The following is a 389,011-nucleotide window of genomic DNA, read 5'->3' as shown; positions in this document are numbered from 1 at the left end:
GCGCCGATGGTACTGCACTCGCCAGGGTGTGGGAGAGTAGGACGCCGCCGGACACCATTCAGAAAGAGCCACCCCATCCGGGGTGGCTCTTTCTGTTTCCTGTCACATCTCTGGTCCCGGTCGCTCTATCGGTTACCCGTCTCCCGGTTGGTCTCGGCACCGATGTCCGGACGTGGTGGGGGTACCGGTGGTGCGGTGGACCGAGCCCAGTTCCCCAGGTGCGGGCCGTGTGGGGCAGATGACTCTGCCCGCGGGCGTCTTGGCTAGGTGCCATGGGCCGGCTCTGGGATGATGGGAGCCGATCGTGGCGAGGAGAAGACAGATGAACAGCGACAACCGGTCCGAGCGACAGCCCGGCAGGCGTGGAGATGACGGTGGCAGCGGGGGCCAGCGGGCCCAGTCCGGCGACGTCAGGCGCTCGACCGGGGCCTCGTCCGATGACTCCCGTCGTGGTGGGTCGTCCGGGCGCGCTGGTGGACGCTCGGAGGGTTACGGCTCACGTTCCGTGCGCGGCCAGTACGGAGAGCGCGACAGAGGCGGGCGGGGTGACCGCTCGCGCGGTGAAGCGTCCTCTGCCCGTGGGGCTGCCGGGACGCAGGACGGGTCGAAGGGTTCGCCGACCGGATCTGGTCCCCAGGGCCGGCATGCGCGCGGTTGGCGTGGGACAGCAAGCGTCGACGGGCAGCGTGGTCCGGCCGAGTCCAGGGCTGGGCGCGGGGCTCGGGACCTCGCACGTGACGACCGGTCAGGGCACGGTCGCGACCGCGATGAGCAGCGTCGCTCCTCGTACGGCACCGGCGGCGGTCGTGCCTATGACGGTGACGGGCAGGCGCGCGGTGCCAAGGCACGAGACGACCGGACGTGGTCCAGCGGTGGTCGGGACGACCGCGCGCAGGCCCGTGGCGGTCGGGGCGATCGTGGTCGATCCGAGGATGGTCGTGACGCGCGCGGGGCGGCGGGTTACGGTCGCGACGCCCGCGATGGGTCTGGTAGCGGTCGCGATGCCCGCGGTGGTCGGTCGAGCGGCGGCAGGTCGGTAGCTGGTGACACGGGAGTCTCCGGTGCGCGCGGCGATCGGTCGTCGCGGAGCTCGGGCGACGCAGGTCGCGAGTACGGCCGCGGTCCGGCTCGGGGCGCGTCGTCCGGAGGCGGTGCTCCCCGGCACGGGTCCGGAGCCGGCCCGGGTGCCGGCTCCCGTTCGTCGGACGGCCCGCGCCGTGACGAGCGAGTCCGTGATGAGCGTGGGCGTGACGAGCGTGCACGCGGCACGCGGACCGCGTCGGCCGGATGGTCGTCCGACCGGGGTGGATCCGGTCGGGGCGCCGATCGTCCCGGCCAGGGTCGTCAGGACTCATGGCGTTCCGGGACGGACCGCCGCGACCAGGGCCGCGGGGGACCCGACCGCCGTGAGGCGTCGGCCGGCCCCTCGAGCTGGTCGCAGGGTTCGGGCGAGGGTCGGGGACGGGTTCGTGCCGACTCGCGCGACGACCGGCCGCGCGGTCCCGGCGGCGATCGGCGCGGTGCGCCGGCCGGGCGACCGGCCCGTGGTGACGAACGTCAGTCGCGGTCGCCGCAGGACCAGCGCGTCGTCGGTCCGGAGATCCCCGAAGACGTCGTCTTCGGTGACCTGGACCGGGCCGCTCGTGCGCCTCTGCGGACGCTCAGCAAGGACAACGCGAACATCGTCGGTCGGCACCTCGTGATGGTCGGCCGGTTGCTCGACGTCGACCCCGAGCTCGCCTACGAGCACGCGCAGGCGGCGGTCCGTCGCGGAGGGCGCGTCGACGTCGTGCGTGAGGCTGCAGGGATCGCCGCGTACCGCACCGGTCGGTACGCGGAGGCGCTGCGCGAGCTGCGCACCGTGCGGCGTCTCAACGGCTCGTCGGAGCACCTCCCGGTCATGGCGGACTGCGAACGCGGTCTCGGCAGGCCTGAGCGGGCCATCGTGCTGTCGCAGGAGCCCGAGGCGCGCACGCTCGACGCCGACGGACAGGTCGAGCTCGCGATCGTGGTGAGCGGTGCGCGGCTCGACCTCGGTGAGAACGAGGCCGCCGTGGCGACGCTCGCGACGCCCGCGGTGCGAGCCGCCCGGGGCGTCCTCGCCGTGCGCGTCGCTCAGGCGCGGGCGAGCGCGCTCGAGGCGGTCGGGCGCGACGACGAGGCCGTCGCGGAGCTGGCTCGGTTCTCGCAGGCGGAGCTCGACGCGGCCGACGGCGTCGTCGACGAGGACGACGACATCGTCGTCTTCGACCTCGACGAGACCGACCTCGACGACGACCTGGGGGGCCTCGACGAGTCCGCGCTCGACGAGGGCGCTGCCGTGGCTGACACGATCGAGGACGAGGACGACCTCGACGTCGACGGTGCGGCACAGCAGTCGGACGGTGACGCGGACCGGGACGAGGGCGCCGGTGGCTTCAGCGCGGGCGACCCGTCCGACGAGCGTCGCGACGGCGAGGAGACGGCGTGAGCAGGGGGTTGCTGGGTTCCGACGTCGCGCTGGCCGACCGTTTCGACCTGGCGCTCGTCGACCTCGACGGCGTCGCCTACAAGGGTCACGAGCCGATCGACCACGCGGCCGAAGGGCTCACGACGGCCAGGGCGAGGGGGATGCGGCTGGTGTTCGTCACCAACAACGCGTCGCGCGAGCCCGAGTCCGTTGCCGGTCAGCTCTCGGAGCTCGGCATACCGACCCAGCCGGACGAGGTCATGACGGCTGCGCAGGCCGCCGCGCAGCTGCTGCGCGCGCGTCTCGCGCCGGGTGCCCGGGTGCTCGTCGTCGGAGGCGCGGGACTGCGCACGGCCGTGCGCGAGGCGGGCTACGAGGTGGTCGACTCCGCCGACGACGAGCCCGCCGCGGTCGCGCAGGGGTTCTCGCCCGAGGTCGGGTGGACGCAGCTCGCCGAGGCAGCGTTCGCGATCGAGCGGGGGGCGTGGCACGTCGCGTCGAACCTCGACCTCAGCATCCCCGTCGCACGCGGCATCGCGCCGGGCAACGGCACGCTCGTGGGCGCGGTGCGCGCGGCGACCGGTGTCACGCCGGACAGCGCCGGCAAGCCCGCGCCGACCATGTACCACATGGCCGTCGAGCGGGCCGGGGCCCGCGAGACGCTCGTCGTGGGGGACCGGCTGGACACCGACCTGGCGGGAGCCCGCTCGGGTGGATTCGCGGGCCTGCACGTGCTCACGGGCGTGAGCACCGCGCGTGACGACGTGCTCGCGGTCCCCGGCGAGCGTCCGCACTTCATCGGCGCCGACCTGCGCACGCTGCTGGAGCCGCACCCGCAGCCCGTGCGCGCCGCCGAGCGCTGGTGGACGTGCCGGTCGGCGTCGGCGCGGGTCGTGGACGGTGTGCTGGAGATCGGGCGGGGTGACGCGGGCAGCGACCCGGTGGACGTCGTGCGGGCCGCCTGCGCGGCAGCGTGGGCGGCGGTCGACGACGGTGCCACGCTGGACCCCTCGAGCGTGCCGGACCTCGGCGGAGCGCCCGCCTGACCCCGGCCGTCCAGCCGGTTCCTGCCCGTCACTGCCCATCCCCTGTGCGTCACTGCCCGTCCCCTGTGCGTCGACGCCGGTCCAGGCGCGTAGGTCGATCGCGGGTCGCGTGGCTGTGCGTCGTCGCGGCCGCGCGTGGGCGCCGCCGGGTAGCGTGGGGACGCTGTCGTCGAGAGAGGAGCACGCGTGGTTGAGAACGGACCTGGCGACGCCGGGACTCCGGGTATGGACGTGACCCCCGACGTCGACGTCGCTCCTGACACGGTCGGCAGCGCGGAGAACGCCTTGGCGGTGGCCGGGGCGCGCGACGTCGCGCCGAGGCCCACCGAGCACGGGTCGACGCACCCGTCCACGGGTGACGACGCCGTGGACCAGGCGTTGCTGCGGCTCGACGAGCTCGACGCTGCGCCCCTGCGCACGCACGTCGCGGTGCTCGACGCCGTGCACGGAGCGCTCCAGGACCGCCTGGCCGACGCGGAGGGCTGAGCACGTGACGACTCAGGCGCGAGACGTCGCGCCGCACCAGCCGCCGCACCAGCCGCCGCACCAGCCGCCGCACCAGCCGACGAACCGGCTCGACGCCGAGCTCGTGCGGCGCGGCCTCGCGCGGTCGCGCGGTCGCGCGAGCGAGCTGATCGCGCAGGGTCGCGTGGAGGTCGCCGGGCACCGTGCGGCGCGACCTGCGGTGCGCGTGCACGAGGACGACCGCATCGAGGTGCGAGCGCAGGAGGACGAGTACGCGTCGCGTGGCGCCCACAAGCTGGTCGGGGCGCTCGACGCGACCGCGCTCGACGTGGCAGGACGACGTTGCCTCGATGCCGGGGCGAGCACGGGCGGATTCACCGACGTGCTGCTGCGACGGGGGGCCGCATCGGTCGTCGCGGTCGACGTCGGGCACGACCAGATCGTGCGCAGGCTCCGGGACGACGATCGCGTCGAGGTGCGCGAGGGCGTCAACGTCCGTGACCTGCGTCGCGGCGACGTCCAGCCTGCGCCGAGCCTCGTCGTGGCCGACCTCTCGTTCATCTCGCTCGGTCTGGTGCTTCCCGCTCTGGTCGAGGTCGCCGCGGACGACGCCGACCTGCTCGTGATGGTCAAGCCGCAGTTCGAGGTCGGGCGCGAGCGGCTCGGGACCGGCGGTGTCGTCCGGGACCCTGCGCTGCGAGAGGCCGCCGTGCTGGGTGTCGCGCGCACAGCCGCCGAGCTGGGGCTCGGGGTACGCACGGTCGTCGTGAGCCCGCTGCCCGGCCCGAGCGGCAACGTCGAGTACTTCCTGTGGCTGCGCGGCGGTCCGGGCGTGATCGCCGACGACGGGGCGCTGGCCGAGGCCGTGCGCCGTGCCGTCGCGCAGACCCCCGGGGGCGCGGAGTGAGCCGGCGTGCGCTCGTCGTCACGCACGGCGGGCGCGCCGAGGCGGTGGTGGCGACCCAGGAGGCTCTGCGCGTGCTCGAGCACGCCGGCTTCACGCCCGTCGTCGCGAGCGAGCACTCGACGCCCGACGAGCTGCCCGAGCTCGAGCTCGCGGTCGTGCTCGGCGGGGACGGCACCATCCTGCGGGCGGCCGAGCTGACGCGAGGACGGGAGGTGCCGTTGCTGGGGGTCAACCTCGGGCACGTCGGCTTCCTCGCCGAGGCCGAGCGCGACGACGTCGGCGAGGCGGTCCGACGATTCACCGAGGGCGACTTCGAGGTGGAGGAGCGCGGGACGCTGGACGTGCGCGTGCTGCGGCCGGACGGCGGCGTCTCGACGCAGTGGGCGCTCAACGAGGCCGCTCTCGAGAAGGCTGACCGCGGGCGCATCCTCGAGGTCGCGCTCGAGGTCGACGGTCGGCCGTTGTCGTCGTTCGGGTGCGACGGCGTCGTCGCGGCGACCGCGACCGGTTCGACGGCGCACGCGTTCTCCGCCGGTGGCCCCGTCGTGTGGCCCGACGTCGACGCGATGATCCTGGTACCGGTCTCGGCGCACGCGCTGTTCGCGCGCCCGATCGTCGTCGGTCCGCGCAGCCGGTTCGCGGTCGAGGTGCTCGACCGGTCGCCCGCCCACGGCCTGCTGACGTGCGACGGCCGCCGCTGCGTCGACGTGCCGCCCGGGTCCCGGGTCGAGGTCACGCGGGGCACGGAGCCGGTGCGGCTCGCGCGGATCAGCCCCGCGCCCTTCACGACGAGGCTGGTCAACAAGTTCGACCTGCCCGTGGCGGGGTGGCGCGGGCGGACCCGCGTGAGCGACGAGGGAGGTCCGGCGTGATCGAGGAGATCCGGATCACCGACCTCGGCGTGATCGGCGGCGCGCACGTCGAGCTGGGTCGAGGGCTGACGGTGCTCACCGGGGAGACCGGCGCGGGCAAGACCATGGTGCTCACGGCTCTCGACCTGCTGCTCGGCGGCAAGGCCGACCCCGCGGCAGTGCGCGTCGGTGCGACGTCCGCAGCGGTCGAGGGACGGGTGCTCCTGCGTGGGTCGGACCCGGCGCTCGAGCGGGCCCGTGACGCGGGCGCGGAGCTGGACGAGGACGGGTCGCTGGTGCTGCTGCGGACCGTCGGCGCCTCCGCAGACGGCGCGAGCGGACGCTCGCGCGCCTACCTGGGCGGTCGTTCGGTGCCGCAGGCGGTGCTCGGCGAGCTGGCCGCGGACCTCGTCACCGTGCACGGCCAGGCGGACCAGGCGCGGCTGCGCTCGCCCGCGCACCAGCGCGACGCGCTCGACGCGTTCGTCGGGGGCGACCACGGCGAGCGGCTCGCGAGGTACCGGTCGGCCTGGCAGGAACGCGCGCGGGTCGACGCCGAGCTGGCCGACCTCGTCGCGCGGGCCCAGGACCGCGTGCGCGAGGCGGAGCTGCTGCGGCTCGGGCTCGCCGAGGTCGAGCGGGTCGACCCGCAGCCGGAGGAGGACGTCGAGCTCGCGCAGGAGGCCGAGCGGCTCGCGCACGCCGAGGACCTGCGCGCAGCCGCGGCGGGCGCTCACGTGGCGCTGGCGGGCGACGTGGACGCGGGCGTCGACTCCTCGAGCGCCTCCGACCTCGTCGAGCAGGCTCGGCGGCTCCTCGACCACGCGGGCCCGCACGACGCGACGCTGGCATCCCTCGCTGTGCGCGTGGGAGAGGCAGGGTTCCTGCTCGCGGACGTCGCCGCCGAGCTCTCGTCGTACGTCGAGGACCTGCAGGCCGACCCCGCGCGCCTCGATGCGGTGCAGCGGCGCCGCGCCGAGATCGGGACACTGACCCGCAGCTACGGCGGCGACGTGGCGCAGGTGCTCGAGTGGTCGTCGGCGGCGGGTCTGCGCCTCCTCGAGCTCGAGGGCGGTGACCAGCGGATCGAGCAGCTCGGTGCCCGCCGGAGCGAGCTCGACGCCGAGCTCGAGGCACAGGCAGCTCTCATCACGTCGGCACGGACGGCGGCGGCCGACCGCCTCGCCGGTGCGGTGAGCGACGAGCTCGCCGGCCTCGCGATGGCGGGTGCGCGGCTGCAGGTCGAGGTGCGGCCGGCCGACGAGCCCGGTGCGCACGGCGCGGACCGCGTCGAGATGCTCCTCGTGCCCCACGCGGGCGCCCCGGCGCGCCCGCTCGGCAAGGGCGCCTCGGGCGGCGAGCTGTCGCGTGTGATGCTCGCGATCGAGGTGGCGTTGGCGACCGCGCCCGACAGCGGCGCCGCCCGCCCGGAGACGTTCGTGTTCGACGAGGTCGACGCCGGTGTCGGTGGTCGCGCCGCCGTCGAGGTCGGACGGCGGCTCGCGGCGCTCGCGCGTGACGCCCAGGTGCTCGTCGTGACGCACCTGGCCCAGGTCGCCGCGTTCGCCGACCACCACCTCGTCGTCACGAAGTCGAGCGACGGCGGGGTCGATCTCGTGACCGAGTCCGACGTGAGGTCGGTCACGGACGAGGACCGCGTGCGCGAGCTCGCCCGCATGCTGTCGGGCCAGGACGACTCGTCGGCGGCGCGCACGCACGCGGCGGAGCTCCTCGCGCAGTCGTCCGTGGGACGATGACCGGCGATGAGATCGAGCCTCCGCAGACGTTCCGCACCTCCCGAGCCCGGCGTGGTCGCCGGTTCGGCCCGCGTCGACCCACGGACCAAGTCGCTCACGAAGCGGCTGCGCCCCGGTGACATCGCGGTCATCGACCACGAGGACATCGACCGCGTGTCGGCCGAGGCGCTCGTCGCCTGCCAGCCCGCGGCCGTGCTCAACGCGGCACGCTCGACATCGGGGCGCTACCCGAACCTCGGTCCGGAGATCCTCGTCGCCGCGGGCGTCCCGCTCGTCGACGACCTCGGTCCCGACGTCATGGCGATCCCCGAGGGCCACCGGTTGCGGGTCCGGGACGGCAGCGTCTACGACGGCGACGACCTGGTCGCCGAGGGCGTCGAGCAGACCGCGGTGTCCGTCGCGTCGGCGATGGAGGAGGCGCGGGCTGGTCTGTCCGTACAGCTCGAGTCGTTCGCGGCGAACACGATGGACTACCTGCGGCGCGAGCGCGAGCTGCTGCTCGACGGCGTCGGCGTGCCGGACATCGAGACGGTCATCGACGGACGCCAGGTGCTGATCGTCGTGCGCGGGTACCACTACAAGGAGGACCTGGTCACGCTGCGTCCCTACATCCGCGAGGTCCGGCCCGTGCTGATCGGCGTGGACGGCGGCGCGGACGCGATCCTCGACGCGGGCTGGAAGCCCGACCTCATCGTGGGCGACATGGACTCGGTGTCGGACCGGGCGTTGACGTGCGGCGCCGAGGTCGTCGTCCACGCGTACCGGGACGGGCGGGCGCCCGGCCTCGCGCGCGTGGAGCAGCTCGACGTGCGCCACGTCGTCTTCCCTGCGACCGGGACGAGCGAGGACGTCGCCATGCTCCTCGCCGACGACAAGGGCGCGGAGCTCATCGTCGCCGTCGGCACGCACGCGACGCTCGTCGAGTTCCTCGACAAGGGACGTTCCGGCATGGCGAGCACGTTCCTCACGCGGCTGCGCGTGGGTGGCAAGCTCGTCGACGCCAAGGGCGTCTCGCGGCTGTACCGGCACCGGATCTCGAACCTGCAGCTCACGCTGCTCGTCCTCGCCGGGCTGCTCGCGCTCGGCGTGGCCCTCGCGTCGACGGCCGCAGGCCAGACGCTGATCGAGCTGATCGGCGCGCGGATCGACGACTTCACCTCATGGGTCGGCTCATTGTTCGGAGGGTCGTGATGCGTCACGAGAGCCTGAGCACGCCGAGCCCCCGGCGCGCGGCCGACTCCCCGGCCCCGCAGCGCCACCGCACCGACGGAGAGAACGCCTCGTGATCGACTTCCGCTACCACGTCGTCTCGCTCATCTCGGTCTTCCTGGCCCTCGCGGTCGGGATCGCCCTGGGCGCAGGACCGCTCAAGGAGACGATCGGTGACACCCTGACCGGTCAGGTTCAGCAGCTGCGCACCGAGAAGGACACGTTGCGCACCGAGCTCGACGCGACGTCGCGCGACCTGAAGGACTCGCAGGACTACATCGACGCCGCCGGCCCGCAGCTCCTCGATGGCGCGCTCAAGGACCGCCGCGTCGCGGTCGTGGCGCTCGGCACGGTCGACGACGCGGTCGCGACCGCGGTCGACGACAGGCTCGGCCAGGCCGGTGCGACCGTGACGGCCCACGCGACGCTCACCGACGCGTGGTCCGACCCGGACCAGCGCAGCTTCCGTCAGGCGCTCGTCGGAAACGTCACGCAGTTCCTCGACCCGGCACCCGCGCAGGGGTCCGACGTCGAGACCGAGCTCGCGGCCGCGCTCGTGCAGGGGCTCACCGGTGCCGACCCGGCGTCGCCCGACAAGCTCAGCCAAGACGCGACGTACCTGCTCGAGATCCTCTCGACCGGGGACAGCCCGCTCGTGACACTCGCGGACCCGGTGAAGACCGGCGCCGACGCGGTCGTGGTCGTGGCGGCCAGCCCGAAGTCGCAGCAGCCCGCCGCGACGGCCACCGCCGGCCCGACGGAGGACGACCTCGCACCGTCGCTCTCGGTGGTCGAGGCCGCGCAGAAGTACTCGTCCGGTGCCGTGCTGGCCGACGGCGAGCGCGGTTCCGGGTCGCTCACCGATGCGATCCTCGACGACGACGACCTCGCGGCGAGCCTGACGACGGTCTCGAGCTCCGCCGACGTCTCGTCGCAGGTCAACGTGCCGCTCGCGCTCGCGGCCCGGATCGCAGGGACCAACGGGCACTACGGCTTCGGCAGCGAGGAGACGCCGATCCCCGCTCCGGTGCAGCTCCCGCCCGTCGACAGGACGCCGGTGGCGCCGTCGGGCAGCGGCCAGGAGCAGGGCGGCAAGAACGGCGACAACGGGTGACCGTCTCCGTCCCGCGCCGGCTCGTCACCGCGCTCGTCGCCTCCGTCGTCACGTCGGCGGCTCGTGGTGCGCTCGACCAGCAGACGCCCGGCGGCCAGACGAGGTGGACGCGGACGAACCACCGTGGCGAGGACGTCAGCCTGCTCGAGGGACCGGCGGTCGCCGCCGGGCTCCTGGCGGGTGTCGTCGTCGGGGCACCGGGTGCGCGGGCCGGTCTCGCGCTCGGGCTGGCGACGGCCGCCGGTGCGACGTTCGGGATCGTCGACGATCTCGAGGAGGACGTCGAGGAGCGGCGCAAGGGCCTGCGAGGTCACCTCGGAGCGCTCGCGCACGGACGGGTCACGACGGGCGGGCTCAAGGTGATCGGCATCGGCCTCGGCTCGCTCGCGGCAGCGGCCGTCGCGACCCGGCGTCCGGCCGGCCGTCGCAGCACGGCGCACCTCGCCGACGTGGCGGCGTCCGGCGCTCTCGTGGCGCTCGCCGCGAACTTCGTGAACCTCCTCGACCTGCGACCGGGGCGTGCGCTCAAGGTGGCGTCGATCGCGGGCGCCCCGCTCGCGCTCGGGCCGGGTGACGGCGCCGGCGCGGGCGCCGCGGTGCTCGGCGTCGCATCCGCAGCGCTCGACCAGGACCTCGCCGAGCTCGACATGCTCGGCGACGGCGGGGCGAACGCTCTGGGCGCCGCGCTCGGCACAGCCGTGGTCCTCGGCGCGCCGCGTCCCGTCCGGCTCGCGGTGCTCGGCGGGCTCGCCGCGCTGACCGTCGCGAGCGAGAAGGTCAGCTTCACCAAGGTCATCGAGTCGACGCCGGTGCTGCGCGACATCGACGCGTGGGGTCGGCGCCCGGTGCACCGGCCCGGCGCATGAGTCGCCGATGAGCGCCACGGTCCGTCGCGCCGCCGGGGGTCTCGCCGGCGCGGCTGCGATGATCGCTGCCGTCACCGTGCTGTCGCGCGTGCTGGGCCTGGGGCGCTGGCTCGCGCAGGCGCACGCCGTCGGGGACGGGACGATCGGCGATGCGTACAACGCGGCCAACCTCCTGCCCAACGTGCTGTTCGAGACGGCGGCCGGTGGCGCTCTCGCCGGAGCGCTCATCCCGGTGCTCGCCGCACCGATCGCGCGCCGGGACCGCCGCGAGGTCGACGCGACCGCGTCGGCGACGCTCGGGTGGACGCTCCTCGTGCTGGTGCCGCTCGCGGCGCTGCTCGCCGCGCTCGCCGGCCCGATCGGGCACGCATTCGGGCACACGCCCGACCAGGCGGCGACGGTCCGGTTCTTCGTCCTCGTCTTCGCGGTCCAGGTGCCGATGTACGGCGTGGCGGTGCTGCTCTACGCGGTGATGCAGGCGCACAAGCGCTTCTTCTGGCCCGCGTTCGCGCCGGTCATGTCCTCCCTGGTGGTCATCGCCACCTACATGGTCTACGGGGCGCTGGCGCACGGCGAGCGTGACGACACGTCGGCGCTGCAGGCCGGCGCGCTCGACGTCCTCGCGTGGGGGACGACGCTCGGCGTCGCCGCCATGTGCCTGCCGATGTTCGTCCCCGTGCACCGGCTCGGCGTGCGGCTTCGACCGTCGCTGACCTTCCCCCTGGGGATCGGTGCGCGCGTGCGCGCGCTGGCGTTCGCCGGGATCGCCGGTGTCGCGGCGCAGCAGCTCGCGACCGTCGTCGTCCTCGCGGTGGCGTCGAGCTGGGGCTCGAAGGGGACCGTGACGACGTACCTGTACGCGCAGCAGGTGTACCTCCTGCCGTACGCGGTCCTGGTGGTCCCGCTCGCGACCTCGACGTTCCCGCGCCTCGCGGCGCGTGCGGCGGCGGGGGACACCGCCGGGTTCGCGCGCACCTCGGCCGCGACGGCTCGCGGTGTCGTCGGTGCGGCGGTGGTCGGTGCCTCCGCGGTCGCCGCCGGGGCGGCAGCGGTCGCGACCTTGTTCCGGGTGCTGACCGGCAACCCCGCGACGCTGCAGATGGGTGCCGCAGTGACGTGGATGGTGCCCGGGCTCGTCGGCTTCGCGCTGCTGTTCCACGTGTCGCGGTGCCTGTACGCGCTGGGGCGTGGCCGCGCGGCGGTGCGCGCGAACGTCGTCGGGTGGGGCGTGATGTCGATCGGTGTGGTCGCCCTCGTCGGCGTCGGCGTGCCCGACGGGCGGGCCGTCGTGTCGATCGCCCTCGCGAGCTCCGTCGGCATGCTCGCCGGGGGAGCGACGGCCGTGGCGGCGCTCGCCCGCGCGGCAGGACGAGACGCGCTGCACGGACTGACCCGCACGGCGGTGGTGCTCGGCGCTGGTGCTGTACTGGGCGCGCTCGCCGGACGCTGGCTCGCGGACACCGTGCAGGACCTCGGTGGCGACGGGGGCTGGACCGCCGTCGGGGCGGCGGCGGGCGGCGCGGTCGTCGCGCTCGTCGTGGTCGCCGCGGCCGCCCTCGTGGCCGACCGGGGCCTCGTCGGCGACGTCGTGCACGTCGAGAGGTCGGTGCCCCCGGCCGCCCGGTCAGCGGCGGTCCAGGAAGCGGTCACGGCCGCTCCCGACGCGGCGTCCGGCTCGGACGGCGACCCGCCCGAGCCGCGGGACTGACTCTCGGTGCAGACGTGGCGGGACTCACCACCGAGGTCCCGGCTCGAGGGCATGGGCGTCGGGTAGGGTTGAAGCCCGTGACAGAGCGCGCGCACCGACTCTCCGGGCGGTCGGACTCCCTGACCCGGCACATCTTCGTCACCGGGGGCGTCGCCTCCTCTCTCGGCAAGGGCCTGACGGCGAGCAGCCTCGGCCGCCTCCTTCGCTCCCGTGGCCTCAAGGTCACGATGCAGAAGCTGGACCCGTACCTCAACGTCGACCCGGGGACGATGAACCCGTTCCAGCACGGCGAGGTCTTCGTGACCGAGGACGGCGCTGAGACGGACCTCGACGTCGGCCACTACGAGCGGTTCCTCGACGTGAACCTCGTCGGCTCGGCCAACGTCACGACCGGCCAGGTGTACTCGCAGGTCATCGCGAAGGAGCGGCGCGGGGAGTACCTCGGCGACACGGTCCAGGTGATCCCGCACATCACCGACGAGATCAAGTCGCGCATGCGGTCGCAGGCGGACGACGACGTCGACGTGATCATCACCGAGATCGGCGGCACGGTCGGCGACATCGAGTCGCAGCCGTTCCTCGAGGCCGCCCGCCAGGTGCGCCACGACCTGGGCCGCGACAACGTGTTCTTCCTGCACATCTCGCTCCTGCCGTACATCGGCCCCTCGGGCGAGCTCAAGACGAAGCCCACGCAGCACTCGGTGGCTGCCCTGCGCAGCATCGGCATCCAGCCCGACGCGATCGTCCTGCGCGCCGACCGCGACGTGCCCGAGAGCATCAAGCGCAAGATCGGGCTGTTCTGCGACGTGGACGTCGAGGGCGTCGTGGTCGCCAAGGACGCACCGAGCATCTACGACATCCCGCGCGTGCTGCACTCCGAGGGCCTGGACGCGTACGTCGTCCAGCGACTCGGTCTCCCGTTCCGCGACGTCGACTGGTCCGGCTGGGACGACCTGCTGCAGCGTGTGCACCAGCCGGCGCACACGGTCGAGGTCGCGCTCGTCGGCAAGTACATCGACCTGCCCGACGCGTACCTGTCGGTGACCGAGGCGCTGCGCGCCGGCGGCTTCCACCACGACACGAAGGTCGTCATCCGCTGGGTGACGTCCGACGACTGCCAGACGCCCGAAGGTGCGCGCGCCGCGCTCGAGGGCGCCGACGCGGTGCTCGTGCCCGGAGGTTTCGGCGTGCGCGGCATCGAGGGCAAGCTCGGTGCGCTGCGCTGGGCGCGCGAGAACCGGGTGCCGACGCTCGGCATCTGCCTCGGCCTGCAGTGCATGGTGATCGAGTACGCGCGCGACGTCCTCGGCCTCGACGGTGCGTCGTCGTCCGAGTTCGACGACAAGCCCGTGGACCCGGTCATCGCGACGATGGAGGAGCAGCTCGCGATCGTCGGCGGCGAGGGAGACCTCGGCGGCACGATGCGGCTCGGCTCGTACGAGGCGCGTCTCACGCCCGGTTCCGTGGTCGCCGAAGCGTACGGCTCGGAGCATGTGACCGAGCGGCACCGGCACCGCTACGAGGTCAACAACTCGTACCGCGACAAGCTCGAGGAGGCCGGGCTCGTGATCTCGGGGGTCTCGCCCGACACGTCGCTGGTCGAGTTCGTCGAGCTCCCGCGCGACGTCCACCCGTACTACGTCTCGACGCAGGCTCATCCCGAGTTCAAGTCCCGCCCGAACAGGGCTCACCCGCTGTTCGCGGGTCTCGTCGGTGCGGCGCTCGCGCAGCGCGACGACGCATGACCGACCACGGCTCCACGGACGAGGCGCCCGCAGACCTGCGGGCGCCTCGCCCCGTCCTGGAGCACACGACGATCCACACAGGCCGCGTGTGGGACCTGGTGTCCGACGAGGTCGACCTCGGGGACGGTGTCCACGTGGTGCGGGAGTGGGTCGACCACCCGGGCGCCGTCGCGGTCATCGCGCTCGACGACGAGGACCGCGTGCTGCTGCTCCAGCAGTACCGCCATCCGGTCCTGAGCGAGCTGTGGGAGCCGCCCGCCGGTCTGCGCGACGTGGCCGGTGAGCCCACCGTCCGCACCGCTGCGCGTGAGCTCGCGGAGGAGGCCGACCTCGTCGCATCGTCGTGGTGGCACCTGCTCGACCTGTACACGACGCCGGGCGGCTCGTCCGAGCACATCGAGATCTTCCTTGCTCGCGGCCTGACCCCCGTCCCCGAGGGCGAGCGCTACGAGCGGACCGACGAGGAGGCCGCGATGGTGCCGCGCTGGGTCCCGCTCGACGACGCCGTCGACGCCGTGCTGTCGAGCCGCCTGCACAGCCCGACGGCGGTCTCCGGCGTGCTCGCAGCCGCCGCCGCGCGTGCGCGCGGGTGGTCGACGCTGGTCCCGGTCACGTTCGACTGACGACGGGCGTCACCGGCTCGTCGAGCGCCGGTACTGCGCGTTCGCCACCGGGATGAACACCGCCAGGATGATGACGGACCAGATGACCGTGTAGAGCCCCGCGTGCTGCAGCGGCCACTGCGTCGGCTCGGGGACCTGGGCCGGGATGTTGCCGAACAGCTCGCGCGAGGCCTGGGTCGCCGACGAGACGGGGTTCCACGCGGCGAACGTCTGCAACGGACCGGGCAGGCTCTCGAGCGGCACGAACGTGTTGGCGACGAACGTGAGCGGGAAGATCACGATGAACGTCGCGTTGTTGAACACCTCGACGCTCGGTACCAGCATCCCGAGCCACGCCATCACCCACGAGATCGCGTAGGCGAACAGCAGGAGGAGCGCGAACCCGGCCACGGCGTCGAGGAACGAGCTCCGGATGCGCCACCCGACGATGAGCCCGGTCAGGGCCATCACGACGAGCACGAGCACGTTGTTGATGACGTCGGACATCGTCCGCCCCGTGAGGACGGCCGAGGGCGCCATCGGCAGCGACCGGAAGCGGTCGATGATGCCCTTCTTCACGTCCTCGGCCAGTCCCGCGCCGGTGATGGTCGCACCGAAGATGACCGTCTGGGCGAAGATCCCCGCCATGAGGTACTCGCGGTACGCCTGGCTGCTGCCGCCACCGGGGACCTCGATCGCGCCGCCGAAGACGTAGGCGAAGAGCAGCACGAACATGATGGGCGACAGGGTGGTGAAGACCAGCAGGTCGGGGACCCGCTTGATCTTGATGATGTTGCGCTTCGCGACGACCTGGGCGTCGGCGATGACGGCGGGCAGTGCCATCACGCAGCTCCTTCCGTGGGGTCGTCCTCGGCCGTCCGGCCGGTGAGGGACAGGAACACGTCGTCGAGCGTCGGCCTGCGCAGCCCGATGTCGTCGAGCGTGACGCCGGCGTCCTCCAGGGCTCGCAGCGCACCGCCGAGCACGGCGGCGCCGCCCTCGACGGGCATGAGCAGCGAGCGTCGCGTCGCGTCGAGCGTGGGGGTGGAGACGCCGAGCGGCGCGAGCGCCCGGGCGGCGTCGTCGAGGCTCGCGCCCTCCTGCACCGTGAGCTCGAGACGTTCGCCGCCGACCTGGCGCTTGAGCTCGTCGGCCGTGCCCTGCGCGATGATCCGACCGTGGTCGATCACCACGATCTCGTCCGCGAGGAGGTCGGCCTCCTCGAGGTACTGCGTCGTGAGCAGCAGCGTGGTGCCGCCCGCGACGAGCCGCTGGATCACCTCCCACATGTCCGCGCGACCGCGCGGGTCCAGGCCCGTCGTCGGCTCGTCGAGGAAGATGACGGGCGGGTCGGCCACGAGCGCACCGGCCAGGTCCAGCCTGCGGCGCATGCCGCCCGAGTAGGTCTTGGACGGGCGGTCCGCGGCGTCCTCGAGCCGGAACGAGGCGAGGAGCTCACGAGCCCGTTCGCGCGAGCGCTTGGCGCCCAGGTGGTACAGGCGCCCGATCATGTCGAGGTTCTCGAAGCCCGTGAGGTACTCGTCGACCGCCGCGTACTGGCCGGACAGGCCGATGCGGCGTCGGACGTCCCGCGGGCGCCGCAGCACGTCGACGCCCGCGACCTCGGCGGTCCCGCCGTCGGGGCGGAGCAACGTGGTCAGGATGCGCACGATCGTCGTCTTCCCCGCGCCGTTGGGGCCGAGGAGCCCGAGGACCGACCCGGTGGGGACGGTCAGGTCGACACCGTCGAGCGCGACGACGTCCTTGTAGTGCTTGACCAGACCCCGTGCGACGACGGCGGGCGTGCTCGTGGATGCCATGCCGCGAGCCTAGATGTGACCTCTGACACAGTCACTCGAGACCCGCTACGGGAGGACGGGGATCTCCTCGGCCCGTGCTGCGACGGACGAGCGATCGCGGGTGCAGAGCCACACGCGGGTGGTTCCCGCGGTGAGCAGCGCGGCACCCACGAGGTGCAGGTCGACCAGCGCGATCGGCAGCCCCGTCGCGACCTGCACGTAGCCGATCGCGCCCTGGAGCACCACGAGACCCGCGAGCACGAGAGCGGCCGTGTGCACCCGGCTGCGGGCGCCGCCGCGCGGGCGGGTGAGCACGATGATCGCGACGAGCACCGCGGCGAAGACCCACACCGCGGTGGCGTGGACGTGCGCCATCGTCAGCGGGTCGACCGCGAAGCGGTACCCGACCTCGTCGTCCCCGGAGTGCGGACCCGCGCCCGTGGTGATGGTGCCGAGCACGAGCACCACCAGCAGGAGCGCCGCGAGCACGTGCGCGAGCACGCGCACGACGTGGTCGACGACCACGACGGGCGGCCCGTCGCCCTCCGAGAACCGATGCAGCAGGAGTGTCGAGGCGGAGACCAGCGCCATCGAGAGCAGGAAGTGGCTCGACACGATCGCGGGGTTGAGGTCGACGTGCACGGTGATGCCGCCGACGACCGCCTGGACGATCACGCCGATCCCCGGGACCAGGCCGAGGCGACGGTAGGCGAGGGAGCGGGACCGGTCGGTCCACACGACGTACGCGACGGCGACGGCGACGGCCGTCAGCAGGAACGTCATGGTGCGGTTCCCGAACTCGACGAGCGTGTGGTAGCTCGTCTCGCCGTGGAGCTGGGGCGTGAAGTGTCCCGGCTCGCACTGCGGCCACGTCGAGCAGCCGAGGCCGGAGGCGGTGAGCCGGACGGCCCCGCCGGTGGCGACGATCAGCACCTGCACCAGCACGTTGAGCACGAGCACCGCACGGGTGCGGGCCCGCAGCCACGCGAGCGCCCGTGCGCGCAGCCCGACGTCGGTGGTGGCGGGGGACGTCGTCATGGCGACCAGCGTACGGGCGGCGTCACGGCTGCCCGGACGAGCGAAGGGCCGTGAGGGCGTGAGCCGCGCCACGTGGGGCGTCGGGCCGAGGCTGCGTACGCGTCAGTGCCAGCGGAACAGGCGGGACGCACCCCACCCGAGGGCGGCGGTCCAGCCCAGCAGCACGACGACCGACCAGGCCGGCAGGGTCCCGTGCTGGAACGCGTCGCGCATCGCCTCGCCGAGCGCGCCGGACGGCAGCAGGAGCGCGAGGTGCTCCATCGCACCGGGCAGGCGCGACGCGGGGACGACGACGCCGCCCGCGACCGCCAGGACGAGCAGCGCGAGGTTGGCGACCGCCAGGACCGCCTCGGCCCGCAGGGTGCCCGCGACGAGCAGCGCGAGCGACGTGAAGGCGGCCGTCCCGAGCAGCACCGCGACCACTGCGAGCGCGATCCCCGCCGGGTCCGGGCGCCAGCCCAGCAGCGCAGCCACCGCTCCGATGACGACGACCTGGACGACCTCGACGACGAGGACGCCCACGACCTTGCCGGCGAGCAGGCCCCCGCGGCCCAGCGGGGTCGTGGAGAGCAGCCGCAGCACGCCGTTGCGCCGGTCGAACGACGACGCGATCGCCTGCGACGTGAACGAGGCGGTCATGACCGCGAGCGCCAGGATGCCGGGCGTGAAGAAGTCGATGCGCGACAGGCCACCGGTGTCGACGTCGAGCGCGGTCACCTTCGTCAGCCCGATCAGCGCGAACACGGGCACGACGATCGTGACGAGCAGCTGCTCGCCGTTGCGCAGGATCGCCCGTGCCTCGAAGTCGGTCTGCGCGAGCACGCGGCGCCACGCGGGCGCGGCGCCGGCATGCGGGTCGGCGGGCGTCGACGTCATCGCAGCTCACGTCCCGTCAGGTCCAGGAAGACGTCCTCCAGGGTCCGGCGCCCCACGGTGAGCCGTATCGCAAGCGTGTCGTGCTCGGCGAGCCACGCGGTCACGGCAGCGACGGTCGTCGGCCCGACGGTGCCCACGACCGTGCACGACCCCGCTCCGGCCGCACGGACCTGCAGCTCGGGGCCGAGCGCGCGTGCGAGCCCGTCGACGTCGAGCTCACCGGCGACCTCGAGCCGCAGCGTGCGGTCCTCGGCGTCGGCGACGAGGTCGCGTACCGAGCCCTCGGCGATGACCCGGCCGCGGTCGACGACGGCGACGTGGTCCGCGAGGTCCTCCGCCTCGTCCATGAGGTGCGTCGTCAGCACCACCGCGACGCCCTCGTCGCGCAGCTCGCGCACGAGGTCCCACACGGCGCGCCGGGACTGGGGGTCCATGCCTGCGCTGGGCTCGTCGAGGAACACGAGCTCCGGCCGCCCGACCACCGCGGCGGCGAGCGCGAGCCGCTGGCGCTGCCCGCCCGACAGGCGACGGACCGTCGTGCGGGCGAAGGACCCGAGGCCGAGCCGTTCGACGAGCTCGTCGACCTCGCGCGGACGGGCGTACATGCGGGCGACGTGCTCGAGCATGTCGAGTGCGCGCACCCCGGTGGGCAGGCCGCCGTCCTGCAGCATGACCCCGACGCGGGGCCGCAGGTCGTGCGCCTGGGTGAGCGGGTCGAGGCCGAGCACGCGGACCGTCCCGCCGTCGGGGGAGCGCAGTCCCTCGCAGCACTCGACGGTCGTGGTCTTGCCGGCTCCGTTGGGCCCGAGCACTGCGGTGACGCGGCCGCGCGCCGCGCGCAGGTCGAGCCCGTCCACGACGCGGCGTCCGTCGTACGCCTTGACGAGACCGGAGATCTCGACGGCGTCGTCGACGGCGTGGGAGGCGGGCACGAAGCGCGAGTCTAGGCGTGCGCGCGCCGCGCGTGCCGTGGGCCTGGACGGGTGGCGGCTGTGCGGGTGGTCACACGTGCGTGGTGCGGCGGCTCACGACGAGGCGAGGCGCGCCTTCTCGGCGTCGACGTCGAAGTCCGCGGGGGGCCACTGCTGGTCGAGCGACCGCAGCGCTTCCAGCAGCAGGCCCTGCACGGCCAGTCGCGCGTACCACTTGCGGTCGGCGGGCACGACGAACCACGGGGCCGCGTCGGTGCTCGTGCGCGCGATCGCGATCTCGTACGCCTCCATGTACGCGTCCCACAGCGCTCGCTCGTCGAGGTCGCCGGGGTTGTACTTCCAGTGCTTGCTCGGGTCGTCGAGACGCGCCGCGAGCCGCGCGCGCTGCTCGCCGGGCGAGATGTGGAGCATGACCTTGACGATCGACGTCCCGGCCGCGACGAGCTCGCGCTCGAAGTCGGCGATGAGGCCGTAGCGCTCCTCGACCACCTCGGGGGACGAGAGACCACGCACGCGGTGGATCAGCACGTCCTCGTAGTGCGAGCGGTCGAACACGCCGAGGATCCCGGCGCCCGGCAGCTCGCGGCGCACACGCCACAGGAAGTCGTGCGACCGCTCCTCCTCGGTCGGGGCCTTGAACGCGTGCAGGTGCACGCCCTGCGGGTCGACGGCGCCGACGACGTGCGACACGATGCCGCCCTTGCCGGCGGTGTCCATCGCCTGCAGGACGAGCAGCACGCGGCGCTGGTCGCCGGCGGTCGCGGCGGCGAACATCCGCTCCTGCAGGTCGGCCAGCTCTGCCGCCCCGGCGGCGAGCGCCGCTGTCCCGGCCTTCCTGCCGCCGTCGAACCCGGGCGTCGCGGACGTGTCGAGAGCGGCCAGGTCGACGTCGGCCCCGGCCCTGCGCAGCTGCTCCACCAGGCCAGGCTAGGGCGACCCGAGCCTGCGCGCGCGGGTGAAGACGTCGACGGGGCCGCACCGGTGTGACCGACGCGACTGGCCGTGGGTGCAGGCAAGGGTCGCCTTGCTTGCGAGGATGGATTTAGGCAACAAGCATGTTCCCTAATGTCGACGGCGGATTCACGCCGTCACGGCCACGGACGGAGGTGCGATGAGCGCGACGACGCCCCTCGAGCACGCCCCGTCCGCCCCGCCGGCCCTGGTGCACGAGCCGGAACCGTCCTCCGACGCGGGCACGCGCCAGCGCGTGCTGCAGCTCGTCGCGAGCGACGGCCCGGTCACCGCCACGGAGCTCGCCTCCGACCTCGACCTGACGGCCACGGCCGTGCGCCGCCACCTCGGCGTCCTCGAGCACGCGGGCCAGATCGTCGTGCACACCTCCAACGTCCCGCCCGCGGGTCGCGGCCGGCCGGCTCGTCGGTACGTCGCGACGAGCGCCGGCCAGGCCTCGCTCACGCAGCGGTACGCCGATCTCGCGACGCAGGCCCTGCGGTTCCTCGGCGAGTCCGCCGGCCAGGCTGCCGTGACCGCGTTCGCCGAGCAGCGCGTGCGCGACCTCGAGCAGCGCCTCGCGCTCGTCGTGCGCGGAGAGGACGACGTCGAGGCACGCGCGCACCGCATCGCCGACGCCCTGACCGCCGAGGGGTATGCCGCGTCCGCGCGGCCCGTCCCCGGCACCGCCGCCGTCCAGCTCTGCCAGGGGCACTGCCCCGTGCAGGACGTCGCCCACGAGTTCCCCCAGCTGTGCGAGGCGGAGGCCCGCGCGTTCTCGCGCGTGCTCGGTGTCCACGTGCAGCGGCTCGCCACGCTGGCCGCAGGCGGTCACGTGTGCACCACGAGCATCCCCGTCCCACCCCCAGCCCCCGTGCTCGCCCCGGAAGGATCGACAGCATGAGTGCACCGACCGACAACCAGCAGATGACGCAGGACGAGGCGATCGCCTCGATCGGCAACTACGGCTACGGCTGGCACGACCCCGACGTCGCCGGGGCCACCGCCAAGCGCGGCCTGTCCGAGGCGGTCGTCCGCGAGATCTCGGCGCTCAAGAACGAGCCCGAGTGGATGCTGAAGACGCGCCTCAAGGCGCTGCGCATGTTCGACAAGAAGCCCATGCCCTGGTGGGGCGCGGACCTGTCGGGCATCGACTTCGACAACATCAAGTACTTCGTGCGCTCGACCGAGAAGCAGGCGGCCAGCTGGGACGACCTGCCGGACGACATCAAGAGCACGTACGACCGGCTCGGCATCCCGGAGGCTGAGAAGCAGCGCCTCGTGGCCGGCGTCGCCGCGCAGTACGAGTCCGAGGTGGTCTACCACCAGATCCAGGAGTCGCTCGAGGAGCAGGGCGTCATCTTCCTCGACACCGACACGGGCCTGCGCGAGCACCCCGAGATCTTCGAGCAGTACTTCGGCTCCGTGATCCCCCCGGGCGACAACAAGTTCGCGTCGCTCAACACGGCCGTGTGGTCGGGCGGCTCGTTCGTCTACGTGCCGCCGGGCGTGCACGTCGAGATCCCGCTGCAGGCCTACTTCCGCATCAACACGGAGAACATGGGCCAGTTCGAGCGGACGCTGATCATCGCCGACGAGGGCTCCTACGTGCACTACGTCGAGGGCTGCACCGCGCCCGTGTACTCGTCGGACTCGCTGCACTCCGCGGTCGTCGAGATCATCGTCAAGAAGAACGCCCGCGTGCGGTACACGACGATCCAGAACTGGTCGAACAACGTGTACAACCTCGTCACCAAGCGGGCCACGGCCGCCGAGGGCGCGACGATGGAGTGGGTCGACGGCAACATCGGCTCCAAGGTCACCATGAAGTACCCGGCGATCTACCTGCTGGGCGAGCACGCGCGCGGCGAGACGCTGTCGATCGCGTTCGCGGGCGAGGGCCAGCACCAGGACGCGGGCTCGAAGATGGTGCACGCCGCGCCGCACACGTCGTCGTCGATCGTGTCCAAGTCGGTCGCGCGCGGCGGTGGCCGCACGTCGTACCGCGGGCTCGTGCAGATCCTCGAGGGCGCCTCGCACTCGGCGTCCAACGTGCTGTGCGACGCGCTCCTCGTCGACCAGATCTCCCGCTCGGACACCTACCCGTACGTCGACGTCCGCGAGGACGACGTGTCCATGGGGCACGAGGCGACGGTCTCGCGCGTGAGCGAGGACCAGCTGTTCTACCTGATGTCCCGAGGCATGCCGGAGACGGAGGCCATGGCGATGATCGTGCGCGGGTTCGTCGAGCCCATCGCGCGAGAGCTGCCCATGGAGTACGCCCTCGAGCTGAACCGCCTCATCGAGCTGCAGATGGAAGGGGCCGTCGGCTGATGACGACCACCACGGAGAACCTCTCCACCGACCACACCCGTGCGACGGCCGACGAGGCGCACACGCACGGCGTCGGCGCGACCGTCCCCGAGGCGTCGCGCGCCGCCCGCCCGACGAGCTTCGACGTCGCCGACTTCCCCGTCCCGACGGGGCGCGAGGAGGAGTGGCGCTTCTCGCCGATCGCTCGCCTCGCCCCGCTGTTCGCGGGCGACAGCGACGGCGTGCTCGACGGGCACGGCGTCCTGATGACCGTCGTCGAGAGCCCCGAGGTCCAGGTGGAGATCGTGGAGCGCGGGGACGCGCGCCTCGGCACCGCCGGGCAGCCGGGCGACCGCGCGGCCGCCGTCGCGTGGGCGTCGTTCCCGCGTGCCACGGTCGTGACGTTGCCGCGCGATGCCGTGGCCTCGAAGGTCACCTCGATCCGCGTCGAGGGCGTCGAGGGCGCGGGCGTGCACGACGCCCCGCTCGAGCCGTCGGCCGCGCACCTCGTCGTCAGGGCGGAGGCGCTCTCGCAGGGCGTCGTCGTCATCGACCACGTCGGTCACGCCGCGCTCACGGAGACGGTCGAGATCGTCGCCGAGGACGGTGCGCACCTCACGGTCGTCTCGGTCCAGGACTGGGCCGAGGGCTCCGTGCACGCCGCGGCGCACCGCGTGCGCGTCGGGCGCGACGCCACCGTCAAGCACATCGTCGTGACGCTCGGCGGGGACGTCGTGCGCGTGACGCCGGACGCCGAGTTCGTCGGCGAGGGCGCCTCGGTGCAGATGCTCGGCCTGTACTTCGCGGACGCCGGCCAGCACCAGGAGCAGCGCCTGTTCGTCGACCACGCGGTGCCGAACTGCGTGAGCCGCGTGACGTACAAGGGCGCGCTGCAGGGCGAGGGCGCGCACACGGTGTGGGTGGGCGACGTGCTCATCCGCGCCGCGGCCGAGGGGACCGACACCTACGAGCTCAACCGCAACCTGGTCCTCACCGACGGGGCGCGTGCGGACTCCGTGCCGAACCTCGAGATCGAGACCGGCGTGATCGAGGGTGCGGGCCACGCGTCCGCGACCGGCCGGTTCGACGACGAGCAGCTGTTCTACCTGCGGGCGCGCGGGATCCCGGAGCGCGACGCGCGCCGGCTCGTCGTGCGCGGCTTCTTCGCCGAGCTCATCCACGAGATCGGCGTGCCCGAGGTCGAGGAGCGCCTGATCGAGTCGATCGAGGCCGAGCTGGAGAAGTCGATGAGCGTGCTGCTCGGCGACGAGCCGCGCGTCGAGGGCTCGTCGGCCGGTCTCACGACCGAGGGCGCCGACGGGCAGGACGCATGACCGCACAGCTCGCGTGCTACGCCTCGGACGTGCCGGTCGGCGGCACGCTCCGGGTCGAGCTCGAGGCCGAGAGCGGCGTCGTCGAGGTCGCGATGGTGCGCGACGAGGACGGCGAGCTGCACGCCATCAGCGACATCTGCTCGCACGGCGCGGTCTCGCTCGCGGACGGCGAGGTGGAGGGCTGCACGGTCGAGTGCTGGCTCCACGGCTCGCGGTTCGACCTGCGCACCGGCAAGCCCACCGGCCCCCCGGCCGTCACCCCCGTACCCGTCTACCCCGTGACGACGGACGGCGAGCGCGTGCTCGTCGACGTCGACGCCCCCCTGTGAACGAGGAGAACCTCCCCATGGCCACCCTGGAGATCCGCGACCTGCACGTCAGCGTCGAGACGAAGGAAGGTCCGAAGCCGATCTTGCGCGGCGTCGACCTCACCGTGAGCAGCGGCGAGACGCACGCGATCATGGGCCCCAACGGCTCCGGCAAGTCGACGCTCGCGTACTCGCTCGCCGGCCACCCGAAGTACCAGATCACGTCGGGCACCGTGACGCTCGACGGCGAGGACGTGCTCGCGCTCTCGGTCGACGAGCGCGCCCGCGCCGGCCTGTTCCTCGCGATGCAGTACCCGGTCGAGGTCCCCGGCGTGTCCGTGTCGAACTTCCTGCGGACCGCGAAGACCGCGATCGACGGCGAGGCCCCCGCGCTGCGCGGCTGGGTCAAGGACGTGCGCACCGCGATGGACAACCTGCGCATGGACCCGGCGTTCGCCGAGCGCTCCGTCAACGAGGGCTTCTCCGGCGGCGAGAAGAAGCGCCACGAGATCCTCCAGATGGAGCTGCTCAAGCCGCGCTTCGCGATCCTCGACGAGACCGACTCGGGCCTCGACGTCGACGCGCTGCGCATCGTGTCCGAGGGCGTGAACCGGGTGCGCGAGGGCGGCGACGTCGGCGTGCTGCTCATCACGCACTACACGCGCATCCTGCGCTACATCAAGCCCGACTTCGTGCACGTCTTCGTCGACGGCAAGGTCGCCGAGGAGGGCGGGCCCGAGCTGGCCGAGCGCCTCGAGAACGAGGGCTACGACCGCTTCCTGACGAGCGCGGTCTGACGGACCCGGTGTCCCGCCGGCCGCACACGCGACCGGCGGGACGACCGGTGACGACGAGCTGCGAGGAGAGGTGGCACACGTGACCAGCACGATCGACGCGCCGCACACGCTGAGCGCGCGCGAGCTCGCCGCGGTGCGGGCGGACTTCCCCCTGCTCGAGCGCACGCTGCGCGACGGCCAGGCGCTCGTGTACCTCGACTCCGGGGCGACGTCGCAGAAGCCCGACGTCGTCCTCGACGCCGAGCAGGACTTCTACCTGCAGCGCAACGCCGCCGTGCACCGCGGTGCGCACCAGCTGGCCGAGGAGGCGACCGAGGCGTTCGAGGACGCGCGGGCGCGCGTCGCACGGTTCGTCGGGGTCGACGACGACGAGATCGTCTGGACCACCAACGCGACCGCCGCGATCAACCTCGTCGCGTACGCGATCTCGAACGCGACGCTCGGTCGCGGGGGAGAGGCGGCCCGCCGCTTCGCGCTCGCGCCGGGCGACGAGATCGTCGTGACCGAGGCCGAGCACCACGCGAACCTGGTCCCGTGGCAGGAGCTCGCGGCCCGCACGGGTGCCGTGCTGCGCTGGGTCGGTGTCGACGACGACGGTCGCGTCCGGGTCGACCAGCTCGACGAGGTGGTGACGGCCCGCACGCGGGTGATCGCGTTCACGCACGCCTCGAACGTCACCGGGGCGATCACGCCCGTCGCCCCGTTCGTCGCGAAGGCGCGCGATGTCGGCGCCATCACCGTCCTGGACGCCTGCCAGTCGGTCCCGCACCTGCCGGTCGACCTGCACGACCTCGGCGTCGACTTCGCGGCGTTCTCGGGCCACAAGATGTTCGGGCCGACGGGCGTCGGTGCGCTCTACGGACGGCGCGAGCTGCTCGCGGCCATGCCGCCCGTGACGACCGGCGGCTCGATGGTCGAGGTCGTGACCATGGAGCAGACCACCTACGCTCCGCCCCCGCAGCGCTTCGAGGCCGGGACGCAGATGGTCTCGCAGGCCGTCGCCATGGGTGCCGCGGCCACCTACCTGTCGGACATCGGCATGGCGGCGATCGCCGAGCACGAGCAGCACCTCGCGCGGCTGCTGCTCGACGCGGTCGCCTCGGTGCCCGGGGTGCGCGTGATCGGCCCGACGGACACCGCGGACCGGCTCGCGACCGTGTCGTTCGTGGTCGACGGGGTCCACGCGCACGACGTCGGGCAGGTGCTCGACGACGCGGGTGTGGCCGTGCGGGTGGGTCATCACTGCGCGCAGCCGCTGCACCGCCGGTTCGGCGTCGCGGCGACGGCCCGCGCGACCGCGGCCGTCTACACGACCGACGAGGAGATCGAGGCGTTCCGGGAAGCACTGAGCGGGGTCCGGGCGTTCTTCGGTCTGGAGGCACCCGCGACCGGGTCGGCCTCGGACGAAGGAGCAGCATGACCAGCTCGATGGAGCAGCTGTACCAGCAGGTGATCCTCGACCACGCCAAGCACCCGCACGGCCGTGGCCTCGGCACCTCCGGCGTCGGGGTCCTGTCCGGCGAGTCGCACCAGGTGAACCCCACGTGCGGCGACGAGGTGACGCTGCAGGTCGACGTCGACGACGCCGGCGTGGTGCGCGACGTGCGCTGGGAGGGCCAGGGCTGCTCGATCTCCCAGGCGTCGGTCTCCGTGCTGCACGACCTCGTGGTGGACCGCAGCGTGAGCGACGCAGGCGAGCTGGGGGCGACGTTCCGCGCCCTCATGCAGACCAAGGGGGCCGGCCTCGGCGACGAGGCGGCCGAGGACGCGCTCGGCGACGCGAACGCCTTCACGGGCGTCGGGAAGTTCTCCGCGCGCGTCAAGTGCGCGCTGCTCGGCTGGGTCGCCCTGAACGACGCCCTGATCAAGACCGGAGCCCCGACGGGCGCCGCCGTCAAGGAGGACGCATGACCACCACCGTTGCCGACGTCGAAGAGGCCATGCGCGACGTCATCGACCCGGAGCTCGGCATCAACGTCGTCGACCTCGGGCTCGTGTACGGCATCGTGCTCGACCAGACGAACACGGCCGTCATCGACATGACCCTCACGTCGGCGGCGTGCCCGCTCACCGACGTCATCGAGGACCAGTCGGCGCAGGCGCTCGACGGGCTCGTCGACGGCTTCCGCATCAACTGGGTGTGGATGCCGCCGTGGGGGCCCGAGAAGATCACGACCGACGGGCGCGAGCAGATGCGGGCGCTGGGCTTCAACATCTGACGCGGTGCTCGAGAGCACCGTCGGTGCCCTGAGCGGATCGCCCCGGCGGTCCTCTCAGCGGGTCACAGCGACGACGCGGAGAACGTGTCGCACGCCTCGAGCGTGCCCTTCTCGTAGCCCGTCGAGAACCAGCGCTGGCGCTCGGCGCTGGACCCGTGCGTCCACGAGTCCTGGTCGACCCGTCCGGTGGCCTGCTCCTGGATGTGGTCGTCGCCGACCGCGGCGGCCGCGTCGAGCGCCTGCTGCAGCTCGGCCTTCGTGATCGGCTGCAGGAACGTCTCGTCGGTGCCCGGCCGCTTCGTCGTCGCGGCGTGGCCCGCCCACAGGCCCGCGTAGCAGTCGGCCTGGAGCTCGATCTTCACCGAGTCGGAGTCCGCGCCGGTGCCGCCGCGGTTCGCCTTGTCCATGACGCCGGTGATCTGCTGGATGTGGTGGCCGTACTCGTGCGCCACGACGTACTCCTCGGCGAGCGGGCCGTCCGTGGCGCCGAACTGGCTCTGCAGCTGGTCGAAGAACCCGAGGTCGAGGTAGATCGTCTGGTCTGGCGGGCAGTAGAACGGGCCGGTGGCCGCCGAGGCGTCGCCGCAGCCCGTGGACGTCTGCTGGTCGAACGACACGACGTCGGGCAGCACGAACGAGCTGCCGACGACGGGCTCCCAGTACGCGTCCAGCGAGTACACGGTGGCCGACAGGCGGCAGTCACGCTGGGAGTTGGCCTGCTCGACCGAGCAGTCGCCGATCGTCCCCTGAGTCTGCTCGGCGGCAGGACCCTCGCGCACGAGGCCGTTGACGAGGTCGGCGGCGCCCTGGTTGCCGCTCATCTGCAGGACGATCGCGACGATCGCGACGAGCAGCGCGCCGGCGCCGCCCCCGACCGCCGCCGTCCGGCCCGCGCTGCGTGTCTTGACGCGACCGCCCTCGAAGCCGCCGTCGCCCTGGAAGGTCATGGCGGCAGGCTAGTGCGACGCCGCGGCCTTCGCCCGATGGGCCGGGGCCCGCGCTCACTCGCCGAGGCCGCGCGCGGCGAGCGCGTCTCCCGTCGCCCGGGCGTGCGCGACCATCCGGACCGCGGCGGGCACGAGCACCGCGCGCGGGTCGCGCTCGAGGCCACGGGCGCGTGCCGCGTCGCGGGTCTCGAGCGACGAGCGGACCAGGACCGGGATCGTGCGCAGGACGAGCCCGCAGGCGAGCGCGAACGTCTCGGGCCGGAGGCCGACGTGGCGCAGCGGACCTGCGGCTCGCGCCAGGACGTCGAGGAGCGCGTCCGCGCGGGTCGTCGTCGTGACGAGGGTGGCGGCGAGCACGAGGGCGAGCAGGTCGACCGACACCTCCACCGCGGCCTGCCACGTCGATGCCCACCACTGGTAGAGGCCGACGAGGAGCGCGACCACCAGCACGCCGCGCGCGCCCCGCAGGGTCCGTCGCCACGGCACGCGCGCGACGACGTGCACCACGAGCACGAGCGCGAGGCCGACGAGCGCCGATACCGGGCCGTGGAGCAGCGCGAGCGCGAGCCCGAGCGCGGCCAGCGCCAGCAGCTTGAGGGGCGCCGGGCACCGGTGCACGGGGCTGGTGCCGGGGTGGAACAGGCCGAGCGGTCCGGACCAGGGTGGCCGCTGTGGTCCGCTCACACCGACACCCCCATGAGTCGGCGATAGGTGGCGACCGCATCCGCGGGATCCCCGTCCGCGACGACCGTGCCGTCGTCGACGACGAGCACCCGGTCGGCGCGCAGCGCGGCGTCCAGGTCATGCGTGACGACGACGACCTGCTGCTCGAGACCGTCGAGCAGGTCGTCCACCACGCGGCGCCACCGCAGGTCGAGCAGGGTCGTCGGCTCGTCGCACACCAGGACGTGTGGCTCGGTCGCGAGCACCGAGGCCAGCGCGAGGAGCTGACGCTGCCCGCCCGACAGCGCGTGCACGGGCACGTCGGCCCGGCCGGTGAGGCCGAAGCGGGCGAGCGCCGCGCGGGCGGCCGCGGTGCGCTCGTCGGCCGTCAGGTCGAGGCGTCGCAGCGACAGCGCGACGTCCTCGACCGGCGTCGGCATCACGATCTGCGCGTCGGGGTCCGTGAACACGAAGCCCACCCCGCGTCGCACGGCCGCGCCGTCCCGCGCGGTGTCGAGCCCGTCGACCCGCACGGTCCCGCGGGACGGCAGCACGAGGCCGTTCAGCAGCCGGGCGAGCGTCGACTTGCCCGAGCCGTTGGCGCCGACCACCGCGATGCGGCGCTCGGTGAGCCGCAGCGACACGGGCCCGAGCAGGCGCACGACGACGTCCTCGCCGCCGGCCGGGTCCGGGGACCAGGCCGTGACGAGGACGTCGTCGAGCTCGATCATGGTCGGCGCCAGCCTCAGCGCCGCGTCCGCAGCAGGTCGGGGTAGGCGCGGAACAGCGTGTACGCGACGGCGGCGGCGGCAGCGTTCTTCAGGACGTCACCGGGCAGGAACACCGCGTCGGCGGCGAACGCCTTGTCGAACGGCAGGTCGAGCCGCACCATGAGGCCGGCGATCCCGGCGACGTGGATCGTGACCAGGCTGCCGAACAGGCCCGCGCTGAACAAGACCGCGTAGCGCGCGTAGCCGGTGGCCGCCGTCGCGCCGCCCGCGAGGAGCCCGGCGAGGGCCGCCGCGAACGGGAATGCGAGCAGGTAGCCGACGCTCGGGCCGGCCAGCACGCCGAGCCCGCCATGGCCCTGCGCGAAGATCGGCAGCCCGGCGAGCCCGAGCGCGAGGTAGAGGAGCACGGCGAGCGCGCCGCGACGCCAGCCCAGCACCAGCCCGGCGAGGATGACGCCGAACGTCTGCAGCGTCACCGGGACGCCCGTGCCCGTCGGGATGCCGGGAAGGAGCGCGCACACCGCGATGAACGCGGCGAACGTCGAGACGAACGCGATGTCGGTGGTGACGCGCGACCGGGTGGCGGCAGGGGCCGGCAGCTCGGTGGCTGTGGTGTCGCTCATGGTGGGAGACCCTTCGGTCGTGATCGGTGGGCGCCGAGGCGCTGGTCTGACGTGCAGCGGTACCAGGTCACGCGTGCCGAGGGTCGCCCGGCGGTGCAGCGCCCACGCTAGCCGCACGTAGACTTGACGACGTTTGTGCCCGCGGCCAAGACCCGCGCGGCCTTCTCGGAGGAAACCACCACGTGATCACCGCCCACGGCGTCGAGCTGCGCATCGGCGCCCGCGTCCTGCTCGAGGAGTCGTCGTTCCGCATCGCGGCCGGCGACCGCATCGGCCTCGTCGGACGCAACGGCGCCGGCAAGACGACCCTGACCAAGACCCTCGCGGGCGAGACCCAGCCCACGGGCGGGAGCATCACGCGCTCGGGCGACGTCGGCTACCTCCCGCAGGACCCGTCGTCGGGCGACCTCGGCGTGCTCGCGATGGACCGCGTGCTGTCGGCACGCGGCCTCGACGACATCGTCCGCGCGATGCGGACCACGGAGAGCGCGATGGCGAGCGACGACGACGCGACGCGCGAGGCCGCGATGGAGCGCTACTCGAGGCTCGACGCGCGCTTCAACGCCGCCGGCGGCTACGCCGCCGAGAGCGAGGCGCACATCATCACGTCGAACCTCGGCCTCGACGACCGGGTCCTCGGCCAGACGCTCGGGACGCTCTCGGGCGGCCAGCGCCGGCGCGTCGAGCTCGCGCGCATCCTGTTCTCCGGCGTGGAGACGCTGCTGCTCGACGAGCCCACCAACCACCTCGACGCCGACTCGATCGCGTGGCTGCGCGACTACCTGCGTGCCTACTCCGGTGGCTTCGTCGTCATCTCGCACGACGTCTCGCTGCTGCGGGCCACGGTCAACAAGGTCTTCCACCTCGACGCGAACCGCGCGGCGCTCGACCAGTACGCGCTCGGCTGGGACGCCTACCTGCTGCAGCGCGAGACCGACGAGAAGCGTCGGCGCCGCGAGCGTGCCAACGCCGAGAAGAAGGCCGCGGCGCTGATCGCGCAGGCCGACAAGATGCGCGCCAAGGCGACCAAGGCCGTCGCGGCGCAGAACATGGCGCGCCGTGCCGAGCGGATGCTGTCCGGGCTCGAGGAGGCGCGGGTCTCCGACAAGGTGGCCCGGCTGCGGTTCCCGGATCCCGCGCCGTGCGGGCGCACGCCCATCACCGCATCGGACCTGTCGAAGTCGTACGGCTCGCAGGAGGTGTTCACCGGCGTCGACCTCGCGATCGACCGTGGGTCGCGCGTCGTCGTGCTCGGCCTCAACGGCGCGGGCAAGACGACCCTCCTGCGCATCCTCGGCGGTCTCGAGCCGTCGGACACCGGCACGGTCCACCCGGGGCACGGCCTCAAGCTCGGCTACTACGCGCAGGAGCACGAGACGCTGGACCTCGACCGCACGGTCGTCGAGAACCTGCGGTCGTCGGCGCCCGACCTCACGGACACGCAGGTGCGCTCGGTCCTCGGGTCGTTCCTGTTCTCGGGCGACGACGCGGACAAGCCCGCGCGGGTCCTGTCGGGCGGGGAGAAGACCCGGCTCGCGCTCGCCGCGCTCGTCGTGTCGTCGGCCAACGTCCTGCTGCTCGACGAGCCCACCAACAACCTGGACCCGGCGTCGCGCGAGGAGATCCTCGCGGCGCTGCGCTCGTACCAGGGCGCCGTGGTGCTCGTCTCGCACGACGAGGGCGCGGTCGCGGCGCTCGATCCCGAGCGTGTGCTCCTGCTGCCTGACGGCGACGAGGACCTGTGGGGCGCCGACTACCTGGACCTCATCACGCTCGCGTGACGCGCTCCTCGTCGGGGAGCTGCGCGGCGATGAGTGCGTCCTCCTCGTCCTCTGCGCGGCCGTCGCGCCGCCGGGAGACCGTCGCGGGCCGCTTCGGGCGCGGCGTCGCCGGCGTCTCGCCGTCCGTCCCGTCGCGTGCCTCGAGCAGCTCGCGACGGGCCATCCAGCCGAACCCGACGAGCGAGCCGAGTGCGAACGTCCACCACTGGAACGCGTAGGACAGGTGCGAGCCCGGGTCGATGCTGGGCTCGGGGAGCGTGCCCGGCACGGGTGCGACGGCCGGGTCCTCCGAGACGAGCCCGCCGTAGAGGTTCCACGCCTGGCCGTCGAGGCCGCCGATGTCGAGCACCTTGGTCGGCGTGATCGACTGGACCTGCCCCGGCGGCGCCTCCTGGGTGGTCGCCGGCTCGGCGTCGCGCAGCCGGACCGTGACCGTGACGTCGCCGTCCGGGGGAGCGGGCACCGCGACCGAGGAGGTCGCGCTCTCGCCCGTGGGCACCCAGCCGCGGTCGACGACGAGCACCGTGCCCGCGTCCGTGGGTTGCTGCGCGGTACCGGCCGAGGAGTCGGACACGACGAAGGGCACGAGCACGTGGTACGCGGGCGTCTCGTCCGCGGGGCGGTTGCGCAGGAGCACGGTCGAGGTCGGCTCGTAGCGGCCGCGCACCGTCACCTGGCGCCACTGCTCGTCGTCCGGCAGGTCGTCGGCAGGGCCGGCGACCGTCGACAGGGGGACGGGCGTCGCGTCGAAGTTGTGCTTGACGATCGCGATCTGAGCGTCACGCCACGTGTGCCGGTGCCACTGCCAGCGGCCCAGGAAGACGCAGGCCGTCGCGAGCACCACGGCGAGCAGGACCAGGCTCACGGCCCGGCGCACCGCGGGCCTCACGACGCGGCGCCCTCGAGCTGGTCGACCGGCACGACGCCCTTGAGGAAGGCTCGTACCTCGAGGAACTGGGACAGCGACCCACGGTGCTCGTCGCACGCGAGCCACACCTTGCGGCGCTCCGGCGTGTGGAGCTTCGGGTTGTTCCACAGCAGGCCCCAGCTCGCCTCCGCCCGGCAGCCCCGCGCGGAGCACACCAGGTCGTCGACGGGGTCCGCGCCCAGCAGGTTCACCGACCGCCTCCCAGGCCGCGAGGGGCGCCGGTGCCGGGCCCGATCTCTCGTGGGTCGATGAAGGTGGTGTCCTCGTCGCGGCGCTCACGGCCGGCGTTGGCGAAGATCACGGCGACGTACGGGAGCACCACCGCGCCGACGATCAGCACGATCGACGCCCAGCGGGGCACGTGGTTCCACGTGAGCACGGACAGCGCGAAGCACACGATGCGGATGCCCATCTGCACGAGGTACCGCTTCTGGCGCCGCGCGACGTCCTCCGCCAGCGGCTCAGGGGCGCTGGTGATGCGTGCGACGTCCGGCTCGTCGCGCTTGCGAGTGCTCACCACCAGATCTTATGTCCGCACGGGCTCGAGCCGGACCTTGTGCAGGTCCCACAACGAGGCGCCGGGAACCTGGGCCGCAGCGATCCCGCACCGCGGCCGCGGACTCGGCTAGCGTCGTGTCCCGTGCCCGAGACCTCGAACACCCCCAGAAGCGTCCTGATCACCGGAGCCAACCGCGGCATCGGCCGAGCGATCGCCGAGCGGTTCGTCGCGGCCGGTGACAAGGTCGCCACGATCTACCGTTCCGGCGACCTGCCCGAGGGCGTCCTCGGCGTGGTGGGCGACGTGCGCGACACCGCGTCGGTCGACGCCGCGTTCACGCAGGTCGAGGAGGCGCACGGTCCGGTCGAGGTGCTCGTCGCGAACGCCGGGATCACGCGTGACCAGCTGCTGATGCGCATGTCCGACGAGGAGTTCGACGACGTCCTCGACGTCAACCTCAAGGGCGCGTTCCGCTGCGTGCGTCGCGCGAGCAAGGGCATGATCCGGCTGCGCCGCGGGCGCATCGTGCTCATCTCGTCGGTCGTCGGCCTGTACGGCTCGCCCGGCCAGGTGAACTACGCCGCGTCGAAGGCCGCGCTCGTGGGCATCGCGCGGTCCGTCACGCGTGAGCTGGGCGGCCGAGGGATCACCGCGAACGTCGTCGCGCCCGGCTTCATCGACACCGACATGACACGCGCGCTGCCCGAGGCCACGCAGGCCGCGTACAAGGCGTCCATCCCCGCGGGTCGCTTCGCGCAGGCCGACGAGGTCGCCGCCGCGGTCGAGTTCCTCGCGTCGCCCGCCGCCGCCTACGTCTCCGGCGCCGTGCTGCCGGTCGACGGCGGACTCGGCATGGGCCACTGACCACACATCGCTCGCACCACAGAACGGAGACCACCATGGGTCTGCTCGACGGCAAGAAGCTCCTCGTCACCGGTGTCCTCACCGACGGCTCGATCGCGTTCCACGTCGCGCGCCTCGCGCAGCAGGAGGGCGCGCAGGTCGTGCTCACCTCGTTCGGCCGCCAGTTCCGCCTCACGCAGGCGATCGCGCGCCGCCTGCCCGCGCCCGCCGAGGTGGTCCAGCTCGACGTCACGGACGCCGACGACCTCGCCGCGCTCGCGGACCGCGTGCGCGAGGCGGGCCTCGACCGGCTCGACGGAGTCGTGCACTCGATCGGCTTCGCACCGCAGTCCGTCATGGGCGGCAACTTCCTCGCGGGCGAGTGGGAGGACGTCGCGACCGCGCTGCAGGTGAGCGCGTACTCGCTCAAGTCGCTCGCGGTCGCCACCCAGCCGCTGCTGAGCCGCGGCGCGTCGATCGTCGGCCTCACGTTCGACGCGTCCTTCGCGTGGCCCGTGTACGACTGGATGGGCGTCGCGAAGGCGGCGTTCGAGTCGACCGCGCGCTACCTCGCGCGTGACCTCGGCCCGTCGGGCGTGCGCGTGAACCTGGTCTCCGCGGGTCCGATCCGCACCACCGCGGCGAAGTCGATCCCGGGCTTCGAGTCGATGGAGGGCGGCTGGCCCGACCGTGCACCGCTCGGCTGGGACGTCACCGACCCCGAGCCGACGGCTCGCGCCGTGGCCGCGCTGCTGTCCGACTGGTTCCCGGCGACGACCGCGGAGATCGTGCACGTCGACGGCGGCGTGCACGCGATGGGGTTGTGAGGCACCCTGAGCCGGTGACGAGCGACGCGTCCAGCACGGCCGGTGCCCGCCGGCTCGTGCTGCTGCGCCACGCGAAGGCCGAGCACCCCGACGGCGTCGACGACCACGACCGGTCGCTCGCGATCGCGGGACGCCGTCAGGCGACGCGGGTCGGCGCGCAGCTGGCCGCGGCCGGCGTGCTGCCCGACCTGGTGCTGTGCTCGTCGGCGCTGCGCACGCGGCAGACGTGGGAGCTCGCACGCCCCGGCGTGGGCGGCGACCCGCGCGTCGAGCTGCTGGACGAGGTGTACCAGGCCGGCGTGCGCTCGCTCGCCGAGCTCGTCCAGACGGTGGGCGACGACGTCCGGACGCTGCTCGTCGTCGGGCACGAGCCGACGATGTCCGCCGCCGCCGAGGCGTGGGGCGGACCCGGGTCGGACGAGGTCGCGTACCTGCGCGTGCAGGTCGGTGTCCCGACGGCCAGCTGGTCGCTGCTCGAGCTCGACGCCCCGTGGGCGTCGTGGGAGCGCAGCAGCGCACGGCTCGTCGGCCTGACGACGCCCGACTGAGGACCGCGGGCCGACCGGTGCGCCGACGGCGGCCGGCTGAGCCCGGCGGGCCTGCGCGAGCCTTCTCAGGCGACGCGCGCGACGCCCTCGAACGGGGGCAGGTCGAGCACCGCGTCCAGGCGGCCGCGTACCGCCGCGTCGGCCTGCTCGACGACGACAGGCTTCGCGTTGTAGGCGATCCCGAAACCCGCCGCGGCGAGCATGTCGAGGTCGTTGGCGCCGTCGCCGATCGCGACCGTGCGCTCGAGCGCCACGCCGCTCTCGCGCGCGTAGTCGGCGAGAGCGACCGCCTTGGCGGCGCGGTCCACGACCGCACCCGTGACCCGACCCGTCAGGCGCCCGTCGACGACCTCGAGCCGATTCGCGCGGACCAGCTCGATGCCGAGCGTCGCCGCGAGGGGGCGCACGATCTCGACGAAGCCGCCGGAGACGAGGCCGACGGTCCACCCGGCCCGTTGCACGCTCGTCACGAGCTCGCGCGCGCCGGGGGAGAGCTCGACCGCGGCGCGCACGTCGTCGAGCACCGACGCGGGCAGGCCCACGAGGGTCGCGACGCGTTCGTGCAGCGACGCCGCGAAGTCGAGCTCGCCTCTCATCGCGCGCTCGGTGACGGCCGCGACCTGCTCCTGCGTGCCGGCGTGCGTGGCGAGCATCTCGATCACCTCACCGGTGATGAGGGTCGAGTCGACGTCCATGACGAGCAGGCGCGGGGTCACGGCCCGCAGGCTAGCGTCGGGCTCGGCGTGGCGGGGCGACTGTCCACCGTGACCGCTCGTGTGACCGCCACGTCACTCGGTGATGACGGCACCCTTCGGCACCACCGTGATGCCGGACTCGGTCACGGTGAACCCGCGGGCCAGGTCGTGCTCGTGGTCCAGCCCGATGCGGACCCGCTCCGGGACGACGACGTTCTTGTCGATGATCGCGCGGTGCACCTGCGCGTACCGCTCGATGTGCACGTTGTCCATGATCACGGAGTCGGTGATCTGCGCCCACGAGTGCAGCCGCGTCCCGGGCGAGATCACGGACCCGGACACGGTCGCACCGGAGACGACGACGCCCGGGGAGACGATCGAGTCGGCCGCGTGACCGAGCCTTCCCGCGCCCGCATGCACGAACTTGGCAGGCGGCAGGCCCGTGTAGCCCGTGAAAAGCGGCCAGTCGTCGTTGTACAGGTTGAACACCGGCTCGATCGCGATGAGGTCGGTGTTCGCCTCGTAGAACGCGTCGATCGTCCCGACGTCGCGCCAGTAGTCGCGGTCACGCGGGGTCGAGCCCGGTACGTCGTTGCGGATGAAGTCGTAGACGCCCGCGGTGCCGCGCTCGACGAACGCGGGGACGATGTCGCCGCCCATGTCGTGCCGCGACGTCGGGTTCTCCGCGTCCTCGGTGACGGCGCGGATGAGCGCGTCGGCGTTCATGACGTAGTTGCCCATCGAGGCCAGGACCTCGTCCGGGGAGTCCGGCAGGCCCACCGGGTCGGTCGGCTTCTCGAGGAACGCCTTGATCCGGGTCCGGTCGGTCGGGTCCGTCTCGATCACGCCGAACTGGTCGGCCTCGGCGATCGGCTGGCGGATGCCCGCGACGGTGAGCTCGGCACCCGACGAGATGTGCGCGTCGACCATCTGCGAGAAGTCCATGCGGTAGACGTGGTCCGCGCCGACGACGACGACGATGTCCGGCCGCTCGTCGTCGATGATGTTGAGGCACTGGTAGATCGCGTCGGCCGAGCCGAGGTACCAGTGCTTGCCGACGCGCTGCTGCGCGGGCACGGCGGCCACGTAGTTGCCGAGCAGCGAGGACATGCGCCACGTCTTGGAGACGTGCCGGTCGAGGCTGTGGGACTTGTACTGCGTGAGCACGATGACGTGCAGGTAGTGCGAGTTGATGACGTTCGACAGGGCGAAGTCGATGAGCCGGTAGATGCCTCCGAAGGGGACCGCCGGCTTGGCGCGGTGCGCCGTCAACGGCATGAGCCTCTTGCCCTCGCCACCTGCGAGGACGATTGCCAGGACGCGCGGTGCTGCCATGGGTAGGACCCTAGGCCCCAGCGTGGCGGACGGCGAGGCCAGGCGCGCCGCAGAGCGCTAGCGTGTCGCCCGAGGACCGGCCGCCGGCCGGCGTGGACGAGGAGACCGTGGTGCGTGTCGACCTGCTGACCCGTGAGTACCCGCCGCACGTGTACGGCGGTGCGGGTGTCCACGTGGTCGGGCTCGCCGAGGTGCTGCGGCGCACGATCGACGTCCGCGTGCACTGCTTCGACGGCCCGCGCGACGAGCAGGGCGTGACGGGCTACCGGGTGCCCGCTGAGCTGGACGGTGCGAACGCGGCCCTGCAGACCCTCGGCGTGGACCTCGAGATGGCGGACGCGGTCGGACGCGTGGGCGACGACGGGGTCGCCACCGACCTCGTGCACTCGCACACCTGGTACGCGAACTTCGCCGGCCACGTCGCCTCGCTCCTGCACGGCGTGCCGCACGTCGTGACCGCGCACAGCCTCGAGCCGCTGCGCCCCTGGAAGGCCGAGCAGCTCGGCGGCGGCTACGCGGTCTCGTCGTGGGTCGAGAAGCAGGCGTACGAGGCGGCCGCCGCCGTGATCGCCGTGAGCGGCGGGATGCGCGCGGACATCCTGCGTTCCTACCCCGACGTCGACCCGGCCAAGGTGCACGTCGTGCACAACGGCATCGACCTCGACGGCTGGCGCCGGCCCACCGCGGCGGCCGACGTCGCACGCGACGACGCCACCGTGCGGCGCCTCGGGATCGACCCCGACCGGCCGTCGGTGGTGTTCGTCGGGCGCATCACGCGGCAGAAGGGCCTGCCGTACTTCCTGCGCGCCGCCGAGCACCTGCCCCCCGACGTGCAGGTGGTGCTGTGCGCCGGTGCGCCCGACACGCCGCAGATCATGGCGGAGGTCACGGCCCTCGTCGACGGCCTGCGCGCACGTCGGTCGGGCGTGGTCTGGATCGAGCAGATGCTCCCGCGCGACGAGCTCGTCGCGGTGCTCGCGGCGGGCACCGTGTTCGCGTGCCCGTCGGTCTACGAGCCGCTCGGCATCGTCAACCTCGAGGCCATGGCGGTCGGGCTGCCCGTCGTCGGGACCGCGACGGGCGGCATCCCCGAGGTGGTCGACGACGGCGTGACGGGCCGGCTCGTGCCGATCGAGCAGCTGCAGGACGGCACCGGGACCCCGGTCGACCCCGACCGCTTCGTGGCCGACCTCGCGGCGGCGCTGACCGAGGTCGTCACGGACGCCGACCTCGCGGCCCGGTGGGGCGTCGCCGCCCGCCGCCGCGTCGAGGACCACTTCTCGTGGGAGGCGATCGCCGAGCGGACGGTCAAGGTCTACGAGTCCGCGCTCGCGTCGTCGGGTCGGGCGTCGGGCTAGGTGTCCCGCTAGGAGTCTCGCGAGGAGTCTCGCGAGGAGTCCAGGTACGTCGACGCCGCCGACATCGCGCGCCGGGCCATCCTGTCGACGTCGCGCAACGCCGCGGTGCGCTGGTCCGCCTGCCACGCGCTCACGGCCGCACCGTCGTCCTGCGTCGCGAGCTCGACCACGAGGCGCAGCCGGCTCGCGCTCGCGAGCACGCGGGCACGCTGCCCGTCGAGCCGCGGGGGCAGCCGGTGCGCCGGCAGGGCGCCGTCGCGGGCCGCTGCCACCCGCGCCGCGTCGTCCTCGCGCCAGTGCGCCACGTCGAGCCGCACGAGCGCCTCGGTCACCGTCACCAGGCCCTGACGCAGGTCACGGTCGGCGTCCTGGAGCGAGCCCAGTCGGCCCAGCAGGCTCGTGCGCCAGTCCGGGACCTCGGTCGCGCGCCACGTGACGAGGTGACCGGGCTCGAGGGACGAGCCGAAGCGTTCCACCTGCGGCACCAGCGCCAGCGTCGCACCGGGACCGCGCACGAGCACGCACTCGCCCGCGTCGACCGCCGCCGGCGCGGCCTCGGCCGGGGCGGCGACCGAGTCGCCCGCGCTCGTGACGATCCCGGCGACGCCGTGGGGGGTCCCCACCGCGTCGAGCAGGTCGGTGAGGTCCCGGACGCCGTCGAGGCCCTGCACCGCGTGCGGCTCGTCGTCGCCCTGGACCGCGTCGAGCACGCGGCCGCGGGGCGCGTCGCCCGCCGCCCACCAGGCGGCGAGCAGGACGGACCGGGGCAGGGGAAGCGGTGCGCTCACGGGTGCCACGGTAGGCGTGGGCCGCGGTCGGCGTCGCACCGCACGCCGTCGCGGGGCCGCCGTGGCCGTCGTGACGAGCGACACGTCGGCGGCTCGTCGGGCAGCGCCGGGGGGCGCGTGCGCGGACGACTAGGGTCGTGCCATGACCGACGTGCTCGACCTGCAGGCCGTGACGATCCGCCGGGGGACGACGACGATCCTCGACGAGGTGTCGTGGACCGTGCGGGAGGGCGAGCGCTGGGTGGTCCTGGGGCGTAACGGCGCGGGCAAGACGACGCTGCTGCAGGTCGCCTCGGGACGCATGCACCCGACGACCGGCACCGCCGAGCTCCTGGGCGAGCGTCTCGGCTCGACCGACGTGTTCGAGCTGCGCCCCCGCATCGGGCTGTCGAGCACCGCGCTCGCGGACCGCATCCCGTCGGGGGAGACCGTGCGTGACGTCGTGCTCACCGCGGCCTATGGCGTGACCGGGCGCTGGCGCGAGGAGTACGAGGACCTCGACGAGTCGCGCGCGGCGGACCTGCTGCGCGCGTTCGGCGTCGACCACCTCGCCGACCGTTACTTCGGGACGCTGAGCGAGGGCGAGCGCAAGCGCGTCCAGATCGCCCGGGCGCTCATGGCCGACCCGGAGCTGCTGCTGCTCGACGAGCCGGCGGCCGGGCTCGACCTCGGTGGCCGCGAGGAGCTGGTCGGGGCGCTCGCGGAGCTCGCGGGGGACCGACGCTCGCCGGTCCTCGTCCTGGTCACGCACCACGTCGAGGAGATCCCGCCCGGGTTCACGCACCTGCTGCTGCTCAAGGACGGCCGCGTGCACGCCGCGGGACCGCTGCACGAGGTGCTCACCGCGTCGACCCTCTCCGAGGCGTTCGGGCTGGACCTCGCGCTGGACCGCAACGGCGAGCGCTGGTCGGCGCGCGCGGCGGGCTGACCGCGTCGGAACCTCTCGTCCACGAGTTCGCGCAACACCCGCATCTTCGTAAAGCGATCACCTAGTATCGGTCGAGAGGCGGTCGGTGCAGCCGGCCGCCCGGTCGACGAAGGGGGTCGCGCGCATGGGTTGGCTCTGGTGGGTCGGGGGCGCACTCGTCCTGGGCATCCTCGAGATGCTCTCGCTCGACCTCGTCCTGATCATGCTCGCCGGCGGAGCCCTCGCCGGCGCCGCGGCCTACGGTCTGGGTGCCCCCGTCTGGGTGCAGATCGTCGTCGCCTGCGTGGTCGCCGTGATCCTGCTCGCGACGCTGCGGCCCTGGCTGCTGCGGCACCTGAAGTCCCGCATCCCGCTCGAGGAGACGAACGCCGCCGCCCTCGTCGGCCGCGACGCCGTCGTGCTGTCGACCGTGACTCTCGAGGGCGGCCGCGTGAAGCTCGCGGGGGAGGTGTGGACGGCCCGCACGGAGACGTCCGAGGCGCTCGCGCCGGGCGTCCAGGTGCGCGTCGCGCGCATCGACGGGGCGACGGCCGTCGTCGGCCCCGCAGCGTAGGACCCGCGGACGCCGCCTCGCGGCACCGCACCTGACGTCGCGACCGCGGCGCAGAACCGCAGGACGCCGCTCGCCGGCGTCGAAGGAGGACACATGGACGACCCCAGCGTCGGCCAGGTCGCGCTCTACATCGTGCTCGGGCTGGTCCTGCTCTTCGTCATCATCGGGCTGTTCCGCGCGGTGCGGATCGTGCCGCAGACGGTCGCGATCATCGTCGAGCGGCTCGGCCGGTACTCGCGCACGCTCGACGCGGGGCTGCACCTGCTCATCCCGTTCGTCGACCGCGTGCGCGCGGGCGTCGACCTGCGCGAGCAGGTCGTCTCGTTCCCGCCGCAGCCCGTGATCACCTCGGACAACCTCGTCGTGAGCATCGACACGGTCATCTACTTCCAGGTGACCGACCCGAAGTCCGCGGTGTACGAGATCGCCAACTACATCACCGGTATCGAGCAGCTCACGGTGACGACGCTGCGCAACGTCGTCGGATCGATGGACCTCGAGCAGACGCTGACGAGCCGCGACCAGATCAACGGTCAGCTGCGCGGCGTGCTCGACGAGGCGACCGGCCGCTGGGGCGTGCGCGTCAACCGCGTCGAGCTGAAGTCGATCGACCCGCCGGACAGCATCAAGGGCTCGATGGAGCAGCAGATGCGTGCCGAGCGTGACCGCCGCGCGACGATCCTCACGGCCGAGGGCATCAAGCAGTCCGCGGTCCTCACGGCCGAGGGTGAGAAGCAGGCGCAGATCCTGCGGGCAGAGGGTGACGCGCAGGCGGCGATCCTGCGGGCCGAGGGTGAGGCGCGCGCGATCCTGCAGGTGTTCGACGCGGTGCACCGCGGCGACGCGGACCCCAAGCTGCTGGCGTACCAGTACCTGCAGACGCTGCCCAAGATCGCGGCGGCGCCGTCCAACAAGATGTGGTTCCTTCCGTCGGAGCTCAGCGGCGCGATGGGCGCGCTCGCCAAGGGCTTCGGCGGGGGCTTCCCGTCCGACGACGGCGACGCGTTCTCGTCGTCGCGCCCGGCGGGCACGTCGCCGCTCAGCGACGACCTGCCGCCCACGGCTCTCAAGGACCCCGCCGAGGCGCTCGCCGAGGCGAAGCGCGAGTCGGCCGCGGCGACCGCGGACGCGACGAGCGCGGGGACGTTGTCGGGCCGGCCGTTCGACCCGGGTGCCGAGCTCGGGCAGCGTCCCGGGCCCGGCGCCGCGCCGCTGGGCGGGGCACAGCAGGCTGCGCCGTCGGCCCCGGCAGGACCGGTGCCTCCGACGCCGGACGCCCCGGCCCAGGCGCCCGGTGCGGAGGGCGAGCAGCCTCCCGCCTGACACCGGTGGCTCACGACGACCCCCGCACGGCAGAACCGCCGTGCGGGGGTCGTCGTCCTGCGGGGCCGCGGCACTGGCGGAGTGAGTGCTCACTCAGTTACTGTCGCCCGGTGACGACGAGCAGCCCGGCGCCCGCCGGCAGGGCGGCACCGCTCCCGCCCCAGGAGCGCCGCACGGCGATCCTGCACGCGGTGCGTGGTCTGGTGCTGGCCCGCGGTGCGGCCGTGACGACGCGTGAGCTGGCCCAGGCGGCCGGCGTCTCCGAGGGCACGCTGTTCCGGGTGTTCGACGACAAGGCGGCGCTGGTACGCGAGACGGTGCACGCCGCGCTCGACCCGACCGAGGCGGTGCCGCTGCTCGACGCCATCGATCGCGGGCTGCCGCTCGACGAGCGGCTCGCGCGCGTCCTCGAGATCGGCTTCGAACGGGTCGGCGAGACCATGCGGTGGGTCGCGGTCCTGCACGAGCTCGGCCGCGGGGACCCGGGGTTCGAGCACAGCGTGCAGGCCCGCCGTGAGGTCCACGCGCAGTGGGTGCGGCGCCAGGAGGAGGGCCAGGCCGCGGTGCGGTTCGCGGTCACCCGCGTGCTCGAGCCCGACGCCGCGCAGTTCGCCCGACCGCTGCACCAGGTCGTCCAGCTGCTCGACGTCGTGCTCGTCGGCGCCGCGATGCAGCAGGCCGATGCCGCCCGACGCGGGACCACCGCCGAGGTCCCCGAGATCGACGTCCTGGTCACCCACTTCCTGCACGGCGCGCTCGCCCCGTCACCCCTCAGGAGACAGTCATGATGCTCGTCCGCCTGCTCAAGGAGCACCTGCGTCCCTACACGCGTGCCGTCTGGGCCGTCGTGGTGCTGCAGCTCGTGCAGACGATGGCCACGCTCTACCTGCCGAGCCTCAACGCCCGGATCATCGACGACGGGGTCGCCGCGGGCGACACCGACGAGATCTGGCGGCTCGGCGGCATCATGCTCGCGATCAGCCTCGCGCAGGTCGTGTGCTCGGTGTTCGCGGTCTACTACGGCGCGCGCACCGCGATGGCGTTCGGTCGCGACGTGCGCGGGCGGCTGTTCGGCCACGTGCAGTCGTTCTCGGCGCAGGAGGTCGGCAGGTTCGGCGCGCCGACGCTCATCACGCGCACGACGAACGACGTGCAACAGGTGCAGATGGTGGTGCTCATGTCGTTCACCATCATGATCATGGCGCCGATCATGCTGGTCGGCGGCGTGGTGATGGCGCTGCAGGAGGACGTGAAGCTGTCGTCGATCCTCGTCGTCGCGGTGCCGGTGCTCGGCATCGTCGTCGGGCTGATCATCTCGCGGATGGTGCCGTACTTCCGGCAGATGCAGAAGCGCATCGACGCGATCAACCGCGTGCTGCGCGAGCAGATCGCAGGTATCCGCGTGGTGCGGGCGTTCGTGCGCGAGGAGCGCGAGTCGCAACGGTTCGGCGCGGCGAACCAGGACCTGTTCCTGACGTCGTTGCGCACGGGTCAGCTCATGGCGCTGATGTTCCCCGTGGTGATGCTGATCCTCAACGTGACCAGCGTGGGCGTCATGTGGTTCGGCGCGCACCGCGTCGACGACGGGATGCAGGTGGGCGCGCTCACGGCGTTCCTGTCGTACATCGCCTACATCCTCATGGCCGTGATGATGTCGACGATGATGTTCGTGATGCTGCCGCGCGCGATGGTGTCGTCGGACCGCATCGGCGAGGTGCTCGACACGAGCACGTCGGTGCTCCCGCCCGTCGCGCCCGTCGCGCCGAGCGGCGCGCACCCGGGCCGGCTCGAGCTGCGCGACGTCGAGTTCCGCTACCCCGGTGCGGAGGCGGCCGTGCTGCACGGCGTGAACCTCGTCGCGGAGCCGGGCCGCACGACGGCGATCATCGGCTCCACGGGTTCCGGCAAGACGACGCTGCTCAACCTGGTGCCGCGGCTGTTCGACGTCACGGGCGGCGCGGTGCTGATCGACGGCACCGACGTCCGTGACCTGGACCCCGACGTGCTGTGGGAGCAGGTCGGCCTGGTGCCGCAGAAGCCGTACCTGTTCACCGGGACGATTCGCACCAACCTCGAGTACGGCCGGCCGGGTGCGAGCGACGAGGAGCTGTGGCACGCGCTCGAGGTCGCGCAGGCGCGTGACTTCGTCGAGGAGCTGCCGGAGGGCCTCGACGCGCCGATCTCGCAGGGTGGCACCAACGTCTCGGGCGGTCAGCGCCAACGCCTCGCGATCGCGCGTGCGCTCGTGCGACGACCACGGCTCTACCTGTTCGACGACTCGTTCTCGGCGCTCGACTACGCGACCGACGCGCGCCTGCGTGCCGCGCTTCTCCCCGAGACACGGGACGCAGCGGTGCTCGTCGTCGCGCAGCGCGTCGCGACGATCCGGCACGCGGACACGATCGTCGTGCTCGACGAGGGGGCGGTCGTCGCGGTGGGGACGCACGCCGAGCTGCTCGAGTCGTCGCAGACGTACCAGGAGATCGTGTACTCGCAGGTCAGCGCGGAGGAGGCGGCATGAGCGCGCAGCAGAACGCTCCCACGCGGCGGCCCCCGCGCGGCGGCAACCCGATGATGTCGATGGGCATGCCCGGGGAGAAGTCGACGAACTTCAAGGCCTCGGGCGTGCGGTTCCTGCGCGAGCTGCGGCCCGAGCGGTTCAAGATCGTGCTCGTCCTCGTGCTGTCGGTCGCGTCGGTCTTCCTCGCGGTCGTCGGGCCCAAGCTCCTCGGGCGCGCGACGAACCTCATCTTCGACGGGTACGTCGGCAAGCGGCTCGGGCCGCAGTTCAGCGGGATGACCCAGGACCAGGTGGTCGAGGCGCTGCGAGCGGCCGGCCAGGACACGTTCGCGAGCACGGTCGCCGGGATGACGGGGCTGGTGCCCGGGCAGGGCATCGACTTCGGCGCGCTGCGCGGCGTGCTCGCGGTCGTCGTGCTCGTGTACGTCGGGTCGTTCCTGTTCGGCTGGGCGCAGGGTCGCATCACCGCGGGCGTCGTGCAGCGCGTGGTCCGTCGGCTGCGCGGCGACGTCGAGGCGAAGATCGGGCGGCTGCCGCTGAGCTACGTCGACAGCCAGCCGCGCGGCGAGCTCCTGAGCCGCGTCACCAACGACATCGACAACGTCGCGCAGACGCTGCAGCAGACCCTCAGCCAGCTCATCACCGCCGTCCTGACGGTGATCGGCGTGCTCGTGATGATGTTCTGGATCTCGCCGCTGCTCGCGGTCGTCGCGCTCGTCACGGTCCCGCTGTCGATGCTCGTCGCGGCGATGATCGCCAAGCGCTCGCGACCGCAGTTCGTGCGGCAGTGGGCGGGGACCGGCGAGCTCAACGCGCACATCGAGGAGATGTTCACCGGGCACACGCTCGTCACGGTCTTCGGCCGGCAGCAGGAGGCCGCGCAGACGTTCGCGGAGCGCAACGAGAAGCTCTACGACGCGAGCTTCAAGGCCCAGTTCATCTCGGGCACGATCCAGCCTGCGCTCGGGTTCCTCGCGAACCTCAACTACGTGATCGTCGCGGTCGTCGGTGGCCTGCGCGTCGCGTCCGGCACGATGACGCTCGGCGACGTGCAGGCGTTCATCCAGTACAGCCGCCAGTTCACGCAGCCGATCACGCAGATCGCGAGCATGGCGAACCTGCTGCAGTCGGGCATCGCGTCGGCCGAGCGGGTGTTCGAGCTGCTCGACGCGCCCGAGCAGACCCCCGACCCGGAGCGTCCGGCGGCGCTCGACGAGCACGTCGCGGGCCGCGTCGCGTTCGAGCACGTCGCGTTCAGCTACTCGCCCGACAAGCCGCTCATCGAGGACCTGTCGCTCGTCGCGGAGCCGGGGCAGACGATCGCGATCATCGGCCCGACCGGTGCGGGCAAGACGACGCTCGTCAACCTGCTCATGCGGTTCTACGAGGTGGACGGCGGGCGGATCACGCTCGACGGCACCGACGTGCGCGACCTGACCCGCGACGCGCTGCGCTCCGAGATGGGCATGGTCCTGCAGGACACCTGGCTCTTCGGCGGCACGATCGCGGAGAACATCGCGTACGGCGTGGACGACGCGACGCACGAGCAGATCGTCGCGGCGGCCGAGGCCACGCACGTGGACCGCTTCGTGCGCACGCTGCCGGACGGGTACGACACGGTGATCGACGACGAGGGCGCGAACGTCTCCGCGGGCGAGAAGCAGCTGCTGACGATCGCGCGCGCGTTCCTCGCCGACCCGACGATCCTCATCCTCGACGAGGCGACGTCGTCGGTCGATACCCGCACCGAGGTGCTGGTGCAGCAGGCCATGAACGCGTTGCGCCACGGGCGCACGTCGTTCGTCATCGCGCACCGCCTGTCGACCATCCGGGACGCCGACACGATCCTCGTGATGGAGCACGGCTCGATCGTCGAGCAGGGCTCGCACGAGCGGCTGCTCGAGGCGGGCGGGGCGTACGCCCGGCTGTACGAGAGCCAGTTCGCCGCGCCGGTCGCGCAGGAGTAGTCGCAGCGCCTGCTGTTGACCCGGTCATACCGGGGCATAGCGGGCGCACGCGCTCGCCGCTAGCGTCGGACCCGGGACATGGTCCGGACCGGCGCTGGGGGAGCGATGAGGCTGCTGCGAGGTCGTGCGAACCACGGCCACGGCCGGGGGGTCGACGAGGTCGACGTGCTCGAGCTGCGCGTGCACGGCGTCGCGAACACTCCGCCGGCCGCGATGCTCGGCCTCGACCCCACGCAGGTCGAGCAGGTCGACGGCGACGGGCTCGGCAGCTTCTGGACCGCGACGGCGCACGCGGCCGAGGTGGAGCGACCGCCGGGCGACCCGCGCACGCCGCCGCCGGGCGTGCGCCGCGAGGCGTACTCGTGGGGCGCGATGGCGAGGCTGTCGACCGTTCCGGGGCTGGGGCGGGCGTCCGGGCTCGTCGCGGGCGTCGTCCGCGCGCTGTGGGTGCTGATCATCCCGTTCGGCCTCGCCAACGTGGCGTACTGGGCGCGTGACGCCGACGAGAGCCCGGGGCGCCGGTCGTCGGCCGCCGGGGGTCTCGTGCGGCTGTTCGGGCTGACGCTCACGCTGCTGTGGACGGCATCGGCGGCGACCATCACGCTCGGGATCGTCGGCGCGCAGTGCTACGGGCCACGTGAGACGCTCGACGCCGGCTCCGGGTCCGTGCAGTACGTCATGACCTGCACGGCGCTGCCGTCCCAGCTCGACGCGTGGGCGCGGTGGTCGAGCGGCTCCCGGACGGCCGTCCTCGCGGTGCTCGCTGCGTTCGCCGTCCTCGCGCTCGCGGCCGTGGGCTCGACGGGTCGCGTGCGGTACGAGCGCGCGATGTCGACGACGAAGGCGCTCGGTCTGACCGCGGACGGTGCGGGCGCCGCGGCCGACGACCGTCCGTGGCCCATGCTCGCCCGCCCGGGCTTCTGGACCCACGCCCGGCGCTCCTCGGTGCTCTGGTACCAGCACCTCGCGGCCGCGTTCGCGCTGCTCGCGGTCCTGCTCGCGTGGCACTTCGTGTACCGCGACCAGCCCGGGTGCTGGCGTGCGACCGGCTTCGGCGCGAGGGGCTGCCTCGGGTCGGACGTGTGGTCGGCTCCGGGACATGCGCCCTGGGCCGTGATCGTCCTCGTCGGGTCGCTGCTGCTCGTCGCCGTGGCCGTCCGCGTGTCGAGGGTGCGGCTCGACCCGTTGCCGCACGGCACGTCCGGCCAGCAGGTGCGCACGAGCGATGCCACCGTCTCCCGCGCTGTGGACGCGTCGCTCTTCCTCGTCGGGCTCGCGCTGTTCGTCTGGTGCGTGGTCGACGTCGCGACCTCGGGCGACGCGCCGCTGCGGCCGGCGGACCCGACGGCCGTGCCGTTCCTCGGCCTGGCGGCGGTGCCGAGCCTGCTCATCGCGGTGATGGTGCTGCTGTGCGTCGTCGCGGTCGGTGCCCGGGCGCGGGTGCGCGCGGCGGTGTGGGCGCCGCTCGTGGTGCTCGCGATCGTCGGCGGCCTGCTCGCGCTGATGTGGCCCGACGGAGGCGGTGCGGTCGCGAGCCGGGCCGTCGCGGCTGCGGCCGTGCTCGTGCTCGTCGTCGTGGTCGTCGTCGCGAACGCCCGGCACGCCGCGCGCGACCGGGAGGGGTGGGGCGGGCGCGGGCCGTTCGTGCTGCTCTCGATGGCGGCCGGGACGGCGATGGTGCTCAGCGCGACAGCCGTGCTCGGCGTCGTCGCGTGGCTCGAGGCGCCCGGGGCTCCCGAGAACGCGACGGTGCCCGACGACGTCACGGCGGCCCTGCAGGCCGTGGGCGACGCCGACCGGCTGCGTGACCCGGTCACGGTGGCCGTCGCCGCGCCCGCGCACCTGGTGACGCCGCCGGGGTACACCGAGTTCGCGGTGATGAGTGTCGCGGTCGTGGCCGTCGTCGTCCTGCTCGTCGTCGGGCTCCTCGCACGCATGGGTGCGCTACGCGGCACGCCGCTGCCGGTCTCGCCCGCAGGTCCGCACCCGTCCGCGCCCCGGACCGGGGTCGAGGCGGCCGTGCAGCGCGGCAGGCGGCACGCGGCTCTCGCGCAGCGCGCGGAGCGGGTGGTCGGCATCGTCGGCGGGACGTTCTTCGTCGCGCTCGCGGCGACGCTCGTGCTGCCGGCACCCGACGCGGACGTGGGCGGTCCCTTCGCGGGACCGTGGTCGGCCGGGGTCCGGTGGTCGACGACCGCGGTGGTCATCGCGAGCGGGCTCGTCGTCGCGAGCGTGGTGCTGGCGGGCTCGAACGCGTCGCTCGCGCGCCCGTGGGGCCTGCTCTGGGACCTGATGTGCTTCCTGCCGCGCGCCGCGCACCCGTTCGCGCCCCCGTGCTACGCCGAGCGCGTCGTGCCGGAGCTGCGGGCGCGGATCGACGCCTGGTTGGGCGACGACCGCCCGGCAGCGTCGCTCACCGCGCCGCAGCTCCGCGACCTCGCGCACCGCAGGGTGGTGCTCAGCGCGCACAGCCTCGGCGGGGTCGTGTCGGTCGCGACGTTGCTCGCGCGGTGGGACGGGCCGCGCGGGTCGCACGACGAGCGGGTCGCGCTGCTGACGTACGGGACGCAGCTGCGCGCGTACTTCGGCAGGTTCTTCCCCGAGCTGTTCGGGCCGGCGGTGCTGGGGACGAGCCCGACGAGGGCCGCGCGGCTGTGGGCGAGCGACCCGTGGCGGTCGGACCCGCCCGCGGCCGCTGCTCCCACGGGGACGACGCTCGTCGACTCGCTGACGACACCCGCGGACCCGCGTTCGCGTCGTGGCCCGACGGTTCGCTGGCGCAGCCTGTGGCGGCGCACGGACTTCATCGGCTTCCCCGTCGACTCCTACGACGTCGCGGCGACCGAGCTGGACCACCCTGCGCAGGAGGTCGACGGGACGGCCTACCTGCTCAAGGTCGCGGCCCACAGCGGGTACCCCGCGGCGGCGGAGTACCGCTTCCAGCTCGGCGCGTTGGTGACGGCGCTGCGGGGGAGTCCCTAGGCTGCGGTCATGGATCCCGACCGGGTGGTAACCGGCGGTACGGTGACGTTCCGCCGCGACCGCCTGACCTATGCCTTCTACGGCAGCTTCGTTATCTGGGGCTGGGTCCTGTACTCGTTCAACCCGAGCGTGCCGCTGCTGGCCGACGACTTCGGCATCTCGCTCGCGCAGGCCGGCCTGCACGGCACGGCGATGGCGCTCGGCGGCATCGTCACCGCGCTGTTCTGCCCCGCCCTGGTGCGCCGCGCCGGCCGCCGACGCGCGCTCTACACGGCGTTCGCGCTCGTGGTCGTCGGCACGACCGGACTGGTCACCGCTCCCTTCCTGGCGTGGAGCCTGGCCGGGCTGTTCGTGCTGGCCGTGGGCGGCAACGTGGCGATCAGCGCCGCGCAGCCGGGCCTCGCGATCCACCACGGAGCGGCCGCGTCCGCCGCGGTCACCGAGGCGAACGGCGTCGGGTCCAGCATCGGGCTCGTCGGGCCGCTCGCGGTGGGGGCGTTCGTCGCGGTCGGCTGGGGATGGCGCCCGGCCGTCGCGATCGTCGTCGTCATCACCGCGGCGGCCGCGTGGCTCGTCTCGCGCAACCCGGACGGCGGGGCGATGACGCCACCCGCCGGGTCCGACGTGCTCGCGCCGGGGCGACCGCAGCCCGTCGTCGGGTCGGTCGAGGCGCTCGCGGTCGCTGTCGTCGACCCAGCCGTCCGGCACCAGGACCCCCCGGGCGCGCGGGGGGCGCTGCGCAGCGGGGCCGCGATCTGCTTCCTCGTCGCGGTGGTCGCCGCGATCGCGCTCGAGATGACCACCACGTACTGGTCCGCCGACCTGGTCAAGGCCCAGACCGGGGCGGGCGCGGGCATCGCGACGGCCACCACGGCGGGCCTCGTCGCCGGCATGTCGTTCATCCGGTTCCTCGTCGGGCCCATGACGCTGCGCGTGCCGCCCGCCGCGATCCTCGTCGCCGGGTTCGCGGTCGCCATCGTCGGCTGGGCCGTGCTCTGGACCGCGACGAGCGCGTGGGTCGCGATCGTCGGCCTCGTCGTCGCGGGGCTCGGCTACGGCGTGCAGTACCCGCTGTCGATCACGCTGCTGCTCGTGTCCGTCCCCGGGGCCGACGACGTCGCGCAGGCGCGTGCGACCCTCGCGGGCGGGATCGCCGTGGGCGTCGCGCCGTTCGCCCTCGGGGCGCTCGCGGACTCCGTCGGCATGCACACGGCGTTCGCCGTGGTGCCCGCGATGGCCGTCGCCGGTGCGGTCGCCGCGCTGCTGGGCGGCCGCCTGCTGCGGGCGCGCGTCCTGGGATGATCGTCCGCGTGCCCCGCCTGGACCTGCAGCCCGTCACCGACCCGTCCGACGAACGGCTCGCCGACTACGTCTCCCTGACGGACGTCGCGCTCCGCTCGAAGCACGAGCCGGCCAAGGGCCTGTACATCGCGGAGAGCTCGACGGTCCTCGGCCGTGCGCTCGCGGCCGGTCACCGGCCACGCTCGGTGCTGCTCGCGCCGCGCTGGGTCCCGGACCTCGAGCGCATGGTCGAGGGTCTCGACGCCGACTGGGACGCTCCCGTGTACGTCGCCGAGGAGCCGGTGCTCGAGGCGATCACCGGCTTCCACGTGCACCGCGGAGCACTCGCGTCGATGCACCGCCCGCTGCTGGCGCCCATCGCGGACGTCCTCGCGGGCGCCCGCCGTGTCGCGGTGCTCGAGGACGTCGTCGACCACACCAACGTCGGCGCGGCGTTCCGCAGCGCGGCGGCGCTCGGCGTCGACGCCGTGCTCGTCACGCCCCGGTGCGCCGACCCGCTCTATCGGCGCTCGGTCCGGGTGTCCATGGGCACGGTGTTCCAGGTGCCGTGGACGCGCATCGAGGCGTGGCCGTCGGGGATCGACGACCTGCGCGCGGCCGGGTTCGTCACGGCGGCGCTCGCCCTGTCGGACGACTCGATCACGCTCGACGAGCTCGTCGCCGACCCGCCCGAACGCCTCGCGCTCGTGCTCGGCGCCGAGGGGCACGGGCTCAAGGCGCAGACGATCGCGGCGTGCGACCGCGTGGTGCGGATCCCGATGGCCGGCGGGGTCGACTCGCTCAACGTCGCCGCGGCCGCCGCGGTCGCGTTCTGGGCGACGCGCGTCGGTGCGGTGGCACGCCCATGAGCCCCGACGACCTCCTGCGGGACGCGTGCATCGCGTGGTGCCTGAGCGAGGTCCGCGGCGACGTGCGCCGCGTCCTGGTCGACGCCGCGGTCGCGTGCGTGCTCGCCGGCGAGCGCTCGTCGGCCGTCGCCGCGGTGGCTGGGCTCACGGCCTCGGCGTCATGGTCCGAGGTCGATCTGCTGGTCGCAGAGGTGGTGCGGACGTCCGGCATCCGCGTCCCGGAGCCGGGCTCGGCCGAGGCCGTCCGGGCGTCGCTGCGCGTGGCCGTGCTGCCGCTGGCCCGGGAGGTGGGCTCGGGTGCGCGCCCGCCGGGCGAGCTCGTCGCGCTCGTCGGTGCGTCGTGGGGGGCCGACGACGACTCGGAGCTCGCGGAGCTGCGACGGCTGGCGGTGCGGGACGAGGTGCTGCGCGGCGTCGCCGAGGAGCACGGGGAGGACGACGTGCTGCTGCGTGAGCGCGCCGACATCGATGCGGCCGTCGTCGAGGCAGCACGCGCCCTCGTCGCGCGACTGGCGTGACGCGTCGCGCGTCACACCGCGAGCCCCTCCACCACCTCGACCCCCGGCATCGTCGCGAGCAGCGCGCCCGGCATCGAGATCTTCGAGCGCCGCACCCCGCTGCCGAGCACGACGACCGCCCCGGCCTCGTCGTCGTCGCGCACCACGCGCGCGTCGACGAGCACGCGGTACGCCTCCGGGAGCCCGACGGGCGTGATGCCGCCGTACTCCATGCCGGAGTCGGCGGTCGCGCGGTCCATCGGCAGGAAGGACGCCTTGCGCACGTCGAGCAGCCGCTTGACGGTCGAGTTCACGTCGGCGCGGGTGGTCGCGCGGACGACGGCCGCGGCGATCTTCTCGACGCCCTCGCGTCGCCCCGAGACCAGGACGCAGTTGGCCGACGCCGACGGCACGAGCGCGTACGCCTCGGTCAGCGCCGCGGTGTCGGACATCGCCGGGTCGATCTCCGCGACGAGCACCTCGGTGGACACGCGCGGCTCGTCGGCCATCCAGCGTGTGAGGGCCGCGGCCGTGGCGGGCGCGAGCAGCTCGGGGCGGGACAGCGCGGGGACCCAGGTCAGCGACGTCATGCGCGCACGCTACCGACCACCGCGCGTGAGCGCTGGTAGGTCCCGCGCGTGAGCGCTGACAGGTCCCGCGCGTGAGCGCTGACAGGTCCTGCGCGTCAGCGCTGGTAGGTCCCGACGAGCACCGCGCGCGCGAGCGTGTGGAACAGCAGGGCGGTGTTCGCCGCGCCCGGCATGGCCTCGTGCGGCAGCCCCGACGACGGCACGTCGAGGGCGTGCACGACGAAGAAGTAGCGGTGCACCATGTCGCCGGGCGGCGGTGCGGCGCCGACGTAGCGGGCCTCGCCGTCGTCGCCCCGCAGTGCGAACGCACCGGCGGGCGGCTCGGCGCCCTGCGCGAGCTCGGTCACGTCCGCGGGGACGTCGAGCAGGGTCCAGTGCCACCAGCCGGACGGACCGGGTGCGTTGGGGTCGAACGCCGTGACGGCGAACGACCGTGTGCCGTCGGGGAAGCCCGACCAGGCGAGATGCGGCGAGACGTTCGAGCCGGCGTCGGTGTTGGTGTGGACGTCGGGCAGCCGTTCGCCGTCGCGGACGTCGTCGCTGCGCAGCTCGAACGACGGCACCGGCGGGAGCAGGTCGTACGGGTCGGGGGCGACGGGACGGTCGAGAGAGGTCATGGCGCCATCCTCGCCCCGGCCTGCGCGCCGCGCCCGGCGAGGTGTCAGGACCCGTCGGACAGGATCGCGCGGCGGGGGAGCAGGCGGTCCAGACCGACGATCGCGAGCCCGAGCACGAAGAAGCCGATGCCGTAGAGCAGCACGTTGAGCAGCAGGCCGCCGTACCCGATCGAGTCGACGTCGACGAACGGGTACGGGTACGCGCTGCCGGGCGCGAGCACGCCGCGGACCGTCGTGAACGCGCAGTACGCCACCGGGTAGAGCAGCCACCACGCCGCGGTCGAGACGTGCAGGCGGCGGTGGGGCACCATCAGCACGAAGTGCACGAAGGCCGCGATGGGCGTGAGCCGGTGCACCAGCTGGTCGTGCGTGAGACCGAGCGCGCGACCTCCTGACCAGGCGGTGCGGGCGCGAGGATGAAGTAGGAGACGAGCCCGGTGATGAGGATGAACAGCGTCACCGCGCCCAGGAGCCAGGCCGACGGTCCGGGGCGGCCCGCGAACGCCGCGACGCCCGCCCACGTCATGACCAGCGCCAGGAGCAGGTTCGACTGGTTGGTGAAGTACACGTAGTCGGTGAGGTGGAACGTGACCCCCGTGCTCGGCGCCCAGAACAGCGCGACGAACGTGATGGCCGCCAGGGCCAGCCGGTAGGTCCCGACGACGAACCGCATCCCGCCTCCTCGTGCACGAGCCCGCAGCGTCGCGGTGCGTGCGCACGATAGCCGACGAGCGGGTGAAGGTCGTGTCACCGCGCTTCGAGGCTCTGCGGCGGATTGACACCCGGGCCGTCGAGGCGTGTACTAGTGGTGTCGAACAAATGTTCGAGCATGACGTTCGACTCAGGGTGACGTCGCAGGTCAGCAGCCATTTCTGGCGGCTCGTCGGTGGTGCGGAGGTGGCAGTGAGCGGCTCGACGACCCTCCTGGACCGCGCGGCGATCGCTCGGGCCGCCCTCGCCCGTGCCGAGCAGCGTACGGGGGCGCGCAGCGTGGTGCGCGCCCCCGTGGAGCCAGTCGATCAGCCCGACGTCCCCGCACCCCGACGCACCTCGTTGCTCACCACCGAACGACCGCCGCTGCCCGTGCCCCCGCAGCTCACCGACCTGTTGCCCGACGGCCTGCGCCGCGGCGCGACCACCGCGGTCCTCGGCTCGACCTCGCTCCTGCTCGCGCTCCTCGCGCACGCCTGCGCGGGTGGTGCGTGGGCCGCCGTCGTCGGGCGTCCCAGCGTGGGGCTGCTCGCGGCCGCCCAGGCCGGGGTCGCGCTCGACCGGCTCGCGCTCGTGCCGCGGCCGGGGCGGGACGCCGCGCCGGTGCTCGCCGCGCTCGTCGACGGGCTCGACGTGGTCGTCGTCGGAGACGTCGCGCTCACCGATGCGGATCGTCGCCACCTGTCCGCCCGTGCTCGCGACCGCGGTGCGGTGCTCGTCGCGACGACCCCCTGGCCGGGAGCGAACGTGGTGCTCACCGCGACGCAGGAAGGCTGGACCGGGCTCGGGGCGGGGGACGGACGGCTGCGCACGCAGCGGCTGCGCGTCGAGCGCACGGGCCGCGGCGGGTCGGCGGCACTGCTGGCCGCCCGCCTGACCCTCCCGCTGGGGACGGAGGACGAGCGCGTCCTCGTCGAGCGTCCAGACGAGCACGCCGACGAGCGCACGCTGCGGCTCGTCGGATGAGGCGCGTTCGATGAGGTGGGCACGATGAGGTGGGCACGATGAGGTGGGTGCGGTGAGCACGCGCACCACCGTCCTGTGGGTCCCCGACTGGCCGGTGGTCGCCGCGGCGACGGCCGACGAGGTGCCCGGCCACCTGCCCGTCGCGGTGCTCGACGGGCAGCGCGTGGTGGCGGTCTCCGCGATCGCGCGCACGCAGGGCGTGCGCCGCGGCATGCGCCGGCGCCAGGCACAGGGCTGCTGCCCTGAGCTGGTGCTGCTCGCGGCCGACGACGCGCGCGACGTGCGCATGTTCGAGCCGGTCGCGGTCGCTGCGGAGAGCGTCGTCGCGGGTGTCGAGGTGGTGCGACCCGGGATGCTGCTGCTGCCCGCGGGCGGTGCGAGCAGGTACCACGGCTCGGAGGACGCGCTCGCGGAGCGGCTCACCGACGCCGTCGCGGAGCGTACGGGGCACGAGTGCGGCGTCGGCACCGCGGACGGGCTGCTCGCCGCGGTGCTGGCCGCCCGCACGGGGGCACGCGTGGCACCGGGGGAGTCGGCGGCGTTCCTGGCCGGCCGGCCGATGGCCGAGCTGGTGCACGCCGCGGTGAACGACGAGGTCGCCGCGCAGGTCACCGACCTCGTCGACCTGCTGCACCGCCTGGGGCTGCGCACGCTCGGCGCGCTCGCGGCGCTGCCGGTCACCGACGTGCGCGCGCGCTTCGGCCGGCTCGGCGCGTGGGCGCACCTGCTGGCGCGCGGCGACGACGAGCGTCCGCCCGCTCGTCGTCGGCCCGAGGCGGACCTCGAGGTCGCCACCGAGCTCGACCCGCCCGTGGACCGCGTGGACACCGCGACGTTCGCCGGTCGCCGCGTCGCGGAGGACCTGCACGCGATGCTCGTCGAGCACTCCGTCACGTGCGGGCGGCTGCAGATCGCCGCGCGCACCGACGAGGGCGAGGACCTGGTGCGCACGTGGCGGACCGACCTGGGCGGCTGGGGCGGCCTGACCCCCGCGCGCATCACGGACCGCATCCGCTGGCAGCTCGAGGGGTGGCTGACGTCGGCAGCGGTCGCCACCGCGCGCAGCCGCGCGGGGGACGCCCGAGCGCTCGGCCGTCGTCGGCCGCGTCCGTCCGACGACGACGTGCCGCAGCACGACCTGCCGCCCGACGACGACACCCGCCCCGTCACCCTCGTCCGGCTCGCCGTCACCGCGCTCGACGTCGCACCCGCCGGCGCGGAGCAGGGCAGGCTGTGGGGCGGCCCCTCGGGCGGCGACCTGCGCGCGCACCGTGCGCTGGACCGCGTGCAGGGTCTCGTCGGCGGGTCCGGGCTGCTCACCGCGACGCTGCAGGGCGGCCGCGACGTGCGCGACCAGGTGCACGTGCGCCCGTGGGGCGAGCAGAGCACGCCGCCGCGCCGGGCGGACCTGCCGTGGCCCGGGCGCCTGCCCGACCCCGCGCCCGCCACCGTGCTGGACCCGCCGCTGCGTGCCGAGGTCCGCGACGACGAGGGGCACCCGGTGCTGCTCGACGCGCGCACCGGGATGAGCGCCGAGCCCGCGTGGGTGCGGGTGCAGCCGGTGCGGGACGACGACGTGCAGGACGACGGGCCGATGCGGGCACGGCGCGTCACCGGCTGGGCCGGCCCCTGGCTGCTCGGCGGAAGGTGGTGGACCGGCGAGACGACGAGGGCGCACGTGCAGGTGACGTTCGACGAGGGACCGGCCGCGCTGCTCGCGTGCGGCGCGGCCGGCTGGACCTGCGAGGCCACGTATGACTGACGCCCGCTACGCCGAGCTGCACGCGCACTCCGCGTTCAGCTTCCTCGACGGCGCCAGCCAGCCCGAGGAGCTGGCCGCCGAGGCAGCGCGGCTCGGCCTGCGCGCGCTCGCGCTCACCGACCACGACGGGCTGTACGGGGTGGTCCGCTTCTCGCAGGCGGCGAAGGCCGTCGGCCTGCCCACGGTGTTCGGCGCCGAGCTGCACCTGCCCGCCCCCGACGGCCGCCGGCACCCGCGCGAGCGCACCCGCGCGACCCCCGGTCTGCCGGTCCTCGACGCACCCACGGGCGTGCCCGACCCGCGCGCGAACCACCTGCTGGTCCTCGCGCGCGGCCCGGACGGGTACCGCGCGCTGTCCCGCGCGATCGCCGAGGCGCACCTGCGCACCGGGACCAAGGGTGCGGCGGACTACCGGCTCGACGAGCTCGCGGAGGCATCGCGCGGGCAGTGGCTCGTGCTCACGGGGTGCCGCAAGGGATCGGTGCGGCGTGCGCTCGCGGGCGGCGACCCGTCCGGCGGCCCGGTCGCTCCCGACGGGCTGCGCGCTGCGCGTCGCGAGCTCGACCGGCTCGTCGCGCTGTTCGGCCGGGACGACGTCGCGGTCGAGGTGACCGCCGCGGGCGACGCCTACGACGCCGAGCGGGCCGACGCGCTCGCGGAGCTCGCGCGCGACGCCGGGCTGCCGCTCGTCGCGACGACGAACGCGCACTACGCGACGCCGCGCGACGCGGACCTCGCCGGGGCCCTGGCGGCGGTGCGCGCCCGCTCGTCGCTCGACGACCTCGACGGCTGGCTGCCGGGCGCCCCGAGCGCGCACCTGCGATCCGCTACCGAGATGCTCGCGCTGCACCGCCGCCACCCGCAGGCCGTCGCCACGGCCGCGGCGCTGGCCGACGAGTGCGCGTTCGACCTGTCGCTCGTCGCCCCGGACCTCCCGCCGTACCCCGTGCCGGACGGCCATACCGAGGCCACGTGGCTGCGCGAGCTCGTCCGGCAGGGAGCGCACGACGTGTACGGGCCGCCCGAGCGGGAGAAGACGGCAGGGGCGTACCGCCAGCTCGAGCACGAGCTGCGCGTCATCGAGGACCTCGGGTTCCCCGGCTACTTCCTCGTCGTGTACGACCTCGTCGACTTCTGCCGGCGCAACGGGATCTTCGCGCAAGGACGTGGCTCGGCCGCGAACTCCGCCGTCTGCTACGCGCTGCGGGTCACCGCGGTGGACGCCGTCAAGCACGGGCTGCTGTTCGAGCGGTTCCTGGCCCCCGAGCGCGACGGGCCGCCCGACATCGACGTGGACATCGAGTCCGCGCGGCGCGAGGAGGTCATCCAGTACGTCTACGAGAAGCACGGCAGGCAGCACGCCGCGCAGGTCGCCAACGTCATCTCCTACCGGCCGCGCTCCGCGGTCCGCGACGCGGCGCGTGCGCTGGGGTACGACCAGGGTCAGCAGGACGCATGGGCGTCGTCGATCGAGCGCTGGGGGAGCCTGTGCCCGCCGCCCGAGGCCGCACAGCCTGCCCCGTCGCGCGCCGACGAGCGTGCCGGAGGCGCGGTCCCCACGCGCGCGCAGCGTCCGCACGCCGGGCACGTCGGTCCGTGGCCGCCGCAGGGGGGCGGCCACGGACCGGGCGGTGCACCCGTGCCGGAGGCGGCGCTCGCCGTCGCCACCGCACGCGAGACCCGGCGGGCGGACCGGGCCGCGATGTGGGGGAACACGTGGGAGCCGCCGAGCCGGCCGACACGCTCGCCGCGCGGCACCGAGGTCCCGGGGCTCGCCACGGACGACGGCCACGACGTCGTCCCCCTGGTCCGGCCACCCGCGGCGAGCGACCTCGACGAGATCCCCGCGCAGGTCGTCGACCTGGCCGACCGGTTCCTTCGCCTGCCGCGCCACCTCGGCATCCACTCGGGCGGCATGGTGATGTGCGACCGGCCGGTGATCGAGGTGTGCCCCGTGGAGTGGGCGCGCATGCCCGGGCGCACGGTGCTGCAGTGGGACAAGGAGGACTGCGCGGACGCGGGCCTGGTGAAGTTCGACCTGCTCGGGCTCGGGATGCTCACGGCGCTGCGGATCGCGTTCGGCTTCGTCGCCGAGCACGAGGGGCAGGTCCTCGACCTGCACGACCTGCCGCACGAGGACCCGGGCGTGTACGAGCTGCTGTGCGCGGCGGACACCGTCGGGGTGTTCCAGGTGGAGTCGCGTGCGCAGATGGGCACGCTGCCGCGGCTGCGGCCCGAGCGGTTCTACGACATCGTCATCGAGGTCGCGCTCATCCGGCCCGGTCCCATCCAGGGCGGCTCGGTGCACCCGTACATCGAGCGCTCGCACGGGCGGGAGAAGATCACCTACCTGCACCCGCTGCTCGAGAAGTCGCTGAGCAAGACCCTCGGCGTGCCTCTGTTCCAGGAGCAGCTCATGCAGATGGCGATCGACGTCGCGGGCTTCAGCGGCGCGGAGGCGGACCAGCTGCGCCGGGCCATGGGCTCGAAGCGCTCGACCGAGCGCATGTACGCGCTCAAGGACCGCCTCATGAGCGGGATGGCGGCCAACGGCGTGACGCCCGAGGTGGGGGAGCAGATCTTCGACAAGCTCAAGGCGTTCGCCGACTTCGGGTTCCCCGAGTCGCACGCGTACTCGTTCGCGTTCCTCGTGTACGCGAGCGCGTGGCTGAAGGTGTACCACCCCGCCGCGTTCTACGCGGGGCTGCTCGCGGCGCAGCCGATGGGGTTCTACTCGCCGCAGAGCCTCGCGGCCGACGCGCGACGCCACGGGCTCGAGGTGCTGCGTCCGGACGTGCAGCGCTCGGACGTGCAGGCGTGCGTCGAGCGGACAGGTCCATCGCCCGACGACGGCGAGCCGCGGCTCGTGCCGAGCGCGAGCGGCACGGGTCGGACCGCCGCACCAGGTGTGCGCACCGCCTCGTCGTCACCCCGGTCGCTCGCGGTGCGGCTGGGGCTCGCGGCGGTGCGGTCCGTCGGGGAGGAGGTCGCGCAGCGGGTGGTCGACGAGCGCCGCGTGCGCGGCCCGTTCGTCGACCAGCGTGACCTCGTGCGCCGCGTGCGGCTGACGACCGCGCAGCTCGAGGCGCTCGCGACCGCCGGCGCGCTCGACGGGCTCGGCGTGGACCGCCGCGCAGGGCTGTGGGCGGCCGGCGCGCTCGCGCAGGAGGGACCGGACACGTTGCCCGGGGTCAGCGTGGGAGTCGCGGCTCCCATGCTCCCCGGGCTGAGCGACCTCGAGACGGCCACCGCGGACGTGTGGGCGACCGGTGTGTCCGTCGACTCCTACCCGACGCAGTTCGTGCGCGACCGGCTCGACGAGGCGGGCGTGCTGTGCGTCGAGCAGGCGTACCGGCACGAGGACGGGCGTCGGGTCGCGGTCGCCGGGGTGGTCACGCACCGTCAGCGTCCGGGGACGGCGGGCGGCATCACGTTCCTGTCGCTCGAGGACGAGACCGGGCTGCTCAACGTCGTGTGCTCGGCGGGGCTGTGGCAGCGGTTCAGGACGACCGCGCGCACGTCGCGCGCGCTCGTCGTGCGTGGGCTGCTGGAACGCGCTGACGGTGCGACCAACCTGGTGGCCGAGCACCTCGCACCGCTGTCGCTCAAGGTGCGCTCGTCGTCCCGCGACTTCCGCTGACGCGCGTATCTGGAGGACCGGGACGCGACTCCTCAGGTCACGGCGCCGACGAGGGTGCCCCGAACCCCCGCTGGAGTCGACATGCGCAGGTCTCGCACCACCACAGCCCCGCACGCACTGCGCCGCTACGCCCCGGCGGTCGCGGCCGCGACCGTCCTCGCGATCGCGCTCGGCGCCCCGCCCGCGCTGGCCGCCTACGACGCGGCCAAGGCGCACGACTCGGACAAGGTCGACGGCAAGCACGCCGTGAGCTACACGACGAAGGCGTCCAAGCGGGCCGGAAAGCTCGTCGCGACCAACAGCAAGGGGCAGCTGCCGAACAACATCATCGCGAAGGCGCCCGACTCCTCGAAGGTGGGCGGGCTGGGCGCGGTGAAGTCGTCCACGAGCGCGTCGGGTCGCAAGGGCAAGCTGGTCGCCACCGACAGCCACGGTCGTCTGCCGAACGACATCATCGCGAAGGCGCCCGACTCCGCGAAGCTCGGCGGGACCGCGGCGGGCGACTACTACAAGCGCAGCACGGGCCTCGTGAGCGGCTACGCGCAGCAGGATCCTCGGATCATGGAGCTCGCAGCGGGCGCTGGGCCACGCACGCTCGCCTCGGTCCCGACCACCGTGCCCGACCCGTGCGGCGCCGGCCGGACAAGGTACAGCTACCTGTTGAACGGGAGCGCCTGGCTCCAGGGCGACTCCGCGACCCAGCGGTCGCTCGTGCGCGCGCAGGTCACCGCGGGCACGGGGGTCGACTACGGCCCGGGCCTCGCGATCGTCACGATCCAGGCGGACTCGACCTACAACAGCTACAGCCAGATCTCGAGCACTGCTCGGCTCACCGTCGGTCCGGGGCCCGTGACGTTCCGCCTCCTGGTCGACACGCTGTTCAGTCCTGGTAAGGCCAACGCCGGTGACGGATCTCTGAGCGTGGTCGACGCGGGCTACACCTGCGTGCCGGCGGGAGCCGACGTCGCACCGAGGTCGTCGACCGACGGCACCAGCCACGGTGCGGCCGGCCGCTGACGCCACGGCGGGGGGGGGGGCGACTCGGCGTCCCGCCACCCCGCCGCTCACGGCTCAGGACGTCACGGCGTCACGACGAGCGGCGTCGAGCCCGCCACCAGCCTCCAATCGGGGTTGGTCGCCGAGAACGTCGCCGGGTCGACGACCTGGTGGGCCGTGACCCAGTCGATCAGCAGCTGGCGGATCTCCTGCTGGCGGTTGACCAGCACGGGCGCCGACGTGACGCCCGGGAAGTTGCCGCCGCCCGACTGGCGGTAGTTGTTGATCGCGACGACGAACTGCTGGTCGTCGGCCACGGGCGTGCCGCCGTACGCGAGGTCCACGACCCGGCTCCCGACGGGCCTCGTCAGGTCGATGTCGTAGGTCAGCGGCGCGTCCAGCCCGGCCATCACGTCGTAGTTGTAGTCCGGCGTGCCGGTCGGTGCGGTGGGAGTCACCGCGTTGGTCAGGGCCGACGCCGGGTACGTCCCGGGGCCGTCGACGTGCTGGAAGTACTCCGCCGACTTCTCCAGGTACGCCTTCACCTGGGCACCGGTGAGCTTGATGCCGAGCAGGGTGTTGTCGTAGATGTACAGCCCGGCGACGTCACGCACGGACACGTCGCCCGCCGGGATCGCTGCGTCCTTGTTGAACGGCGCGGCGATAGAGAGGACCGGGAGGTCGGCGTCGTCGCCCGTGAGGTCAGACCTCACCGACTCGGCCTGCACGTGGTTGATGAAGTCGAGCGCTGCGGTGTCCTCGTACCGAGCGGTCGCGGCGGACATGGCTTCCTTCGAGGTCCCGATGACGCCGTTGACGTAGGTCACGACCTTGTCGTGGGCTGCCGAGAGCTTCTTCACGATGCGCGGGTCCTCGGGCACGGTGTTCGAGTTGAGCACCTTGGACGTCACGCCGTCGACGCCCCAGCGGCCGCGCGACCACGTGAGGTCGATGTCGAAGACCGTGAGGCGCTCGCCCCACCTGAGCGGCTCCGAGAGCACGACCGGCTTCCCGGTCTGCTCGTTCGTCACGACGCGCTGCGCGATCTCCTGGTGCGCGTGGCCGACGAGGATCGCGTCGATGCCCGGGACCTGCTGCGCGACCAGCGTCGAGGCGTTCTCCGGGAACGGGAGGGCGTCGCCGTAGGACGACGAGGTGTCCGCGCCCGAGTGCGCCGCGACGACGACGACGTCGGCCCCCTTGCGACGCATCTCCGGCACGTACTTCTTCGCCTGCTCGACGAGCCCGTCGAAGCGCATCTTGCCTTCGACGTTGGCCTTGTCCCAGATCGCGATGCCCGGGTTGGTCAGTCCGAGGATGCCGACGCGCACCGGGCGCCCGTGCGGTCCGCGGACGGACTTGATCACATAGGGGGAGAACGCCGGGCGGCCCGTGGTGTCGTCGATCGCGTTCGCGCCGAGGAGCGGGAAGTCGAGCTGCTTCTGGAACGTGCGCAGCAGCGGGATGCCGTAGTTGAACTCGTGGTTGCCGAGCGCGGCGGCGTCGTAGCCGATCGCGTTCATGGCGACGGCCATGGGGTGCTTCACGGTCCGCGAGATCGGCTCGACCTTCGCGTAGTAGTAGGCGAGCGACGTGCCCTGGATGGTGTCGCCCGCGTCGATGAGCAGCGTGTTCGAGCGTCCTCGCTCGGCACGGACCTGGTTCACGAGCGTCGAGACCTTCGCGAGGCCGATGTCGTTGTGCGCGCTGTCGTCGTACTCCGCGTTCTTGAAGTAGTCCCAGTTGAGGGCGCTGCCGTGCAGGTCCGTCGTGCCCATGACGGTGAGCGCGTAGTCATCGCCCGCGTGTCTGTGCTCGTGCCCGTGACCGTGCCCGGTGTCGTGCCCGTGGCCGCCGGCGGTGGCCGGCGACGCGAGCGCGACCAGCGTGATCGCCGCGGTGATGCCCGCCGCGATCCGTCCCGTGCGGCTTCTCAGGACGTTCTTGCTCATGCCAGAGTCCTCCCTGTGTGTCGGCTGTACCGGGTTGCGGCACAAGGCGCGACGCTAGCCCTGACGGGTGACATGGGCACGCCGAACGGGTGAACGGTGACGCATGGTCGATCGGCCGCGCGGGATCGCCGGGACGGCGCGCGTGTCGGTGGGTTGTGGTGTGATCGGGACATCCAGGCAGCCAGCACACGTGACCCCAGGAGAGACCCGATGATCGTGACCGTGCTTCTCAGGCCCGCCGGCACAGGAGCGCGACGGTGAGCGGGTTGACGTTCCGCGGCAACCTGGACGGGACGGTGCTGCTCGGCGCGCTCGACGCGATCGCCGGCCTCGTGGCGTCGCCCGAGGTCGCCGGGGCGTGGGACGACGGGTCCGCCCTGCGCGGGATGACCGTCGGCGGGCTGACCCGCCACCTCGTGAGCCAGGCGGAGACGGCGCTGGAGTTCCTCCCGCTCGAGGTGCCCGCGCACGCCGACCACGTCTCGCTCGCGGAGTGCTACGCGCGGAGCGACTGGCTCATGGCTCCGGTCGACGCACCGGAGAACACGTCGATCCGTGACGACTTCGTCGCGATGGCCGCGGGTGGTCAGAGGCACTCCGTCGCGATCCTCGCCGATGCCCGCCGCCGTCTGCCGGCGGTGCTGAGTGCTGCCGGACCGACCACCTACGTCCCGTGGCAGGACTGCGTGCTCGCGACGGAGGACTTCCTCGCGTGCCGGCTCCTCGAGATCGTCGTCCACGCCGACGACCTCGCAGCCAGCGTCGGTGTGCCGACCCCTGGCTTCGACGACGCGGCGGCGGACCCGGTGCTCGCGACGCTCGCCGTGGTCGCCGGGCACCGCCACGGTGCTCCCGAGGTGCTCCGCGCACTGGCGAGGACGGAGCGAGCGACGGGCAGCGTCTCCGCGTTCGGCTGATGCGGTGAGCTCCCACGACACGCTGTCCGTGCCGGCGCGGACGGCGCCCCGCTCAGCCCGGCACGTAGTCGAACGTGTCGGGGTCAGGCCCGGTCCGCTCACCCCGGTCGAGCCCGTCGATGTCGGCCATGTCGGTGTCGGAGAGCTCGAAGTCGAACAGCGCGAAGTTCTCCTCTACGCGCGCCCGCGTGACGGACTTGGGGAACACGATGTCCCCGCGCTGAAGGTGCCAGCGCAGGGTCACCTGCGCCGTGGTGCGACCCGCCTGCTCGGCGATTCGCACCAGGACCGGGTCGTCGAGCACCTTGCCCTGCGCGATGGGCGACCACGCCTCGGTCGCGATGCCGTGCTCGGCGTCGAAGGTCCGCACGTCGTCCTGGCGCAGGTACGGGTGCACCTCCACCTGGTTCACGGCCGGTGTCACGGTCGACTCGGCGTGCAGGCGGCGCAAGTGGTGCGGCTGGAAGTTGGAGACTCCGATCGCGCGAGCGCGACCCGACGCGTAGATCTCCTCCATGACGTGCCAGCGCGCGACGACGTCGGTCACGGTGAGCAGCGGCCAGTGGATGAGGAACAGGTCGACGTGGTCCGACCCGAGCGCGTCGAGCGTCCTGTCGAAGGACGCGAGGGCGTCGTCGCGCGTGAGGTTCGAGTTGTTGAGCTTGCTCGTGACGAACACGTCGTCGCGGGCGAGGCCCGACTCGGCCAGCGCCTCGCCCACGCCGTGCTCGTTGCGGTACATCTGCGCCGTGTCGATGTGGCGGTAGCCGACGTCGAACGCGTCGAGGACGGCTGCCTTTGTCTGCTCCGGCGGGATCTGGAAGACGCCGAAGCCGAGCTGGGGGATCTCGACGCCGTTGTTGAGGGTGACGGTGGGGACAACAGGCACGACCGCTCCGATCCACAGGTTCAGGGGTTCGCACCCAGTCTGTGGCGGCGACGCCACGGTCGCATCCTGGTCGGGCGGGTCAGCGCCCTTGCACCGACCAGTGCAGGCCCGGCCAGTAGGCCCACTCCTCGAAGTGCCGTACCCGGCCGTCGTCGGCGAACCGCAGGACCCACAGGTCGCGGTACTCCTGGGGCTCGGCGCCGGTGTACCGGACCTCGACGCGCACCACGGCTGTACGGTCGTCGGCGATGACAAGCTCGGCGTCCATCGCGAAGGTCGTGTCGTCGTCCCAGAAGGCCGCGATCGCCTCGATGCCGTGCAGCCCCGCGTCGTACGGCGAGCGCAGGTAGCGGGCGTCCGGCGTGAACAGCTCGTCGAGCCGCGCCGTGTCCTGCGAGCGCCAGGCTTGCTCGTACCCGGCGACCCATGTCATCGCGTCCGTCGTGGCCATGCATGCAGTCTGCTGCAGACCGCACGATCGGACCTGGGCGCGACGGCCGACGCGCGCCCGCCGCCGGCATGTGCCTACGGTGCGCCATGGCGACCTCTCTGAGCACGGGCGAAGCGGCCGACGAGGACTTCGTCTCCCTGACCACCTTCCGCAGGACCGGCGTCGGTGTCGCGACGACCGTGTGGGTCGTGCGCGACGGCGAGGCGCTTCTCGTGACGACGCCCGCGGGGAGCGGAAAGGTGAAGCGCCTGCGCAACGACCAGCGCGTCGAGCTGCGACCGTCGAGCCGTACGGGCAAGGTCGCCGACCATGCCCCGGTCCTCACCGGCACGGCCGAGCTGCGGGACGACGAGCAGGCCCATGCGACGACGGCGCGGCTCATGCGTTCCAAGTACGGGCTCGAGTACCGCGTCCTCACGCTCGTCGAGAAGATGAGCCGCAAGCAACGTGAGCGGATCATCGTGAGGATCACGCCCGACCACTGACGCGGGCGGTCGTAGGGAGGCTCCCGGCATGTGCCGCTGGATCGCGTACAAGGGATCGCCGGTGATGCTCGCTGACCTGCTCTACAAGCCCGCGAACTCGCTCGTGATGCAGAGCCTGCACAGCCGGATGGGTGCCGAGCCGACCAACGGCGACGGCTTCGGCGTCGGCTGGTACGACGAGCACGCGTCGGAGCCCGGCCTCTTCCGCAGCATCGAGCCGGCATGGAGCGACCGCAACCTGCGGGAGATCGCGCAGCACGTCCGCTCGGGGACCGTGCTCGCGCACGTGCGCGCGACCAGCGGTTCGGCGGTCCAGCAGACCAACTGCCACCCGTTCCGTCACGACCGCTGGCTGTTCATGCACAACGGGCTCGTGCAGAGGTTCGGAGAGCTCAAGCGTGACCTGCAGCTCGCGGTCGCGCCGGAGCTGTTCCCGACGATCGAGGGCAGCACCGACTCCGAGACGCTGTTCCACCTCGCGCTCACCTTCGGGCTGAGCGACGACCCGCCGACGGCCGTGGCCCGCGCGATCGGCCTCGTCGAGCAGGTCGCCACGCGTCGTGGGGTCGCGTACCCGTTCCAGGGGACGATCGCCGTGACCGACGGGGAGCGCGTCTGGGCGTTCCGGTACTCGTCGGAGGGGCGCTCGCGCACGCTCTTCCACAACCAGGACGTCGCGGTGCTGCGCCACCAGTACCCGGACAACCCGGTGCTGCACGGCCTGCACGACGACTCGCGCGTCGTCGTCTCGGAGCCCCTCGGGGACCTGCGGGGCGCCTGGCTCGAGGTGCCGGAGGGCTCGTGCCTGGTGATCGGCGGCGGGACCCAGGAGACGATGCCCTTCACCCCGGCGGCCTGACGCAGGGCGGCCCGGACCCTCGACGCCTCGGGCATCTTGTCGCCGGATCGCACCGGGCGAGGCAGCAGACGGCGGGGGAGGGCGCGCTCGCGACGGATGCCGTGCCGCGGGCGCAGCACCGCGTCGATGACCTGCGAGCGCTGCTCCGCGACTTCCGGTCCCGCTCCGCCCACGTCCCGGCGTTCGACGCGGCCGCGGGCGCGGTGGGCGCGCGTGGCACCTGAGGCAGAAGGGCGTGCTGCGGTGACGGCGCTCCTGGACCCCCGCGTCGCCGAGCTGGTGCGCGACGGCGGGCTGCGGGTGGGCGAGCACGAGGGTGGCTTCACGATCAGCACGAGCGACGTCCGCAAGGTCGTCACGGACGTCGAGGGGACCCTGAGCGTCGAAGCGGTGGAGCGGGGCGCCTCGAACGGCTTCGACCTGCTCACCGAGGACCACGACGTGCTGCAGCGCTACCTGGTGACGTGGGTTCTCAACCGTTGGCGTTCCGCGCACGGGCTCGGGTTCCTGTCGACCGCCGGTACCCGGGAGGCACCTGGCTACGTCCTGGCCGCCGCCCGCGACCGCGACGGCGCACCCGTGTGGGCGAAGGCCCGCCGCTGGCTACGCCGCTGACCTGCTCGACCGAAGGTGCCAGATCAACGACGAAGGCCCCCGATCGGCGGGATCGGGGGCCTTCGTCGTCGCTGTCTCAACGAGTGTCCGGAGGGGGACTTGAACCCCCACGCCCTTTCGGGCACTAGCACCTCAAGCTAGCGCGTCTGCCATTCCGCCACCCGGACAGGTGGACCGCAGGAGATCCGTGGATCCCCTCAGGTGCGGCATGAAAGATAGCACGGTGCGGCGCGCAGGCACGCATCGGTCCGGCGGTGCACACTGACGTGGACGGGCCCGACGACGGGCCGCACCTGCGAGAACGCCGGCACGACGCGACGAAAGGCCCCGATGACCGACGCCCCGAACGACCGCAGCGCACCGGCGTACGTCAGCCCTGCGGCGAGGAAGGTGGCCGGTGGGCGCCGCAACCCGGGTGTCGTCGGTCGCGACGAGACGGCGCCGCGGTGGCTGCAGTCGCTCGCCGGGGTGTCGTGGCGGCTCATCATCGTCGTGCTCGCGATCGCGCTCGTGTTCTACGCGGTGTGGCACGTGGTGCTGCTGTTCGTCGCGCTGTTCCTGGCATGCGTGTTCACGGCCGTGCTGCGCCCGCTCGTGGACTGGTTCTCGAAGGTGATGCCCCGGGCGCTCGCGACCGCGCTCGCGCTGCTGTCCGGGATCCTGTTCTTCGCCGGGCTGCTGCTGTACGTCGGGTACTCGATCGCGAACCAGTGGTCGGACCTGCAGGACAAGTTCAGCACCGGCATCAAGCAGATCACCGACTTCCTGGAGAGCGGCAAGCTGCCGTTCACCATCACGAGCGAGCAGATCGCGCACTGGATCGACCAGGCGCAGACGTGGCTGCAGCAGCACGCGGGCGAGCTCGCGGGTCAGGCCGCCAGCCGGGCGGGCTCGGTCGTCGAGGTGTTCACCGCACTCGCGCTCGCCATCTTCTGCACGGTGTTCTTCCTCGCACGGGGCCAGGACATGTGGACCTGGTTCCTCAACCAGCTGCCGGCGCGGGCGCGCGAGACGTGGAAGATCGCCGGCGGCGCCGGCTGGTACACGTTCTCCGGGTACACGCGCGGCACCGTGATCATCGCGCTCACCGACGCGGCCCTCGCGTTCATCCTGCTCGCGCTCCTGCGGGTGCCTCTGTCGGCACCGCTCGCGGTGCTCGTGTTCGTCGGTGCGTTCATCCCGCTCGTCGGGGCGCCCACCGCGATGGTCGTCGCGATGATCGTCGCGCTCGCTGCGAACGGTCCGATCACGGCGCTGTTCGTCGGCCTCGGCATCGCGGGGATCGGGCAGTTCGAGGGGCACATCCTGCAGCCGCTCGTCATGGGGCGGCAGGTCTCGATCCACCCCGTCGTCATCGCGTTGTCCGTGACTGCGGGCACGCTCACCGCGGGCATCCTCGGCGCGGTCATCGCGGTCCCGCTCGTCGCCGTGTTCTGGGCGATCTTCTCGCGCCTGCGCACGGTCGACCCGCCGATGACGGTCGACGAGGCGATCGAGGACAACAAGCCCGTCGAGGACGACGACGAGGCGCGCGAGGACGCACCGCAGTAGGCGGGAGTCAGCCGAGCAGCGCTACGACCCGCTCGCGCACGTGATCGGGCGGCGCGAGCAGCGGGCGCGGCACGGTGCCGAGGTCGAGCCCGAGCAGCGGGCCGAGCACGACGGCCAGGCGCGCGACGCCCCACGTCGACGAGAGCTCGGCCCACGGTGCGAGCGACGACGTCGCGGCGCGCACCGCTGCCTCGTCGCCCCCGGCCGCCGCACGGGCGACCGGGACGTACAGCTCAGGGAGCAGCCCCGCGAGCCCGCAGTGCCACGCCCTGGCTCCGGCCAGCAGCCCTTCGACACCCAGCAGGTCGCCGCTGATGCCCACCTCGACGTCGAGGTCGGCGTACGCCGCGACGCGGGTGCGCACGTCGTCGGCATCGACGCCGCGGTCCTTGACGCCTGCGATCCCGGGGAGCGTCGCGATGCGGCGCACGTCGTCGACGGACAGCTCGACGCTCGTCGTGCGGGGGTTGTGGTACGCCCACAGCGGTGCGGGGGCGTGCGCGGCGACGTCGCGATACAGACCGACGACCTCGTCCGTCGTGAGGGGGAGGTACGTCGGGGTGCCCAGCAGCAGCCCGTCGGCACCCGCGGCGCCGGCGTCGCGCGCGTGCTCCTGCGCCGCGCTCGTCGTCAGCGCTCCGATGCCTGCCAGCAGTGGCACCCGGCCCGAGACCGCGCCGGCAGCGGCCGAGACCACCGACGCGCGTTGCGCACGGTCCAGGTAGGCGAACCCGCCCGCGGAGCCGAGGACCGCGACCGCGTCGGCACCGGCCGCGACAGCGCGCTCGACGAGCACCGCGAGCGCGTCCGTGAGCACGCGTCCGTCCTCGGCGCGGGGCGTGGGCAGATAGGCGACGAGGGGACCGACCATGCGCGCAGGCTAGCGTGGGCCCGGCCGCGCGGCGGCTACGATCTGACCCCCGTGAGCCGCCTCGTCGAGACCGTCGCCCCCGCGCGGCTCGGCACCGCCTTCCGCTGGCTCATGGCCTCGAGCTGGACCAGCAACCTCGGGGACGGGATCTCGATCGCAGCGGGCCCGTTGCTGGTCGCCTCGCTCACGCAGGACCCGTTCCTCGTCGCGCTCGCCGCCACCCTGCAGTGGCTGCCACCCCTGCTGTTCGCCCCGCTGGCCGGCGCGATCACCGACCGGCTCGACCGCCGCGCGATCGTCGTGCGCGTCGACCTGTTCCGCACCGTGGTGCTCACCGCGCTCGCGGCGACGGTGTGGAGCGGTCACGTGTCGATCGGGCTCGTGCTCGCGACGCTGTTCGTCGTCGGCACCGCCGAGGTGTTCGCGGACAACGCGTCGGCGACGCTGCTGCCGATGCTCGTGCACCGCGACGACCTCGCGACCGGCAACTCACGGCTCCAGACCGGCTTCATCACGTTGAACCAGCTCGCGGGTCCTCCGATCGGCGCGGCGCTCTTCGCGGCCGCGCACGTCCTGCCGTTCGGGGTGCAGGCCATCACGGTGGCGCTGGGGGCGCTCCTGGTCACGCGCGTGGTGCTCCCGCCGGTGGACCGTGGCCCTGCGCCGTCGACCCACGTGCGGCACGACATCGCCGAGGGGTTCCGCTGGGTGCGGCACCACGCGGCCGTGCGCACGCTCGTCGTGACGATCTTCACGTTCAACATCACGTTCGGCGCGGCGTGGTCGGTGCTCGTGCTGTACGCGTCGCAGCGGCTCGGCCTGGGGGCGGTCGGCTTCGGCCTGCTGACGACGCTGAGCGCGCTCGGCGGTCTCGTCGGCACCGTGTCCTACGGCTGGATCACACGCCGCGTGAGCCTCGCGGACCTCATGCGCATCGGCCTGGTCATCGAGACGCTCACGCACCTCGCGCTCGCCCTCACCACGACGCCGTGGGTCGCGCTCGTCATCTTCTTCGTGTTCGGCGCGCACGCGTTCGTGTGGGGGACCACGTCGATCACCATCCGGCAGCGCGCGGTGCCGACGGCGCTGCAGGGGCGCGTCGGGGCCGTGAACCTGGTCGGCGTCTACGGAGGACTGGTGATCGGGTCGACGATCGGCGGTGCGCTCGCGCGGCACTGGGGCGTGACGGCGCCGTTCTGGTTCGCGTTCGTGGGCTCTGCCCTGTTCGTCGTGCTCATCTGGCGGCAGCTGCGGCACGTCGCGCACACCGACGCCGGCCCAGGGCCGACGAGCTGACGCGCCGTGCGACCGATGCGCGGAATCGAGCCTGTGCGGGCCCGACGCTCGCTACGATCGCCCTGACCAGCGGGAAGGTGCCACACGGATGATCGACGCCGAGGAGACCGGCAGCGTGACGCTGTCGCACGTCGCGGAACGGGCCGGGGTGAGTCTCAAGACGGCGTCCCGCGCCCTCAACGGCGAGCGGCACGTCGCGGCGGCGACGCGCGACCGTGTGCTCGCCGCGGCGACAGCCCTGGACTTCCGCATGAACCCGCAGGCCAGCATGCTCAAGCGGGGCATCGCGACGCCGATGGTCGGCATGGTCATGGGCGACCTGGCCAACCCGTTCTACTCGGCGCTCGCGAAGGGTGTGGAGCAGGAGCTGCGGGCCGCGGGCGCCCACCTGACGATCGCCAGCTCGGACGAGGACCCGGACGTCGAGCGCGAGCTCGTCTCGGAGTTCGCCGACCGGCGCGTGCGCGGGCTCGTGATCGCCTCGACCTGCCCGTCGCACGAGAACATCGCGCCGCTGCTCGCGCGCGGCACGAACGTCGTGTTCGTCGACCGACCGCCCGTGGGTGTGGAGGCCGACTCGATCGTGCTCGACAACTACGGCGGTGCGCTCGCCGCCACCCAGCACCTCATCGCGGTGGGGCACCGGCGGATCGCCTTCGTCGGCGACTACGAGCGGCTCAGCACGCACCGCGAGCGGCGCCGCGGGTACACGGACGCGCTCGCGCAGGCGGCGTGCGAGCCGGTCGTCCGCGTGGGTTCGCACGACGTCGCGTCGGGCTACGACGCGGTGGTGGACCTGCTCTCGCAGCCCGAGCCCGTCACGGCAGTGCTCGCGGGGAACAACCGCATCGCGGTCGGTGCCGTGCGGGCCATCGCGGCCCGGCGACCGCAGACGGCGCTCGTCGGCTTCGACGAGTTCGACCTGTCCGACGTCCTCGGCGTGACGACCGTGGCGCACGACCCCGCGGAGATGGGGCGCATCGCCGCCCGGCGGCTCCTCGACCAGCACGGCGCACGCACGAGCACGCAGCGCGTCGTGCTCGCGACCCGGATCGTCCCGCGCGGCTCGGGGGAGCGCCCGCCCTCCTGAGCGGTGCCGTCGCACCACGCACGGGCCACGCGACGCGGTCCACGACAGCAGGCAGGACGAAGGGGCGCCCCCGGACGGGAGCGCCCCTTCGTCGTGCTCAGGTCACTTCTTGACGGAGACCTTGACGGTCTTGGACGACTTCGAGGACACGTTCTTGGTGTCGCTCGGGACGAACGTCGCCTTGACCTTGATCGTCTTGGACGCCTTGGGCAGGGTGACGCTGACCTTGCCGTGGGCCGACGACTTCAGGCTCGCCGTCTTGACGGCCTTGCCGTTGACGTAGACCTTCACCTTGCCCACCGCGTACGAGCCGTTGGTGAGCTTGCCGACCGTGACCGAGACCTTCGGCTTGGACGACTTCTTGAAGGCCTTGCCCGACACCTTCACCGAGCTCGGCGCCGCCTTGGACACCTTGAGCACCTTGACCAGCGTCGCGGACGAGGCGGCCGCCGTGGTGGCCGTCGTCGCGATGGACGCCGAGAAGTCGGTGTAGGAGCCGACGGCGAGCGACGTGGGCAGCGTGAGCGACGCCCGGTACGACGAGCCCGAGCGGCCCACGCTCGCGGTGCCGAGCACCTTCGAGCCGCTGCGGAACGTCACCTTGCCCGACGTGGCGCCCGTGACGGGCACGGACAGCACCGCGCGGGTCGAGGCGCCGTACACGCTCGAGGTCCGCGAGAGCGCCGGCTTGCCGAGCGTGACGACCGCCTTGTCGAACGTGATCGGCCGCGTGAGGCGGACCGACGTGCCGTCCGTGGCGGTGCCCTGTGCCCACAGCTGGACGCGTCCGACGAGGTCGGCCCGCACCGGGACGACGAGCTTCGCGGTGAACGCACCCTTCGCGTCGGTGCGTGCGGTGACCAGCGTCGAGCCGTTGGCCAGCGAGATCCGCACGTCGCTCGAGGGAGCGAACGACGAACCCGCGACGGTGACGGTCGCGCCGAGCGAGGAGCGGCTCGGCGCCGCGATCGCCGGGTCGGCCGCGGGGTCCACGGTCACCTCGACGTGAGCCGACGCGTGCGAGCTCTCACCCGTCGCCTTGAGCTCGTACACGCCCGCAGCGGCGGGCACCGCGATCGTGCCGGTCGCCGTGCCGTCGGCGGCCGCGGTGACGGTCACCGACGCGCCCGAGAGCGTGACGGCGACGTGCTCGCCGGCCTGGAAGCCGGCGCCCGTGAACGCGACAGCCGAACGCGGCTGCGCGTGCCCGGGTGCGGTGATCGAGGTGCTCACGCCGGTGACCTGGACGGTCGTCGACGCGGTCAGCCCGTTGTCGCCGGTCGCGGTGACGTCGGTGGTGCCCGACGCCCGGACCGGCGTCACGACCTTCGTCGTGAACGTGCCGTCCGAGGCGGCGGTCGCCGTCGCGGCGGCCGTGCCGACCTCGACCCGGACGCCGTCGCCCGGCAGGAAGCCGGAGCCGGTGACCGTCAGTGCCGTGCCGGCGGTGACCGTCGGGCTGGCGACCTGGACCGCGGGAGCGCCGCTGGTGTCGGTGCCGATCGCGAACACGCGCTCCTTGGCGGAGCTCGGCAGCGTCACGGAGACGATGCGGCGGCCCTCCGGCGCCGTGTACGGGGTCGTCGCGAAGACGTACGCCGTGCGGTCGCCGCTGTTGCGGGCGTTACGCTCGTCCATCGCGGCCACGACCGTGTTGTCCACGCCCGACGACGGGAGGACCCAGTCGCTCAGCGTGAGGTCGGTGAGCGCGTGGCTGCCGTCGTCGAACGTCACGGCGGCCTTGGCAGAGGCCGGTCCGTTGCGCGCCGCGCCGACGAACGTGATCTTGCGCGCCGAGGCGGCGAGCCGGACCGTCTGGCCGCTCGGGACCACCGCGTCTGGGCTGCCCTCGGCGGTGTCGGGCCACACGGCGGTGATGCCCGCGAAGGCGTCACCCGGGATGGTGAACGTGGCCCCGGGGGTCAGTCCGTGCTCCGCGAGCAGGTCGCGGCGGTAGCTGTTGCCCTCGTTGTCCAGCTTCGCGCCGTCCTGACGGGCCTGCGAGGCGGTCCCGACGACCGTCGCGAACGAGGCCAGCGACCCCTTCGCGGCGACCTTCACGGAGGTCTCCTCGGTGCGGACCTGACCGCCCGCGGTGACGCTCACCTTGACGGGGTAGGCACCCTCGGCCGCGTCGTCGGCGACGTCCACGGCCAGCGACACGGTGGCGTGCCCCTGGTCGTCGAGCGAGACGGTGCCGGGCGAGGTCACGTCCAGGCCGTGCCGGGTGCTCGTGACCTGCACGTCCGCCTGCGTGACGGCCTGGTCGAACCGCTGCACGTCGAGCGTGAGGGCCGTCGAGCCACCCACGAGAGCCGTCGGCCATGCAGGCGTGGTGGCGACGGCGACGGCCGCGCCGCCCTCGTCGAACGACGGGGGAGCGTCGTGCGTACCGGTGCCCCAGGTGTCGCTCGGCTCGTCGGCCGTCGTGAACGCCACGGTGTGGTCCGCGCCGTCGACGAGGCCCTCGACGTAGGTCGCGGTCTGCGACGTGCCGTCGACCGCGAGGTCGGCGGTGTAGCGCTTCGTCGTCGCGCCGGGGGCGGTCACGTCGATCGTGCCGCCGTCGCCCGCATGGACGCGCACCGCGTCGAACGCGGGCGTGTTGACCGTCAGCAGGTCGCTGCCCGGTGTGGTCGGGAACAGACCGATGGCCGCCCACACGTACCAGCTCGCCTGCGCGCCGAGGTCGTCGTTGCCCGGTTCGGCGCCGTGCGGGTCGGACCCGAACAGCGTGGTGCGGATCTGGTCCACGACCTCGCTCGTGCGCCACGGCTGCCCGAGGTAGTCGTACACCCACGGGGTCTGGAAGTTCGGCTCGTTGCCGGCGTTCATGTACGGCTTGTTCGCGCCGACGTTGAGGCCGTTGGTCATGAACGCGTCGAGCCGGTCGGCGGTGGCCTCGCGGCCGCCGAGAGCCGTGATCAGGCCCTGCATGTTCTGCGGCTCGAGCCACAGGTACTGCTCGGCCATGCCCTCGTCGAAGCCGACCTGGCCGTAGCCCGTGACGGTGCCCCGGTACCCGAAGTCCGTCGGCGTGACGTTGCCGTCACCCGCGGGGAACTTGCCGTTGACGTCACGTGGCGACACGAATCCCGTGGTCGGGTTGAACAGGTTCTGCCAGTACTGCGCGCGCGGCGTGAACCGGGTCGCCACGTCGTCCTTGCCGAGTGCCGACGCGAGCTGCGCGATCGTGAAGTCGTCGATCGAGAACTCCTGCGTGATCGAGGCGCCCGTCACCGCGTGGTCCGTCTGGTACTCCGCGATCTGCGGTGCGAACCCGCGGTCGTTGTACACCTTCGCTGCGGGGCGCTGGATCGCCTTCGAGTTGGTGCCGCCGGTGTAGGTGCCGGCCTCGTCGCCCACGGCGCCCTTGACCATGTACTCGAGCGCGGTGTCGACGTCGAAGTCGCGTGCGCCGAACGCGTAGGTCTGCGCGATGAGTGCAGTCGCGTTGTCACCCGACATCTGGTTGGTCGACGCGTTCGCGAACGCCCAGCGGGGGTAGGAGCCACTCTGCTCGGCGTCGTTCACGAGCGACTGCGCCATGTCGGACGCCTCGTCGGGGAACAGGATCGCCTGCAGCGGGGCGAGCGTGCGGTACGTGTCCCAGTCGGAGAACTGCGCGTACTGCCGCTCCTGGCCGGGGTGCTCGCTGAGGTGGTGCAGCTGCGGCGTCGTCTCGAACCCGAGGTAGGTGCCGTCGGCGTCGTCGAACGCGTTCGGGTGCAGCAGCGAGCGGTACAGCGTGTGGTAGAAGGTCTTGACGTCGGCCGTGCTCGCCGTGTCGCTGACCTGGATCTTCGCGAGGCGTTCGTTCCAGTCCGCATAGGTCGCGTCCCGCACGTCCGAGAACGTGGAGGCGCCCAGGGTGGGGACCTCGGCCGCGAGGTTCGCGAGGGCGCCCGCGGTGCCGGTGTACGACAGCGCGATGGCGGCGCGGACCGTGGTCGTCCCGGCCGCGAAGGAGACGTAGCCGCCGGCCTTCTTGTTGTCGACGCTCGTGCTGCCGGCGGTCGTCGTCGACTCGTCCCACGTGCCGTTGCCGGTCACGGGCTGGTCGAACTTCATCGCGAAGTACGCGGTGTACGTGTTGTTCTTCCCGCAGAAGCGACCGGTGGTCGTCGAACCGGTGAGCACGCCGGTGGCGGGGTCGTACTTCAGGGTGGCCGCCGTGGGGCTCGTGTTCGAGGCCCCCGGACGCACGAAGACCTCGGGCGTGACGCCCGAGGGGAACGTGAACGTCGCGACGCCGGTGCGTGTCGTCGCGGTCAGCTCGGACGTGATCTGCTTGCCCGCGCCGTCGGTCGAGACCAGCTTGTAGTAGCCGGGCCGGCCGACCTCGCCGGTGTGCGTGTACGAGTTGGTGCTCGCCCACGGCTTGTCGGCGGTCGCGGTGCTCACGGTCGTCGGCAGGACGGGGAAGTCGCCGAACGCGCCGCAGCCCTGCGAGGCGTGGTTGAGCCCGAAGCCGCGCAGGGTCGAGTTGTCGTAGTAGTAGCCCTGGCCGGTCCCCGGGTTGTCGGGGGAGAACTGGACCATGCCGAACGGTGCCGACGGGCCGGGGAAGTTGTTGATGGAGCCGACGACAGCGCCGCCGCTGCCCGTGCCGGCGAGCGTGCTCACATAGCTCGCCGGGTCGGCGACCCAGGTGGTCCCTGCGGCGTGCGCGGGGACCGCGGCGAGCACGGGCGTCGCCGCGACGGCGGCTCCCGCGACCCACGTGGTCCATCGAGCGAGCCTGCTTCTCGCGAGCGTCATCGATCGCCTCTCGTCCGGGGGCGGCATCGCCCCGTGCTGGTGCGTGCGCGCGTCCTCATCCGTGAGGGCGGCGACGGCTGACAACGCTGTCATGCCGACGCGGCGGCGTCAACAGGCGCGCGGTGGTTGACACCCCGGCGCATCGGACTTACCGTCACCTCGGCGTGACAACGTTGTCATCGACGACGACCGCGATCGCGCACCGCTCCATCCCTGCAGGCCAACGACGACCGACTCCTGGGGTTTCGATGCACTTGTCCTCTGTCCGACCTGCGGGGATGACCCGCAGCCTGCTCGCGTCCGGCGTCTGCCTGGCGCTCGCGGGGACGGCCCTCTCGGCGGCGACGACGCCCGCCGGCGCCGCCGACACACCCACGACGCCGGCGTTCACGTCGTCGTTCGAGACGTCCGACCCGTCGCCGCTGGCGTCGAGCCCGTACTCGCCGCCCGTCAACATCACCGGCAGCCAGTTCGGACCCGGGAGCCTGCTCGGTTCGGTCGCCGCGGTGACCGCCTCGGGCGAGAACGCGCCCAACGAGGTCGCGACCGCCGCCGCTGACGCCACGTCGAGCACCAAGTGGCTCGTGCGGACCAACACCGCGTGGCTGCAGTACAAGCTCACCGGGGCCAAGACGGTCAAGGCGTACTCGATCACGTCCGCGAACGACTCCGAGGCGCGCGACCCCAAGGCGTGGCAGGTGCTCGGCTCGAACGACGGCACGACGTGGTCCGTGGTGGACACGCAGTCGGACATCGACTTCCCGAGCCGGTTCCAGACGCAGACGTTCCAGGCCGCGACACCGGGCTCCTACCTGTACTACCGGCTCAACATCACCGCGAACAGCGGTGACTCGCTCATCCAGCTCGCCGACTGGGAGATCCTCGACGGCACGGACACGCCGCCCACGGCGTCGCCCATGGTCACGGGCGTCGGGGGCGGACCCGTGTCCGGCCCGACGATCAAGTCGACCGTCGGTTTCACCGGGCTCAAGGCGCTCCGGTACGGCGGCTCGCAGACGGCCGACGGCGACGCGCACTCGACCGACGTGCTGTACGACGGGCTCGACCTGGCCGTCACGGACGGCATGGAGCTCGCCTACAAGGTGTTCCCCGTCCTCGACGAGTCGAACCTCACCTACCCGGCGACCTACGTCGCGGTGGACCTCGAGCTGAGCGACGGCACGACGACGACGCTGATGTCCGACGCGAACCTGAGCGACCAGTACGGCTTCGGCGCCGACGCAGCGTCGCAGGGTCGCGAGAAGGCGCTCTACGGCAACCAGTGGAACTCGGTCCGCGTGGACCTCAGCTCGCTCGCGGGCAAGCACGTCACGAAGGTTCTGCTCAGCTACCACAACCCGGCGGGCAAGAAGGGCACGTCGTTCTCCGGCTGGGTCGACGACGTCGCGCTGCGCCAGGCCGCGACGGTGGACGGCTCGAGCCTGACGAACTGGGTTGACACGCGACGCGGCACGAACGCCAACTCGAGCTTCTCGCGCGGCAACAACATCCCCGCGAGCGCGGTCCCGAACGGCTTCAACTTCTACACGCCGATGACGGACGCCGGCTCGCAGTCGTGGCTCTACAACTACGCGTCGGGCAACAACGGCGACAACCGTCCCACGCTCAACGGCATCGGCATCTCGCACGAGCCGAGCCCGTGGATGGGTGACCGCGACCAGCTCGCGGTGATGCCGTCGATCACGACCGCGAGCACGCCGAGCGCGGACCTCACGGCGCGGAAGCTGCCGTTCTCGCACGACAACGAGATCGCGCGCCCCGACCTGTACCAGGTGGCGTTCGACAACGGGATCGTCGCGAAGGTCGCCCCGTCGGACCACTCCGCGGTGTACTCGTTCGCGTACCCCGCGAGCGCGAACCTCGGCACCGTGATCCTCGACCAGGTCCAGGGGACCTCGTCGATCATCTACTCCGGCAACACCGTCAGCGGGTGGGTCGAGGGCGGCTCCGGCCTGTCCGTGGGCGCGTCGCGGATGTACTTCCGCGCCGAGTTCAGCGCCACGCCGACGCGCGGTGTCACGACGGCGGGCCGGACCACCGGCCTGGCCGTGCAGTTCGACACCACGACGACCAAGACCGTCGAGATGCGCATCGCCACGTCGTTCATCTCGCTCGACCAGGCGAAGAAGAACCTCGACGAGGAGGTCACCGGCAAGTCGTTCACCGACGTGCAGCAGACCGCTGCGGGCCTGTGGAACGACCGCCTCAAGGTGATCGACGTCCCTGACGCGACGCAGGCGCAGCGCCAGACGCTGTACGCGAACCTGTACCGCCTCAACCTGTACCCGAACTCGCAGTTCGAGCACACCGGCAAGGGCTCGGCGGACGGCTACCAGTACGCGAGCCCGGTCTCGGCGAAGACGGGGTCCGCGACGGCGACCGACACGAACGCCAAGGTCGTCGACGGCAAGATCTACGTCAACAACGGCTTCTGGGACACCTACCGCACGGTGTGGCCGGCGTACTCGTTCCTGTACCCGGACGTCGCCAAGGAGCTCGTCGACGGCTTCGTCCAGCAGTACCGCGACGGCGGCTGGATCGCCCGCTGGTCCTCGCCGGGCTACGCCGACCTCATGACCGGCACCAGCTCGGACGCCTCGTTCGCCGAGGCGTACGTCTCCGGTGCGCTGTCGACCGACCTCGCGCTCGAGGCCTTCGACGCCGCGACCAAGAACGCGACCGTGCTGCCCACCAGCAGCAACGTCGGCCGCAAGGGTCTCGACACGTCGCCGTTCCTCGGCTACACCTCCACCGCGACGGGTGAGTCCGTCTCGTGGGGTCTCGAGGGGTACATCAACGACTACGCGATCGGTGAGATGGCCGCGAAGCTGGCCGCCGACCCGCAGACCCCGGCGAACCGCGTCGAGGACCTCAAGGAGCAGTCGGCCTACCTGCTCAAGCGGGCCGAGGACTACGTCAACATGTTCGACCCCTCGGTCGGCTTCTTCCAGGGCAAGACCGCTGCGGGCGACTTCGCGAAGTCCGCGTCGACGTACGACCCCACGAGCTGGGGTGGCGACTACACCGAGACGAACGGCTGGAACTTCGCTTTCCACACGCCGTACGACGTCGCGGGACTGTCGGCGCTGTACGGCGGCACCGACGGCCTGGTCGACAAGCTCGACGAGTTCTTCGGCACGCAGGAGAAGGGCACGTACGGCATCCACGAGGCCAAGGAGGCCCGCGACGTCCGGATGGGCCAGTTCGGGATGAGCAACCAGGTCTCGCACCACATCCCGTACATCTACGCCGCCGCCGGTGACCCGGCGGGCACGCAGAAGACGGTGCGCGAGGTCCTGCAGCGGCTGTTCGTCGGGTCCGAGATCGGCCAGGGCTACCCGGGCGACGAGGACAACGGCGAGATGTCGTCGTGGTACCTGTTCTCCTCGCTCGGCTTCTACCCGCTGTCGCTCGCGTCGGGCCAGTACACGGTCGGCTCGCCGCTGTTCGACAAGGTCGTCGTCGACCGCGGTGCGCACGGGAAGCTCACGATCGACGCACCGGGCAACTCGAAGAAGAACGTCTACGTCTCGTCCCTGAAGGTCGACGGCCAGGCGGTCGACGTCCCGACGATCGAGCAGTCGGCGATCCTCGACGGCAACCACACGATCACGTTCGGCATGACGGACCAGCCGACCACGTGGGGCACGGGCCACACCACGGCCCAGCAGCGCACGCCGTACGTCGACGCGGCCAAGCCGGACTACGGCACGGTCGCGGCGAGCGACGACACCGACCTGTCGCTCCTCGTCGACGACAACTCGCGCACCTCGGTGACGCTCCCGGCGACGAAGACCGACGTCACGTGGACCTCCACGAGCGGGCCGGTCGCGGTCGCGTCGTACACGCTGACGAACGCCGCCGCCGGCGCCGACGGCACGCCGTCGTCCGCACCGAAGGCCTGGAAGCTGCAGGCCTCGAACGACGGCGAGGCGTGGACCACGCTCGACGAGCGTTCCGACGAGGCGTTCACGTGGGCGACGCAGACGCGTGCGTTCACGGTGGCCGACCCGGCGCTCTACACCCGCTACCGGATCGTCATCGACGAGACGAGCACGGGTGCGCCGGCGAAGCTGGCAGAGGTCGAGCTGCTCGACGACACGCTCCAGCAGAGCTCCGACCTGGAGATCTACCCGTCGGCGACGATCAAGGCCAAGGCGGGCGCCACCGTCTCGAGCGTGCTCGCGACGGCCAAGGGCGGCACCAACGACCTGTCCGACTACACCGCGACCGTCGACTTCCTCGACGGCAACGGTGCGCAGCAGGGCACGGTCGCGCGCTCGAAGCTGGGTGGCGTGCAGGTCACGGCGCCGCACACGTTCGACGCCCCGGGCGTCTACACGGTCCGCGTCACGATCACCGCGGTGGTCGACGACGAGCCCGCGACGGTCTCCGGCCTGACGACGATCTCGGTCACACGTGACCAGACGCTCACGGGTGCGTTCAACGTGGCGTGCCTCTCGGAGGCCGGTGTGGCCGCCGACTGCGACGGCAACGGGTACTCGCTCAACAAGTCCGAGCTCGCGGCCGCCGGCTTCGAGCAGGGCAAGGCGATCGGCGTCACGGGCTCGGTGAGCTTCACCCCGCCCGTGGTCGCGAGCGGCAAGCCCGACAACGTCACCGCGCTGGGCCAGAAGATCCGGCTCGACCTGGGCGAGGGAGCGACGCAGATCTCGGTGATCGGCTTCGCCAACGAGAAGACCCAGACAGGCACGGCGACGATCACGTACTCGGACGGCAGCACGCAGGCGCTCCCGCTGTCGTTCGGCGACTGGGTCGGTGCGGCGTCGAACCCCGTGTCCGGCACCTCGGTGCTCGCCAAGGTGGTCAACCGCCAGAAGGGCACGTCGCCCAAGGCGGACAACCTGACGACGGCGATCTTCGCGACGACGCCGGCCACGCTGAAGTCGGGCGTGACCGCGGAGTGGATCACGCTCCCGGACCTGAAGAACACCGTGAAGCAGGGCCAGATGCACATCTTCGGCTTCGCGTCCGACGGTGTGCGGACGGAGACCGCCGCGCTCTCGGCCACCGGCCTGGACGTCGAGGACCAGCTCTCGGGCACCCCGGCGAAGCTGGACCTGGCCAAGGTCTCCGGCGGTCAGCCGACCGAGGCGGGCTACTCGGCCACGATCAGCTGGGGCGACGAGACCCCGGTCGAGAAGGTCGCGGTGGACGGCAAGGTCGTCTCGGGCACGCACGCCTGGGCCGCACCGGGCACCTACACGGTGACCGTCACGGTCGACGACGGCGTGTCCAGCACGAGCACGACCACGAAGGTCACCGTCGAGTCGTCGGTGTACGACACGGCGATCTCGGTGGCCCCGAGCACGGTCGCCCCCGGTGCCTCCATCACGGTCGCCGGGACCGGCTTCGCGAAGGGTGAGCAGGTCGTGGTCGAGCTGGCGAGCTCGCCGAAGGTGACCCGCACGGTCACGGCGTCCTCGACGGGCACGATCACCGCCACGGTCGTGGTGCCCAAGCCGTCGCTCGACGGCACGTACCCGATCACGGCCCTCGGGGCCCGCTCCAACACGGTCGCCGAGACCAGCGTCTCGGTGGTCAACCCGCTCGTGACGACCAAGCTGTCGATCGCCGCCTCGGCGTCGTCGGCCAAGGTCGGCAGCCCGGTCACGCTGACGGCGACGATCTCGCCCAGCGGAACCGGTGCGGTGGAGTTCCTCGACGGTCGCACGTCGCTCGGCCTCGTGTCGGTCGCGGCGGGCAAGGCCACCCTCGTGGTCGACGACCTCTCGGTCGGCACGCACACCATCCACGCCACCTACGCCGGCGACGCGGGCCACAAGCCCGCCACGAGCGGCAACGTGGTCGTCAAGGTGGAGCGGACCACGCCGGGCGTCTCGGCCCCGAAGCTGTCGCGCACCTCGAAGGTGTACGGCGCGTCGACGACGGTGACGCTGTCGACGACGGTCAAGGGCCTGACGTCGGGCACGGTGACCTTCAAGAACGGCTCGACCGTCCTCGGTCACGCCGTGATCGGGCGGATGGGCAGCGGGTACGGCGCGTCCGTCCAGCTGGCCCGCAAGCTGCCCGCCGGCACCTACTCGAAGATCACGGCGAGCGTGGCCCAGACGGCCACGACCTCGGCGGTGACCTCCGCGAAGGCGACGAAGTCGCTCAAGGTGTCGAAGGCGGCGCCGAGCTCGGTGAAGGTGTCGGGCAAGGCCTTCAAGAAGTCGTCCAAGCCGAACGTCTCGGTCACGGTCGGCAAGCTCACCAACGGCTCGTACGCAGTGGGCAAGGTGAAGGTGTACGTCAACGGCAAGGCCGTCAAGACGGTGAGCCTGAAGTCGTCGGCGCACGGCAAGGTCAGCGTGACCCTGCCCAAGGCGTCCAAGACGATCAAGGTCAAGGCGACGTTCGTCCCGAGCGACACCAAGAACGTGTCCTCGAAGTCGTCGAAGACCGTGAAGGTCTCCGTCAAGAAGTGACCGCAGCGGCCCGGGCGGGGTCGGCATCGACCTCGCCCGGGCCGTCCTGTGCCCCCACAAGAGTTGCCCCGCGCAAGGAGGCGTGATGTCAGACCCCACCCGTGCCAGCTCCTCGGCGGCCGCGCGGCTGCGTCGGGGGGTGGCGACGAGCGTCGCCGCAGCCCTGGTCGCCGCCGGCGTCGGCGCACTCGGAGCATCCCCGGCGAGCGCCGACGAGGCCGTCGACCTCACCGGCTACGTGAACCCCTTCATCGGCACGCAGGACGAGGGCAACACCTACCCCGGCGCGACCGTGCCGTTCGGGATGGTGCAGATGTCGCCCGACACGGGCCACAACACGGGGTACGACTACACCCAGAGCAAGATCCGCGGCTTCTCGCTCGCGCACATGTCCGGCGTCGGCTGCGGGCTCGACGGCTTCGTGCCGATCCTCCCGACGACCGGTGCGATCTCGTCCACCGACAACGCGAGCTACAACCTCTCCTTCAGCCACGCCGACGAGGAGGCGCACCCCGGCTACTACAAGGTCGCGCTGAGCGCCCCGGCGGGCAAGGTGACCGCCGAGCTGTCGGCGACCGAGCACACCGGCGTGCAGCGGTACACGTACCCCGCGACGACCGACGCCAAGGTGCTCGTCGACGCCGGGCAGGCGCTGTCCACCGTCACGCACTCGTCGGTCTCGATCGACGCCACTGCCCGCACGGTCACGACCGCGACGACCGTGCGCGGCTTCTGCCAGGACACCGAGCCGTTCACGGTGTACTCGACCACGAAGTTCGCACGCGCCTTCACGGCCTTCGGCACGTGGACGGGCAGCACGGTCACGGCGGGTGCGACGTCCGCGTCGTCGACCAGCCGTACCGGCGCGTACCTGCAGTTCGACACGACGTCCGACCAGGTCGTCGAGGCGCAGACGTCGCTGAGCTACGTCGACGGCGACGGTGCCGACGCGAACCTCGCGGCCGAGCACACGACGCTCGCCGCGGCCAAGGACGCCGCGCACGACACGTGGCAGCAGTGGCTCGGCAAGGTCAAGGTGACCTCGCAGGACCAGACGCAGCTGCGCACGTTCTACTCCGCGCTGTACCGCAGCTTCCTCGCGCCGAACACGGGCACGGACGTCGACGGCCGTTACATGGGCTGGGACGGGGACGCACACCAGGCGGCGGACGGGTTCACGTACTACCAGAACTTCTCGCTCTGGGACACGTACCGCACGCAGGAGCAGATGCTCGCGCTGCTGGCGCCCGAGCAGGCGCGGGACATGGCGCGCTCGGTGGTCCTCGAGGGCGAGCAGGGCGGCTGGGCGCCGCGCTGGGGCTACGGGCCGGTCGAGACCAACATCATGACCGGTGACCCGGTCACGCCGTTCCTCGTGAGCGCGTACTCGCAGGGCCTGCTGGGTGACGGCTGGGCCGAGCGCGCCTACGCCGTCCTGAAGCAGAACGCCGACGGCGTGCCGCCCGCCGACTCGCCGTTCAACGGGCGTGCTGGCAACCCGACGTACATCGAGTCCGGCTACGTCGGCCACGACGCCGGCGCCAAGGGCAAGCCGGGGGACTACGACCTGCAGCACGGCGGCTCCGCGACGCTCGAGTACGCGCTCGCCGACGCGACGCTCTCGACCCTGGCACGTGCGCTCGGCCACGACGCCGACGCCGACCGCTACGCGGCCCGCGCGCAGAGCTACCGGGCGATCTGGGACACGGCGACCGACTCGTTCCGCGCCCGCACGCCCGACGGTGTGTTCGTCGACGAGACCGACCCCGCCTCGGCGCCCGGCTTCCACGAGGGCACCGCCGTGCAGTACGAGTGGCTGGTCCAGCAGGACATGCCCGGTCTCGTCGACCTGCTCGGCGGCAAGGACGCCGCCGCGAAGCGCCTGGACGACTTCTTCGCCTACGACGAGCTGCTCGCCGACCCGGCGGGGACCGCACACGACACGTGGGTCAACGGCTCGTACGACTACTACAACCAGGACAAGTACAACCCGAACAACGAGCCCGACCTGCACGCACCGTACGCGTACCTGTGGGCCGGCCAGCCGTGGAAGACCACGGACGTCGTGCGCGCGGCGCTCACGCTGTTCACCGATGGTCCGACGGGCGTGACGGGCAACGACGACCTCGGCGAGATGTCGTCGTGGGCGGTCATGTCCTCGCTCGGGCTGTTCCCGATCGTTCCCGGCACCGACGTGTGGGGCGTGTCGACGCCGGTGTTCGAGCGGGCGGAGATCTCCCTCGACGAGACCTGGTTCCCGCAGTCGGGCGGCAAGCTCGTGCTGACGGCCGACGGGGTCGGTGACGCGAGCCACTACATCCGGTCGATGAAGGTGGGGGGCACGCAGCACACCACCGGGTACCTCACGGGCGACGAGCTCACGTCCGCCGGGACGATCGACTACACGGTCGGCTCGACGCCGTCGTCGTGGGCCACGGGTGCGGACGCCGCGCCCGGGACGCTCGCGCCGTCCGACGAGCACCCGACGAGTGTCGCGGCGTCGGCGCCCGGGAGCGTCCAGGTCGCGGCGGGCACGACGCAGACCGTCGACCTGACGGTATTCGTGCAGGCCTCGGGCTCGCGGGACGTCACCATCCGGATCGAAGGCGACGACGACGTGACGACCAAGGACGTCACGTGGCACGCGGCATCCGACGGCCTGCCGGTGCAGCGCTCGTTCGAGGTCCCGGTCGCGGTCGACGCGCGCACGACGCCCGGGGTGCACCGCGTGCACCTCACCGTCGACGCCGGTGACGGGCTCGAGCGCTCGAGCGACCTGGCCGTCGTCGTCCCGGAGCGCAGCTGGCTCCAGGACGCCTACACCGCCACGGCCATCGGGGACGTCGGAAGCACGGACGCCTCCTTCGACGAGCAGGGCAGCTTCTACCTGCGTGACCAGCTCGCCGCACAGGGCGTCTACCAGGGCGTGCGCACGCAGCTCCCGGCCGACCACGCGCTGAGCTACCAGCTCGCGGCCGCCGGCGGCGCGGACAACTTCACGCTGACCGCGCAGACCACGGACGTGAGCGGCGGTCTCGCGGGAGCGAGCCGGCTGCGTCTGGTCGCGGCCGCGAACAACGGCGACCAGCAGGTCTCGTTCACGATCACCTATGCGGACGGCGACAAGCAGACCGCCACGGTGACCGTGCCCGACTGGTGCACCGGCAGCTCGTCGGTCGACGTCGTGGTCCGCACGCCGCTGCGGGGCGTCCCGTCCGGGACGCAGGCCGTCCGCTGCGGGATCTTCTCGACGGGTGACGTCGCGCTGCGCACCGACTCGTCGGTCCGGTCGATCACCTGGCCGTCGAACACCAAGGTGCACGTCTTCGCGATCGCGAGCGACGCGACCCTGCGTGCCCCGCACCTGCAGGGCGACGTCACGATCTCGGGCACGCCCGCCGTCGGCGCGACGCTCGTCGCCTCGACGCCCACGTGGGACGTCCCGGGGACGACGACCTCGTACCGGTGGAACGTCGACGGCCAGCGGGTCGACGGCGCCACGGCGCGCATCTTCACGCTCGCCCCGGCCTACGCCGGGCACCGCGTGAGCGTCACCGTGACGGGCACGGCGCGCGGGTACCTGCCGACGAGCGCGACGTCCGACGACGTCACGGTGACGGCCGGAGCGATCGAGCAGCGTGACCCGGCGAAGGTTCTCGGCACGTTCCAGGTCGGCCGCACGGTGCGCGTCGTCGACGGCACGTACTCCGTGCCCGGGACGAGCACGGAGTACGCCTGGACCGCCGACGGTGTGACGATCGCAGGGGCCACGGGCTCGTCACTCACGCTCACGCCCGACCTGGTCGGCACGCTGGTCCAGCCGGTGCTCACGGTCACGGCACCGGGCCGGGCGCCTCTGACGGTGCAGGTCCCGGTGAGCGGATCCGTCGCGAAGGGCGTGCTGCGGCGCGACGTCCCGGTGTCCGTCACCGGCGCGGCCGCCACGGGCTCGACCCTGCGCGCGGTGGCCGGGCGGTACACGCCGTCCGCGAACGAGAGCGTGCAGTGGCTGCTCGACGGCAAGGTCGTCGCGTCGGGGACCACGTTCGCGGTGCCCGCGTCCGCGGTCGGCAAGCGGCTCGCGGTGCGTGCCACGGCCGTCGCCGAGGGCTACACCGACCTGGTCACGGACGTGCAGGTCGGGACTGTCCTGGCGGGGGCGGTCGTCGCGACGAAGGCGCCCGCGGTGTCCGGCACGGCGGCCGTGGGCAAGAAGCTCACGGTCAGCTCGGGCACCTACTCGGTGCGCGGTGCGACCATCACGCGGCAGTGGCTGCGCGACGGGATGCCCGTGCAGGGCGCCACGGGCACGTCCTACGTGCTGACCGCGGCGGACAAGGGCGCGAAGGTCGCCGTGCGCACCACGGTGGCGGCCCCGGGCTACGCGACGCTGCGGCTCGTCACACCGGGCGTCACGGTCAAGGCCGGGACGATCACGGTGTCGAAGGCGTCGAAGGTCTCCGGCAAGGCGAAGGTGGGCCACAAGCTCACCGTCTCCGCGCCGAAGGTCTCGCCCTCCGGCGTGAAGGTCACCTACCGGTGGCTGCGCGACGGCAAGGCGATCAGCGGCGCGACCTCGCGCACGCACGTGGTCACGAGGTCGGACAAGGGCAAGAAGCTGTCCGTGCGCGTGACGCTCACGAAGTCGGGCTACACCACCGTGGTGAAGACCACCGCGCGGACGGCGAAGGTCGTCTGACGCGGGCGACCTGAGGGTCGCAGGGCCGGCGGTGCGAGCGAGGGGCTCGCGCCGCCGGCCCGACGTCTACCCGGACCAGGCGGGGCGCCGCGGGTCGTCGACGTGCAGCACGACGTCGGCGACGTCAGCCGGCCGGTGCACGTCGTCGTAGCGCTCGAACGCGGGCAGCGTCCAGCGGTCGCCGTCGGGCGTCCTGCGCTCGAGGGTGGCGGTCCGGACGGCGAGGTGCACCGCGAGGTCGAACGGCAGCCCGCGACCGAGCAGCAGTGCGCCGTCGAGCAGCAGGACCGAGCCGAGCGGGGCGGTCTCGTACGGCGCACGCGTCGCGCGGTCGCGCTCGGCGTCCCACAGCGACCGCACGTGGCGCCCGTCGACGACGAACGGGTCGAGCAGCTCGCGGCGCAGGCCGCGTTCGTCGAGCCAGTCCTCGAGCAGCGCGTCCGCGTCGTGGTGGCCGTGCTCGAGACGGATGGACGCGGGCCGCAGGAAGTCGCGTGCGTGGGCGCGCACCACGGGACGGCCCGCGGCGCGAAGGGGGTCGACGAGGGCGTCGGCGAGGTCGTCGGGGCGCGTGACCGGGGCGCCGTCCAGAGCGACGCGCGGTCGAGCGGCGGGGGAGGCGAGCACCGTCGCCACGAGCCGGTCGACGACCGCTGACGGCGCCAGCGGGACCGGTGGCGTGGGCACGGCACCCAGTATCGGGCGCCGCTGGACGGCACGACGCCCGGGGTCGGTGCGGGACCGACCCCGGGCGTCCTCAGTGCGTCACCGTCGTGTCAGCTGCGGTGCACCTCCAGCTCCGAGAGCTGTCCCGCGGCCCAGCCGGTGTTGCCCGTGAACGTCAGGCGCACGTACCGCTGCGTCGTCGACGTCAGCGGGACCGTGACCGTGTTGCCCGAGGCAGGGTTGAACGTGTACCCGGCGGAGGCCTTGAGCGTCGTCCACGTCGAGCCGTCGGTGCTGCCCAGCACCGAGAGCGTCTGCGTCCTCGTCGCCCATGCCGTCGCCGGAGGCAGGTCGAGCACCAGGCGGCCGATCGTCTGCGCCGACCCGAGGTCGACCGTCAGCGACTGCGGGAACTGGTTGTTCGGGCTCTCCCAGTAGGTCGACGCGTTGCCGTCGGTCGCGTTCGCCGGGCGGTAGACGTCGGCGTACGAGCCGCTCGCAGTCTTGCCGGCAGCGAGGTTGACGTCGGCGGGCGGGGTGGTGGTCGTCGGGGTCGGCGTGGGGGTCGGCGTCGGTGTGGGCGTCGGCGTCGTGCCTCCGTACACCTCGAACGACGACAGCTGCCCGGCGGGCCATCCCGTGTTGGCGGTGAACGTGGCCCGGACGTAGCGCGCGCTGCCGCTCACGGGGACCACGACGCGGTTGCCGGACGCGGGGTCGAAGGAGTACGCCTTCGACGCCGCGAGCGTGGTCCACGACGACCCGTCGCTCGAGCCGGCCAGCGTCAGCGTCTGGTTGCGCTGACCCCACCCTGACGGCAGCGCCATCTCGACGCGGGACAGCGCCGTGACGGTGCACAGGTCCACGGTGAGCTGCTGCGGGAACGCGTTGTTGGCGCTCTCCCAGTAGGTCGCCGCGTTGCCGTCGACGGTGTTGGCCGCGACGTAGGACTGCGTGCTGCTGGAGGCCGTGGCCTGCTGCCCACGGGCGAGGTCACCGGTGCCTGCGGAGCACGACGGGGTCGGCGTGGGCGTGGGCGTGGGCGTCGTCGTGGTGGGCGGGGTGGTCGTGGGCGGCGTCGTCGGGTTCGTCGTGCCGCCACCGGTGTAGACGGGCGTGGGCCACGGGCCGCAGTACGGCGTGGCGGTGTACCAGCCGGAGTTGCCCGAGCCGATGCGCACGAGGTTGCCGTCGACGGCGCCCTGGCACGAGTAGATCGGGTTCGAGTAGCCGATGTTCGTCGCGGTGACGTTCTCGAACGTGGCGGTCTCGGGGGCCTGCAGCTGGATCGCGAAGGTCCCGGTCCCGTCGATGCGCACGTTCTTGAAGTTGACCGTCTTCGTCGAGCCCTCGATGAAGTGGATCGCCGCGTACGACGAGTCGAGGATGTCGGTGTCCGTGACGTTGATGGTCGCGTTCATGGGCTCGTTCAGCGCGCTGAACCAGATCGCCCCGACACCGAACTGCCAGTTGAAGTCGGAGTTGCCCGCGCGGATGAGCGTGTTGCGGGCGAGCGTGATGGTGCCGGAGATCGCGGTGGGTCCGTTCACGCCGGGGTAGCGGTTCGCGACGTGGATGCCGCCGCCGTTCGTCACGGTGTCGGACACGACGTTGTCGGACACCTCGATGTCCTTGCCGCCGTAGATCGCGATGTTGTTGGCGAGGATCGGTGCGACGACCGTGTTGTGCGTGAACTTGTTGCCGGACTCGACCACGTTCTCCGCCCACTCGGCGAGGCCGTCGTCGCCCGCGTTGCGCACGAACGTGTTGGTCACCGTCGAGTTCGTCACGCCGTAGTGGAAGTTCACGCCGTCCGCCGTCTGGTCGAGGATGCGCGAGTCCTTGATGGTCAGGTTGTTCATCGGGCCGTCCATCCACGCCCCGACCTTGGTGTGCTGGATCCACACGTCGGAGATGACGGAGTCGCTCATCGCGCCGCCGAAGCCGTTGACCTGGTCGTTGTCGTTGCGCTCCTTGACCTCGCCCATGATCGCGAGACCCGAGACGTTGACGTTGCGGCTGGGCCCGCCCTGGCCGTTGTACTTGCCGTAGATGCCCACGCGGTTGCCGGTGAGCACGGTGTACCACTGGCCGGCGCCCTTGATCGTCACGTTGTCGACGATCACGTGGTCGGTGACCTTGAACGTGCCGGACGGGATCCACACGGTGCGTCCCGTCGTCGCCCCCGCGTTCACGGCGTTCTGGATCGCCTGCGTCGCGTCGGCCGCGCCGGTGGGGTCCGCGCCGAAGTCGGTGACCACGTTGATCGCGCCTGCGGGGGCCGTGTACGCCGCGCCGACGAGCTCGAAGTCGGCCAGGTCGACGGTGAAGGTGGGGGACTGCGCGGTCGACGACACCTGGAAGCGCACCTTGGTGCCCTCCGGCAGCGTGCTGGAGAAGCGCGTGCGCACCTCGTCGTAGAAGTGGTGCGGGTGGTCGGTGCTCGGGCTGTTGTTGAACGGGTAGCCGCCGTAGTACCAGCCGTAGCGGGACGTGACCGCGAGGTCCTTGACCTTCGAGCCGTTGACCATCAGGTCGACGGTCGCGTCGCGCCCCGTGCCCGCCGCGTTGTCGGGCAGGGAGTAGCGGAACGTCGCGGCGTTCGCCGGCTTGGTGAGCGTGAACTCGACGTACTCGCCCGGAGCGTCGAGCGTCACCGCGCGGCGTCCCGACGCCTCGGACGGCAGGTTGCCGTAGAGCCGGTCCGGGCCGATGACCGTGCCGTTCGTGACGGCGTCCTCGGCCTCCTGCTCGACGAAGGGGACCGCTGCCCCGCGGCCCGCGATGCCGACCGGCGACAGCGACAGGGGTGCGGCGGCGTGCGCGGTGGTGGGAGCGGCGACGACGGCGACGGCGCCGACGGTCGCGGCGACCACGGCGGACAGCGTGAGGCCGGTCGCGACGACGCGCAGCGAGCGCGTGCCGGGCGCCGGCGGGCGGGTCGTGTCCCCGGAGGGGGCGGGGAGATGTGGACGCACGATGCTGGACCTCTCTGTCCGGCGTGCCGACGACGCGACGATGCGTCATCGGCAGAGGGGCCGGTCGCGCGGCGCGTGACCGGGGTGCGGGTCCACACGGTACATATCCCGACATTCGACCGCAATATGTCGACAAGCCGATGCAAAGAGGCCCTGGTCAGCGCGTCGCTTCTACGACCAGTCGTCGGACCTGATCGATGTACGAGCCCCCGAAGAGCAGGGCGTGCACGCCGACGGGGTAGACCTGGTGGAGCGCGAGCCGTCGCTGCCGACCCGCGCGCAGCGGTGCGGCCTCGTCGTAGGCGGCCAGCACGTCCTCGAGGTACGGGAACCCGAACAGCGCGAGCATCGCGAGGTCGCTCTCACGGTGACCACCGTGCGCCGCAGGATCGACGAGCGTCGCGCCGTCGGGCGTCCACGCGACGTTGCCGGCCCAGAGGTCGCCGTGCACGCGCGCGGGCGGCTCGTCGTCGTCCCACCGCCCGCCCGCCGCCTGCTCGGCCAGCTCGCCCAGCCCGGGGACGTCGATCCCTGCGTCGTGCAGCAGGCGGCCGAGCGGCTCGAGCCGGCACGACGCGAGGAACTCGCCCCAGCGCGTGAAGGAGCCCGACGACATCGGCAGGGGCGCGTCCAACGGGCCGAAGAAGCCGTCACCGGACCACCCGTCGGGCGGTGAGCCGAACGCGGCGGCCCCCGCAGAGTGGGTCTGCGCCAGCGCCGCACCGAACGTGCGCGCAGCCGCACGCGTCGGCGCGCACACCTCGAGCCGGACGAGGTCGAGGTGGTCGTCGCCCACCTCCACCACGTCGACCACCGGCGCCCCGCGCGCGTCCGCGAGCCAGCGCAGCCCGGCGGCCTCGCACGCGAAGAACCCGCGCGGCGCACCGCGGCGCTGCTTGCGATGCACGAGCACCCGGCCAGCGTCGCACGCGTGCGCGGTCCATGCTGGGGGCGTGACGACCATCGGCATCCCCACGGAGACCAAGAACCGCGAGTACCGGGTGGCGCTCACGCCGGCCGGCGCGCACCACCTCGTGAGCGCTGGGCACGCGGTCCACGTCCAGCAGGGCGCGGGTACCGGGTCGGCGATCGACGACGACGAGTACCGCGCCGCCGGTGCCACGGTCGTCGAGACCGCCGAGGAGGCGTGGGCCGCCGACGTCGTGTGCAAGGTCAAGGAGCCCGTCGGCCCCGAGCACCGCCTGCTGCGGCGCGACCAGGTGCTGTTCACCTACCTGCACCTCGCGGCGGACCGCGCGACGACCGACGCGCTGCTCGCCGCCGGGACGACGTCGATCGCGTACGAGACGGTGCGCGCGCCCGACGGCTCGCTCCCGCTGCTCGCGCCGATGAGCGAGGTCGCCGGGCGCCTCGCGACGCAGGTCGCCGCCTACCACCTCATGCGCAACGAGGGCGGTGCCGGGATGCTCCTCGGCGGGGTCCCCGGAGTCGACGCCGCACGCGTGGTCGTGCTCGGCGGAGGCGTCGTCGGGCGCCACGCCGCGCAGATCGCGGTCGGCATGCGTGCCGACGTCACGGTGCTCGACCTGTCGGCCCCCCGGCTCGCCGAGCTCGACACCGAGTTCGGCGGACGCGTGCGCACGCTCGCGTCCAGCGCATGGACGCTCGAGCGGGAGGTTGCCGCCGCCGACGTCGTCATCGGTGCGGTGCTCGTCCCGGGTGCGCGTGCGCCGCGGCTCGTCGGCGACGACCTCGTCGCACGCATGCGCCCGGGATCGGTGCTCGTCGACGTCGCGGTCGACCAGGGAGGCTGCTTCGAGTCCACGCGCCCGACGACGCACGACGACCCCACGTTCCTCGTCCACGGCGCGGTGTTCTACTGCGTGGCGAACATGCCCGGCGCGGTGCCGGTGACGTCCACCCGCGCCCTGACCAACGTCACGCTCCCGTACCTCGCGCGCCTCGCCGACGCGGGCTGGCGCGGTGCCACCGCCGCGGACCCGGCGCTCGCCGCCGGGCTCACCACGCACGACGGCGCGCTCCTCAACGAGGCTGTCGCGCGTGCCCACGACTACCCGTGGACCGACCCCGCGACGCTCGTCGGCGGTGCGGTGTGAGGCGCGCGCTGGTCGTCGGCGGCACCGGCCAGATCGGGCGAGCGGTGGTCCCCGCGCTCGTGGCCGACGACTGGGACGTGCGCGTGCTGACCCGCGGCGAGCTCGCGGGCGGCGACGTGGTGCGTGCGTGGGGTGCCGAGCCCGTCGTCGGGGACCGGCACGACGCGTCCGCGCTCGCGGGCGCGCTCGCCGGTGGCGTCGACGTGCTCGTCGATGTCGTCGGGTACGACGACCGCGACGTCGCCGCGTTGCTCGAGCAGTCCGGCCAGGTCGGGTCGGCCGTCGTCGTCTCGTCGGCTGCCGTCTACGTGGACGCGCACGGTGACGGCTTCGAGTCCGACGAGTTCGGCGACTTCCCCGTGCCCGTCGGCGAGGACCAGCCGGTCGTCGACCCGGGCCGCGGGACCTACGCCACGGGAAAGGTCGCCTACGAGCAGGCGTGGGCCGCGTCGGACGTCCCGACGACGATCCTGCGCCCGGGAGCGATCCACGGTCCGGGGTGCCGCCAGCCGCGCGAGTGGGTCTTCGTCAAGCGCGCGCTCGACGGGCGCGACGTGCGGGTGCTCGCGTACGACGGTCAGAGCCGCTTCCAGACCACGTCGACCGCGGCGATCGCCGAGCTCGTGCGCCTCGCGGCGGCCTCGCCCGCGCACCGCGTGCTCAACGCTGCGGACCCCGACGCGCCCACCGTCGCGCAGATCGCACAGGCCGTCGACGGGGTGATGGGGACGACGTCACGGGTGGTGCGGGTCCCGGGACCGCCGGAGGGGAACGTCGGGGCGACGCCGTGGTCCGTGCCGAGGCCGCTGGTCCTGGACTCGTCGCGGGCCGTGCGCGAGCTCGGGTTCGTCGCACCCGGGACGTACGCGGACACCGTGGCCGCGTCGGTCGAGTGGCTCGTCGACGCCGCGCGCGACCGCGACTGGCGCGAGGTGTTCCCCGCGTTCGCGCGCATGTAGGGCGAGGGCGACATGTTCGACTACGCCGCCGAGGACGCGTTCCTCGCGAGCGGCCGCGCTCCGGGTGGGGAGGGCGTGCGCACCGGGAGATGATGGCCCGCATGACTGCTGCCCACGACGCGACGCTCGCCGCCGACAACCCGTTCGCGAACCCCTCGGCCCTCCCGTACGGGCTCCCGGACTACACGCGGATCCGCGAGGAGCACTACGCCCCGGCGATCCTCGCGGGCATGGCCGAGCAGCGTGCGCAGGTCGAGGCGATCGCGACCGACGGGTCCCCGGCGACGGTGGAGAACGTGCTCGTCGCGCTCGAGCGCTCGGGCCGCCTCCTGCACCGTGCGGTCGTCGCGTTCTACAACCAGGCGGGCGCGTGCTCGACCCCGGGCCTCGAGGCGATCGAGGAGGAGCTCGCGCCGCTGTTCTCCGCGCACCACGACGCGATCCACCAGGACGCGCGGCTGTTCGCGCGGGTCACCGCGATCCCGACCGAGGCGCTCGAGCCGGACACCGCGTGGCTGCTGCACCGCACGCGCACCGCGTTCGAGCGTTCGGGCGTCGCGCTGCCGGCCGACGAGCAGGCGACGCTGCGCGACCTCAACGCGCGCATCACGTCGCTCGAGACCGCGTTCGGGCGCGAGCTGCTCGCCGCGCAGAACGACGCGGCCGTGCTGGTCACCGACGAGGCCGAGCTCGCGGGCGTCCCGGCCGACGCGCGAGCCGCCGCGGCCCGGGCGGCGACGGAGCGCGGGCACGACGGCGCGTGGCTGCTCGAGCTGCAGCTGCCGACGCAGCAGTCGGTGCTGGCCCAGGCCACCGACCGCGAGCTGCGCGAGCGCGTTCTCCGGGCGTCGACCACGCGCGGGCTGCAGGGCGAGCACGACACGCGGGCGATCCTTCTGGAGCTGGTCCGGCTGCGCGCCGAGCGCGCGCGCCTGCTCGGCTACGAGCACCACGCCGCGTACGTCGCGGCGGACGCGACGGCACGGTCGTCGGACGCGGTCTCCGACATGCTCGCGCGGCTCGCGCCCGCCGCCGTCGCCAACGCCCGTCGTGAGGCGGCCGACCTGACCGAGGCCCTGCGCCGTGACGTCCCCGACGCGACCCTCGAGCCGTGGGACTGGGCCTTCTACGCGCAGCGGGTCCGCGCCCAGCGACGCTCGCTCGACGACGCCGCGCTGCGTCCCTACCTCGAGCTCGACCGCGTGCTCACGCAGGGCGTGTTCCGCGCCGCGACCGAGCTGTACGGGCTCACGTTCGCCGAGCGCCACGACCTCGTCGGCTACCACCCCGACGTGCGCGTGTTCGAGGTCTTCGACGCCGACGGCAGGGGCCTCGGGCTGTTCCTCGGCGACTTCTGGACCCGCGAGCAGAAGCGCGGCGGGGCGTGGATGAACAACCTCGTCGACCAGTCGCGGCTGCTCGACGAGCCGCCCGTGGTGGTCAACAACCTCAACGTGCCGAAGCCCGCCGACGGCGAGCCCACGCTGCTCACCTGGGACAACGTGATCACGCTGTTCCACGAGTTCGGCCATGCGCTGCACGGCCTCCTGTCCGACGTGCGCTACCCGTCGCAGTCGGGCACCGAGGTGCCGCGCGACTTCGTCGAGTACCCGTCGCAGGTCAACGAGATGTGGGCGTGGGACCCGACGATCGTGCGCTCCTACGCCGTGCACCACGTGACGGGTGAGCCGATCCCCGCCGAGTGGGTCGAGACGTTGCTCGCGGCGCGCCAGGACGGCGAGGGGTTCGCCACGACCGAGTACCTCGCCGCCGCGCTGCTCGACCAGGCCTGGTACCGGCTCGCGCCCGACGAGGTGCCGACCGACCCCGCCGACGTCGAGCCGTTCGAGGCCGCCGCGCTCGAGGCCGCCGGGGTCGCGTTCGCGCCGGTCCCGCCGCGCTACCGGTCGTCGTACTTCAACCACGTGTTCGGCAGCGGCTACTCGGCCGGGTACTACTCCTACATCTGGTCCGAGGTGCTCGACGCCGACACCGTCGAGTGGTTCCACGAGAACGGCGGGCTGCGGCGTGAGAACGGCGACGCGTTCCGCGCGCGACTTCTCTCGTGCGGCGGTTCGGTCGACCCGATGGACTCGTTCCGCGACCTGCGTGGTCGCGACCCGCAGATCGGTCCGCTCCTCGAGCGGCGCGGACTGGCCGCGTCGTCGTGAGGCTGCCGGCAGGTACGGTGTCGGGCATGCCCGAGCCGAGCGCCAGCCACCCGACCGCGGCCGACGAGGTCGTCGACATCTGCCGAGACCTCATCCGCTTCGACACGTCGAACTACGGCGATGGGTCGGGACCGGGGGAGCGGGCGGCCGCGGAGCACGTCATGGGTCTGCTCGGCGAGGTCGGCCTCGATCCCGAGCTGTTCGAGAGCGCACCCGGCCGCGCGAGCGTCGTCGTGCGCCTCCCGGGCGAGGACTCCTCGCGTGACGCGCTGGTGCTGCACGGCCATCTCGACGTCGTCCCGGCGCGCGCGGAGGACTGGTCGGTGGACCCGTTCGGTGCCGAGGAGCGCGACGGGCTGCTGTGGGGACGCGGCGCCGTGGACATGAAGGACATGGACGCGATGATCCTGTCCGTCGTGCGGCAGATGGCCCGCGAGGGTCGCCGGCCCGCACGGGACGTCGTCGTCGCGATGTTCGCCGACGAGGAGGCCGGCGGCTCGATGGGTGCAGGCTGGGCCGTCGAGCACCGACCCGAGCTGTTCGAGGGTGCGACCGAGGCGATCAGCGAGGTCGGCGGCTTCTCGGTCGAGGTCGACGGGCGCCGCGCCTACCTCCTGCAGACCGCGGAGAAGGGGCTGTCCTGGCTGCGGCTCGTCGCCGACGGCCGCGCCGGCCACGGCAGCCAGGTGAACCACGACAACGCGGTCACGCACCTCGCGGAGGCGGTCGCGCGCATCGGCCGGCACCCGTGGCCGCTGCAGCTCACGCCGACGGTCGACGCGCTGCTGCGCGGGGTCGCGGAGCTCACGGGCCTGCCGTTCGACCCGCAGGACGAGCAGGGGATCGACAGGCTGGTGGCGGCTCTCGGGCCGGCGTCCAGCTTCGTCGGCGCGACGCTGCGGCACACCACCAACCCGTCCCAGCTCGAGGCCGGCTACAAGGCGAACGTCATCCCGGGCCGCGCGGTGGCGACGATCGACGGCCGGTTCCTGCCCGGTCACGAGGACGAGTTCGTCTCGACGGTCGAGAGGCTGGCCGGCGAGCACGTGCGCATCGAGCGCATCCACCACGACGTCGCGCTCGAGGCGCCGCTGACCGGCTCGCTCGTCGACGCGATGGTCGACGCGCTGCACGCCGAGGACCCCGACGCGACGGTGCTCCCGTACACGCTGTCCGGCGGGACCGACAACAAGTCGCTGTCGCGGCTCGGCATCACCGGCTACGGCTTCGCGCCGCTGCGGCTCACGCCGGACCTCGACTTCGCGGGCATGTTCCACGGCGTCGACGAGCGTGTGCCCACGGACGCGCTGCGGTTCGGCACGCGCGTGCTCGACCGACTGCTCGCGACCTGCTGACCTCGCGACCTGCTGACGGGAGCTCAGTCCGCGTCGAGCTCCAGGGTGCTGCGCACCCGGATGATCTTGCGTCGCAGCCACACGCGCCGCTCGCCGCCCACGTACAGGACCGAGCGCGCGAGCTCCCACCGGCCGTGCTCGGCCTGCTCGGTCAGCATGCGGCGCGCGTCTCCGCGGCTCGTCGTGCGGGGGATCGTCAGCACGCGGAACTCGTACTGTCCCCCGGAGGCCACCCAGTCGCGGCGCCTCGTCGTGGTCTGACCGAAGGCCATCGCCCACCTCGTCCCGTCCGTCGTCCAGCCCGTGGCGTCACCCGGACCGGGTGGCCGACGAGCTGACGCACGGCTCCCGACGGGTGACGCGCTGCCATTGTGCGTCATGCGGCGCTACCGTCGTCGCATGACCGTCGACCCGCGTGCCGCGCTGGACCGCCTGATCGCCTCGCTCGAGGCGCACTACACCGCCGTCGAGTCCAAGCACGGCGACGACGACCCGGCTGTCGACGACGCGTACGACGTGCTGGCCGATGCCTTCGAGGTGTACGACGACGCGCTCGGCACGGTCCACGGCGAGGCCCTGCCGTTCTACCTCGCGGAGGACGACGACGAGGACGAGGACGACGACTGGGAGGGCGACGCCGACGACACGTACGACGGCCCCGACCTCGAGGACGTCGAGGAGCCGCGCGTCGGCTAGGGGTCTTCTCCCCACGTCCGCTCTGGTGCAGCGGCCGTCAGTCGTCTTCGGGTGCGACGAGTCGTGAGCGGAGCTCGCGGATCTCGAAGGGGTCGGAGGTGGCGGTGGTCTGGGCGGTGCCCAGGACGTCGTGCCAGGTGGTGTGGCCGTGCAGGCGCCAGCGGCCTTTCCAGGTGGCGGTGAGGGTGACGTGGACGGTGCCGAGCTGTTGGTAGGTGTGCCACAGGGTCTGGTGGGGGTAGGGCTTGCCGGCCTCGGTTGTGGTCAGGTCTGTGGTCTTGTCGCCCCAGTTCCAGGTCCAGGACTGGGCGTCGGCCTCGACGTCGATCTTCTGCCCGAGGACCTCGGTGGTGAGCTCCTGGGTGACGTCGTCGGTGTAGACGATCGTCTCCTTGTTCACCAGCACCCACCCGCGGTCCGGTTGCACCGTGAGCGCAGGCTTCGCCAGCGGGAGGCGCCGGAAGTCGGTCATCGTCAAGGCGAACAGCTCCTCCGGGCAGGAGTAGTCGGCCGCGAGCTTCCACGGGCTCCAGGGCGAGTCAGTGGTATCGCGGGAGCGACGCCACAGCGGCTCGAGCGCCGCGCCGTCTTCACATGCAGGCGGCTCGTCGGTGCCGTTCGCGCAGTCACCGTTGAGCGGCGTGGAGAGGTCCCGGTCCAGTGCGGTGCCGCCCTGGACCTGGCACGCGCCCGCTCTCCTGAAGTCGATCAATCGCAGCTCGGGAGGCACCGACTCCGCCGACATCCGCGCCCGCTCGGCCTCGCTCCCAGCCATGTTGATCGCGTCGCCACCGCTTCGACCTCCGAGCACGTCTGCGGCGACGGGAGATGCGCAGAGTCCGAGCAGAGCCGCAGCTGCAGCAAGACAAGCCGTCAGCCTCATGCGTCCCGGCTGCTCTCGACCGTTGCCTCGCGAACGGTCCATCTGCCCTTCTTGTAGTGGAGCAGCAATGTCATCTCGGTGACCGTCGTGCGCGGGAAGTCTTCGACCGTGCTGCCGTTGCGGTCGACTGTCTTCGACGGTTGCTGATGAGCCGAGAGCGACACGAGGTACGACCCAGGGATCGTTTCGTGTGCGACGACGTCGGAGTACGTCATGGTCCCGCCGACTTCATGGGTTTCGGCTCGAGCTCGCTTGGCGACGTCGTCGACGACCGACGCGCAGAACACACATCCGGCACCGGACATGGACTCGAACTCGGACGTCGAGAGCGACGACAGCGCGTACGGGTACAGGTCGAGGAAGTATCGGGCCGCGGCACCCGCAGCCGCTTCGCCCGACTGCGTGAGGGTCGACGGACGTTTCGGCTGCGGAACCACATCGATCCGTGTCGTGGCCGTTGGCGTCGCGCTCGGTGACGGGATGGGCATCGTCGTCGGCGCCGATGCTGTCGGCACGCTGGCCGTCGTCGGAACCAACGGGTCCGCCACAGCGTCCCCACCGGTGCACCCGGCCAACGCGAGCACGCAAACAACGGCTGCCAACACCACGATTCCCCTGCGCATGCGGGAGAACCTACCCAAACCCGACACCCGAGCGTGGCTGGTTCTCACGAATCTGTGGACACGGGCGCCGGAGGGGTAGCGCGAACCGGTCAGAACCGCTCGGGGTACCCCAGCGGGATCGCGCTGACCTCGTCGAGCGCAGAGCGCAGCTCGTCGGGCAGCTCGAGGTCGAGCGCGGCGAGCGAGCCGCGCAGGTGGTCGGCCGTGCGTGCGCCGACGACCGCTGAGGCGACCGCGGGGCGCCCCGCGAGCCACGCGAGCGCGACCTCGAGCGGCGCGCGGCCCAGTCCGGACGCCGCCGTCGCGACGGCCTCGACGACCGCCGCGGACGTGTGCGAGAGGTACGGCTCGACGAACCCGGCGAGGTGCGGCGACGCCGCACGCGAGTCGGCCGGGACGGTGCGGCGGTACTTGCCGGTCAGGACACCGCGTCCGAGCGGGGACCACGCGAGCACGCCGGCGCCGAGCGCGAGCGAGGCCGGCACGACCTCGCGCTCGATCCCGCGCTGCAGGAGCGAGTACTCGGCCTGGACGGCCGCGAGCCCCGGCTCGGAGCCGAGCAGCGTGGCCGCGCGGGCGACCTGCCACCCCGCATGGTTGGACAGGCCCACGTAGCGCGCCCGACCGCTGCTCACCGCGAGTCGCAGCGCGGACACCGTCTCCTCGAGCGGGGTGCGCGGGTCCGGCGTCTGCACGAGGAACAGGTCGACGTGGTCGGTGCGCAGGCGTGCGAGCGACGCGTCGAGCGACGAGACGAGCGCGCCCCGCGAGCCGTCGACCGCGACCCGGTCCCCGCGCCGGCGCACGCCCGCCTTGGTGCACAGCACCAGCTCGTCGCGCTCGACCACGTCGCCCAGCAGCGAGCCGAGCAGCTCCTCGGCGCCGCCCTCCGCGTAGGACGCGGACGTGTCGACCAGCGTCCCGCCGGCGTCGACGAAGTCGCGCAGCTGCTCGCGCGCGTCGTGCTCGTCGGTGTCCCGGCTCCACGTCATCGTGCCCAGCCCGAGGCGGGAGACGCGCAGACCTGTGCCTCCGACGTGGTGCTGCTCCATGTCGGGAACCCTATGCGTGCCCGCGCCTGCCGGGACCGAGGCGCGCCTGCGGCTAGGGTGACCCGTCGTGGCGGTCATGGGTGCAGGCGAGGCGATCCTTCTCGGGCTCGTGCAGGGGCTCACCGAGTTCCTGCCGGTGTCGTCGAGCGCGCACCTGCGTATCGTCGGCGAGCTCACGGGGCACGGCGACCCCGGCGCGGCGTTCACGGCGATCACGCAGCTCGGCACCGAGACGGCCGTGATCCTGTACTTCCGCCGCGACATCGCGCGCATCGTCTCCGCGTGGTGGCACGCGCTGCGCGGGGCCTACGGGACCGACTGGCGCTCGCGCGCCGGGATGCCGCCGGGCGGGGACAAGGACCACGACGCGCTCATGGCGTGGTTCATCGCTCTCGGCTCGGTGCCGATCGTCGTGCTGGGCCTGCTGTTCCAGGACTCGATCGAGCACGCCTTCCGCAACCTGTGGCTCGTCGCGCTCACGCTCGCGGGCTTCGGCCTGGTGCTCGGCTGGGCGGACAAGGTCGGGACCAAGCGCAAGCCGCTCGAGGACCTCGCGGCGCCCGACGCGGTGAAGTTCGGCCTGTGGCAGGCGCTCGCGCTGGTGCCCGGCGTCTCGCGCTCGGGCGGCACGATCACCGGTGGGCTGCTCATGGGCTTCACGCGCGAGGCGGCAGCCCGGTACTCGTTCCTGCTGGCGATCCCCGCGGTGTTCGGCTCGGGCCTGTTCCAGCTCGCGAAGAGCGTGGGCGACTTCGGCACGGCGGGTACGCCGGGCTTCGGCCCGACCGTGCTCGCGACGCTCGTCGCGTTCGTCGTCGGATACCTGGTCATCATCGTGTTCCTGAAGATCGTCTCGACCTTCAGCTACAAGCCGTTCGTGTACTACCGGCTGGGGCTCGCGGCGCTCGTCGTGCTGCTGCTCGTCACGAAGGTCATCGACGCGAACCCCGCGAGCTGACGCACGGCCGGTCCGTCGCCTACAGCCAGCCGGAGCGGCGGAACAGCCGGTACAGCCCCACGCACAGCCCGAGCATGAGCGCGAGCGCCAACGGGTAGCCGTACGTCCACGTCAGCTCCGGCATGTGCCGGAAGTTCATGCCGTACACGCCCGCGACGAGCGTCGGCACCGCGGCGATCGCCGCCCATGCCGAGATCTTGCGCATGTCCTCGTTCTGCCGCACCGAGACCTGGCTCAGGTGCACCGAGAGCATCGCGTCGAGGAGCTTGTCGTGGCCGTCGAGGTGCCGGTCGAGCCGGTCAGCCGACTGCTGCGTGCGCCGCAGCCAGCTCGGGATGCTGCGCCGCCGCCGGTCGGCGACGTCCGGGTCCTCGAGCTGCGGGAGCACGACGGTCACCGGACCGAGGGCTCGCCGTGCCTCCGCGATCTCGCGCTTGAGGTCGTAGATCCGCTGCACCGGGTCGTCGTGGCGCTCCGAGCTGAAGATCACCTGCTCGGTGTCGCTCACCGCGTCGCCCAGCTCCGCCTCGACGTCGGCGGCGTTCGCGACGAGCGTCAGCAGGACCGCGGCGAGCACCTGACGCACGCCCTCGTCGGGGATCGGGACCCCGTCGCACAGCTTGTCCACGGCGTGGCCCAGCACGTCGGCGTCGCCCACCTCGGCCGTGACGACGACGTCGTTCGAGACGACGCACACGATCCCGCCCGTGAGCACGTCGCGGGACCGCGGCACGTAGCTGACGGTCGGGACGGACAGCACGACCTCCTGGTCCGCGGTGCGGTCGACGTGGCCACGCAGACGCATCGAGCGCTCGCGCGACTCGCGTCCGCGCCGTTCGCGCTGGCCGGGTGGCGGAGCGTCCTCGTCGGGCTGTGCGGGACGGTGGTGCGCCAGCATGCGCAGCGCCTGCTCGCTGAAGCCGCGCTCGCGTGCGACGCGCTCGAGGTCGTCCGGGTCGACGACGACCCACACCGGCGTGCCGTCGCCGGCAGCCCAGCCGTCCTTGCCCGGTGCGTACGTCCGCTCGTCGCTCACGCAGCGATCATGCCCGCAACGTCGGCGGACGGCGCCGCGACGGGCCGCGCACGACGGTTAGGCTTCCGGCGTGCTTCCCTGGCCCGCACCGCAGATCCCCTCCCTGCCCGGACGCGGTGGACCCGTGCGGGTGCGCGACTCGTCCACGGGTGAGCTCGTCGAGGCGGCCGCAGGCCCGCACGCGACGATGTACGTGTGCGGAATCACGCCGTACGACGCCACGCACCTCGGGCACGCCTCGACGTACGTCGCGTTCGACCTGCTCAACCGGGCGTGGCGCGACGCCGGGCTCGAGGTCGTCTACGCCTCGAACGTCACCGACGTCGACGACCCGCTCCTCGAGCGAGCGACCGCGACGGACGTCGACTGGCGCGAGCTCGCCGCGGACCAGACGGCCCTGTACGTGCGCGACATGACCGCGCTCGGCGTGATCCCGCCCGACGTCTGGACGGGCGTCGTCGAGTCCGTCCCGACCGTCGTCGCGGCCGTGGAGAAGCTCGTCGCGGCCGGTGCTGCGTACCGGGTCCCGACGCCCGACGAGGTGGGGGACACGCTCGGCGACGTCTACGCCGACCTGTCCGCCGACCCGTCGTTCGGGACGGTGGCGCGCCTGTCCGACGACGACATGCTCGCCCTGTCGCGTGAGCGCGGGGGAGACCCCGAGCGCCGCGGCAAGCGCCACCCGCTCGACCCGCTGCTGTGGCGGCGCGAGCGCGCCGGCGAGCCCGCGTGGGACGGCGGCTCGCTGGGCCGCGGCCGGCCGGGATGGCACATCGAGTGCGCCGTCATCGCGCGCGACGCGCTCGGCCTGCCGTTCGACGTCGAGGGCGGCGGCTCCGACCTGCTGTTCCCGCACCACGAGATGAGCGACTCGCACGCACGCCTGCTCGACGACGGCGCAGCGGCGCGCGTGCACCTGCACGCGGGCATGGTCGGTCTCGACGGCGAGAAGATGAGCAAGTCGCTCGGCAACCTCGTGCTGGTCTCCCGCCTCCTCGAGCAGGGCGTCGACCCGATGGCGGTCAGGCTCGCGATCCTCGCGCACCACTACCGCTCCGACTGGGAGTGGACGGACGAGGGGCTGGCGGCCGCGCAGGAACGGCTCGAGACCTGGCACCGAGCTGTCTCCGGGAACGGCGGTCCCGCGGCCGACGAGCTGCTCGCGCAGGTGCGCGCGGCCGTGGCCGACGACCTCGACGCGCCCCGTGCTCTCGCCGCCGTGGACGCGTGGGCCGCGCTGTCGCTCGCCGGCACCGAGGCTCCGGTCGAAGGTGCGCCCGGCGTCGTCGGTCGCATGCTCGACGCGCTGCTGGGTATCCGCTTCTAGCGCGGCCGGTCGGCCCTCGTTCGAGGTCCGTCAGGCGACGGTCAGGCGCCGGTGCCGCGGTCCCGGCGGCGCAGGTAGCGCTCGAACTCCTGCGCGATCGCCTCACCGCTCGCCTCTGGCAGGTCGGCGGTGTCCTTCGCCTCCTCGAGCTGGCGCACGTACTCGCCGATGTCACCGTCCTCGCCCGCGAGCTCGTCGACCCCGGACTGCCACGCGGCGGCGTCGTCGGGCAGCTCGCCGAGCGGCACAGGCTCGCCCAGCAGCTCCTCGATGCGGTGCAGCAGCGCGAGCGTGGCCTTGGGCGACGGCGGGTGCGCGACGTAGTGCGGCACCGCGGCCCACAGCGACAGCGCGTCGAGGCCCTTCGCGGCGGCCGCGTGCTGCAGGACTCCGACGATGCCGGTCGGCCCCTCGTACGTGTTCGGCTCGAGGTCCCAGCGCTCGCGCGCCGCGGTGTCGTCGCTCGTCGCCGTCACCGGGATCGGCCGGGTGTGCGGCACGTCCGCGAGCAGGGCGCCGACCGTGACGACGGTCCGCACCCCGAGCTGCGCGGCGATGTCGAGCAGCTCGCCGCAGTACCGGCGCCAGCGCATCGACGGCTCGATGCCGTGCACCAGCACCACCGTGCGGCCGGACGGCGTGGTCGCGACGGCGACGGCGGTCGTCGGCCACGTGATCTCGCGGCCGCCGTCAGGGCCGATCCCGATCTGCGGGCGGTTGACCTGGAAGTCGTGGTACTCCTCCGGGTCCAGCTCGTCGACCTGCTCCGCGCCCCACACGTCGTGCAGGTGCTCGAGCGCCTGGGTGGCGGCGGAGCCCGCGTCGTTCCATCCCTCGAAGGCCGCGAGCAGCACCGGGCCGTCGGCCTGCGGCGGCGTCGGGTCGTCGGGGGTCTGCGGGGGCGTCGTGCTCATCGGCCCAGCGTAGGACCCTCGTCGGGCCGGGCACGGGATCTCGGCTCGTACGATGGACCGATGCCTCGCACACCCTCCGCCTCGTCCGTCGCGCCCGCCCGGGTCCCCGCCGCAGTCCTGTGGGACATGGACGGGACGTTGATCGACACGGAGCCGATGTGGATCGGCGCCGAGATCGAGCTGGTGAGCCGGTTCGGCGGGACCTGGACGCACGAGGACGGGCTCGGGCTCGTCGGCAACCCGATGCTCGTCTCGGCCCGGACGCTGCAGGACCGCGGTGTGGACCTGCCGGTCGACGAGATCGTCGACTTCCTCAACGAGAGTGTCGCCGCCGGCGTGGCGCGGCAGGTGCCGTGGCAGCCCGGCGCGCGCGAGCTGCTCGACGAGATCGCGGCCGCCGGGATCCGGATGGCGCTCGTGACGTCATCGTTCCGCATGCTGGCCGAGCCGTTCGCGCGCGCGGCGGGCTGCTTCGACGTCGTCGTGAGCGGCGACGAGGTGGTCAACAAGCCCGACCCGGAGCCCTACCTCACGGCCGCGCGCCTGCTCGGCGTGGCGATCGAGGACTGCGTCGCGGTCGAGGACTCGCGCGCGGGCATCACGTCCGCGCTCGCGTCCGGTGCGCGCACGGTCGGGGTCGAGGTGTTCCAGGCGATCGAACCCCGTCCGGGCCTCGTGCGGGTCCGGTCCCTCACCGAGCTGTCGATCGAGCGTCTCGAGCGCATCGCCGCGGGCGAGCGGGACGGCGTCGAGGTCGCCTGACCCGTGCGCGGGCGCGGCCCGCGGACCGGCCGCGCCGATTCGTCGGTCCGCTCAGGCCGCGGGAACCACGCCCGTCGCGCGTTCGACCGCCCCCTCAGGAACCTCCGGTGGTGTGCCGCCGAACGCCGGGCACAGGGCACGGAACGAGCACCAGTCGCACAGCTTCGACGTGCGCGGCCGCCACTCGCCGGTGCGCGCGGTCTCCTGGATCCCGGCCCAGATGGACCGGATGCGTGCCTCGAAGGTGGCCATCTCCGCCTCGGACGGCTCGTGCTGCACGACGACGCCGTCGCCGAGGTACTCGAGCTGCAGCCGCTTGGGCAGCACGCCGCGGGTGCGCCAGATGACGTACGCGTAGAAGCGCATCTGGAAGAGCGCCGAGCTCTCGAACCCGGCGCGCGGCGAGCGGCCCGTCTTGTAGTCGACGACGCGCACCCAGCCGTTGGGTGCAACGTCCACCCGGTCGACGATGCCGCGCAGCTCCGGACCGTCCTCGAGCTCGACGCGCACCGAGAGCTCGCGCTCGCGCGGCTCGAGCCGCGTCGGGTCCTCGAGCGTGAAGTACGTGCCGAGCAGCGATCGCGCACCCGCGAGCCACTCGAGCACCTCGTCGTCCGTGCCGAACAGCTCCTCGACGCGCGGGTCCTGCTCGCGCAGCACCTCCCACTGCACCGGCACGAGCGCGCGCGCGGCGTCGAGCGTGCGCTCGGGCGCCGGGAGGGCGAACAGGTGCTCGAGCACGGCGTGCACCAGCGTCCCGCGTGCCGCGGCCGGGCTCGCCGGCTCGGGCAGCCGGTCGATCACGCGGAACCGGAACAGCTGCGGGCACTGCAGGAAGTCGTTGGTGCGCGACGGCGACAGCCCCGGACGTGAGGGGCGCCGCGGCTGCTCGGCGGCGATCGCGTCGTCGACCGCCTCGTCCACGGCCTCGTCCGCCACCTGCGCGCTCGTCGGCTCGGCCTCGGCCGTCTGCTCCACCTGCTCCACGCGACGACCGTACGACGAGCCACCGACACGCACGCGCAGGACACGGTCGGCCGACGGCGTGGAGACGGGCGAGCAGGGGACCGGCGCGCGGGTACGGCACCTACGCTGAGACCCATGAGCTCCCCCCAGCCGCCCGGCCGGCGCACCAAGGGCTGGGTCGTCGGCCACGTCGTCGGCGCGCCCGTGATCCTCGCGCCCAGCTGGGTCGTCGCGGCCGTCGTCCTGACGCTCGTCGTCGCTCCCAGCGTGCGTCGGCAGGCCGGTGACCTGGGGGCCGGCGTGTACGTGGTCGCCGCCGCGTTCGTGCTGCTGCTGTTCGGGTCGGTGCTGGTGCACGAGCTCGCGCACGGCCTCGTCGCACGCGCTCGGGGTCAGCAGCCGCACGAGTTCGTGCTGACGCTCTGGGGCGGCCACACGTCGTTCGGTGGCGCGGCGCCCACACCCGCGACGAGCGCGCTCGTCGCCGTCGTCGGACCGGTCGCCAACCTCGTGCTCGCGGTCGGCTTCCTGCTCGCAGGACGCGCGTTCGACCCCTGGAGCGTGACCGGGCTCCTGCTCTACTCCGGGGCGGTGTCGAACGGGTTCGTCGGCGTCTTCAACCTGATCCCGGGGCTCCCGCTCGACGGGGGCCGCGTGCTGGAGGCGGCCGTGTGGGCCGTGACGAAGGACCGGCACCGCGGCACCATCGCGGCGGGCTGGACCGGTCGTGCGGTCGCGGTCCTGCTGTTCGCGTGGGCGCTCGGCTGGCCGCTGCTGCGCGGGTTCGAGCCGAACCTCGTGAACGTCGTCTGGACCGCGTTCATCGCGGCGTTCCTGTGGTCGGGAGCGAGCGCGGCGGTCAAGGTCGGCACGGTGCACCGTGCGGTCGACGCGATGACCGTCGGCTCGATCGCGACGCCCGCGGTCGGTGTCCCGCACGACGACACGGTCGCGCACGCGGGTGCCACGGCCGCGGCGCTCGGTGCGCAGGAGGTCGTGCTGCTCGCCCCGGACGGCAGGCCGGCCGCCTACGTCGACCGGGGCGCCGCGGCGGCGGTCCCCGCCGACGTCGCCGGGACGACGCCGTTGACGAGCGTGTCGGTGGGGCTACCGGTCGGGGCGGTCGTCGACGGCTCGCTCGAGGGCGCAGCGCTGCTCGAGGCGCTGAGCCAGGCGTCGCGCTGGTCGCCCGTGCTCGTCGCGATGGTCGACGGGCGCGTCGTCGGGCTCATCCGCACGTCCGACGTCGTCGCGGCGATGCGCGCGTGACCCTGGTGCGTCGGAGGCGCGTCGTCCTCGTCGTCGTCCTCGTCGTCGTCAGGCCGACGTAGGGCCCGGCCGCGCCACCTAGACTCGTCGGCCGTGAGCACACAGACGCCCGACAGCCCGCAGCCCGACGGCCCGACGGGAGCCGCGCGGCGCCGCGGACCGCTGCGCGTGGGAGACAAGGTCCAGCTCACCGACCCGCGCGGTCGCCTGCACACCATCACGCTGCACCCCGACGGTGCGTTCCACACGCACCGCGGCTACTTCCGGCACACCGAGCTCATCGGCGCCGACGAGGGCACCGTGGTGCGCAGCTCCGGGGGGACCGAGTACCTGGCGCTGAGGCCGCTGCTGTCGGACTACGTCCTGTCGATGCCGCGCGGTGCGGCCGTGGTCTACCCCAAGGACGCCGGCCAGATCGTCGCGATGGCCGACATCTACCCGGGTGCGCGCGTGATCGAGGCCGGCGTCGGCTCGGGCGCCCTCACGATGTCGCTCCTGCGCGCCGTGGGCGACGGGGGCAGCCTGCACTCGATCGAGCGGCGCGAGGACTTCGCCGCGATCGCGCGGGGGAACGTCGAGGAGCAGTTCGGCGGTCCGCACCCGGCCTGGTCGTTGTCGGTGGGGGACCTCGCGGACGTGCTGCCGCAGGTCGCGGAGCGTGGCTCGGTGGACCGGGTGGTGCTCGACATGCTCGCGCCGTGGGAGAACCTCGAGGTGGTCGCGGACGCGCTCGCCCCCGGCGGCGTGCTGATCTGCTACGTCGCGACCACCACGCAGCTGTCGCGGCTGGCCGAGGACCTGCGCACCGACGGTCGCTACACCGAGCCCGAGGCGTGGGAGTCGATGGTGCGTGGCTGGCACCTCGAGGGTCTCGCCGTGCGTCCGCAGCACCGGATGATCGGCCACACCGGCTTCCTGCTCACGGTCCGGCGGCTCGCGGACGGGGTCGAGGCGCCGCTGCGACGCCGTCGGCCCGCGAAGGGCGCCTACCCGGTGGCTCCCGACGGAGCACCCGTCGAGGACGCCGAGCTGTGGACGCCCGAGGCGCTCGGCGAGCGCGAGGTGTCGGACAAGAAGGTGCGCAGGGTGCGCCGCGACCTCGAGGCCCGTACCGAGGACTGAGACATTCGCGTCCACGGGCGTGCGACCGGTCACGGTCCGGCCACAACTCGGCCCGTCGCGCGGCAGGTGCCCAGGCGGCGTGGTTAGGGTTCTCGGACCGGCGGCCTCACACCGGCCGCCTCGACGGGACGGAGGCCACTCATGACCGAACCCACGCCCGGACGAGAGCTGCACCGCGAGCTCGCGGTGCTCGCAGCCAAGAACGAGCGGCTCACCGAGGCGCTCGTGGCGGCACGCGAGCAGATCGTCGAGCTCAAGCGCCAGGTCGACGACCTCGCGAAGCCGCCGGGGACGTACGCCACGTTCCTCGCCGCACGTGCCGACGGCAGCGTCGACATCGTCTCCGCGGGCCGCAAGATGCACGTCGGCGCGAGCCCTGCGCTCGACCTCGCGCGGTTGCGCCCCGGCCAGGAGGTCATGCTCAACGAGGCGCTCACGGTCGTCGAGGCGGGCGGCTACGAGAAGGTCGGTGAGATCGTCACCGTCAAGGAGATGCTCGACGAGGACCGCGCGCTGGTCGTCGGCCGCGGCGACGAGGAGCGCGTGGTGCGCTTCGCCGGGCAGGTGCGCGAGGGCGGGGTGCGCGTCGGGGACGCCCTGACGATCGACTCGCGCAGCGGGTTCGTGTTCGAGGTGATCCCGCGGGCCGAGGTCGAGGACCTCGTGCTCGAGGAGGTCCCGGACATCCAGTACGAGGACATCGGTGGGCTCGGGCCGCAGATCGAGGCGATCCGCGACGCGGTCGAGCTGCCGTTCCTGCACCCGGAGCTGTTCCGCGAGCACGGGCTCAAACCGCCCAAGGGCGTGCTGCTGTACGGCCCTCCCGGGTGCGGCAAGACCCTCATCGCGAAGGCGGTCGCGCACTCGCTCGCCGCGACCGCTGCCCGGGCACGCGGCGAGGACGTGACCGACGCGCGCAGCTACTTCCTCAACGTCAAGGGTCCCGAGCTGCTCAACAAGTACGTCGGCGAGACCGAGCGGCACATCCGACTGATCTTCGCCCGCGCACGGGAGAAGGCGTCGCAGGGGCACCCCGTCGTGGTGTTCTTCGACGAGATGGAGTCGCTGTTCCGCACGCGTGGCACCGGGGTCTCGAGCGACGTCGAGACGACGATCGTGCCCCAGCTGCTCGCGGAGATCGACGGTGTCGAGCGGCTCGACAACGTCATCGTCATCGGCGCCTCGAACCGCGAGGACATGATCGACCCCGCGATCCTGCGGCCCGGCCGGCTCGACGTGAAGATCAAGATCGAGCGGCCCGACGCCGAGGGTGCGCGAGAGATCTTCGGCAAGTACCTCACGGCCGACCTGCCGATCCACGCCGACGACCTCGCGGAGCACGGTGGATCGCCCGGCGCCGCGGTCGAGGCGATGGTCACGCGCGTCGTCGAGCGCATGTACACCGAGAGCGACGAGAACCGCTTCCTCGAGGTGACCTACGCGAGCGGCGACAAGGAGATCCTGTACTTCAAGGACTTCAACTCGGGCGCGATGATCCAGAACGTCGTCGACCGGGCCAAGAAGTCCGCGATCAAGGACCTGCTCTCGACGGGTCAGCGGGGCATCCGCGTCGACCACCTGCTCACGGCGTGCGTCGACGAGTTCAAGGAGAACGAGGACCTCCCGAACACCACCAACCCCGACGACTGGGCACGCATCTCCGGCAAGAAGGGGGAGCGCATCGTGTTCATCCGCACGATCGTCCAGGGCAAGAAGGGCACCGAGGGCTCGCGCACTATCGAGAACGTCACGAGCACCGGTCAGTACCTGTAGCGCGGCGCCCGCCCCGCACGCCACCGACCGGCGGCCGACCCGACACGGGTCGGCCGCCGGTGCCCTGCCCCCTCGGTGAGGGGAGCGGGTGCCGTGGACGTGCGCGACCTGGGGGTCGGGGTGCGGCCTAGGGTGGGCGCGTGAGCGTGCGTCGCGTGATGGGGATCGAGACCGAGTACGGCGTGCTGCAGCCCGGCCGCCCGATGGCCAACCCCATGCTGCTCAGCAGCCACGTCGTCGCGGTCCACGCGGCCCGCGAGCCGGGACGCACCAAGGCCCGCTGGGACTACGACGACGAGGACCCGCTGCACGACGCACGTGGCTTCCACCTGCAGCGAGCGTCGGCGCACCCGTCGCTGCTCACCGACGACCCGGCGCGGCCGGCGCCGTCGGGCGACGGGCCGCTCGAGGTCGAGCGGCCGGCCGTCGAGGAGTACGAGGACCCGGGCGCGGCCAACGTGATCCTCACCAACGGCGCACGTCTGTACGTGGACCACGCGCACCCGGAGTACTCCTCGCCCGAGGTGACCAACCCGCTCGACGCCGTGCTCTGGGACCGCGCAGGCGAGCTCGTGATGCTCTCGTCGGTCCGCGCGCTCATGTCCAACCCGGCGCTGCCGGACGTGACGCTCTACAAGAACAACGTCGACGGCAAGGGTGCGACGTACGGCACCCATGAGAACTACCTCGTCGACCGTGCGGTGCCGTTCTCGGACCTCGCCGCGAGGATCACGCCGTTCCTCGTGACGCGTCCGGTCTTCGCGGGCGCGGGACGCGTCGGCATCGGCCAGCGCGGCGAGCAGGCAGGCTTCCAGCTCTCGCAGCGTGCGGACTACGTCGAGGCGGAGGTCGGGCTCGAGACGACGCTGCGGCGCCCGATCGTCAACACGCGCGACGAACCGCACGCGGACCCGGCGCGGTGGCGACGTCTGCACGTGATCGTGGGGGACGCGACGATGCTCGAGGTCGCGACGTACCTGCGGCTCGGGACGGCGTCGCTCGTGCTGTGGCTCGTCGAGCGCGCAGTGGCCGAGGGCGGCGCCGGCGGTGCGCTGGCTGCGATCGACCGGCTCGCGCTGCGCGACCCGGTGGGTGCGACGCACGAGGTCAGCCACGACCTGACGCTCACGACGCGCCTCGAGCTCGTCGACGGCCGGCGGCTCACCGCGCTCGAGATCCAGCGCGAGTACCTCGACGCGGTCCGCTCCGCCATCGAGCACGTGGGCGACGAGCCCGACGAGCAGACCGCGGACGTCCTTGACCGCTGGGGCTCGCTGCTGGACCGGCTCGCGCAGGACCCGGCGTCGTGCGCGCGCGAGGTCGAGTGGCTCGCGAAGCTGCGTCTGCTCGAGGGGATGCGCCGGCGCGACCGGCTCGCGTGGGACCACCCCAGGCTCGCGGCCGTGGACCTGCAGTGGTCCGACGTGCGCCCCGAGCGGGGGCTGTACCACCGGCTCGTGGCCGCGGGTGCGGTCGAGACGCTCGTCGCCCCGGACCAGGTCGAACGCGCCGTCGCCCACCCCCCGACGGACACGCGCGCCTACTTCCGAGGTGAGGCGGTGGCCCGCTACGCCGGGCAGATCTCGGCCGCCTCGTGGGACTCGGTCGTCTTCGACGTGCCCGGCGCAGCGACGCTGCAGCGCGTGCCGATGCGCGACCCGCTGCGCGGCACGCAGGCGCACGTCGGGGGGCTGCTCGAGGCGAGCCCCGACGCCGCGAGCCTGCTGGCGGCGCTCGGCGCCTGACCCGGTGACCGGCCCGTGGGACCGTTCGCCCCCGGTGCAGGCGTGACGAACTAGGGTGGTGCACGGGCCCACCCGAGCGGACCGCAGGAGGTCGACATGGCTGGTCAGGAACGTGTCCACACCCGTCGCGACGACGAGGAGCCGGACGACGCGCCCGTCCCCGCGGCTCCGTCCGCGCAGCAGCGCGACGCCGACGTCGACGCACTGCTCGACGAGATCGACGACGTGCTCGAGTCCAACGCCGAGCAGTTCGTGCGCGGCTTCGTCCAGAAGGGCGGTCAGTGACCGCCCATGACGCACGCTGACCCGTCCGCCTCCGGGCGGCTGCCGCACGCGTTCACCACGCCGGGCTCGTCGTCGTTCGTCGACTTCCTCGCGGGGCACGCACCCGACCTGCTGCCCGGCAACCGCCCGGTGCCGGCGGGAGAGGTGCTCGCGCCGCACGGCACGACGATCGTCGCGCTCACGTTCGACGGTGGTGTCGTGCTCGCGGGGGACCGCCGCGCCACGATGGGCTCGATGATCGCGAGCCGCGAGATCGAGAAGGTGTTCCCGGCCGACGAGTACTCGGCCGTCGGCATCGCGGGGACCGCGGGGCTCGCGGTGGAGCTGGTCAGGCTGTTCCAGCTCGAGCTCGAGCACTACGAGAAGATCGAGGGAAGCCTGCTGTCGCTCGACGGCAAGGCCAACCGGCTCGCGACGATGATCCGCGGCAACCTCGGGCTCGCGATGCAGGGTCTGGCCGTGGTGCCGCTGTTCGGCGGCTACGACCTCGACCGACGCGTGGGGCGGATCTTCTCCTACGACGTCACCGGCGGCCGGTACGAGGAGCACGACCACCACGCGGTGGGGTCCGGGTCGGTGTTCGCGCGCGGCTCGCTGAAGAAGCTGTGGCGCCCGGGCATGGGGGCCGACGACGCCGTGCGGGTCGCGTTCGAGGCGCTCGTCGACGCCGCGGACGACGACTCCGCGACCGGTGGTCCCGACAGCACGCGTCGCATCTGGCCGGTCGTCGCGACCGTGACCGAGGCCGGCTACCTGCGCGTCGGGGACGACCAGCTGGCCACGGTCGCCGCCGCGTCCGAGGAGCGTCGCCGCACCGAGCACACGGACCGTGGGGGTGCCCGATGAGCATGCCGTTCTACGTCTCGCCCGAACAGCTCATGAAGGACCGGGCGGACTACGCACGCAAGGGCATCGCGCGCGGACGCTCGGTCGTCGTCGTGCAGTACGACGACGGGATCGCGTTCGCGACGGAGAACTCGTCCCGCGCGCTGCACAAGGTCTCCGAGATCTACGACCGCATCGCGTTCGCGGCGGTCGGCAAGTACAACGAGTTCGAGAACCTGCGGGTCGCCGGTGTGCGCTACGCGGACCTGCGGGGCTACTCCTACGACCGTGTGGACGTCACGGCCCGTGGGCTGGCCAACGCGTACGCGCAGACGCTCGGCACGGTGTTCACCACCGAGTCCAAGCCGCTCGAGGTCGAGCTCGTGGTGGCCGAGGTCGGCCGCGACGCCGACGGCGACCAGATCTACCGGCTGGCGTACGACGGCTCGGTGACCGACGAGCACGGCTGGGTCGTGATGGGTGGCCAGGCGGAACGGCTCGGAGCGGTCGTCGGCGAGGAGTGGCGCTCGGGCCTGTCGCTGCGCGAGGTGCTCGCGGTCGCGGTCGGGGCCCTCGGCGCACCCGCCGAGGACGGCGGAGAGCAGCGCTCGATCCCGGCGTCGCAGCTCGAGGTCGCGGTGCTCGACCGCACGCGCCCGCGACGGGCTTTCCGGCGGTTGCAGGGTGCGCTGCTCGAGGACCTGCTGCGGGCCTGAGCACAGCAGGGCCGGCACGCGCCGACGCAGGCCAGAGCAGGGCAGACGGGAGGGGACGGGCGTGGACAAGCGGATCTTCGGTCTCGAGACCGAGTACGGCGTGACGTGCGCGGCGACGGACGGGCGTGGGCTCTCGGCCGACGAGGTCGCCCGGTACCTGTTCCGCAAGGTCGTCGCGTGGGGCCGCTCGTCGAACGTGTTCCTGCGCAACGGCTCGCGGCTGTACCTCGACGTCGGCTCGCACCCCGAGTACGCGACCGCCGAGTGCGACGACGTGCGCCAGCTCATCACGCACGACCGTGGCGGCGAACGCATCCTCGAGGGCCTCGTCGCGGACGCGCAGCAGCGGCTCGAGCACGAGGGCCTGCCGGGCCGCATCCACCTCTTCAAGAACAACACGGACTCCGCGGGCAACTCCTACGGCTGCCACGAGAACTACCTCGTGCGCCGCCAGGGCGACTTCGGGCGACTGTCCGACGTGCTCGTGCCGTTCCTCATCACCCGCCAGGTGCTGACCGGTGCGGGCAAGGTGCTCACCACGCCCCGCGGAGCCGTGTACTGCCTCTCGCAGCGCGCCGACCACATCTGGGAGGCGGTCTCGAGCGCGACCACTCGGTCGCGCCCCATCATCAACACGCGCGACGAGCCGCACGCCGACGCCGAGCACTTCCGCCGGCTGCACGTGATCGTGGGGGACTCGTCGATGGCGGAGCCGACCACGATGCTGAAGGTCGGCGCGACCGACCTCGTCCTCAGGCTCATCGAGGCCGGCATCCCGATGCGTGACCTGACGCTGGAGAACCCGATCCGGGCGATCCGTGAGATCAGCCACGACATGACGGGAACCCAGCAGGTCACGCTCGCGAACGGCCGCACCGCGACGGCGATCGACCTGCAGGAGGAGTACCTGGGCCGCGTCGTCGACCACGTCGACCAGCACGGCGGGCCGACGCCCGAGGTCAAGCAGGTGCTGGACCTGTGGGAGCGCGGGCTGCGCGCGCTGCGCACCGGGGACCTCTCGCTCGTCGACCGCGAGCTCGACTGGGTCATCAAGTACCGCCTGATCGAGCGGTACCGGGCCAAGCACGGCCTCGAGCTGTCGGACGTCCGCGTGCAGCGCCTCGACCTCGCGTACCACGACATCTCGCGCACCGAGGGTCTGTACAACCTGCTCGCGGCGAAGGGTCTGGTCGAACGCGTGACCACCGACCTCGAGGTGTTCGAGGCCACGGCTGTCCCGCCGCAGACCACACGAGCGAAGCTCCGCGGCGACTTCGTCCGGGCGGCGCAGGAGGCCCGCCGCGACTACACGGTGGACTGGGTCCATCTCAAGCTCAACGACCAGGCGCAGCGCACGGTCCTGTGCAAGGACCCGTTCCGCAACGTCGACGAGCGCGTCGAGCGGCTCATCGAGTCCATGTAACCGCCCCGCGGGCGTTCCCAGCGGGCTGCCAGCGTGCCCACGTACAGTGTCGCGGTCCGCCGCGGCCCGCCCTGGGTCGGGCGCGGCACCAGATCCATCACCACGGCGGAAGGGACGACGTGCGACGACCCCGGGGCGTGTGGGCGCTCGCGCTGGCGACGCTGCTCCTCGCGGGCTGCAGCGGGGCCGACGAGGCGCCGCCGGACATCACCGTCTCGGGGGACCCCGGCGCGGCGCCGACGGTCACGTACATCACGCCGCTCGACCTCTCGTCGACCTACCGCGCGACGGTGTGGCCCGGGACGGGGCCCGAGCTCGTCGACGACAAGCCGATCCTGCTCGACTACTGGATCGAGGACGGCACCGACGGCTCGCTCGTGCGCGAGAGCTACTCGACCAGCCCGGTGACGCGCACGCTGACCAAGGCCGACCTGGGCACGGACCTCTACGAGACGCTGCGCGGCCAGGACGTGGGTGCCCGGCTGGTGCAGGCCACACCAGGAACCGGGACCGGGACGTCCGCGCACCCGAACGTGACCGTCGTCGACGTGCTGCCGACGCGAGCCCAGGGCCAGAAGGCTCCGAGCGCTCGCGACGACCTCCCGGCCGTGAAGCTGTCGTCGCAGGGCGCGCCGACGATCACCGCGACGGGCGGCAAGGCTCCGACCGAGCTCATCACGCAGCCGCTGATCCGTGGCACCGGCACCCAGGTCTCGGCGAGCGACACCGTGACCGTGCAGTACACGGGCTTCTCGTGGAAGACCGGCGAGGCGTTCGACAGCACCTGGGAGCAGGGCATCCCGGTGTCCTTCTCGTTGCAGGACGTGCCCACGTGGTCCGAGGCGCTCGTGGACCAGCCGGTGGGCAGCCAGGTCATGGTCGTCGTCCCGCCCACGTACCCGCTGGGCGCGACGCAGAGCAAGGCGCTCAAGGACCAGACGGTCGTGTTCGTGATCGACATCCTCGCCACCTCGACCCCGCAAGGAGCCGGCTCGTGACACTCGCGCTGCGCGTCATCCCGTGCCTCGACGTCGACGCGGGGCGCGTCGTCAAAGGCGTCAACTTCGAGAACCTCCGTGACGCGGGCGATCCCGTCGAGCTCGCGCACCGCTACGACGGCGAGGGAGCCGACGAGCTGACCTTCCTCGACGTCTCCGCGTCGTCGGGCGACCGCGAGACCACCTACGACGTGGTGCGACGCACCGCCGAGGAGGTGTTCGTGCCACTGACGGTCGGCGGCGGTGTCCGGTCGGCCGACGACGTCGACCGGCTGCTGCGCGCCGGTGCCGACAAGGTCGGCGTCAACACCGCCGCGATCGCGCGACCCGAGCTCGTCTCGGAGATCGCGCGGCGGTTCGGCTCCCAGGTGCTCGTGCTGTCGGTCGACGCCCGGCGCGTGGTCGACGGGCCGCCCACGGCCTCCGGGTACGAGGTGACGACGCACGGTGGGCGACGTGGGACGGGCATCGACGCCGTCGACTGGGCGGCGCGGGCGGCCGAGCTGGGCGCGGGGGAGATCCTGCTCAACTCCATGGACGCCGACGGCACCACGGCCGGCTTCGACCTGACGATGCTGCGCGACGTGCGTGCCAGGGTCGACGTGCCTCTCATCGCGAGCGGCGGGGCAGGGACGCCCGAGCACTTCGTCGAGGCGGCCCGCGCGGGCGCGGACGCCGTGCTCGCAGCGAGCGTCTTCCACTTCGGGACGCTCACGATCGGTGCGGTGAAGGACTCTCTGCGGGCCGCGGGCGTGACCGTCCGCTGACCTCGCGTCAGCGCGTCGGCAGCAGTGCGGTGAGGGCGTCGACGTCGTCGGGAGCGCCCTCGATCGTCACGTCGGTGGCCGCGCCGCGCCCGAGCAGGTAGAGCACGATCTCGCCGACGTCGCCGCGCACGACGGCGGTCCCGTGCCCCTTGTGCGGCCCGTGCACGCGTGCGCGCACGCCGTCGCCGCGGACGAGCACGACTCCCGCGGGCACCTTGCGCAGCGCGAGCCCGGCGGCTCGGGTCGCCTGCTTCCACAACGCCTCGGCCAGGTCGGGGTCGAGCTCACGCGGCGGCACCGGACCGGCTCCCCGGCGGACGTCCTCGGCGTGCACGTAGAACTCGACGACGTTCGCGGCGTCTCCCGCCCAGTGCATCGGGTTCCACCGCGCCGGGCCCGCAGCAACACGGTCCACGAGCTCCAGGTACGACGTCTCGTCGGTCGCGGTCGCGGCGAGCCTGTCCACCTTCGCGTCCGCGACACCGGCCAGACCGGGGACGACGAGCCCCGCCCCGAACGACGCCGACGTCTCGCGGAGCACGACGTGCGCGGCCAGGTGCCGCGCCTCCCAGCCCTCGCACAGCGTCGGTGCGTCAGGGGTCGTGTCGCGCAGGGCGTCTGCGAGCTGGGCGCGCAGGGTCTCGTGCCAGGTCATCGCAGCATCGTCGCACGGACGGCGGCACCCCGCGCGGGGCCGGGTGCGGCCCGGGTGCGGCACGGCCTGCGGCCCGGGATCCAGGGCTCGGTGCACGCCCCGCACAAGGTTGCCCGCGGCACCGTGAGACGATGGCCGACCCCCGCCCGCGTCCCTGGGAGAGCTGTGCCCGTGCCCCTGCCCCCGACCGCTCGCCTCACCGGAGCCCCCGCGTTGCGGGGGGCACGACTGGTCGGTCGTGGGATCCGGTCGCACCCGTGGGTGTACGCGGCGGCGATCGGCGTCTCCGCGGTGTTCGGCGTCGCGACGGTCGGGGTGAGCCGCGTGCTCGGGTGGGCGACCGACGAGGTGGTCGTCCCGGCGCTGCAGGGCGATCCCGGCGCGCAGGCGAGGATCTGGCACGCCGGGTGGGTCGTCGCGGCGGTCGCTGCGACGCTGGCGGTGTCGGTGGCGCTGCGGCGAGTGCTCGCGGGGCTCGGATACGCGTTGCTCCAGGAGGACCACCGTCTCGCGGTCACCCGCCAGTACCTGCGGCTGCCGATGAGCTGGCACCGCCGCCACCCTGCGGGACAGCTGCTGTCGAACGCGGGCTCGGACGTCGAGGCGTCCACGACGATCTTCAACCCCTTGCCGTACGCGCTCGGCGTCGTCGCGATGATCGCCGTCGCGACGGTCCAGCTGGTGCGGACGGACGTGTGGATCGCGGTCGCGGCTCTCGCGACGCTGCCGCTCATGGTCGTCGCGAACCTGGTGTTCCAGCGCTGGATGTCTCCCGCGGTGTCGCGCGCGCAGCAGCTGCGGGCCGAGGTCGCGGACGTCGCGCACGAGAGCTTCGAGGCCGCGACCCTCGTGAAGTCGCTGGGCACGGCCGAGCGCGAGGCGGACCGTTTCGCCGAACGGGCGGGCCGCCTCGCGGCGGCGAACGTGCACGTGGGGGTCGTGCGGGCGTTCTTCGACCCGGTCGTCGACCTGCTGCCGAACCTGGGCACGCTCGCGGTGCTCGTCGTGGGCACAGCGCGCGTCGTGCACGGCGACGTCGGGACCGGTGCCGTGGTCGGCGCCGCGTACCTGCTCGCGCTCATGGCGGTCCCGGTGCGTGCGTTCGGGTGGGTGCTCGGCGACATGCCGCGCGCTCTCGTCGGCTGGGAGCGTGTCGCGCGCGTGCTCGACGCACGCGCCGACGAGCCGGTCGGTGACGTCGCATGGCGCCCTGCGGGCGCGGGCGCGCACGTCCGGCTCGAGCACGTGACCCGGACCGTCGCCGCGGTGGACGGCACGATCGACCTGGTGCGCGACGTGGACCTCGACGTCGCGCCGGGCCGGGTCGTCGCGCTCGTCGGTCCGACGGGTGCGGGCAAGACGAGCCTCGTCGCGCTCGTGGCGCGGCTCGCCGACCCGAGCGTAGGCCGGGTGCTTCTCGACGGCATCGACCTGCGAGACATGGCGCCCGCCGACCTCGCCGAGCACGTCGCGTTCGTCTCGCAGCAGACGTTCGTCTTCGAGGACACCGTGCGGGGCAACGTGACCCTCGCGGACCCACCGGGCGCGCCGTCCGACGACGAGGTGTGGGCGGCGCTGCGGCTCGCACGCGTCGACGACGTGGTCCGCGCGCTCCCGGGCGACCTCGACGCCGCGCTGGGCGAGCGCGGTGCCAACCTCTCGGGCGGGCAGCGGCAGCGGCTCGCGCTGGCCCGCGCGCTGGTGCGTCGTCCGCGCGTCCTCGTGCTGGACGACGCGACGTCGGCGGTCGACCCGCGCATCGAGCAGGCCATCCTCACGGGGCTCCGCTCCGACGACTCGGCACCGACGGTCCTGCTCGTCGCGTACCGGATGTCGTCGGTCCTGCTGGCGGACGAGGTCGTGCACGTCGACGGCGGGCGCGTCGTCGACCGCGGCACGCACCGTGAGCTGCTGGAACGGGACGCGGGGTACCGCGAGCTCGCCACCGCGTACGAGCGTGAGTCGCGGCGGCGGGCGGACGAGCGCGCGGACGGGCGCGCGGACGAGAACCCGGTCGAGAACCCGGTCGAGAACCCGGTCGAGATCGAGGCCGCCCGATGAACCACGACCTCGCACCGGCGAGCACGCTCGGAGTCCTGGCGACCCTGCGCCGGGGCGTGCAGGTCTCGCCGCAGCTCGTCGAGGGCGCGGTCCTGACCGTCGTGCTCGCGGTGGTCGCCGCCGTCGGGCGGGTGCTGGTCCCGATCGCGGTGCAGCAGACGATCGACACGGGCATCCTCGGCGCGGCCGGCCCGGACGTCGCGCGGGTCGCGACGCTCGCGGCCCTCGCGGCGCTGGGCCTGGTCGTCGGCGCGGCGTGCTCGGCGTGGGTCAACGTGCGGCTGTTCCGTTCGAGCGAGGCGGGTCTGCTCGCGCTGCGCACGCGTGCGTTCCGCCACGTGCACGACCTGTCCGTCCTGACGCAGGGCTCCGAGCGTCGCGGCTCGCTGGTGTCGCGCGTGACGTCCGACGTCGACACCATCTCGCTGTTCGTGCAGTGGGGCGGGATCATGCTGCTGGTCAGCGTGCTGCAGATCGCGGTCGCGACGACGCTCATGGCGCTGTGGTCCTGGCAGCTCACGCTCCTGGTGTGGGTGGCGTTCGTCCCGCTGGTCCTCGTGCTGCAGCCGCTGCAGAAGCGCGTCAACGCGCGCTACGGCGTGGTCCGGGAGCGGTACGGCGCGATGCTGGGCGCGGTGTCCGAGTCGGTCGTGGGGGCGGAGACGATCCGGGCGTACGGTGCCGCGGCACGGACGCAGGGCCGAATCGACGCCGCAGTCGGCGGGCTGCGCAGGGCGATGGTCCGCGCCCAGAACCTCGTCTCGTCCGTGTTCGCGTCCGGAGTCCTCGTCGCGAACCTCGTGCTCGCGGTCGTCGTCGTCGCGGGCACGTACCTCGGTGTCGCGGGGCACGTCAGCGCGGGCCGCCTCGTCGCGTTCCTGTTCCTGGTCCAGCTGTTCACCGGCCCGGTGCAGATGGCGACCGAGGTTCTCAACGAGCTCCAGAACGCCACGGCCGGGTGGCGCCGTGTGCTGGGCGTCGTCGAGGCACCCGTGACGGTTCCCGACCCGGGGGAGCGCGGTCACGCGTCTCCCCGCGGACCGGCGCACGTCGAGCTGACGGGCGTCGACTTCTCGTACCCGGGCGGGCCGCCCGTGCTGCACGGCATCGACCTGGTGGTACCCGCCGGGTCCTCGGTCGCGGTCGTGGGGGCGACGGGATCGGGCAAGACGACCATCGCGCGGCTCGTCGCGCGGTTCGTCGACCCGGTCGCGGGTCGCGTGCTGCTGGACGGGGTCGACCTGCGCGACGTGCGCGACGGCGACCTGCGCCGGCGCGTGGTGCTCGTCCCGCAGGAAGGTTTCCTGTTCGACGGCACGGTCGGGGAGAACATCGCCTACGGCGTCCGATCCGTCGCCGAGGGTGGGTCGGCCCCGGCGGCGGCGCGGGCCGCGGTCGACGCGCTCGACCTCGCGGCGTGGGTCGACGAGCTCCCGGCGGGCCTGGCGACGCCGGTCGGGCAACGCGGCGAGCAGCTCTCGGCCGGTGAACGGCAGCTCGTCGCGCTCGCGCGGGCGTACCTCGCCGACGCCGACCTGCTGGTGCTCGACGAGGCGACGTCGGCGGTGGACCCCGCGACCGAGGTGCGCATCGCACGAGCGCTCGCGTCGCTCGCGCGCGGGCGGACGACGCTGACGATCGCGCACCGGCTCTCGACCGCGGAGGCCGCGGACCAGGTCGTGGTCGTCGAGGCCGGGCGTGTCGTCGAGCACGGCCGGCACGACGAGCTCGTCGTGCGCGACGGCGTGTACGCGGCGATGCACCGGGCATGGGTCGCGCAGACCCGCTGACACGCTGCTCTGCCCCCGCGCGGCTCGGCACGGGTCGGCACCGGCCCGCACGGCCTGTGCCGCCTCGCAGGCGCACGCTGGACGCCGGCACCGTCCGGGCGCGGGCGCGTGGCAGGATCGGGGCGTGCCTGATCAGACCGCTCTGGACCCCGCCGTCGCGACCCGCCTCAAGCGGGACGAGCACGGCCTCGTCGCGGCGATCGTGCAGCAGCACGACACGCGCGAGGTCCTCATGCTCGGCTGGATGGACGACGAGGCCGTCCGCCGCACGCTCACGACCGGCCGCGTGACGTTCTGGAGCCGCTCGCGGGGCGAGTACTGGCGCAAGGGGGACACGTCCGGTCACGTGCAGCACGTGCGCTCGGTCAGCATCGACTGCGACGGCGACGCGCTCCTCGTCCGGGTGGACCAGGTGGGCGCCGCGTGCCACACCGGCTCGCGGACGTGCTTCGAGGCGGGCGGTGACCTCGGGGCCGTGCAGGGCGACGGGCAGGACGGCGGGCACGAGGACGGGCACGACGACGGGACGGCGGCATGACCACGATCGGGTGGGGCACGACGTGGCCTGCGGTCGACGAGTTCCGGGAGCTGGCCGCCGACGGCCGTCGCGTGATCCCCGTCGTGCGCAGGCTGCTCGCGGACGACACGACACCCGTCGGCCTGTACCGCACGCTCGGCGGCGGCCGGCCGGGGACGTTCATCCTCGAGTCCGCGGAGAGCGACGGGACCTGGGGCAGGTACTCGTTCGTCGGCGTGAGCTCCCGCGCGACGCTGAGCGTTCGGGACGGCCAGGCCGTCTGGACGGGCGACGTGCCCGTCGGGGTGCCCACCGAGGGCGACGTGCTCGACGTGCTGGGCGACACCCTCGACGTGCTGCGTACGCCCGCGCTGCCCGGCCTGCCGCCGCTCACCGGCGGGCTCGTCGGTGCGCTCGGGTGGGACGTCGTGCGGCACTGGGAGCCCACGCTGCCCGCCAAGGCTCCCGAGGAGCTCGACGTCCCCGAGCTGACCCTCCTGCTCGCGACCGACCTGGCGGTCGTCGACCACCACGACGGCTCGGTCTGGCTCGTCGCGAACGCGATCAACTTCGACGACACCGACGAACGCGTCGACGACGCGCACGCCGACGCCGTGAGCCGTCTGGACGCGATGCAGGCGGGGCTCGTGCGTCCGGCCGACCCGGGCGTGGCCGTCCTCGCGGACGTGCCCGAGCCCGAGCTGCGGTTCCGCTCGACCCGTGAGGAGTACGAGCAGACGGTGCGGTTCGGCAAGGACGCGATCCGCGACGGCGAGGTGTTCCAGGTGGTGCTCTCGCAGCGCCTCGACCTCGACTGCCCGGCGGACCCGCTCGACGTCTACCGGGTCCTGCGGACCATCAACCCGAGCCCGTACATGTACTACGTGCAGCTCCAGGACGCGGACGGCCACGACTTCGCGGTGGTCGGCTCGTCGCCCGAGACGCTCGTCAAGGTCGCGGACGGCCACGTCACGACGTTCCCGATCGCGGGCTCACGGCCGCGCGGCGCGACGCCCGAGGAGGACCGCGCGCTGGCCGACGAGGTGCTCGCGGACCCGAAGGAACGGGCCGAGCACATCATGCTCGTCGACCTGTCCCGCAACGACCTGGTCAAGGTGTGCGAGCCCGCGAGCGTCGAGGTCGTCGACTTCATGAGCGTGAGCCGCTACTCGCACATCATGCACATCACCTCGACCGTCGTCGGCCGGCTGCGTGCCGGCGCCACCGCGCTGCAGACGCTCACCGCGACGTTCCCGGCGGGCACGCTCTCGGGCGCCCCGAAGCCGCGCGCGATCGCACTGATCGACGAGGTCGAGCCGGCGCGGCGCGGCATCTACGGCGGGACGGTCGGGTACTTCGACTTCGCCGGCGGGATGGACATGGCGATCGCGATCCGCACAGCGCTGATCCGCGACGGGCGCGCGAGCGTGCAGGCCGGTGCGGGCGTCGTCGCGGACTCCGTGCCGGCGCTCGAGCACGAGGAGTCGCGCAACAAGGCGGCCGCGGCGGTCCGAGCGGTGCAGATCGCGTCGCGGCTGCGCCGGGCGGCTCCGTGACCGAGCCGGCGACCGACGGGCCCGGCGCGCGGCGAGGGTCGCGCGGGGGACGTGGCCGAGCCGCTGGGCTGGTGCTCGTGCTGGCGGCGGCCGTCGGCCTGGTGTGCCTGCCGGTGTGGACGAGCGTTGCCGCGCCGACGGTGCTCGACCCGTCCCTGCGGGTCGACGTGCACGGCGGGGCCGCTGTGCCAGGGGCTCCCGCCTCCGCGCTCGTGCTGCTCGCGTGCGCCGCCGCGCTCGCGCTGGTCGGTCGTGCGGGCCGATGGGTGGTCGGCGCGGTGGTCGTCGTCGCCGGCGTCGTGATCGCGTGGGCGAGCCTCGACGTCGTCCGGCACCCCGCGGGCGGCGCGATGGAGCGTGCGCTCGTCGATGCGACGGGTGTGCCGCACGTGGCAGGCGCCGTCGACGTGCAGCCGTGGCCGTACGTCGCGGTCGCGCTGGGCGTGCTCGTCGCGGCTGCGGGGGTCTGGGTCGTCGTCGTGTCGCGCCGGTGGCCCGGCCCGACGAGGCGCCACGAGGGCACCACGGGGGACGCGCCGGGAGCCGGCGCCGTGACCGACGAGCGCTCGGCATGGGACGCGCTGAGCCGGGGCGACGACCCGACGTGAGCCGGCGCGCGACACCGTCCACCCACCTCCCCGACGCCACGCCCGCGACCTGCGGGTCCGCTACTGTGAGCGTCGAACCACGCACGAAGGGCACCACCTATGGCTGACAACACCCTGGCGCACCGAGCGCAGCACCCCACCGTCACGGAGAGCGTGCACCTGCCGCCCACCGCGCCGCCCCACAACCACGGCAAGACGTTCGCCGCGTGGTTCACCACGTGGACCGTCGTCGCCGGCGGCGTGATCGCCGCGGTCGGCGTCACGTTCGCGCTCGTGTGGCTGTTCTGGGTCGGTCTCGGCATCGCCCTGGCCGGGCCGGTGCTCGGCAAGGTGCTCTCGGTGATGGGTTACGGCAAGGACGGTGAGCACACGCTCGCGCGCGAGGCCAAGAACGGCGGGCACCACTAGGACGTGGAGCCCGGGGCTCGCCCGGCAGTGCGCCGGGAGGACGAGCCAGCTCGACGGTCCGCTCGCACGGGCGGGCCGCACCCGATCCAGGAGGACCGATGACGACGCCGAACGAGCCGACGAACCCCTACGGCGAGCAGCCGAAGGACCCGAACGACCCGTTCCGTGCCCCTGACGCGACGCCGGGGCAGCCCGCGCAGCCGCCCGCTGCGCCGCAGTACGGGACCCCGCAGTACGGCGCGCCCCAGTACGGCGCTCCCCAGGGGTCGCCCTACGGCCAGCCGGGGTACCCGGTGGCCAACCCCGCGTCTCCCACGGGCTACTCCGCGCCGCCCCCCAACTACCTGGTGTGGGCGATCCTCTCGACGATCTTCTGCTGCCTCCCGCTCGGTATCGCATCGATCGTCTTCGCGGCGCAGGTGAACTCGAAGTGGAACGCCGGCGACTTCGTCGGCGCACAGGCCTCCTCGAAGAAGGCGAAGCAGTTCGCGATCTGGGCGGCAGTGCTCGGCGTCGTGCTGGGCGGCATCAGCCTCGCGGTTCGCGCGACTTCGGGCGACCTGAGCTGACATGAACCCGTCCGCGTCGGCGACCGGCCACGGGTCGGTCGCCGACGTGCAGGTACCTCGTGCATGGCGCGCGTGCGCGGCGCCCGCGGCGGCCGCTCTCGTGTCGGTCGGTGTCGTCGCGACGCTCGCCGTCGTCGACCCGAACCGGCCCGGGCACTACCCGACGTGTCCCTTTCTCTGGCTCACCGGCATGTACTGCCCGGGCTGCGGCTCGCTCCGGGCGTTGCACGACCTGGCGCACCTCGACCTCGGCGGTGCGTGGGGCATGAACCCGCTGCTGGTGGTGGCGTTGCCGTTCGTCGTCGGCGCATGGGTGCTGTGGGTTCGCCGGGCATGGACGGGTCGCGAACGCTCGCGAGCCATGCCGGCGTCGTGGATCGTCACGATCCTCGTGCTCGTCCTCTTCTACTGGGTGCTGCGCAACGTCCCGTCGCTCGCACCGTGGCTCGCTCCCTGAGCGGTCCCACCCACCGGGCCGTGGTCGGGGTCACTCCGGGCCGCCCGTACCATGGCGGAGATCCCGCACCCCGGCCGCATGCCGTCCGGGTGCGCGGGCCGCAGCGGTGCCGAGGGCAGTGACGAAGGGGTGAGTCGCCGATGACCGTGCTGGACGAGATCGTCGCGGGCGTACGGGAGGACCTCGCCGCGCGGCAGGCGGTGACGACGCTCGACGAGCTCAAGGCCGCCGCCGTCAAGCAGCCGTCGGCCCTCGAGTGCCTCGGTCGCCTGCGCGTCGAGGACGCCGTCACCGTCATCGCAGAGGTCAAGCGGTCGAGCCCCAGCAAGGGCGCTCTCGCCACGATCTCCGACCCCGCCGCGCTGGCCGTCGAGTACGAGAAGGGCGGGGCCGCGGCGATCTCGGTGCTCACCGAGCAGCGCCGGTTCAAGGGCTCGCTCGCCGACCTCGACGCCGTGCGCGCCAAGGTCGACATCCCGGTGCTGCGCAAGGACTTCGTCGTCACGCCGTACCAGGTGTGGGAGGCGCGCGCGCACGGCGCCGACCTCGTCCTCCTGATCGTCGCGGCGCTCGAGCAGACCGTGCTGGAGTCGCTCGTCGACCGCGTGCACTCGCTGGGCATGACCGCCCTCGTCGAGGTGCACGACTCCGAGGAGGTCGCGCGCGCGGTCGACGCCGGGGCGCGCATCATCGGTGTCAACGCGCGTGACCTGCGCTCGCTCGAGGTGGACCGGACCACGTTCGCGCGCGTCGCGCCGTCGATCCCGTCGGGGATCGTGAAGGTCGCCGAGTCGGGCGTGCGCGGACCGCACGACGTGGTCGACTACGCGCGCGCCGGTGCGGACGTCGTCCTGGTCGGCGAGGCGCTCGTGACCGACGACGCGCCGCGGCAGTCGGTCGCGGACCTCGTCGCGGCCGGTGCGCACCCGTCGCTGCGGGCGGTGCGCCAGTGAGCGGTCGTCCCGAGGTCCCCGTCGAGCCGTCGCTCGGCCCGCTCGCGAACCACGCCGGTCCCTACTTCGGTGACTTCGGCGGCCGTTGGGTGCCCGAGGCGCTGGTCGCCGCGCTCGACGAGCTCGAGACCGCGTACGCGAAGGCCCAGACGGATCCGGCGTTCGGCGCGGAGCTCGCGCGCCTGCACCGCACCTACACGGGCCGGCCGAGCCCTCTCACCGAGGTGCCGCGGTTCGCGGCGCACGTCGGTGAGGGCGTGCGCGTGTTCCTCAAGCGTGAGGACCTGAACCACACTGGCTCGCACAAGATCAACAACGTGCTGGGCCAGGCGCTGCTCGTGAAGCGCATGGGCAAGAAGCGTCTCATCGCGGAGACCGGCGCCGGCCAGCACGGCGTCGCGACCGCGACGGCTGCAGCGCTCATGGACCTCGAGTGCACGGTGTACATGGGGGAGGAGGACACCGAGCGCCAGGCGCTCAACGTCGCCCGCATGGAGCTGCTGGGCGCGACGGTCGTGCCGGTGAAGATCGGTACGCGCACCCTCAAGGACGCGATCAACGAGGCGCTGCGTGACTGGGTCGCCAACGTCGAGACGACGCACTACCTGCTCGGCACCGTGACGGGTCCGCACCCGTTCCCGACGATGGTCCGCGACTTCCACAAGATCATCGGCGAGGAGGCGCGCGCGCAGCTCCAGGCGGAGATCGGGCGGCTGCCCGACGCGCTCGTGGCGTGCGTCGGCGGCGGTTCCAACGCGATGGGCCTGTTCAACGCGTTCCTCGACGACGCGTCGGTGCGCATCTTCGGGTTCGAGGCGGGCGGTCTGGGCATCTCGTCGGGCAAGCACGCCGCGCGCTTCTCCGGCGGCGAGCCGGGCGTGCTGCACGGTGCGCGGTCGTACCTGCTGCAGGACGAGGACGGTCAGACGCGCCCGAGCCACTCGGTGTCGGCGGGACTCGACTACCCGAGCGTCGGACCAGAGCACGCGTGGCTGCACGACATCGGGCGCGCGCAGTACCGGCCCGTGAGCGACGACGAAGCCATGGAGGCCTTCCGCCTTCTGTGCCGGACCGAGGGGATCATCCCCGCGATCGAGTCGGCACACGCGCTGGCGGGCGCGGTCCAGCTCGGGCGCGAGGCGCGCGAGTGGTCGGACGAGCCGGTCCTGCTGGTGAACCTCTCGGGGCGCGGAGACAAGGACGTGGCGACCGCCGCGGCCTGGTTCGGTCTCATCGACGACGAGCCGGTCGTGAAGGCCGACGAGGGGGAGCAGCTGTGACCGTCGCGGTGACGTCGCACGTGGGTGCGCGCCTGGAGGAGCTGCGCGGCCAGGGCCGTGCGGCCCTCGTCGGCTACCTGCCCGTCGGCTTCCCGACGGTGCCCGGGTCGGTCGAGGCGGTGCGCACGATGATCGACGCCGGGGCCGACGTCGTCGAGCTCGGCATGCCGTACACCGACCCGGTCATGGACGGTCCCGTCATCCAGCGCGCCGCGGACGTGGCACTCGCGAACGGCACACGCGTGAGCGACACGTTGCGTGCCGTCGAGGAGGTCGCCGGCCGCGGGGCGCCCGTGCTCGTCATGACCTACTGGAACCTCGTGCTGCGCTACGGGGTCGACGCGTACGCGCGGGACCTCGCGGCGGCCGGAGGAGCTGGACTCATCACGCCGGACCTCATCCCGGACGAGGCCGCCGACTGGTTCGCAGCGTCTGACGCGCACGGTCTCGACCGCGTGTTCCTGGTCGCGCCCAGCTCGACGAAGGAGCGCCTCGCGTCGACGAGCGCCGCGAGCCGAGGCTTCGTGTACGCGGCCTCGACGATGGGCGTCACGGGCGTGCGGGCGAGCGTGGGCGAGCGGGCCGAGCAGCTCGTCGCCGACACGCGCGAGGCGGGCGCCCAGAACGTGTGCGTCGGGCTCGGCGTCTCGACACCCGAGCAGGCCGCACAGGTGGGCCGCTACGCGGACGGCGTCATCGTGGGCTCCGCGCTCGTGCGCACGCTGCTCGACGCGTCCGACGAGGGCGCCGGTCTCGACGCGCTCGCTGCGGCGACCGCAGGTCTTGCGGCCGGCGTGGCCGGCGCGCGATGAACGGCACGTCGACCACGCAGGTGCTCGCGTCGATCCCGAGCCCCTCGCAGGGTGTGTGGCATCTCGGTCCGTTCCCCGTGCGTGCCTACGCGCTCGCGATCCTCGTCGGGATCGTCGTCGCCGTCGTCATCACGCGACGCCGATGGGCCGAGCGCGGCGGCGACCCGGACACGATCCTCGAGATCTCGTTCTGGGCGGTGCCGTTCGGCATCGTCGGTGGCCGCATCTACCACCTGATCACGTCGCCCGACGCCTACTTCGGCGAGGGTGGCCACCCGCTCGACGCGTTCAAGATCTGGGAGGGCGGGCTCGGCATCTGGGGTGCGGTCGCGCTCGGTGCCGTCGGCGCCTGGATCGGCGCGCGGCGTCAGGGCGTGCGCCTGCCGCCGTTCGCGGACTCGCTCGCACCGGGGCTGCTCGTCGCGCAGGCGATCGGACGGCTCGGGAACTGGTTCAACCAGGAGCTGTACGGCGCCCCGACCACGCTTCCGTGGGGGCTGCAGATCTCTCGTGAGCACCAGATCGCCGAGGGCCGCGAGGCGGACCCGGTGGGCACGCTGTACCACCCGACGTTCCTCTACGAGCTGGTGTGGAACCTCCTCGGCGCCGCGCTGCTGGTGTGGGCGGACCGCCGGTTCAAGCTGGGCCACGGTCGCGTGTTCTGGCTCTACGTCATGGTCTACACGGCGGGCCGGTTCTGGATCGAGCTGCTCCGGGTGGACACGGCGCACCACTTCCTGGGGCTGCGGATCAACGTCTGGACGTCGATCGTGGCCTTCCTCGGAGCGCTGGTAGCGTTCGTGGTGGTCGGGCGCCGGCATCCTGGACGCGAGACGACCCTCCTGCTGGAACCCCCGGCCGAGCAGGACGACGAGGACACGGCTCAGGACGTTGCCCGCTGACCCGCGGGCACGAGTGAGCCACCTCACAGAAGGCGCTGCGCTCGGGCATGTTTCCGAGTTGTATCGTCGCCACACGTCTGGGCCGACGGCGTCCCACGTTCCCCCCGTTGTTGTTGCTATGCCCGACGCCGTCGGGCCCGTGAGGACGGTGCAGATGTCTTCGTCGCCCGTGAGTCCGCCCTCGGTGGCTCCGACCGGTCAGGGTCTGTACGACCCGTCCGCCGAGCACGACGCCTGCGGCTTCGCCTGGGTCGCCACGCTGCGCGGCACGCCGGGCCGGGACATCGTCGACGCCGGCCTGACGGCGCTGCTCAACCTGGACCACCGCGGCGCCGTGGGCGCGGAGGAGGACAGCGGCGACGGTGCCGGCATCCTCACCCAGATCCCGGACGCGTTCCTGCGCGACGTCGTCGACGCCGAGCTCCCTCCCGCGGGCGCGTACGCGATCGGCATGGCGTTCCTGCCGAAGGACGACGACGCGCGCCAGTCGGCCGTCGCGGCGATCGAGGCCATCGCCGCCGAGGAGAAGCTCGAGGTCCTCGCGTGGCGCGACGTCGCCGTGACACCGGACCTCGTCGGGCCGACCGCGCGCGCGTCGATGCCGTTCTTCCGTCAGCTCGTCGTGGCGGACCCGTCGCGCGAGCTGTCGGGCATCGAGCTCGACCGCCGCACGTACCGCCTGCGCAAGCGCGCCGAGCGTGAGCTCGACATCTACTTCGCGTCGCTCTCGTCGCGCACGCTCGCGTACAAGGGCATGCTCACCACGGGCCAGCTCGAGCCGTTCTTCGCGGACCTGTCCGACCCGCGCTACGCGAGTGAGATCGCCCTCGTGCACTCGCGCTTCTCGACCAACACGTTCCCGTCCTGGCCGCTCGCGCAGCCGTTCCGCCTCGTCGCGCACAACGGCGAGATCAACACGGTGCGCGGGAACCGCAACTGGGTCGCGGCGCGCGAGGGCATGCTCGCGAGCGAGGCCATCGGCGACCTGGCTCCGCTGCTGCCGATCTGCACGCCCGGCGGCTCGGACTCGGGCAGCTTCGACGAGGTGCTCGAGCTCCTGCACCTCGCCGGACGGTCGCTGCCGCACGCCGTGATGATGATGATCCCGGAGGCGTGGGAGAACCACGCCCAGATGGACCCCGCGCGGCGGGCGTTCTACGAGTACAGCTCGACCCTCATGGAGCCGTGGGACGGCCCGGCGGCGATGTCGTTCACGGACGGCACGCTCATCGGTTCCGTCCAGGACCGGAACGGGCTGCGCCCGGGCCGGTACTGGGTGACCGAGGACGGCCTCGTGGTGTGCGCGTCGGAGGCCGGCGTGCTCGACATCGACCCGGCGACGATCGTCGCGAAGGGCCGGCTCGAGCCGGGTCGGATGTTCCTCGTCGACACCGGTCGCGGCCGGATCGTCGAGGACGAGGAGATCAAGGGCCAGCTCGCCGCGCAGCGCCCCTACGCGCAGTGGGTGCAGGAGAACTCGGTCTTCCTCGAGCAGCTGCCCGAGCGTGAGCACGTCGCGCACTCGTCGGCGTCGGTGCGTCGGCGCCAGCGCGCGTTCGGGTACACCGAGGAGGAGCTGAAGATCCTGCTGTCGCCCATGGCGGCCAACGGCGCCGAGCCGCTCGGGGCCATGGGCTCGGACACGCCTGTGGCCGTGCTCTCGAGCCGCCCGCGCCTGCTGTTCGACTACTTCACGCAGATGTTCGCGCAGGTGACCAACCCGCCGCTGGACGCGATCCGCGAGGAGCTCGTCACCTCGATCGGCGGGGCGATCGGCCCCGAGCCGAACCTGCTCGTCGACGGACCCGAGCACGCCCGCAAGCTGATCCTGCCGTTCCCGGTGCTGGACAACGACCAGCTCGCCAAGATCGTGCACGTCGCGAAGGAGCCCTCGCTCGGCTTCCGCGCGACCACGATCCGCGGCCTGTACCGCGCCGCCGGCGGGGGAGAGGCGCTCGAGGAGCGGCTGCGTGAGATCTTCGCCGAGGTCGACCGTGCGGTCGCCGACGGCGTGAGCTTCCTCGTGCTGTCCGACCGGAACTCGGACGCCGAGCTCGCCCCGATCCCGTCGCTGCTGCTGCTCTCGGCCGTGCACCACCACACGCTGCGCCGCCACACGCGCACGCAGATCTCGCTCGTCGTGGAGGCCGGCGACGTGCGCGAGGTCCACCACGTCGCGCTGCTCATCGGCTACGGCGCCGCCGCGGTCAACCCGTACCTCGCGATGGAGTCGGTCGAGGAGCTGGCCCGCGAGGGCTTCCTCGGCGACGTCAAGCCGGAGAAGGCGGTCGCGAACCTCATCAAGGCGCTCGGCAAGGGCGTGCTCAAGGTCATGTCCAAGATGGGCATCTCGACGATCGCGTCCTACCGCGGTGCGCAGGTCTTCGAGGCGATCGGCCTGTCCCACGCGCTCGTCGAGCGGTACTTCACGGGCACGACGAGCCGGCTGGGCGGCATCGGTCTCGACGTGATCGCGGCCGAGGTCGCGGCCCGGCACGCCGACGCGTACCCGGCGAGCGGCAACCGCCAGGCGCACCAGCGGCTCGCGGTGGGCGGCGAGTACCAGTGGCGCCGCGAGGGGGAGGAGCACCTCTTCGACCCCGAGACGGTGTTCCGCCTGCAGCACTCGACGCGGACGCGCCAGTACGACGTGTTCCGTCAGTACACGCACCGCGTCGACGAGCAGAGCTCGCGTCTCATGACGCTGCGCGGCCTGCTGGCGTTCAAGGACGGCGAGCGTGAGCCCGTCGACATCGACGAGGTCGAGCCGGTCAGCGAGATCGTCAAGCGGTTCAACACGGGTGCGATGTCCTACGGCTCGATCTCGGCCGAGGCGCACGAGACGCTCGCGGTCGCGATGAACCGGCTGGGTGCGAAGTCGAACACGGGCGAGGGCGGCGAGGACCCCGAGCGCCTGCACGACCCCGTGCGCCGCTCGGCGATCAAGCAGATCGCGTCCGGCCGGTTCGGCGTGACGAGCGAGTACCTGACGAACGCGGACGACATCCAGATCAAGCTCGCGCAGGGTGCCAAGCCCGGCGAGGGCGGGCAGCTGCCGGGCCACAAGGTGTACCCGTGGGTCGCCAAGACGCGGCACTCGACGCCCGGCGTGGGCCTGATCTCGCCGCCGCCGCACCACGACATCTACTCGATCGAGGACCTGGCGCAGCTGATCCACGACGCCAAGAACGCGAACCCGAGCGCCCGCATCCACACCAAGCTCGTCTCGGAGTTCGGGGTCGGGACGATCGCGGCGGGCGTCGCCAAGGCGCACTCCGACGTCGTGCTCATCTCGGGCCACGACGGCGGCACGGGTGCGTCGCCCCTGACGTCCCTCAAGCACGCGGGCACCCCGTGGGAGATCGGCCTGGCCGAGACGCAGCAGACGCTCGTCCTGAACGACCTGCGTGACCGCGTCGTCGTGCAGGTCGACGGCCAGCTCAAGACCGGGCGCGACGTCGTGATCGGTGCGCTGCTGGGTGCCGAGGAGTTCGGCTTCGCGACCGCCCCCCTCGTGGTGAGCGGCTGCATCATGATGCGCGTCTGCCACCTCGACACGTGCCCCGTGGGCGTCGCGACGCAGAACCCGGAGCTGCGCGCGCGCTTCACGGGCAAGCCCGAGTTCGTCGAGACGTTCTTCGAGTTCGTCGCGCAGGAGGTCCGCGAGCTGCTCGCGCAGCTGGGCTTCCGCACGCTGCTCGAGGCGGTCGGGCACGTCGAGCTGCTCGACACGCGCGCCGCGGTCGACCACTGGAAGGCACAGGGCCTCGACCTGGCCCCGGTGCTCGCGGTCCCGGAGCCCGTCGCGGGCTCGGCGCTGCACCAGACGCAGCTGCAGGACCACGGCCTGTCACGCGCGCTCGACAACCAGCTCATCGCCCTCGCGGGGGACGCGCTCGAGCGGCGTGAGCCCGTGCGCATCGACCTGCCGGTCCGCAACGTCAACCGCACGGTCGGCACGATGCTCGGGCACGAGGTGACCAAGCGGTTCGGCGGTGCGGGCCTGGCCGACGACACGATCGACGTGACGCTGACCGGCTCGGGCGGCCAGTCGTTCGGTGCGTTCCTGCCGCGCGGCATCACGCTGCGGCTGTTCGGCGACGCCAACGACTACGTGGGCAAGGGCCTGTCGGGCGGCCGCATCGTCGTGCGTCCCGACCGCAACGCGGTGCTCTCGAGCGAGCACAACGTCGTCGCGGGCAACGTCATCGGCTACGGCGCTACGTCGGGCCAGATCTTCCTGCGCGGGCTCGTCGGCGAGCGCTTCGGCGTCCGCAACTCGGGCGCGACGCTGGTCGTCGAGGGCGTGGGTGACCACGGCCTCGAGTACATGACCGGCGGCACGGTGATGGTGCTCGGGCGGACCGGACGCAACCTGGGTGCCGGCATGTCCGGCGGCACCGCGTACGTGCTCGACCTCGACCCCGCGCTCGTGAACGTCGACGCCGTCCGGTCGGGTGAGCTCACGCTCGCACCGCTCGACGACGACGACGCCGCGCTCGTCGAGAGCCTCGTGCGCGCGCACCTGGAGGAGACGGGCTCGCCCGTCGCCGCCGCACTGCTGGACGACCCCGCGGCGGCGCGTGCCCGGTTCACGCGCCTGCTGCCCGCTGAGTACGCCCGCGTCCGCGGTGCGCTCGCGAAGGCCGAGGCCGAGGGCCTCGACCCCGCCGCGCCCGGTGTGTGGGACCAGATCCTGGAGGTGGCCCGTGGCTGACCCCCGTGGCTTCCTCAAGGTCCGCGACCGCGAGCTGCCGCCGAACCGTCCCGTCGAGGTGCGCCTGCGCGACTGGAAGGACGTGCACGCCCACCTGCAGGACGGCCAGCCGTACCTCAAGGAGCAGGCCGGCCGCTGCATGGACTGCGGCATCCCGTTCTGCCACAACGGCTGCCCGCTGGGGAACCTGATCCCCGAGTGGAACGACCTCGTGTGGCGCGGGCAGTGGTCCGACGCGATCGAGCGACTGCACGCGACCAACAACTTCCCTGAGTTCACGGGCCGCATCTGCCCGGCCCCGTGCGAGTCGTCGTGCGTGCTGGGCATCAACCAGCCCGCGGTGACGATCAAGAACATCGAGGTCTCGATCATCGACGAGGCGTTCGACCGCGGCTTCGTCACGCCGCAGGTGCCGCAGCGACTCACGGGCCACACGGTCGCGGTCGTGGGCTCGGGCCCTGCCGGGCTGGCGGCCGCGCAGCAGCTCACGCGCGCCGGTCACACCGTCGCGGTGTACGAGCGCGACGACGAGATCGGCGGCCTGCTCCGGTACGGCGTGCCCGACTTCAAGCTCGAGAAGGTCCACATCGACCGCCGCCTCGAGCAGATGCGTGCCGAGGGGACCCGGTTCCGCTCGGGTGTCGAGATCGGCCGCGACGTCACGTGGGAGCAGCTGCGCGCACGCTACGACGCGATCGTCGTCGCGACAGGCGCGACCGTGCCGCGCGAGCTGCGCGTGCCGGGCAACGAGCTCGCGGGCGTGCACCCGGCGATGGAGTACCTGCACCAGGCGAACGCCGTCGCGGCAGACAAGCCGGTGGCCGACCAGATCACGGCCGAGGGCAAGCACGTCGTGATCATCGGTGGCGGCGACACCGGCTCGGACTGCCTCGGCACCGCGCTGCGCCAGGGCGCGGCGTCCGTCACGACGCTGGCGATCGGCAAGCGCCCGCCGGCCGACCGTCCGGCGCACCAGCCGTGGCCCACCGACCCGGTCGTGTTCGAGGTCTCGTCGTCGCACGAGGAAGGCGGTGAGCGCTCCTACCTGGCCTCGACCGTCGAGTTCGTCGGCGACGACCGCGTCGAGCGGCTGCGCCTCGCGACGACGGAGTATCTCTCCGACGGTCGTCGAGTCCCGACGCCCGGCACGGAGCGAGAGATCCCGGCCGACCTCGTGCTCGTCGCGATGGGCTTCACCGGCCCCGAGACGGACGCGCTCACGGACCAGCTCGGCATCGAGCTGACCGCGCGCGGCCTGGTCACGCGCGACGAGGAGTTCGCGACCACGGTCCCCGGCGTCTTCGTCGCCGGCGACGCCGGCCGCGGCCAGTCGCTCGTCGTGTGGGCGATCGCCGAGGGACGTGCCGCCGCCGCCGCGGTCGACACGTACCTGTCGGGCACCTCCGAGCTGCCCCGCCCGGTGACCGCGAGCACGGTCGCCCTGCGCCCCTGAGTACCCCGGCCGACGCCTACCGCCCGGGTCGCCCGGTCGGACGGGACGTTCGGTCCGACCCGAGAAACCGAAAGGCAATAGGCTCGCTTCATGCGTAGAGCAAAGATCGTCTGCACCCTCGGTCCTGCGACCGAGTCCCTCGAGCAGATCCAGGCCCTGGTGGACGCGGGGATGGACGTCGCCCGCATCAACCGCAGCCACGGTGAGGCCTCCGAGCACGCCAAGGTGATCGCGAACGTGCGCGCCGCCGCGCAGGCCTCGGGCCGCTCGGTGGCGGTCCTCGTCGACCTCCAGGGCCCGAAGATCCGCCTGGGCCGGTTCGTCGAGGGCAAGCACGACCTCGCCGTCGGCGACATCTTCACGATCACGATCGACGACGTCGAGGGCACCAAGGAGCGCGTCTCGACGACGTTCAAGGGCCTCACGGGCGACGTCAGCCCCGGCGACCCGATCCTCATCGACGACGGCAAGGTCCTCGTGCGTGTCGTCGAGGTCAAGGGCAACGACGTCGTGACGCGCGTCGAGGTCCCCGGCCCGGTCTCGAACAACAAGGGCCTGAACCTGCCGGGCGTCGCGGTCTCCGTGCCCGCCATGAGCGACAAGGACGAGGCGGACCTGCGCTGGGGCCTCGCCCAGGGCGCTGACTTCATCGCGCTGTCGTTCGTGCGCAACGCGGCCGACTACGACGGCGTGCGCCGGATCATGGAGGAGGAGGGGCGGATCGTCCCGGTCGTCGCCAAGATCGAGAAGCCGCAGGCCGTCGAGAACCTGGCGGAGATCGTCGACTCGTTCGACGGCATCATGGTCGCCCGCGGCGACCTCGGCGTCGAGCTGCCGCTCGAGCAGGTCCCGCTGGTCCAGAAGCGCGCGGTCGAGCTCGCTCGTCGCAACGCCAAGCCGGTCATCGTCGCCACGCAGGTGCTCGAGTCGATGACGACGAACCCGCGCCCGACGCGTGCCGAGACCTCGGACTGCGCCAACGCGGTGCTCGACGGCGCGGACGCGGTCATGCTCTCGGGCGAGACGAGCGTCGGCGCGTACCCGATCGAGACGGTGCGCACGATGGCCCGCATCATCGAGGCGACGGAGGAGATGGGTCGCGAGCGCATCGCGCCCCTGGGCTCCACGCCGCACACGCGCGGCGGTGCGATCACGCGTGCAGCGGCCGAGATCGGCGAGACGCTCGGTGTGAAGTACCTGGTGACGTTCACGCAGTCGGGCGACTCGGCGCGGCGCATGTCGCGCCTGCGCTCGTCGATCCCGCTGCTGGCGTTCACGCCGGTGCACGCGGTGCGCAACGTGCTCTCGCTGAGCTGGGGCGTGCAGTCGTACGAGGTGCCCTCGGTCGAGAGCACCGACGCGATGGTCAACCAGGTCGACCAGACGCTGCGCGCGAACGGGCTCGCGGAGGACGGCGACTACGTCGTCGTCGTCTCCGGTGCGCCCGTCGGCGTCGTCGGGTCGACGAACTCGATCGTCGTGCACAAGATCGGCGACAACCCGGGCGACCGCATCGCCTGACGGCTCGTGACGTGACGAAGGGCGGGACCGAGCGGTCCCGCCCTTCGTCGTGCCGGCGCAGCGTGGGACCAGGTCACCACCAGCCCTGTCGCTTGGCCCACCACAGCAGCAGGCCGGACATCGCGAGCATCACTGCCAGCGACGTGGCGAGCGGTGCTCCCACGGTGTGCTGGTTGACGATGAGGTTCATGCCGAGCACCGACGCGAGGGCCGTGATGGGCAGCGTGACGACCGCGATGACCGCGAGGCGCTCGGCGGCGATCGTCATCTTCGTGTCGGTGCGCGCGCGGTAGAACTCGATGACGCCCTGCAGGTAGTCGCGCTCGGCTCCGGCCAGGCCCGCGATGCGCTCGAACTGGTCGACGAGGTCCGTCACCAGGTGATGCTGGTCGTCCGCCACCGCGTGCGGGAGACCGGACAGGCGGCGGTAGATCTCGGCGGTCTGCACGGCGATCGTGCGCACCGACAGCAGCCCGTGGCGCGTCCGGAAGAGTGCGTCGAGCAGCTTCTCGGGGTCGTCGTACGTGTTCGCCGTGACGCGCTGCTCGAGGTCCCACACGTCGCTCGTGAGGTCCTCGACGAACCGCTCCATGCGGCGGGCCATGGTCGAGACGATCGCGTGCGAGACGTCCAGCGGGGTCCGCGGTGCGAGCCGACCGGACGCGATCCGTTCGAGCACCTCGCGCGTGTCGTGCAGCGCTACCTCCCCCGGGACGGCTGGGTTGGTGGGGCCGTGCACGGTGAGGAGCCACGTCGGCCCGACGACGCGGTCCAGCTCGACGTGGTGGACGTGACCTCCCGCACCGCGTTCCGGCGCGTGCACGACGAGCAGGAGCGCGCCGGGGTAGGCGTGGACCTTGGGCAGCCGGTTGCGCTCCTCGAGGTCCCGCACGGCGAGCGGGTGCAGGCCGAGGACGTCGGCGAGCACGTGGCGCGCCTGGTCGTCCATGTGCGGGACGTCGATCCAGACGATGTCCTCGCCGGCGTCGAGAAGGCCGCGCAGCTCGTCGGCCTCGGCCTGTCTCACGGCGCCCGGGCGGAGCACGTGGACGTCCATCTCAGGCGCACCTGGCGGGCCGCGGCTCCATGGTGCCGACGTTAGGTCAGGGCCGACGGGTGTGCGAGGCGGGGCCCGGCTGACGGTGGGCTGACCGTATGCTTGCCCGCGGGCCCCGATAGCCCAATCGGCAGAGGCAATCGGCTCAAACCCGATCCAGTGTGGGTTCGAGTCCCACTCGGGGCACTGCGCACCTTCCGCGTGCGGTGTCCGCGCAGGTGACGTCGTCGTGCGGCGGCTCACATGCGTGTCCTGCGCGGACGGCACGTGCGCGAAACGTCGGCCCGTTAGGCTGTGCCCGTGACCAAGGACGAGACCCCCCAGCAGGCCGACGACATCGATGTCACCACGGCGGCCCCGCTTCCCGACGACGAGCCGAAGGCCGCCCGCCCGGTGCGGCGCGCCGTCGTCGCCGAGGACGAGGCGCTGATCCGGATGGACGTCGTCGAGACCCTGCGCGACGCCGGGTTCGACGTGGTGGGGGAGGCCGGCGACGGCGAGCAGGCGGTCGCGCTCGCGACCGAGCTCAAGCCGGACGTCGTCGTGATGGACGTCAAGATGCCCGTGCTCGACGGCATCTCGGCCGCGGAGCGGATCGGCAAGGCGCACCTGGCGCCCGTGGTGCTGCTCACCGCCTTCTCGCAGACCGAGCTCGTCGAGCGCGCGCGTGACGCGGGTGCCATGGCGTACGTGGTCAAGCCGTTCAGCCCGGCCGACCTGCTGCCGGCGGTCGAGATCGCGATCTCGCGGTACGCGCAGATCAGCGCGCTCGAGTCCGAGGTGGCCGACATGGCCGAGCGGTTCGAGACGCGCAAGCGCGTGGACCGTGCCAAGGGCCTGCTCATGAGCAAGATGGGGCTGTCGGAGCCCGAGTCGTTCCGGTGGATCCAGAAGACGTCGATGGATCGTCGTCTGACGATGCGCGAGGTCGCCGACGCCGTGATCGAGCAGGTCGGCGGCGGCGCGTCCTGACCTGCGTCACGAGCCCGTCGCGGCGGTCACGGTCCGGTCGTGACGTCGACCACGAGTGCGTTGTGGTCGGACAGGCCGGTGTCGACGGACGCCGCGGGCCCGCCCGCGCGGACGTCCCCGTCGCCGAGCACGTGGTCGATCTGCCGCACCGGCGCGCCCACGGGATAGGTCGCCGCCACCGCGAGCGGGGTCAGGCCCGTCACACGGGCGACGGCCGCAGGCTGCAGGTTGAGGTCTCCCATGAGCACGTACGGGCGCGGCAGGTCGGCGGTCTCGTCGAGCAGCACCCGCAGCTGGTGCTCGTTCCAGCCGTCCATCCAGGACAGGTGCGTGCCGACGACCGTCACCGGTCCCGTCACCGTGCGCACGACCGCGGCGATCGCGGCGCGCGGCTCGTCGCGCGCAGGGCGCCGCACGCGTCCCCAGCGCACCCAGGTGACGCCGGGACGACGCGGGAGGGGGACGACGCGCCATTCGTCGACCGGGAGCCGTGACACGAGCGCGACGCCGTACTCCGAGCGGCCCTGCACCACGGTCCGCGGGTCGGCGTCGCGCCACAGCCCGGGGAGTCCGTGCATCGTGGGTGCGAACCTGTGCTCGGACGCGTTCGCCGCGATGCGCGCCACCCGTGCGAGGTCGGCGCCGCGGGAACGCCGTTGTGCGACGTCGACCTCCTGCAGGGCCAGGACGTCCGCGTCGAGGCCGGTGACGGCGCGGGCCAGCCGGGCGACGTCGACGCGTCCGTCGACGGTGGAGCGGCCGTGCTGGAGGTTGTAGGTCGCGACGCGCACGGGCAGATTGTGGTGCGTACGGCCGGCGGGCGCCCGTCGGGCCGCGTCGCGGACCGGCTCTGGCGGGCCGGGGCGGACCGGTTCCCGGTCAGATGTCCAGAATCCGTGTCCGTGCCGTGACCTTTCTGGCCGGTAGGACTAGGCAAGGGGCGCCGTGCTGGTCCATGATCGAGAGCGACGCCACCGTGGGCAGAGGAGGCGTCGCCCCGACCGGATCCCCCTCGTCCCGTCTGGAGGTAGCCCGTGCGCCCCGGAGTCCAGGTCTGCCCTGCAGGTCCCGGCGATCTCGACGCCCTGGTCCAGCTGTGCCTCGCGGCACGCTCGGAGTCGGGCGTCGGCACGCAGCTGTGCACCGACGACGCCGACCGGCTGCGCGACCAGCTCGGCGCGTTCCTGGGTGCCCCGGGGGGCCGCGTGCTGGTGGGTTCCGTGGACGGCGAGCCTGCGGGGATGCTGCTCGCACGCATCGCCGGTCCGAGCCTCTTCACGGACGTCGTGAGCCTCAACCTGGAGGTCGTGTTCGTCCTGCCGGACGCGCGTCGACGCGGGCTCGGCCACCTGCTGCTCGCGACGGTCGCCGACGAGGCGGACCGCGCGGGTGCCAGCGAGGTGTACGCGACGCCGCTGCCGGGTTCGCGCGGCATGCAGCGCTTCCTCGCACAGCTCGGCTTCGCTCCCGCGGCCGCGCACCGCGTGGTCACGACGTCGGCGCTGCAGCGCCGGCTCGCACACGAGCCCGCGGCGACCACCGGCGCGATCCGGCGGTCGGGTCCGCGCGGGCTCGAGGACCTCATCGCACGCAGGCGGCAGGCACGAGCGGCGCGCACCCCCGCGTCGGGCGATCAGGTCGCGTCGATCACCATGCAGGTCAACCGCGCGGTGCAGATGCGGCGCCCGTCGGCGTCCTCGACGACGACCTGGTAGGTCGCGAGCGACCTCCCCAGGTGCACGGCGCTCGCCGTCCCGGTGACGACGCCCTCGCGCGCGGAGCGGTGGTGCGTGGCGTTGAGCTCGATGCCCACCGCCATGCGGCCGGGGCCGGCGTGCATCACCGCGGCGTACGAGCCGAGCGTCTCGGCCAGCACCGCGGAGGCACCGCCGTGCAGCAGACCGAACGGCTGGGTGTTGCCCGCGACGGGCATCGTCGCGACGGCGCGCTGGGGCGAGCACTCGAGGATCTCGATGCCCATGCGCTCGAGGAGGGTGCCTGCGACGGGCGGCAGGCCTGGCTGTGAGGTCGTGTCGGACACGGCAGATAGGTTGGCACCGTGAGCGACGCACAGCCAGCCCGACTGCTTCTCATCGACGGCCACTCGATGGCGTACCGCGCGTTCTTCGCGTTGCCGGTGGACAAGTTCGCGACGTCGTCGGGCCAGCCGACGAACGCGGTGTTCGGGTTCGTCTCGATGCTCGCCAACCTGCTGCGGGACGAGAAGCCCACGCACGTCGCCGTGGCGTTCGACCTCGGCCGCACCACGTTCCGCACCGAGGAGTACGAGCAGTACAAGGGCACGCGCGAGTCCACGCCCGAGCCGTTCCGCGGGCAGGTCGCCGTGATCGAGCGCGTCCTGGAGACCATGCACGTCCCGGTGCTCACGAAGGAGCGGTTCGAGGCCGACGACATCCTCGCGACGCTGTCGCAGCGCGCGGCTGAGCAGGACATGCAGGTGCTGATCTGCACGGGCGACCGCGATGCGTTCCAGCTGGTCACGGACGACGTCACGGTGCTGTACCCGGTGCGAGGGGTGTCCGAGCTCGCACGCATGACCCCGGACGCGGTCGAGGCGAAGTACGGCGTCCCGCCCGCGCGGTACCCCGATCTCGCGGCGCTCGTGGGCGAGACGAGCGACAACCTGCCCGGTGTCCCGGGGGTCGGGCCCAAGACCGCGGCGAAGTGGATCGGTCAGTTCGACGGCCTCGAGGGCGTGCTGGCCTCGGCCGAGGCGATCCCCGGCAAGGCGGGGGAGTCGCTGCGCGCGAACCTCGAGCAGGTCGCGCTCAATCGGCGCCTGAACGCGCTGGTCCGCGACCTGGAGCTGCCGGTGGGTCCGGAGCACCTCGAGGCGCGGCCGTGGGACCGCCAGGCCCTGCACACGATCCTCGACGAGCTCGAGTTCCGGACGCTGCGCGACCGTCTGTTCGCGATGCTCGAGGACGACGAGGCCGCCCCCGCCGCCGTCGCTGCGGCGACGCTCGACATCGCGAGCCTGGGAGACGGCGACCTCGGTGCGTGGCTGGAGGGCCGTGGGCGCTCGCTGCTCGGTGTGGACGTGCGCGGCACCGGAGCGCCCGCCGCACCCGACGCGTGGGGGATCGCGCTGGCCGACGGCGACGGCCAGGCGGCAGTGTTCGACCTGGCCCGCATCGCACCCGACGACGAGTCCGCGCTGGCGACATGGCTCGCCGACACGTCGAGTCCCAAGGCGGTGCACGGGGCCAAGGTCGCGTGGCACGCACTGGCCGGTCGGGGGCTGGACCTCGCGGGCGTCGTGACGGACACCGAGCTCGCCGCCTACCTGTGCCAGCCGGACCGCAGGGCGTACGACCTGTCGGACCTTGCGATCGGGTACCTGCACCGTGAGCTGGGCGCGGACGACGCGTCGTCGGCCGGACAGGGCGCGCTGGACCTCGAGCTCGACGGCACCGACGAGGGGCGACGCGCCGCGGTGCGTGCCGCGGCCGTGCGCGACCTGGCCGACGTGCTCGACGCCGAGGTGGCCGACCGCGGGGCGCAGGGGCTGCTCGTCGACCTCGAGCTGCCGCTGCAGGCCGTGCTCGCACGCATGGAGCGCACGGGCATCGCGATCGATGCGGGGCACCTCACCGAGCTCGAGCGCTCGTTCGACGCGACCGTGCGGGACGCCGCGGCCGAGGCGTACGCGGTGATCGGGCGCGAGGTGAACCTCGGGTCGCCCAAGCAGCTCCAGGAGGTGCTGTTCGACCAGCTCGGCATGCCGAAGACGAAGCGCATCAAGACCGGGTACACGACCGACGCGGCGGCGCTCACCGAGCTGTTCGCGCGCACCCAGCACCCGTTCCTCGAGCACCTGCTCGCGCACCGCGACGCGATCCGCCTGCGCCAGACGGTCGAGGGCCTGCAGCGCTCGGTCGCGGCGGACGGCCGGATCCACACCACGTTCCAGCAGACGATCGCCGCGACGGGACGTCTCTCGTCCGCGGACCCGAACCTGCAGAACATCCCGATCCGGACCGAGGCGGGCCGCCGGATCCGGCGTGCGTTCGTGGTCGGCAGCGGGTTCGAGACGCTGCTCACCGCGGACTACTCGCAGATCGAGATGCGGATCATGGCCCACCTGTCGGGCGACGCCGGTCTCATCGAGGCCTTCCGCTCGGGCGAGGACCTGCACTCGTACGTGGGCTCGCGCGTCTTCGGCGTGCCGACCACGGAGGTGACGGCGGCGCAGCGCTCGAAGATCAAGGCCATGAGCTACGGCCTCGCGTACGGGCTGTCGGCGTACGGGCTGTCGCAGCAGCTCTCGATCGAGGTCTCCGAGGCGTCGGCGCTCATGACGGACTACTTCGAGCGGTTCGGCGGCGTGCGTGACTACCTCACGGGCGTGGTCGACCAGGCGCGTGCGACGGGGTACACGGCGACCGTGCTCGACCGCCGCCGGTACCTGCCCGACCTCACGAGCGACAACCGGCAGCGACGTGAGGCCGCCGAGCGGATGGCGCTCAACGCGCCGATCCAGGGCAGCGCCGCCGATCTGATCAAGCTCGCGATGCTCGGGGTGGAGCGCGAGCTGCGCACGGGTGGGCTGCGGTCGCGGATGCTCCTGCAGGTGCACGACGAGCTGGTTCTCGAGGTGGCTCCGGGCGAGCGCGACCAGGTCGAGGAGCTCGTCCGCGCACAGATGGGAGCCGCGGGGGACGGCCTGCCGGGCGGACCGCTGTCGGTGCCGCTCGACGTGAGCGTCGGCGTGGGCTCGAGCTGGCACGAGGCGGGGCACTGAGCACGCAGGTCGCATCGGCGCGCGGTCGTCGAACCTGGACATGACCGGTGTGTCGGCAATGTCCGACCTGTGGGGTGCGCCACAGTAGGTGCTCGTGGCAATGGGGCCACGGCTCACCTGCGGAGGCGGCATGACCGACACGACCGGCGGCAGCATCGAGACCGACTACCAGCGAGTCCAGCGCAGCGACGAGTTCCAGGACCTCAAGCGCAGGTTCCGCAGATTCGTCTTCCCCATGACCGCGTTGTTCCTCGTCTGGTACTTCGTCTACGTCCTGCTTGCGGACTACGCGCACGACTTCATGGCCACGAAGGTCTGGGGCAACATCACGGTCGGTCTGCTGCTCGGGCTCGGGCAGTTCGTCTCGACGTTCGCAATCACGATGGTCTACGCCCGGTGGGCCAACAACCGCCAGGACCCGGTGGCCGAGCGGCTGCGCCTGCACATCGAGCAGGGCGTGGTCGACGGCGGCTCGGACCCGACCTCGGGCCCGACGGGCGGTGACGCCGCGTGAACGCGCTCGTCGTCGCGGCCGACGCGACCGAGAAGATCGGCGACCCGGCCCTCAACATCACGATCTTCGGCGCGTTCGTGCTGGTCACGCTCGTCGTGGTGTTCCGCGCGTCCCGCAACAACAAGACCGCGGCCGACTACTACGCCGCGGGCCGCTCGTTCACGGGCCCGCAGAACGGCACCGCGATCGCGGGCGACTACCTGTCAGCGGCCTCGTTCCTCGGCATCTGCGGCGCGATCGCGCTCAACGGCTACGACGGGTTCCTGTACTCGATCGGGTTCCTCGTGGCGTGGCTCGTCGCGCTGCTGCTCGTCGCGGAGCTGCTGCGCAACACGGGCCGCTTCACGATGGCCGACGTGCTGTCGTTCCGGCTCAAGGAGCGGCCGGTGCGCATGGTCGCCGCGCTGTCGACGCTCGCGGTGGTCTTCTTCTACCTCCTGGCGCAGATGGCCGGCGCCGGCGGGCTCGTGGCCCTGCTGCTCGGCATCGAGGGGACGGCGGCCCAGGGAGTCGTCATCGCCGTCGTGGGCGCGCTGATGATCCTGTACGTCCTCGTCGGAGGGATGAAAGGCACCACGTGGGTGCAGATCATCAAGGCCGTGCTGCTCATCGTGGGTGCGGGCGTCATGACGCTGTGGGTCCTGGCGAAGTACGGGTTCAGCCTGTCCGACGTCATCCAGGGGGCCGTCGACACCGCCGGCGAGGGCGGCGAGGCGCTCGTCGGGCCGGGCAAGCAGTACGGCGCGACGGCCATGAGCCAGCTCAACTTCCTGTCGCTCGCGCTCGCGCTGGTGCTCGGCACGGCCGGGCTCCCGCACGTGCTCATGCGCTTCTACACCGTGCCGTCGGCCAAGGAGGCGCGGCGTTCGGTGGTGTGGGCGATCTGGCTCATCGGCATCTTCTACCTGTTCACGCTCGTGCTCGGGTACGGCGCCGGCGCCCTCGTCGGGCCGGACAAGATCAAGGCGGCGCCGGGCGGTCAGAACTCCGCGGCACCGCTGCTGGCGTACGAGCTGGGCGGGACCGTGCTGCTCGCGCTCATCTCGGCGATCGCGTTCGCGACGATCCTGGCCGTGGTCGCCGGCCTGACGATCACGGCGGCGACGTCCTTCGCGCACGACATCTACGCGTCGGTCATCAAGAAGGGCCAGGTGCGGCCCGACGGCGAGGTGCGGGTCGCCCGCATCACGGTCGTCGCGATCGGCGTGCTCGCGATCGTCGGTGGCATCTTCGCCAACGGGCAGAACGTCGCGTTCCTCGTCGCCCTGGCGTTCGCGGTCGCCGCGAGCGCGAACCTCCCGACGATCCTCTGCTCGCTGTTCTGGAAGAGGTTCAACACGTCGGGTGCGTTGTGGAGCATGTGGGGTGGCTTGATCTCGTGCCTCGTGCTCATCACGTTCTCGCCCGTGGTCTCGGGCAAGGTCGACCCCAAGACGGGCGACAGCCTGTCGATGATCAAGGACACCGGTGTCGACTTCCACCTGATCTCGCTCGAGAACCCGGGCCTCATCACGATCCCGCTCGCCTTCGTGCTGGGGATCGTCGGGACGCTGATCAGCAAGGAGAAGTCCAGCCCGGAGCGGTACGCCGAGATGGAGGTCCGCTCGCTGACCGGGGCCGGGTCGGAGAAGGCGGTCGTGCACTGAGGCACGTCGACGGGTGCCGGCGGTCCTCGTCGGCACCCGTCGTCAGCTCTGGTCCTGCGTAGGTCCGGCGTGGGTCGAGCAGGTCGGCGGACGCATCGCTCACGTCAGGCGGCACACGAAGGTCGCCGTGCCCGGCAGGTAGGCGCCGCGCACCGGCCCCCAGCCGCCCCACACGCGGTCGTGCCCGGCGGGCCACTCGGGCTCGACGAGCCGCTCGAGGACGAACCCGGCACCGACGAGGTCGGCCACGTGGTCGCCGAGCGTTCGGTGGTACTCGGCGTACAGGACGGCGCCCGAGGCTGCGAGCTCGACGTACGGCCGACGGTCGAAGTACGCGCGGTTCGCGGTCAGGCCGTGCTCGGACGGGTCGTCGGGGAAAGCCCACCGCAGCGGGTGCGTCACGGAGAACACCCAGCGTCCGCCCGGGCGCAGGACGCGGGCGACCTCGGCGTGGACGGCGTCGGCGTCGGGGACGAAGGGGATGGCGCCGAACGACGTGAACGCGACGTCGAACGAACGGTCGGGGAACGGCAGCGCGCGGGCGTCGGCGACGACGACGGGCACCCGCACCCCCGTCCGCTCGTCGTACCCGCGCCCGGCTTCGAGCATGGACAGCGACACGTCCGTGGCGACCGCGCGGGCGCCGCGACCGACGAGCCACCGCGAGCACTGTGCGGCGCCCGCGCCCACCTCGAGCACGTCCCGGCCGACGACGTCGCCGAGCAGCTGTACCTCCGCCTCGCGGACCCCCTCCGGGCACCACACGAAGTCGGCCGGTCCGAGGAACTCGCCGTGCTCGTCCAGGTACTCGTGCGCGTTGGCGTCCCACCAGCCGCGTCCCGCCCGGCCGCCGGCCTCGTCGGGTACGTCCAGGTAACCGACCTCGGCGATCTCGTCGTCCGTCTCGCGGTCCGTCTCGTCCACGTGCGCCAGTGTGCCGCGTCCGCGTCCGGACCAGGTGCGCGTCTGGGACCGAGGGCGCAGTCGGCACGCGTCTGCGCTGGCTAGGCTGGCCGTACGGCTGCCCGACGATGCGCACCGGAACCCTGACCATCACCTCAAGGAGTGCACCCAGTGCGAGTCGGACTGCTCACGGGCGGCGGCGACGTCCCCGGCCTCAACGCCGCGATCCGTGCGGTCGTGAAGCACGGGGAGGGGGAGCACGGTCATTCGATCGTCGGCTTCCGCAACGGCTGGAAGGGGGTCGTCGACGGCGACGTGCAGCCGATGACCCGCCAGCACATCCGCAACGTGCTGCAGGTGGGCGGGACGCTCCTGGGCACCGCGCGCTACCACCCGCACGCGGCGGACGGCGGGCTGGACGCCGTGCTCGCGACGCTCGAGGCGGAGCGGATCGAGGCGCTCATATGCATCGGCGGCGACGGGACGCTGCACGCCGCGAGCAAGGTCGCCGAGGCCGGTGTGCGCATCGTCGCGATCCCCAAGACGATCGACAACGACGTGTGGGGGACCGACGCGTCGATCGGCTTCGACACCGCGGTCACGATCGCGACCGAGGCGATCGACCGGATCCACACCACGGCGGAGAGCCACAACCGCGTGATGGTCGTCGAGGTGATGGGTCGGCACGCCGGCTGGATCGCCGCGGCGTCGGGCATCGCGGGTGGCGCCGAGCTCGTGCTCGCGCCCGAGGCGCCGTTCGACATCGACCGCATCGAGCGCTTCCTCAAGCACCGTCACCGCGCGCACGCGAGCTTCTCGATCGTCGTGGTCGCCGAGGGCGCGGTGCCCGCCGAGGGCACGTCGATGAGCTACGAGACGCAGGTCGGCAAGTTCGGCGAGATCGTCGCGGGCGCGGTCGGCGAGCGGCTCAAGTCCGAGATCGAGCAGCGCACGGGCTTCGACACGCGCGTGACCGTGCTCGGCCACGTGCAGCGCGGCGGGACCCCGACGGCGGCGGACCGCATCCTCGGGTCGCGGTTCGGCGTGGCGGCGATCGACGCGATCACACGCGGCGAGACCGGCGTGATGACGGCCCTGCGCGGCGACCGCGTCGAGCTCGTCCCGCTGGGGGAGATCGCGGGCAAGGTCAAGCACGTGCCCGACGAGCTCCTCCAGGTCGCGCGCGCGCTCGCGTGACCTCGTGCCCGGGCCGTCGTCGGGCCGTCATTGGGCGGTGTCGGGCGCCGTCATGGCGGTCTCGGGCGCTTTGACCGGCCCCTCGGAGCGCAGGTAGGGTGGACGGCGGTGCCGCGCGCCTTCTTCGTCGCGCTCCCTCATGCCCGGGCTCGACCACGAGCCGGGGCGGGAACCGATCACTGATCAGCGTCGGCCCACCCACATGTCCGTACAACATCCTGTCCGCATCGGAGCCCATCCCTACATGAGCATCTCCACCCCCGCGAAGCCCGCCACCCCGCAGGTCGCGGTCAACGACATCGGTTCGGCCGAGGACTTCCTCGCCGCGATCGACGCCACCATCAAGTACTTCAACGATGGCGACATCGTCGAGGGCACCATCGTCAAGGTCGACCGCGACGAGGTCCTGCTCGACATCGGCTACAAGACCGAGGGCGTCATCCCCTCCCGCGAGCTGTCCATCAAGCACGACGTGGACCCCGGTGAGGTCGTCAAGGTCGGCGACGAGGTCGAGGCCCTGGTCCTCCAGAAGGAGGACAAGGAAGGCCGCCTGATCCTGTCGAAGAAGCGCGCCCAGTACGAGCGCGCCTGGGGCACGATCGAGAAGGTCAAGGAGGAGGACGGCGTCGTCACCGGCACCGTCATCGAGGTCGTCAAGGGCGGCCTCATCCTCGACATCGGCCTGCGCGGCTTCCTGCCCGCCTCGCTCGTCGAGATGCGTCGTGTGCGCGACCTCCAGCCGTACGTCGGCAAGGAGATCGAGGCCAAGATCATCGAGCTCGACAAGAACCGCAACAACGTGGTCCTGTCGCGCCGCGCGTGGCTCGAGCAGACGCAGTCGGAGGTCCGCTCGACCTTCCTGCAGACGCTCCAGAAGGGCCAGGTGCGCCCCGGTGTCGTGTCGTCGATCGTCAACTTCGGTGCGTTCGTCGACCTCGGTGGAGTGGACGGCCTCGTGCACGTCTCCGAGCTGTCGTGGAAGCACATCGACCACCCGTCCGAGGTCGTCGAGGTCGGCCAGGAGGTCACGGTCGAGGTGCTCGACGTCGACTTCGACCGCGAGCGCGTCTCCCTGTCGCTGAAGGCGACGCAGGAGGACCCATGGCAGGCGTTCGCCCGGACGCACGCCATCGGCCAGGTCGTCCCCGGCAAGGTCACCAAGCTCGTCCCGTTCGGTGCGTTCGTGCGCGTCGAGGACGGCATCGAGGGCCTCGTGCACATCTCGGAGCTGGCCGTGCGCCACGTCGAGATCCCGGAGCAGGTCGTCCAGGTCGGCGACGACGTGTTCGTCAAGGTCATCGACATCGACCTGGAGCGTCGCCGCATCTCGCTGTCGCTCAAGCAGGCGAACGAGGGCTTCGACCCCGAGTCGGAGGACTTCGACCCCGCGCTGTACGGCATGGCGGCGGAGTACGACGAGGCGGGCAACTACAAGTACCCCGAGGGCTTCGACCCGTCGACGAACGAGTGGCTCGAGGGCTTCGAGTCCCAGCGCGAGACGTGGGAGGCGCAGTACGCGGCCGCCCACGAGCGCTGGGAGGCGCACCGCAAGCAGGTCTCGGAGGCCGCGAAGGCGGACGCCGACGCGGCTGCGAGCGGCGACGCGAACGTCCCGGCCCCGTCGACGTACTCGTCGTCCACCGAGGACGCCGCGGGCACGCTCGCGTCGGACGAGGCGCTCGCCGCGCTGCGCGAGAAGCTGACGGGCAACTGATCTCTGATCAGCCCTGACGAAGGGGACGGTCGCCTGCGGGCGGCCGGCCCCTTCGTCGTCCCAGCGCGTGCGCGCAGGTGCTCGCCCGCCGTCGCTCGGGCAGGATGAGGGACATGCAACGCATCGGCCTGACAGGCGGCATCGCAGCGGGCAAGTCGGTCGCGGCGGGCCGGTTCGCGGAGCTCGGTGCCGTGGTGATCGACGCGGACGTGCTCGCGCGCGAGGCGGTCGCACCCGGCAGCGTGGGGCTCGACGAGGTCGTCGAGGCGTTCGGCGCGCACGTCCTCGCTGCGGACGGCACGCTCGACCGGGTCGCGCTGGGAACGCTCGTGTTCGCCGACGCGGACGCCCGCTCCCGGCTCGAAGCGATCGTGCACCCGGTCGTACGCCGGCTCGCGGCCGAGCGGGAGGCCGCCGCAGCGGTGCGGGACCACGGTGCCGTGGTGGTCCACGACATCCCGCTGCTCGTCGAGACCGGTCAGCAGGACGACTTCCACGTGCTGGTCGTGGTGCACGCCCCGGCGCTGCTGCGCGTGGAGCGGCTGGTGCGGCTGCGGGGGCTCGCGCGAGCTGAGGCCGAGGCGCGCGTCGGCGCACAGGCCGGCGACGACGAGCGGCTGGCCGCTGCCGACGTCGTGCTCGACGGGACGGGCAGCGACGGCGACCTGCGCGCGGCGGTCGACGACCTGTGGGCCCGTCTGGCCGAGGAGCGGGACGACGAGCTCGCGTCGGAGACGCCCTGACGGCGCTCCGTCCCGTTCTGCGCAGCTTGTCGTGAGCCCTTGGTCCAGGCGGTCGACCACGTACCCGGAGGATCCGGACCAGGTCGTGGATCGGAGCGTACTCGTCAGTTACTGTGCCCTCCATCACAGTGCCGTCGAGGTAGTCGGCGCGTGGATCGAGGAGCACGTCATGGCCAAGCCCGCCCAGTCCCGGGCCTCCGTCTCGCTGGGGACCTCCCTGCCCGTCGCCCGGGTCGTCGAGCTCGCGGCGAAGGCCGCGACGTCCGTCGACGACAACGCGGGGCGCGTGCGCGTCGAGAGCCGCTCGACCTACGAGGTCGAGCTGTCGGTGCGCGACCACATCGAGGGCTACGAGGTGATGCGGTTCGGCGTGCACATCGACCGTGCGCTCGGCCGCACGAACGGTCGCACGATGATCACGAGCTTCAAGGCGAAGGAGGGGGGCGTCTCGGCCCTCATCCCCATGGCGAAGCGCAAGCTCGTCGGGTTCTCGGCGTACGAGGCGTACATGGACTGGCTCGTGTCGGGCATCCGGGCGGAGGACCCGCAGGCCCTCGTCACGCTCGTCAGCGGCGACTGACACCGGCCGCCGACGCGCTCAGGAGCACGCGTGTCGGTGGTGGCACGTAGCGTGAGGGCATGCGCCCAGTCACGGACCTGCAGCGAACGGTCGCGCCGTTCGAGGTCGTCTCGGAGTTCCAGCCGTCGGGGGACCAGCCCCAGGCGATCGGCGAGCTGACCGCCCGTCTTCGCGCGGGGGAGAAGGACGTCGTCCTGCTCGGGGCGACGGGCACCGGCAAGTCCGCCACGACGGCGTGGCTGATCGAGCAGGTGCAGCGTCCGACGCTCGTGATGGCGCCCAACAAGACGCTGGCGGCGCAGCTCGCGACCGAGTTCCGTGAGCTGCTGCCCAACAACGCGGTCGAGTACTTCGTGTCGTACTACGACTACTACCAGCCCGAGGCGTACATCGCGCAGACGGACACCTACATCGAGAAGGACTCGTCGATCAACGACGAGGTCGAGCGGCTGCGCCACTCGGCGACGTCGTCGCTGCTGACGCGTCGCGACGTCGTCGTGGTCGCGTCGGTGTCCTGCATCTACGGCCTGGGCACGCCCCAGGAGTACGTCGACCGCATGGTGACGCTGAACGTGGGCGACCAGGTCGACCGCGACCAGCTGCTGAGGCGGTTCGTGCAGATGCAGTACACGCGCAACGACCTCGCGTTCACGCGCGGGACGTTCCGGGTGCGCGGGGACACGGTCGAGATCATCCCGATGTACGAGGAGCTCGCGATCCGCATCGAGTTCTTCGGCGACGAGATCGAGGCCATCGCGACGCTGCACCCCCTGACGGGCGACGTGGTGCGCTCCGAGCAGCAGATGATGATCTTCCCCGCGACCCACTACGTCGCAGGCCCCGAGCGCATGGAGCGCGCGATCACGGGCATCGAGGCCGAGCTCGAGCAGCGCCTCGCCGAGCTCGAGCGGCAGAACAAGCTCCTCGAGGCGCAGCGGCTGCGCATGCGGACGACGTACGACATCGAGATGATGCGCCAGATCGGCTCGTGCTCGGGGATCGAGAACTACTCCCGCCACATCGACGGCCGCACGGCGGGGTCCGCGCCCAACACGCTGCTCGACTTCTTCCCCGAGGACTTCCTGCTCGTCATCGACGAGTCGCACGTGACGGTGCCGCAGATCGGCGCGATGTTCGAGGGCGACACGAGCCGCAAGCGCGCGCTCGTGGAGCACGGGTTCCGTCTCCCGAGCGCCACCGACAACCGACCGCTGCGCTGGGAGGAGTTCGTCGAGCGCATCGGTCAGACCGTGTACCTGTCGGCGACACCGGGGGACTACGAGCTGTCGATGGCCGACGGTGTCGTCGAGCAGATCATCCGCCCGACCGGTCTGATCGACCCGGAGGTCGTGGTGAAGCCGACGAAGGGCCAGATCGACGACCTGCTCGGCGAGATCCACGACCGCGTGGAGCGCGACGAGCGCGTCCTGGTGACGACGTTGACGAAGAAGATGGCGGAAGATCTCACCGACTACTTCCTCGAGAAGGGCGTGCGGGTGCGCTACCTGCACTCGGAGGTCGACACGCTGCGGCGCGTCGAGCTGCTCCGGGAGCTGCGTCTGGGCGAGTACGACGTGCTGGTGGGCATCAACCTGCTGCGTGAGGGGCTCGACCTGCCCGAGGTGTCGCTCGTCGCGATCCTCGACGCGGACAAGGAGGGCTTCCTGCGGTCGGGAAAGTCGCTCATCCAGACGATCGGGCGCGCGGCGCGCAACGTGTCCGGCCAGGTGCACATGTACGCGGACAAGATGACGCCCGCGATGGAGCTCGCGATCGACGAGACCAACCGACGCCGCGAGAAGCAGATCGCCTACAACGCCGAACGGGGCATCGACCCGACGCCGCTGCGCAAGAAGATCGGCGACATCACCGACCTGCTCGCGCGCGAGGACGCGGACACCGCCGAGCTGCTGGGCGGCGGCGGCCGCCAGACGAGCCGCGGCAAGGCACCCGTCCCGGGCTTCGGCTCCAAGGGAGCTCCGCGCGACGAGCGCACGCGCCTCACGGGCGCCGCGGCCGGCGAGCTCGCGACGCTCATCCAGGAGCTGACGGACCAGATGCACGCGGCCGCCGGCGAGCTCCAGTTCGAGCTCGCCGCGCGTCTGCGGGACGAGATCTCGGGGCTCAAGAAGGAGCTTCGGCAGATGCAGGCCGCGACGGCCTGACCGCGAGGGGAGTCGACATGGCGTTCGGCATTCAGATCACGTTCGACGCGGCGAGCCCGCCCACGCTCGGAGCCTTCTGGGCGAGCGCGCTCGGCTACGTCGAGGACTCCCCTCCGGACGGGTTCGCGACGTGGGACGAGGCTCTCGACGCGATGAACGTGCCGATGGACCAGCGTGACACCGCGTACGCCGTCGTCGACCCCGACGGCGTCGGACCCCGCGTGTTCTTCCAGAAGGTCCCGGAGGCCAAGACCTCGAAGAACCGGGTGCACCTCGACGTGAACGTCGGGGCGGGCCTGCCGCCGGAGACCCGCCGCGAGGTCGTACGCGCGCGTGTCGCCGAGCTGGTCGCCCTCGGGGCCACGGCAGGAGCCGAGTTCGAGGAGCTGGGCTCGTTCTGGACGGTCATGCAGGACCCCGAGGGCAACGAGTTCTGCGTGCAGTGACACCTGGACCTTCGTCCCGTATCGTGTCGCCCGGTTGAAGGGGAGTACCCCGCAATCGGCAGCATCGTCATCACGGCCCGGATCGACCCGGGTCCGGGGCTGCCGGCCGTGATCCGCGGTGGGGGAGACCTTCGGTACTGCAGCACACCTGTACCGGAGGCATCACATGGACATCCCCGTCTGGGTCTGGCTCGCGACGGCAGCCGGCGTCGTCGGACTCATCGTGCTCGACTTCTTCGCGCACGTCCGCACCCCGCACGCGCCCACGTTCCGTGAGTCGGCGCGCTGGTCGGTCTTCTACATCGCCCTGGCGCTCGTGTTCGGCGTCGTCGTCGGCCTGGTGTGGGGCTGGGGCAGCGGTGGCGAGTACTTCGCGGGGTACGTCACCGAGAAGAGCCTGTCGGTCGACAACCTGTTCGTGTTCCTCATCATCATGACGAGGTTCGCCGTGCCGCGGGAGCTGCAGCAGAAGGTGCTGCTCGTCGGCGTCGCGATCGCGCTCGTGCTGCGCACGGTGTTCATCCTCGCCGGGGCCGCCGCGATCGAGCAGTTCTCGTGGGTGTTCTACGTGTTCGGGGCGTTCCTCGTGTACACGGCCGTGAAGCTGGCGCGCGAGCACCACCAGGAGATCCCGGACCCGGACCAGGGCGACGGCCTCGTCGTGCGCGTGTTCAGGCGCGTCCTTCCGACGACCGACGAGTACCACGGCGACCGCCTCAGCGTGCGTGTGGACGGCAGGCGCGTGCTCACCCCGATGCTCGTCGTCATGGTGGCGATCGGCGCGACGGACGTGCTGTTCGCGCTCGACTCCATCCCCGCGATCTACGGCCTGACGAGCGAGCCCTACATCGTGTTCACCGCGAACGCGTTCGCACTGCTCGGCCTGCGGCAGCTCTACTTCCTCATCGGCGGGCTGCTCGACCGACTGGTCTACCTCTCGCAGGGGCTTTCGGTGATCCTCGGCTTCATCGGCGTGAAGCTGGTGCTGCACGCGCTGCACGTCAACGAGCTGCCGTTCGTGAACGGCGGTCACCCCGTCGAGTGGGCGCCGGAGATCCCGATCTGGATGTCGCTCACGGTCATCCTGGGGACGTTGACCGTGGCGACGGTCGCGAGCCTCGTGGCAACGCGCGGCCGGCGCGCGGAGGTCAGCGACCCGCCGCCCACGGGCCGATGACGATCGACCACGGCCGGACGTCGGTCGCGGCGACGAGGCCCTCGCGCTGGAACGGGTCGTCGTCGAGCAGGGCGTCGATGGCCGCCTCGTCGGCGGCCTCGAGGACGAGCAAGGCCCCCGCGGGCTCGTCGGCCCACGGTCCGGAGCCGAGCAGGAGGCCGCGGTCGGCGAGCTCGGCCAGGTAGGCGCGGTGGGCCGGGCGGACGGCGTCGCGCACGTCGACGCGCTCGTCGTAGGTGTAGCGGACGGCGTAGGTGCTCATGGGGGCATCCTGCCCGACGCGGGGTGGCACAGTGGGACGGTGACCACCCCGCCCACCGAGCAGCCACGGATCACCCTGGCAGACGGCACGAGCATCCCCGCGATCGGGTTCGGGGTGTACAAGGTCGATGACGCGGCGGCCGAGCCCGCCGTCCGCACCGCGCTGGAGGCCGGCTACCGGCTCGTCGACACCGCGACGCTGTACGGCAACGAGTCGGGCGTCGGGCGAGCGGTGCGCGCGAGCGGGCTGCGCCGTGACGAGGTGCACGTGACGACGAAGCTGTGGAACGACGCGCACGGACGCCCGCGTGCGCGCGCAGCCCTCGAGGCGTCGGTCGACCGCCTGGGCCTCGGCGTGCCGGACCTCTACCTCATCCACTGGCCGTGTCCCGCGCGGGACCTGTACACGGAGACCTGGCGCAGCCTCCTCGAGCTCCGTTCCGAGGGCGCGGTGCGCTCGGCCGGCGTCTCGAACTTCCAGCGCTCGCACCTCGACCGGGTGATCGACGACTCCGGCGAGGTCCCCGTGCTCAACCAGGTCGAGCTGCACCCCTACCTGCAGCAGCGGGACCTGCGGGCGTACCACGCCGAACGAGGGATCGTGACGCAGGCGTGGTCGCCGCTCGGGCGCGGCGACGTGCTGCGGGACCCGACGATCGTCGAGGTGGCGCGCCGGCACGCCGCTACCCCGGCGCAGGTGGTGCTCCGCTGGCACCTGGACCTCGGGGTCGCGGTGATCCCCAAGTCGGTGACGCCCGAGCGCATCCGGTCCAACCTGAGAGCGCTCGACCTCGCGCTGACGTCCGACGACCACGAGCGCATCGCGGCGCTCGACCGCGGCCGGCGCTCCGGCTCCCATCCCGACGAGGTGAACTGATGCCCCGCACCCTGCGCACGCTCCTGACCGACGACCTGCTCGAGCGCATCCACGACCGCGCCGCGACGCACGACCGCGAGAACACGTTCCCGCACGACGACCTCCGTGAGCTGACCCAGGCCGGGTACCTCGGCGCGTTCGTGCCGTCCGACCGCGGCGGCGCGGGGCTCACGCTCGAGGAGGTGGCGCGTGAGCAGGTGCGGCTCGCGGCGGCCGCGCCGGCGACGGCACTGGCGGTGAACATGCACCTCGTCGTGACGGGGCTCGCGGCGCTGCTCGTCGCGCGGGGCGACGAGTCGGTCGCGTTCGTGCTCGACGAGGCCGCGGCCGGAGAGGTCTTCGCGTTCGGCAACTCGGAGGCGGGCAACGACCTCGTCATGTTCGGCTCGCGGACGCGTGCGGAACGCGACGACGAGGGCGGTTACCGCTTCCACGGCACGAAGATCTTCACGTCGCTCTCACCGGTGTGGACGCGACTGGCCACGTTCGGTCTCGACGAGCAGCACCCCGACGGACCGCGGCTCGTGCACGCCGTCGTGGGCCGCGACGGGACGACGACGAAGGACGACTGGGACACGCTCGGCATGCGCGCGACGCAGTCGTGCTCGACCGTGCTCGACGGGGCGTACGCGCGGCCCGAGCACGTGTACCGGGCGCTGCCGCCCGGACCGAGCGCCGACCCGTTCGTGTTCGCGCTCTTCGCGGTCTTCGAGATCCTGCTCGGTGCGGTGTACACGGGCATCGGTCGCCGGGCCCTCGAGCTCGGCGCCGACGCGACGCGCCGCAGGACCTCGTTCAAGTTCGAGGGGCGCGCGTACTCGCAGGATCCCGACATCCGGTGGAAGGTCGCCGACGCCGCCCTCGTGCAGGACGGTGCCGAACTGCAGGTGTTCGCGCTCGCGCGCGACGTCGACGAGCGCGTGGACCACGGCGCACGTTGGTTCGCGCAGCTCGTCGGGCTCAAGGTGCGGGCGACGGAGTCGGCGCGGGTCGTCGTGGACCTCGCGCTGCGCGTGGCGGGCGGCGGCGGGTACTCGTCGGGGAGCGAGCTGGTGCGGCTGTACCGGGACGTGCTCGCCGGCATCTACCACCCGTCGGACGACGAGTCGGCGCACGCAACGGTCGCTGCCTCGGTGCTCGGACCGCTCGACGCGTGAGCGACGTCGGACCGGTCCCGTCTCGCTCGGGCACGGTCACGACGAGCTCGTCCGTCGCAGGTCGCGCACGGCACGCACCGCGAGCACGGTGCACCACGCGAGCGCGGCGAGCGCGACGGGCCCGGCGACCCCGATGAACCAGACGTCCGACCTCGACAGCGGAGACGCGTCGGCGAACGCGCCGTCGGTCACGGCCATCGCGACCAGGAACGCGGCCACGGCACCCTCGACGACCATCCCGAGGCATGCGACGAGCAGGCGCAGCCAGGCCGGCCGTTCCGGACCGGCCGCGCTCGCGGTGCGCACCGCCGTCCACCACGCCCGGCGGGCTCCGGAGCGCTCGACGAGCTCTCCGGCCCCGAACCCCGCGGGCTCGTCGGCCAGCTCCGCCACCAGGCGCGGGACCCCGAGCAGCGCGCAGAGCTCCCCGAGCCCGTCCGCCGCCGAGCGGCGCCGCAGCAGCGCGCGGGTGTGCGAGGGGTGCTCAGCCTCGCCGAGACGGGCGACCAGCGCCGCGTAGCGCTCGGCCGAGTCGTCGACGCTGCGTTCCCACGACGCGTCCCAGGCAGCGACCTCACGCGGCCCACCGCGGGACATGAGGTGCGCGACCCGTTCGCGTCCCGACGAGCAGACGTAGAGCACTGCGTCGTGACGACCGACGGCCGCGGCGACCGACCAGGCGAGCTCCCATGCGCGGTCCTCGTGCTCCGGCTCGTTCGGCCCGTCGGGCGCCAGCACCCACCATCCCCGACCTGCGTCGACCATCCGTGCCGGGCCGGCGATCATGGCGGCGACGCGGACGTACTGCTCCCGGGAGCGGACGGCGACGAGAGCGTGCGCCGGGGCCGCAGGTTCGATCTCGGGGAGCGCGAGCACGGCGGCGAGCCCCCCGACGTCTCCGTGCTCGACCACGTCGACCAGCGCCTCGGCCACGAGGTCGACCGCCGGGTCGTCGGCTGTGCCCCCGGCTGTGCCCTTGCCTGTGCCCTGTCCTGTGCCGACGGCGCCGGCCGTCGCGAGGAGAGCGACGAGCAGCTGTGCCACGCGGTGCCGGCCCTGCGTGGCGGCCCACGTCTCGTGGCCCGCGTCGCCCCACGTGCCCTGGGCGTCGTCCTCTCGGTCGTGCACACGCACCGAGGGTTCCGACGTCTCGTCGTCGAGACTCACCCAGGTCTCGAACCGCGCAGCGAGCTCGTGCTCCGCGTCGGCGTAGACCGTCGTCCAGCCGCGCGCGTCCGTCGGCCCGACGACGGCGTCGCAGGCCAGGCTGCGCGCGGCCGCGAGGACGGCGTCGTGGTCGGCGCGGATCAGCAGCATGCCGCGGACGGTATCGCGCCGCGGGGTTCACCAGCCTCGCACCGGCCTCTCACCAGCCCCGGTCGTGCCACTCCTGCAGATGAGGACGCTCGGCGCCGAGCGTCGTGTCGTCGCCGTGGCCGGGGTACACCCACGTCTCGTCGCCGAGTCGGTCGAAGACGCGCTGGACCACGTCGTCGTAGAGCTGGGCGAAAGCATCGGCATCGCCCCGGGTCGCTCCCACGCCGCCGGGGAACAGCGAGTCGCCCGTGAACAGGTGCACACGCCCGGCGACCGCCTCGGGCTCGTGCACGTCCGTCGGCTCGCGGTAGGCGAGCGCCACCGAGCCCGGCGTGTGCCCACGGAGCGCGACGACCTCGAGCGTGACGTGCCCGAACGTGAGGGTGTCGCCGTCGTGGAGCCGCTGGGTGACCGGGACGTCGGCGGTCTCCGCGATCTCGTCCGCGTCGTCGGCTCCCGCCGCGGTCGCCGCGCCCGTGACCGCGACGACGGACCTGAGCGCGCCCAGGTGGTCGCGGTGGCGGTGCGTGGTCACGACGACGTCGAGACGCGTCGCCCCGGACCCCTCGCGGATGAGGTCGACGACAGCCTCGGGATCGGCGGCCGCGTCGACCAGGACCTGCGCGCCGTCGTGCCGGCACGTCAGCAGGTATGCGTTGTTGCGTGCCGTACCGACCTCGCGCTTGCGGATCTCGACCTCGTCGAGGACGCGCAGCCCGGTGCCGCCGCCCGCCTGCACGGATCCGGCGTAGGTCATCGGTCCTCCTTCTGCCCGCGGGCGGGATCCGGGTCGTCGGGATCGAGGCGCTCGTCGCACGGGCGGCCGCGGGACGCGAGGTCGTGGCTGCGCACCGCTCGCACGAGCGCGAGGTGCGAGAGCGCCTGGGGCAGGTTGCCGGCCATGCGTCGGCCGACCGGGTCGTACTGCTCGCTCAGCAGCCCGACGTCGTTGGCAAGTCCCACGAGCTCGTCGAGCACCGCCGTCGCGCCGTCCACGTCGCCTGTGCGGGCGAGCGCGTCGGCGAGCCAGAACGAGCACGCCAGGAACCCGTGCTCGTCGCCCGAGACCCCGTCGTCCGTGCGCTCCGTGCGGTAGCGGCGCAGCAGGCCGGGGGCGATCTCGAGCTCGTCGCGGATCACCGCGATGGTGGACGCGAGACGCGGGTCGTCGCCCGGCAGGAAGCCCACCTGCACCATCTGCAGGAGCGCCGCGTCGGTGTGGCGCGCCGAGTACGACTGCACGAACGTCTGGCGCTCGTCGTCCCACGCGTGCTCCATGACGTCCGCCCGCACGGCGTCACGCGCCTCGCGCCAGCGGTCGACCGGGCCGTCGAGACCGTACCGCTCGACCGCGCGCACCGCTCGGTCGAAGGCCGCCCAGGCCATGACCTTCGAGTGGGTGAAGTGCTGCGGCTCGCCGCGCACCTCCCAGATCCCGCGGTCGGGCTCGCGCCAGTGGTCGACCAGGTCCTCGACCAGGTGCCGCTGCAGCGACCACGAGTCCGCGGTCTCCTCGAGGCCGCCCTCGCGAGCCATCGCGAGCGCGCACATCACCTCGCCGAGCACGTCGTGCTGCACCTGCCCCGCCGCCGCGTTACCGATGCGCACGGGGCGGGAGCCCGCGTACCCGGGGAGGTGGTCGAGCTCGCGCTCGTCGAGGTCACGACCGCCGTCGACGCGGTACATGATCCTCAGGTCCGCAGGGTCGCCCGCGACGGCCCGCAGGAGCCAGTCGCGCCACTGGGTCGCCTCGTCGCGGAACCCGTGCTCGAGCAACGCCTCGAGTGTCATCGCGGCGTCCCGGAGCCAGCAGTAGCGGTAGTCCCAGTTGCGTTCCCCGCCGAAGTCCTCGGGCAGCGAGGTCGTCACCGCGGCGACGATGCCGCCCGTCTCGATGTCGGTCAGGAGGCGCAGCACGAGCAGCGAGCGGACCACCGCCTCGCGGTAGGAGCCCTCGTACGGGCTGCTGCGCGCCCACAGCCCCCAGGCGATGCGCGTCGCGTCGATGCGGTCGGTGATCGTGAGCCGCTCGGGCACCTCGACCCACGAGGGCGTCCACGTGACCGCGAGCTCGACCGCCTCGCCCTCGTCGAGGCGGAACTCGTCCCGGTGGCGGTGGTCGGACGCCTGGGGGAGTCGGTCGCCGCGCAGCAGCAGCGCGTCGGGACCGGCGATCGCCCGGATGGCCTCCTCGCCGTCGGCGCCGACGACGTGGTTGACCCACGGCTCGATCGCTCCGTACCCGAACCGCACGACCCACTCGTGCTCGACGTCGACGTGCCCGCGGGTGCACTCGATGCGGCGCACGAGGTCGGCACGGCCGTCGCCGAGCGGCATGGTCTCCCGCACGAGGGCCTCGCCGGTGGGGGACACGTAGCGCGTCTCGAGGACGAACGAGTCGCCGTCGTACGTGCGGGTCACGTCGGTCGCGTCCGGGACGGTCAGGACCCACCGGCCGTTGTCGGCGGTCCCCAGCAGCGCGGCGAAGCAGGCGGCGCTGTCGAAGCCCGGCAGGCACATCCAGTCGACGGACCCGTGCAGCGAGACGAGGGCAGCGGTGCGGCCGTCCCCGAGGACGGCGTAGTCGGCGATCGGCTCCATGGTCCTGACAGCATCGCGTGTCCGCGCTCGTGCGGCACGCCGTGTTCGCTCTCGTCGAACAGCTGTGCGAATGTCGGTGGTGGAACGTACACTCGTCGGCGTGAACGACCGTCTGGTGGTGCAGGGCGCCCGGGAGCACAACCTCCGCAACGTCGACCTCGATCTTCCGCGTGACCGACTCATCGTGTTCACCGGGCTGTCCGGCTCGGGCAAGTCGTCGCTGGCGTTCGACACGATCTTCGCCGAGGGTCAGCGACGGTACGTCGAGTCGCTGTCCGCGTACGCGCGCCAGTTCCTGGGACAGATGGACAAGCCGGACGTCGACTTCATCGAGGGGCTCTCGCCCGCGGTGTCGATCGACCAGAAGTCGACCAACCGCAACCCGCGGTCGACGGTCGGCACGATCACCGAGGTGTACGACTACCTGCGCCTGCTGTTCGCGCGCGCGGGGACGCAGTTCTGCCCGGTGTGCGGAGAGCGCGTCACGGCCCAGACCCCGCAGCAGATCGTCGACCGTCTGCTCGAGCTGCCCGAGGGGACGCGCTACCAGGTGCTCGCCCCCGTGGTGCGCGGCCGCAAGGGTGAGTACGCGGACCTGTTCACCGAGCTCCAGGGCAAGGGCTTCGCACGTGCCCGCGTCGACGGCGAGGTCGTCCAGCTGACCTCTCCGCCGACGCTCGAGAAGAAGCTCAAGCACGACATCGAGGTGGTCGTGGACCGCCTGGTCTCGCGCGAGGGGGTGCAGCGTCGGCTCACGGACTCGGTCGAGACGGCGCTCGGTCTGGCCGGGGGCCTGCTCGTGATCGAGCTGGTCGACGCGGACGTCGACGACCCCGAGCGCGAGCGTCGCTTCTCGGAGAACCGCGCGTGCCCCAACGACCACGTGCTCACGCTCGACGAGATCGAGCCCCGCACGTTCTCGTTCAACGCGCCGTACGGCGCGTGCCCCGAGTGCACGGGCATCGGCTCGCGGCTCGAGGTGGACCCGGACCTGGTGATCCCCGACGACGAGCTCTCGCTCGACCAGGGCGCGGTCGCGCCGTGGGCGCAGATCTCGAGCGAGTACTTCGCGCGCGTGCTCACCGGCCTCGCGGACGAGATGGGGTTCTCGACGTCGGTGCCGTGGCGTGCGCTCCCGCAGCGTGCCAAGGACGCGGTGCTGTACGGCAAGGACCACGAGGTCAAGGTCCGGTACAAGAACCGGTGGGGCCGTGAGCGGCAGTACTCGACGGGCTTCGAGGGGGTCGTGACGTTCCTCGAACGGCGCCACGGCGAGACCGACTCGGAGTGGAGCAAGGAGAAGTACGAGGCCTACATGCGCGAGGTCCCGTGCCCGGTGTGCGAGGGCGCGCGGCTCAAGCCCGAGGTGCTCGCCGTGCGCGTCGGCGGCCACTCGATCGCCGAGGTCTGCGCGCTGCCGATCCGCGAGGCCCGCGACTTCCTCGACTCGCTCGAGCTGGGCGAGCGCGAGAAGGCGATCGCTGCGCAGGTGCTCAAGGAGATCCAGGCCCGACTCGGGTTCCTGCTCGACGTGGGGCTCGACTACCTCTCGCTCATGCGCCCCGCCGCGACGCTGTCCGGCGGCGAGGCGCAGCGCATCCGGCTCGCGACGCAGATCGGCTCGGGCCTCGTCGGCGTGCTGTACGTGCTCGACGAGCCGTCGATCGGCCTTCACCAGCGGGACAACCGTCGGCTCATCGACACGCTCACGCGCCTGCGGGACCTGGGCAACACGCTCATCGTCGTCGAGCACGACGAGGACACGATCCGCACGGCGGACTGGATCGTCGACATCGGCCCCGGGGCGGGCGAGCACGGCGGCAAGGTCGTGCACTCGGGCGATCTCGCGGGACTGCTGTCGTCCAAGGAGAGCGTCACGGGCGCCTACCTCTCGGGTCGCCGCTCGATCCCGATGCCGCCGACCCGTCGGCCCGTCGACCCGAAGCGCAAGGTCACGGTGGTGGGAGCGCGCGAGCACAACCTGCGCGGCATCGACGTGTCCTTCCCGCTCGGCACCCTGACCGCCGTGACGGGCGTCTCCGGGTCGGGCAAGTCGACGCTCGTGAACTCGATCCTGTACACGGTCATGGCGAACGAGCTGAACGGCGCCCGGCAGGTCGCCGGCAGGCACAAGCGCGTGACCGGTCTCGAGCACCTCGACAAGGTGGTGCACGTCGACCAGGGCCCGATCGGTCGCACGCCGCGCTCCAACCCCGCGACCTACACGGGCGTGTGGGACCACGTGCGCCGCCTGTTCGCGGAGACCACCGAGGCCAAGGTGCGCGGCTACACGCCCGGTCGGTTCTCGTTCAACGTCAAGGGCGGCCGCTGCGAGGCGTGCTCGGGTGACGGCACGCTCAAGATCGAGATGAACTTCCTGCCCGACGTCTACGTGCCGTGCGAGGTGTGCCACGGTGCGCGCTACAACCGCGAGACGCTCGAGGTGCACTTCAAGGGCAAGACCGTCGCGGACGTCCTGGCGATGCCGATCGAGGAGGCTGCGGAGTTCTTCGCTGCGGTCCCAGCGATCGCCCGGCACCTGACCACGCTGGTGGACGTGGGGCTGGGCTACGTCCGGCTCGGGCAGCCGGCCCCTACGCTGTCCGGGGGAGAGGCGCAGCGCGTCAAGCTGGCTGCCGAGCTGCAGCGGCGGTCCACGGGCCGCACGGTCTACGTGCTCGACGAGCCCACGACGGGGCTGCACTTCGAGGACATCCGCAAGCTGCTCGGGGTGCTGCAGTCGCTCGTCGACAAGGGCAACTCGGTGATCGTCATCGAGCACAACCTCGACGTCATCAAGAACGCCGACTGGGTCGTCGACATGGGTCCGGAGGGCGGCTCGGGCGGCGGTCAGGTGATCGCCGAGGGCACGCCGGAGCACGTCGCGGGGGTCGACGCGAGCCACACGGGTCGCTTCCTCGCCGAGGTGCTCGAGCCGGAGGTCGAGCGGGCCTCGGCGTGACGCGGCGCGTGCGCGGGCGCAGCTCAGCCGGCGATGCGCAGGGGAGCGGGCTCGACCCGGACCGGGAAGTTGACCGACCGGGCGATGAAGCAGTGCTCGTGCGCACGGTGGTGCAGGTCGTCGAGCGTGGCGTCGGTGACGGCCGTGCCGTCCTTGGCCGCTGCGCCCGTCACGACGACGCGAGGACGCAGCACGACCTCGACGAACTGACCGTGCCCGGCGGACTCGATGCGCATCGTGCCGGACGCGGCGTCCTCGTACCCGACGACGACCACGCCCGCGGTCGCCGCGAGGTGGAGCAGCCACAGCATGTGGCACTGCGAGAGCGAGGCGACGAGGAGGTCCTCGGGCGACCACCGCGCGGGATCGCCGCGGAACCCGGGGTCCGACGTGCCGGCGAGCGGAGGCTTGTCGCCCGAGGTCAGCACGTGGTCGCGGCCATACGACGTGTAGGTCGTCGTGCCCTGCGCCCCGGCGCCGGTCCAGCTCAGGTCCACCGAGTACGAGTGCAGCATCGCCATCCGCCCACGCTAGCGGAGCCGGCCTGCGGGGCACGTCGTGTCGGAGGGGCGAACTAGGCTCGTCGTCATGGCCGACCCGTCCACGTACCGCCCCGCGCCGGGGGAGATCCCCGACGAGCCGGGCGTCTACCGGTTCCGGGACGAGCACGGCCGGGTCGTGTACGTCGGCAAGGCGAAGAGCCTGCGCCAGCGCCTGAGCAGCTACTTCCAGGACCCCGCGGGCCTGCACCCGCGGACGTTCCAGATGGTCACGACGGCGGCGGCGGTCGAGTGGACGGTCGTCCCGACCGAGGTGGCCGCGCTCGCGCTCGAGTACTCGTGGATCAAGGAGTTCGACCCGCGGTTCAACGTGAAGTACCGGGACGACAAGTCGTACCCGTACCTCGCCGTGACGATGGCCGACGAGTTCCCGCGCGTGCAGGTGATGCGGGGGGCGAAGCGTCGGGGCACGCGGTACTTCGGTCCGTACGCGCACGCGTGGGCGATCCGGGAGACGGTCGACCTGCTGCTGCGCGTCTTCCCGGTGCGCACGTGCTCGTCGGGGGTCTTCAAGCGCGCCGCGCAGCAGGGACGCCCGTGCCTGCTCGGATACATCGACAAGTGCTCGGCGCCGTGCGTGGGCCGCATCTCGGCGGACGACCACCACCAGCTCGCGCAGGACTTCTGCGACTTCATGGCGGGGGACACGGCGCGTTTCACGCGCCGACTCACCGCGCGGATGAAAGAGGCCGCCTCGGAGCTGGACTACGAGCGCGCGGCACGCCTCCGGGACGACGTCCAGACGCTCGAGAAGGCGACCGAGCGCAACGCCGTCGTGCTCGCCGACGGCACGGACGCCGACATCTTCGCGCTCGCGGGCGACGAGCTCGAGGCCGCGGTCCAGGTCTTCCACGTGCGGGACGGTCGCATCCGTGGCCAGCGTGGATGGGTCGTCGAGAAGGTCGAGGACGTCGACGACGGCGCGCTCGTCGAGCACCTGCTGCAGCAGGTGTACGGCGCCGACGAGGCAGGCGACGGCGCGTCCGTGCCGCGCGAGGTGCTGGTCCCCGTGCTGCCTCCGGACGTCGAGCAGGTGCAGGACTGGCTGAGCGGCATGCGCGGCTCGCGCGTGCAGGTGCGGGTCCCGCAGCGTGGTGACAAGCGTGAGCTCGCCCAGACCGTGCGCAAGAACGCCGAGCACGCGCTGGTGCTGCACCGCACGCGCCGTGCGGGCGACCTGACGACGCGCAGCCAGGCGCTGCAGGAGATCCAGGAGGCGCTCGACCTGACGTCGGCGCCGCTGCGGATCGAGTGCTACGACGTGTCGCACAACCAGGGGACGTTCCAGTCCGCGTCGATGGTCGTCTTCGAGGACGGCCTGCCGCGCAAGAGCGAGTATCGGCTGTTCAGCGTGCGCGGACCCGAGGGGCAAGGCGCGCGGGACGACACGGCTGCCATGCACGAGGTCATCACGCGCCGATTCCGGCGGTACCTGAGCGAGCGGTCGGATGCCCGCGACGTCGAGCTCGGCGCCGACGACTGGTCTGACGACGACCGGCCCCGGTCGGGCCCGATCGACGAACGCACGGGCAAGCCGGTCCGCTTCGCCTACCCTCCGAACCTGGTGGTCGTCGACGGTGGACCGCCGCAGGTCGCCGCTGCCGCAGCGGCGCTCGCGGAGCTCGGCATCGACGACGTCGCGCTGTGCGGCCTCGCCAAGCGCCTCGAGGAGGTGTGGGTCCCGGGCGACGACCACCCGGTGATCCTCCCGCGCAGCTCGCAGGGCCTGTACCTGCTGCAACGCGTGCGCGACGAGGCGCACCGGTTCGCGATCACCGCGCACCGCAAGCGGCGGAGCAAGGGCATGACGACGTCGGTGCTCGACGACGTGCCGGGGCTCGGACCCGCTCGGCAGGCTGCGCTGCTGCGGCACTTCGGGTCGGTCAAGCGACTCCGCGCCGCCTCCGTCGAGGAGATCGCGACGGTTCCCGGGATGGGCGACCGCACGGCCGCTGCCGTCGTCGCCGCACTCGCGGGCACCGGGACCGGCGAGGCGCCCGGCGCGAGTGCGGGTGCCGTGGGCGTCGACGCCGCAGACGCGGCTCGCGCGTGACGTGAACGTCGATCGACATCGCGGCGTCGGCGCGGCGCGCGCCCTCGGCTCGCCGCGCTCGCCTGGCATGCTGGACGCATGAGCGACACGCCGCAGCCCGCCGAGCCCTCGCCCATGACCGTGCCGACCGGGATCCCCGCGCTCGACGCAGCGACCGAGCTCCCGCGCGTGAACGCGCCCCAGGTGCTCATCATCACGGGCATGTCCGGCGCGGGACGCACCCGAGCTGCGGCGGTCCTCGAGGACCTCGACTGGTACGTCGTCGACAACCTGCCCGCGCAGATGCTGCAGCACCTCGTCGGGCTCCTCACCACGGGACCGCACGAGTCTCGCGCGCAGCGTGTCGCCGCGGTGATCGACGTGCGTGGCCGGGGGTTCTTCAGCAACCTCGCGCAGGTGATCTCGGACATGCGGGACGCGGGCGTCGAGTACCGCGTCCTGTTCCTCGACGCGTCCGACGAGGTGCTCGTGCGTCGTTACGAGCAGGTGCGCCGGCCGCACCCGCTGCAGGGGGACGGGCGGATCCTTGACGGGATCGCCGAGGAGCGGCTCGTGCTCGCGGACATCCGGGAGCGAGCCGACACGATCATCGACACCTCGGAGCTCAACGTCCACGACCTGGCTCGCCAGGTGCGCGCGACGGTCGCCGGCGAGACCGACGAGCAGCTGCGCGTCACGGTCGTCTCCTTCGGCTTCAAGTACGGCATCCCGCTCGATGCCGACCACGTCGTGGACATGCGGTTCCTCGCGAACCCGTACTGGATCACCGAGCTCCGCCACCTCAGCGGGCGTGATGCGCCCGTACGTGACTACGTGCTCGGGCTGCCCGGCGCGCAGCAGTTCATCGACCGTTACGTGAGCGCGCTCGAGCCGGTGCTCGCGGGGTACCTCAACGAGGAGAAGCGCTACGTGACGATCGCGGTGGGGTGCACGGGGGGCAAGCACCGCTCGGTCGCGGTGAGCGAGGCCATCGCGGGCCGGCTGCGCGACGCGGGCCACCTCGTGTCGGTGGCCGCCCGCGATCTCGGCAAGGAATGAGCACGCCTCCGGGACGTGAGCGGCGGCCGGTGACGCGGGCGCGCGCGGGGGCCGCGCCGCGCGTGGTCGCGCTGGGAGGCGGTCACGGGCTGTCGTCGAGCCTGTCGGCGCTGCGGCTCATGACGGACCACATCACGGCGGTCGTGACGGTGGCCGACGACGGCGGCTCGTCGGGCCGGCTGCGCGACGAGCTGGGCGTGCTGCCGCCCGGCGACCTGCGGATGGCGCTCGCGGCGCTGTGCGACGACACCGACTGGGGCCGCACGTGGCGCGACGTCCTGCAGCACCGCTTCTCGTCGTCGGGAGACCTCGACCGGCACGCCGTGGGGAACCTGCTGATCGTCGCGCTCTGGGAGCTGCTGGGCGATCCCGTCGCGGGCCTCGACTGGGTGGGACGGCTGCTCGGCGCACGGGGGCGTGTGCTGCCGATGTCGGACGTCCCGTTGTCGATCGAGGCGGACGTGCGCCGCCCCGACGGCAGCGTGGACGTCGTGCGCGGTCAGGCGGCCGTCGCGCTCACGACCGACGCCATCGAGCACGTGCGCCTCGTACCGGACGGCGCGGGCGCGTGCTCGGAGGCGGTCGACGCCGTGCTGGACGCCGACTGGGTCGTTCTCGGGCCGGGGTCCTGGTACACGTCCGTCCTGCCGCACCTGCTGCTCCCCGGGCTGCGGGAGGCGCTGCACGAGACCACGGCACGCACGATCGTCACCCTCAACCTCGCACCCGAGGAGCACGGCGAGACCGCCGGGATGCACGCCGAGGACTATCTCGAGGTCCTGCACGCGCACGCACCCGACCTGCGCGTGCACGCGGTCCTCGCGGACCCGGCCGCGGTCGACGACGTCGCGGGCCTCGCTCGACGGTGCGAGTCGCTCGGGTCGGCGCTGCTCCTGCGTCAGGTGGGCCGTGGCGACGGCACGCCGATGCACGACCCGTTGCGTCTGGCCGCAGCGTACCGGGACGTCGTCGACGGGACGTGGGGCGACGTCGACCGGTCCCGCTGACCCGCCACGTGGCGCCTGGGGACCTGGCAGGATGACCCGCATGGCGTTGACGGCACAGGTGAAGGACGAGCTCGCCCGTCTCAAGGTGGACAAGACCTCGAGCCGCAAGGCCGAGGTCTCCGCGACGCTCAGGTTCGCGGGCGGGCTGCACATCATCTCGGGCCGCATCGTCATCGAGGCCGAGCTCGACACCGCGATCGCCGCCCGGCGCCTGCGCCAGGCGATCCTCGAGGTCTACGGGCACGAGAGCGAGATCATCGTCGTCGCGGGAGGTGGGCTGCGCCGCAGCAGCCACTACGTCGTGCGCGTCGTCCGTGAGGGCGAGTCGCTCGCCCGGCAGACCGGTCTGCTCGACAACCGCGGCCGGCCCGTGCGCGGGCTCCCGCCGCAGGTCGTCTCGGGCGGCATGGCGGACGCCGAGGCGGCGTGGCGCGGAGCGTTCCTGGCGCACGGCTCGCTCACCGAGCCGGGCCGGTCGTCGGCGCTCGAGGTCACCTGCCCGGGCCCGGAGGCGGCGCTCGCTCTCGTCGGCGCGGCTCGTCGCATGGGGATCGCTGCCAAGGCGCGCGAGGTGCGCGGGGTCGACCGGGTGGTGATCCGCGACGGCGACGCGATCAGCGCGATGCTCGCGCGACTGGGCGCCCACGACACGATGCTCGTCTGGGAGGAGCGGCGCGTGCGGCGCGAGGTCCGGGGGACGGCGAACCGTCTCGCCAACTTCGACGACGCGAACCTGCGTCGCTCGGCGCGCGCGGCGGTCGCCGCGGGTGCCCGCGTCGAGCGGGCGTTCGAGATCCTCGCGGAGGACCTGCCCGAGCACCTGCGTGAGGCGGGGGAGCTGCGCCTGCAGCACAAGGAGGCGTCCCTCGAGGAGCTCGGCAAGCTCGCCGACCCGCCGCTGACGAAGGACGCCGTCGCGGGCCGCATCCGTCGCCTGCTGGCGACGGCAGACAAGAAGGCTGCCGAGCTCGGGATCCCGGACACCGAGGCCGGCCTCAGCCCGGACCTGCTCGACCTCTGAGGCCCCTGTCGAGGGGTCGCCGGGGCTCTGGTCTCGCTCGCGTCCAGCACGTGGACGGAGCGGGGTCTAGGACCTTCGTGCGCATCAGTGGCCTGCGTCACGGGTATAGGGTCGTGTCATCCGGACGTCACAGGACCGTCACACGCCGGGCACGACTCGGTGCGGGAAGGTCCATCGACACACCGGACGCACACCGGCGTGCGAGTACCCACCACCAATTGTGTGCGCCGACCCCGTCGGCGCTGCCGAGGAGGGCAAGTGACCATCAAGGTCGGCATCAACGGCTTCGGCCGCATCGGTCGTAACTTCTACCGGGCCATCGTCGCGTCCGGCGCGGACATCGAGATCGTCGGCGTCAACGACCTGACGGACAACGCGACGCTCGCGCACCTGCTCAAGTACGACACGGTGCTCGGCCGCTTCCCGCTGAGCGTCAGCCACGACGACGAGAACATCATCGTCGACGGCAAGAAGATCCGTGCCCTCGAGGAGCGCAACCCGGCAGACCTGCCCTGGGCCGAGCTCGGCGCGGACATCGTGATCGAGTCGACCGGCTTCTTCACGGACGCCACCAAGGCGAAGGCGCACATCGACGCCGGCGCGAAGAAGGTCATCATCTCGGCTCCCGCCAAGAACGAGGACGGCACGTTCGTCGTCGGCGTGAACCACGAGCTGTACGACCCGGCGACGCAGCACGTGATCTCGAACGCGTCGTGCACCACCAACTGCCTCGCCCCGCTGGCGAAGGCGCTCAACGACGCGATCGGCATCGAGCGTGGCCTCATGACCACGATCCACGCGTACACGGGCGACCAGAACCTGCAGGACGGCCCGCACAAGGACCTGCGTCGTGCGCGCGCCGCGGCGCAGAACATCGTCCCGACGTCGACCGGCGCCGCCAAGGCCGTCGCGCTCGTGCTGCCGGAGCTCAAGGGCAAGCTGGACGGCTACGCCCTGCGAGTGCCGACCATCACCGGCTCGGCGACCGACCTCACGTTCACCGCCTCCAAGGAGGTCTCGGTCGACGAGGTCAACGCGGCGGTCAAGGCCGCGGCCGAGGGCCCGCTCAAGGGCATCCTGGAGTACGTCGAGGACGAGATCGTCTCGAGCGACATCGTGACGAACCCGCACCAGAGCATCTTCGACTCGAAGCTCACCAAGGTGAGCGGCGACCTGGTCAAGGTCGTCTCCTGGTACGACAACGAGTGGGGCTACTCCAACAGCCTCGTCGCGCTGACGCAGTACGTGGGCGAGCGTCTCTGACGTCTGCCTGACCCAGCACACGATGGACGTCCGCGTGCGCCCCGGCCGTCGGCCCGGCGCCCGCGGACGTCGTCGTGTGAGCCCCCTTTCCTGAGCTCGTCCGCTAGGAGAACCATGAAGACCATCGAGGACCTGGGCGACCTGCGCGACAAGCGCGTGCTCGTCCGCTCCGACTTCAACGTCCCGCTCGACGGCACGACGATCACCGACGACGGCCGCGTGCGCGCGGCGCTGCCGACGCTGACGGCGCTGCTCGACGCGGGCGCGCGCGTCGTCGTGACCGCGCACCTGGGCCGCCCCAAGGGCGCGCCCGAGGACAAGTACTCGCTCGCCCCCGTCGCCGCGCGGCTTTCCGAGCTGCTCGGCAAGCCCGTCGCGCTCGCGAAGGACACGATCGGCGAGTCGGCGCACGAGACGGTCGCGGCGCTCGGCGACGGCGAGATCGCGCTGCTGGAGAACATCCGCTTCGACCCGCGCGAGACCAGCAAGGACGACGCCGAGCGCGGCGCGCTGGCCGACGACCTCGCGGGCCTGGCCGACGTGTTCGTGTCCGACGGCTTCGGAGTCGTGCACCGCAAGCAGGCGTCCGTGTACGACGTCGCCCTCAAGCTCCCGCACGCCGTGGGCAAGCTGGTGCTCAACGAGGTCGAGTCGCTCAAGAAGGCGACCGAGGACCCCGCGCGCCCGTACGTGGTGGTGCTCGGCGGGTCGAAGGTCTCGGACAAGCTGGGCGTCATCTCGAACCTGCTGACCAAGGCGGACCGTCTGGTCATCGGCGGTGGCATGCTCTTCACCTTCCTGGCTGCCAAGGGGTACTCCGTCGGCAGCTCTCTGCTCGAGGCCGACCAGGTCGACACGGTCAAGGGCTACCTCGCGCAGGCCGAGAAGGACGGCGTGGAGATCGTGCTTCCCGTGGACATCCGCGTGGGCGACTCGTTCGCCGCGGACACCCCGGTCGCCGTCGTCCCCGCGGACCAGATCCCCGACGGCAAGATCGGGCTCGACATCGGCCCCGAGTCGGAGAAGCTGTTCGCCTCGAAGATCGTCGACGCGAAGACCGTCGTGTGGAACGGCCCGGCGGGCGTGTTCGAGTTCGAGGCGTTCGCGGGCGGCACGAAGGCCGTCGCGCAGGCGCTGATCGACGCCGGCGCCGCCGGCGGCTTCACGATCGTCGGTGGTGGCGACTCGGCCGCTGCCGTGCGCATCCTGGGCTTCGACGAGTCGAAGTTCGGTCACATCTCGACGGGCGGCGGCGCCAGCCTGGAGTTCCTGGAGGGCAAGACCCTCCCCGGCATCGCGGTTCTGGAGGACTGACACGTGGCGACGCGTACCCCGCTCATGGCGGGCAACTGGAAGATGAACCTGGACCACCAGCAGGCGATCCAGACGGTGCAGAAGCTGGCCTGGACGCTCAAGGACGCCAAGCACGACTTCGGCGCGGTCGAGGTCGCGATCCTGCCGCCGTTCACCGACCTGCGCAGCGTGCAGACGCTGGTGGACGCCGACAAGCTCGAGATCGTGTACGGCGCCCAGGACGTCTCGGCGCACTCGTCGGGCGCGTACACGGGCGAGATCTCCCCGGAGTTCCTCGCCAAGCTCGGCGTCACGTACGTCGCGGTGGGCCACTCGGAGCGCCGTGAGTACCACGCCGAGGACGACCGGCTGGTCAACGCCAAGGTCAAGAGCGCGCTCGGTGCCGGCCTCAAGCCGATCCTGTGCGTGGGCGAGGACCTCGACACGCGCCGCGCCGCGGCCCACGTGCGGCACACGCTGCTCCAGCTCGAGGGCGCTCTCGCGGACCTCACGGCCGAGCAGGTGCGCGAGGTCGTCGTCGCCTACGAGCCGGTGTGGGCCATCGGCACGGGGGAGACGGCGACGCCCGAGGACGCGCAGGAGCTCGCCGCGGCGATCCGCGGTCAGATCGCGGAGCTGTACGACCAGGAGACCGCCGACGCGGTGCGTGTCCTGTACGGAGGCTCGGTCAAGTCGTCGAACGTCGCCTCGATCATGGCGAAGCCCGACGTCGACGGCGCGCTCGTCGGCGGCGCGAGCCTCGACCCCGAGGAGTTCGCCAAGATCGCGCGCTACCAGTCGCACGCAGTCGGGCTCTGACCGACTGAGCTGCGCAGGACCACGTCGACCAGCTCGGCGGGTCCCGGTGAGCCCCCGCACGGGTGTCTCGTCGGACCCGCCGGGCGGACGATGTGGCCGCGAGCCGCCGACGTCGCCTACCCTGTAGCGGCCCGGTGTCGTACATCACCACCGGGTCGCACGTCCCGGGCACCGCCCGAGACGCCCCTGGATCGCTGCCGAAGGAAACAGACACCGCCGTGACTGCCCTGAAGATCTCCCTGCAGGTGCTGCTGGTGCTCACCAGCCTCCTGCTCATCCCGCTCGTCCTGCTGCACAAGGGCAAGGGCGGTGGCCTGTCGGACATGTTCGGCGGCGGCATCACCAGCAGCGCCGGAAGCTCGGGCGTCGCGGAGCGCAACCTGAACCGCATCACGGTCGGTGTCGCGCTCGTGTGGACGGCCATCATCGTCCTGCTCGGCCTCATCGAGTCGACGAGCTGAGCCGGCCGTGGCGAGCGGAAGCGCGATCCGGGGTTCGCGCGTCGGAGCCGGACCCATGGGTGAGGCGGAGCGCGGGGACGCCGCGCCCCGCATCTGGATCTCCTACTGGTGCGCCAACGGGCACGAGACGAGGCCCAGCTTCGCCGAGGAGGCGGCCGAGGAGGCTCCCGTGACGTGGGACTGCCCACGCTGCGGCTTCCCGGCCGGGCAGGACCAGGCCAACCCGCCGTCGCCCTCGCGCAACGAGCCGTACAAGACGCACCTCGCCTACGTGAAGGAGCGCAGGTCCGACGAGGACGGGGCCGCGATCCTCGACGAGGCGCTCGCCGCGCTGCGTTCCCGCCGCGGCGGCTGACCGTACCGAGATGCCTGCGCCACCGAGCGCGGGTGCCGAGCACCGCCAGAAGGGCGTGACCGACGACGGTCGCGCCCTTCGCTCATCCCCGGACGCGGAGCAGCGCGAAGCCGTCGTGCCCCTTGGTGCCGACCGTCTGCACGACGGTCGCGTCGAGGCGCGGATGGCCCTCGAGCAGCTCGACCAGTCGTCGCACGCCCTGCACCCGCCCGTCGGGGTGGTCGGCGTCGACGACCGCACCTTGACGCACGACGTTGTCCACCACGATCACGGTGCCCGGTCGCGAGAGCGTGAGCGCGCGTTCGACGTACGGCGCGAGGTTCTGCTTGTCGGCGTCGACGAAAACGAGGTCGAACGGCGTCGTCCCGGCGGCCACGAGGGTGTCGAGGCTGTCGAGCGCGGGCCCCTCGAGGAGTGTCACGCGAGCCGACTCGCCGGCTGCGTCGAAGCTCCGGCGTGCCACCGCGGCGTGCGTGGGGTCGAGCTCGAGCGTGACGAGCTCCCCGTCCGGCGGGAGCGCTCGTGCGAGCCACAGCGTGCTGTAGCCGCCGAGCGTCCCGATCTCGAGGATCCGTGAGGCTCCCGCGATCCGCGCGAGGAGCTCGAGCAGAGCGCCTTGGTTCGGCGCGACGGCGATGTCCGGCAGGCCGGCGTCCTCGGCGCGGCGGCGTGCGCCCGCGATGTCGACGGGCTCGGGGGACACGACCCCGAAGTAGTCGTCGACCGAGCGCCAGAGCGCGAGGTCCGTCACGGCGACGCGGGAAGGTCCGCGGCCGCGGCCACGTCGACGAGCCAGAGCGTCCGAGACGTCCCGGTCGCACCTGCAGCCGGGGTCGTCGTCACCGGGGCGGCCGACAGCGCGGACGCGACCGCCGCCGACTTCTCCGCACCTGCGGCCACGACCCAGACCTCGCGGGCGGAGCGGATCGCCTCGAACGTGAGCGAGACGCGCAGCGGCGGCGGCTTGGGGGAGCCGTGCACGCCCACGGTCGCGACGCCGTGCGTGCCGAGCGCCTCGTGGCCCGGGAACAGCGACGCGACGTGCCCGTCGGGCCCCATGCCGAGCAGCAGCACGTCGAACGCGGGCACGAGCGCGCCGTCGTCCGCGTACCGGCCCAGCGCGTCCGCGTAGGCAGCCGCCGAGGCCTCGGGCGTCGGCACCGCGTCCGAGAGCGCGGGCACGGCGTGTACGTTCTGCGCGGGCAGCGCGTCTCCCAGCGCGTCGAGGAGGGCCGCCCGGGCCTGCGTCTCGTTGCGGTCGGCGTCCCCGTCCGGGACGAAGCGCTCGTCGCCCCACCACAGGTGGACCTGCGACCAGTCCACCGCCTCTCGCACGGGGGATGCCGCGACCTGGGCGAGCGTGGCGATGCCGACGGTCCCTCCGGTGAGGACGACGTGCACCGGGGCACGGTGCGACTGTGCGTCGACGAGGGTGGTCAGCAGGCGCGCGGCGGCCGCCGCGGCGAGCACGTGCGCGTCGGGGTGGACGACGACGTCGCGGGTCACGAGACGACCTTCGCGAGGCCCTTCGTCAGCACCTCGCCGTACACCTCGTCGGGGTCGAGCCTGCGCAGCTCCTCGGCCAGGCACTCACGCAGGTGCCGGATGGGCAACGCGATGCGGTGCTCGGGCTGGTCGGGCTGCGAGAGCGCCGCCGTCTTGCCGTCGGGGCGGTCGAGGACGATGTCCCCGCTGCCGCGTTCGAGCTTCACCTGCACGATCGCGGGCGCGTCCGGGATGCGCTCGACCTCCACGGGGCACTTGAGCGCCTGTGCGAGCCACGCCGCCATCATGTCGACCGACGTGTGCGTGCTCTCGCCCGCGACCACGGCACGGCGCACCGGCTCGTACGGCGGCTGGTCGAGCGTCGCCGCGATGAGCCCCCGCCACAGCGTGTCCCGCGTCCACGAGAGGTCGGTGTCGCCCTCGACGTAGGACGCGGCGAGCTTGCGCAGCGCCGGTCCGGGCTTCGCAGCGCGTGACGTGTCGGTGATGCGGCGCTGAGCCATCCGACCGAGCGGGTGCTCCGACGGCACGGGCGGCGGCTCGTACGGCCACCACGCGACGATCGGGGCGTCCGGCAGGAGCAGCGGCATGACGAGGGTGTCGAGGTGCTTCTCGACCTCGCGCGACGGGCGCAGGATGATGACCTCGCTCGCGCCGGCGTCGCCACCGAGGCGGATCTGCGCGTCGAGACCCGCGGAGCCGGTGCCCTCGGTGATGAGGATGACGCGGCACGGGTGCTCGCGGCTCGCGTCGTTCGCGGCCTCGATCGCGTGCTCGGGGTCGTGGCCGCCCGTGTCGATGATGAGCGTCAGGACGCGGCCGAGCGCGACGGCACCGCCCTCGTCGCGCTCGCGCAGGAGGCGCTTCGCGACGTCGCGCGTGTTGGTGTCGGGCATGTCGATGATCACGGAAGCCTCCAGGTGCGTCCGTCGCGGGCCATCATCTCGTCGGCCGAGGCGGGGCCCCACGTGCCGGCGCGGTACTCGTCGGGCTTGCCGTGGGCGGCCCAGTAGCTGATCACCGGGTCGAGGATCTTCCAGGACAGCTCGACCTCGTCGTTCTGCGGGAACAGCGGCGGGTCGCCCAGCAGGACGTCGAGGATGAGCCGCTCGTACGCCTCGGGGGAGGCCTCGGTGAACGCGTGGCCGTAGCCGAAGTCCATCGTGACGTCCCGGACCTCCATGGCCGTGCCCGGCACCTTGGCGCCGAACCGGAGCGTCACGCCCTCGTCCGGCTGCACGCGGATGACGAGCGCGTTCTTGCCCAGCTCCTCGGTGGCCGTGGACTCGAAGGGCAGGTGCGGCGCCTTCTTGAAGACGACGGCGATCTCGGTGACCCGCTTGCCGAGGCGCTTTCCGGTGCGCAGGTAGAACGGGACGCCCGCCCAGCGGCGCGTGTCGATGTCGACCCGGATCGCGGCGAAGGTCTCGGTCGTCGAGCTCGGGTTGAAGCCCTCCTCCTGCGAGTAGCCGATCACCTTCTCGCCCGCCTGCCAGCCCTCGGTGTACTGCCCGCGGGCGGTGTGCCGTCCGAGGTCGCGCGGCAGCCGCACGGCCGACAGCGCCTTGACCTTCTCGGCCCGCAGGTCGTGCGCGGAGAACGAGACCGGCTCCTCCATCGCCGTCAGCGCCAGGAGCTGCAGCAGGTGGTTCTGGATGACGTCGCGCGCCGCGCCGATGCCGTCGTAGTACCCGGCGCGGCCGCCGATGCCGATGTCCTCGGCCATCGTGATCTGCACGTGGTCGACGTAGTTCGCGTTCCAGATCGGCTCGAACATCTGGTTCGCGAAGCGCAGCGCCAGCAGGTTCTGGACGGTCTCCTTGCCGAGGTAGTGGTCGATCCGGAAGATGTCGTCGGGCCGGAACACGCTCGAGACGATCTTCTGGAGCTCACGCGCGCTCTCGAGGTCGTGGCCGAACGGCTTCTCGATGACCACACGCCGCCACGTCCCGTCCGACGGGCGCGACAGGCCCGAGCGGGCGAGCTGCTCGCACACCACGGGGAACGAGCTCGGCGGGATCGACAGGTAGAACGCGTGGTTCCCGCCCGTCCCGCGCGAGACGTCGAGCTCCTCGACGGTCTGGCGCAGGCGGTCGAACGCGTCGTCGTCGTCGAACGTGCCCTGGACGAACCGGATGCCCTCGGAGAGCTGGCGCCACGTGGCCTCGCGGAACGGCGTGCGCGCGTACTCCTTGACCGAGTCGTGCACGATCTGCGCGAAGTCCTGGTCGGCCCAGTCGCGGCGCGCGAACCCCGTGAGCGCGAACCCCGGAGGCAGCAGGCCCCGGTTCGTGAGGTCGTACACCGCGGGCATCAGCTTCTTGCGGGCGAGGTCGCCCGTGACACCGAAGATGACGAGACCGGACGGACCCGCGATGCGGGGGAGCCGCCTGTCGCGCGGGTCGCGCAGCGGGTTCTGGCCCGCTGCGACCTTGGCGGGGCTCACCGGGCGTCCGCGGCGCCGGACAGGCCCTCGGCGACCTTGCCCAGGAGCTGCTCCCAGCTCGCGTCGAACTTGCTCACGCCCTCGACCTCCAGATGTTCGGTGACCTCGTCGATGTCGATGCCGACACCCCGCAGCCGTTCGATGACCTCGGCGGCGGCGTCCTGCGTGCCGGTCACCGTGTCGCTGCCGTCGCCGCCGTGATCCGCGACAGCCTCGAGCGTCGCCTCCGGCATGGTGTTGACGGTGCCGGCGACGACGAGCTCGTCGACGTACAGCGTGTCGGGGTACGCCTTGTCCTTGACGCCGGTGGACGCCCACAGCGGGCGCTGCGGGTGTGCTCCGGCTGCGGCGAGCGCCTTCCACCGGTCCGTCGCGACGGTCTCCTGGTACAGGCCGTACGCGAGGCGCGCGTTGGCGATCGCGGCCGTGCCGCGCAGACCGGCGGCCTCGGGGGTACCGATCTCGTCGAGGCGGGGGTCGATCGCGGTGTCGACGCGCGACACGAAGAACGACGCCACCGACGCGATGGGCGCGAGGTCGTGGCCCGCGTCGCGAGCCTGCTCGAGGCCGGCCTGGAACGCGTCCAGGACCTCGCCGTAACGCTCGATCGAGAAGATCAGGGTGACGTTGACGCTGATGCCCTCGGCCAGCACCGCCGTGATGGCCGGGAGACCCTCGCGCGTCGCGGGGATCTTGATGAACACGTTCGGCCGGTCGACGGTCGACCACAGGCTCTTGGCGGAGGCGATGGTCGCGTCGGTGTCACGCGCGAGGCGGGGGTCGACCTCGATCGACACGCGGCCGTCCTGCGTGTCCGTCCGGTCGTAGACGGGGCGGAGCACGTCCGCGGCGGCACGCACGTCGTCGGTCGTGATGCGGAAGACCGCGTCGTCGACGTCGACACCCTGCGCCGCGAGCTCGCGCAGCTGCTCGTCGTACGCGTCGCCGTGCGAGATCGCGGACGCGAAGATCGTGGGGTTCGTCGTCACGCCGACGACACCGCGCTCGACGAGCTCGGCGAGGTTGCCCGAGCGCAGCCGTTCGCGCGACAGGTCGTCGAGCCAGACGGCGACACCCGCGTCGCTCAGCCGGCCCAGGGGAGTGCTGCTCGCTGCCATGGTGGTTCCCTCTTTCCCTGCTGATGTCCAGACGGTGGGACGTCCTGCTGGTCGAAGGTGCGGTGGGGTGCCGCGGACGTCGCCGCGGCACCCCACCGCGGGGTCAGCCCTGCTGGTCGCCCGTCCCGGTCGCGGTGGGTGCCGCGGCCGACGAGGACGGCGCCGCGTCGCCTGCAGCGGCGATCGACTCGTGCGCGGCGGCGACGACGGCATCGGCCGTGATGCCGAACTCGCGGTAGAGCGTCTCGTAGTCCGCCGACGCACCGAAGTGCTCGAGCGACACGCTCCGGCCGGCGTCGCCGACGATCTTGTGCCACGACATCGCGATGCCTGCCTCGACCGAGACGCGAGCCCGGACCGACGACGGGAGCACCTGCTCGCGGTACGACTCGTCCTGCGCGGCGAACCACTCGAGGCACGGTGCCGAGACCACACGGGTCGCGACGCCCGCGGCTTCGAGCGTCTCGCGCGCCGCGACGGCGAGCTGCACCTCGGATCCCGTGCCGACGAGGATCACGTCCGGCGTCCCGCTGCTCGCCTCGAGCAGCACGTACGCACCGCGCGCGACGCCCTCGGCGGACGCGTAGCCGTCCTCCTCGCGCGGGAACGTGGGCACGTTCTGGCGCGTGAGGATGAGGCCGACCGGGCCGTCGCGGTGCTCGAGCACCGCCTTCCAGGCCTGGGCGGTCTCGTTCGCGTCGGCGGGACGCACCACGGACAGGCCGGGGATGGCGCGCAGCGCGGTGAGGTGCTCGACCGGCTGGTGCGTCGGTCCGTCCTCGCCGAGGCCGATCGAGTCGTGGGTCCACACGTAGACCGACGGCACACCCATGAGCGAGGCGAGCCGCACCGATCCGCGCATGTAGTCCGCGAACTGCAGGAACGTGCCGCCGTAGGCACGCGTGAGCCCGTGCAGGGTGATGCCCGACAGGATCGCGCCCATCGCGTGCTCGCGGATGCCGAAGTGCAGCGTGCGCCCCAGCTCGTCGCCCGCGAACTCGTGCGTCGAGCGCTTCGCCGGGATGAACGACGCCGCGCCCTTCATCGTCGTGTTGTTGGACCCGGCCAGGTCCGCGGAGCCACCCCACAGCTCGGGGAGCTCGTCGGCGATCGCGGACAGCACCTCACCGGACGCCGCGCGCGTCGCGACGGCCTTGCCGGCCGGGAACACCGGCAGCGCGTCCTCCCAGCCGTCGGGCAGCTCGTTCGCGACGAGGCGGTCGAGCAGCGCCTTGCGCTCCGGGTTCGCGGCGGCCCACGCGTCGAGCTGCTCCTGCCACGCCGCCCGGTCCTGCGCGGCGCGGTCGGCCAGCGAGCGCGTGTGCGCGATGACCTCGGGGGCGACGTCGAAGGTCTTGTCGGGGTCGAAGCCGACGGCCTCCTTGAGCCCGCGGACCGCCTCGGTGCCCAGCTTGGAGCCGTGCGCGGAGTGCTCGTTCGTCTTGCCCGGGGTGGGCCACGCGATGAGCGTCCGGACCCCGATGAACGACGGCTTGTCGGTCACGGCCTTCGCGGCCTCGATCGCCGCGAGCAGCGCGTCGACGTCCTCGCGGTAGTCCGCCTCCGAGGTGGCTCCCGCGGTCCAGTCGACGAACTGGACGTGCCAGCCGTACGCCTCGTAGCGCGCGAGCACGTCCTCGGTGAACGCGATCTGCGTGTCGCCCTCGATCGAGATGTGGTTGTCGTCCCAGAGCACGATGAGGTTGCCGAGCTCCTGCGTGCCGGCGATCGACGAGGCCTCGCTCGTGACGCCCTCCTGCAGGTCGCCGTCGGAGGCGATCACGTACGTGTAGTGGTCGAACGGGCTCGTGCCCGGCGCCGCGTCCGGGTCGAGCAGCGCGCGCTCCCGGCGCTGGGCCATCGCGAAGCCGACGGACGACGCGAGGCCCTGGCCCAGCGGTCCGGTCGTGATCTCGACACCGGACGTGTGCTTGTACTCCGGGTGGCCCGGGGTCTTGGAGCCCCACGTCCGCAGCGCCTGCAGGTCCTCGAGCTCGAGGCCGAAGCCGCCCAGGTAGAGCTGGATGTACTGCGTGAGGCACGAGTGGCCCGCGGACAGCACGAAGCGGTCGCGGCCGAGCCAGTGCGGGTCCTTCGGGTCGTGCCGCAGCACGTTCTGGTAGAGCAGGTACGCCACCGGGGCGAGGCTGATGGCCGTGCCGGGGTGGCCGTTGCCCACCTTCTCGACCGCGTCCGCGGCCAGGACACGCACCGTGTCCACCGCCTTGAAGTCCAGCTCGGACCAGCCGACCGTCTCCGCGAGGGGAGCCTTCGCGTTCACCGCACCTCATTCCCACCCGCGCACCGTGGCCGGGTGTCGTGTCGGACGTCATCGGCGCCCTGGAGGACGCCGGGCCGGCCCGCGCCTCGCCTGCCCAGGAGAGTCCTGCCAAGGGTGAGCGCGGTGGTCGTCGGACCGTGCCCGTCGAGCCTATAGCGCAGGTGGCCGGGTCCGCCGGTCGTGACCACCGCCGCGGCGAGCGACAGATCTCACACGCGCGAAAGGGTCGAAAGGCCCGTGGCTCGGGTGCCGGGGGACCGGCAGGCCGTAGCATGGCAGCGCGACATTCCCCCCACCCGCGCCGGCGGCCCGCCCGTCCGGACGACGAACGGATAGCTGCGCGTGCGCCTCACCAGTCCCCTGTCGGTCGACGACGCCGGAGCGTCGGCCGCGCCGACCGCGAGGACGGGCTCGGCGGCAGGACGCCGCACGTGGCGGACGGTCGTGGGGCCGTACGTCGCGCTGACGAAGCCCCGCGTGATCGAGCTGCTGCTCGTCACGACGGTCCCGACGATGATCCTGGCGCAGGGCGGTCTGCCGTCGCTGTGGCTCGTGCTCGCGACCCTCGTCGGCGGTGCGGCGGCAGCGGGCTCGGCCAACGTGCTGAACTGCTACCTCGACCGCGACATCGACCAGGTCATGCACCGCACCAAGCGGCGTCCGATCGTCACCGGCGAGGTCTCGCCGCGCGCGGCGCTCGTGTTCGGCCTGCTGCTCGGTGCGGGTTCGCTCGCGTGGCTCGCAGGGTTCGTCAACGCCGTGTCGGCGCTCCTGACCGCGGTCGCGATCCTCATCTACGTCGTCGGCTACACGATGATCCTCAAGCGCCGCACGCCGCAGAACATCGTCTGGGGCGGCGCGGCGGGCTGCATGCCGGTGCTCATCGGCTGGTCCGCGGTGACGGGCGGCCTGCACTGGGAGGCGGCGGCGCTGTTCGGCGTCATCTTCTTCTGGACACCTCCGCACTACTGGCCGCTGTCGATGAAGTTCCGCAACGACTACGCCGCGGCGGGCGTGCCGATGCTGCCGGTGGTCGCGGCCGACGCGAAGGTCGCGCGCGAGATGGTGGCGTACACGCTCGCGATGATCGCGTGCTCGCTCGTGCTCGTGCTGAACCCTGACCTCGGGTGGGTGTACGGCGTGAGCGCCGCGGTGCTCGGCGTGTGGTTCCTGTGGACGTGCATCGCGCTGCTGCGACGCGCGCAGGACCCGGAGCACGGCAAGCTCCGCGAGATGAGCGTGTTCCACGCGTCCATCACCTACCTGACCCTGCTGTCGGTGGCGATCGCGGTCGACGTCTTCCTTCCCCTCTGACGCCCGGTCCGGGCGACGACAGGACGGGGCGCGCGGCGTGGCGCAGGAGCAGGCGGTCGACGACGACGGGGTGCTCGGCGAGCAGCTCGAGACGTACCTCGCCCATCTCGCGGTCGAGCGCGGGTTGTCCCAGCACACGCTCGCGGCGTACCGGCGCGACCTCGTGCGGTACGCGGCGTACCTGCGCGTGCGATCGCGCTCGACGCTCGACGGCGTCGGGGAGCAGGACGTCGCCGACTACGTCGTCGCGATCCGCAGCGGCGCCGACGGGGGGACACCGCTGTCGGCGTCGTCGTCGGCCCGCGCCGTCGTCGCGGTGCGCGGCTGGCACCGGTTCGCGGTGCTCGAGGGCGTCGCCGGCACCGACCCCGCGCGTGAGGTGCGCCCGCCCGCGCAGCCGCGCAGGCTGCCCAAGGCGATCGGCGTCGACGAGGTCGCGCGCATCCTCGATGCCGCGGGACTGGGCGACGGTCCCGTGCCGCTGCGCGACCGGGCGCTGCTCGAGCTCGTGTACTCCACCGGCGCCCGCATCTCCGAGGCCGTCGGGCTCGCGGTCGACGACGTGGACCTGACGCCGGACCTCGCCTCGGTGCGGCTGTTCGGCAAGGGACGCAAGGAGCGCGTCGTGCCGATGGGCAACGTGGCCCGCGACGCGGTCGAGGCGTACCTCGTGCGAGCACGGCCGGCCCTCGCCGCGGGCGGTCGCGGCACGGCGACCGTGTTCCTCAACACCCGGGGCGCGCCGCTGTCCCGGCAGAGCGCGTGGGCCGTGCTGCGGACGGCGGCCCTGCGGTCCGGGATCCCCGACGCCGAGCGCGTGTCCCCGCACACGCTGCGGCACTCGTTCGCGACCCACCTGCTCAACGGGGGCGCGGACGTCCGCGTGGTGCAGGAGCTGCTGGGGCACGCCTCGGTGACGACGACGCAGATCTACACGCTCGTCACGGTGGAGTCCCTGCGCGAGGTGTACGCGCAGTCACACCCGCGTGCCCGCAGGACGTCCGTGGCGCAGCGGTCCGACGAGGCCTCGCGCCGGTAGGGTGTGCGGCGTGGTGAGCCAGCTGTCGACCCAGGACCTCGACGCCGTCGGACGACCGATGCCGGTCTTCCCCGAGCCGTCCCCGTTGGCGTCCCACGGGCCCGCGCGCGTGATCGCGATGTGCAACCAGAAGGGTGGCGTCGGCAAGACGACGACCACGATCAACCTGGCCGCTGCCCTCGCCGAGTACGGGCGTCGCGTGCTCATCGTCGACTTCGACCCGCAGGGCGCCGCGTCCGTCGGCCTGGGCGTGAGCCCGCACGAGCTCGAGCGGACCGTCTACAACCTGCTGATGGAGCGCGACGCGCACATCTCGGACCTCATCCGTCCGACGGCCACCGAGGGCCTCGACCTGCTCCCGGCCAACATCGACCTGTCCGCGGCCGAGGTGCAGCTCGTCGGCGAGGTCGCGCGCGAGTCCGTGCTGTCCCGCGTGCTGCGGCCGGTGCTCGACGACTACGACGTGATCCTCGTCGACTGCCAGCCGTCGCTCGGCCTGCTCACCGTCAACGCGCTGACCGCTGCCCACGGCGTGCTCATCCCGCTCGAGTGCGAGTTCTTCGCGCTGCGCGGCGTCGCGCTGCTCGTCGAGACGATCGAGAAGGTGCGGGACCGGCTCAACCCCCGTCTGCAGGTCGACGGCATCCTCGCGACGATGTACGACTCGCGCACGCTGCACGCGCGCGAGGTCGTGGCGCGCGTGCACGAGGCGTTCGGCGACACGCTCCTGCACACGGTGATCGGCCGGACCGTGAAGTTCCCGGACGCGACCGTCGCCGCGGAGCCGATCACCACGTACGCGCCGTCGCACGCCGGCGCCGCGGCCTACCGGCAGCTCGCGCGTGAGCTCGTCGCCCGTGGCGACGCCGCCTGACGCGCAGGCGCCCGCCGCGACCGTTGCCGCTCCGGACCGGCGGGACCCGTCGACGGCGCCGACAGCGCCTGCGGCCCCCGCCGGCACGGCCGGGTTCGAGGTGCACCTCGACAACTTCTCCGGCCCGTTCGACCTGCTGCTCGGCCTCATCGCGAAGCACAAGCTCGACATCACCGAGGTCGCCCTCGCGCGCGTGACCGACGAGTTCATCGCCTACATCCGCGCCGCCGAGGCCGCGTGGGACCTCAACCGCGCGTCGGAGTTCCTGGTCGTCGCGGCGACGCTGCTCGACCTCAAGGCCGCGCGCCTGCTGCCGTCGGCCGACGTGGAGGACGCCGAGGACCTCGAGCTCCTCGAGGCGCGCGACCTGCTGTTCGCCCGGCTCCTGCAGTACCGCGCGTACAAGCAGGTGGCGGCGGACCTCGCGGAGCGGTACGCGTCCGAGGGGCGCCGGTTCCCGCGCGTCGTGCAGCTCGAACCGCACCTGGCCGCGCTGCTGCCGGAGCTGGTCTGGCAGATCGGCCCCGACCAGCTCGCGGCGCTGGCGGCGAAGGCGCTCGCACCGAAGGCGCCGCCGCCCGGCGTCGACATCAGCCACCTGCACGCGCCGGCGGTCAGCGTCCGCGAGCAGGCAGCGGTGCTGGTGGACCGGCTGCGGCACTCGGGCGCCACGACGTTCCGTGCGCTCGTCGCGGACGCGGACGGGACGATCGTGGTCGTCGCCAGGTTCCTGGCGTTGCTCGAGCTGTTCCGCGAGGGAGCCGTGGGTTTCGACCAGGTGACGCCACTCGGTGAGCTGACGGTCCGCTGGACGGGCTCGGCCGAGGGCGACGTCGAGGTGTCCGACGACTTCGACCAGCTGGACACGACGGCAGGCGGGGCAGGCGAGACGGCCACGGGCGACGCGCCCGACGAGACCCACGCGCCCGACGAGGCACCGGGAGAGGACGCATGAGCGAGAACACCCAGGCACCGCAGGCCGACGCGGCCGTCGACGGACCGGCCGACGCCCCGGACGACGCCGCCGCGACGCAGAACCCGGCCGCCGACGAGCTCGCGTTCGACGTGGCCGACCTCCCGGGCGGCGCTCTCGCTGCGCTCGAGGCGGTGCTCATGGTCGCCGACGAGCCGATCTCGGCGGTGCGCCTCGCGACGGTGCTCGCGCTCCCGACCGACGAGGTCGAAGCATTGCTCGCGGAGCTCGCGGCGGACTACCGGGGAGAGCGCGGTGGGCGTGCGCGAGGGTTCGAGCTCCGCTTCGTCGGCGATGGCTGGCGTGTGTACTCGGCCCCGGTGTACGCGGACGTGGTCGCGCGCTTCGTGCTCGACGGGCAGAGTGCCCGGTTGACCCAGGCGGCGCTCGAGACGCTCGCCGTGATCGCGTACCGCCAGCCGGTCACGCGCGGGCAGGTCTCCGCGGTGCGCGGTGTGAACGTCGACGGCGTCGTGCGCACGCTCACGGCGCGCGGGCTCGTCGCCGAGGTGGGCACCGACCCGTCGAGTGGCGCGCTCCTGTACGAGACCACGGGATACTTCTTGGAGCGCATGGGCCTGGCGGGTCTCGACGACCTGCCGCCCCTCGCCCCGTACCTGCCGGATCTCGACGCCCTCGACGGCGTCGACGCACCGGACCGCAGCCAGACCCCCCGGGAGACCCGATGAGCCCCCAGCCGCACCGCGGAGGACGCAAGCCCGCCCAGGGCGCGCGCAAGCCTGCCTCGCGAGGCGGTGCGCCGGCAGGCCGGACGCCCGCCCGCCGTGGGCCACGGCCCGCGCCCGAGCCGCAGATCGACGTGCACGACCCCGACGGCACACGCCTGCAGAAGGTGCTCGCCGCCGCCGGCCTCGGTTCGCGCCGCGCGTGCGAGGACCTCATCGCGACGGGGCGTGTCACGGTCGACGGCCAGACGGTGCGTGAGCTCGGCGTCCGCGTCGACCCGATCAGCGCGGTGATCCATGTCGACGGGCTGCGCGTGCAGCTCGACACGTCGATGATCACGATCGCGCTCAACAAGCCCAAGGGCGTCGTCTCGACGATGCACGACCCGGAGGGGCGCCCGACGATCGCGCAGTACGTCGCGAACCGCGAGGAGCGGCTGTTCCATGTGGGCCGCCTGGACGCGGACACCGAGGGCCTGATCCTGCTGACGAACGACGGCGACCTCGCGAACCGGCTGAGCCACCCGTCGCACGGTGTCGCCAAGACCTACCTGGCCGAGGTCGAGGGCAAGGTCACGGCGGGCCTCGCGGCGCGTGCGGCGAAGGGTGTGGACCTCGAGGACGGCCGGGTCGAGATCGACCGCTTCCACGTCGTCCAGGCGCTCTCGCACCTGAGCCTCGTCGAGATCACGCTGCACGAGGGCCGCAACCGTGTGGTGCGCCGGCTGTTCGACGAGCTGGGTCACCCGGTGACCAAGCTGGTGCGCACGAGCATCGGCCCGGTCCGCCTCGGCGACCTCAAGCCCGGCCGCACCCGCGTGCTGTCCAAGACCGAGCTGGGCTCGCTCATGTCGCAGGCGGGGATGTGAGCGCAGCGACCCGCGGACCCGTGCGGGTCGTCGGGACCGGGCTGCTCGGTGCGTCCGTCGGCCTCGCGCTGCGTGCGGAGGGCGTGGACGTCGTGCTCGACGACCCGTCGCGCACCGCGCTGGCGCTCGCGCGCGACGTGGGCGCGGGCCGGCCCGCCACGGCGGAGGACGACGAGCCCGCGCTGGTGCTGGTCGCGGCGCCGCCGGACGTGACGGCGGCCGTCGTCGCCGCGGAGCTCGCGGCGCACCCGCACGCCGTCGTGACGGACGTCGCGAGCGTCAAGGGCCACGTGCTCGACGAGCTGCGCGCGAGCGGTGCGGACCTCACCCGGTACGTCGGCTCGCACCCGATGGCGGGCCGCGAGCGCTCGGGACCGTCGGCCGCGGTCCCCGACCTGTTCCTCGGACGTCCCTGGGTCATCGCGAGCTCGGGGGAGTCGTCCGACGAGGCGGTCCTCGCGGTGCGTGCGCTCGCGGTCGACCTCGGTGCGGTCCCCGTGGTCCTCGACGCACGGCGGCACGACGAGGCGGTCGCGCTCGTCTCGCACGTCCCGCAGGTCATGTCGTCGCTGGTCGCGGCGCGCCTGGAGCACGCCGACGACGTCGCGCTCGGGCTCGCCGGGCAGGGGCTGCGCGACGTGACCCGCATCGCGGCGTCGGACCCCGCCCTGTGGACCTCGATCCTCGCCGCGAACGCCGGTGCGGTGCGGGACGTCCTCGTCGCGCTGCGCGACGACCTCGACGTCGTCGTCGATGCCCTGGGCCGGGCCGACGAGGCGAGCGGCCCCGAGACCGTCGCGCCCGGTGTCCTCACCGCGATCGCGGGTGCGGTCGCGCACGGCAACGCGGGCGTCGCTCGCATCCCCGGCAAGCACGGCGGTGCGCCGCGTCGGTACACGGTGGTCACGGTGCTGGTGCCGGACGCCCCGGGTGAGCTCGCCCGGCTGCTGACCGAGGTCGGCGAGGCCGGGATCAACCTCGAGGAGCTGGTCCTCGAGCACGCCGCCGGCCGACCGGCCGGCATGGCGCACATCTCGGTGCTGCCCGGCGGCGCCGCGCACCTCGAGGCGGAGCTGACGGCCCGCGGATGGAGACTGGTGAGTTGAGCACCCCCGACCTGAGCACCCCGCTCGTCGTCGCGATCGACGGTCCCTCGGGGTCCGGCAAGTCCAGCGTGTCGCGCGCCGTCGCCCGTGAGCTGGGGCTGGCCTACCTCGACACCGGCGCGATGTACCGCGCCGCGACGTGGTGGTGCCTCGAGCAGGGCGTCGCGCTCGACGACGCCGAGCGCGTGGCGGACGCGGTGCGCGCGATGCCGCTCGTCATGGGCGTCGACCCGGCCGCGCCGAGCGTGACGGTCGGCGGCACCGACGTGGGCGCCGCGATCCGCGAGACCGCGATCTCGGCGGCCGTGAGCTCGGTGGCGACCAACCTCGACGTCCGTGCCGAGCTGCGTCGGCTGCAGCGTGTGGCGATCGACGTGGAGCGCGCCGACGGCTCGTTCTCGCAGGGCCGGGGGATCGTCGCGGAGGGCCGTGACATCACGACGGTCGTCGCTCCCGACGCCGACGTCCGTGTGCTGCTCACCGCGTCCGAGGAGGCGCGGCTCGCTCGTCGCGCCCTCGAGGTCCACGGTGCCGCGGACGCCGCGTCGGTGGCCGCCACGCGCGACCAGGTGCTGCGCCGCGACGCCGACGACTCGACCGTCGTGCAGTTCCAGGTCGCTGCCGACGGCGTCGTGACCGTCGACTCGTCGCACCTCGACTTCGACCAGACCGTCCAGGCGGTGCTCGCCGTCGTGGCGTCGCGCGCCTGACGGTGGCCGCCTCGGGAGCGCCGACGCTGCCCTCCCCGTGGGGTCCGCGCTGGTCCCGCTGGGTCGGACGGTTCCTCGCGCGCGTCGTGTGGGACACGCGGGTCGTCGGTGCCGAGCACGTGCCCGACGACGGACCGGTGCTGCTCGCCGCCAACCACACGGGCCTGCTCGACGGCCCGATCCTGCTGGGCGTCGCGCCACGCGGCGCGCACATCCTGGTCAAGGAGCAGATGTTCGTCGGGCCCGTCGGATGGGTGCTGCGTGCCGCGGGTCAGGTCCCGGTCGACCGGGACGGCGGCCGGGCCGCGCTCACCACGGGGCTCGGCGTGCTGCGCCGCGGCGACGTGGTGGGCATCTTCCCGGAGGGCAACCGCGGCCGGGGTGACGCCGCCGGTGCCCGGGCCGGCATCGCGTGGCTCGCGCTCAACGGCGGGGCGCCCGTGGTCCCCGTGGCCGTGCTCGGCACGCGCCGCACGGGGGAGTCGGTCAACCACCTGCCGGGCCTGCGACGACGGCTGCACGTCGAGTTCGGGCCGCCCGTGACGGTCGAGCGCGCACCCGGTCGCACAGGGCGGGAGGCGTTGGCCGACGCGAACGAGACCGTGCGCGCGGCGCTCACGGCGGTCGTCGCGCGGGCGGTCGCGTCGTCCGGCATCGAGCTCCCGACCGACGACCCGCTGCGTGAGCGGGGTCACTGACGCGGGCGTGGTTCGTCGTCCGGGCCCGCCGTCAGGGACAATGGCCCCATGAGCGAGACCGATCCCGACCTGGAGCTGCTGGACGAGAGCAGTGACACCGCCCTGGTGCTCCCCGACGAGAGCGGCGACGCCGACCGCGAGCGCGCCCTGCGCGCGGGGCTCGACGAGTACGACCTCGAGGACGACGACCTCGCCCTCCTGCACGGCTTCGCCGACGACGAGGACCGCGAGCCCGAGGCTGCGCTGCCGGTTCTCGCCGTCGTCGGGCGGCCGAACGTCGGCAAGTCGACGCTCGTCAACCGGATCATCGGCCGCCGCGAGGCGGTCGTCGAGGACAAGCCGGGCGTGACGCGCGACCGCGTCAGCTACCCCGCCGAGTGGGCAGGACGCCGGTTCACGCTCGTCGACACGGGTGGCTGGGAGGTCGACGTCGCGGGCATCGACCGCCGCGTCGCCGAGCAGGCGGAGGTCGCGATCGCGCTGGCCGACGCCGTGGTGTTCGTCGTCGACGCGACCGTGGGTTCCACGGACACTGACGAGCGCGTCGTGCGCCTGCTGCGCCGCGCGGGAAAGCCCGTGGTGCTGTGCGCCAACAAGGTCGACGGGCCCGCGGGCGAGGCCGACGCCGCCGCGCTGTGGGGCCTGGGCCTCGGCGAGCCGTACCCGGTCTCCGCGCTGCACGGACGCGGCACGGGCGACCTGCTCGACGCGGTGCTCGACGTGCTGCCCGAGGTCTCCGCGCACGGCGTGGTGCTGCCCGACGGACCGCGCCGCGTGGCGCTCGTCGGCCGGCCCAACGTCGGCAAGTCCTCGATGCTCAACAAGCTGCTCGGCAAGGAGCGCGTCGTGGTCGACTCCGTGGCCGGGACCACCCGTGACCCGGTGGACGAGCTCGTCGAGCTGCGGGGCAAGCCGTGGGTGTTCGTCGACACCGCGGGCATCCGGCGCCGCGTGCACCAGACGTCCGGCGCTGACTTCTACGCGTCGCTGCGCACGCAGGCCGCGATCGAGAAGGCGGAGGTCGCGGTCGTGCTCGTCGACGCGTCGACGAAGATGACCGAGCAGGACACGCGCGTGATCTCGCAGGTCGTGGACGCGGGCCGTGCGCTCGTCATCGCGTACAACAAGTGGGACCTCATGGACGAGGACCGCCGCCCGTTCCTCGAGCGTGAGATCGAGCAGGACCTGGTCCAGGTGCAGTGGGCGCCGCGCGTCAACGTCTCGGCCCGCACGGGCTGGCACACCGACCGCATGGTGCCTGCGCTCGAGCGCGCGCTGGACTCGTGGGACACGCGCATCTCGACGGGTCGGCTCAACGCGTTCCTGGGCGAGCTGGTCGCGGCGCACCCGCACCCGGTGCGCGGCGGCAAGCAGCCGCGCATCCTTTTCGCCACGCAGGCCTCGACACGGCCGCCCCGGTTCGTCATCTTCACCACGGGCTTCCTCGACCCCGGCTATCGCCGGTACATCGAACGCCGCCTGCGCGAGACGTTCGGCTTCGAGGGCTCGCCCATCTCGATCTCCGTTCGGGTCCGGGAGAAGCGCAAGCGGTGAGCGGCCCGCAGCCCGGTCCGCAGCACGAGGTGCACGACCCGGACGAGGTCCGGCACCGTAACCTGCTGCTGCGGATCGGCCTGCCCCGCGACCCGTCGGGATCGCGGCACGTCGCGGCGTTCGTCGTCGTGACGGTCGCGACCGTCCTGCTCACGCGCGCGCTGCTCGCGGCGACCGGCTACCCGCAGGTCGGCGGCAGCAGCGGGCTGCACATCGCGCACGTGCTGTGGGGCGGCCTGCTCATGGGCATCGCGCTCGTGCTGGCGATGTCCTACGCGGGGCCGGTCGTGCGGCCGGTCGTGTCACTCGTCGGCGGCGTGGGCTTCGGGCTGTTCGTCGACGAGATCGGCAAGTTCCTCACCGCCGACAACGACTACTTCTTCGCGCCGACGCCCGCGCTCATCTACGTCGTCGCGATCGCGCTCCTGCTGCTCGGCGAGGCGCTGCAGCGTCGACGTGGCTGGCACAGCAGCGAGTCGCTCGCGGCGGCGGTCGACGAGGCGGTGGCCGGCGTCGCCGGCGGCCTCAGCGAACGCGCACGTGACCGTGCGCTGCGCCGGCTGCCCGACGAGCATGTCGCGGGAGCCCCCGAGGCGCGCGCGCTCATCGAGGCGATCCCGGCCGACGAGCAGGAGCTGCCGAGCCTCGTGGGTGCGGCGGCTCGTCGCGTCGAGAGCGCCGCGCGCCGGCTGCTCTCGGGCGCCCGCTGGCTCGGGCCCGTCGTCGCGGGACTCGTCGTCGTCGCCGCCCTCGCCGCGATCGGGTGGGCGATCGCGCTGCACGACCCGATGTTCGCCGCGATCGGCGTGGGCGTCGGGGGAGTCGCGCAGCTCGTGCTCGCGGGCATCGGCGTCCGCTCGTCACGCGGCGTGCCCGCCTTCGAGTGGTACCGGCGGTCGCTGTACGTCGGCCTGCTCGTCACGCAGCCGTTCCTGTTCCGGCTCGTCGAGTGGGCGGCGACCGTCGGGCTCGTGGTCGGGATCGTGCTGCTCACGCTCGTCGCGGCCGAGCTGTACGTGCTGACCGGGGGAGACGCGCGAGCGCAGGGCGAGGTGGCGCCCCACCGTTGAGCGGGCGCGTGTCCGAGACCGGCGCCGGTGTGGGGTAGAGTTTCCGAGGCCCCGCGGGGCCATCGGGCTGTGGCGCAGCTTGGTAGCGCACTTGACTGGGGGTCAAGGGGTCGCAGGTTCAAATCCTGTCAGCCCGACCGATGAAGTAGCAGGTCAGGGGCGGTTTCCGGAAGGACGGAACCGCCCCTGATCGCGTCTCGCAGGCGAGCGAGGAGTCACGCGATGCCGGTTCACCCGAGGCCCAGCGCCACGGCCGCTGCTCCGACCGCGTCGCGAGCAGCAGCCTCTGACGCGTGCCCGTAGATGTCGATCGTGATGTTGATCGCCTCGTGACCGGCTAGCCGCGACACGACGGACATAGGGACGCCTGCGTTGACCATGCTCGTCAACGCGGTATACCGAGTGGCGTGCAAGGAACCTCCGACGCCCGAGGGTTCCGCGAGTGTCGAGAACCATCGGCTTACGTTTCGCGGATCGAGTGGTGTGCCCGCATCCCGCACCACCTGCAGCGGTCCGCTGAGCAGGCTGCATTGCGTCGGTGAGGTTGTGCCGCCGTCTATCGGGCGTAGGTTTCTGTATGACAGTATTCCTGTCATGCGCATCCGGGTCAGCCGCTCGGCACGCAAGCACCTGCTCTCCAGCGCGCGGATCGCCCAAGCGCTTCGATCCGCTGAGCTGCAACACACCACGGGCGACGCCCGCACCTACTACGGAACCACCGATGACGGCATCGAACTCGAGATGATCCTTGTCCCCGACGACAAGGCACCCGACGGGAACCCCGAGGACGCGTGGACCGTCATCCACGCGATGCCACGCAAGTGGCGCGACAGGAGGAAGTCATGAGCACCCAGCCCCCCGACGGGCACCGCATCCCTCCGGACGCCGTGATCATCGCCTCCGACCTTGACCGCGAGGACGTCACCTACCACGGCAAGCGGCTCACCGAACAGCGCGCCCGCCGCGTCGCGCTGGGGGTGCGCCTGGGCATTCCGTCCCCGCGCAAGGCGCCCACCACAAGCAAACGCGCAGGGCGCCCATCGCTGACCGGCAAGATCGGCGCCCACACGCCGCCGATCACTGTCCGCGTGCCGGACGATCTCCGAGCCCGGCTTGACGCCCGTGCCGACGACGACGGCGTCGGCCGCTCTGACATTGTCCGCGCCGCCCTCGAGCAGTATCTCGAAGCCGAGCACGGCCACCATCCGACCGCCCACTAGCACTTCCGCCCGGCCCGGCCCGGGTTTTCCTTCCGGGCAGCGTCGAGTGTGCACCGTGCTCGCCTACCCCCCCCGGGGCCAGCGGGTTGTCCCGGTGAGGTCCGATCGGGGCGATCGATGCGGCGAGTGTCTGGATCGGCGCCGGTTTCGGTCGTTCAACTTCTCGCCCGCGGTTGGTGCGTCGTGGGTGCCGGGGGTGGGGCGGGGGGAGTGCCGCGTGGCGGTCAGGATGGCCGCGTGGGCCGGTTGTGGGTTGGCTTGGTGCGGGTTGGCGTTTCAGGCCGGGACGTGGGCGTACGTGGGCTCGGCTACAGGAGGGCGCCGAGGGTCCCTGCGATGACGCTGAGCCCGACGAGTACGAGGCCCCAGAGCTCGACGCGAGCCGAGCCGGTGATCGTCTCGACGGTGAGTGCGCGGGCCTCGTCGATCCGCTTCGAGAGCGCGTCGTTGCGCTGCCCGAGCTCGACTTCGTGAGCGATCGCGAGTTCGTCGAGCTGGCGGGTGATCGCGACGAGCGCGTCCACACGTGCAGCGAGCTCGGCCAGGGTCTCCGGTCGATCACCTATGGCCGACATGGCCTCGAAGTCGATGACCGGGCGCCCGTACATGCTGCTGCCGTTCCACCGAAGTCGTGGACCCTGACCTGGCCGGAATCGCCGCCGCCACGCGTCGGCGACTTTCTGCGGGACGAACACGGACCGGGTGGGCTGGTGCTGGCGCAGGTCCGCGTACACGATGCGGCCCGCGACGACGGTGCCCACGAGCGAGAGCACGAGCCCGACCCAGGTCAAGACGGCGCCAAGCGTGTCCATGCTCGCGACCGTAGCGGCCGACGGCTATGCCAGAGGAGGGTTCCGGGCGCCCGTCCGAAGCGCGCGCGCAGGTCGCGCCGCCGTCAGATCAGTCGCGATCGTTGAGGGCACCGATGCCACACCAGGGCTCACCGCGGGAGGTCCACCGAGCGTGGCCGTCGACGAGTGCGGCCTCGAGCACGGTCCGCCCCTTCTGCGTGTCGACGCACGGCCACGGCCTGCCCGTCTCGTCTGCGACGAAGTCCTGAAGGATCGAGGCGATCTCGACGAGCGCGCGGTCGCAGTCGTCGGCGACTTCGTCGAGGGCCGTGACGTTCTGCCCGACGACGAGCAGAGGGCGCAGCTCGTACGAGCCTGGCAAGGTCCACGAGGCAGGGTCAGCGACGAAGGGTGCGGCAGCCTCGGGCTGCCTCGGGTCGAGAACGACGATGTGCGGACCGGCGTGCTCGACCGGGGTGCCGCGGAAGTCGCCGAGCACCCGGCCGAGCACGTCGATGAAGTCGATCACGCAAGCAACACGACGAAAGTGTCAGTTCTTCGACTTGAGGAACGGCGCCGCGCGCAGCAGCTTCGCGTAGTTGAACGTGATCGGCCGCGCGTCGAACGTGAACGCCTCCTTGAGCACCTCGACCGTGAGCGGCTGGGCCGCCGGGTCGAACCGCACGGGGTAGCGGTGCTTGCGGACCGACGCGAAGTAGTCGTGGAACTTGAACTCGCCGCCGCGCGGGGTGCCCGACGCGAGCCACGCGCTCGGGATGCCGTACGCGTCGGACACGATCAACCCGTGCAGCGACGACGTCACGATGCGCTTGCACGTGAGCATCTCGTCGATGACGCGTTCGATGTCGCCCGAGCCGTAGTCGATGACGCGCACCCCGGGGCCCACCTCGGCCTCGGCCCACGAGCGCTCGGACCAGCGCACGATGACGCCGACCTCGTAGGTGGGCTTGATGTCGGGGAGGTAGTACAGCGGGGCGAGGAGCGCCGGGTCGCCGTAGACCTCGGGGCAGCGGCCCTTGGCGTGCAGCACCTTGGCCCGCGTCAGCGGACCGCGCACGGCGGTGTACCGGGCGTGCGGCGTGACGCGCGCGCCGGCCTCGGTGCCGAACGAGCCGGTGCCCCAGACGATCGACTGGTCGCCCGCGCGGCCGAGGATCGAGCCGACAGCGACGTACGCGGGCTCGTCCTTCGTCGCGAGCGTCACCTCGCGGCCGGTCATCTTGCGCAGCAGCCACGGCGACAGGAGGTCGCCGAAGTTGACGTGGTTGTCCCACCAGACCAGGGGGACGGAGCCGTCGGGACGCAGCAGCAGGTCCTCGCGCACGGTGAACCGGTCGAGCAGGCGCTGGTGGCGGCCCACGCCGAGGGAACGGGGGAAGCGGCGGCCGAGTCGCGTCGTCACGAAGCGACCGGCCCGCGTGCGCACGGAGCGCGTGATGTCGGTCATGGCGCACATGGTTCCATGCCCGGGGCACCGAGAGGTGCGTGGCCCGCCACGTGGGCGCGACGGGCCGCGCGGCGTGTCATCTCCCGTGCGGGTCCTGCGCGTTGAGAACCCGCACCACCTCGTCGTAGTCCCCGCGCGCCTCGCCGTACCGCAGGAACTTGACGCGCTCGACCTGCACCTCGGTCACGTCCGGCGTGGTGCGCAGGATGTGCATGACCTCGTCGACGAACTCGTCGAGCGGCATCGCGGCGTCGTTGGTCTCGTGGCCGGGCATGAGCTCGGTGCGGACCGCGGGCGGCTCGAGCTCGACGACCTCGACCGAGGTCCCCGCGAGCTGCAGCCGCAGGGACTCGCTCAGCATGTGGATCGCGGCCTTGGTCGCGTTGTAGGTGGGGGTGACGGCGAGCGGCGCGAACGCGAGGCCCGACGACACGGTCACGATCGTCGCCGCGGGGCGCTGCAGGAGGTGCTCGACGAAGGCGCCGACGAGGCGGATCGGGCCGAGCAGGTTGGTCACGACGGTCTCCTGCGCGGTCGCGAGGAACCCCGACGGGCTGCGCCAGTCCTCGGCGCGCATGATGCCCGCCATCGCCACGACGACGTCGAGGTCCGGGTGCCTCGTCAGGACCTCCTGCGCGGCGGTCGCGATGCTCGCGGGGTCCGCGGTGTCGATCTGCACGGTGCCGAGGCCGTGCTCGTCGGCGATCGCCCGCAAGCGGTCTGCCCGTCGGCCGCCGACGACGACGGTGTTCCCCTCGTGCTGGAGCGCGACGGCGAGGGTCAGGCCGATGCCGCTCGTCGCGCCAGGGATGAAGATGGTGCGTCCGGTGATCTGCATGCCCCGAGCCTCGGTGCCGAGAGCGCAGGCAACCAGGGCAGCGCACATCGGGGGACCGGCGGTCCCTGGTCCGGACGCGGGCAGTCGCGGATGCTGGAGCCATGGACCGCGCCGCCCTCGCCCAGTTCCTCCGCCGGCACCGGGAGCTCCTGCGCCCGTCGGACGTCGGGCTGCCTCCCGGGCTCCGCCGGCGCGCACCCGGGCTGCGGCGCGAGGAGGTCGCACAGCTCGCGACGATGTCCACGGACTACTACACGCGCCTGGAGCAGCAGCGTGGGCCACAGCCCAGCACGCAGATGCTCGCGTCGCTGGCCCGTGCTCTGCGTCTCACGCTCGACGAGCGCGACTACCTCTACCGCGTCGCGGGCCAGCACGTGCCCGACCGTGCGAGCGGGGCACCGCACGTCGCGCCGGCGCTGCTGCGAGTCCTGGACCGGCTCGACGGCACGCCCGCGCTGATCATCTCCGACCTCGACGAGACGCTCGCGCAGAACGCGGCCTCCGTCGCGCTGCTGGGGGACCAGACCGGGTATGCGGGACTCGAGCGCAGCGGGGTGTACCGCTGGTTCCTGCTGCCCGAGGTCGAGCGTGCCGTCTACCCGCCCGAGGACCGCGAGCGGCAGGGACGCGCCCGGGTCGCGGCGCTGCGCGTGGCCCACGGGACCCAGGGGCCGCGCTCGCGCGCGGGCGAGCTGGTCCGGACGCTGACCGCCCGCAGCGAGGAGTTCGCGCGGTTGTGGGCGCGCACCGAGGTAGCGACCCGGTTCGAGGACCACAAGGTGCTCGTGCACCCGGAGGTCGGCCGGATCGAGCTGGACTGCCAGGTGCTGTTCACCGAGGACCGCTCGCAGGCGTTGCTGGTGCTCTCGGCGCCCCCGCGCTCCGAGGCCGACGACCAGCTGCGGCTCGTGACGCTCCTGGGATCGCAGCGCTTCGTGGGATAGGCTTCACTCCTCAGACAAGTAGAGGAGTGAAGGGTGATACCGGTCCGGGGTGCGTCCCTCGCCGACCAGGCCGCCGAGGTCCTGCTCGGCCGCATCGTCGCAGGGGAGTGGGCGCTCGGTGAGCGGCTCCCAGGGGAGACGACGCTCGCTCCGCAGCTCGGTGTCGGTCGCTCGACGGTGCGGGAGGCGATCCGTCAGCTCGCGGGGCGCGGAGTGCTGCAGTCCCGCCAGGGCGCGGGGGTCTTCGTGACGGCGCTCGACGTCCCCGAGGACTGGGACGCCGTGCTCCGCCGCGTCGGGATCGTCGAGGTCGTCGAGGCGCGGGTCGCGATCGAGTCCGAAGCCGCCGCGCTCGCCGCCGTCCGCCGGACGCCGGCCGACCTGCGTGCGCTGCGCCGCGCGCTCGACGCGCGGGGCCGGGCCCACGCGACCGTCGAGCAGCACGTCGACGCCGACACCGAGCTCCACCGCCGCGTCGTCGCCGCCGCGCACAACGAGGTGCTCGCGGAGCTGTTCGACGGCTTCGTGCCGCGCGTACGCGCCGCGATGGTCACCATGCTGCGCATCCGCCCGGTCGACGACGAGGCCGACCACGAGGCCCACCGCGAGCTCGTCGACGCCGTCGCCGACCGCGACCCCGAGCGTGCCGCCCGGCTGAGCCGCACGCACCTGACCGCCCTCAAGGAGCGACTGACGTGACCGCACCCGTCCTCGAGCTCCGCGACGTGACGTTCCGCCGCGGCAGCACGCAGATCCTCGACGGCATCGACCTCACCGTGCGCTCGGGCGAGCACTGGGCGCTGCTCGGACCCAACGGCGCGGGCAAGAGCACGATCCTCGGCTTCTGCGGTGCCGTGACGCACCCGACGAGCGGCACCGTCGAGGTCCTGGGCCGCCGGCTCGGGCGCGTCGAGCTCGCCGCGCTGCGTCGCGACATCGGGCACGTCAACCCGCGCCATCCGCTGCGCTCGCCGCTCACCGTGCGCGAGGTGGTGCTCACGGGGGTCACCGGGAGCATCGAGCTGCCGATGCGGTGGCGGCCCGACCCCGTGCAGCTCGCACGTGTCGACGAGCTCGTCGCCGAGCTGGGTCTCGACGCGCTCGCCGACGCGGTGTGGCCGACGTTGTCCCAGGGCGAGCGCGGCCGCGCCCTCATCGCTCGAGCGCTCGCGGGCGAACCCCGGCTGCTGCTGCTGGACGAGCCGACGACCGGGCTCGACGTCGCGGCGCGCGAGCAGCTCCTCGAGACCATCGCGGAGCTCGCCCGGTCGGCCCGGGACATGGCGACGGTGCTGGTCACGCACCACCTCGAGGAGCTGCCCGAGTCCACCACGCACGCACTGCTGATCGCGCACGGTCGCCTGGTCGCGAGCGGGCCGATCGACGCGGCGGTGACCACCGAGACCGTCTCGACGGCCTTCGAGCACCCCATCCGTGTCGAGCGCACGGACGGGCGGTGGACCGCCCGGGCGCACCGGCGCGCGCTCGCGGGGTGACGTCAGGCGGCGGCGCCCTCGAGCGCGAGGAGCGCAGCCTTCGCGTCGGTCCCGCCGACGTAGCCGCCGAGAGCGCCGTCGGAACGCAGCACGCGGTGGCAGGGCACGACGACCGGCAGCGGGTTCGTGGCGCACGCGGTCCCCACCGCGCGCACCGCAGCCGGTCGGCCCGCGAGGGCCGCGACCTGCGCGTAGGTGGCCGTCGTGCCGAACCCGACGAGCGGCAGGCTGCGCTGGACCTCGCCCCGGAACCCGGTGGACAACGAGCGGTCGAGCGGGACGTCGAACTCACGTCGTCGCCCGGCGAAGTACTCGTCGAGCTCGCGCGCGGTGTCGTCGAGCCTGGCGGGTGCGCGCAGCACGCGAGGGCTGAGGCGTGCCGCGAGCTGTGCGAGGACCTCGTCGAGCCCCTCGCGCTCGTAGGCGACGCGGACGAGCCCCACGGGTGTCGCCGCGAGCAGGAGCGTCCCGACAGGCGTGTCGAGCGTGCGGTAGGCGACGTCGAGCAGGTCGGCGTCCGCAGCCGCCTGCTCGAGTCGGGCGTGCAGGGCGGCGAGCTCGTGGGGGCCGGGTGCCGTCAGGTCGGTGAGGTTCATCGGTGTCCTCCGCGCGTGTCGGTGGAAGTGTCGTCGGCGAGCAGCCCGTGCGTGCGCAGGCGGGCGATGCCGTCGGCGGCCGCGCGTCGTGCGGCCTCGGGCGTGCCACCGAGGAGCTCGGCGACGTCGGCGTAGGGCAGGCCGCCGAGGTGGTGGTACGCGACGGCCCGCCGCTGCTTGTCCGGCAGGGTGGCGAGCGCGGCCCACAGGTCGACCTCGGGGTCGGCGTCCCCGTGCGGCGTGTCGGGGACGGCGGCGACGGGCGCCGCTCGTCGTGCACGGCCGCGCAGCACGTCCACCGACCGGCGGTGGGCGACCGTCACGAGCCACGCCTCGATGTTGGTGCCGGCGGGCAGGTCCGGGTACGCGCGCAAGGCGGACAGGAACGTCTCGGACCACGCGTCGTCGGCATCGGCGTGCGGGCCGAGGACTGCTCGGCAGACGCGCAGCACCGTCGCGCCGTGCGTGGCGACCACGTCCTCGAAGAGCTGTCTGGTACTCATCACCCAGCAGTCGCCCGAGCTCTCACGAACGTGAGGTCCGGAAGTGAACAAGCCTTAGAGCTTGTGCAGTCAGACACAAGGTTGCACACTTGTGGCATGTTCGTCCTGACGATCGACCAGAAGGGTTCCCGACGCGGACGCGACCGTGTCGACGAGCTCGTCGACGGAACGCTACGCCCCTGGCGTGCCGGCACGCGGGCCGACGGCCTCGTGCTCGGCTTCGAGCGGACCGTGGGGGACGAGGTGCAAGCAGTGCTCGACGACGCCGGGCTCGCCGTCCGCGTCGCGCTCGACGTGCTGCGCGAGGGCGGCTGGTCGGTGGGCATCGGTGCAGGACCGGTCGACCACCCGCTCCCGACGAGCACGCGTGCCGGGTCCGGTCCGGCGTTCGTGCTCGCGCGCGCCGCGGTGGAGGCCGCCAAGGTGCGCACGCGGTCGGTCCCCGTCGCGGTGCGCGGGGCCGACGACGGGGCGGGCCGCGACGCCGAGGCGGTGCTCGTGCTCGTCGCGGCGACCGTCGAACGGCGCTCCGCGGCGGGTGAGCAGGCCGTCGCGGCGGTCGCGGGTGCGGGACCCGATGCGCGGCAGGAGGATGCCGCCGCGCGTCTCGGCATCTCCCAGCAGGCGGTGAGCCAGCGGCTCCGCACCGCGTTGTGGGCCGAGGAGCAGGCGGCCCGCTCGGCGGCCGTGCGGCTGCTGACCCTCGCGCAGGGGACGGCGCACGCGACCGTCTGACCACGCTCCGACCGCTTGCGCCGGGGTGTCGGGTGGATCGTGTCGGTGGTCTCCGCCACGATCGTCCGCAGTGGTCGCACCCCTCGCGCGAACGCGTCCCGCCTCCAGGAAGGTCATCCGTGACCGTCATCGTCGTCGTGCTCGCACTGGTCCTGTCCGCCCTGGGCGGGTGGCCCGCTGTGCGGGGCGTGCTACGCCTCGCGTCGCGGTCGTCGGACGCCGGTGCGCCGAGCACCGGGCCGCACGTGCCGCACGTGCCGCACGCGCCGCACCGCGACGGTCCCGGTGACGACCGTGAGGGGCCCGAGGCTGCGCGGCGCATCGACGGCCCCGAGAGCCCGCAGGCCCTCGCGGCACTGCGTGGCGGCACGTGGATCGGCATCCTCGAGCGCTTCGCCGTGACGATGTGCGTGCTCGTCGACGAGCCGGCGGGCATCGCGGCCGTCGTCGCCATCAAGGGCCTGGGACGCTTCCCCGAGCTGAAGGAGAACCCGGGCGCGTCCGAGCGGTTCGTGATCGGCACGCTCGCCTCGCTGGTGTGGGCGGCCGGCATCGGCATCGGCGCCCGCGCGCTGCTGGCGTGAGCAGCAAGGCGCTGAGCAGCCGCGCCCTGAGCAGCCGTGCCCTGAGCATTACAGGTGCGGCTGCAGGTACGATGGTCGGCGGCCCGCGCGCCGGCACCCGACCTCGGTCTCGCCGCGCAGCGCACCTTCGGCCCGGCGTCCGCAGCTCGTGGCGCGCCGGACGAGACCGCCGGCCCGCCCGCACGGGCCCCATGACGACGACAGGAAGCGACCCACCGTGGCCACCACGAACGACCTGAAGAACGGCACCGTCCTGCGCATCGACGGCCAGCTCTGGACCGTCATCGAGTTCCAGCACGTCAAGCCCGGCAAGGGTGGCGCGTTCGTGCGCACCAAGCTGAAGAACGTGCTCAGCGGCAAGGTCGTCGACCGCACCTTCAACGCCGGCATCAAGGTCGAGACGGCGAACGTCGACAAGCGCGACTACCAGTACCTGTACAAGGACGGCGACGACTTCGTGTTCATGGACACGGACACGTACGACCAGATCCACGTCCCCGCCGCGACGGTGGGCGACGCCGCGAACTTCATGCTCGAGAACCAGAGCGCGCTGGTCGCGACGAACGAGGGCGTCCCGCTCTACGTCGAGCTCCCGCCGTCGGTCGTCCTCGAGGTGACCTACACCGAGCCCGGTCTGCAGGGCGACCGCTCGTCGGCCGGCACCAAGCCCGCAACGCTCGAGACGGGCTACGAGATCCAGGTCCCGCTCTTCCTCGAGTCGAACACCAAGGTCAAGGTCGACACGCGCGACGGGTCGTACCTGGGCCGCGTGAACGACTGACGTGGGAGCTCGCACGAAGGCCCGCAAGCGGGCCGTCGACGTCCTGTTCGAGGCCGACCAGCGCGGCATCGAGCCCGTGACGCTGCTCGCGCAGCGCATCGCCGAGCCCGGCACCGAGGCGGCGCTGCCGCAGTACTCGGTCGAGCTCGTCGAGGGCGTCGTCGCCCACGCGGAGCGCATCGACGAGCTGCTCGCGACGCATGCGCAGGGCTGGACGATCGACCGGATGCCCGCGGTCGACCGGGCGCTGCTGCGCCTCGGCACGTGGGAGATCCTGTTCAACGACGACGTGCCCGACGCGGTCGCCGTGGACGAGGCGGTCGAGCTGGCGCGTGCGCTGTCGACCGACGACTCACCGAGCTTCGTGAACGGTCTCCTGGGCCGCATCGTCGACCTGAAGCCGACGCTGCTGGCCTGACGGCTCGCCGTCCGACGTACGAAGGGCGCCCCGCTCACGAGCGGGGCGCCCTTCGTCGTCCCACGGGCGACGCGGAGGTCCTCAGGCGAGGTGCGGCACGACGGTGACGGGGCCGGTCTCAGGTCCCCTCGGCTGCGTCGGGACGACGCGCAGGGTGCGCTGCGCCGCGTGCCACTCGGGCCCGCCCGGGCGCGGCCCGCGCACCGGGAGGGTCGGCGCGGCCCTGCCGAGGAAGTTGCCCTGCACGCGCCGGACACCGAGCTCGACGAGCCGAGCAAGGTCGGGGGAGGACTCGACGCCCTCGGCCACGACGTCGAGGCCGTGGACGTGCGCGAGCTCGAGGATCGCGCGGATGACGGATGCGCCGCGGTCGGTGCGTACCTCACGCACGAACGAGCGGTCGATCTTCAGGACGTCGACGGGCAACCGGGACAGCCGGGCGAGCGAGGAGTACCCCGTGCCGAAGTCGTCGACCGCGATCCGGGCACCGCGTGCGCGCAGCTCGGACAGCAGCGGGATCGCGGGACCGGTGCGTACCAGGGCCGACTCGGTGATCTCGAGCGTCAGGTGCTCCCAGTACGCGTCGCCCCACGCGGCCTCGATCTGCTCGAGCGCGTCCGGCTCGGCGAGCTGGCGTGCGGCGAGGTTGACCGCGACGGGGATCTGGAACCGCTCGAGGGCACGCCGCGCCTGCGACAGCATCGAGAGCCCGATCGGCACGATCAGGCCGGTCTCCTCGGCGAGCTCGAGCCAGTCCGACGGCAGGAGCAGCTGCCCGTGGTCGTCCCAGCGCGCGAGGGTCTCGACCTGCAGCACCTCGAGCGTTCGGGCGTCGACGACGGGCTGGAAGTACGCGGTGAAGTGCTCGTCGGTGACGGCGGCCTCGAGCGCAGCGCGTTGGTAGTGGCTGGCCTCCACGCGCCGGCGCAGCGCGCGGTCGTACACCCGGAAGCCCGACCGGGACCGCTTGGCCTCGAGCATCGCGAGGTCCGCGTGGCGCATGAGCGCGTCGGGGTCGATCACGTCACCGGGGGTCCACGTCGCCACGCCGACGGACAGGCGGGCAGGCCGCGCGCCGACGGTGCGGTCGACGAACCCGTCACGCAGCGAGCGCGCGAGGTGCACGAGCGCGACGTCGTCGGGCGCACGCGCGATCACCACGACGAACTCGTCGCCGCCGAGGCGTCCGACGAACCTGTCGTCGTCGCCCGCAGCGAGCGCACGCAGGTGCTCGCCGACGCGGACCAGCACCCCGTCGCCGCCTTCGTGCCCGTGCAGGTCGTTGAAGCGCTTGAAGCCGTCGAGGTCGCAGTAGACCAGGGAGACCCGCGTGCGCTCGACGTTGGCGCGCTCCACCACGTCACGCAGGTGCTGCTCGACGGCGCGGCGGTTGGGCAGCCGGGTCAGCGTGTCGGTGTAGGCCGTGCGCTCGAGGCTCTCGGTCAGCGCGTAGCGTTCGGCCGCCGCGGAGACGACCTGCGCGAGGTCGACGAGGAACGTGCGCTCGAGCGGACCCGTGACCGCGGGCGAGAAGAGCTCGGTGACGAAGCGTCCGTGGGAGATCGGGCGCAGCGAGCCCTCGACGAGGTCGTCCCCGAGCACCGAGCGGGCCTCGTCGCGTGCGCGCACGAGCAGGCTGTCGGCGTCCCGCACGAACCACGCGGCGTTGGCGAGCCGAGCGAGCGCGTCCCGCATGGCCCGACGACGGCGTGACACGTGCTGGGCCTGCCGGAGCCGGACGAGGGCGACGCTGCCGAGGCCGAACCCGAGAGGCACCGACCACAGCGCGGTGAGCATCGCGCTGAACGTGTCGTCGGGCACCAGGCCGCCCGCGGTCAGCATCGCGATCGACTCGGCCCCCGCGAGGACCAGCAGCGCGCCCAGCCTCGACACCTTCTGCGGGCCGATCGCGGCGGCGACGTACGTGATCACGACGAGCGCCACGGCGACGAGGACGCCGGTGACCACGACCGCGTGGTCGCGCCCACGGGGGGTGGTCGGCGGCCACCACCACAGGAACGCGTTGGCCGCGATGAGGACCGTGCACGCCGCGAGCCAGCCGCGCGGCGCGGGGCCGCCCCCGAGCGCGCGCGTCGTGGGGATGGCCAGCACGAGGAACACCGCGACGAGCTGGGTGTGGGCGAACTGCGCGACGTCCTGGACCGGACCGGGGGACGTGAACGCGAACAGGCCGCCGACGAGCAGCATCAGCACGATGTCCGCGCACCACGTCATCGCCCAGACCGCGCCCGTGGGCCGTTCCTCGCCGCGCCACCAGATCCACTGGAGCAGGCAGAAGCCGGCGACGAGCCCAGCCACGAGCAGCTGGACCACCGTGACCCACGTCGGCACCGTTCCGAGCACGAACAGGACATCGGCGCGCAGACCTCCCGACCTGACGTGGCAACCGGGTGACGTGCGCGAGGATCGGGTGATGGACAGGGACGCCCTCGTGGCGCGGCTGCGTGCAGCGGGCTGCGTCTTCGCGGAGGACGAGGCCGACGAGCTGCTCGCCGAGCCGCACGACGACCTCGCGGCGCTCGTCGCTCGTCGCGTCGCGGGGGAGCCGCTCGAGCAGGTGCTCGGGTGGGCGCGGTTCGACGGTCTGCGTGTGCTCGTCGCGCCCGGGGTGTTCGTCCCGCGGCTGCGCACCGAGCTCGTCGTGCGCGAGGTCCTCCACGCGCTGCGCGACGTCGCCGCACCGCTCGTCGTCGACCTGTGCTGCGGGACGGGTGCGATCGGCCTCGCCCTGCGCACCAGGGTCCCGGGCGCCGTGGTGCACGCGGCGGACGTCGACCCGGTGGCGGTCGCGTGCGCACGTCGGAACCTCGGGCCGGACGACGTGCACGAGGGCGACCTGTTCGATGCCCTGCCGTCGGCGTTGCTCGGTCGTGTCGACGCGGTCGCGGTCAACGCCCCGTACGTCCCGACCGCGCACGTGCCGCTCATGCCGGCCGAGGCACGCGACCACGAGCACCGCATCGCGCTCGACGGCGGCGACGACGGGCTGGACCTGCACCGCCGCGTGCTCGCGGACGCACGGCGGTGGCTCGCACCGGGCGGGACCGTGGTGGTCGAGACCAGCCGCGCGCAGTCCGCCGCGACCCTCGCGGTCGCGCACGCCGCCGGGCTGCGGGCGCGCGTCGTCGAGGACGACGACGTCGACGGGACGGTCGTCGTCGCTCGCCAGCCGACGTGAGGGATGTCGCAGCCCGACGCGCGGCCGTGGTGCGCCGACGACGGTAGGGTGGGCGGCGAACAGCAGTCCTTTAACTCCCGTCCTGTGAGGCGGGGAAGGAGCAGCTACATGAGCACAGCCGTGCCCGCGTCCGGCCAGCCGGTCGGCGACGACGCCGTCGCCCCCCGCCCTCCCGGCCAGGACGCCTCTCCCGACGCGAACGTGGTCCTGGGTCCCGCGGAGATCGCGCGCGCCCTCACCCGCATCGCGCACGAGATCCTCGAACGGAACAAGGGCGGCGCCGACGTGGTGCTGCTCGGCATCCCGACCCGCGGGCTGCCGCTCGCGCACCGGCTGGCCGACCGCCTCGTGTCCGTCGAGCCCTCGCTCGACGCCGACGCGCTCGTCGGCAGCCTCGACGTCACGATGTACCGCGACGACCTGCACCAGCACCCGACGCGCAGCATCGGCTCGACCGACGTCCCCGCCGGCGGCCTCGACGGCCGCGTCGTGGTGCTCGTCGACGACGTCCTGTACTCCGGTCGCACGATCAGGGCGGCTCTCGACGCGATCTCCGACCTGGGCAGGCCGCGCGCGGTCCAGCTGGCCGCGCTCGTCGACCGGGGCCACCGCGAGCTGCCGATCCGCGCCGACTTCGTCGGCAAGAACCTGCCGACCTCGACGACCGAACGGGTGCGCGTGCTGCTCACCGAGACCGACGGCCGCGACGCCGTGCTGATCGACGGGGGATCGCGATGAAGCACCTGCTCTCGACCGGTGACCTCTCGCGCACCGAGGCGGTGCGGATCCTCGACACCGCGGGACAGATGGCGGCGACCCAGTCACGCGAGATCAAGAAGCTCCCGACGCTGCGCGGGCGCACGGTCGTCAACCTGTTCTTCGAGGACTCGACCCGCACGCGCATCTCGTTCGAGACCGCCGCCAAGCGGCTCTCGGCGGACGTCATCAACTTCTCCGCCAAGGGGTCGAGCGTCTCCAAGGGCGAGTCGCTCAAGGACACCGCGCTGACGCTGCAGGCGATGGGTGCCGACGCGGTCGTGATCCGGCACCACGCGAGCGGCGCACCCCACACGCTCGCGGCGTCGGGTTGGACCAGCGGCGCGGTGGTGAACGCGGGCGACGGCACGCACCAGCACCCCACGCAGGCGCTGCTCGACGCGTACACGCTGCGCCGGCACCTCACAGGCCCGGGCGACGCGAGCGGCCGAGACCTCGCGGGTCTGCGCGTGGCGATCGTCGGCGACGTGCTGCACAGCCGCGTGGCGCGCTCCAACGTGCAGCTGCTGCACACGCTGGGAGCCGAGGTGACGCTCGTCGCGCCGCCCACGCTCCTGCCGGTCGGGGTCCAGTCGTGGCCCGCCGAGGTGTCCTACCACCTGGACGAGGTGGTCGGGTCCAAGCCCGACGCGATCATGATGCTGCGCGTCCAGCGCGAGCGGATGTCGAGCGCGGGCGGTGGGTTCTTCCCCAGCCCGCTCGAGTACACCCGCGGCTACGGGCTGGACGCGCGCCGCCTCGCGGCGCTGCCCGAGCACGCGATCGTCCTGCACCCGGGGCCGATGAACCGCGGGCTCGAGATCTCGGCCGACGCGGCCGACTCGCCGCGCGCCGTGATCGTCGAGCAGGTGGCGAACGGCGTGGCGGTGCGGATGGCGGTGCTCTACCTGCTGCTGGCGGGCGAGCAGAGGCACGACAGCGACGAGACGAAGGTGGACCAGTGAGCCGGCAGTACCTCCTGCGCCAGGTGGCGCCCTACGGCGAGAGCCCCGTCGACGTCCTGCTCGCGGACGGCGAGATCGCCGCGATCGGCACGGGTCTCGAGCGCGGCGACGACGTCGTCGAGATCGACGGCCGCGGTCTCGTGCTGCTGCCCGGGCTCGTCGACCTGCACACCCACCTGCGCGAGCCGGGCCGGGAGGACGCCGAGACGATCTCCTCGGGCACGCGCGCGGCGGCCATGGGCGGCTTCACCGCGGTGCACGCGATGGCGAACACCACCCCGACGCAGGACACGGCGGGCGTCGTCGAGCAGGTGTGGCGGCTGGGCCGCGAGGCGGGCTGGGTCGACGTCCACCCCGTGGGTGCCGTGACGGTGGGCCTCGAGGGCGAGCGGCTCGCGGAGCTGGGTGCCATGGCCGAGTCGCAGGCACGCGTGCGGGTGTTCTCGGACGACGGGAAGTGCGTGCACGACCCCGTGGTGATGCGGCGCGCGCTCGAGTACGTCAAGGCGTTCGACGGCGTGGTCGCGCAGCACGCGCAGGAGCCGCGCCTGACCGAGGGCGCGCAGATGCACGAGGGCGTGGTGTCCGCCGAGCTCGGTCTCGCGGGCTGGCCCGCGGTCGCCGAGGAGGCGATCATCGCGCGCGACGTGCTGCTTGCCGAGCACGTCGGCTCGCGCCTGCACGTGTGCCACCTGTCGACCGCGGGCTCGGTCGAGATCATCCGGTGGGCGAAGTCACGCGGCATCGACGTGACCGCGGAGGTCACCCCGCACCACCTGATGCTCACCGACGAGCTCGCCCGTGGCTACGACCCGACGTTCAAGGTCAACCCGCCGCTGCGCACGATGCGCGACGTCGAGGCCGTCCGCGAGGGGCTCGCCGACGGCACGATCGACATCGTCGCGACCGACCACGCGCCGCACACGCGCGAGGACAAGGACTGCGAGTGGGCCGCCGCGGCGTTCGGCATGACGGGGCTGGAGACGGCGCTCTCCGTGGTGCAGGAGACGATGGTCGACACCGGTCGCCTGACGTGGCGTGACGTCGCACGCGTGCTCTCGGAGGCGCCGGCGCGCATCGGTCGCGTCGACGGCCACGGGCGTGCGATCGCCGTCGGGGAGCCGGCCAACCTCGTGCTCGTCGACCCCGCCGCACGACGCGTCGTGAACCCCGCGGACCAGGCGACCAAGTCGGTGAACTCTCCGTTCCGCGGGCGCGAGCTGTCCGGCTGCGTGGTCTCCACCTTCCTGCGCGGTCGCGCGACCGTGCTCGACGGTGCCTCGTGCGACTGGTCACCGCTGGCCGAGGGCGTGGTGCGCCCGTGACGGGTGGGCAGGCTGCATCGGTCGCGGGGCTCGTGGTGCTCGTCGCGCTCGCGTGGTGGGGCATGTGGAAGGGCTGGCAGCACCGCGGACGTGCCACGCAGGACGCGGTGCGCGAGCTGCCCGCCGTCCCCGTGGACCTCGGACCCGCTCGGCTCGGGCCGATCGAGGCGACGTACGTGTCCACGACGCGCTCGGGCGACTGGCTCGACCGCGTGGTCGCGCGTGACCTCGGCACCCGCAGCCCCGCATCAGTGAGCGTGCACGACGAGGGCGTGCTGATCGCCCGTACCGGCGCGCACGACGTGTACGTGCCCGCGGCGACGGTGCGCGGCGCGGCGCTCGGGCCGGGGATCGCGGGCAAGGTCGTCGGCGGGGAGGGGCTCGTGGTGCTCACGTGGCAGCCCGACCCGCAGGAACGACGAGGGATCGACACCGGCCTGCGGCCGCGGCACGCGCACGACCGCGAGCTGCTGGTGCAGGCGGTGCAGGGGCTGACGGACCGTGCGGTCGCGCAGCCCGGGACGACGGACGACGGCGAGAAGGAGCAGTGACCATGAGCGACGCAGTGCTCGTCCTGGAGGACGGCCGCACCTTCGCGGGCCGGACCTACGGAGCCACCGGGCAGACGCTCGGCGAGATCGTCTTCAACACCGGCATGACCGGCTACCAGGAGACGCTGACCGACCCCTCGTACCACCGCCAGATCGTCGTCATGACGGCGCCGCACGTCGGCAACACCGGTGTCAACGACGAGGACCCGGAGTCGGGGCGCATCTGGGTCGCCGGGTACGTCGTGCGCGACCCCGCGCGCCGGTCCTCGAGCTGGCGCGCGTCGCGCACGCTCGACGAGGAGCTCGTGGCGCAGGGCGTCGTCGGCATCAGCGACATCGACACGCGTGCGCTGACGCGGCACCTGCGCGAGCGCGGCGTGATGCGCGCAGGCATCTTCTCGGGCGACGCGCTCGCACCGACCGACGAGCTCGTGCAGCGCGTGCAGGGGGCCCCGGCGATGGCCGGCGCCGACCTGGCGGGCGAGGTGTCGACCGACGAGGCGTACGTCGTCGACGCGCTCGACGCCGACGGCGGGCCCCTCGCGGACCCGGTGGCCACCGTCGCGGCGATCGACCTGGGCATCAAGGCCATGACGCCCCAGCGCATGGCCGAGCGCGGCATCCGCGTGCACGTGCTGCCCGCGACCGCGACCCTCGACGACGTCCTCGCCGTCGAGCCCGACGGGGTGTTCTTCTCCAACGGGCCGGGTGACCCCGCGGCCGCCACGCACGAGATCGAGCTGCTGCGCGGCGTGCTCGACCGCAAGGTGCCGTTCTTCGGCATCTGCTACGGCAACCAGCTCCTGGGCCGGGCGCTCGGGTACGGCACCTACAAGCTGGGCTACGGCCACCGCGGCGTGAACCAGCCGGTCATGGACCGGGCGACCGGCAAGGTCGAGATCACGGCGCACAACCACGGGTTCGCCGTGGACGCGCCCCTCGACGGCGAGTCCGTCGCACCGCACGACGGCGGTCGCTACGGCCGCGTCGTCGTGAGCCACGTCGACCTCAACGACGACGTCGTCGAGGGGCTGCGCGCGCTCGACCTGCCGGCCTTCTCGGTGCAGTACCACCCGGAGGCCGCCGCAGGCCCGCACGACGCCGCCTACCTCTTCGACCGCTTCGTCGACCTCATGAACGAGAACAAGAAGGGTGCCGCCTGATGCCGCGCCGCACAGACATCTCCAGCGTCCTGGTCATCGGGTCAGGCCCGATCGTCATCGGCCAGGCGTGCGAGTTCGACTACTCGGGCACGCAGGCGTGCCGTGTGCTCAAGGAGGAGGGCCTGCGGGTCGTCCTCGTGAACTCGAACCCCGCGACGATCATGACCGACCCCGAGTTCGCCGACGCGACGTACGTCGAGCCGATCACGACCGAGGTCCTGACGTCGATCATCGCCAAGGAGCGTCCCGACGCGATCCTGCCGACCCTGGGTGGCCAGACGGCTCTCAACGCGGCGATCGCGCTCGACGAGGCCGGCGTGCTCGCGAAGTACGACGTCGAGCTCATCGGCGCGAACATCCCCGCGATCCAGAAGGGCGAGGACCGCGAGCAGTTCAAGCAGGTGGTCGACGTCTGCGGCGGCGAGTCGGCCCGCTCGGCGATCGTGCACACGATCGACGACGCGCTCGCCGCGGTCGAGGACCTGGGCTACCCGGTGGTCGTCCGCCCGTCGTTCACGATGGGCGGCCTCGGCTCCGGCATCGCGTACGACGAGACCGACCTGCGCCGCATCGTCGGCCAGGGCCTGCACTACTCGCCGACCACCGAGGTGCTCCTCGAGGAGTCGATCCTCGGGTGGAAGGAGTACGAGCTCGAGCTCATGCGCGACAAGCACGACAACGTCGTGGTCGTCTGCTCGATCGAGAACGTCGACCCGGTCGGCGTCCACACCGGTGACAGCGTCACGGTGGCGCCCGCGCTCACGCTCACGGACCGCGAGTACCAGAGGCTGCGCGACATCGGCATCGCGGTCATCCGCGAGGTCGGCGTCGACACCGGTGGCTGCAACATCCAGTTCGCGGTCGAGCCGACCACGGGCCGCGTCGTCGTCATCGAGATGAACCCGCGTGTGTCTCGCTCGTCCGCGCTGGCGTCGAAGGCGACCGGCTTCCCCATCGCCAAGATCGCCGCGAAGCTCGCCGTCGGCTACACGCTCGACGAGATCCCCAACGACATCACGGGCGGCTCGACGCCCGCGTCGTTCGAGCCGACGCTCGACTACGTCGTGGTGAAGGTCCCGCGGTTCGCGTTCGAGAAGTTCCCGGCGGCCGACGACACGCTCACGACGACCATGAAGTCGGTCGGCGAGGCCATGGCCCTGGGCCGCAACTTCACCGAGGCGCTCGGCAAGGCGATGCGGTCGATCGACAAGAAGGGCTCGGTCTTCCACTGGGACGGCCCGACGCCGTCCGGGGAGGCGCTCGACGCGCTGCTCGGGACGATCGGCCGCCCCACCGAGGGTCGCCTGATCGACGTCCAGCAGGCGCTGCGCGGGGGAGCCGGGGTCGACCGCGTCTACGAGATCACGGGCATCGACCCGTGGTTCCTCGACCAGATCGAGCTCATCAACGAGGTCGCCGCCGCGACCAAGGACGCGCCCGCCCTCACGCGTGAGGTCCTGGCCCACGCCAAGCGCCACGGCCTGTCCGACGCGCAGGTCGCGCAGCTGCGGGGGACCACGGAGGACGCCGTGCGCTCGACGCGCCACGCCGTCGGCCTACGGCCGGTCTACAAGACGGTCGACACGTGCGCCGCCGAGTTCGCCGCCAGCACGCCGTACCACTACTCGTCGTACGACGAGGAGACCGAGGTCGAGCCGCGCACGCGGCCCGCGATCCTCATCCTCGGCTCGGGACCCAACCGCATCGGCCAGGGCATCGAGTTCGACTACTCGTGCGTGCACGCCGCGCTCGCGCTCAAGGGCGAGTTCGAGACCGTGATGGTCAACTGCAACCCCGAGACCGTGTCGACCGACTACGACACCTCGGACCGGCTCTACTTCGAGCCGCTCACGTTCGAGGACGTGCTCGAGGTGTACGCCGCGGAGCTCGCCGCCGGGCCGGTGGCCGGGCTCATCGTGACGCTCGGTGGCCAGACGCCGCTGTCGCTCGCGCAGCGCCTTGCGGACGCCGGCCTGCCGATCCTCGGCACGTCCCCGGCCGCGATCGACGCGGCGGAGGACCGCGGCGAGTTCGGCCGCGTGCTCGAGGCGGCCGGCCTGCCGGCCCCGGCGTTCGGCACCGCGACGACGCTCGCCGGCGCGCGCGACACGGCGCACCGGATCGGGTTCCCGGTGCTCGTGCGCCCGTCGTACGTGCTGGGCGGCCGGGGCATGGAGATCGTCTACGGCGACGCGCAGCTCACGGAGTACGTGCAGCGCGCGCTCGACGACGCCGCGGACGGCGGCAAGGCCGGCACGCTGCCCCCGCTGCTCATCGACCGCTTCCTCGACGACGCGATCGAGATCGACGTCGACGCGCTGTTCGACGGCCATGAGCTGTTCCTCGGCGGCGTCATGGAGCACATCGAGGAGGCCGGCATCCACTCCGGCGACTCGGCGTGCGTGCTGCCGCCCGTGACGCTCTCGCTCGCCGAGCTCGAGCGCATCCGCCTCTCGACCGAGGCGATCGCCCGGGGCGTCGGGGTCCACGGCCTGCTCAACATCCAGTTCGCGCTGGTCAGCGACGTGCTCTACGTGCTCGAGGCCAACCCGCGCGCCTCGCGTACCGTGCCGTTCGTCTCCAAGGCGACGGGGGTGTCGCTCGCCAAGGCCGCCGCACTGGTCATGGCGGGGCACACGATCGCCGACCTGCGCGAGCAGGGGATCCTGCCCCAGCAGGACGCGAGCGTGCTCGACCTCGACGCGCCGATCGCCGTCAAGGAGGCGGTGCTCCCGTTCAAGCGGTTCCGCACCGCCGACGGGCACGTCGTCGACACGGTCCTCGGACCGGAGATGCGCTCGACCGGCGAGGTCATGGGGTTCGACGCGGACTTCCCGACGGCGTTCGCCAAGTCGCAGGACGCCGCGTTCGGCGGTCTGCCCGCGACGGGACGTGCGTTCATCTCGGTCGCCGACCGGGACAAGCGCTCGATCGTGTTCCCCGTCAAGCGGCTCGCAGAGCTCGGGTTCGAGATCCTTGCGACCGAGGGAACCGCAGCGGTGCTGCACCGCTCGGGAATCCGGTCCACCGTCGTGCGCAAGCACTCGTCGGGTCGCGGCGACGCGGGGGAGCCGACGATCGTCGACCTCATCGTCGAGGGGAGCGTCGACCTCGTCGTCAACACCCCGTCCGGGCAGGGCGCGCGGGCCGACGGCTACGAGATCCGTGCGGCGACCGTCGCGGCGGACAAGGCGATGATCACCACCGTGCAGCAGCTCGGGGCAGCCGTGCAGGCGATCGAGGCCGCGCAGGCCGGGCCGTTCGACGTCACGAGCCTGCAGGAGCACGACGTCGCAGCCCAGGCTCGTCGCGAGGCGGTGGGCGCATGAGCATCGCACCGTTCGGCACGCGGCTCGCGGCGGCGATGGACGAGCACGGGCCGTTGTGCGTCGGCATCGACCCGCACGAGAGCCTCCTGCTCGAGTGGGGCCTGACCGACGACGCCGCGGGTCTGCGGTCGTTCGCCCTGACCGTGATGGACGCGGTCGGGGGCAGGGTCGCGGCCGTCAAGCCGCAGGCGGCGTTCTTCGAGCGTCACGGCTCGGCGGGGCTCGCGGTGCTCGAGGAGGTCGTCGCCGCGGGTCGCGAGACGGGCACGCTCGTCGTCGTCGACGCCAAGCGCGGTGACATCGGTTCGACCATGGGCGCGTACGCGGACGCCTTCCTGCGCGACGGCTCGCCGCTCGCGGGCGACGCGCTGACGGTCTCGCCGTACCTCGGCTTCGGCTCGCTGGACCCCGCCGTCGACGCAGCGCTGGCGACGGGACGCGGCCTGTTCGTCCTGTGCCTGACCTCCAACAAGGAGGGTCACGAGGTGCAGCACGCACGGACGGAGGACGGCGTGACCGTCGCTGCGACGATGGCCGCGCGTGCGGCGGCCCTCAACGCGGACGCGTCCGTGCTGGGGTCCGTCGGTCTCGTCGTGGGCGCGACCGTCGGCGACGCGGCCGAGCGCGCCGGGGTGGACCTCGAAGCCGTGCGCGGACCGCTCCTGGCGCCGGGCGTCGGTGCCCAGGGCGCTGGACCGACCGAGCTGGCCGCCGTCTTCGGTCGCGCCCGCCGACAGGTGCTCGCGTCGTCGTCGCGTGGCGTGCTGCGCGCCGGTCCCCAGGTCGGGGACCTGCGTGCTGCCGCTCGCGCCGCGAGCGACGAGGCGACCGCCGCGCTGCGAGGCTGACGAGCGCGTCGGGGCGCCCGATCGGGTGGCGGGACGCCGTCCTGCCATGTCTTCGCAGGCAGATCGGGCGTCCTGCGTTGCCGCGCACGCGCGCGCTCGCTAGGTTCGGAAGCACGGCACCGCGCGAGCGGGCCGACCGTGGTTTACCGAACGCCGGCGTCCGGAAGGACGTGCGGCACGCCGATCGAGCACCGACCGAAAGGTGACGCGCGTGGCTCTTCCTCCGCTGACTCCCGAACAGCGCGCCGCAGCGCTGCAGAAGGCCGCCGCGGCGCGGCAGGCCCGTGCCGAGGTGAAGAACCGCCTCAAGTACTCCCAGGGGTCGCTCTCGGAGGTGATCGCACAGGGCCAGAAGGACGAGACCATCGGCAAGCTCAAGGTGGTCGCCCTGCTCGAGTCGCTCCCCGGCGTCGGCAAGGTCAAGGCGCGTGCGATCATGTCCGAGATCGGCATCTCGGAGACCCGCCGTGTCCGTGGCCTCGGACCTCACCAGGTGGAGGCTTTGGTCTCGCGCTTCGGGTGACACCAGGTGCCCGCGGCCGTCGCCGGCCGTCACCGCGCATCAGGACGCACGAGGAGCTGAGCACCACCCATGACGACGACGCCTGCCCGGCTGACCGTTCTCGCCGGACCGACCGCCGTCGGCAAGGGCACCGTGTCCGCCGACGTACGCGCCCGCTACCCGCAGGTGTGGCTGTCGGTCTCGGCGACGACGCGTGCGCCGCGGCCCGGGGAGGTCGACGGCCTGCACTACCACTTCGTGTCGAGTGACGAGTTCGAGCGGATGGTCGACGCGGGAGAGCTGCTCGAGTGGGCCGTGGTGCACGGCCGCAACCGGTACGGGACGCCGCGGCGTCCGGTGGAGGAGCGGCTCGCGTCCGGTGAGCCTGCCTTGCTCGAGATCGATCTCCAGGGAGCCCGTCAGGTGCGGGCCTCGATGCCCGACGCGCGGTTCGTGTTCCTCGCGCCCCCGTCGTTCGACGAGCTGGTCCGCCGGCTCGTGGGTCGTGGGACCGAGGACGCCGAGGAGCGTGAGCGCCGCCTCGAGACGGCCCGCGTCGAGCTCGCGTCGGAGTCGGAGTTCGACCACGTCGTCGTCAACGACGACGTGCACCGCGCGACCGACGAGCTCGTCGAGATCATGGGCCTGCCCACGCGCTGAGCCGCCACGCGCGTCGGTGCGGGCCGTCCCGCCGCGCCGGACGGGTAAGATCGTCCGAGGTCCCACGCGTTCTCGCGTCCCCTTTCCACGTACGGAGCACACCATGTCCGGAACCGTCGCCGCCCCCACGGGCATCACCGACCCGCCGATCGACCAGCTGCTCGAGCGCGCGGACTCCAAGTACGCGCTCGTCCTCTACTCGGCCAAGCGTGCCCGCCAGATCAACGCGTACTACTCGCAGCTCAACGAGGGGCTGCTCGAGTTCGTCGGCCCGCTCGTCGAGACGCGTCCGCAGGAGAAGCCCCTGTCGATCGCGATGCGCGAGATCGACCGCGGTCTGCTGACCGTCGAGTCGACGGAGGAGTAAGACCCCGCTCATGCGGATCGTCCTCGGCGTCGCGGGTGGCATCGCCGCCTACAAGGCCGTGCTCCTGCTCCGCCTGCTGCGCGAGCAGGGGCACGACGTGCGCGTCGTGCCGACGCGCGCAGCGCTCGAGTTCGTCGGTCGGCCGACATGGGAGGCGCTGTCGGGCCAGCCGGTGACGACGGACGTGTTCGAGGACGTCGACCAGGTCGCGCACGTCGCGATCGGGCAGGGCGCCGACCTCGTCGTGGTCGCCCCCGCGACGGCGGACCTGCTGGCGCGTGCCGCGTCCGGCCGCGCGGACGACCTGCTCACCGCGACGCTGCTCGTCACGCGCGCGCCTGCGCTGCTGGCGCCCGCGATGCACACGGAGATGTGGGAGCACCCCGCGACCGTGGCGAACGTCGCGGTCCTGCGCTCGCGCGGCGTGCACGTCCTGGACCCCGCGTCCGGTCGTCTCACGGGCTCCGACACCGGCCCGGGGCGGCTGCCCGAGCCTGAGGACGTCGCCGCCGCAGCGCTCGCGCTGGTGCGCCGGCAGGACCTCGCGGACCGTCACGTGGTGGTCTCTGCCGGCGGGACGCGCGAGCCGCTCGACCCCGTGCGATTCCTCGGCAACCGTTCGTCGGGCCGGCAGGGGGTGGCGCTGGCCACGGCCGCCCGGGCCCGGGGTGCGCGCGTGACGCTCGTCGCGGCGAACCTCACGGTGCCTGCGCCCGCGGGCGTGGACGTGGTCCCGGTGGAGACCGCTGCACAGCTGGGCGATGCCGTGCGCGCAGCGGCGAAGGACGCCGACGCGGTGGTCATGGCGGCGGCGGTGGCGGACTTCCGTCCGTTGAACCCTGTGGGCACGAAGATCAAGAAGTCGGCCGGCGGGGCGCCGCCGACGATCGAGCTCGTCGAGACGGAGGACGTCTTGGCGAGCCTCGCGCGCAAGCGTGTGCGCGAACCGCAGGTCGTCGTCGGCTTCGCCGCCGAGACCGGCGACGAGTCGGGGACCGTGCTCGAGCACGGCCGCGCGAAGGCGGTGCGCAAGGGTGCAGACCTGCTCGTCGTGAACGCCGTGGGCGAGGGGCTGGGCTTCGGCACGAGCGACAACGACGTGACGATCCTCGACGCCGCGGGGGACGTGGTGGCGAGCGCGTCGGGGAGCAAGGTCGCGGTCGCCGACGCGGTCTGGGACGCCGTCGCGGCACGCCTGACGAGCCCCGCCTGAGTCGCTGTCCCGCCTGCACGCGGCGGTCGTCCGTGACGTGGGCGCGCGGACGTCCGTGTCGGTGGCGACGACTACTCTGAGCGCATGACCTCGCCCGCGATGCGCCTGTTCACGTCCGAGTCGGTGACGGAAGGCCATCCGGACAAGATCTGCGACCAGATCTCGGACGCGATCCTCGATGCGATCCTCGAGCAGGATCCGACGGCCCGGGTGGCCGTCGAGACGATGGTCACCACGGGGCTGGTGCACGTCGCCGGTGAGGTGACCACCGAGGCCTACGTCGAGATCCCCGCCGTGGTCCGCCAGGTGGTGCGGGAGATCGGGTACACCTCGTCCCACATCGGGTTCGACGGCGAGTCGTGCGGTGTCTCCGTCTCGATCGGGCAGCAGTCCCCGGACATCGCCGCGGGCGTCGACAAGGCGCTCGAGGTGCGGCTCGACTCGGCGGACCTGGACCCGGACGACATGCAGGGCGCGGGTGACCAGGGCCTGATGTTCGGCTACGCGTGCGACGAGACGCCGAGCCTGATGCCGCTGCCGATCTGGACCGCCCACCGGCTCGCGGAGCGCCTCGCGGCGGTGCGCAAGCAGGGCGTCGTCCCTGGCCTGCGGCCCGACGGCAAGACCCAGGTGACGATCGGCTACGAGGGCGACCGGCCCGTCCGGCTCGACGCCGTGGTGCTCTCGACGCAGCACGAGCCGGACCTCAACCTCGAGACCGTGCTCGAGCCGGCCGTCGTCGAGCACGTGATCGCCCCCGTGCTGGCCGAGGTGCAGGCGGCGGTCGACCTCGACGTCTCGGACCACCGCCGCTTCGTCAACCCGACCGGCCAGTTCATCATCGGGGGCCCGCAGGGCGACGCGGGCCTCACGGGCCGCAAGATCATCGTCGACACCTACGGCGGCTACGCGCGCCACGGGGGCGGAGCCTTCTCGGGCAAGGACCCGTCGAAGGTCGACCGTTCGGCCGCGTACGCGATGCGCTGGGTCGCCAAGAACGTCGTGGCAGCAGGTCTCGCGCGGCGCTGCGAGGTGCAGGTGGCCTACGCGATCGGCAAGGCCGCACCGGTCGGGCTCTACGTCGAGACGTTCGGCACCGAGGCCGTCCCGGTCGAGCGGCTGACCGCCGCGATCCGCGAGGTCTTCGACCTGCGACCCGCGGCGATCATCCGCGACCTGGACCTGCTGCGTCCCGTGTACCGCCGCACGGCCGCCTACGGGCACTTCGGCCGTGACCTGCCCGAGTTCACGTGGGAGCGCACGGACCGCGTCGAGGCCCTGCGTTCCGCCGTCTGACGTGCCGGGCCCGGGCGAGCAGCTCGCGCTCGACGGCCTGCCCGCGCCACGGGTCCGGCACCGGGTCGTCCCGCTTGCCGACGAGCTGCCCGTCGCGCGCGTGTGCGTCGACCTGCCGCCGCAGCACCTCGACCGGCTGTTCGAGTACGCGGTCCCGGCATCGATGCACGCCGGCGTGCGCCCCGGGGTCAGGGTCAAGGTCCGGTTCGGCGGTCAGGACGTCGACGCGTACGTGATCGAGCGCGTCGCCACCGCGGAGCACACCGGCGAGCTCGTCCCGCTGCGCAGGCTCGTGTCCGACGAGCCGGTGCTCGCTCCCGCGGTCGCCCGGTTGGCGCGCGCCGTGGCGGACCGGTGGGCGGGCACGCTGACCGACGTCCTGCGGCTCGCGGTCCCTCCCCGGCACGCGCGCGTGGAGAACGAGGCCGAGCACGACGACGCGCCGACCGTCGTGCCGGCGCCGGGCGCTACCGCGTGGGCGGCCTACCGCGGCGGTCCCGCGTTCGTGCAGCACGTGCTGTCCGGCGGGGCTCCGCGCGCGGTGTGGACCGCGTTGCCGGGCGCCCAGGACGACCGCTGGCCCGACGCGGTCGCGCAGGCCGTGGCAGCCGCCGTCCTCGGAGGGCGGGGCGCGCTCGTCGTCGTCCCCGACGCTCGCGACACCGAGCGCGTGCTCACCGCGCTCTCGACCGCAGGGCTGCCCGCATGGCGCCCGGGCGGCCGCGGGGGCGTCGTGCGGCTCGCGGCCGACGACGGCCCGTCCGCGCGCTACCGCGCGTTCCTCGCGGCGCTGCGCGGGCACGCGGACGTCGTCGTGGGAACGCGCGCCTCGGCGTTCGCGCCCGTCCACGACCTCGGCCTCGTCGTGTGCTGGGACGACGGCGACGCGTTGCATGCCGAGCCCCGTGCGCCGTACCCGCACGTGCGCGAGGTGCTGGCCCTGCGCTCGGAGCTCGAGGACGCCGCGCTGCTCGTCGGCGGGCACGCGCGGACCGTCGAGGCGCAGGCCTGGGTCGCGAGCGGGTGGGCGCACGACGTGAGCGCCGACCGCGCGGTGGTGCGACGGCGGACGCCGCGCGTCATGGCCCTGACGTCCACCGAGCTCGCACGCGAGGGGGCCGCTGCCGCGGCGCGCCTGCCGACCCCGGCGTGGCGCACCATCCGCGACCGGCTCGCGGAGGGCCCCGTGCTCGTGCAGGTGCCCCGCGCGGGCTACGTCCCCGCGGTCGCGTGCGGTCGATGCCGTGCCGCCGCGCGCTGCGGCACGTGCCACGGCCCGCTGGGCCTCGCGCGTGCCGACGGCGTGCCGCGGTGCGGGTGGTGCGGCCGGCTCGCGACCGACTGGCGCTGCGACGAGTGCGGTGCCGCGAACCTGCGGTCCGTGCGCGTCGGCTCGGAACGGACCGCCGAGGAGCTGGGCCGCGCTTTCCCCGGCGTCCCGGTCCGTGTCTCGGGTGCGAAGGTCGCCGGCGGTGTGCTCGCGAGCGTGCGGGACGCGCCGGCCGTGGTCGTGTCGACCCCCGGCGCGGAACCCGTCGCACCCGGGGGATACGCGGCGGCAGTGCTGCTCGACGCGGCCGTCACGACCGCGGGCTCCTCGCTCGGGCTGCTGCCGGACGCGTTACGCCGGTGGCTCACGGCGGCCGCCCTCGTACGATCTGCGTCCGAGGGCGGTGTCGTGCTGCTCGTCGGGGACGCCGAGGCGCGGGCCTCGCAGGCCCTCGTCCGCTGGGACCCGGTGGGGCTCGCGGAGCGCGAGCTCGACGAGCGTGCGGAGCTGGCGCTGCCTCCCGCGGTGCGCATGGCGTCGCTCACCGGGACGCGCGACGCGGTGCAGGCCGTGGCCCGGCGTGTCGAGGCCGCGGGGCTGGACGTGCTCGGACCCGTGCCGCTCGAGGGGCCACCGCCCCGTGGTGCTCTCGAGCCGGAGGTCCGCGCGCTCCTGCGCGTGCCGCGATCGTCCGGACCGGCGCTGGCACGTTCGCTCGCGGCTTCCCTCGCCGTGCGCTCGGCGCGGCGCGAGGGAGGCGTCGTGCGCGCGCACGTCGACCCCACGGACCTGGGCTGACGCGGCCCGGACCGAACCGCGCCACCTAGGATCGAGCCCATGCGTCTGCTGTTCGCCGGTACGCCGGCCGTCGCCGTGCCCTCCCTCGAGGCCCTGCTGGCGTCGCGTCACGAGGTGGTCGCCGTGCTGACCCGCCCGGACGCCCGCGCAGGTCGTGGGAGGGCGTCGGCTGCGAGCCCCGTCAAGCAGCGCGCGCTCGACGAGGGCATCGAGGTGCTCGCACCCCGCACGCTGCGCGACGAGGACGCGGTCGCCCAGGTCTCCGCGCTGGTGCGGGACCACGGCGTCGACGCGGCCCCCGTCGTCGCCTACGGCGCGATCGTGCCGCCGGCACTGCTGGACGCTCCGCGGCACGGATGGGTGAACCTCCACTTCTCCGTGCTGCCCGCGTGGCGCGGTGCCGCACCCGTGCAGCACGCCGTGCTCGCGGGCGACGAGGTCACGGGTGCGACGACGTTCCGCCTCGAGCAGGGTCTCGACACGGGGCCGGTGTACGGCACGCTCACCGAGACGATCCGACCGCGCGACACGTCGGGGGAGCTGCTCGGCCGCCTGGCCGACGTCGGCGCCGGCCTCCTGGTGCGCACGCTCGACGCGCTCGAGGACGGGATCCTCGACGCCGTCCCGCAGCCCGGCGACGGCGTGAGCCTCGCTCCCAAGATCGAGGTCGACGACGCGCGGGTGCGCTGGGAGCACCCCGCGCTGGCGGTCGACCGCCGCGTCCGCGCGTGCACGCCCGCGCCGGGTGCATGGACCACGGTGGACGGCGTGCGGCTCGGCATCGGTCCTGTGACGCCCACCGACGAGCGCCTCGCACCCGGGGAGGTGCGCGCCGGGCGACGTGAGGTGCTCGTCGGGACGGGCACGGTCGCGGTGCGACTCGGTGACGTGACGCCGGCGGGCAAGCGCGCGATGCCTGCGGCGGACTGGGCGCGTGGCGCACGGCTCGAGGACGGCCTGCGGCTCGGGGTGCAGTCGTGAGCGGCGACCGCCGCGACGGCTCGGGGCGCGACCGGCGCGACGCTTCCGGCCGCGAGCGGGGTGCCGCGCGCGCGCAGGGACGTACGAGCCGCACCGCCCAGGCACCCTCGCAGCGCCGCAGGTCGGGCGACGCCGCCAGGTCCGCGGCGTTCGACGTGCTCCGCGCGGTCGACGGCTCGGACGCCTACGCCAACCTCGTGCTGCCGCCGATGCTGCGCGAGCGAGGGATCCACGGCCGCGACGCGGGATTCGCCACCGAGCTCGCGTACGGCACGCTGAGGCTGCGCGGACGCTACGACGCGGTCGTCGAGCAGGCGGCCGGCCGACCGGTCGACCGCATCGACCCGCCCGTGCTCGACCTCCTGCGGCTCGGCACGCACCAGCTCCTCGGCATGCGTGTCCCGCCGCACGCCGCGGTCTCGGAGACGGTCGGGCTCGCGCGCGAGCGCGCCGGCGCTGGTGCCGCCCAGTTCGTCAACGCGGTCCTGCGCGCCGTCGGGCGCGACGACCTCGACGGCTGGCTCCGGACGATCGGTGACGCAGCGGACCCGGCCGGTTCCGACGAGGTCGCGCGGCTCGCGGTGGTCGAGAGCCACCCGGTGTGGGTCGCGCGCGCGTTGCGTGAGGCGCTCGTCGCGCACGGTCGCGCGGCCGACGAGCTGGCCGCTCTCCTCGCGGCGGACAACGCCGCGCCGCGCGTGAGCCTGGTCGCGCGGCCGGGTCTCGCCGAGGTCGACGAGCTGGGTGGCGGCGAGCCCGGCCGTGTCTCGCCGCTCGCGGTGACGCTGCCCGGCGGCGACCCCGCTGCGATCGACGCGGTGCGCGACGGGCGAGCGGGCGTGCAGGACGAGGGCAGCCAGCTCGTCGCGCTCGCGCTCGCCCGTGCACCGCTCGACGGTCCCGACGACCGGTGGCTCGACCTGTGCGCCGGTCCGGGCGGCAAGGCGGCACTGCTCGCGGCGCTCGCCGCGCAGCGCGGCGCGCGGCTCGTCGCCAACGAGGTGCAGCCGCACCGGGCACGGCTCGTGCGCCAGGCGTTGCGCGCGGTCCCGACCGAGGCGGTCGAGCAGGTCCGCACGGGCGACGGCCGCCAGATCGGTGCCGACGAGCCCGGGTCCTTCGACCGCGTGCTGCTCGACGCGCCGTGCACCGGTCTCGGCGCGCTGCGTCGTCGGCCAGAGTCCCGCTGGCGTCGTACGCCGGCCGACCTCGCGGTCCTCACCGGGCTGCAGCGCGAGCTGCTCGTCTCCGCGCTCACCGCCGTGCGTCCCGGCGGCCTGGTCGCCTACGTGACGTGCTCGCCGCACCAGGCCGAGACGCTGCTCGTGGTCAAGGACGCGTTGCGTGCCGCCGGGAAGGTCGGCGTCGTCGCGGAGCGTGCGGACGCACGCGCGGTCGTGCAGGCGTGCGCGCCGCGGTCGCTCGACCTGCCCGACCGACCGGACGTGCAGCTCTGGCCCCACGTGCACGGCACGGACGCGATGCACCTGACGCTGCTGCGCCGCACGTCGTGACGGCTCGGGCGGCCACGCCCGCGGCTAGGCTGACCACGTGCCAGCGCTGATCAACCCCAGCATCCTGTCCGCCGACTTCGCGAACCTCGAGCGCGACCTCGCGCGGATCGCGAACGCCGACTACGCGCACGTCGACGTCATGGACAACCACTTCGTGCCGAACCTGACCATCGGGCTGCCCGTGGTGCGTCGGATCGCGGAGGTCTCGCCGGTGCCGCTCGACGCGCACCTCATGATCGAGGACGCCGACCGGTGGGCGCCGCAGTACGCGGAGGCCGGTGCCGCGTCGGTGACGTTCCACCTCGAGGCCGCGCAGGCCCCGGTCCGGCTCGCACGCGAGCTGCGGGCGGGCGGCGCGCGCGTCGGCGTCGCGCTGCGCCCGGCCACGCCGGTGGAGCCGCTGCTCGACCTGCTGGACGAGATCGACATGATCCTGGTCATGACCGTCGAGCCCGGGTTCGGGGGACAGTCGTTCATCGAGGGCACGCTGCCCAAGGTGCGCCGCGCCCGCGCCGCGATCGACGCAGCGGGAGCCGAGACGTGGGTCCAGGTGGACGGCGGGGTCGCGCGCGGCACGATCGGGCGGATCGCGCAGGCTGGGGCGAACGTGTTCGTCGCGGGATCGGCCGTCTACGGGGCGGACGACGTCGCGGCGGAGATCACCGCGCTGAGGGAGCTGGCCGAAGGGTGAGACGCCCCGGGCCGGGGGCGATGAGCCCCGGCCCCTGTGGCATGATCGAACGAAGCAAGCACGTGCTCCGGGGTCGGTGAAAGTCCGAGCCGGCGGTGACAGTCCGCGACCCGCACGGTCCTTCGGGACCGAGCGGTTGACCTGGTGGAACTCCAGGACCGACGGTGAAAGTCCGGATGGGAGGAAGTACGTGGCGGCGCGCGCTGGTCGTGCGCCGTGGCCGACGCGACCCCGCGCCGTCCGCGACCCCGGAGCCGACGACGGTCCCGGGAGGCGAGATGACGACGACGAGCAGCGGTGCGGTCACCGCGACCGAGCTCGACGCGCTGCGCCGCGCGTTCGCGCTCGCCGCACGGGGGCCGGCCTCCGGCCCCAACCCTCGCGTCGGTTGCGTGCTGCTCGCCCCCGACGGCACCACGGTGGGCGAAGGATGGCACGAGGGTGCAGGCTCGGCGCACGCGGAGGTCGCGGCGCTCGACGACGCCCGCGCACGCGGTAGGTCCACGGTGGGCACGACCGCCGTGGTCACGCTCGAGCCGTGCGACCACACCGGACGCACGGGCCCGTGCTCGCGCGCGCTCGTCGAGGCGGGCGTCGCGCGCGTCGTCGTCGCGGTGCGGGACCCGAACCCGGTCGCCGCCGGGGGAGCACGCACGCTCGCGGACGCAGGCGTCGACGTCCTCGCGGACGTGCTGCCCGACGAGGGGCGCGCCGTGCTCGGCGCGTGGCTGCCCGCGGTGGAGCGCGGCCGTCCGTTCGTCACGCTCAAGCTGGCGTCGACGCTCGACGGCCGTGTCGCGGCGGCCGACGGCACGAGTCGCTGGATCACCGGCGCCGTCGCGCGCCAGCACGCGCACGACCTGCGTGCCGAGGTCGACGCGATCGTCGTCGGGACGGGGACCGCGCTGGCCGACGACCCGAGCCTGACCGCGCGCGCTGCGGACGGGACGCTCGTCGGGCACCAGCCGCTGCGCGTCGTCGTCGGGCTGCGCGACGTGCCGGGTGACGCCCGGCTGCGGGGCGAGGGCGGCGAGCTCGTGCACGTGCGCACGCACGACCCCGCCGAGGTGCTCGCCGTCCTCGCCGCACGAGAGGTGCGGCACGCGCTGGTCGAGGGCGGCCCGACGCTCGCGGCCGCGTTCCTGCGCGCGCGGCTGGTCGACGAGGTCCATGCGTACGTCGCGCCGGTGCTGCTCGGGGGCGGGCTGTCGGCCGTGGCGGACCTGGGCGTCGCGACGATCGCCGACGCGGTGCGCCTCGTCCCGCGTCGCGTGCAGCCGCTGGGCGACGACGTGCTCGTCGTCGCCACGCCCGAACCGCCTGCGTCCGCAGGCGACGACACCCAGAGCGAGGAGCCCTGATGTTCACCGGCATCGTCGAGGAGATCGGTGTGGTCGAGGCGATCGACCTCGCCGACCAGGACGCGCGGCTGCGCGTGCGCGGACCGCTCGTCGTGTCCGATGCGCGCGTCGGCGACTCGATCGCGGTCTCGGGCGTGTGCCTCACCGTCACGGACCTGCCCGGCGACGGCACGTTCACGGCCGATGTCATGCCGGAGACCCTGCGGCGGACCGCTCTCGGCGAGGCGGTGGTCGGCTCGGGGGTCAACCTGGAGCGGGCGCTCGCCGTGGGCGGGCGCTACGGCGGTCACGTCGTGCAGGGCCACGTCGACGGCGTGGGGACCGTGGCACGGCGCGCGCCGGGTCCGCGCTGGGACGACGTCGAGATCGACGTGGACCCCGCGGTCGCGCGGTACGTGGCGGAGAAGGGCTCGGTGGCCGTGGCCGGGGTGTCGCTCACCGTGACGCACGTGGGCGACACGTCGTTCGGCGTCTCGCTCATCCCGACGACGCTCGCGGCTACCACCCTGGGCTCGCTCGAGGTCGGGGCGCGCGTCAACATCGAGGTGGACGTGCTCGCGAAGTACACCGAGCGGCTGCTCGCGACGTCCGGCGGTGCACGGTGAGCGCCCGTGACGGGCTCGTCGAGCGCGCTCTCGACGAGCTGCGGGCAGGGCGTCCCGTGCTCGTGGCGGACTCGCCGGACCGCGAGAACGAGGCCGACGTCGTGCTCGCCGCCCAGACCGCGACGCCCGCGTGGGTCGCGTGGACCATCCGGCACTCGTCGGGCTACCTGTGCGCGCCGATGCCCTCCGACCGCGCCGACGCGCTCGACCTGCCGCTCATGGTCCCGCACAGCCAGGACCCGCGACGGACCGCGTACACCGTGACCGTGGACGCCGCGACGGGCGTGACGACCGGCATCTCGGCGGCCGACCGCACGCGCACCCTGCAGGTGCTCGCCGATCCCGCGGCGGGGCCGTCAGACCTGATCCGTCCCGGGCACGTGCTGCCGCTGCGGGCCGTCCCCGGCGGTGTGCTGCACCGTGCGGGGCACACCGAGGCCGCGGTCGACCTGTGCCGTCTCGCCGGCCTCGAGCCGGTCGGTGCGATCGCCGAGCTCGTCGACGACGACGGCAGCATGACGCGGCTGCCGGGGGCGCAGGAGCTCGCCGCACGCGAAGGGCTGGTGCTGCTCACGATCGAGGAGCTCGTGGCGTGGCGGCGCGCGCACGACGACGAGGTGCGAGCGGCCGTCGGCGAACGTGCTCGCGTGCACCCGACGCAGACCGCGCTGCTGCCGACGAGGCACGGGGAGTTCCGCCTCCACGGCTTCCGCGACCTGCGCACGGGCGACGAGCACGTCGCGCTGGTGGCGGCGTCCGGCCTCGCGCCCGAACCCGTCGTCCGCGTGCACTCGGAGTGCCTGACAGGCGACGCGTTCGGCTCGGCCCGGTGCGACTGCGGGCCGCAGCTCGACGCGGCGCTCGAGCTCGCGGCCCGGCACGGCGGCGCGGTCGTCTACCTGCGCGGGCACGAGGGCCGGGGGATCGGCCTGCTCGCGAAGGTCGCCGCGTACGCGCTGCAGGACGAGGGTCGCGACACGGTCGAGGCGAACCTCGACCTCGGCTGGCCGGCGGACCGGCGCGAGTACGGAGCCGCGGCCGCGATCCTCGTCGCGCTCGGCGTCACGAGCCTCACGCTCCTCACCAACAACCCCGCCAAGGTCGCCGGCCTGCGCGCGCACGGCCTCGTCGTGGAGCAGCGCGGGCTGCAGGTGGGACGCACGCCGCACAACGAGGCCTATCTACGGACCAAGGCGACGTCCATGGGGCACGTCCTGGACCTGGAGGCCGACCCGGATGCGGACCTGGATCCGGACGTGGACCGGGGCCCGGACCAGCACGACGACGAGTACGAGAACGAGCACCCCGACGCGGGGACGAAGGAGTCGGCATGAGCGGTGCGGGAGCACCCACCCTGCACGTGGACGGCAGCGGCCTGCGGGTCGTCGTCGTGGCCGCGAGCTGGCACGACGAGGTGATGGACGGTCTGCTGGCCGGTGCTCGTCGGGCCCTGGCCGAGGCGGGCGTCACGACGGTGCGCGAGGTTCGCGTGCCGGGGACGTTCGAGCTGCCCGTCGCGGCGCGCGCCGCGGCGGTCTCGGGCGCAGACGCGGTCGTCGCGCTCGGCGTCGTGATCCGCGGCGGCACGCCGCACTTCGAGTACGTCTGCCAGGCCGCGACGTCGGGGCTGACCGACGTCGCGGTGCGCACGGGCGTGCCGGTCGGGTTCGGAGTCCTGACGTGCGACGACGAGGCGCAGGCGCTCGACCGCGCGGGACTGCCAGGGTCGAGCGAGGACAAGGGCGCCGAGGCGGCCCAGGCCGCGGTCGCGACCGTTCTTGCACTGAGGGGGCTGTGATGCTGAGCTGGCTGTTCGACTCGACCGTGACGATCGCCGGCCACGACATCCTGTGGCGCGAGATCATCGGGAACCTGTTCGGGCTGGCGTCCGCGATCGGCGGCATGCGCCGCCGGGTGTGGGCGTGGCCCGTCGGCATCGTCGGGAACGTGCTGCTCTTCACGGTGTTCCTGGGCGCGGTCTTCGACACGCCGCAGCACAAGGACCTGTACGGGCAGGCGGGGCGGCAGGTCTTCTTCATCGCGGTGTCGGTGTACGGATGGGTGCGCTGGCGCCAGGCGCAGCAGCGCGCGGCCGCCGCCGGGGTGCCCGACGCGCCCGCGGTCGTGCCCCACTGGGCCGGTGTGCGCGGCTGGGTGCAGATCGTCACGATCGCCGTGGTCGGCACGCTCGTGTTCCACGAGATCTTCTCGCGGCTCGGCTCGTGGGGCCCGTGGGCGGACGCGTGGATCTTCACCGGTTCGTTCCTCGCGACGTACGGCATGGCGCGCGGGTGGATCGAGTTCTGGCTCATCTGGATCGCGGTCGACGCCGTCGGGGTCCCGCTGCTGCTGTCGGCCGGGTACTACCCCTCCGCCGTGCTGTACCTCGTGTACGCGGGCGTGGTCGTGTGGGGCTTCGTCGTGTGGTGGCGCAACCGGGGGGACGCCCGGCCTGCGGACGGCGGCAAGGACCTCCCCGAGCAGCCCCTACTGTTGGCCGAGTGAAGACCTTCGACGCGCTGTTCGCCGAGCTGTCCGACAAGGCCCGCACCCGCCCGGAGGGCTCGGGCACGGTCGCGGAGCTCGACGCCGGCGTGCACGCGATCGGCAAGAAGGTCGTCGAGGAGGCCGCCGAGGTCTGGATGGCGGCGGAGCACGAGGGCGACGAGCGGACGGCGGAGGAGATCTCCCAGCTCCTCTACCACCTCCAGGTGCTCATGCTCGCGCGTGGCCTGACGCTCGACGACGTGTACGCCCACCTCTGAGACCACCCCACCCCGAGACGAACGCTAGGACCTGACGTGCTGCGCATCGCCGTGCCCAACAAGGGCTCCCTCTCGGAGCCGGCCGCCGCCATCCTCAAGGAGGCCGGCTACCGGCAGCGTCGTGACTCGCGTGAGCTCGTGCTGCCGGACCCGGACAACGACGTCGAGTTCTTCTTCCTGCGCCCGCGCGACATCGCGGTGTACGTCGGCGCCGGCACGGTCGACGTCGGGATCACCGGCCGCGACCTGCTGCTCGACTCGGGCTCGGCCGCGGTGGAGCACCTCGCCCTCGGGTTCGGCCGCTCGACGTTCCGCTTCGCCTCGACGGCGGGCGGGATCTCGACGGTCGCGGAGATCCAGGGCCGTCGGGTCGCGTCGAGCTACCCGGTGCTCGTGACCGACCACCTGCGGTCGCAGGGCGTCGAGCCCTCGGACGTCGTGCGCCTCGACGGAGCGGTGGAGACCGCGATCCGCCTGGGCGTCGCGGACGTGATCGCGGACGTCGTGGAGACGGGCACGACGCTGCGTGCGGCCGGCCTCGAGATCTTCGGTGACCCGATCCTGCGCTCGGAGGCGGTGCTCGTGCGCCGCTCCGACGTCGGCTCGCCCGCGGGCCTCGAGGTGCTGACGCGCCGCCTGCAGGGTGTGCTCACCGCGCAGCAGTACGTGCTGATGGACTACGACGTGCCGACCGAGCTCGTGACGCAGGCGGTCGCGATCACGCCGGGCCTCGAGTCCCCGACGGTGTCCCCGTTGCACAACGGCGACTGGTCCGCGGTCCGCGCGATGGTGCGCCGCGCCGACACCAACCGCGTCATGGACGCGCTGTACGACGTGGGCGCCCGTGCGATCCTCGTCACGCAGATCCACGCCTGCCGGCTGTGACCGTCCGGTGACCGAGCCCTCGCTGGCCGCCTTCCGGCCGCGCCTCGCGCGGTTCGTCACGCTCGCGCTCGCCGTGGTCGTCGTCCTCGGCACCGTGGCGCTGCTGCTCGCGGTCCCGGACCTGACGGCGGGGGACCGCCTGGGCTTCGTCCTGGTCGCGGGGCTCATCGTCTGGTTCCTGTGGCGGCAGGCGACCGTCAGCGCCGTGCCGTCGGAGGACGGCCTGGTGGTGCGCAACCTGCTCGTCACGACGCGGCTCGAGTGGGCGCAGGTGGTCGCGGTGCGCTTCGGGCACGGGAACCCGTGGGTGCAGCTCGACCTCGACGACGGAGACACGCTCGCCGTGATGGGCGTGCAGCGCGCCGACGGCGTGCGTGCGCAGGACGAGGCGCAGCGGCTCTCGACGCTCGTCGCACGGTTCACGGCGACGCCGCGCGACGACTGAGCGGCTCGGGCCCGCGCTCAGTCGAGGAGCCGCACCGCGTGGACGCCTGCGACCCCCGCGGCGAGGAACGAGGCAGGGTCCTGGTCGAGGCCACGGCCCATCGTCGAGAGGCGCACGGGCGACGAGGCCAGGGCCGCGCGCAGGTCCGAGCCCGCCTCGACGGGCACGAGCCTGTGCAGGGGCGAGAGCTCTTCTGCCTGCGCGGCGACCTGGGCCCCGAGGTCCGCGAGGTCTCCGGCGAGCACCGGTACGGGGACGTCGGCCGAGCGCATCGCGACCCGGCCGTAGGCGGTGAGCGAGTGGTGCGAGACGCCCACGTGCCGTGAGCGCTCGTCGGCTCCCGACACGCGCAGCGAGGCGACGGGGCGGCCCCCCAGCACGGACGTCGCGTTGACCGCCTCACCTGCGGCGACGCCCGAGAAGCCCCAACGCGTGCCGGTGCCGAGGTTCCCCGGGCCCTGCGCGACGACGGCGAGGTCCGCCCCCGCGACGTGCCGTGCCGCGAGCAGGCCGGTGTGCACGGTGACCGCCTCGAGGTCGCCCCCGAACGCCTGGCCCGTCGTGATGCACGCGTCGATCCAGCCCGCCTCGCGCAGACCCGCCACCGCGCGCGAGAACCAGGCGGGCAGCGCGCCCCCGTCGGTCATGACGTAGGCGACGCGCGGCACGGGCCGTCCCGCACGTGCGGCGGCGTGCCGCGCACCGGCGACGACGGCCGGCACGGCCGAGTGCAGGTCCGCGACGACCACCGGCATGCCGTCCAGGTCGTCGGCGTCGCGCAGGGTGTCGTGGTGCTCAGACTCCTGGTCGTCGACGCCCAGCACCATGGCCTGCAGCGGCGTGTACCGCGCCTTGACGAGGTGACCCGGGCCGGCCGGGACGTCGGCGGGAAGGCCGTTCGCGGGCGCCACGACGAGCGCGTACCCGCCCGTCCCGAGTCCGCGTGCGAGCGCCGAGACGTTGAGCAGGAGGCGGTCCCCGACGGCGGGGGAGCCGACGAGAAGCGGGTAGGCGAGCGCCTTGACGCGTGCGGGGATCGTCGGATCGGCCCACGGCTCGTCGAGCGCGACCTGGAGCTCCACCGCTCCGGGCCACTGCGTTCCGACGGACTGGACGACACCCGAGCGCCACGTGATCACGCGACCACGCTACCGGCCACTACGGTGGTCCCGATGGCCACGTCCCCCGCTGCCGCAGAGCGCCTGCTCAACCTCGTCATCGCACTCGTGAACACCCCGGTGCGCATGACCAAGGAGCAGGTGCGCTCGACCGTCGCCGGGTACGGCGACGCACCGTCCGACGAGTCGTTCGAGCGGATGTTCGAGCGGGACAAGGACATGCTCCGCGAGCTCGGCGTCCCGGTCCTGACGATCACGGACGCGGGTCACGGCGACGACTTCGGCTACCGGATCGACCTCGACACCTACGCGCTCGCGCCGATCGACCTCACCGCGGCCGAGCTGGGCGTGCTGACGATGGCGGCCGAGCTGTGGCAGGACCGGTCGTTGCGCGCCGACTCGACGCGCGCCCTGACCAAGCTGCGCGCCGTCGGCCAGGCGCCGGGGTCCACCGATCTCGTCGCGGGGCTCTCGCCGCGCGTGCGCGACGGAGGGGGTGCTTTCGCACCGCTCGTGGACGCGGTCCAGGCGCGCCAGGCGGTGCGGTTCACCTACCGCGCAGCCACGACGGGCGAGGTGCGTGAGCGCGTCGTCGAACCGTGGAAGCTGCTCGCGCGGCGCGGTGGCTGGGTACTGGTGGCCCGCGACCGGGACCGGGGAGCGACGCGGTCGTTCCGCCTGAGCCGCATCGAGGGGTCCGTGCGCACCGTCGGGCCGGCGGGGGCGTTCGAGACCCCGACCCCCGAAGAGCTGGCCGACGCGCTCTCGTCGTGGGACAGCGGCACGCGCGGCGTCGCGACGCTCGCGGTCCTTCCCGATCGGGCCTCGGCGCTGCGTGCGCGCGACGTCGACGGACCGAGGCCGACCGTCGCGGGGCGCGACGTGCTGCGCGTGCCGTTCCGGGCCGACTGGGAGCTGGCCGAGGAGGTCGTGGGCTACGGCGACGCCGTGCTCGTGCTCGAACCGACCCCCGTCCGTGAGGCGGTGCTCTCGCTGCTCCGGCGCGCCGCCGCGCTCGACGACGACGGTGGCACCGCGCACGACGTGGAGGCGGCGGAGGTGTCACGTGGCTGACCGCGCACCGGACCGCCTCCTGCGGATGCTGGGGATGATCGCGTACCTCGACCGGCACGAGGGCGTTCCGGTGGGGGAGCTCGCCGACCAGTTCGGCGTCTCGGCGGCCCAGGTGATGCAGGACGTCGAGCTGCTCTGGGTCACCGGCACGCCGGGCTACCTCCCGTACGACCTGATCGACTTCGACGCGTCCTCCTACGAGCAGGGCGTCGTGCGGCTCACGGAGTCCCGCGGGATGACGCGCCCGCTGCGTCTCGGGGCTCGCGAGGCGGTGTCGCTGGTCGCGGCGCTGCGGGCGCTCGACGACGCGCTCGGCCCGGCTCTCGACGAGGAGCGCTCGGCAGTGCTGCGCTCGGCGCTCGCGAAGCTCACGGCCGCGACGGGGGACGCGGCCGCGGGTGCGGTGGACGTCGTGCTCGCCCGCACCGGCGCGCCGCACGTGCAGTCCGCCGTCGCGCGCGCGCTGCGGCTGGGCCGCCGGCTCCACCTGCGGTATGTGGACGCCGCGGACGTCGCGAGCGAGCGCGACGTCGACCCGATCCGCCTCGTCACGGACGACGAGCACTCGTACCTGCTCGCGTGGTGCCGGGCCGTGGACGGGGAGCGGCTGTTCCGCGTCGACCGCGTGCTCGACGCGACGCTCCTCGACGAGAGCGCGGAGGAGCACGACGTCGCGGAGGGAGCCGGGACGTTCGCGCCCGGCACCGACGGCGAGCTCGTCACGCTCCGGCTCGCGAGCCGCGCGCGGTGGGTGGCCGAGGTGACCCCGGTCGACGAGGTCCGCAACCTCGACGACGGGTCGTTCGAGGTGGACCTGCGCGTCGTGAACCCGGCCTGGCTGCAGCACCTCGTGCTGCAGGTCGCGGGCGCGGTGCTCGAGGTGCGTCCGAGCTCCGTCGCGCGCGATGCCGCGCAGGCCGCGCGGGCAGCACTGCGGGCGTACGAGGAGCTGGCGTCGTGATCTGGTTCCTCGTGTGGACGGTCCTGGTGCTGGGGGCGTGCGCGTTCCTGTTCTGGGTCGGGCGCCGCCTGTGGCGTCAGGCCGTCGCGCTCGGTCGCGCGCTCGGCACGGCCGCGGACGTCGCGTCGCGCCTCGCCGACCAGGTCGACGAGCTGCAGCGGGTCGCCGAGCGTCCGTCGACGGGGCCGACCCTGCTCGCGGATCCCGACGAGCTGCGTGAACGTGTGCGCGAGCTGCGCGCAGCGGCGGGGGATCGGCGTGCCGAGCGGGCCGAGCGGAACGCGGCGACGGCGCGGTCCTGGCGCGCGTACTGGGGCTGAGCGCACGCCGGTAGGCCGGACCCGCGCCCGCGGAGCGTTACGATCGGAGGTGCTGCGTACTGCGCGGCACGACACCGCAAGCGAGGAGCGACGCCCGTGAGAATCCTGAGCCACCCGGCGACCCTCGTGTTCCTGCTGCTCCTGATCGTGGTGCTGTTCGGCTACAAGCGTCTGCCCGACGTGGCCAAGAGCGTCGGTCAGTCCATGAAGGTCTTCAAGAACGAGATGAAGACGATGAACGAGCCCGACGAGAAGCCGGCGCCGACGACCGGTCCGGGCGGGGTCGCGGCACCGGACGTCACCGCCACCAACACGGTCCAGAGCACGACGTCGCCGCTGAACCCGGCGCCCGGCGCGGCACCGAGCACCCCGGCCACGCCCGAGACCGGCGGCCCCGCCGCACCGTCCGCCTGAACCCAGGGTGAGCACACCGCGCCGACCGCGCGACGGCCGGATGCCGCTGCGCGCCCATCTCGTGGAGCTACGTCGTCGCGTCGTCCTCGCCTCGCTCGGCATCCTCGTGGGCGCCGTCGTCGGCTGGATCTTCTACGACCCGGTCTTCGAGGCGTTGCAGCGCCCGATCCTGCAGGTCGCGCAGGAGCGGGACACGGTCGTCTCGATCAACTTCGCGGGCCTCGCGACCGCGGTCGACATGAAGGTCAAGGTCGCGTTCTTCATCGGTCTCATCGTGTCGAGCCCGTGGTGGATCTACCAGCTCTGGGCGTTCATCAACCCGGGGCTGACGCACAAGGAGCGCGTGCGGGTCTACGGCTTCCTCGCCGCGGCGGTCCCGCTGTTCCTCGGCGGTGCGGCGTTCGCCGCGGCCATGCTGCCGAACGCCGTGCGCGTGCTCACGGAGTTCACGCCTGATGGCGCGACCAACCTCATCGACGCGCAGACGTACCTGAGCTTCGTGATGCGCTTCGTGCTCGCCTTCGGGCTCGCGTTCCTGCTGCCCGCGATCATGGTCGCGCTCACGCTGGGCGGCGTCGTGCGCGCGTCGACGTGGGCGCGCGGGTGGCGCTGGGCTGTGCTGCTCTCGTTCACGTTCGCGGCGGTGATGACGCCCACGCCGGACATCCTGTCCATGATGCTGCTGGCGCTCCCGGTGTGCGCGCTGTACTTCATCGCGCTCGGCATCGGCCTGCTCCACGACCGCCGTGCGGCACGAGGCGAGCGGGTGGTGGACGTATGACGCTCGGTCTCGTCGTCAACCCGACAGCGGGCAAGGGGCGCGGCGCGCGGATCGGCGCGCGCGTGCACGACGTGCTGCGCCGGCGCGGGCACGCCGTCGTCGACCTGTCCGCCGCGACGCTCGCCCAGGCGACGGACCGCGCACGGGCCGCCGCGCTCGAGGGTCTCGACGGGCTCGTCGTCGTGGGCGGCGACGGCATGGTGCACCTCGGGGTCAACGTCGTCGCGGGTACGGGGCTGGGCCTCGGCATCGTGCCCGCGGGCACGGGCAACGACATCGCGCGCGCGTTCGGGCTGCCCAAGGACGTGGACCGTGCGGTCGCCGCCGTCGAGCACGGGCTCGACGCCGGTGCCCGCCCTGTGGACGCAGTGCGGACCGGGGCACCGGGCCTCGCGGCGCACGAGTGGTTCGCGGGAGCGCTGTCCTGCGGCATCGACGCCGACGTCAACGCGCGCGCCAACGAGCTGCGCTGGCCCCGCGGGTCCGCGCGCTACGTCCGGGCTCTGATCCCGGCCCTCGCGGCGTTCCGCCCGTACGGGTACCGCGTCACGCTCGACGACCAGGTCTGGGAGCAGCCCGGGACGCTCGTCGCGGTGGCGAACGTCCCGTGGATCGGCGGGGGGCTCAATATCGCGCCCGACGCGGTCGTCGACGACGGGCTCCTCGACGTCGTGGTCGCGGGGCCTTTCACCAAGCCGGGCGTGGTGCGGATCTTCCCGTCCATCTACCGGGGCGGTCACGTGGGCCACCCCCAGGTCCAAGTGCTGCGCAGCCGGTCCGTGCTCATCGAGCCCGTCTCCGAGCTCGGCCCGACGCCGCCGCCGGCGTTCGCCGACGGCGAGCGGATCGGGCCGCTCCCGCTGCGCGCCGAGGTGGTGCCGGGAGCGCTCCGGGTGCTCTGCTGATCCGGTCGCCGGCACGCCGTCGTGCCGCCGCGCCGGAGCTCGTGGGGGTCGACCTGGCGTGGTTCGGCCCGGCGCGTGCCTAGGGTGGTCGTGTGCCGTCCCGCCACCGTCACCGGACCACGTCCTCGGCCCGTACGTCCTCGTCCGTGAACCGTCCCGGCGCAGTGCGCACCGACGGTTCGGGCACTGCCCGTGCAGGCGCTGCCGGTTCGGACCCCGACGACGCGAGCCCCGCCGAGCGTTACGCCGCGACCCGCCGTCGCGGTGCCGCGCAGCACGGGGAGCTCGGCAGGTTCCGTGACCTGCTGTCGTTCCCGCTCGACGAGTTCCAGGTCGACGCGTGCGCGGCGCTCGAGCGCGGCAGCGGCGTCCTGGTCGCAGCGCCCACGGGGGCGGGCAAGACCGTGGTCGGCGAGTTCGCCGTGCACCTCGCGCTGGCCGGAGGGCGCAAGGCCTTCTACACGACGCCCATCAAGGCGCTCTCGAACCAGAAGTTCGGCGACCTCGTACGGCGGTACGGCCCCGACCAGGTCGGCCTGCTCACGGGCGACACGACGATCAACGGCGACGCACCCGTGGTGGTCATGACCACCGAGGTGCTGCGCAACATGCTCTACGCCGGTTCGGGCGCGCTCGTCGGGCTCGGCTTCGTCGTGATGGACGAGGTGCACTACCTCGCGGACCGGTTCCGCGGCCCCGTGTGGGAGGAGGTGATCATCCACCTGCCCGACGACGTGCAGCTGGTCTCTCTCTCCGCGACCGTGTCGAACGCCGAGGAGTTCGGCGACTGGCTCGCGACCGTGCGCGGCGACACCGAGGTGGTCGTCTCCGAGCACCGCCCCGTGCCGCTCGGGCAGCACGTGCTCGTGCGCGACGAGCTCCTCGAGCTGTACGCGGGCCACGTCGACCCGACCGACCCCGGCGTCGACCCGCCCATCAACCCCGACCTGCAGGCCCTGCTGCGCCGCAGGATGCCCGACGACCGTCGCGGACCGGGGGATCGCGGCTACCGCGGACGCGGGGGAGCACGTCCGGGCGCGCCACGCGGGGGCGCACGGCCCACGCCGCGGTTCGCGGTCGTCGACGTGCTGGATCGCGAGGAGCTGCTGCCCGCGATCGTCTTCATCTTCTCCCGCGCCGGGTGCGACGCCGCCGTGCAGCAGTGCCTGGCCGCGGGGGTGCGACTCACGTCACCCGCCGAGCAGGCGCAGATCCGCCTCGTCGTCGAGGAGCGTTCGGCTGCGATCCCTCCCGAGGACCTCGACGTGCTGGGGTACTGGGAGCTCGCGGAGGCGCTCACGCGTGGCGTGGCCTCCCACCACGCAGGCATGCTGCCGCTGTTCAAGGAGACGGTCGAGGAGCTGTTCTCGCGCGGGCTCGTCAAGGTGGTGTTCGCGACCGAGACGCTCGCGCTCGGCATCAACATGCCCGCGCGCTCGGTCGTGCTCGAGAAGCTCGTGAAGTGGGACGGCTCGAGCCACGTCGACGTGACGCCGGGGGAGTACACGCAGCTCACCGGACGGGCGGGCCGCCGAGGGATCGACACGGAGGGGCACGCGGTCGTCGTCGCGCACCCGGGCCTCGACCCCGTGCAGCTCGCGGGCCTGGCCTCGCGCAGGCTCTACCCGCTGCGCTCGAGCTTCCGGCCCACGTACAACATGGCGGTCAACCTCGTGGCTCAGGTCGGCCGCGAACGCGCGCGCGAGGTCCTCGAGACGTCGTTCGCGCAGTTCCAGGCGGACCGGGGGGTCGTCGGCCTCGCGCGCCAGGCTCAGGCGCACACCGAGGCACTCGACGGCTACGAGCAGGCCATGCGCTGCCACCTCGGCGACTTCGCTGAGTACATGGGGATCCGGCGGGAGATCACCGCGCGCGAGCGAGAGCTGTCGCGCGCGGCGTCCGGGGCGCGCAGGGCAGAGGTGGCCCGCACGCTCGAGGGCCTGCGGGTAGGTGACGTCCTCGAGGTGCCGCTCGGGCGGCGCGCGAGCCACGTCGTCGTCCTCGACCCCGGCGGGCGACCCGGGTTCGAGGGCCCGCGTCCCACGGTGCTGACGACCGACCGTCAGGTGCGGCACCTGACGGTCTCGGACGTGGGCACCGGCGCGCGCACCGTGGGCCGTCTCCGGTTGCCCGGCGGCTTCAACGCACGCGTGCCCGCCGCGCGACGCGACCTCGCGGCGCTCCTGCGGGCGGAGGTCGACGGGATGAGACCCGCCGGTCGGCAGCGCAAGGGTCTGCAGCGCGCGGCCGCGCAGGACGACGAGCGGCTCGCCGAGCTGAGGCGCAGGCTGCGCCAGCACCCGTGCCACCGGTGCCCGGACCGCGACGAGCACGCCCGCTGGGCGCAGCGCCACGAGCGGCTCGCCACCGAGCACCAGGCGCTCGTCGGTCGCATCGCCGGTCGTACGGGATCGATCGCCGCGGTCTTCGACCGGATCTGCGACGTGCTCGGGGAGCTCGGGTACCTCGGTGCGCCGGACGGCACGCTCGTCGTGACCGAGTCCGGGAGGTGGCTGCGTCGCCTGTACGCGGAGGACGACCTCCTCCTGGCCCAGTGCCTGCGGTCCGGCGCGTGGGACGAGCTCGACGCCGCGGGGCTGGCCGCGGTCGTGTCGACGATCGTGTTCCGGTCGCGGCGCGACGAGAACGCCGAGCCGCGTGTCCCGGGCGGTCCCGCGGGCCGGCTGGGGCGAGCCCTCGACGCGACCGTGCGCGAGTGGTCGCTGCTCGACGACCTCGAGGGCCGGCACGGCATCGAGGCGACCACGCCGCTCGACCTCGGCCTCGTCGAGGCGGTGCACCGGTGGGCGAGCGGCCGCAGTCTCGAGGCCGTCCTGCGCGGTTCCGAGCTCTCGGCCGGCGACTTCGTGCGCTGGTGCAAGCAGGTGATCGACGTGCTCGACCAGCTGCACCAGGCGGCGCCCCTGCCCCGCACGCGCACCGTCGCCGCTCAGGCGGTCGACGCGCTCCGACGCGGGGTCGTCGCGTACTCGTCGGTCTGAGCCCGCGTGCTCCGGTCCGCGGCGCGGGCCGTAGGGTGTCGCGGTGAGCTCCACCCTGTACCGGCACGGAGTCGTGCACTCGTCGGCCGACCCGTTCGCAGAGGCGGTCCTGGTCGAGGACGGTGTCGTCGCGTGGCTCGGCGCCGACGACACGGCCGACGGCTTCGCGTCGCGCGCCGACGAGGTCGTCGACCTCGACGGCGCGCTCGTCACACCCGGGTTCGTCGACGCGCACGTGCACGTCCTCGAGACCGGGCTGGCCCTCGAGAGCGTCGACCTCGGCCCCGACGCCGGTGTCCGGTCTCTCGCCGACGCCCTCGCAGCGGTCGCCCGGGCCGCCGCGACGCGGGGCGACGGACCGGTGCTCGGGTTCGGCTGGGACGAGACGCAGTGGCCGGAGGGACGGCCGCCGACGCGTCACGAGCTGGACGCCGCCGCCGGTGGGGCGCCCGTCTACCTCGCGCGCGTCGACGTGCACTCGGCCGTGGTCTCGAGCGCCCTCGCGACGAGCACGGGAGCCGACCGGGCGCCCGGGTGGTCGGACGACGGCCGCGTCGAGCGCGACGCGCACCACGTGGCCCGTGCGGCGGCGCGCGACGTCGCTCCTGGGCGGCGCACCGCGCTGTACGAGCGAGCGCTGCGGCACGCGGCGGCTCAGGGCGTGGTCTCGGTGCACGAGCACAGCGCGCCCTCGATCGACACGCGCGAGGGACTGCTGGAGCTCCTGACGAGCACGGCCGACGCGAGCTCGGCCCTCCCGTTCGTCGTGGGCTACCGCGGCGAGCTGTGCGTCACGGTCGACGACGCGCGCGCGGTGCTGGCCGCGATCCCGGGCCTGACCGGCATCGGCGGTGACCTCAACGTGGACGGCGCGCTCGGCTCGCGCACCGCGGCGCTGCGGGCGCCGTACGCGGATGCCCGAGAGACCGACGGTGTGCTGTACCTCGCGGCCGAGCAGATCGCGAACCATCTCACCGCGGTGTCGAGGGCCGGGCTGCAGAGCGGCTTCCACGTCATCGGCGACCGTGCGATGGACGAGGTGCTCGTGGGTCTGCGCGCCGCGCAGGACGTCGAAGGGGCCGCCGCGCTCGCGCGTACGGGTGTGCGCCTCGAGCACGCGGAGATGGTCGACGCCCCGACGCTGGCCGCGCTGGTGCTCCTCGGTGTGCGGCTCAGCGTGCAGCCCGCGTTCGACGCGCGCTGGGGGCACGTCGGGGGGATGTACGCCGCCCGGCTCGGCGCGGGTCGCGCCGATGCGCTGAACCCGCTGGCCGACCTCGCGGGAGCCGGCGTCCCGCTGGCATTCGGGTCCGACGCACCCGTCACCGCGCTCGACCCGTGGGCCGCGGTCCGCGCCGCGGCGTTCCATCACGCTCCCGAGCAGCGCATCAGTGCGCGCGCCGCGCTGCGTGCTCACACCCGCGGCGGGTGGCGGCTGGCGGGGCACGACGGCGTGGGTGAGCTCCGCGTCGGGCAGCCGGCTCATCTCGCCGTGTGGGAGGCCGACGAGCTCGTCGTGCAGGCGCCGGACGGCAGGCTGTCCGCGTGGAGCCCCGATGCCCAGGCGGGTACGCCGTTGCTGCCCGATCTGTCACCCGGCGCGGTGCCGCCCCGGTGCCTGCGCACGGTGCGTGCCGGGGTCGTGCTGCACGACGCACTCGGCTGACCGCACCGCGCCCGTCGGCCGAACGAGTGAACCTCGCGGCCTGTACCGCGGGCACGCGCGGACGGCGTCGCGACACGCGCGACGACACGCCGCAACTCGTGGGACAGATCCCCCCAGACCGGACGCCGTGACCTGCGACAAGGCCCGTGACCTGCGGCGACACGGCCTTGACAGTCGTCGCGATGTCGGTAGGTTTCCCTGTGACCCACCACCGCAGACCTCGCGACAACGACGTCTACGGGTGGTCCCGGACCGGGACGACGGCGGTGGATCCATGGGGCTCCGACCGGGCCCGCGCGTTCAGTAGACAACGGCCGTGCGACGCATGTGCCGGTACGAAGGACGCGCGGGCCGGTCGGTCGGCCCGGGTGGGAGGGCTCGCCCGGAGCACACCGCCTGGTGCCGTAGCCTGACGCGGTGCCCGCGTCCCGACCGTCCCGCTGGTGGACCCTTGTCCTGGCGGCGGTCGGCGGCTACCTGACGCGGCTGGCGTTCCCTGCCCCCGGCTGGTGGGGGGCGGCGTTCGTCGGCATCGCGCTGCTGTACCTCGCGCTGCGGCGCGACTCGGCACGCTGGAACGCGCTCGTCGGGCTCGTGTTCGGGCTCGCCTTCTTCCTGCCCTTGATCACGTGGGCGTACGACGCCGTGGGGCCCGTGCCGTGGATCGCGTTGAGCGCCGCCGAGGCCGGGATGGTCGCGGCCTTCGGCGCGGCATGGAGCTGGGCGCGCCGCGGCGAGGCCGTGTGGCGGTCCGGCGGCCTGCAGGTCGTCGTGTTCACGCTGCTCTGGGTCGCCGTGGAGGAGCTGCGGTCCGCGTGGCCGTTCGGCGGCTTCCCCTGGGGCAGGCTCGCGTTCTCGCAGGCCGACTCACCGCTCGCGCCGTTCGCGTCGTGGGCCGGTACACCGCTCGTCAGCGGTCTCGTCGTGGCCGTCGGGGTGCTGCTGGCGCGCTCGTTCGTGCTCGCGCGCAGGGTCGCGGCGCTGCGCACCGCGGCCGCTCTCGGGCTCGCCCTGGTCGTCGTCCTGCTCGGCCTCGCGGTGCCCCTCGGGACGCTTCCCGAGGACGGCACGCTACGCGTGGGAGCCGTGCAGGGGAACGTCCCCGGTCAGGGCCTCGACGCGTTCGGCCAGCGTGCCGCGGTGCTGCACAACCACGTCGAGGGCACCTATGCGCTGCTCGACCAGGTGGACCAGGGCGACCTGGACCTCGTGCTGTGGCCCGAGAACGGCACGGACATCGACCCCCAGGTCGACGAGGCAGCCGCGAAGGCGATCGACACCGCCGCGACGGCGGTCGGGGCGCCGATGCTCGTCGGGACGGTCCAGTACCCACCGACAGGAGGGCGGTACAACACCGCAGTCTTGTGGGAGCCGGGACAAGGCGTCGTCGCGACCTACACCAAGCAGCACCCGGCGCCCTTCGCGGAGTACATCCCGATGCGGCCCGTCGCGCGGCTGTTCTCGAAGGACGTCGACCTCGTGACCCGTGACATGATCCCTGGTGACCGCCCCGGCTACGTGCCGCTCGACTCGCCGCGGCTCGGTCGGACCGTGGGTATCGGCGACGTCATCTGCTTCGAGGTCGCCTACGACGCTCTCGTGCGCGACGCCGTGCGCGCCGGGGGAGAGGTGCTGGTGGTGCAGACGAACAACGCGACGTTCGGGCATTCGGACGAGTCGACGCAGCAGCTCGCGATGTCGCGCATGCGCGCGATCGAGCACGGTCGGGCGACGGTCCAGATCTCGACGGTCGGCGTCAGCGCCGTGATCGCCCCCAACGGTGCCGTGTCGCAGCGGACCGGTCTGTTCACGGCCGACCAGCTCGTCGCCAACCTCGCGCTGCGGCAGTCGCTGACGCCGGCCACCCGGCTCGGCGCGTGGCCCGCGCGCCTCGTGGAGGCGCTCGCCGCGGTGACGGTCGTCGCCGGGGCGTTCGGGGCCGCGCGCGTGCGCCGCGAGGCGCGGGGGGTCGCCGCGTGACCACGCTCGTCATCGTGCCCACCTACAACGAGCGCGAGTCGATCCCGGGCGCCCTGGCACGGCTGGCCACGAACGTTCCCGACGCGCACGTCCTCGTCGTCGACGACGGCTCGCCGGACGGCACGGGCGCGCTCGTCGAGAAGATCGCGGCCGACGACACCGCTCCGCGCGAGATCCACGTGCTGCACCGCAGCGGCAAGCAGGGGCTCGGCACGGCGTACGTCGCGGGGTTCCGCTGGGCGCTCGAGCGCGGGTACGACGTCGTGTGCGAGATGGACGCCGACGGCTCGCACCGTGCCGAGGACCTTCCGGCGGTGCTCGCCGCGCTCGACGGCCACGACCTGTCGCTCGGGTCGCGTTGGGTCCCGGGCGGGAAGGTCGTGAACTGGCCGCTGCACCGGGAGGTCCTGTCACGCGGCGCCAACACGTACACGCGGATCATGCTCGGCATGCCGCTGGGCGACGCGACGGGCGGGTTCCGCGCCTACCGCGCCGACCTGCTAGCACGCCTGCCGCTCGACGAGATCCGGTCGCAGGGCTACTGCTTCCAGGTCGACATGGCGTGGCGCTCCGTCCAGGCGGGGGCCCGAGTCGTCGAGGTACCCATCACGTTCGTCGAGCGGACCGCGGGCGCATCCAAGATGAGCCGGCGCATCGTCGTGGAGGCGCTCGTCGCCGTGACGCGGTGGGGGACAGCAGAACGCTCCCGCCAGCTGGCGGGAGCGTTCCGGAAGGTGCTGGGCCGAGGCTGAGCCTCGCACCCGCTCAGGCGCTGCGGCGCAGCTTGCCCGAGCGAAGCAGGTCGAGCCGCTCGTCGAGGAGCTCCTCGAGCTCACCGATGGTGCGGCGCTCGAGCAGCATGTCCCAATGCGTGCGCGGGGGCTTGCCGGTCTTCGCCTCGGGCTTGGACGCATCACGCAGCAGCGCCTCGGCGCCGCAGCGGCACTCCCACGTCACCGGGACGTCGGCCTCGACCGAGAACGGCAGGATGATCGTGTGCCCGTTGGGGCAGTCGTAGTGCGCCTGGAGGCGAGGGGCGAAGTCGACGCCGTCCTCGGACTCCATGCTCTGGGACCCGATGCGCATGCCGCGCAGGGACCTGTTTGCCATCGTGGGGACCTCCGTGCCGGGTCTCGCGTGCCGGGTCTCGGCCGTCGAGCGGTTGTTCTGCCACCGATGTCAACGGTGGCACCTGTTCCAGTGTTCCAGCCTGGCGTGAAGCGTTTGTGAACGCACGTCGGGAGACACGCGCAGGCTTAGGGTCGTGGCTGTGACACTGCCCACGAACCTGCCCGACATGACCTTCCGCCGCCTCGGTGACAGCGGCCTCGCCGTCTCGACCGCCGGCCTCGGCTGCAACACCTTCGGGCACACGCTCGAGCCCGACGGCGTGCGACCCCTCGTCGACGCCGCGATCGACGCCGGCGTGACCTTCTTCGACACGGCCGACGTGTACGGCTCCGAGGCGGGCCAGAGCGAGGAGCTGCTGGGCGCGGCGCTCGAGGGCCGCCGCGACGACGTCGTGGTCGCCACGAAGTTCGGCATGGACGTCGGAGGGCTCAACGGGCCCGACTGGGGCGCGCGCGGATCGCGCCGGTACGTGCGACGAGCCGTCGAGGGCTCGCTGCGACGCCTGCGGACCGACCACGTCGACCTGTACCAGCTGCATGCCCCCGACCCGCTGACGCCGCTCGAGGAGACGCTCGGCGCACTGCACGAGCTCGTGCTCGAAGGGAAGGTGCGGTACGTCGGATCGTCCAACTTCGCGGCGTGGCAGGTCGTCGACGCGGACTGGACGGCGCGCAGCGAGGGCCTGTCGCCCTTCGTGTCCGCCCAGAACCGCTACAACCTGCTCGACCGCTCGGCCGAGACCGAGCTGGTCCCCGCCGCGGAGCGCAGCGGCGTCGGCATCATCCCGTTCGTGCCGCTCGCCTCGGGTCTCCTGACGGGCAAGTACCGGCGTGGGCAGGACGCCCCGGACGGGACCCGCCTCACGCGCCTTCCCGCCCGCCTCGCGACGGCAGACTTCGATCGCATCGAGGCGCTGGCGGCGCTCGCTGACGAGTGGGGCGTGAGCCTCGCGACGCTCGCGCTCGGCGCGTTGGCCGCTCAGCCGGCCGTGTCCACCGTCATCGCGGGTGCGCGCACGCCGGAGCAGCTGCGCGAGAACGTGGCCTCGATCCTGTGGGAGCCGAGCCTCGAGCAGCTGGCGCGGATCGACGAGGTCGCCCCGGCCTGACCGAGGTCAGCCCGCGAGGAACGCCCGCAGGCCCTCGACCACCAGCGCGTGGTCGTCGGCCTGCGGGAGCCCGGAGACCGTGACGGCGCCGACGACGCCGACGTCCCGCACCCGCAGCGGGAACGAGCCGCCGTGCGCGGCGAACTGCTGCAGCGGCAGGTCGTGCTGCTGCGCGAACGTCGTCCCGCGTGCCCGCGAGCGCAGCCCGACGAGCCACGACGACGCGCCGAACCGCTCGACCACGCGCACCTTGCGCTCGATCCAGGAGTCGTTGTCGGCGGTGGTCCCCGGCCGTGCGGCGTGGAACAGCTGCTGCGTCCCGCGGCGGATGTCGATCGTCACCGGCAGGTCCCGGGCGATCGCGAGCTCGACGAGCGTGCACCCGAGCTCCCACGCGTCGTCGTTCGTGAACCGCGTGAGCTCGAGCTCACGCTCCTGGGCCTCGACCTCGGTGACCTGCGCCGCGAGCTGCGACTCGTCCGGTGTGCTCATGGGCCCCATCGTGGCACCCCGGCCGGTCACCGGGGGAGTGCGACGGGCAGGTCGGACGCGAAGACGCCGTCGGGGTCGACGCGGTCCACGACCGCGCGCAGCCGTCCGAGCGTCGCCGGTGGGTAGACGCGTTCGAGGCGGTCGTCGGCGAGGTCGAAGCTGCGGTACACGCCCGTGACGTGCTCGCCCATCTGCTCCCAGCGCTCGTCGAGGGTCGCACGCCGCGACCCGCTCGTCGCTGCCAGGAGCGAGAATGCCTGCGTGCGGTGCGCGTAAGCCGTGGCGTCGACGGGCACGTCGTTGACGGCGCCGCCCACGGCGCGCACCTGCAGCATCTGGACCAGCCCCGCGTCGAGCAGCCCGGCGAGGTCGTCCGCGAGCGCGGGCGTGATGTGCTCGACGAGGCCTCCGCGGGCGTTCGCGGGCCCCTGGCCGTCGTGCACCGAGTGCGACGCGGGCAGCACCGCCGAGTACGGCAGCAGGCTCGCCTGCTGCTGCAGCACGGGTGCGACCTGCAGGAAGGGCTCGAGGGCGGCGATCGCGGCGTCGGTGTCGTCCCCCGCCCACACGGTCATGGCCTGGCCGACGGGAGGCGTCCCGCCGCGCGCGGGCACGAGCGTCAGGAAGCTGGTGAGCTCGCGGGGGGACCGCTCGACGAGCGCAGCCCAGTCGTGCACGAGCGTCGCGGCATCGCTCGCGTCGAACGCGAAGACGGCGAGCACGACGTCGCCGAGCTCCATCGCCTCGATCTCGACGGAGGTGACGATCCCGACGGCGGCACCCGCTCCGCGGACCGCCCAGAACAGCTCGGGGTCGTGCTCGGCGTCGACGCGCACCTGGCTGCCGTCCGCCAGGACGAGCTCGGCGGCGACGACGTGGTCGAGCGTCAGGCCGTACGAGCGACCGAGCAGGCCCTGGCCGCCGGCGACGACGATGCCGCCGACCCCCACGTCGCCGTAGTCGCCCGAGCTGATCGCGAGGTGCTGCGGGGACAGCACCGCGGCGACGTCGCCCCAGTGCGCGCCGGCGCCGATCCGCACGAGCCGGCGGTCGCGGTCCAGCACCTCGACCTGGTCGAGCGCGCCCAGGTCGATCACGATGCCGCCGTCGTTCGTCGACCTGCCCGCGATGCCGTGGCCGCCCGAGCGGACGGCGAGGGGCACGTGCTGGGTGCGCGCGAACCGCACGGCGTCGGTCACGTCGTCCGCTGTGCGCGCCTGCACGACGAGCCCGGGGGAGCCGGGCCACACGTAGGTGGAGCGCACCTTCGCGTAGCCGCGGTCTCCGGGCTCGACCACCGTGCCGGCCAGGGAGGCAGGGATCGCGTCGTAGTCGATGCCCGGGGCCCGGCGTGCGAGCACCGCGGCGGGGCGGACCTGGCCGGTGGCCACGCCCGACGACGCGCGCTCGGCGGCGACGGCCTCGCGCAGCGCGGGGCCGACCTCCTCCCCGAACACGGCGATCGAGTGCTCGTCGTCGCTGCCGAGCACGAACGTCGCGATGCCGTCCTCGAGCGCCAGCTCGAGCAGCTGGTCCACCCACGCCTCGACGCCACCGGTTGGAGCGGGACCGAGGTTCAGCATGCGCCGGATCTCGCGTGGGTCTCGGCCTGCACCGGCGGCGGCCTCGTCGATGCGCGTGTTGCCCTGCGCGAGCTGGCCGGGCTGGAGGTACCCCGCACTGGGCAGCCACCCGTCCGCCTTGCGACCCGTGAGCGAGAGCATGCGGGGCTTGTACGCGCCGAGCCAGATCGGCACGTCGTGGGCCGGTGCGGGCCCGCGCTTCGCGCCGTCGACGTGGTGCAGCTCCCCGCCGGCCCGCAGCACCCCGCGCTCGTCGGTGTCCCACAGGCCCCGGATGACGTCGATCGCCTGCTCGAGCGCGGTGACGGCCTCGCCCGGGGTCAGGCGAGGCGCACCCATCGCGGCGATCGCGTCCCAGAACGCCCCCGCGCCGAGCCCGAGCGCCGCGCGTCCGCCGCTGAGCAGGTCGAGGCTGGCGGTCGCGCGTGCGAGCACCGCCGGCTGGCGCAGCGGGACGTTGAGCACGTTGCCCGCCACGTGCACCCGCTCCGTCACGGCGGCCACCCAGGTCAGCAGCGTCCACGTGTCGAGGAACCCGGGCTGGTAGGGGTGGTCCTGGAACGTGACGAGGTCGATGCCGTGCCGCTCGCTCGCGCGGGCCCGCTCGACGACCGCGTGCGGGTGGGCGGCGTCCGGGGTCAGGAACGTGCCCAGGACGATGTCGTGGCCGTAGTCGGGCACGTGTGCTCCTTCGATCGAGGTCCTGCAGCACGGAACACATGGACGCGGCGTGCCCTTCCCGTCCTAGCCTCGCAGCATGAGCGTCACGCTGTGCTGCCTGCTGTGGGCCCGCGAGGGTCTGGCCGACGACCTCTCGCGCTACGAGGACGGCGTCCTCGCCCTGCTCGCCGAGCACGGGGCCGGGGTGACGAGCCGCGTGCGTGCGCTGGGACGTGACGCGACGACTCCGACCGAGGTCCAGGTCATCGAGTTCGCCGACCGTGCGGGACTCGACGCCTACCTGGGCGACCCGCGCCGCACGGCGCGAGCCGACGAGCGCGACCGCGTGGTGGCACGGACGGAGCTGTTCGAGGTCGAGCCGCGGCCGCTGCGCTGAGGACGCGCGACACGCGCGCCCGGACGTGGCAGCATCGACCGGGTGGACGACCCCGCCCGTGACCAGCGGCTTCGCGACCTCGCCCTGCTGCGCCGGGTGCGCGACCGCATGGACCGCGAGTACGCGCAGCCGCTGGACGTCGAGGAGCTCGCGCGCGGCGTGCACATGAGCGCGGGACACCTGAGCCGCCAGTTCCGCCTGGCGTACGGCGAGTCTCCGTACGCCTACCTCATGACGCGGCGCGTCGAGCGGGCGATGGCGCTCCTCCGGCGCGGCGACCTCACGGTGACGCAGGTGTGCTTCGCGGTCGGCTGCTCGTCGCTCGGGACGTTCAGCACGCGGTTCAGCGAGCTGGTCGGGATGTCGCCGAGCGAGTACCGGTCGCGGACCGTCGGGGACCGGCCGGACATCCCGGCGTGCGTCGCGAAGCAGGTGACTCGGCCGGTCCGGACGACGCCTCGGGATGCCGGCCGGGATCCGGTCAGGATCCGAGAAGCGGCCGGCCCGGCGGTGCACCTAGCGTGACGGCCATGGACATCACCATCCACTACACGTTCCTCCCGCACACGGACCCCGAGGCGTCGCTCGCCTTCTACCGCGACGCCCTCGGCTTCGAGGTCCGCAACGACGTCGGCACCGGCACGATGCGCTGGCTGACCGTCGCACCGGCAGGGTCCGCCACGTCGATCGTCCTGACCCCGCCCGCGGCCGATCCGGGCGTGACCGACGACGAGCGTCGGACGATCTCCGAGATGATGGCGAAGGGCACGTACGGGATCGTCGCGCTCGCCACCCCCGACCTCGACGCAGCGTTCGACCAGATCCAGGCTGCCGGCGTCGAGGTGGTCCAGGAGCCTACCGAGCAGCCGTACGGTGTGCGTGACTGCGCGTTCCGCGATCCCGCGGGCAACCTGGTGCGCCTGAACGAGATCCGCTGAGCGGTGCCCGCGGGACGCAGCCCGAGGAGAGGGAGAGCATGACCGGTACGACGGGCCTGCCCGCCGACAGCCACGACCTGGTGCGCGTCGTCGGCGCACGCGTGAACAACCTCAAGGACGTGAGCGTCGAGCTCCCCAAGAGGCGCCTCACCGTCTTCACGGGGGTGTCCGGGTCGGGCAAGAGCTCGCTGGTCTTCGGCACGATCGCCGCGGAGTCGCAGCGGCTCATCAACGAGACGTACAGCGCCTTCCTGCAGAACTTCATGCCGTCGCAGGCGCGTCCCGACGTCGACGTCCTCGACGGGCTCACCACGGCGATCGTCGTCGACCAGGAGCGCATGGGGTCCGACCCTCGTTCCACCGTCGGCACCGCCACGGACGCGAACGCGATGCTCCGCATCCTGTTCAGCCGGCTCGGGCAGCCGCACCTCGGCTCCCCGCAGGCGTTCTCGTTCAACGTCGCATCCGTGAGCGGCGCGGGTGCGGTCACGATGCAGCGTGAGGGACGCACGACGAAGGAGCGGCGTGCCTTCTCGGTGACGGGCGGCATGTGCCCACGGTGCGAGGGCCGCGGCACCGTGCAGGACTTCGACCTCGACGAGCTGTACGACGACTCGCGCTCGCTCAACGAGGGCGCGCTCAAGATCCCCGGCTACTCGATGGACGGCTGGTACGGGCGCATCTTCAACGGCTGCGGCTTCTTCTCGGCGGACACGCCGATCCGCGACTTCACGAAGCGTGAGCTCGACGCCCTGCTCTACAAGGAACCGACCAAGATCAAGGTCGAGGGCATCAACCTCACGTACGAGGGCCTCATCCCGAAGATCCGCAAGTCCTTCCTCGCCAAGGACGTCGAGTCGATGCAGCCGCACATCCGCGCGTTCGTCGAGCGTGCCGTGACGTTCACGACGTGCCCGGAGTGCGACGGCACGCGGCTCAACGAGGGTGCACGGTCGTCCACGATCGGGGGCGTCAGCATCGCCGACGCGTGCGCGATGCAGATCAGCGACCTCGCACAGTGGGTCCGCGGGCTGTCGGACGCGTCGGTCGCGCCGCTGCTCGCGTCGCTCGGGGCGACGCTCGACTCGTTCGTCGAGATCGGGCTCGGCTACCTCTCGCTCGACCGCGCGTCGGGCACGCTGTCGGGCGGGGAGTCGCAGCGCACCAAGATGATCCGTCACCTCGGCTCGTCGCTCACCGACGTGACGTACGTGTTCGACGAGCCCACGATCGGCCTGCACCCGCACGACATCCAGCGCATGAACGACCTCCTGCTGCAGCTGCGGGACAAGGGCAACACGGTGCTCGTCGTCGAGCACAAGCCCGAGGCGATCGCGATCGGCGACCACGTGGTCGACCTCGGCCCGGGCGCCGGCTCGGCCGGGGGCGAGATCGTCTTCGAGGGGACCGTGGACGGTCTGCGCTCCAGCGGCACGCTCACGGGCCGTCACCTCGACGACCGCGCCCACCTCAAGCCGGCGGTGCGTGAGTCGACCGGTGTCATCGAGGTGCGCGGCGCGAGCACGCACAACCTGCGGGACGTGTCGGTCGACATCCCGACGGGCGTGCTCGTCGTCGTCACGGGAGTCGCCGGGTCGGGCAAGAGCTCGCTGATCCACGGGTCCGTCGCGCGACGCGACGGCGTCGTGGCGGTCGACCAGGGTGCGATCCGAGGATCGCGCCGCAGCAACCCGGCCACCTACACGGGCCTGCTCGAGCCCGTGCGCAAGGCGTTCGCGAAGGCGAACGGCGTCAAGCCCGCGCTGTTCAGCGCCAACTCCGAGGGCGCGTGCCCGGTGTGCAACGGTGCGGGCGTCGTGTACACCGACCTCGCGATCATGGCGGGCGTCGCGACCACGTGCGAGGTGTGCGAGGGACGGCGTTACGACGCGTCCGTGCTCGAGTACCACCTCGGGGGCAAGGACATCAGCGAGGTCCTCGCGATGTCCGTCGAGCAGGCCGCCGCGTTCTTCGGCGAGGGCGAGGCCAAGATCCCCGCGGCGCACGCGATCGCGCTGCGGCTCGTCGACGTCGGGCTCGGCTACCTGACGCTCGGTCAGCCGCTCACGACGCTGTCCGGCGGCGAGCGCCAGCGGCTCAAGCTCGCGACGCACCTGGGGGAGAGGGGAGGGGTCTACGTGCTCGACGAGCCGACGAGCGGACTGCACCTCGCCGACGTCGAGCAGCTCCTCGGCCTCCTGGACAGGCTCGTCGACTCGGGCAAGTCGGTGATCGTCATCGAGCACCACCAGGCGGTCATGGCGCACGCGGACTGGATCATCGACCTCGGGCCCGGCGCAGGTCACGACGGGGGACTGGTCGTGTTCGAGGGCACGCCCGCCGACCTCGTCGCGGCACGGTCCACGCTCACGGGCGAGTACCTCGCGGACTACGTCGGCTGATCGGCGACCACCCGGCGAAGGCGCTCGTGCTCGACGCGCATCGCCGGGTCGCGGAGCCGCTCGTCGTCCGGCTCGCGGCCGCGCAGCACGGCGTCGAGATACCTGCGGTCCGCCTCGAGTCGTGGGCGCGGGTCGCCGGGCGTGCCGTGGCCGGGGACCACGACGTGTGCACGCGCGACGAACGGCGCGAGCCGGTCGAGACCCTCGAGGTAGGCCGGCACGTCGTCGGGATCGAACGGCAGCGGGATCTCGACGTCCCTGAGCATGTCGCCGGCGACCAGGACATCGGGTCCGGGTACCCACAGTGCGGTGTGCCCTGGTGCGTGCCCGTCGTGCACGACGAGCTCGACCTCGATCCCGCGGGGGAGCGACGTCCGCGGGATCGCGTCGACGACGGGCTCCACCCGTGCGACCAGGGCGGAGAGCTCCTCGGGCAGCGGTCCCAGCCGGTCGACGAGCTCGACCCTGTGCTCACGCGCCAGCCTCGCCGTCGCGGGGGACGCCCAGCGGAGCGCGTCGCCGAACCTCGGGTGCCACAGCAGGTGGTCGTGGTGGGCGTGCGTCGCGAAGCCGCCCACGGCACGCAGCCCCCGGGCGTCCAGGTCGTCGGCGATCGCGGCGAGCTCGTGCGGCAGCCACGCCGGGTCGACGAGCAGCGCCCGCCCGGCCGCCGCGACCACCGTCGAGGTCGTGCTCATGACGGTGCTCGTCGCGACCAGGACGCCCGGCGCGACCTCGACCAGCGTGGCCGTCACCGACCGTGCTCCGGGGCCCGCATCACGCGTCGATGACCGCGACGTCGCCGCTCACGGTCATGCCGCCCTGCGCGGGCACGTCGACCACCAGCACGCCCGGCCGGCCCACATGGCGACCCTGGTGGACCACGACACGGGCGGGCGGCACGACCGCGCGCCGGTCCCGCAGGAATGCGCCCAGCGCGGCCGCCGCCGACCCCGTGGCGGGGTCCTCGACGATGTCGCCGACCGGGAACGGGTTGCGAGCCTCGAGCTGCAGGTCCACGCCGGTGGGCGCAGGCCCGGTCAACCTGCATGCGACCGTCACGGTGCCCTGCCAGCCGCGCTCGTCCATGAGCGCCCGCACCGCGTGCGGCTCGAACGACACCCGGTCCAGCGCGTCGAGGTCGCGGACGACGACGACCGGGTGCCAGTTCCCTGCGAACGCCTCGCAGACCGGCAGCGTGTCGTCGAGATCGTCCGGCACGAGGCCGAGGAGCCCGAGCAGCCGCTCTGTCACCTGGGGATCCAGGTCCCGCACGTCGGGTTCGACGCTCGTGAACGCCGCACGTGCGCCGCCCCGGACGCCGGGCTCGGTGGAGATCGTCACCGTCCCCGCCGACGTCCGGACGTCGATGGGGCCGAGGCCGTACCGGTCGGCGAGCGCGACCGCTGTCGCGAGCGTCGCGTGGCCGCAGAACGGCACCTCGGCGACGGGGGAGAAGTACCGCACGCGGGCACTGCGGGCCGTCGTGCCGGGCGCGTCATCCGTGCCATCCGTGCCGCCGCTCATGTTCGTCGCGACGACGAACGCGGTCTCCGAGTACCCGACGTCGGCGGCGAGGCCCAGCATCTCGTCGTCCGTCAGCTCGTCGGCGTCGAGCACCACGCCCGCCGGGTTGCCGCCGTCGGGCGACGACGAGAAGGCCGCGAGGCGTAGGACGTGCACGGCGCGCGTCGACACAGGAGAGCTCACCCGTCGATCCTCGCACCGAGAAGCGCGTCGACCACCATGTCCAGGCGTGCTCGGCGGTCGCTCCGACCGACCCGGTGCCTGATCTCACAGGACCGACGCACCCCTAGAGCGAGCGTGGTCGTTCATCCAGGTCTGCAAGACGGACTGCGCACAGCGGTCGGGCTCTGTGCAGCGCGCAGCGCGGCGGTCTGCGCGCGCGAGGCATGGTCCGCCGACGACTGCGGTCGGTAGGTTCGTCTCGTGCGCACCCTGACCTTCGCCATGAACGTGAGCGTCGATGGTTATGTCAGTGCGCCCGGCGACGACCTCAGCTGGGGCGTCGGGAGCGACGAGCTGTTCCAGTGGTGGTCCGACGGGGTAGCCCGCACCGACGTGGCGCTGTACGGACGTCGGCTGTGGGACGCGATGAGCTCGCACTGGCCGACCGCGGACGAGGCTCCCGACGCCACGCCCGCGGTCCGTCAGTACGCCCAGCGGTGGCGCGACATGCCCAAGGTCGTGTTCTCGTCGACGCATCGCGCGGTGGACTGGAACGCGCGCGTGGTCACGAGCGACGCGGCGACCGAGATCGCGCGCCTCAAGGCGCAGGACGGCGGTCCCATGGAGATCGGTGGCGCGACGCTCGCAGCCGCCGCGCAGCGGGCCGGGCTCGTCGACGAGTACGTGCTGGTCACCGCGCCGGTGCTCGTCGGCAGCGGCGTGCGGTTCTTCACGCACCTGGACGACTGGGTGAACCTGGAGCTCGTGGAGACGAGGGACTTCCCGGGTGGCGTGCACCTGACCAGGTACGCGACCCGCCACTGACCCCTCTCGGCGGTTCTGCGTTCCGCCGATAATGTACATTATGTCACTACGCGTGGATGAGACGCGTACCGACCACCTCGAGGTGCCCCCCTGCCAAGACGACGACGCCCCGCCGATCTGGCCGCGGCACGTTCACGCGGCGAGGTGGAACGTGCGGGCGAACCGCGTCAGCAGGTCGTCCGGGCCGTGCAGCACCCGCACGGCTCCGCTGGAGATCGCGAGACCCGGTGAGAGCTCGCCGGAGATGAGCCGGCGGATCTCGGGGCCGGCGGAGAACGCCAGGTCGGCAGGCCCGTCACCAGGTTCGACCTGCAGCAGCGGACCGTCCACGCGGACGAGCAGCTCGGCAGGGCCGAAGCGGGTCGAGTAGGACGTCGTCGGCAGCGTCGCCGCGATCTCCGCGCGAAAGGCGGTGCGCAGCGCCATCGTCATCGAGTCGGACGTGATCACCTGCTCCGCGCGCGGCTCCCCCATGGCCTTGAAGCCCCATGCCCCGAGCGCGAGCACCACGGGCTCGAGCTCGCGGCCGTACGGCGTGAGCTCGTAGACGACGACGCGCGACCGCGGCGCGCGTCGGATGATGCCCGCTTCCTGCAGCTCCTTGAGCCGCGCCGCCAGGATGTTGCTCGGGATCCGCGGGAGACCCGCCGCGAGCTCACCGTAGCGGCGCGGCCCCACCAGGAGGTCGCGGACGAGCAGCAGCGCCCAGCGCTCCCCCACGAGCTCGAGCGCTCGCGTGACTCCGCAGTACTGCCCGTACTCGCGCGCACCCATACGACCTCAGACCTGCTGGGCCGCGTAGGCCTCGGGGCCCTGTGCCGCAGCGACCGGGTCCATCCAGCCGAACTCGAGCACGTTGCCGTCGGGGTCCGTGAGCTGTCGCTGGTACATGAAGCCGTAGTCCGCGGCGGGTCGCGCCTCGGTCCCGCCTGCTGCGAGACCGCTCGTCACCGCGGTGTCGACCTCCTCGCGGCTGCCCACGAAGATCGCGGTGGCCGACGTCGGGTTCACGGCCGGGTCGCCGAGCGTGAGGTCCGTGAACGTCTGGAAGAACTCGCGCGTCAGGATCATGAAGAAGCTGTGGTCCTCCTCGACCACGACGCACGCCGCGTTGTGATCGGTGAACTGCGGGTTGATGGTGAACCCGATCGCCTCGTAGAACGCCTTCGCGCGATCCAGGTCGGTCACCGGCAGGTTGACGAACATCATGGCCATCGTGGGCTCCCCGAGATGTGTGCAGAACTGCGGACGGCTCACACTTGCAAAAAACAAGTGCAGGGTCAAGGGTCTGCGGCCGCGATGACGGGCGTCAGGCGTCTCCGACCTCGACGGTCTCGAAGTCCGGCACCAGCGCCGTCCACCGCGGGCGCCACTCCTCGGGCGTCCGTCCGGCGAGGTGGACACCGAGGTCCTCCACGTGCACGCGCCATCCGGCCCCGTGGAAGTGGATCTCGTCGAGCGGCAGGCCGCGGTCCTCGATCGTCAGGTGCGCACCCCCGGGGACCGCCCGTACGACGGCGACGATCTCGGTCCCGGCGGCCCCGTCGACCGACTCGTCGGCCTCGGCCATCGCGACCCGGAGCCGGTGCGGCGGGTCGCACTCCTGCACGACGCCGGTCCCCTCCCAGCCGCTCGTGAAGCGGACGCTCACCGCACCCCCGAGGCGCAGGTCCCCCTCGACGTCGACGAGCCAGCGCCGCAGGCGGTCGACGTCCGCGATCGCCGACCACAGGTCGTCGACGTCCGTGGCGAACGTGTCCTCCACGCGCACCACGCCGCGTCCGTCGCGGCGGAGCATGGTCACGGCGGGTGTGGTGCCTGCGGTCGTCCGTGCATCGTCGCGCACGTCCAGACCGGCGCTCGCGCCCGTAGAGCTCGTCGTACCTGTCGTCCTCGTGCTCAGGTCGTCCATCACGACCCCTCCCTCTCGTCTCGACCTCGTGCGATCTCTGTGTGCAGGTCCTGCACGCGCTGCTCCCACAGCGCGCGGTACGGGCCCAGCCACTGCTCGAGCTCGATGAGCGGCTGGACCCGCAGGGAGTACACGCGCCTCTGAGCGTCGGCCTCGACGTCGACGAGGCCGGCCTCGCGGAGCACTCGCAGGTGCCGTGAGACACCAGGCCGGGCGATCGGCAGCTGTTCCGCCAGAGCACCGGCCGTCCGCGGTCCGCGCCGCAGCGCGTCGAGCACCGTGCGGCGGTGCGGGTCGGACAGTGCGACGAGGAGAGCATCCATGGCGTGTGTACCCGTTCTGTTACGTACCAAGTACGTTACACACAAGCAAGGCGCGAGCGCCAGTCAGGACGCGAAGTCGACGTCGTTCGTCGAGACGACGGCCGCGGTGCGTCCCGGCGCGTCCTGGAACTGCCAGTACAGGTTGGTGTGCGCTATCACCTTGTCCGGCGTCGGTGCGCCCCACGCGCTCTGGTCCTCGGTCGTGTGCGCGTCCCCGACGAGCGTGACGTCGTACCCGCGCGTGAAGCCCCCGTGGATCGTCGACCGGATGCAGGCGTCGGTCTGCGCACCCGTCACCACGAGACGTCCGACCTGCGCCGCGGCGAGCACGTCCTCGAGGTCGGTGCCCTCGAACGAGTCCCCGAACGTCTTGCGCACGACCGGCTCCGACCCGAGCGGGGACAGCTCTTCGACGATCTGCCACGCATCGCTGCCGATCGGCATGCCGTCGTCGGAGTGCTGGACCCACACCACGGGGACCTGCTCGGAGCGAGCTCGCTCGACGAGAGACGCGATGTTGGCGACCACTGCGTCGCGTTCGTGGGCCTCGCCCACCACGTCGTTCTGCACGTCGATGACGACGAGCGCCGTGCGAGGACGGTCGGTCAGAGTGGTCATGGGAGCACCTCCGGACGAGCGCGACGGCCCGGCGCCGTCGTCGTCGTCCACGCTAGGCCCGACCACCGACAGGTGCCGTCCGCCTCAGCGCAGCTGCAGCACGTACCGCTCCTCGGTGCGGTCCGGGTCACGCTGCAACGCGTGGCGCTCACCGGTGCGCGTGAACCCCGACCGCACGTACAGGTCGGCGGCGGCGTGGTTGTCGTCGACGACCCACAGCGACACCGTCCGCGCACCCTCGGCGACGGCGTGCCCGCGCACGGTGTCCAGCAACGACCATCCCAGGCCACGACGGCGCACCTCGGGCGCCACCCAGAGCGCGACGACGTGCCGGTCGTCCACGGGGGAACCGGGCTCGATCAGCACCGACACCATGCCGCGGCCCGTGCCGTCGTCGTCCGTCGCGAGCCACGTGGGAGTGGTGCGCACGCGCATCCGCCAGTGCGTCTCGCGGAACATCTCCTCCCGCGCGAGCGACGAGCCGAACGCGTCGGGGTCCTCCCGCAGCGCACGCAGGCGCACGTCGCGCACGGCAGCCCAGTCGTCCTCGTCCACAAACCTGATCAGCACCTGGAAAGAATGCCCGATCTACGCAGGTCAGGCGGGCGGCGCGCCGTGGCCTTCCGGGTCGGGCACCGCACGTGCGACGTCCGCCACCTCCTCCTCGGGGCGCGGCGGGACGTCCTCGTCGTACTCCAGCTCCGGGACCGCGTCCTCGAACGGTTCGCTCATCGCTCCTCCTCAGATCTCGATGCTCTCGCCGGGCGCCAGCACGACGGGGTCCCCGGCGCCGCCGAGACGTCCGAGGAGCGACGCGTACAGCTGGACGCCGGGCTCGGACAGGTGGGCGTCGTGGATCACGACGACACGAGAGGGTGCGACCGTCCGCACGTAGTCGATCGCCTCCTGCGAACGCAGCCACGGGCCCGCGAGCGGGACGGCGAGGACCTCGACCGGGCCTTCGACGGTCACGAACGAGTCACCGGGGTGCAGGAGCCCCTCGACCAGGTACCCGACGTTCACGAAGCGGGGCACGTCGGGGTGGATCGAGGCGTGCCACTCCCCCACGACGCGCACGGTGAAGCCGCCGGCCTCCACCTCGTCGCCCTGGGCGACGACGCGCAGCCGGTCGACGGGCGCGCCGGCGTCCCGGAGGAGGGCGACGACGGGTGCCGGCCCGGACACCCGCACGCCCGATGTCGCGGCCGCCACCACGCCCTCGACGGCGAGGTGGTCGGCGTGCTCGTGCGTCACCAGCACGTCCTGGACGCCGTCGAGCGCACGGTCGAGGTCGGTGAACATCCCGGGGTCGACGACGAGGGAGTCGCGTCCCCTGTCGAGGCGCAGGCACGCGTGCGACCAGCGGGTGAGCGTCGTCATGCGCCCATCCTGCCTCGCGTCGGGCGACCGCACGACCGCTGCGTCACGGTAGGTTGACGCACGTGCTGGTCCTCGGTGTGTGCAGCCTCAAGGGAGGCGTCGGCAAGACGTCCGTGACGCTCGGGCTGGCGTCGGCGGCCCTCGAGCGCGGGCTGCGCACTCTCGTGATCGACCTCGACCCCCAGGGCGACTCCACCATGGCGCTCGGAGCCCGCGCGCAGGACGGCGACGTCGCCGCGGTGCTCTCCGACCCGGACGAGCACACCGTCGCGGCGGCGATCGAGCTCTCCTCGTGGGCGGAGGACGGCCTCGACGTCATGGTCGGCTCCGAGGCGTCGGCCGTGCACGACAGGCTGCAGTCCACCGACGTGGACCGGCTCAGGTTCGCGCTGCCGTGGATCCGCGGCTACGACCTCGTCCTCGTCGACTGTCCACCGTCGCTCGGGTCCCTGACGCGCACCGGGCTCACCGCATGCGACCGGGCGGTCGTCGTCACCGAGCCCGGGCTGTTCGCGGTGATGGCCGTCGGACGGGCGATGCGGGCGATCGACGAGCTGCGCCGGACCGTCGCGCCCGGCCTGCAGCCGCTCGGCATCGTGGTGAACCGCGTGCGCGCCCGGTCGGTCGAGCAGGCGTACCGCCTCGACGAGCTCGCCGGCCTCTACGGTCCGCTGCTGCTCAACCCGTTCGTGCCCGAGCGCGCCGCGCTGCAGCAGGCCCAGGGCGCCGCGCAGCCCGTGCACGCGTGGCCCGGCGCCGCGGCCGCGGAGCTGTCCCGGACGTTCGAGGCGCTGCTGGAACGCGCGCTGCGCGCACCGCGCCGCTGACAGCACGACCACCGACACGAAGCTGCGAGCAGCACGAAGCCCCCGGGTCGACTCACCGGGGGCCCCGTCGACAGTGGGTCGATCGGTCGTTCAGACGGCGTTGCGCGCCTGACGACGCAGCGAGAGCTCGTCGGTCGCGACGGACTCCACGGTCTCGTCCTCGGCACGCTCCGTCGGGAGCTCGGCGAGCGTGCCCTCGACCTCACGCCACACGCGGCCGACCGCGATGCCGAACACTCCCTGGCCACCCTGCACGAGGTCGATCACCTCGTCGGCGGAGGTGCACTCGTACACCGAGGCGCCGTCGGACATCAGGGTGATCTGGGCGAGGTCGTCGACGCCGCGCTCGCGCAGGTGCCCGACGGCGGTACGGATCTGCTGCAGCGACACGCCCGTGTCCAGCAGCCGCTTGACGACCTTGAGGACGAGGATGTCCCGGAAGCTGTACAGCCGCTGCGTGCCGGAACCGGTCGCGGGGCGGACGGACGGCTCCACGAGGCCGGTGCGGGCCCAGTAGTCGAGCTGGCGGTAGGTGATGCCGGCGGCGCGGCATGCGGTGGGACCGCGGTAGCCGGTCGCGGTGTCGAGGTCCGGCAGGTCGTCGTCGAACAGCAGGCCCTGGGCTCGCTGTGGGACGCCGACGGCGCTCTCGGCGCTCTCGTTGCTGCTCACGGATCCTCCACTCGGTGGCACGGGCCGTTGCCGGCTCGGGGCTCGGTCACCCGGCCTCTGGCAAGGCTAGGCCCGTCGACCACAGCGGGCAACGACGCTGATGGGCGTGTCGCAGTCGGCGTGTCTCAGGTTCAACCTGAACGCGAAGGTTGCGGCGCACCAGGGCCTCGAGCAGCGGCGTCACCGGTCCTCCTCGGGCTCCGCACCGGTCTCGAAGTCCTCCGGCTCGACCTGGTCGAGGAACTCCCGGAAACGCTCGAGATCCTCCTCGGACGTCGTCGTGCGGACCTCGACGCCGGCGAGCGCCACCACCTCGGCCGAGCAGAGCACGGGCGCGTCGAACCGCAGCGCGAGCGCGATCGCGTCGGACGCCCGCGCGTCGACCCGTGCCGCCCTGCGCAGCACCAGCTCCGCGTAGAACACGCCGTCCGCGAGACGTGTGATCTCCACGTGGTCCAGGTCGTCCCCCGAGGCGCGGATCACGTCGCGCAGGAGGTCGTGCGTCATCGGGCGCGGGGGCACGATGCCCGCCTGCGCGGCAGCGATCGCAGTCGCCTCCGCCGGCCCGACGAGGATGGGGACCAGCAGCTCGGCGTCCGCGTCCAGCAGAAGCACGACGATCTCGTCGGCGCTCATGTGCTGACGCACGCCGACGACCTCGACCGGGACGAGACCGGGTTCCTCCCCCATCTGGCCCACGCTACGTCCCTCGCCCCGGCCCGGCTACGTCAGGGCGCGAGGTCCGCGACGCCGGCACGCACGAGCGCGGTGTGCATGCGTGCGCACAGCTCTCCGACCTCGGCGGCGAGCGTCCCGGCGTGCGCTCGGGCCGAGGACGTGCGCTGGCCGCGCAGCGGCGCGACGAGCTGGTCGACGAGGTCGACCTGCCGGTCGGCGGCCGCGCGGAACTGACGCAGGTGGCGCGCGTCGATCCCGTGCTCGGCCAGCGCGACCGCCGCCGCGACGACCTCACGCGCCCAGGGGTCGAACGTGCCTCCCGGGTGCGGGTGCAGCACACCTGCGTCGACGAGCTCGGTCACCAGCTCCGTCGTCGCATGCGCCTGCTCGGCGAGCGCCGCGGCCGTGAGCCGGGACGACGCGGTCTCGCGAACGCCGTCGCGCGTCGCCAGCCTCGCGGGCGACAGCGCCTCGTCGTCCTGGCCGGCGTCGAGCGCCGCCAGACGCTCGCCGATGACCTTGAGCGGCATGTACCGGTCACGCTGCTGCCGCAGCACGAACCGCAGCCGCTCGATGTCTGCGGGCGAGTACTGCCGGTAGCCGGCGGGCGTACGGACCGGCTCGACGAGGCCCTGCTCCTCGAGGAAGCGCAGCTTCGACGGCGTCACCGCGGGGAACTCGAGCTGCAGCGTCCCGAGGACGTCCGAGATCCGCATCGTCGCGCGCCGAGAGATCCCGCGCGGCCACGGCTCGGTAGCGAGCGTCCCGTCGCCGTGGTCGCCCGCGCTGCCGGACGTCGTCTCGGCGACCGGTGCGCCCTGCGCGCGCTGCGGTCGCGCGCTCACGCCGTCGCCCCGAGGCCCACGCGTTCCCCCTCCGTCACGATCCCGCCCGACCCGTCGCGACGCCAGGTCATGCGTCGGGCTGCTCGCGGTACGGGCTCGGGTGGAACGTCATGCGGTACTTGCCGATCTGGACCTCGTCGCCCGCACGCAGCACCACCTCGTCGATGCGGGAGCGGTTCACGTACGTGCCGTTGAGCGAGCCCACGTCGCGCACGAGGAACGTGCGACCGTCGCGCACGAACTCGGCGTGCTTGCGCGACACCGTGACGTCGTCGAGGAAGATGTCGGCACGCGTCGAGCGACCCGCGAGCGTGCGTTCGGCGTCGAGCAGGAACCGCGCGCCCGCGCTCGGCCCGCGCTGCATCACCAGGAGTGCGGAGGTCGGAGGCAGGGCGTGCACGGCCGCGACCTCGTCGGGCGTCAGCCCGACAGGCGCCTGCGCCTCGATCTCGACGGGCTCCACCTGACCGAACGCCATCGTCGTGTCGGGACCCGACGGCCGCGGCGCCGGTCCGCTCTGCGTGCGGAAGTCGTCCGGCTCGCCGGTCTGGGGGAACTGTCCCTCGCCGCTCATCGGGCCTCCCGTCGGCACTGGCATCGGTGCTGGCGTCGGTGCTGGCATGCGTCCCGACGGATCGATCACCACGTGGAGCGCACGTGGTGCTGCACACCTTATGCGGCCTGACGCGCTCCGCGCAGCACGGCCCGGTGCGCTCCTGCGCGTCGGGCGCCGCGGCCGCGGTGCCGGAAGGGGCGAAGCGGGATCAACCGGCGGCAGCGGGTGAAGGCGTCGCGAAGCGCGGCTCGTCCAGCTCGCGCACGGAGCGGATCTCCACCTCGTCGCGTCGTTGCACGGTCCCCTCGCCGCCGTTGCTCCGCACGGTCGCGAGGGCGCCGCCGGGGATCTGCAGGGCCGTCGCGATCGTGTCGGGATCGCCGATCGCGGTCCAGACGAAGGGTGCGTGCAGCACCGTCCCGTCGAGCGTGACGGCTCCGGGCACACCGGCGAACGCACTGCTCGCGGTGATGCGCTCGCCGTTCAGGTCGATCGCCTCCGCCCCCGCGTTGCGCAGCTCCTCGAGCATGTTGAGCATCGTGGCGGGCTTGATCTCGCCGCTCGGCTCGGTCAGGGTCACGACGACGCCCGACCCCTGCGCGGGCAGCCGCCCGGTCAGGATGCCCTGGGTCTCGGCCGAACGCCTCAGCGCGTCGAGCGCCGCCTGCTGCTTGTCCGAGCCGGAGGCGAGCTGGTCGCGCTGGTCGCGCAGGTCGTCGACCTCCTTGGCGAGCGCGTCGCCACGGGCCGTCGTCTCGTCGAGGATCCGCACCAGGTCCGCCTGACGGAGCCCCGACAGGCTCGCGTCGTTGGTCTGCCGGACCTGCACCACGAGCGCGAACCCGAGTGCCGCGCAAAGCAGACCCGCGAGCACCTGCGCCCGTGTCGCGCGTGGCCGCAGCGCCTGCCACAGGCGCGGCCAGCCGTCGCTCGGCTCGACCTGCTCGACCACCGGTCCGTCGTCGGCACGCGGGTCGTCGGCGCGCGGGTCGTCGGCGCCTGGGTCGTCGGCACCTGGGCCGTCGACGGCGGGGACGTCGGCCGGCTCGTCCTCGGCCGTGACCTCCTCGGTCACGTCGCTCTCGCCCCCGGTCGCAGGTCGGTCCTGGTCCACGGGCTCGTCGGACGCACCGTTCTCGCTGCTCACGTCACGCCTTGAACACGTGGCGGCGGATGGAGGCCGCGTTGGAGAAGATCCGGATGCCGAGGACGACGACCACGGCGGTCGACAGCTGGGTCCCGACGCCGAGCTGGTCACCCAGGAAGACGATGAGGGCCGCGACCACCACGTTCGAGAGGAACGAGGTGAGGAACACGCGCTCGTCGAAGATCCCGTCGAGCATCGCTCGCAGGCCGCCGAACAGCGCGTCGAGCGCGGCGACCACGGCGATGGGCAGGTACGGCTGCAGCTCGACCGGCACTGTCGGCTGCAGGACCAGGCCGACGACGACGCCCACGACGAGTCCGATGACGGCGATCACTTCGCTCCTCCCGAGATCCGACCGGGCGACATTGCCACACCCGGCGCGGTCGGGGAAGTCGCCTCGTCGTAGGCGGGCTCGGGGAGCTTGGCGTCAGGCGGCACCTGGGCGTGGCGCAGGGTGACGGGGCCGGAGCCGGGCAGGTCCAGCCGGCGTTGCGACGACGTGTCGACACCGATGTCGTACGTCGTGCGCAGCGCCGACAGCAGCTGGCCGGCGCTCGACGTCGCGAGGCCGGTCTGCAGCCGCACGGGGTCACCGAGCGCCTCGACGGTGTACGGGCTCGAGAGCGCGACGAGGTCGACGAGCACGGCGCTGCCCGCGCTGCGGATCGCCGTCGTCGCGGTGAGCCGTTCCCCGTTGATCGCGATCGCCTCCGCGCCGGCCTGCCACAGCCCGTTGACCAGGACCTGGAGGTCCGAGTCCTGCACGCGGGTGTCGGGGTCGGCGGTGTCCGGGTCGGCGCTCGGGGCGTCGGTCAGCACGACGCGCACGCCTCGGCCGCTCGCCGGCGCGGTCCCTGCCTCGACGGCCCCCGCAGCGAGGGCTTCGCGCAGGGTGGAGTCGGCCGACGCGAGGGCCCGCGCCTGGAGCGCGGACACCTCGGCCCCGATCGCCTTGGCCTGGGCGTCCAGCCGTGCCGCCTCGGCGTCGCGCTCGGTGATCTGGGTCTCGAGGATCTTGCGTGCCTGCTCCGCCTGGCCCGCGGGCTGGCGCAGAGCGAGCGTCGCCGCGGCCGTGCCGATGCCCAGCACGAGCGCCAACGCGGCGAGCGCGGCGACCCCGGGACGGGTCCGCCGCGAACCACCGCGCGCCGCGACGAGCGCGTAGCCGGGGTCGAGCGGCCGCCGGTAGACCTCGGTCAGCAGGGTCATGGACGCATCGGGCGCGCGGACTGGCGGCGCCCCCGCGCCGGCGGGCTCCGCGTGCCGGCTCGTCATGCCGGCCGTTCGGTGCCGCGCAGCAGCCTGCGGGTCTGCTCGAGGTACAGCGCGCCGGCGAACCAGTACAGCGCGACACCCCACAGCGCGAACGCCCAGCCGACGACGGCGGCGACGGTGCCCACCCACGAGTCCCACTGCGCGAGCAGCAGGAGCGGGAACGCGTACAGCAGCGCGAACGTGCCCGCCTTGCCGGCCAGGTGGACGGGCAGCGGCCCGTAGCCCGCGCGCCGCAGCACCGCCAGGTTGACCGCGAGCACGACGTCGCGCAGCACCAGCACGACGAGCAGCCACACCGGCACGATCCCCCGCCATGCGAGGCCGACGAGCGTCACGACGATGAACAGCCGGTCCGCCGCGGGGTCGAGAAGCTGCCCGAGCCGCGACACCTGCCCGAGCCGCCGCGCGAGGACGCCGTCGAGCCAGTCGCTGGCGCCGGAGACCGCGAGCACCACCACGGCCCAGCCGTCGTGGTGCGTCGCGATCAGCACCGCGAACACCGGCACCATCAGGAGCCGGACGAGGCTGATCGCGTTCGGGACCGTCAGCACGCGGGTGCTGACCACCTGCTCGCTCACCCGGCCCCCTTCCACGCGTCCCACCGGCCGACCTGCACGATCCTAAGCGGCCCGCCCGACCGTCCGTGGCCGCGCGGCGTGGCGTCACGTGCACCCGCGTGCCACCCTGCCGTCATGCCTCGTGCCAACGACACAGCGACCGTCCGCAGGCTCCTCACGACCCGGGGCCGGTGGGCCCTCGTGGGGCTGTCCACCAACACGGAGCGGGCCGCGTACGGCGTCGCGCGCTTCGTGCAGGGGCTCGGTCACGAGATCGTGCCGGTGCACCCGTCGGCGCCGACGGTCCACGGCGCGCAGGGCTACGCGTCGCTCTCGCAGGTTCCGGGACCGGTTGACGTCGTCGACGTCTTCGTGAACTCGTCGCTCGCGGGTGCGGTCGTCGACGAGGCGATCGCGCGCGGAGCGCGCGCGGTGTGGCTCCAGCTCGGCGTCGTCGACGAGGCCGCCGCGGCCCGTGCCGAGGCGGCCGGCCTGGCCGTCGTCATGGACGCGTGCCCCGCGATCGAGGCGCCACGCCTCGGGCTGGCGTGACCCGCGCCGTCCTCGCGCTGTGCGGGACGTCACCCGCGCGATCCTGCCCGACCAGGCGGTCCGCCCCGTAGACTGCTCGCGAACGTGGAGTTCGTCGCGTCCCCCGTCGAGACACCGGTCCTCATCGGACCGGGTGGTCGTGTGGTCGAGGCACCGGTACGCCGGTCGCCGATGGGTGGTCTGGGGTTGCGACCCGCCGTGCACCGATCTGGTGCCGGCCAGGGCTCCTTCCCCCGTGACGATCGGTTGATCTCTGCCATGAGCACCTCTGTGCCCACCACCATGCCCGTCGCGAGCTCCTTCGCCGAGCTCGCCCTGCCCCGAGGGATCGAGCGCGCGATCGCCGACCTCGGCTTCGAGACGCCGTCGGCGATCCAGGCCCGGGCGATCCCCTCCCTGCTCGACGGTCGCGACATCGTCGGCGTCGCGCAGACCGGTACCGGCAAGACCGCCGCGTTCGGTCTCCCGCTGCTCGCTGCCGTCGACCCCGACCTGCGCGCCGTCCAGGCCGTGGTGCTGACGCCGACGCGCGAGCTCGCGATGCAGGTCGCGGAGGCGATCTCGACGTTCGCCGCGCACCTGCCCGGGGTGGACGTCGTCGCCGTGTACGGCGGCTCGCCGTTCCTGCCGCAGCAGCGCGCCCTGCAGCGCGGCGCCCAGGTCGTCGTCGGCACGCCCGGCCGCGTCATCGACCACCTCGAGCGCCGCACGCTCGTGCTCGACGAGGTGCGCTACCTCGTCCTCGACGAGGCCGACGAGATGCTGCGCATGGGCTTCGCCGAGGAGGTCGAGAAGGTCCTCGAGCGCGCCCCTGAGCAGCGCCAGGTCGCGCTGTTCTCGGCGACCATGCCGCCCGCGATCCGTCGCGTCGCCGAGCAGCACCTCACCGATCCCGTCGAGATCACGGTGGCGCGCCAGTCGTCGACCGTGACGACAGTGCAGCAGACGTACGCGGTCGTGCCGTTCCGCCACAAGGTCGGGGCGCTCACGCGCGTGCTCGCGGTGTCGGACGCCGATGCCGCCATCGTCTTCGTACGTACCCGCGGCGCCGCCGAGGAGGTCGGATCGGCCCTCGTCGAGAAGGGCATCTCCGCCGCGTACATCTCCGGCGACGTCGCCCAGGGCGAGCGCGAGAAGATCGTCGAGCGGCTGCGTTCGGGAGCGCTCGACGTGCTCGTCGCGACCGATGTCGCCGCGCGCGGGCTCGACGTCGAGCGCATCGGGCTCGTCGTGAACTTCGACGTGCCGCGCGAGCCCGAGACGTACGTGCACCGCATCGGCCGCACGGGACGCGCCGGCCGTGAGGGGACGGCGCTGTCGTTCGTGACGCCGAACGAGCAGGGCCGCCTGCGCCAGATCGAGCGCACCACCCGGACCACGCTCGAGCAGATCCAGATCCCCTCACCCGCCGAGGTCTCCGCGCACCGCGTGCAGAAGCTGTTCTCACGGGCCCCCGAGCGCATCGAGAAGGGTCGGCTCGACCTCTACCGCGAGGCCGTCGCCGTGCACCTCGCGCAGAACCCGGGCACCGACTCCGTCGACCTGCTCGCAGCGGTCGCGGCGCTCGCCGTCGGCGACGAGGGCCCGGCCCCGCGCGACGCCGAGGACCTCGACGACGCCCTGCAGCGCGCGCGCCTCGCACCCGAGCGCGGTGCGGTCCGCGAGCACGGCTCGTACGACCGCCCCGAGCGCGGCGAACGGCGCCGGACGAACACGCACATCGCCGGCGGACCGGCGCGCTGGCGGGTCGCCGTGGGTCACCGCGACGGCGTGCAGCCGGGTGCGCTGGTCGGTGCCCTCACGGGCGAGGGCGGGCTCACGGGCAAGGACGTCGGCAAGATCGACATCTTCGCCAGCTTCTCGCTCGTCGACATCCCCGGCGGCCTGTCCCCCGACGCGCTGGACCGGCTGTCCCGCACCCGGGTCGCAGGCCGTCCGCTGCGGATCCGCGTGGACTCGGGCCCGCGCGGCGACGGCCCGCGCACCGAGGGGCCGCGCCACCAGCACGGTGCGTCGCGCCCCACGCACGGTCCGGCGCGCAACCGCTGACGATCGCGGGCGGCACGCCCGGCCGGGTCAGCCCGCCGCGCGTGCCGCCGCAGCGACGAACGCGTCGACGTCCGCCTCGGTGGTGTCGAACGCGCACATGAGGCGCACGACGCCCGGCGACCAGTCGTAGAAGTGCCACGTCTCGCGCAGCGTCGTGGCGACCTGTGCCGGCATCTCGACGAAGACCCCGTTGACGCGCACCTCCTGGGTCACGCGCAGCGCGTCGACGCGCGCGAGGCCGGCTGCGAGGCGTGCCGCCATCGCGTTGGCGTGCCGCGCCGAGCGCAGCCACAGGTCGCCCTCGTAGAGCGCGACGAGCTGCGCGGAGACGAAGCGCATCTTCGACGAGAGCTGCATGTCGAGCTTGCGCAGGAACTCGATGCCGGGTGCGGCGTCGGGGTCGAGCACCACGACGGCCTCGCCGAACACCAGGCCGTTCTTGGTACCACCGAACGAGAGCAGGTCCACCCCGACGTCGGTGGTGAACGCGTGCAGCGGCAGGTCGAGCGCTGCGGCGGCGTTCGCGAGGCGCGCACCGTCGACGTGCAGGCGCATCCCGAGCGCGTGCGCCTGGTCGGCGAGCGCGGCGATCTCGTCCGGCGTGTAGAGCGTGCCGAGCTCCGTGGACTGCGTGATCGAGACGACCCCGGGCTGCGCGCGGTGCTCGTCGCCGAAGCCCCACGCCTCGGTCGCGACCAGCTCGGGCGTGAGCTTGCCGTCCGGGGTCGGCACGGTGAGCAGCTTGATGCCCGCGACGCGTTCCGGGGCGGCGTTCTCGTCCGTGTGGATGTGCGCGTTCGTCGTGCACACGACCGCTCCCCAGCGCGGCAGGGCGGCCTGCAGCGCGAGGACGTTCGCCCCCGTGCCGTTGAACACGGGGTACGCGCGCGCCGCCGCGCCGAAGTGCTGCGCGACGACCTCCTGCAGGCGCGCCGTGTAGGCGTCCGCCCCGTACGAGACCTGGTGCCCGCCGTTCGCTGCCACGAGAGCAGCGAGCACCTCCGGGTGCGCGCCGGCGTAGTTGTCGGAGGCGAAGTCGCGGTGCTGGGCGTCGTGCAGAGGGTTCACGCGCACCAGTCTCCCCCGTGCGCGCGCATGCCCTCGACCTCTCGGTGCGGGATGATCCGCACGACGAGAGGTGGCTGCATGTCCGAGCAGGACGCCGACCCCACGGACGGCCGGCACGAGACGATGACCGAGCGCATGGACCGCAACTGGTCCGAGCTGCTGCAGGAGCTGCGCGTGACGCAGACCGGGACGCAGATCCTGCTCGGGTTCCTGCTGACCGTGCCGTTCCAGCAGCGCTTCGGCACGCTCGACGGCTACCAGCGCGGGATGTACCTGGTGCTGGTGTCGCTCGCCGCGCTCGCCACGACCCTCATCGTCGCGCCCGTGAGCCTGCACCGGGCGCTGTTCCGTCGGCGCCTCAAGCGCGAGCTGGTGGACGTCGCGGCCTGGTTCGCCCGCGCCGGTCTCGTGGTGATCGCGCTCGTGCTCGCCGGCGCCGTGTCCCTGCTGTTCGACGTGGTGGTGTCGCGCACGGCCGGCGTCGTCGTCGGCGTCGGCGCCCTCGCGGTGCTCGTCGTGTGCTGGTGGCTGGTCCCCCGGGTCGTCGTCCGACGCGCCTACCGCTCGGACGCGCGCTCGCGCTGACCGACCGAGCCGGCTACTGCTCGGCCTGGGCCGCGGCGCGGCAGTCCTGGCAGGTCCCGACCAGCTCGATCGTGTGGTCGACGTCGCCGAACCCGTACGCCGCAGCGACCTCCTGCGCCCACGTCTCGGCGCGTCCGGCGTCGAGCTCGACCGTGCGGCCGCACGTGCGGCACACGAGGTGGTGGTGGTGCGCCTGCTGGCCGCACCGGCGGTAGACCGCCTCGCCGTCGCCGCTGCGCAGCACGTCGACCTCTCCCCCGTCGGCGAGGTCCTGCACGGCGCGGTAGACGGTCGCGAGGCCCACGCTCGACCCACGCTCACGCAACAGCTCGTGGAGCTGCTGGGCACTGCGGAACTCGTCGAGGCCGTCGAGCAGCTCGAGGATCTCGCCGCGCTGCCGGGTCCGGCGCACCGCCACCGTCTGACCACCCTTCCCAGGAGGCTTGCTGAGAGTCGTTCCCGCCAATGATACGTCGCCGGGACGGAGCGAGGGCCGGGCGCCGCGCGACCTCGAGGTCGTGCGGCGCCCGGCCCTCGTCGACCGGGGGGGCTCAGCCCTGCGCGGCGCGCTTGAGCACGCTGCCCGCGGTGATCTTCACGCGGTAGCCCGCGGGGATCTCCAGCTTCTCGCCGGTCTGCGGGTTGATGCCCGTGCGGGCCGCGCGCTCGGCACGCGCCACCGCGAGGAAGCCGGGGATCGTCACGCTCTCGCCCGCGGCGAGTTGCTCGACCAGGACCTCCTGGAAGGCCTTGAGGGCCTTGTCGGTCTCGGCGTTGGTGAGACCCGCCTTGGCGGCGACGGCCTGGACGAGCTCGGTGCGGTTCACGCTCACGAAAGATGCTCCTTGTCGAAGGGGAAGTGCAGACCCGCGTGCGGGCCGACGCGCGAGCGCCGCGCACGACCCTAACGCGCGCGCACGACGCGCCCGGACCCGCGCACGGCCGTGTCCCGGGCCTCGGACGTGGCCGTCGTCACACCCTGCTCGAGCGACTGCCCCGAGCGACGTCATCCCGACGACCGACGACCGCGCTCCCGTACCCGTGGCGCCGACCACGTCGAGACGACCCGCTCCGCGGTGAGTCCGTGCTCGACCGCTCGGGCGCACCCGCTCAGCTGCCAGTCGAGCTGGCCGGGGGCGTGCGCGTCGGTGTCGATCGCGAACACGCACCCGGCGTCGACGGCGATCGCCAGGAGCTCGTCCGGCGGGTCCTGTCGGTCCGGCCGGCAGTTGATCTCGACCGCGACACCGTGCTCGGCGCACGCCTCGAAGACCGCGTACGGGTCGAACTCGCTCGGCGGCCGCTCGCGCCCGAGCACGCGGCGGCCGGTGCAGTGCCCGAGCACGTCGGTGCGCGGGTCGCTCACGGCCGCGACCATGCGGCGGGTCATCGCCGCGCGGTCCATACGGAGCTTGGAGTGCACGGAGGCGACCACCACGTCGAGCTCGTCGAGCAGCGCCGGGTCCTGGTCGAGCGAGCCGTCGTCGAGCACGTCGCACTCGATGCCCGTGAGCACCTCGAACGGTGCCACCGCGCCGTTGAGCGCCGCGATCTGCGCGACCTGGGCACGCAGTCGCGGCGCGGACAGCCCGTTGGCGACCGTGAGCCGGGGCGAGTGATCGGTGATCGTGAGGAACTCGTGGCCGATCTGCAGCGCGGCGAGCACCATCTCCTGGACGGACGTCGCGCCGTCGCTCGCCTCGGTGTGCGCGTGCATGTCGCCGCGCACCTGCGCGCGCAGCGCGACCGCGGCCGGGGCTGCTGCCGGTTCGGCGGCGAGCTGCTGCTCCAGCTCGTCCAGGTACGCGACGGGTCGTCCCCGCCAGGCCAGCGCCACGACCTCCGCGGTGCGCGCGCCGACACCGCCCAGGTCGGTGAGCCCGCCGCCGGCGACGAGCGTGGCGAGGCGTGGCGGCGCGACCTGCTCGACGACACCCGCGGCGCCGCGGAACGCCTCGCTGCGGTAGGACGACGCCTGAGAGCGCTCGAGCAGGAACGCGATCCGCCGCAGCGTCGCGACGGCCGCGTCCCGCCGGTCGGCGTCCGCGCTCACGACGCCTTGCGACGCGTCTTGCGGGCCGGCGCGTCACCCTCGCCGGCCTTCTTGCGCCGCTTGGGCGCGGGCGGCTCGGGCTGGTCGTCGGCGCGCTCGGTCGGCGCTGCGGCCTCGCCCCGTGCCGTCCGTGCCTTCTCGACACTGCGCTGCAGCGCCGCGAGCAGGTCGACCACCTCGCCGCCGCCCTCCTCGCCGCCCTCGGCAGCGGGCTGCGGCAGGGAACGCGTGTCACCCGTCGAGACCTTCTCCTCGATCAGCTGCGTGAGCGCCTGCTCGTAGCGGTCCTCGAACTGGGAGGGGTCGAAGTCGGCGGCGAGGGAGTCGACGAGCGAGCTCGCCATGGCCAGCTCCGCCGGCTTGACGGTCACGTCGGCGTCCAGGATCGGGAAGTCTGCTGCGCGCACCTCGTCGGGCCACAGCAACGTCTGCAGGCAGATCACCTTGTCCCGCACCCGCAGCACCGCCATCGACTCGCGCTGCCGGAGCGCGACCTTGACGACGGCCATCCGGTCCGCCTCCTCGAGCGCACCGCGCAGCAGCGCGTAGGGCTTGGCGGCGGTCTTGTCCGGCTCGAGGTAGTAGGTGCGTCCGAGCAGGATCGGGTCCACCTGGTCCGCAGGGACGAACTCGAGCACCTCGATCTCCCGCTCGGTCGGCAGCGGCAGCCGCGAGAAGTCCTCGTCGGTGAGCACGACGAGCTCTCCGTCCGCGGTCTCGTAGCCCTTGGCGATCTGCGACATCTCCACGGGTTCGCCGTCGATGCTGCAGACCTTCTTGTACCGGATCCGGCCGCCGTCGTCGCGGTGCACCTGGTGCAGCGACACCTCGTGCTCACCGGTCGCCGCGTACAGCCGCACCGGCACGTTGACCAGCCCGAAGGCCACCGCGCCCTTCCAGATCGCCCGCATCGGGTCCCCTCCCGGTCCGTGGGCACGCGCGTCGTGGCAGGACGCGTCGTGCCGTCCTGGGCAGGATGGACCCGTGCAGCCCATGCTCGCCACCCCTGCCGCAGGTCCGGGCATGCTCCCGGCCGGACCGGCGTGGGCCTACGAGGTCAAGTGGGACGGCGTCCGGGTGATCGCGCAGGCACCCGACGAGGGCGACCTGCGCCTGTGGAGCCGCAACGAGCGCGACGTCACGGTCGCCTACCCGGAGCTCGCCGGGATCGGTTCGCTGAGCGGCACCGTGCTCGACGGCGAGGTGGTGCTGCTCGAGGCCGGCAACCCGTCGTTCGCGGCGCTCGCAGAGCGGATGCACGTGCGCGAGGCTCGCCGCGCGCAGTCGCTCGCCGCGCGGCGACCGGTGACGTACCTGGTGTTCGACGTGCTGCGGCACGAGGGTCGCGACGTCACGTCGTGCACGTACGACGACAGGCGCGCGCTGCTGGATGCGCTCGACCTCCCGGACCGTGTGCAGGCCTCACCGGTGTACGACGACGGGGCCGAGCTGTGGCGCGTCACCGCCGAGCACGGCTTGGAGGGCGTCGTCGCGAAGCGTCGTACCTCGACGTACCAGCCCGGCCGCAGGTCACCCGACTGGGTCAAGTCGGCCCACCACCGCACGCGCACGGCACTCGTCGTCGGCTGGCGCGAGGAGTCGACCGGCACGGGCCGCCTGGGCGCGCTGCTGCTCGGGGCGCGCGACGCGGACGGTGCGCTGCGCTACCTCGGGCGGGCCGGCAGCGGGCTCGGCGGGGCGACCGCCGAGGTGCTCGCCCGCGCGCTCGAGCCGTTGGCGACGTCGTCGTCGGCGTTCGACGACGACGTCCCCGCCGTCGACGCCCGAGGCGCGCACTGGTGCGAGCCGCTCGTCGTCGTCGACACCCGGTACCTGACCCGCACGCCGAACGGGCGCCTGCGCCAGCCCGTGGTGCGTGGCGTGCGGACCGACACCGACGCCGACCCGTGGGAGCAGGCATGACCAACGCGAGGTGCAGCCATGAGTCCTGACCGCCAGACCGTCGACGTCGGTGGCCGCAACGTCCGCGTGAGCCACCTCGACAAGGTGCTCTACCCGGCGACGCGCACCACCAAGGCCGAGGTCATGGACTACTACGTGCGCGTCCACGACCCGTTGCTCGCACAGCTGGCCGACCGGCCGGTCACGCGCATCCGCTGGCCGGACGGCACGGGCGGCGAGCGGTTCTTCGAGAAGAACGTGCCGCGCGGGGCCCCGGACTGGCTGCGGCACCAGCGCCTTCGCGCGGCGCCCGGCTCGGACGACGAGGGCGCCGAGCTCGACCTGCCGTTCTTCGACGAGCTGGCGGACCTCGTGTGGGCCGCCAACCAGGGTGCGCTCGAGCTGCACACGCCCCAGTGGCGCGTGGGACCCCGCGGCGGGCTGCGTGCCCCGGACCGGCTCGTCGTCGACCTCGACCCGGGCGCGCCGGCAGGACTCGACGAGTGCGCAGCCGTGGCGCACCTGGTGGCGGACCGGCTGCGCGCCGACGAGCTGCGCCGCATCGTGCCGGTCACCTCCGGCAGCAAGGGCATGCAGCTCTACGCGGACCTGCCCGGCACGCAGGACGTGCTGACCGTGCGCACCTACGCCCGGGCGATCGCGCACGAGCTGGCGGCCCAGCACCCGCGGCTCCTCGTGGCGGTCATGCGCAAGGAGCTGCGCGGGGGCAAGGTGCTGCTCGACTGGTCGCAGAACCACCCGGCCAAGACGACGATCACGCCCTGGTCGCTGCGCGGGCGCGACACCCCGACCGTCGCGACGCCCCGCTGGTGGGACGAGATCGAGCCGGGGCTCGCGCAGGTCGACCAGCACGAGGCCGTGCGACGCCTCGAGGCGGACGGCGACCCGTTCGGACGTGGCGGAGAGCGCACCTGACTGCTGCTCCGATGGCGGCCCGGCGCGCGGTGAGGCAGCGTTGAGGTGACCGGGACGCGACCCGGCCTGCACACGACGAAGGAGCACCTCATGGCGTCCAAGGACCTGCCCCACTACACCGTCCCGTCCCTCACCCCGCAGGACGGCGCGAAGGTCGCGGCGATCCTCCAGTCGCGGCTCAACGCGCTCAACGACCTGGCGCTCACGCTCAAGCACATCCACTGGAACGTGGTCGGCCCGCACTTCATCGCGGTGCACGAGATGATCGACCCGCAGGTCGACGCGGTGCGCCTCATGGTGGACGCGATCGCCGAGCGCATCGCGACGCTCGGCGTGGCACCCGTCGGTACCCCGGGCGCCCTGGTCAAGGCCCGCACGTGGGACGACTACGCGATCGGGCGCGCGACGACGATCGAGCACCTCGGCGCGCTCGACGAGGTCTACATCGGCATCATCACGGACCACCGTCAGGCCGCCTCGGACACCGAGGACCTCGACACCGTGACCAACGACCTGCTCGTCGGCCACCTGCACGAGCTCGAGCTGTTCCACTGGTTCGTCCGTGCGCACCTCGAGTCCGTCGGCGGAGCGCTGAGCACGGAGGGCGCCACGACGGAGAAGGGCGCGGCGGCAGCGGCCGGCAAGGCGGAGTGAGCCTGCGACACCCGCGCCGCACGGTCGCTCCCGACGACGGCGCCGGTGTCCTGCGTGCTGCCCGGCCGGGCGTCGTCCGGCCGGGCAGCACGCACCCGGCGGCCGCGCGGCCCCACGTCGCGGCGCGGCTCGAGGACGCGTTCGACCGCGTGGTCGCCGCACGTCTGCGAGCACGCGGCTGGACCGTGCGCATCGAGCCCTACACCGGGTACGGCGGCGACGGCTGGGTGCGAGTCCTCGCGCGAACGCTGCTGGCCGCGCCCGGCGTCGGCGACGACGACCTCCCTGGCACCGACGCACCCGCTCGAGCGGTGCGGGGATGGCGCAGCTTCGCGACCGCCCAGGTCGCGGGCGCGCCCGTGACCGTCCAGGTCGGTGACCGCACGCACGCACTGGTGACGGATCGCGGCGGCTACGTCGACCAGGTGGTGGCGAGCGACCTCGAGCCCGGGTGGCACGAGGTGGTGCTGACGAGCGTCGACGGGTCGCGCGCGAGCGCCGCGGTGCAGGTCGTCGGCCCGGAGACGCGGCACGGCATCGTGAGCGACATCGACGACACCGTCGTCGTCACGCGCCTGCCGCGCCCGCTCGTGGCGGCCTGGAACGTCCTGGTGCGGCACGGGGCGGCGCGCGAGCCGGTACCGGGCATGGCCGAGCTGTACCGCGAGCTGCTCGCGGACGCGCCGGACTCCCCCGTCGTGTACCTGTCGACGGGTGCGTGGAACGCGGCGCCGGCCATGAGCCGTTTCCTTCGTCGTGGGGGGTACCCGCGCGGCGCGATGCTCATGACCGACTGGGGGCCGACGAACACCGGATGGTTCCGATCGGGCGCCCGGCACAAGGCGGCCCAGCTACGACGGCTGGTGCACGAGCTGCCCCACGTGCGTTGGGTGCTGGTCGGCGACGACGGCCAGCACGACCCAGAGATCTACGCGGGCGCCGCCCAGCGCTACCCCGACCGTGTGCACGCGATCCTGCTGCGCCAGCTGACGTTCAGCGAGCACGTGCTCGCGCACGGCGTGGGCGTGCCCGCACCCGCGACCGCTCGCGCCGAGCGCGACGCGCTGCGCGACGGTGTCTCGGTGCTCCAGGGCGCCGACGGGCGGTCGCTGCTGCGTGCCATCCGGGCGCGCGGGATCCGGCTGGACTGAGCCGGTCGGACTGAGCCGGTCCGACTGAGCCGGTCGGACCGAGCCGCGCGCTACAGCCGCTCGGGGTCGTCCCAGTCGTCCGAGCTCGCGATGGCCTCGTCGTCCGGCTCGAGCTCCACCGCGGTGAGCGATCGGGGCGCTCCGGCCGGGTCTCCTCCGGACCGCGCGTCGGCGGCGGCCAGCTCGGAGGCCGCCGGGGTGCTCGGCGCGATGTGCTCGGCGGCCGGGTCGGACGTCAGGTCCTTCGTCATGCTCTCGTTCTACCGCGGCAGCACGCGTCGCGCAGCCTCTGCCGCGGTGCGTTCACCCGTCCGTCGCGCCACGTCTCACCGGGTACGAGACGAAGGTCACACCTGCCTCGTCGTGAAGATTCTCGATGTCAACATACGATCGCTCGTGTGGTAGAGAAGCCGGAGCAGGTGGACGTCCTCCTCGTCGGAGGCGGGATCATGAGCGCGACCCTCGGGTCGCTCCTGACGACCCTCGAGCCCTCGTGGCGCATCGAGATCCACGAGCGCCGCGACGGCCTCGCGCAGGAGAGCTCGAACGCGTGGAACAACGCCGGCACCGGCCACGCGGCGCTCTGCGAGCTCAACTACACGCCGCAGCGCCCGGACGGCTCGGTCGACGTCTCCAAGGCCGTGACGATCAACGAGCAGTTCGAGCTGTCGCGCGAGCTGTGGCACCACCTCGCGACGCACGACCGGCTCCCGGGCGGCACCGGCTTCCTCACGGGCACGCCGCACATGACGCTCGTGCGCGGCGAGGCCAACGTCGAGTACCTCCGCCGCCGCTGGGAGGCGCTGCGCGCGCACCCCCTGTTCTCGGACCTGGAGTTCAGCACCGACCGCGAGCAGATCGCGCAGTGGGCGCCCCTGCTGGTCGAGGACCGCGACCCGTCCGAGCCGATCGCGGCGACCCGCGCCGCTGCGGGCACCGACGTCGACTTCGGCGCCCTCACGCGCTCGATGGTCGCCGACACGGTGGCGCGCGGCGCCGCGCTGCACCTCGAGAGCGAGGTCACGCGGCTCAAGCAGCGCCGCGACGGCACCTGGCGCGTCACGGTCAAGGACCGTCGCTGGAACGGGTACGGCCGCGCCCGCAGGCTCGACGCACGCTTCGTCTTCATCGGCGCGGGCGGCGGCGCGCTGCGGCTGCTCCAACGCTCGGGGATCAAGGAGGCCAAGGGCTATGGCGGCTTCCCGATCAGCGGCCAGTTCCTGCGCACCACCAACCCCGAGCTCGTCGCGCAGCACCAGGCGAAGGTCTACGGCAAGGCGGACATCGGTGCGCCCCCGATGTCGGTCCCGCACCTGGACACGCGCGTCGTCGACGGCGGCACCGCCCTGCTGTTCGGCCCGTACGCCGGCTGGAGCATGAAGTTCCTCAAGCACGGCTCGTGGCTCGACCTCGCACGGTCGATCCGGCCCGGCAACCTCGTGCCGATGATGGCCGTGGGTCTGAAGAACCTCGACCTGCTCAAGTACCTGATCGGCGAGGTCACCGCCTCGCCCACGGACCGGCTGCGGACGCTGCGCGCGTTCATGCCGACCGCGCACCCGCGGGACTGGGAGCTCATCACCGCCGGTCAACGCGTGCAGGTCATCAAGAAGGGCAAGGGCGGCGGCGTGCTCGAGTTCGGTACCGAGCTCGTCACGTCGGCCGACGGCACGATCGCCGGGCTGCTCGGCGCCTCGCCGGGTGCGTCGACCGCGGTGGCGACGATGCTCGACCTCGTCGAGCGCTGCTTCCCGGACCGCGTGCAGGGCTGGCAGCCCCAGCTGCGGACCATGATGCCGAGCCTCGGCGGCACGTGGGACGAGGCGTTCGAGCTGGACCAGCTCGCCGACGAGGCGAGCGACGCCTCGCGCGCCTGAGCCAGCGCCCGGCCGGTCCGACGCGCACGTCAGACCGGCACGGTCCCGTCGTCGTGGTGCACGTGCACGACTCCCTGCTCGTGCATGCGCTCGTGCTCCTCGCGCGCCGCGATGCGCGCCGCGATCCGTTCCTGCACCTCGGCGCGACGCAGCGGGGGCACCGTCGCGGGCGGCGTGCGCCGCTCGGGCAGGCCCGCCAGGACCGCGACCGTCGCTGCGGCGACCTGTGCGACGGCGTCCTCGAAGACGTCCCGCGTGCGGTCGGTGAGCTGCTGCACGCCGGTGACCTTGCGGACGTACTGGCGCGCGGCGGCCTCGATCTCCTCGGGCGACGCGGCGGGCTCGAGGCCTCGCAGCGTGGTGATGTTGCGGCACATGCTCCCGACGGTACGCCGCCGCTGCGTGGCGGGTGTGGCAGGTACGGCACAGTGGGTGCATGACCAACCTCGACGAGCGCCCGTCGCCGGTGCTCTGCGCGCCGGCCGACCGCGGCCCGGTGCTCGAGCTGCTCGAGCCGCGTGACGTGCCGCTCGGAGGCGTCAGGGCGATGCGCGTGCGTCGCACGCTCCCCCACCGCGACCTGCCGATGGTCGGGGCCCGGTGCTTCGTCGACGAGATCGGCCCTCAGCGCGTCGACATGCGCGTGCTCCCGCACCCGCACACCGGTCTGCAGACCGTGACGTGGCCGTGAGCGGTGCGATCCGGCATCGCGACAGCGTGGGCTCGGACGTCGTGGTGCTGCCCGGGCAGCTCGACCTCATGACGGTCGGCCGGGGCGTCTCGCACTCCGAGCTCTCCACCGGGGACGACGAGCTGCACGCGGTCCAGCTGTGGGCAGCGCTGCCCGACGGCGCAGCACAGGGCCCCGCCGCGTTCCATCAGGTCATGGACCTGCCGCGGTGGGTGGTGCCGGGCCCGCTCCTGCACCTCGGCACGGGCCGGGCGGCGATCTCGGTCCGCTCAGACGTCCCCGCCCGCCTCCTGCTCCTCGGCGGGGCGCCGTTCGAGCACGACGTGGTGATGTGGTGGAACTTCGTCGGCCGGACGCATGCCGAGGTCGCCCAGGCCCGGGCCGACTGGGAGTCCACGCGGTCCGCCGAGCGGTTCGGCGTGGTCGACGGCCACGGCGGCGACCGGATCCCCGCGCCCGAGCTCCCGAACGTGCGTCTTCGTCCCCGCCGTCGCCGTCTGGGCTGAACGGGCGAATCCGACGTCTCACCTGGTGTGTCGGGCAACCGACGAACCTGTGCGTCTGGTATGAACCGGAGGTCTTTCCGCACAACTCCAGGGGAATCCTCCATGCGCATGCCTGCCCGCCTCCTTGCCGCCACCGTCGCGGCGACCCTCGGTCTCGGCCTCGCGGCCACGACCGCCGACGCCTCGCAGAAGGTCGTCCGCAAGAGCCAGGGCGTCACCGCGACGCTCGTCGTGCACGACGTCAAGAACAAGCCGGGGCACATCAAGGACAAGAAGTTCCTGCAGCTCAAGGTCGTCACGCCCGCGCCGGTGACCGACTCGAACGGCACCGCGGTCCCGACGCGCTGGTACGCGTCGCTCACCATCACCGGCAGCCCGTCGTGCAAGGGCTACACCAGCGTGTCGACGACCGAGGGCTCGGACACCGTCGTGTGGCCGTTCGACGTCAAGACCAAGAAGAGCAAGGGCTTCGTCCCCGGTGTGTACGTGGCCTCGGGCGCGTGCAAGGTCAAGGCCGAGGTCCGCGCGTACCGCTACACGGTCGACCCGTCCCTCGAGATCAACACCACGATCAAGGTGACGGCGACCGGCAACATCCAGAGCGACGTCCGCGCGACCAAGGTGAAGGCCTCGTCGACGAGCGTCAAGAAGAACAAGACCACCACGCTCTCGGGCACCGTGACGTACCAGAAGGCCTCGTCGAAGACCTACTACAAGTACACCGCGGCCCCGAAGGGCACGAAGGCCAAGGTCCAGTTCAAGGCCAAGGGCTCGAAGACCTGGAAGACCGTCAAGGCGGTCAAGGTCGGCAGCAAGGGCCACTGGTCCGCGAAGGTCAAGGTCGCCAAGACCGGCACGTGGCGTCTGTACGTCCCGGCGACGAGCAAGCTCCAGTCGGCGGCGTCGGCGTCGATCACGGTGAAGACGCACAAGTAGCCTCCCCTGCTCCGCACGAGGGGCCGGCGCACCGTACGGTGCGCCGGCCCCTTCGTCGTATCAGGAGCGGGCTCACCCGGTCCTTCCGGATGTCCCGCCGACGAAGGAGGATCCCGTGACCTATCCCGGTGACGGCCGGCTGCCGGTCGTCTACGTGCGCGGCTTCGCGGGCGGGCCGTCGGGCATCGACAGCGCGGTCGCCGACCCCTTCTACGGGTTCAACGAGGGCTCGGTGCAGGTACGCGTCGACGGTGCCGACCGGCCCGCGTTCCACCAGTTCGAGAGCCCGCTGATCCGCCTCATGCAGGACCACGGCTACCAGCTGCTCGTGCACGGCAACCAGGCGGCCTACCTGGCAGACCAGGAGACCGGGTCGGTCCCGGCCGCGACGATCTGGGTGCACCGCTTCTACGACGAGTTCGCGCCGCACCTCACCAAGGACCCCAACCCGTTCTCGATCGAGCGCGCGGCGTCGTCGCTGCTGGACCTCGTCCAGCTGGTGCGCAGGCAGACCGGCGCTCCGCGCGTGTTCCTCGTGGCGCACTCGATGGGCGGCCTCGTCGTGCGCTCGATGATCCAGCGCGCGGTCCCGGACGCCGAGCGGATCGGAGGCTCGCTCGACGCGGCGACCGCGCTCGTCGACCGGGTGTTCACGTACGCCACACCGCACGGCGGGATCGAGTTCGCGATCGGCGGCGGGCTGCTCGAGAAGCTGCGTGATCTCACAGGCGTCGCGGGCGCGGACATCTTCGGCCCGGCACGCATGAAGGAGTACCTGACGCCGACGACCGTGCCCGTCCCGTCTGGCGACTTCGACGCGACGGTCATGCCCGAGGGCGGCTTTCCGCACGACCGGCTGTTCTGCCTCGTCGGCACCGACGCCCAGGACTACGACGTCGCGATGGGCCTGTCCGCCCGTGCGGTCGGTTCACGCAGCGACGGCCTGGTGCAGATCGACGACGCCTACGTCCGCGGCACGCCGCGTGCGTTCGTGCACCGCAGCCACTCGGGGCGGTTCGGCATCGTCAACTCCGAGGAGGGCTACCAGAACCTGCGCAGGTTCCTGTTCGGCGACCTGCAGGTCACCGCGACGCTGACCGACCTGCGGCTCCCGGGGACGCCCGAGGACGGCACCGACTGGCAGCTCGAGGTCGCGCTCTCGATCCGCGGCCTGCCGGTCGTGCTGCACGAGCAGAGCACGGCGCACCTGTGCCCCGTCCAGATCGAGCGCGTGCAGGATCCCGCGACGACCCCCGACTCGGCCGGCACGCCCGTCCCGCTGCTGCGCACGTTCCTGTCGTCGCAGGCGACGCGGCCGCCCGACCCCACGACCGGGGCGCGCGCCGCGACGATGCGCCACGTGCTGAGCCTGCGGCTGCTGTCGCTGCGCAAGAAGCAGGGGCTCCTCTCGTTCCTCGACCACCTCGAGCAGACCGCGGACTGGCAGGACGTGCTGGTGGTCGACATCGGCGCCGACGCCGGTGGTGCACCCGCGACGTGGGGCGTGTGGTCCTCGACCCTGGGCGGCGCGATCCGGGACTGGTCCCCCGACCCGGCGCACGACCCCCCGCTGCAGGACGACGAACCCGAGCCGAGGCACTGGCGCGTGCGCGTCCCGCTGCCGGAGGCGGCGCGCGGCCTGCTCGGCGCGCAGGCCGCGGTCACGATCGAGGTGGTCCCGCGCGGCACGCTGGACTCCGCGCAGCCCGCATGATCCTCAGCGCTCGTCGCCCCGGCGCCCGCCCTTGAGCTCCGCGCTGATCTGGTCGGCGTCGAGCACGTCGAGCGCCGACGAGAGCGCGGCCGAGCTGAACGTCCCGGTGCTGCGCGCCTCCAGGAGGATGTCGCGCTGTGCGTCGATGATCCGCAGCCTGAGCTCCAGGAGCTCGTCGGACAGCGCCCGCGTGTCGCGCGGGTCGTCCTCGTCGCGCCGCACGGCCCGGGCGCGCGTGCGAGCGAGCACCTCGGCGTCGAACGGCGTGCCGTCGGAGCGGCGCAGGTCGGGGTCGTCGACGACGCGCAGCGTCGCACCCGCCATCGCGTCGAGCAGGCGCGCGCGCTCGTCGTCCTCCGCGTCCTGCGGTGCTCCCCCGAGGTCGAGCGACCGGACCAGCCAGCCGAGAGTGCCGCCCTGCACGAGGAGGCTGCCCGCGGCCGCGACGAACGCGACCAGGACGAGCAGGTCGCGCACGTCGCTCTCGGGCAGGGTCTGCGCGGCTGCGACCGTCACCGCCCCACGCATCCCGGCCCACACGAGGACGGCCCCCTCGCGGCGTCGCAACGGGGACCGTGCGAGGTAGTCGATGTCGGCGACCCGGCGCGTCACGCGCAACGCCCACGTCTCCTGGGACCTCCGGGCGCGGTCGGCGCCACGGCCCTCGGACGCGAGCCGCTGCCGGCGGGTCCGCTCGGCGATGCGCTCGGAGGCGACCGCCAGCCGCTCCTTCTCCTCGTCGGGGTCCAGCTGGTGGCGGGCCGACCACAGGACCGCGGCGACGTACCCGGTGCGCAGCACGATCGTCACGAGGATCGCCAGCGCTCCGAGCCAGACCGCGGTCCACGCCGAGTCGTGGGCCTCTCGCACGTCGTCCAGCAGCCCGGACAGCTGCAGCCCCATCGTGAGGAAGACGCCCCCCTCGAGGAGGAGCTCGATCGTGGACCAGTTGGACGTCTCGGCGAGGCGCTGCTGGGCCCGCAGGTAGCGCGCGGACCCCTGCCCGGTGACGAGCCCCGCGGTGACGGCCGCGACCAGGCCCGATGCGCCGAGGTGCTCGGCCGGGACCGACGCGACGAACGGCACGACGAACGAGATCGCGGTGGACGATGCCGTGTCCTTGAGAGCACCCCGGGCACGCAGGTTCGCGTACCCGACCACGAGCCCGACGAGCACGGCGATCACGACGGACCGGCCGAAGTCGAGCGCCACGTGCCCGAGCGACACCGAGGCCCCCACCGCGACGATGGCGGAGCGCAGGATCACCAGCGCCGACGCGTCGTTGAGCAGGCTCTCCCCCTCCAGCACCGTGACCACGCGTGGCGTCGCGCCGAGCCGTTTGACGATGCCGGTTGCGACCGCGTCGGTCGGGCTGATGACCGCCCCGAGCGCGATGCCCATCGCGAGCCCCACGCCCGGGACGAGCCACGAGAAGATCAGCCCGAGCACCACGGAGGTGATGACGACGAGCGTCACCGACAGCCCGCCGATGGTGCCGAAGTCGCGCCGGAACTCCATGGTCGGCATCGACACGGCGGCCGAGTAGAGCAGGGGCGGCAGCACGCCCGCGAGGATCCACTCGGGATCGAGGTGGAACCCGTCGGCGATCGGCAGCCAGCTCGCGGCGATGCCGACGGCGACGAGCGCGAGCGGCGCGACGACACCCACCTTGCGCGCGAAAGCGTTCACGGCCACCACGGCCAGTACTCCTAGGACGGCGACGACCATCGTCGGGCTCCCCTCGTCAGACCCGAGGACGATCATGCCGGGCGGACCCCACCAGCGTCCCGTCGGGTCAGTGCACGGCGATCTTCGCGCGCACCTGGAAGTGGTCGGACGGCGCTCGTGCGGGGTCGGTGACCTTCACCGCATAGGCCTCCACGACGGAGCGCCCGTCGACGATGACCTGGTCGAAGTGCTGTCCCGTCGTCCGCGCCGTCTGGAACCCGTGGAACGACGCGTACTGGGCGTCGGTGCGCTGCGGTGCGGTCATCTCCGAGGGTGCGTAGCCCGCGCTCGCGAGGACGTCCAGCGGGGTGACGGTCGCCCGGTTCGGGTACGTGTTCAGGTCACCCAGCACGACGACGGGCGACTCGTGCGCGTTGTGCTTCGCGATGGCCTTGACGAGCCGCTTCGCCTGGACGGCTCGCTGCTTCTGCACGGCGGGCGTACGGCTCGACGACGTGCCCGCGTACGCGACGAGGTGCGCGCTGGTCACCAGGACGGTCCGGCCGCTCTCGCGCTCCTTGAGCAGCGCCCACGACGCGTACCGCTTCGGTCCCTTGGTCGCGAGCTGGTCGACCCCGCAGTGCACCACGGTGAACTTCGAGGCGCGGTACAGGATCGGCTCGCTCGTCGTGGTGCACGGCTTGCTGCTGTGCGGGTGCTTGGCGACGACGAGGCCCGCCTTCTTCGCGACCACCTGGACGGGCCGCTTGCCGTTGAACTTCTTCCACGGCGTCTCCTGCAGCCCGGCGACGTCGACGCCGCGCAGCGCGGCCCCGGCGACGGCGTACCGCTTCTGCCACGACCGCTTCTCCGCGTCGGTCTCGCTCGGCTTGAGCAGGTTGTACGACGCGAACGTCGCGGTGAACGACCGCGAACGTCCGGGGGTACCGGGCAGGAGCGTCGTCGGCACCGGCTTCGAGCGAGCGGTGCTGAGCCCGAATCGGTTCGACGTGATCCGCACCCAGAACACCGAGCCCAGCTTGGCGCGGTCGACGTGCTGCAGCGTCACCTCCGGCTTGCTCGACGTCGCCGTCGCGACCGGCTTGCCCTTCGGGGTGGCGAGGAGCTGCACGCTGTACCCCGTCGCGTCCGTCGCGGCCCCCCAGCGAACGTCGAGCGAGCTCGTCGAGACCGGCTCGACGAACGGCTTGCCGGGCTTGCCGACCTTCTTCACCGGGGTCGTGACCTTCGCGCTCCCCGCCGGTCCGGTGAGTGTGCGCCGGGCGGGCAGGACCGTCGCGGTGTACGCGCGACCGTCTCGGGCGGCGACGCGCAGCGACAGCCCGCGGACCATCTGCTCGGTCACCACCTCGTCGCCCGCCCGCACCGTCACGAGGTAGCGGTCCGCGAGCGGGGCCGCGGACCAGTGCAGCGTGAAGCCCGTGACGTCGACGTGGTCGGTGGTGGTCCCCGTGACGGGCCCGGGCGACTGCCACCCCGTCTGCACGTGGGCGGCCTCGCTCGCGGTGCTGACGTTGCTTCCCGCGACGGCCTGGACCGAGGCGTAGTAGTCCGTGTGCTCGTAGACGTGGGGCCCCGCGACGACGGCGAGCGTCCCGCTCACGGCCGGCGCCTGCCACACCACGCGGGACATCGCCGGGTCGGTGGCGACGCGCACGCGGTAGCTGGTCGCACCAGGCACCGCCGTCCACGTCAGGCCGAACGAGTGGTGGCTCACCGCGATCGCCCCGGGCGCGGACGGTGCGGGCAGCGGCGGCGTGGGCGTCGTGAGGAGCACCACGCACACCGACATGGCGACGACGGCGGCGATGCTCGCGACGACCCGCGCGACGAGGCGTGCGAACCGACCACGACGGCGGCGCGCGTGCGTGCTGCGCTGCGTCGTGACCGAGCCGGGCCGCGGCTCGATGCGCGTCGCGGCCGGGCCGGGCGGGCGCGTGCTGGTGCGCGTCGGCGGCGGCGGGGTGAGCACAGCCATGCGCGCTGGACGTCCCTCACGGGTCGGCGACGGTCGGACAGCGGGCCCACCGCGCGCGTCCGGGCCAGGCCCGGCGCGATGCGCCCGCGGCGGCAGGGTACGCAACGATCCTGTCGATCGGACGCGACCCGGTGGCGTGTCGCGCAAGCGTTCCGTGACCTGCGGCGTGACCTGCGGCGTGACCTCAGGCGCGTGCGGCGACCGCCTGCAGCGCGAGACGGTAGGAGTCGACGCCGAATCCTGCGACGGTCCCCGTCGCGATGGGCCCGATCACGCTGCGGTGCCGGAACTCCTCGCGCGCGTACGGGTTGCTGATGTGGACCTCGACGAGGGTCAGGCCAGCGTGCGTCACCTGGGCCGCCGCGTCACGCAGCGCGTAGGAGTAGTGCGTGAACGCCGCCGGGTTGAGCACCACGTGCGCGCGGGCGTCGACGGCCTCGTGCAGCCAGCCGACCAGCTGCGACTCGTCGTCGGTCTGACGCACCTCGACGTCGATCCCGAGCTCGTCGGCCCAGCGCGAGACCGCGGCGACGAGGTCGTCGTGGTCCGCCGAGCCGTAGACCTCGGGCTCGCGGGAGCCGAGCCGGCCCAGGTTGGGGCCGTTGAGCACCAGCGCACGCGTCATGGCGGCAGCGTAGTGGTCTACAGCGCGACCCCGCGGGGCGCGTCCGCGCTCACCTCGGCGTACGCGGCGACGAGCAGGGTCGGGTCCGGACCCTCGAGGCGCGCCGGTCGGCCGATGCCCTCGAGCACGACGAACCGCAGCAGGTCCCCGCGCGTCTTCTTGTCGCGCCGCATCGCCGTGAGCAGGCGCTCCCACCGGTCACCACGGTAGGTCGTCGGCAGCCCGAGCGAGCTCAGCACCGAGCGGTGGCGTGCGACGACGTCGTCATCGAGCCGCCCGGCCAGCCGCGCCAGCTCCGCGACGTAGACCATGCCCACCGACACCGCCGCGCCGTGACGCCACTGGTAGCGCTCGACGTGCTCGACCGCATGCGCGAACGTGTGCCCGTAGTTGAGGATCTCGCGCAGCCCGGACTCCTTGAGGTCCTCGCTCACGACGCGTGCCTTGACCGCGACGGCCCGCTCGACGAGCTCGAGCAGCACGTCGGAGCCGCTCGCGGCGACCGGGTCGCGCAGCAGCTCGACGTTCGCCTCGACGAGGTCGAGGATCACGGGATCGGCGATGAAGCCGCACTTGACGACCTCGGCGAGCCCGGCGACGAAGTCGTGCGGCGACATGCTGGCGAGCGCGGCGAGGTCGCACAGCACGCCTGCGGGCGGATGGAACGCACCGACGAGGTTCTTGCCCTCCGCGGTGTTGATCCCCGTCTTGCCACCGACCGCGGCGTCGACCATCGCGAGCAGCGTCGTCGGCACCTGCACGACCTTGATCCCGCGCAGCCACGTCGCCGCGACGAACCCTCCGAGGTCGGTCGTCGCGCCGCCGCCGACCGCGACGACCGCGTCGGACCGCGTGAAGTCGGCCTGGCCCAGCACACCCCACAGGAACGCGGCCACCTGGGCGGTCTTCGCCTCCTCGGCGTCCGGGACCTCGGCGCCGAACGCCTCGTAACCCTGCGCGCGCAGGTCCTCGATCACGGTGTCCGCCGTGGTCGCCAGGGCCGCGGGGTGCACGACGAGCACGCGCCGGGCATCCCCGACGAGCGCCGGCAGCTCGCCGAGCAGGTTGTGGCCGATGAGGACGTCGTACGGCTGCCCGCCGCCCACGTGCACGGTCGTCGTCACTCGTCACCCTCCACGCTCGCCACGCGCAGCGCGGCCAGCTCGATCTCGATCGTCTCGGCCACCTCGGCCGGCGTACGCCCGTCGGTCAGCACGTGCACCGTCGCGACCGCCTCGTACACCGGCCGACGCTCCTCCATGAGCGCCTGCCAGCGCGCACGCGGGTTGCCCAGCAGGAGCGGACGCGCCTGGTTCAGACCCACGCGCGGTGCGGCGTGCGCGAGCGACACGTCGAGGAAGACGACGACTCCCCCGTTCTCCCGGTACCCGGCGAGCACGGCCTGCGTCTCCTCGCGCAGCACCGCGCCGCCGCCGAGCGCGAGGACGCCGTCGTGCTCGGCGACCGCCGCAGCGACCGCGTCACGCTCGAGCTCGCGGAAGTGCGGCTCGCCGTCGTCGACGAAGATCTCGGCGATGGGCTTGCCCGCGGCGCTCTCGACGTCGGCGTCGGTGTCCCGCGTCTCGAGGTGCCAGCGCTCGGCGAGGGCGGCGGCGACCGTGGTCTTGCCGGCGCCCGGAGGGCCGACGAGGACGATGCGGGGGGCGGTGACGGGCACGACCCGAACCTTAGTCGCGCGTCCACCGTCCCTGGACGGCACGTCCATCAGCGCCATTCGGGCGAATCATCGCGAGCGGCTCATGTCCGCACCCCCGCGTGCCGACTGACGGGAGTCAGCTGACCGGTCTGCGCTGGGGGAACCACTCGATGAAGCTACGACGACTCACCGCGGCGACGACGGCGCTCGCCGTGGGGCTGGGCCTGGCCGCGATCTCCGGGATCCCCGCCGCGGCCGCGGCCGAGGTCGCGCAGATCGACGTCTCCGCCACGCACGCCGAGATCGGCGACGACGACGTCCAGCTCGCGTGGCTGCGCGTGCCCGGTGCGACCTCGTACACGGTGCAGGTGTCGACGTCGCTGTCGTCGTTCGAGGGCGCCGCGCTCGTCGACTCGACCACCACCCGCGCGCTGCGCTGGGTGCCGACGACCCGTTCATGGGGTGCCACCGACGCACAGACGCTCTACTGGCGTGTGGTGCCGCAGGGAGTCGGGGCCAATGCCGTCGACGCCACGGTCTACTCGTTCGAGCGCGACTCGGCCCCCGTGCCCGCCCTGGTCTCCCCCGAGGCCGACGCGGTCATCTCGTACCCGGCCCCCGTGACCATGTCGTGGTCCACGCTGCCGGGCGCGACCAAGTACCTCCTCCAGTACGGGGTCGCCGGCCAGCCGACCCGCACCTCGGTGACCGTCACGAGCACGTCGTACACGCCCGCGTCGCTCGCCCCTGGCGACTACCAGTGGTCCGTGCAGCCGTTCTTCGCGACCACCTCGTCGAGCACGGACGCGCCCGGGCACGCGACGGCGGACCGCTCCTTCACGGTGGTGTGGCCGTCGGGCGTGTCGCGGCCGACGCTCCTGTCTCCCGCGAACGGCGCGTTCGCGAACGACCTCGAGTTCCGCTGGACGCCCGTGACGGGCGCGAAGGAGTACCTCGTCGAGCTCGCGTCGTCGCCGGAGTTCACCGACGACACGGTCGTCCTGCGCAGCACCGTCTCCGGCACCGTCTTCGTCCCGACCGACGTCGTCGTCAACCGCACCTACTACTGGCGGGTCACGGCCTACGACGTCAACGGACTGGCCGGCGAGCCGTCGGGCATCTCGCAGGTCGCGAAGCGCATGAGCATGAGCGAGGCTTCGGTGCTCGACACCGACGAGAGCACGGCACGGCCCTCGTTCACGAACATCGGCACCACGGTCGAAGGTGCCACGGTGCTGCCCTTCGACCAGTTCCAGCTGTCGTGGACCCCGGTCCCCCGCACGACGTACTACCAGGTGACGGTCAACAAGAACGGCCAGGCACCGGTCACGTGCAAGACGGCCTCGACGTCGGCGACGATCGTCGCGAAGTCGACCGCGACCGGTAACAGCACGCAGTCGCTCAGCAACTCGGCCGAGTGCCTCTGGACCACCGACGCCGCCGCCAAGATCGCGCCAGGAGACGCTCTGGACAGCGACGCCGGCATCTACATCGCCAAGGTGGTCGCGGTGAACATGTCGGCGTCGAAGACGTCGACCTATCAGAGCTCGAACCCCTCGAACAGCGATGTCCAGTCGACGACGGTCTCGGTCGACCACTACTTCCGGGTCGGCGCGGCGACGCGCACGAGCACGCAAGACGTCGTGGTCGACCCCGTCGCCGGGTCCGTGCTCGGCGGCGGCTACCAGCGCACGTCGGACGCCAGCCCGCTGCTGTCCTGGGCACCCGTGACGGGTGCGAACGGGTACGTGGTGCGCCTGTACGCCGACGCCGACAAGTCGTCGCAGGTCGCCGAGCTCCGGACGACGACCCCGATGATCCGTTCCACCGGCGTGTTCGTCGCCAACAACACCAACGTGTCGACCGACGCGTACACCGCCGAGGTGACGCCGGCCGTCGTCAACGACACGGAGTGGCTCGAGCTGTCCACCCGCGGCAAGGGCATCATCCAGTGGCAGCGCACCGCGACGTCCCCGGCCGCGGGCGTCGTCACGTACCAGGGCAACGTGCCGCTGCTGTCGATGACCAGCACGCCTCGCACGCAGCTGGGCGGTGCGAACCGCGGCTACGAGGTCCAGGTGTTCAAGTCCGGGTCGTCGTCCGCGTACGCGAAGCTGCGCGTGGACCAGCCGAGCACCGTCGCCGCGAAGTCCTTCTCGTTCTCCTCGAGCACCAAGACGTTCACGGCGACGGCGCTCGAGCAGGGCGACTACGAGTTCGCCTGGGACGTCCTCGACGCCGCGGGCAACTCGGGCCCGCTGTCGGCCCGCGTCCCGTTCTCGATGGGGCGCCTGACCCCGACCGACCTCACCCAGCAGCTCAGCGCAGACGGCACGTCCGCGCTGCTGTCCTGGTCCAGCCCCGTCAGCGCGGCGTCGTACACCGTCACGGTGCGTGACACGTCGGGCGCGTCGTTCCCGACGATCCCGGCCACGACCGCACGGGCCGTCTCCGTCCAGGGGCTCGTCCCGGGCAAGACGTACACGTGGTCGGTCACGGCCAAGGACCGTTCGGGCAACGTCACCTACGCGAGCCCGACGAGCACGCTCAGCGTCTCCCAGTCGACCGTCACCCTGCGTCCGGCCGCGCTGACCGACGTGTCGTCGTCCGCCCCCACGATCGCGTGGGACCCGGTGCCGGGAGCGTCGCGCTACCTCGTCCGGGTCGCCGAGGCGAGCAAGGGTCTGGCCACCGCGACCGCGGTCGAGACGAGCGCACTGAGCCACGTCCCCACGGGCGCACTCGCGTACGGCACCGCGTACCTCTTCGACGTCCGCGCCGTCCCGGAGGTGCGTACGACGTCGTCGACGCGCCCGGTCCTCGCGGCGTCCGCGACGGGCACCCTGTCCGTCCGTACTCCGCCGGGGATCCCGTCCTTGGCGACGCCCACCGTCTCCGGCACGGGACTCACTGCGACGTGGACCGCCCTCACCGGCGCCGCTGCGGGGACGACCACCGCACCGACGTACGTCGTGCGGTTCCGGCCGCAGACCGCCCCCGAGCAGGCGTGGGCCTCGCGCGACGTCACGGGCACGAGCCTGACGCTCACCGGGCTGAACGTCGGGACGACGTACGAGGTCGCGGTCGCGGCCAAGAACTCGGAAGGCCAGGGCGGCTGGTCCACGACGCGCACCGTCACGACCGCCGGACCGCCGAACGCGCCGTCCAGCGTCCGCGCGACCTCCGGCCTCAAGCAGCTGGCGGTCTCGTGGGGCTCGGCCTCGTCGAAGCTCCCGGTGACGGCGTACACCATCCGGTGGCGCCCGACGTCCGCGACCACCTGGACCACTCGCAGCCTCTCGGCCACCACGCGGAGCTACACCATCACCGGCCTGGGCCAGGCGACGTACCGCGTCGAGGTCACCGCCACGAGCGCGGCCGGAACGGGCCTGCCCGCGACGGTCGACCAGGTGAGCTACGGCCAGGCGAGCGCACCGCGCTCGGTCGCAGCGAAGCGCGGTGACGGCAAGGCGAGCGTGACGTGGTCGGCACCGTCCAGCGCGGGTGGGTCGACGCTCCAGGGATACCGGGTCGAGCGACGTCAGTACTCGTCGTCCTCGAAGAAGTGGAGCGCGTGGACCCAGGCGACCACGACCTCGTCGTCGACGCGCTCGGCGACGCTGAGCGGCCTGACCAACGGGACGGCCTACCAGGTCCGGGTGACGGCGCGGACGTCCGCCGGGGACGGCGTCGCGTCCGGCGCCGTGTCCGTGACGCCGGCGGGCAAGCCCAAGGCGCCCACGTCCGTCAAGGTCACGGTGTCGAAGGGCAAGGCGAAGGTCTCCTGGAAGAAGCCGTCGTCGAACGGGTCCGTGATCACCGGTTACACCGTCCAGTACTCGACCAACGGCACGTCCTGGAAGACCGCCAAGTCCGCGTCGAAGTCGGCCACGAGCGCCACGTGGACCAAGGCGAAGAAGGGCAAGAGGTACTACGTGCGGGTCGTCGCGAAGAACGCCGTCGGCACGGGAACCGCGAGCTCGAAGGTGAGCTTCACGGCCAAGTAGAGCCTGGTACGACGCGGGCCCGGCACCTGAGAAGGTGCCGGGCCCGCGTGCGTTCGCCAGCGGTCAGCGCAAGAGCTCGGGGATGCCGGCGAGGTACCCCGCGAGGTTGCGCCGCACCTCGCCGACCGAGTCGCCGCCGGTCTTCTCGAGCAGCGCGTCCGCGAGGACCAGCGCGACCATCGCCTCGGCGACGACCGCCGCGGGCGGCACGGCGCACACGTCCGACCGCTGGTGCTGCGCCTTGGCCTCCTCGCCCGTCGAGGTGTCGATGGTCCGCAGCGCGCGCGGCACCGTCGAGATCGGCTTCATCGCGGCGCGCACGCGCAGGATCTCGCCGTTGGTCATCCCGCCCTCCAGGCCGCCCGCACGGTTCGTCTCCCGGACGATCCGGCCGTCAGGTCCACGCACGATCTCGTCGTGCGCCGCCGACCCCCGGCGCCGAGCGGTCCGGAAGCCGTCGCCGACCTCCACTCCCTTGATCGCCTGGATGCCCATCAGCGCACCCGCGAGCCGCGCGTCGAGCCGGCGGTCCCCGTGCACGTACGAGCCGAGCCCGGACGGCACGCCGTACGCGAGGACCTCGACGACGCCGCCGAGCGTGTCCCCGTCCTTGTGGCACTCGTCGATCTCCGCGACCATCGCGGCCGACGTCTCCGCGTGCAGGCAGCGGACCGGGTCGGCGTCGAGCGACGCGACGTCGGTCGGCGTGGGCAGCGGTGCGTCGTCCGGGACCTCGACCGGACCGATGCCGACGACGTGCGAGACGAGCTCGATCCCTGCCACCTGCTCCAGGAGGTGCGCGGCGACGGTGCCGAGCGCGACGCGCGTCGCGGTCTCGCGCGCCGACGCGCGCTCGAGCACCGGTCGCGCGTCGTCGAAGTCGTACTTGCGCATGCCGACGAGGTCGGCGTGGCCGGGGCGGGGACGCGTGAGCGGCGCGTTGCGCGCGCGCTGCAGCACCGCGGTGTCGTCGAGCGGGTCGGCGGACATCACCCCGACCCACTTGGGCCACTCGGTGTTGCCGATCTCGATCGCGACCGGGCCGCCCTGGGTCAGCCCGTGCCGCACGCCGCCGAGCAGGCGCACCTCGTCCTGCTCGAACTTCATCCGGGCGCCGCGACCGTACCCGAGCCGCCGGCGCGCGAGCGCGGACTGCACGTCGGCCGTCGTGATCTCGACACCGGCGGGCACCCCCTCGAGGATGCCGACGAGTGCGGGGCCGTGGGACTCACCAGAGGTCAACCAGCGCAGCATGCAGCCGATCTTTCCATGTCGTTCGCACGCCCGGGCCACGTGCTCAGTCGGCGGGCAGACGAAGAGCCGGGCCCATGGGACCCGGCTCTTCGTACGATCGGCGATCAGCCCTTGGTACCTGTCCAGGGCGTACCCGAACCGTTCCACTTGGGCAGCGAGCCCGAGCCGTCGTCACTCTTGGCGTCGTCGACCGCGGTCGCGGCGTCCTTCAGGACGTAGACGTAGCCGGAGACGGTCATCTCCAGGTCGCCGTCCTTGGTGGCCGGGTGGCCGCCGGTCGCTTCCTCCTGCTGCTGCCCGGTTCCCGTCATCGCGATGACGAGGAACGGGCGCGGGTCACCCTGCTGGAGCTTGGCGACGAACGTGTCCACGTCCTTCGGGTTACCGACCACCGTGATGTCGAACGGCATCGCGACGAACCCGGGGATCTGCACCTCCACAGGGCCTGCGTTCTTGGATCCACTGCTCGCCGCGCTCGTGGTTGCCTTGGTCGCCTCGTCGCTCTGCTCGCGACTCTTGTCGGCATCCGACTTCGCCCCGTCGCTGTCCTTGGAGTCCGAGGCCGCAGCCGTAGGCGTGGCAGTCGGGGCGGGAGTCGCGACTACCACGTCGGTCGGGGGGTTCGCCGTCGTGTCGGTGATCGTCACACCCGCGTCCTCGGCGATCGCATCGAGCGAACGAAGGTAGTCCGTCAGGTCCGCCTGGGCGGGAAGCGTCACGCGCAGCGCGTCACGTTGCTTCTTGTACTCGGGAAGATGTGCGGTCTGCTGCTTCAGCACGGCGAGCTGGGCCGCGAGCTTGACGTTGTGCTGCTCCGCGGCGTCCGCGTCCGCTGACGCGGTAGCGGTCTGGTCCCGCAGAGGTGTGATGAGCACGAACCAGGCCAGCGCAGCGATGACGACGCCGACCAGCACGGTGCCGGCGACCCAGGTGGTCTTCTTCGACTCCATCGTCACTCCCCCTTGTCCAGCGCGAATCGGCCGCTCAGTGCGGTGTCACGCACCTGAACCGTCGCCTGCACGGTGTAATAGGCGTCCTTCGACGTCGGATCCTCGCCTACGGTCACGTTCGAGACCCACGCATCACCGAACCCCGGCACCTTGTCGAGCGCGTCGGCCCAGCCCGCGGTGGTGATCATGTCCTTGCTCTTGGCCTGGAACGTCAGCGAGCCGATGCTGGGCTGCTGCAACGGGTTCGTCGGGTCCGCGGGGAGCACCATCGGGGTCGCGACGTTCATCGACAGGGTCGAGATCTGGACGCCGTCCGGGAGCACCGCCGCGACGGCGTTGAGGTACCCCGACCACGTCACGTCGGTCGAGAAGCCCAGCGCCTGCGCGCCGCTCAGGAGCGTGACCTGGGCCAGCACCTTCGGCGCCTCCTGGTACTGCGCCTGCTGCTTGAGCAGCTCCGTCGACTTGTCCTGGGCGTCGGAGAGCCGGTCCTGCTGGCTCGAGAGCTGCTGGTTGGCGAGGAAGTACACGCCGCCCATCACGATCACGACCGCGAGCAGGCCGTAGCCGAGCATCCGCTTGAGACGACCAAGCGCCCGCTTGTCCGAGATGTTGGCGGGCAGCAGGTTGACCTGCGGGAGCGGCGGGATGACCACCGCGCCGCCGCCCGGCTTGCGCGTCCGTTCGAGGAGGGAGGTCATGCTGCTGCTCCGAACGCCAGGCCCAGCGGGAGGGCGATCGCGTGCTGGTTCTCGAGGAGCGCCCGGTCGACGCCCGACGCCTTGTCGTGCTTGAGCGTCGACAGCGGCTGCCCCACCGTGGCCGGCAGGCGCGTCGCGCTCGAGAGGTACTGGCCCAGGCCGGGGAGCTGCGACCCGCCACCCGTGAGGGCGACGAGGTCGATCCCCGCGCCGTGCCCGCTGCTCGTGTAGTAGACGAACGTGTTGCGCACGGCCTCGACCAGGCTCGACGCGACCGTACGGATCGCCTCGGCACCTGCCGCGAGCTCCGGGTCGGTCGCGTAGCCGAGCCCGATGTGCCGCTTGGCCTGCTCGGCGTCCGTGATGGTGATCCCGAGGGCACCCGCCACCGCTTCGGTCACGTCCTGACCACCCGACGGCAGCATGCGCACGAGGCGCGGCTGGCCGCTCGCCACGACCACCACCGTCGTGACGCGTGCGCCGATGTCGACGAGGGCGACCGTACGGTTCGCCAGCTCGCCGCGCGCCATGATCCGCGTGAGCGCGAACGCGCCGAGGTCGACCATGACCGGGCGAAGACCCGCCGCGGTGACGACCTCGGTGTTGGCGTGCACGGTGTCCTTGGTCGCCGCGACGAGGAGCCCGCGCAGCATCGGCCCGTGCTCGCCCTGCACCTGCGACGTCGGCAGGTAGTCGAGGATCGCGTCCTCGACCGCCACCGGGAGCATGTCCTGCACCTGGAACGGGAGCGACGACCGGATCTGGGCGGCCGGCATCGACGGGAGCTCGAGGTCGCGCACGATGACGCGCTGGTTGCCGATCCCGACGACGACGTCCTTGTGGGAGAACTTGGACGCCGCCCACAGCCGCTTGATCGCCGTCGCGACCGTGGAGGCCTCGACGACCTCGCCGTCGCGCACCGCACCGGCGGGGATCGGCGTCTCGCCGTACCGCACGAGCGTCGGCTGCGCGGTGCGCGCGGGACCGCCGCTGCCGAACTCGACCTCGGCGGCACGCACGTGCGTGGTTCCGATGTCGAGCCCGATGACTCTGGACCTGGCCACGAGAGAGCTCCCCTTCGTTCGGCGGCGACTGCTAGTCCTATCGGGCGACCGGCGACCAGCCTTGAGGGTGATGGGGCAGGAAGAATCGCTCAGAACGCCGCGGAGAGGTACGCGTCCCACAGGCCGTTGCCCCAGATGAGGCCGACGAACGCGCCGAGCAGCATCCACGGCCCGAAGGGGATCCCCGTCTTGCGCCCGGCGCGCCGCACGAGCAGCAGCACGAGCGCGAACACACCGCCGATGAAGAACGCCGCGAAGCCGCCGATCACGAGCGCACCCCAGCCAGTCCACCCGAGGTAGAGCCCGAGCACACCGGCGAGCTTCACGTCGCCGAAGCCCATCCCGGCGGGGTATGCGAACACGAGCGCGAAGTAGAACGTCCACAGGATCACGAGGCCGAGCACGGCGCGGACCATCGACCACCAGTCCCCCGTCCCCACGGTGGCGAGCGCCAGGAGCGCGGCCGCGACAGGGTACGAGGGCAGGACGATCCGGTTCGGCAACGTCTTCGTGTCGATGTCGATGAGAGCGAGCGCCACCGAGATCGCGGTGAGGTAGAGGAACGCCGGCCACGCCCACAGCGCCCCGTCGTCCACGCCCAGCCACAGCGCCACGCCGACGAAGGCCGCAGCGGTGCCCGCCTCGACCAGCGGGTACCTCGGCGAGATGGGCTCGCCGCAGTCTCGGCACCGGGCGCGCAGCAGCAACCACGACACCACCGGCACGTTGTCCCGCGCTCGGATCGAGTGCCCGCAGCGAGGGCACGCCGACGGCGGCTTCGAGAGGGACTCCCCGCGCGGCAGACGCCACACGACGACGTTGAGGAACGAGCCAACGGCGAGTCCGAGGAGGCCCGCGAGGGCGACGAGCAGAGCTGTCACGACTACCTGTACGTCCCGTCCGACCTGAACGCCGGATCGGTCTCGACCCAGACGTTGACACCGTACGTGGTGGTCACGGGCGAGAGGAACTTCGGCGGTGCGGTGTAGCGGAACCGCTCGTCGTAGCTGTAGCCCTTGATGTAGCCGTTGCTGCCGCTGTGCACGATGCCGCGGAACTTCTGCGCGATCGCACCGTAGACGTTCAGCGAGCCGCGCTCACCGCCCGCGTTGTAGTTCTGCACCTGGAACGTGTGCGCGACGGACAGGATCGCAGCATTGATGTTCCGGTTCGTGTCGTTGATGAGCTTGTTGCTGCCGTTCATCGGGTTCCACACCCACACGGCGTTGTTGCCGACGAGGCCGAGCAGGTCCGCCTGCTTGTCCTTGTAGACCATGTCACCCGTGACGTACACGTAGTTCTCCGACGCCACGGTGACGCGGCCGCTGAGCGTCCCCTTCACGAACACGTCGCCGTTCTTGTACCCGTAGGCGGGCAGGCTCGCGGTCGCGAACTGGGGCGTCGTCTCGTTGGTCGTCGGGAACCCGATGCCGTTCGACCCGTTGGCGCCCGTCGACACCGTCAGTCCCGAGGGCGTCGTGGAGCTGTAGTTCGGGTCCGACGTCACGGTCGGGACGTTCTGGACGTAGATGACGTTGTTGTCCGGGACGGCGATGCTCTGTCCGGTCGAGGAGCCGAGCGATCCCGCCGCGGAGCCCGGCGTGCCGCACTGCGCCGGCGCCGTGCCCGAGGTCGCCGGGGAACCGACCACCTGGGTCTTCTTGGTCCAGGGCGAGCGGACCGTCATCTTGCCGTCGTTCGTGAACGTGATCGACGTGGGTCCGGTGTAGAGGCACCCCGGCCGGGGGACGTCCACGGTGAGGTCGGTCCGGACCTCCTTCTTGAGCTCCGAGTTCGTCGGCGGCATCGAGATCACCGGGCTGGACAGCGGGTAGCCCGTGAGGCTGAACACCTGACCCGTGCAGGACGCGCCGGTCGAGTCCTTCTTGATGTACGCCGGGGGCGACGACGGGTAGTACCCAGTCGTCACGGCCCCCTTGAACGTCGCCGCGCACACGCGCATGGCGTCGTTCGAGTGCGCAGGGCCGTTGACGACGTCGTTGCTGCCGAACGCGATCTCGGAGCACCCGGACGAAGGCCGGCCCGCCCACGCGTACTTGACGCAGGTCGAGACGTTGTCGCCCGTGATCTGCGGGTCCGCGATCTCGTAGTCCGTGAAGTAGAGGAAGTCGATGAAGCCCTGCTGCTTGAGGTCCGCGACGATCGAACGCGTCTCACCGCCGGCTCGGCCAGTGGCACGGAGCCGCAGCGTGCCGTCGGTCGAGTACTTGCTGTTGTCCACCTCGTAGCGGAACTGGGCCTTGCCACCGCTGCCCGACACGTTGGCCCACGAGCCCGTCGCGCCGACACCGAATGCCGGGTTCGTCGCGGTGACGGGCGGCAGGGTCCGCGTGTCCGGCACGGTGTGCCCGAACGTCGCCGCCGGGTTGCCGTACTGGAAGTACGTCGTGTCGTTCGCGATGCGGCTCTGGTACTCCTCGACGCCCGCGTAGGCCGCGGCCATCGCGGCGCTCCAGTCCTGCGTGTTCCGCGCGGCCCTGAGCTGCCCCGTGGCGTACGCGATGCTCGCGACGAGCAGGGCCGCGAGCACGGCCGTCACCCCGATGACCATGATGAGCGCGATGCCGGACTCGTCGCCCGCCGCCCGCCTGCGCAGTGCTCGCACCATGTCATGCACCAATCCGGGAGTAGCCGAGGTTCGGGATGCCGACCATGTTCTGGATCACGGTCGGTTGTGCACGTGCTGTCAGGTCCGACTGCACGGAGAGCGTGACCGTGACGCTCGCGATCGAACGCAGCTGGTCGACCGTGAGCGTCCCGGTCGTCGGCGGGACGACCTCGACGTTGTCCTTGGTGTAGTACCGGAAGAGCTTCGGGTCACCCGTCTTGACGTAGGGCGTGATCTTGGAAGCGATCAGACGCTGGTACGACGCCTTCGTCCAGAACGAGTTCGACGTCTGGAACGGCGCCGCCGGCAGGTTCACGAAGGTCCAGTAGGGCGAGGTCCCGGCCTTCGCTGCCCAGCGCTTCTCGACGAGCGTGCGCTGCGGCGTGACCTCGAAGCGCACGACGATCGGCGCAGGGCTCGCCGCGTTGGTATCGAGGTAGGCGCGCAGCGTGACCGACTCGGACGTGGCAGCGAGGAAGACCGGGTCGTTGAGAGCCTGGTTCGCGACGCGGATCTCGGTTCCCGAGCGAATCACGCGGGTCACCTCGTTCATGCCCACCGACGCGATGCGAGTGTTGTCCGATGCGGCCTGATCCTTCGTGAAGTTGCGGCTGATCGTGATCGTGAGCTGCACGACCATGAGCATGAGCGCGGACAGGAGCACCACGGTGACGAGCAGCTCGGCGAGCGTGTAACCCCGTTCGGTGCGGCGCATACGGCCGAACGCGCGGGTCACGAGTGGCTCCTCGGGTCGAACGTGACCACGTTCCCGGAGCGCACCTTGGACAAGGTGGTCGTCGGGTCGGGGATCGACATCTTGGCGGTCGCCACGGCGGTGGTCCATCCGGAGGACGCCGAGCCGGTGCCGTAGTAGAGCAGCCAGGACCCGTACGGCAGCGCGATCGTGACGTTGCCATTGCTCGGGAGCTGCGCGGCTCCGAACGTGTACGTGGTGGTCGACGAGCAGCCCGGGTCGTCGGACCCACCCGGCGGCGTCGTCGACACCGCCTTGAGGTAGCGGCCTGTGCCGATCGAGCCGAGCGAGAGCTTGACGATCCCGAGGTTCACGGGCGTCGCGACGGAGCCTCCGGGCACGGCGGCGACGGCGGGCTGCCGCTCGCCCGTCCACGTGAACCCACCGGAGGTGGTCGACGGCCACGCGACGGGGTCGGAGCTCGCGCACGCTCCTGCGAAGACGTCGTATCCGCTCGCGAACGGATACCGGTCGATCGCCCGCGTCAGCAGCGCCGAGCTCGACGGCGTCGAGACGAACGTGCCGTACGTGTTCGTGAACGTCGTGGTCGGCTGGTCGGGCACCCGGAGCGTCTCAGAGCCGGCGGGCGTGTAGTTCGCGGCGTACTGCGCGTTGAACGTCGCCTTCTGGTCGTACTCGAACTGCACGGCGACCGCCTGGCCGGCGCTCACGCCGACGGTTCGGGTCGACGACGCGCTCTGGGCGGGGTCGAGGTAGCTCGCCTTGCCGATGGTCACGTCGTAGTTCCCGGGCATGACTTTGAGGATGTAGCTGCAGCCCTGCGCATCCGTCGGGGACGGCGCCGCAGCGAGGGCGAGGGCGCCGTTGGGCGGGCTGGACGGAGCGGCCGAGACCGACACACCACCGCGGCCCGTGCCGTCGTAGCCCATGACCGACACGATGATCGTGCCCTTGGACGGATCGTTGATCTTCTGCGCGGGCTGGACGAGGGTGTCGGCTCGTACTGCCTGGGCGCCCTGACGCATGCCGTCCCACGTGACGGTGACGTTGACGCGCTTGTAACGCAGCGACGTCGTGCTGCCGGCACCGCAGCTGAGGTCCTGGTTCGGGTCCGTGACCCACTGCGTCGCCCGGTGCAGGTGGTACGTGTCGCCGTTGAGCGAGACGTCGCGATCGCGGTCCAGGAGCGTGAAGAGGTCGCTCGTGTCGCGCACGAGGTCGATCTCACCGGCGGCAAGGTTCGTCGCGACCTGGCGCGCGCGAGAGTCCCGCGTGAGGATCTTGACGGAGATCAGACCGTAGATGATGCCCGTCGAGACGAGGGCGAAGATGAACATCGCGACGACGACCTCGACGAGGGTGACGCCTTCGTCGCTGCGGCGCCGCTCCAGCACCGATGCGATGCGCATGCCGTGCTCCTGTCGCTCTCGTCGGTGGAGGCCCGCAGGCGTCCGGGTACTGACGCAGGCATGCGGGGCGCTTCGTCAGCGCCCCGCATGCCTGTCATCGGACCGAGATCAGTCCTCGGTGGTCGTGCCGGTCGTGCTGTCGTACGTCCAGCTGCGGCCGTCGAGCTTGTCGCTCTTACCCTCGAGCTCGTACGACTTGCCGCCGTCGCCGACGACGACCGCGACCGAGACACCCTCGGTCGGGTTGTAGCCGTTGCCGACCAGCGTGTCGTCGTTGTCCTTGTCGGTCACCGCGGTGCCCGTCGTCATGCCGGTGTAGAGACCGTCGTGCGACGTCGCGAACGCCTCGGCCGCCGTCGACGCGTTCTTCAGGTCGGAGGTGACCTGCGAGACCCACGCCTTCTCGCGCTGCTTCAGGAACGCCGGGATCGCGATCGCGGCGAGGATGCCGATGATGATGACGACGACGAGGAGCTCGATGAGGGTGAAGCCCTTCTCACCACGAGCGCGCTTGTCCATCGTGGCCTGGATGCGAGTGATCATGTCGAACCTCTTCCAATTGCAAGACCAGTGGGTTTCAGGAGCCGGTTTCGAGGCCGGCGAGCACTACACCTGGGTCATCGGGAGCCGCTGCACGGCGCTTGATGCGCCGTTCGGGTGAACCTCGGCGGATCCGGGAACCGTCACTTCACCAGCGAGAAGATCGAGAAGATCGGCATGTAGAGCGCGACGATCATGCCACCGATGATCACGCCGAGGACGGCGATCATGAGCGGCTCGATGAGCGACGTGAGCTGGGCCGTGGTGGCCGAGACCTCCTCGTCGTAGAACTCCGAGATCTTGGACAGCATCGTCTCCAAGGAGCCCGAGTCCTCACCCGTGGCGACCATCTGGACGACCATCGGTGGGAACACGTGATGCTCTGCCAGGGGCCCGGCCAGCGACTTGCCGGTTCGCACGCTCTCCTGCACGTCCTTGACGGCGACCTCGATGACGTAGTTGCCGCTCGTCTCACCGACGATCTCGAGGGCCTGGAGGATAGGGACGCCCGAGCCCATCATCGTCCCGAAGTTGCGCGTGAAACGCGCGATCGCGACCTTCTGGAACAGCGGTCCGAAGATCGGCAGCCGCAGCATCAACGGCTGGACGGTCTTGCGGACCGCCTCGTCGTTCTTGTGCCGGCGCCACCAGATCGAGAACGCGATCACCGCGACGAGCAGGATCGGCGCGGCGACCTTCATGATCCCGGACAGGAACACCAGGAACTGCGTGGGCGCCGGCAGCGACCCGCCCAGGTCCTCAAACATCTTCTTGAACACCGGCACGATGAACAGCAGCATGCCGACCACCGCGAGGATCGCCATGATGAACACCATCACGGGATACGTCATCGCCGACTTGATCTGCGCGCGGAGCTTGACCTCGGCCTCGTAGTTCTCGGCCACCGACAGCAGGGCGTCCTCGAGGAACCCGCCGACCTCTCCGGCCTTGATCATGTTGATCATCAGCGGCGGGAAGATCTCCTTGTGCCGCCCCAGGGACTCGGACAGCGACCCGCCCTGCTCGACGTCGTTGCGGGTCTGCGCGAGCACCTTGGCGAGCGGCTTGCTCTCGGTCTGCTCGGCGAGGATGGTCAGCGTCCGCAGGAGCGAGAGCCCGGCCGAGATCATCGTCGCCATCTGACGCGCCATGACCGCGAGGTCCTTCATCGACACGTGGTCGGAGAAGCCCGGGATCTTGATCTCGGTCTGCAGGCCGCCGCTGACCACCTCGGTGATCGCGAGCGGGGCCATGCCCATCGACTTGAGCCGGTTGGCGACCGCTGCCTCGTTCTGGGCGTCGATGCGCCCCTTGACGATCTTCCCGTTCTTGTCCGAGAGCTGGTACTCGAACGTGCGCATGATCGCCATCAGTACTGGGTCCCCGCCTGTGCGTAGCTGCCCATGGAGTTCGCGCCCTGGTTGGTGCGGGCGGTGCGGCCGACGAGCTTGTTGAAGTCGTCGATGTGGTGGCACTTCTCGACGCCGACCTCGTACGTGATGGCGCCCTTCTTCACGAGCTCCGCCAGGTGCTGGTCCATCGTGAACATGCCGTGCTCGGCACCGGCCTGCATCGCCGAGTAGATCTGGTGCGTCTTGCCCTCACGGATGAGGTTGCGGATGCCGGGCGTCGCGACCATGACCTCGGTCGCGACCGCACGGCCCGTACCGTTCGCCTTCTTGCACAGCGTCTGGCAGACGACGCCCTGGATCGCCGAGGCGAGCTGCGTGCGCACCTGCCCCTGCTGCTCCGCGGGGAACACGTCGATGACACGGTCGATCGTCTGCGCGGCGTCCTGCGTGTGCAGGGTCGCGAACACGAGGTGACCCGTCTCGGCTGCGGTCAGGGCGACCGAGATGGTCTCGAGGTCACGCATCTCACCGACGAGGATGATGTCGGGGTCCTGACGCAGCACGTGCTTGAGCGCGTTCGCGAACGAGTGCGTGTCCTGCCCGACCTCGCGCTGGTTGATGAGCGACTTCTTGTGGCGGTGCAGGAACTCGATCGGGTCCTCGACCGTCATGATGTGGTCGGGACGCGTGCGGTTGGCCAGGTCGATGATCGCGGCGAGCGTCGTCGACTTGCCGGAACCCGTCGGGCCGGTGACGAGGACCAGGCCACGCGGCAGACCGGCGAAGTTCGAGACGATCGGCGGGACGCCCAGCGCCTCGAGCGGCTTGATCTCGTAGGGGATCACACGGAACGCGGCACCGATCGACTCGCGCTGCTGGTACAGGTTCACGCGGAACCGGGCCTTGCCGCGCATCGCGTAAGCGAAGTCGAGCTCGAGCTCCTCCTCGAACTTCTCGCGCTGGCGCTGGGTGAGGATCGCGTACAGCGTGCGCTGCAGCCCGTCCGGCATGATCGACTCGAAGCCCTCGAGCGGACGCAGCGAACCCTGCAGACGCATCATGGGGACCGACCCGGCCGTCAGGTGCAGGTCGGACGCCCCGGCGTCGACCATCGCGGACAGTGCCTCGTCGAGCTGGAGGTCCCCCTCCTGGCGGTCCTGCCCCACGCCCGAGCGCTGCGTGCGGTCACGGCCCGGACCCTTCGCCACCGGCTTGGGTGCGGCGGGCGGGATGGTCGATGCGGGCGCCGGTGCGGCAGGCGCAGCAGACGGCGGGGCCGGCATCGCGACCGGCTCGGGCGCGGGCATGAATGTCGTCGCCGACGGTGCGACCGCGGGCGCGACCGACGCCACCGACGGGACCGCACCCGCAGGCGGGGTCATCGGCAGGCCGATGCCCTCGTGCACCTCGGTGGGCCGAGCCTGCGCGGGCACGAACAGCGTGGAGGCACCGGGTGCCATCGGCGCAGGGGCCGCGTACCGGGCGGGAGCGGGCGCCGCGGGTGCCGACGGCGCGACCGGCGCCGCGTGCACCGACTGCGACGGCACCGGCGAGTACGTCGTGATCCCCGGGATCGGCGCGGGCGCGCCGGAGTCGGCCTGCGGCCCCGCAGGACGGTACGGCGGCAGCGGACGGGTCGTCCCGTCCCGCCCAGCGTCGTAGGACTCAGTCACAGTCGGCCTCCACGTCGTCGTACCGCAACCGCCCGGAACCCGATTCCGGACGGACCACCAGGACCTTCATCGGCGGATGCACTCCGCCACTTGAGTGACAGCGCCGCTCACGCGACGACGCGCAGGATCTCCTCGATCGAGGTCATCCCGAGCGCGACCTTGTGCCAGCCGTCGTCGCGGAGCGTGATCATGCCCTGCTTGACCGCGGTCGCCGCGATCTCGGCGCTCGACGAGTGCGCGACCGCGTGGCGCTCGATGTCCTCGGTGACGCGCATGACCTCGTGCAGCGCGATGCGACCGCGGTAGCCGGTGCGCGAGCACGCCGTGCAGCCGCCGGGGCGGAACAGCTCCGGCAGCGCCTCCCCCGGCACCCACGGGAACCGCGCCGCGAGCATCTCCGTCTCGGACGGCCGGTAGGGCTCCTTGCACTTCTCGCACAGCTTGCGCGCGAGGCGCTGGGCGACCACCGCGTCGAGCGCCGATCCCACGAGGAACGGCTCGATCCCCATCTCGGTCAGTCGCGTGACGGCCGAGGGTGCGTCGTTGGTGTGCAGCGTCGAGAGCACGAGGTGACCGGTGAGGGCCGCCTCGATCGCGATCTGCGCCGTCTCGTGGTCGCGGATCTCACCGAGGAGGACGACGTCCGGGTCGGAGCGCAGGATCGAGCGCAGCGCTCCCGCGAACGTGAGGCCCGCCTTCGGGTTGACCTGGACCTGGTTGATGCCCGGCAGCCGGTACTCGACCGGGTCCTCGACCGTGATGACGTTGATCTCCGGCTTCGAGACCGCGTTGAGCGTCGCGTAGAGCGTCGTCGACTTGCCAGAGCCCGTCGGGCCCGTGACCAGGATCATCCCGTAGGGCTTGGTGTACGACTCGCGGTACGTCTCGTAGTTGTGGTCGAGGAACGACAGGTCGCGCAGGTCGAGGCTCGCGGTCGAGTTGTCGAGGATGCGCATGACGATCTTCTCGCCCCACACCGTCGGCAGCGTCGCCACGCGCAGGTCGATCTTGCGGCCGTTGTGCGTCACGGACATGCGGCCGTCCTGCGGCTTGCGCCGCTCGGCGATGTCGATGTCGCTCATGATCTTGACGCGGCTGATGACGCCGCTCTGGATGTTCTTCGGCGAGCGCTGCGTCTCGTGCAGCACGCCGTCGATGCGGTACCGCACGCGCAGGTCGTGCTCGGTCGGCTCGATGTGGATGTCGGACGCGCGGTCCGTGATCGCCTGCGTGACCAGCAGGTTGACGTAGCGGACGATCGGCGCGTCGTCGTCGACGACGTCGCCGATCTTCGACAGGTCGGTCTCGGGCTCGGCGACCTGCTCCTCGAACGCGTTGGACAGGTCCTCCATCTCGCCGTCCGCGCGGCAGAACCGGTCGATCGCGCGCAGCACGTTGTCATACGTCGCGATCACCGGGATCACGCCCCGACCGGTCACGGTGCGCACGTCGTCGACGGCCATGACGTTGCCAGGGTCGGCGGTCGCGAGCAGCACCTGCCCGTTCTCGAGCGCGACGGGCAGGACCGTGTACCGACGGCACAGCGCGGCCGGCACGAGTGCGACCGCCATGCGGTCGACCTGGAAGTCGTCGAGGTCGACGAACCGCATGCCCACCTGCGCGGCGAGCGCCTGGACCAGCTGCCCCTCGGTGAGGACGCCGAACTCGACGAGGGTGCGCCCGAGCGACGAACCGGTGGACTGCGTCTCGTCCAGCGCAGCCAGCAGCTGCCCCTCGGTGACGAGGCCCTCCTCGAGCAGGATCTCCCCGAGCTGCTTCACGTCACGCCCTCCCGTCGCCCGCAGGGCGCAGATGCACCCTCCTGCACGGTCATCGGCAGGTCACGGGGCGATCTGGAGGGGTTTCAGCCCCCCATTCGGGTGCCGAGGCGCACGCCGAGGGCCGCGTCCATCGCGTCGAGCGGTCCGGGGTGCCCGGTCATGAGCCGGACCTGCTCCGACGCCTGGTGCAGCAGCATCCGCTCGCCGCCGACCGCCGTCCCGCCCAGAGCGGTCCACGCGGCGTGCAGCGCCGTCGGACGGGGGTCGTACGCGACGTCGAGCAGGACGGCGGCCGTGCTCCCGGCGAGTTCCACAGCCAACCCGTCCGCGGCGTGCGGAGGCAGCGTCGAGACGACCACGTCCGCCCGAGGCAGCAGGTGAGCCGCCTCGGCCAGACCCCGCAGCTCGGGTGTGACACCCATGCGGTGCGCCGCACGCAGCAGCCCGCCCGCGCGCCCGCGTGACCGGACCAGCACCAGCGGCGAGGCCACACCCAGCTCGGCGAGCGCGGCGAGCGTCGATGCCGCGGTCGCACCGGCGCCGAGCACCACGGCCGACGAGGGCCGCCGCTCCCCCAGCCCCTCGCGCAGCGCGGCCACGAGGCCGTGCACGTCGGTGTTGGCGCCGACGAGGCCCGCCGCGGTGAACACCACCGTGTTGACGGCGCCCACCACCTGCGCGAGCGGTTCGACGTGGTCGAGCAGCGGGATCACCGTCTGCTTGAGCGGCATCGTGAGCGACAGACCCGCCCACGACTCGTCGCACCCCTCGACGAACGACGCGAGCTGCTCCTCGGTGACGTCGACCGCCTGGTACGACCAGTCGTCGAGCCCGAGCGCGGCGTACGCGGCCCGGTGCAGCGTGGGCGACAGCGAGTGCGCCACCGGGTGGCCGAGGACGGCCGCCCGGTGCGCGACGGGTGCGGTCATCCGCCGTTCTTCGCGAGCCAGGCCTTGAGCTTGGCTTGCGCGGCGTCCTGGCCCGTCTGGTCGACCGAGAAGACGGTCTCGCCCGTGTCGAGGTTGACCGCGCACCAGTACATCCAGTCGCCGTCCGCGGGCTTGAGCACCGCGTCGATCGAGGCCTCGCTGGGCGACGAGATCGGCGTCGGCGGCAGACCCTTGTGGATGTACAGGTTGTACGGGTTGCTCGGGTCCTGCGTCTCGGCCTTCGTCAGCGCGGTACCGGGGACACCCGCGCCGTACGCGACGGCCGCATCGATGCCCAGCGCCCAGTTCTGCTCGAGCCGCGAGTCGATGACGCGTGCCATCTTCGGCCGGTCCTCGGCACGCTTGGCCTCGCGCTCGACCATGGACGCCTTGTTGAGCACGGTCTCCCACTGGTCCTTCGGGACCTTCTTCGACTCGAGCACGTCGACCGTCTTGCCCACGAGCATGGTGAGCACGTCGGTGGCCGAAGCGTCCGGCTCGACGTCGTACGTCGCGGCGTAGAGCCAACCCTCGAGCTTGCCCTTCGCCTGCGACGGCAGGCCGATCGCGTCGGTGTCCTTCGCGGCCTTCTTCAGGTCGTCGATCGGGATCAGCGTCTTCTCGCTGATCTTCGTCATGATCTGGTCCGCCGTGAGGCCCTCCGCGAGCGTCACGCGCATGGACTGACGGCTCGCGGGGTTGAGCAGCGCGGCGACGGCGTCGGTCGCCTTCATCTGCTGCAGGAGCTTGTAGGTGCCCGGCTGGATCGACGGGGCGTCGGGGTTCGCGGCGAACGCCTTCGCGAAGGCCTGCGACGTCGCGACCACCCCGGCGTCGGCGAGCGTCCGACCCATCGCGGCACCCGTGTCGCCCTGCTTGATCACGACGGACGCCTCGCCGACGCCGGGGCCCGGGAAGTCGGTCTGCTCGGCGGTCGACTGCCCCTTGTCGTCGCCCAGCCCACCGATGAGCGAGACGACGATGTAGCCGGCGCCGACGACGAGCGCGAGCGCCATCACCACGACGACGATGCTGCGGTTGCGGCGCTGCTTGCGCTGCCGCGCCGCACGCGCGCGTCCCGTCGAGCGCGCGCGCCTCGACGGCGTGGGGACACCGTCGACGGGGTCGTCGGCACCGCTCGAGGTCGGCGCCCACCACTCGGTCTGGTTGCTCACGTCGAAGTCACTCCGCTGTCGTCCGAAGGTCTCCCGCAGCCCCCGACGCGTCGTCAGGCCGCGCTCCCCCGCGGAGCACCACCCGTTCACCCGGGCGGCGCCCCGTCGCGCGCTCTGCGTCCAACGCGTACTGCAGGATGACCACCGCGGCCGCCTGGTCGACGACCTCTCGGTGGCGGCGTCCGGATCGGCCGGACGCCTGCAGCGCCTGATGGGCGGTGACCGTGGTCATCCGCTCGTCGACCAACCGCACCTGGACGGGTGCGACGGCCTGCGCCAACCAGACAGAGTACGCGCGCGCGGCCTGCGATGCGGCACCTTCCGTGCCGTTCAGGTGTCGCGGCAGCCCGACGTACACACATCTCGCACCGCGCTCCTGCACCTCGCGCACGATCTCCACGACATCCCTGGACGTCTGTCCAGGTGACTTAGCGTCACGCGCGAGCGTCGCGACCGGCGTGGCGACCAGCCCGTCGGGGTCGCTCGTCGCCAGGCCGACGCGGACCGAGCCCACGTCGACCGCGAGCCGCGCGCCCCGCTCGATGTCCTCAGGCACGCAGCTCGGCCACCACGGCGTCGAGCGCCGCACCGAGGCTCGCCGCGTCCGTGCCGCCACCCTGCGCGAGATCGTCCTTGCCGCCGCCACCGCCGCCGAGCACCTGGGACGCGACGCGCACCAGCACCCCCGCACGCGCCCCGGCCTCACGCGCCGCCGCGTTCGTGGCGACGACGACGACCGGGCGGCCCTTGGTGACGCCGCCGACCGCGACGACGGACGCCTCCGCGTCGCCGAGGCGCGAGCGCACGTCGAGGACGAGCGTGCGCAGGTCGTCGGCCGAGGCCTCGCCCGCGTCGTGCGTGACGACGTTCGTCGTGCCGACCCGCTGCGCGCCCGCGGCGAGCGAGCCCGCGGCCGCGAGGACCTGGGCCTGCCGCACCGAGGCGAGCTCGCGCTCGGAGTCCTTGAGCCGCCCGAGCAGCGACGAGACGCGTTCGGCGATCTCGTCGGGTCGCGCACCCAGCAGCCCCGACAGCTGGTTGACCAGCGCGCGCTCCTTGGCCTGCTGGCCGTAGGCACCCGCGCCGACGAGCGCGTCGACGCGCCGCACGCCCGAGCCGATCGACGACTCACCGAGCAGCGTCACGAGGCCCAGCTCGCCGGTGTTCCCGACGTGCGTGCCCGCGCACAGCTCGCGCGACCAGTCCCCGCCGATCGACACCACGCGCACGTTCTTGCCGTACTTCTCGCCGAACAGCGCCATCGCGCCGAGCGCACGCGCCTCGTCGATCGGCATCGTCGTGTCGCTGACCGCCAGGTTGTCCTGCAGCCGCTCGTTCACGCGGCCCTCGATCTGCGCCATCGACGACACGGGCACCGCGGAGCCCGAGCGGAAGTCGAACCGCACGCGGCTCGGCGAGTTCTCCGAGCCGGCCTGCGTCGCGGTCGGACCGACCTCCTCGTGCAGCGCCTTGTGGATCATGTGCGTGGCGGTGTGCGAGCGCGCGATGGCCCGACGACGCTCGACGTCGATCTGGGCGACGCCGGTGTCACCGAGCGCGACCGTCCCGTCGACCAGGCGGCCGCGATGCACGTTGAGGCCCTTGACGGGCGCCTGCACGTCGTCGACCTCGACGATGCCCCCGCCCGCGAGTCGGATCGTGCCGGTGTCGGCCAGCTGTCCGCCCGCTTCGGCGTAGAACGGGGTCACGTCGAGCACCAGCTCGACGTCCGCGGGCGCGGTGGCCGCGGGCGTCGCGACACCGTCCACGAGCAGGCCGACGACCCGCGAGTCCGCGGTGGGGTCGGTGTAGCCGACGAAGTGCACCGCGGTGCCGTCCTCGCCCGTGAGCGACGAGTGCAGCTCCTGGTACACCGCCGTGTCGGCGTGACCCGTCTTCTTGCTCAGCGCGTCAGCACGCGCGCGCTGGCGCTGCTCCTGCATGAGCGAGCGGAACGCGGTCTCGTCGACCTGCACGCCCTGCTCTGCCGCCATCTCGAGCGTGAGGTCGATCGGGAAGCCGTACGTGTCGTGGAGCTGGAACGCCTGCGTCCCGGACAGCGTGCCCGCGCCGGCCGCCTTCGCGGACGCGACCGCCGTGTCGAGGATGGTGATGCCCGACGCGAGCGTGCGCCGGAACGCGTCCTCCTCGCCGTACGCGACCTGCGAGATGCGCGCGAAGTCGTCGGCGACGTTCGGGTACGACGCGCTCATCGCGTCGCGGCTCACCGGCAGCAGGTACGGCAGCACGGGCTCGTCGACGCCCAGCAGGCGCATCGAGCGCACCGTGCGCCGCAGCAGTCGGCGCAGCACGTAGCCGCGCCCCTCGTTCGAGGGGGTCACGCCGTCTCCGATGAGCATGAGCGACGAGCGCACGTGGTCCGCGACGACGCGCAGGCGCACGTCGTCGCCCTCGTCCGCCCCGTACCGCTTGCCCGTGACCTCCTGCGCCGCCTCGATGACCGGGAAGACCTCGTCGATCTCGTACAGGTTCTGCTTGCCCTGCAGCAGGTACGCGATGCGCTCGAGGCCCGCGCCCGTGTCGATCGCGGTCTTCTCGAGCTCGCCGACGAGCGGGTAAGTCTTTCCCGAGCCCTCGCCGCGCACGAACTGGTCGAACACCAGGTTCCAGATCTCGAGGTACCGGTCCCCGCCCGGGTCCACCGTGCCGCCGACCGCCTCGGGCCCGTACTGCGGCCCGCGGTCGTAGTGGAACTCCGCACACGGGCCGGCAGGTCCCGGCTGGCCGGTGTCCCAGAAGTTCTCCTCGCGGGGGAGCTTCACGACGTGGCGTGCGTCGATGCCGACGCGCGCGAGCTCCGCGTGCGTCTCGGCGTCCTGGTCCCACGTCGTCACCCAGAGGCGGTCGCCGTCGAGGCCGTAGCCGCCCTGCTCCTGCGGCGTCGTGAGCAGATCCCACGCGAACTCGATCGCACCGGCCTTGAAGTAGTCGCCGAACGAGAAGTTGCCGTTCATCTGGAAGAACGTCCCGTGCCGCGTGGTGCGGCCGACGTTCTCGATGTCGTTGGTGCGGATGCACTTCTGCACGCTCGCGGCCCGCGGCCACGGCGCCTGCTGCGTCCCGAGGATGTAGGGGATGAACGGCACCATGCCGGCGATCGTGAACAGGATCGAGGGGTCCGGCGAGATGAGCGGGACCGACGGCACGATGGCGTGGTCCTTGCTCTCGAAGTAGTCGAGCCAGCGCTGGCGGATCTCGGCGGTACGCATGATTCCTCGTTCTCGGGGCGATTCGTGGTGCTGGTCGCGGGCGGCCGTCCGTGCGGGCCCGGTCTGTCCTGCTCAGAAGCCTGTCCTGCTCGGAAGCCTGTCCTGCTCTGAAGCCTGTCCTGCTCAGAAGAAGGCGGCGTCGCCGTCGTCGTCCGGGTCCTCGGTGGGGCCGGCCCAGTCGGCGGGCACCGTGGCCGTGCGGGGCTCGCGCGGGCGGAAGCGGGAGCGCAGGTCGTCGAGGTGCTCGTCACGGTGCGCCCGCACGTCGTCGACGTCGACGTCGCCGACGAGGTCGTGCATGAGCTGCGCCGAGCGCTCGGCGATGCCCGCGTGGAACTCCGAGCGGGCGGTGTTCCACGCTCGTCCCAGGCGGAACGCACCGTCCGCGACCTCGGTGGTGCCGGCCGGCAGGTACTCGGCAGCCCACTGGCGACCCTTGCGGACCACCACGACCGTCACGGCGACGCCGACGCCCACCCAGAACAGCCGACGCATCAGCCGCGCCCCTTGCGCGCACCCGCCGCGAACCCGCCGAACGCACGGCGGACCCCGTAGGAGAACGCCGCGACCCGGACCATCGGGGCACCGACCGTCGCGGAGAACAGCGCCGTGAGCGCCGAGACGTTCTGCGACACCTGGGCCGCGGACGTCGTCACGGTGTCGATGTTGGCGAGCTGGCCGTTGCCTGACGCGACGAGCTGAGCGGTCTCGTCCAGCACCGGCAGCGAGTGCTCGGTGAGCTCCTTGACCGACTGCGTCGTCTCGTCGAACACCCGCCCGAGCTTGACGAGCGGCACGGCCAGCAGGCCGACGAGCAGCACGAACGCGATCGCGGCGATCAGCCCCGCGACGTCACCCACCGACATCCGACAACCTCCCTGGTCCCGACCGGCAAACCCTACCCGCCCGCACCAGCCTGCACCGACGCGGTACGCGCACGGACCGACCCACCGACGACGAACGCCCCGTCCGCGGGCTGCGCGGACGGGGCGTCGGAACGGCTGGTATCAGCGGGCGTAGTACTCGACGACCAGCTGGACCTCGCACGTCACGGGGACCTCGGCACGCTTGGGCGCACGCACGAGGACGGCCGACAGCTTCTCGAGCTGGACGTCCAGGTAGCCCGGGACGGCCGGCAGGACGTCGCGGTGCGCACCGGCGGCGGCGACCTGGAACGGCGTCGTGGCCTGGCTCTTCGGCTTGACCTGGAGCGTCTGGCCCGACTTCACGCGGAAGGAGGGGCGGTCGACGATCTTGCCGTCCACGAGGATGTGGCGGTGGGTGACGGCCTGGCGCGCCTGCAGGATGGTGCGGGCGAAGCCCGAGCGCAGCACGAGCGCGTCGAGGCGGACCTCGAGGTTCTCGACGAGCGCCTCACCGGTCAGGCCCGGGGCCTTGCGGGCGTCCTCGTACGCACGGGCGAGCTGCTTCTCGCGCAGCGCGTACTGGGCGCGCAGACGCTGCTTCTCGCGCAGACGGACCGCGTAGTCCGACTCGGTGCGGCGACGCGCGCGGCCGTGCTCACCGGGCGGGTAGGGGCGCTTCTCGAAGTGCTTGACGGCCTTGGGCGTCAGGGCCAGGCCGAGGGCGCGGCTCAGGCGGACCTGGCGGCGCGAACGGGTCACACTGCTCACAGAGATACTTCCTGTCGTTCGTTGACGTCACACCCGTCGCGGGGAGTCCGGACGGGAGTGGGGCCGACCTCGGTGCGGCGCGAGCCGCGGGCTAGGGCCCCAGGTGGTCGTCCCACCGCGACCCAGCAGGGCATGGCGGTCCGGACGACCCGTCTACTGTACCGGCTCGCGCCACGATCTCCGAACCACCTGCGGCTCCCGCGGGCGTGGCATCCGCCTCACCCCTGGTCACCCTTCGTCGGGGCGCAAGATCTGCCGCACACGCTCGAGCCGCTCGCCGAGCTGTCGCTCGTACCCGCGGTCGGTCGGCTCGTAGTACCGCGATCCGACGAGCTCGTCGGGCAGGTACTGCTGCGCGGCCACGCCGTGCGGCTCGTCGTGCGCGTACACGTAGCCCTTGCCGTGCCCCAGGCCCTTCGCCCCCGCGTAGTGCGCGTCGCGCAGGTGCGGCGGCACCGTGCCGACGCGACCCGCACGGACGTCGGCCAGGGCTGCGTCGATGCCGCGGTACGACGCGTTCGACTTGGGGGCGCTCGCGACGTGCACGACGGCCTCGGCGAGCACGATCCGTCCTTCGGGCATCCCGATGAGCTGGACGGCCTGCGCCGCGGCGACCGCCGTCTGCAGCGCGCTGGGGTCGGCCATGCCCACGTCCTCCGCCGCGGCGATCACCACACGCCGGGCGATGAAGCGCGGGTCCTCCCCCGCCGCGACCATGCGAGCGAGGTAGTGCAGCGCGGCGTCCACGTCCGAGCCGCGCATCGACTTGATGAACGCGCTGATGACGTCGTAGTGCTGGTCGCCGTCCCGGTCGTACCGGACCGCCGCGACGTCCACCGCACGTTCGACCGCGGCGAGGTCGACGACGGCCTCGTCCTCCTGCAGCGCGGCCCCCGCGGCTGCCTCCAGGATCGTCAGCGCCTTGCGCGCGTCGCCGCCGGCGAGCCGGACGAGCTGCTCGAGCGCGTCGTCGTCCAGCGTGACCGCGCGCGCGAGCCCGCGCTCGTCCTCGACCGCGCGCCGCACGAGGCCGGACACGTCGTCGCTCGACAGCGGCTGCAGGGTCAGGAGCAGCGAACGGGACAGGAGCGGCGAGTTCACCGAGAACGACGGGTTCTCGGTGGTCGCTGCCACGAGCGTGACCCAGCGGTTCTCGACGCTCGGCAGGAGCGCGTCCTGCTGCGCCTTCGTGAAGCGGTGCACCTCGTCGATGAACAGCACGGTCTCGGCGCCCTCGGTCGCGAGCGCACGGCGCGCGTCGTCGATCACGGCACGCACGTCCTTGACCCCGGCCGTCACGGCCGACAGCTCCACGAAGCGGCGACCCGACGACACCGCGACGAGGTACGCGAGCGTCGTCTTGCCCGTGCCCGGCGGCCCCCACAGCACGACCGACGACGGAGCGGCGCGCCGCGTCGCGTCGTCGGCGGGCTCCACCAGACGGCGCAGCGGCGAGCCGGGGCGCAGCAGGTGCCCCTGCCCGGCGACCTCGTCGATCGACCGCGGCCGCATCCGCACCGCGAGCGGGGCACCGGGACCGGCCGCCGGCAGGCCCGCGTCGGTCGAGACTGCGGCGCCGAACAGATCCATGCCCGCAGGGTACGCACGGCTGCTGACACCACGTGGCACACCCGGTTCCCGCAGGGGTGACGCCACCCGGCTGCCGTGTGCACCCGGGCCCACGGACCTGCGACGATGGCGCCGTGTTCGCTCGTCTCGGCCGCTCCGTGGCCCACCACCCCCGCCTCACCGTCGCGGTGTGGGTCGTCGTCGCCGTGCTGGGCTACGCGGTCGCCGTCCTCGGCGTGCACGGAGAGAACCTGTTCGACCGCCTCTCCACGGGCGAGCCCGCGGTCCCTGGCTCGGAGAGCTCGCAGGGACGCGCGATCCTCGCGAAGGCCGACGACGCCGGAGACTCGCTGACGCTGATCCTCTCGGGCGTCGACCCGACGACCTCCGGCCTGGACGACGCTCTCGACCCCGCGCGCACGGACCTGCGCGCGATCGACGGCGTCGGCTCGGTCGTCGACCCGCTCGCGCTGCCGCACGGCGTCGACAACCCCGCCGCCGCGCCGCTGGTCGCGAAGGACGGCGACGGGTTCCTCGTCGTCGTGCAGCTCGAACCGGGCCTCGCAGAGTCCGCCTCGGGCACCGCGCTCGCCGCTGTCGAGAAGCGGCTCGACGCCGTGCCGGACGAGCTGCGTCCGCTCGCCCCGGACGTCACGGGGGTCGTCGGCGGGACACCGCTCATCTACGGCGCGATCACCGACCAGGTCGAGGCCGACCTGCGGACCGGCGAGGCCATCGCCCTGCCCATCGCGCTGCTGGTCATGGTGCTGGTGTTCGGCGGGTTCCTCGCGGCGGCCATGCCGATGGCGGGGGCGATCGCGTCGATCGCGGGCGGCCTCGCGGCGCTGCTCGGTCTCTCGTACGTCATGGAGCTCGACTCGTCGGTCGTCAACGTCGTCACCGTGCTCGGCCTCGGCCTGTCGATCGACTACGGCCTGCTCATCGTCTCGAGGTTCCGCGAGGAGCTGCACCGGCTCGTCGACGTCGACGAGGGGCGTGCCTCCCGGCGACGGCGCGGCGACGGCGCGGTGCTCACTGCGGTCGAGACCACCATGGCGACCGCGGGCCGGACCGTGGCCTTCTCGGCCGTGACGGTCGCGATCTCGATCGCGAGCCTGCTGGTGCTCAGCCCGGAGATCCTGCGTGCGGTCGGTGCGGCCGGGTGCGCCGTCATCCTCGTCGCGGTCGCGACGGCCCTCACGCTGGTCCCCGCGCTGCTGGTCCTCGCCGGACGCAGGCTCACGCGTCCCTCGGTGCTCGCACGTGTGCCCGTGCTGCGCACGGTCCTGGCGCGGACCGCCGACGTGCAGACCGAGGAGGGCCTGTTCTCGCGGCTCGCGGGCCGCGTGCAGCGCCGTCCGTGGTGGGTGCTCGGCGGCGTCGTCGTCGTGCTCGGGCTGCTCGCGCTGCCGCTGGGGCACCTCGAGCTGCGCAACTCGACCACCCAGCTGCTCCCGCAGGGCAGCACGCAGCGCGAGTTCGTCGACACGCTCGCGGCGCAGTACCCCGCGAGCACGTCGCCGGCCATCACCGTGGTCGCGCAGACGTCGCTCGACGACGCGACCGCGTGGGCCTCGACGCTCGAGGGGCTCGACGACGTGCGCTCGGTGGACGCACCCGCCGCGGTCGACTCGTACGTCGTCGTCGGCGTCCGCCCCGCGACGAACGACCCGGGCGACGCGACCGCGCGCTCGGTCGTGACGGAGATCCGTGACCTCGACACCACGTTCCCGGTGTGGGTGACCGGCCAGGCCGCGTCCGAGATCGACTTCACGGCCGCGCTGCGCGCCGGTGGACCGTGGGCGGCACTGATCGTGGGGCTCGCGACGTTCGCGCTCCTGTTCCTCATGACCGGTTCGGTGGTCATCCCCCTCAAGGCGCTCGTGACCAACGTCGTGTCGCTCGCGGCGTCGCTCGGCGTCCTCGTGTGGGCGTTCCAGGACGGCCACCTCTCCGGCCTCCTCGGCTTCACGCCCACGGGAGGCATCGAGACGTACGTCCTCGCGATGGTCATCGCCTTCGCGTTCGGCCTCGCGATGGACTACGAGGTGTTCCTCGTCTCGCGGATCAAGGAGCTGCACGACGCGGGGGCGTCCGACGACGACGCGGTCCGGCTCGGGCTGCAGCGCTCCGGGCGGATCATCACGTCGGCAGCCGCGATCATCATCGTGGTGTTCGCCGGGTTCGTGGCCGGCAAGCTGCTGGTCATCAAGGAGGTCGGCTTCGCGCTCGCCGTCGCCGTGCTGATCGACGCGACGATCGTGCGGCTGCTGCTCGTACCCGCCACGATGACCGTCCTCGGGTCCGCGAACTGGTGGGCGCCCGCGTGGATGAAGCGCGTGCACGAGCGGCTCTCGATCACGCACTGACCGGCACGCGCTCGCCAGATCACCCGGATGCGCGGCCACGCCCGCCCCGCGCGCTGCTAGACATGCGGGCATGACTCCCCACGACCGGCACCGCGCGCTCGTCCGGCGTGCACGCCGGTGGACGCTCGTGCTCGGGGCTCCGCTCGCGCTCCTGCTCGCGGAGCTCGTCTACCGCTGGGTGAACCACGACCCGGGCGGCGCGTTCATCTTCTTCGTGACGGGCGTGTACCTCATCCCGACGTCGATGATCCTGCGGAACCTCTGGCTGCGCGCGCACCGCGAGCGCGTGGACGTGCCGGTCGCCGCACGGCCGGTCGCCGGACCACCGGTCGACGACGAGCCCGCGGTGCACCGCGCGTTCGCGGCCGACGCCGAGCAGCCGCCCACCCGATGGTGACGACCGTGGAGCTGACGTGAGCCGGCACATGCGCATCCTGCTGGCAGGCCTCGCCACCGCGGCGATCGTCGGCGCCGTCGTCATGCTCGTCGTCCAGATGTTCGCCGCCATCGGCAGCTGGGCGCCGCTCGTGCTCTCGGTGTTCGTCGTGGCGTTCTGGATCCTGCCGCGGTGGCTGCCACCGGCGCTCGACCCCTGGGCGCCCGAGGCCTGGGTCCGCTACCTCGGCTCGCTGTGGCGCTGGGCGCTCGACGAGCCGTTCGACCCGTCGTCGGTCGAGCCGACGCAGCCGCCGCGGCCCGTCGGGAGCGACGGACCGCGGCGCTGGTGACGCTCAGGCCTGTGCAGTCGGCGCCTTCGGCCTGGCGTCCACGCCGGCCTCACGACGCTGCTCCGCCGTGATCGGCGCGGGCGCCTGCGTGAGGGGGTCGAAGCCGCCGCCCGACTTCGGGAAGGCGATGACCTCGCGGATCGACTCCGACGCCGTCAGCAGCGCGACGATGCGGTCCCAGCCGAACGCGATCCCGCCGTGCGGCGGCGCACCGAACTGGAACGCGTCGAGCAGGAAGCCGAACTTCTCCTGCGCCTCGTCGGGTCCGATGCCCATGACCTCGAACACGCGCTCCTGCACGTCGCGGCGGTGGATACGGATCGAGCCGCCACCGATCTCGTTGCCGTTGCAGACGATGTCGTACGCGTAGGCCAGCGCCTCACCCGGGTCCTGCTCGAACGTGTCGATCCAGTCCGGGGTGGGCGACGTGAAGGCGTGGTGCACGGCCGTCCAGGCGCCGCCGCCGACCGCCACGTCGTCGTCCTCGCCCGTGGGCTTGAACAGCGGGGCGTCGACCACCCAGACGAACTCCCACGCGTCGGGGTCGATCAGCCCACCGCGGCGGCCGATCTCCAGGCGCGCGGCACCGAGCAGGGCGCGAGCCTCGCTGGTCTTGCCCGCGGCGAAGAAGATCGCGTCACCCGGGCTCGCGCCGACGGCCGCGACGAGGCCTGCGCGCTCGTCGTCGGTGATGTTCTTGGCGACGGGTCCCCCGAGCTCGCCGTCCTCGCCGACCGTGACGTACGCGAGGCCCTTGGCGCCGCGCTGCTTGGCCCACTCCTGCCACGCGTCGAACCCACGGCGCGGCGTGCTCGCCCCGCCCGGCTGCACCACCGCGCCGACGTACGGCGCCTGGAACACGCGGAACGAGGTGTCCTTGAAGTAGTCGGTGAGCTCGACCAGCTCGAGACCGAAGCGCAGGTCCGGCTTGTCCGAGCCGTAGCGCGCCATCGCGTCCGCGAACGTCATCCGCCGGATGGGCGTGGGGATCTCGACGTCGACCAGGCGCCACAGCGCGACGACGATCTGCTCGCCGAGGGCGATCACGTCGTCCTGCTCGACGAAGCTCATCTCGATGTCGAGCTGCGTGAACTCCGGCTGCCGGTCGGCACGGAAGTCCTCGTCCCGGTAGCAGCGCGCGATCTGGTAGTAGCGCTCGAGGCCGGCGACCATCAGCAGCTGCTTGAACAGCTGCGGCGACTGCGGCAGCGCGTACCAGCTTCCCGGTGCGAGACGCGCCGGGACCAGGAAGTCGCGTGCGCCCTCCGGCGTGCTCCGCGTCAGAGTCGGGGTCTCGACCTCGACGAAGTCCTGCGCGTCGAGGACCGCGCGGGCCGCGGCGTTGGCCTTGGCCCGGAGGCGCAGGGCCCTGGCCGGCGCGGGGCGACGCAGGTCCAGGTAGCGGTGCTTGAGGCGCGCCTCCTCGCCGATCGTCTCGTCGAGCGAGCTCGACACCTGGAACGGCAGCGGCGCGGACTCGTTGAGGACGACCACGTCGGTCGCGACGACCTCGATCTCACCCGTCGCCAGGTTGGCGTTCTCGTTGCCCTCGGGGCGACGCCCGACCTCACCCGTCACCTGCAGCACGTACTCGGCGCGCAGGCCGTGCGCGACAGCCTCGTCCCGGATGACGACCTGGGCGATGCCCGAGGCGTCGCGCAGGTCGACGAACGCGACACCGCCGTGATCCCGCCGGCGGTCCACCCAGCCCGTGAGGGTGACGGTGGAGCCGATGTGCTCGGCTCGCAGCGAGCCGGCGGTGTGGGTGCGGAGCACGGCTGGTCCTTCTCTCGGGGATCTCGGTGGCGACGCGTCGGGCATCGTGCTGGTCGTCGTGCCCGACGACGCGTCCGGTCGATCCTAGTGGGCCGTCAGAACAGCGTCGGCGCCATCTCGGCGGCCGCCGGTCCGGGGCGCACCGGAGCCCGACCGTCCCGGTGACCCGCGGGCCGGTCGAAGCCGTGCCGCACCAGCAACGGGCGGACGCGCTCCTGCAGCCACCGCGAGTACTCGCGCGGCACGTAGGCGCCCGCCCGGTAGAGACGCTCGTAGCGCACGACGAGCTCAGGGCGGTGGGTCCGCAGCCAGTCGAGGAGCAGCGGCTTCACCGCACCGCGCAGGTGCAGGGCCAGCACCGTCGCTCCCGTGGCGCCCGCGTCGCGCAGCCTGCGCAGCAGGTCGTCGAGCTCGTCACGCCCGTCCGTCAGCCACGGCAGGACGGGCGCGACCATCACACCGCACGCAAGTCCCGCCTCGCGCACGGCCGTCACGAGCTCGAGCCTCGCGCGCGGGGTCGGCGTCCCGGGCTCGAGCTGCTGCTGCAGCGCCTCGTCACCGATCGCGATCGAGACCGACACCCCGACGTCGACGTGCTCCGCGGCGGACGCGAGCAGCGGCAGGTCCCGACGCAGCAGCGTGCCCTTGGTGAGGATCGACAGGGGCGTGCGCGCACGCACGAGCGCGTCGACGATGCCCGGCATGAACCCGTACCGCCCCTCGGCGCGCTGGTAGGGATCGGTGTTGGTGCCCAGCGCGACCGCCTCGCGAGCCCACGACCTGCGCCCCAGCTCGGCGCGCAGCACCTCGACCACGTTCGTCTTGACGACCACCTGCGTCTCGAAGTCCCGGCCCGCGTCGAGATCCAGGTACTCGTGCGTCGGCCGGGCGAAGCAGTACGCGCACGCGTGCGTGCAGCCCCGGAACGGGTTCACCGTCCACCGGAACGGCATCGCCGACGCCTCCGGCACGCGGTTCAGCGCGCTGCGGGCCAGCACCTCGTGGAAGGTGACCCCCTGGAACTCCGGGGTGCGCACGCTGCGCTGGAACCCGCCGAGGGCGAGCCCGGGCAGGGCAACGTCGTCGTCCGCCCGCTGCCCGTCCCATCGCATGCACCCATGCGAACACGTGTTCGAACCGGTGTCAACGGCGCGCCTCGTGGCCGCGTCAGGGTGCCGAGGTCGCGAGGCTCTCGATCTCTGCGACGGGGACCTCGGCGTAGGCGTCCGAGACGACGTCGGGCAGCGCGGTCGGCTGGGCGTTCTGGCTCGAGACCCACGACGACGTCCAGGTGGCCCGCGCGTGCAGCGTGGCCGTCGGCTCCGAGTGGCCCTGCTTCACGGGCAGCGACGCGCTCGATCGCGCGAACGTCAGCGCGCAGTCCGTGCCCGACGCCCCAGCAGTCCACGGCGTGCCCGGGTCCGGGCAGGTCGACGACGGCGCACCGGGTGCGCTCAGCGCCAGGCCGGAGAACTTGGCGTCCACCCGCGCCCACGTGCCTGCTGCCTCAGCCGTGACCTGCGCCGACTCGAGCGTCCCCGTGAGCCACACCCACGTCTTCATCCCGACGAAGGTCGCGGCGTCGCCGTCGCGGCGAGGGTTCCAGTGGATGTCCCCTGCCGAGAGCTTCATCGAGTCCTGGGCGACGTCCCGCAGGACGACGGGGTCGATCACTGCCACGTCCGGCGGGTTGTCGTCCGCGTCCACCCATACCGACGGGTGGGCGGCGAACCACGCGTCGGCGACCTTGAAGAACCCGCTCGTGTCGGTGTTGTCCTTCCAGTACGCGCTCGAGCAGGTGCCGCCGTACCAGTGCCCCTCGTCGTCGTCCTTGTGGTCCTCGTAGCCCGGGTAAGGCTTGTACGGACCGTCACCCGCGGCCGTGTGGTGCCAGTCGAACTCGGCCTTGCCGCTGTCGACCCACTCGGCGTACTCCTTGCCGGACATGCTCTGCTCGTACCAGCACACCGGGTGCACCCACGTGCTCGACGGCGGCACCGTGACGCTCTGACCGCCCTGCTGCACGGTCGTGCCCCAGACCTTCACGACGATCGAACCGTCAGGGTGCGACGACCCCTGTGATCCGCAGTCGCCGATGCGGCCGCAGTTGCCCTCGTCGGCCACCGCCGCCGTCGCCGACGTGAGCGCGATGCCACCTGCCAGAGCGACCGCGCCGACGACGGCCAGGACGCGCCGCGGGACCGCTCGACGGGTCAGCACGGGTCACCGACCGAGTACCCCTGCAGGCGCCACACCCCGTCGACCGAGGGCGACACCTCCAGCTTGATGACCGCGCGGTCGGGACCGGCCACCTTCTTGCCGTCGCGCACGAAGTAGGCGTCCTCCCAGGAGTTGCACATCTGCACGATCGCGACCTTGCTGCTGCCGTCGACCGACAGGTACGTGTCCACCTCGTTGCCGCGTACCGAGCTGCCGCGCTTCCTGTTGCCGTCGACGAGGTCCTTGACCTGCTTCCTGGTGTCCTTCGTCGTGACGTCCGAGAGCCCTGACGAGAGCTTCCCGTCGACGAGCGAGCGCCAGTTCTCGACCTCGAAGCGCATCGCGGTGTCGATCGCGGCCGCCTGCCAGCCCGTGGTCCCCGTGGGGATCTTCTCGAACGTGATGCCCAGCTTCGGGTCGGACCGGTCGGCGAGCGCGAAGCCCGACGCCGTCGGCGTGGGGGTGCTCGCCTGCGTCGAGCTGGGTGGCGGGGCGGCCGACGTCGTCGCAGGACCGAGCGTGAGGGAGGGTGCCGATGCAGCGTCGTCGGAGGTGCCGCAGGCCGCCAGCACCGCCGCCGTGAGCACCGCGGCGACCGATGCCGCCGCCACCGTACGAGTTTCCCTCGCCCGCCTCATCTGCTCCCCCGTCGTCGTCCGTCCACCGTCAAGATCTCGTGCCAAGGTACCCAAACCCGGCAGGCGTCGCAGAATCGAGCGGCCGCCGCGCGTCGTCGGTCGAGGTCAGCCGGACAGCCCCTGCGAGTCCGCGACCTGCAACGACAGCGCGGGCAGGTCCTTCAGCGGGTCACGGCCCTCACCCTTGAAGGTGCTCGTGAGCACCACCGCCTGGTCGCCCACGAACACGACGGAGGTCCCTCCCACGGCGCCGGTCCACCCGCCGCCGTCGATCCCGTCGTAGGCGACGTCCGGGGGGATCACGCCCTTCGCGGTGCCGTCCACCTGCGCCCGGTAGTCCTTGCCCTCCGCCGAGGAGGCCGGTACGAGCTCGACCGACAGCATCGCCCCGGAGACGAAGCGCTTGTCGGTCGGCCACACGTCGCACACGCGCGTGCCGTCGGCCCGCGCCTCGGACAGGTCGCCCTCGACCCTGCCGACGTCGAGCCCGATGGCGGTCTCGACGTCGGCACGGTCCATGCCACAGACCAGGTCTGCACCCGCCGCCGGTGTGCTCGGGATCGCGGTTGTCACGGGCTCCTCCTTGTTCTGGGACGTGCAGCCGGTCGAGAGTGCCGCCGTGAGCAGGAGCACGGCGGCGAGCGCGACAGCGCGGGGGCGCGCCGCGCTCACTGGGGCAGCCCCCACTTCGAGCGGTACGTGTTCGTCACTGTCTGCTGCACGATCGACTTCATGGCGGACGTGTCGTACCACTTCTGGTAGGCCGTCGAGTCAGTCTTGAACGACGGAGGCGGTCCGGGGTCGATCGCGGCGGCCGGCGGCGGCCGGAAGTCGTAGCCCTTCGCCGCGGCCCCCCTGACGGCGTCGTCGGAGAAGTAGCCGCTCTGCAGGAGCTGGTTCATCGTCGCGTCGCAGAGCTGCTGCTGGACCGTGCTGCTCAGCTTCTCGTACGTCGCGCCGGAGTCCTCCTGCACGCTGTCCTTGATCGCGTCCAGGGTCGCATCCTTGCCCTGGTCCACCGCGAAGTTGAGCCACTTGGGCTTGATCTCCGGGATGTACGGGATCGCCGAGGCGATGCTGAGCGCGTCCGAGATCGCCTCCGCCCGCTTCTTCTGGAACTCCTCGTCGGACTTGTCGCCCTTGAACGCCGAGTCGAGCGCCCAGCTGAGCGCGTTCGCGCCGTTGGTGAAGGCGGGGCTCGCGTCGTCCATCGTCCCGCCCGTGATGAAGTTCGCCGCGGCGTTGGGCTGGTTCTTCAGCGCGGTGGTCAGGCCCTTCGTGGCAGCCATGTTCTGCGCCTGGAAGAGCCCGGTCAGCAACGGCGTGACGTCGCCCTGGTTCTCCCCCAGCGTGCCGATGAGCTTCGTGAGCAGCGCCTTGTCCATGACCGCCCCGTACGGCATGTCGTCGTCGAACAGGTCGCCGCTGCCGTTCATCGACCAGCCGTTGCCGAGCTCGTCGAGGTCGTCTCCGTCGTGCTGACCCATGCGGTACACGTCGGCCGCGTAGGACCCGAGCATCTGGGAGATGTGCGGGCGCAGACCGTCCCACATCTTCCAGCCCTCGTGCTGCCCGAAGAACAGCCACCCGTCCGACTGCCCCTCGCCCGTCTTGTTGCCGATGAGGGCGAACGTCTGCGACGCGATCTCGGCCGAGACGCGGCCCTCGTAGCCGCTGTCGCGGAGCTTGGTGGTCGCGGCCTCGAGCGCAGAGCCGAGGGCACCCCCGTTCGTCGGGTCGATGTCCCAGCGGCGATCGAGCACCAGGTACGCCAGCCGCTCGTTGACGCTCACGTCCTTGCCGTCGAGCGTGACCTTCCGCTGGTCGCCGCCCGAGAAGAAGCTCTGCGCCACCTGCGGGTTGTGCCCCAGCGCGTTCATGACGCCGCTCATCGGGTCACGGAACCGGCGGCCCTCGGCGTCGTACACGCCGTACTCGCTCGACACGTCGGACCCCTTCGGGTCCCACACCTTCCCGCGCTCGTCGCCCACCTTGCGCTCGTAGTCGTAGACGCCGCTCGCGATCGTGCTCAGGAACGAGTCGCCGTACCGGCCGCTGTTCAGCAGGACCGTCAGCGCGTTCGCCCGGTCCTGACGACCGTCGCCGCCCTCGTAGTAGGGCGACGACGGGACCTCGGCCTCGATCGTGTCGAGCCAGCTCTGCGCGTACCCGGACGGCAGCGCGAGGTCGCCCGTGGCGCGGGTCGCCGTGGCCATCGTGCCCGACATACCGTTCAGGAGCTTGCCGTACCAGGCGTTCGCCTTGTCGAGCTCCTCCTGCGTGCGGTTGCCGTCCTGGTGCGTGCGGTTGTACGAGAGCTTGGCCACGACGTCGGCGAGCTCGTCGGCGGTCAGTGCCTTGGCGAAACCCGCGGCGAAGTAGGGGTCGTTCTGCATCTCGACGACCTGCGCGACGAGGTCGTCGTCCGGCTTGCCGCCGTCGCGCAGGGCCTGCGCAGCCTCCTTGCCCGCCTGCTCGGCCTTGTCCGGGTCCATCGACGTGATGTCCGTGACGTCGTCGAGCTCGACCTTGCCCTTCTCCCACGACGGCTTCGACCCCTCGAGCGCCTGCGCGAGCGCGAGCCGGCGCCGCGCGGTCGGGAGCTCGTCACGCGCCCAGTCCGCAGGCCCCTTCAGCGCGGCGCTGCGGGACGTGTCCAGGTTGTAGTGCGACAAGGTGGACTGCAGCGACGTGCGCGCGCCGTCGAGCGCCTCGATACCGCTCTCGAGCCCGCTGACCACGCGGCCCATCCCCAGGACGTCGATCTTTGCGACAGCCATCTGCTCCGCCTCTCAGTGCCATCTGGCCCGGTAGTCGGTCTTGTCGACCTTGGCGGGTTCGCGCGAGTGCCGCGACGTCATCTCGTCGACGCAGTCCTGCGCCGCGTCGCCCGCCGACGACTGCTTCGACGTGCACGTCGAGGAGAACGCGTCCGCCGTCGTGCTCACCCAGGCGTCGTTGGCGAGCGCGCTCAGGGTCGTGGCGAACGCGGAGCCCGCCGCCGACGCCTGCGTCCGGGCCCCGGGCGTCGCACCGCTCAGCGCCGTCCGGTAACGGTTCTCGACCTTGTCGTCGTCGGTCACGCCGTCTCCTCTTCTCGGGGTCTGCGCCCACCGTGGGGCTCCACGTTCGCGTCGTCGGACCGGGTCACGGCAGCGGCACCTGCACCGACTGCCACTGCCCGCCGAGCGACAGGATGCCTCGTCCTGGGGTCGAGCCGCCGATCACCGAGCGCGGCATCCGCAGGCCGAACACGTCGCCGTCGTTGGGTGACGACGGCGACAGCAGCAACCCGGAACGGGACTTCTTCAGCGCCGGCGCCGGACCACGGTACGACCCGGACAACTCGTCCGTGGTGCCCGCGCCGACGACGAGGCCCGGCCGGTCGCGGAGCTCTCCGAGGTGCTCGACGACGGCGTCGGCCAACGTGCCGTCGGTTCCGAGCAGCTCGAGGTCGTCGACCAGCAGCATCGTCGGCCGGTCGGCCGTCGGCACGAGCCGCGCCAGGACCTCCTTGACCTCGTCGCGCGTCGACTCGAGCGTCAGCTCACCCACGAGCCGGTCGGCACCCTGCAGGTCGCGCAAGGGGCTGCGCCGCGGTGTCACGGTCGCGACGGCCCAGCCACGGTCCAGCGCGGAGGTCGCCATCGTCACGAGCGCGGTGCTACGGCCGGAGCGCCGGGGGCCGACGACGAGCAGGCCGGGGCCGTGCTCCTCTGCCTCGAACCCGAACAGCTCGAGGCTGTCCCCGCCCACGCCGGCCGGGACAGCCGTGCGCGAGAGGTCTCGCGGACCCAGCTCTCGCGCCTGGGCGAGCGTGATCCTCGTCGGCAGGTCGTCGACGCGGAACGGCACCTGCGCAGCGCTCCCCCGCGGCTCGCTCTCGGCGCGCTCGGTCGCCCGCCGCGCGATCCGCTGGAGCGCGGCGACCTGCTCCGCACCGCCGACCTCGGGGTCCAGCACCGCGACCTGGACCTCCTGCGACCCCTGCGACCGGAACGCACGGCCGTCGCGGACGTCCCCCGGCACGTCACGCACGTTCATGCCGACGGCCGAGTAGTCCCCCGCCTCGGGCATGCGCAGCATGAGTCGGTCCTCGGTCAGCGTCGAGATGCGGCCGACGAGCAGGCTCCGGTCGCCGCTGAGCACGACCTTCACGCCGGCCCCCGGACCCTCCTGCAGGATCTGCGTCCACAGGTCGACGAGCACGCCCTGGTCGTAGTCCTCGAACGCCTGGATGAAACCTTCCCAGCGGTCGAGCAGGACCACCACGTAGGGCAGCCGCTCGTCGGCCGGGACACCCGCGCGCTGCTCGGTGACGTCCGCGAACGACTGCTCCGCGAGCAGCCGCTGCCGGCGCGAGATCTCGGCGCGCAGCCGCCTGGTCAGGCGCGCCAGCCGCTCGGGCTGGTCGCGGCTCACGACCGCACCCGTGTGCGGCAGCCCCACGAGCGGGAGCAGCGCGTTGTTGCCGCAGTCCACGCCGTACAGGTGCACGTCGCGCGGCGACACGCGCTCACCGACCGCCGCGGCGAGCGTGCGCAGCACCGTCGACCGTCCCGAGCGCGACGCCCCGATGACCGCGAGGTGACCGCCCCGCGCGACGTCGTGCACCGCGATGTCGCGGCTCTGCTGCGACGGCAGGTCGACCAGGCCGTACGGCAGCGCGAACGGCGACGCCGGGAGCTCGGTCCCCGACTCCGCCACGAGATCGTCGAGCGTGACCACGTCGGGCAGGGCGGGAAGCCACGGCGGTGGCGGGGCCGCGACGTGCGTGCTGTCCGCGGCACCACGCACGGCCTCCACGAGCGCCGCCAGGTCGGTCGGCGTGTCGACCTCGTCCTCCTGCGAGCCGCGCTGCGTGGGCACCGGCCGGCCGAGCGCCGGCCAGCTCAGCGGCGCGACGCTGACCGAGCCGCCCGTGGTCGCGGCGGGAGGGCGTCCCCCGACGCGCGACGCCTGGAACGCGACGAGGCTCGAGTGCCCGAGCCGCGCGTATGCCCGGCCCGGCAGGTTCTGCGGGATCTCGGCCGACTCGGGCCCCTCGATGACGTCCTGGCTGTCGTTGCGGTCGGTGACCCGCAGGGCGATCCGCAGGTTGGTGTTGGACTTGATCTCCGCGCTCACCACGCCCGCGGGCCGCTGGGTCGCCAGCAGCAGGTGGACGCCGAGCGAGCGCCCCCGGCGCGCGATGTCGACGAGGCCCGTGACGAAGTCCGGCAGCTCGGCGACGAGAGCGGCGAACTCGTCGATCACGATGAGCAGGCGGGGCATCGGCTCGTCGTGCGGGCCGCGTGCGGCCAGGTAGTCCACGATGTCCTTGGCGCCGGCACCCGCGAGCTGGTGCTCGCGCCGGCGCAGCTCGGCCGCGAGGCTCTCGAGCGCTCGCGTGGTCAGGTGGGTGTCGAGGTCCGTCACCATGCCGACCGTGTGCGGCAGGTTCTTACAGTCCTTGAACGCCGCGCCACCCTTGTAGTCGACGAGCACGAACGTCATCTCGTCGGGCCGGTTGCCGACCGCGAGGGACGCGATGAGCGTCTGCAGGAGCTCCGACTTGCCCGAGCCCGTCGTGCCGGCCACCAGGCCGTGCGGACCGTCGGCGCTCACGTCGACGGTGAACAGACCGTCGCCGGTCTCGCCGATGACGGCACTCGTCGTCCGTCCGCCGCCGGACCAGCGCTGCGCGACGGCCTCGGGGCGCGGCGGGTCCAGCTCGAGCACGTCGAGCAGCCGCGAGCTCGTCGGGAGCGTGGACGACAGGTCCTCCGAGCTGATGTCGCGCACCGGGGCGAGCGCGCGGCCCAGGCGTTCGAGCCACGCGGGGTCGACGAGGTCTGCGCGCACGCCCTCGACGGGGTCGTGCCCCGCGACGGTCACCGTCGCGGTCGCACCGTCCAGGGTCACCACGGCACGGCACTCCTCGGGCAGCTGGCGCTCCTGCTCGTCGAGGCACAGGAAGAGCACGCCGACAGCGGGCCCCTCGCGCAGCAGCGTCACCAGACCGGGCAGGAGCCGGATCCTGCGTGCCCCGTCGAGCACGACGAGCACCGGCGGCGGCAGCAGCTCGGACGCACGCGAGAATCCCTGCTCGCCGCGCGACGCCGCCTTGCGACGCTCGACCAGGTCGAGCAGCTCCGCGACGCGCCGGGCCGTCGTCTCGTCGTCGTTGCCGACCGAGACGAGCGGCCCGGCGTCGCGGCGCGTGTGCGGGAGCCAGCGCACCCAGCGCCACTCGTCCGAGCTCGGCTCGGCCAGCAGCACCACGCTCACGTCGGCCGGTGAGTGCGACGCGGCGACCTGAGCGACCATCCAGCCGGCCAGCCTGCGTCGCTCGTCGTCGGGACCTGCGACACCCGTGACCCCGGTGCGCGCGAGCGGCACCGCGACCGGGACGTCGGCGGCCGTCCAGTGCTGCACGCGCTCGTGGTCGTCGCGCGCCGGGTCACGCAGCGACACCTCGCTCGGCACGTCCGCCGTGCCGATGCGGGCCAGCATCCAGTCCGGGTCGGTGCGGCGACGCTCCCACAGCCGCGAGCGTGGTCCGGTGGCGAACAGCAGCACCGTCGCCGGGTCGGGCAGCTCGCGACGGCGCGCGGCGCTCTCGCTCGTCAGCGCGGCGTACGCGTCCGTCTGCACCCGGGCCGTCCGCTCCGCGAACGTCCGCACCGCCTCGACGTGCTGGCCGCGCCGGGACCGCCGCGACGACACCCAGTTGGAGATCGCCATCGCCGGCGAGAGCGCCATGATGATCAGCGAGTACGGGGAGTGCGAGAAGTAGTACATCGCTCCGCCCATGAGGACGGGAAGCACGATCATCGCGACGGGGAACCGCTGCCGCTCGGGCGTGCGAGGTTCGGCCGGGAGGCGGAACTCGGTGCTCCGGACCGGGGGCAGCAGGCGCGGCGGACGGTTGAAGTCCAGCGTCGCGCCCTCCGGGCTCGGGGACAGCGAGGCGTCGGCCGGCTCGTGCTCCGAGAGCTCGAGCAGCGTGTCTCCGACGACGAGCGGCTCTCCCGTGCGCCACGAGCGCGGCTCCCTCACCGCACGGCGGCCCAGGTGCACCAGCGGCCTGTCCGACTCGGGATCGAGCTCGTCGATCCCCGCGGTCGTCCCGCGCGCACGCTCGAGCAGCGCCCCGTACCCCCGACCACGCCGCCCGCGCGAGGCGACCGGGCCCTCCTCGGTCTCCCCCTCGCGCACCACCACCGGGCCGTCGAGCGGGTGCGCGCGGACCGGCGCGGGGACCGTGAGCGCCGCGACGTCCGCAGGCACGGTGACCGTGACGGTCCCGTCGATGCCGACGTCCAGGGCTGCGCCCGCCGCCGGGCCGTCCGCGACGCGGATGGAGCACGCAGCGCCCGTCCCGACCTCGTGCCGTCCGGGAGCGAGGCGGTACACGCGGCCCGCGCCGCGCCCCGACACCACACGTACCTCGCACACGCCGGTCGGCTCGGACCACTCGTCGCCCGGGTCCGCCCCGAGGCCCACGACGTGGCCGTGCCGCAACGGGCTCGTCTCGAGCGTGAGCCCGGGGTCCAGCTCACGGCCGCGCCACCACAGCGGGACGGGTCCGCCCGCCGCGGCGCGTGTCACCTCCACGACGCCCAGGTGCCCCGAACCGCGCGGCACGACGCTGTGGTGCTCGACGCCGAGAGCGCCCGCGAGCGCCGCCGCCAGGTCGCCCACGCGAGCCCCCGGCGCACAGTCCGTCACGACGTCGAGCGCACCCGGCTGCCCGGGGACGACGACGCTGACGATCAGCCGCACTGGTTCCTCCTGCGGGGGTCGAGGGACGGACAACGGGCAGCGGCCCGCCCCGACCGGGGCGGGCCGCCGACCGCAACGATCACATCACGATCAGATGCGGTCGCTCTCGCCCGTGGCCGCGGCGATGTTGTTGTGGTTCGTCTTGACGTCCTTGGCCGCACCGTCGAGCGCGTCGTGGAGCTTGTCGAGGTTCGCGCGGTAGTCCTGCCACGCGGTGCGGAAGTCCTCGGAGTACTTGCCGGTCCACACCGCGCTCTCGAGAGCCTGGTCGACCTTGGTCTTGATGTCGTGCGCCTCCTGCGCCTTCGCGACGAAGGTCTTGTGGAGCGACTGAAGGGTACTGAGCTCTGCACCGACTGCCACGGAGTTCTCCTTTGTCCTGTACGACGCCCTTGCTGACGTCGTACCGATCGTCTGACGCTATCGTCCGTTTCGTCCGTCGGCAGGCGGTTCCCACAGATCGGACCCGTCCGGGTCAACCGGACAGCTGTTGGGAGGGCGGTGCGTCGGGGCTCCACACCCCGGGCGCCAGCTCCTCGACGAGGGCGGCCGTGGGCGCCGAGACCTCGCGCACCCCGGCGTCGCGCAGCTCGCGTGCCATCTCGTCGGCCGCGGCCCGTACGCCCTGCGGACCCTGCTCCGCCGACACCGCTCGCAGCAGGTCCCGCCAGAGCAGCTCCTCGGTCGGCGCGGCGCCCAGACCCGCGGCGACCGCGCGGCGTGCGCCCTCGGGGTCGTTCCCGTCGAGCTCCAGGACCGCGAGCCGGTGCGCCGCGTCGACGACGAGCGTGCGCGCGTCGCGCTCGAGCCGGGCGCGCGCCAGCCACGAGTACCTGCCGGGCGGCACGTCCTGGACCGCCTCGCCGCGCACCAGGCCGAGCGCCTCGCGCAGCGCGGCGGCCTCGTCGGCGCGGCTCCTGGCCTCGCGGGACGTGGCCAGCAGCGAGCGGAAGACGTCCCAGTCGAGCACGGCACGCGCGCCGAGGACGAGGTCCCCGTCGATCGTGTGCCGTAGGTGGGGCGTGCCGTGGGCGTCCTTCCCGAGCCACTCGCGCGCACGCGCCACCGTGGCGTTGACGACCGCGGTCGTGACGCCACGCGGCCACACCGCCGCACCGAGCACGGTCGGGTGCACGCCCTCGGGGTGCAGCGCGAGGTGCACCACCAGCTCGGTGCACAGGTCGCGCCGCTCGTCCTCGATCGGACCCGCGGCCTCGACACGCGGCTCGCCGAGCACCAGGACGCGCACGGGCGCGGCCCACAGGTCGGCGTTGCCCAGCGCCCGGTCCGCAGGCGGGAGGTCGGGTCGCTCGAGGTGCCCCTCGACCTCGACCCCGCCGACGGGCTCGTCGGGCAGCTCGTCAGGCGCCACGAGCTCTCCGATAGCGGCGACGCCGGCCGCCGAGAGCCGGTTGGCCGTGACCAGCACACCGAGCGGGCCGATCGACAGCGCGCCGTCGGCGTCCACCTCGATGCGCCACCGTGCACCGGGGACGTCGCCCACGACGACGGCCCCCCACGCGGCACGCGCACCGTCGGCCGACAGCTCGGCGAGGCGCTGCGCGACGTCCGGCGCGAGCGGCGTGCCGGACACGAGGTACTCGGGCACCGCGGCCGCACCCCGCCCGCGCAGACGTCCCGCGAGCACGTCCGACCCGAGCACGTCGGCCCGCTGCGCGGACAGCTCGGGCAGCACGTCCGCGGCCTCCTGGACGGCGCGGTAGCGCTCGCCGCCGATGTCCTCGAGCGCGGCCGGGAGCCCGACTCCCGTGACCCGCAGCACGTCGGACCAGCCGTTCGTGACGAGCTCCGCGGCCACGGCCGTGGCCAGCTCGCGTGCGGCCGCCTCGTCGCCCACGATCGAGACGGGACCCTGCGCGGCCTCGAGGTCCACCAGCACGTCCGCCTCCGCGGGGCTGCGCCCGAGGGACACGAGGCCGGGGTACGGCGCCGCGACGCCGCGCACGGGTGGCAGGGAGGCGTCGGCGGCGAGGTGCCACTGGCGGCCGTCGTCGCTCGCCGTCCACGGCGCGGGCGGCTTGGTGTCACCCGGTGCGAGGAACACCGTCAGCACGGCGTCGTCGATGCTCGCGGCGTAGACCGGCGGCAGCTCGAGCCCGGCGGTCGCACGCGCGGCCGAGAGCTGGCGCAGCCCGGTGTCGAGGCGTCGGGCCCGCACGGGATCCGCGCCGACGCGCAGCGCGACCTCCATCTCGACCGCGTCGTCACCCGGCTCGGGGGTCCGACGGCGGCGGCGGACGGCGACCACGGCGGCCAGCAGGCCCGCCGCGAGCAGGCCCGCTCCGGCCAGGTCGTGGGTGCTCGAGCCCTGCTCGGACGCCGTCGCCACGACGTCGCCGCCCGTGACCCCGCTGCCCGCGTCCTCGAGCGCCGGGGCCTGTGCCACCGGCGTGCTCGCGGCAGCGTCCGAGGTGGCTTCGTCGGCCGCGCCGGCGCCGTCCGTGACGACGTGCTCGGTCACGGTCACGCGGCTCACGTCGGTCGCGTCCTCCGGCATCACGAGCAACCACCCGGGCTGGATCAGCCGCGCCAGGGTGAGCTCCTGCCCGTCGGGCTGGTCCCGACCCTTGTTGAGCTCGTAGATGTCGTGGTACCGGCGCCCTTCGCCGAGGTTGCGCTCCGCGATGTCCCAGAGGTTGTCGTGGTAGCGGCCGTCGGGCGGCTGGACGACGATGACGCGCTTGCCGACGAGCTCGCGGCCCTCGTCGTCGTCCAGGGTCAGGTCACCGAGGTGGTAGGTGCGGTGGACCTCGTGCTCGGCCGTCGGGGCGGCGTGCGCCGGCGCCTCCTCCTGGGCCGACTGCCCGGGCGTCACCGACGCCACCGCTGCGACCTGCGCCGCGGGCGCGTGGTCGACGACGGCGTGTGTCACGGCGTTCGCCTGCCCGGCCGCGGTCACGAGCAGCAGCACGGCCGCGACCAGTGTTCGCGCGGCACGCTGGCTCGGCCCGGCGAGCGGGACCCGCGTCGGCAGACCGATGCCGCGCACGGCCGAACGCAGCTCGACCGCGACGCAGACCGCGAACTGCAGCCACGCGAGCCACACGACCCACACCAGGACGGTGACGACCTGCTCGACACCGATCGCGCCCGTGAGCTGCTCACGCGTCGGGAACGAGGTCGGCAGGTGCGGGACGCCACCGAGCGCCACGAGGCCGACGGGGACGCCGACGAGCAGCACGACGAGCGCCAGCAGGGCCCCGATGCCGCCCCACCGTGAACGGGTGACCTCGAGGTCGTCGACCGTCTGCTGGAAGCGTTGCGGCCCGCGCTCGGGTTCCTGGCTGTTCGCCTTCTTGTCCGTCTGCGCGCTCACGGCGCACCCCCGATCTCGTTCACGATCCCGACGGCGGCTCGCGCCGTCGCCGTACCCGTCACGTTGAAGCTGTTCACGCCGATGAGGCTGAGCAGTGCCGTGGGCACCTCGTCCTGAACGCGCACGGTGACCGTGCGGTCGTTCGCCGTCACGTGCACGTCGTCGGCCGCGTAGCCCCGGGCGACGACGAACGCACGCGCCGACCGCTCGGCGTCCGCGGTGTCGATCCGCACCTGGCCGGTGCTGCGCAGCAGTCCCTCGTCGATCTCGTTGGCGCCAGCGCGGGCGGCCTGCTCGGCGTCGTCGAGCGCCGCGGCCCTGCCGTTGACCGCGCGACCGCCGTCCACGACGAGCCCCGCCAGGACCATGAGCGCGAAGATCAGCCCGATCACGAAGACCGACGCCGCACCCCGGTCTCCCGAGACGCGCGCTCGCTCACGCAGCGCGCGCATCACGCACCACCGACCCGGCGGTAGCGGTCGAGCGGGGCCGAGCTCTGCTCGGTCACCGTCGTCGAGCCGTGGAGGCCGATCGGCGCGAGCCCCGCCCACGAGACCTCGCACCGCAGCGTCACCGTGAGCGTCCCGCCCGCGACGAACGGGCCGTCGAGCCGGGCCGGGTCGCACGTGACGCCGTCAGGCATCGTGGCGGTGGCCGCGCTGCGGGCTGCGGACAGGGCCGATCCGGCATCGCGCTCGAGCGTCGCGGCACGCACCGCGTCGCGCGCCGCCGCCCGCACCTGGCCCTGCGTCGAGGTGAACCGGCCGAGCGCCACGACGAGCGACATGACGAGCAGCAGCGCGGGTACGAGCACGACGATCTCGACGGCCATCGAGCCCCGCTCGTCGCGCAGCCGCGCGCTGCCCCGGCGGCGCACGCCGACTCCCCGCGTCACAGGTCCGGCCTGAACTGCTCGACGGGTCCCTCGACGCTCTGCGAGATGCGCGGCGCGAAGCCCGGCACGATCTCGATCGCCCGGCCGGTGACGGTCGCGCGGACCTTGTCGTTGCCCACACGGCGCACCGTGACCTGCACCTCGTCGAGGCCCTGGCCGCCCACCTGCTTCGCGTACGTCAACCCGCGCGCCTTCGCCTGCGCGATCGCCTCGTCGGTGCCCTGACCGACGCGTGCGACACGCGCCGACTCCCGGGCGGTGGCGCCGGCGACCTCGCTGCCGTACCAGCACAGCGCGAACTGCACGACCAGGAACGTCACGACCATGAGGATGGGCGCGTAGACGACCAGCTCGATCGCGCTCGCACCGGTCTCTTCGCCCCGGCGGCGCAGAGCCCGGTGCAGGCGGGTCACGGGTTGCCGCCGCCGACCTGCGGGGTGTCCGGGTTCTTCAGCTCGCCCGCCTTCTGGTTGACGATCCGCACGATGATCACGCCGACGCCTGCGGCCAGCGCGACGAGGATCGCCGTGATGATGACCCACTCGATCGCGGAGGCACCGAGGTCCGCGCTGGACCGCGCCCTCGAGTACCTGCGGCGCAGCTCCATCAGCAGGAAACCCTGCGGCGTCAGCGGGGAGAACGAGAGAAACACGGTGCACACCCTTCGTCTGGTTCGTGGTAGGTCGTTCGGTTCAGGTGGTGTCGTGGCGGGACCTTACAGCGAGCCCATGACGTTCACCACCGCGGGGTAGAGCAGGAACACGAGGAAGCCCACGCACAGCACGAGCTGTGCGACGAGCATCGTCTGCGAGCCCTCGCCGGCCTTCCCCTCGGACTCGGCGAGCTCGCGCCGCCGCAGCGACCCGGCACGCGCCGCGAGCGAGTCACGGACCTTGGCGCCGTCCTCCGCGACGAGAGCGAGCGCCGCCGCGAGGTCGCGCAGCTCGTCGATCCGCAGCTCCTCGCCCAGCTGGCCGAGCGCGGACCACGGCGTGCGGCCGTGCAGGCGCGCCGACCCGAGCGCGTTGCGGATGCGGACCATGCCCCACCCGTCGCTGAGCTCCGACGCGCTCTGCAACGCCTCGGGGACACCGCGACCGCCGGACAGGCTCATCGCGACGAGGTCGAGGAAGGATCCGACGACGTGCCGGAAGTCGCGTCGCCGGTCAGCGGCCTGCGACCGCACGACGACGGTCGGCAACGCGGCTCCGATCAGCGCCGCGAACACGCTGACGAGCAGCGGCGCACCCAACGACACCGACACGCCTGCCACCGCCGCGACGGCCGACAGCACCACGGGCACGAGGAAGCCGACCACACCGGCGACCACCGACGTGGCGAGGTGCTGCTCGAGCGTCCTGCCGAGGACCGCGAGGTTCGAGCGAAGTCCCCCGAGGTCCACGCCGATGTTCGTCAGCACGTCGGCCGTCGACCGTCCGACGCGACGCGCCAGGACGGACTCGGTCGCGCGGTCCGGGTTGGCCTCGACCGCCTGGACCCGCGACCGGAGCTCTGCGCGGCGGACGTCGAGACGCACGAGCGCGCTGCCGGGCTGCGTCCGCGGCGGCGCGAGGACCAGGACGAGCAGGAGCACGCCCAGGCCGGCCGCGGCCCCGGCGAGGAGAGCGATGGTCATCGGTCCTCCTCGGCCACGAGGAAGCGCGCGGGCATGTCGACCCCCGACAGCCGCTTCATCCACCAGAAGCCGGCCGCGAACAGGAGTGCGACGAGCACGAGCACGAGCTGCCCCTGGAACGTGCCGTACGGCGCGACGTACGCCGGGTTGGCGAGCGTCAGTCCCACCATCACGACGAGCGAGAACACGGTCACGATCTGGGCCGAGCGTCGGGTCGACGACCGTTCCGCGGTGACCCTCTGACGCATGTCGAGCTCGGCACGGGCGGCCTCCGACAGGGAGGTCAGCACCTGCCGGAGGCCGGGACCGCGTAGCCGCGCGTTGAGGATGAGCGCCGCCACCACGAGGTCGGCGCTCGGGTCGTCGAGGTCGTCGGCGAGCCCGCGCAGCGCGACGGGCAGCGGGACACGCACGCGCAGGCGGTCGACCATGAGCCGCAGCTGGGGCTGGATGGCCGGCGACGCCGCGTAGACCGTCGCCGGGATCGCCTGCTCGAGGCCCACGGCACCCGCGATCGTGTCCCGGAGCGACTCGGTCCAGGACGCGAGCCCCTCGAGGCGTGCGGTCTGCTGACGCTCGGCCTTCGCCCCGCCGAGGAGGGACGGCGCTGCGAGCGCGAAGGCCGCGGCCGCTGCGGCCGCCACCGGCCAGCGGGTGACCAGCAGCACGACGAACGCGACGACCGCCGCGATCACCACGCGCCGCTGGACGCGGTCCCGCCTGATGGTCCCGCGACGGACCCGGGGCGGCCGCTGCTCCGTGCCCATGACAGCAAGCACGAGGAGCAGCACCCCCGCGCCGACGACGGCGCCGGCGAGGACCACGACGAGAGTGCTGAGCGGGATCACATGGCCCCCCGCAGCGCGTACGACGGCTGGTATCCGACCGCCACGAGGTCGTCGAGGCACGCGATGGGTGCTGCGGCCTGTGCGACGCCGTCGGCCCCGGCCGCGAACACCTCGCTCGAGAGCACGCGGCCGTCGACGCCGTTGACCTCACGGATCGACGCGACGTAGCGCCGCAGCCGACCGCCGGCGGCGTACTCGTTGTGCTTCTGGACGAACACCACGAAGTCGATCGCGCCCGCGATGAGCATCATGGTGGCCTCGACGGGCAGCCGCTCGACCGACTGGATCGCGTACGTCGAGATGCGGTTGAACACCTCGATCGAGCTGTTCGCGTGGATCGTCGACAGCGAGCCGTCGTTGCCCTGGCTCATGGCGTTGAGCATCGTGACGATCTCGTCGCCCAGCACCTCGCCGACGATGACCCGGCTGGGGTTCATGCGCAGGCTGCGCCGCACGAGCTCGGACATCGGGATGCCGCCGTTGCCCTCGGAGTTGGGCAGCCGTTCCTCGAACGCGACCACGTTCGGGTGCAGCTCGGGGAACTCGCCGAGCCCCAGCTCGAGCGCGCGCTCGACCGTGATGAGCCGCTCGGTCGGGTCGATCTCGTTGGCCAGCGCGCGGAGCATCGTCGTCTTCCCGGCGTTGGTGGCGCCGGCGATCATGATGTTCTTGCGGGCCGCGACCGCGGCCGAGAGGAAGGCCGCGACGTCCGGGGTGACGGAGCCGTAGCGGACCAGGTCGTCCAGGTGGACACGGGACAGGCGTGCGCGTCGGATCGAGATCGACGGCCGCGAGCACACGTCCATGACGGCAGACAGGCGCGAGCCGTCGGGCAGGCGAAGGTCGAGCTGCGGGTTCGCGGAGTCGAACGGGCGGCTCGTGAGGCCGGAGTAGGCGCCCAGGATCTGCACGAGCTCCACGAGCTCGTCGTCGGACTCGGCGACCGGCGCCCAGCGCTCCTCGCGTCCGTCGGCGAACTGCACGAACACGTTGTCGCAGCCGTTGATGTCGACGTTCTCGACGTCCGGGTCGTCCAGGAGCGGCTGCAGCCGGCCGACGCCGTAGAGCGCCGCGTGGATCCCTGCGGAGATCTCCTCCTCGTCGTGCGGCGACGGCGGCGTCCGGCCGGACGCCATCTCCGCACGGGCGTGCGCGTCGAGCACGCGGCCGATGACCGCGCGCGCGAACTGTCGCTCGTCCTCGGCCGACATGGGCGGGAGGCCCGAGGCTGCGTCGTCGCGCCGCTGCCGGGCCAGGACGTCGGCGACCTCTTCACGCAACCGGCGGACCAGTGCCTGGTCGAGACTCACGCGACACCCCCCTGCGCGTAGCGCCGCGTCCCGGCCAGGCGCGCGACGGGCTCGACGAGCTGGCGCGCCGAGCGCACGAGCAGCGAGCGGTCGATCCCGCGCTGGATCCGGCCCGCGACGACGTCGGCGGAGCGCTGGTCGACCGCGACCGTGCCGAGGACCGGGACGCGCAGACCCTCGTGCGCCAGCAGCTGCTCGAGGTCGCGCACGGTACCGGCGTCCCGCGCCTCCGCGACCGCGACGATCCCGAGCGCGGGCAGGGCTCGCATCCCCGAGTCGATCGACGTGAGCCAGCGCAGCCGCTCACGCAGGTGCGAGAAGCCCTCGATCGTCGGACGGACGACGAGCACGAGCACGTCGGAGTCGAGCGCGAGCGGCATCGCCGGGCTGTCCGGTCCGAGGCGACCGACGTCGGCGACGACCGTTCCCGGGTGCGCGCGCAGCACACCTCCGAGCGTGGGCCAGACGGGCCCCATCGACGCCACCTGGCCCGGCGACTGGACGCCGCACAGCACGTCCAGCCCGCCGTCGATCCGCTGCACGTGCTGCTCGAGCTGCACCGCACCGCGGCGCGCCTCGACCGCGAGCGTGAGCAGGCCGGTGTCGGGGTCGAGGGGCGTGCCGTCCGGGGCCGACGACCACAACGAGAGGTCGCCGCCCGCCGGGTCGGCGTCGACGAGCACGCTGGGCCCGGGCCACACCGACGCGATCACGCGTGCCGTCGTCGTGACGCCGGGCGAGCCCTTGGCGGAGGCGAGGGTGACGAGCACGGCTCAGTCCTTGTCCGTCGCGGTGCCACGCGAGACGAGCGTGACGGCGAGCGAGCCGTCCGCGGCCACCGCCGCCACCGTCGGGGCCTGGGCCGCGTCGACGATGAGCGTCACGACCGTCCCGGACGACGTCGAGCCAGAGTCCGAACCGCCGACCGAGCTCACGCGTGCCTGCGGGACCAGGACCGTGCCCGTGCCGTCGGCGACCTTGACCAGCTGCACGACGTCACCCGCCTGCAGACCGCTCGCGGGCATCCGCCCGGCGCCGAGCGACGCACCCACGGCGACCTTGCCCGGCGTGAGCAGCCCCGACGTGGTGAGCATCGTGGTGTCGAGCAGCTGGCCCGAGCTCAGCTGCACACGGGCGTAGCTGCCGACCACCTGTCCCTGCTGGGACGCCAGCACGAGGCGCGTCCCCTCCGAGGCGACCTGCGTCGTCGTGAGGTCGCCCGCCGTGATCTGTGCCCCCGCGGCAACGTCGTGCGCCAGGGCCAGCACGGGAACGCGGGAGTCCTGCCGCAACGCGACGAGCCCGGCCACTGCCGCGCCGCCGACGATCAGCAGCACCGCCAGGACCGCGAGCAGCGGCCGGCGCTCACGCGGTGCGCGCGGGAGGCGGTCGCCCGCCGGGGCGCTCCCCGCCGGGGCGAGACCTCGCGCCTCACGGGCGCGCCGTCGGTCGGTGGCGCCGTCCTGGACTGCCGGTCCGGTGCTCGTCGTCATCGTTCCCCCGTCGTGGTGCACGCGTCCCCAGGTTCGGAGACGTCCGGTCGGGAGGCACTATAAGCAGGACCAATCGGACGCGCGTGCCGTGTCCGTCGCCCGGAGCACGCTTCACCCGATCGGCTGAGCGGCTCTCACGCCTCGACGACGCGCGGCCACAGGTCGTCGGCCGGAGGCGTCCAGACCGCCGGGTCGGCGTCGACCTGGTCGCCCGAGCGGATGTCCTTGACCTGGTCAGGAGCGCCCTCGGCGCCGACGAACCACACGAACGGGATACCCCTGCGGTCGGCGTGCCGGATCTGCTTGCCGAACCGGGCCGCCGCCGGCGCCACCTCGACCGGGATCCCCCGGGCACGCAGCCGCGCTGCGACGTCGTCGGACCGATCGCGCCCCTCCTCGTCGTTGACCGCGACCAGCACCGCGGTCGGCACCGACCTCGTCGCGCGCACGAGTCCCGCGGACAGCAGTCGGGACACGAGCCGCGAGACGCCGATCGAGAGCCCGACCCCCGGGTAGGTGGTCGCACCGTCGGACGCGAGCGTGTCGTAGCGACCCCCGGAGCAGATCGAGCCGAGCTGCTCGTGCCCCACGAGCACGGTCTCGTAGACCGAGCCCGTGTAGTAGTCCAGCCCGCGCGCGATCTTCAGGTCCGCGACGACCACACCGGGCGAGCGCACGGCCGCGGCGCGCACGAGCGCGCCCAGCTCGGTCAGACCCTCGTCCAGCAGCTCGGTCTGCGCGCCGTGCCGGTCCGCCAGGGCACGCACCCGGTCCACGACCGTCTCGTCGTCACCGCTGATCGCGGCGAGCTCGAGGCACGCCCGCGCCTGCTCGTCGGTCGCCCCGGCCTCGGCGACCAGCAGCGTCGCCACCGCGTCAGGGCCGATCTTGTCGAGCTTGTCGATGCTGCGCAGCACGGCCTCGACGTCGTCCAGCCCGACGCCGCGGTAGAACCCCTCGGCGACCTTGCGGTTGTTCACCAGGATCCGCACGGGCGGCAGCCCGATCGACCGCAGCTCGCCCAGCGCGGCCGCGATGACGAGCGGGAGCTCGACCTCGTAGTGGTACGGGAGATCGCCCGCGCCGACGACGTCGATGTCGGCCTGCACGAACTCGCGGAAGCGCCCGTCCTGGGGCCGCTCGCCCCGCCACACCTTCTGCACCTGGTAGCGGCGGAACGGGAAGGCGAGGTGACCCGCGTTCTCAAGCACGTACCGCGCGAACGGCACGGTCAGGTCGAAGTGCAGTCCGAGCTGACCTCCGCGCTCCGGCGCCGCCTCGGGGTCCTCCTGGAGCCTGCGAAGCACGTAGACCTCCTTCGAGGTCTCCCCCTTGCGCAGCAGCTGGTCGAGCGGCTCGACCGCACGGGTCTCGATGCCGGCGAAGCCGTGCAGCTCGAACGTCCGCCGCAGGACGTCGAGCACGTGCAGCTCGACGATGCGCCCGTCGGGCAGCCACTCGGGAAATCCGGACAGGGGGGTCGGTCGCGCCATGGGCCGATCCTCCCAGACGCGCGGCGCTCCCCCGCCGTCGCGTCTCAGCGCGGCGGTCGGCGCGACTCAGCGCGGCCTGTGCGCCAGGTAGGGGTTGCGGCGCAGCTCGGTCGCCATGTCGCTCGTCGGACCGTGCCCGGGCACGACGAGGGTCGCGGGGTCGAGCGCCGCGACGACCTCGTCGAGCGTGCGGGCCATGACCTCGTCGTCCCCGCCCGGCAGGTCGGTGCGCCCGATGGTCCCCGCGAACAGCACGTCGCCCGTGAAGGCCACCGGGTCGCCGTCGATCTCGACGAGGTAGAGCGTGGAGCCCTCGGTGTGGCCGGGAGCATGCCGTGCGACGACGACGAGCCCGCCGAGCTCGAGCACCACGTCGGCATCACGCCCCTGCACGGTCCCGAAGGTCTCGACCCGGGCCGGCAGCTCGTACGCGCGCGGGTCCACGCCGCTCGCGGCGATCGCCTGGGCCAACGGGCCGCCGACGTCGTGCGACGCGGGACCGCCGATCGAGCCGAGCGTCCCGAACGGGTCGTGCAGGCGGTGCTCGTCGGCCGCGTGCACGTGCAGCGGGACGTCGAGCCTGCGCGTGAGCTCGGCTGCGTCCCACGTGTGGTCGACGTGGCCGTGCGTCGCGAGCACCGCGACGGGCCTGAGCCCGCGCGCCTCGACGTGCGCGACCACCTCCGTGCTGACCCCGACACCTGCGTCGACGACGACGCACGACGAGTCGTCGGCCACCACCACCGTGCTGCGCGCGCCGAACACCTGCGAGACGACCGAGAAGACCTCCACCCGGCGACCGTACCGCCGTGGTCACCGCGCACGGTGACGTCGCGGTCGTGGACCGAACTGTGACCTGCCCGTGACCTGCGGGGCCGCTTCCCTGGCGGCGGGACGCCCGCGCCTGCCTAGACTGTCCGGGGTTCCCCTGTGCCGTGCCGCCGGACCCGTGCCGGCAGCACCGTCGACCGACGCGAGGAGTGTGCGTGTCCAGCAGCAAGCGTGAGCGTGAGTACCAGCAGCGGCGCTACGAAAAGTGGCAGCAGCGCCAGGCAGCGCACGCCGCGCAGCGCCGGCGTCGGCAGGTCGTCGCGATCTCGGTCGTGGGGGCGCTCGTCCTCGTGATCGCGATCGTCGGGGTGGTCGGGGCGACGAAGGACGACTCGCCGTCCGCCGCGGTCGAGACGCCGACGGCCTACTCGACGTCGTCCACGACGGACGCAGCGGCCGGCCCGAGCGACGCCGCCACGAACTTGTCCGAGGTGCCCGCGCCCGCGCTCGCGGAGAACCGCACCTGGACCGGTGACCTCACGCTCAGCCAGGGCGACCTCGGGATCACGCTCGACGGCGCGAAGGCGCCCCAGGCCGTCGCGAACTTCGTGACGCTCGCCGACAAGGGCTTCTTCGACGGCACGAAGTGCCACCGCCTCACCACCGAGGGGATCTACGTGCTGCAGTGCGGCGATCCCGAGGGCACGGGCAACGGCGGCCCCGGGTACACCTGGGGGCCGATCGAGAACGCGCCCGCGGACAACGTGTACCCCGCCGGGACGATCGCCATGGCGCGCGTCGGCGGGGACGGCTCCTCGATGGGGAGCCAGTTCTTCATCGTGTACAAGGACAGCACCATCGGCGCGGACAGCGCGGGCGGGTACACGGTGTTCGGCAAGGTCACGTCCGGCCTGGACGTGGTCACCGCCATCGCAGACGCGGGCACCAAGGACAAGGCGAGCGACGGCGCGCCGGTGAACGACGTCATCATCAAGGGAGTGAAGGTCAAGTGACGCAGACCCCGGACCAGCAGCCCGACCAGGGCGCCGACGAGGCCCAGGCCACCGTCACCGACGTGACCACCGACGTCGCTGCGCAGGAGCCCGAGCAGGTGCAGGTGCAGGTGCAGCCCACCGCGGAAGTGCAGGACCCGAGCACCGACGACGCGCCGGCCGACGACGCCTCCCCCACGCGCGAGCAGGTCGACGAGCCCGCGGACGACGCGCCTGCCGACGCTGCAGCCGCGACGGCTGACGCCACAGCCGACGCGCCGGCCGAGGCACCTGTCGACGACGCGGCGACGACGGACACCCCCGTCGACGCGCCCGCCGGCCCGACGCCCGCTGCGCCTCGCCCGGCCGCGCCGTCGCCCTCGGCGATCCGGCCCCGCCCGCCGGCCGCGACCGCGGTCCCGCACCCGCCCGCGGCCCCTGCCGCAGCACCCGCCGCCGCACCGGTCGCTCCCCCGGCCGATGCCGCCGAGGCCGCGCACGCCGCGACGTTTGGCAGTGTCGACGACGAGGGCAACGTCACCGTCCGTGAGGCCGCCGGCGACCGCGTCGTCGGCCAGTTCCCGGGCGCGAGCGCCGAGGAGGCGATCGGGCTCTACGTCCGCCGCTTCCTCGACCTGCAGGCGAAGGTCACGCTCTTCGAGGCCCGCCTGTCGGCGGCCGACCTCTCGGTCAAGGAGATCGACCAGACGCTCGCGAAGCTGACGTCCGAGCTCGAGGAGCCGGCGGCGGTCGGCGACCTCGACGGGCTCCGTTCCCGCCTCGACGCACTGCGCGGCACCGCGGCTGAGCGCCGCGCCGTGGCGGACGCCGAGCGTGCCGCTGCCCGGCAGGTGGCGGTGGAGCAGCGCACGTCGATCGTCGAGCAGGCCGAGAAGATCGCCGGAACGGAGCCGAGCCGGGTCCAGTGGCGGCCCGCGGGCGAGCAGCTGCGCACCCTGCTCGACGAGTGGAAGCAGGCCCAGCGCTCTGGACCGCGCCTCGACCGTGCCACCGAGGAGGCGCTGTGGAAGCGCTTCAGCCACGCACGTACGACGTTCGACCGCGAGCGGCGGCACTTCTTCGCCGAGCTCGAGCAGCGCAACGCCGGTGCGAAGGCGGTCAAGGAGAAGCTGGTCGTCGAGGCCGAGCGGCTGCAGAGCAGCACCGACTGGGGTGCCACCGCGGGGGCGTTCCGCGACCTGATGACGCAGTGGAAGGCGGCCGGCCGTGCGAGCCGTGCCGACGACGACGCGCTGTGGGCCCGCTTCCGCGGTGCGCAGGACGCGTTCTTCGCCGCCCGCGACGCGCAGAACGCCGCGACCGACGAGGAGTTCCGCGCGAACCTCGTCGTCAAGGAGGCGCTGCTCGTCGAGGCCGAGACGCTCGTGCCGGTGACCGACCTCTCCGCCGCGAAGCAGGCGATCCGTGGCATCCAGGACCGCTGGGAGGCCGCGGGCAAGGTCCCGCGCGGTGACGTCCAGCGCGTCGAGGGACGCCTGCGCGCCGTCGAGAGCGCGATCCGCGACGCCGAGCAGGCGCAGTGGACGCGCTCCAACCCCGAGACGCGGGCACGTGCCGAGGGCGCCGCGGCGCAGCTCGAGGCCGCCATCGCCGGCCTCGAGGCGGACCTCGATGCCGCCAAGGCCAAGAAGGACGCGCGCCGGATCGCCGAGGCGCAGGCCGCGCTGGACGCGCGACGTGCGTGGCTCGAGCAGGTGCAGCGGGCGGCGCAGGACGCACGCGGCTGATCTGTTCGACCCGACGGCCCGCCTCGACCACACCGGTCGGTGCGGGCCGTCGTCGTCCACAAGGCCCGAGCCGAGGCACGCCTCCGCGCGGCATGCTCGGTCGTATGCACGAGCTCGCACGCTTCCGCCCTCCGCGCCCTGCGACCCCGCCGCGGTGGCTCGGCCCCCAGGACCTCACGACGGCCGACCGCGCCGCTCTCCTGCGCGACGGCGTGCTCGTCGTGCTGCACGGCGGTGCGGTGGCTCCGGCCGGGACGCGCCTGCGCCCGGACGAGCGCGCCGCGGCAGTCGCAGCCGCCGTCCCGGCGCGAGGTGCGCTGGCGCGGCGCACCGCGGTGTGGGTGCACACCGGTGCGGGCGGACCGGGCAGGGTGGAGATCGTCCTCCCCGCAGGCACGCGTCGCGCGGAGCCCGCACCGGAGCGCGTCGTGCACGAGGCCGCCCTGGACCGCCACGACGTCCAGCTGGTCGGCCGCACGCGCGTCACGACGGTCCAGCGCACCGGCCTCGACGTGGCGCGGTGGCTCGAGCCCGACGAGTCGACCGACCTGCTGAGGGTGCTCGTCGACCACGGCTTCGAGGTGTCGGCCGCCGACCGCGCGCTCGCCACGCTGAGCGGGCACCGTCACGTGCTGCGCGCCAGGCACGTCCTCGCGCACCTGTGACCCGGCCGTCGTCAGGCGAACGTCGTCAGGCGATCGTCGTCAGGCGCGGATCGACGGCTCCTCGGCACCCTTGGCGCCTGTGATCCGGTAGACGTCGAAGACGCCCTCGACCTTGCGCACGGCCGAGAGCACCGACGCGAGGTGCGACGGCTCCGCCATCTCGAACACGAACCGCGAGAGCGCGACCCGGTCGCGAGACGTCGAGACCGACGCAGACAGGATGTTCACGTGGTGGTCCGACAGGACGCGCGTGACGTCGGACAGCAGCCGAGAGCGATCGAGCGCCTCGACCTGGATCTGCACGAGGAACAGCGACGACGAGGTGTGACTCCACGAGACGTCGACCATGCGCTCGGGCTGTGCGCGCAGCTGCTCCACGTTGATGCAGTCGCTGCGGTGCACGCTCACGCCGGCGCCACGCGTGATGAAGCCGACGATGTCGTCGCCCGGCACGGGCGTGCAGCACTTGGCGAGCTTGACCCAGATGTCGTCGACGCCCTTGACCACGACGCCGGGGTCGCCGGTGCGCACGCGCCGCGCGGACTGACCGGGCCGCGCCGTCTCGGCGATGTCCTCCTCCGCAGCGGGCTCGCCCCCCAGGGAGTGGACCAGGCGCTGCACGACGGTCGACGCCGACACCTGACCCTCGCCGACCGCTGCGTAGAGCGCGGAGACGTCGGCGTAGCGCATCTCGTTGGCGAGCGCGACGAGCGCCTCGTGCGACAGCAGCCGCTGGATCGGCAGGTTCTGCTTGCGCATTGCCTTCGCGATCGCGTCCTTGCCGTGCTCGATGGCCTCCTCGCGGCGCTCCTTGGAGAACCACTGGCGGATCTTGTTGCGCGCGCGGGGGCTCTTGACGAACCCGAGCCAGTCGCGCGACGGGCCGGCTGTCTCCGACTTCGACGTGAAGACGTCGACCACGTCGCCGTTCTCGAGCGTCGAGTCGAGGGGCACGAGGCGGCCGTTGACGCGCGCGCCCATCGTGCGGTGCCCCACCTCGGTGTGGACGGCGTACGCGAAGTCGACGGGCGTCGAGCCCGACGGCAGCGCGATGACGTCGCCCTTGGGCGTGAACACGTACACCTCGGAGCCGGCGATCTCGAACCGCAAGGAGTCGAGGAACTCGCTGGGGTCCGCGGTCTCCTTCTGCCAGTCGACCAGCTGGCGCAGCCACGCCATGTCGTTCCCGGCGGTGTCCGTGCCCTGCCCGTTCTGGTTCTTCGCGGTCTCCTTGTACTTCCAGTGCGCCGCGACGCCGTACTCCGCGCGCCGGTGCATGTCGTGCGTGCGGATCTGGATCTCGACCGGCTTGCCCCCAGGCCCGATGACCGTGGTGTGCAGCGACTGGTAGAGGTTGAACTTCGGCATCGCGATGTAGTCCTTGAAACGGCCCGGGACCGGGTTCCACCGCGCGTGCAGCGCGCCGAGCGCCGCATAGCAGTCCCGCACCGAGTCGACCAGGACCCGCACGCCGACGAGGTCGTAGATGTCCGCGAAGTCGCGTCCGCGCACGATCATCTTCTGGTAGATCGAGTAGTAGTGCTTGGGCCGGCCCGTGACCGTCGCCTTGATCTTCGCCTGGCGCAGGTCGGCGCCGACCTGTTCGCGCACCACCGTCAGGTACTCCTCGCGGGCCGGGGCGCGCTCGGCCACGAGGTGCACGATCTCCTCGTACACCTTGGGGTAGAGCGTCGCGAACGACAGGTCCTCGAGCTCCCACTTGATGGTGTTCATGCCGAGCCGGTGCGCGAGCGGCGCGTAGATCTCGAGCGTCTCGCGCGCCTTCTTCTCGGCCGACGAGGCCGCGACGAACTTCCACGTCCGCGCGTTGTGCAGCCGGTCCGCGAGCTTGATGACCAGCACCCGGATGTCGCGCGACATCGCGACGACCATCTTGCGCACGGTCTCGGCCTGGGCCGCGTCGCCGTAGGTGACCTTGTCCAGCTTGGTGACGCCGTCGACGAGCATCGCGACCTCGGGCCCGAACTCGCGGCGCAGCTGGTCGAGCGAGTAGTCGGTGTCCTCGACCGTGTCGTGCAGGAGGGCGGCGACGAGCGTGGACGGCGTCATGCCGAGCTCGGCGAGGATCGTCGCCACCGCGACCGGGTGCGTGATGTACGGGTCACCGCTCTTGCGCAGCTGACCTCGGTGCGCGCGCTCGGCGACGACGTAGGCCTGCTCGACCGCGGTCAGGTCGGCCTTGGGGTGGTTGGTCCGCGCTGCCTGGAGCACCGGCTCCAGCGCAGGGAACGCGGGGCCGCTGCTCCCCCGCCCCGCGAACCGCGACAGGCGCGAGCGCACGCGGCCCGTGCTGCCGTCACCCGTGACCAGCGAGCCCGTATCGGTCGAGACGACGTCGTCGCTCAAGCCCACCCCCGTCTCGAGATGGTCCCCGGCCGGCCGGCGGGGGAACCGTTCTCCCGAGTCTACGGCCGTCGCCGCAGGTGCCTGCGCCGTGACCACCACGCACCCTCGTCGGGCACCCGCATGATCCGGGTCTCAGGGGACGGTGACGATGGCGCTCACGTCGTGGCCCTCGAGCCGGCCGCGCCCGCCCAGGGCCTCGATCTCGACGAGGAACGAGAGCGCGACGACGCTCGCGCCGCAGCGTTCGAGCAGCCGCACCGTCGCCGCGGCGGTCCCGCCGGTCGCGAGCACGTCGTCGACGACGAGCACGCGCGCGCCGGCCCGCACGGTCGCGGGGTGGATCTCGACGGTCGCCGAGCCGTACTCGAGCGCGTAGCTCTCGGCCAGCACCGGCCCCGGGAGCTTGCCCGCCTTGCGCACGGGCACCAGCCCGGCGCCCAGCGCCACCGCGATGGGTGCCGCGAGCAGGAACCCGCGCGCCTCCATCCCGGCGACGAGGTCGACCGGGCCGGCCGCCCGAGCCATCGCCGCGACGACGTCCGCGAGGGCGTCCGCGTCGGCGAGCAGCGGCGTGATGTCGCGGAACAGGACCCCCGGCTCGGGGTAGTCCGGCACCAGCCGGACCAGCTCGTCGACGCGCTGCGCCGCGAGCGCGGGCTCGGGGGTCCTGCCGCTCACTTCTTGCGCTTCTTCGGCTGCGCACCCTGCCCCTGGTGCGCACCCGGCCGCAGCTGTCCGGCCGAGCGGACCACACCGGCGAGCTCCTGCTCGTCCACGCCCTCGGTACCGCTCGCGCCGCGCGCCGCGAGCACCTTGCGCGTGTGGTCGCGGATCGCGGGCTCACGCTCACGCAGCGTGACCTCGAGCGGCGTGGCCAGGAAGATCGACGAGAACGTGCCGATGAGCATGCCGACGAACAGCGCGAGCGCGATGTCGCGCAGCGTGCCGGCGCCCAGGATCGCAGCGCCGACGAACAGGATCGCGCTCACGGGCAGCAGTGCCACCACCGAGGTGTTGATCGAGCGGACCAGCGTCTGGTTGACCGCGAGGTTCGCCTTCTCCGCGTAGGTGAACCGCGACTGGTCAAGGGTGTCCGCGGTGTTCTCACGGACCTTGTCGAACACCACGACCGTGTCGTAGATCGAGTACCCGAGGATCGTCAGGAACCCGATGACCGTCGCCGGTGTGACCTCCCAGCCGACCGCCGCGTACACGCCCACCGTGATGATCAGGTCGTGGAACAGGGCGACCAGACCCGCGATCGCCATCCGCCAGTTGCGGAAGTAGATCGTCATGACCACGGTCACGAACAGCAGGAAGACAAGGATGCCCTTGATCGCCTTCTGCGAGATGTCCTTGCCCCAGGTCGGGCCGATGAAGGCGGTCGCGACGTCGTCCTCCGACACGTCGAACGACGTCATGAGCGCCTGCTTGACGTCCTGCACCTGGTCGTCGGTCAGCTCGGCGGTCTGGATCCGCAGCGAGTCGCTCCCGAGCTTGGTCACCTCGGGCGACTCGTCGGGCTGGACGGACTTCACCGTGTCGATCGCGAGCTGCTGCTGCGACGTGTCGATGTTCGACACGATGAACTGTGAGCCGCCCTTGAACTCGATGCCCGGGTTCAGGCCCGGCTTGACGAGCAGGATGCACGAGATCACGACGAGCACCGCCGAGATCGAGTACCAGATCCGACGACGGCCGACGATGTCGTACGACCGACGCCCCGTGTAGAGGTCGTTGCCCCACTGGGCGAAGCCGGCGGCCATCAGTGCTCACTCCCGTCGGTGCGCCCGGAGGCGTCGTCGTCCGTTGCCGCGTCCGCGGCCGCGCTCTCGTCGGCCTCGGAGGCAGCGCCGCGCTCCTGCTCGGCCTGTGCGGCGCGCTGCGCCGCACGCCGCTCGGCGATCGTCATGCCTGCCGTGCTCACGCCGCCGACCGTGGCCGGGACCGGCGTCCGCGTGGGCGCCGCGTCGGGGACGTCGTCACCCGGTGCGTCCGGCATGCCGTCCGAGGACGAGCGCGGGCCGGTGACGACCTTGCCGCGCCCGACGTACCGCGTGCCGGGCACCCCGAGCCGGCGCGGGTCGAGACCCGAGAGGCGGTGGCCCTGCGAGAAGAACTTCGTGCGCGCGAGCAGCTCCATCATCGGGTGCGTGAACATGAACACCACGAGCACGTCGATGATCGTCGTCAGGCCGAGCGTGAACGCGAAGCCCTTAACGCCTCCGACGGCCAGCTTCAAGAGCACGGCAGCCGCGAGGAGGTTGACCGCGTCCGACGCCAGGATCGTGCGCTTGGCGCGCGACCACCCTCGCTCGACGGCCGTGCCGAGCGTCCGGCCCTCGCGCAGCTCGTCGCGGATGCGCTCGAAGTACACGATGAACGAGTCCGCGGTGATACCGATCGCGACGATCAGACCCGTCACCCCGGGCAGCGACAGTCGGTAGCCCATTCCCCACGACAGCAGCGTGATCGTGCCGTACGTCAGCACCGCGGCGACGACGAGCGAGCCCACCGTGAGCAGGCCGAGCGTCCGGTACTGCAGCAGCGAGTAGAGCACGACGAGGATCAGGCCGATGAGGCCCGCGAGCATGCCCTTCTGGAGCTGGTCGGCGCCGAGCGTCGCGGAGATCTGCTCCTCGCTCTGCACCTCGAAAGCCATGGGCAGCGAGCCGAAGTTGAGCTGGTTGGCCAGGCTCGCGGCACTCTCACGCGTGAACGACCCCGAGATCTCGGCCTCGCCGTTCGGGATGACCCCGTTGACGGAGGGGGCGGACACCACGAGACCGTCGAGCACGATGCCGAACTGGTTCTTCGGCGACTCCTCGGTGTACAGCCGCTCGGTCACGTCGGAGAACTGGCTCGTGCCCGTCTTGTCGAACTTGAGCTGCACGATCCACTCGTTGCCGACCTGGCCGTTCTGCAGCGTGTTCAGGCCGGAGGTGGCCGACGCGATGTGCTTCCCCTCGACCTCGACCGGACCGAGGATGTACTTGGCGAGGCCCTGCTGCTGGCACGTGACGAACGCCTTGTCCGCGTCGCCGTTCACGCCACCGGTGAGGTTCTTCTGGTCGGTGCAGTCGAGCTTGTCGAACTGCTCCTGCACCGCGGGCGTCACGTAGTAGTCCGAGTCGCTCGCGTTGTCCGGCGCCGCCTTGGTCGACGTCGTCGCGGCCGGCGTCGGCTCGGCGGTCGCCGACTCGGTCGGCTCGCTGGTCGGCTCGCTGGTCGGCTCTGTGGTCGGCTCCGTCGTCGCGTCGCCCGACGCACCCGCGGTCGCGTCCGCGGTCGGCGTCGCGCTGGGGCTCGCCGTCGCGTCGTCGGTGGTCGGCGTCGGCGCCGCCTCCGCGAGCACGGGACGGAACTCCATCTGCGCGGACGTCTTGACGAGCTTGAGCGTGTCCTCGCTCGGCTTGCCCGGCAGGCCGACGACGATCAGGTTGGAGCCCTGCGTGGTGATCTCGGCCTCGGCGACGCCCGAGGCGTCGACACGCTGACGCATGACGTCGATCGCCTGGTTCATCTGCGTGGAGGTGGGCGTGGTGGCCGAGACCGCGCGGAGCACGATCTGCGTGCCGCCCTCGAGGTCGAGCGCGAGCTTGGGCGTCCAGCTCGCGTCGGACCACTTGACGCCCGCGGCGATGGCGCCGAAGACCAGGGCGATGATCGCGCCCAGCACGACGAGCGTGCGGACGGGCCGGTTACGGCGTGTAGGAGGAGCCAACGGAGTTTCTTCTCTCGTGCGCGCACTGGCGCGCGGGCGCGCCGGTGGGGTCGGGACCCGCTCTCGCCAGGGACAGGAGCGGGTCGCGTGCGATTACTTGTCGTCGTCCTTGCGGTTCTCGCCGGTGTCGAGGGACGAGATGTCGTCCGGGACCTCGACCTCGGACTCGTCGTCGGTGAGGTCGTTCTCTGCCTCGACGGGCGGCTCGATCTTCTTGGCGATCGCCGCGCGGATCCAGCGCGTGCGGGCGCCGCCGGGCTCGGACTCGAGCCACACGACGTCGTCGTCGACGTCGACGACCGTGCCGAACAGTCCGGAACCCGTCATGACCTCGTCGCCTGCCGTGAGGTTGTTGCGGAACTCCGCCTGCTGCTTCTGCATCTTGCGCGAGCGTCGGGACATCAGCCAGAAGGCACCCACCGCGAGGACGAGGATGAGCAGGAACGACAGGTTGCTGCCGCCACCGCCGGTGCTCTGGGCGGCGGCGGTCACGTCGGCGTGGAAGGTCACTTCGGTTCCTCACGGGTCGGTCGTATCGGCGGAAGTCTAGGCGCAGCGGCCCGCCGCTCCAACGCGCGACCACGCGCGGCGGTTCCCGCGCCCCTGACCTGCCCGGCGTGGACGGGTCTCAGGCGAACAACGTGTCCTGGTCGCGGGGGGCGTCCAGGCCGAGGTGAGCCCACGCCGCGGGCAGCGCGACGCGACCACGTGGGGTGCGCCCGACCAGGCCCTCGCGCACCAGGAACGGCTCCGCGACGGTCTCCACCGTCTCCGGCTCCTCTCCCACCGCGACGGCGAGCGTCGTGAGCCCGACGGGCCCGCCGCCGAACCGCGTGCACAGGGCCTGGAGCACAGAGCGGTCGAGCCGGTCGAGACCGCGTTCGTCGACCTCGTACACCTCGAGCGCCGCGCGGGCCGCGGCCAGGCTCATGGTGCCGTCGCCGCGGACCTCCGCCCAGTCGCGCACACGCCGCAGCAGCCGGTTGGCGATGCGCGGCGTCCCGCGCGAGCGCGAGGCGATCTCGGCCGCGGCCGCGTGCTCGAGCGGTACGTCCAGCAACCCCGCCGAGCGCGAGAGCACGCGCTCGAGCTCGTCGCTCGCGTAGAAGTCGAGGTGCCCGGTGAACCCGAACCTGTCGCGCAGCGGCGCGGGCAGCAGGCCAGCGCGCGTGGTCGCGCCGACGACCGTGAACGGCGGCAGCGCGAGCGGGATCGCGCTCGCGCCCGCACCCTTGCCCACCACGACGTCGACCCGGAAGTCCTCCATCGCGACGTACAGCAGCTCCTCCGCGGGTCGCGCGAGGCGGTGGATCTCGTCGATGAACAGCACCTCGCCCTCCTCGAGCGAGGACAGCACGGCCGCCAGGTCCCCCGCGTGCTGGATCGCGGGACCGCTCGTGACGCGCAGGGACGTGCCGAGCTCGGCGGCGATGATCATGGCCAGCGTCGTCTTGCCCAGCCCCGGCGGTCCGGACAGCAGCACGTGGTCCGGCGTCCGGCCCCGCGCGCGGGCGGCCTGCAGCACGAGCGAGAGCTGGTCGCGCACGACGCGCTGCCCGACGAACTCGTCCAGGCTCCGCGGCCGCAGCGCCGCCTCGGCGGCCCGCTCGACGTCGTCGGCGCCGGAGCGCACGAGCGACTCGGCGGCGAAGCGCTCGGTCACGAGCTCGGTCACGAGCTCCGTGTCGCGTTCGTCCGCCCTCTCGGCGCGCTCGTCAGCCACGCCCACCTCCCAGGGTCCGCAGCGCGGCGCGCAGCACGCCCGCCACCTCGTCGTCGCCGACGGGCGCGTCCGCGCTCGCGAGGACGGTGGTCACGGCGTCGTCGGCGGCGCGGGCGTTCCACCCGAGTCCCACCAGCGCCTCGACGACCTGGTCGCGTCGGTCCCCCGCGCGCACCGGCGCCGCACCCGCGGCGGACGACGGCGCGGGTGACCCGAGCCGGTCCCTGAGCTCGAGCACGATGCGCTGCGCACCCTTGCGTCCGATGCCGGGCACCCGTTCGAGCGCCTTGAGGTCCTCGTCGGCGACCGCGCGACGCAGGCCCTCGGGCGTGTGCACCGCGAGCATCGCGAGCGCGAGCCGCGGACCGACCCCGCTCACCGTCTGCACGGTCTCGAACACCTCGCGCTCGTCGTCGTCGGCGAACCCGAACAGCGTGAGCGAGTCCTCGCGCACGACGAGCGAGGTGTGCAGCGTCGCGGTCGACCCAGCCCGCAGGCCCGCGAGGGTCGCGGGCGTCGCCTGCACGAGCATCCCGACCCCGCCCACCTCGACCACCGCCGAGTCGAGCCGCACGCCCAGCACCGTCCCGCGCACCGACGCGATCACCGCTCACCTCCGAGGAGAACCACCCGGCCCGCACGGCCGGCGCGGCCTACTCTCGCACACGTACGAACATCTGTACGACGACGCGCCGCGCACCCGGTGCGTGTCACCGCGGCGACCGCGCCGCCTGCTCCGCGGCGGCCCACGCGCGCTGCGCGGCCGTGAGGGAGCCGGGTGCCCGCTGCGGGGCGCCGAGAGCACCGGCCGGGCGCCACAGGTGGCAGATCGCGAGCGCGAGCGCGTCCGCGGCGTCGGCCGGCCGAGGCGCCTCGTCGAGCCCGAGCAGGCGCGTGACCATCGTCGCGACCTGCGCCTTGTCCGCCCGGCCGTTGCCCGTGACCGCCGCCTTGACCTCCGACGGCGTGTGCAGCGCGACGGGGATCCGACGACGCGCCGCGGCGACCATGGCGATGCCCGCGACCTGCGCGGTCCCCATGACCGTGCGGACGTTGTGCTGCGCGAACACCCGCTCGATCGCCACGGTGTCCGGCGCGTGCCGCTCGAGCCACTCCTCGAGCTGCGCCTCGATCGCGAGCAGCCGCTGGTCCACGTCCAGGGCCGGGTCGGACCGCGCGACCCCCACGGCGACCATCGTCGAGCGGCGCGACGGCAGCCCGTCCACGACGCCGAGGCCGCAGCGGGTCAGGCCTGGGTCGACACCGAGCACGCGCACCGCCCCATCGTCGCCGGGACGCGGACGCGAGAACGGGACCGCCACGCGCACGTGGGGTCCCGTTCTCGTCACAGCGCCTGACGGCGCGAGGGCGGCGCGAGGTCAGTCGTCCTCGAGCTCTGCCATGACCTCGTCGGAGGCGTCGAAGTTGGCGTAGACGTTCTGCACGTCGTCCGAGTCCTCGAGCGCGTCGATCAGGCGCAGGATCTTGCGGGCACCCTCGGCGTCGACCTCGATCTGCGTCGCGGGCCAGAACACCACGTCGGCGGAGTCGTACTCGATGCCGGCCTCCTGCAGCGCGGTCCGGACGGGAACCAGGTCGGTCGCCTCGCTCAGCACCTCGAACTGCTCGCCGATGTCGGTGACCTCCTCGCCACCGGCCTCGAGCACGGCCTCCATGACGGCGTCCTCGTCGGTGCCCTCCTTGGGGACGATGACGACGCCCTTGCGGGAGAACAGGTACGAGACCGAGCCCGGGTCGGCCATCTGGCCGCCGTTGCGCGTGAACGCGACGCGCACGTCGGACGCGGCGCGGTTCCGGTTGTCGGTGAGGCACTCGACGAGCACGGCGATGCCGCCGGGGCCGTAGCCCTCGTACATGATCGTCGTGTAGTCGGCGCCACCGGCCTCCTGGCCGGACCCACGCTTGACCGCACGGTTGATGTTGTCGATCGGGACCGAGCTCTTCTTCGCCTTCTGGACCGCGTCGTAGAGCGTGGGGTTGCCCGCCAGGTCACCGCCACCCGTGCGGGCGGCCACCTCGATGTTCTTGATCAGCTTCGCGAACAGCTTGCTTCGCTTGGCGTCGACCACGGCCTTCTTGTGCTTGGTGGTGGCCCACTTGGAGTGACCCGACATCGGCTGCGCCTACCCCTGGCTCTCGGAGACGATCTGGACGAACAGACGGTGCACCCGGGTGTCCCCGGTGACCTCTGGATGGAAGGACGTCACGAGGAGCGGACCCTGGCGGACCGCGACGATCCTACCGGCGGCAGGGCCGGACTCCACCCGGCCGACGATCTTCGCGGCCGGACCGACCTCCTCGACCCACGGCGCACGGATGAACACGGCGTGCATCGGGCCGTCGTCGACGCCGTCGATCGTCAGGTCGGTCTCGAACGAGTCGACCTGCCGTCCGAACGCGTTGCGCCGCACGGTGACGTCGACGCCGCCGAGCGTGCGCTGCCCCTCGATGCCGCCCAGCACCCGGTCCGCGAGCAGGATCATGCCCGCGCACGAGCCGTACGCCGGCATCCCCGCGCGCAGCCGGTCCTGCAGCGGAGCGAAGAGCTCGAACGCGCGCAGCAGCTTGTCGATCGTGGTCGACTCGCCGCCGGGGATCACGAGGGCGTCGACCGCGTCGAGCTCGCTGCGCCGGCGGACCGGCACCGCGGCCGCTCCGACGCTCGTGAGCGCGTGCACGTGCTCGCGCACGTCGCCCTGCAGGGCGAGGACTCCGATCGTGGGTGCTGTCACGGTCGGCCATCCTAGGTCGGGCGGGCGTCCCGGGTCGGCCGGTCCCACGGTCGTAGGCTCGCGCTCGTGAACGCCGACGACCTCCGCACCCGCGCCGCCGCCCTCGACGAGCAGCACGCGGCCACCGACCTGCGCGACAGGTTCGACCTGCCCGACGGGGTCGTCTACCTCGACGGCAACTCGCTCGGCGCGCTCCCACGCGGCGTCGCGGAGCGCGTGCGAGACGTCGTCGAGCGCGAGTGGGGCCGCGACCTCATCGCGTCGTGGAACACGCACGACTGGTGGGACGCCCCGCTGCGCGTGGGCGACCGCGTGGGCCGGCTCGTGGGTGCGGCACCCGGGCAGGTCGTCGTCGGCGAGTCGACGAGCGTCCGTCTGCACCAGGCGCTGCACGCGGCGGCCGCGATGCGCCCGCGACGCCGCACGGTGCTGACCGACCCGGGCTCGTTCCCGACCGACCTGTACATGGTGGACGCGGTCGCAGCACAGGTGGGGTGGACCGTCGAGCACGTGGTCCCGCAGGACGTGCCCGGACGCCTCGCCGGGACGGACGACGTCGCTGCCGTGCTGCTCTCGCACGTCGACTACCGCGTCGGCCGGCTGTGGGACATGGCGGGCATCACCCGAGCAGCTCACGACGCGGGTGCGCTCGCCGTCTGGGACCTGTGCCACACGGCCGGTGCGGTGCCCGTGGGCCTCGACGAGCACGGCGTCGACCTCGCGGTCGGGTGCACGTACAAGTACCTCAACGGAGGCCCGGGCTCCCCCGCGTACCTCTACGTCGCGCGACGTCACCAGGAGTCCTTCGCGAACGTCCTCGCCGGCTGGCAGGGCCACGCCGACCCGTTCGCGATGAGCCCCGGCTACCGACCGGCCACCGGGATCTCGCGCGCCCGCGTCGGGACGACGCCGATGCTGTCGCTGCTCGCGCTCGAGGCCGCGCTCGACGCGTTCGACGGCGTCGAGGTCGCGGACGTCCGCGCCCGCTCGCTCTCGCTCACCGCGTTCCTGCGCAAGTGCGTCGAGGCGCTCGTGCCGGACGTCGAGATCGCCTCCCCGCACGAGGACGCCCGCCGAGGCTCCCAGGTCGCCCTGCGGCACCCCGACGCGTACGGCGTCACGCAGGCGCTGATCGCTCGAGGCGTCGTGGGCGACTTCCGCTCACCGGACGTCGTCCGGCTGGGCGTGGCCGCGCCGTACCTGACGCACGCGCAGATGCTCACGGCGGCCCTCGAGCTCGCGGCGGTCCTGGCCGGTGGCGAGCAGCACGACGAGCGCTGGGCGGCGCGGTCGACGGTCACCTGAGCCGCGCGTCGTCGCCCGTCAGTCGCGCTGCAGCCCCAGGTGCCGCACGTTCCCGTCCCAGCCGCCGACGAGGTCTCGCACGAGATCCGCGAGCCCCTCGGGGAACACCTCGATCTCCACCGCGCCCAGGTCGTCGAGCGACCACCAGCGCATCTCGTCGAGGAGGTCCCGCTCGAGCTCGGTCCAGCGGCTGCGGTCCCCCTCGACGAAGGCCGACGCCGGCACGCGTGCGAGGAAGACCTCCTCGTCCTGGCGGCAGTGCTCGTAGAAGAAGTCGAAGATCGCGGACCGCGTCAGCACCGGTCCGACGAGGTCGCCCGCGGCCAACGCGATGCCGGTCTCCTCGAGCACCTCGCGCAGCGCGGCCTGCTCGGCGTCCTCGCCCGCGTCGATGCCGCCGCCGACGAGGAACCACCAGGACCGCTCGGGCTGGTCCGCGTCGTGCCCGCGAACGAGCAGCACGCGGTCGTGCTCGTCGAGCAGGATCACGCGCGCCGCGCGCCGGAACCGCAGGCCGTCCTCGCCCAGCACCCACTCCGGTCCGAGCGCGTGCACCGGTCCCCCGCCGGCCGACGACGGGCGCCCGGATGCGGCGGAGGCCGCGGACGGGTCGTCCGCGGCCTCCGACCGCTGCGGCGTGGTGGTCACCAGCCCCGCTCGGCGAGCCGGTGCGGCTCGGGGACGTCCTCGACGTTGATGCCGACCATGGCCTCGCCCAGGCCGCGCGAGACCTTCGCGATGACGTCGGGGTCGTCGTAGAACGTCGTCGCCTTGACGATCGCGGCGGCGCGCTGCGCCGGGTTGCCGGACTTGAAGATGCCCGAGCCGACGAAGACGCCCTCGGCACCGAGCTGCATCATCATCGCCGCATCCGCCGGCGTGGCGATGCCACCCGCGGTGAACAGCACGACCGGGAGCTTGCCCGCGGCCGCGACCTCCTTGACGAGCTCGTACGGCGCCTGCAGCTCCTTGGCCGCGACGAACAGCTCGTCCTCGGGGAGCGACGTCAGACGGCGGATCTGGTCACGCAGCGTGCGCATGTGCGTCGTCGCGTTGGAGACGTCACCCGTGCCGGCCTCGCCCTTGGAGCGGATCATCGCCGCGCCCTCGGTGATGCGGCGCAGCGCCTCGCCCAGGTTCGTCGCTCCGCAGACGAAGGGGACGGTGAACGCCCACTTGTCGATGTGGTGCTCGTAGTCCGCGGGGGTGAGCACCTCGGACTCGTCGACGTAGTCGACACCGAGCGACTGCAGGACCTGCGCCTCGACGAAGTGGCCGATGCGGGCCTTCGCCATGACGGGGATCGAGACCGCCTCGACGATGCCGTCGATGAGGTCGGGGTCGCTCATGCGCGCGACGCCGCCCTGCGCGCGGATGTCCGCCGGGACCCGCTCGAGCGCCATGACGGCGACCGCGCCGGCGTCCTCGGCGATCTTCGCCTGCTCGGCGTCGACGACGTCCATGATGACGCCGCCCTTGAGCATCTCGGCCATGCCGCGCTTGACCCGCGCGGTGCCGACGGCACCTGCGGCGGTGGGAGCGGGCTGGGTGTTCTCGCTGGTCACGTCGAGCCTCACAGATCGTGGTGCGGAAGAGGGTGCGAAAGGGGTCGGCCACGCGCGGGCGAGGCCGTCCCCGTCATCGTAGACGCAGGCCCCGGGGTGCTCCGACGTGCGTCCGAGGGTCAGGAACCGGCGTCCGCCGAGCGCACGCCGGGGCGGCCGAGAGCGTCCGGCCACTCGTCGTCGAGCTCGAGCGTCCGGGGCGACGGCGCATGCCCGGCGAGCCGGAACAGGCGTACCACCGGTCCCCGACGCACACGCAGGGTCTGCGCCACGGCCTCGTTGTGGAACCTGCGCGCGAGCTGCACGCGGTACCAGGAGGACCCGAGGTCGTCGAGCAGCTCGTCACCGCCGGGCTCGCAGCGCAGCGCCGCGACCTCGTCGGGCTCGTCGAGCACCTCGCGCAAGGTCTGGGACAGCTCGGTCTCGATGCGACCGCGCTCCCCGATGCGCTCCGAGAGCGACGAGCGTTGCACCGGTCCGGGGGCCTCGTCGGCCAGGAGCGATCGCAGCTCGGGCGGGAGCGCGGGCGACGTCTCCGCGTCGGTGCCGCCCGCCGACAGGGCCGCGCGGGCCGCCTCCCCGACGAGCACCGAGCTCACGGGGTCGAGCAGCCCGGAGGTCGCGAGCTCCGCCGCGACGGTCGCGCGCCGGACCAGCTGCGTGTCGACGACGGCACGTGCCGCACCGACCTTGCGGTGCAAGCGGTCGAGGCGGTTCGCCGCGACCCACAGCCACCAGCCGAGGAACGCGACGATCGCGATGACCAGCACCGCGGTCTCGGACCACCTCATCGCGTCTCACCCCGTCCGCGTCGCAGCTCGAGCAGCCTCGCCCCACGCAGCGACGAGGGGTCCTCGCCGACGGGTGCGTCGCGGCCGGCCACCGCCATCTCGTACACCGCGAGCACCTGGTCGGTCACGGCGGACCAGTCGTAGCGGCGCACCACCGAGCTCGCGTGCGCGACCACCTGGGCGCGGCGTGCGGGCGCCGCGAGGACCTCGACGAGCGTGCGCGCGAGGTCGGCGCTGTCACCCGTGCGGAACAGGACGCCCGCGGCGCCGTCGTCGAGCACGCGCGAGAAGGCGCCGAGGTCGCTCGCGACGACCGCCGCGCCGGCGCTCATCGCCTCGACCAGGACGATCCCGAAGCTCTCCCCGCCGGTCTGCGGCGCGACGTACACGTCGACCGAGGCGAGCAGCGCCGCCTTGTCCTCGTCGGACACGCCGCCCAGGAACTCGACCGCACCCGCGCGCTCGCCGAGCACCTCGGCGGCCTGGGCCGCCCCGCTCTCGCCGCGGCCCGCGACGAGGAACCGCGCGCCGGGCACGTGGTCGAGCACCTCGCCGACCGCACCGAGCAGCACCGGCAGACCCTTGCGGTGCTCGTCGAGCCGACCGAGGAACGCGATCGTCGGCGCCTGCGGCGTGCCGGTCCACCGCGGGTCCGGCTGCGCGTTCGCGAACGCGTCGACGTACACGCCGTTGGGGATCACGACCGCATCACCGCCGAGGTGGTCGACGAGCGTGCGGCGGGCGTCCTCCGACACCGCGATGCGCGCCGAGATCTTCTCGAGCGACTGCCGAACCAGGGGGAACGCGAGCTGCATCGAGCGCGATCGCTCGGTCGAGGTGTGGAAGGTCGCGACCACGGGTCCGTCGGCGATCCACAGCGCCAGCATCGACAGCGACGGCGTCACGGGCTCGTGCAGGTGCAGCACGTCGAACTGGCCGGCCTGGAGCCACTTGCGCGTGCGCGCCGCGGTCACCGGACCGAACGTCAGGCGCGCGACCGACCCGTTGTAGCGGACCGGGACGGCCCGTCCGGCGGCCGTCAGGTAGGGCGGGACGGGTGTGTCCTCGTCCGCGGGAGCGAGCACCGACACGTCATGACCTCGGCCGATGAGCGCCTCCGCGAGGTCGCGCACGTGGAACTGCACGCCCCCGGGCACGTCGAACGAGTACGGGCAGACGATCCCGACCCGCAGGGGCCGCCCCGTGCTCACGCGCCCTCCGCGGCGAGCGTGGCGGCGTAGCGCTCGGGGTCCAGGTCCTCGACGAAGACCTTCTGCAGCATGTGCCAGTCCTGCGGCGCGCGGACCATGTCCTGCGACAGGTCGTCGACCCACCGCTGGGTCATGACCGCGACGCGCTCGGCGCGCGGCACGTCCGGCACCTCGACCGGCGGGTGGAAACGCACGTGGATGCCCCACGGCGAGCCCGCGGCCCGGCGGCGTGCGCCGCGCAGCCGCTCGTAGGTGATCGCGGTCGCGCACAGGATCGAACCGGAGGTGATCGCGAGCGCGGCGGGCCCGGCAGCGACGCGCGCACGCCGGCCGCACAGGTCGACCTCGACTCCCTTGCTCGTCAGGTCACGGTCCGCGAGCAGCGGGATCACCGCCTTCTCCGTCCGAGCCGTGCGCACCAGGTCGCGGAAGACGTCGCCGTCGCCCAGCGCGAGGATCCGCAGGCCGATGCTCTCGCGGAACGCCAGGAACTCCTGGAAGAGCTCCTCGGGCTTGAGCCGCTCGGCCACGGTGGTCACCGGCGCGAGGTGGCGGGTCGCCCAGGCGCCCGCCAGGTCCCAGTTGCCGAGGTGGCCGAGCGCGAGCACGACCGAGCCACCCGCCTCCAGGACCGGGTCGAGGTGCTCGCGACCGCTCGTCGACACGCGGGCGTCGACCTGCTCGCGCGTGTACGAGCCGAGCCGGAACGCCTCGGCGTAGTAGCGCATGTAGGAGCGCATGCCGGTGCGCGACAGGCGCCGCACGCCGCGCGAGTCGAGGTCAGGGCGGATCCGCGCGTAGTTGGCCTCCATCCGCCGCACGCCCGAGCCGTGCCGCAGCCACGCGACGTCGGCCGCGACCGCGAAGCCCCACCGCACCAGCACGCCCGGGAGCCGCCCGGCGACGCGCCACGCGAGCGCGTACCCCTGCGCGGCGTTCACCCGTCCGTCCCGACGGCCTGGCGGCGCACCATCGCCATCCGCTGGACGACCGTGACCGCGGACGCCGCGGCGAGGAGGGCCAGCACCACGACGAGCACGACGTCCGACGCGCCGAGGCCGACGACGAACGTCGCGACCAGCACGAGCAGCAACCTGTCGGCCCGCTCCGCGATCCCGCCCGAGGCCGTCATCCCCAGCCCCTCGGCGCGTGCGCGCGCGTACGGGACGATCGACCCGAGGATCAGGCAGACGAGCGCGAGGACCGCCGCCACCCGGTCGTCACCCCCGCCCGTGAACCACAGCACGAGGCCGCCGAAGATGGCGGCGTCGGCGAACCGGTCGAGCGTCGAGTCGAGGAACGCGCCCCACGGGCCCGAGCGCCCCGCACGGCGCGCCATCACGCCGTCGAGCGAGTCGGTCAGCACGAACACCGCGATGACAAGCGTCCCGACGAGCAGGTGTCCGGTGGGGAACGCCCACAGCGCCGTCGCGACCACGACGATCGTCCCGGTGATCGTCACCGCGTCGGGCGACACCCCGGCGCGCAGCAGCGCGTCGGCCACGGGCGTGAACAGGCGCGTCATGGCACCACGCAGTCGGTTCAGCACGGCTCGATCATCCCCCGGGTCAGGCCTGGTCGGCGGCGGGCCACGCCGCCGCGAGGCGTGCGCGCGTGTCGGCGAGCAGCTCCGGCAGCGCGCGGCTGCGCCCCACGACCGGCAGGAAGTTGGAGTCGCCGGCCCACCGAGGCACGACGTGCTGGTGCAGGTGCGCCGCGATGCCGGCGCCCGCGACCTCCCCCTGGTTCATGCCCAGGTTGAAGCCGTGCGGCGCCGACACCGCGCGCAGCACGCGCATCGCGGTGCGGGTCAGCTCAGCGACCTCGACGGCCTCGTCAGGCGTCAGGTCCGTGTAGTCGGCCACGTGCCTGTACGGGCACACGAGGAGGTGCCCGGAGTTGTACGGGTACAGGTTGAGCACGACGAACGCGAGCGTCCCGCGCGCCACGACGAGGCCGTCCTCGTCGGAACCGTGCTCGACGCGGCAGAACGGGCAGCCGGGTCCAGCCTGGTCGTCGGACGGCTTGTTCTCGCCACCGATGTACGCCATCCGGTGCGGCGTCCACAGCCGCTCGAACCCGTCCGGCACGCCTGCGAGCATGCCCGCGGGCTCGACCGGGACGTCAGGCTCGAGCGGGACGTCGGGCACGTCAGACCTGCACGCGGTCGCGCACCGCGGCGACGATGCGCTCGACCGCCTCGGCCACGGGCACGCCGTTGTCCTGGCGCCCGTCGCGGTAGCGGAACGACACCGCTCCGGCCTCGGCATCCTCGCCGCCCGCGATGAGCACGAACGGGATCTTCTGCGTCGAGGCGTTGCGGATCTTCTTGCCGAAGCGGTCGTCGCTGCGGTCCAGGTCGGCCCGGATCCCCTGGGCACGCAGCTGCGCCACGACGTCCTCGAGGTACGGCTCGAACGGCTCGGCGACGGGCACCGCGAGCACCTGCACGGGCGCGAGCCACGCCGGGAACGCACCCGCGTAGTGCTCGGTCAGCACGGCGAAGAACCGCTCGATCGAGCCGAACAGCGCGCGGTGGATCATCACCGGGCGCTGCCGGCTCCCGTCGGGCGCGGTGTACTCGAGCTCGAACCGCTCGGGGAGGTTGAAGTCGAGCTGGATGGTCGACATCTGCCAGGTGCGGCCGATCGCGTCCTTCGCCTGGACCGAGATCTTGGGGCCGTAGAACGCCGCGCCACCCGGGTCCGGGACCAGCTCGAGCCCCGACGCGGTCGCGACCTCGCGGAGCGTCTCGGTCGCCTCCTCCCAGGTCGCGTCGTCGCCCACGGACTTCTCGGGGTTCTTGGTCGACAGCTCGAGGTAGAAGTCGTCGAGCCCGTAGTCCTTGAGCAGGTCGAGCACGAACGTCAGGAGGCTGGCGAGCTCGTCCTTCATCTGCTCACGGGTGCAGTAGATGTGCGCGTCGTCCTGCGTGAAGCCGCGCGCCCGGGTCATGCCGTGCACGACGCCCGACTTCTCGTACCGGTACACGGTGCCGAACTCGAAGAGCCGCAGCGGGAGCTCGCGGTAGGAGCGGCCGCGCGCGGCGAACACGAGGTTGTGCATCGGGCAGTTCATGGGCTTGAGGTAGTAGTTCTGGCCCTGCTTGCGCACGTTGCCGTCGGCGTCGCGCTCCTCGTCGAGCTGCATGGGCGGGTACATGCCGTCGGCGTACCAGTCCAGGTGGCCCGAGATCTGGAACAGCTGCTCCTTGGTGATGTGCGGGGTGTTGACGAACGAGTACCCCGCCTCGACGTGCCGGCGCCGGCTGTAGTGCTCCATCTCCATGCGGATCAGGCCGCCCTTGGGGTGGAACACCGCGAGGCCCGAGCCGATCTCCTCCGGGAAGGAGAACAGGTCGAGCTCGCTGCCCAGACGCCGGTGGTCACGGCGCTCGGCCTCGGCCAGCCGGTCGAGGTACGCCTTCATCTCGTCCTTGGACGGCCACGCGGTGCCGTACACGCGCTGCAGCTGCGGGTTCTTCTCGCTGCCCCGCCAGTACGCGGCGGCGCTGCGCATGAGCTGGAAGCCGTTGCCGATCAGACGGGTCGAGGGCAGGTGCGGCCCCCGGCACAGGTCCTGCCAGACGACCGCCTCGCTCTCGCGTCCCGCACCGCGCACGTTCTGGTAGATCGAGAGCCCGCCGAGGCCCACCTCGACCGACGCACCGTCCGCCGCGCCAGGATCGCCCTTGAGGCCGATCAGCTCGAGCTTGTACGGCTCGTCCCGCAGCTCCTCGCGCGCCTGCGCCTCGGTGACGTCCCAGCGCCGGAAGGTCTGGCCCTCCTTGACGATGCGGCCCATGACCTTCTCGATCTCGCGCAGGTCCTCGGGCGTGAACGGGGTCTCGACGTCGAAGTCGTAGTAGAAGCCGTCGGTGATGGGCGGGCCGATGCCGAGCTTCGCGGTGGGGTTGACCTCCTGCACGGCCTGCGCGAGGACGTGCGCGGCCGAGTGCCGCAGCACCGCGAGGCCGTCGGGCTCGTGCACGCTCACGGGCTCGACGACTGCCGCGTCGGCCGGGATAGGCAGGTGCAGGTCCCGCAGCTCGCCGTCGACGCGCACCACGACGACGTCGCGCCGGTCGCGGAACAGGTCGGTACCCGTCGTGCCCTGCTCCACCGTGGTCGCGGTTCCGTCGACGGTGAGGGCGATCTGCTCGGGCACGGTCCTGGCCTCCGGTCTCGTGGTCGGTCCGTCGCGGTCGACGGGCCGCGGTCGATGCTACCGGCGAGCGCGCGAGCCGCTCACGCGGATACCTCGCCGTGCGAGCGGGCATCGGCCCACGAACGGGCCGTCGCGCAGGCCAGGGCCGAGCACGACGAAGGCCCCGACCGTACGGTCGGGGCCTTCGATGGTGGGCGATACTGGGTTCGAACCAGTGACCTCCTCGGTGTGAACGAGGCGCTCTACCACTGAGCCAATCGCCCGCCGCGGGCGACGGATCGCCCACGTGGTCGTCACCCTCAGGCGACGGCTACGAATGCTACCCACATCCCGGCGAGATTCCGAACCGGGCCTGGTCCGGGAGCATGACGACGCGACGAACTGGACCGATGCTCGCGAGAGAGCGGTCCCCCACGCTCAAGTGCCACCTTCGATGTGCCGAAACCAGGAGGTAGCACCTAGCCGCACGCGGACGCGTACGGGTGAACATGCCTCGTACAGCGGTCCAAATCGGCCCTCTCGCTGCCATGATGGGACCTCCAGCCCTTGTCGAAGCAGTTCTTCCCCCGAAGGAGGACCCGATGACGCCCCAGCCGTACGACGTCGTCGAGGTCGTCGCCATGCAGCTCATCGGCTCCGACGCGAGCGTCGTCCCGGTGAGTGCCGAGCTGTCATTCCGTACGAGCGACCCCTACACCGTGCGCGCCGTCTTCACGGGTCCGCACACGATGTCGACCTGGCTCATCGGCCGCGAGCTGCTGTCCCTCGGGATGCACGCCACGTCCGACGTCCCGGCGGGCACGGGGGACGTGCAGGTCTGGCGCGACGAAGACCCCGACTACGCTCTCGTGTCGCTCAGCGGCGTCGAGGGCAGCGCCCTGCTCGCGGCACCCAGCGAGCCCATCGTCCGGTTCCTCGCGGCGACGGAGGCCCTCGTGCCTCTGGGTACCGAGAGCGACCGGATGGAGTCCGAGATCACGGCACTCATCGCGGCGCTCCTGACCGCCTGAGCCACCGTCACACACGACCGGTTCCGCAACGGCGCGGGGCCGGTCGTCGCACGTCCGGGACCAGGCGCCCCCGCCGCTGTCAGGGGTCGACGTCGAGCGCGGCCCGCTGCTCGAACAGCCGCTGCACCTCGAGGGACAGCTCACCGGCGGCCACCTCGGTGCCGTCGAGGCGCACCACGGGCGACACGTTGCGGATCGAGCCCGTGAGCGTGAGGTGCGCGGCACCGGCGACGACCTCGTCGAGGACGTCGTAGGCGAGGTCCTCCTCGGCGACCGGCAGGCCCGCGTCCGCACCCCACTCGAGCACCAGCTCGCGCGTGATCCCGGCGAGGCACCCGCTCGAGAGCGGGGGCGTCACGAGCCGACCGTCGCGCTCGACGAGCACGTTCGAGGCGGTCCCCTCGCACAGCCGGCCGACGGTGTTGGCGAGGACGGCCTCGTCGGCACCCTGCTCCTGCGCCCGGGCGAGCGCGACGACGTTCTCCGCGTACGACGTCGTCTTGAGCCCCGCCACCGCGGAGCGCTCGTTGCGCACCCACGGCACCCGGACGGCGCGCGACGTCTCCGAGCGCACCGCCGGTCCCGCGAGCACGAGCACCGTCGGACGCTGCTCGTCGGGCGCGAGCCGGTTCGACCCGAGCGGACCCGGTCCCCCGGTGTACGTGACGCGCAGCCGTCCTGCGTCGGGGAGCGCGCCCAGCACCGCGTCGACGGCCGTGCGCACCTCGTCCTCGTCGGGCTCCGGCAGCCCGAGCCCGCGCGCCGAGCGACCGAGCCGTGCCAGGTGCCGCGTCAGGGCGAACGCCCGGCCGCCGTACACCGCGCACGTCTCGAAGGCCCCGTCGCCCACGGTGAGGCCGTGGTCGACGCCTCGCACGACGAGGTCGTCGGCAGCGTGCAGCCTTCCCGCGGACCAGATCACGACGCTCATCGGGTCAGTCTCGCACCGTCGCCGCCCCGTCCCGCGCGCCGCGCACGCCCGACGCCAGCGCGACGAGCCGCGCGGCCTTGAGCTCGGTCTCCGTCCACTCGGTCTCCGGGTCGCTCCCCCACGTGATGCCCGCACCCGTGCCGAAGCGCAGCGCGCCGTCCGCCCACCAGAAGGTCCGGATCGCGACCGCGAGGCGAGCGGTCGTGCGTCCGTCGTCGTCGACGTGCACCCAGCCGAACGCACCGCAGTACGGACCGCGCGCGACCGGCTCGGCCTCCGCGATGACGCGCAGCGCGGAGGACTTCGGCGCACCTGACACCGAACCGGGCGGGTACGTCGCCCCGAGCAGCCCGGACCACAGGTCGTCGGTCGGGACGAGCTGCCCACGGACGGTCGAGACGAGGTGCACGAGGCCCGGGTGCAGCTCGGTGCCGAGCAGCGTGCTGACCTCGACGGTCCCCGGTGCGCAGACGTGGTGCAGGTCGTTGCGCACGAGGTCGGTGATCATCACGTTCTCGGCGCGGTCCTTGTCCGTCAGACCGTCGGGCGTGCGCGCCGTGCCCTTGATGGGCGCCGACGTGACCGTGCTGCCGGCGACGTCGAGGTACAGCTCGGGCGACGCCGAGACGACCCAGACCTCGCCCGGGACCTGGATGCCGCCGGCGAACGGCGCCGGGTTGCCCGCGGCGAGCACGCGACCCAGCGCACGCGCATCCGGCTCGTCGGGCACATCGGCCTCGAGAACGCGGCACACGTTGGCCTGGTAGACGTCTCCCTCGCGGATGTGCTCACGCGTGCGCTCGACCGCCGCGACGTACCCCGCACGATCCAGCGAAGACCGCCACGGGCCGGTCACGCCCGGCCATCCGGGCCCCGCGTCACGCGGCGACTCGCGCCTGCGGGCGAAGCGCCACGCACGCACACGGCCCTCGAACTCGCCGACCACCACCCACCACCCGGGCTCGAGCAGACGCTCGGGCTCGTCGCACACGTCGATGACGTCGGTCACACCGTCGAGCTCGAACCCGTCGAACCACGCGCTGCCGGTCCGACGTCGTGGCTGGTCAGGCATGTGACCACCGTATCCGCAGCCCCGCCGAGGGCGTCGCGGTGCCCGGTTCCGCGTGATCGTGCGGCACGCGAGCCCGGTTGGACTCTCGCCGCAGAACTCGGTTAGAGTCTGGGACGCACACGGAACGCCGGTGAGAAAAACGGCGGGAAGTGCGTGCGGACGTGGCTCAGTGGTAGAGCATCACCTTGCCAAGGTGAGGGTCGCGGGTTCGAATCCCGTCGTCCGCTCGGAGACATTCCTTCTCGGCCCTGGCCGCGCAGGACTGCGGTCTCAGGGTGGAGTGGCCGAGAGGCGAGGCAGCGGCCTGCAAAGCCGTATACGTGGGTTCGAATCCCATCTCCACCTCGCAAGCTCACCCAGCAGTACCCCGGGCGATTGGCGCAGCGGTAGCGCGCTTCCCTGACACGGAAGAGGTCACTGGTTCGATCCCAGTATCGCCCACCAGCATCACAGCAGGACGGAAGCCGTTCCCGATCGATCGGGAACGGCTTCCGTCGGTCTCGGGCGCTGACGCCCGGGCCATGCCGTCAGAGGTCCACCGGTCGCAGGACGCGCGAGATGCCGTGAGCGACCTGCAGGTTCCCCGTGTTGAGGTCGAGCTTCCACGGGATCAGGAACGGGTTCGGAGCGTCGGGGTCCTTGTCGACGAGCTGCGCGATGCCCAGCGGTCGGAACAGCACGTCCACCGTGATCGAGCCTCCCTGTGCCGTGGTCAGGGACGCCCCGTCGGAGGCGAGCGCAGCACGCGCGGTGATCGTCGTTCCCGGCACCACGTGGTACAGCAGGACCTGCTCGACGGTGTCGATCCCGAGCGACGCGACGACGCCGAACACCTGCTGCTCGGAGCGGTACCAGCGGTGGGTCAGGTCGTGCGCGAGCACCCGGAACGCCTCGTCGGTCGGCAGGAAGGCCGTCAGCGGGACGGTGCCGTCGGCGAGCACCGCGACGGGGCTCGTCGGCTTGGCCGCGAGGACGGCCCGCACGGCGGCGTCGACGATGTCGAAGTCCCCCCAGCGGCGGTCGAAGCGGGACCCGTCGGCGGCGAGCACCTCGGCCAGGCTCCTCGTCCCGGGATGGGCCGTCGCGGGTGCCACGGCAGGCGCCGCCGCCTGTGCTCCCGGCGAGAGGCCGATCCCGAGACCGAACGTGAGGGCAAGGGCCGCCGTGGTTGCGGTGATGGTGCGGCGTAGCTTCATCGTCGGATCTCCTCCACACACTGCTCGATGCGGCGCCGGACGACGCCTGCAGGTGTGTGTTCGGGAGAAGTGGCGCCTCCGGATGCAGCGGCCGGGCGGCGACCGGCTCAGCGCTCGAGGGTCCCCCGCACCACCGAGTCGTCCGAGTGGGCAGGATCGCCGTCGAACGGCTCCTGCGACACGTCGACGACGGTGTAGGCGTCCAGGTCGAGGCCGCTCGGCACGTCGAACGTGCCCGAGCCGCCGTCGAGCACCCCGAGGCTCACCATGCCCCGCAGGTCGGACGTGGCCAGCCACACCTGCCGGAACCCGTCGTCGCCCGGGGCGCCGGCGACACGCACCTCCAACCGGTCGACGCCGCGCACCGAGCGCAGGTCGGCCGACCCCGACGCGCCCGTCCATGCCGGCAGCGCGACGAGGTCCGCGCGCGCGACGGACGTGCCCGGGTCGCGCCGTGACCAGGCCACGCCCACGACGACCCCGACGGCGAGCGCGACGACCGCCGCGACCCCGGCGACGACCCAGCGGCGGACGCCCCGCGGCGGCACGGGAGCCGGCGCCGGCGCCCCTGCCGTGCCCTGCCGCGCGCCCCGGGGCGCCCCGTCCGCGGCGAGCTCGTCCTCGATCGCCGCCCACACGTGACCTCCGGGCGCTCGGGGAGCGTCGCCGGGAACCATCGCGCGGCCCGCCGCGACGGTCCGGCGCAGCGCCGCGAGCTCGTCGCGGCAGCGTTCGCACCCCTGGAGGTGCGCGACCGCCTCCGGGGACGGCTGCTCGCCGAGCGCTGCGAGCGCGAGATCGTCGGGTTCAGGGTGTGGCACCGTCCACCTCCAGTCGCTGTCGCAGTCGTGCCAGTCCTCGCCGGACGTGGCTCTTGACCGTACCGAGCGGCATCGCCAGCTCGTCGGCGATCTCGGTGTGCGTGAGACCGCGGTCGAACGCCATGCGCAGCACGGTGCGTCCGGGCTCGTCGAGGCGCTCCAGCTCGTCGGCCACGAGCACCCGGTCGACGACCTCGTCGGCGAGGCGGTCCTCGACGACGCGTCCTGCACCGGCCGCGACCGCGACCGCGAGACGCGCCCGGCCGGAGCGCGAGCGGTGCACGTCGACGATCGCGTGGCGGGCGATGCCGACGAGCCACGTGGACAGGCGGGCACGCGCCGGGTCGAAGCGTTCCCGCCCCCGCCACGCACCGACGAACACCTGCTGCGTCACGTCGTCCGCGTCGGCGTCGGAACCCAGCGACTGGCGCGCCAGCGTGTGCACGAGCGGGGACCAGCGCTGGTAGACCGCGGCCAGGGCGTCGTCGTCGCCCGCGCGGAACCGACGTGCGAGCTCGTCGTCAGCGTCCTGGGGCACCTTCGCCTCGTGGTCTCCTGCGTCGGGGTCGTGCGACGCCCCGCGGCGTCGGGCACCAGCCTGCGGGCGCCGCGCCCCGTGCGCGACCTGAGCGCGCCGATGGCGCGAGGCGGAAGCGCTCCCATGAGAGGTGGGTCGCGTCGACCAACGGGTGAGACGGCGCACCCGCGACCGCCGGATTCGTCCGCTCTGGGTCACCCGGATGGCCCACGACCTGCACATTCACCCCGCACCGGGCTCGCTGACCCGCGTAGCGTCGCTCTGGCCACGCGCGTGCGCGGCACCGACGGGAGAGGGACGTGGGCGCGGTCGGCAGGGACCCCCGGTGGCGCGAGGCGCAGCGGTTCGCCGAACGCCACGCGCGGCTGGTCCTCGCCCGCGTGGACGTGCACGCCTCGGTGGCGGGCGACGACGTCGACCTCGTGGGGCTCGACTTCGCGGGCCTCGTCGACCGCAGCCGCTCCCCCGTCGACACCCGTCAGCTCGAGCACCTCCGCATCGTCGCCGGGGCGCGCACCGCGGTGTTCTACTCGCACTCCGGCTTCGCCAAGACGGCCGTCCTGTGGGCCGACCGGCACGCCGTGGCGCTGTTCGCCTACACCGACGAGGGGTTCGCGACCCCGGTCAACGTCGCCGCGCGCGACCTGGTCCACGCGGGGCAGGAGACGAGCGAGCGCGAGGTGCTGCTCGGCATCTCCCGGGTCTCGCGCCACGCGACCGAGGTACGCGCGCTCATGGAGCGCCGGGAGCGGGAGGCCGCGGCGGCCGCGCTGCGCGAGGGCGAGCGTTCTCGCGAGGCGGAGCACCGTCGCCGGATGCAGCGCGACCGGCGCGAGGCCGTGCTAGGGCGGACCGTCGCGCTGCTCGTGCGGCTCCAGGTCGATCCCGACGCGATGGCCGGCACGGTCGAGCGCCTCGCGACGTCGTCAGTCGCCGACGCGGTCGCCGACGCCGCGCAGCGGCTCACGCTCTTCGAGCGCCCGGCCGCGCTCGAGCTCGTGCGCGCCGAGTTCTACGACGGCGCAGCCGCACTGGAGGTCGTGACGAGCCCGGCGGACCGGGAGGGCTCGAGCTACCGCGCCGCACGTCGGGCGGTGGACAACGGGCTCGACGCGCTCGACGACGCCGCCGGGGAGCACGTCACCGGGCACGTGGCACCCGACGTCGTCGCGAGCGAGCTCCGGCGGGCCGCACGCTGCTGGCAGGTGCTCGTCGACGAGGTCGCCCGGGCGGCCCCCCTTCCGGCGACGCCCGAGCCGGGCGTGCCGCAGCAGCGCGGACCGCAGGTGCCGCAGCCCCGGGTCCGCAGGCCGCAGCACCGGGCCGAGGCTGCGCCGAGCTGATCCGACCTGACGTGGCCTGGTGCGAGCCGACCTCGTCCGCCCCGTTCAGCCGCGTCGGTCCAGCAGCCCGCGCACGTAGGCCGCCTGGCCCACGTGCTGCAGGTCGTCCGCCAGGATGCTGACCAGCCGCACGCCGAGGGTGACGGGCGGGTCCCATCCCTCGTCGACGACGCGTTCGAGGTCGTCACCGCGCAGCGTCTGCAGGTACGCGCCGGTACGTGCGCCCACCGCGTCGAGGTAGCCCAGGAGCAGGTCGGGCTCCGCACGCACGGCCGCCACCTCGTCCCGACCCTGCCCGTAGCCGGTCGCCGAGTCGTCGAGCGGCAGGTCGAGCCGCCGCGCCCAGCCGTCCGCGGTCCACACCTGGTCCTCCCCTGCAAGGGGCGCGACCTGTGCGTCCTGCCCGCGGGCCGCGTGCCACACGAGCCACGCGATCGAGTTGGCCCGCTCGTCGGGGCGCCAGGCGAGGTCGTCGACGGAGAGTCCCCCGACGGCGCGTCGCAGCGACGGTGAGATCCGGTCGAAGCCCTCGATCAGCAGGTCGACGGTGTCCATGACCCTCCCGTTCGTCGTCCCTGCACCCGTGTCTACCGGGCGTGCGCGGGATCGGCACGCGGAGCGGCTCGACGGGGCCGTCAACCTGTCGCGCCACGCGGCCCGCCTGCCGGTTCGAGCGGTGCGACGTCCTGCTCGTCGAGCACGTGGGCCATCGTGGTGAGGAAGTCGACGAGCGCGGGTCGGGCCCCCTCGGGGACGGCCCGCACGGCATCCGCCATCGCGGCGTGCATGGAGGTGAGGCGGCGGCGGATCTCGGCGTGCGAGTGGTCTGTGCTGCACACCACGACGGCCCTGCCATCGGTCGGGTGCGGGCGCCGCACGACGTGGCCCGATAGTTCGAGCCTGTCGAGCAACTTGGTGGTGGACGCCGTCGAGATCCTGAGGTGTCGAGCGAGGTCGGCCGCGCTGGGAGGTGCGCCGGCCTGCTCCGTGGCGACGACGTAGCGCACGGCCTGCACGTCCGTCAGGTTCATCTCCATGCCGGCGCTGAGCCGCCGTCGCATGTCCGCGTCGGCCCTGCGGAACTCGCGCAGGGCCTCGAGCACCGGCACGACCGACTCGTCGTCGTACCAGAAGTGCGGGGTCGCCCTCATGCGGCGATACTAGGCGCACTCGCTAGCCTGGCTAGCGAAACGACGGCTGACGGACGTACTAGAGGAGTGCACACATGCCGATGATGCCCGACGACGTGGTCCTCCTGGACGCGGCGGGGCGCCCGAACGGCCGGGCACCCCGCGCACACGTGCACGACCACGCGACGCCGCTCCACCTCGCGTTCTCCTGCTACGTGTTCGACTCGCAGGGTCGCGTGCTGCTGACTCGACGCTCGCTCGCCAAGCGCACGTGGCCCGGCGTCTGGACCAACTCCTTCTGCGGCCACCCCCGTCCTGGTGAGGAACCGCGAGCGGCCGTGGTCCGGCACGCGGCTTCCGAGCTCGCGCTCGTGCTCGACGACCTCGAGCTCGTGCTGCCCCGCTTCCGGTACTGCGCGACCGACGCCTCGGGTGTCGTCGAGAACGAGGTGTGCCCGGTGTGGTTCGCCACGACCCGACGGGCGCCCGACCCCGACCCCGCTGAGGTCGCCGAGCTGCGGTGGGTCACGCCGCAGGAGCTCGGCCGCGCCGTCGACGCCGCACCGTGGGCGTTGAGCCCGTGGATGGTCGAGCAGGTGCTCCAGCTGGGCGACCTGGTGGAAGACGACACGACGACGAGCCCCTCCGACCTGGTCGGGATGGTGGGCTGACGTGGACGACTTCCTCGCACGTGGCGCGGCCGGCACGACGCACCTCGGCCCGGAGAACCAGGCGCTGTGGACCGCGATGGCCACGACGTCGGGCGGAGGGCGCCGGCTGCGCCCTCGGCTGCTGCAGGAGACGTACCGCGTGCTCGGGGGCGACGACGAGTCGGCCGCGCGGCACGTCGGCGACGCCCTCGAGCTGCTGCACGCCGCGTTCGTCGTCCACGACGACGTGATCGACCACGACCTGCGGCGACGTGGTCGGGACAACGTGGCGGGCGAGTTCGTCGCGAGGGCCACCCGCGCGGGCGCAGGACCGGTCGCCGCGGCGGGGTACGGGCAGGCTGCGGCCGTGCTCGCCGGCGACCTCGAGCTCGTCGGCGCGGTGCTGGCGGTCGCCGACGCGCCGGTCTCGCCGGCCGTGCGCACGCGCCTGCTCGCTCTGCTCGACGACGCCGTGCGCGTCAGCGCCGCGGGTGAGCTGCAGGACGTGCACCTGGGGCTCGGCACCCGCGTGCCGAGCGTCGCGGAGACGATCGCCGTCGCCGAGGCCAAGACCGCCGCGTACTCGTTCTGCCTTCCGCTGCAGGCTGCCGGCGTCATGGCGGGGGCCGACGACGACACGCTCGGGCTGCTCGGCGAGCTGGGACGTGTGCTCGGCATCGCGTTCCAGCTGTGCGACGACCTCGCGGGCGTGTTCGGCGACGAGGTCGTGACCGGCAAGTCGGCCCTGTCGGACCTGCGGGAGGGCAAGATGACCGCGCTCGTGGCCCACGCCGCCTCCACGCCGCAGTGGCCGACGATCGAGCAGCACCTCGGCGACCCCGACCTCTCGTGCGAGGACGCCGACGTGCTGCGCGCCGCGCTCGAGGCGTGCGGGGCACGCGCGTTCGTCGAGGACCTCGTCGACGGGCACCTCGACGCGGCACGCGCGCTCGCGCAGGAGGCCGGGCTCGACGACGTCGTCGACCGCGTGTCCGGCTGGGGCCGGCGCTCGCCCGGGAGGGCGGCGTGACCGCGCTGTCCGGGCGAGGTCACGCCCGGCGAGACGCGTCGGCCGGGTCGCGCACGCTGTACGACGCCGCCGCCAGTCGTGCCTCGGCGCAGGTCGTCGAGGAGTACTCGACATCGTTCGCGCGAGCCTGCCGCCTGCTCCACGAGCCGGTCCGCACGCACGTGCGCAACGTCTACGGGCTCGTGCGCGTGGCCGACGAGATCGTCGACGCGCCGGACCTCGGTCTCGGGCCCTCCGCGCGCGGAGAGCTCCTCGACGACCTCGAGGACGAGGTCCGCCGGGCGACGGCCCGTGGCTTCTCGACCAACCTCGTCGTCCACGCCTTCGCGCGTACGGCCGTGCGCACCGGGATCGACGAGGAGCTCGTCGGGCCGTTCTTCGCCTCGATGCGCACCGACCTGTCCCGCACGGCGCACGACGCACGGTCTCTCGACCGTTACGTCTACGGCTCGGCCGAGGTCGTCGGCCTCATGTGCCTGCGCGCGTTCCTGGCCGACGAGGCCGACGCCGCACGACGGTTCGACGACCTCGCCCCGGCCGCGCGCCGACTGGGCGCCGCGTTCCAGAAGGTCAACTTCCTGCGCGACCTGGGCGCCGACCACGACGACCTCGGACGCGACTACCTCCCCGGCGTCGACGCCCACCACCTCACCGACGACCAGCGCGACGACCTGCTCGACGACATCGACACCGACCTCGCGATCGCGGCCGACGCGATAGCGCTGCTGCCGCCGTCGAGCCGCCGGGCGGTGCGGTGCGCGCACGACCTGTTCGCGGCCCTCTCGGCGCGGCTGCGGCGCACCCCCGCGGCGACGATCGCCGGCACCCGGGTGAGCGTCGGCGTCACGACGAAGTCCCTCATCGTCGCCCGCTCGCTGCTGGGGGCGCACTGATGCGGGTCGTCGTGATCGGTGCCGGCGTCGCGGGGCTCGCGACGGCTGCGCTCCTGGCCCGGGACGGGCACGACGTCGAGGTGCTCGAGCAGCGCCAGGAGGTCGGCGGGCGCGCCGGGACCTGGCGCTCGGACGGGTTCACGTTCGACACCGGTCCGTCGTGGTTCCTGATGCGCGAGGTGTTCGACCACTTCTTCGCGATGCTCGGCACGAGCACCGACGACGAGCTCGACCTCGTGCGGCTCGACCCCGCCTACCGGGTGTGGTTCGACGGGTACGACGAGCCGCTCGACGTCGTGACGGGCGCGGCCGACGCGGCCTTCGAGGCGATCGAGCCGGGCGCCGGGCCGGCGCTCGCCGCGTACCGCAGGTCGGCACACCAGGCGTACGACCTCGCGCTGCGACGCTTCCTGTACACGACGTTCTCCCCCGGTTCGCTGACGTCGACGGAGCTGGTCCGGCACCTGCCGCGGCTCGCCGGCCTGCTCACCACGAGCCTCGAACGGCACGTCGCCCGCCGGTTCCGCGACCCTCGGCTGCGACAGGTGCTCGGCTACCCGGCCGTGTTCCTCGGGACGTCCCCCGAGAGGGCACCGAGCCTCTACCACCTGATGAGCCACTGCGACCTCACGCAGGGTGTCCTGTACCCGCGCGGCGGGTTCGGCACGGTCGTCGACGCCCTCGTGCGGGTGTGCGGCCGCCTCGGTGTGCGGGTGCGGACGCGCGCTCGCGTGACACGCGTGCTCGTCGGGACGGACGCTCAGGTCGACGGCGTCGAGGTCGACGCGGGCGGCGGCACCGCTCGGGTCGACGCCGACGCCGTGGTGGGCGCAGGAGACCTGCACGACCTCGAGACGCGGCTCCTCCCGCGCGAGCTGCAGACCTACCCGCAGAGCTGGTGGGACCGCCGCGACCCCGGCCCGGGCGCGGTGCTCGCGATGCTCGGCGTCCGCGGACGGCTCCCCGGCCTCGCGCACCACTCGATGTTCTTCACGTCGGACTGGCGCGCCAACTTCGACGCCGTGCTCGGCCCGCACCGGCGCATCCCCGATCCGGCGTCGATGTACGTGTGCGCGCCGTCGCGCACCGACCCCTCCGTCGCACCGGTCGGCCACGAGAACCTCTTCGTCCTGGTCCCGGTACCGGCGGACCCGACGATCGGGAGCGGCGGAAGCCCGCTCGTCGAGCAGGTCGCGGACCGTGCGGTCGCGACGCTGGCGTCGCGGCTCGGCGTCCCGGACCTCGCGCAGCGTGTCGTCGTGCGCCGGACCGTGGGCCCGGCCGACTTCGCACGCGACCTGTCGTCGTGGTCCGGCGGCGCCCTCGGGCCCGCGCACACGCTTCGGCAGTCCGCGATGCTGCGCGGACGGAACGTGTCACGGCGCGTGCGCGGGCTGCTCTACGCCGGAGGGACAACCGTCCCGGGCATCGGGCTCCCGATGTGCCTGATCAGTGCGGAGAACGTGGTCAAGCGGCTTCGGGGCGACACGTCGTCGCGGCCGCTGCCCGAGCCGGGCGCGTCGCAGGAGGCGGTCGCGTGAGGGGCGCGTACCTGCTCGTCGAGCTCGTGTCGATCGCGGGGGTCGTCGCGCTCGACGTGCGGTACCGCCTCTTCCTCGCCGCCGGCGAGGTCGGGCGGGGCGTCGTGGTGGTCCTCGTCGGAGTCGCGTTCTTCGTGCTGTGGGACGTCCTCGCACTCGTCGCCGGCTACTACGGACGCGGGGAGGGGTCGGCGCTGCTGGGGATCGAGCTCGCGCCCCACTTCCCGCTCGAGGAGCTCGTGTTCGTGACGTTCCTGTCCTACCTGACGATGATCGTCCACCGGGCGGTCACACGTGCGCTCGACGCCAGGGGGACGCGGTGAGCTACCTCGCGCTCGGGCTCGGGCTGGTCGCCGTCGCGGCCACCGTCGCCGCGATCGCGTGGGCGCGCACGAGAGGCACGCGGCTCGTGATCGCGAGCGCCGTCACCGTCGTCGTGCTGGCGGCGTTGACCGTCGTGTTCGACAGCCTGATGGTCCGCGCCGACCTCTTCCGCTACTCCCCCGCCGATCTCACGGGCGTGCGCGTGTGGCTCACGCCCGTCGAGGACCTCGCGTGGCCCGTCGCGGCGGGGCTCCTGCTGCCGGCCGTCGACGGGCTGCTGCGTGCTCGCGGCGGGCGGCGCGGGTCCCGGACGGAGTCGCCGGAGGTGTCCCGTGCGCGTTGAGCATCGTCGCAGCTCCCTCCGGGCGGGTCTCGCACAGGTCGTCGGCTCGTCGCGCCCGTTGTCGTGGATCAACACCGCCTACCCGTTCGCCGCGGCGTACCTGCTGGCGGGTGGCGACGTCGATGCCGCGTTCGTCGTCGGCACGCTGTACTTCCTCGTGCCCTACAACCTCGCGATGTACGGGATCAACGACGTCTTCGACCACGAGTCGGACGTGCGCAACCCGCGCAAGGGCGGCGTCGAGGGCGTCGTGCTCGACGACCGCTGGCACGCGACGACGATCCGCGCGGCGGTGCTGACGAACGTCCCGTTCCTGGCGGCACTCGTGCTGCTGGGAGACGCGCTGTCCACCGCCGTGCTCGCGGTCAGCGTCGCCGCGGTGGTCGCCTACTCGGCGCCCCGGCTGCGGTTCAAGGAACGGCCGGTGCTCGACTCGCTCACATCGAGCACGCACTTCGTCAGCCCGGCCGTGTTCGCGGTGACGTTGGCCGACGGCCGGTTCACGGTCCCGGTCCTCGCGACGCTCGCCGCGTACTTCCTGTGGGGCGCCGCGTCGCACGCGTTCGGCGCGGTGCAGGACATCGCGGCCGACCGCGGCGCGGGGATCGGGTCCGTCGCCACGGTGCTCGGGGCGCGCCGGACCGTCCGGCTGTCGATGGGTGCGTACGCGCTCTCAGCCGTGCTCATGCTCGGCGCGGGGTGGCCGGGCCGCCTCGCGGCGGTGGTCCCGATCGTCTACCTCTGGTCCGTCGCACCGTTCCGCGACCTGTCGGACGACGAGTGCGAGCTGGCGAACCGCGGCTGGCGGCGGTTCCTGTGGCTCAACCTCGTGATGGGCTTCCTGGTGACCCAGCTGCTCATCGTCATGGCGCTGACCTCCTGAGCCGGCGCGGCGACCTTGCGCGGCGCGCGTCACGGCCGCGATGCTGCCGACGTGACGCGCGCAAGGGTGGCCCCCGACCATTTCGGGGTGGTGCTGGCGATGCTCGTCGCGGCCTACGTGCTGTCCGTCCTCAGCAGCGAACCGGCCGTCCAGACCACGGTGGCGGTGCTGTACCTCGTGACGTTGTTCCTCGCGGTGCGCACGTCTCGCCCGGGCGGGTGGATGCGCGTCACGGGCAGGGTCGTGCCCGTCGTCGGTGCGGTGGCGATCGGCGTCGCGCTCGCGGCGCTGGGGCACCGGGACGCCGCCGGGGTCACGGACACCGTGCTCGTCGTGGTCCTCGCCGTCACGATCGTCGTCGTGCTGGCGCGCGTCCTGACGCGCCCGGACGTGAACGGGAGCGTCGTCGCCGGCGCCGTCTCGGCGTACCTGCTGCTGGGCGTCCTCTTCGCGCGCGTGTTCGGCGTGGTGTCCTGGCTGCAGGCGCCGTTCTTCGCCGACGGCTCCGCGGCGACCGCCCAGTCGCTGCAGTACTTCTCGTTCACCACCTTGACCACGCTCGGGTACGGCGACCTGACGGCCGCGAGCGACGCCGGCCGCGGCCTCGCGATGCTCGAGGCGCTCGCCGGCCAGCTGTTCCTCGCGACGCTCATCGCCCGGCTGGTCGCCTCGTTCCACCGGACGTCTCAGCACGCCGCCGCGGCGTCAACCGAGGTCGCCCAGCGAGACGTCGGGATCGGCGAGCCGGGCGCGGTCGACGACGGCACCTGAGCGCACCAGTGCCGTGACGTCGTCGACGACGTCCCACACGTTCACGTTCATGCCCGCGAGCACCCTGCCCTCGCGCAGCCAGAACGCGACGAGCTCACGCCCGTCGAGGTCGCCGCGGACGACCACCTCGTCGTATCCCTGCGGACCGATCCAGCCGGTGTACTCCATGCCGAGGTCGTACTGGTCGGTGAAGAAGTACGGCAGGGCGTCGTAGGGCTCGTCGAGCCCGCAGATCGTCGCTGCGGCCGTCTCGGGCTGGTGCAGCGCCGTGGCCCAGTGCTCGACGCGCAGGTGGGTGCGCAGCGTCGGGTGCCAGGCGCGGGCGACGTCGCCCACGGCGAGCACGTGCGGAACCGACGACCGCAGGTGGGCGTCGACCACGACGCCGTCGTCGACCGTGAGGCCCGCCTGTGCGGCGAGCTCGGTGCGCGGCGACGCCCCGACGGCAGCGACCACGAGGTCGGCCTCGAGCAGCGCGCCGTCGTCGAGCTCGACCGCCCCGACGCGCGCCCCGGTCCCCCTGGGCACGACGCGGGTCACGGCGACGCCCGTACGCAGGTCGACGCCGTTGTCCCGGTGCAGTCGCGCGAACAGCGCCGCGAGCTCGGGGCCGAGAACCTTCACGAGCGGCAGCCGGTCACGCACCAGCAACGAGACCTCGCACCCGGCGGCACGCGCGGCCGCAGCGACCTCGAGGCCGATCCACCCGCCCCCGACGACCGCGACGTGCTGCGCCGAGGAGAGCGCGGCTCGCAGCCGGTCGGAGTCGTCGAGGGTGCGCAGGTGCACCACCCCTTCGAGGTCACCGCCGGGGACGTCGAGGAGACGCGGACGCGAACCGGTCGCGAGGACGAGGTGGTCGAAGGGGTGCCGCGTGCCGGACGTGTCGACGACGTCCCGCGACCCCAGGTCGATCGCTCGGGCACGTGTGCCGGTGCGCAGGTCGACGCCGTGCTCGGCGTACCAGCCCTCGTCGTGCACGAAGGCCGCCGAGCGCTCGTCCGTGCCCAGCAGGTAGCCCTTCGACAGCGGGGGCCGCTCGTACGGCCGCTCGGTCTCGGCGCCCAGCAGGGCGACGGGGCCGTCGTGGCCGCGATCGCGGAGCTGTTCGACCACCTTGGCACCTGCCAGCCCGCCACCGACGACCACCACACGTCCAGCCATGTCCGCTCCCTCGTCGGCCCGGTCGCCCATCGGCGTCGCCCGTCAGCATCACCGAGCAGCCGTGCGGAGCCGGCTCCGCACACCCACCCCCGAGCGCACCAGGAGCTCCGCGCGGCCGCAACCCGGTGGGCCACGGGTCCGTCCGGTGAGACGTGCGTCACGGGTGGGCCCAGGTGCCGGACGTCTGACCGACTGGCACCCTGGGGCGCATGCTCATCTGGCCCGGACGCCCCTACCCCCTCGGTGCCACCTACGACGGCAGCGGCACCAACTTCGCCCTGTTCTCCGAGGTCGCCGAACGTGTCGAGCTCTGCCTGCTCGAGGCCGACGGCACCGAGACGCGCGTCGACCTGCCCGAGGTCGACGCGTTCGTGTGGCACGGCTACCTGCCCGCGGTGCAGCCGGGCCAGCGCTACGGCTACCGCGTGCACGGCCCCTACGACCCCGCGCACGGGCACCGCTGCAACCCCGCCAAGCTGCTCCTCGACCCGTACGCGAAGGCGATCGACGGGCAGATCGACGGCGACCCGTCCCTGCTGTCGTACCCGATCGGCGACCCGGACGGCCGCAACGACGACGACTCGGCCGGCCACACCATGACGTCGGTCGTCATCAACCCCTACTTCGACTGGGGACGTGACCGGGCACCCGAGCACGAGTACCACGAGTCGGTGATCTACGAGGCGCACGTCAAGGGGCTCACGCAGCTGCACCCGGCCGTGCCCGAAGAGCTGCGCGGCACGTACGCGGGCATCGCGCACCCGGCCGTCATCGCGCACCTCAAGGCGCTCGGCGTGACCGCGATCGAGCTCATGCCCGTGCACCAGTTCGTCGACGACACGTCGCTGCGCGACAAGGGCCTGTCGAACTACTGGGGCTACAACACGATCGGCTTCTTCGCGCCGCACAACGCCTACTCTGCGTTCAAGGGACCTGGCCAGCAGGTCCAGGAGTTCAAGGCGATGGTCAAGGAGCTGCACGCGGCGGACATCGAGGTCATCCTCGACGTCGTCTACAACCACACCGCCGAGGGCAACCACCTGGGCCCGACGCTCAGCTTCCGCGGGATCGACAACGCCAACTACTACCGCCTGGTGGACGACGACCAGGCGCACTACTTCGACACCACGGGCACGGGCAACTCGCTGCTCATGCGCTCGCCCCACGTGCTGCAGCTCATCATGGACTCGCTGCGCTACTGGGTCACCGAGATGCACGTGGACGGTTTCCGCTTCGACCTCGCCGCGACCCTCGCCCGGCAGTTCCACGAGGTCGACCGGCTGTCGGCGTTCTTCGACCTCGTGCACCAGGACCCGGTCGTCAGCCAGGTCAAGCTCATCGCCGAGCCCTGGGACATCGGTGACGGCGGGTACCAGGTGGGCGGTTTCCCCCCGCTGTGGTCGGAGTGGAACGGCAAGTACCGCGACACCGTGCGTGACTTCTGGCGCGGCGAGCCGTCGACGCTCGGCGAGTTCGCGAGCCGGCTGTCCGGCTCGTCGGACCTGTACGAGCACACCGGCCGCCGACCCATCGCGAGCGTCAACTTCGTCACCGCGCACGACGGCTTCACCCTCGCCGACCTCGTCTCGTACAACGAGAAGCACAACGAGGCGAACGGTGAGGACAACCGCGACGGCGAGAGCTTCAACCGGTCGTGGAACTGCGGCGCCGAGGGCCCGACGGACGACCCGGAGGTCCTCGCGCTGCGCGCACGCCAGCAGCGCAACTTCCTCGCCACCCTCATGCTGTCGCAGGGCATCCCGATGCTCCTGCACGGCGACGAGGTGGGCCGCACGCAGCAGGGCAACAACAACGTGTACTGCCAGGACGACGAGCTGTCGTGGATGAGCTGGGACCTCGACGACGCCCAGACGTCGCTGCTCGCTTTCACGCGCGAGGTCGTGCGCCTGCGCCGCGATCACCCCGTGTTCCGGCGCCGCCGGTTCTTCGCCGGCGCACCCGAGCACGGCGGCGAGTCCGACCTGCTCGACATCGCGTGGCTCAACCCCGCCGGCGAGCACATGGGCGACGACGCGTGGCGCAACGACCAGGCCCGCGCGGTGCAGGTGTTCCTCAACGGCGACGCGATCGCAGAGCCCGACCTGCGCGGCGAGCCGATCACCGACGACTCGTTCCTGGTGCTGTTCAACGGGCAGCCAGAGGCCGCGACGTTCACGCTGCCGGACGCCGAGTACGGCACGACGTGGACGACCGTCCTCGACACCGACACGCACGTGAGCGTCGGGTCGACATGGGACGCCGGGGCCACGCTCGAGCTCGAGCGCAACTCTGTCGTCGTGCTCACACGGCCGCCCGTCGAGCCCGTCCCGGCCTACGCGTCCGGCGCGTACGCCGCGGCGGCACGCGAGTCCGCACGCGCCGCGGCGCAGGCGGCGCACGCCGAGCCGCACGTCGACGACGCGGTCGCCCAGGCACGCGAGGAGGCGGGGCTCGTCAAGCCGCGTCGTCGGTCGTCCAAGCCCAAGCCCTCGACGAGCTGAGCCGCGCTGATGGCCGAGGACCGCGCAGTCTCTTCCCACCGGCTCCCGGCGCCCTCCGCGCCGGTGCCGGTCAGCACCTACCGCCTGCAGCTGGGCGCCGACCTGACGTTCGACGCCGCCGCCGCACGCGTGCCGTACCTCGCCGACCTCGGTGCGACGCACCTGTACCTGTCCCCCGTGCTGGCCGCAGCACCGGGCTCGACGCACGGGTACGACGTCGTCGACCACGACACGGTGTCGGAGGTGCTCGGCGGCATCGACGGCCTGCGACGGCTCGCGGCGGTCGCGCACGCGGCCGGGCTCGGCCTCGTGCTCGACGTCGTGCCGAACCACATGGCGGTGCCGACGCCCGCGTGGCACAACCGTGCGCTGTGGTCCGTGATGTCGCAGGGTCCGCAGTCGCCGTTCGCGCACTGGTTCGACGTGGACTGGTCCGCGGGCGACGGCTCGCTGCTCGTGCCCGTGCTCGGGGACCGGATCGGCAGCGTGCTGGCGCGCGGCGAGCTGGCCCTCGACACGGTGGACGTGCCCGGTGAGGGTCCCACGACCGTGCTGCGGTACCACGACCACGTCTTCCCGGTGCGGCCGGGGACGGAGTCGCTCGGCCTCGCGGAGCTCGTCGAGCGGCAGCACTACAGGCTCGCCTACTGGCGGGTGGCCGACGAGGAGCTCAACTACCGCCGCTTCTTCGACGTCGGCACGCTCGTCGCGATCCGGGTCGAGGACCCGGACGTCTTCGACGCGACGCACCGGCTGGTCCTCGAGCTGCTCGCGGACGGGACGCTCGACGGCCTGCGCATCGACCACCCCGACGGGCTGGCCGACCCCGCCGGCTACCTCGCGAGGCTGCGCGAGGCGAGCGGCGGCGCATGGGTGGTCGTCGAGAAGATCCTCGAGGGCGACGAGGAGCTGCCCGCCGACTGGGACACCGCCGGCAGCACCGGCTACGACGCGATGTGGCGCGTGCAGCAGACCTTCGTCGACCCCGGGGGCGCGGCCGAGCTCGCCGGTGTCATGCACCGCGTGACGGGTGACGCGTCGGACGCGCTCGCCGCGATCGTCGAACGGTCCAAGCGGGAGATCGTCGACGGCGCCCTGTACGCCGAGGTGCACCGCCTCACGGCGCTCGCCGCCGACATCTGCCGCGAGGACCTGCGCCTGCGCGACCACACCTGGCGCGCTCTCGAGGACTGCCTCGTCGAGCTGCTCGTCGCGTTCGACCGCTACCGCGCCTACGTCCTGCCGGGGGTCGCGCCCGGACCCGAGGCGGTCGAGGTCCTGACGGCCGCGGCCGACCTCGCTCGCGAGCGGCTCGCGCCCGAGCGCGGCGAGACGATGGACGTCGTCGTCGACCTGCTGCTCGGACGTGAGGTCGGCAGCGCCGGACGCACGCGCGGTCATCGGCGCGACGAGCTCGTCGTGCGGTTCCAGCAGACGTGCGGCGCGGTCATGGCCAAGGGCGTCGAGGACACGGCGTTCTACCGGTGGACGCACCTGACTGCGCTGTGCGAGGTCGGCGGCGCACCGGAACGGTTCGCGCTCACGCCGACCGAGCTGCTCGCATGGGCCTCACGGCTGCAGGCGACAGGGCCGCTCGGCATGACGTCGTCGACGACGCACGACACCAAGCGCAGCGAGGACACGCGTGCCCGCCTCGGGGTCGTGAGCGAGCTTCCGCACGAGTGGTCGGCGCTGGTCGAGAAGCTGCGGGCGGCCTCCGCGCCGTACCGCAGCGGGCTCGTCGACGGGCGCACCGAGTACCTGCTGTGGCAGACGCTCGCGGGCACGTGGACGGCGGACGGACCGATCTCGGCAGAGCGGCTCACCGAGTACCTCACGAAGGCGATGCGCGAGGCGAAGTCGCGCACCACGTGGACGGCACCCGACGAGGCGTACGAGCTGGCCGTGCTCGGCGCGGCGACGTCGGCGCTCGCCGACCCTGTCGTCGTCGGGCTGCTCACGGACTGGGAGCTGAGGACGAGGGCCGCGGTGCGTGCCGCGACGCTCGGGACCAAGCTCGTCCAGCTCACGCTGCCCGGGGTCGCCGACGTCTACCAGGGCACCGAGGTGCCCACGCCGACGCTCGTCGACCCGGACAACCGGCGGCCCGTCGAGCTCGAGCCGCTCGTCGCGCGGCTGCAGCGCCTCGACGACGGCGCAGGGGCGCGCGACCTGGCCGACGAGAAGCTGCTGGTCACGTCCCGCACGCTGCGGGTGCGCCGGGACGTGCGTGAGGCGTTCGTCGGTCCGGACGCCGGCTTCCTGCCGCTCGCCCACTCGTCGGGCCACTCGCTCACGTACGCGCGGACCGTGGACGGCGAAGCGCGGGTCGTCGTCGTCGCGACCAGGCTCGCGGCCGCGCTCGATCGGCTCGGCGGGTGGGCCGACCACACCGTGGCGCTGCCCGACGGCGACTGGCACGACGTCCTGTCCGGGCACGTGCACCTCGGAGGCGTCGTGCCGGCGGCCGACGTGCTCGTGTCGCTCCCGGTCGCTCTGCTCGTGCGGAGCGACGCGTGATCCCTCGCGTGTGGGCGCCGGACGCGTCGTCCGTCACGCTCGTGCTCGGGGACAGCCACGTGCAGATGGCGCGCGACGGGGCGTGGTGGAGCGGACCCGAGCTCACGCACGGCACGGACTACGCGTTCAGTGTCGACGAGGGCCCCGCGCGGCCCGATCCGCGCTCGGCGTGGCAGCCGCACGGTGTGCACGGTCCGAGCCGGGTCTTCGACCCCGACGTGCACGTGTGGCGCTCGACATGGGGCGGGATCGACGTGCTCGGGAAGGTGCTCTACGAGCTGCATGTGGGCACGTTCACCCCGGAGGGGACGCTCGTCGCGGCGGCAGATCGGCTCGACGAGCTCGTGCACCTCGGTGTCGACGTCGTCGAGCTCATGCCGCTCGCACCGTTCGACGGCGACCGCGGGTGGGGGTACGACGGCGTCGGGCCGTACGGCGTGCACCAGGCATACGGCGGCCCGGCCGCGTTGCAGCACTTCGTCGATACCGCGCACGGGCTCGGGCTCGGGGTGTGCCTCGACGTCGTGCACAACCACCTCGGGCCGTCCGGCAACTACCTGTCGACGTTCGGGCCGTACTTCACCGACCGGCACCGCACGCCGTGGGGCGACGCGGTCAACCTCGACGGTCCCGGCTCCGACGAGGTGCGACGCTGGCTGATCGGGTCCGCGCTGCGGTGGTTCTCGGACTTCCGGGTCGACGCGCTGCGGCTCGACGCCGTGCACGAGCTGCACGACGACTCGCCGGTGCACGTGCTCGCGGAGCTCTCGGACGCTGTCGCCTCCCTCTCGTCGGATGCGGGCCGGCCGCTGTCGCTCGTCGCGGAGACCGACCTCAACGACGTCGTCAGCATCACGCCGACGTCCGCCGGCGGCTGGGGCATGAGTGCGCAGTGGGCCGACGACGTGCACCACGCGCTGCACGCCCTGCTCACCGGGGAGCAGCACGGGTACTACGTCGACTTCGGCACGCCGGCCGCGCTGCGGACCGTCATGCGCGGTGCGTTCCTGCACACCGGCGGATGGTCGACGTTCCGGGCGAGCGACTGGGGGCGTCCGGTCCCGGCGGGTACCGACGGGCACCGCTTCGTCGTGAGCGACCAGAACCACGACCAGGTGGGCAACCGGGCTACCGGCGACCGCCCGTCGGCGGCACTCGACCCCGACCGGCTCGCCGCCTCCGCCGCGCTGCTGCTCCTGTCGCCCTTCACGCCCATGCTCTTCATGGGAGAGGAATGGGGTGCCACCACACCGTGGGCGTTCTTCACGTCGTACGAGTCCGACGAGCTGGCGGACGCAGTCCGGACCGGTCGTGCCGCGGAGTTCTCGGGGCACGACTGGGGAGCCGTCACCGTGCCCGACCCGCAGGCACGGTCGACGTTCTCCTCGAGCATGCTCGACCGCACGGAGGCTGGCCGTCGACCTCACGCGCGCATGCTCGAGTGGTACCGGTCGCTCGTCGCGCTGCGGCGGGCCGTGCCCGACCTCGCCTCGGGCGACCTCGCGGCGACCGACCTCACGTGGTCCGGCCCCGACGCGAGCAACGGGCCGTGGGAGGGGGTGCTCGTGCTCTCGCGGGGTGCCGCGAGGGTGCTGGTGCGGCTCGGGGCGGGGCCCGAGGTCACCGTGGCTCTGCCCTCGGATGCCGGCGCGCTCGACGTGGCCCTGGCTTGGGGGGCGTACCGCGTGGAGCCCGATCGCGTCGCGCTGGGGGGCGGGGCGGTCGTGGTGCTCGTGCCCGCTGACGGGGGCGACGACTGACGGGTCGAGCCGTCCACAGGCATCTGGTTGTGGATAACCCGGTCGATGTTTGTGCTGGTCAGGTGCCATTTCTAGGTTGACCCGGGGTGTCCGGTTCGGGTAGGTTCATACGCATGTTCGAAGTTCCTGGTTCGCCTCGTGAGGGTGTCGCTGATGACCGGCTGGTGCTGGTCGACGCCGACGCGCCTCGGGGTGCGGACCGGGTGCGGGTGGCGTTGGCCGATGG

358 protein-coding genes, 7 tRNA genes, 1 pseudogene and 1 riboswitch are annotated in these 389,011 nt (G+C 72.7%); of the genes and pseudogenes, 204 read left to right on the top strand and 162 right to left on the bottom strand.

Features of this window, described 5'->3' with window-relative positions:
* Positions 1-1,714 precede the first annotated feature (1,714 nt).
* From AW16_RS16735 to AW16_RS0101790, 12 genes are all read left to right on the top strand, one after another.
* Positions 1,715-2,470, top strand: a complete 756-nt coding sequence (locus tag AW16_RS16735; RefSeq protein ID WP_231495911.1) for a hypothetical protein — start codon at positions 1,715-1,717, stop codon at positions 2,468-2,470.
* Positions 2,467-3,495 (top strand): HAD-IIA family hydrolase, encoded by a 1,029-nt coding sequence (locus AW16_RS0101840; protein WP_029287668.1) that lies wholly within the window; start codon positions 2,467-2,469, stop codon positions 3,493-3,495. Before AW16_RS16735 ends, AW16_RS0101840 begins: the two co-directional genes overlap by 4 nt.
* A 186-nt stretch (positions 3,496-3,681) precedes the next feature.
* On the top strand, positions 3,682-3,981 hold the full coding sequence (locus AW16_RS16730; protein ID WP_231495910.1) for a hypothetical protein: 300 nt from the start codon (positions 3,682-3,684) through the stop codon (positions 3,979-3,981).
* Between the two features lie 4 nt (positions 3,982-3,985).
* Complete coding sequence (locus AW16_RS0101830) at positions 3,986-4,867, top strand: TlyA family RNA methyltransferase (RefSeq protein WP_081861388.1); 882 nt, start codon at positions 3,986-3,988, stop codon at positions 4,865-4,867.
* Positions 4,864-5,739, top strand: coding sequence for an NAD kinase (locus AW16_RS0101825; protein WP_034647896.1), 876 nt, complete (start codon positions 4,864-4,866; stop codon positions 5,737-5,739). The genes AW16_RS0101830 and AW16_RS0101825 overlap by 4 nt, the downstream gene beginning before the upstream one ends.
* A complete protein-coding gene (gene recN / locus AW16_RS0101820; RefSeq protein WP_029287662.1) occupies positions 5,736-7,475 on the top strand; it encodes a DNA repair protein RecN in 1,740 nt (579 codons plus the stop codon). Before AW16_RS0101825 ends, recN begins: the two co-directional genes overlap by 4 nt.
* Positions 7,476-7,481: 6 nt before the next feature.
* Positions 7,482-8,666: a putative cytokinetic ring protein SteA gene (gene steA, locus AW16_RS0101815; protein ID WP_029287660.1), complete on the top strand. Its 1,185-nt coding sequence runs from the start codon at positions 7,482-7,484 to the stop codon at positions 8,664-8,666.
* Positions 8,667-8,757: 91 nt separating this feature from the next.
* Entirely contained in the window at positions 8,758-9,798 is a 1,041-nt protein-coding gene (locus AW16_RS0101810; protein ID WP_051681562.1) for a copper transporter, read from the top strand.
* Complete coding sequence (locus AW16_RS0101805) at positions 9,795-10,664, top strand: hypothetical protein (protein WP_029287656.1); 870 nt, start codon at positions 9,795-9,797, stop codon at positions 10,662-10,664. Before AW16_RS0101810 ends, AW16_RS0101805 begins: the two co-directional genes overlap by 4 nt.
* Before the next feature lie 7 nt (positions 10,665-10,671).
* The gene (gene murJ / locus AW16_RS0101800; protein WP_081861387.1) at positions 10,672-12,372 is read left to right on the top strand and encodes a murein biosynthesis integral membrane protein MurJ; all 1,701 of its coding nucleotides are present in this window, start codon (positions 10,672-10,674) and stop codon (positions 12,370-12,372) included.
* 77 nt (positions 12,373-12,449) lie between these two features.
* Positions 12,450-14,117, top strand: coding sequence for a CTP synthase (locus AW16_RS0101795; RefSeq protein WP_029287653.1), 1,668 nt, complete (start codon positions 12,450-12,452; stop codon positions 14,115-14,117).
* Positions 14,114-14,740, top strand: a complete 627-nt coding sequence (locus tag AW16_RS0101790; protein ID WP_029287652.1) for an NUDIX hydrolase — start codon at positions 14,114-14,116, stop codon at positions 14,738-14,740. The genes AW16_RS0101795 and AW16_RS0101790 overlap by 4 nt, the downstream gene beginning before the upstream one ends.
* A 9-nt stretch (positions 14,741-14,749) precedes the next feature.
* On the opposite strand, the gene AW16_RS0101785 is transcribed toward AW16_RS0101790, so the two are convergent.
* The 6 genes from AW16_RS0101785 to AW16_RS0101760 form a co-directional block, all read right to left on the bottom strand.
* Positions 14,750-15,562: an ABC transporter permease gene (locus tag AW16_RS0101785; protein ID WP_029287650.1), complete on the bottom strand. Its 813-nt coding sequence runs from the start codon at positions 15,560-15,562 to the stop codon at positions 14,750-14,752.
* Positions 15,562-16,539, bottom strand: coding sequence for a daunorubicin resistance protein DrrA family ABC transporter ATP-binding protein (locus AW16_RS0101780; RefSeq protein ID WP_029287648.1), 978 nt, complete (start codon positions 16,537-16,539; stop codon positions 15,562-15,564). The genes AW16_RS0101785 and AW16_RS0101780 overlap by 1 nt, the downstream gene beginning before the upstream one ends.
* Positions 16,540-16,584: 45 nt before the next feature.
* Positions 16,585-17,556, bottom strand: a complete 972-nt coding sequence (locus AW16_RS0101775; protein ID WP_051681561.1) for a heme A synthase — start codon at positions 17,554-17,556, stop codon at positions 16,585-16,587.
* Positions 17,557-17,658: 102 nt separating this feature from the next.
* Positions 17,659-18,432, bottom strand: a complete 774-nt coding sequence (locus AW16_RS0101770; protein ID WP_029287644.1) for an ABC transporter permease — start codon at positions 18,430-18,432, stop codon at positions 17,659-17,661.
* Positions 18,429-19,364, bottom strand: coding sequence for an ABC transporter ATP-binding protein (locus tag AW16_RS0101765; RefSeq protein ID WP_029287641.1), 936 nt, complete (start codon positions 19,362-19,364; stop codon positions 18,429-18,431). Before AW16_RS0101765 ends, AW16_RS0101770 begins: the two co-directional genes overlap by 4 nt.
* A 93-nt stretch (positions 19,365-19,457) precedes the next feature.
* Positions 19,458-20,282, bottom strand: a complete 825-nt coding sequence (locus AW16_RS0101760) for a phosphate--nucleotide phosphotransferase (protein WP_029287639.1) — start codon at positions 20,280-20,282, stop codon at positions 19,458-19,460.
* Positions 20,283-20,475: 193 nt separating this feature from the next.
* Here AW16_RS0101760 and AW16_RS0101755 point away from each other — a divergent pair, with 193 nt between their 5' ends.
* From AW16_RS0101755 to AW16_RS0101720, 8 genes are all read left to right on the top strand, one after another.
* Positions 20,476-21,219, top strand: coding sequence for a metalloregulator ArsR/SmtB family transcription factor (locus tag AW16_RS0101755; protein ID WP_029287637.1), 744 nt, complete (start codon positions 20,476-20,478; stop codon positions 21,217-21,219).
* Positions 21,216-22,649 carry a Fe-S cluster assembly protein SufB gene (gene sufB / locus AW16_RS0101750; RefSeq protein ID WP_029287635.1) on the top strand — a complete coding sequence of 478 codons (1,434 nt, stop codon included), beginning with the start codon at positions 21,216-21,218 and terminating at the stop codon, positions 22,647-22,649. The genes AW16_RS0101755 and sufB overlap by 4 nt, the downstream gene beginning before the upstream one ends.
* Positions 22,649-23,962 (top strand): Fe-S cluster assembly protein SufD, encoded by a 1,314-nt coding sequence (gene sufD / locus AW16_RS0101745; protein WP_029287634.1) that lies wholly within the window; start codon positions 22,649-22,651, stop codon positions 23,960-23,962. Before sufB ends, sufD begins: the two co-directional genes overlap by 1 nt.
* Entirely contained in the window at positions 23,959-24,291 is a 333-nt protein-coding gene (locus AW16_RS0101740; protein ID WP_029287632.1) for a non-heme iron oxygenase ferredoxin subunit, read from the top strand. The genes sufD and AW16_RS0101740 overlap by 4 nt, the downstream gene beginning before the upstream one ends.
* A gap of 17 nt (positions 24,292-24,308) precedes the next feature.
* A complete protein-coding gene (gene sufC, locus AW16_RS0101735) occupies positions 24,309-25,067 on the top strand; it encodes a Fe-S cluster assembly ATPase SufC (protein ID WP_029287631.1) in 759 nt (252 codons plus the stop codon).
* A 79-nt stretch (positions 25,068-25,146) separates the two neighbouring features.
* Positions 25,147-26,487, top strand: coding sequence for a SufS family cysteine desulfurase (locus AW16_RS0101730; protein WP_029287629.1), 1,341 nt, complete (start codon positions 25,147-25,149; stop codon positions 26,485-26,487).
* Positions 26,484-26,978, top strand: a complete 495-nt coding sequence (sufU, locus tag AW16_RS0101725) for a Fe-S cluster assembly sulfur transfer protein SufU (protein WP_029287627.1) — start codon at positions 26,484-26,486, stop codon at positions 26,976-26,978. Before AW16_RS0101730 ends, sufU begins: the two co-directional genes overlap by 4 nt.
* Entirely contained in the window at positions 26,975-27,286 is a 312-nt protein-coding gene (locus AW16_RS0101720) for a metal-sulfur cluster assembly factor (RefSeq protein WP_029287626.1), read from the top strand. Before sufU ends, AW16_RS0101720 begins: the two co-directional genes overlap by 4 nt.
* 62 nt (positions 27,287-27,348) lie before the next feature.
* Here the strand turns inward: AW16_RS0101720 and AW16_RS0101715 are convergent, their stop codons facing one another.
* From AW16_RS0101715 to AW16_RS0101700, 4 genes are read right to left on the bottom strand one after another with little or no spacing between them, the layout of a single operon-like run.
* Positions 27,349-28,233, bottom strand: a complete 885-nt coding sequence (locus AW16_RS0101715) for a neutral zinc metallopeptidase (RefSeq protein WP_029287624.1) — start codon at positions 28,231-28,233, stop codon at positions 27,349-27,351.
* Positions 28,234-28,287: 54 nt separating this feature from the next.
* Positions 28,288-28,917 (bottom strand): CbiQ family ECF transporter T component, encoded by a 630-nt coding sequence (locus tag AW16_RS0101710; protein ID WP_029287622.1) that lies wholly within the window; start codon positions 28,915-28,917, stop codon positions 28,288-28,290.
* The gene (locus tag AW16_RS0101705) at positions 28,914-29,627 is read right to left on the bottom strand and encodes an energy-coupling factor ABC transporter ATP-binding protein (RefSeq protein ID WP_029287620.1); all 714 of its coding nucleotides are present in this window, start codon (positions 29,625-29,627) and stop codon (positions 28,914-28,916) included. Before AW16_RS0101705 ends, AW16_RS0101710 begins: the two co-directional genes overlap by 4 nt.
* Positions 29,628-29,641: 14 nt before the next feature.
* Positions 29,642-30,250, bottom strand: a complete 609-nt coding sequence (locus tag AW16_RS0101700; protein ID WP_029287618.1) for a biotin transporter BioY — start codon at positions 30,248-30,250, stop codon at positions 29,642-29,644.
* Between the two features lie 182 nt (positions 30,251-30,432).
* Between AW16_RS0101700 and abc-f the strand changes: the two genes are divergently transcribed.
* The gene (abc-f, locus tag AW16_RS0101695) at positions 30,433-32,031 is read left to right on the top strand and encodes a ribosomal protection-like ABC-F family protein (RefSeq protein WP_029287616.1); all 1,599 of its coding nucleotides are present in this window, start codon (positions 30,433-30,435) and stop codon (positions 32,029-32,031) included.
* Here the strand turns inward: abc-f and AW16_RS0101690 are convergent.
* The 3 genes from AW16_RS0101690 to AW16_RS0101680 are packed head-to-tail and all read right to left on the bottom strand — an operon-like array spanning position 32,018 to position 33,476.
* Positions 32,018-32,920 carry an SURF1 family protein gene (locus AW16_RS0101690; RefSeq protein ID WP_029287615.1) on the bottom strand — a complete coding sequence of 301 codons (903 nt, stop codon included), beginning with the start codon at positions 32,918-32,920 and terminating at the stop codon, positions 32,018-32,020. The two genes, abc-f and AW16_RS0101690, sit on opposite strands and share 14 nt — an antisense overlap.
* On the bottom strand, positions 32,917-33,150 hold the full coding sequence (locus AW16_RS0101685; RefSeq protein ID WP_029287613.1) for a hypothetical protein: 234 nt from the start codon (positions 33,148-33,150) through the stop codon (positions 32,917-32,919). Before AW16_RS0101685 ends, AW16_RS0101690 begins: the two co-directional genes overlap by 4 nt.
* Positions 33,147-33,476 carry a DUF3099 domain-containing protein gene (locus AW16_RS0101680; protein WP_029287611.1) on the bottom strand — a complete coding sequence of 110 codons (330 nt, stop codon included), beginning with the start codon at positions 33,474-33,476 and terminating at the stop codon, positions 33,147-33,149. Before AW16_RS0101680 ends, AW16_RS0101685 begins: the two co-directional genes overlap by 4 nt.
* A gap of 123 nt (positions 33,477-33,599) precedes the next feature.
* On the opposite strand from AW16_RS0101680, the gene AW16_RS0101675 reads away from it, so the two are divergent.
* From AW16_RS0101675 to AW16_RS0101665, 3 genes are read left to right on the top strand one after another with little or no spacing between them, the layout of a single operon-like run.
* Positions 33,600-34,322 carry a beta-ketoacyl-ACP reductase gene (locus tag AW16_RS0101675; RefSeq protein ID WP_029287609.1) on the top strand — a complete coding sequence of 241 codons (723 nt, stop codon included), beginning with the start codon at positions 33,600-33,602 and terminating at the stop codon, positions 34,320-34,322.
* Positions 34,323-34,357: 35 nt separating this feature from the next.
* The gene (fabI, locus tag AW16_RS0101670; RefSeq protein WP_029287607.1) at positions 34,358-35,128 is read left to right on the top strand and encodes an enoyl-ACP reductase FabI; all 771 of its coding nucleotides are present in this window, start codon (positions 34,358-34,360) and stop codon (positions 35,126-35,128) included.
* A gap of 14 nt (positions 35,129-35,142) precedes the next feature.
* The gene (locus AW16_RS0101665) at positions 35,143-35,676 is read left to right on the top strand and encodes a histidine phosphatase family protein (RefSeq protein WP_029287606.1); all 534 of its coding nucleotides are present in this window, start codon (positions 35,143-35,145) and stop codon (positions 35,674-35,676) included.
* 65 nt (positions 35,677-35,741) lie between these two features.
* On the opposite strand, the gene serB is transcribed toward AW16_RS0101665, so the two are convergent.
* Positions 35,742-36,392 (bottom strand): phosphoserine phosphatase SerB, encoded by a 651-nt coding sequence (gene serB / locus AW16_RS0101660; RefSeq protein WP_255347042.1) that lies wholly within the window; start codon positions 36,390-36,392, stop codon positions 35,742-35,744.
* Positions 36,393-36,464: 72 nt separating this feature from the next.
* The gene (gene glgC / locus AW16_RS0101655) at positions 36,465-37,706 is read right to left on the bottom strand and encodes a glucose-1-phosphate adenylyltransferase (protein ID WP_029287602.1); all 1,242 of its coding nucleotides are present in this window, start codon (positions 37,704-37,706) and stop codon (positions 36,465-36,467) included.
* Between the two features lie 110 nt (positions 37,707-37,816).
* Here glgC and glgA point away from each other — a divergent pair, with 110 nt between their 5' ends.
* Complete coding sequence (gene glgA, locus AW16_RS0101650; RefSeq protein WP_029287600.1) at positions 37,817-39,064, top strand: glycogen synthase; 1,248 nt, start codon at positions 37,817-37,819, stop codon at positions 39,062-39,064.
* A gap of 8 nt (positions 39,065-39,072) precedes the next feature.
* Here glgA and AW16_RS0101645 read toward each other — a convergent pair whose 3' ends face one another.
* Complete coding sequence (locus tag AW16_RS0101645) at positions 39,073-39,852, bottom strand: hypothetical protein (RefSeq protein ID WP_081861407.1); 780 nt, start codon at positions 39,850-39,852, stop codon at positions 39,073-39,075.
* A 142-nt stretch (positions 39,853-39,994) separates the two neighbouring features.
* On the opposite strand from AW16_RS0101645, the gene AW16_RS0101640 reads away from it, so the two are divergent.
* The 10 genes from AW16_RS0101640 (at position 39,995) to AW16_RS0101595 (ending at position 52,794) form a co-directional block, all read left to right on the top strand.
* Positions 39,995-40,780 carry an ABC transporter ATP-binding protein gene (locus AW16_RS0101640; RefSeq protein ID WP_029287597.1) on the top strand — a complete coding sequence of 262 codons (786 nt, stop codon included), beginning with the start codon at positions 39,995-39,997 and terminating at the stop codon, positions 40,778-40,780.
* 124 nt (positions 40,781-40,904) lie between these two features.
* Entirely contained in the window at positions 40,905-41,333 is a 429-nt protein-coding gene (locus tag AW16_RS0101635; RefSeq protein WP_029287595.1) for an NfeD family protein, read from the top strand.
* A gap of 93 nt (positions 41,334-41,426) precedes the next feature.
* Positions 41,427-42,656, top strand: a complete 1,230-nt coding sequence (locus AW16_RS0101630; RefSeq protein WP_029287592.1) for an SPFH domain-containing protein — start codon at positions 41,427-41,429, stop codon at positions 42,654-42,656.
* A gap of 110 nt (positions 42,657-42,766) precedes the next feature.
* Positions 42,767-43,444, top strand: coding sequence for a TetR/AcrR family transcriptional regulator (locus tag AW16_RS0101625; protein ID WP_034647891.1), 678 nt, complete (start codon positions 42,767-42,769; stop codon positions 43,442-43,444).
* Positions 43,444-45,177, top strand: coding sequence for an ABC transporter ATP-binding protein (locus AW16_RS0101620; RefSeq protein WP_029287588.1), 1,734 nt, complete (start codon positions 43,444-43,446; stop codon positions 45,175-45,177). The genes AW16_RS0101625 and AW16_RS0101620 overlap by 1 nt, the downstream gene beginning before the upstream one ends.
* Positions 45,174-47,144, top strand: coding sequence for an ABC transporter ATP-binding protein (locus AW16_RS0101615; RefSeq protein ID WP_029287586.1), 1,971 nt, complete (start codon positions 45,174-45,176; stop codon positions 47,142-47,144). Before AW16_RS0101620 ends, AW16_RS0101615 begins: the two co-directional genes overlap by 4 nt.
* Positions 47,145-47,249: 105 nt before the next feature.
* Positions 47,250-50,126: a hypothetical protein gene (locus AW16_RS0101610; RefSeq protein WP_029287584.1), complete on the top strand. Its 2,877-nt coding sequence runs from the start codon at positions 47,250-47,252 to the stop codon at positions 50,124-50,126.
* 9 nt (positions 50,127-50,135) lie between these two features.
* Entirely contained in the window at positions 50,136-51,428 is a 1,293-nt protein-coding gene (locus AW16_RS0101605) for a sugar MFS transporter (RefSeq protein ID WP_051681560.1), read from the top strand.
* Positions 51,425-52,276: an RNA methyltransferase gene (locus AW16_RS0101600; protein WP_051681559.1), complete on the top strand. Its 852-nt coding sequence runs from the start codon at positions 51,425-51,427 to the stop codon at positions 52,274-52,276. Before AW16_RS0101605 ends, AW16_RS0101600 begins: the two co-directional genes overlap by 4 nt.
* The gene (locus tag AW16_RS0101595) at positions 52,273-52,794 is read left to right on the top strand and encodes a hypothetical protein (RefSeq protein ID WP_029287578.1); all 522 of its coding nucleotides are present in this window, start codon (positions 52,273-52,275) and stop codon (positions 52,792-52,794) included. The genes AW16_RS0101600 and AW16_RS0101595 overlap by 4 nt, the downstream gene beginning before the upstream one ends.
* Positions 52,795-52,805: 11 nt before the next feature.
* Here AW16_RS0101595 and AW16_RS0101590 read toward each other — a convergent pair whose 3' ends face one another.
* The 4 genes from AW16_RS0101590 to AW16_RS17425 form a co-directional block, all read right to left on the bottom strand.
* Positions 52,806-53,363 (bottom strand): YbaK/EbsC family protein, encoded by a 558-nt coding sequence (locus AW16_RS0101590; RefSeq protein WP_029287576.1) that lies wholly within the window; start codon positions 53,361-53,363, stop codon positions 52,806-52,808.
* 95 nt (positions 53,364-53,458) lie between these two features.
* A complete protein-coding gene (locus tag AW16_RS0101585; RefSeq protein WP_029287574.1) occupies positions 53,459-53,980 on the bottom strand; it encodes a YbhB/YbcL family Raf kinase inhibitor-like protein in 522 nt (173 codons plus the stop codon).
* A 44-nt stretch (positions 53,981-54,024) separates the two neighbouring features.
* Positions 54,025-54,306, bottom strand: coding sequence for a Pr6Pr family membrane protein (locus AW16_RS17430; protein WP_231495909.1), 282 nt, complete (start codon positions 54,304-54,306; stop codon positions 54,025-54,027).
* Positions 54,291-54,653, bottom strand: coding sequence for a hypothetical protein (locus AW16_RS17425; RefSeq protein ID WP_051681557.1), 363 nt, complete (start codon positions 54,651-54,653; stop codon positions 54,291-54,293). Before AW16_RS17425 ends, AW16_RS17430 begins: the two co-directional genes overlap by 16 nt.
* A gap of 173 nt (positions 54,654-54,826) precedes the next feature.
* On the opposite strand from AW16_RS17425, the gene AW16_RS0101575 reads away from it, so the two are divergent.
* From AW16_RS0101575 to AW16_RS0101560, 4 genes are all read left to right on the top strand, one after another.
* Positions 54,827-55,657 carry a hypothetical protein gene (locus AW16_RS0101575; protein WP_231495908.1) on the top strand — a complete coding sequence of 277 codons (831 nt, stop codon included), beginning with the start codon at positions 54,827-54,829 and terminating at the stop codon, positions 55,655-55,657.
* Positions 55,658-55,709: 52 nt separating this feature from the next.
* Positions 55,710-57,419 (top strand): DNA polymerase Y family protein, encoded by a 1,710-nt coding sequence (locus AW16_RS0101570; RefSeq protein WP_034647972.1) that lies wholly within the window; start codon positions 55,710-55,712, stop codon positions 57,417-57,419.
* Positions 57,412-61,059: a PHP domain-containing protein gene (locus tag AW16_RS0101565; RefSeq protein ID WP_029287569.1), complete on the top strand. Its 3,648-nt coding sequence runs from the start codon at positions 57,412-57,414 to the stop codon at positions 61,057-61,059. Before AW16_RS0101570 ends, AW16_RS0101565 begins: the two co-directional genes overlap by 8 nt.
* Positions 61,060-61,140: 81 nt before the next feature.
* Complete coding sequence (locus AW16_RS0101560; protein ID WP_029287567.1) at positions 61,141-62,076, top strand: hypothetical protein; 936 nt, start codon at positions 61,141-61,143, stop codon at positions 62,074-62,076.
* Between the two features lie 62 nt (positions 62,077-62,138).
* Here the strand turns inward: AW16_RS0101560 and AW16_RS0101555 are convergent, their stop codons facing one another.
* A complete protein-coding gene (locus AW16_RS0101555; RefSeq protein ID WP_029287565.1) occupies positions 62,139-64,007 on the bottom strand; it encodes a bifunctional UDP-sugar hydrolase/5'-nucleotidase in 1,869 nt (622 codons plus the stop codon).
* Between the two features lie 257 nt (positions 64,008-64,264).
* On the opposite strand from AW16_RS0101555, the gene AW16_RS0101550 reads away from it, so the two are divergent.
* A complete protein-coding gene (locus tag AW16_RS0101550) occupies positions 64,265-64,924 on the top strand; it encodes a maleylpyruvate isomerase N-terminal domain-containing protein (RefSeq protein WP_029287563.1) in 660 nt (219 codons plus the stop codon).
* 52 nt (positions 64,925-64,976) lie between these two features.
* On the opposite strand, the gene AW16_RS0101545 is transcribed toward AW16_RS0101550, so the two are convergent.
* Both AW16_RS0101545 and AW16_RS0101540 read right to left on the bottom strand, forming a co-directional pair.
* The gene (locus AW16_RS0101545; RefSeq protein ID WP_029287561.1) at positions 64,977-65,813 is read right to left on the bottom strand and encodes an aldo/keto reductase; all 837 of its coding nucleotides are present in this window, start codon (positions 65,811-65,813) and stop codon (positions 64,977-64,979) included.
* A 79-nt stretch (positions 65,814-65,892) separates the two neighbouring features.
* A complete protein-coding gene (locus AW16_RS0101540) occupies positions 65,893-66,264 on the bottom strand; it encodes a nuclear transport factor 2 family protein (protein WP_029287559.1) in 372 nt (123 codons plus the stop codon).
* A gap of 86 nt (positions 66,265-66,350) precedes the next feature.
* Here AW16_RS0101540 and AW16_RS0101535 point away from each other — a divergent pair, with 86 nt between their 5' ends.
* The 3 genes from AW16_RS0101535 to AW16_RS0101520 all read left to right on the top strand — a co-directional run bounded on the left by AW16_RS0101535 (position 66,351) and on the right by AW16_RS0101520 (position 68,223).
* Entirely contained in the window at positions 66,351-66,749 is a 399-nt protein-coding gene (locus AW16_RS0101535) for a PPOX class F420-dependent oxidoreductase (protein WP_029287557.1), read from the top strand.
* A 28-nt stretch (positions 66,750-66,777) separates the two neighbouring features.
* Positions 66,778-67,608 carry a class II glutamine amidotransferase gene (locus tag AW16_RS0101530; protein ID WP_029287554.1) on the top strand — a complete coding sequence of 277 codons (831 nt, stop codon included), beginning with the start codon at positions 66,778-66,780 and terminating at the stop codon, positions 67,606-67,608.
* Between the two features lie 243 nt (positions 67,609-67,851).
* Positions 67,852-68,223 (top strand): hypothetical protein, encoded by a 372-nt coding sequence (locus tag AW16_RS0101520; RefSeq protein WP_029287552.1) that lies wholly within the window; start codon positions 67,852-67,854, stop codon positions 68,221-68,223.
* A gap of 84 nt (positions 68,224-68,307) precedes the next feature.
* On the opposite strand, the gene AW16_RS0101515 is transcribed toward AW16_RS0101520, so the two are convergent.
* A tRNA-Leu gene (locus AW16_RS0101515) sits at positions 68,308-68,390 on the bottom strand.
* 163 nt (positions 68,391-68,553) lie between these two features.
* Between AW16_RS0101515 and AW16_RS0101510 the strand changes: the two genes are divergently transcribed.
* Complete coding sequence (locus AW16_RS0101510; RefSeq protein WP_034647890.1) at positions 68,554-69,774, top strand: AI-2E family transporter; 1,221 nt, start codon at positions 68,554-68,556, stop codon at positions 69,772-69,774.
* Between the two features lie 7 nt (positions 69,775-69,781).
* Here the strand turns inward: AW16_RS0101510 and AW16_RS0101505 are convergent, their stop codons facing one another.
* Positions 69,782-70,645 carry a dihydrodipicolinate synthase family protein gene (locus AW16_RS0101505; protein WP_029287548.1) on the bottom strand — a complete coding sequence of 288 codons (864 nt, stop codon included), beginning with the start codon at positions 70,643-70,645 and terminating at the stop codon, positions 69,782-69,784.
* Positions 70,646-70,696: 51 nt separating this feature from the next.
* Here AW16_RS0101505 and AW16_RS0101500 point away from each other — a divergent pair, with 51 nt between their 5' ends.
* Together AW16_RS0101500 and AW16_RS0101495 are read left to right on the top strand one after the other, a co-directional pair.
* Positions 70,697-71,941: an MFS transporter gene (locus AW16_RS0101500; protein WP_029287546.1), complete on the top strand. Its 1,245-nt coding sequence runs from the start codon at positions 70,697-70,699 to the stop codon at positions 71,939-71,941.
* Positions 71,942-72,029: 88 nt separating this feature from the next.
* Positions 72,030-73,031: a LacI family DNA-binding transcriptional regulator gene (locus AW16_RS0101495; RefSeq protein WP_029287544.1), complete on the top strand. Its 1,002-nt coding sequence runs from the start codon at positions 72,030-72,032 to the stop codon at positions 73,029-73,031.
* 102 nt (positions 73,032-73,133) lie between these two features.
* On the opposite strand, the gene AW16_RS17420 is transcribed toward AW16_RS0101495, so the two are convergent.
* Entirely contained in the window at positions 73,134-77,792 is a 4,659-nt protein-coding gene (locus AW16_RS17420) for a GH92 family glycosyl hydrolase (RefSeq protein ID WP_051681556.1), read from the bottom strand.
* Positions 77,793-78,070: 278 nt separating this feature from the next.
* On the opposite strand from AW16_RS17420, the gene AW16_RS0101485 reads away from it, so the two are divergent.
* Together AW16_RS0101485 and AW16_RS18300 are read left to right on the top strand one after the other, a co-directional pair.
* The gene (locus AW16_RS0101485) at positions 78,071-84,265 is read left to right on the top strand and encodes a GH92 family glycosyl hydrolase (protein WP_081861386.1); all 6,195 of its coding nucleotides are present in this window, start codon (positions 78,071-78,073) and stop codon (positions 84,263-84,265) included.
* An 85-nt stretch (positions 84,266-84,350) separates the two neighbouring features.
* Entirely contained in the window at positions 84,351-88,964 is a 4,614-nt protein-coding gene (locus AW16_RS18300; RefSeq protein ID WP_156044008.1) for a GH92 family glycosyl hydrolase, read from the top strand.
* A 66-nt stretch (positions 88,965-89,030) separates the two neighbouring features.
* Here AW16_RS18300 and AW16_RS0101470 read toward each other — a convergent pair whose 3' ends face one another.
* The 3 genes from AW16_RS0101470 to AW16_RS0101460 all read right to left on the bottom strand — a co-directional run bounded on the left by AW16_RS0101470 (position 89,031) and on the right by AW16_RS0101460 (position 93,521).
* Positions 89,031-89,651, bottom strand: coding sequence for a hypothetical protein (locus AW16_RS0101470; RefSeq protein WP_029287538.1), 621 nt, complete (start codon positions 89,649-89,651; stop codon positions 89,031-89,033).
* 89 nt (positions 89,652-89,740) lie between these two features.
* A complete protein-coding gene (locus AW16_RS16720) occupies positions 89,741-92,608 on the bottom strand; it encodes a discoidin domain-containing protein (protein WP_197021519.1) in 2,868 nt (955 codons plus the stop codon).
* A gap of 157 nt (positions 92,609-92,765) precedes the next feature.
* Positions 92,766-93,521, bottom strand: a complete 756-nt coding sequence (locus AW16_RS0101460; RefSeq protein WP_029287533.1) for a fructosamine kinase family protein — start codon at positions 93,519-93,521, stop codon at positions 92,766-92,768.
* 40 nt (positions 93,522-93,561) lie between these two features.
* Here AW16_RS0101460 and ald point away from each other — a divergent pair, with 40 nt between their 5' ends.
* The 4 genes from ald to AW16_RS0101440 all read left to right on the top strand — a co-directional run bounded on the left by ald (position 93,562) and on the right by AW16_RS0101440 (position 99,171).
* Positions 93,562-94,686, top strand: a complete 1,125-nt coding sequence (gene ald / locus AW16_RS0101455) for an alanine dehydrogenase (RefSeq protein ID WP_231495907.1) — start codon at positions 93,562-93,564, stop codon at positions 94,684-94,686.
* On the top strand, positions 94,683-95,645 hold the full coding sequence (locus AW16_RS16715; RefSeq protein WP_197021517.1) for an NAD(P)-dependent oxidoreductase: 963 nt from the start codon (positions 94,683-94,685) through the stop codon (positions 95,643-95,645). The genes ald and AW16_RS16715 overlap by 4 nt, the downstream gene beginning before the upstream one ends.
* Positions 95,646-95,746: 101 nt before the next feature.
* Complete coding sequence (locus AW16_RS0101445; protein ID WP_156044005.1) at positions 95,747-97,816, top strand: M3 family metallopeptidase; 2,070 nt, start codon at positions 95,747-95,749, stop codon at positions 97,814-97,816.
* Between the two features lie 26 nt (positions 97,817-97,842).
* Positions 97,843-99,171: a M20/M25/M40 family metallo-hydrolase gene (locus tag AW16_RS0101440; RefSeq protein ID WP_029287527.1), complete on the top strand. Its 1,329-nt coding sequence runs from the start codon at positions 97,843-97,845 to the stop codon at positions 99,169-99,171.
* A gap of 23 nt (positions 99,172-99,194) precedes the next feature.
* On the opposite strand, the gene AW16_RS0101435 is transcribed toward AW16_RS0101440, so the two are convergent.
* The gene (locus AW16_RS0101435; RefSeq protein WP_029287525.1) at positions 99,195-99,443 is read right to left on the bottom strand and encodes a DUF5703 family protein; all 249 of its coding nucleotides are present in this window, start codon (positions 99,441-99,443) and stop codon (positions 99,195-99,197) included.
* A 127-nt stretch (positions 99,444-99,570) separates the two neighbouring features.
* On the opposite strand from AW16_RS0101435, the gene AW16_RS0101430 reads away from it, so the two are divergent.
* Entirely contained in the window at positions 99,571-99,867 is a 297-nt protein-coding gene (locus AW16_RS0101430; protein WP_029287523.1) for a hypothetical protein, read from the top strand.
* A gap of 37 nt (positions 99,868-99,904) precedes the next feature.
* Here the strand turns inward: AW16_RS0101430 and AW16_RS16710 are convergent, their stop codons facing one another.
* The 3 genes from AW16_RS16710 to AW16_RS0101415 form a co-directional block, all read right to left on the bottom strand.
* On the bottom strand, positions 99,905-100,642 hold the full coding sequence (locus AW16_RS16710; protein ID WP_051681555.1) for a PKD domain-containing protein: 738 nt from the start codon (positions 100,640-100,642) through the stop codon (positions 99,905-99,907).
* 104 nt (positions 100,643-100,746) lie between these two features.
* Positions 100,747-101,373, bottom strand: coding sequence for a DUF6318 family protein (locus tag AW16_RS0101420; protein ID WP_156044004.1), 627 nt, complete (start codon positions 101,371-101,373; stop codon positions 100,747-100,749).
* 89 nt (positions 101,374-101,462) lie between these two features.
* On the bottom strand, positions 101,463-102,425 hold the full coding sequence (locus AW16_RS0101415) for an aldo/keto reductase (protein ID WP_029287517.1): 963 nt from the start codon (positions 102,423-102,425) through the stop codon (positions 101,463-101,465).
* A gap of 76 nt (positions 102,426-102,501) precedes the next feature.
* On the opposite strand from AW16_RS0101415, the gene AW16_RS0101410 reads away from it, so the two are divergent.
* Positions 102,502-103,383: an undecaprenyl-diphosphate phosphatase gene (locus AW16_RS0101410; RefSeq protein WP_029287515.1), complete on the top strand. Its 882-nt coding sequence runs from the start codon at positions 102,502-102,504 to the stop codon at positions 103,381-103,383.
* Positions 103,384-103,402: 19 nt separating this feature from the next.
* Here the strand turns inward: AW16_RS0101410 and AW16_RS16705 are convergent, their stop codons facing one another.
* The gene (locus tag AW16_RS16705; protein WP_051681554.1) at positions 103,403-104,419 is read right to left on the bottom strand and encodes a magnesium and cobalt transport protein CorA; all 1,017 of its coding nucleotides are present in this window, start codon (positions 104,417-104,419) and stop codon (positions 103,403-103,405) included.
* A gap of 70 nt (positions 104,420-104,489) precedes the next feature.
* On the opposite strand from AW16_RS16705, the gene mshC reads away from it, so the two are divergent.
* Positions 104,490-105,746 (top strand): cysteine--1-D-myo-inosityl 2-amino-2-deoxy-alpha-D-glucopyranoside ligase, encoded by a 1,257-nt coding sequence (gene mshC, locus AW16_RS0101400; RefSeq protein ID WP_029287511.1) that lies wholly within the window; start codon positions 104,490-104,492, stop codon positions 105,744-105,746.
* 41 nt (positions 105,747-105,787) lie between these two features.
* On the opposite strand, the gene AW16_RS0101395 is transcribed toward mshC, so the two are convergent.
* Positions 105,788-106,660 (bottom strand): PAC2 family protein, encoded by an 873-nt coding sequence (locus tag AW16_RS0101395; protein ID WP_029287509.1) that lies wholly within the window; start codon positions 106,658-106,660, stop codon positions 105,788-105,790.
* A 60-nt stretch (positions 106,661-106,720) separates the two neighbouring features.
* Between AW16_RS0101395 and AW16_RS0101390 the strand changes: the two genes are divergently transcribed.
* Positions 106,721-107,422 carry an HAD family phosphatase gene (locus AW16_RS0101390; protein ID WP_051681553.1) on the top strand — a complete coding sequence of 234 codons (702 nt, stop codon included), beginning with the start codon at positions 106,721-106,723 and terminating at the stop codon, positions 107,420-107,422.
* 51 nt (positions 107,423-107,473) lie between these two features.
* Here AW16_RS0101390 and AW16_RS0101385 read toward each other — a convergent pair whose 3' ends face one another.
* Positions 107,474-108,322: a PD-(D/E)XK nuclease family protein gene (locus tag AW16_RS0101385; RefSeq protein WP_029287506.1), complete on the bottom strand. Its 849-nt coding sequence runs from the start codon at positions 108,320-108,322 to the stop codon at positions 107,474-107,476.
* A gap of 201 nt (positions 108,323-108,523) precedes the next feature.
* On the opposite strand from AW16_RS0101385, the gene AW16_RS0101380 reads away from it, so the two are divergent.
* The 10 genes from AW16_RS0101380 to hisF all read left to right on the top strand — a co-directional run bounded on the left by AW16_RS0101380 (position 108,524) and on the right by hisF (position 119,311).
* Positions 108,524-109,657 carry a site-2 protease family protein gene (locus AW16_RS0101380; protein ID WP_029287504.1) on the top strand — a complete coding sequence of 378 codons (1,134 nt, stop codon included), beginning with the start codon at positions 108,524-108,526 and terminating at the stop codon, positions 109,655-109,657.
* A gap of 93 nt (positions 109,658-109,750) precedes the next feature.
* Positions 109,751-110,779, top strand: coding sequence for a tRNA (adenine-N1)-methyltransferase (locus AW16_RS0101375; RefSeq protein ID WP_029287501.1), 1,029 nt, complete (start codon positions 109,751-109,753; stop codon positions 110,777-110,779).
* A gap of 141 nt (positions 110,780-110,920) precedes the next feature.
* Positions 110,921-112,552 carry a proteasome ATPase gene (gene arc / locus AW16_RS0101370; RefSeq protein WP_029287499.1) on the top strand — a complete coding sequence of 544 codons (1,632 nt, stop codon included), beginning with the start codon at positions 110,921-110,923 and terminating at the stop codon, positions 112,550-112,552.
* Positions 112,553-112,692: 140 nt separating this feature from the next.
* Entirely contained in the window at positions 112,693-114,297 is a 1,605-nt protein-coding gene (gene dop / locus AW16_RS0101365; RefSeq protein ID WP_029287497.1) for a depupylase/deamidase Dop, read from the top strand.
* Positions 114,298-114,393: 96 nt separating this feature from the next.
* Positions 114,394-114,582, top strand: coding sequence for a ubiquitin-like protein Pup (locus AW16_RS0101360; RefSeq protein WP_029287495.1), 189 nt, complete (start codon positions 114,394-114,396; stop codon positions 114,580-114,582).
* 6 nt (positions 114,583-114,588) lie between these two features.
* Positions 114,589-115,428 (top strand): proteasome subunit beta, encoded by an 840-nt coding sequence (gene prcB, locus AW16_RS0101355; RefSeq protein ID WP_029287493.1) that lies wholly within the window; start codon positions 114,589-114,591, stop codon positions 115,426-115,428.
* Positions 115,425-116,123 carry a proteasome subunit alpha gene (prcA, locus tag AW16_RS0101350; RefSeq protein ID WP_029287491.1) on the top strand — a complete coding sequence of 233 codons (699 nt, stop codon included), beginning with the start codon at positions 115,425-115,427 and terminating at the stop codon, positions 116,121-116,123. The genes prcB and prcA overlap by 4 nt, the downstream gene beginning before the upstream one ends.
* 61 nt (positions 116,124-116,184) lie before the next feature.
* Entirely contained in the window at positions 116,185-117,546 is a 1,362-nt protein-coding gene (gene pafA / locus AW16_RS0101345) for a Pup--protein ligase (protein WP_029287489.1), read from the top strand.
* Between the two features lie 119 nt (positions 117,547-117,665).
* Positions 117,666-118,544 (top strand): FKBP-type peptidyl-prolyl cis-trans isomerase, encoded by an 879-nt coding sequence (locus AW16_RS0101340; protein WP_051681551.1) that lies wholly within the window; start codon positions 117,666-117,668, stop codon positions 118,542-118,544.
* Positions 118,541-119,311: an imidazole glycerol phosphate synthase subunit HisF gene (gene hisF / locus AW16_RS0101335; protein ID WP_029287485.1), complete on the top strand. Its 771-nt coding sequence runs from the start codon at positions 118,541-118,543 to the stop codon at positions 119,309-119,311. The genes AW16_RS0101340 and hisF overlap by 4 nt, the downstream gene beginning before the upstream one ends.
* A gap of 7 nt (positions 119,312-119,318) precedes the next feature.
* Here the strand turns inward: hisF and AW16_RS0101330 are convergent, their stop codons facing one another.
* Positions 119,319-119,966 carry a TIGR03085 family metal-binding protein gene (locus AW16_RS0101330; protein WP_029287483.1) on the bottom strand — a complete coding sequence of 216 codons (648 nt, stop codon included), beginning with the start codon at positions 119,964-119,966 and terminating at the stop codon, positions 119,319-119,321.
* A gap of 165 nt (positions 119,967-120,131) precedes the next feature.
* Here AW16_RS0101330 and AW16_RS0101325 point away from each other — a divergent pair, with 165 nt between their 5' ends.
* The 15 genes from AW16_RS0101325 (at position 120,132) to pyk (ending at position 139,570) form a co-directional block, all read left to right on the top strand.
* Positions 120,132-122,027 carry an ABC transporter ATP-binding protein gene (locus tag AW16_RS0101325; RefSeq protein WP_369794740.1) on the top strand — a complete coding sequence of 632 codons (1,896 nt, stop codon included), beginning with the start codon at positions 120,132-120,134 and terminating at the stop codon, positions 122,025-122,027.
* A complete protein-coding gene (locus AW16_RS0101320) occupies positions 122,024-123,817 on the top strand; it encodes an ABC transporter ATP-binding protein (protein ID WP_029287479.1) in 1,794 nt (597 codons plus the stop codon). The genes AW16_RS0101325 and AW16_RS0101320 overlap by 4 nt, the downstream gene beginning before the upstream one ends.
* A 124-nt stretch (positions 123,818-123,941) precedes the next feature.
* Positions 123,942-124,355 (top strand): phosphoribosyl-AMP cyclohydrolase, encoded by a 414-nt coding sequence (gene hisI, locus AW16_RS0101315; protein WP_029287477.1) that lies wholly within the window; start codon positions 123,942-123,944, stop codon positions 124,353-124,355.
* Entirely contained in the window at positions 124,352-125,890 is a 1,539-nt protein-coding gene (locus tag AW16_RS0101310) for an anthranilate synthase component I (protein ID WP_029287475.1), read from the top strand. The genes hisI and AW16_RS0101310 overlap by 4 nt, the downstream gene beginning before the upstream one ends.
* A 71-nt stretch (positions 125,891-125,961) precedes the next feature.
* Positions 125,962-126,498: a Trp biosynthesis-associated membrane protein gene (locus AW16_RS17415; RefSeq protein WP_231495906.1), complete on the top strand. Its 537-nt coding sequence runs from the start codon at positions 125,962-125,964 to the stop codon at positions 126,496-126,498.
* Between the two features lie 99 nt (positions 126,499-126,597).
* Positions 126,598-126,906: an HGxxPAAW family protein gene (locus AW16_RS0101300; protein WP_029287471.1), complete on the top strand. Its 309-nt coding sequence runs from the start codon at positions 126,598-126,600 to the stop codon at positions 126,904-126,906.
* Positions 126,907-127,004: 98 nt separating this feature from the next.
* Complete coding sequence (locus AW16_RS17935) at positions 127,005-127,475, top strand: CD225/dispanin family protein (RefSeq protein ID WP_081861385.1); 471 nt, start codon at positions 127,005-127,007, stop codon at positions 127,473-127,475.
* Between the two features lies 1 nt (position 127,476).
* Positions 127,477-127,932 (top strand): DUF2752 domain-containing protein, encoded by a 456-nt coding sequence (locus tag AW16_RS0101290; RefSeq protein ID WP_029287467.1) that lies wholly within the window; start codon positions 127,477-127,479, stop codon positions 127,930-127,932.
* A 140-nt stretch (positions 127,933-128,072) separates the two neighbouring features.
* Positions 128,073-128,885: an indole-3-glycerol phosphate synthase TrpC gene (gene trpC / locus AW16_RS0101285; RefSeq protein WP_029287466.1), complete on the top strand. Its 813-nt coding sequence runs from the start codon at positions 128,073-128,075 to the stop codon at positions 128,883-128,885.
* The gene (gene trpB, locus AW16_RS0101280; RefSeq protein WP_029287464.1) at positions 128,882-130,165 is read left to right on the top strand and encodes a tryptophan synthase subunit beta; all 1,284 of its coding nucleotides are present in this window, start codon (positions 128,882-128,884) and stop codon (positions 130,163-130,165) included. The genes trpC and trpB overlap by 4 nt, the downstream gene beginning before the upstream one ends.
* Positions 130,162-130,977 carry a tryptophan synthase subunit alpha gene (gene trpA / locus AW16_RS0101275; protein ID WP_029287462.1) on the top strand — a complete coding sequence of 272 codons (816 nt, stop codon included), beginning with the start codon at positions 130,162-130,164 and terminating at the stop codon, positions 130,975-130,977. Before trpB ends, trpA begins: the two co-directional genes overlap by 4 nt.
* A complete protein-coding gene (gene lgt / locus AW16_RS0101270) occupies positions 130,974-131,879 on the top strand; it encodes a prolipoprotein diacylglyceryl transferase (protein WP_029287460.1) in 906 nt (301 codons plus the stop codon). Before trpA ends, lgt begins: the two co-directional genes overlap by 4 nt.
* Positions 131,880-132,033: 154 nt before the next feature.
* Positions 132,034-136,596: a glutamate synthase large subunit gene (gene gltB, locus AW16_RS0101265; protein ID WP_029287458.1), complete on the top strand. Its 4,563-nt coding sequence runs from the start codon at positions 132,034-132,036 to the stop codon at positions 136,594-136,596.
* Complete coding sequence (locus tag AW16_RS0101260; protein ID WP_029287456.1) at positions 136,589-138,049, top strand: glutamate synthase subunit beta; 1,461 nt, start codon at positions 136,589-136,591, stop codon at positions 138,047-138,049. The genes gltB and AW16_RS0101260 overlap by 8 nt, the downstream gene beginning before the upstream one ends.
* A gap of 90 nt (positions 138,050-138,139) precedes the next feature.
* On the top strand, positions 138,140-139,570 hold the full coding sequence (pyk, locus tag AW16_RS0101255) for a pyruvate kinase (RefSeq protein ID WP_029287454.1): 1,431 nt from the start codon (positions 138,140-138,142) through the stop codon (positions 139,568-139,570).
* 73 nt (positions 139,571-139,643) lie between these two features.
* On the opposite strand, the gene AW16_RS0101250 is transcribed toward pyk, so the two are convergent.
* Positions 139,644-140,627: a magnesium transporter CorA family protein gene (locus tag AW16_RS0101250; RefSeq protein WP_029287452.1), complete on the bottom strand. Its 984-nt coding sequence runs from the start codon at positions 140,625-140,627 to the stop codon at positions 139,644-139,646.
* A 112-nt stretch (positions 140,628-140,739) separates the two neighbouring features.
* On the opposite strand from AW16_RS0101250, the gene AW16_RS0101245 reads away from it, so the two are divergent.
* Positions 140,740-140,813: transfer RNA gene (locus AW16_RS0101245), tRNA-Leu, on the top strand.
* Between the two features lie 114 nt (positions 140,814-140,927).
* Positions 140,928-141,599, top strand: coding sequence for an ANTAR domain-containing response regulator (locus tag AW16_RS0101240; protein ID WP_029287450.1), 672 nt, complete (start codon positions 140,928-140,930; stop codon positions 141,597-141,599).
* A gap of 26 nt (positions 141,600-141,625) precedes the next feature.
* Here AW16_RS0101240 and AW16_RS0101235 read toward each other — a convergent pair whose 3' ends face one another.
* The gene (locus tag AW16_RS0101235; RefSeq protein WP_029287448.1) at positions 141,626-142,390 is read right to left on the bottom strand and encodes an endonuclease/exonuclease/phosphatase family protein; all 765 of its coding nucleotides are present in this window, start codon (positions 142,388-142,390) and stop codon (positions 141,626-141,628) included.
* Between the two features lie 243 nt (positions 142,391-142,633).
* Between AW16_RS0101235 and AW16_RS0101230 the strand changes: the two genes are divergently transcribed.
* On the top strand, positions 142,634-143,314 hold the full coding sequence (locus AW16_RS0101230) for a GNAT family N-acetyltransferase (protein WP_029287446.1): 681 nt from the start codon (positions 142,634-142,636) through the stop codon (positions 143,312-143,314).
* Here AW16_RS0101230 and AW16_RS0101225 read toward each other — a convergent pair.
* Positions 143,233-143,640 (bottom strand): hotdog fold thioesterase, encoded by a 408-nt coding sequence (locus AW16_RS0101225; protein ID WP_029287444.1) that lies wholly within the window; start codon positions 143,638-143,640, stop codon positions 143,233-143,235. The genes AW16_RS0101230 and AW16_RS0101225 overlap by 82 nt on opposite strands.
* A gap of 66 nt (positions 143,641-143,706) precedes the next feature.
* Here AW16_RS0101225 and polA point away from each other — a divergent pair, with 66 nt between their 5' ends.
* The 3 genes from polA (at position 143,707) to AW16_RS0101210 (ending at position 148,524) form a co-directional block, all read left to right on the top strand.
* Positions 143,707-146,364 (top strand): DNA polymerase I, encoded by a 2,658-nt coding sequence (gene polA / locus AW16_RS0101220; protein ID WP_231495921.1) that lies wholly within the window; start codon positions 143,707-143,709, stop codon positions 146,362-146,364.
* 130 nt (positions 146,365-146,494) lie between these two features.
* Positions 146,495-146,878, top strand: coding sequence for a DUF485 domain-containing protein (locus AW16_RS0101215; protein ID WP_029287440.1), 384 nt, complete (start codon positions 146,495-146,497; stop codon positions 146,876-146,878).
* Positions 146,875-148,524, top strand: a complete 1,650-nt coding sequence (locus tag AW16_RS0101210; protein ID WP_029287439.1) for a cation acetate symporter — start codon at positions 146,875-146,877, stop codon at positions 148,522-148,524. The genes AW16_RS0101215 and AW16_RS0101210 overlap by 4 nt, the downstream gene beginning before the upstream one ends.
* 99 nt (positions 148,525-148,623) lie before the next feature.
* On the opposite strand, the gene AW16_RS0101205 is transcribed toward AW16_RS0101210, so the two are convergent.
* A complete protein-coding gene (locus AW16_RS0101205; RefSeq protein WP_029287437.1) occupies positions 148,624-149,448 on the bottom strand; it encodes a class I SAM-dependent methyltransferase in 825 nt (274 codons plus the stop codon).
* Between the two features lie 150 nt (positions 149,449-149,598).
* Here AW16_RS0101205 and AW16_RS0101200 point away from each other — a divergent pair, with 150 nt between their 5' ends.
* The 7 genes from AW16_RS0101200 (at position 149,599) to AW16_RS0101170 (ending at position 157,449) form a co-directional block, all read left to right on the top strand.
* Positions 149,599-150,624: a 6-phosphofructokinase gene (locus AW16_RS0101200; RefSeq protein WP_029287435.1), complete on the top strand. Its 1,026-nt coding sequence runs from the start codon at positions 149,599-149,601 to the stop codon at positions 150,622-150,624.
* A gap of 244 nt (positions 150,625-150,868) precedes the next feature.
* Positions 150,869-152,338, top strand: coding sequence for a 30S ribosomal protein S1 (gene rpsA, locus AW16_RS0101195; RefSeq protein ID WP_029287433.1), 1,470 nt, complete (start codon positions 150,869-150,871; stop codon positions 152,336-152,338).
* A gap of 113 nt (positions 152,339-152,451) precedes the next feature.
* A complete protein-coding gene (gene coaE / locus AW16_RS0101190) occupies positions 152,452-153,081 on the top strand; it encodes a dephospho-CoA kinase (protein ID WP_029287431.1) in 630 nt (209 codons plus the stop codon).
* Positions 153,082-153,250: 169 nt separating this feature from the next.
* Positions 153,251-153,661: a hypothetical protein gene (locus tag AW16_RS0101185; protein ID WP_029287429.1), complete on the top strand. Its 411-nt coding sequence runs from the start codon at positions 153,251-153,253 to the stop codon at positions 153,659-153,661.
* 59 nt (positions 153,662-153,720) lie between these two features.
* On the top strand, positions 153,721-155,826 hold the full coding sequence (uvrB, locus tag AW16_RS0101180; protein ID WP_029287427.1) for an excinuclease ABC subunit UvrB: 2,106 nt from the start codon (positions 153,721-153,723) through the stop codon (positions 155,824-155,826).
* A 17-nt stretch (positions 155,827-155,843) separates the two neighbouring features.
* The gene (locus AW16_RS0101175; protein WP_029287425.1) at positions 155,844-156,272 is read left to right on the top strand and encodes a VOC family protein; all 429 of its coding nucleotides are present in this window, start codon (positions 155,844-155,846) and stop codon (positions 156,270-156,272) included.
* A gap of 166 nt (positions 156,273-156,438) precedes the next feature.
* The gene (locus tag AW16_RS0101170; protein ID WP_029287423.1) at positions 156,439-157,449 is read left to right on the top strand and encodes a TerC family protein; all 1,011 of its coding nucleotides are present in this window, start codon (positions 156,439-156,441) and stop codon (positions 157,447-157,449) included.
* On the opposite strand, the gene AW16_RS0101165 is transcribed toward AW16_RS0101170, so the two are convergent.
* Positions 157,421-157,711, bottom strand: a complete 291-nt coding sequence (locus AW16_RS0101165; protein ID WP_029287421.1) for a YciI family protein — start codon at positions 157,709-157,711, stop codon at positions 157,421-157,423. The genes AW16_RS0101170 and AW16_RS0101165 overlap by 29 nt on opposite strands.
* Before the next feature lie 39 nt (positions 157,712-157,750).
* Here AW16_RS0101165 and AW16_RS0101160 point away from each other — a divergent pair, with 39 nt between their 5' ends.
* Positions 157,751-158,587 (top strand): aldo/keto reductase, encoded by an 837-nt coding sequence (locus AW16_RS0101160; protein WP_029287419.1) that lies wholly within the window; start codon positions 157,751-157,753, stop codon positions 158,585-158,587.
* Positions 158,587-159,744 (top strand): acyl-CoA dehydrogenase family protein, encoded by a 1,158-nt coding sequence (locus AW16_RS0101155; protein WP_029287417.1) that lies wholly within the window; start codon positions 158,587-158,589, stop codon positions 159,742-159,744. Before AW16_RS0101160 ends, AW16_RS0101155 begins: the two co-directional genes overlap by 1 nt.
* A gap of 36 nt (positions 159,745-159,780) precedes the next feature.
* On the opposite strand, the gene AW16_RS0101150 is transcribed toward AW16_RS0101155, so the two are convergent.
* Genes AW16_RS0101150 through AW16_RS0101140 form a run of 3 tightly spaced genes read right to left on the bottom strand, consistent with a single transcriptional unit; the run spans position 159,781 to position 163,662 of the window.
* The gene (locus AW16_RS0101150) at positions 159,781-161,061 is read right to left on the bottom strand and encodes a hypothetical protein (RefSeq protein ID WP_029287415.1); all 1,281 of its coding nucleotides are present in this window, start codon (positions 161,059-161,061) and stop codon (positions 159,781-159,783) included.
* Between the two features lie 49 nt (positions 161,062-161,110).
* Positions 161,111-161,818 carry an MBL fold metallo-hydrolase gene (locus AW16_RS0101145; protein ID WP_029287413.1) on the bottom strand — a complete coding sequence of 236 codons (708 nt, stop codon included), beginning with the start codon at positions 161,816-161,818 and terminating at the stop codon, positions 161,111-161,113.
* Positions 161,815-163,662 carry a glycoside hydrolase family 15 protein gene (locus AW16_RS0101140; RefSeq protein WP_081861384.1) on the bottom strand — a complete coding sequence of 616 codons (1,848 nt, stop codon included), beginning with the start codon at positions 163,660-163,662 and terminating at the stop codon, positions 161,815-161,817. Before AW16_RS0101140 ends, AW16_RS0101145 begins: the two co-directional genes overlap by 4 nt.
* A 70-nt stretch (positions 163,663-163,732) precedes the next feature.
* On the opposite strand from AW16_RS0101140, the gene uvrA reads away from it, so the two are divergent.
* A complete protein-coding gene (gene uvrA, locus AW16_RS0101135) occupies positions 163,733-166,624 on the top strand; it encodes an excinuclease ABC subunit UvrA (RefSeq protein WP_029287409.1) in 2,892 nt (963 codons plus the stop codon).
* A gap of 23 nt (positions 166,625-166,647) precedes the next feature.
* Here uvrA and AW16_RS0101130 read toward each other — a convergent pair whose 3' ends face one another.
* Positions 166,648-167,145: an OsmC family protein gene (locus AW16_RS0101130; RefSeq protein WP_029287407.1), complete on the bottom strand. Its 498-nt coding sequence runs from the start codon at positions 167,143-167,145 to the stop codon at positions 166,648-166,650.
* Between the two features lie 67 nt (positions 167,146-167,212).
* Between AW16_RS0101130 and uvrC the strand changes: the two genes are divergently transcribed.
* The 9 genes from uvrC (at position 167,213) to AW16_RS0101085 (ending at position 176,494) form a co-directional block, all read left to right on the top strand.
* Positions 167,213-169,237: an excinuclease ABC subunit UvrC gene (gene uvrC / locus AW16_RS0101125; protein WP_029287405.1), complete on the top strand. Its 2,025-nt coding sequence runs from the start codon at positions 167,213-167,215 to the stop codon at positions 169,235-169,237.
* Positions 169,238-169,315: 78 nt separating this feature from the next.
* Positions 169,316-170,275: an RNase adapter RapZ gene (gene rapZ, locus AW16_RS0101120; protein WP_029287403.1), complete on the top strand. Its 960-nt coding sequence runs from the start codon at positions 169,316-169,318 to the stop codon at positions 170,273-170,275.
* Positions 170,272-171,282 carry a uridine diphosphate-N-acetylglucosamine-binding protein YvcK gene (gene yvcK / locus AW16_RS0101115; protein WP_029287401.1) on the top strand — a complete coding sequence of 337 codons (1,011 nt, stop codon included), beginning with the start codon at positions 170,272-170,274 and terminating at the stop codon, positions 171,280-171,282. The genes rapZ and yvcK overlap by 4 nt, the downstream gene beginning before the upstream one ends.
* Before the next feature lie 40 nt (positions 171,283-171,322).
* Positions 171,323-172,303: a DNA-binding protein WhiA gene (gene whiA / locus AW16_RS0101110; RefSeq protein WP_029287399.1), complete on the top strand. Its 981-nt coding sequence runs from the start codon at positions 171,323-171,325 to the stop codon at positions 172,301-172,303.
* A gap of 258 nt (positions 172,304-172,561) precedes the next feature.
* Positions 172,562-173,566: a type I glyceraldehyde-3-phosphate dehydrogenase gene (gap, locus tag AW16_RS0101105; RefSeq protein WP_029287397.1), complete on the top strand. Its 1,005-nt coding sequence runs from the start codon at positions 172,562-172,564 to the stop codon at positions 173,564-173,566.
* A 114-nt stretch (positions 173,567-173,680) separates the two neighbouring features.
* Entirely contained in the window at positions 173,681-174,880 is a 1,200-nt protein-coding gene (gene pgk, locus AW16_RS0101100) for a phosphoglycerate kinase (protein ID WP_029287395.1), read from the top strand.
* Positions 174,881-174,883: 3 nt separating this feature from the next.
* Positions 174,884-175,678, top strand: coding sequence for a triose-phosphate isomerase (tpiA, locus tag AW16_RS0101095; RefSeq protein ID WP_029287393.1), 795 nt, complete (start codon positions 174,884-174,886; stop codon positions 175,676-175,678).
* Positions 175,679-175,896: 218 nt separating this feature from the next.
* The gene (gene secG / locus AW16_RS0101090; protein ID WP_029287391.1) at positions 175,897-176,139 is read left to right on the top strand and encodes a preprotein translocase subunit SecG; all 243 of its coding nucleotides are present in this window, start codon (positions 175,897-175,899) and stop codon (positions 176,137-176,139) included.
* Between the two features lie 7 nt (positions 176,140-176,146).
* Positions 176,147-176,494, top strand: coding sequence for an RNA polymerase-binding protein RbpA (locus AW16_RS0101085; RefSeq protein ID WP_029287389.1), 348 nt, complete (start codon positions 176,147-176,149; stop codon positions 176,492-176,494).
* 82 nt (positions 176,495-176,576) lie between these two features.
* On the opposite strand, the gene AW16_RS0101080 is transcribed toward AW16_RS0101085, so the two are convergent.
* From AW16_RS0101080 to tkt, 6 genes are all read right to left on the bottom strand, one after another.
* Complete coding sequence (locus AW16_RS0101080) at positions 176,577-177,245, bottom strand: O-methyltransferase (RefSeq protein ID WP_029287387.1); 669 nt, start codon at positions 177,243-177,245, stop codon at positions 176,577-176,579.
* Positions 177,242-178,000: a 6-phosphogluconolactonase gene (pgl, locus tag AW16_RS0101075; RefSeq protein WP_029287385.1), complete on the bottom strand. Its 759-nt coding sequence runs from the start codon at positions 177,998-178,000 to the stop codon at positions 177,242-177,244. The genes AW16_RS0101080 and pgl overlap by 4 nt, the downstream gene beginning before the upstream one ends.
* Complete coding sequence (locus tag AW16_RS0101070) at positions 177,997-178,908, bottom strand: glucose-6-phosphate dehydrogenase assembly protein OpcA (protein WP_029287383.1); 912 nt, start codon at positions 178,906-178,908, stop codon at positions 177,997-177,999. Before AW16_RS0101070 ends, pgl begins: the two co-directional genes overlap by 4 nt.
* A complete protein-coding gene (zwf, locus tag AW16_RS0101065) occupies positions 178,905-180,446 on the bottom strand; it encodes a glucose-6-phosphate dehydrogenase (protein WP_029287381.1) in 1,542 nt (513 codons plus the stop codon). Before zwf ends, AW16_RS0101070 begins: the two co-directional genes overlap by 4 nt.
* The gene (gene tal, locus AW16_RS0101060) at positions 180,443-181,564 is read right to left on the bottom strand and encodes a transaldolase (RefSeq protein ID WP_029287379.1); all 1,122 of its coding nucleotides are present in this window, start codon (positions 181,562-181,564) and stop codon (positions 180,443-180,445) included. Before tal ends, zwf begins: the two co-directional genes overlap by 4 nt.
* Positions 181,565-181,667: 103 nt before the next feature.
* A complete protein-coding gene (gene tkt, locus AW16_RS0101055; RefSeq protein ID WP_029287378.1) occupies positions 181,668-183,845 on the bottom strand; it encodes a transketolase in 2,178 nt (725 codons plus the stop codon).
* A 342-nt stretch (positions 183,846-184,187) separates the two neighbouring features.
* Between tkt and AW16_RS0101050 the strand changes: the two genes are divergently transcribed.
* From AW16_RS0101050 to AW16_RS0100995, 12 genes are all read left to right on the top strand, one after another.
* The gene (locus AW16_RS0101050) at positions 184,188-185,159 is read left to right on the top strand and encodes a heme o synthase (RefSeq protein WP_029287376.1); all 972 of its coding nucleotides are present in this window, start codon (positions 184,188-184,190) and stop codon (positions 185,157-185,159) included.
* Between the two features lie 37 nt (positions 185,160-185,196).
* A complete protein-coding gene (locus tag AW16_RS0101045) occupies positions 185,197-186,198 on the top strand; it encodes a site-specific tyrosine recombinase XerD (RefSeq protein WP_081861383.1) in 1,002 nt (333 codons plus the stop codon).
* A gap of 58 nt (positions 186,199-186,256) precedes the next feature.
* On the top strand, positions 186,257-187,072 hold the full coding sequence (locus tag AW16_RS0101040) for a ParA family protein (RefSeq protein ID WP_231495920.1): 816 nt from the start codon (positions 186,257-186,259) through the stop codon (positions 187,070-187,072).
* Positions 187,056-188,027: a ScpA family protein gene (locus AW16_RS0101035; RefSeq protein ID WP_034647884.1), complete on the top strand. Its 972-nt coding sequence runs from the start codon at positions 187,056-187,058 to the stop codon at positions 188,025-188,027. The genes AW16_RS0101040 and AW16_RS0101035 overlap by 17 nt, the downstream gene beginning before the upstream one ends.
* Complete coding sequence (scpB, locus tag AW16_RS0101030) at positions 188,024-188,734, top strand: SMC-Scp complex subunit ScpB (RefSeq protein WP_051681548.1); 711 nt, start codon at positions 188,024-188,026, stop codon at positions 188,732-188,734. The genes AW16_RS0101035 and scpB overlap by 4 nt, the downstream gene beginning before the upstream one ends.
* Positions 188,731-189,600, top strand: coding sequence for a pseudouridine synthase (locus tag AW16_RS0101025; RefSeq protein WP_051681547.1), 870 nt, complete (start codon positions 188,731-188,733; stop codon positions 189,598-189,600). Before scpB ends, AW16_RS0101025 begins: the two co-directional genes overlap by 4 nt.
* Positions 189,597-190,706, top strand: coding sequence for a prephenate dehydrogenase (locus AW16_RS0101020; RefSeq protein WP_029287364.1), 1,110 nt, complete (start codon positions 189,597-189,599; stop codon positions 190,704-190,706). The genes AW16_RS0101025 and AW16_RS0101020 overlap by 4 nt, the downstream gene beginning before the upstream one ends.
* Positions 190,688-191,416, top strand: a complete 729-nt coding sequence (gene cmk, locus AW16_RS0101015; RefSeq protein WP_029287362.1) for a (d)CMP kinase — start codon at positions 190,688-190,690, stop codon at positions 191,414-191,416. The genes AW16_RS0101020 and cmk overlap by 19 nt, the downstream gene beginning before the upstream one ends.
* Positions 191,417-191,502: 86 nt before the next feature.
* Entirely contained in the window at positions 191,503-192,114 is a 612-nt protein-coding gene (locus tag AW16_RS0101010) for a 1-acyl-sn-glycerol-3-phosphate acyltransferase (protein ID WP_231495905.1), read from the top strand.
* A gap of 48 nt (positions 192,115-192,162) precedes the next feature.
* On the top strand, positions 192,163-193,668 hold the full coding sequence (der, locus tag AW16_RS0101005) for a ribosome biogenesis GTPase Der (protein WP_029287358.1): 1,506 nt from the start codon (positions 192,163-192,165) through the stop codon (positions 193,666-193,668).
* Positions 193,665-194,738, top strand: coding sequence for a hypothetical protein (locus tag AW16_RS17410; RefSeq protein ID WP_231495904.1), 1,074 nt, complete (start codon positions 193,665-193,667; stop codon positions 194,736-194,738). The genes der and AW16_RS17410 overlap by 4 nt, the downstream gene beginning before the upstream one ends.
* 63 nt (positions 194,739-194,801) lie before the next feature.
* Positions 194,802-194,875: transfer RNA gene (locus AW16_RS0100995), tRNA-Pro, on the top strand.
* A 93-nt stretch (positions 194,876-194,968) separates the two neighbouring features.
* Here the strand turns inward: AW16_RS0100995 and AW16_RS17930 are convergent.
* Positions 194,969-195,334 (bottom strand): tyrosine-type recombinase/integrase, encoded by a 366-nt coding sequence (locus AW16_RS17930; protein WP_197021515.1) that lies wholly within the window; start codon positions 195,332-195,334, stop codon positions 194,969-194,971.
* On the opposite strand from AW16_RS17930, the gene AW16_RS0100985 reads away from it, so the two are divergent.
* Together AW16_RS0100985 and AW16_RS16690 are read left to right on the top strand one after the other, a co-directional pair.
* Positions 195,333-195,584, top strand: a complete 252-nt coding sequence (locus tag AW16_RS0100985; protein WP_029287355.1) for a hypothetical protein — start codon at positions 195,333-195,335, stop codon at positions 195,582-195,584. The two genes, AW16_RS17930 and AW16_RS0100985, sit on opposite strands and share 2 nt — an antisense overlap.
* Positions 195,581-195,958 carry a ribbon-helix-helix domain-containing protein gene (locus AW16_RS16690; RefSeq protein ID WP_034647882.1) on the top strand — a complete coding sequence of 126 codons (378 nt, stop codon included), beginning with the start codon at positions 195,581-195,583 and terminating at the stop codon, positions 195,956-195,958. Before AW16_RS0100985 ends, AW16_RS16690 begins: the two co-directional genes overlap by 4 nt.
* A gap of 308 nt (positions 195,959-196,266) precedes the next feature.
* On the opposite strand, the gene AW16_RS0100975 is transcribed toward AW16_RS16690, so the two are convergent.
* From AW16_RS0100975 to AW16_RS0100960, 4 genes are all read right to left on the bottom strand, one after another.
* Positions 196,267-196,770, bottom strand: coding sequence for a hypothetical protein (locus tag AW16_RS0100975; RefSeq protein WP_034647879.1), 504 nt, complete (start codon positions 196,768-196,770; stop codon positions 196,267-196,269).
* Positions 196,771-196,858: 88 nt separating this feature from the next.
* Positions 196,859-197,278, bottom strand: coding sequence for a hypothetical protein (locus tag AW16_RS0100970; protein WP_029287351.1), 420 nt, complete (start codon positions 197,276-197,278; stop codon positions 196,859-196,861).
* Positions 197,279-197,299: 21 nt separating this feature from the next.
* On the bottom strand, positions 197,300-198,217 hold the full coding sequence (locus AW16_RS17405) for a polysaccharide pyruvyl transferase family protein (protein WP_051681546.1): 918 nt from the start codon (positions 198,215-198,217) through the stop codon (positions 197,300-197,302).
* Between the two features lie 76 nt (positions 198,218-198,293).
* Positions 198,294-199,055 carry an SDR family oxidoreductase gene (locus AW16_RS0100960; RefSeq protein ID WP_029287347.1) on the bottom strand — a complete coding sequence of 254 codons (762 nt, stop codon included), beginning with the start codon at positions 199,053-199,055 and terminating at the stop codon, positions 198,294-198,296.
* 101 nt (positions 199,056-199,156) lie between these two features.
* Between AW16_RS0100960 and AW16_RS0100955 the strand changes: the two genes are divergently transcribed.
* Genes AW16_RS0100955 through AW16_RS0100945 form a run of 3 tightly spaced genes read left to right on the top strand, consistent with a single transcriptional unit; the run spans position 199,157 to position 201,495 of the window.
* Positions 199,157-199,999, top strand: a complete 843-nt coding sequence (locus tag AW16_RS0100955) for a helix-turn-helix transcriptional regulator (RefSeq protein ID WP_029287345.1) — start codon at positions 199,157-199,159, stop codon at positions 199,997-199,999.
* A 33-nt stretch (positions 200,000-200,032) separates the two neighbouring features.
* Positions 200,033-200,698 carry a FadR/GntR family transcriptional regulator gene (locus AW16_RS0100950; protein ID WP_029287344.1) on the top strand — a complete coding sequence of 222 codons (666 nt, stop codon included), beginning with the start codon at positions 200,033-200,035 and terminating at the stop codon, positions 200,696-200,698.
* Positions 200,695-201,495, top strand: a complete 801-nt coding sequence (locus tag AW16_RS0100945; RefSeq protein ID WP_029287342.1) for an ABC transporter ATP-binding protein — start codon at positions 200,695-200,697, stop codon at positions 201,493-201,495. The genes AW16_RS0100950 and AW16_RS0100945 overlap by 4 nt, the downstream gene beginning before the upstream one ends.
* A 2-nt stretch (positions 201,496-201,497) precedes the next feature.
* Here the strand turns inward: AW16_RS0100945 and AW16_RS0100940 are convergent, their stop codons facing one another.
* The gene (locus AW16_RS0100940) at positions 201,498-202,091 is read right to left on the bottom strand and encodes a methylated-DNA--[protein]-cysteine S-methyltransferase (protein WP_029287340.1); all 594 of its coding nucleotides are present in this window, start codon (positions 202,089-202,091) and stop codon (positions 201,498-201,500) included.
* Positions 202,088-202,594, bottom strand: coding sequence for an RNA polymerase sigma factor (locus AW16_RS0100935; protein ID WP_029287338.1), 507 nt, complete (start codon positions 202,592-202,594; stop codon positions 202,088-202,090). Before AW16_RS0100935 ends, AW16_RS0100940 begins: the two co-directional genes overlap by 4 nt.
* A gap of 96 nt (positions 202,595-202,690) precedes the next feature.
* Here AW16_RS0100935 and AW16_RS0100930 point away from each other — a divergent pair, with 96 nt between their 5' ends.
* From AW16_RS0100930 to nusB, 4 genes are all read left to right on the top strand, one after another.
* Positions 202,691-203,329: a hypothetical protein gene (locus tag AW16_RS0100930; RefSeq protein ID WP_034647876.1), complete on the top strand. Its 639-nt coding sequence runs from the start codon at positions 202,691-202,693 to the stop codon at positions 203,327-203,329.
* Positions 203,330-203,448: 119 nt separating this feature from the next.
* On the top strand, positions 203,449-203,913 hold the full coding sequence (locus tag AW16_RS0100925) for a hypothetical protein (protein WP_029287335.1): 465 nt from the start codon (positions 203,449-203,451) through the stop codon (positions 203,911-203,913).
* Between the two features lie 217 nt (positions 203,914-204,130).
* On the top strand, positions 204,131-204,694 hold the full coding sequence (gene efp, locus AW16_RS0100915; RefSeq protein WP_029287331.1) for an elongation factor P: 564 nt from the start codon (positions 204,131-204,133) through the stop codon (positions 204,692-204,694).
* Position 204,695: 1 nt separating this feature from the next.
* Positions 204,696-205,112 (top strand): transcription antitermination factor NusB, encoded by a 417-nt coding sequence (gene nusB / locus AW16_RS0100910; protein ID WP_029287330.1) that lies wholly within the window; start codon positions 204,696-204,698, stop codon positions 205,110-205,112.
* An 81-nt stretch (positions 205,113-205,193) separates the two neighbouring features.
* Here nusB and AW16_RS0100905 read toward each other — a convergent pair whose 3' ends face one another.
* Positions 205,194-207,476 carry a bifunctional diguanylate cyclase/phosphodiesterase gene (locus AW16_RS0100905; protein ID WP_231495903.1) on the bottom strand — a complete coding sequence of 761 codons (2,283 nt, stop codon included), beginning with the start codon at positions 207,474-207,476 and terminating at the stop codon, positions 205,194-205,196.
* Positions 207,477-207,546: 70 nt separating this feature from the next.
* Between AW16_RS0100905 and AW16_RS0100900 the strand changes: the two genes are divergently transcribed.
* The 25 genes from AW16_RS0100900 (at position 207,547) to AW16_RS0100780 (ending at position 232,601) form a co-directional block, all read left to right on the top strand.
* Positions 207,547-208,311, top strand: a complete 765-nt coding sequence (locus tag AW16_RS0100900) for a putative protein N(5)-glutamine methyltransferase (RefSeq protein WP_156044002.1) — start codon at positions 207,547-207,549, stop codon at positions 208,309-208,311.
* A gap of 108 nt (positions 208,312-208,419) precedes the next feature.
* Positions 208,420-209,049 (top strand): bifunctional pyr operon transcriptional regulator/uracil phosphoribosyltransferase PyrR, encoded by a 630-nt coding sequence (gene pyrR / locus AW16_RS0100895; RefSeq protein ID WP_029287326.1) that lies wholly within the window; start codon positions 208,420-208,422, stop codon positions 209,047-209,049.
* A complete protein-coding gene (locus AW16_RS0100890; RefSeq protein ID WP_029287324.1) occupies positions 209,046-210,032 on the top strand; it encodes an aspartate carbamoyltransferase catalytic subunit in 987 nt (328 codons plus the stop codon). Before pyrR ends, AW16_RS0100890 begins: the two co-directional genes overlap by 4 nt.
* Positions 210,029-211,357, top strand: coding sequence for a dihydroorotase (locus tag AW16_RS0100885; protein ID WP_034647873.1), 1,329 nt, complete (start codon positions 210,029-210,031; stop codon positions 211,355-211,357). The genes AW16_RS0100890 and AW16_RS0100885 overlap by 4 nt, the downstream gene beginning before the upstream one ends.
* Complete coding sequence (locus AW16_RS0100880; RefSeq protein WP_029287321.1) at positions 211,354-211,908, top strand: hypothetical protein; 555 nt, start codon at positions 211,354-211,356, stop codon at positions 211,906-211,908. Before AW16_RS0100885 ends, AW16_RS0100880 begins: the two co-directional genes overlap by 4 nt.
* 2 nt (positions 211,909-211,910) lie before the next feature.
* Complete coding sequence (gene carA, locus AW16_RS0100875) at positions 211,911-213,071, top strand: glutamine-hydrolyzing carbamoyl-phosphate synthase small subunit (RefSeq protein ID WP_029287319.1); 1,161 nt, start codon at positions 211,911-211,913, stop codon at positions 213,069-213,071.
* Positions 213,071-216,400, top strand: a complete 3,330-nt coding sequence (gene carB / locus AW16_RS0100870; protein WP_029287317.1) for a carbamoyl-phosphate synthase large subunit — start codon at positions 213,071-213,073, stop codon at positions 216,398-216,400. Before carA ends, carB begins: the two co-directional genes overlap by 1 nt.
* On the top strand, positions 216,397-217,248 hold the full coding sequence (pyrF, locus tag AW16_RS0100865) for an orotidine-5'-phosphate decarboxylase (RefSeq protein ID WP_029287316.1): 852 nt from the start codon (positions 216,397-216,399) through the stop codon (positions 217,246-217,248). The genes carB and pyrF overlap by 4 nt, the downstream gene beginning before the upstream one ends.
* Positions 217,249-217,459: 211 nt before the next feature.
* Complete coding sequence (gene mihF, locus AW16_RS0100860) at positions 217,460-217,771, top strand: integration host factor, actinobacterial type (RefSeq protein ID WP_029287315.1); 312 nt, start codon at positions 217,460-217,462, stop codon at positions 217,769-217,771.
* A gap of 69 nt (positions 217,772-217,840) precedes the next feature.
* Positions 217,841-218,410: a guanylate kinase gene (gene gmk / locus AW16_RS0100855; protein ID WP_029287313.1), complete on the top strand. Its 570-nt coding sequence runs from the start codon at positions 217,841-217,843 to the stop codon at positions 218,408-218,410.
* A gap of 103 nt (positions 218,411-218,513) precedes the next feature.
* On the top strand, positions 218,514-218,777 hold the full coding sequence (gene rpoZ, locus AW16_RS0100850) for a DNA-directed RNA polymerase subunit omega (RefSeq protein WP_029287310.1): 264 nt from the start codon (positions 218,514-218,516) through the stop codon (positions 218,775-218,777).
* A 10-nt stretch (positions 218,778-218,787) separates the two neighbouring features.
* Complete coding sequence (coaBC, locus tag AW16_RS0100845; RefSeq protein ID WP_029287309.1) at positions 218,788-219,990, top strand: bifunctional phosphopantothenoylcysteine decarboxylase/phosphopantothenate--cysteine ligase CoaBC; 1,203 nt, start codon at positions 218,788-218,790, stop codon at positions 219,988-219,990.
* Between the two features lie 84 nt (positions 219,991-220,074).
* A complete protein-coding gene (metK, locus tag AW16_RS0100840) occupies positions 220,075-221,286 on the top strand; it encodes a methionine adenosyltransferase (RefSeq protein ID WP_029287307.1) in 1,212 nt (403 codons plus the stop codon).
* A 1-nt stretch (position 221,287) separates the two neighbouring features.
* Positions 221,288-223,354 (top strand): primosomal protein N', encoded by a 2,067-nt coding sequence (locus AW16_RS0100835; RefSeq protein ID WP_029287305.1) that lies wholly within the window; start codon positions 221,288-221,290, stop codon positions 223,352-223,354.
* Between the two features lie 39 nt (positions 223,355-223,393).
* Entirely contained in the window at positions 223,394-224,335 is a 942-nt protein-coding gene (locus tag AW16_RS0100830) for a methionyl-tRNA formyltransferase (protein ID WP_029287302.1), read from the top strand.
* Complete coding sequence (locus AW16_RS0100825) at positions 224,332-225,849, top strand: RsmB/NOP family class I SAM-dependent RNA methyltransferase (protein ID WP_029287300.1); 1,518 nt, start codon at positions 224,332-224,334, stop codon at positions 225,847-225,849. The genes AW16_RS0100830 and AW16_RS0100825 overlap by 4 nt, the downstream gene beginning before the upstream one ends.
* A gap of 37 nt (positions 225,850-225,886) precedes the next feature.
* Positions 225,887-226,540, top strand: coding sequence for a ribulose-phosphate 3-epimerase (gene rpe, locus AW16_RS0100820; protein WP_029287299.1), 654 nt, complete (start codon positions 225,887-225,889; stop codon positions 226,538-226,540).
* 58 nt (positions 226,541-226,598) lie between these two features.
* A riboswitch (FMN riboswitch) is annotated at positions 226,599-226,734 on the top strand.
* Between the two features lie 84 nt (positions 226,735-226,818).
* Positions 226,819-227,901, top strand: a complete 1,083-nt coding sequence (gene ribD, locus AW16_RS0100815; protein ID WP_051681571.1) for a bifunctional diaminohydroxyphosphoribosylaminopyrimidine deaminase/5-amino-6-(5-phosphoribosylamino)uracil reductase RibD — start codon at positions 226,819-226,821, stop codon at positions 227,899-227,901.
* On the top strand, positions 227,901-228,506 hold the full coding sequence (locus AW16_RS0100810; protein ID WP_029287295.1) for a riboflavin synthase: 606 nt from the start codon (positions 227,901-227,903) through the stop codon (positions 228,504-228,506). The genes ribD and AW16_RS0100810 overlap by 1 nt, the downstream gene beginning before the upstream one ends.
* Positions 228,503-229,840 (top strand): bifunctional 3,4-dihydroxy-2-butanone-4-phosphate synthase/GTP cyclohydrolase II, encoded by a 1,338-nt coding sequence (locus AW16_RS0100805; protein WP_051681545.1) that lies wholly within the window; start codon positions 228,503-228,505, stop codon positions 229,838-229,840. The genes AW16_RS0100810 and AW16_RS0100805 overlap by 4 nt, the downstream gene beginning before the upstream one ends.
* On the top strand, positions 229,837-230,304 hold the full coding sequence (ribH, locus tag AW16_RS0100800; protein ID WP_029287291.1) for a 6,7-dimethyl-8-ribityllumazine synthase: 468 nt from the start codon (positions 229,837-229,839) through the stop codon (positions 230,302-230,304). Before AW16_RS0100805 ends, ribH begins: the two co-directional genes overlap by 4 nt.
* Positions 230,304-231,011: a nicotinamide riboside transporter PnuC gene (pnuC, locus tag AW16_RS0100795; RefSeq protein WP_051681570.1), complete on the top strand. Its 708-nt coding sequence runs from the start codon at positions 230,304-230,306 to the stop codon at positions 231,009-231,011. Before ribH ends, pnuC begins: the two co-directional genes overlap by 1 nt.
* Positions 231,008-231,271, top strand: a complete 264-nt coding sequence (locus tag AW16_RS0100790) for a phosphoribosyl-ATP diphosphatase (RefSeq protein ID WP_029287287.1) — start codon at positions 231,008-231,010, stop codon at positions 231,269-231,271. The genes pnuC and AW16_RS0100790 overlap by 4 nt, the downstream gene beginning before the upstream one ends.
* Before the next feature lie 36 nt (positions 231,272-231,307).
* Complete coding sequence (hisG, locus tag AW16_RS0100785; protein WP_029287285.1) at positions 231,308-232,156, top strand: ATP phosphoribosyltransferase; 849 nt, start codon at positions 231,308-231,310, stop codon at positions 232,154-232,156.
* Positions 232,157-232,163: 7 nt separating this feature from the next.
* Positions 232,164-232,601 carry a PH domain-containing protein gene (locus tag AW16_RS0100780; protein WP_029287283.1) on the top strand — a complete coding sequence of 146 codons (438 nt, stop codon included), beginning with the start codon at positions 232,164-232,166 and terminating at the stop codon, positions 232,599-232,601.
* 17 nt (positions 232,602-232,618) lie between these two features.
* Here the strand turns inward: AW16_RS0100780 and AW16_RS0100775 are convergent, their stop codons facing one another.
* A complete protein-coding gene (locus tag AW16_RS0100775) occupies positions 232,619-233,740 on the bottom strand; it encodes a DUF3866 family protein (RefSeq protein ID WP_029287281.1) in 1,122 nt (373 codons plus the stop codon).
* Between the two features lie 33 nt (positions 233,741-233,773).
* On the opposite strand from AW16_RS0100775, the gene AW16_RS0100770 reads away from it, so the two are divergent.
* The 10 genes from AW16_RS0100770 (at position 233,774) to AW16_RS0100725 (ending at position 245,574) form a co-directional block, all read left to right on the top strand.
* Positions 233,774-234,793 carry a YafY family protein gene (locus AW16_RS0100770; protein ID WP_051681569.1) on the top strand — a complete coding sequence of 340 codons (1,020 nt, stop codon included), beginning with the start codon at positions 233,774-233,776 and terminating at the stop codon, positions 234,791-234,793.
* Positions 234,786-235,754: a YafY family protein gene (locus AW16_RS0100765; protein ID WP_029287277.1), complete on the top strand. Its 969-nt coding sequence runs from the start codon at positions 234,786-234,788 to the stop codon at positions 235,752-235,754. Before AW16_RS0100770 ends, AW16_RS0100765 begins: the two co-directional genes overlap by 8 nt.
* Positions 235,751-236,074 carry a hypothetical protein gene (locus tag AW16_RS0100760; RefSeq protein WP_029287275.1) on the top strand — a complete coding sequence of 108 codons (324 nt, stop codon included), beginning with the start codon at positions 235,751-235,753 and terminating at the stop codon, positions 236,072-236,074. Before AW16_RS0100765 ends, AW16_RS0100760 begins: the two co-directional genes overlap by 4 nt.
* Positions 236,075-236,170: 96 nt before the next feature.
* Positions 236,171-236,488 (top strand): twin-arginine translocase TatA/TatE family subunit, encoded by a 318-nt coding sequence (locus AW16_RS0100755; protein ID WP_231495902.1) that lies wholly within the window; start codon positions 236,171-236,173, stop codon positions 236,486-236,488.
* 40 nt (positions 236,489-236,528) lie between these two features.
* Positions 236,529-237,269 carry a twin-arginine translocase subunit TatC gene (tatC, locus tag AW16_RS0100750; protein WP_034647871.1) on the top strand — a complete coding sequence of 247 codons (741 nt, stop codon included), beginning with the start codon at positions 236,529-236,531 and terminating at the stop codon, positions 237,267-237,269.
* Positions 237,266-238,174, top strand: a complete 909-nt coding sequence (locus AW16_RS0100745) for a diacylglycerol kinase family protein (RefSeq protein ID WP_029287269.1) — start codon at positions 237,266-237,268, stop codon at positions 238,172-238,174. The genes tatC and AW16_RS0100745 overlap by 4 nt, the downstream gene beginning before the upstream one ends.
* Before the next feature lie 146 nt (positions 238,175-238,320).
* Positions 238,321-241,176: an RNA helicase gene (locus AW16_RS0100740; protein WP_051681543.1), complete on the top strand. Its 2,856-nt coding sequence runs from the start codon at positions 238,321-238,323 to the stop codon at positions 241,174-241,176.
* Positions 241,177-241,219: 43 nt separating this feature from the next.
* Complete coding sequence (locus AW16_RS0100735) at positions 241,220-242,842, top strand: amidohydrolase (RefSeq protein ID WP_029287265.1); 1,623 nt, start codon at positions 241,220-241,222, stop codon at positions 242,840-242,842.
* Between the two features lie 417 nt (positions 242,843-243,259).
* Positions 243,260-244,822, top strand: coding sequence for an apolipoprotein N-acyltransferase (lnt, locus tag AW16_RS0100730; RefSeq protein ID WP_029287263.1), 1,563 nt, complete (start codon positions 243,260-243,262; stop codon positions 244,820-244,822).
* Complete coding sequence (locus AW16_RS0100725) at positions 244,819-245,574, top strand: polyprenol monophosphomannose synthase (RefSeq protein ID WP_029287261.1); 756 nt, start codon at positions 244,819-244,821, stop codon at positions 245,572-245,574. The genes lnt and AW16_RS0100725 overlap by 4 nt, the downstream gene beginning before the upstream one ends.
* Before the next feature lie 13 nt (positions 245,575-245,587).
* Here AW16_RS0100725 and AW16_RS0100720 read toward each other — a convergent pair whose 3' ends face one another.
* A complete protein-coding gene (locus AW16_RS0100720; RefSeq protein ID WP_029287259.1) occupies positions 245,588-245,932 on the bottom strand; it encodes an RNA polymerase-binding protein RbpA in 345 nt (114 codons plus the stop codon).
* Positions 245,933-246,119: 187 nt separating this feature from the next.
* On the opposite strand from AW16_RS0100720, the gene AW16_RS0100715 reads away from it, so the two are divergent.
* The gene (locus AW16_RS0100715) at positions 246,120-247,061 is read left to right on the top strand and encodes an aldo/keto reductase (protein ID WP_029287257.1); all 942 of its coding nucleotides are present in this window, start codon (positions 246,120-246,122) and stop codon (positions 247,059-247,061) included.
* Between the two features lie 6 nt (positions 247,062-247,067).
* Here AW16_RS0100715 and AW16_RS0100710 read toward each other — a convergent pair whose 3' ends face one another.
* Positions 247,068-247,553: a heme-degrading domain-containing protein gene (locus tag AW16_RS0100710; RefSeq protein WP_029287255.1), complete on the bottom strand. Its 486-nt coding sequence runs from the start codon at positions 247,551-247,553 to the stop codon at positions 247,068-247,070.
* 26 nt (positions 247,554-247,579) lie between these two features.
* On the bottom strand, positions 247,580-249,817 hold the full coding sequence (locus AW16_RS0100705) for an LLM class flavin-dependent oxidoreductase (protein WP_029287253.1): 2,238 nt from the start codon (positions 249,815-249,817) through the stop codon (positions 247,580-247,582).
* Positions 249,818-249,893: 76 nt separating this feature from the next.
* Here AW16_RS0100705 and AW16_RS0100700 point away from each other — a divergent pair, with 76 nt between their 5' ends.
* From AW16_RS0100700 to AW16_RS0100685, 4 genes are all read left to right on the top strand, one after another.
* Positions 249,894-250,193 (top strand): hypothetical protein, encoded by a 300-nt coding sequence (locus AW16_RS0100700; protein WP_029287251.1) that lies wholly within the window; start codon positions 249,894-249,896, stop codon positions 250,191-250,193.
* A gap of 108 nt (positions 250,194-250,301) precedes the next feature.
* Positions 250,302-250,718 (top strand): helix-turn-helix transcriptional regulator, encoded by a 417-nt coding sequence (locus AW16_RS0100695; protein ID WP_081861399.1) that lies wholly within the window; start codon positions 250,302-250,304, stop codon positions 250,716-250,718.
* 5 nt (positions 250,719-250,723) lie between these two features.
* Entirely contained in the window at positions 250,724-251,131 is a 408-nt protein-coding gene (locus AW16_RS0100690) for a VOC family protein (RefSeq protein WP_029287247.1), read from the top strand.
* 38 nt (positions 251,132-251,169) lie between these two features.
* Positions 251,170-253,533, top strand: a complete 2,364-nt coding sequence (locus AW16_RS0100685; RefSeq protein WP_029287245.1) for an excinuclease ABC subunit UvrA — start codon at positions 251,170-251,172, stop codon at positions 253,531-253,533.
* Here the strand turns inward: AW16_RS0100685 and AW16_RS0100680 are convergent.
* On the bottom strand, positions 253,521-254,288 hold the full coding sequence (locus AW16_RS0100680; protein WP_231495901.1) for an MBL fold metallo-hydrolase: 768 nt from the start codon (positions 254,286-254,288) through the stop codon (positions 253,521-253,523). The two genes, AW16_RS0100685 and AW16_RS0100680, sit on opposite strands and share 13 nt — an antisense overlap.
* A gap of 22 nt (positions 254,289-254,310) precedes the next feature.
* Positions 254,311-255,243, bottom strand: a complete 933-nt coding sequence (locus AW16_RS0100675; protein WP_029287241.1) for a PhzF family phenazine biosynthesis protein — start codon at positions 255,241-255,243, stop codon at positions 254,311-254,313.
* 240 nt (positions 255,244-255,483) lie between these two features.
* Here AW16_RS0100675 and AW16_RS0100670 point away from each other — a divergent pair, with 240 nt between their 5' ends.
* Positions 255,484-256,047, top strand: coding sequence for a dihydrofolate reductase family protein (locus AW16_RS0100670; protein WP_029287239.1), 564 nt, complete (start codon positions 255,484-255,486; stop codon positions 256,045-256,047).
* Positions 256,048-256,179: 132 nt separating this feature from the next.
* On the opposite strand, the gene AW16_RS0100665 is transcribed toward AW16_RS0100670, so the two are convergent.
* From AW16_RS0100665 to AW16_RS0100630, 8 genes are all read right to left on the bottom strand, one after another.
* On the bottom strand, positions 256,180-256,821 hold the full coding sequence (locus tag AW16_RS0100665) for a helix-turn-helix domain-containing protein (RefSeq protein ID WP_029287237.1): 642 nt from the start codon (positions 256,819-256,821) through the stop codon (positions 256,180-256,182).
* Positions 256,822-256,827: 6 nt separating this feature from the next.
* Positions 256,828-257,262 carry a VOC family protein gene (locus AW16_RS0100660; RefSeq protein ID WP_029287235.1) on the bottom strand — a complete coding sequence of 145 codons (435 nt, stop codon included), beginning with the start codon at positions 257,260-257,262 and terminating at the stop codon, positions 256,828-256,830.
* A gap of 94 nt (positions 257,263-257,356) precedes the next feature.
* Positions 257,357-257,845 carry an SRPBCC domain-containing protein gene (locus tag AW16_RS16685; RefSeq protein WP_034647932.1) on the bottom strand — a complete coding sequence of 163 codons (489 nt, stop codon included), beginning with the start codon at positions 257,843-257,845 and terminating at the stop codon, positions 257,357-257,359.
* Between the two features lie 113 nt (positions 257,846-257,958).
* Positions 257,959-258,282 (bottom strand): helix-turn-helix transcriptional regulator, encoded by a 324-nt coding sequence (locus AW16_RS0100650; RefSeq protein ID WP_029287231.1) that lies wholly within the window; start codon positions 258,280-258,282, stop codon positions 257,959-257,961.
* Positions 258,283-258,345: 63 nt separating this feature from the next.
* Positions 258,346-258,900 carry an isochorismatase family protein gene (locus AW16_RS0100645; protein WP_029287230.1) on the bottom strand — a complete coding sequence of 185 codons (555 nt, stop codon included), beginning with the start codon at positions 258,898-258,900 and terminating at the stop codon, positions 258,346-258,348.
* Between the two features lie 84 nt (positions 258,901-258,984).
* Positions 258,985-259,470 carry a GNAT family N-acetyltransferase gene (locus tag AW16_RS0100640; protein ID WP_034647867.1) on the bottom strand — a complete coding sequence of 162 codons (486 nt, stop codon included), beginning with the start codon at positions 259,468-259,470 and terminating at the stop codon, positions 258,985-258,987.
* A gap of 27 nt (positions 259,471-259,497) precedes the next feature.
* Positions 259,498-259,632 (bottom strand): hypothetical protein, encoded by a 135-nt coding sequence (locus tag AW16_RS18860; RefSeq protein ID WP_255347040.1) that lies wholly within the window; start codon positions 259,630-259,632, stop codon positions 259,498-259,500.
* Between the two features lie 9 nt (positions 259,633-259,641).
* Entirely contained in the window at positions 259,642-260,280 is a 639-nt protein-coding gene (locus tag AW16_RS0100630) for an MBL fold metallo-hydrolase (RefSeq protein ID WP_029287228.1), read from the bottom strand.
* Between the two features lie 62 nt (positions 260,281-260,342).
* On the opposite strand from AW16_RS0100630, the gene AW16_RS0100625 reads away from it, so the two are divergent.
* Complete coding sequence (locus AW16_RS0100625) at positions 260,343-261,107, top strand: ParA family protein (protein ID WP_029287227.1); 765 nt, start codon at positions 260,343-260,345, stop codon at positions 261,105-261,107.
* Between the two features lie 90 nt (positions 261,108-261,197).
* On the opposite strand, the gene AW16_RS0100620 is transcribed toward AW16_RS0100625, so the two are convergent.
* From AW16_RS0100620 to AW16_RS0100585, 8 genes are all read right to left on the bottom strand, one after another.
* Entirely contained in the window at positions 261,198-261,779 is a 582-nt protein-coding gene (locus tag AW16_RS0100620; RefSeq protein WP_029287226.1) for a MerR family transcriptional regulator, read from the bottom strand.
* A 180-nt stretch (positions 261,780-261,959) separates the two neighbouring features.
* Positions 261,960-262,469, bottom strand: coding sequence for a bifunctional nuclease family protein (locus AW16_RS0100615; protein ID WP_029287225.1), 510 nt, complete (start codon positions 262,467-262,469; stop codon positions 261,960-261,962).
* A 38-nt stretch (positions 262,470-262,507) separates the two neighbouring features.
* Positions 262,508-263,302: a MerR family transcriptional regulator gene (locus AW16_RS0100610; RefSeq protein ID WP_051681540.1), complete on the bottom strand. Its 795-nt coding sequence runs from the start codon at positions 263,300-263,302 to the stop codon at positions 262,508-262,510.
* Positions 263,303-263,369: 67 nt separating this feature from the next.
* Entirely contained in the window at positions 263,370-263,876 is a 507-nt protein-coding gene (locus AW16_RS0100605; RefSeq protein ID WP_029287223.1) for an FHA domain-containing protein, read from the bottom strand.
* Between the two features lie 190 nt (positions 263,877-264,066).
* Positions 264,067-265,005, bottom strand: a complete 939-nt coding sequence (locus AW16_RS0100600; protein WP_051681539.1) for a DUF881 domain-containing protein — start codon at positions 265,003-265,005, stop codon at positions 264,067-264,069.
* Between the two features lies 1 nt (position 265,006).
* Positions 265,007-265,339 carry a small basic family protein gene (locus AW16_RS0100595; RefSeq protein WP_029287220.1) on the bottom strand — a complete coding sequence of 111 codons (333 nt, stop codon included), beginning with the start codon at positions 265,337-265,339 and terminating at the stop codon, positions 265,007-265,009.
* Complete coding sequence (locus tag AW16_RS0100590; RefSeq protein WP_231495900.1) at positions 265,336-266,214, bottom strand: DUF881 domain-containing protein; 879 nt, start codon at positions 266,212-266,214, stop codon at positions 265,336-265,338. Before AW16_RS0100590 ends, AW16_RS0100595 begins: the two co-directional genes overlap by 4 nt.
* A 62-nt stretch (positions 266,215-266,276) precedes the next feature.
* On the bottom strand, positions 266,277-266,789 hold the full coding sequence (locus AW16_RS0100585; protein ID WP_231495916.1) for a CDP-alcohol phosphatidyltransferase family protein: 513 nt from the start codon (positions 266,787-266,789) through the stop codon (positions 266,277-266,279).
* 183 nt (positions 266,790-266,972) lie between these two features.
* Between AW16_RS0100585 and AW16_RS0100580 the strand changes: the two genes are divergently transcribed.
* Together AW16_RS0100580 and AW16_RS0100575 are read left to right on the top strand one after the other, a co-directional pair.
* Positions 266,973-267,389, top strand: a complete 417-nt coding sequence (locus AW16_RS0100580; protein ID WP_029287214.1) for a CoA-binding protein — start codon at positions 266,973-266,975, stop codon at positions 267,387-267,389.
* A gap of 258 nt (positions 267,390-267,647) precedes the next feature.
* Complete coding sequence (locus AW16_RS0100575; protein WP_034647866.1) at positions 267,648-269,438, top strand: DEAD/DEAH box helicase; 1,791 nt, start codon at positions 267,648-267,650, stop codon at positions 269,436-269,438.
* Between the two features lie 27 nt (positions 269,439-269,465).
* Here the strand turns inward: AW16_RS0100575 and AW16_RS0100570 are convergent, their stop codons facing one another.
* Entirely contained in the window at positions 269,466-270,506 is a 1,041-nt protein-coding gene (locus AW16_RS0100570) for a low specificity L-threonine aldolase (protein ID WP_029287210.1), read from the bottom strand.
* A gap of 78 nt (positions 270,507-270,584) precedes the next feature.
* On the opposite strand from AW16_RS0100570, the gene AW16_RS0100565 reads away from it, so the two are divergent.
* Entirely contained in the window at positions 270,585-271,091 is a 507-nt protein-coding gene (locus AW16_RS0100565; protein WP_029287208.1) for a DUF6328 family protein, read from the top strand.
* A 13-nt stretch (positions 271,092-271,104) separates the two neighbouring features.
* Here AW16_RS0100565 and AW16_RS0100560 read toward each other — a convergent pair whose 3' ends face one another.
* The 4 genes from AW16_RS0100560 to AW16_RS0100545 all read right to left on the bottom strand — a co-directional run bounded on the left by AW16_RS0100560 (position 271,105) and on the right by AW16_RS0100545 (position 274,055).
* Positions 271,105-271,509: a Fur family transcriptional regulator gene (locus AW16_RS0100560; RefSeq protein WP_029287205.1), complete on the bottom strand. Its 405-nt coding sequence runs from the start codon at positions 271,507-271,509 to the stop codon at positions 271,105-271,107.
* Between the two features lie 133 nt (positions 271,510-271,642).
* A complete protein-coding gene (locus AW16_RS0100555; RefSeq protein ID WP_029287204.1) occupies positions 271,643-271,924 on the bottom strand; it encodes an HU family DNA-binding protein in 282 nt (93 codons plus the stop codon).
* Between the two features lie 173 nt (positions 271,925-272,097).
* On the bottom strand, positions 272,098-273,144 hold the full coding sequence (locus tag AW16_RS0100550; RefSeq protein WP_051681537.1) for a PHP domain-containing protein: 1,047 nt from the start codon (positions 273,142-273,144) through the stop codon (positions 272,098-272,100).
* Entirely contained in the window at positions 273,141-274,055 is a 915-nt protein-coding gene (locus AW16_RS0100545) for a Ku protein (RefSeq protein WP_029287200.1), read from the bottom strand. The genes AW16_RS0100550 and AW16_RS0100545 overlap by 4 nt, the downstream gene beginning before the upstream one ends.
* Positions 274,056-274,137: 82 nt before the next feature.
* Between AW16_RS0100545 and ligD (AW16_RS0100540) the strand changes: the two genes are divergently transcribed.
* The 4 genes from ligD (AW16_RS0100540) (at position 274,138) to AW16_RS0100525 (ending at position 277,787) form a co-directional block, all read left to right on the top strand.
* A complete protein-coding gene (gene ligD, locus AW16_RS0100540) occupies positions 274,138-275,067 on the top strand; it encodes a non-homologous end-joining DNA ligase (protein ID WP_369794741.1) in 930 nt (309 codons plus the stop codon).
* Between the two features lie 18 nt (positions 275,068-275,085).
* A complete protein-coding gene (gene ligD, locus AW16_RS0100535) occupies positions 275,086-275,982 on the top strand; it encodes a non-homologous end-joining DNA ligase (protein ID WP_029287196.1) in 897 nt (298 codons plus the stop codon).
* 90 nt (positions 275,983-276,072) lie between these two features.
* On the top strand, positions 276,073-276,636 hold the full coding sequence (locus AW16_RS0100530; RefSeq protein ID WP_029287194.1) for a Dps family protein: 564 nt from the start codon (positions 276,073-276,075) through the stop codon (positions 276,634-276,636).
* Positions 276,633-277,787 carry an App1 family protein gene (locus AW16_RS0100525; protein ID WP_231495899.1) on the top strand — a complete coding sequence of 385 codons (1,155 nt, stop codon included), beginning with the start codon at positions 276,633-276,635 and terminating at the stop codon, positions 277,785-277,787. Before AW16_RS0100530 ends, AW16_RS0100525 begins: the two co-directional genes overlap by 4 nt.
* A gap of 50 nt (positions 277,788-277,837) precedes the next feature.
* On the opposite strand, the gene AW16_RS0100520 is transcribed toward AW16_RS0100525, so the two are convergent.
* Complete coding sequence (locus AW16_RS0100520; RefSeq protein WP_029287190.1) at positions 277,838-278,038, bottom strand: hypothetical protein; 201 nt, start codon at positions 278,036-278,038, stop codon at positions 277,838-277,840.
* 147 nt (positions 278,039-278,185) lie between these two features.
* Between AW16_RS0100520 and mqo the strand changes: the two genes are divergently transcribed.
* Entirely contained in the window at positions 278,186-279,664 is a 1,479-nt protein-coding gene (mqo, locus tag AW16_RS0100515; RefSeq protein ID WP_255347039.1) for a malate dehydrogenase (quinone), read from the top strand.
* A 29-nt stretch (positions 279,665-279,693) separates the two neighbouring features.
* On the opposite strand, the gene AW16_RS0100510 is transcribed toward mqo, so the two are convergent.
* Entirely contained in the window at positions 279,694-280,041 is a 348-nt protein-coding gene (locus AW16_RS0100510; RefSeq protein WP_029287185.1) for a DUF2277 domain-containing protein, read from the bottom strand.
* Between the two features lie 59 nt (positions 280,042-280,100).
* Between AW16_RS0100510 and AW16_RS16680 the strand changes: the two are divergent.
* The 3 genes and pseudogenes from AW16_RS16680 (at position 280,101) to AW16_RS0100495 (ending at position 283,511) form a co-directional block, all read left to right on the top strand.
* Positions 280,101-280,861 (top strand): annotated as a pseudogene (locus tag AW16_RS16680) (pirin family protein).
* Between the two features lie 108 nt (positions 280,862-280,969).
* Positions 280,970-281,797 carry a hypothetical protein gene (locus AW16_RS17400; protein ID WP_156043999.1) on the top strand — a complete coding sequence of 276 codons (828 nt, stop codon included), beginning with the start codon at positions 280,970-280,972 and terminating at the stop codon, positions 281,795-281,797.
* Positions 281,798-281,912: 115 nt separating this feature from the next.
* On the top strand, positions 281,913-283,511 hold the full coding sequence (locus AW16_RS0100495; RefSeq protein ID WP_029287182.1) for an alpha/beta hydrolase: 1,599 nt from the start codon (positions 281,913-281,915) through the stop codon (positions 283,509-283,511).
* A gap of 3 nt (positions 283,512-283,514) precedes the next feature.
* Here AW16_RS0100495 and AW16_RS0100490 read toward each other — a convergent pair whose 3' ends face one another.
* From AW16_RS0100490 to AW16_RS0100470, 5 genes are all read right to left on the bottom strand, one after another.
* A complete protein-coding gene (locus AW16_RS0100490; RefSeq protein WP_029287179.1) occupies positions 283,515-285,239 on the bottom strand; it encodes a sodium:proton antiporter in 1,725 nt (574 codons plus the stop codon).
* Positions 285,240-285,306: 67 nt separating this feature from the next.
* The gene (locus tag AW16_RS0100485) at positions 285,307-287,178 is read right to left on the bottom strand and encodes an endonuclease/exonuclease/phosphatase family protein (protein ID WP_029287177.1); all 1,872 of its coding nucleotides are present in this window, start codon (positions 287,176-287,178) and stop codon (positions 285,307-285,309) included.
* A 184-nt stretch (positions 287,179-287,362) separates the two neighbouring features.
* Positions 287,363-287,803 carry a type II 3-dehydroquinate dehydratase gene (gene aroQ / locus AW16_RS0100480; RefSeq protein ID WP_029287175.1) on the bottom strand — a complete coding sequence of 147 codons (441 nt, stop codon included), beginning with the start codon at positions 287,801-287,803 and terminating at the stop codon, positions 287,363-287,365.
* 17 nt (positions 287,804-287,820) lie between these two features.
* Positions 287,821-288,927 (bottom strand): 3-dehydroquinate synthase, encoded by a 1,107-nt coding sequence (gene aroB / locus AW16_RS0100475; RefSeq protein WP_029287173.1) that lies wholly within the window; start codon positions 288,925-288,927, stop codon positions 287,821-287,823.
* Entirely contained in the window at positions 288,924-289,481 is a 558-nt protein-coding gene (locus AW16_RS0100470; RefSeq protein WP_034647865.1) for a shikimate kinase, read from the bottom strand. The genes aroB and AW16_RS0100470 overlap by 4 nt, the downstream gene beginning before the upstream one ends.
* A 149-nt stretch (positions 289,482-289,630) precedes the next feature.
* On the opposite strand from AW16_RS0100470, the gene AW16_RS0100465 reads away from it, so the two are divergent.
* Positions 289,631-293,467 carry a fibronectin type III domain-containing protein gene (locus AW16_RS0100465; RefSeq protein ID WP_029287169.1) on the top strand — a complete coding sequence of 1,279 codons (3,837 nt, stop codon included), beginning with the start codon at positions 289,631-289,633 and terminating at the stop codon, positions 293,465-293,467.
* Between the two features lie 63 nt (positions 293,468-293,530).
* Here AW16_RS0100465 and aroC read toward each other — a convergent pair whose 3' ends face one another.
* The 20 genes from aroC to AW16_RS0100360 form a co-directional block, all read right to left on the bottom strand.
* A complete protein-coding gene (gene aroC / locus AW16_RS0100460; protein WP_029287167.1) occupies positions 293,531-294,721 on the bottom strand; it encodes a chorismate synthase in 1,191 nt (396 codons plus the stop codon).
* Positions 294,722-294,825: 104 nt separating this feature from the next.
* Positions 294,826-295,671 (bottom strand): hypothetical protein, encoded by an 846-nt coding sequence (locus tag AW16_RS0100455; RefSeq protein ID WP_034647863.1) that lies wholly within the window; start codon positions 295,669-295,671, stop codon positions 294,826-294,828.
* A gap of 2 nt (positions 295,672-295,673) precedes the next feature.
* Positions 295,674-296,372: a PilN domain-containing protein gene (locus AW16_RS0100450; RefSeq protein ID WP_029287163.1), complete on the bottom strand. Its 699-nt coding sequence runs from the start codon at positions 296,370-296,372 to the stop codon at positions 295,674-295,676.
* The gene (pilM, locus tag AW16_RS0100445; RefSeq protein WP_029287161.1) at positions 296,369-297,436 is read right to left on the bottom strand and encodes a type IV pilus assembly protein PilM; all 1,068 of its coding nucleotides are present in this window, start codon (positions 297,434-297,436) and stop codon (positions 296,369-296,371) included. The genes AW16_RS0100450 and pilM overlap by 4 nt, the downstream gene beginning before the upstream one ends.
* A gap of 89 nt (positions 297,437-297,525) precedes the next feature.
* Positions 297,526-298,317, bottom strand: a complete 792-nt coding sequence (locus AW16_RS0100440) for an A24 family peptidase (RefSeq protein ID WP_029287159.1) — start codon at positions 298,315-298,317, stop codon at positions 297,526-297,528.
* Positions 298,318-298,319: 2 nt separating this feature from the next.
* Positions 298,320-300,065, bottom strand: a complete 1,746-nt coding sequence (locus AW16_RS0100435) for a hypothetical protein (RefSeq protein WP_029287157.1) — start codon at positions 300,063-300,065, stop codon at positions 298,320-298,322.
* Between the two features lies 1 nt (position 300,066).
* Entirely contained in the window at positions 300,067-300,801 is a 735-nt protein-coding gene (locus AW16_RS0100430) for a type II secretion system protein J (protein WP_034647860.1), read from the bottom strand.
* A complete protein-coding gene (locus AW16_RS0100425; RefSeq protein ID WP_029287153.1) occupies positions 300,798-302,189 on the bottom strand; it encodes a prepilin-type N-terminal cleavage/methylation domain-containing protein in 1,392 nt (463 codons plus the stop codon). Before AW16_RS0100425 ends, AW16_RS0100430 begins: the two co-directional genes overlap by 4 nt.
* Before the next feature lie 108 nt (positions 302,190-302,297).
* Entirely contained in the window at positions 302,298-302,732 is a 435-nt protein-coding gene (locus AW16_RS18925; RefSeq protein ID WP_081861380.1) for a prepilin-type N-terminal cleavage/methylation domain-containing protein, read from the bottom strand.
* A 140-nt stretch (positions 302,733-302,872) separates the two neighbouring features.
* Positions 302,873-304,099 carry a type II secretion system F family protein gene (locus tag AW16_RS0100410; protein WP_029287148.1) on the bottom strand — a complete coding sequence of 409 codons (1,227 nt, stop codon included), beginning with the start codon at positions 304,097-304,099 and terminating at the stop codon, positions 302,873-302,875.
* Complete coding sequence (locus tag AW16_RS0100405; protein WP_029287146.1) at positions 304,099-305,754, bottom strand: type IV pilus twitching motility protein PilT; 1,656 nt, start codon at positions 305,752-305,754, stop codon at positions 304,099-304,101. Before AW16_RS0100405 ends, AW16_RS0100410 begins: the two co-directional genes overlap by 1 nt.
* A gap of 107 nt (positions 305,755-305,861) precedes the next feature.
* Positions 305,862-307,535, bottom strand: a complete 1,674-nt coding sequence (locus AW16_RS0100400) for a GspE/PulE family protein (RefSeq protein ID WP_029287144.1) — start codon at positions 307,533-307,535, stop codon at positions 305,862-305,864.
* 83 nt (positions 307,536-307,618) lie between these two features.
* Positions 307,619-308,464, bottom strand: coding sequence for a shikimate dehydrogenase (locus AW16_RS0100395; protein WP_029287142.1), 846 nt, complete (start codon positions 308,462-308,464; stop codon positions 307,619-307,621).
* The gene (gene mltG / locus AW16_RS0100390) at positions 308,461-309,639 is read right to left on the bottom strand and encodes an endolytic transglycosylase MltG (protein ID WP_029287140.1); all 1,179 of its coding nucleotides are present in this window, start codon (positions 309,637-309,639) and stop codon (positions 308,461-308,463) included. Before mltG ends, AW16_RS0100395 begins: the two co-directional genes overlap by 4 nt.
* A gap of 7 nt (positions 309,640-309,646) precedes the next feature.
* On the bottom strand, positions 309,647-310,195 hold the full coding sequence (gene ruvX / locus AW16_RS0100385) for a Holliday junction resolvase RuvX (RefSeq protein WP_034647918.1): 549 nt from the start codon (positions 310,193-310,195) through the stop codon (positions 309,647-309,649).
* Positions 310,188-312,869, bottom strand: coding sequence for an alanine--tRNA ligase (gene alaS / locus AW16_RS0100380; protein WP_029287136.1), 2,682 nt, complete (start codon positions 312,867-312,869; stop codon positions 310,188-310,190). Before alaS ends, ruvX begins: the two co-directional genes overlap by 8 nt.
* Positions 312,870-312,992: 123 nt before the next feature.
* Entirely contained in the window at positions 312,993-313,364 is a 372-nt protein-coding gene (locus AW16_RS0100375; protein ID WP_029287134.1) for a hypothetical protein, read from the bottom strand.
* Positions 313,364-313,735: a DUF948 domain-containing protein gene (locus AW16_RS0100370; protein ID WP_029287132.1), complete on the bottom strand. Its 372-nt coding sequence runs from the start codon at positions 313,733-313,735 to the stop codon at positions 313,364-313,366. Before AW16_RS0100370 ends, AW16_RS0100375 begins: the two co-directional genes overlap by 1 nt.
* Positions 313,736-313,876: 141 nt before the next feature.
* Positions 313,877-314,503: a 30S ribosomal protein S4 gene (gene rpsD / locus AW16_RS0100365; protein WP_029287130.1), complete on the bottom strand. Its 627-nt coding sequence runs from the start codon at positions 314,501-314,503 to the stop codon at positions 313,877-313,879.
* A gap of 228 nt (positions 314,504-314,731) precedes the next feature.
* Positions 314,732-316,093 (bottom strand): replication-associated recombination protein A, encoded by a 1,362-nt coding sequence (locus AW16_RS0100360; protein ID WP_029287128.1) that lies wholly within the window; start codon positions 316,091-316,093, stop codon positions 314,732-314,734.
* 113 nt (positions 316,094-316,206) lie between these two features.
* On the opposite strand from AW16_RS0100360, the gene AW16_RS0100355 reads away from it, so the two are divergent.
* The 3 genes from AW16_RS0100355 to AW16_RS0100345 all read left to right on the top strand — a co-directional run bounded on the left by AW16_RS0100355 (position 316,207) and on the right by AW16_RS0100345 (position 319,169).
* Positions 316,207-318,441: an MMPL family transporter gene (locus tag AW16_RS0100355; protein WP_029287126.1), complete on the top strand. Its 2,235-nt coding sequence runs from the start codon at positions 316,207-316,209 to the stop codon at positions 318,439-318,441.
* A 70-nt stretch (positions 318,442-318,511) separates the two neighbouring features.
* The gene (locus AW16_RS0100350) at positions 318,512-318,838 is read left to right on the top strand and encodes a hypothetical protein (protein WP_029287124.1); all 327 of its coding nucleotides are present in this window, start codon (positions 318,512-318,514) and stop codon (positions 318,836-318,838) included.
* A 16-nt stretch (positions 318,839-318,854) separates the two neighbouring features.
* Positions 318,855-319,169 carry a hypothetical protein gene (locus tag AW16_RS0100345; RefSeq protein ID WP_156043997.1) on the top strand — a complete coding sequence of 105 codons (315 nt, stop codon included), beginning with the start codon at positions 318,855-318,857 and terminating at the stop codon, positions 319,167-319,169.
* Between the two features lie 3 nt (positions 319,170-319,172).
* On the opposite strand, the gene aspS is transcribed toward AW16_RS0100345, so the two are convergent.
* The 21 genes from aspS to AW16_RS0100240 all read right to left on the bottom strand — a co-directional run bounded on the left by aspS (position 319,173) and on the right by AW16_RS0100240 (position 343,374).
* The gene (gene aspS / locus AW16_RS0100340) at positions 319,173-320,945 is read right to left on the bottom strand and encodes an aspartate--tRNA ligase (RefSeq protein WP_029287120.1); all 1,773 of its coding nucleotides are present in this window, start codon (positions 320,943-320,945) and stop codon (positions 319,173-319,175) included.
* Between the two features lie 95 nt (positions 320,946-321,040).
* The gene (locus tag AW16_RS0100335) at positions 321,041-322,057 is read right to left on the bottom strand and encodes an Rv2578c family radical SAM protein (protein ID WP_029287118.1); all 1,017 of its coding nucleotides are present in this window, start codon (positions 322,055-322,057) and stop codon (positions 321,041-321,043) included.
* Positions 322,058-322,112: 55 nt separating this feature from the next.
* Positions 322,113-323,165, bottom strand: coding sequence for a hypothetical protein (locus AW16_RS0100330; protein ID WP_029287116.1), 1,053 nt, complete (start codon positions 323,163-323,165; stop codon positions 322,113-322,115).
* On the bottom strand, positions 323,159-323,776 hold the full coding sequence (locus AW16_RS0100325) for a hypothetical protein (RefSeq protein ID WP_029287114.1): 618 nt from the start codon (positions 323,774-323,776) through the stop codon (positions 323,159-323,161). Before AW16_RS0100325 ends, AW16_RS0100330 begins: the two co-directional genes overlap by 7 nt.
* A 132-nt stretch (positions 323,777-323,908) precedes the next feature.
* Positions 323,909-324,475 carry a hypothetical protein gene (locus AW16_RS0100320; protein WP_029287112.1) on the bottom strand — a complete coding sequence of 189 codons (567 nt, stop codon included), beginning with the start codon at positions 324,473-324,475 and terminating at the stop codon, positions 323,909-323,911.
* Positions 324,472-326,583 (bottom strand): DUF6571 family protein, encoded by a 2,112-nt coding sequence (locus tag AW16_RS0100315; RefSeq protein ID WP_156043996.1) that lies wholly within the window; start codon positions 326,581-326,583, stop codon positions 324,472-324,474. The genes AW16_RS0100320 and AW16_RS0100315 overlap by 4 nt, the downstream gene beginning before the upstream one ends.
* 12 nt (positions 326,584-326,595) lie before the next feature.
* Positions 326,596-326,886, bottom strand: coding sequence for a hypothetical protein (locus tag AW16_RS0100310; RefSeq protein ID WP_029287108.1), 291 nt, complete (start codon positions 326,884-326,886; stop codon positions 326,596-326,598).
* A 64-nt stretch (positions 326,887-326,950) separates the two neighbouring features.
* A complete protein-coding gene (locus AW16_RS0100305) occupies positions 326,951-331,570 on the bottom strand; it encodes an FtsK/SpoIIIE domain-containing protein (protein ID WP_029287106.1) in 4,620 nt (1,539 codons plus the stop codon).
* Positions 331,571-331,660: 90 nt separating this feature from the next.
* The gene (locus AW16_RS0100300) at positions 331,661-331,933 is read right to left on the bottom strand and encodes a WXG100 family type VII secretion target (protein ID WP_029287104.1); all 273 of its coding nucleotides are present in this window, start codon (positions 331,931-331,933) and stop codon (positions 331,661-331,663) included.
* A 112-nt stretch (positions 331,934-332,045) separates the two neighbouring features.
* A complete protein-coding gene (locus tag AW16_RS0100295) occupies positions 332,046-334,907 on the bottom strand; it encodes a bacterial transcriptional activator domain-containing protein (RefSeq protein ID WP_051681536.1) in 2,862 nt (953 codons plus the stop codon).
* A complete protein-coding gene (locus tag AW16_RS0100290; protein WP_029287100.1) occupies positions 334,904-335,359 on the bottom strand; it encodes a pilus assembly protein TadG-related protein in 456 nt (151 codons plus the stop codon). The genes AW16_RS0100295 and AW16_RS0100290 overlap by 4 nt, the downstream gene beginning before the upstream one ends.
* The gene (locus AW16_RS0100285; protein ID WP_197021511.1) at positions 335,359-335,802 is read right to left on the bottom strand and encodes a TadE/TadG family type IV pilus assembly protein; all 444 of its coding nucleotides are present in this window, start codon (positions 335,800-335,802) and stop codon (positions 335,359-335,361) included. The genes AW16_RS0100290 and AW16_RS0100285 overlap by 1 nt, the downstream gene beginning before the upstream one ends.
* Entirely contained in the window at positions 335,799-336,215 is a 417-nt protein-coding gene (locus tag AW16_RS0100280) for a TadE/TadG family type IV pilus assembly protein (RefSeq protein ID WP_051681535.1), read from the bottom strand. The genes AW16_RS0100285 and AW16_RS0100280 overlap by 4 nt, the downstream gene beginning before the upstream one ends.
* On the bottom strand, positions 336,212-336,454 hold the full coding sequence (locus AW16_RS0100275; RefSeq protein ID WP_231495897.1) for a hypothetical protein: 243 nt from the start codon (positions 336,452-336,454) through the stop codon (positions 336,212-336,214). The genes AW16_RS0100280 and AW16_RS0100275 overlap by 4 nt, the downstream gene beginning before the upstream one ends.
* Positions 336,455-336,517: 63 nt before the next feature.
* Complete coding sequence (locus AW16_RS0100270; protein WP_029287092.1) at positions 336,518-337,438, bottom strand: type II secretion system F family protein; 921 nt, start codon at positions 337,436-337,438, stop codon at positions 336,518-336,520.
* Positions 337,435-338,286, bottom strand: a complete 852-nt coding sequence (locus tag AW16_RS0100265; RefSeq protein WP_029287090.1) for a type II secretion system F family protein — start codon at positions 338,284-338,286, stop codon at positions 337,435-337,437. Before AW16_RS0100265 ends, AW16_RS0100270 begins: the two co-directional genes overlap by 4 nt.
* Positions 338,283-339,596, bottom strand: a complete 1,314-nt coding sequence (locus AW16_RS0100260) for a CpaF family protein (protein WP_029287088.1) — start codon at positions 339,594-339,596, stop codon at positions 338,283-338,285. Before AW16_RS0100260 ends, AW16_RS0100265 begins: the two co-directional genes overlap by 4 nt.
* A complete protein-coding gene (locus tag AW16_RS0100255; RefSeq protein ID WP_051681534.1) occupies positions 339,593-340,366 on the bottom strand; it encodes a hypothetical protein in 774 nt (257 codons plus the stop codon). The genes AW16_RS0100260 and AW16_RS0100255 overlap by 4 nt, the downstream gene beginning before the upstream one ends.
* A 3-nt stretch (positions 340,367-340,369) precedes the next feature.
* Complete coding sequence (locus AW16_RS0100250) at positions 340,370-341,089, bottom strand: SAF domain-containing protein (protein WP_029287084.1); 720 nt, start codon at positions 341,087-341,089, stop codon at positions 340,370-340,372.
* Between the two features lie 134 nt (positions 341,090-341,223).
* Positions 341,224-342,582, bottom strand: a complete 1,359-nt coding sequence (hisS, locus tag AW16_RS0100245; protein WP_029287082.1) for a histidine--tRNA ligase — start codon at positions 342,580-342,582, stop codon at positions 341,224-341,226.
* A gap of 66 nt (positions 342,583-342,648) precedes the next feature.
* On the bottom strand, positions 342,649-343,374 hold the full coding sequence (locus tag AW16_RS0100240) for an MBL fold metallo-hydrolase (protein WP_029287081.1): 726 nt from the start codon (positions 343,372-343,374) through the stop codon (positions 342,649-342,651).
* Between the two features lie 194 nt (positions 343,375-343,568).
* Between AW16_RS0100240 and AW16_RS0100235 the strand changes: the two genes are divergently transcribed.
* The 3 genes from AW16_RS0100235 to AW16_RS17390 all read left to right on the top strand — a co-directional run bounded on the left by AW16_RS0100235 (position 343,569) and on the right by AW16_RS17390 (position 346,758).
* Positions 343,569-344,366, top strand: a complete 798-nt coding sequence (locus tag AW16_RS0100235) for a peptidylprolyl isomerase (RefSeq protein WP_029287079.1) — start codon at positions 343,569-343,571, stop codon at positions 344,364-344,366.
* Positions 344,363-346,093, top strand: coding sequence for a DUF349 domain-containing protein (locus AW16_RS0100230; protein ID WP_081861378.1), 1,731 nt, complete (start codon positions 344,363-344,365; stop codon positions 346,091-346,093). The genes AW16_RS0100235 and AW16_RS0100230 overlap by 4 nt, the downstream gene beginning before the upstream one ends.
* A 104-nt stretch (positions 346,094-346,197) precedes the next feature.
* Complete coding sequence (locus tag AW16_RS17390; RefSeq protein WP_051681533.1) at positions 346,198-346,758, top strand: hypothetical protein; 561 nt, start codon at positions 346,198-346,200, stop codon at positions 346,756-346,758.
* Positions 346,759-346,797: 39 nt separating this feature from the next.
* Here the strand turns inward: AW16_RS17390 and AW16_RS0100220 are convergent, their stop codons facing one another.
* The 10 genes from AW16_RS0100220 to pdxT form a co-directional block, all read right to left on the bottom strand.
* Positions 346,798-349,125 (bottom strand): bifunctional (p)ppGpp synthetase/guanosine-3',5'-bis(diphosphate) 3'-pyrophosphohydrolase, encoded by a 2,328-nt coding sequence (locus tag AW16_RS0100220; RefSeq protein ID WP_029287074.1) that lies wholly within the window; start codon positions 349,123-349,125, stop codon positions 346,798-346,800.
* 132 nt (positions 349,126-349,257) lie between these two features.
* Positions 349,258-349,803: an adenine phosphoribosyltransferase gene (locus AW16_RS0100215; protein WP_029287072.1), complete on the bottom strand. Its 546-nt coding sequence runs from the start codon at positions 349,801-349,803 to the stop codon at positions 349,258-349,260.
* Positions 349,800-350,891 (bottom strand): protein translocase subunit SecF, encoded by a 1,092-nt coding sequence (gene secF / locus AW16_RS0100210; protein ID WP_029287070.1) that lies wholly within the window; start codon positions 350,889-350,891, stop codon positions 349,800-349,802. The genes AW16_RS0100215 and secF overlap by 4 nt, the downstream gene beginning before the upstream one ends.
* A complete protein-coding gene (secD, locus tag AW16_RS0100205) occupies positions 350,891-352,849 on the bottom strand; it encodes a protein translocase subunit SecD (protein WP_029287069.1) in 1,959 nt (652 codons plus the stop codon). The genes secF and secD overlap by 1 nt, the downstream gene beginning before the upstream one ends.
* A gap of 93 nt (positions 352,850-352,942) precedes the next feature.
* A complete protein-coding gene (gene yajC, locus AW16_RS0100200; protein WP_231495895.1) occupies positions 352,943-353,359 on the bottom strand; it encodes a preprotein translocase subunit YajC in 417 nt (138 codons plus the stop codon).
* 118 nt (positions 353,360-353,477) lie between these two features.
* Positions 353,478-354,524, bottom strand: coding sequence for a Holliday junction branch migration DNA helicase RuvB (ruvB, locus tag AW16_RS0100195; protein WP_029287065.1), 1,047 nt, complete (start codon positions 354,522-354,524; stop codon positions 353,478-353,480).
* 40 nt (positions 354,525-354,564) lie between these two features.
* Complete coding sequence (gene ruvA, locus AW16_RS0100190; RefSeq protein WP_029287063.1) at positions 354,565-355,179, bottom strand: Holliday junction branch migration protein RuvA; 615 nt, start codon at positions 355,177-355,179, stop codon at positions 354,565-354,567.
* A 103-nt stretch (positions 355,180-355,282) separates the two neighbouring features.
* A complete protein-coding gene (gene ruvC, locus AW16_RS0100185) occupies positions 355,283-355,849 on the bottom strand; it encodes a crossover junction endodeoxyribonuclease RuvC (protein WP_029287061.1) in 567 nt (188 codons plus the stop codon).
* A 102-nt stretch (positions 355,850-355,951) separates the two neighbouring features.
* Positions 355,952-356,707, bottom strand: coding sequence for a YebC/PmpR family DNA-binding transcriptional regulator (locus tag AW16_RS0100180; RefSeq protein WP_029287059.1), 756 nt, complete (start codon positions 356,705-356,707; stop codon positions 355,952-355,954).
* Between the two features lie 9 nt (positions 356,708-356,716).
* Entirely contained in the window at positions 356,717-357,325 is a 609-nt protein-coding gene (gene pdxT / locus AW16_RS0100175; RefSeq protein ID WP_029287057.1) for a pyridoxal 5'-phosphate synthase glutaminase subunit PdxT, read from the bottom strand.
* A gap of 66 nt (positions 357,326-357,391) precedes the next feature.
* Here pdxT and kynU point away from each other — a divergent pair, with 66 nt between their 5' ends.
* Positions 357,392-358,630, top strand: a complete 1,239-nt coding sequence (gene kynU / locus AW16_RS0100170; protein WP_029287056.1) for a kynureninase — start codon at positions 357,392-357,394, stop codon at positions 358,628-358,630.
* An 18-nt stretch (positions 358,631-358,648) separates the two neighbouring features.
* Here kynU and AW16_RS0100165 read toward each other — a convergent pair whose 3' ends face one another.
* The 9 genes from AW16_RS0100165 to AW16_RS0100125 all read right to left on the bottom strand — a co-directional run bounded on the left by AW16_RS0100165 (position 358,649) and on the right by AW16_RS0100125 (position 366,627).
* Positions 358,649-359,278: an NUDIX domain-containing protein gene (locus AW16_RS0100165; protein ID WP_081861377.1), complete on the bottom strand. Its 630-nt coding sequence runs from the start codon at positions 359,276-359,278 to the stop codon at positions 358,649-358,651.
* Positions 359,275-360,195 (bottom strand): pyridoxal 5'-phosphate synthase lyase subunit PdxS, encoded by a 921-nt coding sequence (gene pdxS / locus AW16_RS0100160; RefSeq protein ID WP_029287052.1) that lies wholly within the window; start codon positions 360,193-360,195, stop codon positions 359,275-359,277. The genes AW16_RS0100165 and pdxS overlap by 4 nt, the downstream gene beginning before the upstream one ends.
* A gap of 119 nt (positions 360,196-360,314) precedes the next feature.
* Entirely contained in the window at positions 360,315-360,986 is a 672-nt protein-coding gene (locus tag AW16_RS0100155; protein WP_029287051.1) for a hypothetical protein, read from the bottom strand.
* Positions 360,983-362,179, bottom strand: coding sequence for a glycosyltransferase family 4 protein (locus AW16_RS0100150; RefSeq protein WP_197021521.1), 1,197 nt, complete (start codon positions 362,177-362,179; stop codon positions 360,983-360,985). The genes AW16_RS0100155 and AW16_RS0100150 overlap by 4 nt, the downstream gene beginning before the upstream one ends.
* Positions 362,180-362,193: 14 nt before the next feature.
* A complete protein-coding gene (locus AW16_RS0100145) occupies positions 362,194-363,138 on the bottom strand; it encodes a phosphatidylinositol mannoside acyltransferase (protein ID WP_029287047.1) in 945 nt (314 codons plus the stop codon).
* Positions 363,135-363,746: a phosphatidylinositol phosphate synthase gene (gene pgsA / locus AW16_RS0100140; protein ID WP_029287045.1), complete on the bottom strand. Its 612-nt coding sequence runs from the start codon at positions 363,744-363,746 to the stop codon at positions 363,135-363,137. The genes AW16_RS0100145 and pgsA overlap by 4 nt, the downstream gene beginning before the upstream one ends.
* A 19-nt stretch (positions 363,747-363,765) precedes the next feature.
* On the bottom strand, positions 363,766-364,299 hold the full coding sequence (locus tag AW16_RS0100135) for an HIT domain-containing protein (protein WP_051681564.1): 534 nt from the start codon (positions 364,297-364,299) through the stop codon (positions 363,766-363,768).
* 49 nt (positions 364,300-364,348) lie between these two features.
* Positions 364,349-366,364 (bottom strand): threonine--tRNA ligase, encoded by a 2,016-nt coding sequence (thrS, locus tag AW16_RS0100130; RefSeq protein ID WP_029287041.1) that lies wholly within the window; start codon positions 366,362-366,364, stop codon positions 364,349-364,351.
* Positions 366,365-366,552: 188 nt separating this feature from the next.
* A tRNA-Val gene (locus AW16_RS0100125) sits at positions 366,553-366,627 on the bottom strand.
* Between the two features lie 318 nt (positions 366,628-366,945).
* Between AW16_RS0100125 and AW16_RS0100120 the strand changes: the two genes are divergently transcribed.
* The gene (locus tag AW16_RS0100120; protein ID WP_029287039.1) at positions 366,946-367,374 is read left to right on the top strand and encodes an SsgA family sporulation/cell division regulator; all 429 of its coding nucleotides are present in this window, start codon (positions 366,946-366,948) and stop codon (positions 367,372-367,374) included.
* A gap of 79 nt (positions 367,375-367,453) precedes the next feature.
* Here the strand turns inward: AW16_RS0100120 and AW16_RS0100115 are convergent, their stop codons facing one another.
* Both AW16_RS0100115 and AW16_RS0100110 read right to left on the bottom strand, forming a co-directional pair.
* Complete coding sequence (locus tag AW16_RS0100115) at positions 367,454-368,305, bottom strand: aminotransferase class IV (RefSeq protein ID WP_029287037.1); 852 nt, start codon at positions 368,303-368,305, stop codon at positions 367,454-367,456.
* A gap of 4 nt (positions 368,306-368,309) precedes the next feature.
* A complete protein-coding gene (locus AW16_RS0100110) occupies positions 368,310-369,377 on the bottom strand; it encodes a chorismate-binding protein (RefSeq protein WP_081861376.1) in 1,068 nt (355 codons plus the stop codon).
* A gap of 155 nt (positions 369,378-369,532) precedes the next feature.
* Here AW16_RS0100110 and AW16_RS0100105 point away from each other — a divergent pair.
* From AW16_RS0100105 to AW16_RS0100095, 3 genes are all read left to right on the top strand, one after another.
* Positions 369,533-369,604 (top strand) — tRNA-Gly (locus AW16_RS0100105).
* 47 nt (positions 369,605-369,651) lie between these two features.
* Positions 369,652-369,722 (top strand) — tRNA-Cys (locus AW16_RS0100100).
* Between the two features lie 24 nt (positions 369,723-369,746).
* Positions 369,747-369,821, top strand: a tRNA-Val gene (locus tag AW16_RS0100095).
* 83 nt (positions 369,822-369,904) lie between these two features.
* On the opposite strand, the gene AW16_RS0100090 is transcribed toward AW16_RS0100095, so the two are convergent.
* The 3 genes from AW16_RS0100090 to AW16_RS0100080 form a co-directional block, all read right to left on the bottom strand.
* The gene (locus AW16_RS0100090; protein ID WP_029287033.1) at positions 369,905-370,573 is read right to left on the bottom strand and encodes a fasciclin domain-containing protein; all 669 of its coding nucleotides are present in this window, start codon (positions 370,571-370,573) and stop codon (positions 369,905-369,907) included.
* Between the two features lie 107 nt (positions 370,574-370,680).
* A complete protein-coding gene (locus AW16_RS0100085; protein ID WP_029287031.1) occupies positions 370,681-371,394 on the bottom strand; it encodes an anti-sigma factor in 714 nt (237 codons plus the stop codon).
* The gene (locus AW16_RS0100080) at positions 371,381-371,932 is read right to left on the bottom strand and encodes an RNA polymerase sigma factor (RefSeq protein ID WP_029287029.1); all 552 of its coding nucleotides are present in this window, start codon (positions 371,930-371,932) and stop codon (positions 371,381-371,383) included. Before AW16_RS0100080 ends, AW16_RS0100085 begins: the two co-directional genes overlap by 14 nt.
* A gap of 299 nt (positions 371,933-372,231) precedes the next feature.
* Here AW16_RS0100080 and AW16_RS0100075 point away from each other — a divergent pair, with 299 nt between their 5' ends.
* The gene (locus AW16_RS0100075; protein ID WP_029287027.1) at positions 372,232-373,275 is read left to right on the top strand and encodes a hypothetical protein; all 1,044 of its coding nucleotides are present in this window, start codon (positions 372,232-372,234) and stop codon (positions 373,273-373,275) included.
* A 45-nt stretch (positions 373,276-373,320) separates the two neighbouring features.
* Here AW16_RS0100075 and AW16_RS0100070 read toward each other — a convergent pair whose 3' ends face one another.
* Together AW16_RS0100070 and AW16_RS0100065 are read right to left on the bottom strand one after the other, a co-directional pair.
* Positions 373,321-373,830 (bottom strand): DUF664 domain-containing protein, encoded by a 510-nt coding sequence (locus AW16_RS0100070; protein WP_029287025.1) that lies wholly within the window; start codon positions 373,828-373,830, stop codon positions 373,321-373,323.
* An 80-nt stretch (positions 373,831-373,910) separates the two neighbouring features.
* Positions 373,911-374,426 (bottom strand): MarR family winged helix-turn-helix transcriptional regulator, encoded by a 516-nt coding sequence (locus AW16_RS0100065; RefSeq protein WP_029287023.1) that lies wholly within the window; start codon positions 374,424-374,426, stop codon positions 373,911-373,913.
* Between the two features lie 74 nt (positions 374,427-374,500).
* Here AW16_RS0100065 and idi point away from each other — a divergent pair, with 74 nt between their 5' ends.
* The 8 genes from idi to AW16_RS16660 are packed head-to-tail and all read left to right on the top strand — an operon-like array spanning position 374,501 to position 380,840.
* The gene (idi, locus tag AW16_RS0100060; RefSeq protein WP_051681532.1) at positions 374,501-375,076 is read left to right on the top strand and encodes an isopentenyl-diphosphate Delta-isomerase; all 576 of its coding nucleotides are present in this window, start codon (positions 374,501-374,503) and stop codon (positions 375,074-375,076) included.
* Position 375,077: 1 nt separating this feature from the next.
* Entirely contained in the window at positions 375,078-376,085 is a 1,008-nt protein-coding gene (locus AW16_RS0100055) for a polyprenyl synthetase family protein (RefSeq protein ID WP_051681531.1), read from the top strand.
* Positions 376,082-376,978, top strand: a complete 897-nt coding sequence (locus AW16_RS0100050; RefSeq protein WP_369794739.1) for a phytoene/squalene synthase family protein — start codon at positions 376,082-376,084, stop codon at positions 376,976-376,978. Before AW16_RS0100055 ends, AW16_RS0100050 begins: the two co-directional genes overlap by 4 nt.
* Entirely contained in the window at positions 376,978-378,519 is a 1,542-nt protein-coding gene (gene crtI / locus AW16_RS0100045) for a phytoene desaturase family protein (protein WP_029287016.1), read from the top strand. The genes AW16_RS0100050 and crtI overlap by 1 nt, the downstream gene beginning before the upstream one ends.
* The gene (locus AW16_RS0100040; RefSeq protein WP_029287014.1) at positions 378,516-378,842 is read left to right on the top strand and encodes a lycopene cyclase domain-containing protein; all 327 of its coding nucleotides are present in this window, start codon (positions 378,516-378,518) and stop codon (positions 378,840-378,842) included. The genes crtI and AW16_RS0100040 overlap by 4 nt, the downstream gene beginning before the upstream one ends.
* Complete coding sequence (locus AW16_RS0100035) at positions 378,839-379,186, top strand: lycopene cyclase domain-containing protein (protein WP_029287013.1); 348 nt, start codon at positions 378,839-378,841, stop codon at positions 379,184-379,186. Before AW16_RS0100040 ends, AW16_RS0100035 begins: the two co-directional genes overlap by 4 nt.
* Positions 379,176-380,069 (top strand): prenyltransferase, encoded by an 894-nt coding sequence (locus AW16_RS0100030; protein WP_029287011.1) that lies wholly within the window; start codon positions 379,176-379,178, stop codon positions 380,067-380,069. Before AW16_RS0100035 ends, AW16_RS0100030 begins: the two co-directional genes overlap by 11 nt.
* Positions 380,070-380,120: 51 nt before the next feature.
* A complete protein-coding gene (locus tag AW16_RS16660) occupies positions 380,121-380,840 on the top strand; it encodes a potassium channel family protein (protein WP_231495894.1) in 720 nt (239 codons plus the stop codon).
* On the opposite strand, the gene AW16_RS0100020 is transcribed toward AW16_RS16660, so the two are convergent.
* Positions 380,775-382,004: an NAD(P)/FAD-dependent oxidoreductase gene (locus AW16_RS0100020; RefSeq protein ID WP_029287008.1), complete on the bottom strand. Its 1,230-nt coding sequence runs from the start codon at positions 382,002-382,004 to the stop codon at positions 380,775-380,777. The genes AW16_RS16660 and AW16_RS0100020 overlap by 66 nt on opposite strands.
* 209 nt (positions 382,005-382,213) lie before the next feature.
* Between AW16_RS0100020 and glgX the strand changes: the two genes are divergently transcribed.
* The 3 genes from glgX to treZ are packed head-to-tail and all read left to right on the top strand — an operon-like array spanning position 382,214 to position 388,785.
* Positions 382,214-384,505, top strand: a complete 2,292-nt coding sequence (gene glgX / locus AW16_RS0100015) for a glycogen debranching protein GlgX (protein ID WP_029287005.1) — start codon at positions 382,214-382,216, stop codon at positions 384,503-384,505.
* Between the two features lie 9 nt (positions 384,506-384,514).
* Positions 384,515-387,025 carry a malto-oligosyltrehalose synthase gene (treY, locus tag AW16_RS0100010; RefSeq protein ID WP_029287004.1) on the top strand — a complete coding sequence of 837 codons (2,511 nt, stop codon included), beginning with the start codon at positions 384,515-384,517 and terminating at the stop codon, positions 387,023-387,025.
* On the top strand, positions 387,022-388,785 hold the full coding sequence (treZ, locus tag AW16_RS0100005; RefSeq protein WP_029287000.1) for a malto-oligosyltrehalose trehalohydrolase: 1,764 nt from the start codon (positions 387,022-387,024) through the stop codon (positions 388,783-388,785). Before treY ends, treZ begins: the two co-directional genes overlap by 4 nt.
* Positions 388,786-389,011 lie beyond the last annotated feature (226 nt).

This window comes from Cellulomonas sp. HZM (assembly GCF_000708885.1).
Lineage (GTDB): Bacteria > Actinomycetota > Actinomycetes > Actinomycetales > Cellulomonadaceae > Cellulomonas.
This window is presented reverse-complemented; position numbering and strand designations above follow the sequence as displayed.

Bases quoted from the DNA above. Each gene is read 5' to 3' on its own strand.
- steA (WP_029287660.1), top strand. From the start codon at position 7,482: ATGAGATCGAGCCTCCGCAGACGTTCCGCACCTCCCGAGCCCGGCGTG.
- murJ (WP_081861387.1), top strand. From the start codon at position 10,672: ATGAGCGCCACGGTCCGTCGCGCCGCCGGGGGTCTCGCCGGCGCGGCT.
- AW16_RS0101790 (WP_029287652.1), top strand. From the start codon at position 14,114: ATGACCGACCACGGCTCCACGGACGAGGCGCCCGCAGACCTGCGGGCG.
- AW16_RS0101785 (WP_029287650.1), bottom strand. From the start codon at position 15,562: ATGGCACTGCCCGCCGTCATCGCCGACGCCCAGGTCGTCGCGAAGCGC.
- AW16_RS0101780 (WP_029287648.1), bottom strand. From the start codon at position 16,539: ATGGCATCCACGAGCACGCCCGCCGTCGTCGCACGGGGTCTGGTCAAG.
- AW16_RS0101775 (WP_051681561.1), bottom strand. From the start codon at position 17,556: ATGACGACGTCCCCCGCCACCACCGACGTCGGGCTGCGCGCACGGGCG.
- AW16_RS0101770 (WP_029287644.1), bottom strand. From the start codon at position 18,432: ATGACGTCGACGCCCGCCGACCCGCATGCCGGCGCCGCGCCCGCGTGG.
- AW16_RS0101755 (WP_029287637.1), top strand. From the start codon at position 20,476: ATGAGCGCGACGACGCCCCTCGAGCACGCCCCGTCCGCCCCGCCGGCC.
- sufB (WP_029287635.1), top strand. From the start codon at position 21,216: ATGAGTGCACCGACCGACAACCAGCAGATGACGCAGGACGAGGCGATC.
- sufD (WP_029287634.1), top strand. From the start codon at position 22,649: ATGACGACCACCACGGAGAACCTCTCCACCGACCACACCCGTGCGACG.
- AW16_RS0101740 (WP_029287632.1), top strand. From the start codon at position 23,959: ATGACCGCACAGCTCGCGTGCTACGCCTCGGACGTGCCGGTCGGCGGC.
- sufC (WP_029287631.1), top strand. From the start codon at position 24,309: ATGGCCACCCTGGAGATCCGCGACCTGCACGTCAGCGTCGAGACGAAG.
- sufU (WP_029287627.1), top strand. From the start codon at position 26,484: ATGACCAGCTCGATGGAGCAGCTGTACCAGCAGGTGATCCTCGACCAC.
- AW16_RS0101720 (WP_029287626.1), top strand. From the start codon at position 26,975: ATGACCACCACCGTTGCCGACGTCGAAGAGGCCATGCGCGACGTCATC.
- AW16_RS0101715 (WP_029287624.1), bottom strand. From the start codon at position 28,233: ATGACCTTCCAGGGCGACGGCGGCTTCGAGGGCGGTCGCGTCAAGACA.
- AW16_RS0101705 (WP_029287620.1), bottom strand. From the start codon at position 29,627: ATGATCGAGCTCGACGACGTCCTCGTCACGGCCTGGTCCCCGGACCCG.
- AW16_RS0101700 (WP_029287618.1), bottom strand. From the start codon at position 30,250: ATGAGCGACACCACAGCCACCGAGCTGCCGGCCCCTGCCGCCACCCGG.
- fabI (WP_029287607.1), top strand. From the start codon at position 34,358: ATGGGTCTGCTCGACGGCAAGAAGCTCCTCGTCACCGGTGTCCTCACC.
- glgC (WP_029287602.1), bottom strand. From the start codon at position 37,706: ATGGCAGCACCGCGCGTCCTGGCAATCGTCCTCGCAGGTGGCGAGGGC.
- AW16_RS0101640 (WP_029287597.1), top strand. From the start codon at position 39,995: ATGACCGACGTGCTCGACCTGCAGGCCGTGACGATCCGCCGGGGGACG.
- AW16_RS0101635 (WP_029287595.1), top strand. From the start codon at position 40,905: ATGGGTTGGCTCTGGTGGGTCGGGGGCGCACTCGTCCTGGGCATCCTC.
- AW16_RS0101630 (WP_029287592.1), top strand. From the start codon at position 41,427: ATGGACGACCCCAGCGTCGGCCAGGTCGCGCTCTACATCGTGCTCGGG.
- AW16_RS0101620 (WP_029287588.1), top strand. From the start codon at position 43,444: ATGCTCGTCCGCCTGCTCAAGGAGCACCTGCGTCCCTACACGCGTGCC.
- AW16_RS0101615 (WP_029287586.1), top strand. From the start codon at position 45,174: ATGAGCGCGCAGCAGAACGCTCCCACGCGGCGGCCCCCGCGCGGCGGC.
- AW16_RS0101610 (WP_029287584.1), top strand. From the start codon at position 47,250: ATGAGGCTGCTGCGAGGTCGTGCGAACCACGGCCACGGCCGGGGGGTC.
- AW16_RS0101605 (WP_051681560.1), top strand. From the start codon at position 50,136: ATGGATCCCGACCGGGTGGTAACCGGCGGTACGGTGACGTTCCGCCGC.
- AW16_RS0101600 (WP_051681559.1), top strand. From the start codon at position 51,425: ATGATCGTCCGCGTGCCCCGCCTGGACCTGCAGCCCGTCACCGACCCG.
- AW16_RS0101595 (WP_029287578.1), top strand. From the start codon at position 52,273: ATGAGCCCCGACGACCTCCTGCGGGACGCGTGCATCGCGTGGTGCCTG.
- AW16_RS0101590 (WP_029287576.1), bottom strand. From the start codon at position 53,363: ATGACGTCGCTGACCTGGGTCCCCGCGCTGTCCCGCCCCGAGCTGCTC.
- AW16_RS0101585 (WP_029287574.1), bottom strand. From the start codon at position 53,980: ATGACCTCTCTCGACCGTCCCGTCGCCCCCGACCCGTACGACCTGCTC.
- AW16_RS17425 (WP_051681557.1), bottom strand. From the start codon at position 54,653: ATGCGGTTCGTCGTCGGGACCTACCGGCTGGCCCTGGCGGCCATCACG.
- AW16_RS0101565 (WP_029287569.1), top strand. From the start codon at position 57,412: ATGACTGACGCCCGCTACGCCGAGCTGCACGCGCACTCCGCGTTCAGC.
- AW16_RS0101560 (WP_029287567.1), top strand. From the start codon at position 61,141: ATGCGCAGGTCTCGCACCACCACAGCCCCGCACGCACTGCGCCGCTAC.
- AW16_RS0101555 (WP_029287565.1), bottom strand. From the start codon at position 64,007: ATGAGCAAGAACGTCCTGAGAAGCCGCACGGGACGGATCGCGGCGGGC.
- AW16_RS0101540 (WP_029287559.1), bottom strand. From the start codon at position 66,264: ATGGCCACGACGGACGCGATGACATGGGTCGCCGGGTACGAGCAAGCC.
- AW16_RS0101535 (WP_029287557.1), top strand. From the start codon at position 66,351: ATGGCGACCTCTCTGAGCACGGGCGAAGCGGCCGACGAGGACTTCGTC.
- AW16_RS0101530 (WP_029287554.1), top strand. From the start codon at position 66,778: ATGTGCCGCTGGATCGCGTACAAGGGATCGCCGGTGATGCTCGCTGAC.
- AW16_RS0101510 (WP_034647890.1), top strand. From the start codon at position 68,554: ATGACCGACGCCCCGAACGACCGCAGCGCACCGGCGTACGTCAGCCCT.
- AW16_RS0101505 (WP_029287548.1), bottom strand. From the start codon at position 70,645: ATGGTCGGTCCCCTCGTCGCCTATCTGCCCACGCCCCGCGCCGAGGAC.
- AW16_RS0101495 (WP_029287544.1), top strand. From the start codon at position 72,030: ATGATCGACGCCGAGGAGACCGGCAGCGTGACGCTGTCGCACGTCGCG.
- AW16_RS17420 (WP_051681556.1), bottom strand. From the start codon at position 77,792: ATGACGCTCGCGAGAAGCAGGCTCGCTCGATGGACCACGTGGGTCGCG.
- AW16_RS0101485 (WP_081861386.1), top strand. From the start codon at position 78,071: ATGACCCGCAGCCTGCTCGCGTCCGGCGTCTGCCTGGCGCTCGCGGGG.
- AW16_RS18300 (WP_156044008.1), top strand. From the start codon at position 84,351: ATGTCAGACCCCACCCGTGCCAGCTCCTCGGCGGCCGCGCGGCTGCGT.
- AW16_RS0101445 (WP_156044005.1), top strand. From the start codon at position 95,747: ATGACTGCTGCCCACGACGCGACGCTCGCCGCCGACAACCCGTTCGCG.
- AW16_RS0101440 (WP_029287527.1), top strand. From the start codon at position 97,843: ATGCCCGAGCCGAGCGCCAGCCACCCGACCGCGGCCGACGAGGTCGTC.
- AW16_RS0101435 (WP_029287525.1), bottom strand. From the start codon at position 99,443: ATGGCCTTCGGTCAGACCACGACGAGGCGCCGCGACTGGGTGGCCTCC.
- AW16_RS0101430 (WP_029287523.1), top strand. From the start codon at position 99,571: ATGACCGTCGACCCGCGTGCCGCGCTGGACCGCCTGATCGCCTCGCTC.
- AW16_RS16710 (WP_051681555.1), bottom strand. From the start codon at position 100,642: ATGGCTGGGAGCGAGGCCGAGCGGGCGCGGATGTCGGCGGAGTCGGTG.
- AW16_RS0101420 (WP_156044004.1), bottom strand. From the start codon at position 101,373: ATGCGCAGGGGAATCGTGGTGTTGGCAGCCGTTGTTTGCGTGCTCGCG.
- AW16_RS0101415 (WP_029287517.1), bottom strand. From the start codon at position 102,425: ATGGAGCAGCACCACGTCGGAGGCACAGGTCTGCGCGTCTCCCGCCTC.
- AW16_RS0101410 (WP_029287515.1), top strand. From the start codon at position 102,502: ATGGGTGCAGGCGAGGCGATCCTTCTCGGGCTCGTGCAGGGGCTCACC.
- AW16_RS0101395 (WP_029287509.1), bottom strand. From the start codon at position 106,660: ATGAGCACGACGCCCCCGCAGACCCCCGACGACCCGACGCCGCCGCAG.
- AW16_RS0101390 (WP_051681553.1), top strand. From the start codon at position 106,721: ATGCCTCGCACACCCTCCGCCTCGTCCGTCGCGCCCGCCCGGGTCCCC.
- AW16_RS0101380 (WP_029287504.1), top strand. From the start codon at position 108,524: ATGAGCTCCCCCCAGCCGCCCGGCCGGCGCACCAAGGGCTGGGTCGTC.
- arc (WP_029287499.1), top strand. From the start codon at position 110,921: ATGACCGAACCCACGCCCGGACGAGAGCTGCACCGCGAGCTCGCGGTG.
- AW16_RS0101360 (WP_029287495.1), top strand. From the start codon at position 114,394: ATGGCTGGTCAGGAACGTGTCCACACCCGTCGCGACGACGAGGAGCCG.
- prcB (WP_029287493.1), top strand. From the start codon at position 114,589: ATGACGCACGCTGACCCGTCCGCCTCCGGGCGGCTGCCGCACGCGTTC.
- prcA (WP_029287491.1), top strand. From the start codon at position 115,425: ATGAGCATGCCGTTCTACGTCTCGCCCGAACAGCTCATGAAGGACCGG.
- AW16_RS0101330 (WP_029287483.1), bottom strand. From the start codon at position 119,966: ATGACCTGGCACGAGACCCTGCGCGCCCAGCTCGCAGACGCCCTGCGC.
- AW16_RS0101320 (WP_029287479.1), top strand. From the start codon at position 122,024: ATGAACCACGACCTCGCACCGGCGAGCACGCTCGGAGTCCTGGCGACC.
- AW16_RS0101310 (WP_029287475.1), top strand. From the start codon at position 124,352: ATGACCACGATCGGGTGGGGCACGACGTGGCCTGCGGTCGACGAGTTC.
- AW16_RS0101300 (WP_029287471.1), top strand. From the start codon at position 126,598: ATGGCTGACAACACCCTGGCGCACCGAGCGCAGCACCCCACCGTCACG.
- AW16_RS17935 (WP_081861385.1), top strand. From the start codon at position 127,005: ATGACGACGCCGAACGAGCCGACGAACCCCTACGGCGAGCAGCCGAAG.
- AW16_RS0101290 (WP_029287467.1), top strand. From the start codon at position 127,477: ATGAACCCGTCCGCGTCGGCGACCGGCCACGGGTCGGTCGCCGACGTG.
- trpC (WP_029287466.1), top strand. From the start codon at position 128,073: ATGACCGTGCTGGACGAGATCGTCGCGGGCGTACGGGAGGACCTCGCC.
- lgt (WP_029287460.1), top strand. From the start codon at position 130,974: ATGAACGGCACGTCGACCACGCAGGTGCTCGCGTCGATCCCGAGCCCC.
- gltB (WP_029287458.1), top strand. From the start codon at position 132,034: ATGTCTTCGTCGCCCGTGAGTCCGCCCTCGGTGGCTCCGACCGGTCAG.
- pyk (WP_029287454.1), top strand. From the start codon at position 138,140: ATGCGTAGAGCAAAGATCGTCTGCACCCTCGGTCCTGCGACCGAGTCC.
- AW16_RS0101250 (WP_029287452.1), bottom strand. From the start codon at position 140,627: ATGGACGTCCACGTGCTCCGCCCGGGCGCCGTGAGACAGGCCGAGGCC.
- polA (WP_231495921.1), top strand. From the start codon at position 143,707: ATGGCGTACCGCGCGTTCTTCGCGTTGCCGGTGGACAAGTTCGCGACG.
- AW16_RS0101215 (WP_029287440.1), top strand. From the start codon at position 146,495: ATGACCGACACGACCGGCGGCAGCATCGAGACCGACTACCAGCGAGTC.
- rpsA (WP_029287433.1), top strand. From the start codon at position 150,869: ATGAGCATCTCCACCCCCGCGAAGCCCGCCACCCCGCAGGTCGCGGTC.
- coaE (WP_029287431.1), top strand. From the start codon at position 152,452: ATGCAACGCATCGGCCTGACAGGCGGCATCGCAGCGGGCAAGTCGGTC.
- AW16_RS0101185 (WP_029287429.1), top strand. From the start codon at position 153,251: ATGGCCAAGCCCGCCCAGTCCCGGGCCTCCGTCTCGCTGGGGACCTCC.
- uvrB (WP_029287427.1), top strand. From the start codon at position 153,721: ATGCGCCCAGTCACGGACCTGCAGCGAACGGTCGCGCCGTTCGAGGTC.
- AW16_RS0101175 (WP_029287425.1), top strand. From the start codon at position 155,844: ATGGCGTTCGGCATTCAGATCACGTTCGACGCGGCGAGCCCGCCCACG.
- AW16_RS0101170 (WP_029287423.1), top strand. From the start codon at position 156,439: ATGGACATCCCCGTCTGGGTCTGGCTCGCGACGGCAGCCGGCGTCGTC.
- AW16_RS0101165 (WP_029287421.1), bottom strand. From the start codon at position 157,711: ATGAGCACCTACGCCGTCCGCTACACCTACGACGAGCGCGTCGACGTG.
- AW16_RS0101155 (WP_029287417.1), top strand. From the start codon at position 158,587: ATGCCCCGCACCCTGCGCACGCTCCTGACCGACGACCTGCTCGAGCGC.
- AW16_RS0101150 (WP_029287415.1), bottom strand. From the start codon at position 161,061: ATGCTGCTGATCCGCGCCGACCACGACGCCGTCCTCGCGGCCGCGCGC.
- AW16_RS0101145 (WP_029287413.1), bottom strand. From the start codon at position 161,818: ATGACCTACGCCGGATCCGTGCAGGCGGGCGGCGGCACCGGGCTGCGC.
- AW16_RS0101140 (WP_081861384.1), bottom strand. From the start codon at position 163,662: ATGGAGCCGATCGCCGACTACGCCGTCCTCGGGGACGGCCGCACCGCT.
- uvrA (WP_029287409.1), top strand. From the start codon at position 163,733: ATGTCGGTGGTGGAACGTACACTCGTCGGCGTGAACGACCGTCTGGTG.
- AW16_RS0101130 (WP_029287407.1), bottom strand. From the start codon at position 167,145: ATGGCGATGCTGCACTCGTACTCGGTGGACCTGAGCTGGACCGGCGCC.
- uvrC (WP_029287405.1), top strand. From the start codon at position 167,213: ATGGCCGACCCGTCCACGTACCGCCCCGCGCCGGGGGAGATCCCCGAC.
- rapZ (WP_029287403.1), top strand. From the start codon at position 169,316: ATGAGCGACACGCCGCAGCCCGCCGAGCCCTCGCCCATGACCGTGCCG.
- yvcK (WP_029287401.1), top strand. From the start codon at position 170,272: ATGAGCACGCCTCCGGGACGTGAGCGGCGGCCGGTGACGCGGGCGCGC.
- whiA (WP_029287399.1), top strand. From the start codon at position 171,323: ATGGCGTTGACGGCACAGGTGAAGGACGAGCTCGCCCGTCTCAAGGTG.
- pgk (WP_029287395.1), top strand. From the start codon at position 173,681: ATGAAGACCATCGAGGACCTGGGCGACCTGCGCGACAAGCGCGTGCTC.
- tal (WP_029287379.1), bottom strand. From the start codon at position 181,564: ATGGCAGCGAGCAGCACTCCCCTGGGCCGGCTGAGCGACGCGGGTGTC.
- AW16_RS0101040 (WP_231495920.1), top strand. From the start codon at position 186,257: ATGCCGGTCTTCCCCGAGCCGTCCCCGTTGGCGTCCCACGGGCCCGCG.
- scpB (WP_051681548.1), top strand. From the start codon at position 188,024: ATGAGCGAGAACACCCAGGCACCGCAGGCCGACGCGGCCGTCGACGGA.
- AW16_RS0101025 (WP_051681547.1), top strand. From the start codon at position 188,731: ATGAGCCCCCAGCCGCACCGCGGAGGACGCAAGCCCGCCCAGGGCGCG.
- cmk (WP_029287362.1), top strand. From the start codon at position 190,688: ATGGAGACTGGTGAGTTGAGCACCCCCGACCTGAGCACCCCGCTCGTC.
- der (WP_029287358.1), top strand. From the start codon at position 192,163: ATGAGCGAGACCGATCCCGACCTGGAGCTGCTGGACGAGAGCAGTGAC.
- AW16_RS0100985 (WP_029287355.1), top strand. From the start codon at position 195,333: ATGCGCATCCGGGTCAGCCGCTCGGCACGCAAGCACCTGCTCTCCAGC.
- AW16_RS17930 (WP_197021515.1), bottom strand. From the start codon at position 195,334: ATGACAGGAATACTGTCATACAGAAACCTACGCCCGATAGACGGCGGC.
- AW16_RS16690 (WP_034647882.1), top strand. From the start codon at position 195,581: ATGAGCACCCAGCCCCCCGACGGGCACCGCATCCCTCCGGACGCCGTG.
- AW16_RS0100975 (WP_034647879.1), bottom strand. From the start codon at position 196,770: ATGGACACGCTTGGCGCCGTCTTGACCTGGGTCGGGCTCGTGCTCTCG.
- AW16_RS17405 (WP_051681546.1), bottom strand. From the start codon at position 198,217: ATGACCGACATCACGCGCTCCGTGCGCACGCGGGCCGGTCGCTTCGTG.
- AW16_RS0100960 (WP_029287347.1), bottom strand. From the start codon at position 199,055: ATGCAGATCACCGGACGCACCATCTTCATCCCTGGCGCGACGAGCGGC.
- AW16_RS0100955 (WP_029287345.1), top strand. From the start codon at position 199,157: ATGGACCGCGCCGCCCTCGCCCAGTTCCTCCGCCGGCACCGGGAGCTC.
- AW16_RS0100940 (WP_029287340.1), bottom strand. From the start codon at position 202,091: ATGAACCTCACCGACCTGACGGCACCCGGCCCCCACGAGCTCGCCGCC.
- AW16_RS0100935 (WP_029287338.1), bottom strand. From the start codon at position 202,594: ATGAGTACCAGACAGCTCTTCGAGGACGTGGTCGCCACGCACGGCGCG.
- AW16_RS0100930 (WP_034647876.1), top strand. From the start codon at position 202,691: ATGTTCGTCCTGACGATCGACCAGAAGGGTTCCCGACGCGGACGCGAC.
- AW16_RS0100900 (WP_156044002.1), top strand. From the start codon at position 207,547: ATGGACAGGGACGCCCTCGTGGCGCGGCTGCGTGCAGCGGGCTGCGTC.
- pyrR (WP_029287326.1), top strand. From the start codon at position 208,420: ATGAGCACAGCCGTGCCCGCGTCCGGCCAGCCGGTCGGCGACGACGCC.
- AW16_RS0100890 (WP_029287324.1), top strand. From the start codon at position 209,046: ATGAAGCACCTGCTCTCGACCGGTGACCTCTCGCGCACCGAGGCGGTG.
- carA (WP_029287319.1), top strand. From the start codon at position 211,911: ATGAGCGACGCAGTGCTCGTCCTGGAGGACGGCCGCACCTTCGCGGGC.
- carB (WP_029287317.1), top strand. From the start codon at position 213,071: ATGCCGCGCCGCACAGACATCTCCAGCGTCCTGGTCATCGGGTCAGGC.
- pyrF (WP_029287316.1), top strand. From the start codon at position 216,397: ATGAGCATCGCACCGTTCGGCACGCGGCTCGCGGCGGCGATGGACGAG.
- gmk (WP_029287313.1), top strand. From the start codon at position 217,841: ATGACGACGACGCCTGCCCGGCTGACCGTTCTCGCCGGACCGACCGCC.
- rpoZ (WP_029287310.1), top strand. From the start codon at position 218,514: ATGTCCGGAACCGTCGCCGCCCCCACGGGCATCACCGACCCGCCGATC.
- coaBC (WP_029287309.1), top strand. From the start codon at position 218,788: ATGCGGATCGTCCTCGGCGTCGCGGGTGGCATCGCCGCCTACAAGGCC.
- metK (WP_029287307.1), top strand. From the start codon at position 220,075: ATGACCTCGCCCGCGATGCGCCTGTTCACGTCCGAGTCGGTGACGGAA.
- AW16_RS0100830 (WP_029287302.1), top strand. From the start codon at position 223,394: ATGCGTCTGCTGTTCGCCGGTACGCCGGCCGTCGCCGTGCCCTCCCTC.
- ribD (WP_051681571.1), top strand. From the start codon at position 226,819: ATGACGACGACGAGCAGCGGTGCGGTCACCGCGACCGAGCTCGACGCG.
- AW16_RS0100810 (WP_029287295.1), top strand. From the start codon at position 227,901: ATGTTCACCGGCATCGTCGAGGAGATCGGTGTGGTCGAGGCGATCGAC.
- ribH (WP_029287291.1), top strand. From the start codon at position 229,837: ATGAGCGGTGCGGGAGCACCCACCCTGCACGTGGACGGCAGCGGCCTG.
- pnuC (WP_051681570.1), top strand. From the start codon at position 230,304: ATGCTGAGCTGGCTGTTCGACTCGACCGTGACGATCGCCGGCCACGAC.
- AW16_RS0100770 (WP_051681569.1), top strand. From the start codon at position 233,774: ATGGCCACGTCCCCCGCTGCCGCAGAGCGCCTGCTCAACCTCGTCATC.
- tatC (WP_034647871.1), top strand. From the start codon at position 236,529: ATGCCGCTGCGCGCCCATCTCGTGGAGCTACGTCGTCGCGTCGTCCTC.
- AW16_RS0100745 (WP_029287269.1), top strand. From the start codon at position 237,266: ATGACGCTCGGTCTCGTCGTCAACCCGACAGCGGGCAAGGGGCGCGGC.
- AW16_RS0100720 (WP_029287259.1), bottom strand. From the start codon at position 245,932: ATGGCAAACAGGTCCCTGCGCGGCATGCGCATCGGGTCCCAGAGCATG.
- AW16_RS0100715 (WP_029287257.1), top strand. From the start codon at position 246,120: ATGACCTTCCGCCGCCTCGGTGACAGCGGCCTCGCCGTCTCGACCGCC.
- AW16_RS0100710 (WP_029287255.1), bottom strand. From the start codon at position 247,553: ATGAGCACACCGGACGAGTCGCAGCTCGCGGCGCAGGTCACCGAGGTC.
- AW16_RS0100700 (WP_029287251.1), top strand. From the start codon at position 249,894: ATGAGCGTCACGCTGTGCTGCCTGCTGTGGGCCCGCGAGGGTCTGGCC.
- AW16_RS0100695 (WP_081861399.1), top strand. From the start codon at position 250,302: ATGGACCGCGAGTACGCGCAGCCGCTGGACGTCGAGGAGCTCGCGCGC.
- AW16_RS0100690 (WP_029287247.1), top strand. From the start codon at position 250,724: ATGGACATCACCATCCACTACACGTTCCTCCCGCACACGGACCCCGAG.
- AW16_RS0100685 (WP_029287245.1), top strand. From the start codon at position 251,170: ATGACCGGTACGACGGGCCTGCCCGCCGACAGCCACGACCTGGTGCGC.
- AW16_RS0100665 (WP_029287237.1), bottom strand. From the start codon at position 256,821: ATGGGTGCGCGCGAGTACGGGCAGTACTGCGGAGTCACGCGAGCGCTC.
- AW16_RS0100660 (WP_029287235.1), bottom strand. From the start codon at position 257,262: ATGGCCATGATGTTCGTCAACCTGCCGGTGACCGACCTGGATCGCGCG.
- AW16_RS16685 (WP_034647932.1), bottom strand. From the start codon at position 257,845: ATGCTCCGCCGCGACGGACGCGGCGTGGTGCGCGTGGAGGACACGTTC.
- AW16_RS0100650 (WP_029287231.1), bottom strand. From the start codon at position 258,282: ATGGATGCTCTCCTCGTCGCACTGTCCGACCCGCACCGCCGCACGGTG.
- AW16_RS0100645 (WP_029287230.1), bottom strand. From the start codon at position 258,900: ATGACCACTCTGACCGACCGTCCTCGCACGGCGCTCGTCGTCATCGAC.
- AW16_RS18860 (WP_255347040.1), bottom strand. From the start codon at position 259,632: ATGAGCGAACCGTTCGAGGACGCGGTCCCGGAGCTGGAGTACGACGAG.
- AW16_RS0100630 (WP_029287228.1), bottom strand. From the start codon at position 260,280: ATGACGACGCTCACCCGCTGGTCGCACGCGTGCCTGCGCCTCGACAGG.
- AW16_RS0100615 (WP_029287225.1), bottom strand. From the start codon at position 262,469: ATGGGGGAGGAACCCGGTCTCGTCCCGGTCGAGGTCGTCGGCGTGCGT.
- AW16_RS0100605 (WP_029287223.1), bottom strand. From the start codon at position 263,876: ATGAGCGGCGAGGGACAGTTCCCCCAGACCGGCGAGCCGGACGACTTC.
- AW16_RS0100590 (WP_231495900.1), bottom strand. From the start codon at position 266,214: ATGACCCTGCTGACCGAGGTCTACCGGCGGCCGCTCGACCCCGGCTAC.
- AW16_RS0100585 (WP_231495916.1), bottom strand. From the start codon at position 266,789: ATGGTGCCGGTGTTCGCGGTGCTGATCGCGACGCACCACGACGGCTGG.
- AW16_RS0100580 (WP_029287214.1), top strand. From the start codon at position 266,973: ATGCCTCGTGCCAACGACACAGCGACCGTCCGCAGGCTCCTCACGACC.
- AW16_RS0100575 (WP_034647866.1), top strand. From the start codon at position 267,648: ATGAGCACCTCTGTGCCCACCACCATGCCCGTCGCGAGCTCCTTCGCC.
- AW16_RS0100565 (WP_029287208.1), top strand. From the start codon at position 270,585: ATGTCCGAGCAGGACGCCGACCCCACGGACGGCCGGCACGAGACGATG.
- AW16_RS0100545 (WP_029287200.1), bottom strand. From the start codon at position 274,055: ATGCGGGCGATCTGGAAGGGCGCGGTGGCCTTCGGGCTGGTCAACGTG.
- ligD (WP_369794741.1), top strand. From the start codon at position 274,138: ATGCTCGCCACCCCTGCCGCAGGTCCGGGCATGCTCCCGGCCGGACCG.
- ligD (WP_029287196.1), top strand. From the start codon at position 275,086: ATGAGTCCTGACCGCCAGACCGTCGACGTCGGTGGCCGCAACGTCCGC.
- AW16_RS0100530 (WP_029287194.1), top strand. From the start codon at position 276,073: ATGGCGTCCAAGGACCTGCCCCACTACACCGTCCCGTCCCTCACCCCG.
- AW16_RS0100520 (WP_029287190.1), bottom strand. From the start codon at position 278,038: ATGACGAAGGACCTGACGTCCGACCCGGCCGCCGAGCACATCGCGCCG.
- AW16_RS0100510 (WP_029287185.1), bottom strand. From the start codon at position 280,041: ATGTGCCGCAACATCACCACGCTGCGAGGCCTCGAGCCCGCCGCGTCG.
- AW16_RS17400 (WP_156043999.1), top strand. From the start codon at position 280,970: ATGCCTGCCCGCCTCCTTGCCGCCACCGTCGCGGCGACCCTCGGTCTC.
- AW16_RS0100490 (WP_029287179.1), bottom strand. From the start codon at position 285,239: ATGGTCGTCGCCGTCCTAGGAGTACTGGCCGTGGTGGCCGTGAACGCT.
- AW16_RS0100485 (WP_029287177.1), bottom strand. From the start codon at position 287,178: ATGGCTGTGCTCACCCCGCCGCCGCCGACGCGCACCAGCACGCGCCCG.
- aroQ (WP_029287175.1), bottom strand. From the start codon at position 287,803: ATGACGCGTGCGCTGGTGCTCAACGGCCCCAACCTGGGCCGGCTCGGC.
- AW16_RS0100465 (WP_029287169.1), top strand. From the start codon at position 289,631: ATGAAGCTACGACGACTCACCGCGGCGACGACGGCGCTCGCCGTGGGG.
- aroC (WP_029287167.1), bottom strand. From the start codon at position 294,721: ATGCTGCGCTGGTTGACCTCTGGTGAGTCCCACGGCCCCGCACTCGTC.
- AW16_RS0100455 (WP_034647863.1), bottom strand. From the start codon at position 295,671: ATGGAGTCGAAGAAGACCACCTGGGTCGCCGGCACCGTGCTGGTCGGC.
- AW16_RS0100450 (WP_029287163.1), bottom strand. From the start codon at position 296,372: ATGACCTCCCTCCTCGAACGGACGCGCAAGCCGGGCGGCGGCGCGGTG.
- AW16_RS0100435 (WP_029287157.1), bottom strand. From the start codon at position 300,065: ATGGTGCGAGCACTGCGCAGGCGGGCGGCGGGCGACGAGTCCGGCATC.
- AW16_RS0100425 (WP_029287153.1), bottom strand. From the start codon at position 302,189: ATGCGCATCGCATCGGTGCTGGAGCGGCGCCGCAGCGACGAAGGCGTC.
- AW16_RS18925 (WP_081861380.1), bottom strand. From the start codon at position 302,732: ATGATCACTCGCATCCAGGCCACGATGGACAAGCGCGCTCGTGGTGAG.
- AW16_RS0100410 (WP_029287148.1), bottom strand. From the start codon at position 304,099: ATGGCGATCATGCGCACGTTCGAGTACCAGCTCTCGGACAAGAACGGG.
- AW16_RS0100395 (WP_029287142.1), bottom strand. From the start codon at position 308,464: ATGACCGCACCCGTCGCGCACCGGGCGGCCGTCCTCGGCCACCCGGTG.
- alaS (WP_029287136.1), bottom strand. From the start codon at position 312,869: ATGCGTACCGCCGAGATCCGCCAGCGCTGGCTCGACTACTTCGAGAGC.
- AW16_RS0100375 (WP_029287134.1), bottom strand. From the start codon at position 313,364: ATGCGTCGGCTGTTCTGGGTGGGCGTCGGCGTCGCCGTGACGGTCGTG.
- AW16_RS0100370 (WP_029287132.1), bottom strand. From the start codon at position 313,735: ATGTCGGTGGGTGACGTCGCGGGGCTGATCGCCGCGATCGCGTTCGTG.
- AW16_RS0100360 (WP_029287128.1), bottom strand. From the start codon at position 316,093: ATGGATCTGTTCGGCGCCGCAGTCTCGACCGACGCGGGCCTGCCGGCG.
- AW16_RS0100350 (WP_029287124.1), top strand. From the start codon at position 318,512: ATGACTCCCCACGACCGGCACCGCGCGCTCGTCCGGCGTGCACGCCGG.
- AW16_RS0100335 (WP_029287118.1), bottom strand. From the start codon at position 322,057: ATGCGATGGGACGGGCAGCGGGCGGACGACGACGTTGCCCTGCCCGGG.
- AW16_RS0100315 (WP_156043996.1), bottom strand. From the start codon at position 326,583: ATGGCTGTCGCAAAGATCGACGTCCTGGGGATGGGCCGCGTGGTCAGC.
- AW16_RS0100290 (WP_029287100.1), bottom strand. From the start codon at position 335,359: ATGCGCGCGCTGCGTGAGCGAGCGCGCGTCTCGGGAGACCGGGGTGCG.
- AW16_RS0100270 (WP_029287092.1), bottom strand. From the start codon at position 337,438: ATGACCATCGCTCTCCTCGCCGGGGCCGCGGCCGGCCTGGGCGTGCTC.
- AW16_RS0100250 (WP_029287084.1), bottom strand. From the start codon at position 341,089: ATGACGACGAGCACCGGACCGGCAGTCCAGGACGGCGCCACCGACCGA.
- hisS (WP_029287082.1), bottom strand. From the start codon at position 342,582: ATGGCGCGACCGACCCCCCTGTCCGGATTTCCCGAGTGGCTGCCCGAC.
- AW16_RS17390 (WP_051681533.1), top strand. From the start codon at position 346,198: ATGCACGAGCTCGCACGCTTCCGCCCTCCGCGCCCTGCGACCCCGCCG.
- secF (WP_029287070.1), bottom strand. From the start codon at position 350,891: ATGGCCGCCGGCTTCGCCCAGTGGGGCAACGACCTCTACACGGGGCGT.
- AW16_RS0100180 (WP_029287059.1), bottom strand. From the start codon at position 356,707: ATGTCGGGTCACTCCAAGTGGGCCACCACCAAGCACAAGAAGGCCGTG.
- AW16_RS0100155 (WP_029287051.1), bottom strand. From the start codon at position 360,986: ATGAGGTGGTCCGAGACCGCGGTGCTGGTCATCGCGATCGTCGCGTTC.
- AW16_RS0100135 (WP_051681564.1), bottom strand. From the start codon at position 364,299: ATGCTCGCAGGCGTGCCGGACGGGTTCGAGCGGCTGTGGACGCCGCAC.
- AW16_RS0100120 (WP_029287039.1), top strand. From the start codon at position 366,946: ATGACGCCCCAGCCGTACGACGTCGTCGAGGTCGTCGCCATGCAGCTC.
- AW16_RS0100115 (WP_029287037.1), bottom strand. From the start codon at position 368,305: ATGAGCGTCGTGATCTGGTCCGCGGGAAGGCTGCACGCTGCCGACGAC.
- AW16_RS0100110 (WP_081861376.1), bottom strand. From the start codon at position 369,377: ATGCCTGACCAGCCACGACGTCGGACCGGCAGCGCGTGGTTCGACGGG.
- AW16_RS0100090 (WP_029287033.1), bottom strand. From the start codon at position 370,573: ATGAAGCTACGCCGCACCATCACCGCAACCACGGCGGCCCTTGCCCTC.
- AW16_RS0100070 (WP_029287025.1), bottom strand. From the start codon at position 373,830: ATGGACACCGTCGACCTGCTGATCGAGGGCTTCGACCGGATCTCACCG.
- AW16_RS0100065 (WP_029287023.1), bottom strand. From the start codon at position 374,426: ATGAGGGCGACCCCGCACTTCTGGTACGACGACGAGTCGGTCGTGCCG.
- idi (WP_051681532.1), top strand. From the start codon at position 374,501: ATGCCGATGATGCCCGACGACGTGGTCCTCCTGGACGCGGCGGGGCGC.
- crtI (WP_029287016.1), top strand. From the start codon at position 376,978: ATGCGGGTCGTCGTGATCGGTGCCGGCGTCGCGGGGCTCGCGACGGCT.
- AW16_RS0100020 (WP_029287008.1), bottom strand. From the start codon at position 382,004: ATGGCTGGACGTGTGGTGGTCGTCGGTGGCGGGCTGGCAGGTGCCAAG.
- glgX (WP_029287005.1), top strand. From the start codon at position 382,214: ATGCTCATCTGGCCCGGACGCCCCTACCCCCTCGGTGCCACCTACGAC.
- treY (WP_029287004.1), top strand. From the start codon at position 384,515: ATGGCCGAGGACCGCGCAGTCTCTTCCCACCGGCTCCCGGCGCCCTCC.